Source organism: Mycobacterium branderi (assembly GCF_010728725.1).
Classification (GTDB): domain Bacteria; phylum Actinomycetota; class Actinomycetes; order Mycobacteriales; family Mycobacteriaceae; genus Mycobacterium; species Mycobacterium branderi.
Map to the genome: position 1 here is coordinate 3,781,874 of NZ_AP022606.1, position 461,373 is coordinate 4,243,246.

391 protein-coding genes, 1 tRNA gene, 3 rRNA genes, 10 pseudogenes and 6 riboswitches (2 of these 411 only partly in view) are annotated in these 461,373 nt (G+C 66.8%); of the genes and pseudogenes, 170 read left to right on the forward strand and 235 right to left on the reverse strand.

Annotated elements, in window-relative coordinates:
• A protein-coding gene (locus tag G6N47_RS18455; protein WP_139799502.1) for a hypothetical protein crosses the window boundary here: on the reverse strand, positions 1 to 117 show its start. 951 nt of this gene lie to the left of the window's left edge; the window shows 117 of its 1,068 coding nt (coding positions 1-117); it begins with the start codon at positions 115 to 117; the stop codon falls past the left edge of the window.
• A gap of 197 nt (positions 118 to 314) precedes the next feature.
• Between G6N47_RS18455 and G6N47_RS18460 the strand changes: the two genes are divergently transcribed.
• Positions 315 to 755, forward strand: a complete 441-nt coding sequence (locus G6N47_RS18460) for a hypothetical protein (protein ID WP_139799501.1) — start codon at positions 315 to 317, stop codon at positions 753 to 755.
• A 25-nt stretch (positions 756 to 780) separates the two neighbouring features.
• Here G6N47_RS18460 and G6N47_RS18465 read toward each other — a convergent pair whose 3' ends face one another.
• Positions 781 to 1,188, reverse strand: coding sequence for a hypothetical protein (locus tag G6N47_RS18465; RefSeq protein WP_083131941.1), 408 nt, complete (start codon positions 1,186 to 1,188; stop codon positions 781 to 783).
• A gap of 110 nt (positions 1,189 to 1,298) precedes the next feature.
• Positions 1,299 to 2,171: a PAC2 family protein gene (locus tag G6N47_RS18470; RefSeq protein WP_163659685.1), complete on the reverse strand. Its 873-nt coding sequence runs from the start codon at positions 2,169 to 2,171 to the stop codon at positions 1,299 to 1,301.
• A 229-nt stretch (positions 2,172 to 2,400) separates the two neighbouring features.
• Between G6N47_RS18470 and metH the strand changes: the two genes are divergently transcribed.
• Together metH and G6N47_RS18480 are read left to right on the forward strand one after the other, a co-directional pair.
• Positions 2,401 to 6,126: a methionine synthase gene (gene metH, locus G6N47_RS18475; protein ID WP_083131940.1), complete on the forward strand. Its 3,726-nt coding sequence runs from the start codon at positions 2,401 to 2,403 to the stop codon at positions 6,124 to 6,126.
• Between the two features lie 11 nt (positions 6,127 to 6,137).
• Positions 6,138 to 7,154, forward strand: a complete 1,017-nt coding sequence (locus G6N47_RS18480) for an SAM-dependent methyltransferase (protein WP_083131939.1) — start codon at positions 6,138 to 6,140, stop codon at positions 7,152 to 7,154.
• On the opposite strand, the gene G6N47_RS18485 is transcribed toward G6N47_RS18480, so the two are convergent.
• Positions 7,151 to 7,921: an enoyl-CoA hydratase/isomerase family protein gene (locus G6N47_RS18485; RefSeq protein ID WP_083131938.1), complete on the reverse strand. Its 771-nt coding sequence runs from the start codon at positions 7,919 to 7,921 to the stop codon at positions 7,151 to 7,153. The genes G6N47_RS18480 and G6N47_RS18485 overlap by 4 nt on opposite strands.
• 23 nt (positions 7,922 to 7,944) lie before the next feature.
• Between G6N47_RS18485 and G6N47_RS18490 the strand changes: the two genes are divergently transcribed.
• The 5 genes from G6N47_RS18490 (at position 7,945) to G6N47_RS18510 (ending at position 12,503) form a co-directional block, all read left to right on the forward strand.
• Positions 7,945 to 9,345 (forward strand): sugar porter family MFS transporter, encoded by a 1,401-nt coding sequence (locus G6N47_RS18490; protein WP_232080238.1) that lies wholly within the window; start codon positions 7,945 to 7,947, stop codon positions 9,343 to 9,345.
• A gap of 113 nt (positions 9,346 to 9,458) precedes the next feature.
• Entirely contained in the window at positions 9,459 to 9,740 is a 282-nt protein-coding gene (locus G6N47_RS18495; RefSeq protein WP_083131936.1) for a phosphoribosyl-ATP diphosphatase, read from the forward strand.
• Entirely contained in the window at positions 9,740 to 10,591 is an 852-nt protein-coding gene (hisG, locus tag G6N47_RS18500; protein ID WP_083131935.1) for an ATP phosphoribosyltransferase, read from the forward strand. The genes G6N47_RS18495 and hisG overlap by 1 nt, the downstream gene beginning before the upstream one ends.
• 65 nt (positions 10,592 to 10,656) lie before the next feature.
• Positions 10,657 to 11,136, forward strand: coding sequence for a DUF4126 family protein (locus tag G6N47_RS18505; RefSeq protein ID WP_083131934.1), 480 nt, complete (start codon positions 10,657 to 10,659; stop codon positions 11,134 to 11,136).
• Positions 11,133 to 12,503, forward strand: a complete 1,371-nt coding sequence (locus G6N47_RS18510) for an FAD-containing oxidoreductase (protein WP_083131933.1) — start codon at positions 11,133 to 11,135, stop codon at positions 12,501 to 12,503. The genes G6N47_RS18505 and G6N47_RS18510 overlap by 4 nt, the downstream gene beginning before the upstream one ends.
• Here G6N47_RS18510 and G6N47_RS18515 read toward each other — a convergent pair whose 3' ends face one another.
• Positions 12,504 to 13,283, reverse strand: a complete 780-nt coding sequence (locus G6N47_RS18515) for a thioesterase family protein (protein ID WP_083131932.1) — start codon at positions 13,281 to 13,283, stop codon at positions 12,504 to 12,506.
• A complete protein-coding gene (locus tag G6N47_RS18520) occupies positions 13,280 to 14,158 on the reverse strand; it encodes a RecB family exonuclease (RefSeq protein WP_083131931.1) in 879 nt (292 codons plus the stop codon). The genes G6N47_RS18515 and G6N47_RS18520 overlap by 4 nt, the downstream gene beginning before the upstream one ends.
• 75 nt (positions 14,159 to 14,233) lie before the next feature.
• Here G6N47_RS18520 and trmI point away from each other — a divergent pair, with 75 nt between their 5' ends.
• Positions 14,234 to 15,076 carry a tRNA (adenine(58)-N(1))-methyltransferase TrmI gene (gene trmI / locus G6N47_RS18525; RefSeq protein WP_083132015.1) on the forward strand — a complete coding sequence of 281 codons (843 nt, stop codon included), beginning with the start codon at positions 14,234 to 14,236 and terminating at the stop codon, positions 15,074 to 15,076.
• Here the strand turns inward: trmI and G6N47_RS18530 are convergent.
• The 3 genes from G6N47_RS18530 to G6N47_RS18540 are packed head-to-tail and all read right to left on the reverse strand — an operon-like array spanning position 15,073 to position 16,431.
• Positions 15,073 to 15,366, reverse strand: coding sequence for a DUF503 domain-containing protein (locus G6N47_RS18530; protein ID WP_083131930.1), 294 nt, complete (start codon positions 15,364 to 15,366; stop codon positions 15,073 to 15,075). The two genes, trmI and G6N47_RS18530, sit on opposite strands and share 4 nt — an antisense overlap.
• A 7-nt stretch (positions 15,367 to 15,373) precedes the next feature.
• Positions 15,374 to 15,886, reverse strand: a complete 513-nt coding sequence (locus G6N47_RS18535) for a hypothetical protein (RefSeq protein WP_232080239.1) — start codon at positions 15,884 to 15,886, stop codon at positions 15,374 to 15,376.
• Between the two features lie 44 nt (positions 15,887 to 15,930).
• A complete protein-coding gene (locus G6N47_RS18540; RefSeq protein WP_083131928.1) occupies positions 15,931 to 16,431 on the reverse strand; it encodes a hypothetical protein in 501 nt (166 codons plus the stop codon).
• A 145-nt stretch (positions 16,432 to 16,576) separates the two neighbouring features.
• Here G6N47_RS18540 and arc point away from each other — a divergent pair, with 145 nt between their 5' ends.
• The 6 genes from arc to G6N47_RS18570 all read left to right on the forward strand — a co-directional run bounded on the left by arc (position 16,577) and on the right by G6N47_RS18570 (position 23,821).
• On the forward strand, positions 16,577 to 18,403 hold the full coding sequence (arc, locus tag G6N47_RS18545; RefSeq protein ID WP_083132014.1) for a proteasome ATPase: 1,827 nt from the start codon (positions 16,577 to 16,579) through the stop codon (positions 18,401 to 18,403).
• A gap of 105 nt (positions 18,404 to 18,508) precedes the next feature.
• Entirely contained in the window at positions 18,509 to 20,005 is a 1,497-nt protein-coding gene (gene dop, locus G6N47_RS18550) for a pup deamidase/depupylase (RefSeq protein WP_083131927.1), read from the forward strand.
• 150 nt (positions 20,006 to 20,155) lie between these two features.
• Positions 20,156 to 20,350 (forward strand): ubiquitin-like protein Pup, encoded by a 195-nt coding sequence (locus G6N47_RS18555; protein ID WP_062540654.1) that lies wholly within the window; start codon positions 20,156 to 20,158, stop codon positions 20,348 to 20,350.
• Entirely contained in the window at positions 20,347 to 21,234 is an 888-nt protein-coding gene (gene prcB, locus G6N47_RS18560) for a proteasome subunit beta (RefSeq protein ID WP_083131926.1), read from the forward strand. The genes G6N47_RS18555 and prcB overlap by 4 nt, the downstream gene beginning before the upstream one ends.
• The gene (gene prcA / locus G6N47_RS18565; RefSeq protein WP_083131925.1) at positions 21,231 to 21,986 is read left to right on the forward strand and encodes a proteasome subunit alpha; all 756 of its coding nucleotides are present in this window, start codon (positions 21,231 to 21,233) and stop codon (positions 21,984 to 21,986) included. Before prcB ends, prcA begins: the two co-directional genes overlap by 4 nt.
• 65 nt (positions 21,987 to 22,051) lie before the next feature.
• Positions 22,052 to 22,224, forward strand: a riboswitch (M-box (ykoK) riboswitch).
• A gap of 34 nt (positions 22,225 to 22,258) precedes the next feature.
• Positions 22,259 to 23,821 (forward strand): stealth family protein, encoded by a 1,563-nt coding sequence (locus G6N47_RS18570; RefSeq protein ID WP_372517469.1) that lies wholly within the window; start codon positions 22,259 to 22,261, stop codon positions 23,819 to 23,821.
• A 2-nt stretch (positions 23,822 to 23,823) separates the two neighbouring features.
• Here the strand turns inward: G6N47_RS18570 and G6N47_RS18575 are convergent, their stop codons facing one another.
• Positions 23,824 to 24,744 (reverse strand): phosphodiesterase, encoded by a 921-nt coding sequence (locus G6N47_RS18575; RefSeq protein WP_083131924.1) that lies wholly within the window; start codon positions 24,742 to 24,744, stop codon positions 23,824 to 23,826.
• Between the two features lie 145 nt (positions 24,745 to 24,889).
• On the opposite strand from G6N47_RS18575, the gene pafA reads away from it, so the two are divergent.
• The 7 genes from pafA (at position 24,890) to G6N47_RS18610 (ending at position 33,028) form a co-directional block, all read left to right on the forward strand.
• Complete coding sequence (gene pafA, locus G6N47_RS18580) at positions 24,890 to 26,248, forward strand: Pup--protein ligase (protein WP_116376193.1); 1,359 nt, start codon at positions 24,890 to 24,892, stop codon at positions 26,246 to 26,248.
• Between the two features lie 65 nt (positions 26,249 to 26,313).
• The gene (locus G6N47_RS18585) at positions 26,314 to 27,291 is read left to right on the forward strand and encodes a helix-turn-helix transcriptional regulator (RefSeq protein WP_083131923.1); all 978 of its coding nucleotides are present in this window, start codon (positions 26,314 to 26,316) and stop codon (positions 27,289 to 27,291) included.
• On the forward strand, positions 27,288 to 28,247 hold the full coding sequence (locus tag G6N47_RS18590; protein WP_083131922.1) for a helix-turn-helix transcriptional regulator: 960 nt from the start codon (positions 27,288 to 27,290) through the stop codon (positions 28,245 to 28,247). The genes G6N47_RS18585 and G6N47_RS18590 overlap by 4 nt, the downstream gene beginning before the upstream one ends.
• A gap of 29 nt (positions 28,248 to 28,276) precedes the next feature.
• Positions 28,277 to 28,507 (forward strand): Sec-independent protein translocase subunit TatA, encoded by a 231-nt coding sequence (gene tatA / locus G6N47_RS18595; protein ID WP_083131921.1) that lies wholly within the window; start codon positions 28,277 to 28,279, stop codon positions 28,505 to 28,507.
• Positions 28,508 to 28,598: 91 nt separating this feature from the next.
• Positions 28,599 to 29,495, forward strand: a complete 897-nt coding sequence (gene tatC / locus G6N47_RS18600) for a twin-arginine translocase subunit TatC (protein ID WP_276036411.1) — start codon at positions 28,599 to 28,601, stop codon at positions 29,493 to 29,495.
• Between the two features lie 33 nt (positions 29,496 to 29,528).
• On the forward strand, positions 29,529 to 32,240 hold the full coding sequence (locus G6N47_RS18605; RefSeq protein WP_083131920.1) for a DEAD/DEAH box helicase: 2,712 nt from the start codon (positions 29,529 to 29,531) through the stop codon (positions 32,238 to 32,240).
• A gap of 59 nt (positions 32,241 to 32,299) precedes the next feature.
• On the forward strand, positions 32,300 to 33,028 hold the full coding sequence (locus G6N47_RS18610; RefSeq protein ID WP_083131919.1) for a DUF4333 domain-containing protein: 729 nt from the start codon (positions 32,300 to 32,302) through the stop codon (positions 33,026 to 33,028).
• A 1-nt stretch (position 33,029) separates the two neighbouring features.
• Here G6N47_RS18610 and G6N47_RS18615 read toward each other — a convergent pair whose 3' ends face one another.
• Positions 33,030 to 33,986 carry a 5'-3' exonuclease gene (locus G6N47_RS18615; RefSeq protein ID WP_083131918.1) on the reverse strand — a complete coding sequence of 319 codons (957 nt, stop codon included), beginning with the start codon at positions 33,984 to 33,986 and terminating at the stop codon, positions 33,030 to 33,032.
• An 18-nt stretch (positions 33,987 to 34,004) separates the two neighbouring features.
• Here G6N47_RS18615 and G6N47_RS18620 point away from each other — a divergent pair, with 18 nt between their 5' ends.
• Together G6N47_RS18620 and G6N47_RS18625 are read left to right on the forward strand one after the other, a co-directional pair.
• Positions 34,005 to 35,132, forward strand: coding sequence for a M24 family metallopeptidase (locus tag G6N47_RS18620; protein ID WP_083131917.1), 1,128 nt, complete (start codon positions 34,005 to 34,007; stop codon positions 35,130 to 35,132).
• A gap of 31 nt (positions 35,133 to 35,163) precedes the next feature.
• Positions 35,164 to 35,838: a GNAT family N-acetyltransferase gene (locus G6N47_RS18625; protein WP_083131916.1), complete on the forward strand. Its 675-nt coding sequence runs from the start codon at positions 35,164 to 35,166 to the stop codon at positions 35,836 to 35,838.
• A gap of 22 nt (positions 35,839 to 35,860) precedes the next feature.
• Here G6N47_RS18625 and G6N47_RS18630 read toward each other — a convergent pair whose 3' ends face one another.
• Positions 35,861 to 36,274 carry a F420-dependent biliverdin reductase gene (locus G6N47_RS18630; protein WP_083131915.1) on the reverse strand — a complete coding sequence of 138 codons (414 nt, stop codon included), beginning with the start codon at positions 36,272 to 36,274 and terminating at the stop codon, positions 35,861 to 35,863.
• 35 nt (positions 36,275 to 36,309) lie between these two features.
• Between G6N47_RS18630 and G6N47_RS18635 the strand changes: the two genes are divergently transcribed.
• The 4 genes from G6N47_RS18635 (at position 36,310) to G6N47_RS18650 (ending at position 39,806) form a co-directional block, all read left to right on the forward strand.
• Positions 36,310 to 37,059 carry an SDR family NAD(P)-dependent oxidoreductase gene (locus tag G6N47_RS18635; protein WP_083131914.1) on the forward strand — a complete coding sequence of 250 codons (750 nt, stop codon included), beginning with the start codon at positions 36,310 to 36,312 and terminating at the stop codon, positions 37,057 to 37,059.
• 94 nt (positions 37,060 to 37,153) lie between these two features.
• A complete protein-coding gene (gene cbiE / locus G6N47_RS18640) occupies positions 37,154 to 38,329 on the forward strand; it encodes a precorrin-6y C5,15-methyltransferase (decarboxylating) subunit CbiE (protein ID WP_083131913.1) in 1,176 nt (391 codons plus the stop codon).
• Positions 38,326 to 39,081, forward strand: a complete 756-nt coding sequence (cobM, locus tag G6N47_RS18645; protein ID WP_083132010.1) for a precorrin-4 C(11)-methyltransferase — start codon at positions 38,326 to 38,328, stop codon at positions 39,079 to 39,081. Before cbiE ends, cobM begins: the two co-directional genes overlap by 4 nt.
• Positions 39,081 to 39,806, forward strand: coding sequence for a cobalt-precorrin-6A reductase (locus G6N47_RS18650; protein WP_083131912.1), 726 nt, complete (start codon positions 39,081 to 39,083; stop codon positions 39,804 to 39,806). The genes cobM and G6N47_RS18650 overlap by 1 nt, the downstream gene beginning before the upstream one ends.
• Here G6N47_RS18650 and G6N47_RS18655 read toward each other — a convergent pair.
• Together G6N47_RS18655 and G6N47_RS18660 are read right to left on the reverse strand one after the other, a co-directional pair.
• Positions 39,803 to 40,087, reverse strand: a complete 285-nt coding sequence (locus G6N47_RS18655; RefSeq protein WP_083131911.1) for a type II toxin-antitoxin system RelE family toxin — start codon at positions 40,085 to 40,087, stop codon at positions 39,803 to 39,805. The genes G6N47_RS18650 and G6N47_RS18655 overlap by 4 nt on opposite strands.
• On the reverse strand, positions 40,084 to 40,353 hold the full coding sequence (locus G6N47_RS18660; protein WP_083131910.1) for a type II toxin-antitoxin system Phd/YefM family antitoxin: 270 nt from the start codon (positions 40,351 to 40,353) through the stop codon (positions 40,084 to 40,086). The genes G6N47_RS18655 and G6N47_RS18660 overlap by 4 nt, the downstream gene beginning before the upstream one ends.
• A 124-nt stretch (positions 40,354 to 40,477) precedes the next feature.
• Here G6N47_RS18660 and G6N47_RS18665 point away from each other — a divergent pair, with 124 nt between their 5' ends.
• The gene (locus tag G6N47_RS18665; protein ID WP_083131909.1) at positions 40,478 to 43,630 is read left to right on the forward strand and encodes an adenylate/guanylate cyclase domain-containing protein; all 3,153 of its coding nucleotides are present in this window, start codon (positions 40,478 to 40,480) and stop codon (positions 43,628 to 43,630) included.
• Positions 43,630 to 44,148: a maleylpyruvate isomerase N-terminal domain-containing protein gene (locus tag G6N47_RS18670; RefSeq protein WP_232080240.1), complete on the forward strand. Its 519-nt coding sequence runs from the start codon at positions 43,630 to 43,632 to the stop codon at positions 44,146 to 44,148. The genes G6N47_RS18665 and G6N47_RS18670 overlap by 1 nt, the downstream gene beginning before the upstream one ends.
• 45 nt (positions 44,149 to 44,193) lie before the next feature.
• Here G6N47_RS18670 and G6N47_RS18675 read toward each other — a convergent pair whose 3' ends face one another.
• From G6N47_RS18675 to cobG, 3 genes are read right to left on the reverse strand one after another with little or no spacing between them, the layout of a single operon-like run.
• Positions 44,194 to 45,654 (reverse strand): precorrin-2 C(20)-methyltransferase, encoded by a 1,461-nt coding sequence (locus tag G6N47_RS18675; protein WP_083131908.1) that lies wholly within the window; start codon positions 45,652 to 45,654, stop codon positions 44,194 to 44,196.
• Positions 45,647 to 46,261, reverse strand: a complete 615-nt coding sequence (locus G6N47_RS18680; protein WP_083131907.1) for a precorrin-8X methylmutase — start codon at positions 46,259 to 46,261, stop codon at positions 45,647 to 45,649. Before G6N47_RS18680 ends, G6N47_RS18675 begins: the two co-directional genes overlap by 8 nt.
• Before the next feature lie 9 nt (positions 46,262 to 46,270).
• Positions 46,271 to 47,374, reverse strand: a complete 1,104-nt coding sequence (gene cobG / locus G6N47_RS18685) for a precorrin-3B synthase (protein ID WP_083131906.1) — start codon at positions 47,372 to 47,374, stop codon at positions 46,271 to 46,273.
• Positions 47,375 to 47,532: 158 nt separating this feature from the next.
• On the opposite strand from cobG, the gene G6N47_RS18690 reads away from it, so the two are divergent.
• From G6N47_RS18690 to G6N47_RS18705, 4 genes and pseudogenes are all read left to right on the forward strand, one after another.
• Entirely contained in the window at positions 47,533 to 48,321 is a 789-nt protein-coding gene (locus G6N47_RS18690) for an ABC transporter permease (RefSeq protein WP_139799498.1), read from the forward strand.
• Between the two features lie 10 nt (positions 48,322 to 48,331).
• Complete coding sequence (locus G6N47_RS18695) at positions 48,332 to 49,063, forward strand: ABC transporter ATP-binding protein (RefSeq protein ID WP_083131905.1); 732 nt, start codon at positions 48,332 to 48,334, stop codon at positions 49,061 to 49,063.
• Positions 49,047 to 49,688: pseudogene (locus G6N47_RS18700) on the forward strand (PhnD/SsuA/transferrin family substrate-binding protein); the annotation flags it as partial. The gene G6N47_RS18695 and the pseudogene G6N47_RS18700, both read left to right, overlap by 17 nt.
• 237 nt (positions 49,689 to 49,925) lie before the next feature.
• The gene (locus G6N47_RS18705) at positions 49,926 to 52,571 is read left to right on the forward strand and encodes a LuxR C-terminal-related transcriptional regulator (RefSeq protein WP_332108326.1); all 2,646 of its coding nucleotides are present in this window, start codon (positions 49,926 to 49,928) and stop codon (positions 52,569 to 52,571) included.
• Here the strand turns inward: G6N47_RS18705 and G6N47_RS18710 are convergent, their stop codons facing one another.
• Together G6N47_RS18710 and G6N47_RS18715 are read right to left on the reverse strand one after the other, a co-directional pair.
• On the reverse strand, positions 52,572 to 53,957 hold the full coding sequence (locus G6N47_RS18710; RefSeq protein ID WP_083131904.1) for an FAD-dependent oxidoreductase: 1,386 nt from the start codon (positions 53,955 to 53,957) through the stop codon (positions 52,572 to 52,574).
• Between the two features lie 5 nt (positions 53,958 to 53,962).
• On the reverse strand, positions 53,963 to 54,343 hold the full coding sequence (locus tag G6N47_RS18715; protein WP_139799496.1) for a nuclear transport factor 2 family protein: 381 nt from the start codon (positions 54,341 to 54,343) through the stop codon (positions 53,963 to 53,965).
• A 180-nt stretch (positions 54,344 to 54,523) separates the two neighbouring features.
• Here G6N47_RS18715 and G6N47_RS18720 point away from each other — a divergent pair, with 180 nt between their 5' ends.
• Positions 54,524 to 55,975, forward strand: coding sequence for a flavin-containing monooxygenase (locus G6N47_RS18720; RefSeq protein ID WP_083132006.1), 1,452 nt, complete (start codon positions 54,524 to 54,526; stop codon positions 55,973 to 55,975).
• On the opposite strand, the gene G6N47_RS18725 is transcribed toward G6N47_RS18720, so the two are convergent.
• Positions 55,976 to 56,788, reverse strand: coding sequence for an SDR family oxidoreductase (locus tag G6N47_RS18725; protein ID WP_083132005.1), 813 nt, complete (start codon positions 56,786 to 56,788; stop codon positions 55,976 to 55,978).
• A 45-nt stretch (positions 56,789 to 56,833) separates the two neighbouring features.
• Here G6N47_RS18725 and cobN point away from each other — a divergent pair, with 45 nt between their 5' ends.
• Positions 56,834 to 60,463, forward strand: coding sequence for a cobaltochelatase subunit CobN (gene cobN, locus G6N47_RS18730; RefSeq protein WP_083131902.1), 3,630 nt, complete (start codon positions 56,834 to 56,836; stop codon positions 60,461 to 60,463).
• Between the two features lie 16 nt (positions 60,464 to 60,479).
• Positions 60,480 to 60,863 carry a PPOX class F420-dependent oxidoreductase gene (locus G6N47_RS18735; RefSeq protein ID WP_083131901.1) on the forward strand — a complete coding sequence of 128 codons (384 nt, stop codon included), beginning with the start codon at positions 60,480 to 60,482 and terminating at the stop codon, positions 60,861 to 60,863.
• Here the strand turns inward: G6N47_RS18735 and G6N47_RS18740 are convergent.
• Positions 60,856 to 61,560 carry a dienelactone hydrolase family protein gene (locus G6N47_RS18740; protein WP_083131900.1) on the reverse strand — a complete coding sequence of 235 codons (705 nt, stop codon included), beginning with the start codon at positions 61,558 to 61,560 and terminating at the stop codon, positions 60,856 to 60,858. The two genes, G6N47_RS18735 and G6N47_RS18740, sit on opposite strands and share 8 nt — an antisense overlap.
• Positions 61,561 to 61,628: 68 nt before the next feature.
• Here G6N47_RS18740 and G6N47_RS18745 point away from each other — a divergent pair, with 68 nt between their 5' ends.
• The 4 genes from G6N47_RS18745 (at position 61,629) to G6N47_RS18760 (ending at position 66,355) form a co-directional block, all read left to right on the forward strand.
• Positions 61,629 to 62,057, forward strand: coding sequence for an FxsA family protein (locus tag G6N47_RS18745; RefSeq protein WP_083131899.1), 429 nt, complete (start codon positions 61,629 to 61,631; stop codon positions 62,055 to 62,057).
• A gap of 70 nt (positions 62,058 to 62,127) precedes the next feature.
• Positions 62,128 to 63,660: an amidohydrolase gene (locus tag G6N47_RS18750; RefSeq protein WP_083132004.1), complete on the forward strand. Its 1,533-nt coding sequence runs from the start codon at positions 62,128 to 62,130 to the stop codon at positions 63,658 to 63,660.
• Positions 63,653 to 65,557 carry an apolipoprotein N-acyltransferase gene (gene lnt, locus G6N47_RS18755; RefSeq protein WP_083131898.1) on the forward strand — a complete coding sequence of 635 codons (1,905 nt, stop codon included), beginning with the start codon at positions 63,653 to 63,655 and terminating at the stop codon, positions 65,555 to 65,557. The genes G6N47_RS18750 and lnt overlap by 8 nt, the downstream gene beginning before the upstream one ends.
• Positions 65,558 to 65,578: 21 nt before the next feature.
• Entirely contained in the window at positions 65,579 to 66,355 is a 777-nt protein-coding gene (locus G6N47_RS18760; protein ID WP_083131897.1) for a polyprenol monophosphomannose synthase, read from the forward strand.
• 28 nt (positions 66,356 to 66,383) lie between these two features.
• Here G6N47_RS18760 and rbpA read toward each other — a convergent pair whose 3' ends face one another.
• The gene (gene rbpA / locus G6N47_RS18765) at positions 66,384 to 66,722 is read right to left on the reverse strand and encodes an RNA polymerase-binding protein RbpA (protein ID WP_057003129.1); all 339 of its coding nucleotides are present in this window, start codon (positions 66,720 to 66,722) and stop codon (positions 66,384 to 66,386) included.
• Positions 66,723 to 66,854: 132 nt separating this feature from the next.
• Between rbpA and G6N47_RS29330 the strand changes: the two genes are divergently transcribed.
• From G6N47_RS29330 to G6N47_RS18780, 3 genes are all read left to right on the forward strand, one after another.
• Entirely contained in the window at positions 66,855 to 67,193 is a 339-nt protein-coding gene (locus G6N47_RS29330; RefSeq protein ID WP_083131896.1) for a hypothetical protein, read from the forward strand.
• 151 nt (positions 67,194 to 67,344) lie between these two features.
• Positions 67,345 to 79,707 (forward strand): type I polyketide synthase, encoded by a 12,363-nt coding sequence (locus G6N47_RS18775; RefSeq protein WP_083131895.1) that lies wholly within the window; start codon positions 67,345 to 67,347, stop codon positions 79,705 to 79,707.
• A gap of 15 nt (positions 79,708 to 79,722) precedes the next feature.
• Positions 79,723 to 82,326: an NAD-dependent epimerase/dehydratase family protein gene (locus G6N47_RS18780; RefSeq protein ID WP_083131894.1), complete on the forward strand. Its 2,604-nt coding sequence runs from the start codon at positions 79,723 to 79,725 to the stop codon at positions 82,324 to 82,326.
• 19 nt (positions 82,327 to 82,345) lie between these two features.
• Here G6N47_RS18780 and G6N47_RS18785 read toward each other — a convergent pair whose 3' ends face one another.
• Positions 82,346 to 83,014 carry a hypothetical protein gene (locus tag G6N47_RS18785; RefSeq protein ID WP_083131893.1) on the reverse strand — a complete coding sequence of 223 codons (669 nt, stop codon included), beginning with the start codon at positions 83,012 to 83,014 and terminating at the stop codon, positions 82,346 to 82,348.
• A 42-nt stretch (positions 83,015 to 83,056) separates the two neighbouring features.
• Between G6N47_RS18785 and G6N47_RS18790 the strand changes: the two genes are divergently transcribed.
• The 3 genes from G6N47_RS18790 to G6N47_RS18800 are packed head-to-tail and all read left to right on the forward strand — an operon-like array spanning position 83,057 to position 87,049.
• On the forward strand, positions 83,057 to 84,562 hold the full coding sequence (locus G6N47_RS18790; protein ID WP_083131892.1) for a carboxylesterase/lipase family protein: 1,506 nt from the start codon (positions 83,057 to 83,059) through the stop codon (positions 84,560 to 84,562).
• Positions 84,563 to 84,572: 10 nt separating this feature from the next.
• Positions 84,573 to 86,561 carry a DUF7064 domain-containing protein gene (locus tag G6N47_RS18795; protein WP_083132003.1) on the forward strand — a complete coding sequence of 663 codons (1,989 nt, stop codon included), beginning with the start codon at positions 84,573 to 84,575 and terminating at the stop codon, positions 86,559 to 86,561.
• A gap of 26 nt (positions 86,562 to 86,587) precedes the next feature.
• Positions 86,588 to 87,049 (forward strand): gluconokinase, encoded by a 462-nt coding sequence (locus G6N47_RS18800; protein ID WP_232080367.1) that lies wholly within the window; start codon positions 86,588 to 86,590, stop codon positions 87,047 to 87,049.
• On the opposite strand, the gene G6N47_RS18805 is transcribed toward G6N47_RS18800, so the two are convergent.
• Positions 87,039 to 87,527, reverse strand: coding sequence for an RDD family protein (locus G6N47_RS18805; RefSeq protein ID WP_083131890.1), 489 nt, complete (start codon positions 87,525 to 87,527; stop codon positions 87,039 to 87,041). The two genes, G6N47_RS18800 and G6N47_RS18805, sit on opposite strands and share 11 nt — an antisense overlap.
• A gap of 51 nt (positions 87,528 to 87,578) precedes the next feature.
• Here G6N47_RS18805 and G6N47_RS18810 point away from each other — a divergent pair, with 51 nt between their 5' ends.
• Positions 87,579 to 87,950: a DUF2784 domain-containing protein gene (locus G6N47_RS18810; RefSeq protein WP_083131889.1), complete on the forward strand. Its 372-nt coding sequence runs from the start codon at positions 87,579 to 87,581 to the stop codon at positions 87,948 to 87,950.
• Here G6N47_RS18810 and G6N47_RS18815 read toward each other — a convergent pair.
• From G6N47_RS18815 to G6N47_RS18825, 3 genes are read right to left on the reverse strand one after another with little or no spacing between them, the layout of a single operon-like run.
• Positions 87,936 to 88,793, reverse strand: a complete 858-nt coding sequence (locus G6N47_RS18815; RefSeq protein WP_083131888.1) for a DoxX family protein — start codon at positions 88,791 to 88,793, stop codon at positions 87,936 to 87,938. The two genes, G6N47_RS18810 and G6N47_RS18815, sit on opposite strands and share 15 nt — an antisense overlap.
• 38 nt (positions 88,794 to 88,831) lie before the next feature.
• Entirely contained in the window at positions 88,832 to 89,335 is a 504-nt protein-coding gene (locus tag G6N47_RS18820; protein WP_083132002.1) for a DUF6328 family protein, read from the reverse strand.
• Between the two features lie 35 nt (positions 89,336 to 89,370).
• On the reverse strand, positions 89,371 to 89,943 hold the full coding sequence (locus G6N47_RS18825; protein WP_083131887.1) for a TetR/AcrR family transcriptional regulator: 573 nt from the start codon (positions 89,941 to 89,943) through the stop codon (positions 89,371 to 89,373).
• Between the two features lie 54 nt (positions 89,944 to 89,997).
• Between G6N47_RS18825 and G6N47_RS18830 the strand changes: the two genes are divergently transcribed.
• Positions 89,998 to 90,690: a class I SAM-dependent methyltransferase gene (locus G6N47_RS18830; RefSeq protein WP_372517470.1), complete on the forward strand. Its 693-nt coding sequence runs from the start codon at positions 89,998 to 90,000 to the stop codon at positions 90,688 to 90,690.
• Here G6N47_RS18830 and G6N47_RS18835 read toward each other — a convergent pair.
• From G6N47_RS18835 to G6N47_RS18845, 3 genes are read right to left on the reverse strand one after another with little or no spacing between them, the layout of a single operon-like run.
• Entirely contained in the window at positions 90,654 to 91,727 is a 1,074-nt protein-coding gene (locus tag G6N47_RS18835; protein ID WP_083131886.1) for a prenyltransferase, read from the reverse strand. The two genes, G6N47_RS18830 and G6N47_RS18835, sit on opposite strands and share 37 nt — an antisense overlap.
• Positions 91,714 to 92,445 (reverse strand): class I SAM-dependent methyltransferase, encoded by a 732-nt coding sequence (locus tag G6N47_RS18840; protein WP_083131885.1) that lies wholly within the window; start codon positions 92,443 to 92,445, stop codon positions 91,714 to 91,716. Before G6N47_RS18840 ends, G6N47_RS18835 begins: the two co-directional genes overlap by 14 nt.
• Entirely contained in the window at positions 92,439 to 93,695 is a 1,257-nt protein-coding gene (locus G6N47_RS18845) for a glycosyltransferase family 4 protein (RefSeq protein ID WP_083132000.1), read from the reverse strand. The genes G6N47_RS18840 and G6N47_RS18845 overlap by 7 nt, the downstream gene beginning before the upstream one ends.
• 163 nt (positions 93,696 to 93,858) lie before the next feature.
• Here G6N47_RS18845 and pncA point away from each other — a divergent pair, with 163 nt between their 5' ends.
• On the forward strand, positions 93,859 to 94,407 hold the full coding sequence (pncA, locus tag G6N47_RS18850) for a pyrazinamidase PncA (RefSeq protein WP_083131884.1): 549 nt from the start codon (positions 93,859 to 93,861) through the stop codon (positions 94,405 to 94,407).
• Positions 94,407 to 95,234 (forward strand): ketosteroid isomerase family protein, encoded by an 828-nt coding sequence (locus G6N47_RS18855; protein WP_083131883.1) that lies wholly within the window; start codon positions 94,407 to 94,409, stop codon positions 95,232 to 95,234. Before pncA ends, G6N47_RS18855 begins: the two co-directional genes overlap by 1 nt.
• Here the strand turns inward: G6N47_RS18855 and G6N47_RS18860 are convergent.
• Positions 95,186 to 95,533 (reverse strand): DoxX family protein, encoded by a 348-nt coding sequence (locus tag G6N47_RS18860; protein ID WP_083131882.1) that lies wholly within the window; start codon positions 95,531 to 95,533, stop codon positions 95,186 to 95,188. The genes G6N47_RS18855 and G6N47_RS18860 overlap by 49 nt on opposite strands.
• A gap of 68 nt (positions 95,534 to 95,601) precedes the next feature.
• Here G6N47_RS18860 and G6N47_RS18865 point away from each other — a divergent pair, with 68 nt between their 5' ends.
• Genes G6N47_RS18865 through G6N47_RS18885 form a run of 5 tightly spaced genes read left to right on the forward strand, consistent with a single transcriptional unit; the run spans position 95,602 to position 100,544 of the window.
• Entirely contained in the window at positions 95,602 to 96,483 is an 882-nt protein-coding gene (locus G6N47_RS18865; RefSeq protein ID WP_083131881.1) for a sigma-70 family RNA polymerase sigma factor, read from the forward strand.
• Positions 96,473 to 97,774 carry an ABC transporter substrate-binding protein gene (locus G6N47_RS18870; RefSeq protein WP_083131880.1) on the forward strand — a complete coding sequence of 434 codons (1,302 nt, stop codon included), beginning with the start codon at positions 96,473 to 96,475 and terminating at the stop codon, positions 97,772 to 97,774. The genes G6N47_RS18865 and G6N47_RS18870 overlap by 11 nt, the downstream gene beginning before the upstream one ends.
• A complete protein-coding gene (locus G6N47_RS18875) occupies positions 97,771 to 98,661 on the forward strand; it encodes a carbohydrate ABC transporter permease (protein WP_083131879.1) in 891 nt (296 codons plus the stop codon). Before G6N47_RS18870 ends, G6N47_RS18875 begins: the two co-directional genes overlap by 4 nt.
• 5 nt (positions 98,662 to 98,666) lie before the next feature.
• On the forward strand, positions 98,667 to 99,491 hold the full coding sequence (locus tag G6N47_RS18880) for a carbohydrate ABC transporter permease (protein ID WP_083131878.1): 825 nt from the start codon (positions 98,667 to 98,669) through the stop codon (positions 99,489 to 99,491).
• Between the two features lie 3 nt (positions 99,492 to 99,494).
• The gene (locus tag G6N47_RS18885; protein WP_083131877.1) at positions 99,495 to 100,544 is read left to right on the forward strand and encodes an ABC transporter ATP-binding protein; all 1,050 of its coding nucleotides are present in this window, start codon (positions 99,495 to 99,497) and stop codon (positions 100,542 to 100,544) included.
• A 78-nt stretch (positions 100,545 to 100,622) separates the two neighbouring features.
• Here G6N47_RS18885 and G6N47_RS18890 read toward each other — a convergent pair whose 3' ends face one another.
• Together G6N47_RS18890 and G6N47_RS18895 are read right to left on the reverse strand one after the other, a co-directional pair.
• On the reverse strand, positions 100,623 to 101,549 hold the full coding sequence (locus G6N47_RS18890) for an SDR family NAD(P)-dependent oxidoreductase (protein ID WP_083131876.1): 927 nt from the start codon (positions 101,547 to 101,549) through the stop codon (positions 100,623 to 100,625).
• On the reverse strand, positions 101,546 to 102,184 hold the full coding sequence (locus G6N47_RS18895; protein ID WP_163659688.1) for a TetR/AcrR family transcriptional regulator: 639 nt from the start codon (positions 102,182 to 102,184) through the stop codon (positions 101,546 to 101,548). Before G6N47_RS18895 ends, G6N47_RS18890 begins: the two co-directional genes overlap by 4 nt.
• Positions 102,185 to 102,268: 84 nt before the next feature.
• Here G6N47_RS18895 and G6N47_RS18900 point away from each other — a divergent pair, with 84 nt between their 5' ends.
• Positions 102,269 to 103,081 (forward strand): acyl-CoA thioesterase domain-containing protein, encoded by an 813-nt coding sequence (locus G6N47_RS18900; RefSeq protein WP_083131999.1) that lies wholly within the window; start codon positions 102,269 to 102,271, stop codon positions 103,079 to 103,081.
• A 13-nt stretch (positions 103,082 to 103,094) separates the two neighbouring features.
• Here G6N47_RS18900 and G6N47_RS18905 read toward each other — a convergent pair whose 3' ends face one another.
• A complete protein-coding gene (locus G6N47_RS18905) occupies positions 103,095 to 104,072 on the reverse strand; it encodes an alpha/beta fold hydrolase (RefSeq protein ID WP_083131874.1) in 978 nt (325 codons plus the stop codon).
• 646 nt (positions 104,073 to 104,718) lie between these two features.
• Between G6N47_RS18905 and G6N47_RS18910 the strand changes: the two genes are divergently transcribed.
• Both G6N47_RS18910 and G6N47_RS18915 read left to right on the forward strand, forming a co-directional pair.
• Positions 104,719 to 104,949, forward strand: coding sequence for a ribbon-helix-helix domain-containing protein (locus G6N47_RS18910; protein ID WP_163659690.1), 231 nt, complete (start codon positions 104,719 to 104,721; stop codon positions 104,947 to 104,949).
• Positions 104,946 to 105,362 carry a type II toxin-antitoxin system VapC family toxin gene (locus G6N47_RS18915; RefSeq protein ID WP_083131872.1) on the forward strand — a complete coding sequence of 139 codons (417 nt, stop codon included), beginning with the start codon at positions 104,946 to 104,948 and terminating at the stop codon, positions 105,360 to 105,362. Before G6N47_RS18910 ends, G6N47_RS18915 begins: the two co-directional genes overlap by 4 nt.
• Before the next feature lie 373 nt (positions 105,363 to 105,735).
• On the opposite strand, the gene G6N47_RS18920 is transcribed toward G6N47_RS18915, so the two are convergent.
• The gene (locus tag G6N47_RS18920; RefSeq protein ID WP_083131871.1) at positions 105,736 to 106,443 is read right to left on the reverse strand and encodes an immunity protein Imm33 domain-containing protein; all 708 of its coding nucleotides are present in this window, start codon (positions 106,441 to 106,443) and stop codon (positions 105,736 to 105,738) included.
• 107 nt (positions 106,444 to 106,550) lie between these two features.
• Between G6N47_RS18920 and G6N47_RS18925 the strand changes: the two genes are divergently transcribed.
• Positions 106,551 to 107,096: an SMI1/KNR4 family protein gene (locus G6N47_RS18925; RefSeq protein WP_139799495.1), complete on the forward strand. Its 546-nt coding sequence runs from the start codon at positions 106,551 to 106,553 to the stop codon at positions 107,094 to 107,096.
• Positions 107,097 to 107,334: 238 nt separating this feature from the next.
• Here G6N47_RS18925 and G6N47_RS18930 read toward each other — a convergent pair whose 3' ends face one another.
• Both G6N47_RS18930 and G6N47_RS29335 read right to left on the reverse strand, forming a co-directional pair.
• Positions 107,335 to 107,583 (reverse strand): helix-turn-helix domain-containing protein, encoded by a 249-nt coding sequence (locus tag G6N47_RS18930; protein ID WP_083131869.1) that lies wholly within the window; start codon positions 107,581 to 107,583, stop codon positions 107,335 to 107,337.
• A 160-nt stretch (positions 107,584 to 107,743) separates the two neighbouring features.
• Complete coding sequence (locus tag G6N47_RS29335) at positions 107,744 to 109,051, reverse strand: hypothetical protein (RefSeq protein ID WP_179966397.1); 1,308 nt, start codon at positions 109,049 to 109,051, stop codon at positions 107,744 to 107,746.
• A gap of 641 nt (positions 109,052 to 109,692) precedes the next feature.
• Here G6N47_RS29335 and G6N47_RS18940 point away from each other — a divergent pair.
• Positions 109,693 to 109,917, forward strand: a complete 225-nt coding sequence (locus G6N47_RS18940; protein WP_083131868.1) for a DUF433 domain-containing protein — start codon at positions 109,693 to 109,695, stop codon at positions 109,915 to 109,917.
• Positions 109,918 to 110,049: 132 nt separating this feature from the next.
• Here G6N47_RS18940 and G6N47_RS18945 read toward each other — a convergent pair whose 3' ends face one another.
• Complete coding sequence (locus G6N47_RS18945; protein ID WP_083131867.1) at positions 110,050 to 110,706, reverse strand: DUF4304 domain-containing protein; 657 nt, start codon at positions 110,704 to 110,706, stop codon at positions 110,050 to 110,052.
• 367 nt (positions 110,707 to 111,073) lie between these two features.
• Positions 111,074 to 111,430 carry a type II toxin-antitoxin system PemK/MazF family toxin gene (locus tag G6N47_RS30180; RefSeq protein ID WP_372517471.1) on the reverse strand — a complete coding sequence of 119 codons (357 nt, stop codon included), beginning with the start codon at positions 111,428 to 111,430 and terminating at the stop codon, positions 111,074 to 111,076.
• Between G6N47_RS30180 and G6N47_RS18955 the strand changes: the two genes are divergently transcribed.
• Positions 111,417 to 111,983: a dihydrofolate reductase family protein gene (locus G6N47_RS18955; protein WP_083131866.1), complete on the forward strand. Its 567-nt coding sequence runs from the start codon at positions 111,417 to 111,419 to the stop codon at positions 111,981 to 111,983. The two genes, G6N47_RS30180 and G6N47_RS18955, sit on opposite strands and share 14 nt — an antisense overlap.
• A 288-nt stretch (positions 111,984 to 112,271) precedes the next feature.
• Here G6N47_RS18955 and G6N47_RS18960 read toward each other — a convergent pair whose 3' ends face one another.
• Positions 112,272 to 112,712 (reverse strand): hypothetical protein, encoded by a 441-nt coding sequence (locus G6N47_RS18960; protein WP_083131865.1) that lies wholly within the window; start codon positions 112,710 to 112,712, stop codon positions 112,272 to 112,274.
• 156 nt (positions 112,713 to 112,868) lie between these two features.
• Here G6N47_RS18960 and G6N47_RS18965 point away from each other — a divergent pair, with 156 nt between their 5' ends.
• Positions 112,869 to 115,400, forward strand: a complete 2,532-nt coding sequence (locus G6N47_RS18965) for an arylsulfatase (protein ID WP_083131864.1) — start codon at positions 112,869 to 112,871, stop codon at positions 115,398 to 115,400.
• A 146-nt stretch (positions 115,401 to 115,546) separates the two neighbouring features.
• On the opposite strand, the gene G6N47_RS18970 is transcribed toward G6N47_RS18965, so the two are convergent.
• The 5 genes from G6N47_RS18970 to G6N47_RS18990 all read right to left on the reverse strand — a co-directional run bounded on the left by G6N47_RS18970 (position 115,547) and on the right by G6N47_RS18990 (position 119,578).
• On the reverse strand, positions 115,547 to 115,855 hold the full coding sequence (locus G6N47_RS18970; RefSeq protein ID WP_083131863.1) for a DUF1905 domain-containing protein: 309 nt from the start codon (positions 115,853 to 115,855) through the stop codon (positions 115,547 to 115,549).
• 123 nt (positions 115,856 to 115,978) lie between these two features.
• Positions 115,979 to 116,932, reverse strand: a complete 954-nt coding sequence (locus tag G6N47_RS30360) for a redoxin domain-containing protein (RefSeq protein WP_083131862.1) — start codon at positions 116,930 to 116,932, stop codon at positions 115,979 to 115,981.
• Positions 116,933 to 117,186: 254 nt separating this feature from the next.
• Complete coding sequence (locus G6N47_RS18980) at positions 117,187 to 117,615, reverse strand: cellulose-binding domain-containing protein (RefSeq protein WP_083131861.1); 429 nt, start codon at positions 117,613 to 117,615, stop codon at positions 117,187 to 117,189.
• A gap of 68 nt (positions 117,616 to 117,683) precedes the next feature.
• Complete coding sequence (locus G6N47_RS18985; RefSeq protein ID WP_083131860.1) at positions 117,684 to 118,523, reverse strand: alpha/beta hydrolase; 840 nt, start codon at positions 118,521 to 118,523, stop codon at positions 117,684 to 117,686.
• On the reverse strand, positions 118,511 to 119,578 hold the full coding sequence (locus tag G6N47_RS18990) for a phenylacetate--CoA ligase family protein (protein ID WP_163659693.1): 1,068 nt from the start codon (positions 119,576 to 119,578) through the stop codon (positions 118,511 to 118,513). Before G6N47_RS18990 ends, G6N47_RS18985 begins: the two co-directional genes overlap by 13 nt.
• 9 nt (positions 119,579 to 119,587) lie before the next feature.
• Here G6N47_RS18990 and G6N47_RS18995 point away from each other — a divergent pair, with 9 nt between their 5' ends.
• Positions 119,588 to 119,848, forward strand: coding sequence for a hypothetical protein (locus G6N47_RS18995; protein ID WP_163659695.1), 261 nt, complete (start codon positions 119,588 to 119,590; stop codon positions 119,846 to 119,848).
• A 31-nt stretch (positions 119,849 to 119,879) separates the two neighbouring features.
• Here G6N47_RS18995 and G6N47_RS19000 read toward each other — a convergent pair whose 3' ends face one another.
• On the reverse strand, positions 119,880 to 120,503 hold the full coding sequence (locus tag G6N47_RS19000) for a TetR/AcrR family transcriptional regulator (protein ID WP_232080241.1): 624 nt from the start codon (positions 120,501 to 120,503) through the stop codon (positions 119,880 to 119,882).
• Between the two features lie 112 nt (positions 120,504 to 120,615).
• On the opposite strand from G6N47_RS19000, the pseudogene G6N47_RS19005 reads away from it, so the two are divergent.
• Positions 120,616 to 120,870, forward strand: a pseudogene (locus G6N47_RS19005) (type II toxin-antitoxin system antitoxin MazE5); the annotation flags it as partial.
• Positions 120,867 to 121,196: a type II toxin-antitoxin system PemK/MazF family toxin gene (locus tag G6N47_RS19010; RefSeq protein ID WP_083131997.1), complete on the forward strand. Its 330-nt coding sequence runs from the start codon at positions 120,867 to 120,869 to the stop codon at positions 121,194 to 121,196. The pseudogene G6N47_RS19005 and the gene G6N47_RS19010, both read left to right, overlap by 4 nt.
• 70 nt (positions 121,197 to 121,266) lie before the next feature.
• Here the strand turns inward: G6N47_RS19010 and G6N47_RS19015 are convergent, their stop codons facing one another.
• The gene (locus G6N47_RS19015) at positions 121,267 to 121,695 is read right to left on the reverse strand and encodes a pyridoxamine 5'-phosphate oxidase family protein (protein ID WP_083131996.1); all 429 of its coding nucleotides are present in this window, start codon (positions 121,693 to 121,695) and stop codon (positions 121,267 to 121,269) included.
• Positions 121,696 to 121,778: 83 nt separating this feature from the next.
• Here G6N47_RS19015 and G6N47_RS19020 point away from each other — a divergent pair, with 83 nt between their 5' ends.
• The gene (locus G6N47_RS19020; RefSeq protein ID WP_083131856.1) at positions 121,779 to 123,299 is read left to right on the forward strand and encodes an LCP family protein; all 1,521 of its coding nucleotides are present in this window, start codon (positions 121,779 to 121,781) and stop codon (positions 123,297 to 123,299) included.
• 19 nt (positions 123,300 to 123,318) lie between these two features.
• Here G6N47_RS19020 and G6N47_RS19025 read toward each other — a convergent pair whose 3' ends face one another.
• On the reverse strand, positions 123,319 to 124,191 hold the full coding sequence (locus tag G6N47_RS19025) for a lytic transglycosylase domain-containing protein (protein WP_083131995.1): 873 nt from the start codon (positions 124,189 to 124,191) through the stop codon (positions 123,319 to 123,321).
• 59 nt (positions 124,192 to 124,250) lie between these two features.
• Positions 124,251 to 126,302, reverse strand: a complete 2,052-nt coding sequence (locus G6N47_RS19030) for a glycoside hydrolase family 172 protein (RefSeq protein ID WP_083131855.1) — start codon at positions 126,300 to 126,302, stop codon at positions 124,251 to 124,253.
• Positions 126,303 to 126,444: 142 nt separating this feature from the next.
• Here G6N47_RS19030 and G6N47_RS19035 point away from each other — a divergent pair, with 142 nt between their 5' ends.
• Complete coding sequence (locus G6N47_RS19035; protein WP_083131854.1) at positions 126,445 to 126,885, forward strand: hypothetical protein; 441 nt, start codon at positions 126,445 to 126,447, stop codon at positions 126,883 to 126,885.
• A 110-nt stretch (positions 126,886 to 126,995) separates the two neighbouring features.
• Positions 126,996 to 127,829, forward strand: a complete 834-nt coding sequence (locus G6N47_RS19040) for an alpha/beta fold hydrolase (protein WP_083131853.1) — start codon at positions 126,996 to 126,998, stop codon at positions 127,827 to 127,829.
• Between the two features lies 1 nt (position 127,830).
• On the opposite strand, the gene G6N47_RS19045 is transcribed toward G6N47_RS19040, so the two are convergent.
• The 4 genes from G6N47_RS19045 to G6N47_RS19060 all read right to left on the reverse strand — a co-directional run bounded on the left by G6N47_RS19045 (position 127,831) and on the right by G6N47_RS19060 (position 131,261).
• Positions 127,831 to 128,124 (reverse strand): ANTAR domain-containing protein, encoded by a 294-nt coding sequence (locus G6N47_RS19045; protein WP_062539653.1) that lies wholly within the window; start codon positions 128,122 to 128,124, stop codon positions 127,831 to 127,833.
• Between the two features lie 215 nt (positions 128,125 to 128,339).
• On the reverse strand, positions 128,340 to 128,618 hold the full coding sequence (locus G6N47_RS19050) for a hypothetical protein (protein WP_062539652.1): 279 nt from the start codon (positions 128,616 to 128,618) through the stop codon (positions 128,340 to 128,342).
• A gap of 110 nt (positions 128,619 to 128,728) precedes the next feature.
• Positions 128,729 to 130,186, reverse strand: a complete 1,458-nt coding sequence (locus G6N47_RS19055) for an aldehyde dehydrogenase family protein (RefSeq protein ID WP_083131852.1) — start codon at positions 130,184 to 130,186, stop codon at positions 128,729 to 128,731.
• A gap of 73 nt (positions 130,187 to 130,259) precedes the next feature.
• Positions 130,260 to 131,261 carry a LacI family DNA-binding transcriptional regulator gene (locus G6N47_RS19060; RefSeq protein WP_083131851.1) on the reverse strand — a complete coding sequence of 334 codons (1,002 nt, stop codon included), beginning with the start codon at positions 131,259 to 131,261 and terminating at the stop codon, positions 130,260 to 130,262.
• Between the two features lie 58 nt (positions 131,262 to 131,319).
• Here G6N47_RS19060 and G6N47_RS19065 point away from each other — a divergent pair, with 58 nt between their 5' ends.
• On the forward strand, positions 131,320 to 132,483 hold the full coding sequence (locus tag G6N47_RS19065; RefSeq protein WP_083131994.1) for a glycosyltransferase: 1,164 nt from the start codon (positions 131,320 to 131,322) through the stop codon (positions 132,481 to 132,483).
• Here the strand turns inward: G6N47_RS19065 and tenA are convergent.
• A complete protein-coding gene (tenA, locus tag G6N47_RS19070) occupies positions 132,480 to 133,145 on the reverse strand; it encodes a thiaminase II (protein ID WP_139799493.1) in 666 nt (221 codons plus the stop codon). The genes G6N47_RS19065 and tenA overlap by 4 nt on opposite strands.
• Positions 133,146 to 133,164: 19 nt before the next feature.
• On the opposite strand from tenA, the gene G6N47_RS19075 reads away from it, so the two are divergent.
• The gene (locus G6N47_RS19075) at positions 133,165 to 134,274 is read left to right on the forward strand and encodes an NAD(P)/FAD-dependent oxidoreductase (RefSeq protein ID WP_083131850.1); all 1,110 of its coding nucleotides are present in this window, start codon (positions 133,165 to 133,167) and stop codon (positions 134,272 to 134,274) included.
• Here the strand turns inward: G6N47_RS19075 and G6N47_RS19080 are convergent.
• Genes G6N47_RS19080 through G6N47_RS19105 form a run of 6 tightly spaced genes read right to left on the reverse strand, consistent with a single transcriptional unit; the run spans position 134,249 to position 139,637 of the window.
• Positions 134,249 to 136,057 (reverse strand): fatty acyl-AMP ligase, encoded by a 1,809-nt coding sequence (locus tag G6N47_RS19080; protein WP_083131849.1) that lies wholly within the window; start codon positions 136,055 to 136,057, stop codon positions 134,249 to 134,251. The genes G6N47_RS19075 and G6N47_RS19080 overlap by 26 nt on opposite strands.
• A 60-nt stretch (positions 136,058 to 136,117) precedes the next feature.
• Positions 136,118 to 136,939 carry an SAM-dependent methyltransferase gene (locus tag G6N47_RS19085; RefSeq protein WP_083131848.1) on the reverse strand — a complete coding sequence of 274 codons (822 nt, stop codon included), beginning with the start codon at positions 136,937 to 136,939 and terminating at the stop codon, positions 136,118 to 136,120.
• A gap of 7 nt (positions 136,940 to 136,946) precedes the next feature.
• Positions 136,947 to 137,807 (reverse strand): helix-turn-helix transcriptional regulator, encoded by an 861-nt coding sequence (locus tag G6N47_RS19090; RefSeq protein ID WP_083131847.1) that lies wholly within the window; start codon positions 137,805 to 137,807, stop codon positions 136,947 to 136,949.
• Positions 137,804 to 138,448, reverse strand: a complete 645-nt coding sequence (locus G6N47_RS19095) for a hypothetical protein (protein WP_083131846.1) — start codon at positions 138,446 to 138,448, stop codon at positions 137,804 to 137,806. The genes G6N47_RS19090 and G6N47_RS19095 overlap by 4 nt, the downstream gene beginning before the upstream one ends.
• 21 nt (positions 138,449 to 138,469) lie before the next feature.
• Positions 138,470 to 138,817 carry a hypothetical protein gene (locus tag G6N47_RS19100; protein ID WP_083131845.1) on the reverse strand — a complete coding sequence of 116 codons (348 nt, stop codon included), beginning with the start codon at positions 138,815 to 138,817 and terminating at the stop codon, positions 138,470 to 138,472.
• Between the two features lie 43 nt (positions 138,818 to 138,860).
• Entirely contained in the window at positions 138,861 to 139,637 is a 777-nt protein-coding gene (locus tag G6N47_RS19105) for a DUF3159 domain-containing protein (protein ID WP_083131844.1), read from the reverse strand.
• Between the two features lie 78 nt (positions 139,638 to 139,715).
• Here G6N47_RS19105 and G6N47_RS29745 point away from each other — a divergent pair, with 78 nt between their 5' ends.
• Entirely contained in the window at positions 139,716 to 140,210 is a 495-nt protein-coding gene (locus G6N47_RS29745; protein ID WP_083131843.1) for a hypothetical protein, read from the forward strand.
• A gap of 7 nt (positions 140,211 to 140,217) precedes the next feature.
• On the opposite strand, the gene G6N47_RS19115 is transcribed toward G6N47_RS29745, so the two are convergent.
• Positions 140,218 to 141,234 (reverse strand): NADP-dependent oxidoreductase, encoded by a 1,017-nt coding sequence (locus G6N47_RS19115; protein ID WP_083131842.1) that lies wholly within the window; start codon positions 141,232 to 141,234, stop codon positions 140,218 to 140,220.
• A gap of 277 nt (positions 141,235 to 141,511) precedes the next feature.
• On the opposite strand from G6N47_RS19115, the gene aceA reads away from it, so the two are divergent.
• Entirely contained in the window at positions 141,512 to 143,815 is a 2,304-nt protein-coding gene (gene aceA / locus G6N47_RS19120) for an isocitrate lyase ICL2 (protein WP_083131841.1), read from the forward strand.
• A 60-nt stretch (positions 143,816 to 143,875) separates the two neighbouring features.
• Here the strand turns inward: aceA and G6N47_RS19125 are convergent, their stop codons facing one another.
• The 4 genes and pseudogenes from G6N47_RS19125 to G6N47_RS19140 all read right to left on the reverse strand — a co-directional run bounded on the left by G6N47_RS19125 (position 143,876) and on the right by G6N47_RS19140 (position 147,746).
• Positions 143,876 to 145,039 carry an LLM class flavin-dependent oxidoreductase gene (locus G6N47_RS19125; protein ID WP_083131840.1) on the reverse strand — a complete coding sequence of 388 codons (1,164 nt, stop codon included), beginning with the start codon at positions 145,037 to 145,039 and terminating at the stop codon, positions 143,876 to 143,878.
• A gap of 91 nt (positions 145,040 to 145,130) precedes the next feature.
• Entirely contained in the window at positions 145,131 to 145,568 is a 438-nt protein-coding gene (locus G6N47_RS29750) for a hypothetical protein (protein WP_139799492.1), read from the reverse strand.
• Between the two features lie 206 nt (positions 145,569 to 145,774).
• Positions 145,775 to 146,662 carry a class I SAM-dependent methyltransferase gene (locus G6N47_RS19135; protein ID WP_083131839.1) on the reverse strand — a complete coding sequence of 296 codons (888 nt, stop codon included), beginning with the start codon at positions 146,660 to 146,662 and terminating at the stop codon, positions 145,775 to 145,777.
• 14 nt (positions 146,663 to 146,676) lie between these two features.
• Positions 146,677 to 147,746 (reverse strand): annotated as a pseudogene (locus tag G6N47_RS19140) (IS110 family RNA-guided transposase).
• Between the two features lie 251 nt (positions 147,747 to 147,997).
• Here G6N47_RS19140 and pdxR point away from each other — a divergent pair.
• Positions 147,998 to 149,398, forward strand: coding sequence for a MocR-like pyridoxine biosynthesis transcription factor PdxR (pdxR, locus tag G6N47_RS19145; RefSeq protein ID WP_083132155.1), 1,401 nt, complete (start codon positions 147,998 to 148,000; stop codon positions 149,396 to 149,398).
• Positions 149,399 to 149,405: 7 nt separating this feature from the next.
• Here the strand turns inward: pdxR and G6N47_RS19150 are convergent.
• The 8 genes and pseudogenes from G6N47_RS19150 to G6N47_RS19185 all read right to left on the reverse strand — a co-directional run bounded on the left by G6N47_RS19150 (position 149,406) and on the right by G6N47_RS19185 (position 155,695).
• A pseudogene (locus G6N47_RS19150) lies at positions 149,406 to 149,932 on the reverse strand (cupin domain-containing protein).
• Between the two features lie 20 nt (positions 149,933 to 149,952).
• The gene (locus tag G6N47_RS19155) at positions 149,953 to 150,453 is read right to left on the reverse strand and encodes a Dps family protein (protein WP_083132027.1); all 501 of its coding nucleotides are present in this window, start codon (positions 150,451 to 150,453) and stop codon (positions 149,953 to 149,955) included.
• Positions 150,422 to 151,027, reverse strand: coding sequence for an NAD(P)H-dependent oxidoreductase (locus G6N47_RS19160; protein ID WP_083132028.1), 606 nt, complete (start codon positions 151,025 to 151,027; stop codon positions 150,422 to 150,424). Before G6N47_RS19160 ends, G6N47_RS19155 begins: the two co-directional genes overlap by 32 nt.
• A 272-nt stretch (positions 151,028 to 151,299) precedes the next feature.
• Complete coding sequence (locus tag G6N47_RS19165) at positions 151,300 to 152,157, reverse strand: SDR family NAD(P)-dependent oxidoreductase (RefSeq protein WP_083132029.1); 858 nt, start codon at positions 152,155 to 152,157, stop codon at positions 151,300 to 151,302.
• Between the two features lie 22 nt (positions 152,158 to 152,179).
• Entirely contained in the window at positions 152,180 to 153,736 is a 1,557-nt protein-coding gene (locus G6N47_RS19170; protein WP_139799514.1) for a GMC family oxidoreductase, read from the reverse strand.
• 45 nt (positions 153,737 to 153,781) lie between these two features.
• Positions 153,782 to 154,264 (reverse strand): cupin domain-containing protein, encoded by a 483-nt coding sequence (locus G6N47_RS19175; protein WP_083132030.1) that lies wholly within the window; start codon positions 154,262 to 154,264, stop codon positions 153,782 to 153,784.
• Between the two features lie 76 nt (positions 154,265 to 154,340).
• Positions 154,341 to 154,988 (reverse strand): HD domain-containing protein, encoded by a 648-nt coding sequence (locus G6N47_RS19180; RefSeq protein WP_083132031.1) that lies wholly within the window; start codon positions 154,986 to 154,988, stop codon positions 154,341 to 154,343.
• Positions 154,985 to 155,695 (reverse strand): SDR family oxidoreductase, encoded by a 711-nt coding sequence (locus G6N47_RS19185; RefSeq protein WP_083132157.1) that lies wholly within the window; start codon positions 155,693 to 155,695, stop codon positions 154,985 to 154,987. Before G6N47_RS19185 ends, G6N47_RS19180 begins: the two co-directional genes overlap by 4 nt.
• 77 nt (positions 155,696 to 155,772) lie before the next feature.
• Between G6N47_RS19185 and G6N47_RS19190 the strand changes: the two genes are divergently transcribed.
• Positions 155,773 to 156,786 (forward strand): GlxA family transcriptional regulator, encoded by a 1,014-nt coding sequence (locus G6N47_RS19190; RefSeq protein ID WP_083132032.1) that lies wholly within the window; start codon positions 155,773 to 155,775, stop codon positions 156,784 to 156,786.
• Between the two features lie 17 nt (positions 156,787 to 156,803).
• Here G6N47_RS19190 and G6N47_RS19195 read toward each other — a convergent pair whose 3' ends face one another.
• The gene (locus G6N47_RS19195) at positions 156,804 to 157,505 is read right to left on the reverse strand and encodes an Rv0518 family GDSL lipase (protein WP_232080243.1); all 702 of its coding nucleotides are present in this window, start codon (positions 157,503 to 157,505) and stop codon (positions 156,804 to 156,806) included.
• Between the two features lie 87 nt (positions 157,506 to 157,592).
• Positions 157,593 to 158,834, reverse strand: coding sequence for an acyltransferase family protein (locus tag G6N47_RS19200; RefSeq protein ID WP_083132033.1), 1,242 nt, complete (start codon positions 158,832 to 158,834; stop codon positions 157,593 to 157,595).
• 199 nt (positions 158,835 to 159,033) lie between these two features.
• Here G6N47_RS19200 and G6N47_RS19205 point away from each other — a divergent pair, with 199 nt between their 5' ends.
• The 5 genes from G6N47_RS19205 to G6N47_RS19225 all read left to right on the forward strand — a co-directional run bounded on the left by G6N47_RS19205 (position 159,034) and on the right by G6N47_RS19225 (position 163,643).
• Positions 159,034 to 159,456 carry a Fur family transcriptional regulator gene (locus G6N47_RS19205; RefSeq protein WP_083132034.1) on the forward strand — a complete coding sequence of 141 codons (423 nt, stop codon included), beginning with the start codon at positions 159,034 to 159,036 and terminating at the stop codon, positions 159,454 to 159,456.
• 92 nt (positions 159,457 to 159,548) lie between these two features.
• Positions 159,549 to 161,669, forward strand: a complete 2,121-nt coding sequence (gene katG / locus G6N47_RS19210) for a catalase/peroxidase HPI (RefSeq protein ID WP_083132035.1) — start codon at positions 159,549 to 159,551, stop codon at positions 161,667 to 161,669.
• A 254-nt stretch (positions 161,670 to 161,923) separates the two neighbouring features.
• The gene (locus G6N47_RS19215) at positions 161,924 to 162,382 is read left to right on the forward strand and encodes an STAS domain-containing protein (RefSeq protein WP_083132036.1); all 459 of its coding nucleotides are present in this window, start codon (positions 161,924 to 161,926) and stop codon (positions 162,380 to 162,382) included.
• A gap of 36 nt (positions 162,383 to 162,418) precedes the next feature.
• Positions 162,419 to 162,955 carry a hypothetical protein gene (locus G6N47_RS19220; protein ID WP_083132037.1) on the forward strand — a complete coding sequence of 179 codons (537 nt, stop codon included), beginning with the start codon at positions 162,419 to 162,421 and terminating at the stop codon, positions 162,953 to 162,955.
• Between the two features lie 7 nt (positions 162,956 to 162,962).
• Positions 162,963 to 163,643, forward strand: a complete 681-nt coding sequence (locus G6N47_RS19225) for an alpha/beta fold hydrolase (RefSeq protein ID WP_083132038.1) — start codon at positions 162,963 to 162,965, stop codon at positions 163,641 to 163,643.
• On the opposite strand, the gene G6N47_RS19230 is transcribed toward G6N47_RS19225, so the two are convergent.
• Complete coding sequence (locus tag G6N47_RS19230; protein ID WP_232080245.1) at positions 163,640 to 164,914, reverse strand: lipase family alpha/beta hydrolase; 1,275 nt, start codon at positions 164,912 to 164,914, stop codon at positions 163,640 to 163,642. The genes G6N47_RS19225 and G6N47_RS19230 overlap by 4 nt on opposite strands.
• A 63-nt stretch (positions 164,915 to 164,977) precedes the next feature.
• On the opposite strand from G6N47_RS19230, the gene G6N47_RS19235 reads away from it, so the two are divergent.
• On the forward strand, positions 164,978 to 166,195 hold the full coding sequence (locus G6N47_RS19235; RefSeq protein WP_083132039.1) for an acyl-CoA dehydrogenase family protein: 1,218 nt from the start codon (positions 164,978 to 164,980) through the stop codon (positions 166,193 to 166,195).
• A gap of 210 nt (positions 166,196 to 166,405) precedes the next feature.
• On the opposite strand, the gene G6N47_RS19245 is transcribed toward G6N47_RS19235, so the two are convergent.
• From G6N47_RS19245 to G6N47_RS19255, 3 genes are all read right to left on the reverse strand, one after another.
• Positions 166,406 to 166,975 (reverse strand): forkhead-associated protein, encoded by a 570-nt coding sequence (locus G6N47_RS19245; RefSeq protein WP_083132040.1) that lies wholly within the window; start codon positions 166,973 to 166,975, stop codon positions 166,406 to 166,408.
• A gap of 120 nt (positions 166,976 to 167,095) precedes the next feature.
• The gene (locus G6N47_RS19250) at positions 167,096 to 168,583 is read right to left on the reverse strand and encodes a DUF4185 domain-containing protein (protein WP_083132041.1); all 1,488 of its coding nucleotides are present in this window, start codon (positions 168,581 to 168,583) and stop codon (positions 167,096 to 167,098) included.
• 90 nt (positions 168,584 to 168,673) lie between these two features.
• Positions 168,674 to 169,741, reverse strand: coding sequence for an amidohydrolase family protein (locus tag G6N47_RS19255; protein WP_083132042.1), 1,068 nt, complete (start codon positions 169,739 to 169,741; stop codon positions 168,674 to 168,676).
• A 62-nt stretch (positions 169,742 to 169,803) separates the two neighbouring features.
• On the opposite strand from G6N47_RS19255, the gene G6N47_RS19260 reads away from it, so the two are divergent.
• Genes G6N47_RS19260 through G6N47_RS19270 form a run of 3 tightly spaced genes read left to right on the forward strand, consistent with a single transcriptional unit; the run spans position 169,804 to position 173,348 of the window.
• Positions 169,804 to 170,718, forward strand: coding sequence for an alpha/beta fold hydrolase (locus tag G6N47_RS19260; RefSeq protein WP_083132043.1), 915 nt, complete (start codon positions 169,804 to 169,806; stop codon positions 170,716 to 170,718).
• Positions 170,715 to 171,959: a sialate:H+ symport family MFS transporter gene (locus tag G6N47_RS19265; protein ID WP_083132044.1), complete on the forward strand. Its 1,245-nt coding sequence runs from the start codon at positions 170,715 to 170,717 to the stop codon at positions 171,957 to 171,959. Before G6N47_RS19260 ends, G6N47_RS19265 begins: the two co-directional genes overlap by 4 nt.
• Before the next feature lie 9 nt (positions 171,960 to 171,968).
• Positions 171,969 to 173,348: an adenylate/guanylate cyclase domain-containing protein gene (locus tag G6N47_RS19270; RefSeq protein ID WP_083132160.1), complete on the forward strand. Its 1,380-nt coding sequence runs from the start codon at positions 171,969 to 171,971 to the stop codon at positions 173,346 to 173,348.
• On the opposite strand, the gene G6N47_RS19275 is transcribed toward G6N47_RS19270, so the two are convergent.
• The 3 genes from G6N47_RS19275 to G6N47_RS19285 form a co-directional block, all read right to left on the reverse strand.
• A complete protein-coding gene (locus tag G6N47_RS19275; RefSeq protein ID WP_083132161.1) occupies positions 173,338 to 176,628 on the reverse strand; it encodes a helix-turn-helix transcriptional regulator in 3,291 nt (1,096 codons plus the stop codon). The genes G6N47_RS19270 and G6N47_RS19275 overlap by 11 nt on opposite strands.
• 51 nt (positions 176,629 to 176,679) lie before the next feature.
• On the reverse strand, positions 176,680 to 178,137 hold the full coding sequence (locus G6N47_RS19280; RefSeq protein ID WP_083132045.1) for an HNH endonuclease signature motif containing protein: 1,458 nt from the start codon (positions 178,135 to 178,137) through the stop codon (positions 176,680 to 176,682).
• Positions 178,138 to 178,313: 176 nt separating this feature from the next.
• A complete protein-coding gene (locus G6N47_RS19285) occupies positions 178,314 to 178,601 on the reverse strand; it encodes a YciI family protein (protein WP_163659699.1) in 288 nt (95 codons plus the stop codon).
• A 126-nt stretch (positions 178,602 to 178,727) separates the two neighbouring features.
• On the opposite strand from G6N47_RS19285, the gene G6N47_RS19290 reads away from it, so the two are divergent.
• Both G6N47_RS19290 and G6N47_RS19295 read left to right on the forward strand, forming a co-directional pair.
• The gene (locus tag G6N47_RS19290) at positions 178,728 to 179,639 is read left to right on the forward strand and encodes an ABC transporter ATP-binding protein (RefSeq protein WP_197945482.1); all 912 of its coding nucleotides are present in this window, start codon (positions 178,728 to 178,730) and stop codon (positions 179,637 to 179,639) included.
• Entirely contained in the window at positions 179,636 to 180,475 is an 840-nt protein-coding gene (locus tag G6N47_RS19295; RefSeq protein ID WP_139799516.1) for a hypothetical protein, read from the forward strand. The genes G6N47_RS19290 and G6N47_RS19295 overlap by 4 nt, the downstream gene beginning before the upstream one ends.
• Positions 180,476 to 180,532: 57 nt before the next feature.
• On the opposite strand, the gene G6N47_RS19300 is transcribed toward G6N47_RS19295, so the two are convergent.
• The 4 genes and pseudogenes from G6N47_RS19300 to G6N47_RS19315 all read right to left on the reverse strand — a co-directional run bounded on the left by G6N47_RS19300 (position 180,533) and on the right by G6N47_RS19315 (position 221,557).
• Positions 180,533 to 181,783: a cytochrome P450 gene (locus G6N47_RS19300; protein WP_083132049.1), complete on the reverse strand. Its 1,251-nt coding sequence runs from the start codon at positions 181,781 to 181,783 to the stop codon at positions 180,533 to 180,535.
• A gap of 396 nt (positions 181,784 to 182,179) precedes the next feature.
• Positions 182,180 to 183,409: pseudogene (locus G6N47_RS29340) on the reverse strand (pyridoxal phosphate-dependent aminotransferase); the annotation flags it as partial.
• 111 nt (positions 183,410 to 183,520) lie between these two features.
• Positions 183,521 to 219,668: pseudogene (locus tag G6N47_RS30200) on the reverse strand (non-ribosomal peptide synthase/polyketide synthase); the annotation flags it as partial.
• Positions 219,669 to 220,285: 617 nt separating this feature from the next.
• A complete protein-coding gene (locus G6N47_RS19315; RefSeq protein WP_083132052.1) occupies positions 220,286 to 221,557 on the reverse strand; it encodes a competence/damage-inducible protein A in 1,272 nt (423 codons plus the stop codon).
• An 18-nt stretch (positions 221,558 to 221,575) separates the two neighbouring features.
• On the opposite strand from G6N47_RS19315, the gene G6N47_RS19320 reads away from it, so the two are divergent.
• Positions 221,576 to 222,073: a macro domain-containing protein gene (locus tag G6N47_RS19320; RefSeq protein WP_083132053.1), complete on the forward strand. Its 498-nt coding sequence runs from the start codon at positions 221,576 to 221,578 to the stop codon at positions 222,071 to 222,073.
• Here G6N47_RS19320 and G6N47_RS19325 read toward each other — a convergent pair.
• Complete coding sequence (locus G6N47_RS19325; protein WP_083132054.1) at positions 222,061 to 222,360, reverse strand: MTH1187 family thiamine-binding protein; 300 nt, start codon at positions 222,358 to 222,360, stop codon at positions 222,061 to 222,063. The genes G6N47_RS19320 and G6N47_RS19325 overlap by 13 nt on opposite strands.
• Before the next feature lie 37 nt (positions 222,361 to 222,397).
• On the opposite strand from G6N47_RS19325, the gene dtd reads away from it, so the two are divergent.
• The 5 genes from dtd (at position 222,398) to G6N47_RS19350 (ending at position 226,440) form a co-directional block, all read left to right on the forward strand.
• Entirely contained in the window at positions 222,398 to 222,829 is a 432-nt protein-coding gene (gene dtd / locus G6N47_RS19330; protein ID WP_083132055.1) for a D-aminoacyl-tRNA deacylase, read from the forward strand.
• Positions 222,830 to 222,910: 81 nt separating this feature from the next.
• Positions 222,911 to 223,858, forward strand: a complete 948-nt coding sequence (locus G6N47_RS19335) for a sensor histidine kinase (protein WP_083132056.1) — start codon at positions 222,911 to 222,913, stop codon at positions 223,856 to 223,858.
• Positions 223,859 to 223,925: 67 nt separating this feature from the next.
• Entirely contained in the window at positions 223,926 to 224,765 is an 840-nt protein-coding gene (locus tag G6N47_RS19340; RefSeq protein ID WP_083132057.1) for a hypothetical protein, read from the forward strand.
• Positions 224,762 to 225,655: a class I SAM-dependent methyltransferase gene (locus G6N47_RS19345; protein WP_083132058.1), complete on the forward strand. Its 894-nt coding sequence runs from the start codon at positions 224,762 to 224,764 to the stop codon at positions 225,653 to 225,655. Before G6N47_RS19340 ends, G6N47_RS19345 begins: the two co-directional genes overlap by 4 nt.
• A 5-nt stretch (positions 225,656 to 225,660) precedes the next feature.
• The gene (locus tag G6N47_RS19350) at positions 225,661 to 226,440 is read left to right on the forward strand and encodes an HAD family hydrolase (RefSeq protein WP_083132163.1); all 780 of its coding nucleotides are present in this window, start codon (positions 225,661 to 225,663) and stop codon (positions 226,438 to 226,440) included.
• Between the two features lie 21 nt (positions 226,441 to 226,461).
• On the opposite strand, the gene G6N47_RS19355 is transcribed toward G6N47_RS19350, so the two are convergent.
• Positions 226,462 to 227,199, reverse strand: coding sequence for a glucose 1-dehydrogenase (locus G6N47_RS19355; protein WP_083132059.1), 738 nt, complete (start codon positions 227,197 to 227,199; stop codon positions 226,462 to 226,464).
• A gap of 11 nt (positions 227,200 to 227,210) precedes the next feature.
• Positions 227,211 to 228,284: an NAD(P)H-dependent amine dehydrogenase family protein gene (locus tag G6N47_RS19360; protein ID WP_083132060.1), complete on the reverse strand. Its 1,074-nt coding sequence runs from the start codon at positions 228,282 to 228,284 to the stop codon at positions 227,211 to 227,213.
• A gap of 121 nt (positions 228,285 to 228,405) precedes the next feature.
• On the opposite strand from G6N47_RS19360, the gene G6N47_RS19365 reads away from it, so the two are divergent.
• Positions 228,406 to 229,536, forward strand: a complete 1,131-nt coding sequence (locus tag G6N47_RS19365; protein ID WP_083132061.1) for a nitronate monooxygenase — start codon at positions 228,406 to 228,408, stop codon at positions 229,534 to 229,536.
• 43 nt (positions 229,537 to 229,579) lie between these two features.
• Here G6N47_RS19365 and G6N47_RS19370 read toward each other — a convergent pair whose 3' ends face one another.
• Both G6N47_RS19370 and G6N47_RS19375 read right to left on the reverse strand, forming a co-directional pair.
• A complete protein-coding gene (locus G6N47_RS19370; RefSeq protein ID WP_083132062.1) occupies positions 229,580 to 229,801 on the reverse strand; it encodes an Rv1893 family protein in 222 nt (73 codons plus the stop codon).
• 32 nt (positions 229,802 to 229,833) lie between these two features.
• Positions 229,834 to 230,283: a hypothetical protein gene (locus tag G6N47_RS19375; RefSeq protein ID WP_083132164.1), complete on the reverse strand. Its 450-nt coding sequence runs from the start codon at positions 230,281 to 230,283 to the stop codon at positions 229,834 to 229,836.
• 150 nt (positions 230,284 to 230,433) lie between these two features.
• Here G6N47_RS19375 and G6N47_RS19380 point away from each other — a divergent pair, with 150 nt between their 5' ends.
• The 6 genes from G6N47_RS19380 (at position 230,434) to G6N47_RS19405 (ending at position 236,779) form a co-directional block, all read left to right on the forward strand.
• Complete coding sequence (locus tag G6N47_RS19380; RefSeq protein ID WP_083132063.1) at positions 230,434 to 231,693, forward strand: cytochrome P450; 1,260 nt, start codon at positions 230,434 to 230,436, stop codon at positions 231,691 to 231,693.
• A gap of 9 nt (positions 231,694 to 231,702) precedes the next feature.
• Positions 231,703 to 232,713, forward strand: coding sequence for an alcohol dehydrogenase (locus G6N47_RS19385; RefSeq protein ID WP_083132064.1), 1,011 nt, complete (start codon positions 231,703 to 231,705; stop codon positions 232,711 to 232,713).
• A complete protein-coding gene (locus G6N47_RS19390; RefSeq protein WP_083132065.1) occupies positions 232,710 to 233,267 on the forward strand; it encodes a YceI family protein in 558 nt (185 codons plus the stop codon). The genes G6N47_RS19385 and G6N47_RS19390 overlap by 4 nt, the downstream gene beginning before the upstream one ends.
• Before the next feature lie 7 nt (positions 233,268 to 233,274).
• Complete coding sequence (locus G6N47_RS19395) at positions 233,275 to 234,147, forward strand: LLM class F420-dependent oxidoreductase (RefSeq protein ID WP_083132066.1); 873 nt, start codon at positions 233,275 to 233,277, stop codon at positions 234,145 to 234,147.
• A gap of 75 nt (positions 234,148 to 234,222) precedes the next feature.
• Positions 234,223 to 234,921 (forward strand): DUF4389 domain-containing protein, encoded by a 699-nt coding sequence (locus G6N47_RS19400; protein WP_083132067.1) that lies wholly within the window; start codon positions 234,223 to 234,225, stop codon positions 234,919 to 234,921.
• Between the two features lie 223 nt (positions 234,922 to 235,144).
• Positions 235,145 to 236,779, forward strand: coding sequence for a fatty acyl-AMP ligase (locus G6N47_RS19405; RefSeq protein ID WP_083132068.1), 1,635 nt, complete (start codon positions 235,145 to 235,147; stop codon positions 236,777 to 236,779).
• Positions 236,780 to 236,786: 7 nt separating this feature from the next.
• Here G6N47_RS19405 and G6N47_RS19410 read toward each other — a convergent pair whose 3' ends face one another.
• The gene (locus G6N47_RS19410) at positions 236,787 to 237,992 is read right to left on the reverse strand and encodes a DUF7159 family protein (RefSeq protein WP_139799517.1); all 1,206 of its coding nucleotides are present in this window, start codon (positions 237,990 to 237,992) and stop codon (positions 236,787 to 236,789) included.
• Between the two features lie 340 nt (positions 237,993 to 238,332).
• Here G6N47_RS19410 and G6N47_RS19415 point away from each other — a divergent pair, with 340 nt between their 5' ends.
• Both G6N47_RS19415 and G6N47_RS19420 read left to right on the forward strand, forming a co-directional pair.
• Entirely contained in the window at positions 238,333 to 239,319 is a 987-nt protein-coding gene (locus G6N47_RS19415; protein WP_083132069.1) for an esterase family protein, read from the forward strand.
• A gap of 150 nt (positions 239,320 to 239,469) precedes the next feature.
• The gene (locus G6N47_RS19420; RefSeq protein ID WP_083132070.1) at positions 239,470 to 239,697 is read left to right on the forward strand and encodes a DUF1918 domain-containing protein; all 228 of its coding nucleotides are present in this window, start codon (positions 239,470 to 239,472) and stop codon (positions 239,695 to 239,697) included.
• Here the strand turns inward: G6N47_RS19420 and G6N47_RS19425 are convergent.
• On the reverse strand, positions 239,691 to 240,260 hold the full coding sequence (locus tag G6N47_RS19425; protein ID WP_179966399.1) for a hypothetical protein: 570 nt from the start codon (positions 240,258 to 240,260) through the stop codon (positions 239,691 to 239,693). The two genes, G6N47_RS19420 and G6N47_RS19425, sit on opposite strands and share 7 nt — an antisense overlap.
• Before the next feature lie 31 nt (positions 240,261 to 240,291).
• Positions 240,292 to 240,762, reverse strand: coding sequence for a hypothetical protein (locus tag G6N47_RS19430; RefSeq protein WP_083132071.1), 471 nt, complete (start codon positions 240,760 to 240,762; stop codon positions 240,292 to 240,294).
• A gap of 230 nt (positions 240,763 to 240,992) precedes the next feature.
• Between G6N47_RS19430 and G6N47_RS19435 the strand changes: the two are divergent.
• The 3 genes and pseudogenes from G6N47_RS19435 (at position 240,993) to G6N47_RS19445 (ending at position 243,341) form a co-directional block, all read left to right on the forward strand.
• Positions 240,993 to 241,420 (forward strand): annotated as a pseudogene (locus G6N47_RS19435) (DUF6188 family protein).
• Between the two features lie 103 nt (positions 241,421 to 241,523).
• Positions 241,524 to 242,028: pseudogene (locus tag G6N47_RS19440) on the forward strand (SRPBCC family protein).
• The gene (locus tag G6N47_RS19445; protein ID WP_083132073.1) at positions 242,025 to 243,341 is read left to right on the forward strand and encodes a cytochrome P450; all 1,317 of its coding nucleotides are present in this window, start codon (positions 242,025 to 242,027) and stop codon (positions 243,339 to 243,341) included. Before G6N47_RS19440 ends, G6N47_RS19445 begins: the two are co-directional and overlap by 4 nt.
• A gap of 3 nt (positions 243,342 to 243,344) precedes the next feature.
• On the opposite strand, the gene G6N47_RS19450 is transcribed toward G6N47_RS19445, so the two are convergent.
• Complete coding sequence (locus G6N47_RS19450; protein ID WP_232080371.1) at positions 243,345 to 245,105, reverse strand: CocE/NonD family hydrolase; 1,761 nt, start codon at positions 245,103 to 245,105, stop codon at positions 243,345 to 243,347.
• A 278-nt stretch (positions 245,106 to 245,383) separates the two neighbouring features.
• Here G6N47_RS19450 and G6N47_RS19455 point away from each other — a divergent pair, with 278 nt between their 5' ends.
• Together G6N47_RS19455 and G6N47_RS19460 are read left to right on the forward strand one after the other, a co-directional pair.
• Positions 245,384 to 247,156 (forward strand): N-acyl-D-amino-acid deacylase family protein, encoded by a 1,773-nt coding sequence (locus G6N47_RS19455; RefSeq protein WP_083132075.1) that lies wholly within the window; start codon positions 245,384 to 245,386, stop codon positions 247,154 to 247,156.
• Entirely contained in the window at positions 247,146 to 247,589 is a 444-nt protein-coding gene (locus tag G6N47_RS19460) for a nuclear transport factor 2 family protein (protein ID WP_083132076.1), read from the forward strand. Before G6N47_RS19455 ends, G6N47_RS19460 begins: the two co-directional genes overlap by 11 nt.
• Positions 247,590 to 247,657: 68 nt before the next feature.
• Here the strand turns inward: G6N47_RS19460 and G6N47_RS19465 are convergent, their stop codons facing one another.
• The 7 genes from G6N47_RS19465 to bfr are packed head-to-tail and all read right to left on the reverse strand — an operon-like array spanning position 247,658 to position 254,493.
• Positions 247,658 to 248,104: an SRPBCC family protein gene (locus tag G6N47_RS19465; protein ID WP_083132077.1), complete on the reverse strand. Its 447-nt coding sequence runs from the start codon at positions 248,102 to 248,104 to the stop codon at positions 247,658 to 247,660.
• Positions 248,104 to 248,937: a lysophospholipid acyltransferase family protein gene (locus G6N47_RS19470; protein WP_083132078.1), complete on the reverse strand. Its 834-nt coding sequence runs from the start codon at positions 248,935 to 248,937 to the stop codon at positions 248,104 to 248,106. The genes G6N47_RS19465 and G6N47_RS19470 overlap by 1 nt, the downstream gene beginning before the upstream one ends.
• A gap of 31 nt (positions 248,938 to 248,968) precedes the next feature.
• Positions 248,969 to 250,078 carry an amidohydrolase family protein gene (locus G6N47_RS19475; RefSeq protein ID WP_083132079.1) on the reverse strand — a complete coding sequence of 370 codons (1,110 nt, stop codon included), beginning with the start codon at positions 250,076 to 250,078 and terminating at the stop codon, positions 248,969 to 248,971.
• The gene (locus G6N47_RS19480; RefSeq protein ID WP_083132080.1) at positions 250,075 to 251,427 is read right to left on the reverse strand and encodes a type I glutamate--ammonia ligase; all 1,353 of its coding nucleotides are present in this window, start codon (positions 251,425 to 251,427) and stop codon (positions 250,075 to 250,077) included. Before G6N47_RS19480 ends, G6N47_RS19475 begins: the two co-directional genes overlap by 4 nt.
• Positions 251,428 to 251,437: 10 nt before the next feature.
• Positions 251,438 to 251,932, reverse strand: coding sequence for a carboxymuconolactone decarboxylase family protein (locus G6N47_RS19485; protein ID WP_083132081.1), 495 nt, complete (start codon positions 251,930 to 251,932; stop codon positions 251,438 to 251,440).
• Positions 251,907 to 253,994, reverse strand: a complete 2,088-nt coding sequence (locus G6N47_RS19490) for an MDR family MFS transporter (RefSeq protein WP_083132082.1) — start codon at positions 253,992 to 253,994, stop codon at positions 251,907 to 251,909. Before G6N47_RS19490 ends, G6N47_RS19485 begins: the two co-directional genes overlap by 26 nt.
• A 16-nt stretch (positions 253,995 to 254,010) precedes the next feature.
• Entirely contained in the window at positions 254,011 to 254,493 is a 483-nt protein-coding gene (gene bfr, locus G6N47_RS19495) for a bacterioferritin (protein WP_045378690.1), read from the reverse strand.
• A 336-nt stretch (positions 254,494 to 254,829) separates the two neighbouring features.
• Between bfr and G6N47_RS19500 the strand changes: the two genes are divergently transcribed.
• A complete protein-coding gene (locus tag G6N47_RS19500) occupies positions 254,830 to 255,012 on the forward strand; it encodes a (2Fe-2S)-binding protein (protein WP_081968140.1) in 183 nt (60 codons plus the stop codon).
• Here the strand turns inward: G6N47_RS19500 and G6N47_RS19505 are convergent.
• From G6N47_RS19505 to G6N47_RS19520, 4 genes are all read right to left on the reverse strand, one after another.
• Positions 255,009 to 255,770, reverse strand: a complete 762-nt coding sequence (locus G6N47_RS19505; RefSeq protein WP_083132083.1) for an enoyl-CoA hydratase/isomerase family protein — start codon at positions 255,768 to 255,770, stop codon at positions 255,009 to 255,011. The two genes, G6N47_RS19500 and G6N47_RS19505, sit on opposite strands and share 4 nt — an antisense overlap.
• Before the next feature lie 94 nt (positions 255,771 to 255,864).
• Positions 255,865 to 256,560, reverse strand: coding sequence for an EthD domain-containing protein (locus tag G6N47_RS19510; protein ID WP_083132084.1), 696 nt, complete (start codon positions 256,558 to 256,560; stop codon positions 255,865 to 255,867).
• On the reverse strand, positions 256,560 to 257,186 hold the full coding sequence (locus tag G6N47_RS19515) for a PaaI family thioesterase (protein ID WP_083132085.1): 627 nt from the start codon (positions 257,184 to 257,186) through the stop codon (positions 256,560 to 256,562). The genes G6N47_RS19510 and G6N47_RS19515 overlap by 1 nt, the downstream gene beginning before the upstream one ends.
• A 19-nt stretch (positions 257,187 to 257,205) precedes the next feature.
• A complete protein-coding gene (locus G6N47_RS19520; protein ID WP_083132086.1) occupies positions 257,206 to 258,162 on the reverse strand; it encodes a hydrogen peroxide-inducible genes activator in 957 nt (318 codons plus the stop codon).
• A gap of 110 nt (positions 258,163 to 258,272) precedes the next feature.
• Between G6N47_RS19520 and G6N47_RS19525 the strand changes: the two genes are divergently transcribed.
• The 4 genes from G6N47_RS19525 to G6N47_RS19540 all read left to right on the forward strand — a co-directional run bounded on the left by G6N47_RS19525 (position 258,273) and on the right by G6N47_RS19540 (position 261,173).
• A complete protein-coding gene (locus tag G6N47_RS19525) occupies positions 258,273 to 258,860 on the forward strand; it encodes a peroxiredoxin (RefSeq protein WP_083132087.1) in 588 nt (195 codons plus the stop codon).
• A 52-nt stretch (positions 258,861 to 258,912) separates the two neighbouring features.
• Positions 258,913 to 259,443 (forward strand): alkyl hydroperoxide reductase, encoded by a 531-nt coding sequence (locus G6N47_RS19530; RefSeq protein WP_083132088.1) that lies wholly within the window; start codon positions 258,913 to 258,915, stop codon positions 259,441 to 259,443.
• Between the two features lie 105 nt (positions 259,444 to 259,548).
• A complete protein-coding gene (locus tag G6N47_RS29795; protein ID WP_232080246.1) occupies positions 259,549 to 259,935 on the forward strand; it encodes a cytidine/deoxycytidylate deaminase family protein in 387 nt (128 codons plus the stop codon).
• Entirely contained in the window at positions 259,932 to 261,173 is a 1,242-nt protein-coding gene (locus tag G6N47_RS19540; RefSeq protein WP_232080247.1) for an alpha-amylase family protein, read from the forward strand. The genes G6N47_RS29795 and G6N47_RS19540 overlap by 4 nt, the downstream gene beginning before the upstream one ends.
• Here the strand turns inward: G6N47_RS19540 and G6N47_RS19545 are convergent.
• A complete protein-coding gene (locus G6N47_RS19545; RefSeq protein WP_083132090.1) occupies positions 261,166 to 261,597 on the reverse strand; it encodes a DUF1810 domain-containing protein in 432 nt (143 codons plus the stop codon). The genes G6N47_RS19540 and G6N47_RS19545 overlap by 8 nt on opposite strands.
• Between G6N47_RS19545 and G6N47_RS19550 the strand changes: the two genes are divergently transcribed.
• Complete coding sequence (locus G6N47_RS19550; RefSeq protein ID WP_083132091.1) at positions 261,596 to 262,843, forward strand: alpha-hydroxy acid oxidase; 1,248 nt, start codon at positions 261,596 to 261,598, stop codon at positions 262,841 to 262,843. The two genes, G6N47_RS19545 and G6N47_RS19550, sit on opposite strands and share 2 nt — an antisense overlap.
• A 205-nt stretch (positions 262,844 to 263,048) precedes the next feature.
• Here G6N47_RS19550 and G6N47_RS29800 read toward each other — a convergent pair whose 3' ends face one another.
• Entirely contained in the window at positions 263,049 to 263,807 is a 759-nt protein-coding gene (locus G6N47_RS29800; protein ID WP_232080248.1) for a hypothetical protein, read from the reverse strand.
• 152 nt (positions 263,808 to 263,959) lie between these two features.
• On the opposite strand from G6N47_RS29800, the gene G6N47_RS19560 reads away from it, so the two are divergent.
• From G6N47_RS19560 to G6N47_RS19590, 7 genes are read left to right on the forward strand one after another with little or no spacing between them, the layout of a single operon-like run.
• On the forward strand, positions 263,960 to 264,526 hold the full coding sequence (locus G6N47_RS19560; protein WP_163659701.1) for a CGNR zinc finger domain-containing protein: 567 nt from the start codon (positions 263,960 to 263,962) through the stop codon (positions 264,524 to 264,526).
• 28 nt (positions 264,527 to 264,554) lie between these two features.
• A complete protein-coding gene (gene lon, locus G6N47_RS19565) occupies positions 264,555 to 266,867 on the forward strand; it encodes an endopeptidase La (protein WP_083132093.1) in 2,313 nt (770 codons plus the stop codon).
• An 11-nt stretch (positions 266,868 to 266,878) separates the two neighbouring features.
• Positions 266,879 to 267,259 carry a nitroreductase/quinone reductase family protein gene (locus G6N47_RS19570; protein WP_232080249.1) on the forward strand — a complete coding sequence of 127 codons (381 nt, stop codon included), beginning with the start codon at positions 266,879 to 266,881 and terminating at the stop codon, positions 267,257 to 267,259.
• A gap of 4 nt (positions 267,260 to 267,263) precedes the next feature.
• Complete coding sequence (locus G6N47_RS19575; protein ID WP_083132094.1) at positions 267,264 to 267,611, forward strand: TfoX/Sxy family protein; 348 nt, start codon at positions 267,264 to 267,266, stop codon at positions 267,609 to 267,611.
• 18 nt (positions 267,612 to 267,629) lie between these two features.
• Positions 267,630 to 268,265, forward strand: a complete 636-nt coding sequence (locus G6N47_RS19580) for an endonuclease (RefSeq protein ID WP_083132095.1) — start codon at positions 267,630 to 267,632, stop codon at positions 268,263 to 268,265.
• 7 nt (positions 268,266 to 268,272) lie between these two features.
• Positions 268,273 to 268,998, forward strand: a complete 726-nt coding sequence (locus tag G6N47_RS19585) for a DUF72 domain-containing protein (RefSeq protein ID WP_083132096.1) — start codon at positions 268,273 to 268,275, stop codon at positions 268,996 to 268,998.
• 24 nt (positions 268,999 to 269,022) lie between these two features.
• The gene (locus tag G6N47_RS19590) at positions 269,023 to 270,255 is read left to right on the forward strand and encodes an NAD(P)/FAD-dependent oxidoreductase (RefSeq protein ID WP_083132097.1); all 1,233 of its coding nucleotides are present in this window, start codon (positions 269,023 to 269,025) and stop codon (positions 270,253 to 270,255) included.
• Here G6N47_RS19590 and G6N47_RS19595 read toward each other — a convergent pair.
• From G6N47_RS19595 to G6N47_RS19605, 3 genes are all read right to left on the reverse strand, one after another.
• Positions 270,248 to 272,365 carry an NAD-dependent epimerase/dehydratase family protein gene (locus G6N47_RS19595; protein ID WP_083132098.1) on the reverse strand — a complete coding sequence of 706 codons (2,118 nt, stop codon included), beginning with the start codon at positions 272,363 to 272,365 and terminating at the stop codon, positions 270,248 to 270,250. The two genes, G6N47_RS19590 and G6N47_RS19595, sit on opposite strands and share 8 nt — an antisense overlap.
• Positions 272,366 to 272,453: 88 nt before the next feature.
• On the reverse strand, positions 272,454 to 273,929 hold the full coding sequence (locus G6N47_RS19600; protein ID WP_083132099.1) for an acetyl-CoA acetyltransferase: 1,476 nt from the start codon (positions 273,927 to 273,929) through the stop codon (positions 272,454 to 272,456).
• Between the two features lie 84 nt (positions 273,930 to 274,013).
• Positions 274,014 to 276,353, reverse strand: coding sequence for a CaiB/BaiF CoA transferase family protein (locus G6N47_RS19605; RefSeq protein ID WP_083132167.1), 2,340 nt, complete (start codon positions 276,351 to 276,353; stop codon positions 274,014 to 274,016).
• Between the two features lie 50 nt (positions 276,354 to 276,403).
• Between G6N47_RS19605 and G6N47_RS19610 the strand changes: the two genes are divergently transcribed.
• Together G6N47_RS19610 and G6N47_RS19615 are read left to right on the forward strand one after the other, a co-directional pair.
• Positions 276,404 to 278,773: a phosphoketolase family protein gene (locus tag G6N47_RS19610; protein WP_083132100.1), complete on the forward strand. Its 2,370-nt coding sequence runs from the start codon at positions 276,404 to 276,406 to the stop codon at positions 278,771 to 278,773.
• A 4-nt stretch (positions 278,774 to 278,777) separates the two neighbouring features.
• A complete protein-coding gene (locus G6N47_RS19615) occupies positions 278,778 to 279,524 on the forward strand; it encodes a CPBP family intramembrane glutamic endopeptidase (protein WP_083132101.1) in 747 nt (248 codons plus the stop codon).
• An 8-nt stretch (positions 279,525 to 279,532) separates the two neighbouring features.
• Here the strand turns inward: G6N47_RS19615 and G6N47_RS19620 are convergent, their stop codons facing one another.
• The 7 genes from G6N47_RS19620 to modA all read right to left on the reverse strand — a co-directional run bounded on the left by G6N47_RS19620 (position 279,533) and on the right by modA (position 285,261).
• On the reverse strand, positions 279,533 to 280,561 hold the full coding sequence (locus G6N47_RS19620) for a zinc-binding alcohol dehydrogenase family protein (RefSeq protein WP_083132102.1): 1,029 nt from the start codon (positions 280,559 to 280,561) through the stop codon (positions 279,533 to 279,535).
• Positions 280,562 to 280,622: 61 nt separating this feature from the next.
• Positions 280,623 to 280,925, reverse strand: a complete 303-nt coding sequence (locus G6N47_RS19625) for a GlsB/YeaQ/YmgE family stress response membrane protein (protein WP_083132103.1) — start codon at positions 280,923 to 280,925, stop codon at positions 280,623 to 280,625.
• Positions 280,926 to 281,039: 114 nt separating this feature from the next.
• Positions 281,040 to 281,318 (reverse strand): GlsB/YeaQ/YmgE family stress response membrane protein, encoded by a 279-nt coding sequence (locus G6N47_RS19630; protein ID WP_045381134.1) that lies wholly within the window; start codon positions 281,316 to 281,318, stop codon positions 281,040 to 281,042.
• 113 nt (positions 281,319 to 281,431) lie between these two features.
• Positions 281,432 to 282,478 carry an alanine and proline-rich secreted protein Apa gene (locus G6N47_RS19635; RefSeq protein ID WP_083132104.1) on the reverse strand — a complete coding sequence of 349 codons (1,047 nt, stop codon included), beginning with the start codon at positions 282,476 to 282,478 and terminating at the stop codon, positions 281,432 to 281,434.
• A 72-nt stretch (positions 282,479 to 282,550) separates the two neighbouring features.
• Positions 282,551 to 283,666 (reverse strand): sulfate/molybdate ABC transporter ATP-binding protein, encoded by a 1,116-nt coding sequence (locus tag G6N47_RS19640; protein ID WP_083132105.1) that lies wholly within the window; start codon positions 283,664 to 283,666, stop codon positions 282,551 to 282,553.
• Positions 283,663 to 284,457, reverse strand: a complete 795-nt coding sequence (locus tag G6N47_RS19645; RefSeq protein WP_139799520.1) for an ABC transporter permease — start codon at positions 284,455 to 284,457, stop codon at positions 283,663 to 283,665. The genes G6N47_RS19640 and G6N47_RS19645 overlap by 4 nt, the downstream gene beginning before the upstream one ends.
• 9 nt (positions 284,458 to 284,466) lie before the next feature.
• A complete protein-coding gene (gene modA, locus G6N47_RS19650) occupies positions 284,467 to 285,261 on the reverse strand; it encodes a molybdate ABC transporter substrate-binding protein (protein ID WP_083132107.1) in 795 nt (264 codons plus the stop codon).
• Positions 285,262 to 285,441: 180 nt separating this feature from the next.
• Here modA and G6N47_RS19655 point away from each other — a divergent pair, with 180 nt between their 5' ends.
• Positions 285,442 to 286,119 carry an SDR family oxidoreductase gene (locus G6N47_RS19655; protein ID WP_083132108.1) on the forward strand — a complete coding sequence of 226 codons (678 nt, stop codon included), beginning with the start codon at positions 285,442 to 285,444 and terminating at the stop codon, positions 286,117 to 286,119.
• A gap of 26 nt (positions 286,120 to 286,145) precedes the next feature.
• Positions 286,146 to 287,051: an LLM class F420-dependent oxidoreductase gene (locus G6N47_RS19660; RefSeq protein ID WP_083132109.1), complete on the forward strand. Its 906-nt coding sequence runs from the start codon at positions 286,146 to 286,148 to the stop codon at positions 287,049 to 287,051.
• Here G6N47_RS19660 and G6N47_RS19665 read toward each other — a convergent pair.
• Entirely contained in the window at positions 287,048 to 287,281 is a 234-nt protein-coding gene (locus G6N47_RS19665) for a DUF7218 family protein (RefSeq protein ID WP_083132110.1), read from the reverse strand. The genes G6N47_RS19660 and G6N47_RS19665 overlap by 4 nt on opposite strands.
• Positions 287,282 to 287,448: 167 nt before the next feature.
• Here G6N47_RS19665 and G6N47_RS19670 point away from each other — a divergent pair, with 167 nt between their 5' ends.
• Complete coding sequence (locus G6N47_RS19670; RefSeq protein WP_083132111.1) at positions 287,449 to 288,837, forward strand: NAD(P)/FAD-dependent oxidoreductase; 1,389 nt, start codon at positions 287,449 to 287,451, stop codon at positions 288,835 to 288,837.
• Here G6N47_RS19670 and G6N47_RS19675 read toward each other — a convergent pair.
• Entirely contained in the window at positions 288,834 to 289,256 is a 423-nt protein-coding gene (locus G6N47_RS19675) for a PaaI family thioesterase (protein ID WP_083132112.1), read from the reverse strand. The genes G6N47_RS19670 and G6N47_RS19675 overlap by 4 nt on opposite strands.
• Positions 289,257 to 289,380: 124 nt before the next feature.
• Positions 289,381 to 290,141: pseudogene (locus G6N47_RS19680) on the reverse strand (iron reductase).
• A 238-nt stretch (positions 290,142 to 290,379) separates the two neighbouring features.
• Between G6N47_RS19680 and G6N47_RS19685 the strand changes: the two are divergent.
• The 9 genes from G6N47_RS19685 (at position 290,380) to G6N47_RS19725 (ending at position 302,525) form a co-directional block, all read left to right on the forward strand.
• Positions 290,380 to 290,796, forward strand: a complete 417-nt coding sequence (locus G6N47_RS19685; protein WP_083132113.1) for a BlaI/MecI/CopY family transcriptional regulator — start codon at positions 290,380 to 290,382, stop codon at positions 290,794 to 290,796.
• A 14-nt stretch (positions 290,797 to 290,810) separates the two neighbouring features.
• On the forward strand, positions 290,811 to 291,761 hold the full coding sequence (locus tag G6N47_RS19690; protein WP_083132114.1) for a M56 family metallopeptidase: 951 nt from the start codon (positions 290,811 to 290,813) through the stop codon (positions 291,759 to 291,761).
• 128 nt (positions 291,762 to 291,889) lie between these two features.
• On the forward strand, positions 291,890 to 293,338 hold the full coding sequence (gene gndA / locus G6N47_RS19695) for an NADP-dependent phosphogluconate dehydrogenase (protein WP_083132115.1): 1,449 nt from the start codon (positions 291,890 to 291,892) through the stop codon (positions 293,336 to 293,338).
• 15 nt (positions 293,339 to 293,353) lie between these two features.
• Positions 293,354 to 294,790 carry a GuaB1 family IMP dehydrogenase-related protein gene (locus G6N47_RS19700; protein ID WP_083132116.1) on the forward strand — a complete coding sequence of 479 codons (1,437 nt, stop codon included), beginning with the start codon at positions 293,354 to 293,356 and terminating at the stop codon, positions 294,788 to 294,790.
• A 173-nt stretch (positions 294,791 to 294,963) separates the two neighbouring features.
• A complete protein-coding gene (locus G6N47_RS19705) occupies positions 294,964 to 296,301 on the forward strand; it encodes a hemolysin family protein (protein WP_083132117.1) in 1,338 nt (445 codons plus the stop codon).
• A complete protein-coding gene (locus tag G6N47_RS19710; protein ID WP_083132118.1) occupies positions 296,301 to 297,362 on the forward strand; it encodes a hemolysin family protein in 1,062 nt (353 codons plus the stop codon). The genes G6N47_RS19705 and G6N47_RS19710 overlap by 1 nt, the downstream gene beginning before the upstream one ends.
• Entirely contained in the window at positions 297,355 to 298,227 is an 873-nt protein-coding gene (locus tag G6N47_RS19715; protein WP_372517524.1) for a 3-methyladenine DNA glycosylase, read from the forward strand. Before G6N47_RS19710 ends, G6N47_RS19715 begins: the two co-directional genes overlap by 8 nt.
• A gap of 60 nt (positions 298,228 to 298,287) precedes the next feature.
• On the forward strand, positions 298,288 to 300,477 hold the full coding sequence (locus G6N47_RS19720; RefSeq protein ID WP_083132119.1) for a malate synthase G: 2,190 nt from the start codon (positions 298,288 to 298,290) through the stop codon (positions 300,475 to 300,477).
• Positions 300,477 to 302,525 carry a vWA domain-containing protein gene (locus G6N47_RS19725; RefSeq protein WP_083132120.1) on the forward strand — a complete coding sequence of 683 codons (2,049 nt, stop codon included), beginning with the start codon at positions 300,477 to 300,479 and terminating at the stop codon, positions 302,523 to 302,525. Before G6N47_RS19720 ends, G6N47_RS19725 begins: the two co-directional genes overlap by 1 nt.
• Here the strand turns inward: G6N47_RS19725 and G6N47_RS19730 are convergent.
• The 13 genes and pseudogenes from G6N47_RS19730 to G6N47_RS19790 form a co-directional block, all read right to left on the reverse strand.
• Positions 302,513 to 302,900: pseudogene (locus tag G6N47_RS19730) on the reverse strand (VOC family protein). The gene G6N47_RS19725 and the pseudogene G6N47_RS19730 overlap by 13 nt on opposite strands.
• A gap of 14 nt (positions 302,901 to 302,914) precedes the next feature.
• Positions 302,915 to 305,740, reverse strand: coding sequence for an aminomethyl-transferring glycine dehydrogenase (gene gcvP, locus G6N47_RS19735; protein WP_083132121.1), 2,826 nt, complete (start codon positions 305,738 to 305,740; stop codon positions 302,915 to 302,917).
• 32 nt (positions 305,741 to 305,772) lie between these two features.
• A riboswitch (glycine riboswitch) is annotated at positions 305,773 to 305,896 on the reverse strand.
• A gap of 2 nt (positions 305,897 to 305,898) precedes the next feature.
• Positions 305,899 to 305,997, reverse strand: a riboswitch (glycine riboswitch).
• A 26-nt stretch (positions 305,998 to 306,023) separates the two neighbouring features.
• Positions 306,024 to 306,641, reverse strand: a complete 618-nt coding sequence (locus G6N47_RS19740; protein WP_083132122.1) for a MerR family transcriptional regulator — start codon at positions 306,639 to 306,641, stop codon at positions 306,024 to 306,026.
• Positions 306,642 to 306,847: 206 nt separating this feature from the next.
• The gene (locus tag G6N47_RS19745) at positions 306,848 to 307,342 is read right to left on the reverse strand and encodes a bifunctional nuclease family protein (RefSeq protein WP_083132123.1); all 495 of its coding nucleotides are present in this window, start codon (positions 307,340 to 307,342) and stop codon (positions 306,848 to 306,850) included.
• An 87-nt stretch (positions 307,343 to 307,429) separates the two neighbouring features.
• The gene (gene ftsR, locus G6N47_RS19750) at positions 307,430 to 308,173 is read right to left on the reverse strand and encodes a transcriptional regulator FtsR (RefSeq protein ID WP_083132124.1); all 744 of its coding nucleotides are present in this window, start codon (positions 308,171 to 308,173) and stop codon (positions 307,430 to 307,432) included.
• On the reverse strand, positions 308,173 to 308,643 hold the full coding sequence (garA, locus tag G6N47_RS19755) for a glycogen accumulation regulator GarA (RefSeq protein ID WP_045383152.1): 471 nt from the start codon (positions 308,641 to 308,643) through the stop codon (positions 308,173 to 308,175). The genes ftsR and garA overlap by 1 nt, the downstream gene beginning before the upstream one ends.
• Positions 308,644 to 308,800: 157 nt before the next feature.
• Complete coding sequence (gcvH, locus tag G6N47_RS19760; protein WP_083132125.1) at positions 308,801 to 309,196, reverse strand: glycine cleavage system protein GcvH; 396 nt, start codon at positions 309,194 to 309,196, stop codon at positions 308,801 to 308,803.
• A 21-nt stretch (positions 309,197 to 309,217) separates the two neighbouring features.
• Positions 309,218 to 310,051 (reverse strand): DUF881 domain-containing protein, encoded by an 834-nt coding sequence (locus G6N47_RS19765; protein ID WP_083132126.1) that lies wholly within the window; start codon positions 310,049 to 310,051, stop codon positions 309,218 to 309,220.
• A gap of 12 nt (positions 310,052 to 310,063) precedes the next feature.
• Positions 310,064 to 310,396 (reverse strand): small basic family protein, encoded by a 333-nt coding sequence (locus G6N47_RS19770; RefSeq protein ID WP_083132127.1) that lies wholly within the window; start codon positions 310,394 to 310,396, stop codon positions 310,064 to 310,066.
• A 31-nt stretch (positions 310,397 to 310,427) separates the two neighbouring features.
• Entirely contained in the window at positions 310,428 to 311,339 is a 912-nt protein-coding gene (locus G6N47_RS19775; RefSeq protein ID WP_083132128.1) for a DUF881 domain-containing protein, read from the reverse strand.
• On the reverse strand, positions 311,332 to 311,925 hold the full coding sequence (locus G6N47_RS19780) for a CDP-alcohol phosphatidyltransferase family protein (protein ID WP_083132129.1): 594 nt from the start codon (positions 311,923 to 311,925) through the stop codon (positions 311,332 to 311,334). The genes G6N47_RS19775 and G6N47_RS19780 overlap by 8 nt, the downstream gene beginning before the upstream one ends.
• Before the next feature lie 66 nt (positions 311,926 to 311,991).
• Complete coding sequence (gene secA2 / locus G6N47_RS19785; protein WP_083132130.1) at positions 311,992 to 314,328, reverse strand: accessory Sec system translocase SecA2; 2,337 nt, start codon at positions 314,326 to 314,328, stop codon at positions 311,992 to 311,994.
• A gap of 35 nt (positions 314,329 to 314,363) precedes the next feature.
• Positions 314,364 to 315,998, reverse strand: a complete 1,635-nt coding sequence (locus tag G6N47_RS19790) for an acetolactate synthase (RefSeq protein WP_083132131.1) — start codon at positions 315,996 to 315,998, stop codon at positions 314,364 to 314,366.
• 70 nt (positions 315,999 to 316,068) lie between these two features.
• Here G6N47_RS19790 and G6N47_RS19795 point away from each other — a divergent pair, with 70 nt between their 5' ends.
• The gene (locus tag G6N47_RS19795) at positions 316,069 to 317,988 is read left to right on the forward strand and encodes an ABC transporter ATP-binding protein/permease (RefSeq protein ID WP_083132132.1); all 1,920 of its coding nucleotides are present in this window, start codon (positions 316,069 to 316,071) and stop codon (positions 317,986 to 317,988) included.
• A gap of 76 nt (positions 317,989 to 318,064) precedes the next feature.
• On the opposite strand, the gene G6N47_RS19800 is transcribed toward G6N47_RS19795, so the two are convergent.
• The 31 genes from G6N47_RS19800 to G6N47_RS19950 all read right to left on the reverse strand — a co-directional run bounded on the left by G6N47_RS19800 (position 318,065) and on the right by G6N47_RS19950 (position 350,691).
• Positions 318,065 to 319,528 (reverse strand): FAD-binding protein, encoded by a 1,464-nt coding sequence (locus tag G6N47_RS19800; RefSeq protein ID WP_083132133.1) that lies wholly within the window; start codon positions 319,526 to 319,528, stop codon positions 318,065 to 318,067.
• Positions 319,529 to 319,577: 49 nt separating this feature from the next.
• Complete coding sequence (locus G6N47_RS19805) at positions 319,578 to 320,078, reverse strand: VOC family protein (RefSeq protein ID WP_083132134.1); 501 nt, start codon at positions 320,076 to 320,078, stop codon at positions 319,578 to 319,580.
• 107 nt (positions 320,079 to 320,185) lie between these two features.
• Positions 320,186 to 320,857, reverse strand: a complete 672-nt coding sequence (locus G6N47_RS19810; protein WP_083132135.1) for a TetR/AcrR family transcriptional regulator — start codon at positions 320,855 to 320,857, stop codon at positions 320,186 to 320,188.
• A 60-nt stretch (positions 320,858 to 320,917) separates the two neighbouring features.
• Complete coding sequence (locus tag G6N47_RS19815) at positions 320,918 to 321,556, reverse strand: Rv1815 family serine proteinase (protein WP_083132169.1); 639 nt, start codon at positions 321,554 to 321,556, stop codon at positions 320,918 to 320,920.
• A gap of 163 nt (positions 321,557 to 321,719) precedes the next feature.
• Positions 321,720 to 322,313 carry a LysM peptidoglycan-binding domain-containing protein gene (locus G6N47_RS19820; protein ID WP_045383176.1) on the reverse strand — a complete coding sequence of 198 codons (594 nt, stop codon included), beginning with the start codon at positions 322,311 to 322,313 and terminating at the stop codon, positions 321,720 to 321,722.
• A 144-nt stretch (positions 322,314 to 322,457) separates the two neighbouring features.
• Positions 322,458 to 323,348, reverse strand: coding sequence for a sterol desaturase family protein (locus G6N47_RS19825; protein ID WP_083132136.1), 891 nt, complete (start codon positions 323,346 to 323,348; stop codon positions 322,458 to 322,460).
• Between the two features lie 34 nt (positions 323,349 to 323,382).
• Positions 323,383 to 324,111 carry an MgtC/SapB family protein gene (locus tag G6N47_RS19830; protein WP_083132137.1) on the reverse strand — a complete coding sequence of 243 codons (729 nt, stop codon included), beginning with the start codon at positions 324,109 to 324,111 and terminating at the stop codon, positions 323,383 to 323,385.
• A gap of 76 nt (positions 324,112 to 324,187) precedes the next feature.
• The gene (locus tag G6N47_RS19835; RefSeq protein ID WP_139799527.1) at positions 324,188 to 325,528 is read right to left on the reverse strand and encodes a PPE family protein; all 1,341 of its coding nucleotides are present in this window, start codon (positions 325,526 to 325,528) and stop codon (positions 324,188 to 324,190) included.
• A gap of 8 nt (positions 325,529 to 325,536) precedes the next feature.
• A complete protein-coding gene (locus G6N47_RS19840; protein ID WP_083132139.1) occupies positions 325,537 to 326,775 on the reverse strand; it encodes a PPE family protein in 1,239 nt (412 codons plus the stop codon).
• 329 nt (positions 326,776 to 327,104) lie between these two features.
• Positions 327,105 to 327,425, reverse strand: coding sequence for a DUF732 domain-containing protein (locus G6N47_RS19845; protein ID WP_083132140.1), 321 nt, complete (start codon positions 327,423 to 327,425; stop codon positions 327,105 to 327,107).
• A gap of 34 nt (positions 327,426 to 327,459) precedes the next feature.
• Positions 327,460 to 328,866 (reverse strand): PPE family protein, encoded by a 1,407-nt coding sequence (locus tag G6N47_RS19850; RefSeq protein WP_083132141.1) that lies wholly within the window; start codon positions 328,864 to 328,866, stop codon positions 327,460 to 327,462.
• A 52-nt stretch (positions 328,867 to 328,918) separates the two neighbouring features.
• A complete protein-coding gene (locus G6N47_RS19855; protein ID WP_083132142.1) occupies positions 328,919 to 330,223 on the reverse strand; it encodes a PPE family protein in 1,305 nt (434 codons plus the stop codon).
• A gap of 745 nt (positions 330,224 to 330,968) precedes the next feature.
• Complete coding sequence (locus G6N47_RS19860; protein WP_083132143.1) at positions 330,969 to 331,262, reverse strand: DUF732 domain-containing protein; 294 nt, start codon at positions 331,260 to 331,262, stop codon at positions 330,969 to 330,971.
• 71 nt (positions 331,263 to 331,333) lie between these two features.
• Positions 331,334 to 332,548, reverse strand: a complete 1,215-nt coding sequence (locus G6N47_RS19865; RefSeq protein WP_083132144.1) for a PPE family protein — start codon at positions 332,546 to 332,548, stop codon at positions 331,334 to 331,336.
• 14 nt (positions 332,549 to 332,562) lie between these two features.
• A complete protein-coding gene (locus tag G6N47_RS19870) occupies positions 332,563 to 332,862 on the reverse strand; it encodes a PE family protein (protein ID WP_083132145.1) in 300 nt (99 codons plus the stop codon).
• A gap of 290 nt (positions 332,863 to 333,152) precedes the next feature.
• Positions 333,153 to 333,323, reverse strand: a riboswitch (M-box (ykoK) riboswitch).
• 422 nt (positions 333,324 to 333,745) lie between these two features.
• A complete protein-coding gene (locus G6N47_RS19875; RefSeq protein WP_083132146.1) occupies positions 333,746 to 335,413 on the reverse strand; it encodes an NRAMP family divalent metal transporter in 1,668 nt (555 codons plus the stop codon).
• Positions 335,410 to 336,762, reverse strand: coding sequence for a magnesium transporter MgtE N-terminal domain-containing protein (locus G6N47_RS19880; RefSeq protein ID WP_083132147.1), 1,353 nt, complete (start codon positions 336,760 to 336,762; stop codon positions 335,410 to 335,412). Before G6N47_RS19880 ends, G6N47_RS19875 begins: the two co-directional genes overlap by 4 nt.
• Positions 336,763 to 336,847: 85 nt before the next feature.
• The gene (locus G6N47_RS19885) at positions 336,848 to 337,132 is read right to left on the reverse strand and encodes a WXG100 family type VII secretion target (RefSeq protein WP_083132148.1); all 285 of its coding nucleotides are present in this window, start codon (positions 337,130 to 337,132) and stop codon (positions 336,848 to 336,850) included.
• 11 nt (positions 337,133 to 337,143) lie between these two features.
• On the reverse strand, positions 337,144 to 337,440 hold the full coding sequence (locus G6N47_RS19890; protein WP_062538366.1) for a WXG100 family type VII secretion target: 297 nt from the start codon (positions 337,438 to 337,440) through the stop codon (positions 337,144 to 337,146).
• Positions 337,441 to 337,482: 42 nt separating this feature from the next.
• Positions 337,483 to 338,739, reverse strand: coding sequence for a PPE family protein (locus G6N47_RS19895; protein WP_083132149.1), 1,257 nt, complete (start codon positions 338,737 to 338,739; stop codon positions 337,483 to 337,485).
• Between the two features lie 11 nt (positions 338,740 to 338,750).
• Positions 338,751 to 339,050, reverse strand: a complete 300-nt coding sequence (locus G6N47_RS19900) for a PE family protein (RefSeq protein ID WP_083132150.1) — start codon at positions 339,048 to 339,050, stop codon at positions 338,751 to 338,753.
• 290 nt (positions 339,051 to 339,340) lie between these two features.
• Positions 339,341 to 339,512: riboswitch (M-box (ykoK) riboswitch) on the reverse strand.
• Positions 339,513 to 339,849: 337 nt separating this feature from the next.
• A complete protein-coding gene (locus tag G6N47_RS19905; protein ID WP_083132151.1) occupies positions 339,850 to 341,046 on the reverse strand; it encodes a PPE family protein in 1,197 nt (398 codons plus the stop codon).
• A 16-nt stretch (positions 341,047 to 341,062) separates the two neighbouring features.
• Entirely contained in the window at positions 341,063 to 341,362 is a 300-nt protein-coding gene (locus G6N47_RS19910) for a PE family protein (protein WP_083132152.1), read from the reverse strand.
• Between the two features lie 261 nt (positions 341,363 to 341,623).
• A riboswitch (M-box (ykoK) riboswitch) is annotated at positions 341,624 to 341,794 on the reverse strand.
• Between the two features lie 324 nt (positions 341,795 to 342,118).
• Entirely contained in the window at positions 342,119 to 343,951 is a 1,833-nt protein-coding gene (eccA, locus tag G6N47_RS19915; protein ID WP_083132153.1) for a type VII secretion AAA-ATPase EccA, read from the reverse strand.
• Positions 343,948 to 345,147 (reverse strand): type VII secretion protein EccE, encoded by a 1,200-nt coding sequence (gene eccE / locus G6N47_RS19920; RefSeq protein ID WP_083132154.1) that lies wholly within the window; start codon positions 345,145 to 345,147, stop codon positions 343,948 to 343,950. Before eccE ends, eccA begins: the two co-directional genes overlap by 4 nt.
• Positions 345,144 to 346,868: a type VII secretion-associated serine protease mycosin gene (gene mycP / locus G6N47_RS19925; RefSeq protein WP_163659704.1), complete on the reverse strand. Its 1,725-nt coding sequence runs from the start codon at positions 346,866 to 346,868 to the stop codon at positions 345,144 to 345,146. The genes eccE and mycP overlap by 4 nt, the downstream gene beginning before the upstream one ends.
• Complete coding sequence (eccD, locus tag G6N47_RS19930) at positions 346,846 to 348,357, reverse strand: type VII secretion integral membrane protein EccD (protein ID WP_083134196.1); 1,512 nt, start codon at positions 348,355 to 348,357, stop codon at positions 346,846 to 346,848. Before eccD ends, mycP begins: the two co-directional genes overlap by 23 nt.
• Before the next feature lie 172 nt (positions 348,358 to 348,529).
• Positions 348,530 to 349,444 (reverse strand): ESX secretion-associated protein EspG, encoded by a 915-nt coding sequence (locus G6N47_RS19935; RefSeq protein ID WP_083134195.1) that lies wholly within the window; start codon positions 349,442 to 349,444, stop codon positions 348,530 to 348,532.
• 87 nt (positions 349,445 to 349,531) lie between these two features.
• On the reverse strand, positions 349,532 to 349,816 hold the full coding sequence (locus tag G6N47_RS19940; protein ID WP_045384667.1) for a WXG100 family type VII secretion target: 285 nt from the start codon (positions 349,814 to 349,816) through the stop codon (positions 349,532 to 349,534).
• Between the two features lie 59 nt (positions 349,817 to 349,875).
• Entirely contained in the window at positions 349,876 to 350,172 is a 297-nt protein-coding gene (locus tag G6N47_RS19945) for a WXG100 family type VII secretion target (protein WP_062538366.1), read from the reverse strand.
• Between the two features lie 219 nt (positions 350,173 to 350,391).
• Positions 350,392 to 350,691 carry a PE family protein gene (locus G6N47_RS19950; RefSeq protein ID WP_062538365.1) on the reverse strand — a complete coding sequence of 100 codons (300 nt, stop codon included), beginning with the start codon at positions 350,689 to 350,691 and terminating at the stop codon, positions 350,392 to 350,394.
• A gap of 435 nt (positions 350,692 to 351,126) precedes the next feature.
• Here G6N47_RS19950 and G6N47_RS19955 point away from each other — a divergent pair, with 435 nt between their 5' ends.
• On the forward strand, positions 351,127 to 351,678 hold the full coding sequence (locus tag G6N47_RS19955) for a nuclear transport factor 2 family protein (protein ID WP_083134206.1): 552 nt from the start codon (positions 351,127 to 351,129) through the stop codon (positions 351,676 to 351,678).
• 24 nt (positions 351,679 to 351,702) lie between these two features.
• On the opposite strand, the gene G6N47_RS19960 is transcribed toward G6N47_RS19955, so the two are convergent.
• Positions 351,703 to 352,878 (reverse strand): cytochrome P450, encoded by a 1,176-nt coding sequence (locus G6N47_RS19960; RefSeq protein WP_083134194.1) that lies wholly within the window; start codon positions 352,876 to 352,878, stop codon positions 351,703 to 351,705.
• Between the two features lie 71 nt (positions 352,879 to 352,949).
• Between G6N47_RS19960 and G6N47_RS19965 the strand changes: the two genes are divergently transcribed.
• Positions 352,950 to 353,144 carry a ferredoxin gene (locus G6N47_RS19965; protein ID WP_062538364.1) on the forward strand — a complete coding sequence of 65 codons (195 nt, stop codon included), beginning with the start codon at positions 352,950 to 352,952 and terminating at the stop codon, positions 353,142 to 353,144.
• A gap of 53 nt (positions 353,145 to 353,197) precedes the next feature.
• On the opposite strand, the gene G6N47_RS19970 is transcribed toward G6N47_RS19965, so the two are convergent.
• Entirely contained in the window at positions 353,198 to 353,545 is a 348-nt protein-coding gene (locus G6N47_RS19970) for a hypothetical protein (protein WP_139799703.1), read from the reverse strand.
• A 178-nt stretch (positions 353,546 to 353,723) separates the two neighbouring features.
• Here G6N47_RS19970 and G6N47_RS19975 point away from each other — a divergent pair, with 178 nt between their 5' ends.
• Entirely contained in the window at positions 353,724 to 354,767 is a 1,044-nt protein-coding gene (locus tag G6N47_RS19975; RefSeq protein ID WP_083134192.1) for a class I SAM-dependent methyltransferase, read from the forward strand.
• A 2-nt stretch (positions 354,768 to 354,769) separates the two neighbouring features.
• Here G6N47_RS19975 and G6N47_RS19980 read toward each other — a convergent pair whose 3' ends face one another.
• Together G6N47_RS19980 and G6N47_RS19985 are read right to left on the reverse strand one after the other, a co-directional pair.
• A complete protein-coding gene (locus G6N47_RS19980) occupies positions 354,770 to 356,008 on the reverse strand; it encodes a PPE family protein (protein WP_083134205.1) in 1,239 nt (412 codons plus the stop codon).
• 14 nt (positions 356,009 to 356,022) lie between these two features.
• Positions 356,023 to 356,322: a PE family protein gene (locus G6N47_RS19985; protein WP_083134191.1), complete on the reverse strand. Its 300-nt coding sequence runs from the start codon at positions 356,320 to 356,322 to the stop codon at positions 356,023 to 356,025.
• Between the two features lie 423 nt (positions 356,323 to 356,745).
• Between G6N47_RS19985 and G6N47_RS19990 the strand changes: the two genes are divergently transcribed.
• A complete protein-coding gene (locus G6N47_RS19990) occupies positions 356,746 to 357,801 on the forward strand; it encodes a metallophosphoesterase (protein WP_232080250.1) in 1,056 nt (351 codons plus the stop codon).
• 25 nt (positions 357,802 to 357,826) lie between these two features.
• Here G6N47_RS19990 and G6N47_RS19995 read toward each other — a convergent pair whose 3' ends face one another.
• From G6N47_RS19995 to G6N47_RS20010, 4 genes are all read right to left on the reverse strand, one after another.
• Complete coding sequence (locus tag G6N47_RS19995) at positions 357,827 to 358,822, reverse strand: ABC transporter substrate-binding protein (RefSeq protein ID WP_372517525.1); 996 nt, start codon at positions 358,820 to 358,822, stop codon at positions 357,827 to 357,829.
• 31 nt (positions 358,823 to 358,853) lie between these two features.
• On the reverse strand, positions 358,854 to 360,092 hold the full coding sequence (locus G6N47_RS20000) for a PPE family protein (protein ID WP_083134203.1): 1,239 nt from the start codon (positions 360,090 to 360,092) through the stop codon (positions 358,854 to 358,856).
• 14 nt (positions 360,093 to 360,106) lie between these two features.
• Entirely contained in the window at positions 360,107 to 360,406 is a 300-nt protein-coding gene (locus tag G6N47_RS20005) for a PE family protein (protein WP_083134189.1), read from the reverse strand.
• Between the two features lie 383 nt (positions 360,407 to 360,789).
• Positions 360,790 to 361,974: a PPE family protein gene (locus G6N47_RS20010; protein WP_083134188.1), complete on the reverse strand. Its 1,185-nt coding sequence runs from the start codon at positions 361,972 to 361,974 to the stop codon at positions 360,790 to 360,792.
• Between the two features lie 236 nt (positions 361,975 to 362,210).
• On the opposite strand from G6N47_RS20010, the gene G6N47_RS20015 reads away from it, so the two are divergent.
• Positions 362,211 to 362,420, forward strand: coding sequence for a hypothetical protein (locus G6N47_RS20015; protein WP_083134187.1), 210 nt, complete (start codon positions 362,211 to 362,213; stop codon positions 362,418 to 362,420).
• Between the two features lie 58 nt (positions 362,421 to 362,478).
• Here the strand turns inward: G6N47_RS20015 and G6N47_RS20020 are convergent, their stop codons facing one another.
• From G6N47_RS20020 to eccB, 5 genes are all read right to left on the reverse strand, one after another.
• Positions 362,479 to 363,699, reverse strand: a complete 1,221-nt coding sequence (locus G6N47_RS20020) for a PPE family protein (RefSeq protein WP_083134186.1) — start codon at positions 363,697 to 363,699, stop codon at positions 362,479 to 362,481.
• 329 nt (positions 363,700 to 364,028) lie between these two features.
• Positions 364,029 to 365,264 carry a PPE family protein gene (locus tag G6N47_RS20025; protein ID WP_139799705.1) on the reverse strand — a complete coding sequence of 412 codons (1,236 nt, stop codon included), beginning with the start codon at positions 365,262 to 365,264 and terminating at the stop codon, positions 364,029 to 364,031.
• Between the two features lie 15 nt (positions 365,265 to 365,279).
• A complete protein-coding gene (locus tag G6N47_RS20030; RefSeq protein WP_083134184.1) occupies positions 365,280 to 365,579 on the reverse strand; it encodes a PE family protein in 300 nt (99 codons plus the stop codon).
• 124 nt (positions 365,580 to 365,703) lie between these two features.
• Positions 365,704 to 369,897 (reverse strand): type VII secretion protein EccCa, encoded by a 4,194-nt coding sequence (eccCa, locus tag G6N47_RS20035; protein ID WP_083134183.1) that lies wholly within the window; start codon positions 369,895 to 369,897, stop codon positions 365,704 to 365,706.
• Positions 369,894 to 371,414, reverse strand: a complete 1,521-nt coding sequence (eccB, locus tag G6N47_RS20040; protein WP_083134182.1) for a type VII secretion protein EccB — start codon at positions 371,412 to 371,414, stop codon at positions 369,894 to 369,896. The genes eccCa and eccB overlap by 4 nt, the downstream gene beginning before the upstream one ends.
• 239 nt (positions 371,415 to 371,653) lie before the next feature.
• Between eccB and malQ the strand changes: the two genes are divergently transcribed.
• From malQ to G6N47_RS20055, 3 genes are read left to right on the forward strand one after another with little or no spacing between them, the layout of a single operon-like run.
• Entirely contained in the window at positions 371,654 to 373,783 is a 2,130-nt protein-coding gene (malQ, locus tag G6N47_RS20045) for a 4-alpha-glucanotransferase (protein WP_083134181.1), read from the forward strand.
• 11 nt (positions 373,784 to 373,794) lie between these two features.
• The gene (locus tag G6N47_RS20050) at positions 373,795 to 374,676 is read left to right on the forward strand and encodes an LLM class F420-dependent oxidoreductase (RefSeq protein WP_083134180.1); all 882 of its coding nucleotides are present in this window, start codon (positions 373,795 to 373,797) and stop codon (positions 374,674 to 374,676) included.
• A complete protein-coding gene (locus G6N47_RS20055; protein WP_083134179.1) occupies positions 374,673 to 375,128 on the forward strand; it encodes a nuclear transport factor 2 family protein in 456 nt (151 codons plus the stop codon). The genes G6N47_RS20050 and G6N47_RS20055 overlap by 4 nt, the downstream gene beginning before the upstream one ends.
• Here the strand turns inward: G6N47_RS20055 and G6N47_RS20060 are convergent.
• Positions 375,088 to 376,260: a glycosyltransferase gene (locus G6N47_RS20060; RefSeq protein ID WP_083134178.1), complete on the reverse strand. Its 1,173-nt coding sequence runs from the start codon at positions 376,258 to 376,260 to the stop codon at positions 375,088 to 375,090. The genes G6N47_RS20055 and G6N47_RS20060 overlap by 41 nt on opposite strands.
• Before the next feature lie 574 nt (positions 376,261 to 376,834).
• On the opposite strand from G6N47_RS20060, the gene G6N47_RS20065 reads away from it, so the two are divergent.
• A complete protein-coding gene (locus G6N47_RS20065) occupies positions 376,835 to 378,565 on the forward strand; it encodes a molybdopterin-dependent oxidoreductase (RefSeq protein WP_083134202.1) in 1,731 nt (576 codons plus the stop codon).
• Positions 378,566 to 378,569: 4 nt separating this feature from the next.
• On the opposite strand, the gene G6N47_RS20070 is transcribed toward G6N47_RS20065, so the two are convergent.
• Entirely contained in the window at positions 378,570 to 379,874 is a 1,305-nt protein-coding gene (locus tag G6N47_RS20070) for an NAD(P)/FAD-dependent oxidoreductase (RefSeq protein WP_083134177.1), read from the reverse strand.
• Between the two features lie 27 nt (positions 379,875 to 379,901).
• Positions 379,902 to 380,753 (reverse strand): maleylpyruvate isomerase mycothiol-dependent enzyme family protein, encoded by an 852-nt coding sequence (locus G6N47_RS29805; protein ID WP_232080251.1) that lies wholly within the window; start codon positions 380,751 to 380,753, stop codon positions 379,902 to 379,904.
• A gap of 74 nt (positions 380,754 to 380,827) precedes the next feature.
• Here G6N47_RS29805 and G6N47_RS20080 point away from each other — a divergent pair, with 74 nt between their 5' ends.
• Positions 380,828 to 381,439, forward strand: coding sequence for a TetR/AcrR family transcriptional regulator (locus tag G6N47_RS20080; protein ID WP_232080252.1), 612 nt, complete (start codon positions 380,828 to 380,830; stop codon positions 381,437 to 381,439).
• Between the two features lie 3 nt (positions 381,440 to 381,442).
• Here G6N47_RS20080 and G6N47_RS20085 read toward each other — a convergent pair whose 3' ends face one another.
• From G6N47_RS20085 to G6N47_RS20095, 3 genes are read right to left on the reverse strand one after another with little or no spacing between them, the layout of a single operon-like run.
• Positions 381,443 to 382,903, reverse strand: a complete 1,461-nt coding sequence (locus G6N47_RS20085; RefSeq protein ID WP_083134175.1) for an aminotransferase class I/II-fold pyridoxal phosphate-dependent enzyme — start codon at positions 382,901 to 382,903, stop codon at positions 381,443 to 381,445.
• A 12-nt stretch (positions 382,904 to 382,915) separates the two neighbouring features.
• Entirely contained in the window at positions 382,916 to 383,344 is a 429-nt protein-coding gene (locus G6N47_RS20090) for a type II toxin-antitoxin system Rv0910 family toxin (protein ID WP_083134174.1), read from the reverse strand.
• Positions 383,345 to 383,384: 40 nt separating this feature from the next.
• A complete protein-coding gene (locus G6N47_RS20095) occupies positions 383,385 to 383,948 on the reverse strand; it encodes a hypothetical protein (protein WP_083134173.1) in 564 nt (187 codons plus the stop codon).
• A gap of 104 nt (positions 383,949 to 384,052) precedes the next feature.
• Between G6N47_RS20095 and G6N47_RS20100 the strand changes: the two genes are divergently transcribed.
• Positions 384,053 to 385,063, forward strand: coding sequence for a DNA topoisomerase IB (locus G6N47_RS20100; RefSeq protein ID WP_083134172.1), 1,011 nt, complete (start codon positions 384,053 to 384,055; stop codon positions 385,061 to 385,063).
• Positions 385,064 to 385,083: 20 nt separating this feature from the next.
• Here G6N47_RS20100 and G6N47_RS20105 read toward each other — a convergent pair whose 3' ends face one another.
• The gene (locus G6N47_RS20105) at positions 385,084 to 385,422 is read right to left on the reverse strand and encodes an aminopeptidase (RefSeq protein ID WP_083134171.1); all 339 of its coding nucleotides are present in this window, start codon (positions 385,420 to 385,422) and stop codon (positions 385,084 to 385,086) included.
• Positions 385,423 to 385,557: 135 nt separating this feature from the next.
• On the opposite strand from G6N47_RS20105, the gene G6N47_RS20110 reads away from it, so the two are divergent.
• Positions 385,558 to 387,027, forward strand: coding sequence for a DUF4407 domain-containing protein (locus G6N47_RS20110; RefSeq protein WP_083134170.1), 1,470 nt, complete (start codon positions 385,558 to 385,560; stop codon positions 387,025 to 387,027).
• 220 nt (positions 387,028 to 387,247) lie between these two features.
• Positions 387,248 to 387,796, forward strand: coding sequence for a glycoside hydrolase (locus G6N47_RS20115; RefSeq protein WP_083134169.1), 549 nt, complete (start codon positions 387,248 to 387,250; stop codon positions 387,794 to 387,796).
• Position 387,797: 1 nt separating this feature from the next.
• On the opposite strand, the gene G6N47_RS20120 is transcribed toward G6N47_RS20115, so the two are convergent.
• A complete protein-coding gene (locus G6N47_RS20120; protein ID WP_083134168.1) occupies positions 387,798 to 389,039 on the reverse strand; it encodes a sulfotransferase family protein in 1,242 nt (413 codons plus the stop codon).
• Positions 389,040 to 389,067: 28 nt separating this feature from the next.
• Between G6N47_RS20120 and G6N47_RS20125 the strand changes: the two genes are divergently transcribed.
• Positions 389,068 to 389,652, forward strand: coding sequence for a TetR/AcrR family transcriptional regulator (locus G6N47_RS20125; protein ID WP_083134167.1), 585 nt, complete (start codon positions 389,068 to 389,070; stop codon positions 389,650 to 389,652).
• Entirely contained in the window at positions 389,642 to 390,745 is a 1,104-nt protein-coding gene (locus G6N47_RS20130; RefSeq protein ID WP_083134166.1) for a DUF1214 domain-containing protein, read from the forward strand. Before G6N47_RS20125 ends, G6N47_RS20130 begins: the two co-directional genes overlap by 11 nt.
• A gap of 7 nt (positions 390,746 to 390,752) precedes the next feature.
• Here G6N47_RS20130 and G6N47_RS20135 read toward each other — a convergent pair whose 3' ends face one another.
• The 4 genes from G6N47_RS20135 to G6N47_RS20150 are packed head-to-tail and all read right to left on the reverse strand — an operon-like array spanning position 390,753 to position 393,471.
• Complete coding sequence (locus tag G6N47_RS20135) at positions 390,753 to 391,190, reverse strand: DUF5994 family protein (RefSeq protein WP_083134165.1); 438 nt, start codon at positions 391,188 to 391,190, stop codon at positions 390,753 to 390,755.
• Positions 391,191 to 391,225: 35 nt separating this feature from the next.
• Positions 391,226 to 392,014, reverse strand: coding sequence for an MOSC domain-containing protein (locus tag G6N47_RS20140; RefSeq protein ID WP_083134164.1), 789 nt, complete (start codon positions 392,012 to 392,014; stop codon positions 391,226 to 391,228).
• Between the two features lie 16 nt (positions 392,015 to 392,030).
• Positions 392,031 to 392,576 carry an SAM-dependent methyltransferase gene (locus G6N47_RS20145; RefSeq protein ID WP_083134163.1) on the reverse strand — a complete coding sequence of 182 codons (546 nt, stop codon included), beginning with the start codon at positions 392,574 to 392,576 and terminating at the stop codon, positions 392,031 to 392,033.
• Between the two features lie 4 nt (positions 392,577 to 392,580).
• On the reverse strand, positions 392,581 to 393,471 hold the full coding sequence (locus tag G6N47_RS20150; RefSeq protein WP_083134162.1) for an SDR family NAD(P)-dependent oxidoreductase: 891 nt from the start codon (positions 393,469 to 393,471) through the stop codon (positions 392,581 to 392,583).
• Positions 393,472 to 393,555: 84 nt separating this feature from the next.
• On the opposite strand from G6N47_RS20150, the gene G6N47_RS20155 reads away from it, so the two are divergent.
• Positions 393,556 to 393,999 carry a nuclear transport factor 2 family protein gene (locus G6N47_RS20155; protein ID WP_083134161.1) on the forward strand — a complete coding sequence of 148 codons (444 nt, stop codon included), beginning with the start codon at positions 393,556 to 393,558 and terminating at the stop codon, positions 393,997 to 393,999.
• Positions 394,000 to 394,002: 3 nt separating this feature from the next.
• On the opposite strand, the gene G6N47_RS20160 is transcribed toward G6N47_RS20155, so the two are convergent.
• Positions 394,003 to 395,556 (reverse strand): class I adenylate-forming enzyme family protein, encoded by a 1,554-nt coding sequence (locus G6N47_RS20160; protein WP_083134160.1) that lies wholly within the window; start codon positions 395,554 to 395,556, stop codon positions 394,003 to 394,005.
• 60 nt (positions 395,557 to 395,616) lie between these two features.
• Between G6N47_RS20160 and G6N47_RS20165 the strand changes: the two genes are divergently transcribed.
• From G6N47_RS20165 to G6N47_RS20190, 6 genes are all read left to right on the forward strand, one after another.
• Positions 395,617 to 396,012: a hypothetical protein gene (locus G6N47_RS20165; RefSeq protein ID WP_169717280.1), complete on the forward strand. Its 396-nt coding sequence runs from the start codon at positions 395,617 to 395,619 to the stop codon at positions 396,010 to 396,012.
• A gap of 51 nt (positions 396,013 to 396,063) precedes the next feature.
• Complete coding sequence (locus tag G6N47_RS20170) at positions 396,064 to 396,819, forward strand: DUF732 domain-containing protein (RefSeq protein ID WP_083134159.1); 756 nt, start codon at positions 396,064 to 396,066, stop codon at positions 396,817 to 396,819.
• 35 nt (positions 396,820 to 396,854) lie between these two features.
• Entirely contained in the window at positions 396,855 to 398,099 is a 1,245-nt protein-coding gene (locus G6N47_RS20175) for a hypothetical protein (RefSeq protein ID WP_083134158.1), read from the forward strand.
• Positions 398,100 to 398,347: 248 nt separating this feature from the next.
• Positions 398,348 to 398,617, forward strand: coding sequence for a type II toxin-antitoxin system TacA family antitoxin (locus G6N47_RS20180; protein WP_083134157.1), 270 nt, complete (start codon positions 398,348 to 398,350; stop codon positions 398,615 to 398,617).
• 3 nt (positions 398,618 to 398,620) lie between these two features.
• Positions 398,621 to 399,133 (forward strand): GNAT family N-acetyltransferase, encoded by a 513-nt coding sequence (locus G6N47_RS20185; protein WP_083134156.1) that lies wholly within the window; start codon positions 398,621 to 398,623, stop codon positions 399,131 to 399,133.
• A 287-nt stretch (positions 399,134 to 399,420) separates the two neighbouring features.
• Positions 399,421 to 399,849 (forward strand): hypothetical protein, encoded by a 429-nt coding sequence (locus G6N47_RS20190; RefSeq protein ID WP_139799702.1) that lies wholly within the window; start codon positions 399,421 to 399,423, stop codon positions 399,847 to 399,849.
• Positions 399,850 to 400,434: 585 nt separating this feature from the next.
• Here the strand turns inward: G6N47_RS20190 and G6N47_RS20195 are convergent.
• Positions 400,435 to 400,995 (reverse strand): TetR/AcrR family transcriptional regulator, encoded by a 561-nt coding sequence (locus G6N47_RS20195; protein WP_083134154.1) that lies wholly within the window; start codon positions 400,993 to 400,995, stop codon positions 400,435 to 400,437.
• Positions 400,996 to 401,095: 100 nt separating this feature from the next.
• Here G6N47_RS20195 and G6N47_RS20200 point away from each other — a divergent pair, with 100 nt between their 5' ends.
• Both G6N47_RS20200 and G6N47_RS20205 read left to right on the forward strand, forming a co-directional pair.
• Positions 401,096 to 402,010: an alpha/beta hydrolase gene (locus tag G6N47_RS20200; protein ID WP_083134199.1), complete on the forward strand. Its 915-nt coding sequence runs from the start codon at positions 401,096 to 401,098 to the stop codon at positions 402,008 to 402,010.
• A 113-nt stretch (positions 402,011 to 402,123) separates the two neighbouring features.
• Positions 402,124 to 402,915, forward strand: coding sequence for an SDR family NAD(P)-dependent oxidoreductase (locus G6N47_RS20205; RefSeq protein WP_083134153.1), 792 nt, complete (start codon positions 402,124 to 402,126; stop codon positions 402,913 to 402,915).
• Positions 402,916 to 403,210: 295 nt separating this feature from the next.
• Here G6N47_RS20205 and G6N47_RS20210 read toward each other — a convergent pair.
• The 8 genes from G6N47_RS20210 to G6N47_RS20245 all read right to left on the reverse strand — a co-directional run bounded on the left by G6N47_RS20210 (position 403,211) and on the right by G6N47_RS20245 (position 409,324).
• A tRNA-Pro gene (locus G6N47_RS20210) sits at positions 403,211 to 403,287 on the reverse strand.
• A 53-nt stretch (positions 403,288 to 403,340) separates the two neighbouring features.
• Positions 403,341 to 404,123 (reverse strand): sulfite exporter TauE/SafE family protein, encoded by a 783-nt coding sequence (locus G6N47_RS20215; protein WP_083134152.1) that lies wholly within the window; start codon positions 404,121 to 404,123, stop codon positions 403,341 to 403,343.
• 22 nt (positions 404,124 to 404,145) lie between these two features.
• A complete protein-coding gene (gene der, locus G6N47_RS20220) occupies positions 404,146 to 405,525 on the reverse strand; it encodes a ribosome biogenesis GTPase Der (RefSeq protein ID WP_083134151.1) in 1,380 nt (459 codons plus the stop codon).
• Positions 405,522 to 406,202, reverse strand: coding sequence for a (d)CMP kinase (cmk, locus tag G6N47_RS20225; protein ID WP_083134150.1), 681 nt, complete (start codon positions 406,200 to 406,202; stop codon positions 405,522 to 405,524). The genes der and cmk overlap by 4 nt, the downstream gene beginning before the upstream one ends.
• Positions 406,199 to 406,942 carry a pseudouridine synthase gene (locus G6N47_RS20230; RefSeq protein WP_083134149.1) on the reverse strand — a complete coding sequence of 248 codons (744 nt, stop codon included), beginning with the start codon at positions 406,940 to 406,942 and terminating at the stop codon, positions 406,199 to 406,201. The genes cmk and G6N47_RS20230 overlap by 4 nt, the downstream gene beginning before the upstream one ends.
• A complete protein-coding gene (scpB, locus tag G6N47_RS20235; protein WP_083134148.1) occupies positions 406,939 to 407,664 on the reverse strand; it encodes an SMC-Scp complex subunit ScpB in 726 nt (241 codons plus the stop codon). The genes G6N47_RS20230 and scpB overlap by 4 nt, the downstream gene beginning before the upstream one ends.
• Positions 407,661 to 408,464: a segregation/condensation protein A gene (locus tag G6N47_RS20240; RefSeq protein ID WP_083134147.1), complete on the reverse strand. Its 804-nt coding sequence runs from the start codon at positions 408,462 to 408,464 to the stop codon at positions 407,661 to 407,663. The genes scpB and G6N47_RS20240 overlap by 4 nt, the downstream gene beginning before the upstream one ends.
• Entirely contained in the window at positions 408,461 to 409,324 is an 864-nt protein-coding gene (locus G6N47_RS20245) for a ParA family protein (RefSeq protein ID WP_083134146.1), read from the reverse strand. Before G6N47_RS20245 ends, G6N47_RS20240 begins: the two co-directional genes overlap by 4 nt.
• A 121-nt stretch (positions 409,325 to 409,445) precedes the next feature.
• On the opposite strand from G6N47_RS20245, the gene G6N47_RS20250 reads away from it, so the two are divergent.
• Complete coding sequence (locus G6N47_RS20250) at positions 409,446 to 410,201, forward strand: O-methyltransferase (protein WP_083134145.1); 756 nt, start codon at positions 409,446 to 409,448, stop codon at positions 410,199 to 410,201.
• Here G6N47_RS20250 and xerD read toward each other — a convergent pair whose 3' ends face one another.
• From xerD to G6N47_RS20325, 16 genes are all read right to left on the reverse strand, one after another.
• The gene (gene xerD / locus G6N47_RS20255) at positions 410,202 to 411,149 is read right to left on the reverse strand and encodes a site-specific tyrosine recombinase XerD (protein ID WP_083134144.1); all 948 of its coding nucleotides are present in this window, start codon (positions 411,147 to 411,149) and stop codon (positions 410,202 to 410,204) included.
• Positions 411,146 to 411,769, reverse strand: coding sequence for an NUDIX domain-containing protein (locus G6N47_RS20260; protein WP_083134143.1), 624 nt, complete (start codon positions 411,767 to 411,769; stop codon positions 411,146 to 411,148). The genes xerD and G6N47_RS20260 overlap by 4 nt, the downstream gene beginning before the upstream one ends.
• Positions 411,762 to 413,513 (reverse strand): CTP synthase, encoded by a 1,752-nt coding sequence (locus G6N47_RS20265; protein ID WP_083134142.1) that lies wholly within the window; start codon positions 413,511 to 413,513, stop codon positions 411,762 to 411,764. The genes G6N47_RS20260 and G6N47_RS20265 overlap by 8 nt, the downstream gene beginning before the upstream one ends.
• Positions 413,514 to 413,616: 103 nt before the next feature.
• Positions 413,617 to 414,558 (reverse strand): copper transporter, encoded by a 942-nt coding sequence (locus G6N47_RS20270; RefSeq protein WP_083134141.1) that lies wholly within the window; start codon positions 414,556 to 414,558, stop codon positions 413,617 to 413,619.
• Between the two features lie 4 nt (positions 414,559 to 414,562).
• Positions 414,563 to 415,744 (reverse strand): putative cytokinetic ring protein SteA, encoded by a 1,182-nt coding sequence (steA, locus tag G6N47_RS20275; RefSeq protein ID WP_083134140.1) that lies wholly within the window; start codon positions 415,742 to 415,744, stop codon positions 414,563 to 414,565.
• 102 nt (positions 415,745 to 415,846) lie between these two features.
• Entirely contained in the window at positions 415,847 to 417,619 is a 1,773-nt protein-coding gene (gene recN / locus G6N47_RS20280; protein ID WP_083134139.1) for a DNA repair protein RecN, read from the reverse strand.
• A 2-nt stretch (positions 417,620 to 417,621) separates the two neighbouring features.
• Positions 417,622 to 418,545 (reverse strand): NAD kinase, encoded by a 924-nt coding sequence (locus G6N47_RS20285; RefSeq protein ID WP_083134138.1) that lies wholly within the window; start codon positions 418,543 to 418,545, stop codon positions 417,622 to 417,624.
• A complete protein-coding gene (locus G6N47_RS20290; protein ID WP_083134137.1) occupies positions 418,542 to 419,345 on the reverse strand; it encodes a TlyA family RNA methyltransferase in 804 nt (267 codons plus the stop codon). Before G6N47_RS20290 ends, G6N47_RS20285 begins: the two co-directional genes overlap by 4 nt.
• Positions 419,346 to 419,352: 7 nt before the next feature.
• Entirely contained in the window at positions 419,353 to 419,529 is a 177-nt protein-coding gene (locus tag G6N47_RS29220) for a hypothetical protein (protein WP_169717279.1), read from the reverse strand.
• A 22-nt stretch (positions 419,530 to 419,551) separates the two neighbouring features.
• Positions 419,552 to 420,556: an HAD-IIA family hydrolase gene (locus tag G6N47_RS20295; RefSeq protein WP_083134197.1), complete on the reverse strand. Its 1,005-nt coding sequence runs from the start codon at positions 420,554 to 420,556 to the stop codon at positions 419,552 to 419,554.
• 1 nt (position 420,557) lies between these two features.
• Positions 420,558 to 421,193 (reverse strand): hypothetical protein, encoded by a 636-nt coding sequence (locus G6N47_RS20300; protein WP_083134198.1) that lies wholly within the window; start codon positions 421,191 to 421,193, stop codon positions 420,558 to 420,560.
• Positions 421,194 to 421,463: 270 nt separating this feature from the next.
• Positions 421,464 to 421,578, reverse strand: a 5S ribosomal RNA gene (rrf, locus tag G6N47_RS20305).
• Between the two features lie 73 nt (positions 421,579 to 421,651).
• Positions 421,652 to 424,772 (reverse strand): 23S ribosomal RNA (locus G6N47_RS20310).
• 253 nt (positions 424,773 to 425,025) lie between these two features.
• Positions 425,026 to 426,561, reverse strand: a 16S ribosomal RNA gene (locus G6N47_RS20315).
• The 16S, 23S and 5S rRNA genes sit together here, the layout of an rRNA operon.
• Positions 426,562 to 426,911: 350 nt before the next feature.
• Complete coding sequence (gene tyrS, locus G6N47_RS20320) at positions 426,912 to 428,183, reverse strand: tyrosine--tRNA ligase (protein ID WP_083132811.1); 1,272 nt, start codon at positions 428,181 to 428,183, stop codon at positions 426,912 to 426,914.
• A gap of 23 nt (positions 428,184 to 428,206) precedes the next feature.
• Positions 428,207 to 428,818 carry a DNA-3-methyladenine glycosylase gene (locus G6N47_RS20325; protein WP_139799597.1) on the reverse strand — a complete coding sequence of 204 codons (612 nt, stop codon included), beginning with the start codon at positions 428,816 to 428,818 and terminating at the stop codon, positions 428,207 to 428,209.
• A 56-nt stretch (positions 428,819 to 428,874) separates the two neighbouring features.
• On the opposite strand from G6N47_RS20325, the gene G6N47_RS20330 reads away from it, so the two are divergent.
• The 3 genes from G6N47_RS20330 to G6N47_RS20340 are packed head-to-tail and all read left to right on the forward strand — an operon-like array spanning position 428,875 to position 431,001.
• On the forward strand, positions 428,875 to 429,639 hold the full coding sequence (locus G6N47_RS20330) for an ABC transporter ATP-binding protein (protein ID WP_083132813.1): 765 nt from the start codon (positions 428,875 to 428,877) through the stop codon (positions 429,637 to 429,639).
• Positions 429,640 to 429,641: 2 nt separating this feature from the next.
• Complete coding sequence (locus G6N47_RS20335; RefSeq protein ID WP_232080372.1) at positions 429,642 to 430,391, forward strand: ABC transporter permease; 750 nt, start codon at positions 429,642 to 429,644, stop codon at positions 430,389 to 430,391.
• A 4-nt stretch (positions 430,392 to 430,395) separates the two neighbouring features.
• The gene (locus G6N47_RS20340; protein ID WP_083132815.1) at positions 430,396 to 431,001 is read left to right on the forward strand and encodes a TetR/AcrR family transcriptional regulator; all 606 of its coding nucleotides are present in this window, start codon (positions 430,396 to 430,398) and stop codon (positions 430,999 to 431,001) included.
• Here the strand turns inward: G6N47_RS20340 and G6N47_RS20345 are convergent.
• Together G6N47_RS20345 and G6N47_RS20350 are read right to left on the reverse strand one after the other, a co-directional pair.
• Complete coding sequence (locus G6N47_RS20345) at positions 430,967 to 431,179, reverse strand: Trm112 family protein (protein WP_083132816.1); 213 nt, start codon at positions 431,177 to 431,179, stop codon at positions 430,967 to 430,969. The two genes, G6N47_RS20340 and G6N47_RS20345, sit on opposite strands and share 35 nt — an antisense overlap.
• Complete coding sequence (locus tag G6N47_RS20350; RefSeq protein WP_083132817.1) at positions 431,176 to 434,148, reverse strand: acyl-CoA synthetase; 2,973 nt, start codon at positions 434,146 to 434,148, stop codon at positions 431,176 to 431,178. Before G6N47_RS20350 ends, G6N47_RS20345 begins: the two co-directional genes overlap by 4 nt.
• A gap of 118 nt (positions 434,149 to 434,266) precedes the next feature.
• On the opposite strand from G6N47_RS20350, the gene G6N47_RS20355 reads away from it, so the two are divergent.
• The gene (locus G6N47_RS20355) at positions 434,267 to 436,033 is read left to right on the forward strand and encodes an ABC-F family ATP-binding cassette domain-containing protein (RefSeq protein ID WP_083132818.1); all 1,767 of its coding nucleotides are present in this window, start codon (positions 434,267 to 434,269) and stop codon (positions 436,031 to 436,033) included.
• Here G6N47_RS20355 and argH read toward each other — a convergent pair.
• The 12 genes from argH to G6N47_RS20415 form a co-directional block, all read right to left on the reverse strand.
• Positions 436,030 to 437,442 carry an argininosuccinate lyase gene (gene argH, locus G6N47_RS20360; RefSeq protein ID WP_083132819.1) on the reverse strand — a complete coding sequence of 471 codons (1,413 nt, stop codon included), beginning with the start codon at positions 437,440 to 437,442 and terminating at the stop codon, positions 436,030 to 436,032. The genes G6N47_RS20355 and argH overlap by 4 nt on opposite strands.
• Before the next feature lie 82 nt (positions 437,443 to 437,524).
• Positions 437,525 to 438,721 (reverse strand): argininosuccinate synthase, encoded by a 1,197-nt coding sequence (locus tag G6N47_RS20365; protein ID WP_083132820.1) that lies wholly within the window; start codon positions 438,719 to 438,721, stop codon positions 437,525 to 437,527.
• 17 nt (positions 438,722 to 438,738) lie between these two features.
• Complete coding sequence (locus G6N47_RS20370; RefSeq protein WP_083132821.1) at positions 438,739 to 439,233, reverse strand: arginine repressor; 495 nt, start codon at positions 439,231 to 439,233, stop codon at positions 438,739 to 438,741.
• Positions 439,230 to 440,156 (reverse strand): ornithine carbamoyltransferase, encoded by a 927-nt coding sequence (gene argF / locus G6N47_RS20375; RefSeq protein ID WP_083132822.1) that lies wholly within the window; start codon positions 440,154 to 440,156, stop codon positions 439,230 to 439,232. The genes G6N47_RS20370 and argF overlap by 4 nt, the downstream gene beginning before the upstream one ends.
• Positions 440,153 to 441,337, reverse strand: a complete 1,185-nt coding sequence (locus G6N47_RS20380; protein WP_083132823.1) for an acetylornithine transaminase — start codon at positions 441,335 to 441,337, stop codon at positions 440,153 to 440,155. The genes argF and G6N47_RS20380 overlap by 4 nt, the downstream gene beginning before the upstream one ends.
• Positions 441,334 to 442,215, reverse strand: coding sequence for an acetylglutamate kinase (gene argB / locus G6N47_RS20385; RefSeq protein WP_083132824.1), 882 nt, complete (start codon positions 442,213 to 442,215; stop codon positions 441,334 to 441,336). The genes G6N47_RS20380 and argB overlap by 4 nt, the downstream gene beginning before the upstream one ends.
• The gene (gene argJ, locus G6N47_RS20390) at positions 442,212 to 443,423 is read right to left on the reverse strand and encodes a bifunctional glutamate N-acetyltransferase/amino-acid acetyltransferase ArgJ (protein ID WP_083132825.1); all 1,212 of its coding nucleotides are present in this window, start codon (positions 443,421 to 443,423) and stop codon (positions 442,212 to 442,214) included. Before argJ ends, argB begins: the two co-directional genes overlap by 4 nt.
• Before the next feature lie 106 nt (positions 443,424 to 443,529).
• Positions 443,530 to 444,579 (reverse strand): N-acetyl-gamma-glutamyl-phosphate reductase, encoded by a 1,050-nt coding sequence (gene argC, locus G6N47_RS20395; RefSeq protein ID WP_083132826.1) that lies wholly within the window; start codon positions 444,577 to 444,579, stop codon positions 443,530 to 443,532.
• A gap of 36 nt (positions 444,580 to 444,615) precedes the next feature.
• Positions 444,616 to 447,099, reverse strand: a complete 2,484-nt coding sequence (gene pheT, locus G6N47_RS20400; RefSeq protein ID WP_083132827.1) for a phenylalanine--tRNA ligase subunit beta — start codon at positions 447,097 to 447,099, stop codon at positions 444,616 to 444,618.
• On the reverse strand, positions 447,099 to 448,142 hold the full coding sequence (pheS, locus tag G6N47_RS20405; protein WP_083132828.1) for a phenylalanine--tRNA ligase subunit alpha: 1,044 nt from the start codon (positions 448,140 to 448,142) through the stop codon (positions 447,099 to 447,101). Before pheS ends, pheT begins: the two co-directional genes overlap by 1 nt.
• 95 nt (positions 448,143 to 448,237) lie before the next feature.
• Positions 448,238 to 449,038: a rhomboid-like protein gene (locus tag G6N47_RS20410; RefSeq protein WP_083132829.1), complete on the reverse strand. Its 801-nt coding sequence runs from the start codon at positions 449,036 to 449,038 to the stop codon at positions 448,238 to 448,240.
• 9 nt (positions 449,039 to 449,047) lie between these two features.
• Positions 449,048 to 449,971, reverse strand: a complete 924-nt coding sequence (locus tag G6N47_RS20415) for an adenylate/guanylate cyclase domain-containing protein (RefSeq protein WP_083132830.1) — start codon at positions 449,969 to 449,971, stop codon at positions 449,048 to 449,050.
• 219 nt (positions 449,972 to 450,190) lie between these two features.
• On the opposite strand from G6N47_RS20415, the gene G6N47_RS20420 reads away from it, so the two are divergent.
• The gene (locus G6N47_RS20420) at positions 450,191 to 451,243 is read left to right on the forward strand and encodes an oxygenase MpaB family protein (protein WP_139799605.1); all 1,053 of its coding nucleotides are present in this window, start codon (positions 450,191 to 450,193) and stop codon (positions 451,241 to 451,243) included.
• On the opposite strand, the gene G6N47_RS20425 is transcribed toward G6N47_RS20420, so the two are convergent.
• From G6N47_RS20425 to infC, 4 genes are read right to left on the reverse strand one after another with little or no spacing between them, the layout of a single operon-like run.
• Positions 451,240 to 452,004 (reverse strand): TrmH family RNA methyltransferase, encoded by a 765-nt coding sequence (locus G6N47_RS20425; protein ID WP_083132831.1) that lies wholly within the window; start codon positions 452,002 to 452,004, stop codon positions 451,240 to 451,242. The genes G6N47_RS20420 and G6N47_RS20425 overlap by 4 nt on opposite strands.
• Before the next feature lie 6 nt (positions 452,005 to 452,010).
• The gene (gene rplT, locus G6N47_RS20430; RefSeq protein ID WP_083132832.1) at positions 452,011 to 452,400 is read right to left on the reverse strand and encodes a 50S ribosomal protein L20; all 390 of its coding nucleotides are present in this window, start codon (positions 452,398 to 452,400) and stop codon (positions 452,011 to 452,013) included.
• Between the two features lie 32 nt (positions 452,401 to 452,432).
• Complete coding sequence (rpmI, locus tag G6N47_RS20435) at positions 452,433 to 452,627, reverse strand: 50S ribosomal protein L35 (protein ID WP_045383206.1); 195 nt, start codon at positions 452,625 to 452,627, stop codon at positions 452,433 to 452,435.
• A gap of 29 nt (positions 452,628 to 452,656) precedes the next feature.
• Positions 452,657 to 453,247, reverse strand: coding sequence for a translation initiation factor IF-3 (gene infC / locus G6N47_RS20440; RefSeq protein ID WP_139799606.1), 591 nt, complete (start codon positions 453,245 to 453,247; stop codon positions 452,657 to 452,659).
• Positions 453,248 to 453,600: 353 nt separating this feature from the next.
• Between infC and lysX the strand changes: the two genes are divergently transcribed.
• From lysX to G6N47_RS20470, 6 genes are all read left to right on the forward strand, one after another.
• Positions 453,601 to 456,918, forward strand: a complete 3,318-nt coding sequence (gene lysX / locus G6N47_RS20445; RefSeq protein ID WP_083132834.1) for a bifunctional lysylphosphatidylglycerol synthetase/lysine--tRNA ligase LysX — start codon at positions 453,601 to 453,603, stop codon at positions 456,916 to 456,918.
• A gap of 61 nt (positions 456,919 to 456,979) precedes the next feature.
• Positions 456,980 to 458,425 carry an alpha/beta hydrolase gene (locus G6N47_RS20450; RefSeq protein ID WP_179966401.1) on the forward strand — a complete coding sequence of 482 codons (1,446 nt, stop codon included), beginning with the start codon at positions 456,980 to 456,982 and terminating at the stop codon, positions 458,423 to 458,425.
• 9 nt (positions 458,426 to 458,434) lie between these two features.
• Positions 458,435 to 458,851: a DUF6653 family protein gene (locus G6N47_RS20455; RefSeq protein WP_083132835.1), complete on the forward strand. Its 417-nt coding sequence runs from the start codon at positions 458,435 to 458,437 to the stop codon at positions 458,849 to 458,851.
• Between the two features lie 9 nt (positions 458,852 to 458,860).
• Positions 458,861 to 459,076, forward strand: coding sequence for a hypothetical protein (locus tag G6N47_RS20460; RefSeq protein WP_083132836.1), 216 nt, complete (start codon positions 458,861 to 458,863; stop codon positions 459,074 to 459,076).
• A complete protein-coding gene (locus G6N47_RS20465; RefSeq protein ID WP_083132837.1) occupies positions 459,073 to 460,248 on the forward strand; it encodes a winged helix DNA-binding domain-containing protein in 1,176 nt (391 codons plus the stop codon). The genes G6N47_RS20460 and G6N47_RS20465 overlap by 4 nt, the downstream gene beginning before the upstream one ends.
• Before the next feature lie 5 nt (positions 460,249 to 460,253).
• Positions 460,254 to 460,778: a GNAT family N-acetyltransferase gene (locus tag G6N47_RS20470; protein WP_163659706.1), complete on the forward strand. Its 525-nt coding sequence runs from the start codon at positions 460,254 to 460,256 to the stop codon at positions 460,776 to 460,778.
• Here G6N47_RS20470 and uvrA read toward each other — a convergent pair.
• Positions 460,768 to 461,373, reverse strand: partial view of an excinuclease ABC subunit UvrA gene (gene uvrA, locus G6N47_RS20475; protein WP_083132839.1) — the 3' portion only. It continues 2,298 nt past the right edge of the window; only the last 606 of its 2,904 coding nucleotides appear in the window; the start codon falls outside the window, past its right edge; it ends in the stop codon at positions 460,768 to 460,770. The two genes, G6N47_RS20470 and uvrA, sit on opposite strands and share 11 nt — an antisense overlap.

The window sequence follows — 461,373 nt, forward strand, 5'->3', positions numbered from 1 at the left end:
CATGGTGGCGATGACAACGGCGGCAGCGATCAATAGCCGCACCGCGACGTGGGCTAGCCTGTGTGTTTCGGCGCGATCCGCATGCCGGTTGCCGACATGCGCTGCAAGACTATTCATCGGTGGCGAGACACCCATCTCTGATATGTCGTGTGGCAAATATACCTACCGTCCGTTTGCCGACGACTCACTAATTTCGGGATAGGTAGCGAGCTTCGCCTCGTCGAACGTGGGAGATATGGATGAAAAGTGGGCTGCTTCTGTGTATTTCCCCACGCTCGGCGCCACTATGATCAGCGGTCGTGGCGAGTTTTGAGTTGGTCGACATCGACTACGACCAGACTGGTTTCGGTGAACTACATGCTGTGCCCGAGCTGAAAAGGCAGCTGCCCCGGACCGCTCGACTTGCCCGACGGTTCGCAGGACCGGACCGCGACGACTATTTCTCTGCGATCTTCACACATCCGGTCAAGTATCATCCGTCGGACCAATTCGACTGGGACAGAACACAACCAGAGTTTGCCGCTACCGATGATGCGGGGCAGTTTCTGTGGGTGCCGGCGATCGTGATCGCCAGTCTGCAAGCAGGAACGCAGATTCACGCCAGGATGAAAAATTTCCCGGTGTACGTGGCGTACATCATCGACAACACCGCCGGACTCGACGATCAGCTTGACTTCGCCAAATGTGACTCGATCGGTTGGGGCGCCATCACCGCCGTTGATGATCCGCCGGACGTCGAATCACGTTCGGGGTAAGTGGCCTCCGCCGTTCTGCTCTATCTCAGGTCGGGATATAGAAACAGGTCACGACGACGACCACGCTGAACGCGACGCCGATGATTCCCAGGCCGACCAGCGACAGATAACCGGAATCCAGTCCCCACCACAGCATCCAGAAACCGGCCGGGATCATGACCGCAAGACCGACCCAACGGCGAATCTTGCTGGCTCGGCTCTCTTTCGCGGCATGCCGAGGATGGTTCCTGCTGGCGCGCCGCCGGGAGCCCGGTTCACGGTGGTCGCGCCATGCGACCACGATCATCCAGATGGCGCCATCGATGAGCATGACACCCGTGACCGGTAGGGAACGGCTTGCGCGAAATCCTGGCGGTCCAGGGTTGAACGCCACGAGCACGCCGCCAATCACTGACACCGCACACAACAGAAGACGGAGAATCGCCGGCGCCACAGTGAGTATCCTCGCACCCCCACGGCAGCAAAGAGTGCGGCGCCGAACGTGCAACTGTTGCGAAATCCGTGCCGAATTTCGCAACAGTTGCACGTGCGGCGGTATGAGCCCTATCGCCCGTAGCCCGGACGTCGGCGTCGCAGGTAACGCTCGAACTCGGCGGCCAGCGCGTCGCCGTCGATCTTGCCCAGCGCCTCATGCATGTCGACCTCGGCGTCGCCGCGCTGCTCCAACGACTGCACATACTCGGCGATCTCGTCGTCCTCGGCGGTCATCTCGCTGACCGCCTGCTCCCACTCCTCGGCCTGGGCCGGCAAATCGCCCAGCGGCACCTCGATGTCGAGCACATCCTCCACACGGCGCAGCAGCGCCACCGTGGCCTTCGGGTTGGGCGGCTGCGACACGTAGTGCGGCACCGCCGCCCAGAACGTCACCGCCGGGATCCCCGCGGCCACGCAGGCGTCCTGGAACACCCCGGCGATGCCGGTTGGGCCCTCGTAGCGGGTCTCCTGCAGCCCGAAGCGGCGCGCCGACTCCGGGGAGTACGCCGCGCCGGAGACCGGCACCGGCCGGGTGTGCGGCGTGTCGGCCAGCAATGCGCCCAGGATCACCACCGTGTCGACGTTGAGCTTGTCGGCGACGGCCAGCAGTTCCGCGCAGAACGTGCGCCAGCGCATGTTGGGCTCCACGCCGTTCATCAGCACGATGTCGCGGTCGCTGCCGGGCGGTCGGCAATGCGAGATCCGCATCGACGGCCACACCAGCTCCCGCGTCACGCCGTCGACCTGGCGGATCACCGGCCGGTTGACCTGGTAGTCGTAGTAGGCCTCGTCGTCGATCTCGACGATCGGCTCGGCCTCCCAGATGGCGTCCAGATGCTCCACCGCATCGCTGGCCGCATCGCCCGCGTCGTTCCAGCCCTCGAACGCGGCCACGACGATCGTGTTGTGCAGTTCGGGCAGCCTGCTATCCGGCGAGGTCACGAACTCAGCCTAAGGCCTGTGGGAAGGTGGCGACGTGGCGACAAACCGAGCCAATTTGATAGACGGGCTATGCTTATGGGGATGACTTCCACCGGGTCGAGCTGAACCGGGGCGTCCAGACGTCGGGTAGCGACGTAAACTTCTCACCGTCGAGAGGCGTTGCAACGGATACGGGTATCCGCCACGCTCGGCAGAGTCAAGGACGCCTTCCGCTACGGAAGGAACGTACGTGAACACTCATCCGCCGAACATCCGCCCCGACTGCACCGCCGAGCTGACGGCTACCCTGCGCCAGCGGATCATGGTGATCGACGGCGCGATGGGCACGGCGATCCAGCGCGACCGGCCGGACGAGGCCGGCTACCGCGGCGACAGGTTCACCGAATGGCCGACCGCTCTTCAGGGCAACAATGACCTGCTCACGCTGACGCAGCCGCAGATCATCGAGGGGATCCACCGCGAGTACCTCGAGGCGGGCGCCGACATCATCGAGACCAACACGTTCAACTCGAACGCGATCTCGCTCTCCGACTACGACATGGCCGACCTGGCCTACGAGCTCAACTACGCCGGCGCCGCCCTGGCCCGCAAGGCCGCCGACGAGTACAGCACCCCGGACAAGCCCCGCTTCGTCGCCGGCGCCATCGGGCCCACGACGCGCACCGCGTCGATCTCGCCGGACGTCAATGACCCCGGTGCCCGCAACGTCTCCTACGACCAGCTGGCCGCCGCCTACCTCGAAGCCGCCAACGGCCTGGTCGACGGGGGTGCCGACCTCCTCATCGTCGAGACCATCTTCGACACGCTCAACGCCAAGGCCGCGGTGTTCGCCGTCGAGACGCTGTTCGAGGACCGCGGACGCCGCTGGCCGGTGATCATCTCGGGCACCATCACCGACGCCTCCGGGCGGACGTTGTCCGGTCAGGTCACCGAGGCGTTCTGGAATTCGATCAGGCACGCGAAGCCTATTGCGGTGGGCCTCAACTGTGCGCTGGGCGCGCCGGAGATGAGGCCGTATATCGCCGAGATGGCGCGGATCGCAGACACTTTCGTCTCCTGCTATCCAAATGCCGGTCTGCCCAACGCCTTCGGCGAGTACGACGAGACGCCCGAGCGCCAGGCCGGCTACATCGCCGACTTCGCCGAGGCGCGCCTGGTCAACATCGTCGGCGGCTGCTGCGGAACCGCGCCGCCGCACATCGCCGAGATCGCAAGGGTCGTCGAGGGCAAGCCGCCGCGCGAGGTGCCGAAAATCGAAGTGGCCACCCGGCTTTCGGGCCTGGAGCCGCTCAACATCACCGAAGACTCCCTGTTCGTGAACATCGGCGAGCGCACCAACATCACCGGCTCCGCCCGGTTCCGCAACCTGATCAAGGCCGAGGACTACGACACCGCGCTGTCAGTCGCCCTGCAGCAGGTCGAGGCCGGTGCGCAGGTCATCGACATCAACATGGACGAGGGCATGATCGACGGCGTCGCCGCGATGGACCGGTTCACCAAGCTGATCGCGGCCGAGCCGGACATCAGCCGCGTCCCGGTGATGATCGACTCCTCCAAGTGGGAGGTCATCGCAGCCGGGCTGAAGAACGTACAGGGCAAGCCGATCGTCAACTCGATCTCGATGAAGGAGGGCGAGGAGAAGTTCATCCGCGAGGCACGGCTATGCCGCAAATACGGCGCCGCCGTCGTCGTGATGGCCTTCGACGAGCAGGGCCAGGCCGACAACCTGGAGCGCCGCAAGCAGATCTGCGGGCGCGCCTACCGGATCCTGACCGAAGAGGTCGGCTTCCCTCCCGAGGACATCATCTTCGACCCGAACTGCTTCGCGCTGGCCACCGGAATCGAGGAGCACGCGACCTACGGGATCGACTTCATCGAAGCCTGCGCCTGGATCAAGGAGAACCTTCCGGGGGTGCACATCTCCGGCGGCATCTCCAACGTCTCGTTCTCGTTCCGCGGCAACAATCCCGTCCGCGAGGCCATCCACGCGGTGTTCCTGTTCCACGCCATCAAGGCCGGCCTGGACATGGGCATCGTCAACGCCGGCGCGCTGGTGCCCTACGACTCGATCGACCCCGAGCTGCGCGAGCGCATCGAGGACGTCGTGCTGAACCGCCGCCCGGACGCGGCCGAACGGCTCCTGGAAATCGCCGAGCGGTTCAACCGCTCCGAGAAGTCCGACGACGCGGCGGCGGCCGAGTGGCGCGGCCTGCCGGTCCGCGAGCGGATCACCCACGCCCTGGTCAAGGGCATCGACGCCCATGTCGACGAGGACACCGAGGAGTTGCGGGCCGAGATCGCCGCCGCGGGTGGGCGCCCGATCGAGGTGATCGAGGGTCCGCTGATGGACGGCATGAACGTCGTCGGCGATCTGTTCGGCTCGGGCAAGATGTTTTTGCCCCAGGTCGTGAAGTCGGCGCGGGTGATGAAGAAGGCCGTCGCCTACCTGCTGCCGTTCATCGAGGCGGAGAAGCAGCCGGGTGACTCCAAGGACACCAACGGCACGATCGTGATGGCGACCGTGAAGGGCGACGTCCACGACATCGGCAAGAACATCGTCGGAGTTGTGTTGCAGTGCAACAACTTCGAAGTGATCGACCTCGGGGTGATGGTGCCCGCCGAGAAGATCCTGGCCGCGGCGAACGAGCACGACGCCGACATCATCGGCCTCTCCGGCCTCATCACGCCCTCATTGGACGAGATGGTCAACTTCGCCGCCGAAATGGAACGCGAGGGGATGGAGATCCCGCTGCTGATCGGTGGCGCGACCACTTCGCGCGCCCACACGGCGGTGAAGATATCGCCGCGGCGTAGCGGTCCGGTGGTGTGGGTCAAGGACGCGTCCCGCTCGGTGCCGGTGGCCGCCGCGCTGCTGGACCCCAAGCAGCGTCCGGCCCTGCTGGAAGCCACCGAGAAGGACTACGCATCGCTGCGTGAACGGCACTCGCAAAAGAACGAGCGGCCGATGCTGACGCTGGAGAAAGCCCGCGCGAACCGGACGCCGATCGAGTGGGACGGCTACACACCGCCGGCGCCCGCAATGGGTCTGGGAATACGGGAGTTTCACGACTACGACCTCGCCGAGTTGCGCGAGTACATCGACTGGCAGCCGTTCTTCAACGCCTGGGAGATGAAGGGCCGCTTCCCCGACATCCTCAACAACCCCGCCACGGGCGAGGCCGCCCGCAAGCTGTACGACGACGCCCAGGAGATGCTCGACACGCTGATCAAGGAGAAGTGGCTGACCGCCAACGGGGCGATCGGCTTCTTCCCAGCGAACGCGGTCGGGGACGACATCGAGGTGTACACCGACGACACCCGCACCGAGGTGCTGACCAGGTTGCACAATCTGCGCCAGCAGGGCGCGCACCGCGAAGGCATCCCGAACCGGTCGCTGGGCGACTACGTCGCCCCCAAAGAAACGGGTCTGGCCGACTACGTCGGCGCCTTCGCCGTCACCGCGGGGCTGGGCAGCCAGGAGAAGATCGCGGAGTTCAAGGCCGCCCTCGACGACTACAGCGCGATCCTGCTGGAGTCGATCGCCGACCGGCTGGCCGAGGCGTTCGCCGAACGGATGCACCAACGGGTCCGCAAGGAGTTCTGGGGATACCAGCCGGACGAGCAGTTGGACAACGACGCACTCATCGACGAGAAGTACGTGGGAATCCGCCCGGCGCCCGGCTACCCGGCCTGCCCTGAGCACACCGAGAAGGCGACGCTCTGGAAGCTGCTAGACGTCAAGGAGCGGACCGGCATCGAGCTGACCGATTCCATGGCGATGTGGCCCGGCGCCGCCGTCAGCGGCTGGTACTTCTCGCACCCGCAGTCGCAGTACTTCGTGATCGGCCGGATGGCCCAGGACCAGGTCGCCGACTACGCGAAGCGCAAGGGCTGGACGCTAAAGGAAGCCGAGCGCTGGCTGAGCTCCAACCTCGCCTACAACCCGGAGGACTGAGGCCGGCGGGTATGCATGCGACGTGGTGGCTTCCCCCGACGGCAGCGCTGCGGAATGTGCGTGCCACCTTGGGACTGCTCGCCGATTCGCGCGGGCTCAGTCGCATCCGTTTTCTCGGCGTGGCCGAGCGGATCGGTTTGATAGCGGCACTGCGCAAGCCGGCGACCGTCGACCAACTCGGCCGCACCCTCAGCATCGGTGACGTCGACTTACTCACAGAATTACTCGACGTCGGTGTCGCGCTCGGCGAGCTGCGGTGCCGCAAGGGTCGATACCGGCTGAAAGGCAACCGAATACGCGCTTTGGCCTCGTCAGACGGTGAAGGTCTTCGCGGGTTTACCGCGGAGCTGGCCGACTACCGCGGCGACGTCTACCGCGACCTGCCGTCGCGGCTCCAGACCGGCGAACGTGGCTCGTACCTCGACGAATACGACGAGGTGGTCGCACGAGGTTCACGGCTCGTCGAACCATTCATCGCCCGCTTCGTCCGCCGGATCGTCGGAGAGCAATCCCCACGCGCGATGCTTGAAATCGGTTGCGGCACAGGTATATACGTCAAGCATGCGGCGGAGACGTGCCCTCAACTATCGGCGATCGCCATCGACCTGTCCGAGCGCGTCGTCGCGCTTGCGTCCGCCAACTTGGCCGCGTGGGGACTGGAAGACCGGTGCACCGTGCTGCATGCCGACATTCGGGACTCGAACCTCGCGGAGCTCGCCGGCCCGTTCGACCTGATCACCCTGCACAACAACATCTACTACTTCCCCCCGGCAGAGTGGCGGGCCTTGCTCACGGATCTGCGACGACGCCTGGCGCCCACCGGTCGGCTGGTACTGACCTCGATGTTCGCCGGAAAGTCGCTCAACGCAGCCGAATTCGACCTGGTGTTGAGGTCGACCGCGGGCTGCTGGCCACTGCCGCAACGCGCTGAACTCGTCGACGCGCTCACCGACGCCGGCTACCGCACAGTCGCGTTGCACCGGCTGCTCGCCACCGATCCGCTCTTCGGCGTCGTCGCCGAGCGCTAGCCGCGGCCCAGGCGCGTCAAATACGCCTCCGCCGCGGCCCGTGACTCGGGATCGCCGAGCGCGGTGACCAGCGAGTCGGCGTCGTTCCAGGCGCGGGCGGTGCCGACCATGCCCTCGGTCACGGCGTTGGTATGCCGCTTCGTGGCGGTCAGGGTCAGCGCCGACTTGTCGACCAGCACCCCGACCAGCTCGTCGACCGCGGCGTCAAGCTCGGCGGCGGGAACCACGCTGTTCAGGAAGCCCGCCGTCAACGCCTCCGCGGCGCCGAACGGGCGGCAGGTCATCACCAACTCCTTGGTCCGGGCCGGGCCGATCTCGCGCACCAGCCGGGGGATGCCGCCCCACGCCAGCGGGATGCCCAGGTCGACCTCGGGAATCGAGAAGCGGGTGTCGTCGGCGGCGATCCGAAGGTCGCAGGCCGCGGCCAGGACTACCGCGCCCCCGACGCAGTGGCCGTGGATCCGCGCGACGGTCACCGCCCCCATCGCCTCGATCGCATCGGCCATCCGCCGCCCGGCGTCGGCCGCCTCACGCGGTGGCGGGCCACCCTCGGCGGCGAACGACGCGAGATCGGCCCCGGCGCTGAACGCCCGTCCCCGCCCGGAGATCACCACCACCTTCACACCGGACCGGGTGTCGAGCTCGCGTGCGGCGTCCACCAACTCGGTCAAGGTGGTGGTAGACAGTGGGTTCAGCTTGTCCGGCCGGTTCAGTGTGATAGCGGCGCGGGCGCCGTCGACGGTCACCTCGATCTCGGAGAAGTTCATGCCACACCGTACGTTGGATTCTCGTGGGAAATGACCTGACCGGCCGCGCAGTTCGATTTGCGTCGGTGGCCGCGATCGGTGGGCTGCTGTTCGGCTACGACGTTTCGGTGACCAACGGCGCGGTGAGAGCGCTGCAGGCCGACTTCCAGATCGGCAACGTCGTCCTCGGGTTTGCGGCGGCCTCGGGCCTGCTCGGGGCGGCGGTGGGAGCGACGACCGCCGGACGCGTCGCCGACCGCACCGGCCGGCTGGCGATGATGAGGCTGGCCGCCGCGCTGTTCTTCGCCTGTGGGCTGGGCACCGGCCTGGCGAGCAACATCTGGATGTTCATCGCCTTTCACAGCGTGGGGGGTCTCGGCATCGGGGTCGCGTCCGCGATCGGGCCGGCCTACATCGCCGAGATATCGCCGCCGGACGTCCGCGGCCGGCTCGGTTCGTTGCAGCAGCTCGCGATCGTGTCCGGAATCTTTTTGTCGCTGGCGGTGAATTGGCTGCCGTTTCACATCGCGGGCGGCTCTCGCGGCGAACTGTGGCTGGGCATGGCCGCCTGGCGCTGGACATTCCTCGGGGAAATGATTCCAGCGCTGGTCTACGGTTTGCTGGCTTTCACCATCCCCGAATCGCCGCGCTATCTCGTTGCCGCACACCGGCTTGCCGAAGCCCGCCGAGTGTTATCGCTGCTGCTCGACGAACGCGACGTGGATTCGACCGTGACTCGGATCGCCGAGACGCTGCAGCGCGAAACGCCGCCGTCGTGGCGTGACCTGCGCAAGCCGACCGGCGGCCTGTACGGCATCGTCTGGGTGGGGCTGGGGGTGGCGTGCTTTCAGCAACTCGTCGGCATCACCGTGATCTTCTTCTACTCCGATGTGCTTTGGGAGCACGTCGGATTCGGCGAGGGGTGGTCGTTCACGATCGCCCTGGCCACGTCGGTGGTCAACGTGGCCATTACCCTGATCGCCTTCGCGTTGATCGACAAGGTCGGCCGCAAGCCGTTGCTGTTGGCGGGTTCGGCGGGCATGGCCGTGATGCTGGCCACGATGACCATTGTCTTCGCCAGCGCGCCGATCGTCGCCGGCGAGCCGCACCTCGCCGGCGCGTCGGCCGTGGTTGCCTTGATCGCCGCGAACCTGTTCGTCGTGGCGTTCGGTGTGTCGTGGGGACCGATCCTGTGGGTACTGCTGGGCGAAATGTTCCCCAATCGCATCCGGGCCGAGGCGGCGGGCCTGGCGGCCACCGCGCAGTGGATCACCAACGCCACCATCGCCGTGACCTTCCCGGCACTGCGGCACATGCTCGGCTTCGCCTATAGCTTCTACACGCTGTGCGCGGTCCTGTCGTTCGTGTTCGTGTGGCGTTGGGTCCGCGAGACCAATGGCGTCGCGCTGGAAGACATGCACGCCGAGTTACTGCACGACGGCTAACTTCTTCCCGCGACCGGGCGTGTTTGTACGCCGACACGCGGCGCAGCGCGTCATTTTGTGCACGCTCGCGGGGGAGGTGGGCGTGAAACCGCCGTGACTTTGCTGACCGCCGCATGAAACAATCGCTGGCCGTGAAGACGTTCGAAGATCTGTTCGCCGAACTCGGCGAGCGCGCCCGCACCAGGCCGGCCGGCAGCAGCACGGTCGCCGCGCTGGACAGCGGAGTGCATGCCGTCGGCAAGAAGATCCTCGAAGAGGCCGGCGAAGTGTGGTTGGCGGCCGAACACGAACCCGACGACGCCCTCGCCGAGGAGATCAGCCAATTGCTGTACTGGACGCAGGTACTGATGATCGCGCGCGGACTGACGCTCGACGACGTGTATCGGAAGCTGTGATGCTGCGCGTGGCCGTTCCCAACAAGGGAGCGCTCAGTGAGCCGGCCGTCGAGATCCTCGCCGAGGCTGGTTACCGTCGTCGCACCGATCCCAAGGACCTGACCGTCCTCGACCCCGTCAACAACGTCGAGTTCTTCTTTCTGCGGCCCAAAGACATCGCCATCTATGTCGGGTCGGGGGAGCTCGACTTCGGAATCACTGGGCGGGATTTGGCCCGCGAATCCGAGGCGCCGGTGGCCGAACGGCTGTCGCTGGGCTTCGGGTCGTCGAGTTTCCGCTACGCCGCCCCCGCGGGCCGGGACTGGACCACCGCCGACCTGGCGGGCCGGCGGATCGCCACCGCCTACCCCAATCTGGTGCGAAAAGACTTGGCCGCCAAGGGAATCGAGGCCACAGTGATCCGGCTCGACGGCGCGGTGGAGATCTCGGTGCAACTTGGCGTGGCGGACGCGATCGCCGACGTGGTGGGCTCGGGCCGCACCCTGAGCCTGCATGACTTGGTGGCCTTCGGCGAGCCCCTGTGTGACTCGGAGGCGGTGCTCATCGAGCGGGCCGACGCCGGCGGGCATCCCAGTCCCGCGCGCGACCAGCTGGTTGCCCGAGTGCAGGGCGTGGTGTTCGGTCAGCAGTATCTGATGCTGGACTACGACTGCCCGCGTTCGGTCCTCGACAACGCCACGGCGATCACGCCGGGGCTGGAGTCCCCGACGATCGCCCCGCTCGCCGACCCGGATTGGGTGGCGGTTCGCGCGCTGGTGCCACGCCGCGACGTCAACGCGATCATGGACGAACTCGCCGCGATCGGGGCCAAGGCGATCCTGGCCTCCGACATCAGGTTCTGCCGATTCTGATCTGTTCCGGTGTCGACGACGGCGCTGTGTTAGCGTCCCGCTAGTTCCCCATTAGGAGGGCCGCCGTGACGCATTTCCTTGTCCTGCTGCTCGCTCTGCTGATCGGCGTCGTCGCCGGCTTGCGCTCGCTGACGGCCCCCGCCGTAGTCGCGTGGGCGGCGCTGCTGGACTGGATCAACATGGACGGCACGTGGGCCTCCTGGGTCGGGCACCCGGTGACGGTCGCGGTGCTGAGCGTTCTGGCGATCCTCGAATTGGTGGCCGACAAGCATCCCAAGACACCGAGTCGCACGGCCGCGATCGGGTTCATCGCGCGGATCGTCTTGGGCGCGTTCGCCGGTGCGGTCATCGGCACCGCATGGGGCTACACCTGGAGCGCGCTCGGCACCGGCGCCGTCGGCGCCGTCCTGGGCACTCTCGGTGGCTACGAGGCCCGCACCCGGCTGGCCACCGCCCACGGCCACGACCTGCCCGTCGCGCTGCTCGAAGACGCGGTTGCGGTGCTCGGCGGATTCGCCATCGCCGTGACGACAGCTGTGCTGTGACAACCCATTTCGATGCGATCATAGTAGGCGCCGGTCAGGCCGGACCGCCGCTGGCCGGCCGGCTGACCGCCGCGGGACAGCGCGTCGCGGTCGTCGAGCGCAAGCTGATCGGCGGCACCTGCGTCAACACCGGCTGCATCCCCACCAAGACGTTGGTGGCCAGCGCGCACGCGGCCCACCTCGCGCGTCGCGGTGCCGACTACGGCGTCGGCACCGGATCGATCAGCGTGGACATGGCAAAAGTCAAGGCGCGCAAAGACGACATCATGCTCAAGGACCGCAAGGGCGTCGAGGACTGGCTGGCCGGCATGCAGGGCTGCACGGTTGTCCGCGGCCATGCCTGCTTCACCGACCCGCACACACTGCGAGTCGGCGACCAACTCCTGCACGCCGACCGCATCTTTCTCAACCTCGGTGGCCGCGCCGTCGTCCCGGACATCGCCGGGCTTTCCGACGTCGACTTCCTCACCAACACCTCGATCCTCGACCTCGATGTGCTGCCCGACCACCTGGTGATCATCGGCGGCAGCTACATTGCGCTCGAATTCGCCCAGATGTACCGCCGGTTCGGCGCCGCGGTGACGGTCGTCGAGAAGGGGCCGCGGTTGGCCTCCCGCGAGGACGACGACGTCTCGGCCGCAATCCGGACGATTCTGGAGAACGAAGGCATCGACGTCGTCGTCAATGCCGACGGCATCCGAATAACCAAACAGGGCAATGGGTTTGACGTGACGCCGCGAAACGGCGCGAAACCGATCGCCGGTAGCCATCTACTGGTCGCGGTGGGGCGCCGACCCAACACCGACGACATCGGACTCGAGCATGCCGGCGTGCAGACCGACGCCCGCGGATACATCACCGTCGACGACGGGCTCAAGACCAATGTGGATCACATCTGGGCGATGGGCGACTGTAACGGCAAGGGCGCGTTCACCCACACCTCCTACAACGATTTCGAGATCGTCGCGGCCAACCTGCTCGACGGCGACCCGCGACGGGTCAGTGACCGCATCGCCACCTACGCGCTCTACATCGACCCACCCTTGGGACGCGCCGGCATGACGGTCGAGCAGGTGCGCGCCTCGGGCCGCCCAGCGCTGCTCGGCCAGCGGCCGATGACCAGAGTCGGGCGGGCGGTGGAAAAGGGTGAGACACAAGGCTTTATGAAAGTCGTCGTCGACGCCGACACGAAACAGATTCTGGGAGCGGCCATCCTCGGCGTTGGCGGCGACGAGATCATCCACGCCATCCTCGATGTGATGTCCGCCAGGGCGCCCTACACCACGCTGTCGCGCACCATGCACATCCACCCCACGGTCAGCGAGCTGATACCCACGATGCTGCAGGAGATGTCGCCGCTGCAGTGATCACAGGCGCTGCACCAGAAGTGTTTGCGCTGACGTTCCGATGAATCCGGAGCGGTCGAAGATCTCCGCGGTGGTAACCCCGATCCCGTCGGGTCCGATGGAGCCGCGCGCCCGCAACGCGAAGTCGCTGCCGCGCGGCGCCCGGTGCAGATGCACGACGGTGTCGGTGTTCATGAACGTGAACCGTTCCGGGTGCAGCGCGGCGCCGACACCGTTGGCGGAGTCGACGACCATGGCCAGGTTCTGCAACGAAGTGGTGTCCTCGGTGTCCACCACATGCACTAGCGGGCGCAACCACCACACCGCCGCGCCGGCCGCGTCGTCGGGCTGCGGGCGCCAATCGATGGACTTCAGGTATCCGCCGACGTTCCACCAATACGACGGCTGCGGTTGGGCCGGGCCCTCCACTATCGGCGGGTAGCGGTCGGCGGCCACGTCGGCGGTGTCGCTGGTGGCCAGCGCCCACACACTGAGCCGCGCCACCGGGCGGTCGCCGGCCCGCATTTCGGCCGCCAGCAACGAGATTCGCTTGCCGGGCCGCTCGACCCACGCCCGCACCGACACCGGCGTCACCGGAATGATTCCCAGGATGTCGAGGCTCAACCGCGCGATCCGAAGCGGCGAATCGGCCAGCCGTTCTTCGACGGCTTTGGTCAGCAGCGCCAGCGGTGGTGAGCCGTGCTGAAGCTCGGGCGCCCAATTGCTGCGGGTGAAGTCGGTGGAGTCGAATTCCATGACGTCGCCGTCGGCTCCGAGCCGGCGGTAGTGGCAACCGATCACGCCGCGGGGTCCGCGCGATGCAGGACCGCGTCCGCATCGCCTTCGTCGGGATGGTCCGGCCAGCCCGGGTAGGGCGGCGGCGTTCCCCCGTAAACCGGGCAGTGCGCCCGGTGCGGGCACCAGTCGCACAGCCGCGACGGGCGGGGCCGGAAATCGCCTGTGGCACCGGCTGATTGGATCGCACGCCAGATCGCGATCAGCGTCTTCTCGAAGCGCAGCAGCTCTTCTTCGTCGGGGGAGTAGTCCAGCAGTTGGCCATCGGCCAGGTAGACCAGACGCAGCCGGGTGGGCAGCACGCCGCGCGAGCGCAGCAGCGCCACCGCGTAGAACTTCATCTGAAACAGCGCCTTGAACTCGGCTAGCGCGCGGGCTTCCGGCGGCGCCTTGCCGGTCTTGTAATCCACCACGCGCAGTTCGCCGGTGGGTGCGACGTCGATCCGGTCGATGAACCCGCGCAGCAGCGTGCCGTCGGCCAGCTCGACCTCGACGCGCTGTTCGCAGCTTTGCGGATCGAAGCGGGTGGGGTCCTCCAACCGGTAATACCCGGACAGCAACGCCCGGGCCTCGTCGAGCAGTTCGCTCAACTGCGGAGCATCCAATTGCGCGGCCAGCGTGGGCTCTTCGGCCAGCAGCTGCTCCCACGCGGGGCCCACCAGCGCGCGGGCGGTGTCGGGGACGCGCTGCTCGGCCGGCAAACCGTAAAGCTGTTCGAGCGCGGCGTGCACCAGCGAACCCCGCAGTTGCGCGGTGGACGGCGGCTCCGGCAGCCGGTCGATCGCGCGGAACCGATACAGCAGCGGGCACTGTTTGAAATCGGCCGCCCGCGACGGCGACAGAGCCGGTTTTGAAGCCGGCCGCGACCGTTCACCGTCCATACACCGGAGCCTAGGGCCGACCCCCGACAACCCCGCGCATCGGTCCCGGCGCGTCTGCTGGCAGGCTTGATGGCTGTGTCCGCAAGCGGTCCGTTCAGCGTTGGTGATCGCGTTCAGCTGACCGACGCCAAGGGCCGGCACTACACGATGCTGCTGAGCCCGGGCGGCGAATTCCACACGCACCGCGGCGCGATCGCGCACGACTTCGTGATCGGGCTGCCCGAAGGCAGTGTCGTGAAATCCACCAACGGCGACCCGTTCCTGGTGCTGCGCCCGTTGCTGGTCGACTACGTGATGTCGATGCCCCGCGGCGCCCAGGTCGTCTATCCGAAGGACGCCGCGCAGATCGTGCACGAGGGCGACATCTTTCCCGGCGCGCGGGTGCTGGAGGCCGGCGCCGGGTCGGGCGCACTGACCTGTTCGCTGCTGCGCGCGGTCGGATCGGCGGGCCGGGTGATCTCCTACGAGGTGCGCGCCGACCACGCCGAGCACGCGCGCCGCAACGTGGAAACGTTCGTCGGCGAGACGCCGGACAACTGGCGGCTGGTCACTGCCGACCTCGCCGACTGCGACCTGCCCGACGGCTCGATCGACCGGGTGGTGCTCGACATGCTGGCGCCGTGGGACGTGCTCGGCGCCGTGTCGCGGGTATTGATCCCGGGCGGTGTGCTGATGGTCTACGTCGCCACCGTCACCCAGCTGTCGAAGGCGGTGGAGGCGCTGCGCGATCAGCAGTGCTGGACCGAGCCGCGAGCGTGGGAGACGCTGCAGCGCGGCTGGAACGTTGTCGGGCTGGCGGTGCGCCCGCAGCACAACATGCGCGGCCATACCGCCTTCCTGATTTCGGCGCGGCGGCTGGCGCCCGGCACTGTGACGCCGACTCCGTTGCGCCGCAAGCGTTTAGCGCCCGAAGGCTAGTCGTCGCTGCGCTGCAGCCCGCGGCGCACCGACAGCAGTTCGAACTCGGGATGTGCGGCTACCAGGCGTTCGGCCGCGTCGAGCACCTCGACGGTATGCGCGCGGTCAGCGGACGCCATCGCCACCCCGATTCCGGCACGCCGGTACAGCTCCTGCGACCCCGTCTCGGCGACCGACACGCTGAGCTTGCGTTGCAACTCCGCGATCACCGGGCGGATCACCGACCGCTTCTGCTTCAGCGAGCGCACGTCACCGAGCAGCACGTCGAACTCCAGCCAGCCGATCCACATGGCGTCGTCACGGAGTCGGGGTCGGCGGCGCCCCGCTTGGCGCAGTGCCGAAGGCGAGCAGTGTCTCCGCGGTGCGCTGCGAGAGCTGCCAGCCACCCTGGTACGGCTTGAACTCCATCGGAAACGAGAACCCTGGCGTACCGCGACGGGGCGTGCTGACGTTGACGGTGGCCACCACGTCGGCCGGATCCCGGTCCGACCAGGCGATGTCGCGCGCCTCGAAGGTCATCGGCGCGTAGCCGCCACTGAGCAGTGCGTTGGCGAATTTGTCCAGAGCCGCGGCGTTGTCGGGGGTTGCACCCTCGACGGGGTTGAGCTTCTCACCACCGGGCACCCCCGGGTCGGCAAGTCGGTACAGCACGTCGGTGAGCGCCTCGGGCGCCGGCAACGGAGCGGTCTGCGGGGCCGCCGTCGTGGCCGGTGCGGCTTCCGGCGACGACGTGGACGGGGCGGGAGAGCTCGAATCGCCGCTCGAACACCCCGGCAGCCCGAGCGCCGCCACGATCGCGGCGACGCTCACGGCTGCCCGCAGGTGCCTGGAGACCGGCACAGCACCAGTAGCGGTCAGCCCGCGGACTGGATTTGCTGCACCAGCGTCATCGCCGAGGCGCGGGACAGCTTCCAGCTGCCCTGGTTCACGAACGTGATGTTCTGCGTGGTCGGGGCCAACGTGGGACCCGAGGCGGTGATGTCCGCCGACGCCGCACCCGGCCCGGCGGGCGCGATGTTGGCCACCTGGAACGTCAGCGGCAGGGAGCCGTGCTGGGCGGCCTGCTGCAGTTTGCGGTCGGCGATGCGCCCCTCGACGCCGCCGACGCCACCCTCCACCAGATAGCCTTTGCTCGCGAACGGAACGCTCGGGTTCTGCAAGCCGTTGAGGACGTTGATCAACTGGTCGGGAGTCGGCACATCCGCGGCGGGATCGAGCGGCATCGGCGCCCCGAATACCACAGGCTGCACTTGCGGGGCGGCCGGGGCAACGGATGCAATAGATGTCACACCGGCGGCCGCCGCACCGATCGCGGCGACGGCTGCAGCAGCTGTGGCTAGGGATTTCACGGTCACGAATGTCCTCTCGGATAGGCCAGATCGGTGACATGTTAACGCCGTTGCCAGCGCGCCCTATTTCTAGTTCCCGCATGAATCCCAAATCGCCGGTAGCGTTGAAGTATCCGCCGTGCCACATTCCGGTGCGGGAAAGGAGCGCAACATGGGTGAGTCAGAGCGTGAAGCGTTCGGAGTCCCTCGCGAACACGACTTGTCCAGCGACGATGCGGCCGAGCTGGAGGAGTTGCGGCGCGAGGCCTCGATACTGCGCGAGCAGCTGGAGACCGCTGTAGGCCCGCAGAGTGCTGCGCGCAACGCCCGCGATGTGCACCAGCTCGAGGCACGCATCGACTCCCTTGCGGCGCGTAATTCCAAGCTGATGGAAACCCTCAAGGAAGCGCGCCAGCAGCTGTTGGCGCTGCGCGAGGAGGTGGACCGGCTGGGGCAGCCGCCGAGCGGGTACGGCGTGCTGTTGGCCACCCACGACGACGACACCGTCGACGTGTTCACCTCGGGCCGCAAGATGCGGTTGACGTGCTCGCCGAACATCGACGTCGACTCGCTGAAGAAGGGCCAGACGGTTCGGCTCAACGAGGCTTTAACTGTCGTCGAGGCCGGCACCTATGAGTCGGTCGGCGAGATCTCGACGTTGCGGGAGATCCTCGCCGACGGCCACCGGGCGCTGGTGGTCGGGCACGCCGACGAGGAACGCATCGTCTGGCTCGCCGAGCCGTTGGTGGCCGCCGACCTGCCCGAGGGCATCCCCGATGCCCTCAACGACGACACCCGGCCGCGCAAGCTGCGGCCCGGCGACTCGCTGCTGGTGGACACCAAGGCCGGGTATGCGTTCGAGCGCATCCCCAAGGCCGAGGTCGAGGATCTGGTGCTCGAGGAAGTGCCGGACGTCAGCTACGAGGACATCGGTGGCCTGACGCGTCAGATCGAGCAGATCCGTGACGCGGTGGAGTTGCCGTTCCTGCACAAGGAGCTCTACAAGGAGTACGCGCTGCGCCCGCCCAAGGGTGTGCTGCTCTACGGCCCGCCCGGCTGCGGTAAAACGTTGATCGCCAAGGCGGTTGCCAACTCGCTGGCCAAGAAGATGGCCGAGGTCCGCGGAGACGACGCGCGCGAGGCGAAGTCCTACTTCCTCAACATCAAGGGCCCCGAGCTGCTGAACAAGTTCGTCGGGGAGACCGAGCGGCACATCCGGCTGATCTTCCAGCGGGCCCGCGAGAAGGCGTCCGAGGGCACCCCGGTGATCGTGTTCTTCGACGAGATGGACTCGATCTTCCGCACCCGCGGCACCGGTGTCTCCTCCGACGTCGAGACGACGGTGGTTCCCCAGTTGCTGTCCGAAATCGACGGCGTGGAGGGCCTGGAGAACGTCATCGTGATCGGCGCGTCGAACCGTGAGGACATGATCGACCCGGCGATCCTGCGGCCCGGCCGCCTGGACGTCAAGATCAAGATCGAGCGGCCGGATGCCGAAGCGGCGCAGGACATCTTCTCCAAGTACCTCACCGAAGAGCTGCCGGTGCACGCCGACGATCTCGCCGAGTTCGGCGGCGACCGCTCGGCATGCATCAAGGCGATGATCGAAAAGGTCGTCGACCGGATGTACGCCGAGATCGACGACAACCGGTTCCTGGAGGTCACCTACGCCAACGGGGACAAAGAAGTCATGTACTTCAAGGACTTCAACTCCGGGGCCATGATCCAGAATGTCGTCGACCGGGCGAAGAAGAACGCGATCAAGTCGGTGCTGGAAACGGGCCAACCCGGTCTGCGCATTCAGCATCTGCTGGATTCGATCGTCGACGAGTTCGCCGAGAACGAGGACCTGCCCAACACCACCAATCCCGATGACTGGGCACGGATCTCGGGCAAGAAGGGGGAGCGGATCGTCTACATCCGCACCCTGGTCACTGGCAAGAGCAGCAGCGCCAGCAGGGCAATCGACACCGAATCCAACCTCGGTCAGTACCTGTAGCTTTCAGCCGTCGTCGCGAGCGTGCGTGGTTGTACGCCGACACGCCGCGAAAGCCGGACAACCGCGCACGGTCGCGCCAAAAGCCGTTCGCCTAGTCTTTAGGTCATGCAACGGATCATCGGGACCGAGGTCGAGTACGGCATCTCGTCGCCGTCGGACCCGACCGCGAACCCGATCCTCACCTCGACGCAGGCGGTGCTGGCCTATGCCGCCGCCGCGGGGATTCAGCGCGCCAAGCGCACGCGCTGGGACTACGAGGTGGAGTCGCCGCTGCGCGACGCGCGCGGCTTCGACCTGAGCCGTTCGGCCGGCCCGCCGCCGGTGGTCGACGCCGACGAGGTGGGCGCGGCCAACATGATCTTGACCAATGGCGCGCGGCTCTACGTCGATCACGCCCACCCGGAATACTCGGCGCCCGAGTGCACCGACCCGCTCGACGCGGTGATCTGGGACAAGGCCGGCGAGCGGGTGATGGAAGCCGCCGCGCGACACGTCGCCAGCGTGCCCGGGGCCGCCAAGCTGCAGCTGTACAAGAACAACGTCGACGGCAAGGGCGCCTCCTACGGCTCGCACGAGAACTACCTGATGAGCCGCCAGACCCCGTTCTCGGCGGTCATCGCCGGGCTGACGCCGTTTCTGGTGTCCCGCCAGGTGGTCACCGGCTCCGGGCGGGTCGGTATCGGGCCCGCCGGCGACGAGCCGGGCTTTCAGCTGTCCCAGCGCGCCGACTACATCGAGGTCGAGGTCGGGCTGGAGACCACGCTCAAGCGCGGCATCATCAACACCCGCGACGAGCCCCACGCCGACGCCGACCGGTACCGCCGGCTGCACGTGATCATCGGCGACGCCAACCTCGCCGAGACGTCGACGTACCTGAAGCTGGGCACCACCGCGCTGGTCCTCGATTTGATCGAGGAAGGTATCGACTTGACCGACCTGGCGCTCGCGCGACCGGTGCACGCCGTGCACGCGATCAGCCGCGACCCGTCGCTGCGCATCGCCGTGGCGCTGGCCGACGGCCGGGAGCTGACCGCCCTTGCGCTGCAACGGGTTTACCTGGACCGGGTGGCCAAGCTGGTCGACACCCGCGACCCCGATCCCCGCGCCAACGACATCGTGGAGACCTGGGCGCACGTGCTCGACCTGCTCGAGCGCGACCCGATGGAGTGCGCCGACCTGCTGGACTGGCCGGCCAAGCTGCGAATCCTCGAAGGCTTCCGGCACCGGGAGAACCTGAGCTGGTCGGCGCCGCGGCTGCATCTGGTCGACCTGCAGTACTCCGACGTCCGGCTGGACAAGGGCCTGTACAACCGGCTGGTGGCGCGCGGCTCGATGAAGCGGCTGGTGACCGAGCAGCAGGTGCTCAACGCGGTGGACAACCCGCCGACCGACACCCGCGCCTACTTTCGCGGGGAGTGCCTGCGCCGGTTCGGCGCCGACATCGCGGCGGCCAGCTGGGACTCGGTCATTTTCGACCTCGGCGGCGACTCGCTGGTGCGCATCCCGACGCTGGAGCCGCTGCGCGGCAGCAAGGCGCACGTCGGGGCGCTGCTGGACTCGGTGGACAGCGCGGCGGAGCTGGTGGAACAACTCACCACCTGAGCGCCCGTCCGGCGACGATGAAGGCTGGAAACAGCCTGAAAAGGAGCCGGACAATCAGGCCCAGCGTCGGAAAAGACCGGACGTCGACCGGTAGGGTAGAGAGACCGGCGGGCGTGTAATGCGCCGCCGATGACATAGCAGGAGGCAGCGATGGCTCAGGAGCAGACCAAGCGCGGCGGTGGCGGCGGCGACGATGACGACCTGACCGCCAGCACAGCCGCGGGCCAGGAGCGTCGCGAGAAGCTCACCGAGGAAACCGACGACCTGCTCGACGAGATCGACGACGTTCTGGAAGAGAACGCCGAGGACTTCGTCCGCGCGTACGTCCAAAAGGGCGGCCAGTGACCTGGCCGTTTCGCGATCGCCTGGCCACCAACTCAGCACTCCCCGGAATCCCCGCTAATCCTGTAGACCTGTCCTCGTTCGCTGACTTCCTGCGTCGCCAGGCACCCGAGTTACTGCCGGTCGGGGGCGCCGGTAGCGCCGAACCCGCCGCCGGCAATCAGCTGCCCCATGGCACCACGATCGTCGCGCTGAAGTACCCGGGCGGGGTCGTCATCGCCGGGGACCGGCGCTCGACGCAGGGCAACATGATTGCGGGCCGCGACGTGCAGAAGGTGTACATCACCGACGACTACACCGCCACCGGCATCGCCGGCACCGCGGCCATTGCGGTCGAGTTCGCCCGGCTCTACGCGGTCGAACTCGAGCACTACGAAAAGCTGGAAGGCGTCCCGCTGACCTTCGCCGGCAAGGTCAACCGGCTGGCCATCATGGTGCGCGGCAACCTGGGCGCGGCCATGCAGGGCCTCGTGGCGCTGCCGCTGCTGGTGGGTTATGACCTCGACGATCCCGATCCGGAGAAAGCGGGCCGCATCGTGTCGTTCGACGCGGCCGGCGGCTGGAACCTCGAGGAGGAGGGCTACAAGTCCGTCGGCTCGGGGTCGATCTTCGCCAATTCGTCGATGAAGAAGCTGTATTCGCAGGTGACCGATGGCGATTCGGCGCTGCGGGTGGCCGTCGAGGCGCTCTACGACGCGGCCGACGACGACTCGGCCACCGGCGGCCCGGACCTGGTCCGCGGCATCTACCCGACCGCGGTCACCATCGGCGCCGACGGCGCGGCCGAGGTGCCGGAGCCGCGCATCGCCGAGCTGGCCCGCGAGGTCATCGAAAGCCGTTCTCGCGCAGACACTTTCGGTCCCGACGCCGAGCGGGGTGACTCGTGAGCTTTCCGTACTTCATCTCGCCCGAGCAGGCGATGCGCGAACGCAGCGAGCTCGCGCGCAAGGGCATCGCCCGGGGTCGCAGCGTGGTGGCGCTGGCCTACGCCGGCGGCGTGCTGTTCGTCGCGGAGAACCCGTCGCGGTCGCTTCAGAAGATCAGCGAGCTCTACGACCGGGTTGGGTTCGCCGCCGCGGGCAAGTTCAACGAGTTCGACAACTTGCGCCGCGGCGGAATCCAATTCGCCGACACCCGCGGCTACGCCTACGACCGCCGCGACGTCACGGGCCGCCAGCTGGCCAACGTTTACGCGCAGACGCTGGGCACCATCTTCACCGAGCAGGCCAAGCCCTACGAGGTCGAGCTGTGCGTGGCCGAGGTCGCCCATTACGGCGAGACCAAACCCCCTGAGCTGTATCGGATCACCTACGACGGGTCGATCAACGACGAGCCGCATTTCGTGGTGATGGGCGGCACCACGGAGCCGATCGCCAACGCGCTCAAGGACTCCTACGCCGAGAACGCCGACCTGGCCGACGCCGTGCGGATCGCGGTGAATGCGCTGCGGGCGGGCAGCAGCAACGGCGGCGACCAGCCCAGCCTCGGGGTGTCCATGCTGGAGGTGGCCATTTTGGACGCGAACCGGCCGCGGCGCGCGTTCCGCCGGATCACGGGGTCGGCGCTGGAGGCGCTGCTGCCCAAACCCGGTGCGTCCTCGGGCAAGTCGGGTTCGGGCAAGTCGAAGACGGACGGTTAGTCGCCCGGCCGGATCTGCCTTGATGCGGCCGTGTTGCCGGAACTGACAATCGCGGCTATCCTGCTGCAGCACCTCGTTAGGCGAGGCTTCTGGATGAACACAGGCCACTGATCTGACGACGTCGAGAGACGCCCAAGATCAGGACAGATCTCCCCGGCTTAAGGGGTGATCCCAAGTGGCTTCCCGGGTTTCCGCGGATACGTCGTCCAGTGCCAAAGCTCAACGTGTGAGGGCATTGTCGCCGCTCCACCGCCTGCGCGGGATCCCTCTTTGTGCGCGTCGTGACCGACATCGAGCGTGGAAGGCAGGTGTTTCCCATGACCAGCATGATCGACGTCCCCCGGACCGGGTTGGCCGGATCAGTCAGCTCAGCCGATGGGCTGCGCCTGACCCCGTATGAGGCGATGGTGGCGGACCTGTTGTTCGTCAGCGGCGAGCTGGAGATGGCGGGCATCCCGTTCCTGCTGATCCGCGGCGCCGACGGCCGCCCTGCGCTCATCGTGGACATCGCGCTGCGCGCACGGGTGGCCGAGGCTCTGATGGCCGCATGCCTGGAAGCCCCGTTGCGCGCCAAGATCTTCGACGGAACGGGACGCCGGTCGGTGGACCTCGCCGACAGTCTGCTCTCGACGGACCCCGACCCGCGGTTGCTGCGGGTATTCCGGCAGCGTCAATGTCCGCGTTCCGGCGTGCGCTACGGCGCCTCGGCAGGAGTGGAGCTGCAGTTCTGGGTGTTCGACGGCCAGCAAGCGATCTGTCCGATCGAGAACTCGTTGACCCGGAAGGCGCTGCCGCTCAGCGACGTTGAGTACACGAGCGTCGAATTGCACGGCCGCACCTGGTCGACGATCGACGGGATGTTCACGCCGCACGCCGGCGACATCACTTTCGACATCGACATGGTGTTCTCCTGGGTGGACGGCAACGACCCGGAGTTCCGTTCCCGCCGCGCAGCGGCGATGGCCAATCATGTTGTGGGCGAAGGTGATGACGCCGACGCGCGGATCCGTCAGATCGACGAGCTCAAGTACGCGCTGCGGTCGGTGCACGCCTTCGCGCCCTGGGTGCGACGGATCTTCATCGCCACCGACTCGCGGGTGCCGGAATGGCTTGCGCCGCACCCGAAGATCACCATCGTGCGCGCCGAGGAGCACTTCACCGACCTGTCGGCGCTACCGGTGTACAACAGCCACGCGGTCGAGACCCAGCTGCACCACATCCCCGGCCTGGCAGAGCATTTCCTGTACTCCAACGACGACATGTTCTTCGGCCGGCCGCTCTCGCCGACCATGTTCTTCTCGCCCGGCGGGGTGACGAAGTTCATCGAGGCGGGCACCCGGATCGGACTCGGGGTCAACCACCCGGAGCGCAGTGGCTTCGAGAACGCCGCCCGAGTGAACCGGCAGCTGCTGTGGGAAAAGTTCGGGAAGATCATCACCCGTCACCTGGAGCACACCGCCGCTCCGCTGCGCAAAAGTGTGCTGGCCGAACTGGAGCGAGAGTTCGCGGAGGACTTCGCCCGCACGCAGGCGAGCCGCTTTCGGTCGAGCACCGACATCTCGGTGACCAACTCGCTGTACCACTACTACTCGCTGCTGACCGGGCGCGCCGTACAAAACGAATCGGCGAAGGTGCTCTACGTGGACACCACGCTGCGGTCGGGGTTGGCGAAACTCCCGAAGCTGCTCAAGAAACGCAAGTTCGACTTCTTCTGCCTCAACGACGGCAGCTTCCCGGAGGTGAGCGCCGACGAACGGGCTCGGCTGGTCGGGGAATTCCTGGAGAGCTACTTCCCGGTCCCGGCGCCATGGGAACAGGTGGCCGGCGAGGAATGACGCTATCGTCGCGCGAATTGCGGCGCGAGACGCGGAATGCGGGCTGCCGGAAGGATGCTCGTCCGGGCATCGGCGAGTTCGCGCTGCACGGCGTCGGGCGCGACGAACCGGCCGACAGTGGGGCCGGCCGCCAGCGGCACGACGGTGTGAACCACGGTGTCGGGGTAGCAGTGCACCAGGTTGAACGCCTGCGCAGCATCGCGACCCCGGGTGCCGGCAGTCAGCAGGTCTTGGGTGTAGCAGCTGGCCGAGGCCACCGACACCGGAATGCCGGCGAACGTGGCCGTGGTCGAGTAGTGCAGGTGGCCGGCCAGGATGCTGCGGACGTCGGTGCCGCGCAGAACCTCGCCCAGCGGGGTTTGGTCGCGCAACTCCACCATCACGGCGAGATCCTGGACGCTGGGAATCGGCGGGTGATGCATTGCCAGGATGGTGCCGAACGGCGCGGGCTCGGCGAGCTGCTCGGACAGCCACCGCAGCTGCTGCGGTGCGATTTCGCCGTGATGGCAGCCGGGCACCGAGGTATCCAACACGATGACTCGCAGACCGGCGATGTGGTGCACCCGATCCATCGGCGCCATCGTCGGCGCCTCACGCAGCAGGTGCTGCCGTAGTGCCGCCCGGTTGTCGTGGTTGCCCATCACCCAGATGACTTGAGCCTCAAGACGATCCGCCAACGGTTCGACCAATTCGCCCAGCTTGCGGTATGCATCGGGCTGGCCGGTGTCGGCGAGGTCGCCGGTGAAGATCAACGCGTCGGGGCGGGTTTGCGACTCCTCGAGCCGGTCGAGCAGCTCCGATAATCGGGCGTCTGCGTCGACATCTCCGTAGAGGTCGTCGCCGCCGGCGACTAGATGGGTGTCACTGATGTGTGCGATGACATGATCCGGCCGCGGGTGCTCCGCGACCCTGGGTCTGTCCACAGGACTCCAAAGACCTCTCTGACGACGGTGCTCGCGAGGACGAGCAGCACCCGACTTTACCGGAGCGGCTCGCCGGGCACGCTGATCTCGATGCCACAAGCGCGCCTCCCGCCCCCGCATGGCGGGATACCAGTACGCTCGAATCGTGCAGCGGCGAATCATGGGCATCGAGACCGAGTTCGGTGTCACCTGCACGTTTCACGGCCATCGCCGCCTGAGCCCCGACGAGGTCGCGCGCTACCTGTTCCGCCGGGTGGTGTCGTGGGGCCGCAGCTCGAACGTCTTCCTGCGCAACGGCGCGCGGCTGTACCTGGACGTGGGCAGCCACCCCGAATACGCCACCGCCGAATGCGACAGCCTGGTGCAGCTGGTCACCCACGACCGCGCCGGGGAACGGGTGCTGGAGGACCTGCTGGTCGACGCCGAGCAGCGGCTCGCCGACGAGGGCATCGGCGGCGACATCTACCTGTTCAAGAACAACACCGATTCGGCCGGCAACTCCTACGGCTGCCACGAGAATTACTTGATCGTGCGGGCCGGCGAGTTCTCCCGGATCTCCGACGTGCTGCTGCCCTTCCTGGTCACCCGTCAGCTGATCTGCGGGGCCGGCAAGGTGCTGCAAACCCCGAAAGCGGCCACGTTCTGCCTCTCCCAACGCGCCGAGCACATCTGGGAGGGCGTCTCCAGCGCCACCACACGGTCACGCCCGATCATCAACACCCGCGACGAGCCGCACGCCGACGCCGAAAAATACCGGCGCCTGCACGTCATCGTCGGCGACTCCAACATGTGCGAGACCACCACCATGCTCAAGGTGGGCACCGCGGCGCTGGTGCTGGAGATGATCGAAGCCGGGGTGGCGTTCCGCGACTTCTCGCTGGACAACCCGATCCGGGCCATCCGCGAGGTCAGCCACGACATCACCGGCCGTCGCCCGGTGCGGCTGGCCGGCGGGCGGCAGGCCAGCGCGCTGGACATCCAGCGCGAGTACTACGCCCGCGCCGTCGAGCACCTGCAGACCCGCGAGCCCAACGCGCAGATCGAGCAGGTCGTCGACCTGTGGGGCCGTCAGCTCGACGCCGTCGAGAGCCAGGACTTCGCCAAGGTCGACACCGAGATCGACTGGGTGATCAAGCGCAAGCTGTTCCAGCGCTACCAGGACCGCTACGACATGGAGCTGTCCGACCCCAAGATCGCGCAACTCGACCTTGCCTATCACGACATCAAGCGCGGCCGCGGCGTGTTCGATCTGCTGCAGCGCAAGGGCCTGGCGGCCCGGATCACCACCGACGAGGAAATCGAGGACGCCGTCGACCAGCCGCCGCAGACCACCCGGGCCCGGCTGCGCGGCGAATTCATCAGCGCCGCACAGGCCGCCGGCCGTGACTTCACCGTCGACTGGGTGCACCTCAAACTCAACGACCAGGCCCAGCGCACCGTGCTGTGCAAAGACCCGTTCCGGTCGGTCGACGAGCGGGTCAAACGGCTGATCGCCAGCATGTAATTCGCCCGACGACGATGCAGAGCACGTAGTGCGATGAGGAGGAGTCGGGCAATTAAGGTGGGCCCGTGGCGACCTCCAAAGTCGAACGGCTGATGAACCTTGTCATCGCGTTGCTGTCGGCGCGCGGGTACCTCACCGCCGAGAAGATCCGGTCCAGCGTCGCCGGCTACGGCGACAGCCCCAGCGACGAAGCGTTCTCGCGGATGTTCGAGCGCGACAAGAACGAGCTGCGCGACCTCGGCATCCCGCTGGAGACCGGCAAGGTGTCGTCGTTCGACCCGGTGGAGGGCTACCGCATCAACCGCGACACATACGCGCTGCCGCCCGTCGAGCTGACCCCCGAGGAGGCCGCCGCGGTGGCGGTCGCCACGCAGCTGTGGGAGTCGCCCGAGCTGGTCACCGCCACGCAGGGCGCGCTGCTCAAGCTGCGCGCCGCCGGCGTGGACGTCGACCCCGATGCTCCGGTGACCATCGCATCGCCGGCCAGACTGGGCGGAGTCCGCGGCTCGGAGGACAGCCTGGGTGCCCTGCTGTCGGCGATCGACGCCGGCCGGGCCGTGCAGTTCCCGCACCGCCCGTCGCGCACCGAGCCGTACACACTTCGCACCGTCGAGCCGTGGGGTGTGGTCACCGAAAAAGGCCGCTGGTATCTGGTCGGGCACGACCGCGACCGCGACGCCACCCGCGTGTTTCGGCTGTCGCGGATCGGCGACCCGGTCACACCGATCGGCCCGCCCGGCGCGGTCAGCCGGCCCGAAGGGGTGAACCTGCGCGCGGTCGTGGCCGAGACGGTGTCCGACACGCCGACCGGTGTGCAGGGGCGGGTGTGGCTGGCCGAGGGCCGTTGCACCGCGCTGCGGCGCGCCGGAAAGGCCGTGGGCCCAAGACAATTGGCGGGCCGGGACGGCGACGTGATCGAACTCGAGATCGGATCCACTGACCGGCTGGCGCGCGAGATCGCCGGCTACGGCGCCGACGCCGTGGTGCTGGAACCGGAGTCGCTGCGCGACGACGTGCTCGCGCGGCTGAGGGCACAGGTATGACCCCCGTGTCGACGCGGCTGGTGCGGCTGCTCAACATGGTGCCGTACTTCCAGGCCAACCCGCGGATCACGCGCGCCGAGGCGGCCGCCGACCTGGGCGTGTCGCTCGAGCAGCTCGACGAAGACCTCAAACAGCTGTGGGTGTGTGGCCTGCCGGGGTACTACCCGGGTGACCTGATCGACTTCGACTTCTCCGGCGACACCATCGAGGTGACGTTCTCGGCGGGCGTGGACAAGCCGCTGCGGCTGTCCTCGCCGGAGGCCACCGTGCTGCTGGTGGCGCTGCGGGCGCTGGCCGACATCCCCGGTGTGGTCGACCCGGAGGCGGCCCGCAGCGCGATCGCCAAGATCGAAACCGCGGCCGGTGTCGCCGCGCGCGGTTCTGGGGCCGTCGACGAGCCGGCGCCGGCCGAGAGCGAGGCCGCGGCCGCCGTGCGCACCGCGGTGCGCACCAACCGCGCGTGTGCGATCGACTATTACGCCGCCTCGCACGACACGCTGTCCACCCGGGTCGTCGACCCGATCCGGGTGGTGCTGGTCGGCGACCACAGCTACCTGGAAGCCTGGTCGCGGGAGGCCGAGGGGGTGCGGCTGTTCCGGTTCGACCGCATCGTCGACGCGCAGGTGCTCGACGAGCCGTCGGCGCCGCCGGAACCCGCGTTGCAGGCCCCGCCGGACACCTCGCTGTTCGACGCCGACCCGTCGCTGCCGTCGGCCACACTGCGGCTGGCGCCGTCGGCGTCGTGGATGTTCGACTACTACCCGATGCGGCTACTGCGCGAGCTGCCCGACGGCTACTGCGAGGCGGCGATGACTTACGCCTCCGACGACTGGATGACCCGCCTGGTGCTGGGGCTGGGGCCGGCGGTGCGGGTGCTGGCGCCCGAGTCGCTGGCCCGGCGGGTACGCGAGGCCGCCGCCGCGGCGCTGGAGGCCTACCAGGCCGCGGCGCGGTAGCATCGGGTGAACGTCTGGAGGTAACCAAAGTGGGCAGTCTTAGTCCGTGGCACTGGCTGATCCTCGCCGTCGTGGTCGTGGTGCTCTTCGGTGCCAAGCGGCTCCCCGACGCGGCGCGTTCGCTAGGCAAGTCGTTGCGAATCTTCAAGTCTGAGGTCCGTGAACTGCAGAACGAGAGCAAGTCGGAATCTCCTACCGGCCCCACATCGGTGCAGTCGGAGCGGGTCGAGCCGCCGGCGACCGACGGACGGTCGAGCTAGCCTGCCGTCGACCCCCGCGTGCGGACACTCCGCACGTGCTGTCTGACTGACCGTGCGCACCACCGGAATCCTGCGGAAGCTCGACCCGCGCATGCGGCGCAGCCGCACCAACCCAGACGGCACGATGTCGCTCGTCGAGCACCTGACCGAGTTGCGCACCCGGCTGCTCATCTCGCTGGGCACCATCGTGCTCACCACGGCGCTGGGATTCGTGTGGTACTCGCATTCGCTGTTCGGGCTGGAAAGCCTCGGCGAGTGGCTGCGCCACCCCTACTGCGCGCTGCCGGCCTCGGCCCGCGCGGACATCAGCGCCGACGGGCAGTGCCGGCTGCTGGCCACCGCGCCGTTCGACCAATTCATGTTGCGGCTCAAGGTCGGGCTGACCGCCGGCATCGTGCTGGCCTGCCCGATGTGGCTCTACCAGCTGTGGGCATTCATCACGCCGGGCCTCTACCGCAAGGAGCGCCGCTTCGCGGTGGCGTTCGTGATTCCGGCCGCGGTGCTGTTCGTCGCCGGCGCGGTCCTGGCTTACCTGGTGTTGTCCAAGGCGTTGCACTTCCTGTTGACCGTCGGAAGCGACGTGCAGGTGACCGCGTTGTCCGGCGACCGGTATTTCGGCTTTTTGATCAACTTGCTGCTGGTGTTCGGGGTCAGCTTCGAATTCCCGCTGCTGATCGTGATGCTGAACCTGGCCGGTGTGCTGAGCTACGCGCGCCTGCGGTCGTGGCGGCGCGGCCTGATCTTCGCGATGTTCTGCTTTGCGGCCATCTTCACGCCCGGGTCCGACCCGTTCTCGATGATGGCGCTCGGGCTGGCGCTGACCCTGCTGCTGGAGTTGGCGATCCAGATCGCCCGCGTGCACGACAAACGCAAGGCGAAGCGTGAAGCGCTGACCGCGATCCCCGACGACGAAGCCTCAACCATCGAGCCGCCGTCGGCGGTGACGGCGCCGTCGAGCATCGCCGGACCCCATGACGACGTCACCTGACCCCCTTTGCCGCCCGCGCGGGGCGGGGACCCGATGAGCGAGTTGGCGCGGTTCACCGCCGAGCTGCCGTTCGGACTCGACCCCTTCCAACAGCAGGCCTGCGCGGCGCTGGAACGCGGTCACGGGGTGCTGGTATGCGCACCGACGGGCGCCGGCAAGACCGTGGTCGGCGAGTTCGCGGTGCACCTGGCGCTGGCCGCCGCCGGCAAATGCTTTTACACCACGCCGCTCAAGGCGCTGAGCAACCAGAAGCACACCGACTTCGTCGCCCGCTACGGCAAGGACCGCATCGGGTTGCTCACCGGCGACCTGTCGGTCAACGCCAACGCGCCGGTGGTGGTGATGACCACCGAAGTGCTGCGCAACATGCTCTACGCCGATTCTCCGCTGCTGCAAGGGCTTTCGCACGTGGTGATGGACGAGGTGCATTTCCTTGCCGACCGGATGCGCGGTGCGGTGTGGGAAGAGGTCATCCTGCATCTGCCCGACGAGGTGCGCCTGGTGAGCCTGTCGGCGACGGTGAGCAACGCCGAGGAGTTCGGCGGCTGGATCCAAACCGTGCGCGGCGACACGGCGGTGGTGGTCGACGAACACCGCCCGGTGCCGCTGTGGCAGCACATGCTGGTCGGCAAACGCCTTTTCGACCTGTTCGACTACGACGCGGCCGGGCGTGAGCCCAAAGTCGACCCAAACCTGGTGCGCCACATCGCGAATCGCCGCGAGGCGGATCGCTTGGCCGACTGGCGACCGCGCCGTGGTCCCGGGCGTCCCACCATGTACCGGCCGCCGTCGCGGCCCGACGTGATCCGTGCGCTGGACTCCGACGGTCTGCTGCCGGCGATCACGTTCGTGTTCTCCCGCGCCGGGTGTGATGCCGCCGTCGCGCAGTGCCTGCGCTCGTCGTTGCGGCTGACCACCGACGAGGACCGGGCCCGGATCGCGGAGGTGATCGACCACCGCTGCGGCGATCTGGCCGACGCCGACTTGGACGTGCTCGGCTACTACGAGTGGCGCGAGGGCCTGCTGCGTGGTCTGGCCGCCCACCACGCCGGGATGCTGCCGATCTTCCGTCACACCGTCGAGGAGCTGTTCACCGCCGGACTGATCAAGGCCGTATTCGCCACTGAGACACTGGCTTTGGGCATCAACATGCCGGCGCGGACCGTGGTGCTGGAGCGGCTGGTCAAGTTCAACGGCGAGCAGCATGTGCCGCTGACACCGGGGGAGTACACCCAGCTGACCGGCCGGGCCGGCCGGCGCGGCATCGACGTCGAAGGCCACGCAGTGGTGATCTGGCATCCCGACATCGAACCGGCGGAAGTCGCCGGGCTGGCATCGACCCGGACGTTCCCGCTGCGCAGTTCGTTTGCGCCGTCGTACAACATGACGATCAACCTGGTGCACCGCATGGGCCCACGACAGGCGCACCGGCTGCTGGAGCAGTCGTTCGCGCAGTACCAAGCCGACCGGTCCGTGGTAGGGCTAGTCCGCGGCATCGAGCGCGGCGAGCGGATGCTCGACGACATCGCCGCCGAGCTCGGCGGAAAGGACGCGCCGATTCTCGACTATGCCCGGCTGCGCGAACAGATTTCGCAACGAGAACGCGCGCAGGCCCGCGCGTCGCGGCTGCAGCGGCGGCAGGCCGCCAACGACGCGCTGGCCGCGCTGCGCCGCGGCGACATCATCACGATCCCGCACGGCCGTCGTAATGGGTTGGCAGTGGTGCTGGAATCCGATAAGGACAGCTCCGACCCGCGGCCCTTGGTGCTTACCGAACATCGCTGGGCGGGCCGGATTTCGTCGGCGGACTACTCGGGCGCGTCGACGCCGGTCGGGTCGATGACGTTGCCCAAGCGGGTCGAGCACCGCCAGCCACGGGTCCGCCGCGATCTGGCGTCGGCATTGCGATCGGCGGCGGCGGGGTTGGCGATCCCGTCTGCCCGCGGCCGCCGCCGGGCCTCGCCATCCGACGACCCGGACGTCGATCCCGAATTGTCAGCGCTGCGCCAGCAGTTGCGGCACCATCCCGCCCACCACGCGCCCGACCGGGAAGCCCGGATGCGGGTCGCCGAGCGGTATCTGCGCATCGAACGCGACAACGCGCAGCTGCAAAAGAAGGTGGCCGCCGCCACCAATTCGCTGGCCCGCACCTTCGACCGGATCGTCGGGTTGCTCACCGAGCGCGGCTTCATCAGAGTTGTTGACGACGATCCGCGGGTCACCGACGACGGCCGACTGCTGGCCCGCATCTACAGCGAAAGCGACCTGCTGGTCGCCGAATGCCTGCGCACCGGCGCGTGGACCGGTCTGCGACCCGCCGAACTGGCCGCGGTGCTCTCGTCGGTGCTCTACGAGTCGCGCGGCGACGGCGGTTCCGGGCCGTCGCGGGAGGCGTTGCCGGCGCCGTTGAGCCAGGCGCTGCATCGGACGCGACGGCTCTCGGCGGCGTTGCGCGCCGACGAGCAGCGGCATCGCATCGCGCTGAGTCGCGAACCCGACGACGGGTTCGTCGCCGCGATCTACCGGTGGGCCGGCAGCGGGGATCTGGCCTCGGCGTTGATGGCTGCGGACGCCGACGGCAGCGGCTCCCCGCTGTCGGCCGGGGATTTCGTGCGCTGGTGCCGTCAGGTCCTCGACCTGCTCGACCAGGTCCGCAACGCCGCCCCGCAACCAGACCTCAGCGTCACCGCGAAACAGGCGATCGACGCCGTTCGGCGTGGCGTCGTCGCAGTTGACGCCGGGTAGGCTGAGGCCGCAGCTACGGTTGCATAGCCAGCACCGCGACTGAGAGGACCGGAAACACGATGAGCGGACCGCAGGGATCTGACCCGAACCAGCCGTGGCAGCCACCGCAGGGCGAGGATCAGCAGTCCGAGCAGCCGACGCAGCAGGCATCGCCCTGGCAACAGCCGTCCGGCGAGCAGCCGACGTGGCAGGCGCCGGCGTATACGCCCACCGAGTACCAGCAGTACCAGCAACCCGGGCAGTACTATCCGCCGTCTCAGCCCTATGCGCAGCCGCCGGCCTACCCGCAGCCCGAGCAGTACGGCGCCCAAACCGGCCAGTACCCGCAGCAGCCGGGTCAGTACCCGGGCCAATACGGACAGCCGGGGCAATACGGCCAGTACCCACCGGGACAGTACGGCCAGTACCCGCAGCAGCCCGGCCAGTACGGGCCGCCGCCGACCGGCGCCAAGCGTTCGCGGGCGGTGATCGGGACGGTCATCGGCGTGTTCGCCGCGATCGTGGTGGGCGTCGTTCTGGTGCTGGGTTTTTGGGCGCCGGGGTTCTTCGTCACCACCAAGCTGGACATCAACAAGGCGCAGGCCGGCGTGCGGCAGATCCTGACCGACGAGACCAACGGCTACGGCGCCAAGAACGTCAAGGACGTCAAATGCAACGACGGTCAAAACCCCGTCGTGAAGAAGGGCGGCACCTTCGACTGCAGCGTCAGCATCGACGGCAGCAAGCGGCAGGTGACGGTGACCTTCCAGGACAACAAGGGCACCTACGAGGTGGGCCGGCCGAAGTAGCTCACCCTGGCAACGAATCCAGCGCTTTCTGCAGCCGCGCGATCGACGACCCGACACCGTAACGCGTCGCGAGGTCGGCCACCCGCGGCGGATCGGCGGCCGTCAGCGGCAGCGCGTCGGATGGTGTTGACAGCGCGACAGGTACGTTGAGGGCCACCCGCACCACCGGGCCGGCGGCCTCGACGTAGTCGGCGGCGTCGCGCAGTTTGCGCCGAAGTCCTTTGGACAGCGACGATTTCGGGTCGTCGACGGCCTTCAGGATCGTTGCCAGCGAGCCGTGCTGGGACAATAGCGTTGCGGCCGTCTTCTCGCCGATCCCCGGCACGCCCGGAAGGCCGTCGGAGGGATCCCCGCGCAGCAATGCCAATTCGGCGTAACCCTCGCCGGCCCGGTCCACCGGGATCCCGTAACGGTCGGCGACCTCGGCGGGGCCCAGCAGCGTCGCATTGGTCAGGCCGCGGCCGAGGTAGAGCACCCGGACCGGGACCGGGTCGTCGCCAACCACCTGCAGCAGGTCCCGATCTCCGCTGACGACGACGACGGGGTCGCGGCGTTCGGCGGCGGCGAGCGTGCCGATCACGTCGTCGGCTTCGAAACCCACCGCGCCGGCCGTGCAGATGCCGAACGCATCGAGGATTTCTTCGATGATCTCCACCTGCGGCGACAACTCGTCAGGCACTTCCTCGACATCGACTTGGCCGTCGGGGTTTTCCTGCTCCACGCGGTGGGCTTTGTACGACGGGATGGCGTCCACCCGGAACTGCGGGCGCCAGTCCAGATCCAGGCACACCACCAGCCGGCGGGGCCGTTGCCGGGTGATCACCAGCGCCATCGAGTCCAGAAAGCCGCGGACGGCGTTCACCGGCCGGCCGTCGGGCGACGTGATCGATGTCGGCACCCCGTAGTAGGAGCGAAACCACATGCTGGCGCCGTCGAGCAGAAGCAGGGGTGCGGGCATGCCCGATATCCTGCCAGCGTGGCCGCGCACCGATTCCCCGCAGACGTCTACGCCCGCCGGCTCGCCGCCGCGGCGGCCGCCACCGCTGAGGCCGGGCTGGCCGGCCTGGTGATCACACCGGGCTACGACCTGCGGTATCTGATCGGTTCGCGGGCGCAGACGTTCGAGCGGCTCACCGCGCTGGTGGTGCCCGCGTCCGGCGACCCGACGGTGGTGGTGCCCCGCCTGGAGCTGGCCGCGCTGAAGGAGTCCGCGGCAGCGGATCTGGGCCTGGCGGTGGCCGATTGGGTCGACGGCGACGACCCCTACCGGCTGGTCGCCGCAGCGCTGGGCGGCACACCGGTGGCGACCGCGGTCACCGATGCGATGCCGGCCCTGCATCTGCTCCCGCTTGCCGACATCCTCGGCGTGGTGCCGGTATTGGCCACCGGCGTGCTGCGCGAGCTGCGAATGATCAAAGACGCGGCCGAGATCGACGCGCTGCGCAAGGCGGGCGCGGCCATCGACCGGGTGCACGCCCGGGTGCCGGATTTCCTGGTGCCCGGCCGAACCGAGGCCGACGTTGCCGCCGACATCGCGAAAGCCATTGTCGACGAAGGACATTCGGAGGTGGCGTTCGTCATCGTGGGCTCCGGACCGCACGGCGCCGACCCGCATCACGAATGCTCGACCCGCGAATTGCGCGCCGGCGACATCGTCGTCGTCGACATCGGCGGCAGCTACGAGCCGGGCTATCATTCCGACTCGACGCGAACCTACAGCCTCGGCGAGCCCAGTGCCGAAGTGGCGCAACACTATTCGGTGCTGCAACACGCGCAGCGGGCGGCGGTCGACGCGGTGCGCCCGGGGGTGACCGCCGAACAGGTGGACGCCGCCGCCCGCGACGTGCTGTCCGCAGCCGGGCTCGGCGAGTATTTCGTGCACCGCACGGGCCACGGCATCGGCTTGTCGGTGCACGAGGAGCCTTACATCGTCGCGGGCAACGACCTGCAGCTCACCGCGGGCATGGCGTTCTCGGTCGAGCCCGGCATCTATTTCCCGGGCCAGTGGGGGGCACGCATCGAGGACATCGTCGTCGTCACCGACAACGGCGCCGAGCCCGTCAACCACCGCCCGCATGAGTTGATCGTGGTGCCGATCGCCTGATCAGCGCCGCGTAACCGTCTACGCTCAGGCGATGACCAATCACGACCGTGCAGCCGCCCGTCGGGAGATCGCCGACGCTCTGCTCAACGCCCTCGAACGCCGGCACGAGGTGCTCGACGCAATTGTGGACGCCGACGACCGGAAGGCCGCCGTCGAAGCGATCGTCGCCCTGTTGGGCACCTCGCATCGGGGCGCCGAGGCCGTGATCGGGATGTCGCTGGAGCAGCTCACCGAGGATTCGCGCAAGAAGATCGCCGCCGAGCTCGAGGATCTGAACAGCCAACTGAGCTTCACGCTGAAGGAGCGGCCGGCCAGCTCGGGCGAAACCCTGGTGCTTCGACCGTTCGCCGGCGAATCCGATCGCGACATCTTCGCTGCGCGGACCCAGGAGGTCGGTACCCACGGCGACGGCTCGGCCGGCCCCGCGGACAACCTCGACGACGAGATCCGCTCGGCGATGGCCCGAATCGACGCTGAGGAGGCGGCGTGGTTCGTCGCGGTCGACGGCGACGAGAAGGTCGGCATGGTGTTCGGCGAACTCATCGGCCACGAAGTGCACGTGCGGATCTGGATTCGGCCCGATTGCCGGCACCGCGGCTACGGGACTGCCGCGCTGGCCAAGTCGCGACCGGAGATGGCCGCGTATTTCCCGGCGGTGCCACTGGTCATTCGCGCGCCGGGCGCCAGGGACGCGCGCACCGGCTAAGGACGGGCCGGCAGACGGACGCTCAGCTTTTGCCGCGGTCCAGCAGATCCGAAGACCCCAGCACCCGCTCCACCTGCACCTCGATGACTACCCGTCGCGGGTTGACCCGCGGCGTGCGGTACCGCTGGGCATAGCGCAGCTCGGCGTCGCGGACGGCGTCGACGTCGCTGTTCACCTTGGCCTTGCCCTCCAGCGACAGCCACCGGGCGCCGTCGACCTGGCTCAGCACCGCGACCCCGCCGCGCTCCGCATTGACCGCCTTCTGCGAGCCGCCGGTGGTGATCACCCGCGCGATGTGCGTCTTGGGGTCGAAGGTGAAACCCACCGCCACCACATGCGGCGAATTGTCGGCGCGCAGCGTGGTCAACATGGCCAGATGGCGTTCGGTGAGAAACGCCAGCGCGTCCTGGGTGAGCCGGGTGGTGGTATTCGCCATCGCTGCTCACGCTAGCGCAGGCCATAATCGCAGCCGTGGACGACACGGGTGGCCGGCCAGTGGTGATTTTCGGTGGCCGCAGCGAGATCGGTGTCGAGCTCGCCCTGCGGCTGGCACCCGGCGCGACGGTGGTGCTGGCGGCGCGCAAAGCCGACCAGCTCGCCGATCAGGTGTCGATGGTGCGCGCCGCCGGGGCAGTGGCCGTGCACACCTGCGAGTTCGACGCCGACGACCTGGACACCCACGGACCGCTGGTCGCCTCGATCATCGACGCACACGGGCCGATCGGCACCGCAGTGCTGGCGTTCGGGATCCTCGGCGATCAGGCCCGCGCCGAGACCGACGCCGCGCACGCGGTGGCGATCGTGCACACCGACTACGTCGCGCAGGTCAGCTTGCTGACCCACCTTGCCGCGGCCATGCGGGCCGCCCGAGGCGGTTCGCTGGTGGTGTTCTCGTCGATCGCCGGGGCGCGGGTGCGCCGCGCCAACTACGTGTACGGCTCGGCCAAGGCGGGTCTGGACGGCTTCGCCAGTGGACTGGCCGACGCACTGCACGGCACCGGGGTGCGGCTGCTGATTGTTCGGCCCGGCTTCGTGATCGGCAGGATGACGCAGGGCATGACACCCGCCCCGCTGCCGACCACCCCGGCGCGGGTCGCCGACGCGACCGCGCGTGCGCTGGCCAAGGGCCGACGCTCGGTGTGGGCGCCGCGGGCATTGGGGCCGGCGTCTATGGTGATGCGGATGCTGCCGCAGTTCGTTTGGCGTCGGATGCCGCGATGATCCGCGCCGGCGCCGATATACAGTGCAGCGATGGGGTGGGGGTACTCCCCTACCTGCGGTGTGGGCCCACCCGCTGCGGGGGAAAGCGGCGCCAATGATTGTCGTGGTCGGCATCGGCGCCGACGGGATGGCCGGGCTGTCGGAGGCGTCGTCGTCTGAATTGCGCAGGGCCGCAGTAATTTACGGGTCGAGGCGGCAACTCGATCTGCTCGACGACTCCGTACCGGCGGAGCGTCGGGAGTGGCCGTCGCCGTTGCTGCCCGCGTTGCGCGGCTTGCCCGACGAACCGACCGACGTGCACGTGCTGGCCAGCGGTGACCCGCTGCTGCACGGCATCGGCGGCACGCTGATCCGGTTGTTCGGGGCCGAGTCGGTCACCGTCATGCCGCATGTGTCGGCCGTGACACTGGCGTGCGCGCGAATGGGATGGAGCGTGCAGGACACCGAGGTGATCAGCCTGGTCAACGCCGCCCCGCACACCGCGGTGCGCCGCGGTGGACGGGCGATCGTGCTGTCACGCGACGCCGGCACGCCGGCGGCGCTGGCCGACCTGCTCACCGAATATGGCCGCGGCGACTCGGAATTCAGTGTGCTCGAACAGCTGGGCGGGCCGGGGGAGCGTTGCCGGCACAGCACGGCCTGCGGCTGGGCGGCCGGCCCACCCGACGACGTCGACGGCATCAACGTCATCGCGGTCCGCTACCTGCCCGACGAACAGATGTCAGCCGCGCTACCCGAGGATGCGTTCAGCCACGACGGGCAGATCACCAAGCAGGGGATCCGCGCGGTGACGTTGTCGGCGCTGGCGCCGCGGCCCGGTCAGCGGCTGTGGGACGTCGGGTCGGGTTCGGGAAGTATCGCGGTGGAATGGGCGCGCAGCGGGAAAGGTTGCAGTGCAGTCGCTTTCGAGCGCGATGAGGCCCGTCGCGGGCGCATCATTCGCAACGCGGCGGCTTTCGGGGCCGACATCGACGTGCGCGGTGCGGCGCCGGAGGCGTTCGCCGGCGCCGCGGCGCCGTCGGCGGTGTTCATTGGCGGCGGCCTGACCCAGCGCGGCGTGCTCGAAGCCTGCCTGGAAAACCTGCCCTCCGGCGGACGGCTGGTCGCCAATGCCGTCACCGCGGAGGCGGAAGCTGTTCTGTTGCAAGCGCATTCCATTCTCGGCGGGGAGCTCCAGCGCTTCCAGCACTATCGGGGCGAGCCGCTGGGCAGTTTCACGGGTTGGCGTCCAGCGCTGCCTGTCACCCAATGGGCGATGGTCAAGCCATGACGGTGTATTTCATCGGGGCCGGCCCGGGTGCCGCGGATCTGATCACCGTGCGCGGGCAGCGGCTGCTGAGCCGTTGCCCGGTCTGCCTGTACGCCGGCTCGATCATGCCCGACGACCTGTTGGCGTTGTGCCCGTCCGACGCGCGGGTGGTCGACACCGGCCCGCTGACGCTGGACCAGATCGTCGCCGAGCTCGCTTCTGCCGACGCAGCCGGCCAGGACGTCGCGCGGCTGCATTGCGGTGACCCGTCGCTCTACAGTGCGCTAGCCGAGCAGTGCCGGCGCCTCGACACCCTGGGAATCGAGTACGAAATCGTGCCCGGCGTCCCGGCTTTCGCCGCCGCCGCGGCCGCGCTGGGCCGCGAGCTGACCGTGCCCGGGGTGGCGCAGACGGTGACGCTGACCCGGGTCGCCACGTTGTCGACGGCGATGCCGCCCGGGGAGGACCTCGCAACGCTGGCGCGTTCGGGCGGTACTTTGGTGCTGCACCTGGCCGCCGCGCAGATCGACGCGATCGTCCCGCAGCTGCTGGCCGGCGGCTATCGCGCCGAAACACCCACGGCTGTCGTCGCTTTCGCGAGTTGGCCTCAGCAGACAGTGCTCCGGGGAACGCTGGCCGACATCGCCGAGCAGATGCACAACGCCGCAATCACCAAGACCGCCGTGATTTTCGTCGGCGACGTGCTGGCCGCCGCGGGGTTCACCGACAGCTACCTGTATTCGACTGGCCGTGTGCGGGGAAGCAGGCACTGATGCGGGTGTTGCTGCTCGGCGGCACCGGCGAGGCCCGCGCGTTGGCGGCCCGGCTGCACCCGGACATCGAGGTGATCAGCTCGCTGGCGGGTCGTGTGCCCGATCCGGCGCTGCCCGTCGGGCCGGTGCGCATCGGTGGCTTCGGCGGCATCGACGGCCTGCGAAAGTGGTTGCGCGACGAGAGAATCGACGCCGTCGTCGACGCCACCCACCCCTTCGCGGCGACCATCACCGCAAACGCCGCGTCAGCGTGCCGCCAGTTGGGGCTGCCATATCTGGTGCTGGCCCGTCCGGCGTGGGAACCAGGTGATGCCATCGTGGTGGCGTCGGATACCGAGGCAGCTGAAGTGATTGTGCGTCACGGGTTTTCGCGGGTATTCCTCACCACTGGCAGGTCGGGGGTCAAAGCTTTCGCCGACGCCGACGCCTGGTTTTTGATCCGCGCGGTCACCGCACCCGACGGCGATCTGTTGCCGCGTCGCCACCAGTTGGTGTTGTCCCGCGGGCCGTATCGCTACGAGGGGGAGTACACGCTGCTGCGTGAGCACCGCATCGATGCGCTCGTGACCAAGAACAGCGGGGGACAGATGACCCGGGCGAAGCTTGACGCCGCCGCGGCACTGGACATCCCGGTGGTGATGGTGGAGCGCCCGCCGTTACCAGCCGGGGTAGCGACAGTGGCCACCGTCGACGAAGCGGCTGAATGGGTTGCTAACGCGGGCTAGTGGGTTTGCAGCCGGTACACGTCACTACGGCGTGCGATGTGCAGAATCGCGATCCGGCGGTTGCGGTCGTCGATGAGGTAGATGACGCGGTAGTCGCCGCGACGAGCCGAGCGCAGACCCGCAAGGTCGTTACGCAGCGGTTTGCCCAACCTGTGGGGGTTCTCGACGAGAGAGCCGAAGATGAATTCGACGCACGCGGCGGCCGCTTTCTCGGGTAAGCGCTTAAGGTCACACGCAGCGGTCGCCGTGATGGCGACGTGGTAGTGATCGTCGTCGCTCACCGGGCGGTGTAGCGGCTGCGGATCTCGTCATTGCTGACAAAATGTCCGGCTGCCACATCCGCGAAACCCTGTTGAATCGCATCCACGGCGCCCGGTGTGCGCAACACCTCGAGTGTTTCTTCGATGGACGCGAGTTCGTCAGCAGAAATCAGTACCGCGGCGGGATGCCCATGCCGCGTGATCGTGACGCGCTCGTGCGTCCGCTCAACGTCGGCGACGTATTCCGAAAGATGATTGCGTGCCTCACCCAGTGGAACAGTCGCCATGGGGCGAGTATAGCCAAAAGTATGTACAAATGGTCCACAGAGTTTTCCCAGCGTAGGGCAGTGCGGGGTGTCACCATAACCGGGTGAGCGGCAACGGGGGGCTCGCGATGGCCGAGGCGGTTCCATGACGGCCGCGGATTCGGCCTGCCCTGCTTGCGGCACAGCGCTGAGCGTCAACGCAAAGTTCTGTCATGAGTGCGGGTCGCCGCTGACTGCTCGGACTGGCGCCGCGGAGTACAAGCAAGTGACGGTGTTGTTCGCCGATGTGGTGCGATCAATGGATATCGCTGCTGCCGTGGGCGCCGAGCGGCTCCGCGAGATCATGACCGCGCTCGTCCATCGTGCGTCGACGGTCGTGCGGCGCTACGGCGGCACCGTCGACAAATTCACCGGCGACGGGATCATGGCGATCTTCGGGGCCCCGGTGTCCTTGGAGGACCATGCTGTTCGTGCCTGTGCAGCTGCCCTGGAAATCCAGGGAGAAGCCAGGCACTTAGCCGCCGAGGTGGAGGCGAAAGATGCTCTGGCGCTGCAGCTGCGAATAGGTCTGAACTCCGGCGAGGTGATTGCCGGTGAGATCGGTTCGGGTGCTATGGGTTACACCGCGGTGGGAGTTCACGTCGGTATGGCTCAGCGGATGGAATCCGCGGCGCCTCCCGGCGGCGTGATGCTCAGTGCGTCCACTGCGCGGCTCGCCGAGAACGTCGCCGTCCTCGCGGACCCAGAACTGGTAACCATCAAGGGCGCCGCCGATCCGGTGTCGGCACGCCGACTTGTGGCACTGGCGGCACCCCGCGAGCGTATTGGTCCGCACGCCTCGACACTGGTGGGCCGCGAGTGGGAACTTGCCGCTCTGACGGCGATGCTGAATCGTTCGACAACAGGCCATGGCTGTGTCGCCGCGGTAGTCGGTCCGCCCGGCATCGGCAAGAGCCGCATCGTCGCCGAAACGAGCTCCGTTGCGGATAGCCAGGGCGTGCAAGTCTTTTGGACATACTGCGAGTCTCATACCAGCGAGGTCGCATTCCACGCGGTGACCCGGCTACTGCGGGCGGTGTTGGGAACGGCGGATCTCGACGATGCGACGGCGCGGGCCACGGTTCGAAGCCAACTGCCGGATGCCGATCCCGCGGATCTTGTACTCCTCGACGACCTGCTCGGCATCCGCGATCCTGCAACCGATCTGGCTGATATCGCGCCCGATGCTCGTCGGCGCAGGCTGACGGCGCTGATGATTACGGCCGCGTTGACCCGCTCGACACCGCGTGTCTACGTTATCGAGGACGCGCACTGGATCGATCAGGCGAGCGAATCCATGCTTGCCGATTTCCTCGCGGTGGTTCCGCGGACTCGCTCACTGGTACTGATCACATACCGGCCCGAATACAGCGGCGAGCTCACTAGGGCCCCGGCCGGGCAAGTGATTGCGCTTGCCCCACTGGACGATTCGCAAACTTTGGTGTTGATCGAGGAGTTACTGGGGTCGGACCCTTCGGTTGCCGCACTGGCCGACCAGATCGCTGAGCGGGTCGCCGGAAACCCGTTTTTCGCCGAGCAGATCATCCGTGATCTTGCCGATCGAGGCGTGGTCACCGGCGGGCCCGGGGCATATGTATGTGTGGATGAGCACGGCGAAGTGCACGTGCCGGCCAGCCTGCATGCGGCCATAGCCGCGCGGATCGACCGCCTGGACGCGACAGCGAAACGCACCCTGAACGCAGCCGCGGTGATCGGGTCGTTCGATGCGGAGCTTCTCACCACGGTGGGCGCTGATCCGAACCTCGAAACGCTGGTCAAGGCAGAGCTTGTCGACCAGGTCAAGTTCAGCCCGTGCGCCGAGTATGCATTTCGCCATCCGCTCATCCGCTCGGTGGCCTACGAATCACAGCTCAAATCGGACCGTGCCGAGTTGCACCGAAAGTTGGCCGCAGCCATCGAGCAGACCGACGAAAATGCGTCACTGATTGCCGAGCATCTTGAAGCCGCCGGGGACCTACACGAAGCGTTCAGTTGGCACATGCGTGCCGGCACGTGGTTGCGGGCGTACCGCGACATTGCTGCGGCCTGGACCAGCTGGCAGCGAGCACGCCGGATAGCCGACCGGCTGCCCGCCGACGATCCCGATCGCGCCGCAATGCGCATCGCACCCCGGGCCCGGCTGTGCGCAACCGCCTGGCGCGCAGGAGGCGACATCGCCGACACCGGATTCGACGAACTCCGGACCATGGCTGCCGAGGCTGATGACAAAGTGTCACTTGCAATCGGTATGGCCGGCCAAATACAGGCACTCACTGGCCACGAGCGCTTTCACGAAGCGTCGCAGCTGTCCGGCGAACTCGAACCATTGCTGGAGTCGATTGCCGACCCATCGCTGACGGTCGCACTGCTGTGGATGGCATTGACCCCAAAAATGAGAGTGGGCGAGGTAACCGAATGCGTGCGGTTGGCGCAGCGCGTGATTGACCTGGCCGACGGCGATTTCCACATGGGAGATCTCATCATCGAAACCCCGCTGATATGGGCGCTGATGACACAAGCCGTCGCACGGGCGTGTCTGGGGCAGCCGGCATGGAAGCACCAAATGCAACAGGCTGCGGCAATATGCCGCGAGGTCCAGCCCGGCGGCCGCGCCGTATTCGACTTGCTCGTCTACAACTTCGGGACACTGCATGGGCTGCTGCGCAACGACACCCCGCTCCTGCAGGACTCCGCGGAGACGCTCAACCGGGCGGAACAGCGCGGCGACGATTTCGCGTTGACGGCTGCCCGCCTTCTGCGTGGCCTCATCCTTGCTCAATCGGAAGAGCCGCAACGTAGCGATGGCTTCCACCTACTCGCCATGGCTCGTCATGCCATCTTGGAGAAGCGTTTCATGATGGGCGAGGTGCATGCGATCGAATTGGAAACTGCAAAGCAAAGGGCACGTACGGGAGATCATGACGGAGCTACCGAGATTCTGCGTGCCCTGGTCGACCACGAAATCGCCACTGGCTCACTGATTTATCGAGGAGCAGCAGTTGCCGCTTTAGTCGAGACATTGTTGCAACGCGGTACCCAAGCCGACCTACAGGAAGCGCAGTCGGCGATCGAGCGGTTGGCGGCGGTGCCCGTCGAGCCCGGTTTCGTGCTCTATGACGTGGCACTGCTACGACTGCGTGCGCTACTGGCAAAGGCCCGCGGCGACGACGGTACCTATCGCGATTTCGTCGATCGCTACCGGGCCATGGCCACATCGCTTGGCTTCGAAGGCCATATCGCAGTGGCCGAGGCGATGTAGTGGATACCAAACCCGGCCGGCTGCATTTGGCGGTGTGCCGACGCTTCGGTGACCCGGTCCGGTCGGCCGACGGGAAGTGGGACCGCCCAACCCCGTGCAACGCCTGGGACGCGCGCGGAGTGCTCGAGCATGTGATCGGCTTTCACGACGTGTTGCTGCTTCGGCCGCTCGGACTGAAGCCGCAGCGTCCCCGCCACGACCCACAGCGGCGCTGGGAGTTGACCGTCGACCGGTTGAAGGAGGCGTTGGACCGTGAGTGGGTCATCGACGTGCCATTGCCACACCTCACCCGAGACGTGCTGGTGCACACTTGGGATCTGGCGCGTGCAGTCGGCGCCGACGACCGGCTCGATCCCGGCTGGTGCACAATGTTTTTCGAGGGGCTGCCCGAAAACTCCAGTGGATCAGGGATGTTCGCCGCCCCTGTCGCCGTCGACGACGACGCGGACATCCAGTCGAAGCTGCTGGCCCGCCTTGGTCGCGACCCGTCCTGGCAACCGCCGAATGGCCACTTATGACACGCTATTTCGCAAAAAGCGTGTCATAAGTGGCCATTCGGTGGCCTAAGAAGGATATCGGCGCGGGGTGAACACGCGATCCGCATACCACTGCGTTTGCGACGAGCCGACGATCAGCAGACAGCGCATGTCGACGTCGGCCGGGTCCAGATCGGCCAACCGCACCACCGTCACCCGCTCGTCCGGTCCGGACACGTCGCGGCCGATCACCACCGGGGTGCCGGGATCGCGATGCTCCAGCAGCAGATCCCGCATCGCCGCGACCTGCCAGGTCCGGCTCTTCGACGCCGGGTTGTAGATCGCCAGCACCATGTCGGCGGCGGCCGCGGCGGAAAGCCGTGTGGCGATGACGTCCCACGGCTTGAGCCGGTCCGACAGCGAGATCACCGCGTAGTCGTGACCCAGCGGCGCGCCGACCCGGCTGGCCACCGCCTGCGCCGCGGTCATCGCCGGAATCACCCGCACCGACACGCCCGGCCACTGCTTGGCCTCCTCCAGCACAGCGGTCGCCATCGCGAACACACCGGGATCACCCGACGACACCACCGCCACCGCGCGGCCCTGCTCCGCCAAAGTGCACGCCAGTCGGGCCCGCATGACCTCGTCGGTGTTGTCGCTGGCATGACGGCGCTGCCCGTCCCGGACCGGTACGCGATCCAGATACGGGCCGTAGCCGATCAGGTCGGTCGCCGCGGCCAGCTCGCGGCGGCATTCCGGCGTCATCCAGTCGAACCGCCCGGGGCCCAGACCCACCACCGCCACGCCGCCGCACCGTGACTCGCGGCGTCGCCCGCCCGGCACCATGGCCAGCGAGAAATAGGGCACGCTGGTCTCGTCGACCGTACCGGCGGGCAATACCCGTTGGCTCGCAGTGCTGGCCCGCTCCACGTACAACGCATCGTCGAGTTGCCCCGACATCGAAAGCGCTTCTCGGACAGCAGGATACGAGCGGCCCAGCTTCAAGACCACCGCGGCGTCGGCCTCGGAAAGCCGGCGGGCCAGCTCGGGGACCGGCAGCGTGCCCGGCAGCACCGAGAGCACCTCGTCGCCTGCCACCAGCGGTGTCCCGATCGCCGCCGACGCCGCGCTCACCGACGTCACCCCCGGCACGATCACCGCGTCGAACCGCTCGGTCAACCGGGTGTGCAGATGCATGTAGGAGCTGTAGAACAGCGGATCGCCCTCGGCCAGCAGCGCCACGTCGCGCCCGGCGTCCAGGTGCGCGGCGATCCGGGCCGTGGCTTCGGCGTAGAAATCCTCGATCGCCCCGGCATACCCGCCGGGATGATCGGTGGTCTCGGTGGTGACCGGATAAACCAGGTGTTCCTCAATCTGGCCGGGCCGCAGGTAAGCCGAGGCGATCCCGCGGGCGATGCTGCGGCCGTGCCGCGCACTGTGATAGGCCACCACGTCCGCCTGCCCGATCACCCGCGCGGCCTTGACGGTCACCAGCTCAGGATCGCCGGGTCCCAGACCGACGCCGAAAAGCGTGCCCCGCCTAGGCATTACCGGCCGCGATCGCGTTGACGGCGGCGGCGGCCATCGCGCTACCGCCGCGACGGCCCCGCACCACCAGATACGACATGCCGCGCGGACGCTCGATCAGCTCCTGCTTGGACTGCGCAGACCCGACGAAGCCGACCGGCCCGCCCAGCACCGCGGCCGGCACCGGCGCGCCCTCGTCGACGAGCTCGAGTAACCGAAACAGCGCGGTGGGCGCGTTGCCGATCGCGACCACCGCCCCGCCCAGTCGATCCGCCCACAGCTCCACTCCGGCAGCCGAGCGCGTCGTCGCCCGCTCGGCGGCAAGCTTCGCGGCGCGGGGGTCGGCCACCAGCGACACGACCGGTCCGGGCGCCTTGGTGATCCCGGCGGCCACCATCGACGAGTCGCACAGCACCGGGGCGCCGCCGGCCAGCGCTGCGCCGGCCCGGGCGACCACGTCGTCGGTATAGGCCACATGCTCGGCCAGGTCGACTTGGCCGCAGGTGTGGATCAGCCGCACCACCACCTGTTCGACGTCGGCGGGGAACCGGGTCAGGTCCGCTTCGGCCCGGATGGTCGCGAACGACTGCCGGTAGATCTCGTGGGCGTCGCGCAGGTAGTCGAGCACCCGCTCACCTTAAGGCCTGGTCTGCAACCGGTAGCCGTCGCCAGTAGCGACCAGCACCTGGCCGACGGGCGGGCTGCCGCACGCCCGCTCACAGCCGACGAAATGCCGCCTGATGTCCGCCTCGCCCGCCTGCACTGCCGCGGCGGCGTCGGCGCGCACATCAGCGGCCGAATGCGCGCAGCCAGGGCTGCCGGTGCAGGCGCTGACCAAAAGCCACAGCGAGGCCTCGTCGAACACCAGGCCCAGCGGTGCCAGCACCCGCAGCGCCGCATCTGCCACCGCCTCGTCGAGGTCGCAGATCAGCACCGAGCGCCACGGCGTGACCACCAGCGGCGCCCCGATCGCGGCCAGATATTCCGCGACGCGGGCCGCCAAAACCCCCAGCGGCACGACGGCGCCCAGCGCCACCCGGCCGTCGTCCTGCGAAATCCAGCCCACTGGGGGTGTAGTGACGGGCGTGTGCCGCAAGCCGAGTCCGGAGCCAGGCACCAGCACCCGCGGATCAGCCAATTCGACTACGCGCCACGCCTTTCCGCGCGTCTCGACAAACCGCACCGCAACCGCGACCAGTCTGTCCACAACCTCGCCGGCCTCAAGCCGGACACCGGTGTCGCGGCCGGCCAGCAGCAGCGCCGCGCCGCCCTCGAGCACGTGCACGCCGACGTCGGCGCCCAACCCCGACACGTCGCCACGGCCGTCGTCGATGCTGAACCAGAACCGCCCCGGCAGCGACGCCAGCGCCGGTTGGGCCTGGATCGCGGCGTCCAGCTCGCTGACCCACCCGCGCACATCGGCCGCACCGCCCACCCGGCCGGACAACGCCGACGCGACGACGTTGCGGACCCGCTCGTGGGTCGCCGACGGCAGCAAGCCGGCCTCGGCCACCGCCTCGGCGACCGCCGCGGTATCGGTGATCCCGCGGATTTGCACGTTTCCGCGAGCGGTCAGCTCGAGTGTGCCTGAGCCGAACCTGCTGGACGCGGCGGCCAGCGCCGCCAACTGGGCGGCGCTGATCGTCCCGCCGGGCAGCCGCACCCGCGCCAGCGCGCCGTCGGCCGCCTGATGCACCTGCAGCGCACCCGGACAGGCATCGGTGTGGCGGGATCTCTGCACGTGTTCACGGTACGGGGTTGCTTTCAGGCCAGTGATCGAGATTGGCTCACCCAGCGGAAAACCCTTACCCGATCTGATCTTCGGCGCATAACGTCTGGGGCCGCAACCATGCGTTGCGTCGTATCTGCTTGTGCCCCAACCATGAGGACGTCGACACCGTGAGCATCGCAACAGCGCCGATCGGCACACGGGTGTGGGCGCGTCGCAAATGGGAAATTCTGCGCTTAGCGTCGCCCGTGGCGCTTGTGGTGCTCTGGCAGCTGGGTAGCGCCATCGGCGTCATACCCGAGGATGTGTTGCCCGCTCCCTCGCTGATCGCCGAGGCCGGCGTGGAACTGCTCGACAACGGGCAGCTCGCCGACGCGCTACAGGTGTCCGGAACGCGGGTCGTCGAGGGTCTGCTGCTGGGCGGGCTGGTCGGAATCGCCGTGGGCTCAGCGGTTGGCCTGTCCCGTTGGTTCGAGTCGACCGTCGACCCGCCCATGCAGATGCTGCGTGCGCTGCCGCATCTGGGACTGATCCCCCTGCTCATCCTGTGGTTCGGGATCGGCGAGCTGCCCAAAGTGCTGCTCGTTGCATTGGGTGCTGCTTTCCCGCTCTACCTCAACAGCTTTGCAGCGATTCGCCAGGTAGACCCGAAGCTGCTCGAAGCCGCTCAGGTGCTTGGCTTTTCGTTCTGGCAACGGTTCGGCCGGATCATCGTCCCCAGCGCAGCGCCCCTGGTGCTGGTGGGCTTGCGGCAATCGCTGGCGATCGCCTGGCTGACATTGGTTGTCGCCGAACAGATCAACGCCGACAAGGGGATCGGCTTTCTGATCAACAACGCCCGAGACTTCCTGCGCATCGACATCATCATCTTCGGACTGATCGTCTACGCGCTGCTTGGCATCGTCACCGACGCAATCGTCCGGGTCTTCGAACACCGCGCCCTGCGGTATCGACAGTGAAAGGCCAACTGTGACAGCTACTTTGACAGCCAGTCGGGAGGACACCGATGTCGCCGGACAGCTGCGTCACGTCGACAAGTGGTACGGCAACCGTCATGTACTCGTCGACGTCTCATTGCAGATCAGACGAGGCGAGATCGTTGCCCTTGTCGGGCGCAGTGGCTCGGGCAAGTCCACACTGCTGCGGGTGCTGGCCGGGCTGTCGACGGATCACACCGGCGAACGTATGACCGCCGGCGCGCCGGCGCTGGCGTTCCAGGAGCCGCGACTGTTTCCCTGGCGCGACGTGCGCACCAACGTCGGCTACGGGCTCACCCGGACCCGGCTGTCTGCGCCGCAGATTCGACAGCGCGCCGAGCGGGCACTTGCCGACGTCGGGCTCGCCGACCGCGCGGATGCATGGCCGCTGACACTCTCGGGCGGTCAGGCGCAACGGGTTTCGTTGGCCCGGGCACTGGTGGCCGAGCCACAGCTGTTGCTGCTCGACGAACCATTCGGTGCGCTCGATGCATTGACTCGGCTGACCATGCACGCCTTGCTCTTGGAGCTGTGGCGCCGTCACGGGTTTGGTGTCCTGTTGGTCACCCACGACGTCGACGAAGCCCTGGCGCTCGCCGATCGCGTGTTGGTCCTCGAGAACGGCCGGGTGATTCATGCATTGACCATCGACCATCCCCGCGCGTCGCATAACGAGCGGTATCGCGCCGAACTGCTTGGCCAGTTGGGGGTGCCGCCGCGGTGATGCCGAAGGTGTGGCACGTATTGCTCGTGCTGAGTTTGGTTGTCACCGGGTGTGTTTCGCGCCACGAGTCGAGGCGGCCACCGCGGGCAAGATCGACTTCGCGATCACCGGCAACACCCCGCCGATCTTCGGGGCCGCGAGCAACGCCAAGGTCAAGGCCGTCTCCGCCTACGGCGGCGGTGGTGCGGGCAATCGGATTCTGGTGCATGCCGATTCGCCGATCCGCTCGGTCGCGGACCTGCGCGGCAAGACGATCATCGTCGGCAAAGGCAGCTCGTCGCACGGCAACGTGCTCGCGCAGCTGGACAAGGCCGGCTTGCGGCCCTCCGACGTGAAGTTCGTATACCTGCAACCGGCGGACGCGCTGTCCGCCTTCGCGCAACACCAAGCCGAGGCATGGGCCATCTGGGACCCTTACACCGCGCAGGCCGAGCAGCAGATTCCGGTGCGCAGTATCGCCGAGGCCTAGGGAGTCACCAACGGGGACTGGATCGGCGTCGCCTCCGAACAGCGGCTGGCCGACCTGTTCGCGGCATCGGGCCAGATCCAGTCGTCGCCGAGGTTCGCCAACTGGGCAGACCGGCGGTTCAACGACGTCGTGCGACCCTATCTCGCCAGGCCGTAAGCACCGAATGCGGAAAAACATCCGGTAGATTGGACGATTCTTCTACAATCCGGAGCGCGGGAGCCCCCGTAACGGCACCAGGTAGAAGGGCTGACCATGGGGTTGCGGGATCACCAGGAAAGCCGGACTGCCGAGCACGCCCGCCGCGGCTACCACGCATGGGCAAATTCGCGCGGGCGGATTGGTCCGGGCGTACTCTGCCCCCAACAGCGCGTGGCTCAGGAGGCTCTGTATCCGGTGCAAACAGAGACCGCGTCGAAGTGGCCGCTAGTCGCCCGTGATGACGAGTTCCGCCAGGCAATGGCCGCACTCGGCGACGACTCGGAATTCCGGGGCGTCGCATTGGTCGGTGCCAGCGGGGTGGGCAAATCGACGCTCGGCCGCGCGCTCGCGGCGGCTGTCGAAGCGCGAGGGGAGACGGTGCGCTTCGTGCTGGGCACCGAAACGGGCCGCGAGGTGCCGTTGGGCGCATTCTCGCGCGCCGTCACCGTCGACGCGGCGCATGAGCCCGCCACGATGCTGGCCGCCGCGCACGCGACCCTGGAAAAGGATGCGAACCTCGTGGTCGTCGTCGACGACGCCCAGCTGCTCGACCCGCTGTCGGCCACGTTGGTGTATCAGCTCGCGGTCAACGGCAGCGCGCGCCTGGTCGTGACGATCCGGTCGGGCGAGCCGGTGCTCGACGCGGTGACGGCGCTGAGCAAAGAACGGCTGTTGCTGACCCTGCACATCGACGCGTTCACCCCCGAGCAGACCGGGGAGCTGGCGCGCCGAGTGCTGGGCGGTGTGGTCGAGCAGCGATTGGTCGACGAGCTCTACGCCCGCAGCGGCGGAAACCTGCTGTTGCTGCGGGGCCTGCTCAGTGCCGGCCGGGAGAACGGGGTGCTGGTCCACGCCGACGACGGCTGGCGGCTTCGCGGCCCGCTGCGCGCGGACCGCGAACTCTACGACTTGCTCGAGTTTCGGCTGCGATCCCTGACTCCCGAAGAGCTGGAAGCGGTGGAGATCTTGGCCACCGGAGAGCTGCTGGACTGGGAGATCCTGCGCGGGCTTTGCGACGCGGACGCGGTGGCCCGTCTGGAGCGTCGGGGCATGATCCAACTGCTCGCCGACGGATCCGAGACCGTTGTGCAGTTGAATCACCCCGTTCTGGGGGACGCCGCAATCCGGCTCGCCGGTGTGGTTCGCTCGCGGCAACTCAATGGTCTTCTGGCACAAGCACTTCAGAAACACCTGCGAGCCGGAGGGCGTCGTTCGCGACTGCCCGACCTGCGTGGCCAGATCCGGCTGGCGCAGTTCATGATGCGAAGCGACTTGGAGCCGGACCTCGACGTGATCATCACCGCCGCGGCAAGCGCGGTCACCATGTCGAACCTCGGCTACGGCGAAGAGTTGGCCCGATACGCACTGGACTGCGGCGGCGGTTTACGGGCCGCCATCGTGCTCGCCGACGCGTTGAGCTGGCAGGGGCGCGGTGACGAAGCCGAGGTGGTGCTGTCCGGGTTCGACCCCGACAGCGGCGACGAGCTGCTGACCATGCGGTGGGGTTGTCTGCGTGCGGCGAACCTGTTCTGGCAGTGCGGGCGAACCGACGCCGCCCAACGGGTGCTCGAAAACGTCAGGGGCCGCGTCGGTTCCGAGGCAAGCGGCGCGATGGCGATGGCCCTGCAGGTCTCGTTTGCGTTCTTCTCCGGTGACGTCGCGACCACCATCGAAGTGGGTCCGAGCCTGTGCGCATCCAGCGTGCTTCCGTTGGCGACGGTGTGGGCGGCGGTGCCGACGGCTTGTGCGTTGGCCGGCGTCGGCCGGTTCGGCGAGGTCGCGCCCATCGTCGACGCCGGATTGCGGGCCGCGACGTCCAGCGAGTCCGGGCCGCAGCGGTTCGCCCTCGGCTTGGCCGAGGTGATGGCGCACACGGCCGCCGGTGATCAGCAGGCGGCCGAAGCGGCGGCGGAACGGTACGCCGCGATGGCTGCCGGTGTGCCCGCGGCAGACGCCATGGTGGCCGCGATATTCGGGCTCGTGCACCTTGCCGGCGGCGAGCTGCCCGCCGCGTGCTCGGCATTTGCCGACTCGATATCCGGTTTGTCGCAAGGCTTTCCGTCGGCATGGATGATGCTGGTCACCGCCTGGCAGGCGCAGGCCGAAGGTGCGCGGGGAGACAGCGACGCGGCAGCCGCCGCGTTGGACAAATCCCGGCAAGCCTATGGCCCGCAGGTTGCGGTATTCCTGCCGGAGCTCGAGTTGGCGCGAGCCTGGGAGCGAGCGTGCGCCGGCGAAACCACTGCGGCCCAATCGCATGCGATACATGCGGCGCAGATTGCACGGCGATCCGGGTTGCCCACCGTCGAGATGCGGGCACTGCACACCGCCGTACGGTTCGGCGATCGCTCGCATGCCTCGCGGCTGGGCGAGCTCGCCAAGACGCTGAACACTCCGATGGCGGAGGCGATCGCGGCACATGCGCGCGGGCTTGCCGGCCACGACGGCGATCAGTTGGACTTCGCGGCAGACCGCTTCGCGGAGGTCGGTGCGCTGACGCTTGCCGCCGACGCGGCCGCGCAGGCGGCGCGTGAGCACGACCGCAGCGGCCGCCGCGGCAAGGAGCTGGAGTCGTCAACCCGGGCGCACTGGCTGGCCAGCCAGTACGAAATACGAACTCCGGCGGTCAAAGCCGCGGCACGCCCGCTTCCGATCACCGACCGTGAACGCGAGATCGCGATGTTGGTGGCGAGCGGCTTGTCCAACCGCCAGATCGCCGATCGGCTGTCGGTGTCGGTGCGAACGGTGGACGGGCACCTGTACCGCACGTTCGCCAAGCTGGGGATTGAGCGACGCGACCAGCTGGTGAACTTGCTCAATGGGGTCCGGTCCGCCAGGTAGTTATCCCGCAACCAATTCCGGCTCGGGGACCGCGGCCTCAAGTCGGGCCTGGCGCCGGCCTGTGGTGGCAACCCGCGCGATAACCGACGGCCGCAGCAACCGCGTCGGCGGGTCGACGAGGTTCATCACCCGCACGAATTCTTCGGTGACGACCGGATCGGATGCGGCGGCGGCAAGCACGTGCGCGGTGTACCAATTCGACAATCGCATGGACACCGAACGTCGTCCCTGGGCCTGAGGCAGGGCAAGGTCCGCACCCGAAGCCATCTTCCAGACCGACTTGATCGTCTTGGCGGCTGCGCGGAAAAACCGCCGGGGCAGATCGTGGTCTCCGCGAAGCAGGCAGTCGCGCAAGGCAATTGCCTCCAGGGCGGCCACCGACATGCCTTGTCCGTAGACCGGATTGAAGCTACAGATCGCGTCTCCGAAGACCAGCAGCCCGGCCGGGAAGTGCAGCATCTTGTCGTAGCGTCGCCACTTGCTGGCGGGGTAACGGTGATGGCACGGCTCGGACAGCGGCTCGGCCGCTTTCATCGCGGCGATCATCGGTGCCGGGGCGAACTGCTCGGCAAAGCTAATCATGCCGGCCGGATCGGCAGGGGGTTCGTGTCCGCTGAGACCGGCCAGCGTGAGCATCCAGGTGTCGTTTTCGTAGGCGAACAGCGCCCCGCCGGTCGGCCGGTCCGGCAACGGACCGATCAGAATCAGCTTTTCGTCGAGCGTGTTCGGCGGTATCCGCAACATCTGACTGACGTAGGCCACCTTGACCACGATGTGTTCCTCGGGCGGACGCCGATAGCCCAAATTCTCCAGGAACGCCGGTGTCCGCGCGGCACGGCCCGTCGCATCGACGACGAGATCGGCTTCCATGAAGACGTTCTCGCCGGTGTCGCGATCCGCCACCAGCGCGCCGGCCACTCGACCGGTCCCGTCGCCGAACAAGTTGACCACGTCGTGGCCGTCGAGCAGCGTCACGTTGGCGAACCGTCGCAACCGCGCCCGCACATGCGACTCCAGAAACGGCCTGCTGGCCAGGTATGAGGTCACCGCGCCCGGGTCGGCGAATCTGCCCGAGCGGTTCAGGTCATGGCCGGCGAAGCGAAGCCACACGCGTGTACCGTCGCCGCCCTCCAGGACGTTGGCGCCCGCGGTGACGAGCTCGTCGAGCAGTTCGGGAAACAGCTCGTCCAGAATGCGCGAGCCTGTGCTCAGCAGACCGTGAACGTGGCGGCTCTGCGGCACGCCGCGCCGGTGCACCGCGTCGTGTCGCAGAGTGTCGCGCTCCACCACCGTGACGGTGGAGTAGAAGTCGGCCAGAACGCGGGCGGCCAGCAACCCGCCCATGCTTGCGCCCAGGACGACGGCGTGATCGCCGACCTTGCCCATCGCGATCAGGCTTGCAGCTTCGCGAATTTGGCGCTGTCGGTGTGGATTTCACCGCGCACGACTTTGCCGTCGCCGTCGAACTTCAGCACGTTGACGAACGGCGATTCGGCGCTGCCTTTGTCATTGCCGAAACGGACGGTGCCGAGCACCACGACGTAGTCGCCGCCGTCGATGTATGTGTCCGGTTCGACGCTCACCGTGGACCAGTAGTCCGGCAGCCGGCCCATCATCTCGATGATGGCGTCGCGGCCGTGGATCTCCCCGCCGGGCGGAATCTCGTCGGAGGACACCCAGACCGCGTCTTGGGCGTAGGACTCCTTCAATGTGGCCAAATCCCCGCGGCTGAACGCTTCGTGTGCCGACCTGGCGGTATCGACGTTCGACATTTCGCTGGCCTCCCTGGTCGTGTTTCGGGTGCGCAGCACCCTGGTGACCAGTCGACTATTCCGCCGACGCGGCGAGCGCGAATAGGGTAGTCGGCTACCTCAATTCCCGATGGCGGGGGCGGACCGGCTTACGCGACGTAGGATCAGGCCAGCCCACGTCTGGAGATTCTGGTGGTTGACATCGCGGACAAACGCCCCTTGAAGATCGCGATCATCGGCGCCGGCATGTCGGGCCTGTGCATGGCGGTCAAGTTGCAACAGGCCGGCATCGACTCGTACACCATATTCGAGAAGGCCGACGACGTCGGCGGAACCTGGCGCGACAACACCTACCCGGGACTCACCTGCGACGTGCCGTCGCGGTATTACTCCTATTCGTTTCGACCCAACCCGGACTGGTCGCATCTGCTGCCGCCGGGTCCGGAGATCCAGGCCTACTTCCGAAGGGTGGCCGACGAGCGGGCCATCCGCCCGCACATCAGGTTCGGCACCGACGTCACGTCGGCACGATACGACGACGGGCGCTGGCGGCTGACCACCGCCGACGGCGAGGAGTTCTTCGACGTGCTCATCACCGCCACCGGCGTGCTGCGGGTACCCCGTTATCCGGACATCCCGGGCCGGGAGACGTTCGCGGGTCCGGCTTTTCATTCGTCGCGCTGGGATCATTCGGTTTCCTTGCCGGACAAGCGGATCGGGTTGATCGGCACGGGATCGACCGGTGTGCAGATCGTCGCGGAGCTCGGTGGCAAGGTCCGGGCACTGACGGTGTTTCAGCGCACCGCGCAGTGGATCTGCCCGATGCCCAACCTGCGCTACTCTGCGCTGACCCGGGCGGCGTTGCGCCGCTGGCCGCGGCTAAACGATGTGCCGTATCGATTTTGGGGTTGGTACGTGCGGCGCATGTTCGGCCGGGCACCGATTCGTCCCGGCTTCCAGCGCAGACTCTTTCAGGTTCAATGCCGATGGAATCTGCGGCTCTCGGTGCGCGACCCGGCATTACGGGCCAAGCTCACCCCGAAGGACCAGCCGATGTGCAAGCGGCTGATCTTTGCCGGCCACTTCTACCGATCCGTGCAGCAGCCGGGCGTCGAGGTGGTCACCGACGCGATCGACCACATCGAGCCGCGCGGTGTCGTCACCGCCGACGGCGTCCTGCACGAGCTGGACCTACTCGTCTACGCCACCGGCTTCGACGCCCGCGCCTATGTGCGGCCGCTGCAGCTGATCGGCGAAGGCGGGCTCGCTCTGGAGGAAGCCTGGGCCGACGGGCCACAGGCATACCGGTCGGTCGCAGTGCCCGGCTTCCCGAACCTGTTCATGCTGATGGGCCCGCACTCGCCGATCGGCAACCAGTCGCTGGTGCCGATCGCGGAGGATCAGGCCGACTATGCGATGTGGTGGATCAACCAGATCCGGGACGGAAACATCCGTGCCGCCGCGCCCACCGAGGTGGCCACCAAGGACTACAACGAGAGCATGAAAGCCGCGATGCCGCAAACGATCTGGGTCACCGGCTGCAACAGCTGGTATCTGGGCAAGGACGGTCTGCCCGAGTTGTTCCCGTGGGAACCCGAGCGTCACCGCGAACTACTGCGTGAGCCCGATCTCGCCGACTTCGACGTCCGCTGATCAGGACGTCCCGGACCGCTTCGCATACCCGGTGCGCTGCCCGACATCCACGGTGGTGAACACCCGCTCGCTACCCAATGCTCGGCCGAGCGCCTCGCCCAGTCGCTGCGGCAGGAAACGTTGAACGGCCACTGCGGCGCCTATCGAGCGCGGAACCAACACGCGCGCTTTCGGTTTGACGATCAGGTTGGCCACCGCCTTGGCGACGTCGTCGGGCTCGGCGTTGCGGAATCCCTTCGCGTGTCCCACGCCGGCGATCATCTCGGTATTCGTCAACGTCGGTAGCACCGCGGAGAAGTGGACGCCGCTGCCGCGGTTTTCCAGGCGGACGGTGTCGGTGAATCCGAGCACGGCATGCTTGGTGGCGCAATAGGTGGCAATGCCGGCCGTCGGCAGCACGCTGCCAAGCGACGCGATGTTGATGACGTGACCGCGACCGCGCGGCAGCATGCGCTGCGCGGCCAGCTTGGTCCCCAGGATCACGCCGTAGATGTTGACGTCCAGCAGCCGCTTGGTGACGGCGTCGGACTCCTCGACCGCGCTGCCCACCGCGATGACGCCGGCGTTGTTCACCAAGACGTCGATGGGCCCGAGTTGCTCTTCGACCGCGTCGAGGAAATCGGTGAAGGACTGGCGGTCCGTCACGTCCAGGCGGCGGTGGCAATCCAGGCCGACGCCGGCCTCGGTGGCCGCCGTTTCGTCGACGTCGCCGATCGCCACCTCGGCGCCCAATCCGTGCAGAAGGCTCGCGGTAGCCAAGCCGATGCCCCGAGCACCGCCGGTGATCGCGACGACCTTTCCCGCGACAGGCATGGGCCACATCATTTCACGCCGGCCGGCCTACGGTACGAATGACGAGTGCCCGATCCCACCGTGCTGCTGCTGTCGACGTCCGACACCGACCTGATCACAGCCCGCGCGAGCGGCGCCAACTACCGGTGGGCCAACCCGTCGAGGCTGGTGCCCGACGAACTGCCGGCGCTGCTGGGCAGCGCGGACATCGCGGTGGTTCGGATCCTCGGCGGCTACCGGAGTTGGCAGGACGGCATCGACACGGTGCTGGCCAGCGGCGTGCCGGCCGTGGTGGTCAGCGGGGAGCAGTCGCCGGATGCCGATCTGATGGAGCGCTCCACCACTCCGGCCGGGATCGCGCTGCAAACCCACATCTATCTGGCCCACGGCGGCGTCCCGAACCTGCGCCAACTGCACGCCTTCCTGTCCGACACGCTGCTGATGACGGGGTTCGGGTTCTCGCCGCCGCAGAGCACGCCGACCTGGGGGCTGCTGGACCGCCCAGCCGCCGCACTTGCGATCGGCCCGTCTGATTCGGGCCGACCCGCTGCGCCCGGCTCCGCCGCACTTGCGATCGGCCCGTCGATCGCGGTGCTGTATTACCGCGCCCAGCACCTGGCCGGCAACACCGGATACGTCGAAGCGCTGTGTCGGGCGATCGAGACCGCCGGTGGCCGGCCGCTGCCGGTGTACTGCGCGTCGCTGCGCACCGCCGAACCCGACATGCTCGAGGTGCTGTCGCAAGCCGACGCGATGGTGGTCACCGTGCTGGCCGCCGGGGGAGTCAAACCCGCGACGGCGTCGGCCGGCGGCGATGACGATTCCTGGAACGTCGAACACCTGGCCGCCCTGGACATCCCGATCCTGCAGGGGCTCTGCCTGACCAGCTCCCGGCAGCAGTGGCACGAGAACGACGACGGGCTCAGCCCCCTCGACGTCGCCAGCCAGGTGGCGCTCCCGGAGTTCGACGGGCGCATCATCACGGTGCCGTTCTCGTTCAAGGAGATTGACGACGAGGGGCTGATCTCCTATGTGGCCGACCCGGAGCGCTGCGCACGGGTCGCCGGGCTGGCCGTCCGGCATGCGCAACTGCGCCGAATAAGCCCCGCCGACAAGCGAATAGCCGTCGTCTTCTCCGCCTATCCGACCAAGCACGCCCGAATCGGCAACGCGGTCGGACTCGACACCCCGGCCAGCGCCGTCGCGCTGCTGAGAGCAATGCGCGAGCACGGATATCACATCGGCGAGCTGCCCGGCGTCGACGCGCAAGATGGCGACGCGCTGGTGCACGCGCTGATCGAACGCGGCGGCCAGGATCCCGACTGGCTGACCGACGGCCAGCTCGCCGGCAACCCGATCCGGGTGTCCGCCAACGATTATCGCGCCTGGTTCGCCACGCTGCCCGCCGAGTTCACCGACGCGGTGCAACAGCACTGGGGGCCACCGCCCGGCGAGCTGTTCGTCGACCGCAGCAACGACCCCGACGGCGAAATCGTCATCGCCGCACTGCAAGCCGGCAACGTCGTGCTGATGGTGCAGCCGCCGCGGGGATTCGGGGAAAACCCGGTGGCGATCTATCACGACCCCGACCTGCCGCCCAGCCATCACTATCTGGCCGCCTACCACTGGCTCGACACCGGGTTCCAAGCGCACGCCGTGCTGCATCTGGGCAAACACGGCAACCTGGAATGGCTGCCCGGCAAGACACTGGGCATGTCGGCGGCATGCGGATCCGACGCTGCGCTGGGCGATCTGCCGCTGGTCTACCCGTTTCTGGTCAACGACCCCGGCGAGGGCACCCAGGCCAAACGGCGAGCGCACGCCGTGCTCGTCGACCACCTCATCCCGCCGATGGCCCGCGCCGAAACCTACGGCGACATCGCCCGGTTAGAGCAACTGCTCGACGAGCACGCCACGATCGCCGCGCTGGATCCCGGCAAGCTGCCCGCGGTCCGCCAGCAGATCTGGACGCTGATCCGCGCCGCCAAGATGGACCACGATCTCGGGCTGTCCGAGCGGCCCGAAGACGACTCGTTCGACGACATGCTGCTGCACGTCGACGGCTGGCTGTGCGAGATCAAGGACGTCCAGATCCGCGACGGCCTGCACATCCTGGGCCAAAAGCCCACTGGCGAACAGGAACTGGATCTGGTGCTGGCGATCCTGCGGGCCCGCCAGCTCTTCGGCGGCGAGCACTCGGTGCCCGGGTTGCGCCAGGCGCTTGGCCTCGCCGAGGACGGCACCGACGAGCGGGTGTGTGTCGACGAGGTCGAGGCCGCGGCACGGCAACTGGTGAAGGCGTTGCAGGACACCGGCTGGGATCCCGACGCCGCCTCGCGCCTCACCGACGACGACGACGTTGCCGCCGTGCTGCGATTCGCCGCCACCGAGGTGGTGCCGCGACTGGCCGGCACCGGTGCCGAAATCGACCAAGTGCTCAGGGCTTTAGACGGCCGGTTCATCGCGGCCGGACCGTCGGGGTCGCCGCTGCGCGGCCTGGTCAACGTGCTGCCCACCGGACGCAACTTCTACTCCGTCGACCCTAAGGCGGTGCCGTCGCGGCTGGCGTGGGAAACCGGTGTGGCGATGGCGGATTCGCTGCTGGCCCGCTACCGCGACGACTACGGCGATTGGCCGCGATCGGTCGGGCTGTCGGTGTGGGGCACTTCGGCGATGCGTACCGCGGGCGACGACATCGCCGAAGTGCTTGCGCTGCTGGGCGTTCGGCCGGTCTGGGACGACGCGTCGCGGCGGGTGGTCGGGCTGACGCCGATCCCACTGACCGAGTTGGGTCGGCCCCGCATCGACGTGACCGTACGGATCTCCGGATTTTTCCGCGACGCGTTCCCGCACGTGGTGACGATGCTCGACGACGCGGTGCGGCTGGTCGCCGACCTCGACGAATCCGACGACGACAACTACGTACGAGCCCACGCCCAGGCCGACATCGCCCAGCATCGCAACGAAAGACGCGCCACCACAAGGATTTTCGGCTCCAAGCCCGGAACCTACGGCGCGGGCCTGTTGCAGCTGATCGACAGCCGCAACTGGCGCGACGACGCCGACCTGGCGCAGGTGTACACGGCGTGGGGCGGATTCGCCTATGGCCGTGGCCTGGACGGCCGGGAAGCCATCGACGACATGAACCGCTCCTACCGGCGGATCGCGGTGGCCGCCAAGAACACCGACACGCGCGAGCATGACATCGCCGACTCCGACGACTACTTCCAATATCACGGCGGCATGGTCGCCACCGTGCGGGCCTTGACCGGTCGGGCACCGGCCGCCTACATCGGCGACAACACCCGCCCCGACGCCGTTCGCACCCGCACGCTCTCGGAGGAAACCAGCCGGGTGTTTCGCGCCCGCGTCGTCAATCCGCGCTGGATGACCGCGATGCGCCGGCACGGTTACAAGGGTGCCTTCGAGATGGCCGCGACGGTCGACTACCTGTTCGGCTACGACGCCACCGCCAATGTGATGGCCGACTGGATGTACGAGCAACTCACCGAGGCCTACGTGCTCGACGCCGAGAACCGCAAATTCATGGCCGAGTCCAATCCGTGGGCGCTGCACGGGATGGCCGAACGGTTGCTGGAGGCGGTCAGCCGCGGCATGTGGGCCGACCCGCAACCCGACACCCTCGACGGGCTGCGTCAGGTGCTGCTGGAAACCGAAGGCGACCTCGAGGGCTAGCCGGTAAATTGGGGCCGTGGCACCCACTTTTGCCGACCTCGCGAAGTCGCGCTATGTCTTGCTGACCACCTTCACCAAGGACGGACGCGCCAAGCCGACTCCGGTATGGGCGGCGCCCGACGGAGACCGGTTGCTGGTCATCAGCGAGGAAAAGTCGTGGAAGGTCAAAAGGATCCGCAACACCCCGCGGGTGACGCTGGCGATCTGCGACCTTCGTGGGCGCCCCAAGAGTGAGCCGATCGAGGCGACGGCCACCATCCTCGAGAAGACCTACAACGGCTCGGTCTACCAGGCCATCGGCGAGAAGTACGGAATCGTCGGCGCGGTGTTCAACTTCTTCAGCAAAATGCGTGGCGGCATGGAGAAGAACGTCGGAATCGAGTTGAGCGCCGCTACGTAGCGTCGTGCAGGTGCTCCCTGAAGAACGCGAAGACCCGCGCCCACGCATCCTGGGTAGCGGCTTGGTTGTAGCCGAAACCGGTGATGCGAAGCAGCGGTTGGGCCGGCAGCTTGTTGGCGAAGCTATGCCCCGCGTGCGGATAGACCTTGACGTCGTTCGGAATGGCCTTCTGCTCGAGAACCCGCTGCAGCTTTTTCGGCGCCCCGATTCCCAGTGGATCCCGACTGCCGAAGCTGGCCACAACGGGGCACGCCCCGTCCAGCACCTCGTTGAGGTGGCGCGGCAACGGCGTGCCGTAGAACGGTGCTGAGGCGCCAAAACCCTTGGGCGACATGACCAATGCGAACTGGCCTCCCATGCAGAAACCGGCGATGCCGACCTTGCCCGAGCACTGCGGCAGCGACAGCAGGTGGTCGCGGGCAGCCAGGATGTCATCTTGTGCGCGACCGGCGCGCTGGGTCATCAACTCCCGCATGACCTTCGGGACGCAGCGTGCCCGTCCGCCGCGCGCGAACAGGTTCGGGGTGATCGCAATGTATCCCGCCGCGGCGATGTGGTCGTTGATCGACTCTTTGTCCGGTCCGTAGCCGATGGCGTCGTGAATCACCACCACGCCCGGAAAGGGGCCTTGCCCGTCGGGAACGTCGAGCAGCGCGTCGATCGGCCCGGCCGGGGTGTCCATCTGAATTGTCGTCACGAAAAGACATCTAACCGCGCTGCGCGCGGCGACGGAACTCCCACAGCGGGCGCGAGCGTTGGCATCACATGGTGGCGCGACTGTTTTTGGTTTACGTCCTCGTCGAGCTCGCGGTGGTGGTGGCGCTGGCCCACACGATCGGGCTCGGGTGGACGCTGCTGGTGCTGCTGGGCACCGTCGTCGCCGGTGCCGCGCTGGCCGGATCGCGGGTCAAGCGTGAGCTCGCGGACCTGGTGGCCGGCCGCAGCCCGGTGACCGACGGCGCGCTGACCGCCCTGGGCGCTGGCCTGCTCGTCGTCCCGGGACTGGTCAGCAGCGCCGTCGGGTTGCTGCTGCTTCTGCCGCCCACGCGAACAGTCGCCCGCCCGCTGGTGGTTGCGATGGTCGCCCGCCGCCTCGGCCGGCCTCTGGTCGCCGCCGGCCGACCCGTCCGGCCCGACGTCATCGACGGCGAGGTCATCGACGTCACCGACGTCGAACCGCCCCGGCTGGCTTAGTTTTGCGGCTGTGACAACCCTGTTGCTGCACGGTCGGGTGCACAGCCCGACCCACCCCGACGCCACCGCGATGGCGGTCCGCGACGGCGTGGTCGCGTGGCTGGGCAGCGACGACGTCGGCCGCAGCCAGTTTCCCGACGCCCAGGTGGTCGACCTCGACGGCGGCTTCGTCGCGCCCGCGTTCGTCGACAGCCACATCCACGTCACCGCCACCGGCCTGACGCTGACCGGCCTGGATCTGCGCGCCGCCGGCTCCAAGCACCATTGCCTGCAGCTGATCGCCGACCACGCCGCCGCCCACCCCGACGAGCTGGTGTGGGGCCACGGCTGGGACGAATCGGCGTGGCCCGACGGCGCACCGCCGTCCACGGCCGAGCTGGATGCGCTGCTCGGCGACCGGCCGGCCTACCTGAGCCGCATCGACGTGCACTCGGCGCTGGCCTCGAGCGCTCTGCGGCGGCAGGTTCCGGGGTTGGCCGCAGCCGACGGCTTTGCCGACGAGCGTCCGCTGGCCGGCGACGCGCATCACCTGGTCCGGGCCGTGGCTCGCGACCTGCTGAGCAGCGCGCAACTGGCCCAAGCCCGCATCGCCGCGCTGGACGCCGCCGCGGCGGTCGGCATCGTCTGTGTGCACGAGTGCGCCGGTCCCGAGATCGGCGGCCCGGACGACTGGCAGGCCCTGCGCGCCGTCGAGCACGGCGTCGACGTGATCGGCTACTGGGGTGAGGCGGTGAGCAGCCCGGCGCGCGCCCGCGAGCTGATGGCCGAGACCGGCGCGCACGGGCTGGGCGGTGACCTGTTCGTCGACGGCGCGGTGGGCTCCCGCACCGCCTGGCTGCGCGAGCCCTACGCCGACGCCCCGGAGACCGCCGGCAACTGCTACCTCGAGCCGGGGGCGCTTACGGCCCATCTGCGGGCCTGCACCGAGGCGGGCGTGACGGCGGGTTTCCACGTCATCGGTGATGCCGCGGTGTCGGCGGCGGTCGCCGCTTTGGAGCGGGTGGTCGACGAGTTCGGGACCATCGCGGTGGCCCGCTGCGGCCACCGGTTGGAGCATCTGGAGATGGTGACCGGCGAGCAGGCGGCCAAGCTGGGCGCGTGGGGCGTCATCGCCAGCATGCAGCCGAACTTCGATGCGTTGTGGGGTGGCGGCGACGGCATGTACGCCCGCCGGCTGGGCAGCGATCGAGGTAGCCAGCTGAACCCGTTTGCGCTGTTAGCATCCCAAGGCGTGCCTCTCGCGTTCGGATCCGACGCCCCGGTGACGGGCCTTGACCCGTGGGCGAGCGTGCGGGCCGCGGCTCACCACCACACCCCGGACAGCGCGCTGTCCGTACGGGCGGCGTTTGCCGCCGCCACCCGCGGAGGGTGGCGCGCCGCCGGGGTTCGCGACGGGCTGACCGGCTCCCTGGCGCCGGGCGCACCCGCGTCCTACGCGGTTTGGGACGTCGGCGAACTCGACGTGGTGGCCCCCGACAACGCCGTCCAGCGCTGGTCGACCGACCCGCGCTCGAGAGTGCCTTTATTGCCGCGCCTGGCGCCCGGCGAAGCGCTTCCGCGCTGCCGGCAAACCGTGCACCGGGGTGCGGTCATCTATGGCTAAAGAAAGGCGGCGCTTCGACGACGCCACCGAGATCCTGCCGCTGGTCAGCGACGACGACACCGGCGAGATCCCCGTGCCGGACGAGGACGAGGACTACGAGGACGTCGATACCGACGACAGCCCCGAATCGCCGAACGGGCTGGGTGACGCGCTACGGGCCCGGCTTTCCGCGCTCGGTCCCGCCCTGCTGGCGCGGCTGCCGAGGATCGGCAACGCGCTGAAGCCACGGCTGCTGCGGCTGGGCGCAACGCTCGCCGCGGCGCTACTGCTCTACGCCAGCTTCCCGGCGACAAACTGGTGGTGGGCCGCCGTCGTCGCGTTCGCGCTGCTGGCCTGGGTGCTGACCCGTCCCGCGACCACACCGGCGGGCGGACTGGGGTACGGCTTTCTGTTCGGGCTGACCTTCTATCTGCCGCTGCTGCCCTGGATCGGCAGCCTGGTCGGCGCGATGCCCTGGATTGCGCTGGCGACGGTGTCGGCCGTATTTCCCGCCATCTTCGGGCTGTCGGCCGTCACGGTGCGCCGGTTGCCCGGCTGGCCGGTGTGGTTCGCGCTGGTGTGGGTGGCCCAGGAGTGGTTGAAGTCGACCGGCCCATTCGGTGGGTTCCCGTGGGGCATCGTCGCATTCGGTCAAACCGATGGCCCCTTCCTGCCGTTGGTCCGGCTCGGTGGCCCCCCGCTGCTGTCGCTGGGAATCGTGCTGATGGGTTGCGCCGCAACCGCAATCGCCGTCGAAATCGTGTCGTGGTGGCAGAGCCCGCATCGGGAGGACCGTGCTCCGGCGGTCATGCTGCCGACGGTCTGCGTATGCGTGGTGTTGTTCGCCGCGATCGCCGTGTGGCCGCCGGTCCGGCATTCCGGGACGGGTTCGGGTAACGAGCCCGCCGTCACCGTCGCCGCGGTGCAGGGCAACGTGCCGCGACTCGGGTTGGACTTCAACTCCCAGCGCCGGGCGGTGCTCGACAACCATGTCCGGGAGACGCGGCGACTGGCCGACGACGTGCATGCCGGTCGGGCCCCGCAGCCCCAATTCGTCGTCTGGCCCGAGGACGCGTCGGACATCGATCCGTTGGCCAATCCCGACGCGGGTCAGCTGATCACCGCGGCAGCGGCGGCGATCGGCGCGCCGATCCTGGTCGGAACCGTGCTCGACATGCCCAACCGGCCGCCGGATCAGCCGGCCTACACCAACACGGTGATCGTCTGGAATCCCGGCAGCGGTCCGGCCGAACGCCACAACAAGCAGATCGTCCAGCCGTTCGGGGAGTATCTGCCGTGGCCGTGGCTCTTCAAGCACCTGTCCGGCTTTGCCGCCTGGGCCGGGCACATGGTGCCGGGCCAGAGCAGCGGCGTGGTGCACGCCGCCGGCATCCCGGTCGGGGTGGCCACCTGCTGGGAAGTGATCTTCGACCGCGCCCCGCGCGAATCGGTGCGCAACGGCGCCCAGGTGCTGGCCATGCCCAGCAACAACGCCACCTTCGACCAGACCATGAGCGAGCAGCAGCTGGCGTTCGACAAGGTGCGCGCCGTCGAGCACGACCGCTACGTCGTCGTCGCCGGCACGGTCGGCATCAGCGCGGTCATCGCGCCGGACGGCCGGGAACTGGACCGGACCGGCTTCTTCGAGCCGGCTTACCTGGACAACCAGGTGCGGCTGAAGACGACGCTGACGCCGGCCACCCGCTGGGGGCCGGTCGTGCAGTGGATCCTGGTCCTGGCGGGCGTCGGCGCCATTCTGGCCGGAATACTGCACAATGGGTGGTTCCCGCGTCCGAATCGCCGCTGGCTTCGGCCAGCGCGACGGGACGCTGCGACCGATGACGAGCCGCCTGACGAGGACCTGATCGACGAGGACGACGAACCGCTCGACGAGGGCGGCCGACATTCCGCCCGGTGAGGGCCAGACACAAGGAGCCATATGACGGGCGACCGTCCCACCCAGCGCACCCTGGTGATCATCCCGACCTACAACGAGCGGGAGAATCTGCCGCTGATTCTGCGTCGGCTGCACGATGCCCGCCCCGACGTGCACGTGCTCGTGGTCGACGACAGCAGCCCCGACGGCACCGGGCAGCTAGCCGACGAGCTGGCCCAGGCCGATCCCGAGCGCATCCACGTCATGCACCGCACGGTCAAGAACGGCCTCGGGGCGGCCTACCTGGAAGGATTCGCCTGGGGCCTGAGCAGGCAGTACACGACGCTGGTCGAGATGGACGCCGACGGCAGCCACGCGCCCGAGCAGCTGCACCGCCTGCTGGAGGCCGTGGACGCCGGCGCCGACCTGGCGATCGGTTCGCGCTACGTCGACGGCGGGACGGTCCGCAACTGGCCGTGGCGGCGCATCGTGCTGTCCAAGGTGGCCAATACCTATTCACGCCTGCTGTTGGGCATCGGTGTCCACGACATCACCGCCGGCTACCGCGCCTACCGGCGCGCGGTGCTGGAGAAGCTCGACCTCGACGCCGTCGACTCCAAGGGCTACTGCTTCCAGATCGACCTGACCTATCGCACGGTCAGCAACGGGTTCACCGTCGTCGAAGTCCCGATCACGTTCACCGAGCGAGAACTCGGGGTGTCCAAGATGAGCGGGTCCAACGTCCGCGAAGCGCTGGTCAAAGTCGCCCAGTGGGGGATCAGCGGACGGCTCCACCGCCAACCGCGGGAGTGCGTGTCGCCGGTCGACACGCCGGACTAATTCCCGGGTTTGCGCACCTTCGCCGAAGTCAGCTACCGCGGCGGCGCGACCTGATCAGCTCGAGGCGCTCCTTGAGCAGCTCCTCGAGCTCCTCGATCGAGCGGCGCTCCAGCAGCATGTCCCAGTGCGTGCGCGGCGGCTTGACCTTCTTCGGCTCGGGCAGGTCACCCTCGATCAGGGTGCCTTCCATCCCGTTACGGCACAGCCAAGTGCCGGGGATCTCGGCGTCGTCGGCGAACGGAACGTCGAACTCCTCGCCGTTTTCCGTGCGATACCGCGCAATCTGACGCGGCGCCAGATCGTGATTGCGGTCGGTCTCGTAGCTCACGGCTCCGAGGCGGCTGCCTCTCAGCACACGATCAGCCATCGTCAACACTCCTCTAAGTGCAATTCTCTCCGGGCTGGACAACGCTGTGGCGGTCTGCGCAGTTCCCGGCTATTGCGACGCGACCTCCCATGATACCGGGACCGCCATGCCGAGGGCGTTAAAGTCGGGGCCGTGAGCCGCCGTGCCCGACCGCAGCCCTGCCGTTGGTGTGGCCGCGACGTGACCGACACCGGGATGGGCCGCCGCCGGCAGTACTGCCGCCAGTCCTGTCGACAGCGCGCCTACGAGCAGCGGGCCTCGATGAACGGGGCGAACGGGCCCACGTTGCCGCCCGATGCCGTCGTGCTGTCCGCCGACGAGGCCGCCGACCTGTCCGACCGGGTTTATCAGGTGCGATGTGCCGCCGAAGACGTCGCCACCGCGCTCGAGGAGGGAGCCGGCGCCACCGAACTGCGCGAGCTGTGCGACGCGCTGATGCGGGCGGCCAAAGCGGCCGACGGCTGGCGCTGACCGCGACTGACCGTCTCCAAGCTGTGACCTGTACAGTCGCGCCATGGATCGCTGGGCAAGGCCGGTATTGGCCGCGGACCCGGCTCACCGACTTTCGTGACTCGGCCGCATTCCGGGTTTGGCGACCGACGTTAGGCGAGGGGTAACAAATATGGCTGACCAACTCCAGCATGCGACCGAAGCGCTGCGTAAAGCGCTGGTCCAGGTGGAGCGGCTGAAGCGCAAGAACCGCGCTCTGCTGGAACGGTCCGGTGAACCGATCGCGATCGTCGGGATGTCCTGCCGGTTCCCCGGCGGAGTTCAAAGCCCTGACGACTTGTGGGACATGGTCGCCCAGGGCCGAGACGTGATGTCGGAGTTCCCCACCGATCGCGGCTGGGACCTGGCCGGGTTGTTCGACCCCGACCCCGACGCGCCGCACAAGTCCTACACCCGGCACGGCGGATTCGTCGACGACGTCGCGGGTTTCGACGCCGGGTTCTTCGGGGTGTCCCCGAGCGAGGCGCTGGCCACCGACCCGCAGCACCGGATGCTGCTGGAGCTGTCGTGGGAGGCGTTGGAGCGCGCCGGAATTGACCCGACCGGGCTGCGCGGCAGCGCCACCGGCGTGTTCGCCGGGATCATCGTCCAGGGCTACGGCATGCTCGCCGAAGAGATCGAGGGCTACCGGCTGACCGGCATGACCTCCAGCGTCGCGACCGGCCGGGTGGCCTACGTGCTGGGACTGGAAGGCCCGGCCGTATCGGTGGACACCGCGTGCTCGTCGTCGCTGGTGGCGCTGCACATGGCGGTGCAGTCGCTGCGCTCGGGGGAGTGCGACCTGGCCCTGGCCGGGGGAGCGACGGTCAACGCGACGCCGACGGTGTTCGTGGAGTTCAGCCGGCATCGGGGGCTCGCGCCCGACGGCCGGTGCAAACCGTACGCGGGCGCGGCCGACGGCGTCGGCTGGTCCGAGGGCGGCGGCATGCTGGTCGTCGAGCGGCTTTCGGACGCCCGGCGATTGGGCCATCCGGTGTTGGCTGTGGTGCGCGGGTCGGCGGTCAACCAGGACGGTGCCTCCAACGGGTTGACGGCGCCGAACGGTCCGTCGCAGCAACGAGTGGTGCGCGCCGCGCTGGCCAACGCCGGACTCAGCCCGGCCGAAGTCGATGCGGTGGAGGGCCACGGCACCGGCACCACACTGGGCGATCCCATTGAGGCCCAAGCACTTTTGGCGACCTACGGACAAGACCGGTCCGAGCCGCTCTGGCTGGGGTCGATCAAGTCCAACATGGGGCACACCCAGGCCGCCGCAGGTGTCGCCGGTGTGATCAAGATGGTGCAGGCCATGCGCCACGAGACACTGCCGGCGACATTGCATGTGGATTCGCCTAGCCCGCATGTGGATTGGTCGGCGGGACGGGTGTCGCTGCTGACCGAACCCCACCCGTGGCCGGCCGACGGCAAAGCGCGCCGCGCCGGAGTGTCGTCGTTCGGGATCAGCGGCACCAACGCGCATGTGATCATCGAATCCGTCCCGCCCGCGGATCCGCCCGCCAAGGCCGTCAAGCCCGTGGCGCTGCCGTGGGTGGTGTCGGCGAAAAGCGCTGCGGCACTGAGCAAGCAGGCCGCCCGGTTGTCGAAGTTTGTGGCCGCCCGCACCGACCTGGACCCGGTCGACGTCGGCTGGACCTTGGCGGGCCGGTCGACCTTCGAGCATCGCGCGGTCGTCGTCGGCTCAGACCGTGACCAGCTGCTGGCCGGGTTAAGCGAACTGGCAGACGGTCTGCCCGGCGCACACGTGATCCAGGGCAGCGCCACGCCAGCCGGCAAAACCGTGTTCGTCTTCCCCGGCCAGGGCTCCCAATGGCTCGGCATGGGCGTCGAATTACTAGACCATGCACCGGTTTTCGCCGAGCACATGCAGGCCTGGGCGGACGCCTTCGCGGAGTTCGTCGACTGGTCGCTGATCGACGTGCTGCGCGGCACGCCGGGTGCGCCCGGCCTCGACCGGGTCGATGTCGTACAGCCCGCGCTGTTCGCGGTGATGGTGTCGCTCGCCGAACTGTGGCGATCCATCGGTGTGCGGCCGGACGCCGTGATCGGCCATTCGCAGGGTGAGATCGCCGCCGCCTACGTGGCGGGTGCGTTGTCGTTGCGCGACGCCGCACGGGTCGTCACGCTGCGCAGCAAGATGCTGCGAGAGTTGGCCGGCCGCGGCGGCATGGTGTCGCTGGCCTGCGACATCGAACAAGCTCGAGAATTGTTGGCGCCCTTCGGGGATCGGATCAGCATCGCCGCGATCAACGGCCGCTCCGCGGTGGTGGTATCCGGCGAAGTGCCGGCGCTGGACGAGTTGATCCGGCACTGCACGGAACGCGAGCTGCGCGCCCGCCGCATCGACGTGGACTACGCGTCGCATTCCGCCGACGTCGAGGCAATCCGCGACCAGCTGGCCGAGGCGCTGGTCGGCATCGAGCCCCAATCGTCGCGCACCGCATTCTTTTCCACGGTCACCGGCAGCCTCTTCGACACCGCCGGATTGGACGCCGACTACTGGTATCGCAACATCCGGCAGACCGTCGAATTCGACCAGGCGGTCCGCAGCGCCTGTCAGCAGGGCTACCGAACCTTCGTCGAATCCAGCCCGCATCCGGCGTTGATCGCCGGCATCGAGGACACCGTCACCGACCACGGCGCGAACCCCATCGTCATTCCCACCCTCGGCCGCGACGACGGCGGGTTCGACCGGTTCCTGACCGCCGCCGCGCAGGCCTTCGTGTCGGGCGTCGCCGTAGACTGGCGCGCGGCGCTGCCCGGCGGGCAGTTTGTCGAATTGCCGACGTATGCCTTTGAACGGCGGCGGTTTTGGCTCGCCGGCGACGGCGCCGCACTCGACGCTGCCGGTCTGGGCTTGGCGTCCAGCGAGCATCCGCTGCTGGGAGCGGTCGTGGAGCGACCGGACTCCGGCGGCGTGGTGTTGACCGGCCGCCTGTCGCCGTCGTCGCACGGCTGGCTGAACGACCACGCCGTCTCGGGGATGACCGTGTTTCCCGGCACGGGATTCGTCGAGTTGGCCATCCGCGCCGGCGACGAGGTCGGCTGTTCGGTAGTCGACGAACTGACGCTGCAGGCACCGCTGATGCTGCCCGCCTCCGGTTCGGTGGCGCTGCAGGTCGTCGTCGGCGCGGCCGACGAGACCGGCAAGCGCACCGTATCCGTGTTCTCCCGGGAGAACGCAGATGCGGCGTGGACCTGCCACGCCGAGGGCGTGTTGAGCTCGGAATCTGTTGAGGCGGCAGCGGATTTGTCGGCGTGGCCGCCGTCCGGCGCCAGCGCTGTCGACGTGGCCGACGGCTACGAGCGGTTGGCGGCCCACGGCTACGGATACGGCCCGGCATTTCGCGGGCTGACCGCGATGTGGCGCCGCGGCGACGAAGTGTTCGCCGAAGTGACCCTGCCCGAGGCTGCCGGCGGGGTCAGCGGGTTCGGCGTGCACCCGGCGCTGCTGGACGCGGCGCTGCACGCGTTGGTCGTCGGCCACGATGCGGCCGAACTGGCTTTGCCGTTCTCCTGGCAGGGCGTAACGCTGCATGCCGCGGGCGCGTCGGCGGTCCGGGCGCGAATCTCGCCGGCTGGCCCGTCGGCGGTGTCGGTCGAGCTGGCGGACGGTTTGGGGCTGCCGGTGTTGTCGGTGTCGGCGATGGTGGCGCGTCCGGTATCGCAACAGCAGTTGATGGCAGCGGTATCCGGTTCGGGTGCCGACCGGTTGTTCGAGCTGGCCTGGTCACCCGCTTCGGCGGGTAACGCGCCTACGCCGTCGTACGAGATCTTTGAATCGCTGCCCACAACAGAGGATGCCGTCACCGCCGCTTACGAGCGCGTACACACGGCGTTGACAGCGGTGCAGACCTGGCTCTCCGAACGCGACTCGGGCGTTCTCGTCGTCGTCACCCGCGGCGCCATGGCGCTGCCCGGAGAAGATGTCACCGACCTCGCCGGCGCCGCGGTGTGGGGGCTGGTGCGCTCGGCGCAGACCGAGCATCCCGGGCGGCTGGTTCTCGCCGATGTCGACGGAAACATCGATGCGGCAACGATTTTGGCGGTCGGTGAGCCGCAGGTGCTGCTGCGCGACGGCGTGGCGTACACGCCGCGGGTGCGCGGCAGCCGCGCGGTCGACGGTCTGCTGGTGCCCCCGGATGGCGAGAAGCCGTGGCGGTTGGGTCTTTCGGCCGCAGGCACATTCGAAAACCTGCAACTCGAACCGGTGCCCAACGCCGACGCGCCGCTGGGACCGGGCCAGGTCCGCGTGGCGGTCCGGGCCATCGCCGCCAACTTCCGCGACGTGATGATCACGCTGGGCATGTTCACCCACGACGCGCTGCTGGGCGGCGAGGCCGCCGGCGTGGTGGTCGAAGTCGGGCCCGGCGTCACCGAATTCGCGGTCGGGGACGCGGTGATGGGATTCTTCCCCGACACCAGCGGCACCCTGGTGGCCGGCGACACCCGGCTGTTGCTTCCGATGCCGGCCGACTGGTCGTTCGCCGAGGCCGCCGGCGTCTCAGCTGTCTTCACCACCGCCTACTACGCGTTCCTGCACCTGGCCGATGTGCGGCCGGGGCAGCGGGTGTTGATCCACGCCGCCACCGGCGGTGTCGGCATGGCGGCCGTGCAACTGGCCCGCCATTTGGGGCTGGAGATCTACGCCACCGCCAGCCGCGGCAAGTGGGACACGCTGCGGGCCATGGGCTTTGACGACGAGCACATCGCCGACTCGCGCACCCTGGACTTCGAGGAGAAATTCCACGCGGCCACCGGCGGTCGCGGAATGGATGTGGTGCTCGACTCGCTGGCCGGAGATTTCGTCGACGCCTCGCTGCGACTGGTCGCCCCAGGCGGCGTCTTCCTGGAGATGGGCAAGACCGACATCCGCGATCCCGGCGTGGTGGCCGAAAACTACCCGGGCGTACGCTACCGCGCCTTCGACCTTTTCGAACCCGGCCGGGCGCGCATGCACCAATACCTGCTCGAGCTCGCAAAGCTGTTCGACGACGGCGTATTACGGCCGTTGCCGGTGACCACATTCGACATCCGGCGCGCCCCGGCGGCATTGCGGTATCTGAGCCAGGCGCGCCACACCGGCAAGGTCGTGATGACGATGCCGGACGCGTGGGCGGCGGGCACGGTGTTGATCACCGGCGGTACCGGGATGGCCGGCTCGGCGCTGGCGCGGCACGTGGTGGCCGAGCACGGGGTGCGCCACCTGCTGCTGCTGAGCCGCCGCGGCGCGGACGCCCCCGGCGCGGCCGAGCTGGCGGCCGAGCTGCGGGACGCCGGCGCGCAGGTGCAGGTGGTGGCCTGCGACGCGGCCGACCGCGAAGCCTTGGCCAAGGTGATCTCCGATATTCCGGTGCAGCATCCGCTGTCGGCGGTGATTCACGCCGCCGGGGTGCTCGATGACGCGGTGGTGACTTCGCTGACCCCGGAGCGGGTGGACGCGGTGCTGCGGGCCAAAGTCGACGCGGCGTGGAATCTGCATGAGCTGACCCGGGATCTGCATGTGTCGGCGTTCGTGATGTTCTCGTCGATGGCCGGCCTGGTGGGCTCCTCTGGCCAGGCCAACTACGCGGCGGCCAACTCGTTCCTCGACGCACTGGCTGCGCACCGGCGCGCCCACCGGCTGCCCGCGACCTCGCTGGGCTGGGGACTGTGGGAGCAGGCCAGCGAAATGACCGGCGGACTCGACGCCGCCGACCGGGCCCGGCTGAGCCGCAGCGGCGTCAAGGCGCTGTCCTCCGCCGAAGCGCTGCAGCTGTTCGACACGGCGATGATCGTCGACGAGCCGTTCCTGCTGCCGGCACACATTGACACCGCAGCGCTGCGCAGCCACGCCGCGGCGGTGCCGCCGATGTTCAGCGAGCTGATCACCGCGCCGGCCCGCCGCCGCGTCGACGAGTCGCTGGCCGCCACCAAGTCCAAATCTGCTCTGGCGCAACGGCTGCACGGGCTATCAGAGGACGAGCAGCATGCCATGCTGCTGACTTTGGTGCGCTCCCACATCGCGACCGTGCTCGGCAACACCACCCCGGAGGCCGTCGACCCCGACAAGGCCTTCCAGGATCTCGGGTTCGACTCGCTAACCGCGGTCGAAATGCGCAACCGACTCAAAGCCGCCACCGGGCTGGCACTTTCGCCCACGCTCATCTTCGACTACCCGACACCAAGCAGGCTCGCCAGCTACATGCGCACCGAACTGGCCGGTGTCCCGCAGGAAATCAAGCAGGTTCCCGCGGTCCGCGCCACGGGCGACGACCCGATCGCGATCGTCGGGATGGCGTGCCGCTTCCCAGGAGGAGTCAACAGCCCCGACGATTTGTGGGACATGGTGGTTCAGGGTCGCGACGTGCTCACCGAGTTTCCGTCCGACCGTGGCTGGGACCTGGCCGGGCTGTTCAACCCCGACCCCGACGTGCCCGGCGCCTGCTACACCCGCACCGGCGGCTTCGTCGACGGCGTCGCCGACTTCGACCCCGGCTTCTTCGGCGTCGCCCCGAGCGAGGCGCTGGCGATGGACCCCCAGCAGCGCATGTTCCTCGAACTGTCCTGGGAGGCGTTGGAGCGGGCAGGAATTGACCCGACCAGCCTTCGGGGCAGCGCCACCGGTGTGTTCGCCGGCGTCATGACGCAGGGCTACGGCATGTTCGCCGCCGAACCGGTCGAAGGCTTCCGGCTGACCGGCCAGCTGTCGAGCGTGGCCTCGGGTCGGGTAGCGTACGTGCTCGGCCTGGAAGGACCCGCGCTGTCGGTGGACACCGCATGCTCGTCGTCTCTGGTCACGCTGCACATGGCGGTGCAGTCGCTGCGTTCGGGCGAGTGTGACCTGGCGCTGGCCGGCGGCGTCACGATCAACGCCACCCCCGATATCTTCGTGGAATTCAGCCGCTGGCGCGGACTTTCGCCGGACGGGCGCTGCAAAGCGTTCGCCGGGGCAGCCGACGGCACAGGATTCTCCGAGGGCGGCGGCATGCTGGTCGTCGAGCGGCTCTCGGATGCGCAGCGGCTGGGCCACCCGGTGCTGGCGGTGGTGCGGGGTTCGGCGGTCAATCAGGACGGCGCCTCCAACGGGCTGACCGCGCCCAACGGCCCGTCGCAGCAGCGGGTCGTGCGCGCCGCGCTGGCCAGCGCAGGCCTCAGCCCCGCCGACGTGGACGCAGTGGAAGGCCACGGCACGGGCACCACGTTGGGCGATCCCATTGAGGCGCAGGCACTTTTGGCGACCTACGGGCAGGACCGCAACGAGCCGCTGTGGCTGGGCTCGATCAAGTCGAACATGGGCCACACCCAGGCCGCCGCGGGCGTGGCGGGCGTGATCAAGATGGTGCAAGCGATGCGCCATCAGATGCTGCCGGCGACATTGCACGTGGACGAACCCAGCCCACACGTGGATTGGTCGGCGGGACGGATCGCATTGCTCACCGAACCGCAGCCATGGCCGGCCGACGGCAAAGTGCGTCGCGCCGGGATCTCGTCGTTCGGGATCAGCGGCACCAACGCGCATGTGATCATCGAGGCCGCCCCGCCGGTGGACGAGCCGGACGACGAGCCGGTGAAGCCGCCGGCGGCGCCGTGGGTCGTGTCGGCGAAAACCGGTACCGCGCTGAGCAAGCAAGCGGCCCAACTGGCCGGCTATATCGACGACCACCCTGAGTTGGAACCTGTCGACGTGGGCTGGTCGCTGGCGGGCCGGTCTACGTTCGAGCATCGGGCGGTGGTCGTCGGCTGCGACCGGGAGCAACTGCTTGCGGGGCTGGCCGAACTGGCCGACGGCACCCCCGGCGGCACGGTCATTCAGGGCTGCGCAACGCCGGCCGGCAAGACCGTGTACGTCTTCCCTGGGCAAGGCTCCCAATGGCTGGGCATGGGCATGGGCCTGCACGCCACCTACCCGGTCTTCGCCGAAGCGTTCAACACCGTCGTCGGCGAACTGGACCGCCATCTGCTGCGACCGCTGCGAGAAGTGATGTGGGGCCATGACGAAACCCTGCTCAACACAACGGAGTTCGCGCAGCCCGCGCTGTTCGCACTCGAAGTGGCATTGTTCCGGCTGCTGGAATCCTGGGGCATGCGTCCCGACTACGTGATGGGCCACTCGGTCGGCGAACTGACCGCCGCCCACGTCGCCGGCGTCCTGTCGCTGGAGAACGCGGCGGTCCTGGTGGCCGCGCGGGGACGTTTCATGCAGGCGTTGCCCGCCGGCGGCGCCATGATCGCGCTGCAGGCCACCGAAGAGGAAGTGCGGCCGCTGCTCACCGACGACGTCGGCATCGCGGCGATCAACGGACCGACGTCGGTGGTTGTGTCGGGCGCCCAAGAAGCTGTGGCCGCGGTGGCCGAAAGGCTACGTGGAATGGGCCGCCGCACCCACCGGCTGGCCGTCTCGCATGCCTTCCACTCGCCGTTGATGGAACCGATGATCGACGAGTTCGCCACGGTTGCAAGCGGACTCGCTCTCGGTCAGCCCGGTATCCCGATCATCTCGAACGTGACCGGGCAGCTGGCGGGCGACGACTTCGCATCCGCGCAGTATTGGACGACGCACATCCGCCAAGCGGTGCGGTTCGCCGACAGCATCCGCTTCGCGCATTCCGCCGGGGCCGCCCGCTTCCTCGAGGTGGGCCCCGGCGGCGGGCTGACGGCCTCCATCGACGAATCGCTGTCCGACGCCGACATCGTCTCGGTGCCGATGCTGCGCAAAGACCGCCCCGAGCCCACCAGCCTGACCACCGCTGCCGCACAGGCTTTCGTGTCCGGCGTCACGGTCAATTGGCGGAAGGTGCTGGGCGGCGGCCGGTTTGTCGAATTGCCGACGTATGCCTTTGAGCGACGGCGATTCTGGCTTTCCGGCGACGGCGCCGCGGTCGACGCCGCCGGACTGGGATTGGGATCCAGTGAGCATCCGCTGCTGGGTGCCGTGGTGGAACTGCCGGCTTCCGGGGGAGTGGTGCTCACCGGTCGGCTCGCACCTGCATCGCAGGCCTGGTTGAACGATCACGCGATCGGCGGTGTGGTCCTGTTCCCCGGCGCCGGATTCGTCGAAATGGTGATCCGCGCCGGCGACGAAGTGGGTTGCGGTGTCGTCGAGGAGTTGATGCTGGCGGCGCCGCTGGTGTTGCCGGCCACCGGCTCGGTGGCGGTGCAGGTGGTCGTCGGTGGAGCCGACGAGACGGGATCGCGTGCGGTATCAGTGTTCTCCCGCGCCGACGCCGGTTCTGTCTGGGTATTGCATGCCGAAGGCCAGGTCAGTTCGGGAAGTGTCGAACCGGGCGCGGAGCTGTCGGCCTGGCCGCCGGTGGGTGCCGCACCGGTCGACGTGACCGGCGTCTACGAGCAGTTGGCCGCCCGCGGCTACGGGTACGGTCCGGCGTTCCAGGGCCTGACCGCGATGTGGCGCCGCGGCGACGAGTTGTTCGCCGAGGTGTCGTTGCCGGCCAACGCGGGTGTGTCGCCGGCGGGATTCGGTGTGCATCCGGCTGTCTTGGATGCTGCGCTGCACGCGGTGATCGTGGCCACCAACGGCGCCGATGCGGACGGCGGTGTGCTGGTGCCGTTCTCGTGGCAGCGGGTGTGCCTGCATGCCGCCGGGGCATCGGCCGTGCGGGCCCGGATCGCGCCGACCGGTCCGTCGTCGGTGTCGGTCGAGCTGGCCGACGGGTTGGGGCTGCCGGTGTTGTCGGTGGCGGCGATGGTGGCCCGGCCGGTGTCTCAGCAGCAGCTGATGGCGGCGGTGTCGGGCTCGGGCCCGGACCGGTTGTTCGAGGTGAACTGGTCGCCCGCGCCCCTTGGAGCGGATGCCACGCCGTCGTACGAAATCTTCGAATCCGCGCCGACGGCAGGGGATCCGCTGACGGCCACCTTCGAACGCGCGCATGCCGCGTTGGCTGCGGTGCAGTCGTGGGTGTCCCAGCCGGACTCGGGCGTGCTTGTTGTCGTCACTCGCGGCGCGGTGGCGGCGTTGCCGGGCGAAGTCCTCACCGACTTGCCAGGGGCCGCGGTGTGGGGGCTGGTGCGCTCGGCGCAGACCGAGCACCCCGGCCGCTTGGTGCTCGCCGATGTCGACGGTGACGTCGACGCCGAGGCGATTTTGGCGGCCGGCGAACCGCAGGTCGCGGTGCGGGGCGGCGTCACCCATATCGCGCGGGTGCATGGCAGCCGCGCAGTGGACGGGCTGCTGGTGCCGCCGGGCGGTGACCAGCCGTGGCGGTTAGGGCTTTCCAGCCCAGGCACATTCGAGAACCTGGTGATGGAGCCACTGCCCGACGCCGACGCGCCCTTGGCGTCCGGGCATGTCCGGGTTGCGGTCGAGGCGATGGCCGCCAACTTCCGCGACGTCATGATCACCCTGGGGCTCTATCCCGACGAGGACGCCGCGATGGGCGTCGAGGCGTCCGGTGTCGTCGTCGAAATCGGGCCTGGCGTCACCGAATTCGCGGTGGGCGACCGAGTCGCCGGCTTGTTCCCGGAAGGCACCGGAACCGTCGCCACCACCGACCAGCGGCTGCTGCTGGGAATCCCCACCGGCTGGTCGTCCACCGACGCCGCCACCGTGCCGGTCGTGTTTGCGACGGCGTACTACGCGCTGTCGACGTTGGCCGAGGTGAGGCCTGGCCAGCGGGTGCTGATTCACGCCGCCGCCGGCGGTGTTGGCATGGCGGCCGTCCAATTGGCTCGGCACTGGGGGTTGGAGGTATTCGCCACCGCCAGCCGCGGCAAGTGGGACACCTTGCGCGCCATGGGTTTCGACGACGACCACATCGCCGACTCACGCAGCCTGGACTTCGAGGACAAGTTCCGGTCGGTGACCGGCGGCCGCGGGATGGACGTGGTGCTCGACTCGCTGGCCGGCGATTTCGTCGACGCCTCGCTGCGGCTGGTCGCCCCGGGCGGCGTGTTCCTGGAGATGGGCAAGACCGACATCCGCGACCCTCGTGTAATCGCCGAGCACCACGCGCAGGTTCGCTACCGCGCCTTCGACCTGTTCGAAGCCGGGGCGGACCACATCCGGCGGATCCTGAGCGAGCTTGCCGCGATGTTCGCGAACAAGTCGCTGAAGCCATTGCCGGTCACCAGGTTTGACATTCGTCGCGCGCCGGCGGCGTTGCGGTATCTGAGCCAGGCCCGCCACGTCGGCAAGGTCGTGATGACGATGCCTGACGTCTGGGCCGCCGGCACGGTGTTGATCACCGGCGGTACCGGAATGGCCGGTTCGGCGCTGGCGCGCCACGTGGTGACACAGCATGGAGTGCGCCACCTGCTGTTGCTCAGCCGCCGCGGCACGGACGCACCGGGTGCAGCCGAGTTGGCCACGGAGCTTCGCGAAGCCGGCGCACAGGTGCAGGTGGTAGCGTGCGATGCGGCCGACCGCGACGCGCTGGCCACAGTCATCGGCCAACTCGAGCACCCGCTGTCGGCGGTGTTCCACACGGCCGGGGTGCTCGACGATGCGGTGGTCACGACGCTGACGCCGGAACGGATGGATGCGGTGTTGCGCGCCAAGGTGACAGCGGCGTGGAATCTGCATGAGCTGACCCGCGACCTGCATGTGTCGGCGTTCGTGATGTTCTCGTCGATGGCCGGCCTGGTGGGCTCCTCCGGACAGGCCAACTACGCGGCAGCCAACTCGTTCCTCGACGCACTGGCCGCGCACCGGCGCGCTCAGGGCCTGCCCGCCATCTCGCTGGGCTGGGGACTGTGGGAGCAGGCCAGCGGCATGACCGGCGACCTCGGGACCGTCGACTTCGCCCGGTTCGCGCGCGACGGCATTGTGGCCATGTCTGCCGGCGAAGCTCTTTCGCTGCTCGACACCGCAATGATTGTCGACGAGCCGTTCCTGCTGCCCGCCCGCATCGACTTCACTGCACTGCGCGCCAAGCACGACTCCGGCACCCTGCCGCCGATGTTCGTCGACCTGATCAACGCACCGGCGCGTCGTCAGGTCGACGACTCGCTGGCAGCAGCCAAGTCGAAATCGGCGCTGCTGCAACGCCTGGAAGGGTTGGCGGAAGACGAGCAGCATGCCGTGCTGCTGGATCTGGTGCGCTCGCACATTGCCACCGTGCTGGGCAACACCACGCCCGAGGCCATCGATCCCGACAAGGCGTTCCAGGAACTCGGGTTCGACTCGCTGACCGCGGTCGAGATGCGCAACCGGCTCAAAGCCGCTACCGGGCTGGCACTTTCGCCCACGCTCATCTTCGACTACCCGAATTCCGCAGCGCTGGCAGGATACTTCCGCCAGGAGCTGCTCGGCGCTGAGAGCCAGGTGCCGGAAAAGGTCGCGCCCGGGGAAGCGGAAATCCAGCGCGTCGTCGCGTCGATTCCGGTCAAACGCCTCCGGCAGGCCGGGGTACTGGACCTGCTGCTGAGTTTGGCCAACGAAACCGACGGCACCGCCGCGTCCGAGGTCAGCGAAAAAGACCTCGCGGACATGGATCTCGACGACCTGGTCAATGCGGCGCTGCTCGACGACGACGAGTAGACCCGGGGCCGGCCAGTGAGAATTGCCGTCACCGGTGCGAGCGGCGTCCTTGGTCGCGGCATCGCGGCCCGGCTGCTCACCCTGGGCCACGATGTCGTCGGACTGTCTCGGCGTTGCCCCGAAAGCTGGCCCACTGCAGCAGAATTCGTGCAAGCTGACATCCGCGATGCACGCGCTGTACGGCGCGCGATCTCCGGTGCGGACGTCGTCGCGCACTGCGCCTGGGCAACCAGCGACGAGGTCAACGTCGGCGGCACCGCCAATGTCCTCGACGCGACGGCCGAAACCGGCGCCCGGCGGGTCGTATTCGCCTCCTCGGCGCACGTTTACGGCCAGCGTCGCCCGAACGCGTCGCCGCTGACCGAGCACGACGCGCTGAATCCGGCGTCCGCGCAAGGCCGCCAGCAAGCCCGCGTCGAGGAGATGCTGGCCAACGGCGGCGCGGAGTGGGTGGCGATCCGCTCTGCGGTGATCCTCGGCCGAAACGTGGACAACTGGGTGCTGCAGCTGTTCGCGGCGCCGCTGCTCCCGGGCCTCAACCCATCCGAGCGCCTGCAGGTCGTGCACGCCGACGACGCCTATCGGCTTTTCGTGCGGGCAATTCTCGACCCCGGTGTCGACAGCGGGGCGGTCAACCTGGCCGCGCCGGGGGAGCCGACGTTCGCCGAAATCGCTGCCGCGCTGGGCCGCCGGATCGTGGGCATCCCGCCCGCGTTGCGCCGCTGGGCGGGCAGCTCGTTCGCGGAACTGCTCGACACCCCGACGATGGACACGTCGAGGCTGCGCGACAAATGGGAATTCACCCCGACGTGGACTGCCCGGGAATGCGTCGAGGACTTCGCGCTGGCTGTGCGCGGCCGGGTGAGTATCGGTCGGCGGGTGGTGTCGCTGCCCTGGCAGCTGACCACTGTGCAGGACATTCCCTCCGTCGACGCGCCGGCCGCGGACGGGACCGTTCCCGTGCTGGCCGGTCCCGAGGGCAGCAACGGGGAATTCGACACGCCGATCGATCCGCGCTTCCCGATGTTTTTGGCCACCAACTTATCCGAGGCGCTGCCCGGACCGTTCTCGCCGTCGTCGGCGTCGGTGGCCGTGCGCGGTCTGCGGGCGGGCGGTGTGGGCATCGCGGAGCGGCTGCGCCCGGGCGGCCTGGTGCAACGCGAAATCGCCACGCGCACAGTCGGAGTGTTCGCCCACCGCCTCTACGGCGCCATCACCACCGCGCACTTCATGGCTGAAACGGTGCCGTTCGTCAAACCCGAGTCGGTGGTCGCCAACAGCCAGTTCTTCGGCCCCAGCCTGGCCACATTGCCGATCTTCGGCGAGCAGCGGCTACCGCCTGAACCCCGCAGCGTGCCAAAACCGTTGCGCACCTTGCGCAATCTTGGGATCTTCGGTCTCAACCTGGTCGGGCTGAGCGCCGGCACCGCACGTGACACCCGCGACTACATCGCCGACATCGACCGCCTGGAACAGCTGACCGGCGGGGATCTCACGCAACTCGACGAACGTCGCCTCCAGAGCCTGATCTTGCTGGCGCGCGATCTCGTCGTGCACGGCTGGGTGTTGGCATCGGGGTCGTTCATGACGTTCGCCGCGTTCAGCGTGTTGCTGCGCGGCCTGGGCGGCCGCAATATCGCGCCGTCGGCGGGTCAGGATCTGGTCAGCGCGCGCCTGCTCGGCGCTCTGCACCGGCTGGTGGCCGTAGCCCGGCGCGACCCGAACGTCGCCCGCATACTCGCCGAGCCGGGCAAGCACCTCGATGTGCTGGCCAGAAAGGCACCGGAATTTCATGCTGCCGTTCTCGACGAGCTGGCACTGATCGGGCACCGCGGCCCCGCGGAAGTGGAGATGTTGTCGACCACCTATGCAGACGATCCCGAGCTGCTGCTGCGGATGGTTGCGAAATCGCTGAATACGTCGACGATCCCGGAACCGCGGCACCTGCCGATCCCCGTGCAGGCGCGGCCCGTGGCGGCGCTGGCCGTGCGCCAGCTGCGCGACCGTGAAGCTCGTCGCGACCGCATGGTGCGCGCCATTTGGGTGTTGCGCCGACTGCTGCGGGAATACGGTCGCCGCCTGGTGGATTCCGGCGTCCTCGACGCTCCCGACGACGTGTTCTATCTCTTGGTCGACGAACTCGATGCGTTGCCCGCCGACGCCGCAGACGTTGTGGCGCGACGGCGCGCCGAACGCGCCCGGCTTGCCGACGTCAGCCCGCCCCCGGTGTTCAGCGGCAGCTGGCAGCCCGGCAGCACGCTGACGACCGTGCTCGCCGCGGGGGAGACTCTGCACGGCCTCGGCGTCTGCGGCGGACGGGTGCGCGGGCGGGTCCGGATCGTGCGCCCGGAGACCATCGACGAACTGGAACCCGGCGAGGTGCTGGTGGCGGAGGTCACCGATGTCGGGTACACCGCCGCCTTCTCCTATGCAGCCGCCGTCGTGACCGAACTGGGCGGCCCGATGTCGCACGCCGCGGTGGTGGCCCGCGAGTTCGGATTCCCGTGTGTAGTCGACGTCGCCGGCGCCACGCGGCGACTGCCGCCCGGGGCGCTCGTCGAGGTCGACGGCGGCACCGGTGAGATCCGGGTACTCGAGCTCGGTGCATTACCCGAATAACGATCGGTAGCAACAGGTTTCAGCAGCTGAACTTCTCGCCCACACCATCGGGTGGTGGCGCCGACTGCAGGCACCCGAACGGCTGCACACCGGCGGCGGCCAACCGAACCGCCGAGCGGTGCGCGTAATTCACGCACACCACCGCGTCCTGGTCGGCACGACACCGATAGTCGCTGAACGACAACGACTTTCCGGCCGGCAACTCGGGCCCGTCGCCACGGGCGAACGGTCCGGGATCGGCACGTGCCGATCCGACCTGCAGGCTGGCGCCGTCGAAGTCCACCCAGCCGCCCTCCCAGTGGCCGTACGCCGTCGCCGGCCGCGGCGGCGGATGAACCAGGTCGACCAGACAGGCCAGCGCGCCGCCGGTGTGCTTGGTATCGGTCATGCAGGTGACTTTGCCGACGCTGAAAGCGATGTCGTCACCGAGTTCGGTGGTGACGCCATTGCGCGTCGCGCGGTGAAAACCGGCGGGGTCGGCGGGTGAACCGCCGTCGATCCAGGCTATGACGTCGGCGATCGGCGCGTCGGCCGACGGCGCAGCGGACGGGACAGCCGCCTTGCCGGGAGACGGCGTTGGCGCCGACGCATGCGACGTGGCCCCGGACGTCCGTTCCGGGTGGCCGGTGATCTCGTGCGAACATCCGGCGACCAGCAGTGACGCTGCGAGCAGCGGGGCAATTCGCATGTCGTTAGGTTAACGGGCGGCGTCGTTCGCTACCGTCGGGATATGCACGAACACACCGTCCGCGCACGCACCGCCGCCGGCACCGTCGAGGGATTCACCCGTGACGGCGTGCACCGGTGGCGTTCCATTCCCTACGCCCGCCCACCGGTCGGGCCGCTCCGATTCCGGGCGCCGCAACCGGTCCAGCCGTGGTCGGGTGTGCGGCATTGCCACGCGTTCACCAAATGCGCGCCGCAAGAGCGCCGCTACACCATCCTCGGTCCCGGCAAATTTCAGCCGAGGGGCGAGGACTGCCTGACACTCAACGTCGTCACTCCCGAGGACGCGCGCGGCCAGGCGTTGCCCGTCATGGTGTTCGTGCACGGCGGCGGATACATCCTGGGCAGTTCGGCTACTCCGCTCTACGACGGCGCGGCGCTGGCCCGCCGCGGATGCGTGTACGTGTCGGTGAACTACCGACTCGGGGCGCTCGGTTGTCTGGACTTGTCGTCGCTGTCGACGGCCGAGATCACCATCGACAGCAACCTTTTCCTGCGCGACCTGGTGATGGCGTTGCGCTGGGTGCGCGACAACATCGCCGTGTTCGGCGGCGACCCGGACAATGTCACCTTGTTCGGCGAAAGCGCGGGCGCCCACGCCGTCGCCACCATGATGGCCGTACCGCAGGCCAAAGACCTGTTTTCCCAGGCTATTTCGGAGAGCCCCGCGTCGGGCATGGTGCGCTCCCGCGAGATGGCGGCAGACTTCGCCGCGCGTTTCGCCGCACTGCTGGGAGTTCGTCGGCAAGACGCGGCCCACACGCTGATGCAGGCGTCGCCCGCCGAACTGGTTGGGGCGCAAAACCGTTTGATCGACGAGGGTGTGCGAGACATCCTGGGCGCGTTCCCGCTGGGCCCGGCTTTCGGCGACGACTGCCTGCCACTGGATCCTCTCGACGCGATGCGCCGCGGCGAGGCGCACCGCATTCCACTCATCGTCGGCACCAACGCCGAAGAGGGCCGGCTGTTCACCCGTTTCCTGCGAATGCTGCCGACCACCGAGCCGATGATCGAAGCCCTGCTGGCCGAGGTCGATCCGGCTGCGCGGGAACGCATTACCCGCGCCTACCCGGACTATCCGGAGCCCTCGGCCTGTATCCGGCTCGGCGGTGACTTCGCGTTCGGCTCGGCAGCCTGGGAAATCGCCGAAGCCCACGGCGCCCACGCGCCGACCTACTTGTATCGTTACGACTACTCGCCGCGCACGTTGCGCTGGTCGGGTCTGGGCGCCACCCACGCCACCGAACTGCTCGCCGTGTTCGACGTCTACCGCACCAGATTGGGCGGGCTGCTCACCGCGGCCGGCGACCGGCGCTCCGCGCTTCGGGTCAGCAACGAAATACAAAGGCGCTGGCGCTCATTCAGCCGCACCGGATCGCCCGGTGACGGCTGGCCCGCCTACACCGACCCCGACCGGGCCGTCATGGTCTTCGACCGCAAATCCCATGTCGAATTCGACCCGCACCCCGAGCGGCGAATGGCATGGCAGGGCTTTTCGCTGGCGCGGTGATGTGACGATGATGCCGCCACAGGCCGACACGGTGATCGAACGCCCGGCTGACCTCACGGCCGCGTGGTTGACCGGTGTGCTGGGCACCGGGACCGTCACCGATTTCACTGTCGAACGCATCGGCACCGGCCAGATGAGTGAGTGCTACCGCATCCGACTGACCTACGCCGACGTTGGCGCACAGCCGGATTCGGTGGTGCTCAAGGTCGCCGCCACCGACCCGGTGAGCCGTCAGACCGGGCTGAGCCTGGGCCTCTACGAGCGTGAAGTGCGGTTCTACCGCGAAGTCGCGCCGCGGCTGTCCGGGCCCGTGGCGCCCTGTTACCACGCCGCGATCGATGCCTCGTCCGGCGCTTTCGACGTGCTGCTCGGCGACGCGAGCCCGGCCGTCGTCGGCGACGAAATCCGCGGTGCCACAGCCGCTCAGGCCGAGCTTGCGGTGCGCGAGCTGGCCCGCTTACAGGGCCCACTGCTCGGCGATGCCGCGCTGGCCGACGCGCCGTGGCTTAACCGGGACACGCCGGTCGACCAGGCGCTGATCGGCCAGCTCTATGCCGGCTTCGTCGACCGCTACGGCGAGCGGATCGCACCGCAACATCGTGCGGTGTGCGAACGGCTGGTGGGCGCCTTCGACGCGTATCTGGCTCGAGAGACAGACACATTGCACGGTCTGGTGCACGGCGACTACCGGTTGGACAACATGCTTTTCGGTGCGGTCGGGGCCGAGCGTGCGTTGACGGTGGTCGACTGGCAGACGGTCACCTGGGCTCCGGCGATGACCGACCTGGCCTACTTCCTCGGCTGCGCGCTGCCGGCGGGCGACCGGCGCGCACAGTACGACGCGCTGCTGCGGACCTACCACGAGACGCTCGGCCAGGATGCGCCCATCAGCTTGGCCGATGTGCGCGACGGGGTGCGCCGGCAGAGCTTCTTCGGGGTGATGATGGCCATCGTCTCGTCGATGCTGGTGGAACGCACCGAGCGGGGCGACGCGATGTTCATGACGCTGCTGCAGCGTCATTGCGAGCACGTGCTCGACACCGACGCGCTCGCGACGCTGCCAGCACCCGCGCCACTCGAGCCGCTGCGCCCGTCGGCGGACGACGAAGCCGCACACGCCGCGACCGGCGAGCCGCTGTGGAGCGAAAGCTGGTATGCCGACTTCGCCGATACCGCAAAGGGTTTCGGCGGCTGGGTCAGGATCGGATTGATCCCCAACCAGCGCCGGGCATGGCTGCACGCCCTGCTTTGCGGGCCCCACATGCCCACCATTGCCGTGGCGGCGTTCGATGCCCCGCTACCCGCCGACCCGTGGACGCTGCGCACCGACACCGTCGACTTCACCCACTCTGCCGGCACCCCCCTGCAGACGTATCACGTCGCGCTGCAAGGCCGCGGCCAGTCATACGCCGACCCGTCGGCGCTGCTGCGCGGTGAAGAAGGTGAACCGGTCGAGGTGGCAATGGATCTGGTGTGGACCACCGACGGCACGCCATATCAGTATCGGCTGACCACCCGCTACGAGATTCCCTGCACGGTGTCGGGCATCGTCACCGTCGACGGCACGCAGTACCGCGTCGACTCGGCGCCCGGCCAGCGCGATCACTCGTGGGGAGTCCGCGACTGGTGGGGCATGGACTGGAACTGGAGCGCACTGCATCTCGACGACGGAACGCATCTGCACGCCGTCGACATCCGGATCCCCGGCACTCCGGCGATCGGTATCGGCTATATGCAAAACAACGACGCAGTCACCGAGTTGACCGCCGTCGCCGGACGGGAAGTGTTCGGCGACAACGGGTTACCGACGGAAGCTACGCTGGCCGTCGATCCCGGCGGCATCACGGCGGCCGTCGACCTCCACGGCCATGCACCGCTGCGGCTGGTGGCCGACGACGGTCGGGTCAGCCAGTTTCCGCGAGCGTGGGGCACGGTGCGCACCGCGGACGGCCGAACCGGTGTGGGCTGGCTGGAATGGAACCGCAACACGCAGCAGTGAGTCCCACGCGGCCGCCGATCGTGGTCATGGGGGTTTCGGGGTCGGGCAAATCGACGGTGGGTGCGGCCCTGGCGCGGCGCCTCAACGTGCCTTTCGCCGACGCTGACGCCCTGCACCCGCAAACCAACATCGCCAAGATGGCCGCGGGTAACCCGCTCGACGACAATGACCGCCACCCGTGGCTGGATGCCGTCGGGGAGTGGCTGGCCGATCACTGCGACGGCGGTGTGATGAGCTGCTCGGCGCTCAAGCGCACATACCGCGACCAGTTGCGCCAATACTGCCCGACGGTCGAGTTCTTGCATCTGCGCGGTTCGCCGGCGCTGATCGCCGCCCGGCAAGCCGCCCGCACCGGCCACTTCATGCCCGCGTCGTTGCTGAAGTCTCAATTCGAGACTTTGGAACCCCTGGAACCCGACGAGCGCGGGAGGACGATCGATGCCGACAACTCCGTCGACATGATCATCGGTGAGTATCTCAGGTCTTGACTACCTGTGTCCCGCCGGCCAACTCGTCATGCTTGCCCTGCTTGGTCGGGCTGGAGCTGATCGTCGCGGCGATCACCACGTAGGCGATGAAGGCCAACAAGCCGCCGAAGTAGGGCACCACCGCCAGCAGGGTGAAAGCGTTGCGAATGGCCGACTGTTTCGCGTCGGGCTTGGGCGCATTGCCGGCGCCGCGAACCGCGAGCCCGAGCAGCTTCTTGCCCGGACTGGAGCCCTGGGTGACTTCGAACAGCACGAAATAGCCGAACATCAGCACACCGGAGAACAATCCGGTCACCAGGAACCAATAGTCCTTGTCGAGCATCAGCAGCGAGAGTACGAACGCCGCGATGTTGACGATGATCCCGTCGATGAGACGCGCGAGAAAACGTTCGCCGAGTCCACCGGGTCGCCGACCCGGCGCCGACGGCGGCCGATAGCCGTACTGAGGCGGATTCGGATCAGGGTCACCTGTCGTCATGGCATTTACGATAGTGAGCGATTCGGCAGATAAGAACGAGGCATCCTCGCGATGTACGAGATGTTGGTGGGGCTGGCGGTTGCCGTTCATTTCGCCTTCATCGCCTACCTGGTTGTCGGCGGGTTCGTCGCACTGCGCTGGCCGCGGACCATCTGGCTGCATGTCCCCGCGGTGCTATGGGGCGTTGCGATCACCGTGGCGCATCTCGACTGCCCGCTGACCGGAGTCGAGCGCTGGGGCCGCGCGAAAGCCGGCATGCCCGCACTGCCGCCGCAGGGATTTATCGCTCACTACATCACCGGGGTGTGCTACCCGGCCAGCTGGGCCGGTGCGGTGCAAGTCGTAGTGTTCGGTGTGGTGGCGGCGTCGTGGGCGCTGTTGTGGTGGCACGCACGGCGCCCGTCGGCGTCAGCCCAGCGGTAGCTTTTCTCGCCAGGCCGGCCGGTTAGCGCCGCGGCGCAGCGGCAGCCGCTTGCGGCGGACCCCGGCCTGCTTGCGCGCGGTCTCGGCCAGCTCGGTGCCGCGCTCGCGGGCGGTTTCGGCGAACTCGCTGCCGCGCTCGCGAGCGATCTCGGCGAGCTCTGCGCCCCGCTCGCGGGCAGTTTCGGCGAGTTCTGCGCCCCGCTCCCGGGCGGCCTCGACCAGCGGCGCGCTTCTTTCGGCCGCCACACCGGCTAATTCGCGGCCGCGTTCGGCGCCGAGCTGCAGGCTGTGACCGATTTTCTCCCCGAGGTCGCCGAGCCGCTCGCCGAGCTCGGAGTCGACCAACGCGTTGTCGGACCCACCGAACGGCAGCGCACCAGACACCGCTTCGGAGATCCGGCCCGCGGCGCGTCGACCACGCCACCCCAGCGACGGCTTACCCTCCGTGTCGGCGGACGCGATGATCAACCCACCGAGCAGGCTCAAATCGGTGAGGAAGTCGCGGCGTTGCTGAGCTTTGCGCTGCGGGTCGGACTCGGTCCAAAACAGATGTCCGCCAAGGCTGCCCGGGATCACGGTGAACGCCAGAGCAGCCGAGGCGATCCGCGGCATTTTGCCCGTGGCAAGCAGCAGACCACCACCGACTTGCACGGCCGCGTTGATCCGTGCGGCCGTCTGGGGGTCGGCAGGGACCTTGGTGCCCACCGGGTCGGGCAGGCTCCGCAACGCCGCGAGTGTGGGCTGCGCAGCATCGGCGCTGTTCTGCGGGTTGCGCAGGGTCTCGACACCTTGGCCGATGAATACCGCTGACAACAGGGGACGAGCGATTCTACGAAGCAACATGGCCGGTGTGTTCCCGGGCTGACCGATCCGCAAACCGCTCAGTGGTCGTCGGTGGTGCGCATCCACAGCGGGAGCGCTACCCACAACCCGGCCAGTGCGACCAGCGCACACACGCCGGCTATCAGGCCGGCGGTGTGGCCGGCGACCGAATCGAAAATCACGACGGTGACGCCGACCAGAGCCAACCCCAGCAGCAGCAAGCCGGTGTATGCGAACCGATGCGCCGTCGACACCAGTGCTTTCAGCCGGTGCCGGCGAAACAACAACCGGTGCATCCCAACTGGAGCGACCAGCAGCACGGTCGAGCTGATCGAGCAGGCCACGGTGGCCAGATACACCGCACGCATCGCCGGCCCGAGCCCGTCGAACCGTTGCTGAAACGGCAGCGTCAGCAGAAAACCGGTGAGCAGTTGGACACCGGTCTGCACCACCCGCAGTTCCTGCAACAGGCTGGCCCAATTGCGGTCCAGTCGTTCGGTTTCGGTTTCCGAGCGGGCGGCCTCATCCCATGCCTGGTCGCGCTCGGGATGGTCGACGTCCACGCCCGTGATCATGCCAGCCGCACCTGGTGACCGGCCTATTTCAGAAGCAGACGCGCCGAAGTCTCCAACCGGTCGGCGATCTGCGCATACGACGCATACCCCATGCCGGCGCGGACCAGCGCCCCCGCATAAAGCAGTTCCAGCGATTCGACGACGTCGGGAGTGCCGTCCGAACCCAATGCGGTGACCAGGCGTTGGTGGATCTCGCGGCCGATGCGCAGCCGCAGATGCTTGACCTCGGGATCCTTGCCGAGCAATGCGTTGGTCACCGCTCCGGCCAGCTCGGGTTCGTCGGCGACCATCAGCGCGATGTGGCGCAATACCGCGATGACGCGGTCGGCGGGATCCGGGGAGTCGTTGGGCAGAGGCGGAGTTGACGCCAGTCGGCGCCAGAAAACTTCGGCGACGAGGTGTTCCTTGGACGCGAAGTACGTGTACGCCGTTGCCGCACCGACTCCGGCCTCGGTGGCAACCCGGCGAATCGTCAACCCGGAGAAGCCTTCTCGACTCAGCACTTCGATTGCAGCGCGGCCCAGCCGGTCGACGGTGTCGGCTTGCTTGGCAGTCAGCCGCCGTCTCGTCGACTCCCGGGCTACCGGGTCGGACACGTGTCCGGACACTACTACAACGTAGTATGGGCGGCAACCATATCTGCAGGTCCGATGAATGAGATTCAGGTGATGACGAGCCACGCGCAGCGCACCCAGCGGTTATTCGAACTCGCCGAGCGGGTGACCGGGTTCATGCCCGCCGACGAGGGCCGTGCGCTGCACGACGCGGCGCTGCGCTACTTCGATCGGGGTGTCGGCGTGGAGATCGGGACGTACTGCGGCAAGTCGACGCTGCTGCTGGGCGCGGCGGCGGTCGCGACCGACAGCGTTCTCTACACGATCGACCACCACCACGGTTCCGAGGAACATCAACCGGGGTGGGAATACCACGACGCGTCCCTGGTCGACGAGGTCACCGGACGCTTGGACACCCTGCCCACGTTTCGTCGCACGCTCGACGACGCCGGCCTGGACGACAACGTCGTTGCGGTCGTGGGCAAGTCGGCCGTGGTCGCGCGGGGCTGGTGTACTCCGCTGCAGTTTCTGTTCATCGACGGCGGTCACAGCGAGGCCGCAGCGCAGCAGGACTTCGAGGGATGGGCGCCGTGGGTGACCCTCGGCGGCGCGCTGGTCATCCACGACGTGTTCCCGGATCCGCGCGACGGCGGCCAGGCGCCGTACCAAATCTATTGCCGCGCACTACAAAGCGGCGATTTCACCGAAAGGTCGGCAACCGGCTCGTTGCGGGTGCTCGAGCGCACGGCGGGTCAGCCCGGCGGACTGAACGCGCACTCGCAGTCGTAGTCGCCTTCAAGGCCACGGGGCAGGTCGGTGCCGCGGAAGATGCCGCTGCCGGCGGTGGTGCACGACAGCGCGTCGGCAGCAAGGATCACGGCGGCTCCGGTCCAGGTCGTGCGTTCCACCGGCCAGCGCTTGCCGTCGCTGAACACCAAACCGGTCCAATAGGATCCGTCTTTTTCGCGCAGGTGCTGCATGGCGGCAAACTGGCGCAGCGCCTCCTCGCGGTTGCCCATCGCGTCGAGCGCCAGGACCAATTCGCAGGTTTCGGCGCCGGTGACCCAGGGCCGGTCGTCGACGCATCGGATGCCGAGCCCGTCGACCACGAAGTCACCCCATCGTTCGGCGATCCGGGCGCTGGCGGCCGGACCGCGCAGCGCACCACCGAGGATCGGGTAGTACCAATCCATCGAATGGTGCGGCTTTTCGGTGAACGCCGACGGGTGGGCGGAGATGGCATGGCCCAGCCGGCCCAGCGCCATTTCCCATTCCGGTTGCGGCTCGTCGAGGTAATTCGCCAACGCCAACGCGCACCGAAGACTGTGAAAGATGCTCGCGCAGCCGGTCAGCAGCGCCTCGGGTAAAGGACCGGACAAGCCACGCGCCCAGCAGATTTCACCGCCCGGCTGCTGCAACTCGAGGACGAACTCGATTGCGGCGCGCACCGTCGGCCACATCGTGGTGGCGAACTCGCCGTCGCCGGTGACCAGCACGTGGTGCCAGACTCCGACGGCGATGTAGGCGCAGAAGTTGCTGTCGCTGTTGGCGTCTTCGACGACGCCGGCCCGTAGTTGGATCGGCCAGGAGCCGTCGGCTCGCTGTTCGCGGCGGCACCAGTCGAATGCGCGACGGGCCGGCTCGATCAGGCCGGTCGCGGTCAGCGCCATCGCACATTCCACATGGTCCCACGGATCGGTGTGCCCGCCCTGCGACCACGGGATCGCACCCGACGGTTCCTGCACCGCGACAATGGATTCCGCCGTTTGCCGGCATTGTTGTGGAGTCAGGACGTCGGCGACGCCCGGTATGTCAGACCAGTTCAACGGCCGCCACCGGTTTCTCGAAGTACAGCGCGACGCTCTTGCCGACCAGCGGGTTGAGCGCCGATTCGGCCAGCCGGGTGATCCACGGCCGCTGCATCATGTCCCACACCAGCAGCCGGTGATAGGCCGCCACGGCCGGGTGGTCTGAATTTGCCACTCCGACAGCACATTTCAGCCACCAGAATGGCGCGTGGAGGGCGTGCGCATGGTGGGCGTGTGTGAATTTCATTCCCGCGTCCACGATTTTGGAGCGCAGCCGGCTGGCCCGGTAGACTCTGATGTGGCCGCCGTCGTTGCTGTGGTAGTCGTCGGACAGCAGCCAGCAGACCTGCTCGGGCAACCAGCGCGGCACGGTGACCGCAAGGGTGCCACCGACTTTGAGCACCCGGATCAGCTCGCCGATCGCGGTGTCGTCGGCGGGCACATGCTCCAGGATTTCCGAAGCGATGACGCAGTCGAACGTGCCGTCGGGATAGGGCAGTGCCAGCGCGTCGCCGACGACCGTCTCTGCGGTCGCCGAGGCCGGCGCCTCACCGGCTTCGGCCATGGCGCGCAACAACTTGCCGACCTGCTCCAGTTCGGCGGCGTCCTGGTCGAAGGCGACCACGTCGGCGCCGCGGCGGTATGCCTCGAAGCTGTGGCGGCCGGCGCCGCAGCCGACGTCGATGACCTTGGTTCCGGGGCCGACCCCGAGCCGATCGAAGTCGACGGTCAGCACGGTTCGACCACCGCCGCCGGGGAGGTGCGCGTGATCGCGCGTTCGTAAACGCGGGCGGTCTGCGCGGCCACCGACTCCCAGCTGAACACCTCCAGTGCCCGCCGGCGGCCGGCCGCCCCGAGCCGGCGCCGCTGATCCGGCGATGCCAGCAGCTCACCCACCACCCGGATCAACTCGGCGGCATCACCGGGCGGCACCAGGCGAGCGCAGTCGCCGTCGGCGCCGAGCACCTCGGGCAGCGCGCCGGCGCGGCTGGCCACAATCGGCGTACCACTGGCCATCGCCTCTACGGCGGGCAGCGAGAAGCCTTCGTAAAGCGAAGGGATACAAGCGATCTCGGCTGACGCCAACAGCCCTGCCAGCTCGCTGTCGGAGAGCCCGCTGGACGTGTGGACAATGTCGGAGATTCCGAGTTCGGCGATCAGCTTCTCGGTGGGACCGTTGGGCTCCAGCTTGGCAACCAGCTGCAGCTCCAGGTCGTGTTCGATGCGCAGCTTGGCCACCGCCTGCAGCAGATGCCCGACGCCCTTGAGCGGCCGGTCGGCGCTGGCGATCGCGATGATCCGCCCGGGCACTCGCGGCTGTGCCGACGGGGCGAACAGTGCGGTGTCCACACCCAGCGGCACCACGTGCAGCTGGTCGGGTGCCACCCCGAAGTCGGTGATGATGTCAGCGGCCGACGACGACGAGACGGTCAGCAGATCGGGAATGCTGCGGGCCACCCGCTCCTGCATCTTCAAGAAGCCATACCAGCGGCGCACCAACGGTTTACGCCACCATCGCGCAGCCCCCAGATCCACCAACCGGTCACGGGTGATCGGGTGATGCACGGTCGCCACCACTGGAAGGCCGCTGGCCGCGATCGACAGCAGGCCGTCACCCAGGCTCTGATTGTCGTGCACGACGTCGAACTCGTCTGCCCGCTCGGCCAGCAGGCGCGCGGCCCGCAGGCTGAAGGTGCGTGGCTCGGGGAAGCCCGCCGTCCACACTGTGCCCAGCTCGAGGAAATCGATGCGATCCCGGATCTCGCGCGGATGGGGAATCCGGAACGGATCGGGTTCGCGGTACATGTCCAGGCTCGGCACCGGTGTCAGCACCACCCGCGGATCGAGCCCGTCGGGATAAGGCTGACCGGAGAACACCTCGACGTGATGTCCGAGTTCGACCAGGCCGCGGCTCAAGTGCCGCACATATACGCCCTGTCCGCCGCAGTGAGTCTTGCTGCGATAGGACAGCAAAGCAATCCGCATGCTCATGCCCGCTTCGCTGCGGCGTGGCCGGCATCAATCACGGCATCGGGATCGGTCGGGTCGTCGGCGAACTGTCTGGACACGTGTCTGGACTATAATTTGACAGGCTACGTGATGCAACGTAGCAGTAGCCCTGGCGCCGGCCGGCGATACGGTGGGTGATATGCGGGCGTTGATCATCGTCGACGTGCAAAACGATTTCTGTGAGGGCGGCTCGCTGGCCGTGAGCGGCGGGGCTGCCGTGGCCCGCGCGATCTCCGACTATGTGAACGCCGCGGACTATCCGCATGTGGTGGCCACCCAGGACTTCCACGTCGACCCCGGTGACCATTTCTCCGATCACCCCGACTACTCGTCGACATGGCCGCCGCACTGCGTCGCCGGAACCGCCGGGGCGGAGCTGCACCCCGAACTCGACGCCAGCCGGATCGAGGCGGTTTTCCGCAAGGGCGCCTACAGCGCGGGATACAGCGGTTTCGAAGGCGTCGACGACGCCGGCACGCCGCTGGCCGACTGGCTGCGACAGCACGGTGTCGGCGAGGTCGACGTCGTCGGCCTCGCCACCGACCACTGCGTCCGCGCAACCGCCAAGGACGCCGCGCGCGCGGGCTTTGCCACTCGCGTACTGCGCGACCTGACGGCAGGCGTAGGGGAGAGGTCCACCGCGGACGCCCTCGACGAGCTGCGCAGCGCCGGCGTCGCGGTGGCGTGATGGACCAGACGCAGTCGGATCTGCTGGCGGCGGTCGAGCAGTCGCCGCGGGCCGCGGCCGCACACGACCGCGCGGCCTGGGTGGGGCTGTTCACCGGCGACGGGCGCGTCGAGGACCCGGTCGGCTCTCGGCCGCATGTAGGTCCGGCGCAAATCGGCCGCTTCTACGACACCTTCATCGGGCCGCGCGACATCACGTTTCATCGCGACCTCGACGTCGTGCGGGACTCGGCCGTCATCCGCGATCTCGAACTCGAGGTGGCCATGGGCCCGGCCGTGACGATGCACATCCCGGCTTTCCTGCGCTACGACCTTCGCCTGGTCGACGGAGAATGGAAGATCGCCATGCTGCGGGCCTACTGGGAACTGCCGACCATGATGCTGCAGTTCTTGCGCAACGGGCTGCCGGCCCTGCCCGCTGGTGTCCAACTGTCGCAAGGCATGCTGGCCAACCAGCGACTGCGCGGAACCCTCGGCTTCGCGGCCGGCTTCCGCCGCGTGGGCGCAGGCCACAAACAGCGTGTCGGCCATTTCCTGAAGGCCGTTGCCTCCGGAGACGAATTCGCCGCTCGGCGAGCGCTCTCATCAACGGCCACAATCACTTTCGGAGACGACGAGAACGTCGACATCACCGATTTCACCGTGCGGCTCGCCGGTGCCGGCTGGACAAAAATCGTCGGCGCGGGCCGCACTGTCGCGGCCTCGATCAGCGCACCCCAGGGCCGCGGCGTCCTGCTCGCGGATATGACTACTCGTGACAAGGCAATCCAGCGGATTCGCTACTTCGCAGCCAGCAATACCAGCGACGCCATTGCCAACAACAGGTAGGCGCCCGGAAACGCGATGTTGTAGAACACGCCTGCCCGAACATGCGTGACGATCGCGCCGACGAAGAACAACACCAGCCCGACCGCGGCCGCAATGCCGATCGCAGGCACCACCAGACCTGCGAGCAGCCCGACGGCGCCAGCCAGCTTGAGTGTTCCCAGCATCGGCAACCACGAGCGCGGCACGCCCACCTCGGCCGAGTTGGCCAGTACAAACCCGGCCGGAATGTAGTCGGCCACCGCGATCCCGGCGGTGACCACCACGGTGATCGTCGTGACTACGAGGTATGCAATGCTCATGGCTGGTCTCCTTGGCAGCGGATAGTGATCTCACCTCGTTGACGAATGCCGCGCAGGAAAGGTGACCCATGAGCACCATCGAGGACCTCGCGCAGCGGTTCGACGCGGACCGACGACACCTGCGCTCGGTGGCGTTTCACCTGCTCGGCTCCGCCGCCGACGCCGAAGACGCGGTGCAATCCGCCTGGCTCAAGGCCAGCCGCGCCGACGCGGAGCGTGTCGAAAACCTGACCGGGTGGTTCACCACGATCACGGCCCGCGAGGCCATCGACCAGTTGCGCGCCCGCAACAGGCGAGCCGAACAGCCGCTCGAGGAGCTGGACCATCCGGCGGTGGCCGCGGCCGACGAGGACGTGCTGCGGGCCGACGCGGTCAACCGGGCGCTGCTGGTGGTCCTCGACCGGCTTTCACCCCCGCAGCGGGTCGCGTTCGTGTTGCACGACGTGTTCGCGGTGCCGTTCGAAACCGTAGGCGAGCTGCTGGATCGCTCGCCGGACGCCGCCAAGAAACTGGCAAGCCGGGCCCGTGCGCGCCTGCACGCGGCACCGTCCGACGACCCCGCCCCGACGGCCGAGCACCTCCGAATCGTCGAGGCGTTCCTGGCGGCCTCGCGCGGCGGCGACATCGCCACCCTGCTTCATCTGCTGGCCCCCGACGTGGTGCGCCGGGTCGATCGCGTGTTGGTCCCCGAGGATGTGCCCACCGAGGTCCGCGGCGCCCAGCGGGTCGCCGAGGAAACCCGGCGGTTCACCCGGCGCGCCGCGGCCGGCGCCGTGCTGCTCGTCGACGGCGCGCCCGGCATTGCGATTGCCCCGGGCGGACGGCTGCAGGCGCTGCTGGTCATCGCGATCGAGGGCGGCCGCATTCACGCCATCGACATCATCGGCGACCGCGATCGGCTGCGCGCCGCCGCTCTCGCACTGCCACAATCGAAGCGCCATGGTCGCTAAGCCGGTCGGACGGCGGACACTGCTGCGTGGCGCCGGTGTGCTCGGCGCGGCGGCGCTGGCCCCGTGGCCTTCAGCGTGCGCTCCCGACGACGACGCGCTCACCTTCTTCTTCGCGGCCAACCCGGAAGAGGCCGACGCCCGGATGCGCATCGTCGAGGCCTTCGAGCGTCAGCACCCCGACATCAAAGTGCGCACCTTGTTGTCGGGACCGGATCCCATGCAGCAGATGTCGACGTTTTGCGCCGGCGGCAAATGCCCAGATGTGCTGATGGCGTGGGAATTCAGCTACGCCGGGCTGGCCGACCGGGGAGTCCTGTTGGACCTCAACATCATGCTGGCCCGCGACCCGGCCTTCGCCGCCGAACTCAAACGCGACAGCATCGGCTCGCTGTACCAGACCTTCACGTTCGACGGCGGCCAATACGCCTTCCCGGAGCAGTGGTCGGGAAACTTCTTGTACTACAACAAGGAACACTTCGCCGAGGCCGGCGTGCCGAAGCCGCCGGGGCAGTGGGACCGGCCGTGGAGTTTTGCCGAGTTTCTGGACACGGCAAAGGCTCTCACCAGAGTGACCCGGTGGGGTTTCGTCGACACCTGGGTCGCCTCCTACTCGGCCGGGCTGTTCGGGATGAACAACGGTGTGCCGTGGTCGGATCCGCGAATGAACCCGTCGCACCTCAACTTCGACAACGACGCGTTCCTCGACGGTGTGCAGTTCTACGCCGACCTGTCCAACAAGCACAAGGTCGCGCCCACCGCATCGGAGACACAGTCGATGTCGACGATGGATCTGTTCTCCTCGGGCAAGGCCGCGATGGCACTGGGCGGCCATTGGCGCTACCAGACGTTCGACCGGGCCGAGGGCTTGGACTTCGACGTCACCGTGTTGCCCACCGGCCCGCACGGTCACGGTGCCAAGTCCAACATCGGTACCACCGGCCTCGCCATCGCAGCGAGCAGCGATCGCAAGCAGCAGGCGTGGGAGTTCGTGAAGTTCGCCGCAGGCCCCGTCGGGCAGGCGATCATCGGCGAAACCAGCCTTTTCGTACCGGTTCTGCGCTCGGCGATCAACTCCACGGGGTTCGCCGACGCGCATCGCCGGATCGGCAATCTCGCGGTGCTGACCGGTGGGCCCGCCCACTCCGAGGGTCTGCCGGTCAGCCCGGCGTGGGAAAAGATCAACGCGTTGATGGACCGCAACTTCGGGCCGGTGCTGCGGGGCAGCCGGCCGGCCACGTCGTTGGCGGGCGGGCTGTCACATGAGGTCGACGAGGTGCTGCGCAATCCATGACGGCAATCGACTCACGGCGACGCGCTTGGGCAGGGCGCCTTTTCGTCGCGCCGAACCTGATAGCGGTGGCGGTGTTCATGCTGTTCCCGCTGGTTTTCTCGCTTTTCATGAGCTTCCAGAACTGGGACTTGTTCACCGCCCCGAAGTTCGTCGGGCTGGCGAACTTTCGCCACCTCTTCACTGCGGACCCGCTGTTTCTCATTGCGGTGCGTAATACGGTGATCTTCACGATCGGGACCATCGTGCCGACCGTCCTGATCAGCCTGGCCGTCGCCGGCCTGCTGAACCGGAAAATCAAGGGCATCGGCATCTTTCGGACCGTCGTCTTCTTGCCGCTGGCCATGTCGTCGGTGGTGATGGCCGTCGTCTGGCAGTTCGTGTTCAACACCGACAACGGACTGCTCAACATCATGCTCGGCTGGGTCGGCATCGGACCGGTCCCGTGGCTCATCGACCCCCACTGGGCAATGGTGTCGCTGTGTCTGGTCAGCGTCTGGAAAAGCGTTCCCTTCGCGACGGTCATTCTGTTGGCCGCGATGCAGGGGATTCCCGAAACCGTCTACGAGGCAGCCAGAATCGACGGCGCACGGGAAATCCGGCAATTCGTCTCCATCACCGTGCCCTTGATCCGTGGCGCGCTGTCGTTTGTGGTAGTGATCTCGATCATCAACGCGTTCCAGGCCTTTGACCTTGTCTATGTGTTGACGGGCCGCAACGGCGGGCCGGAGACCGGAACCTACGTGTTGGGCATCATGCTGTTTCAGCATGCCTTTGCTTTCCTGGAGTTCGGTTACGCGTCGGCGCTGGCGTGGGTGATGTTCGCCATCCTGCTGGTGTTGACGGTCCTGCAACTACGGTTCGCCCGTCGGCGCGCGTGGGAAGGCTGACCCTCATGATCAAACACAGCGTCCTGCGCGCCGCCGCGCTGTATGCCGCGCTGATCGGTGTCGCGTGGTGTGCGCTGTTCCCGATCGCCTGGGCGGTGTCGGGCTCGCTGAAGCGCGAGGGCGAGGTGAGCGAGGCGACGCTGTTCCCGTCGCACCCGCGGTGGTCGAACTACCGCGAAGTCTTTGATCTGATGCCGTTTTGGCGAATGTTTGCCAACACGGTCGTCTATGCCGGATGTGTGACGGCCGGGCAGGTGTTCTTCTGCTCGCTGGCCGGATACGCGTTCGCCCGGCTGCAATTCAACGGACGTGACACGGTGTTCGTGCTGTACCTGGGTACGTTGATGGTGCCGCTGACGGTGACCGTGATCCCGCAGTTCATCCTGATGCGGCTGGCCGGTTGGGTCGACACCCCATGGGCGATGATCGTGCCGGGTTTGTTCGGCACGGCGTTCGGCACTTATCTGATGCGGCAGTTCTTCCGCACGCTGCCAACCGATCTCGAGGAGGCCGCGATTCTCGACGGTTGCACGCCGTGGCAGATCTACTGGCGGATCCTGTTGCCGCACGCCCGTCCGGCGGTCATGGTGCTGGCGGTGCTCACCTGGGTCAATGTGTGGAACGACTTCCTGTGGCCGCTGCTGATGCTGCAGCGCAAGAGCATTGCCACCCTCACGCTCGGTCTGGTGCGGATGCAGGGCGAATACGTGGCGCGGTGGCCGGTGCTGATGGCTGCCTCGATGCTGATCCTGTTGCCGTTGATCGTCGTCTACGCCGTGGCCCAGCGCGCCTTCGTCCGCGGCATCGCGTTGACCGGATTCGGCGGCTGACCGATGGCGTCGGTGACTTTCGAACAGGCGACGCGCCGCTATCCGGGCACGCCGCGGCCGGCACTGGACTGCCTCGATCTGGCCGTCGACGACGGCGAATTCGTCGTGCTGGTCGGACCATCCGGATGCGGCAAGACGACATCGCTGCGGATGATTGCCGGATTGGAGACCGTTGACTCCGGGCGCATCCGCATCGGCGAGCGCGACGTCACCGACGACGATCCCAAGGACCGCGACGTCGCGATGGTCTTTCAGAACTACGCGCTCTACCCACACATGACCGTTGCGCAGAACATGGGTTTCGCGTTGAAGATCGCTAAGACCCCGAAGGCCGAAATCCGCGAGCGGGTGCTGGACGCGGCGCGGCTGCTCGACCTGGAGCCCTACCTGGACCGTAAACCCAAAGACCTCTCCGGCGGACAGCGCCAACGGGTGGCGATGGGTCGCGCGATCGTGCGCCGCCCGCAGGTATTCCTGATGGACGAACCACTGTCCAACCTCGACGCCAAGCTGCGGGTCCAAACCCGCAACCAGATCGCCGGATTGCAGCGGAGGCTGGGTACCACCACGGTGTACGTCACCCACGACCAGGTCGAGGCCATGACGATGGGCGACCGGGTCGCGGTCTTGCGTGACGGTGTGCTGCAGCAATATGCGCCGCCGCGAGAGCTTTACCGCAACCCGGTCAACGTGTTCGTCGCGGAGTTCATCGGCTCGCCGGCGATGAACCTGTTCACCTTGCCCGTCTCCGACCACGCTGTGTCCCTGGGCGATTGGCTTATCCCGGTGTCACGGGACATTTCCGCCGACCAGGTGACTATCGGCATCCGGCCAGAACACTTCGAAGTGGGCGGGCTCGGCGTCGAGATGGAGGTCGACGTAGTCGAAGAACTCGGCGCCGACGCGTACCTCTACGGGCGGGTCGCCGCAACCGAGCATCCGGTGATCGCCCGCGCCGACGGCCACAACCCTCCGCCGCGCGGCAGCCGGGTCCGGCTGCGCCCCCAGCCCGATCATCTGCATTTCTTCGGCGCTGACGGTCGGCGAATCTAACGTTTGCTTCCGCCGAGCGTGCATCCAGGGCGGAAAAATCGGAAAATCCCGCCCTGAGTGCACGTTCGACGCGGTCGGCTAGCGCAGGCCCGCCAACTCCATGCTGGCGTCCCACAGGTCGGCCGCTTTAGCGCGGTCGTAGGAGTCGGCCGACGAGCGGGTCTCACGCCTACCCGAAAAGTAGCGGCCGGACGTGTGTTCCAGAGCCGGGTCGGTGACGAGCCGGGCCAGCGCCCGGGCCGATTGGGTCGGAGTATGCACGTTGATGCCCGGTACCACCGTCAGCGCCGGCAATAGGTAGCGCCACGCGAATGCCTGGATCCCCGAATAGTCGCGGGCCAGCCCGGTTCCCGGCATCAGGCCTGGATCGAATGCGTTGACGGTGACGGATGCCGGACCCAATTCACCGGCCGCCAACCGCCTGTCGAGCTCATAGGTTGTCAGCACATTGCACAGCTTCGACGTGGTGTATCGCCGGCGTCCGACGAGCGCCGCGTCGTCGCTGTCATCCGGCGGGGGATAGGCCAGCGATCGCGCGTCGCTGTAGTGCGGTGCGGGCATGCCGGTGTGCCGGGCTGGATCGTGAGTATCACTGGCCACCAAGACAATTCGTCCAGGCGTTGTCATGCTCGGCAGGAGCAGGTGGATCAGCAGAAACTGGGCCAGGTGGTTGACGACAAAGGTCGTCTCCATTCCGTCGCTGGTACGGCTGTCGCCGGACACGAGTTGGGTGCCGGCGTTGCAGACGAGCCCGCGCAACGTCATGCTGCGTTCCGACAGATCCGCGGCGAACCGCCGAACGTCGTCAAGCGACGTCAAATCCAGCGGCAAGCCGATCACCTCGCCGCCGGTCTCGCGTGCGAGCGTGTCGGCCGCATCGGCGGCAGCTGCCGCTTTTCTACTGGTGATGACCGCCGACCAGCCTTCCTGGGCAAGCATTTTCGCGGTGCGATAGCCAAGGCTGCCGGTGCCGCCGGTGATCAGGACAGAGTGAGCTGCGGTCACGGTGTCGGCTCATTTCGGGCGGCCCGGTCGATGGCGGCAGGCGCCAGCGCGCGAATCGCGACAACGAGATCCGCATACATCTGGCGCAGGTCGGTGCTCTCCGGTTCGAGTTGCAGGGCAAAGAAACACCCGTCGGAGAACGCCACGGCGAATCGGGCGAGATCTTCGGCCGCGACATGTGCCGTGCGGGCGTCGCACATCGGTGCCAACACATGCTCGATCGCCGACCGGAAGTAGGCCAAGGCGTGGCCGCGCACCCGCTGCACGGTCTCGACGGCCGCCTCGTCGTGTTGGCCCTCGATGGCCAGCGTGTAGAACAACCGCAAGAAGTCCGGGTTGGCGGCGACGGCCTCTGCTCCTTGGATTTGTAGCGCCTCGGCGTGCTGTTCGGGCGGCCCGTCGAAGTCCTCCCAGCGGGGCAGCGCGGCAAACCACCGGTCGGCGCCGCGTTCCATCACTGATGCCAGCAGTCCATCTTTGCTCCCGAAGTGCCAGTACAACGACGTCACCGGCACGGCTGCGGCCTTGCAAATCGCCGAAACAGGTGTTGCCGCATAGCCTTTCTCTGCCATCAGCCGTTCGGCGGCGTCGAGCAACTGAGCCCGGGATCCCGTATCCTGCCGAGCGCGGGTCACCCGGCTACTGTAACGAGCGCTACATACGCTCGTCAAGAGCTCATCGATCGCCGAGCGGATTCTGTGCTGTGCGAAGATGCCCGAATGGCGACGGAACCCGCGCACTTCACTCTGGCCGAAAGCGGCGAATTCATCCCCACACAATTTGCGCAAAGTCACTGGGGCGACGACCATCTCAACGGGCCGGCCGTCGTCGGGTTGGCTACCCGAGCGCTCGAACTTTCCTGCGGGTCGCCGGATTTCATGCCCGCGCGGCTGACGGTGGACTTGTTCAGGGCGGCGCGCGGAGTGCCGACGTCGGTCGACGTGCGACAGTTGCGTGACGGTCGACGGGTACGCAGTGGAGAATGCGAGGTTCGTCAAGAAGGACGAGCGGTAGCCCGCGCCACGCTGCTGCAGTACCGACGGTCGACTGCGCCACCGGGCCGGTTGTGGACGGCGCCGATGTCCTTCGAGGCCCCGCCTGAGCCGAATGACACGTCGCTGACGCGGATCGGAAGCGACGAAGGCGGGTGGAGCCGGTCACCGGGCGATCACCAGAATGGTTCGCGCAAGCGTTTCTACAACCGGGCCATCGAAGTTGTTGCGGGGGAGAAGAACTCACAGTTCGTCCGAGCAGTGATGGGTGCAGAGGCGACCAGCCTGGTGACGAATCTGGGCACGGAAGGTGTGGGCTATATCAACGGCGACTTGACCGTTGCGCTGGCCCGGTTGCCGGTTGGTGAGTGGATCGGCGTGCAGGCCGACTCGCATTGGGCCTCAGACGGGATCGCCGTCGGGACCGCAACGCTTTTCGATCAATCCGGTGCATTCGGATCGGGTATGACCACCGCGGTCGCCAATCCGGCAGCGCAGATCGATTTCACCAATGACCCGTTCCCCCAACGGAGCCCGTAGCAACCACGCTCCGCTATGTCGCAGGCGTTTGCGCAGCGTCGGTGCCGCTGCAGGTCGTTGCGGTGCCGATGAAGTCGACCGCGGCGCGAATAGCGGGGCGATGGCGCAAAAGTCGGTAATGCGCCAGCCGGCCGAGCCCCCGGGTGGTCATCAAACGTGCGCCCGGCCACGACTCGACAACCTTGCGGCTCGACTCCCAGGGACTGTCGAGATCGTCGGGGTCGTGAATGAGCAGCATCGGGGGATAACCGGTACGGGCGGCAACGCGAACCATGTTGGTTTCTTCGAGCGGCATGTCGATACGGCGTTCGAGACGCCGATGCAGACCCGAGCGGATCCGCGGTCCGAAACCGTGGCGCGCCGCGAAAAGGTCGAGGTACAGCGGGAACTCGCCCATCGGCGCCAGGAAGACCAACCGGCCCACCGGCGTCCCCCATGCCGCCGCGAAGGTGACGGCATTGGCGCCCAGCGAGTGGGCGACGACGGCCCGGGCGGGCCCATGGGTGCGGATGATGGCCGCAACCGCCTCGGCGCATTCGATGGCGGTCGTGCGGCCGGGCGCGAGCACGCCCGGGTCGGACTCGTTATGACTGGGCAGGTCGAACGCGATAACTCGATGCCCTGCCTCGACGAGCGGGTTGATGAATATGCCCAAGTGCGGACGACGACCACCCCACCCGTGCACCAGGTAGACCGGCGGCCCCTCACCCCATGACTCACCCACGATCCGGTGTCCGTCCCAGTAGGCCTCCAACGGCTCGCCCGCAGGGACACCAGGCGGCATACGCAGGCTTGACTCGAGCACTGGCGGGGTGCACCAGAGCTCGACGGCCCACCGCGATCCCAGGCCAGGTGCAAATCGCTCCAAGAACCAAAAGGCCCTGCGCACCCAACCGGCCACTGGCGGCTGGACACCGGAACCGTTGACGTCGAGGGCGACCTCCGCAGCCCGTGCAGGCGCGGATGCTGTGTCGCCGTTTGCTTCGGTCATGTTGCGCGATCCTAACCTGGCATCGCTCACGATCTGCGATCTGACCGCATTGCAGCGGATTGACCTGTTGGTTTCTGAGGATCGAATCCGCGGGCCTGGTATCTCATCGGGTCGGGCGGCGCCGAGCGATGATTGCGGAGTCGGCCTTGTGGGTAGTCGTCTGCCACTGACGTCCGGCTTGGGCTGGGCGCTTGTGATGGGAGGGTTCGATGAGCATGTTCATTCGCCGCGTGGCATGCGCCGTCGCGGTGGCATTGGCACCCATGGCGTACGTGGCAGCAGTGTCGACTGGTGTGGCCTCGGCTCAACCGCCTGATTGCGGTCCGGGCAATTGGTGGAATCCGGGCGCCAATGCGTGCCAGCCGACCGCGCCCCCAGATTGCGGTGCGGGTAACTGGTGGAATCCAGGAGCCAACGCGTGTCAACCGGTGACGCCGCCGCCGCCTCCTGATTGCGGCCCGGGCAACTGGTGGAACCCAGGACCCAACGCGTGCCAGCCCGTCGTGCCTCCGCCACCGCCGCAGTAGCGAGACCGGGTCGGCGCTCGACGGATTGCGGTCACGCCGCAGGTAGAGCAGCTCGTCACAGCCAAGACCGTTCAGCTAAGTACATAGCCGCTGTAACGGCGGATATGTATAGTGAAGACGTGAAGACGATCACGATCACGATTCCGGAGGAGCTCGATGCACTGGCTACTGCGGAGGCCCGCCGCCGTGGCATATCCAAATCCGAGCTCATTCGCGTGGGACTCGGTGCCGTGCTTTCGCCGCCACTTGAGTCCGCTGCAGATGACCTTTGGCGCTCTCTCGCCGGATTCGGTTCGGCGGGGATTTCCGCGCAACCGGGTGAGATCGACGACGTCGTCTACGGCACGTGAAGTTCGCCGACACGAGTTGGTGGGTAGCGTGGGCGCTGCCGGGGAATGCCCGGCACGCCAGCGCACTGACCATGCTGGCCGCTCTCGGGCGCTCTGAGCAGATCCTCACGACCAACCTCATCGCTGGCGAGACGTGGACCTTCTTGCGTCGCAAGGACAGCCATCGGACCGCGCTGGCTTTTCTGGACCGGCTCGATACGCTGCAGAGCGCGGAGCGCCTTGTGGTGCACCGCGTTACCGAGGAGCAAGATGCGGCGGCGTGGGAGTGGCTCCGAAAACATGATGAGCGGGTGTACTCCTATGTGGATGCCACGAGCTTTCGTGTCATGCGTGATCGCCGCTTGCGTGAGGCGTTAGCGTTCGACCAAGACTTCGCTGCGGCCGGCTTCGTGGAAGTCCAGGGCACGCGGTAAGTCGGCATACGAAGAGCGCTGGGGCCCAGGTAGTTTCGTCACCGTGACGAATCACTGTGACCGGTGGGGAAGGACGGGGTTAGCCGGAACGACCTGGGCGGCACCACACAGGCGATCACGTCGGGAAGAGCCTTTGGCTTTCGCGGGCGGCGGTGGCCGATTCGATTAGACCGCACTTTGTTTGGGAAAAGCCGCCATAGACGAGCTGGTAACGGTGCATGTTCAACAGGTGCGAGTTGCCGTCGAAAGTTGTGGGGGCACAAAACTGACACCGGCCAACACCGCATCTCAATAACCCTGCGCTGCAACGATTTTTGTCACAGTGACGTAATGACGGCGATGAGTGGGGGGGCAGTCGCTCGGGGTCGTGCAGTTACGTGCAATCTTTGACGTGGGGCGCTGCCTGCTGGTCTGCTACGACTTCGTCTCCGAACATCGTGGCCAGCAGCGAGCCTTCCCGCACGGGCAACGGTTCGCGGTGACGCACAACCAGCGGCGCCCCACCGCCTACGAGCACCGAACAGTCGGGTGGCAGTGCGAGGAAACCGATGATGGCCGGTTTGGCGACGGCGAGCTCATAGAGGGACACATGGTGCAGCTTGGTCTCGTCGTGGTCGTGATCGTCACCGGAACAACCGATATACCAGCCGGACTCGTCTTCCTCGTGGGTGTATCGATGCATCAAGATGGGGTCGGCGCTCACGAGTCGCTCGCATGTCATCGCGTACTGGTCGTAGCGCGGAAAGTCTAGTTCAGCTACCAGTCCCACGCTGTCGGCGATCTCGCGCTGATACCACAGCTGGCTCACGGTGTTCGATGCGCCGGCGACGAGGTTCGGGGGGATGTTCGTGAAATCCGGCTCAGACAGTCCCAACGTGCCGTCGCCGCGATCGGTGACATAGCAGTTCATCCACCCGATGGCGATGGTCTGTCCGACAGAGAAACGGGTGCCACTGCTGATGCAGTCCTGCAGCCAGGACGCGAGCCACTCGATGCCCAGCTCAGTCACGATTCCGGGCTCGTACTCGAGGGTGAATTCCGGGTGCCCGGACGCTCCCGCCGTCGTTCTACGCTGCGCCACGTCTGTTCTCCGATGCTCGCGATTACGGATCAGCCGAGTGTTGCACACCATGCAGTGCAGCCTGGTCGTGCGTCAGACACGTCGGGATGGTCGTACAGTGTCTGACCGTGTCGCTCGATGAACTGATCTCCCTCGTGCCTCCGCCGAAGTCCGTACCCAGCTACGACTTTGGTGCGGTCGAGGCGGCATTGGGGCATGCCCTGCCAGACGACTACAAGGAACTCGTCAGCACCTACGGCGGCGGATCATTCGGCGGATACTTGGGGCTGATGAGCCCTACCCACGACGAATTGATCTCCGGTGGTGCGTATTGCCGACAATCCTTGACCGACTTGCGTAACACCTACACCCACCACAGTTGGATCTACCCAGACCGATCCAGGGTGCCGACGATCATCGAGGACGTCGATCCAGTGCCTTATTACGGATGGGGTGGTGCACCGGGCGGGGAGACCGGATATTGGCATATCAACGGCGATGATCCCAATGGCTGGGCGGCCGTGGTCATCGCTGACGGACTAACGAACGACTATCACCCACACGGACTGGTCGCATATCTCACCGACCTCATCTCGGGCCGGTTTTCGACCGAAGTGTTCGGTGATGACTCCTTAGCACTCATCCGTGCAAGGTTCGTAGCCAGTGGCCGGTGACAGCACCCAGCTGACCAATGAGGATTCGGACTGCATCGAAGCGGTCTGCACGCATGACGGTAGCCGCTACCTTTTTGTACCGATAAGCGACATTACGTAAGGTAGAACCCGTCGTATTGCATCAGATGAATCAACGGTCTGCTCTGTCCGTTCCAGGTTTAGTTGGCGGTTTTCCTGTTCAATGTGACCTGCTACGCCGATGACACACAGTGTCCGCGTTTACAGTAATCTTGGTTCGTCACTTGCCTACCCACTTCCGCACAGTCATGCGGTCCACGCCGAGTTCCTCGGCGATACGCGTCTCCGGGACGCCCTCGCTGTGAGCCGATTGAGCCATGATCTGCGCGACCCGTAGAGCTTCCGCCGTGGCGGTTCGCGCCTTGGCGAGTTTCTTACCATGGGCCTTGCGTTCTGCTTCTGTGTAGTGACTCAAGGGCATGTAGACCACATACAGTGCGGGTGTAGATATCTCTACAGTTTCATCCATTCGACCCTGGGCCTACCCCTCTACGGAAATGCCACTACGACTCGGACAGATTGGCCTGACCTGATCCGAAAATTGTTGGCATAGGCCGGGATGCGGATGACAATTAAACTCGGAACGGACACGTCAGAAGCAGCAGCTTGCTGCTGATTCTGCCCTTTTATCAAGTGACCGCGATGAGTTCACCCTTTATGGCCCAGCGTGGACCACCCGGATCCGCTGGCAGCAACTCGCCGGCAACGCACCAGTGGTCCGCGGGATCCCACTTAACGCCCCCGCGGTATGGCGATACGAGTCGGGGCACAGCGCCGAGCACGGCCCAGCGCTGCTCGAGGAGGTGTTTCTCAATTTCTGCCGGGTCTATGCGAAGCATTGTCGCGAGCCGGGATATGACCTCCGGCAAGGCTGCCGTGTCGGTGTGGGACTGGAACGCGCTGATCACCCCGTCGAAGATGCCCTTCACCAGTCCACCCCATACCGGCTGACGCCTGTCGGGCGGCCGGATTTGGACTCTGACGGCGAATGGCATATCAACCGCGCTCGCTGGCTCGGGCGGCTCGATCTGGTCGCGAGCCCGTGCCAGTGCCAGCCAAACCTGTGCCAGCTTCGTATGGTCCTTCGTATCGTCGACGGACGCGTCCAGATCGATCCAGTCGAATGACGCCAGCATTCGGCCCTGCTGCCGGTGGGTGAAGGTGCCCGACGACGGCGCGAGCGCATACCGGTAGCCGAACCGGTACTCGGCACCATCGGGAGCCGGCGGCACCGCGGTGCAGTGTTCGAAGCGGATCCCGTTGCGGCCAGCGGTTTTGAACGAGTCGATGTTGTAGAGCGCGAGGTTCTCGACGTCAGCGTTGGAAAGCTTGGGGCCGCAGAACGTGGCGTGCAGCACTTGCCCAGCCGATGGTGCGAGTCGGCTGCAGCGACGCCGAACCTGGTTCCGTAGCTCCTCTTGCCAGGCAGGGCGGCGCTCGAAGCGGATGTAGTCATCGGCCCAGGCCTCGACGACAGGACTGTCCGCGGCCGGTCCGTGAATCTCGAAGCTGCCCTCGAACATCCGGGCGGCCATCGCCTGTTCAGTCGGCTTGCCGGAAGCCGGCCGTGTGGCGTGGATTTCGCGCGAGATGTACGTCCGGCCGTCGGCCGGTCGTTCTGTCTGCTTGGTTGAAGCGGACCGTACGGCGCCGCCGGCCGGGCGGCAAGTCCCGCACGGCGAGGCCGGCTGCCCCACCGTCTCGATTGCCCACCTCTCGAGTTCGGCCAGGTGTTCCGCACAGACTTTCACGTAGGGTCCGGTCCACGTGCTCCCGACGGAGATCTGTCCAGAAATTGTCCGGCAGCGGGCATGGTGCACGCGCGCTTGGGTCGCATTGTGGTTGCGCGCAATGTTGATCACGTAGCCCTCCGGGTGGGCGGCGAGCCAGACCAGATAGCCGGCGTCGTCGTTCCGGAACTCAATGCACCCTGTCATGGCGCACCATTTTGCCTTCGACGACCGACAGACAATCTGTTTGTCGTCGAAGGGGCCGCCGCTGTCCGCTGCAGCGCAGGCCTACTGCTCGCGCGGGCGGGTCGACAATCGAGTCGTCGGACATTCGCCTGTCGCAGGGGCGAGGATCCATAACAAAATGGCGCCGCCAGCAAACAAACGGGACAGCTGCGCCCTTCGCTCTACGAGCCCGTCCGACGACCGATGGACCGCCGTCAGGCCCTCCCCTTCGACTAGTGCATACCGTCGAGCCGTTCGACCGCGGGAGACTACGGCGGAATCGAATATGCAGGGTTACCGGTACAGCCCGTCGAATTGCATCAGATGAATCACCCTGCCACAGCCTTTCGGCTCGCCGCCGTTCGGCACGATTCGACACGCCCCAGAGGTTAAATGTGGAGACCGACAACTGCCGCAACCGAGCCGGGCCCGGCATTCCCGGACATCGTCCAAGACAGTAATGGAAACGGAACCGCCAACTATTTCGACACGACAATGCGCTTCGGGTGTGCATTATTTCTGGCGGTCTCGGACATAGCCGCCGACTAAATTGAGACCGAACAGGTGTGCCCGCTCCCGTCGTTGCCCATTTATCGCCACCACAAAGACGGTATCCTCGGGACATGTCCCTGCTCGAACGTATCGTCGTCGATCCGGAGATCGTCCACGGTCGCCCGGTCGTTCGCGGGACCCGTATGCGCGTCGCCGACGTCCTGGCGCTGCTGGCTGCCGGGTCCTCCGTAGCCGAAATTCTCGAGGACTACCCGTACCTGACCGAAGACGACATCAGGGCGTGCCTTCAATACGCTGCAGCGCAGGTAGATCACGCGATTCTGATCACGTCGTAGCGCGTGCGGTTCCGGCTGACCACCGGCATCAGCATGCCGCTACGCACAGCCGCCGACGACACGACTGAATGCGACGAGATCGATTATGCAGCGTTACCGGTACCCTTGGTTTTGCCTTGCGGCACAAAGATTTCAGTTCGGGTCAAGTACCCCTCGCTCTCGCAGCACCCACGCCCAGCGCCCAACAGCCGTGGTGATGTTACGGTCAAAGATCGACCAACGGTCTTGATGGCCGAAGCAATCGTGCAACCTCGTCACGTATTCCGTCAGCGTGTCGATATCCTCGATTGCGGCCAGGTATCGGCAGGTCTTGTCGTATTCGATCAGCAAATTGTTGTTGACTGCGTACCGCACCAACTGCTCAGTAGTCGTGATCCGTTCCATCTCAGCCAGCGTCAGATCAAAGCCGTCGCAGAGCCCGGCGGCGAGCTGTCGCATGTCGGTGCGATAGTCGAACCGCACCTCGTACGGCAGATCGGGTACCAAATGTTCCCAACGACGTTGCAGTAATGAACCTTTGAGGGGATGCCTCACTCGGTCGTATCCAGGGCACGCGGTGTCGATCTCAGCCGATCCGATGCCCACGTTAATGAAGAATCCATGCCACGACATGGTGCCGTTATGCCAGTCGTCCTGAAAGTTGATCATGTCATAGAGCGGTCCCCGTTCCCGCTCGAAGCTGGAGCCGGATGCGTCGAAGCCGCGCGCCCGCAGGAAGGGGCCGACATCGGCGGAAATCATCACTTCGTAAGCCCGTTGTAGTGCTCCGTCGGCTGTCCCCTCACCCATGATCCAAGGCTAAGTCGCCGACACAGTCCTTCTGCACACCAATTTTGGGGCGACGGCAGGGTGCTAACCCAGGCCACCGCCGTTGCTATCAACCTCGGCACACAGAGCATCGTCGCGCCGAAGCCGAACCGGGGCGACACTCACGCAGCACTTGGGCGCAATTCAAGCCGTCCTGGTGGTGCCCCAACCGGCTTGACGTTCCTACCCTCGCCTCGACCGACACGGTGCTGTGGATCAGGAAGAATAGGGTCGCAAACGAACAGGCAACTTACCACTAAGTCTCGCCGTATCACGTTGCACTCCAATTGTTTTCGTTTCGATGCGGCGGTGCGGCGCTCACAGATCGAGGACGATGCGCAGTGCCGCCTCAACGCGGCGCATCTCGTCGAAGCTGAGGAACCCCGACGCTCTTGCCCCGCCGGCCGGGGTCGATGGCCGCGGCCGGCTCGGCAAGCACCCTGGTGTTCACGCCGCCGATTTCGACCTCGGGGCGAAAGCTGGCGGGACGAGCTGACGTAGACGTTGGCGCAACCAGCCACATCGACAAAGGGAGTTGGTCTGACTGAACGCCGATTGCGTAGCGGGAGCCCGACTGTTCGTGACCGCGACTCCCCCGCGGGGCGTACAACTGAAAGCGATGAATCGATCGGTGCCGCAAAAGACGGAGTGGCGTCGCGATGACTTTTGCCCTCCGGTGCAGTCTGATCTTCATGGGCAAACTCATCTATGGCTTCAACGTGTCGGTGGACGGGTACATCGCCGACGCACAAGGCAACATCGACTGGACCGATCCGAGCGATGAACTGCACCAGTACTGGAACGACTTCGAGCGGGAGACCGCTCTGTCGTTTTACGGCCGGCGGCTCTACGAACTGATGTCCGCGTACTGGCCGACCGCCGACCAGGCCCCGGACGCCACCCCTCTGATCGTTGACTTCGCCCACATCTGGCGCGACATGCCCAAGGTCGTGTTCTCGCGCACCCTGGAATCCGTCGACTGGAACTCCCGCCTGGAACGCGGCAACCCGGTCGAGGTGGTGACGAAGCTGAAAGCCGAAACCGACGGCAGGCTGGAGGTGGCCGGCGCGACGCTGGCCGCACCGATCGTGCAGGCTGGACTGGTGGACGAATACCGGATCGTGGTCGCGCCCACTGCCGTGGGCGGCGGCACCCCCTTCTTCCCGACCCTCCCGTCATGGATCTCGCTGCGACTGTTGGAGAACCGCACCTTCCCGGGCGGCACGGTCCTACTGCGCTACGAGGCGAAACACGACTGATCGAACACACACACAGCTAGGTGACGTACGGATGCATCACGCTATACAGCAATCGCGTCAAGACCCTTATCTGTGACAGCATGGATCATCACGGCCTCGCGGCCGAGGATGTGTTTGCCTGCACGACGCGCAGTCGAACCACTGACGCCTGTAGCGATGTGCAAGGTCGTCACCGTCGACAGTGAAGGTCGCAAACGGCGGCAACTGAGCCAAAGACACAGTTGCCCACGGCAACCAAGGCAGCCGCCGTGCCGGTATGAACAGAAGGCGCCACACGCACACGATGAATTAGCGCAGCAGCCTCTGAATCGTGCGTAGCAGACCGCGTGCCGCGTAGACGGCGGATACGCCGGATAGCACGACCATGACGACGAACATCAGCAGCCAGTTCGCCCGGTCGTGGCTGACGTTCCACCAGACGATTGTGAATAGCACAGCGCAGATGAAAACTGCACTGTCGCGCCAGTTCCCACGGTATGAGAATGTCGCCTCTCGCAAGGCACGGCTGCTCTCGGTCGCCGCAATCATGTCGTCGATGCGATTGTCAATACTCTGCTGCAGTCTTTGGCGTCGTTCCGCCTGTTCCTGCGGAATCCGTTCCAACAGATCAAGGTCTTGCTTGATTGCGCTGCGGTAATCCGGTCCTTTCAGGCCACCCGCGACGATCCCGAGCAACGCGCCGCCGGCGATCGGAGCCGCCCCCAAAGTGAGCTCAGCTATTCCAGGCATCTTCCTCCTTTATGGCTACACGCCGGCCGAGTATCCGCCGAACTTAGTGAACGGGCCAGGTAGCAGGCAAAAAAAGCACTTCTTCATCGGCCGCACAATCCGCGAATAATCGCAATCGGTGGAGATTAGTGGGCAGTTGTCGAATACTGCGTATGCATGGAACCGTTGGATGAAACCCAGCCCCAATCAGTCGAATCCGAATCCGATCACGACCCTATTGGCGCGAAGGTACGGCGTCGCCATGTGCTGGGTGGCCTTGCAGCTTTGGGGCTGAGTGGCGCCGGCGCTTCTGCGCTAGTCGCAGGGTGTCACGGCCCGCAAGGCTCGAATCAAGGTGCGGAGGGGCCACCGAGCTACGGAACCGGGATCAACGACGGTTTCAATGGAAAGATCGAACTCGACGTTCGCAATTCGAAGCCGGACTGGACCCCGTTCGAGCTCAAACACGCCCCGAAGGGCGCCCCCAACATTCTGGTGGTGCTTTTCGATGACACCGGAATGGCGGCGTGGTCGCCGTATGGCGGCCGGGTCAACATGCCGGTGATGCAGCGCTTAGCAGACAATGGGCTGACATACACGCAGTGGCACACCACGGCGTTGTGCTCGCCCACTCGGTCGTGCTTGTTGACCGGCCGCAATCACCATGTAAATCGCTTCGCCTCGATCACCGAGGGATCCGACGGATTCCCCGGTGCTGCGGCCCGCTTGCCTGCTCAGTGCGCGACGGTCGGACAGGTGCTCCAGGACAACGGCTACAGCACATTCTGGGTGGGCAAAGACCACAATGTTCCCGAGGAGGACGTCTCCAGTGGGGGCAGCAAGTCGGAGTGGCCGCTGCAGAAGGGCTTCGACCGGTTCTACGGGTTCCTCGGCGGTGAAACCAATCAGTGGTACCCGGATCTGACGGACGACAACAAGTTCATCGACCAGCCCTACAGCCCGGAGCAGGGTTACCACCTGTCGAAAGACCTTGCCGATCAAGCGCTCCGGATGCTACGTGACCAGCGGTCCAGCAACCCGTCCAAGCCGTGGTACATGTGGTTCTGCCCGGGCGCCAACCATGCGCCGCACCACAGCCCCGCCGAGTACGCCGCCAAGTACAAAGGGCAATTCGACGACGGCTACGAGGCATATCGCGAGTGGGTACTGGGCCGTATGATCGACAAGGGCATCATGCCGAAGGGCACCCAGCTGACGCCAATCAACCCATTGCCCAACGACGTTGCGTTGCAAACGGATTCGGTGCGGCCGTGGCATTCCCTCAACCCCGACGAGAAACGGCTGTTCTCGCGGATGGCCGAGGTCTTCGCGGGGTTCTCCGAGTACACCGACGCTCAGGTCGGACGGATTGTCGACTACCTGGAGCAGACCGGTCAGTTGGACAACACCCTCATCTTCTACTGCGCGGATAACGGCGCCTCCGGCGAGGGTTCGCCGAACGGGTCGGTGAACGAGAACAAGTTCTTCAACGGCTACCCCGACGACTTGGCCGAGAACATGCAGTATCTGGACAAACTCGGCACGCCTGACACCTACAACCACTACCCGACGGGTTGGGCGGTCGCGTTCTCCACGCCCTTCCAGATGTTCAAGCGTTACTCGCAGTTTTCCGGAGGCACCTGTGACCCGTTGGTGATCCACTGGCCCAAGGGAATCAAGGCCAAAGGGCAGATTCGCCATCAGTATCACCACGTCACCGACATCGTGCCGACGATCCTGGATGTGGCGGGCATCAAGATGCCGGAGGAATACCGAGGCGTAAAGCAGTATCCGCTCAACGGTGTATCGATGCGGTACAGCTTCGACGACGCCAATGCGCCCACCACGAAAAAGCGGCAGTACTACGCCATGCTCGGTACTCGCGGGATATGGGTAAACGGCTGGAAGGCGTCCTCGCTGCACGCCCCGCTGGGTGGAAAGGGTCATTTCGACCAGGACAAATGGGAACTCTTCCACGTCGACGAGGATCGCTCCGAGTCGAAGAACGTCGCCGATCAGCATCCCGACAGGCTCAAGGAGTTGATCGACGCGTGGAACGAGGAAGCCAAGGACAACTACGTCTTACCGCTGGATGACCGCTCGGCGACCGAGATGATCACAATCCAGCGACCGCAATTCGAACCACCGCGGAATCGATACCTGTACTACCCGGACACGTCGCCCGTGCCCGAAGGCGTGGCGGTCAATATCCGCGGCCGGTCCTACAAGATCATCGCCAACGTCGATCTCGGCGACGACGCGCAGGGGGTGATCTTCGCGCACGGTTCACGATTCGGCGGGCATGCCCTCTTCATCAAGGACGGCAAGCTGCACTACGTCTACAACCTCCTCGGCATCAAGCCCGAACAGGATTTCGTCTCCGAGCAACTCACGCCCGGTAAACACTCGCTTGGCATGGAGTTCACCCGTGAAAGCGCCGGTAAATACGGCGAATCCATGGGCACTACAACGCTTTACGTCGACGACAAAGCTGTGGCCAAGGGACCGATGCGGGCACAGATCGGCAAGTTCAGCCTCGCCGGCGACGGCCTGTGCGTCGGATTCGACAGCGGCGACAGCGTCTCCCAGCAATACCGCACCCCAGGGACCTTCACCGGCGGAACGATTCAAGGCGTCGCGGTCGACATCAGCAAAGAAGCCTTCATCGACCTCCAGAAAGAAGCTGCGGGCGCCTTGGCCCGCGACTAAACCCTGATTGCCTTCCGTAACCACATTGGATCTCACCCTGATAGGCGGGTGGACGAAACCGCGGACATCGCTCAAGTGGGTTCGGAGCGAATTGCCTTCGCCCACTTTGTATCCGCGGATACCTATTACATAAGCCGCCTGCCTGGCTACTTACCATCAGCTACGTCAGCGCGGTCGATGTCAAGGACCACCTCGACGCTGACATTGTCACCGTAGGTCTTGCCCAAGGACTTCTGGATATCTTTTCGCACACCAAGGCGATGCCGACCTCCGTAGGGAGCCAATGAGCCGATGTAGTCAACGCTGTTGTCGAACCGTGCTTTGACCGGCACCCGTGTCCGCACACCAAAGACGTCAACAGTGTTGAAGGGAAATGTCACGTAGGCTCCCGGGCCGTCAGGACGTTCGATGACAGCATCGAAGACAATCGGCCCGGGATCGCGATACTTCACCATGGCTTCAGGATGACAACGCATGCGTCAGTATTCAATCGACGCACGCGGTCGCCCGCTCCCGCATGACCCAATGGACACACGCCACGCTATTAAAACCCTGCCCACGCTCTATAGAGCTCTCCCTCAGAGTGCTCGTAGGCCACTGAGGGTCCTTCGTATCAGTTCACGTCGTTCGTCGATTGCCATCGAGTCAGCGGGGGGTGCGTGCACCCGCAAATAACCTTGTGTCACCAGATCACCGACCAGGAACCGCGTCGCACCGAGCGGCAAGGACAGACGAGCGGCGATCTCTGCGACCGAGGGGCTGTGCACACAACACGTCAGGATCTGGCCGCGCACATCATTTCTCCGCCAGCGCGGCGGCTTCGCTGTGGTGTCGAGCGCTTCGACCGGAGCGTCGAGTGGCAGTTCGACGTCGGAGTCGGTACGGCCTCCCGTCAGTGTGTATGGCCGGACCAGGCTCGGCTCGTCCGCGGTTTCCGGATCCGTAAACCACTCGTCGGTCGGTTCGTCCATGGCCTCGTGGACATGTGGCGAACGATGCGGCTTGTGGTTCTGCAAGAACCGCAGGGCCTGGTCGGCGTGCACCGATGCGCGCAGTTCGCTGGACACGACTTTGAGGATGGTGCGGTCGGTGTCGATGACGAATGTGGCCCGTCTGACCGGGAGCAGCCGAGCCAGCAGGCCACGGCGTCGGGTGTGTCGGCGACGCCGGGCCGCGTCACGCGCCACGAAGGATCTCCGCAGCCTGGCGAGTCTGCCCCGGCGCACCCCGAACAGCTCGGACACCACGCCGTCGGCGTCAGAGAGCAGTGGATAGTCGAACGCGCGCTGTTGGGCGAAGTGGGCCTGCTTGTCGACGGTGTCGGTGCTGATGCCCACCCGCTGGGCGCCCACCGCGGCGAATTCGCTGCTCAGGTCCCGGAAATGACAGGCCTGGGCAGTACAGATCGGTGAGGACGCAAGGGGGAAGAAGAACAGGACAACCGGCCCTTCGGAAAGGAACGCAGACAGTTTCCGAGGTCGACCGGTGTGGTCATACAGCGTGAAATCAGGCGCCTTCTCGCCCGCGATCATCGGCAAAGACTAACGCCGGGAAGCTCAGCGCGACGCCCGACTCGGATAATTCGGTCATCGCCGAGCAGTTACCAGGTGGGAACCGTGATCGGCTCGGCCACGCCGAGGATGCCGGGAACGATCCGCGGGTCGTTGTTCATTGCGTCGCGCTTCTCAGCAATCCCACGGGCCTGCCGACCGGCGACTCGGTCGTAGTCTCCTCGGCGGCGACGAAGGGGTGGCGAAGCCGAACACTCGTCTTGCCTAGCGAGCGATTAGCTGCACGGATATTGCCCGTTGAGCCGACAATTCGACGGTGGCGAGTAGGAACCGCTCAGCACGCCTCTGAAACCACCTGTGGCTGAACCACCCGGTGCAATGACACGATTCCAATTCGCGGGGGTAACCACAAAGTGCGTGCCATATTGGGTAACGGTGCTATTCCATGCGTGCGAGACGGATTGTCCCGCCGGCATGTCGAATTCAAGCTTCCAATCGCTTAGCGGCACCGTGCTCGCGTTGGTGATGCTGAAGCGGGCGATGAAACCGGTCTGCCACGTATGTTCCACCGACAACGTCGCCGTGGCTGCAGCCGCATGAGCCACGGGCGTGACGGCTAGTCCCAGGATGGCAACCATCAATGCCGATGCCGTTATGTGAAGCGCTGTGCGGCAGCGCTTCACATAGTTCTTCAGTCCGGCCATAGCAGGCAACCCTAAAACCAGACAGGCGATATCGGCCTTCGCATCGCGGTACGCTGCAGTACCTTTGCTCAACTGAGACCGAGATGAAATCTCGGCCCCGGTGATCCCTTGGGCTGGTATGCGGGACAAAGTGTTTCGAGCCAAGCGTGAATTCGTTCGGCGACAACAGCCCACCCAGGCTCCAGCATCATGTCGTGTCCCATGTTCGGGAAGATCTCTGCCGGGGCGCCGTATATCGCAGCGGTGCGACGAATTTGGCGCTGAGACACGATGTAGTCGTCGGCAGCTCCCAGTACCAGCATCGGGACACGCTTGACTCGTTTGGTCTTGACCAAATCGAGAGCGAGCATGTCGAGGAAGCCTCGGTAGCCCTCGTCTTGGAGTCGCTGCTGATACATCTCGACTTGCTCGTCTGGCGTGGACGCGGAAAACAACAGGACTCGCGCCAGTTCTGGGGTGGCAACCAGCGGGGCCAGCCTCAAAGAGGCGTTGACTTTGGCGAATGGCAGAGGGTAATCGCGCGCAATGCGCAGGGTCACCCGCAGTACGCCGGTGGGTGGAACGGACGCCAGCAGAACGGCTCCGGCAGCCGTGTGGGCTTCCAGGTATTTCTGGATGACGAAGCCGCCCATTGAATGCCCGACCAAGATGGGCTGAGTCTGTAATTGCGCCGCTGTCTCGGCGACATCGTCTACGTATTCCCGAAGCCTGGTCCAGCGCAGCCGCTCCTTGCCGGGGCTTGTGCCGTGCCCGCGAAGGCCCAGGGCGACAGCGCGATAGCCCTTGTCAGCGAAATAGTCCAAGAAGTGCTCATTCCAGCACCATGCTCCATGCCAGGAGCCATGAACAAACAGAAGCGGCGACGGGTGCGCTGCACTGCAGGAGCCCTTGTCAATCACCTCACGCATGACGGCGACTCCCTGACAACCAGCTGGAGCTTGCCACTGGCCTGTCGCTCCAGCCTCGGGCGTCGCGTCACCTCGACGACGGTGTCACTGACGCCAAGTTCGTCGAGGCGGTCGGCAATTGCCGCGTGAATTCGTTTTTCGAGGTCTGGTGCGGTTCCGCGGGCAACTACGAGCACTTGCAGGCGCGGGCCGCGCTGGATGACCTGGAACTCGACCACCTCGTGATCGCAGGCGATGACCCCAAACTGCATCGGGTGAACTAGGACAGTCGAGCCGCTCCGCCCCGGCAGACGGAGGACATCGTCGGTCCTTCCCTCCACGGTGCGAAACCGGCGCAGGGTGCGGCCGCAGCCGCAGGGCTCGCTGTCGATTGTGACCGCATCGAGCAACTCGTACCGGATAAGCGGCTGCGCCCGATTGGCGAGGTTGGTGATCAACAGTTTCGCGCCTGACTCACCATCGGGGACCGGCCGGCCGTGCTCGTCTACGTTTTCGACGATTGTCAGGTCCTCAAAAAGGTGTAGACCGCTGTGCATTTCGCAGTCGACGGCGATCAGCCCCTCGGTTGTGGCATATGCATTGAACGGTCGCGCGCCGAACGCCTGCTCGATGCGGTCGGCCATCTGTGGCGTGAGCATCTCGCTCGAGGTCGACATCGCCGTGGGCGAAATCCGCAGTCGACCGGCCAGCTGCTCCTCCGCGAGCAGCACCGCAACGGACGGATAGGCGTTGATGAATTGGGGCTGGAACTGGTTGAGTTCCTCGACCAGCCGCGGGACCGGGAGGGTCACCGGCAGCGACAGCAGCCGGTGCACACCGAAGTCGATCGTCGCGGCCAGCCGTCGGCTCGCGCTGGACGGCGATCCGCCGCCAAGCCACGCGAGGCGCAGCCTGGGAAGCCGGGGACGGATGCCCACGAACGAGCTGTACCGGAGAAACTGCGCAACATAGGCAGCCCAGTCCGGACGATCAAACACGAAAAGCCCTTTGCGACCTGACGATCCGCTGGTCGCCAGCACTCGGTAGCGGCCCAAGTACAGCGGATCGCCGGTCAATCCCTCGACGTGGCGAGCCAAATCGTCGCGACGCAGCCGACGGTCGATGACGACATCGTCGAAGCGCTCCATCATCGTCGCCTTGTCGAGCATCGGCAGCTGGCCCAATTCGACTGGGCCATCGACACTTCCGATGCGTTCGCGGTAATAAGGCGAGTGCATCACCGCGAACCGTACCAGCTCGTCGAGCCGTTTCTGTTGAAAGCTAAGCAGCTGCTCCCGCGGCCACCGCTCTTGATCACTGAGGCGGCGGGAAAGCTTTGTGGCTGACCAGAAGTCCGCGATGCGCTTGCGCTGATGACTAACGTTCATCATGTCCCCCGCTCCGCGCCAGGTCGTCCAGAAACAGGCGATTCATTCGCACCCCGAATTCCGGGTCGACGAGATCCGGCAGAGTCAGCCGCTCGAGCTGCAAACCCAGTTGCATTGCGTACGTCGCGACCGCGAGCTTTTGCGACTCATCGGGCAATTCGTACCCGTGTTCGCATGCGTGAGCTTCGATCGCTCGTACGAAAGGCTTTTGCGCACGCAGGTGGATCTCGCCGAAGCGGGCGCGCAGCGCCGGCCGACGGACAGCGTGCGCCCAGAACTCAAAGAACACGGCGAGCCAGCCGTCGTCTCGCCCGCGCCGCCGCAGTACGCGGTCGATAACGGCATCCATTCCTTGAGATGCGCCGCCCGCAGCGGCGAGTTGAGCCTCGACCTCGGCGATGCCGCGCGTCGCCCGCCGCTCGTATACGGCGAAGAACAGGTCTTCTTTCGACGCGAAATTCGAGTAGACGGCGCCTTTGGTGTAGCCGGCTTCACCGGCGACCCGATCTACCGAAACCGCATGGAAGCCCTCGTCGACGAACAGGCGCTCGGCTGCGTCGATGATCCGCTCCCGCGTTTGCTGCTGTTGCTCAACGCGGGAAAGCCGCTTCACTGACATACCATCGGTATTTTAATACCAACGGTATTTCGACGTCAATGGGTTACCAGGGCAAATGTGCGGCCAACGCACCCTGGCGGCAGAGTCAGCGCCAGGATGAGTGGTTGTGTGGCATAGTTATGCCATGCGTCGCATACGGTTGAGCACCACCGTTGATGCCAAATTGTTGACCGCTGCGCGCGGTCTGCGGTCGGGAAGCACGGACGCCGCCCTCATCGATGAGGCTCTCGACGCCCTGCTAGCTCGTCATCGATCGGCTGAAGTAGATGCGAGTTATGCCGCTTATGACGAGCACCCGGCTGATGAGCCCGACGAGTGGGGCGACCTGGCCTCGTGGCGGCGAGCCGCTGGCGCGTCGTGACTGCACTGCCGGCACGCGGAGAGGTGTGGTGGTGCGAGATGGCGGAGATCGGCCGACGCCCGGTTGTGGTGTTGTCGCGCGACGCGGCGATCCCTCGGCTTCGGCGCACACTCGTCGCTCCGTGCACCACGACCATCCGGGGGCTGGCAAGCGAGGTCGTCCTTGAACCTGGCCTCGACCCGATCCCCCGGCGTTCGGCGGTGAACCTGGATTCGGTCGAAAGTGTCTCGGTCGCAGTGTTGGTCAGTCGGCTTGGCCGCCTCGCCGATACCCGGATGCGCGCGATTTGTGCGGCCCTTGAAGTCGCAGTTGATTGTTCAGGTTGATACCGGCGCAAGGCGACAAGTTCGGCAGTCAGTTCGTATCGGCCGCAACGGTTTTGCTCGCACCCGGGTACTAAAGGTCGCCCGTGAAATCAGCGCTGAGCCACCGGTCGGGTCGGATCGTGAACAACACGTTGTCGGAAGTTTCGAATTCGCGAACGAATGCTCGGCCACCTTCCTCGCCGAGGTAACGGATGGCGATGGCTTCCCGCACGTCCTTCGGGGCCGGTGCCGCGGTCTCCACCACGGTCCCCTCGACGACCACATACTGGTACGGCGGCTCTTCGCGTTGGACGACCAGCGTGACCGCACCCGCCCGCTCGATGAGCCGAGCCTTGCGCGACGACGGCGAGGTGCCGATCCGGATGTTCCCTCCCGGCGTGTAGTCGTACCAGATCGGGACACTGGCCGGCGGTCGTCCATCGGCGGCTGCGACAGATAGCACCGCCACGTGCTTGTCTGCGAGGAATTCTTGACGTTCGGTTTCGCTGAAACTTTTCACGGCCACTGAGAACGCAGTTCCCGGAGTTCTATTCCCGCCGCACTGGTTAGAAGCGCCGCGACCTGGCTATTCTCGCTTCTGTCATGACGCATCGAGCGGACGCTCTCAGCGGCCACCGCCGGATAGTGGCCCTCGCCAAGGCGCTCGCCTTGCTGGGATCGGCCGCGGTGGTCGTCGCGACCGGCATGGGATGGATCACCTACCACGCTGCGTCGACTGGCATCACCACATCCGAGGCGCTCGCCGCTGAACCCGTTCGCACCGCACCTGACCAGAACATCCTGATCATGGGCCTCGATGGCCGTCGCGACCAACGGGGCCGGCCCTTGCCGCCAGACATCTATGACGCGCTGCACGCAGGTGGTGAAGATTCCGGCGAAGGCGACGCCGACGCGCTCATCGTGTTGCACCTGCCCGCCGGGGACGCGCCGGCCACGGCGATCTCGATTCCCCGCGACGACTACGTCGATCTGGCCGGGTGCCCGACCTCAGACTGCCGCGGCAAGATCAAAGAGGCCTACCGGTTCGCTTACCAAGAGGTCATGAACGACGGGTCCGACGACGCCGAACCTTCCGCGGCAAAAGAACAGAAGGCGCGTGAGGCTGGCCGCAAAGCCGAAATCCGCACAGTGAGAAAGTTTTTGGGAATCCCGATCGACCACTTCGTAGAGGTCACTTTGGTCGGGTTCTTTCAAGTCGCCCGCGTGGTCCAACCGATCACGGTGTGCCTGAACGAGGACACTTCGGACCGCTACTACTCTGGTGCGGATTTTCATCGAGGGCCCCAACAGATCAGCGCGGACCAAGCAATGGCGTTCGTGCGGCAACGCCGCGACGCCGCCAACGAGTTGTTCACCGACCTCGACCGAACTCGCCGCCAGCAGGCATTCCTCGTCTCGCTGGTCAACGCCCTGCGCCACAACGGCACATTGTCGAGCCCTGCGCGGCTGCGCGCCCTGCTCGATGTCGCCAAGCAAAACGTCGCCGTTGACACCGGTTTCGACCTCGACGGTTTCCTGCGCGACGCGTCTGCGCTCCCAAACCGGCCTGTCACGCTGTACACGTTGCCGGTTACCGACTTCGGTCAAATCTCTGACGGCGAAGACGTCAACTTCATCGACGTAACTACCATCCGCTCTATCGTGCACAAATTGGTGTCGCCCGATTCACCCGCGGTGACGCAGACGGCCAGCGCCGCGCAGCCAACCACAGGCAACGTCGTGCTCGACGTCGTCAACGCTTCGGGCAAGGAAGGCGAGGCCGCCCGACTCGAGAAATCATTGGCGACAAAGCCTTTCACTGAAGGAGCGGCCAGCACCGCCGGCTCCATCAGCCAGACAAGCACCATCGTCTACGGACCGGGCGCAAAAGCAGCCGCCAACCAGCTCGCCGACAAATTAGGTATCAGCACCACTGCGTCCGACAGCATCGCCGCCAACACGGTGCAACTAACCGTTGGGACCGATATCGACTACCTCAACGACACATCAGAGTCGCCGGCAACGAGCGTCACCACCGTGTCGGCCACTGGCACCGGCACCCAGGAACCGTCACCGACCAACCTCACACGCATGGCCGCCGACAACATCCCCTGCGTGAAATAACAAGGCCGCCAACGTCAGTTCACTGCGGATGGTTAGCCAGATAGTCGGCGACCGGGATCGGCGAGGTTGCGACATAACCGACGGGCAGCAGGACATCGCCGGCGGTCGTGTGGTAGTAGACATCCCACCGGTAGTAGTCGGCGAACCTCGCGGGCTCGGCTTCGAGCACCGCGGCGTAGTCGTCGATCGCGCGGACGTACTGGTCCGAGTGGTTGTACCGGAAGAGGGCATGATCGTGGTCGGCGGCGAAACCGTTGGCGGCGAGGTAGCGACCGGCGGCCATGATGCTGTCGTGCGGTGAGTGGATGTCGCCGCCATCGCCGTATGCCGCGAACGTCGCAGGCAGAAATTGCATAGGCCCTTGCGCGCCGGCGTCGCTCGTGCCGGCGATGCGGCCGAAACCGGTTTCGACCAGGTTGACGGCCGCAAGGTAGTTCCAGCCGACGCCGGTCGCCGCTTCGGCTTCGCGGTAGGAACCGAGCAGCTCGTCCGCCGGCGCGGGAGCATCAATCCGCCACGCGGGCAGGGTGTCCTTCAGTTGGCTCGCGACCATCGCGCTGAGCTGCCGTCGAGCATCGACGTTGCGGTCGTAGACCTCAACCAGCGACGGCGGGATCCGCGGGCGCACGACCGCGTCCCACTCAGGATGCCAACCGACCGCGCGGTAGGCCTTTTGCTGCCCGCGCGCGGCCGTCAGCAGCGCGCTCTCCGAGGATGCCGGGTCGCGCAGCGCTCGCTCGTCGGCAACCAGGTCGTCGGCAAGTTGCACGGGATCCGATGCCAGCCGCCGCTGCGGCGACGGGACCGTCGATGCCGCTGCCTGCTGTGTCGCGGTCGGCGTCGACGCGCTCGACGACCTGGTCACCCCCGAACACGCGACCACCGCAAACATCACCACGACGGCCGTCAGCGCCCTGCAAACCACCCCGCCATTGTCGACGACCGAGCTGCTTACCACCAGGGGGTTTCACTACTTTGCGCGCCCGTCAGCGTGTCCACGTGGTAGCGGCTGGCGGTCCATGGCGGTGCATCGGCAGTAGGTGCCAGTGTGACAGTGACGCGCTCCTTGCCCGTTGTGAGAAAGGCAGGTACCAGGTACATGTCATCGAGCCAACGGTGTATGCCGTTGCTGCGGGGCTGTAACCATGTACCGGCGGGAATGCCGTCTATGGCTACGTCGGCCGACTGAAATCCCGCTGCTTGGTCCGACGTGCGGCGCAGCAGGATGCCGTGGTTGTCCGGGGCGAGTGCGACGTCGAAGGTGGTCGCAGTTTGGGTGGCGTGGACTACCCCCACGACTGGGCGGGTGTCTTCACTGCCCTCGTATTGGCTGACCAGCAGTTGGTCACTGGCGTCAGCATCGTCGTAGCCGTGCAGGATTCGGCTGACGGGGTCGGTGGGGTTGACGTCGTCGCTCGGTGTGGCGGCGTCGTCGGGTAGTGCGTAGAGGAAAGCCGTTGAGCTGTAGTCGGGTTGGACCATGTTGCGTTTGCCGTGCTCGATGCCGAATCGGATCGCCGAGTGGTAGTCGATAGCCTCGGCGAGCATGAGCCGGTAGGCAGCCACGCAGTAGTCTGCGCATCCGCCGGTGGCCGTACGTTGATCCGGCTGTCCGGTGAGCGGATCGCTGAAGTGCTTGCCGTTCTTGAAATACCAGCCGCCCTCGTAGAAGTCCTCGGTGCCGGTGCCGTACCACTGGGGCGATTCGGCACCGTCGGTGTATACGCGTTCGGCTCCTTCCAGAAAGTAGGGAGCGTCATCGCTGAACGACGTCCTGATCCGACTACCGTGGATGGTGTGGCTGACGCCAACAAACTTGCCGTGGCCGTGTTCGTCGGCGAACAACCAGTCCTGACCCACTGTCGTTGGTCCGGCGTGCGAGCGCGCGGTGAAGTAGCCGGCGCGACCACTCGCCAATGCGGGTCCCCACTGGGGGTCGGGTGTGATCACGACATCGCTGTCGATACCCGCTACGGGATCGCCCGTCGTATTGACGATGGCGACTTGCGCTGAGCGGGCGAACGGCATCGGCCACCACGCCGACAACGACAGCGGCCCCCCGGGCTGCGGGATCGCGGCGAACAGCAGCGATCGCACGTCATTGACGCCCAGGCCTGCACCGAAGAATTCGCCAAGGGGCGAGTCGACCCTGGTTTCGCCGTCGAACTCGATCTGCAGCCGCAACCCGGACAGGAGTTGATCCGTCGGCAACCATAGGTGCAGCGCCGAAACACTCCCTGGCCCAGTCGATTCCGCGATCGTCACGCCATGTCCGGCGGGGAGATCGACGACGCGACTGGTATGCACCGCCGCGGGTGCGGCGGGCTTGGGGTCGGCGGTGCCCGCGGCGCGGAGCATGGCAACTACGTCGAGCGCGGTATCGGAGCGCGAGAAAGTGGTCACGCCGTCGGCTGTCGAGAAGTGTCGATAATCGACGTGGTAGTACTCCAAATTGGACGCGACGCTGATCCGCATCGACTCCCGATACGGCATCGGCACCTTGACGTAAACTCCGCCCGGCGATTGGGCAGCGTTGGCTACCAGAGGCCATACGAACGGCGCACCCAGCGCTCCATCGACCAACGATTGCAATGGTGCGTCGATCGCCGTCTGTCCATCCAGCTCGATGCGGATCGTTCCCAGCGCGGTCACATTGCCGCCATCGCGGGTGAACCAGATCGAATCAATCTCTCCCGCACCGCGATCCTCCGCGATGACACAGCCGGCACCCCCGAAAGCCAGACATCCCCCGCTGCCGTTCTTGTTGCCGGTGGAGATGTCGAAATCGCCGCCGCTGCGATCAAAGCTCGAGACCTGCAGGCTTTGCGTGTCGGAGCTCAGGTACGGCAACCGATCCAAGCGCCGATAGGTGTCCCAACCCACCAGCCGGACGCCGGAACTTGCGACCACCGGCTCGGCCGACGCTACGCCGACGGCACCGACACCGGCCACCCCGGACAGCAGTACCACCGCTGCAGACAACGCCCGAGCGGCCAACCGCATAGGGACAAACGTTACTTTTCGGCACGGTGGGCGGATACTGCATCCGGGCGTAGGCAGATCCCCCACTTTTGACCGAGAGGCAATCGGTGACCCATTCACACCGGCGGCGTGCTGTGACCGGCGTCGGCACCTGGGCGCCACGGTGACCGCGGATCGCTGTTTTGCCAGCGTGATGCTCGACGAGGAACTGTGGCGCTCGCTGGCGGCGATCGGTGCAGACCACCAGGTGGCCTGGGTGCATGGCTGTGCCCTCGAGCACGGTCACGGCGGTGAGCACCGGGCCTTGGCGTACCGCGACGGCGGGCAGGACTACTGGGTGCAATGGGACGAGAAGAGAAAGCCGCGCCTCGACACGGCCGTCGACGCCACACCGCCTGCGCCGCAACCGGCGCCACCGCCGACCCTAACGTCCCCGGCGTCCGCTTCTGCGCAGCCGGATTCGCCGACGTCGGTGTCCCAGACCGATGCGTTGTGGGCCATCGCCGCGGCCCTGGAGCGCCTCGCCGACGTGATCGCCGCCGCCTTCGATCCGAGCGACAAGCCGGGACGACACAGCGGCCGTGGCCACAGCCATGGATCCTGACTGACGGGGGCGCGTTGGCAGTATCTGGCAGTTCACCGCGTGGATCTGGCACCAGCCGTTGAGCTTCCCTAATCGGGTCGGTGCTGACAGGTCCAAGGAGGAACGCCGAAATGCCACAACTCGAACTCGAGCAGGCGACCATCGAATATCAGGAGTTGGGCCCGCAGGATTCGCCCCATGCTCCGGTCCTTTTTGTCCACGGCATCCTGGTCGACGGACGACTATGGCGCGAGGTCGCCGAGGGACTGTCGCGCCGCGGTTTTCGGTGCATCGTGCCGACGTGGCCGCTGGGCTCCCACACCATCCCGGTCACCGAACCCACCGCACTGTCGCTGGCCGGTGTCGCCGAGATGATCAACGACGTGATCGTCGCGCTCGGCCTTTCCGATGTCACGCTGGTCGGCAGCAATACCGGAGGCGGCATCTGCCAATTGATCGTCGACACCTACCCGGACCGGATCGGCCGCCTGGTGCTGACCAACTGCGATGCCTTCGACAAGTGTCCGCCGTTTCCCTTCGACATCGTGTTCGGGTTGCTTCGCGGCCCCATTTCGATCAAGGCGCTCTTCGGGCAGATGCAATTACGGGTGCTGCGTCATTCGCCACTCGGCTTCGGTCTGCTGGCCAACCGGCCCGATCCGCACCTCACCTCCGCCTGGCTGCAGCCCTGCCTGAGGGATTCACGCATCTGCCGCGACCTGGCGGCCTTGCTGCGCCAGGTGGCCACCACCGATCTCACCGACGTGGCCACCCGGCTCCCCCAGTTCACCAAGCCCGTCACGCTGGTGTGGGGCCAGCGGGACCGCTGCTTCACCCCGCAGCTGGGCCGACGCCTGGCCGGGTTGTTCAGCAATGCGAAGCTGATCGAGGTGCCAGACGCGAAAACCTTTGTCGCCCTTGATGAGCCGCAGGCAGTGATCGATGCGGTAGCGGCGATCGGCTAGTTCAGCAACGCGACACGGCTGGCTGGGCAAAGAGATTGCCCCACTCACGGCGTGCCGCCGACTGTGCATCGGCGAACGTGCGGGATGATTTACCGCCGTTGCCCGCAAGATGCACCAGCGCCCAGGCCATCGCGAACACCGGCATCCTGTGACGCTGTGCTGCGCTGAGCAACTCGTGCAACGCCGTCTCCGAATTGCACCGACGAACGCCGATCAGAATGCCTTGCGCCGTATCGAGAATGCGCCCATTTTGCGGGCCGGAAGAGATCTGGGAGTGGCCCCAGTCCGCCGTCATGCCGTGCTACCTCCCTTGCAGCCCCTCCATGTATTTGCCACCCACATGGCGACAAGGAATTCCGTTGGGGTGCACAACTTGCGCACTGTGCCATGATTTGTGCATCAGCGGTAATGCACCAGATCGCCGCAGGCATCGATATGGACCTGTGATCATCTCGATGCTTTAGCGAACCGGCTCAACGAGGTTACGGAAGCACGTCCGATGTCCTTCGGTCAGCCGTGGGGCGCCTCGGAGATCTTGCTGTCGGGCTTGCCGAGCGTCTGGCAGTACGTCATCGCCGACAGACGCGTTGCCGTTATCTCCACCCCGTTGGGATCGGTTCCGCTTTTGTCCTTGAGCATCTTGGTGATCTCGTCGTTCTGCTTTTTCTCGTCCTGGGTGGTGAAGTCCTTGCATTTTGTGTCGCCACCGGTGTTGACGATCTGCGACGCAGAGCATCCGCTGAACAGGAGCGCGGCGATCCCGATCGCAGCGGCTGCAACTGGCTTCATCGTGGGCCTCCTGAATCGACGTGGTAACTACTTATACACCCGTGCGCGTGATTCCAAACGCACAGCGCCTGTTCAGGAGCGAACTTCCTTGGCCTCCAATGTTTTCAGAACTACATTTGCGCCCAGACGATCTTCGTTTGCAGGTAGGTCTCGATGCCCGCCTTGCCGGATTCGTAGCCCCAGCCCGATTGCTTGTATCCGCCAAAGGGCATCGAGTGATCGAATTGCATCTGGCAGTTGAGCCCGACGGTTCCGGCCTTCAGGCGCTTGGCCACCCGGTGCGCCCGGCCGAGGTCGCGGGTCCACGCCGTGGCAGCGAGCCCGTAGGTGGTGTTGTTGGCCAGGGCCACCGCTTCGTCGTCGTCGTCGAACGGCAGGATCGTGACCACGGGCCCGAAGATCTCCTCTTGGAAGAGCCGGCTCGTGTCGGGGTCGACGTTGGTGACCACGGTCGGGTGCACGAAATATCCCTTGCGGTCCAGCCGGTGGCCGCCGGTGACCAGCTCGACGCCGTCAGCTTTGCCCTGATCGAGGTAGCCCAAGACGCGGTTGAGCTGCTTTTGACTGATCAGCGGGCCGATCATGGCGCCCTCTTCCTTGGGTCCGCCCAGTTGCATGGTGTTAGCCATGTTCGCGATGCCCTCCACGACCCGGTCGTAGACGCCGCGCTGGGCGAAGATGCGTGATCCGCACACGCAGGCCTGGCCGGAGTGGATGAAGGTGCCGAACGACGCCATCGGGATGGCCATGTCCAGATCGGCGTCGTCGAAGATCACCACGGGCGACTTGCCGCCGAGTTCCAGCGTGACCTTGTTGAGATTGCTGCTGGCGGAGGCGTGCACGATCTCCCGGCCGACCTCGGTCGATCCGGTGAACGCGACCTTTTCGACGTCGGGATGCGCGGTGATCGCCGCGCCCGCGGTGTGCCCGTAGCCCAGCAGCAGGTTGACGACCCCCTCCGGCACCCCGGCGTCGGCCAGAATCCGGTCCAGAACCAGCGCCGACAGCGGGGTTTCCTCGGCGGGCTTGACCACGCTGCTGCAGCCCGCCGCCAGCGACGGCGCCAACTTTGCGCAGAAGTTGAACACCGGTCCGTTCCACGGGAAGATCAGCCCCACCACGCCGTAGGGCTCGCGCAACGTGTAGACGTGCTGGTGCGATTCGATCCCGCTCAGCCCCCCGGTGTTCACGTCCCGGGCGATGCCCTCGATCTTCGTGCACCAGCCAGCGTAGTAACGGAACCATTCGGACCCGACTTTGGTGATGATCTGGGCCTGAGCCGGCGGAATGCCGGCGTTGACGGACTCGAGTTCTGCGAGGATGTCCGCGTTCTCGTCGATCAGATCGGCGACCCGCCACAGCACCCGGGCACGCTCGTAATCGGGCATTCCCGACCACACTCCGGATTCGGCGGTCTCCTTCGCCCGCGCCACCGCCTCGTTGACGGCTTCGGGGCCGCAATCGGTGAACTCGGTGAGCTGCTCTTCGGTGGCGGGGTCGATGACAGGAATCACCTCACCGGTGCCCGGTCGTTTACGAATCTCGTCGAGCACATCCTGGACCGTCATAGGTCTCCCCTTCTCGCGTCGTTGCGGGAATCGTCAGGCCGTAGGTTATGCGCTTAACCACGGGATGTCCAGGCTACGTCGAGGCGCGCATGATCAGGTGGGCGACGTCGGTGGGCTGCGGAGCCGGCGGCGCCGGGTAGCCCAGTTCGCTGAGTACCGCCGCGAGCGCGGCGTCGGCCACTGCAACGGGATTGAACTCCACCGTGGTCAGCGGTGGTGAGCTGATTTCGCCCATCGGATTGGCGTCCACGCCGATCACCGCGAGGTCGGCCGGACAACGAAGTTCCGCCTCTCGGATGCCGTAGAGCACCAGGCATGCGATCTCGTCGCTTTGCGCGCACACTGCGGTCACGCCAGCACTGGCCCAGCGCGCCACGACGTCGGCGGCGTTGTCCAGAGTGACCTCATCGACGCTGACCGGCGGAAGCTCGTGCGCTGCGGCGGCACGGGCCACGCCTTCGAGCCAATAGTCGCCCAGCGCACGCCATTTGGGGATCGCGGTGTAAGCAAACGCGATGTTGCGGTGTCCACGGGAGACCAGGTGCTCGACGCGAAGCGCGCCGACCGACAGATGAGGATCACCGAGGGCGGGCAGCGTCCCGATCTCGATCAACGGCACGTCGGCGGCTTGCACCGCGTCGCGTGCATCGTCACTCAGCGGGAACAGGCTGGTGACGGCGATCGGATCGAGACTTTCGACCGCGTCGATGACGTGCTGGTCGTCCTCGGTTTCGAAGATCTGCACCTGCAGCAAACCGCGGCGGGCCAGTTCGGTGGTCATCAGGCTGCCGGCCTGCATCGGCATTTCCCCCACCGCTATCCGCGGCACCACATACAAGACCACCCCGCTCTTGCCGCTGGCCAGATTGCGCGCGGCGACGTGAGGCCGGTATCCCAACTGCTCAGCCGCCCGGTAGACCGCCTCGCGGGTGCGCGAGGAGATGCGCCGGCCCTCCGAATTGTTCAGGACATAGCTGACCGTCGCGGTCGACACGCTCGCCAGACGGGCCACGTCGGCGTGCGTGGGCCGCGTGGCTTTGGCTATGTTCGCTGCCTCACCGTCCGGATCGGCCATGCCTCATCGTGGCACGACGACATGCGATCCGGCAGCACCGCAGGTTATGTTGCGCCCGATGAAATTCGTACTGGCCGGCTATGGGGGTCGCGGCGATGTCGAGCCCTGCCTGGCCGTGGGCCGCGAACTATGGCAGCGCGGTCACGACGTCCGCATGGCGGTTCCGCCCGACATGCTGGGCTTCGCCGAGTCGGTGGGGCTTGCCGCGGTCGCCTACGGGCGGGACACCCAGGAGCAGACCAACGCGGCCACGGATTTCATTCGCCAGATGCAGAATCCGATCATTGCGCTGGCCGAAGTTGGCGAGCGGGTTACCCAGGCCAGGTTGGATAAGAGCGCGACGCTGACGTCGCTGGCCGACGGCGCGGACCTGCTTGCGGCGGGCATGAACGAGCAAGACCTCGCCGCCAATGTCGCGGAGTACCACGGCATTCCGTTGGCCGCGTTGCACTTCTTTCCGGCCCGGATATGGTCGTCCGGCTCGCTGTACGGACCGATCACGAAGGCGGCCGAAGAGGCCCAACGCCGCGCGCTGGGCCTGCCGGAAGCAAGCGGACGCGTATCGCTGGAAATCCAGGCCTACGACAAGCTGTGTCTGCCCGGGCCGGCGACCGACTGGGTGGAATGCGACGACCGACGGCCCTTCGTCGGCGCGCTGACGCTGGGGTTGGCAACGGATGAGGACGACGAGGTCTTGGCGTGGATTGCGGCCGAAACGCCGCCGATCTACTTCGGCTTCGGCAGCACGCCGATCGCCTCCCCCGCAGACCTGCTCGACATGATCGGCGCGGCCTGCACGCAGTTGGGCCAACGGGCGCTGATATGCGCGGGCGCCAACGACTTCAGCGATCTTCCGCATCCCGAACACGTCAAGATTGTCCGCGCGGTGAATCACACCGCCGTGCTTCCCGCCTGCCGCGCGGCCGTCCATCACGGGGGCGCCGGCACCACGGCTGCCGGCATGCGGGCCGGAATTCCCGCGTTGATTCTCTGGCACTGGTTGGATCAGCCCATGTGGGCAGCTGGTGTCGAGCAGCTGAAAGTTGGCTCCGGGCAGCAGTTTTCGGCCGTCACCAAGGAATCGCTGGTCGCAGACCTACGCGCCATCCTTACTCCGCAATTCGCCAGCCGGGCCGCCGAGGTGGCCGCCCAGATGAGCACGCCCGCCGAAAGCGTCGCCTGTGTCGCCGACCTTCTGGAAGATGCTGCCCGCCAACATTAAACGGGCCACACTTCGCGTCGCCATGCGGCGTCGAAGAACATCCACTCGTAGCGGGCGGCCGTGGCGAAATGCTCCCGGGCGCGGGCCTCTTCGGCGGCGCCCAGCGTCGCGCCGGCCTCGTCGGCCAGCGTCAGCACCTCGGCAACCAACGATTGGTACCCCTGGTCTGCATACGTGTCGATCCAACGTTGATAGCGCGGCTCCGGCGATCCCCGGGTGACCAGCTCCACCCCCACCTCGGCGTAGATCCAGTAACACGGCAACACCGCGGCCAGCCCTTCGGCGAAGCTGTTGCCATACCCCGTGGCCAGCAGATAGCTCGTATAGGCGCGGGTCGTCGGGGCAATCGGCACGGTATCGGGCCTTTCGATGCCGAGTTCGGGCAGCAGCGATTCGTGCAGGGTGAGTTCGACGTCGACGGTAGCGGCGGCGTGCCGCGCGAACATCTCGACGCCTGCCATCGTCGGCGCCTTGCTGCCGACCACGGTCAGCGTCCGCGCGAAATCCGTTAAGTAATACGCGTCCTGCACTACGTAGTGGGCGAAAGCCGCCGGGTCGAGTCGGCCATCGGTGAGCCCGGCCAGGAATGGGTGCTCCAGTATCGCGGCGTACGTGCCTGCCGCCTCGGCCCACAGTCGTCCGGTCCAGCCATCTCGCCTCACTCCTGCGATGATTCCAGGTGTGCGAAGCACCGATGTCGGGGTGATCGGCGCCGGAATAGTCGGGTTGGCCACCGCCTTCGCGCTGACCGAACGCGGCGTCTCGGTCACCGTGTACGAGCGCGGCGTGCCGGGGCAGGGTCAATCGGGTGGCCAGTCACGCATCTTTCGGCATGCCCACGACGATCCGCGGCTGGTTGCATTCGCCAAGACCAGCCGCTTGATGTGGGACGAGTGGGCCGATCGTTTCGGGGTCGAACTGGTCTCTGCTGACGGTGTGGTGGCGATGGGTCCGACCGCCGAGCGTCGCTTCGCCGTCCTGCACGACATGGGTGGGCTCGCGGTTCGCCGCATCGACGCGGGCGAACTGCGCGAGCGGCTACCTATTCTTGGCCATTTCGACGGTGTCGCGGTGCTCGACGAGCGCGGCGGCTCGATTCGCACGACGGCGGCCATTGCTGCGCTCACCGCCGCGCTTTCCGGCGATGTGATCGCCGACGAGGTGCTGCTCGTACGTCCCACCCTGGCCGGCACGGTCGAGGTCCGCGCCGGCGGTGTGACCGCCGAACACGACAGCGTGGTGGTGTGCGCCGGGCGCGGCACCGCTTCGCTTGCGCGCGGCGTCGGCCTGGCCTTGCCGGTGCGCACCGGCGCCCACGTTCGCCTCACCTACGACGTCCGCGGTGAGCCGCCGCCGACGCTGGCGTGCCTGCAGGACGGCAGCGGCGACTTCGGTGAAACCGGCGTCTATGCAGCGGCGGAGCCGGGCAACGGCCGTTACGCCGTCGGGCTCAGCAGCTACGTCGATGCGCCCGACGGTGGGCTACTGGATCCGGCGGCCCTGGCCCAACTTGCCGAGAGGGCAACCGGTTACGTCGAACGTGCTCTGCCCGGGCTTGACCCCCAGCCGGTCGACGTCCGTCATTGCTGGGTCACCGAATTACCCTGGGGACCAGACGGCGTGGGCGTCTGGGAGGCCGACGGCGTGTATTTCGTTGCGGGACACAATCTTTACAAGCATGCGCCGGCGCTTGGCCGGGCGCTGGCAGCGGCAGCGGCGGGCGACGGGTTGCGCGACGAGTTGCGGCCCGACGCCACGCTGGGCGCTACCGCGCCCCCAATGCGCCGCTGAGATATTCGACGCGGCAGGCGCGGCGGGCCAGCTTTCCGCTGGTGGTGCGCGGAATCGCACCGGCCGGCACGAACCGTAGGTCGCCGACTGTTAGCCCGTGGCGGTCCGTCACCGCTTTGCGGATCGCCTCGAGCGCCGGCTGCGGATCCGCGCGCGCCGTGCCCGCCGCACGTTCGGCGATGATCACCAGCCGTGGGCCGTCGTTGTCCGGGACGGTAAAGGCGGCGACGTAACCTTTCCGCACCATCGGTGAGGCCTCGGCAGCGGTGGCCTCGATGTCCTGCGGATAGTGGTTGCGGCCGTCGACGGTCACCAAATCGACAATCCGGCCCGTGATGTAGAGCTCCCCGTCCAGATAGGTGCCCAGATCCCCGGTCCGTAGCCAGGTGCCGTCAGTGCGTGAGCCGTCGGCATGGCTGCCTTCTGCGAGCCGGGCGTGCAGCGTCGCACCGAAGGCCAGCCGGGTTTCGTCGGGCCGGCCCCAGTAGCCCCGGCCAATGTTGTTGCCCTGCAACCAGATTTCGCCGACTTCAGCGTCGGGTAGTTCCTCGCCGGTGTCGGGGTTGACGATCACGGCCCACTGGCTGCGGGCGACCCGGCCGCAGCACACCTGCGCGACGGCGTTCGGGGCGTCTGGGGCGACGCGCACGGCATGCCCTGCGCCCAGTTGCTCACGGTCGACATACACCACCGACGCTTGTGCGCCCGGATCGATGGTCGAGACGAACAACGTTGCCTCCGCCATCCCGTACGACGGTTTGAACGCGGTGCGCGGCAACCCGTACGGCGCGAACGCCTCGTTGAACGCGGTGATCGCCTGGATGCTGACCGGTTCGGAACCGATGATCAGCACGACATTGCTCAGGTCGACGTCATCGCCTGGGGCAGGCAAGCCGCGTTGTGCGGTCCACTCGTAGGCGAAGTTCGGCGCGGCCGTTACTACCCGGCTGTGTCGCGACTCGGCGGCCAACGCATGAATCCAGCGCTGCGGGCGACGCACAAACGCGGTTGGCGACATCAGGGTCGAGTGTCCGCCGTATACCGCGGGAAAGCCGATCATCGACAGACCCATGTCGTGGTAGAGCGGTAACCAACTGACGCCGTGAGTGTTTCGGTCCAGCAGGTCGATCGAAAGGATCATCTGTATCAGGTTTGTACCCACGGCCCGGTGCGTGACCTCGACGCCGACCGGCGGCCGTGTCGAGCCGGACGTGTACTGCAGGTGGGAAATGGCGTCGATGTCGAGGCTGACAGGTACGAACGCATCGGCCGCCGAGTCGGGTATTTCATCGATCACGAGGATTTGCGGCCGCTGGTTGCGCGGCAACGTGTCCAGATAGGCACGGACGGCGTCGATCGCCGCAACCGTGGTCAGGACTACCGCCGGTTGGGCATCGCGAAGCGCGATGTCGAGTCGTTCGGCATGACCCGGCAATTCCGGCGCGAACAACGGAACTGCGATGGTTCCCGCCTTGACCGCTGCGTAGAACCCTGCGACATAGTCGAGGCCCTGCGGCGCGAGGATCGCTACTCGTTCACCCTGGGCTGCAACTTGTTGCAGGCGCGCGCCGATGGCCCGCAGTCGGATGCCGAACTCGATCCAGGTCAGTTCGTCGGCCTGTCCATCACTCGAACGGTTGTAGTCCAGGTAGCGATACGCGACCGCGTCACCGACATTGGCGATGTTGCGGTCGATCAGCGAAATCAGGTTGACATCCGCCGGCAGCGCGATACGGTCGTCGGCGTCCAGGCAGTCTTCGATCTGTAGCAAGCCCTGACCCATACGCGCAGTCTATTGACGCACAGCCACTTTGAGGTCGCTCAGCGGCAGCCGTGGTGCTAATCACCGCGTCGCCTCGACGAAATATCCTCGCGGCACATCCGGCACATTCATCGGCGTGACCGGCGCATACCACCGATTCCATTTATTGCCCGGCTCGGCGACGTCGGTCACGGTGGCCGACCAGCCCAGGCGGGCGGCCAGCTCGGCGGGCTCGTCGGTGGCGAACAGCCACGGCGCACCTTGCTCCGCCATCGCCTGCCGAACCGTCGCCATCATCGGCGAGTCCAACAGGGTCTTGCCGACAACGTCATACAACAGCACAGAATTCGGCGCAGATAACGCGTCCACCCGGGCGAACAACGTGCGCACGGCGCTCTCGTCGAGGTATTGCAGCAGGCCTTCGATCAACCAGGCCGTCGGCGTCTCGGGATCGAAGCCCGCCGACTGCAGGGCGCGGGGCCAGTCGTCGGACAGGTCGACGCCGACGGCCACCCGCCGACAGCGCGGCTGGTCATCGGCAAGCAGTTCCGCTTTGGCCGCGATCACCTCGGGCTGGTCGACCTCGTAGACGGTCGTGTCGTCCGGCCAGGGCAATCGGTAGGCCCGCGCATCCATTCCCGCCGCCAGGATCACGACCTGTTTGGCCATCTGCGTCGCCCGTAGCAAGGCCTCGTCCCAGAACCGGGTGCGGACCACGATCTGCATGGTGGACTGTTCACCGGATGAGGCAAGGGCTGATTCGAGCAGCTTCCGCCCCGTCTCCCCGGCCAATTTGGCTGCGAACGGATCGCTGAAAAGCCCGTCGTCGCGGGTCGATTCGTGGGCGCGGATGGCCGCCACCAGGAGCGCCGTGTTGGCTACTGCTTTGTGTGTGGTGTCCATGCGCCAATCATCTGGGTTTGAGCGCGGTCTGGCTTGTAAATTTTGGCCGTGCGAGTTCGACGTGACTCGGCAACCACGATCGACGGTGGGTGTACTGGCTGGGAGTCATCGCCGTGAAGGACCGAAACTCGCGCACGAAATGCGCCTGGTCGAAGTAGCCCAGATCGGCTGCGATCGTCGCGCCCTGCGCACCACCGGCGTTGAGCCGCTTCAGAGCGGCCTGCAATCGCCGCACCCGCAGATACGCCTTCGGCGCCAGACCCACCTCCGCGCGAAACAAAGCGGTGAGCCGCTTCGACGAAAGCCCGGTCAGCTCAAGGATATCGGCGACCCGCAACGACGGGCTGTGCTCGACCCGGCCCAACACCGTCGCCACGGCCGGATGCTGCCGACGATCATCACGCACTAAGCGACGCAGCAGGAATGACTCCAGCAAGGCAATCCGAGATGCCGCCGAAGAAGCCCCGACCAGCCGCTCTCGCAGCACTGTCCCCTTATTTCCCCACATCTCGGTGAGGCCGATACAGGAATTCTCCAGCTCCGCCAACGGGATTCCGGTGAACGGCAGCGCACCGCCCGGCCGGAAGTGGATCGTCATCACCGTCTGCGCGGCGTCGATGCGGGTGACATACGAGTCGATTCCGGCTCCGGCGATGAACGCCGGCGGCACGCCCAGCCGGGTGTGGCCGTCGGCGGCGTAGAAGTCGACGCATGAACGGCCGCCGACATCGACGACGACGGTGGCCGCTCCGCGTGGCAGCGCCCGACTGCGGTGCGGGTCGCCGGTCTCGCGCGCCCAGTACCCGAAGTAGTCGATGTAGTCGGCGAGCGGCGGTCGGGGCCGATGCAACTGCGGTCCGGCGGTCATTGACCGTCAATCTCGCCGGAGATTCCGCGCTCGATACTCGCCTGCGTCGCTGCCGGCAACACGATGAGGCCGTCGAGCTCTTTGCGGGCAACGTCATAGGCGTTCTGGCGCTCCTGCGGCGTTGCGCCGGCGTCGGATGCCACTCGCAGCAGATGTTCGGCCCGTGAAATGCGCTGCTGCTCGTCTCGGGAGAAGTTGTTGCGGCGCAGTCGTTTTGCCTCTGCTTCGGCAATGTTGAATGCGCTCACATAGTCTTCGACGGCGGCCTGGTAGCGGCCGGCTGCGTCGCTGTCGTCGAGCAGCTCCTCGGCTTTGGCCGGTCGCAGCAGGTCAGCCCGAAGCTTGGCCTTGTGGAAGTCGATCGTCAGCGGATGCCGCATGTCGGTCATGAGCGGGAATTCCAGAAGCTTCGTGAAGTCCAGTTCGTAGTCCAGCCAGCGCGTGTCCGTTCGGTCGTGCTCCGCGATGATGCGGGTGAGCGAGCGCCACCGGGCGGCCGGGTTGCCGGTGCCAGGCGCCCTGGGCTCGGGCCGGTTGCCTTGCTCTCGGACCCGGGTGAAGGCTTTGACCGCTGCGATGATCATCCCGGCCAGCGGCAGCGCCAGTACGAGGAACTCGGCCAACCGGAACAGCAAACCCACATGGCCAGGATGCCACCGACCTCACAACGGTGACTCGTGCATGACCAGCGTGATGAAGACGTAGGCCATGCACATGAGCAGGTTCAGGGAAGCCAGCACCAGCCCGGCGATTATCAGCCAATGGATGACATCGCGCCGTCTGCGCTTCAACCTCGCGTGACGCTGCTGGCGCATGATCTCCGTCGCAGTGAGCGCAAAGTTGACGTCGACCAATTCCTCGGAGAGGAAAGGCGCACCGGCCGCAATCTCCTGGAGCCGCGAGGCCGGAATCCCGACGCCCACGTCGGCGAACCGCCGGCTCATCCGTCGCGCCCGCCTGCGGCTGAGTGACGCGTGTCCCCCGTCCCACAGATTGGACGAGGCTGGCATAGCGATCACTTTAATGCGACGGGGCCCTTCGAGGCAGACCCGATTACGGCCGGGTCCGCTCGCGGACCTTGTAGGTCGCCGGCCACGATTTTCGGGAGTCGTCCCCCACCAAGGGCGTTCCCAGTCCCCCGACTTTGATGTCGTAGGCCTCCTTACCGGCGCCGACTTCACGCTTGACGTGTTCTTGAGCCAGGTAATACAGCTCGTCGATCGTCGCTTCGTCATAGGCGACGAACGTCGTCTTACGCGCGACAGCGTCCGACGCGCGCGTCATCGTGGCGAGCATGATGTTCGACGCGATGGCTGCCAGAGCCAGGAGCGCGATCGGGACGACCCAGTAGCAGATGAAGGACAAGGGCCTGGTCGAGTCGAGAATCGTGGCGTCGGCCAAGACCAGTGATGGGATCAGTGTCGACACCGTCATGGCGGCGAACACGACGATCCACATCCAGGTGAGCAACGTGGTGGCCCGGCCGAGTGCCTCGCTCTGGACCGCGTCGGCAGACTGGTCTGCCCGGACGGTCTGCGCGACGAACGGCTTGCCGACGAGCACTCCGGCCAGCGCCACCGCGAACAGCGCTGCGTGGCTCAGCGGCAGCAGCCATCGCTCATGGAATGACTGGCTCGTCGTGAACGTGAGAGCCGCTAGCACCACAAACGTTCCGACAGCCCCGATTTCGAGCGTGCCTCTGCGTGACCGCTCGAGCGCCCAGCCGGCGATGGCGACCGCCAAGGCGACCAACACCGAAACGGTGAAGGGAGCGTTAGCGACAAGTACCCAATAGACGATCCACGGCGCGAGGCCGACCAGAATTCCCACGATCGGTCAGTGTATGACCGTTCTGCGCTCGGCTATCGTTGGTGGCGTTCGGACTCTAACTCGGGGAGGCGATTGTCGATGCGGTACAACCCTCCCCCGAACTGGCCCAAGCCGCCGGAGGGTTGGGTGCCGCCACCTGACTGGTCGCCTGACCCGTCCTGGCCACCGCCGCCGAAGGGTTGGAAGCTCTGGGTCGAAGATCCCGCCGACTCGCAGAAGACCAAGTCCCGGCTGGAACGACTTCAACGCAGCGACGACGTGGAGTACTTCGGTAACGACCGGGCGTGGTCCGACGATTCGGAGGCGGTGGCGCCCGTCGGCCAGCTGAGCGCTGAGCCGTTGCCGGCAGGGCCTACGGAAGTCGCACCCGAGGACGTTTCCGTGCACCATCTCGGGCGTCGCGCCGCGATCCGGTGGGACGACGAGCGCAGATACGATCTCGGCACGATCGTCGCCGTGTCGGCCGATTCGGGGGCCATCAGCGTCAAACTCGCCGGGCTGGAAATGCCGGTTTCGTTTGCGCGCGAGGAATCGCGCCGTGGCGCCAATCCCCGCCTCTACGTGTGGATTTGACCGTCAGTCAGCCCGGTTCGCCGACCTTGACGAGCATCTTGCCGATGTTGGCCCCGGTGAAGAGCCCGTTGAGGGCGTCGACGCACGACTCGATGCCGTCGTAGACGGTCTCGCGGTGCCTGAGCAGGCCTTGTTGCTCCCACTGACGTAATGCGGCGAAGGCCTCGTCGAAGCGGCCCCATTCGTCGAGCGCGTTAAACCCTTGCATCAGCGCCGTTTTCGATAACAGGTTGACGTAGTTCGCCGGTCCCGGGTGCTCACCGGTCAGGTAGCTGGAGATGACGCCGCACAGCACGACTCGCGCCTTGGGTGCCAGCCGGCCCAGCACTGCGTCGAGGATCGGCCCGCCGACATTGTCGAAGTAGACGTCGACGCCCCGGGGGCAATGCTGCTTGAGGGCCGCCGCCAGGTCGCCCGCGCGGTAGTCGATGCAGGCGTCGAAACCGAAGTCGTCCACCACCGCCCGGCACTTCTCGGGCCCGCCCGCAATGCCCACCACCCGCGCGCCGGCGATCTTGGCGATCTGCCCGGCCACCGAGCCGGTGGCACCCCCCGCGGCGGAGACGACCACCGTCTCGCCCGGCTGGGGCCGACCGATGCCGGTCATCCCGAAGTAGGCGGTGGCGCCGGTGGGGCCGTAGACGGACATCACCGCGAGCTGGTCGACCAGCGGCCCGGGGACAGGTGTGGTGAACACGTCGTCGCGCACGATCACGTACTCCTGAAACCCCGTCAGTGTGGTCACCACGTCGCCGACGGCGTAGGCGTCGCAGTGGGTCTTGACCACCTCGCCGATCCCGGCCGCCCGGATGACCTCGCCCAGCTGCACCGGGGGCAGATAGCCCGGCTGGTCGTTGAGCCACGTCCGGACGGCGGCGTCGATTCCCACGTAGGTGGTGCGGACCAGCGCCTCGCCGTCGGCGGGTTCGGGCGCCGGCGAGCTGACCAGCTCGGTGTCCTCGGGCTGTACCAGACCGGTCGGGCGGCGACGTAGCACGATCTGACGGTTGGTGAGGTCGGGCACGCTGCGAACCTACCCAAGACGCAGCGTGACCCGTAAAGAGCCAGGGTTTTCTTAGTGTTGCGGTGTTGACATCGGGGTACTGCCCGAGGGGTGAACGGCATCGAAGGTCGAGCACACGATTGGCCCTATCCGCTTGTACACCAACGGTTTTGCGCACCCATGGCGACTCTGGTGCGCCGGCTTTTTGGGGGTATCCGACGAAACAACAGGCAGGACAACCCGCCAGGGCTAGACTCGTGTCGTCTGGGGGAATCGCGCTGAACAGGAGCGTAAAAACATGGCCACCACCATCGAAGCGGACACCGAGACCCGCACCCCGTACGACGACGATGTCGCAGCCACCCAGCGGTACTTCGACAGTCCGCGATTCGACGGCATCACCCGTCTTTACACCGCCCGCCAGGTCGTAGAGCAGCGCGGCACCATCCCCACTGACTACACCGTGGCCAGACAGGCGGCGGAGGCGTTCTACCAGCGGCTGCGCGAGCTCTTCGCCCAGCGCAAGAGCATCACCACCTTCGGCCCCTACTCGCCGGGGCAGGCGGTGACCATGAAGCGGATGGGCATCGAGGGCATCTACCTCGGGGGCTGGGCGACGTCTGCGAAGGGTTCCACGACCGAGGACCCGGGGCCCGACCTGGCCAGCTACCCGCTGAGCCAGGTGCCCGAGGAGGCCGCCGGCTTGGTGCGCGCCCTGCTGACCGCCGACCGCAACCAGGAGTACCTGCGCCAGCGCATGAGCGAAGCCGAGCGTGCCGCCACCCCCGCCGTCGACTTCCGGCCGTTCATCATCGCCGACGCCGACACCGGCCACGGTGGTGATCCACACGTCCGCAACCTGATCCGCCGGTTCGTCGAAGCCGGTGTGCCGGGATATCACATCGAAGACCAGCGCCCGGGCACCAAGAAGTGCGGCCATCAGGGCGGCAAGGTGCTCGTCCCGTCCGACGAACAGATCAAGCGGCTCAACACCGCCCGCTTCCAGCTCGACATCATGCGGGTGCCCGGGATCATCGTCGCGCGCACCGACGCCGAGGCGGGCAACCTGATCGACAGCCGCGCCGACGAGCGCGACCAGCCGTTCCTGCTCGGTGCGACCAACGTGAAGATCCCGTCGTACAAGTCGTGTTTCCTGGCGATGATGCGGCGCTTCTACGAGTTGGGCGTCAAGGAGCTCAACGGTCACCTGCTCTACGCGCTTCCGGACGGCGAGTACGCCGCCGCCGACGCTTGGCTGCAACGCCGGGGCATCGCCGATTTGATCGCCGAGGCGGCCGGTAAGTGGCAGCAGAACGGCACCCAGCAATCGCTCGATGCCCTCTACGACAAGGTCGAGGCGCGCTTCGTCGACGCGTGGGAAGACGACGCCGGGTTGATGACCTACGGCGAGGCCGTGGCCGAGGTGCTCGAATTCGCCGAGAGCGAGGACGAAGCCCGCGACATGAGCGCGGCCGAATGGCGCGAATTCGCCGCTCGCGCATCGCTTTACACCGCGCGGCAAAAGGCTAAGGAATTGGGCGCCGACGCCCGATGGGACTGCGAACTGGCCAAGACGCCCGAGGGGTATTACCAAGTGCGAGGCGGCATCCCGTATGCGATCGCCAAGTCGCTTGCGGCAGCGCCGTTCGCCGACCTGCTGTGGATGGAGACCAAGACGGCGGACCTCGCCGACGCGCGGGAGTTCGCCGAGGCCATCCACGCGCAATTCCCCGACAAGATGCTGGCCTACAACCTTTCACCATCGTTCAACTGGGACACCACCGGCATGACCGACGAGGAGATGCGAGCCTTCCCAGAAGAACTTGGCAAGTTGGGGTTCGTCTTCAACTTCATCACCTACGGCGGCCACCAGATCGACGGCCTGGCCGCCGAAGAGTTCGCCACCTCGCTGCGCCAGGACGGCATGCTGGCGTTGGCTCGCCTGCAGCGCCAGCTGCGTCTGGTCGAATCGCCGTATCGCACACCGCAAACGCTGGTCGGTGGGCCGCGCAGCGACGCTGCGTTGCTCGCCTCGTCGGGGCGCACGGCCACCACCAAGGCGATGGGCAAAGGCTCCACCCAGCACCAGCATCTCGTGCAGACCGAGGTGCCCAAGAAGCTGCTGGAGGAATGGCTGGCGATGTGGAGCGAGCACTACCAGCTCGGCGAGAAGCTGCGCGTGCAGCTGCGCCCGCAGCGCGCCGGCTCCGAGCTGCTCGAGCTGGTCATCTACCGGGAAGGAAGCGACGCCGAGGAGAAGCTCGCCAACGTGATCTTCGGCCAGTTCCAGGACCGGCACGAGGTCAACATCCTGACGGTGCGCGACCAGAACACCTTCGAAGAGAAGCTGCGTCAGAAGCGCCTGATGGATTTGATCCATCTCTGGCTGGTGACCCGGTTCAAGGCCGACTGGGTGCACTACGTCAGCCCCACCGAGGACAACCTGTACCAGACCGAAAAGATGAAGTCGCACGGCATCTTCAGCGACGTTCACCAAGAGGTCGGCGAGATCATCGTCGCCGAGGTGAACCATCCGCGCATCGAAGAGCTGCTGGCGCCCGACCGTGAGGCGCTGTGGCGGCTGATCCGCAAAGAAGACTAGCGGCCGCGAGATTGTGCCCAGGGTCGTGAATCCTCGAAAATCACGACCCTGCAAGCAATCTCACGGAGAACCGACTTCGTCTTGGTATTTCTTGGTCATGTGGTCGATGGCCTGAAGTTGGGTCTGGGCCAAGCCTTCTCGTACATCGCTGGCTCGCGCGGCGGCATCGAGGGTCGGTTGCGCCTGACCCTGGAAATGCGGCATCACCTCGGCGGCGAACAGTTCGGCGGAGCGTTTGGTGGCCGCAGGGTTCGCCCACTCGTGGGCCATCTGCAGCATGCAGCCGAATCCGCCGGACTGATCCCACAGCCGCTGCACCTGGGCCCGGGCCCGCTCCGGGGTGCCGATCACACCCGCGCCGTTGTCGTTGATGATGTCGATCATCTCGTCGAGCCGATCCCCCGGCATGGTCATCTGCGGGAACGCCGCCACCTTCTGGAAGTAGTGGAACCACGGCTCGATGCCGAATTTCACGTCGGCGCGGGCCTGCTCGTCGGTCTCGGCGATGTGGAAGGGCCCGACAAGGCTCCAGTTGCTGCGGTCGACGTGCGTGCCGAAGGCCGCGGCGCGCTCTTCGACAATGCCCCAGTGGTAGGCCAGCGCGTCGAAGCCTTCGATGGTCAGCGTCGCGCCGATCGACAACAGGCCGATGCCGTGCTTGCCGGCCAACCGCGCGCCGGTCGGCGACGCGACGGCGGCGACCGCCAGAGGGATGCCGCCGTCGGAATACGGGGCGAGCTGCAGCCGGGCGTCGAACAGCTCGTGGGTGGCGGTCTTGGCGCTGACCGTCTCCCCTGCCAGCAGCCGCACCACGATGTCGAGGTTGGTCTCCAGAAGCTCGCGGGTGTCGGTCGGATTCAGTCCGATCATCGCGGAATCGGTCGGCAGCGAGCCTGGTCCCATCCCGCCGATCACCCGGCCGTGGGTGAGGTGATCGAGCAGCATGAGCCGGTCGGCGACCCACAACGGATTGTGATATGCGAGCGAGATGACGCCGGTGCCGAACCGGATGCGTTGTGCGCGTTGGGCGGCCGCACCGATGAAGATCTCCGGCGAGCTGATGATCTCGCTGCCGGCCGAGTGGTGCTCGCCGATCCACACCTCGTCGAAGCCCAGCGCGTCGAGGTGCTCGATGAACTCAAGGTCACGTTGTAATGCCAGTGTCGGGTTGGTACCCGCGCGGTGAAACGGTGCGATGAAATATCCGAACCTGAGCTTGGCCATGGCCGAACCTTAGCCGCCCGGTGGCGACCAGTGCACGACCTTGATCGCGGTTATCGCGCCGAGTAGCTCCGCGCCGAACCCGAAGCCCAGATCACGGCCACCCGCCGCAGACGTTGCCGATGCAACCGCCGCCGCCGCCTGGGCCGCCGCCACCGCCACCGACGCCGGGAATCTGGCCACCGCCGCCACCGGGGCCGCCGCCGCCGGTCGGGCCACCCGGGATGCTTCCGCCGCCACCGCCGGGGCCGCCGCCACCAGTGGGTCCGCCGGGAATGCTTCCGCCGCCACCGCCGGGGCCGCCGCCGCCGGTAGGTCCGCCGGGCACGCCTCCGCCGCCACCTGGGCCGCCGGGCGCAGGTGCCGGCGCCGAAGACGGCGGGATCAAGCTCACGCTCGTTGTTGTCGTTGTTGTTGTCGTGGTTGTGGTGGATGTATGCCCGCCCTTTTCGCCGCCGCCACATCCGACCGCCAGTGACAGCACGGCGGCGCCGCCGAACAGCGCGAATGCGATTCTTGGTTGGGATTTCATCAGACCCTCACTCTCATCTCTAGCTCGCACTGTCAATTCAAGCCGGGCTGTCTGTACCCGCGATCTGCAAGAACAAAACGTGCTACCGGCGATCCGTTTCTATCGCACTTTCGGCTGCACCGTTTGCCGATCAACGACCTTCGCTTACGGGCGTTAAAAGTGTTTCGTTGCAGCTTGTGCCGCAAGCGAATTCGCTAAGTGCGATGTCAAATTCGGTGGCCGGTGGCGATTCCGAGCCAATCATCGCCGGACAATCCGCGGGCGTGCGCGGGGTCGTAACGCCGTAGAAGCAAGGACACCGTCGCGTGATCGGCGCCCTTGAACCCGTGGGCCGCCAGCAGCGCATCCAGTTCCGCGGCGGTGAAGCCGCTGCGGTACGGCTCGCCGCGCCGGGCCACCAGATGGGCCACTCGACGGGCGCTTTTCCAGCGGGGACGTGCCGTGATGACGTCGGCATCGATGTAGTCGACGACGAGCCGGCTGCCGGGCGCGCAGAGCGACGCCAGGTCACCCAGCGTCGTGTCGATCGCCTGGCCGGTTAAATATGGGCTGACGCCAAGCCACACGACGACGCTGGGCCGTGCGGGGTCGAAGCCGCTGCCGATCAGTCGCTTCTGCAGGACGTTCTCCTCGAAATCACATGGCACCCAGACTATTTGGGCATGGCTCGCCACCGGCAGCAGCTGTTCGGTGACCGGGCGCTTGTCCTTTTGGGTTGTCGGCGCATCAACCTCGAAGATCGTCACCGGCGCTGCGGCGTTCCGCAGACTGGTGGTGTCGAATCCTGCGCCGAGGAGCACGATCTGGTCGATGCCATCGCGGATGGCCGCCTCGCATACCGCGTCGGCATAGCGCACCCGCAACACGATGTGTGCATGCAGCCCGCCCCACCGCCGGTCGAACACCCGCAGGGCTGCGCCGGCAAGCGCCCGGTGCGCCAGCATCGCCCGCAATGCCGGGTGGCGGACAAAGTGACGCGAGTACGGGTCGTCGAGGAGCCGCCGACCCGGCGGCTGCAGCGCTTCCGCCGCCCGTTGGGCTGCGTTGATCTGCGCGGTCAAACTCGCCTTACGGTCCAGACGACGGCCGGCCATGCGTTTCTCCTATGTCAAGCCGCTGCGGGTTGGCAAGGCTGGGTTCGGTTTTGGTGGTCGGTGTTTAGGTGGCCGAAGACGACGCGGGCCAGGCGGCGTTTGAGGCAGCGCAGGGCTTCGGTTTTGGAGTCGCCGGCGGCGATGCGGTGCCGGTAGTAGGCCTGTCCGACGCCTGGAAGGCGGATCTGGGTGACGGCGATGCGGTGCAGGGCGGCGTTGAGTTGGCGGTTGCCCGAGCGGGTCATGCGCACCCGGCCGGCGGTATTGCCCGACCACACCGGGACGGGCGCCACTCCGGCATGGCGGGCAAAGGCGGCCTCGCTTTTGAACCGGGTTACCCCGGCGGCCTCGCCGACCAGTTTGGCAGCGGTCAACTCCCACAGCCCGGAAGGGAAAGCAGCGCTGGGGCGACGGCGCGGACACGCTCACCGATTCGTTTGGCCAACGCGTTGATGGTTTCGGTGAGCCGGGTGATGTCGGCAAGCTCATCGCGGGCGAGCTCGGCGACCAGTCCGGGCACGCTGGCCAGCCAGTCGCCCAGGATTCGGCGATGCTTAGGCAGGTCCAGCGAACGGGCCTTCGGGGCGTGTTCGGGATCGAGTTCATGCACCCGCCACAGCAACCGGTTGATCGTCGCGGTGCGTTGGGCCACAAGGACTTCGCGGCGATCCACCAATAACTTCAACTCCCGTGAGACCTCGTCATGCGAAGCGACCGGCAGATCCGGTTCGCGCAGAAACCCCCGCGCGACTGCTAACGCATCGATCGGGTCAGACTTGCCCCGCGTGCGCGCGCTAGCCCGGGTTTGGGCCATCAACTTCGGCGGCACCCGCACCACCTGTTGACCGGCGGTCAGCAGATCACGTTCCAGCCGCGCCGATAGGTGCCGGCAATCCTCGATCGCCCACACCACATCGGTGCCGAAGCGTTCCCGAGCCCACATCACCGCCTCGGCGTGCCCAGCCGTGGTGGCTTTGACGACCTTCTCGCCGAGCTTGCGGCCCACCTCGTCGACGGCGACGAACGTGTGGGTGCGCTTGTGCACATCGGCTCCAACAACAACCATGGAGGTTGCCTCCTTCACTGTGAGGTGACGGTTGGGCCGGTCGGCGGACAAACCTCAGTGGGGGCGATGCCACGCTCCTATCAAGTCACGCCGGCCGGTCCTTCACACCTGATGCCGACAAAACGCATGCACGCCAACCCGAAGGCGGCACCGACGCTACGAGCCAGACACCAGGTGATCAGGATCCAACCACCGCAACAAGCGGCGACCTCACCCTGACACTGACTCGACGCTACGACATCACCGGTCCAGATGTATGGTCCAATTCGATGCCAGAGTTATGGACCAGTTGGCCTGGTGACGTCGACTTGCACCTCGAGCTGCCGCCGGGGCATGGCCGGCGCGCGGCGCTCGAGGATGCGTTGCGCCAGGCAATCCGAGATGGCCGGTTAAGCCCCGGCGAACGGATGCCGTCCTCCCGCGCACTTGCCGCTCAACTCGGGGTTGCACGAGGAACGGTTGTCGATGCCTACGCGCAGCTGGCAGCCGAGGGTTACCTGCGCAGCCGGCCTGGCGCGGTCACGGAGGTGGCCCGCGGACCGGCTCTGCGCCTGCCGGATGCCCCGCCACCGATTCCGGCGCGCATCGTCGCCGATTTCCGCCTCGGTCGTCCTGATCTGAGCATGTTTCCGCGCGTGGAGTGGCTGCGCGCGCTGCGACGGGTCTTTCAGATCACGCCGCATTCGGATTTCGGGCCGCTGGATCCGCAAGGATCGCTGCGGCTGCGCACTGCGCTGTCCGGCTATCTGGGCCGGGCGCGCGGGGTGCTCACCACGCCCGAGCGTCTGGTGATCTGTAGCGGTTTCGCGCAGGCTCTGCGATTGATCTGCGACGCGTTGGCGGCCGCTGGGGCCCGGTCGGTCGCCCTGGAGAATCCGTGCCTTCCGGACCATCGCGCGACGGTCATTGCCAGCGGCCTGGACGTCGTGCCGCTCGGCGTCGACCACAGCGGCGCCCTCCCGGATGGTTTCACTGCGAAATCCGTTGCAGCGGCTGTGCTTACGCCGGCGCACCAGGCGCCGCTCGGTGCGACGCTCGCGGCCGACAGGCGCGCCGAGTTCTCGCGGATCGCCGCACAACGTAGCGCCTACCTGGTCGAGGACGACTACGACGGCGAGTTCCGTTACGACCGCCATCCCGTCGGCGCGCTGCAGGGGCTCGCCCCAGAACAGGTCATCTACGCGGGCAGTGCCAGCAAGAGCCTGGCGCCGGGAATCCGGTTGGGCTGGCTTGCCGTACCGGCCGACCTGCTCGACGCGGTGGTCGAGGCCAAGCGACGAGCCGATCGTGGCACCGACGTCCTTGCGCAGTTGGTCTTCGCGGAATTGATCGACTCAGGCGCTCTTGATCGTCATGTCCGACGGATGCGCCGACAGTATCGACGACGCCGGGATGCGCTGATGGCGACTCTCGCTCGTCATGCGCCCGCGATGCCGGTTCATGGCGTCGCCGCCGGTCTGCATGCCGTCGTGTCACTACCCGAACTAGCCACCGAGGCCGAAGTCCTCGCGGCTGCACAAAAGCGACACATCGCACTCACCGGCCTGGCGCCGTTTTGGCACTCCGAAAGCCAAGGCGCACAAGGACTCGTGCTGGGCTACGGCACACCGTTGGAAGCGGAATACCCGGTTGCGCTGGAACATCTCGGAGAGTTGTTGCGCGCCTGGTGATCACGACTCAGTGGGTGGGCTGCTTGAGCCCATATCTGTCTATGACGTCGTCCAGCCAGTCCGGTGTCCCGTAAGTGATTCCGTATTTTTCTGCGAGGGCGAGGAATTCGGGTAACTCGTGCAGCTTGGCGTCGGCCGGATGCGCGGCCATCAGATTGCTGAGCTCTCGAAAGTAGTTCTCGAACCCGCCCGGGGTGATGACCTCGATGATGCGGCCGGGCTTGTTGCCGGCGTTCCACATCGCATGCATTTCCCCGCGCGGCTTGGTGATGTAGCCCCCAGGCCCGAGGACCACCTCGGTGTCGTCGGAGCGGAAGCCGATCTTGCCCGCGATGACAATCGAGTGCTCGTCCTCACGGGTGTGCCGGTGCGGCGCGGTGATTGACCCCACCTCGAATGGATGCTCAACGATGGCCACCTCGCCGCCGTTATCGGAGCTGGACAGCTTGAACACGGCACCAAAACCCGGCAGCGCCCGGTGTCTCCCTCCCCCGGCTGCACCACGGTCACTTGAGTGCGGGATACGGCGGTCATTTCGGATACCTCCCTTCGGCTTACGCTGTGCCGTTTTCCGATTTGAGCAGCCAGGCCTCTTTTTCGAGGTCGTCGATGATGGCGTGCAGCAAATCGGCGGTCGAAGGATCGGCCGCATCGACATCGTCGTGCACGGTGCGCAAGGTGCCCACGACGGCGTAGATCCGGTTGGTGATCATGTCGACGGCTTCGGCGGCGTTGAGTAGACCAGGCGCTACGGAGGGAACCGTTGTGGTGGCAACGACCGTGTCAGAGCGCCCATCTGGAACCGCGTCCAGTGCCCGCATCCGTTCAGCGATCGTGTCGCTGGCTTCGCGCGCGGTATCAACGATGCTGTCGAGCTGCAGATGCAGGTCGCGGAAGTTCGTGCCGACCAGATTCCAGTGCGCTTGCTTGCCCTGCAGGTGTAGTTCGATCAAATCGACGAGCACCGCTTGCAGGTCCGTGAACAAGCTGGCCGGGCCGTGAAACGACTGGATGTCGCCGGCATCACGACGGTTGGCTGACAGTGACATTGTCATGGCGTACTCCTTTAGTTATGGGTTGGGGTTGGGCCGCCGAGGCAAGAGCAGCCAGGACGCTGGGCAGCTTGGCGATGATTTCCTCGTCGCATACGGGAGGGGTGTCAGCAAACCGCGTCGCCGCGCAGGGCACCGACAGAGCGACGTCGTCGAGCACGGTCGCGCCGGCAACGCGGGCCGTCTTGCGGGCGTCGTCGTGAGCCCATGCCCCGCCATAGCGTCCGCCGGAGGTGCCGATGACGACGACAGGCTTCTCGCAGATGGCTCCCCCAGGGTGAGGGCGTGAGGTCCAGTCGATGGCATTCTTCGGCGCCGGAGGGACTGTTCCGTTGTATTCCGGGGTAACAATCAGCAGCGCGTCTGCCGACCGCACCGCCTCACGCAGCGCTTCCGCCGACGGCGGAATGGCGCCGGGCCGGTCGAGGTCTTCGTTGTAGTAGGGCACCGCGGCGAGATTTTCGTAGATTTCGACCTCGAGGCCCTCGGGCGCGAGCTTGACGGCTGCCTCGGCGAGCTGGCGGTTGAAAGAACCGGCTCGCAGGCTGCCCACCAAGGCCAGAATTCGGGTGGTCATCGCGAGTCCTTCCGTCGTGAATCAACAAGAGCTTGCTGCGAACCGGCGCTCGATCGCATCCGCCGGTGGCTAGTCATCGTGGCCAACTTGCCCGCGTCGCAAAAGCAACAACCGATCCACGATTGGTGTTGTGCACTCACAGCTCCAGTGTCGGTTCCGCGATGGCTTGGGCGCTGGCGGCGACGGGACATCTTTCCCACAACTAGCGACATCACGCGGCCGCATGTCTGCACCGGTGATGTGGGGTGCCAGTCACCGTTGGCCGGCGTCTTTTATTTCCGAACAGCATCCGGATCAACCGCTGAAGTTGATGGTGTGCGCATGCGGTGCATTACGTCGCCCACGAAACGTATGCGTCGTCGTCGTGGCAGGAGTGCCAGCGAGGTTACGAGAAACCTCGCACGAAACCCCGGAACGACGGTGGCGCGTTTGCCCAGTGCTGCGATGGCGGCCTCGGCGACAGCCTCCGGTGTGGTCGCCGATTCGTACTTCAGGCCCGCTCGAGCCGCAAACGCAGTGTGTACGGGACCAGGTACCACCGACAGCACATCGATTCCCCGTGGCGCCAACTCGTTGTGCAAGCCTTCCGCGAGGATGGCTGCATAGGCTTTGGTTGCGGCATAGGTGCTGACCCATGGAACGCCCTGTCGGCCAAGGATCGACCCGAACAGCATGATGCCACCGTGGTCTCTATCGGTCAGTCTGCGGGCGAAGGTGTGCGCGAGGCGGGTGACGGCGGTGACGTTGAGACAGACCATTTCCAGCTGGCTGGCCAGCGCCGCGTCGGCAAATGGCCCACTGGTGGCAAACCCTGCGGCAAGGGCGACCAGCCCGATATCCATCTGCTGTGTTTGCTGCTCGAGTTGGTCGACACCGGGTGGCTGCGTGAGATCGGCGGCGACGACACGGGTCTGAACTCCGTATGTCGCAGCGAGGTCACGGGCGATCGCCAGGAGCTGTTCACGGCGCCGCGCCGCCAGGACGACATTAACGCCACGGGCGGCGATCTGGGTGGCCAGCGCTTTACCGATCCCATCGCTGGATCCGGTGACTAGCGCCCACGGTCCATAGTCCGCACGAAACCGTTGGTGGCGGCTCGTATTCGCTTGCTTTCTTGTTGACGTTGTCATGCATCTACTTTCGTGAGGTCATTCATGACCGGTACTCCGCTTTAATAATGTCGCTGGCGCGTTCACCGATGACGACACACGGGGCCATGGTGTTGCCGGTGGTGATGCGCGGCATAATCGAGGCGTCAGCGATTCGAAGCCCTTCTACTCCATAGACTTTGAGATCGCCATCGACGACCGACATGTCATCGCGTCCCATTTTCGCCGTGCAGGACTGGTGCCAGTAGCTGGTCGCCCCGGTGCGGATGAAGCGGTCGAGGTCGCTACCGGTGAGGTCACCCGGCATTACCTCACGTTTGGTGAAGCGCCGCAGCGGTGCTGAGTTTCCGATTTCGCGGCATAGCTCAACACAGGCGAGCGCAGCAGTGAGATCGTCGTCGTGCGTCAACATGTTGTCCTCGATGGCCACTGGGTCGCACGGATTGGGACCGGTAAGCCGGACGCGACCCCGGCTCTTCGGCCGTAGCACCCCGGCGCAGGCTGTCCACCCGTGTTCGGGTATGCGGTAGATTGCGGCGTTTTCTGGGCTGGACAACGGGAACTCTGCGAAGCAGATTTGCAGGTCGGGTGCCTCGAGGCCTGGGTCACTCTTCCAGAACACGGTTGTCTCACCCCCGTTGTTGTGCGGTACAAGCGGGTCCCGGGTTTCCCATACACAGTGGATGCACGGATGGTTTTGGTAGTTCTGTCCGACGCCGGGCAGATGCGACACCACCGGAATCCCAAACCTCTGCAGCTCGGCAGCATCGCCGATGCCCGACTGCATGAGCACCTTTGGTGTATTGATGGCGCCCAGCGAAATGACCACTTCGCTTGCTGCGGTAACGCTGTGGATCGATCCGCCGTGGGAAAATTCCACCGCCGTGATCCGGTTTTTCTGGGTGGCCAACCGTGTCACTATCGCGCCAGTGAGAACAGTTAGGTTTGGCCGGTGCAAGTGCGGGTAGACATAGGAACGGAACATCGACGGCCGCGATCTATCGCGCAAAATCAGATCCAGGATCGATACACCGCCTTCGCCTTCCATCATGGCGCCGTTATTACTTTGGTAGCTGGGGATTCCTAGCGATCGCGCACCCTCGATGATGGCCGTGGCGACCGGATTGGGGTCGGGTGCGGTCGTAACGAACACGGGTCCGCCGGCACCGCGGTAGTCGGCGTCGCACGCGCCCTGCCAGTCTTCAATCCGGCGGTAGATGTCGAGCACCGACTGATGGCCCCAGGACTCGTCACCCGCCTGGGCCGCAAAGTAATCCCAGTCGCTGTGATGTCCTCGCGCCCAAGCCATTACGTTGATGCTCGATCCCCCGCCCAGCACCTTGCCCATGGACAGCGGGATCGATCGGCCGTTGAGATGAGGATTTGGCTGTGAGACAAAGCCCCAGTCGCGCTCGCTGCCCAAGTTGAGCGGCCATTGGGAAGGATCCTGGACGGCAGGCACATCGTCGGTGCCGCCAGCCTCCAGCAATAGCACGGTCACGTCAGGGTTTTCGGCTAAGCGGCCCGCGAGAACCGATCCGGACGAGCCAGATCCGCACACCACGAAGTGGTACTGTGGCGCAACGCCAGTCGGCAGCACTCTAAGTTCTCCGATTAATGGAAGGTTTGACTTTCGCGCGGCTCGTCACGCTGTGAGTGTCGACGGTATGCCGACCGCTGCATTTTCTTCAGGTGTTGCCAGTCGGTATCCGTAACGGCCGGCAATCTCGGCGAAGCGGGCTAGATCTTGGGCAGTGGGTGGCGGGGAACCCGCAGGTCGGCCAACTTCGCGAAAGAAGCTGCCCATACGCGCCGTCGTGATAACCAGGTTGACGGCTGGTTCTTCGGAGATGTTGCGGAGGGCGTGCACAACGTCGCCCGGCACCCGGATGTAATCGCCGGCTTGGGTGTCACGCCAATCCATGCTGCCGTCGTTCTGGACAAGTACTTCGTATCTGCCGGCGACGACATAAAAGTCTCCAAAATCCTCGTGACTGTGCAGCGGCACCATGGTCCCGGGAGGCATGACTACACGCATGACACAGAACTGCCTGTCGTCCTCCGGTGTCATGAACTCAACGATGGCTCCGAAAACATCCAACGCTTGGCTGTCCTTGGCTGGTGTCATGGTTGTCTTTCCCTTTCTTGGGCGCTCGGATGTGTCCGTGCTGCCGCGTCGTAGGCGGTGGAATCGATTGGTGGGGCTATTCGGGCCAGCTGCTGTTCAGGATGATGTCGACGAAGTTATCCCGGATGAATGCGGGGTCGAAGTGCGCGAGCACGTCGGCGTTCATGGTGCCGTAGGTCGTTTGCGGACGGTGCCTCATGCCGTCGTTGAATGCCTGCAGGATACGGTTTTTGAAGTCCGGACGCGGATGGGCAGAGGTGACCGCGGCGAGAGCCTCGGGCGAAAGGTCTTCGCGGCCGGCGCCAACCACGTCGGTTTCGACACCCGCGGTGACCAAGGCGATTTCGGGATCGAGAAACTCCGGTATTCCCGGCGTGGTGTGCAGTGCGATGCCCAACCACACTTTGGCGGCGTCGGCCTCGTCGACGCCGCGCTGCAGCAAGAATTCGCGTGCCGCGTTGGCGCCGTCGACCTCGAAGCGCAGGGCGGACGTTCGGTACCGCGGCGTCAGCCCCAGGTCGTGAAACATGGCTGCGACGTATAGCAACTCGAGATCTGGCTGCAATCCGCGACGGCGGCCGTGCAGCGCGCCGAACAGAAAGACTCGGCGAGAATGGTTGAACAGCAAGTCGTCTTCGGCATCACGAATGAGGTCCGTGGTCTCGCGTACCAGTGGCGAATCGGGAATGACGATGCCGGCTATCCTCGGCAGCTCGGTGTTCATGCGGCGATGCTCCCGCCTCCGTCGACGCGCAGGATTTGACCGGTGATGTATCCGGCGTCGTCATCGAGGAGAAAACAAATCGCGTGGGCGATTTCTCGTGGCGTGCCGACCCGGTGCAGCGGAATGCGTTGCAGGAAGCTGGCTTCGCGCTCGGAGCCCACCGGGCTGCGTTGCCGGTACATCTCGGTTTCGGTGGGCCCGGGCGCCACTGCGTTCACCGTGACGCCACTGGAGGCGAGCTCGCCGGCCCAGATCCGCGTGCACGGCTCGAGCGCTGCCTTGGCAGCGGCGTATGGGGTGCGCTCCGGTGTGCCGAGCGTGGTCAAGCTCGTCACGTTGACGACGCGGCCCCATCCTGCGGCGATCATGCCCGGCAGCGCCGCCTGCACAACCTGAATCGCGGTGCGCACATTGAGGTCGTAGGTGTCGAACAGGCGGTCGAGGTCGATCGACCCGATTCGTCCGAAGTTGGCGAAACCGACGTTGTTCACCACCGCGTCGACGGCGGTCTCTGCGATGATTTTGTCGAGCGCCGCCGCTGTGGCGGCCCGGTCGGTCACGTCGACCTCGTATAACTGCCCGGGAAAATCAGTGGGCGTGGTGCGGGCCAGGCCGATCGGTTCGTGGCCGCCGTCGGCCAGCCGGTCGGCCACCGCGCGGCCGATGCCTTTCGATGCTCCGGTGATCAAAACCCGTCGCGACGGCATGGAGGACTCCTCGAAATCGTGGTGGCGGTCGGCCTGGAGCCAGTCTGGCGTCGCCAAGCACAGATCGGCCACGACCGATGAGTCGTGAATCCCACAAAAAGCGACACAATGGGTTGGTGGCAGAAGTCGGGGATGGTTCGCGGGTCGTGGTGATCGTCGTCTTCGACGACGTCACCCTGCTGGATGTCGCCGGAGCGGCTGAAGTCTTCGCAGAAGCCAACCGTTTCGGCGGTGACTACCGCATCAAAATCGCATCGGTGGACGGCCGTGACGTGACGACCTCGATCGGGACCCGGTTGGGCGTCACCGACAGCATTTCGTCGATCGAATCCGCCGACACCGTAATGGTTGCCGGCAGTGACGATCTGGTCAGGCGGCCGCTCGATCCCGGGCTCGTCGAAGCCGTCAGATCGGTGGCGGACCGGACCCGGCGGCTGGCATCCATTTGCACCGGATCGTTCATTCTCGCGCAGGCCGGCCTGCTCAACGGCAGACGCGCCACCACGCATTGGCGCGACGCCGGGTTGCTGGCCCGCGCCTTCCCCGATATCGCCGTCGAACCGGACGCGATTTACGTGCGTGACGGCGATGTCTTCACCTCGGCCGGAATCTCCTCAGGCATCGACCTCGCATTGGCATTGGTCGAAATGGACTACGGCACAGAGTTGGTCCGCGATGTAGCGCGGTGGTTGGTCGTGTATCTCAAACGCGCGGGCGGGCAATCGCAATTCTCGGCGCTGGTCGAGGCGCATCCGCCGGCCCAGTCGCCGCTTCGTGCGGTTACCGACGCGATCGCCGCTGATCCGGCAGCCGACCACGACGTGAAAACGCTTGCCGCACGGGCGTCTTTGAGCACGCGCCAGCTGACCCGACTGTTTCAGTCCGAGCTGGGCACTACTCCGGCCCGCCATGTCGAGATGGTGCGCATCGACGCCGCACGCGCCGCTTTGGACGCCGGTCGCAGTGTCAGCGAGACCGCCCGCATGGCGGGTTTCGGCAGCACTGAAACGCTTCGGCGGGTATTCGTCAGTCGCCTCGGCGTGTCACCGAAGGCTTACCGCGACAGGTTCCGCACGGCGGCGCGAGAGTGACGGCGGGCCTTCTGAATTCAGGTCATCCGGGGCAACTGCGCGCGGATCAGCGGCGCGATCTTGTCCGCCATGTACTGATGCCCGGCGTCGGTGGGGTGGACGCCGTCGGGGCCGATCAGGTCGGGCTTGCCGACGAACCAATGCTCTGCGATCGGATCGACCCAGGTGGCACCCATGGCTCGGGCTTGGTCCCCGACGATGTCGCGAACCTGCAACACGGCTTCGGGCGGATCAGCGGTCGGCCACGGCGGACCGATCACCAGAAGTCTTGCCGCCGGGGCCGTGCGGTGCGCCAGATCCAGTGTGTCATGGGCCATTTGGCCGAGAAGCTCGGGTTCGACGCCCTGGTCGTTGCGCGAGCCGAAAAACACCACCAGCGCGTCGTTGGGCCGCACCGTCCTGGCGGTCAGGTCCTCGAAAACGCTGCCGTGGTCGCCGCGCACCGCATATCCGGCTCTGCCTTCGGACGCCACATCGGGTGCGATCTGCACTCCCTGCCGGGCGAGACTGACCCACGCGCGCGCGGTCCACGCCTTCGATCCCAGGCCGCCCTCGTCGGTGCCGGTGGTGTACGAGTCCCCGATGACGGCGACGTGGTTGACCGCGGAACCTAGAGTGAGTGTTCGGTAGGGCGGCGCCGGCGCCCGGTATTCGCTGACCATCCCGATCATGCCGATCGCAAAGGCCAGTGAGACGACAAACGCGGCCAGGCGACCCACCCTTACCTCCACTGTTCAATACATCGTCGAGCGTGCGCCGTGTTAGCGGCATCGTATGAGGAAAAACTCGGAATTCGACGCGATCAGCTAGCCAGCGCGCATGGCAATCGCCTTGCTGCGCTCTTCGCGGGCGCCGTCGATCGGTTGGAGTTTGGCCTTCACCGGGCCGGCGCTCAGGTCGACTTGCGGCTCCGTTCCAGGGGCTCCGACGTCGACCATCCGGCGCATCCACCGGCGTGCGGGCTCTTCCACGAAGTGGAACAGCACGACCGCAATGACCGTGGCGATCGCGAGCAGGCCGACCACCATCAGCTTGCCCCCGGCACCATGCAGCGTGAGCTCAAACTGGCGCGCAGCCCAAATCCAGGCGGTGTGCACCAATTCGTGAACCATGTACAGGCAAAACGAGATCTCGCCGCCGAACACCATGGCCCGCACGGACAGCATCCGCGGCAGGCTGCCGGTTCCCATCGCGAGCGTCATCACCAACGGCACGAACAGCACGTCGACAATGCCGCCGCTGTCGATGACTCCCGGTATCGGAAAGGCATCGAGCAGGTACAACAAGCCCACGATGGCCGCGGTGAGCAGCAGGGAAACGTACCCGGCCCCGCGCCGCGCACGGTCAGTAAGGCGCAGCCGCATCACGGCCGCTGCAACCAGTGCTCCCGCCGTGAACTGCATGACGATGCGCGGCAACCAGCTCCACGGCGTGTAGAACTGGCCGCTGGCCAACAACAGAAAGACCGGCGGCAGCGAGGCGCCGAACGCCAGGAAGACCAGGCTGCGGGCTCGCGTCGCGTGCGCCATCCGGAAGATCACCAGCACCAGCGCACCGAACAGCAGATACGCCAACCATTCGGCGCTGATCGACCAGGCCGGGCCATCCCAGCTCGATCCGTCGAAGTACGGCTGGAACCACAGCTGAACGAGCAGGACCTGGCGGACGTAGCTGATGGCGGTCAGTCGGCTCACGTCCTCCGACGGCACATGTCCGACGTGCAGCGTGAAGATCCACCACGCGGCGGCCAAGTGCAGGGTGACCAAATAGACCGGCCAGACGCGTGCCAGCCGCAGCCACAGGAAGTGCAGTGTGGCGCGGGTGGACCATGACCAGCCCATCCGGTCCAGATAGTTCCAGGTCAGCACGAAACCGCTGAGGATGAAGAACAGGTCGACGCCCTGCGCGCCGCAGTTGAGTACCGGTGCGAGCGCGTCGCTGAAGTCGGGTGCCGACTCCCGCAGCAGCGGGCGGAAGTGGAACAGCACTACCCACACGGCGGCGATGATGCGAAGACCGGTAAGGGCCTTGATATCTCCGCTGCGCACAACACTCTTTCCGGGACGTCACTGCTGGTTTCGTTCGCGCCACTACGTCGGCGGGCCGGGCAGGGCCGCCTCTCACGCGGCAGCGTCTCGGAGAGTACCAGCGGCGATCGCGAGCGCGGCGCAGGCGCACGCGTCGGAACGCCGGGACACAGCCCCGCAAAGTATTGACTCATTCCAGAAAAGGGGCAAGATTCCTACTGTGTCCTCGAGTCGGGATTACGCGGAGCAACTGCGTATGGCCGACCTGCGCGTGACCCGCCCAAGGCTTGCAGTTCTGCAGGCCGTGCAGGAGCATCCGCACGCCGACACCGAGACCATCTTCGAAGCGGTGCGCTTCGGCCTCCCCAAGGTGTCCCGCCAGGCCGTCTACGACGTCCTGGCCGCGCTGACCGGTGCGGGTCTGGTGCGACGGATCCAACCGTCCGGGCACGTGGCTCGCTACGAGTCGCGGGTCGCCGATAACCACCACCATCTCGTCTGCCGCTCATGCGGAGCGATCGCGGACGTCGACTGTGCCGTCGGAGAGGCGCCGTGCCTCATCCCGGCGGACGATAACGGCTTCTGCCTCGACGAGGCCGAGGTCATCTATTGGGGTTTGTGCCCCGACTGCTCGACCTCCTGATCACCTATTCACCTACCCCCGAAAGGAAGCACCCGGTGTCAGAAAGCGAAAACCCGGCAATCCCCTCCCCGACCCCGACGGCGCACCGGCCCATGACCAACCGGGACTGGTGGCCCAACCAGCCGGATCTGTCGGTTCTGAAAAAGCATGCGCCCCAGGCCAATCCGATGGGAAGCGACTTCAACTACGCGGAGGAGTTCAAAAAGCTCGACCTGGAGGCGCTCAAGCGCGACCTCATTGAGGTGATGACGACCTCGCAGGACTGGTGGCCCGCCGACTACGGCCACTACGGCCCGATGTTCATCCGGATGAGCTGGCATGCCGCCGGCACCTACCGTATCCACGACGGCCGCGGTGGCGGCGGCGAAGGCGCCCAGCGCTTTGCACCGCTGAACAGCTGGCCGGACAACGTGATCCTGGACAAGGCCCGTCGGCTGCTGTGGCCCGTCAAGAAGAAGTACGGCAAGCAGATCTCCTGGGCCGACCTGATCATCTTCGCCGGCAACTGTGCCTATGAATCCATGGGGTTCAAGACGTTCGGTTTCGGCTTCGGCCGGGAGGACATCTACGAGCCCGACGAGATCTTCTGGGGCCCGGAAGACACCTGGCTCGGCGACGAGCGCTACAGCGGCGACCGGGACCTGCACCCGCCTTTCGCCGCCGTGCAGATGGGTCTGATCTACGTCAACCCGGAGGGCCCCAACGGCGAGCCGGATCCGCTCAAGGCGGCCATCGACATTCGGGAGACGTTCGGCCGGATGGCGATGAACGACGTCGAGACCGCGGCGCTGATCGTCGGCGGCCACACGGTCGGCAAGACGCACGGCGCCGGCCCGGCCGATTTGGTCGGTCCCGAACCGGAGGCGGCCCCGATCGAGCAGCAGGGCCTGGGCTGGAAGAGCGCGTTCGGCACCGGCAAGGGCCGCGACGCGATCGGCAGCGGCCTGGAGGTGGTCTGGACGCCCACCCCGACGAAGTGGGACAACAGCTACCTGGAGACGCTGTACGGCTACGAGTGGGAGTTGACCAAGAGCCCGGCCGACTGCTGGCAGTGGACCGCCAAGGACGCCGAAGAAGTGATCCCCGATCCCTTCGACAAGTCGGCGAAGCGCAAACCGACGATGCTGACAACCGACCTGTCGCTGCGGATGGATCCCATCTACGGGAAGATCACCCGTCGCTGGCTGGACCACCCCGAGGAGTTGGAAGAAGAGTTCGCCAAGGCGTGGTACAAGCTGTTGCACCGCGACATGGGACCGATCTCCCGCTACCTCGGCCCGTGGGTTGCCGAGCCGCAGCTGTGGCAGGACCCGGTACCTGCCGTCGACCACAAGTTGATCGACGACAACGACATCGCCGCCCTGAAGAGCAAGCTGCTCGAATCGGGGTTGTCCATCCCGCAGCTGGTGTCCACCGCGTGGGCCTCGGCGGCAAGTTTCCGCGGCACCGACAAGCGCGGCGGCGCCAACGGTGCTCGGATTCGCCTTGCGCCGCAGAAGGATTGGGAGATCAACAGCCCGGCTGAGCTGGCCAAGGTGCTGCCGGTGCTCGAGAAGGTGCAGCAGGACTTCAACGCCTCGTTGTCCGGCGGCAAGAAGGTCTCGCTCGCCGACGTGATCGTGCTGGGCGGCTGCGCGGCCGTCGAGCAGGCGGCGAAAAAGGCCGGGTTCGACATCACGGTGCCGTTCGCGCCCGGGCGCACCGACGCCACGCAGGAGCAGACCGACGTGGAGTCGTTCGCTGTGCTCGAACCGAAGGCCGACGGGTTCCGCAACTATCTGCGACGCGGCGAGAAGTTGTCGCCGGAGACCCTTCTGGTGGACCGCGCCTACATGCTGAACCTCACGGCACCGGAGATGACGGTCTTGGTCGGCGGCATGCGGGCACTGGGCGCCAACTACGGCCAAACCAAGCATGGCGTCTTCACGGACCGGCCCGAGACGTTGACCAACGACTTCTTCGTCAACCTGCTCGACATGGGCACCGAATGGAAGCCGTCACAGTCGACCGAGAACGTCTACGAGGGTCGCGACCGCGCCACCGGTGACCTCAAGTGGACGGCGACGGCGGCGGACCTGGTGTTCGGCTCGAGCTCGCAGCTGCGGGCTCTCGCCGAGGTCTACGGCGCCGACGACGCGCAGGAGAAGTTCGTGGTCGACTTCGTGGCCGCGTGGAACAAGGTGATGAACCTGGACCGGTTCGACCTCGCCTGATCGGCGTCTAAACCAGCGGCACCCCGTGAGCTAAGCAGGCTCGCGGGGTGCCGTGCCGTTCACGAACCAGACGTCCTCCTCGACAAGGTTGCGGCTGCGCCAGCGTTTCGGTGTGCTACCCGAAAGTTCTTTCTTAGCAAAGTATTAAGCGTTGCACCCGGTGACCTTAGAGTAGCCCATTAGCGTCGCGATCAGGTTGAGGTCAATTCCTTGGCCGTGTATTTCAGCAACCTGATTGAGAAGTGAGGCCGCTCATGACCGAATCGCTTGGTACGTCAGGTTCCTACGTCACGCCGCGCTACGGCAGTCCGGTGATCGACTGCGGTGGTGCAAAGGTTCGCGCGCAGTGCCGCCACCTGGCGACCGTGGTGACGATCAGCGGTGCGGTCGACGCGATGAACGTCGAGCGGGTCAGTGAGTACAGCAGGCATTTCGTTCTGCCCGACAAGCCCATCGTTCTGGATTTGAGCGGCGTGGATTGCCTGGCCTCCGAAGGCATTCGCCTGCTGTACCGCATCGACGACGACTGCCGCGCCGCTGGAGTCGAGTGGGCACTGATCGCAAGTCCGGCGGTCAGCCGAGTGCTGCAGATCACCAATGAAGACGGCATGTTCCCCACCGCCGAGTCGGTGCACGAAGCGCTGCATTGCTTCGCCGATGCCATCTCCGCGCGCCGCCGGCTGCTGATGCCGCTGCTGAACAAGACCGCGTAACGTCGCAGGCCACCGCGCCGCCACACGTTTCTCGGTATGCTGCTGGTCGTGAGGTCAAAACCATTAGCGCTTGCCGCCGCGGCGCTTCTTCTCGCGGGTTGGGGCGTGACCTCCGGCGTTGCGGCCGCCGACCCGACGCCGTCCCCGCAGCCGCACCAGCCGGGTCCCAAGCAACCGGGACCTGGTCCCGGTCCGGCGCAGCCTCCGCCCGGGCAACCGCAGGCTCAGGGGCAGCCGAAAACGACCATCGACCACGACGGCAAGTATGTCGTGGGCACGGACATCGCCCCCGGCGTCTACACGTCGGCGGGCCCGGTCAACAAGGGCGCGTGCTACTGGAAGCGGCTCGGCAGCGGCGACGACGGTAACGAGATCCTCGACAGCGCGATGACCAAGAAGCCTCAGGTCGTGCAGATCGAGGCCACTGACAAAGCGTTCAAGACCGACGGCTGCCAGCCCTGGCAGAAGAACGACTCGGCGACTCCCGATACGGGCCGGTCGCCTGCCGAAACCAAGGCGGGAATGGACATTCTCAACGGCATTCTCAACGGAGCGCAACCGCCGAAGTCCTGATCGCGGCATGGAAACCGTCGAATACGCACCCGGCAGGCTCGTTGACCTGGTTGGCGATGCGGACCGGCGGACTGTGCTGCTGTGGCACGGGCAGCAAAGCAACGCCCGCGCTGCCGTTCGCCCATTGGCCGAGCTGGTGGCCGGCCACGGGCTGGCGGTGGTGGCACCCGACTGGAATTCCCACGCCGACGACGGTGGCCGTGACGATCTGATCCGCTCGGTGGAGTTCGCCCGCCAGCGAGTCACGGAGCCCGACGAGCTTGTGGTCGTGGGATGGTCGCTGGGCGGCGCCGCTGCGGCCGGGCTGACAGCACGGGCAGACCGCTACGGCCTGCGTTTCGCACACACCGTCTGCTTGGCCGGGGCGTTCATGGTGCCCGACCCGATTACCGGAAAGCAGCCGGCCGCATGGCTGCCCGATGCACAGAACCGCTCGCCGTTCACGTTGCTGCACGGCGTTGCAGACCACGCCGTTCCGGTCGAAGCCAGCCGTGAGTTCGCTTTGGCGCTCGAGCAGAACGACTGGCCGGTGGAGTTGGTCGAGCTCGCCGCCGACCACGGCTCGATCGCCGGCGCCAGCTACGACCCTGTCGCAGACCGCTATTCGGCGGGCCAGGACCGCGACACGCTGGCCGTCGCGGCCGACGTGGCCGCCCGCATCGCTGCTGCAGCCGGGATCCTGCGCTAACGCTGAGCTATCCAGTCACGTAGCTTTGCGTAGACCTGCGGATGATTCAGCAAGTCGAAATGATGCAATCCGGCGAGGGTGACCCCGTGCTCGGGTTCGAACGGAATCGACCGCGACTTTCCGCGGCCTGAGGCGCTGGTCGGCCGCACCAGATAGTCGCCGGCGACCATTCCGACCAACGGCGGCGCAGAAGTCGTGGCCACGAAATGATAGGTGGCGCCGGGAAGAAACGGCACCTCACGGCAACGATCCCGAAGAAACTCATCCGGATCGGCATCGCACCAGTCCTCGTCGACACAGGAGCCGAAGCGCAGGTCTTTGACCCCTGCACTGCGGGTGTTCAAAAAGCCTGCAATCGCACGTGTTTCGGGCAGCCGGGCCATCGCCCACGACGCAACGTTGACGCCCTTTTCCAAATCGGCGCCCAGATGCGGTGAGCCAAGGCACACAACATGACTCACCGCGTCGGTCCACCGATGTTGTTGCTGCGCGCCGTAATGGCAAGCGCTGCGGATCACCAGACCGCCCATCGAGTGGCCCACCAGCACGAGCTCGTCGACGGGAACGGGCCATTGCGTGTGCAGGCGGTTCAGCAAGCCGGCGAGCGTGCGGCCGTTCGCCGATATGTGCAGCCCGGTGTTGTACCGCAGGTAAACCGGCGTCAATCCGAGATCGTCGCGGAGACGCTCGCCGTAGCTGCGTCCGTCGTCGCCCTCTCGCGGTGCGCGAGACCACGACCACTCAGTCAGGCACCAGCCGTGCAGGAAGACGACGACGCGGCCGGTGGCCGTCGGGAACGCTGTGGCCATCGACTCGGCTTTGACGGGAATTGGGTTGCCGCAGTGACGGATTTGCATCTCGTCGGCGAACTTGTTTCCGTGCTCGGCCAGCTGGTCGCCATACAGCCCGTTGACAGCTGCGACGGCCTTGGCGATTCTGCGGCGCGCTACAAGCTCATCGTGGCCGTCGTCGCCCCACACCTCGGAGGCGATCGCGCTCGCCGCGCGGGCGGCGCCACGGATGCCACCGTCCACACCGCGATAGATGGTGTGCGCGAGGGCGTTGTGCACCGCCCTGGTCGGCGCCGACGACGGCCCAATCGACGCGAACACACGCTCGGCGATCCCGGCGTGCATCCCCCGCACGAGCGTCGTCACGACTGCGGACGCCTCCCCGGCCAACTCGCCAACTGCGCGGATGTCGCTGCGCTGCATCGTCACCCCCACCATCTGCACGTCTCGGCACCGGCGATTTGTGTGTTGAGTATACAAGCGTTTACTGTATGCGCCGTCGGTCTACACTGGCGCGTGCCCGCCCGCCCGATAGGAGCCCTGATGGACGCCACGTTTTCGCTGGAACTGCCCGAGGAGGTCGTGCACGTCCGCGATTGGGTACACGAGTTCGCCGAATCGGTCATCCGGCCGGCGGCAGCTGAGTGGGACGAGCGCGAGGAGACGCCGTGGCCGATCATCCAGGAGGCCGCGAAGATCGGGCTATACACCCCAGATCTGTTCGCGCAGATGGCGGCCGAGCCGAGCGGGCTCGGGCTGCTAACGGTGTTCGAGGAAACGTTTTGGGGTGACGCCGGCATCGCGTTGTCGATCTTGGCCACCGGATTGGCCGCAGCGGCGTTGGCGGCCAACGGCACTCCGCAGCAACTCGCCGAGTGGCTGCCGCAGATGTTCGGCACTCCTGACGACCCGAAGCTCGCCGCGTTCTGTTCGTCGGAGCCCGGGGCCGGGTCCGACGTCGGAGCGGTGCGCACCCGGGCCGTCTACGACGAGGCCTCTGACGAATGGGTGCTCAACGGCACCAAAACCTGGGCCACCAATGGCGGGATCGCCAACGTACATGTGGTGGTTGCGTCGGTGGACCCCGAGCTGGGCACCCGCGGTCAGGCCACCTTCATCGTGCCGCCCGGCACAAAAGGCCTCTCGCAGGGCCAGAAGTTCAAGAAGCACGGTATTCGCGCGTCCCACACCGCCGAGGTCGTGCTCGACGACGTCCACATTCCCGGTGAATTGATCCTCGGCGGCAGAGAACGTTTCGAGCGGCGACTGGCGAAAATCCGTTCGGGCGAACGCACTTCCAGCCAGGCCGCGATGATGACGTTCGAGCGCACACGCCCGGTGGTGGGCGCAATGGCATTGGGTATCGCGCGCGCCGCCTACGAGTACGCGCTGGAATATGCCTGCCAGCGCGAACAATTCGGCAAGAAGATCGCCGAATTCCAAGCCATCGCGTTCAAGCTCGCCGACATGAAGAGCCGCATCGACGCGTCCCGGATGCTGGTGTGGCGGGCCGGCTGGATGCAGCGGAACAACAAGTCGTTCAGCTCAGCCGAGGGCTCGATGGCCAAACTGTACGCCAGCGAGACGGCCGTCTACGTCACCGATGAAGCCATCCAGATTCTCGGCGGCAACGGCTACACCCGTGACTATCCCGTCGAGCGGATGCATCGAGACGCCAAGATCTTCACGATCTTCGAAGGGACCAGCGAAATCCAGCGACTCGTCATCGGCAGGGCGCTGACCGGTCTAACCATCCGCTGATCTTCCGGCTCGCTTCGCGCCCTGAAAGCGGCGAAGCGAACAGCGTGTAGTCGCCGAAGTGCACCGGAACGACCTTGGGCATCCCAGCGATCGCCGTGCATGTGGGACAGCACGATCGCGTCCAGCAGCGGCAGCTTGCCTACCTCGGGCAGCCGGGTTATGACGCCGTCGCGAAACCAGACCGTATCCGAGGTAGGCGCGCCAGCAGCGTCAGTGCGCCGCCGCCTCAGCCTCGTCGTGTTCGGCGCCGTTGACGGTCAGTTCCTCGTCCCAGCCGTTGAGATGCGTCTCGACCGGCTGCTCGATGGGGTCGTCGCCGACCACCTCGCGCAGCGCGGCGATCAGCTGGTGGACTTTCACGACCTCTTCCTCGGTGGGAGTCGCGCCCGCCTCCAGCTCGTCCGGAAGTTCGGGACGGAGTCCGACGCCGCGGGCCGCTTCCTCGGCCGACAACTTGGCGCGGATTCGTGCGGTGTAGAGCTGCTGGCCGAGACTCGACCCGGGCGCAGAGGCGGCGCGTGCCATCAGGTCGTCGTAGCGTCGCCGGACATCGCTGAGCGCCACGATGACCGAGGATGTGGACCTGCTTTGCGTTGCTGCATCAGTCAAACCAGCGCGCAGTTTCCGCAGACCGGAAAGAACCACCTCGGCCCGTTTCTGGAACTTCTTGTCCTCGGGAAAGGGCAACGAATCAATGGCAGCCCGGTACATGTGCATCGCGGCTTCGGCAAGGCTGACAATGACTTGCGCTTCGCCTTCATTCGGATCGAATTCGCCCATGGCCCCTCAATTCTGTTCGGTGTCCGTCGTCGACTGCACGGACGAGAGTATCGGTAACGATGCCGAGGCAACAATATGCGGTGCCCGATTAGCGCTAGCCGCGAGAGACCTCGCGAACCCCTACGGCAGCACGGTGTGCATCAACATCACGTCGTAGGCGGACCACAGCGACAGGTTGAAGTACAGGTCCTTGCCCGTCGACCAGGGATGCATCATCGGCGCGTAGATGCCGCCCGGCACCTGAAAGGACGAGACCAGCAATTGCTCTGGGCTCCACGGTCCCTGCGGAGCCGGGGCGGTCCGTGCCACAACGTCGTTGGCACCGTTGGTGTAAAGCACCAAGTACTGCTTCAGATAGTTGTTGAATTGCGCAGACATTTCGCCGACCGGGCCCGGGATAACCGGGGTGGCCGCTCCCGGGTTGTTCGGGACCCACGAGTTCGAATCGCCGTTCCAATACTGGTATTTGGTGACATCCGGGATAAACCCTTGCGGAACCCGGGCCAGATACGCCGAACCGCCGCGGCCGGCTGGCGTCCCAAACGAATAGACGTAACCGTCGCCGGTACGCATGAACGCGCCCATCTGGAAATTCTCATTCCCAGGGACGTACCGGGCGCCCGGAACGCTCTCCGGCGAGACGGAGCGGACGGTTCCCGGGTATACCCCCCAGCTCTGGCCGTTGTCGGGAGACATCGCGATCGCCGAGTAGTTCGTCGACCATTCGCCGTCGCGGCCCCATTCCCTGATCGACATGAAGTTGATGTACTGGGTGCGGCCGACCGATATGCCGGCGGTGGGAATGATCCCGGTCTCGTGTGGCGCCGCCTTGATGCTGTTGATGACCTGTTTGGACATGCCCGTTTGCCAAACCGGCGATCCGGAGTATCTGTCGTTGACCACGCCCGGCGCCACAGCGATTCCGTCGGACAGATTGCGGTCCGAGCTGCGGAACAACGTGTTGTACCGCCACTGCTGGCCCTTCACGCTGCAATAACCGAACGTGTCACCGAACGCCATCAAGACCTGATGGTTGGCGGGATCGCCGTTGTCCCAAAGGATTCCGAGATCGGTCCCCGAGATCCCGAAACGTTGAAGTGTCTGGTTCGGCCCGTTCGGCCCGGTCACCCACTCGACGAGTGATGTCGGGGCCCCCGCGATCCCCGCGGGCGGCGCTGCGTCCGGCGGTGCCTGCTCGGGGGCCGCATTGGGAACTGGCTGAGCCGCATTCGGTTGCGGCTGTGGGTTGCCGGGTCCGGGTGGCACCACCGCCGCCTGCTGTCGCACCGGTGCACGGCCGCCGGGGTGAAGCAACGACGAAATCAGCGGTCCCAGTCTGGGCAGCGGCGCCTGCTCATTGGCGCCGCGCGGCTTGCGCCCCGTCGGTGGCCGCACGACCGGCGCCGGCATCGGCACCACCGGAGTCATGGGAGGCGGCTCGACGTTCGCTTCGGGGGCGCTGCATGGCAAAGCAGCCGCGGGCGGCGCGAGGCCGACCGGAAGAATGAGTCCGACTACGGCCGCCGACACCACCGATAGCGACACGATCCGAGGAACCGGCGACACGTCACACCTTTCCGCGTGGCAGGACGCCGAGTTGGCATCCACAGCTGGCTCATGTGACGATAGTGATCAATGTGGTTGCTGTGACCGCTGAGCCGGGATAGGTATGAATCCGTGACCGTGTCGCAACCCGCATCAATCGAGACCGTAGAAACGTTGGGCGTTGAGTCCGCCGATCTTGGCGCGGGCGTCGTCGTTGATGTCGGGCCGGGTGCGCAGATGCTTGGTGCTCTCCGGCCATTCGCCGTCCCAGTGCGGGTAGTCGCTGGCGAACATGATGAAGTCGGCGCCGAGCACATCGATCACCCCGGGCAGGATCGGCTCCTCGGGCTCGCAGGTCACCCAGATGTTGCCGGCCTGCAGGTACTCCTGCGGATCACGCTGCCAGCCGCCCTCGATCCAGTCGCCGCGTTTCTCGAAGTGTTCATGCAATCGGTCGATGAAGAACGGCACCCAGCCCACGCCCGCCTCCAGGAACGCCACCCGCAAATCCGGGTGCCGGTCGAAGACGCCACCCGATACCAGCGCGGTCATCGCCGTCATCTGGTCGAACGGGAAGCTGATGCAGTGCACCTGAATGTAATTCGTGAAACGGTCGACGCCGATTTTCGGTAGGTGGAAACCCGGCACGCCGTGGATGCCGAGCGGCATCTCGAGGTCGACCGCGGCGGCGTAGAACGGATCGAGGTCGGGGTGGTCGAGGTTGCGGGTCTTCAGCGCCGGCGGCAGCAGCGTGGCAGCCAGCCCGAGATCCTTGGCCTCGCGCATGATGTCGACGGCCACCTGCCCGTGCTCGATCGGAGTCACCGCGACGCCTCGCAACCGGCCGTTCGTCGGGCGGCAGTAGTCGGCCACCCACTGGTTGTAGAGCCGCGCGAACCCGGCGGCGAACTCGGGATCCTCGAGGGTCGGCGCGCACAGGCCGAGGCTGGGATAGAGCACCATCGTGTCGATGTGGTCGCGGTCGGCGTCGCCGAGGACACCGTCGGCTGACCTGCAGTTGAGGCCCGCCGCCGTGCTCAGCCCATGCTCGACGGGCACTCCGGCGCCCGGTCCCTGGTCCTCGGGGTAGTAGCGGCCCTCGATTCGCAGTCGCGGTCGCCCGTCGGTGCTCGTGGTGACGTGCTCGGGCCAGCGTTTCATCGCTTCGATCGCAAGCGACGGATTCTCGGCGACGTGGCCGTCGGCGTCGATGATTCGCATGTTTGCTCCGCTCCTACCGCAATCTGCGGTTCGACGTACACCGCACATGAAACACTCTGGTCATGGTTATCGCTATCGCTCGCCCCAAGCTGGAAGGCAACATCGCTGTCGGCGATGACCGCCAACTCGGGTTCGCCGAATTCGGCGACCCACAGGGGCGGGCCATCTTCTGGCTGCACGGGACCCCGGGCGCCCGTCGGCAGATTCCCACCGAGGCGCGGGTCTACGCCGAGGAGAACAACATCCGGCTGATCGGTGTCGACCGGCCCGGGATCGGCTCCTCCACGCCCTACCAGTACGACACCGTCGTCGCATTCGCCGACGACCTGCGCACTGTCGCGGACACGCTCGGCATCGACAAGATGGCGGTCATCGGCCTTTCCGGCGGCGGGCCGTACACGCTCGGCTGCGCGGCGGCGATGCCGGACCGCGTGGTGACGGTCGGGGTGCTCGGTGGCGTCGCGCCGACCACCGGCGCGGATGCCATCGGCGGCGGCGTGATGGCACTCGGGACACTCGTGGCGCCGTTGCTCACGGTGGCCGGACTGCCGATCCGGTTGGCGGCGGTCGGTTTCATCCGGATGCTGCGGCCGGTTGCCGAGCCCGCCCTCTATTTGTATGCGCGGATCTCTCCGGAAGCCGATCGGCGCCTGCTGGTCCGACCGGAGTTCAAGGCGATGTTCCTCGACGATCTGCTCAACGGCAGCCGAAAGCAGCTCGCCGCCCCGTTCGCCGACGTCGTAGTATTCGCCCGCGACTGGGGATTTCGGCTCGAGCAGGTCAAGGTTCCGGTGCGGTGGTGGCACGGCGACCGCGACCACATTGTTCCGTTCTCCCATGGACAACACGTCGTCGACAGGCTGCCCGACGCGGAGTTGTATCACCTGCCCGGCGAAAGCCATCTCGCCGGGTTGGGCCGCGCCGAGGAGATTCTGCGCACCATCATCGAGGTGTGGGACAGCGCCGAGAAGAAGTGAGTGCACAACGGCTCACGGCCGACCAGCGCAATTCATTCGTCGCGGCGTTGCTGGGCTGGACGATGGATGCGTTCGACTACTTCCTGGTGGTGCTGGTCTACGCCGATATCGCAAAAACCTTTCACCACACCAAGACTGAAGTTGCATTTTTGACGACGGCTACCCTCGTCATGCGCCCGGTGGGTGCACTGCTGTTCGGGCTGTGGGCCGACCGGGTGGGACGGCGGCTACCGTTGATGGTCGACGTCACGTTCTATTCCGTGGTCGGATTTTTGTGTGCGTTCGCGCCCAATTTCACTGTGCTGGTTATCCTTCGGCTGCTGTACGGCATAGGGATGGGCGGCGAATGGGGGCTCGGGGCCGCGCTGGCAATGGAGAAGGTTCCAGTGCAGCGACGCGGTTTCTTTTCCGGTCTGCTGCAAGAGGGTTACGCATTCGGCTATCTGCTGGCAACGGTGGCGTCGCTGGTGGTGATGAACTGGCTGGGGTTGTCGTGGCGCTGGCTGTTCGGACTGTCCATCATCCCGGCCCTGGTCAGTCTCATCATCCGCTACCGGGTCAGGGAATCCGAGGTGTGGGAGGCCACGCAGGACCGGATGCGATTGACTCACACCAGGATTCGCGACGTTCTGGCCGACGCTTCGATTGTGCGGCGGTTCGTCTACCTGGTGCTGCTGATGACCGCGTTCAACTGGATGAGTCACGGCACCCAGGACGTCTACCCGACATTCCTGTCGGCCGGTGCGGGCCTGTCCCCCGCGACGACCAAGTCGATCGTGGTGATCTACAACGTCGGTGCCATTGTCGGCGGCCTGACCTTCGGCACGCTCTCCCAACGGTTGGGCCGTCGTTACACGGTGGTGTTCTGTGCGGTGCTGGGAGTGCCGATCGTGCCGTTGTTCGCGTACTCGCGGACCGCGGCCATGCTGTGCCTCGGTGCGTTCCTGATGCAGGTCGTGGTGCAAGGCGCCTGGGGCGTCATCCCGGCGCACTTGACCGAGATGTCGCCGGACGCGATCCGTGGCTTCTACCCCGGCGTGACTTATCAGTTGGGAAACCTGCTGGCCGCATTCAATCTGCCGATTCAGGAACGGCTGGCCGATTCCCACGGCTATCCCTTTGCCTTGGCCGCGACCATTGGGCCGGTGCTGGTCACGGTTGCGCTGCTCACCGCGATCGGCCGGGACGCGACCGGCATCCGGTTCGGGACTGAGCAGACTGCTGTCGGGTCTCTGAACTAGCCTGTGGCCGTGGTGCAGGCTCCGCGAACTCGCTACGCCAGCTGTGGCGACGCAGAGCTGGGGTTGGACATCGCCTATCAGGTGTTCGGCGACGGCCCGATCGACCTGTTGGTGGTGCCGGGGCCGTCGATCCCCATCGACACCATCGACGCCGAGCCGTCGATGTACCGCTTCCACCGGCGCCTGGCCTCGTTCAGCCGCGTCATCCGCTTCGACTTCCGCGGAATGGGCCTGTCGTCACGAATCCCATCACCCGACATGCTGGGCCCGCGGTTCTGGGCCGAGGATGCGATCGCGGTCATGGATGCGGCCGGGTGCGAGCAGGCGGCGATCTTCGCACCGAGTTTCAACGCGATGGTCGGTATCGTGCTTGCCGCCGATTACCCGGAGCGAGTTCGCAGCCTGGTGATCGTCAACGGCGCAGCGCGAGTGCTTCGAGCGCCCGACTATCCGGTGGGTGCGCAGTTAGGTGCCGCCAGTCAGTTCATGACAGTGGGCACGGAGCCCGACGCCGTCGAGCAGGGCTTCGACGTGTTGGGCAACGTTGCGCCGAGCGTTGCCCGCGACGACGCGTTCCGCGCGTGGTGGGATCTCGCCGGTAACCGTGCGGCATCGCCGAGCATGGCCCGTGCTGCGACCAAGGTGGTGATCGACGCCGATGTGCGCGACAGGCTGGCATGCATCGCCGCCCCGACGTTGATCCTGCATCGCAGAGACGTGGGATTCATTCCGGTTGGTCATGGTCGCTACCTGGCCGAGCACATCGCGGGATCACGTTTTGTCGAGCTGCCCGGCATCGATTCGCTGTACTGGGTGGGCGACACCGCGCCGATGCTCGACGAGATCGAGGAGTTCATCACCGGCGTACGCAGCGGATTCGACGCCGAACGTGTGCTTCTTACAATCGTTTTCACCGATATCGTCGGCTCGACCGAGCGTGCGGCTGCTCTCGGCGATGGTCGCTGGCGCGATCTGCTCGACAACCACGACACCATCATTCGCCACGAGCTGGAGCGGTTCGGCGGCCGAGAAGTGAACACCGCCGGCGACGGGTTCGTCGCGACGTTTACCAGCCCCAGCGCCGGGATTGCTTGTGCGGACGCGATTGTCGACGCCGTACGGGTGCTCGGTATCGAGGTGCGGGTGGGCATCCACGCCGGCGAGGTGGAGGTGCGTGGCGCCGACGTTGCCGGCATGGCCGTGCACATCGGTGCGCGCGTCGCCGCTTTGGCCGGCCCCAGCGAGGTGTTGGTGTCGTCGACGGTGCGCGACATCGTCACCGGCTCGCGGCGCAGATTCGCCGACCGCGGCGAACACGTACTCAAGGGTGTGCCCGGGCGTTGGCAGCTGTGCGCGCTGGTGCGCGACGCGGCGACGATCACGCGATAGTTCTGCGCGCAACTTCCCGGGCGAGTTGCACACGCGAGCTGAGGCCCAGCTTGGTGTAGACGTGCGTGAGGTGGGTTTGCACGGTCCGCGGTGAGACGAAAAGCCGTGTGGCGATGTCCTTATTGCCCAGCCCTTCGCTGACGAGCCGGGCGACGTCGAGTTCGGCCGGAGTCAACGAGGCCCAGCCGTTCGACGGGCGCTTGCGTTCGCCGCGGCCGCGCTGGGCGTACGCGATCGCTTGCTCGGTGGACAATGCAGTTCCCTCGGCCCATGCTGTGCCAAAGTCGTTGGCGTCCATCGAATTAAGTAGCGCGTTTACCCATTCTTCGTAATCGGCGTCGTGGATCTTGAAACGAACTGCGCCGATGCGTTGCCGGATCCCGTCGGCCGCTCCGAAGAGACGGGCAGCTTCCTGATGGCTTTCGGCTTGATACGCCACGAAGGCAAGACACTCGAAGATTTCCGGCACACCCGTCTGCACCCCGAACTCGGCGGCAATCGCAAGCGCGTCGTGGAGATCGCGGTCGGCAGACTGCGACTCTGCTTGGGCAATGGCTATGCGAGCACGTGCTGCCAGCCCCATCATCCGGTGGCATCCGGTCGTTGACGAGAGGGCGTCGTCGGCCCACTCTTGTGCGGCCATGGGATCGCCGGCTGCCAGTGCGGCCTCCGCCCTGCGCCAAAGGAATATGGCCGATACCTCATGAAAACTCATGTGCTGCCACGCCACTTCATGGGCGTTTTTGGCTGCTACAACGTCGCCCCGCGCCATCGCCACTAGGCCTGCGGCCATGTAGGCGACCCCTTCGTGCACCCTGCTTATCGCGGCCGCTGACTCGATGAGCGCGTCGACAGCGTCTTGCGCCTGGCTCGTCCTGCCCTGATAAGCCGCAACCCAACTCAGTTCCTGTAGGGCGAGAAAGCGATTGAGTAGATCTGCAGACTCGTCGGCCTCGGCTACCATCTCCCGCGAGCGCGAAGCCTCCGCGGCCAGATCACCCTGCAAGAAGCGCGCCGTGTGGGTCCAATTACGACAGAATCGTGAGCTGAAGTGATCGCCGATCGAATCGGCGAGTTCGCGGCCCTCTTCACCTATAGCGTCGGCCGCGACTAGATCACCCGCCATGAATGCGGCGTACGCCTGCCAGCCCAGGATGTGGCTCAACCTCCATCGGTCACCGAGCGCGCGGGCCAGGTCGATCGCCTCGGCGAAATACGGCCGTGCCACCTCCAGGTTGTAGGCAGCAATGCCCACACAGGTGGTGAGCGCCCGTGCTAGCAGCGCGGGATCATTGATGTCACGCGCGATCGCGACGGCTTCCTCGGCCTGATCAAGGCTGGCCGGTGCGATGCCCCACGCGTCGAGCAAAGCCTTGTCCGCCAGGGCCCGGGCGCGTACCGCGCCGGCTACCTCGGCGCTAGCCGCGTTTCCATCGCCAAGGACCGCGTCGAACCAGGTCGCTCCTTCAACGATGCGGCCGCGCGCCTGCCACAGCGATATCAGCGACGATGCCAGCGCGGAAGCCTGATCGATATCGCCGTATTCGCGGCTCCATGCGAAAGCGGCCCGCAGATTGTCGATTTCGGTTTCGGCCTTTTCCAGCATCTGGTCGTGGCTATCGCGGCTCGGATCGTCAAGCGTGGCCGCTAGGGCCGTGTAGTGGTCGCGATGACGGATGCGCACTGCATCCGCTTCGCCCGACTCCGCGAGCTTCTCCAGCGAGTACTGCCGTACCATCTCCAACAGCCGGTATCGTGTTCGGCCTGTTGCGTTTTCGGCGACGACGAGCGACTTGTCGACCAGTAGCGTGAGCTGATCGAGGACTTGATGAGCCTTGACGTCACCGCCGCTTGCCACCGCCTGCGCTGCCTCGAGGTCGAAGCCCCCCATGAACACCGAGAGTCGGCGAAACAACACCCGCTCGGGTTTGGTGAGCAGGGTGTGTGACCAGTCGACCGACGCATGCAGTGTCTGCTGTCGACGAACGGCGCGGCGCGCGCCGCCGGTCAGCAGCCGGAATCGATCATGCAGACCATCCAGGATTTCATCGAGAGACAACGCGCGTACTTGGGCAGCCGCGAGTTCGATAGCTAGCGGCATGCCATCGAGGCGCCGGCAGATTTCTTCGATGCAGTGCGTATTGCCCTGGGTGGTACGGAAATCCGGCTTCGCCCGCCGCGCGCGGTCAGCGAACAGGTCCATGGCCTCGTCGGCTAGCGACAGTGACGGCACCCGCCAGGTCACCTCGCCGTCGACGGCGATCGGCTCTCGGCTCGTCGCCAACAACGTCAGGTTGGGACAGGCGCCGAGCAGGTCGATCATCAATGCTGCGGTCGCGTCGAGTAGGTGCTCGCAGTTGTCGAGCACCACCAGCATCTGACGGTCCCTGATCGACCGGATCAGGGTGTCCATGGTGGATCGGCCAGGCTGATCAGGAAGCCCCAATGCTCGCGCGGTGGCGACGGGCACCAGTTCGGGGTCGGTGATCGGCGCCAGATCGACATACCAGACGCCGTCGCCGAACTCACCTGCCATGTGCGCCGCGATTTGGATCGCAAGGCGGGTCTTGCCGGCGCCACCAGCGCCCGTCAGCGTAACCAGCCGGTTCTCCGTGAGTATCTTTCGTACGTCGTGGATTTGATGCGTGCGTCCGATGAAGCTGGTCAGCTGCACCGGAAGATGCTGTGATGCAACAGTACTTGGAGTGCGTAGGGCTGGAAATTCGTTGCGGATGTCCGGATGGCACAGTTGCACCACCCGTTCCGGTCGCGGCAGGCCACGCAGTGGATAGCTGCCCAGATCTGTCAGCCAGGCATCGGGCGGTAGTCGATCAATGACCAGGGCCTCGGTGACGCCGGAGAGCACGGTTTGACCGCCGTACGCCAAGTCGCGGATTCGTGCGGTGCGGTTGATGGTCGGGCCGATGTAGTTGCCCTCGTCGCGCAGTTGGATCTCGCCGCTGTGCAGGCCGATGCGTAACCGGATTGGCGCCAATGGTGCTCGCTGCAATGCGAGGGCGCACGCGACAGCGTCGCTGGCGCGCGAAAATGCGACTACGAAGCTGTCGCCCTCGCCCTGCTCGACGGGGCGCGCCCCGTTGTAAGCCGAGATGACATCCGACAGAGTGTGATCCAAGCGCGCGACGGCGTCGGTCATTTCGTCGGGTTGGGTTTCCCAGAGCTGCGTGGAGCCTTCGACGTCGGCAAGCAGCAACGTCACCGTTCCGGTCGGCAGCTCCCTCACGCCCAACTCACTCCAGTTCAGCGGCAGTTCGCTCATGGTAGCCAGCATGCCGCCACCGGGAGGGCAGAACATCAGCGAAATCGCGTATTAGAAGGGCGGCGGCTCGTAATTGGCGGCGATCCAGGCGGCGCGTTTTCGCCGTTCTTCGGCAAGGCGTTCTTCGTTGATGCGACGCTCGGCGGCGATCCGGGAGGCGCGTTCCTCGGCGCGGGTTCGTTTCCGGGCGGGCATCATCAGTCCGCGGTTCTCGCCGGGCGGCTTTGTCGCTGTAGGCAACACCAATTCGCCTGTGGAGTCGGCCAACATCGGGAAGAACACAGCGCCGCCGGGGGTGGTGGTGTATGTGTGGCCGGTTGGAGCCGTCCACATGACGGTGCCGTCGCTGAGTTGCTGATCGACCCAGCCGGTGTAGAAGGTCTTCAAAAGGTGGTGGTAACGACACAGCAGCTTGAGGTTCGACGGATGCGTGGGACCAAGAGGAAATGGGATCGTATGGTCGATGTCGCAATATTCGGCCGGCAGATCGCAGCCAGGGAAGCGGCACGTCAAATCCCGCAGCCGTACAAACTCGGCCAACGCCGTCGACGGACGATACCCCGGCTCCGGGTCAGCCGACGGCTTCACGACGGGCTTGAGTTTGGCGGTAGCCGCCAGGTTGCGCAGCACCGGTGCGGGAACTGGTCCAAACCCCGGCAGGAAACCCGGTGCCTGCGATTCACCTTCCACGGAGGACTGATCGGCGAACATATGGATCATCACGCTTGTGCCTGGATTCCGCGCTGCCGCAGCACAATCCGCAGATCCACACGCGCACCGCATTACGTCTAATCCGGCGGCCAGGGCACCCAGCGCATCGGCACGTCGCTGCGCCTTGGTGCGCGGATCGTTCCGGCACACCGTGGCGGCCAGCGCATCGAGCTTGTGATCCAACGCGGCGCCGTCGTGAGCCTGAACCTGGGCCCAGATTCCGGCCAATCCCGTTTCGACGGGCCCGATTTCGACATAACGATCCTGGTTGCGCTCCCCGGGCACCCGCTGCGCGGCCGGATCAAATCGGACTACCCACATATCGATGCGCTCGAAGAGCTTGGGCTCCGATAGGCGCATCCACTTGTGCCCATGGCGCGCGATCGCGGCATCGATCTTGGCGATCAATGCCGGCTCCTGCACCAATTCGGTGCGACACACCACCGCCGCCATCACCCGAAAATCGATAGCCCCCGCCGCAAAAGCCTCGGCCACCAGGGGCAGCCGCTCACGCAACGCGATCGCATACCGCAGCCGCCCGCGGGCACGGCCACGGCTGATCCCCAACGCGGCGGCCACTTCGGCCACCACGTTTTCATGCCCGTCGATGGCCCAGCTTTCCCGGTCGACATCGTCCTCAGGCGCGCGCCGCGCGTACAACTCACCGATCGCGGCCAACTCCCGCCCGCACATCGCGCTCTGCGCCCGCGCCGCCGACGTGATCGCGTCGACCACACCGGCGTCGTCCGCGTTAGCAAAACAGGTGCTGAGCTGAGCCGATGCGTCGATATCGAACATACATTCGATTCTACACCGCTCCATCGACTTCGTTGCCTCATTGAAAATGCGCGCATGCCCGGTGAATGGGGTTGACGTTGGCGGAGCGCAGAGGAATCAGCGAAACGACCGCGACCCGCTACCAGCTGGCGAGCAAGTTTCTCGTTTGGATCCGTCGCCAGTTGCACTTTCGCGGCTTACGCGGGGATGGTCTCGCCCACCTCGACACGGCCGCCGTAGCCGAGCAGCGGGCAGCCGCTCGCGATCTGTACGGCAGCGTCGAGGTCGTCGGCGGTGATCACGATGTAGCCGGACAGCTGGTCACCGGGCTCGCCAGGCTCACCGAGCATCACTGCGCGCCCCACGCGGCTGCCGAAATCGCTGATGTGTGAGCCGATCTTGCTGAACCAGGTCGACCACGCATTTTCTTGTTCGGCTGTCGGGTTGACGCCGGGGTTGCGAAAGCTCAGGACGTAGTTGGACATGGCGGGTACTCCCTTCTCGGTGTTGCCTCTACTCACTCGACGTATGGCCGGGACCGGATCCGACACCATGGGGGAAGAGGCGTCCAAAAGACTTGCCGAGAAGGTGGGGTGACCTACCCTGCAGAAGTGGGATCCCCGACGCCCGCAGCTTTCCGCCCGGCTATCCGTGTCGACGGTCTGACCAAGCGGTTCGGCCGGGTTGTGGCCGTCCAGAACCTGAGTTTGACCGTCGCGCCCGGCGAGGTGTTCGGGTTTTTGGGCCCCAACGGTGCCGGCAAGTCGACGACGATTCGCCTGCTGCTCGGATTAATTCGCCCGACAGCGGGCGGTGCCAAGATCTTCGATTGCGCTGCCGGTGATGTCCGTCGGTCCCATCGTCACATCGCATACGTGCCCGCTGATGTCGCACTGTGGCCGGGACTGACGGGCGCCGAAATCCTTGAGCTGCTTGGCAGCGTAGGCCCCGGTGTCGACGCGGCGTACCGCGCCGAGCTGGTCGACCGGTTCGATCTCGAGCTCGACAAGCCGGCCAAGACCTATTCGACCGGCAACCGGCAGAAGGTGGCCCTTGTCGCTGCCTTCGCGACGCGGGCTGCGCTTCTAGTGCTCGACGAGCCGACAAGTGGCTTAGACCCGTTGATGGAGAGAGTATTTCGCAGCTGTGTCGCAGAAGCACGTGAGCGAGGCCAGACGGTATTCCTCAGCTCTCACCAGTTGGCGGAGGTAGAAGCCGTATGCGACCGGGTCGCGATTCTGCGTGCCGGGCGACTCGTCGAAATTGACAGCATCGCCGAATTACGCCGGTTGCGCCGAACCGTAGTCGAGGTGTCTTATCGCGGCGTTCGGCCTTCCATTGCGGACGTCGCGGGTGTGTCAGGTGTCAAGCAGCTGGACGGTGACCGGTTGCGGTTCAACCTGACTGGGTCGCCGGTGGCCGCGCTTCGAGCGCTCGCCACAGCCGACGTCACCGCGCTCGCGATGCGCGAACCGACGCTCGAGGAGATCTTCCTCGACTACTACGGCGAAGCTGTACCATGACAACCGCCACGCCGAGCCGGGCGGTAAGCCGGCTGGCAGTGCGTCAGCTTCGCCTCGGTGCCATGGCGGTCGCCTTGATCTGCGGGGGCATCTCGGCGTTGGTCGCCAGCGAATACCGGCCGATCGGCGACTTGCTGGATGAACCTAGTTTGCGCGCACTCGGTGAGAATCCCGCCATACGGATCTTGTCGGGCCCGCCGGTAGCTCTCGACGATCCCGGCGGCTTCACTGTGTGGCGCACCGGCCCCGCCGTTTCGGTGCTCGTCAGCGTCTGGATCATGCTGGCCGCCACACGTATTACCCGCGGCGAGGAGGATGGCCGGCGCTGGGATCTGCTTGTTGCGGGACGCCTGCGAATGGCCGACGTGGTGGTCCGCTGCCTGGCCGCGCTCGCGGGATCCGCGACGCTAATCGGCGTGGCCGTCGCGGCGGGTCTATTGGCGGCCCGTACTGAGCCGACCGGGGCGCTGATCTATGCAGCCGGCATCACATGTGTTGCTTTGACTTTCGCGACAACAGCTCTACTCGCGGCGCAAGTGATGCCGAGGCGATCCAGCGCCACGGGACTTGCGGTCGCGGCCCTGGGTGTTGGGCTGATGCTGGCCGCGGTAGGCGTCGGGTGGCTCCCCTCCGCCGCCGCTGCGGTCGGCGCCCTGTCGTTGCCCTGCATTGCTCGGCCGGCGTCGCCGTTTGGGGCGGGACCAAAATCACCGGCGTGCCGTTTGCCGGTTGTCGGCGGTTTCCTGGCGAACGTGGTCGTGCAGACCACGAACGCCATCGCCGCATACTTCTTTCTGGTCGGCCCACCATTTTCCTGCTCATCGGCGTGGTCCTGACCGGAGTTGGAGTGTACGGATACGTCCAGCGCGACCTGGCAGCGTGAGCTGATCCGCTCAGTGCACCGGCGTGAATTCGATGTGCAATTCCTTGAGCCGCCTGAACAGCAGGGTGCGGTCCCATGTGAACCGACGAGCGCCTGCCGGTCCGTGCTCGGTCTCTGAAAGCCGGATGTCGGCCATCCGGTCAAGGAGTCGTTCTAAGCTCACCCGTGCTTCGGCGCGTGCAATCGGGGCGCCCGGACACGTGTGGACGCCGCGGCCGAAAGCGATGTGTTGCAATATGTTTGGACGGTCGCGGCGGAATTCGTTGGGTTCGTCGAACCGTCGTGGATCGCGGTTTGCCGCGCCGTTCATCACGAGCACGCTGGTACCGGCTTGCACATCGACGTCGCCGATTCTGGTAGTCCTTCGCGCCATCCGGAAGTTCGACTTGATCGGGCTTTCGAAGCGCAGCATCTCCTCGATGAAGGCGGGGATTTTTGAGTTGTCCTCCCGCAGTTCCTCTTGCAAGGCCGGTCGCTCCGCGAGCATCAGCATCGCCAGACTCAGTAGGTCGATCGTCGTGCCGTGGCCGGCGGCGAACATGAACGTGGCAACGCGGGCAACGTCAATCGCGTCGGGTACCGTGCCGTCGGGAAACTTTGCCAGCGCAAGTTCGGTGAGGACGTCGTCGCGCGGATTGCGCCGCCGGTCCTCGATGTACTCGACGAACCACTCCTCTTTCACGCCAACGAAGCCGCTGCGGTCGCCTTCGAGCCTGCTGGCTCGTGCAGCGCGGCGGAATCGCTCACGGTCGTCCTCGGGCACGTCCAGCAGGTCTGTAATCGCGTTCAGCGTGAACGGAGAGTTGTAGTCGACGACGATCTCGCACTTACCCTCCGCGATGAACCGGTTGAGTTGCTCGTCGGCAAGACGCCACAGGACGTCCTCGTTGTTCTTGAGCTGCTTCGGCGTAAACAAACGGCTCAACAGCGAGCGGTGCGCGGTGTGCTTCGGAGGGTCAAACGTGATGAAGTAGTCGCCGAACGTAAACCTGTGCCGGTGCTGCTCGATCAGCTCCGAGACGTCGTCGCTGTCGGATTCAATCGGAATCCCCGACCACGGTCCGCTGACGATATTGCATACCGAAAAGTTCTGGTCGTGGTCGCGTTGCACGTCGACGGCCTCGTCGTACCCCGACACCATCACCACACCGTGCACCGGCTCACGCCATACTGGGCAACGACGAATCGCATCGTAGTAGTCGTAGGGGTCCTCGACGAGCGACTTGTCGGTGAAGAAATCCAGGTTCTCGAGTCCGCTCACTTCGCCTCCCTCGCCATAACCATAGAAACGTTTGGCGCTGGGCAGGGGTTCACAGAGGGCCCGTCTGAAATCGCGTGGGACGCGATTGAGGCCCGGCGTCCGGCTACACGATCGACCAGCTACAGCTTCGTCGAGTTTCGAGCATGCACCACGGAGACCCGATTTACCTTCGCGTATAGGTCATTGGTTCGCTGCTGTTCTGCCGCTAGCTTTTCCAGTGCGGCCACTGCACGCCTGAGGAGGTCGATGGATTCCTCGGCGGTCTCTTTGAGTTCATAGAAATTTGGTATCAATCCCATGGGCTTTTCCCTCCGCCTAAGTCTCTACTGAAAGTTTGCGGTGTCGGCCATACAATCGGTTCGAAGAATGTGCCCGTCGGTAACTGCGCCCGCCCGGGAGCATGGCTAGTCGCCTGATTGCCTCATCGAGGGTCTCATCGCGCTTCGCAAAGTTGAAGCGCACCAGGTGATTCCACACTGCAGCATGCTCGGCGGCCGGATCGCAGTAATCCGACATGGGCATCGCGACCACCCCTACCTTCTCGGGTAGCGCCGCACAGAACGCCGTGCTGTCGTGGTAGCCCAACGGACGCGGGTCAGCGCACAGGAAATAGCTGCCCACACTGTCGTGCACCCCGAAACCGATCTCGGTCAACGCCGTGGCCAGCCGGTTTCGCCGGGCCTGCAACAAGGTGCGTCGCGTAGCTACCCAGTCGTCCTCGGTGTTGAGCGCCAATGCGACCGCATGCTCGAACGGCGCGCCGCCCACGTAGGTCAGGTTCTGTTTGGCCGCCCGCAACCCGGCGATGAGCCGCGCGGGGCCGCAGGCCCATCCGATCCTCCAGCCGGTGCAGTTAAACGTCTTCGACGCGCTCGAGACGGTGATCGTGCGCTCGGCCATGCCGTCGAACCCGGCGAGTGGGAGGTGGCGACGTCCTTCGGGCCAGGGGTCCACGAGTTGCTCATAGACCTCGTCGCTGATGACCAGCAGGTCGGCGTCCACGGCGATGTCAGCAATGGCGGTGAGTTCATCTGCGGTCAGCACCATGCCGGTCGGGTTGTGCGGTGAGTTGACGATCAAGGCCCTGGTCCGGGGGGTCACGGCGCGCCGCAGCGCGTCGACGTCAAGAGCGAAGCCGCGACCGTCGGGCACCAGCTGCACTAGAACCCTCCGTGCACCAGCCATCGCTACCGCCGGCGAATAGGAGTCGTAGAACGGCTCGATCAGTAACACTTCCGAACCCGGCTCAACCAGACCGAGCATTGCCGACGCAATGGCCTCGGTGGCGCCGACCGTGACCAATACCTCGCCGTCCGGGTTGTAATCGATGTCGAAGTGCCGCTTGCGTTGTCCGGCGATGGCACGCCGAAGTGACGCGATGCCGATTCCCGGCGGGTACTGATTGAAGCCCTCGGCAATCGCGTCCTGGGCGGCCTTCAGCATCGCGGGTGGTCCGTCCTCGTCGGGATAACCGATGCCGAGGTCCACCGCGCCGGTCCGCGCGGCAAGCGCAGGCATGTCGGCGAAAACCGGCGCCGCATACGGCTGCAGTCGCGACACCGCCGCGGTGGTCGAGCGCGAAAAGTGGTCTGGCCCATGCCGATCGGCAGCGCTGTCTACGGGCAGAGGAACTAATGAAAGTTTGAGTTGTTGGCCATAGCGACTGAGCGATTCGGCCGACAGCATGTCTTCGTGTCGGCAGTCGACCGAGTATTCCGTGATGCCGCCGCTAACGTAAGGCCGCCAGCTGCGCAGAGGAGACGAACTGCGATCGCGTTCATCCGGTGCGGCGGAAAACAGGATCATATCGCCATCGAAGACACCGGGTTCGTGCGCTCGTTGCAGCGCAAGGTTGTTATCGAGGTTGCGGCCAAGCAAATCCAGAAGCTGTTTGTATTGAGGAAGTTCGACGGCCCCGCGTTCCAGAACTAGTTCTTCTAGCTGCTCGTAGGTGAGCGGAGCATCCTGTTCCGGGGTGGCTACACCATAGAACCGCAATACTTCTTCCAGCATGTCCTTTTGGTCCAAGGCAGTGCTTGGCGCGGTGACGCTGCCGTCGATACGGGGTTGAGCGTCCAAAAGAATGAGGCGTGCGACCGCGCATCCGCGGCGCTTGAGCTCGATGGCGACTTCATGGGCGACGACACCGCCAAACGACCAGCCGAGGAGGGTGTGAGGGCCGCTGGGATGTACTGCCAGGATTCTGTCGGCATAGTTTTTCGCCATCTCGCGAATTGACCGAGGTTCGGCCTCTTCAGGCTGCAGGGTTTGTTGAATTCCAATAATCGGGCAGTCCAGGTAATTGCCGAGAACCTGGTATGCCCAACCTATTCCACCACCGGGATGAATGCAGAACAGCGGAACACCGGTACCCTCCTTGAGAACCTCGACAGGAACTACTTCCATCTCGCTGGAGTGGTTGTCCAGCTGCTGGCTCAGGCTGCTCACCGACGGCGCGTGGAACAGGCTGCGCACCGCAAGGTTCGCATCCAGCCTGGCGTTGATCGCGGCGATCAGGCGCATCGCGGAAAGCGAGTCCCCGCCCAAATCGAAGAACGAGTCGTCCACCCCGACGTGCTCGAGGCCGAGTATCTCGGCGTAGAGGCCGGCCAGGACTTCCTCGGTCGGGGTGACCGGCGCCCGATACTGGCTAGCACAGTAATCGGGTGCCGGTAGGGCGCGGATGTCGAGTTTGCCGTTGAGCGTCAACGGCAGCGCGTCCAACCCGACCACCGCCGCCGGGACCATGTAGGCCGGTAGCCGCTCCGCCAGCGAACGGCGAACCTGCGCCGGGTCGGCGGCACCGGTGACATAGCCGATGAGGCGTTTGTCGCCGGAGCGGTCTTCGCGTGCGATCACTACGGCCTGATCGACGCCATCACAAGCGGCCAATGCCGCGCGCACCTCACCAAGTTCGATGCGGTAGCCGCGGATCTTGACCTGCTCATCGATGCGTCCCAGATACCGCAGTTGCCCGTCGGCGCCCCAGGACACCAGATCCCCGGTGCGATACATCCGTTCGCCCGTACCGCCGAACGGGCAAGCTACGAACCTCGACGCGGTCAACGCGGCCCGCCGCCAATATCCGCAGCCCACACCGGAACCCGCCACATACAACTCTCCGATCACACCGGCCGGTACCGGGCGCAACCCGCCGTCCAACACAAACAGCGCTGCGCCCGGCACTGGCGAACCGATCGGCACCGTTCCCGTTCCCGGTGTCAAAGGCGCACTCACCGCGGCGTACACCGTTGCCTCGGTTGGGCCGTAGGCGTTGACCATCACCCGCCCGGGCGCCCACCGATCCATCACCTCGGTCGGGCACGCCTCACCGGCCACCACCAACGCCGTCGAATCCAACCCGATGGGCGATAAAACGCCGACGGCAGAGGGAGTTTGGCTTAACACGCTGACCCGTTCAGTGACCAGCAAGTCGTGGAAGTCGTCCGGTGAGGCGGCCACCGATTCGGGCACCACCACCAGCCGCCCGCCGGCCAGTAGGGCGCCAAAGATCTCCGATACCGAGACGTCGAAGGCATACGAATGCCACTGCGACCACACACCCTCGCGCTGCAGGTCCGCACTCCATGACCGCAATAGCTGGGTGGCGTTGTGGTGGCTGACGGCCACGCCCTTGGGTTTCCCCGTGGTGCCCGAGGTGTAAATGATGTAGGCGATATCGTCGGGTGCCGGTGCCGGTAGCGCTGTGCATGGATAACCCTGGGGCGCAGGGCTATCGACCTCGATCACCGGCAGATTGCACCCGTTCAACCGGCTGGCCAGTTCAGTAGTGGCGATCGCGACCACCGGCGCCGCATCGGCAACCATGAACGCGATCCGCGCCGCGGGATGGGCCGGGTCGATGGGCAGATAAGCCGCCCCGGTCTTCAGCACCGCCAAGATCGCGATAATGGCCTCAGCTGACCGGGAAAACAGCAGCGCCACAGATTCACCCGGACCCGCACCGTGGCTAGACAGCAAGTGCGCCAACCGGTTGGACGCCTCATCCAACTCACGGTACGTCCATGAACGCTCACCACATTTCACCGCCACCGCATCCGGTCTGCGCGACACCTGCGCGGCAAACAACGCCGGAATCGACACCTTGGCGGCCGCCGGCTGAGCTAGCACCGCGCGGTTACCCCAGCCGTCCAGCCGAAGCTGCTCGGCCTCATCGAGCAGACCTACCGACGACAGCCGTCGTCCCGGATCCGCGACGATCGCGATCAATACCCGCTGCAGCCGCTCGATCAGCGTTTCGATGCTGGCCGCGTCGAACACGTCGGTGCGGAATTCGACCGCCCCGCCTATTCCGGCGGGCTCACCGGCCTCGGTGAAGCGTTCGCCCAGGAAAAACGTCAAATCCATCCGGGCTGTCTGAGTGTCCACCGGCAACGACGTCGCCTCCAGCTCACCAAAGGCCAACCCGCCGGCGGCGTTATCGTGCGCCGCGAAGTTCTGCCAGGCCAACAGCACCTGGAAAAGTGGGTGATGGGTCAGGCTTCGGGTGGGGTTGAGCCGCTCCACCAGCACCTCGAAGGGAACGTCTTGTCGTTCGTAGGCGGCCAGACTGCGCGTCCGCACCTGGCCCAGCAGTTCGGCGATTGTGGGATCACCGGTCAGATCGATGCGTAGCACCAGGGTGTTGACGAAGAATCCCACCAGCTCGTCGAGCGCGGTATCGCGGCGTCCGGCGATCGGGAACCCCACTGCCACATCAGAACTCGCGCTGAGCTTGGACAGCAGCACCGCCAAAGCGGCCTGCACCACCATGAAGCTGGTCGCGTTGCGCTCGCGAGCCACCCGTGCCACCCGCTGCTGCAATTCAGCCGGCCAGTCCACCGTCACACTGGCGCCGCGGTGATCAGCGATGAGCGGGTAGGGCCGATCCGTGGGCAGCTGCAGCCGCTCGGGCATCCCGGCCAGGGTCTCCTCCCAGTAGGCCAGTTGCGCGGCGATGGGGCTATCACCGTCGGCCAGATCACCAAACTGCGCGCGTTGCCACAGCGTGTAATCGACGTACTGCACCGCCAATGGCGCCCAATCAGGGGCTTGCCCCGCGCACCGGCTGGCATAGGCCACCCCAAGATCACGTGTCAACGGGGTGATCGACCAGCCGTCGGCGGCGATGTGATGCACCACCAGCGCCAGTACGTGCTCATCCTGGTCTAAAGTGAAAAGCCTTGCTTGCAAGGGGATCTCGGTAGTCAGCTCAAACGGGTGACCGGCCGCCGCGGCAATGGCCTCCATCAGCCGGCTTTCCGGCCAGTCGGTGGCATCGATGATCTTCCAACCGAATTCGGCTCGCTCGGCGGGCACAATCAACTGCTGGGGTATCCCCTCGGGTGCCGCAAACAACGTGCGCAGGCTCTCGTGGCGGCCCACCACATCGGCCATCGCCGCACCCAGCGCGTCGGGATCGAGCCGCCCGTGCAGCCGCACCGCCATCGCCATGTTGTAGATCGGTGAGGGCCCCTGCAGTTGATCAAGGAACCACAACCGGTTTTGCGCGAACGACAACGGCAGCACCGGGGGCCGCTCCACAGCCACCAACCGCGGGAGCCGCCCCGCGTCCGCACCGATACGGGGCGCCAACTGAGCGACCGTCGGCGCATCGAACACCGTGCGCACCGACAGCCCCGCATCCAGGCTGGCATTGATCGCTGCGATCAGACGCATCGCCGACAGCGAATCCCCGCCCAAATCGAAGAACGAGTCGTCGACGCCGACGCGTTCGAGCCCGAGCACGTGGGCGTAGATGCCGGCCAAGATCTCCTCGACCACGCTGGACGGGGCGCGATATTCACCAGCGAGGTACTCGGGTGCCGGCAGGGCGCGGGTGTCTAGCTTGCCGTTGACCGTCAACGGCAAAGTTTCCATCACTACAACCGCCGCCGGAATCATGTAGGCGGGAAGCCGCTCGCCCAACGTGGCGCGAATCTCGGCCGCGTCCGCTGTCCCCGTGACATAGCCCACCAGTCGCTTGTCGCCAGGCTGATCCTCGCGGGCGACCACCGTCGCCTGCTCGACTCCGTCGCAGTTGGCCAACGCCGCCTGGATTTCACCGAGTTCGATGCGGTACCCCCGGATCTTGACCTGCTCGTCGGCGCGCCCCAAATACCGCAGCTGACCGTCCGCACCCCAACTCATCAGGTCCCCGGTGCGATACATCCGTTGTCCAGGCGCACCGAACGGGCAGGCCACAAACCGCGAAGCGGTCAACCCGGCCCGGCGCACATACCCTTGGCCCACACCGGAACCGGCGACATACAACTCCCCAACCACACCCATGGGAACCGGACACAACCGCCGATCCAGCACGAACAAGGCCGCCCCCGCCACCGGCGAACCGATCGGCACCATCTCCGTACCGGGTGTCAATGGTGCACTCATCGACACCCACACCGTCGTCTCGGTTGGACCGTAGGCGTTGATCATCACTCGTCCGGGCGCCCACCGCTCGACTACCTCGGCCGGACAGGGTTCACCGCCGACCAGCAACGCCACAGCGTCCAGCCCCTGAGGCGCCAAGGCGCCGACGGCAGACGGCGTTTGGTTCAAGACGCCGACTTCTTCACCGACCAGTAACGCATGGAAATCGGCGGGCGAGCCGGTGACCGACTCGGGCACCACAACCAGTCGCCCACCATGCAGCAGCGCCCCCAGATTTCCCACACCGAGAAGTCGAACGCCAACGAATGACATTGCGTCCAGCCCTGTTCCGGGGCTGCCAATCCCGGATGCAGCGACGCCATCAGGTGCGTGACGTTGCGGTGGGTGATGGCGACCCCCTTGGGGGCGCCGGTCGTGCCTGAGGTGTAGATGATGTAGGCGATATCGTTCGCGTCCGGTGCCGGTAATGCCGCGGTGCTGGGTTGTACCGCAACAGCGGGATCGTCGACATCGACGACCAACAGGTCATAGCCGGTCAACCGGTCGGCCAGCGCGGCGGTGGTGATTGCTGCGATTGGCGCGGCGTCGGCAAGGGTGAAGGCGATACGCGCCGGCGGCTGCGCCGGATCGATCGGAAGGTAAGCCGCCCCGGTTTTGAGCACAGCCAGCATCGCCACGATCGCGTCGCCCGAACGCGAAAACACCAGTGCTACACAGTTTCCCGGGCCCGCTCCATGAGCGGCCAGCAGGTGCGCCAACCGGTTGGCCGCCTCGTCAAGCTCGCGATAGGTCCAACGCTGTTCTCCGCAGACCAGCGCGACGGCGTCCTGGGTCTTGGCCGCCTGCGCGGCGAACAGCGCCGGAATCGACACCGGCGTTGTCGCCGGCTGGGTCAACACTGCCCGGTTGCCCAGCTCATCGAGCCGGGCGTGCTCACTCTCGTCGAGCAGGTCCAGCGACGACAATGCCCGGGTCGGGTCGGCGGTCATTGCCACCAAAACCCGCCGCAGCCGCTCGGCCAGTGCCTCGATGCTGGCCGCGTCGAATACATCGGTGCGAAATTCCACTGTTCCGCTGATGCCGGCCGGCTCACCGGTTTCCGTCCAGCGTTCGCCAAGGGAAAAGGCCAGATCCATTCGCGCGGTGCGGGTTTCCACCGACATCGGCGCAACCTGAAGATCGCCTAAGGCTAGCCCGGTGGCGGGGCCGTTGTGCTGCCAGGGGAAGTTCTGCCAGGCCAATACGACTTGGACCAATGGGGCGTGGGTCAGCGATCGGGTGGGGTTGAGCCGCTCGACCAGCACCTCGAACGGTACGTCTTGGTGTTCGTAGGCGGCGAGGCTGCGTCGTCGCACCTGGGCCAGCAGGTCGGCGACGGTCGGATCACCGGCCAGGTCGACTCGCAGCACCAAGGTGTTGAAGAAGCAACCCACCAGGTCGTCAAGTGCGGGATCGCGGCGCCCGGCGACCGGGAACCCCACCGCCACATCGCTACTCGCGCTGATCTTCGACAGCAACACCGCCAGGGCGGCCTGAATCACCATGAAACTGGTGGCGTTGTGCTGCCGGGCCATGTCGCGGACCCGCTGCTGCAGCTCGGTCGGCCAGTCCACCGTCACGTCAGCACCGCGGTAATCGGCAGTCGGCGGGTATGGCCGATCGGTGGGCAGCTGTAGGCGTTCTGGCAGCCCGGCCAGGGCCTGCTCCCAATAGCCAACCTGCGCGGCGATTGGGCTGTGGCTGTCGCCGAGATCACCGAACTGCGCGCGCTGCCACAGTGTGTAGTCGACGTATTGCACCGCCAACTCGGTCCAGTCGGGCGGCCGTCCGGCGCACCGATTGGCATAGGCCACATTGAGGTCATAGGCCAGCGGGGTGATCGACCAACCATCGGCCGCTATGTGGTGCACCGCAATCACAAGCACATGGTCGTCGTCGCTGACACGGAAAAGCCTTGCCCGCAACGGGATGTCGGTGGTCAGGTCGAACGTGTGTCGCGCCGCCGCGCCGATGGCCTCGGCCAACTGGCTTGCCGGCCAGCCGGTGGCATCGACGACGTCCCAACCAAAGTCGGCCCGCTCGGGCGGCAGCACCAGCTGTTGGGGTATCCCCTCGGGTGCGGTAAACAGGGTGCGCAGACTCTCATGCCGGCCCACCACATCGGCCAGCGCCGCACCCAACGCGTCGGCATCAAGGCGCCCGCGCAGCCGCAGCGGCGCCGCCAGGTTGTAGATCGGCAAGGGGCCCTGCAACTGGTCGAGGAACCACAGCCGACTCTGCGCATACGACAACGGGATCCGCTCCGGGCGCGGCATCGGCCGCAGCGGCGGGCCGGCAGGGCCGCCACGATGCCGGTCCAGATACTGCGCAAGCCCTTCGACAGTGGACGCCTCAAACAGATACCGCACCGGCACTTGCCGTCCCAAGGCCAGCTGCAGCCGAGCGCTTACCCGAGTGGCGATCAGGGAATCCCCACCGAGCGCGAAGAAATCGTCATCAAGGCCGGCCCGATCGACGTCCAACACGTTGGCGAACACCTCGGCGACGATCTGCTCGGTCTGCGTCTGCGGCACCCGATACTCACCGGTCGTGTATTCGGGTACCGGTAAAGCCCTTCGGTCGAGCTTGCCATTGAGTGTCAAGGGCAGTGTCTGCAACACCATCACCGCGGCCGGGATCATATAGGCAGGCAGCCGCTCGGCCAGCTGGGCGCGGATCTGGGCCGGGTCGGCGGTGCCGGTCACATACCCGATCAGGCGTTTGTCGCCGGGACGGTCCTCGCGGGCGATCACCGCCGCCTGCTCCACGCCGTCCAATCCTGCTAGGGCGGCCTGGATTTCGCCGAGTTCGATGCGATACCCGCGGATCTTGACCTGCTCATCGACGCGGCCCACATACACCAGCTGCCCGTCCGCACCCCAACGCACCAAGTCCCCGGTGCGATACATCCGTTGCCCGGGCATGCCCGTGCCGGCGAACGGGCAGGCCACGAACCGCGAGCCGGTCAGGGCTGCCCGTCGCCAATATCCGCACGCCACGCCCCGGCCGCCCACATACAACTCGCCGACCACGCCAGCCGGCACCGGCCGCAACCAGCCGTCGAGCACGAACAACGCCGCCCCAGGCACCGGTGACCCGATCGGCACGACTCCCGAGCCCGGGGCCAGCGGCGCGCTAAGCGCCGTGTACCACGTCTCGGACGGGCCGTAGGCGTTGATCATCACCCGCCCGGGGGCCCAGCGGTCCACCACCTCGGCCGGGCAGGGCTCACCACCCACCAGCAGAGCGACCGAATCCAGACCCTCCGGCGACAACACCGCCACGGCCGAGGGTGTCTGATTCAAGACGGTGACGTGTTCGGCAACCAGTAAGGCGTGTAAGTCTTCCGGTGAGCGCGCCACCGGCTCGGGCACCACCACCAGCCGCCCGCCGCGCAACAGCGCACCCCAAATCTCCCACACCGAGACGTCGAAACCGTAGGAATGCCATTGCGACCACACTCCGGCCGCCGGCAGGCCCACGTCTAGTGAGTCGAACAGCTGGGTCACATTGCGGTGGGTGATGGCCACCCCCTTGGGGGTCCCGGTCGTCCCCGACGTGTAGATGATGTGGGCGATATTGTCCGGGCCCGGCGCCGGCAGCGCGGTGCAGGGCTGGGCCTGGACTTCGGGGTCGCCGACATCGATGACCGGCAGGTCATGTCCGTCCAGCAGGCCCGCCAGCCCAGTGGTGGTGAGCACGGCGGTCGGTGCAGCGTCGGCGAGGATGACCCCGATCCGGGCCGCCGGCAGGGTCGGGTCGATCGGCACATAGGCCGCCCCCGTCTTGAGCACTGCCAGCATCGCCGCGACCGCTTCGGCCGAACGCGAAAACAGCAGTGCCACACAGTGTCCCGGGCCCGCGCCATGAGCGGCCAGCAGGTGCGCCAACCGGTTCGCAGCCTCTTCGAGGTCGCGGTAGGTCATCGAGCGGCCTTCGAAACTCACCGCCGCCGCCTCCGGAGTACGGGCGACCTGGGCGGCCCACAGCACGGGGATCGATACTGGTGCCGCTGCAGGCTGGGCCAACACCGATCGGTTGCCCCACCTGTCCAACCCGGCGTGCTCATCGGGATCGAGCAGGTCCATCGACGACAACCGCTGCGCAGGGTCGGCGGTCATGATCACCAACACCCGCTGCAACCGCCCGAGCAGCGTTTCGATGCTGGCCGGATCGAACACGTCGGTGCGAAATTCCAGCTCTCCGCAGATCCCGGCCGGCTGTCCGGCCTGGTTCCAGCGTTCGGCCAGGTGGAACACCAAATCCATGCGGGCCGTATGGGTTTCGACCGGCAGCGGCGCGACATCGAGGTCATCGGCCAAGGCCAATCCGCCGGCGAGATTGTTGTCCGCGCCAGCGAAGTTCTGCCAGGCCAACATCACCTGGAAGAGCGGGTGATGGGTGAGGCTTCGGGTGGGGTTGAGCCGATCGACCAGCACCTCGAAGGGGACCTCTTGGTGTTCGTATGCGGCTAGGCTGCGCCGTCGCACCTGCGTGAGCAGCTGGGCAAAGGTGGGATCTCCGACCAGCTCGACACGCAGCACCAGGGTGTTGACGAAGAACCCGACCAACTCATCGAGCGCGGGGTCACTGCGCCCAGCGATCGGAAACCCTACTGCCACGTCAGAACTCGCGCTCAGCTTGGACAACAGCACCGCCAGTGCGGCCTGGATCACCATGAAGCTGGTCGCGTTGTGCTCTCGAGCCACGTCGCGCACGCGCTGCTGCAGTTCGGCCGACCAGTCGATCGCCACGGTGGCGCCCCGATAATCGGCCACCGGAGGGTAGGGCCGATCGGTGGGGAGCTGAAGCCGCTCGGGCATCCCGGCCAGTGCCTGCTCCCAGTAGGCCAACTGAGCGGCAATCGGGCTGTCGCGGTCGTCGAGCTCACCAAACCGCCCGCGCTGCCACAGGGTGTAATCGGAGTACTGCACCGCCAATGGCGCCCACTGCGGCGCCCGGCCCTGCCGACGCGCCCGATACGCCTCGCCGATATCCCTGACCATCGGGGCCAGTGACCAGCCGTCAAAAGCGATGTGGTGCACCACGATCCCCACCACATGCTGATCCGGTGCCACCGAATAGATCTGCGCACGGATCGGGATCTCGGCCGATAAGTCAAACCGGTAGCCCGCCAACGCCATCAACTCGCCAGCCACGTCCTGCTCCGGCACGGATACGACCGCCGCTTCCCCGCGCCGCCACATCCCCGCCTTGGCCGGCAACACCTTCTGGAACGGCACACCGTCGATGTCAGGAAGGATGGTTCGCAGCGGCTCATGACGGGCGACGACATCATCGATGGCCGCGTCCAGCGCCGCCAGATCCAACGGCCCGCTGACCCGAAACGCGGTCGGCATGTTGTAGGTCGCCACCCCGCCCTCGAACCGGTTGAGGAACCACAACCGAGACTGGGCGAATGACAACGGAATCACCCCGGGCCGCTCGACCGCTGTCAACGGCTGACGCGCGCTCGCTTCCCCACCGACGCGGTCGGCCAACTGGGCGACGGTGGGCGCCTCGAACAGGGTGCGCACCGAAACGCCGGTATCCAGGCCGGTGTTGACCGCGGCGATCAGGCGCATCGCCGACAGCGAATCCCCGCCCAGATCGAAGAACGAGTCATCAACGCCAACGCGCTCCAGTCCGAGAATCTGGGCGTAAACGCCGGCCAGGATCTCCTCAATAGCGTTGCCCGGGGCCCGATATCGATCGCTGTCGGCGTATTCGGGTGCGGGCAGGCCGCGGGTGTCGAGTTTCCCGTTGACCGTCAACGGCAGCGCCTCGAGTGCGACCACCGCGGCCGGGATCATGTAGCCCGGTAGCCGTTGCCCGAGCTTTTCGCGTATCCCGGCCGAGTCGGCGGTGCCGGTGACATACCCGACGAGGCGTTTGTCGCCGGGGCGGTCCTCGCGGGCGATCACCACCGCCTGCTCTACCCCGTCCAATCCGGCTAGGGCGGCTTGGATTTCGCCGAGTTCGATGCGATACCCGCGGATCTTGACCTGCTCATCGGCGCGACCCACATAGTCCAGCTGCCCATCGGCGCCCCAACACACCAGATCGCCTGTGCGATACATCCGTTGCCCGGCTTCGCCGAATGGGCAGGCGACGAATCGCGATGCGGTCAACCCGGCGCGCCGCACATACCCACAACCCAGCCCGGTACCGGCCACATACAACTCACCGACCAAACCCGCGGGCACCGGACGCAACCAACCGTCGAGCACGAAAAAGGCCAGATGCGCCAGCGGCACCCCAATGGGGCTGGCATTGATGTAGGCGTCTGCACTGGCGATTTCCCGGAACGAGGCATGCACCGTGGTCTCGGTGATGCCGTACATGTTGATCAGGCGTGGCGATCCCGGATGGTTGTGCAGCCACGTCCGAAGACGTTGGGGCTCAAGCGCTTCGCCGCCGAACACCACAGTCTCGAGTTTGAGCTGCCGTCCCCGTTCGGGTGATACCGCGTCGGCGGTTTGCAGTGCATAAAACGCCGAAGGGGTCCGGCTCAGGACGGTTACCTGTTCGCTGACGAGCAGCTCGTGGAGGTCTTCGGGAGAGCGGGCCACCGCGTCGGGCACCACCACCAGCCGCCCGCCGTAGAGCAGGGCACCGAAGATCTCCCATACCGAAAAGTCGAAGGCCAACGAGTGACACTGCGTCCACACCTGCCCGGCCAATTCCAGGTCGGCGTCGAGGGTCTCCAGCAGCTGGGTGACATTGCGGTGAGTTACGCCCACCCCCTTGGGCACGCCAGTGGTTCCGGAAGTGTAGATGAGGTAGGCGATTTCGTCCGGTTCGGGTGCCGGGGGCGCCGTGCTGGTTTGGGCATCCACAGCGGGATCATCGACATCGATGACCAGCAGGCCGTGGCCTGCGAGCCGCTCGGATACATCAGCGGTCGTGATTGCGGCGATCGGCGCGGCATCGGTGAGCATGAACTCGATGCGGGAGGCCGGGTGCGCCGGGTCGATCGGCAGGTAGGCCGCCCCGGTTTTGAGGACCGCCAGCATCGCCACGACCGCTCGGGCCGAGCGCGGCAACAACAGCGCAACACATTTACCGGGGCCCGCACCCTGAGCTGCCAGCAGGTGCGCCAACCGGTTCGATGCCTCGTCGAGCTGCCGATACGTCCAGGAGCGCGAGTCGCTGCTCAGCGCGACTGCTTCGGGGACGCGGACCACCTGGGCGGTGAACGCCGCCGGAATCGACACCGCCGGGGGTGCGTGCCGAGTCAAGGTGGCGCGGTTGCCGATCTGATCGAGGCGCGCGTGCCCGGCATCGTCGAGCACATCGATCGATGAGAGTGGCCGGGTGGGCTCGGCGGTCATCGCCAGCAATACACGGCCCAGTCGCTCGATCAACCCGTCGATGCCGGCCGCGTCGAACACACCGGTGTCGAATTCGACGCGAAGCCCCAATTCGGGGCCGGGCACGGCTTGCACGGTCAGCGGGTAGTGGTTGGTTTCGCTGAAATCGATATCGGTGATGGCCAACTCCTGGCCGCCCGGCGCCAAAGCGGCCGCGTCGACTGGGTAGTTCTCGTAGGCGATCAGGGTGTCGAAGAGCTGTTCGTGGCCGCTGACGCGGTGAATCTCGTTGAGCGCCAAGTGCTGATGCTCGAGGGTGTTGGTGTGGGCAAGTTGCAGCTGTGTGAGCAGCTCGACGGTGGTGGTTGTCGCGGTGATGGTTGCCCGCACCGGTACCGTGTTGATCAATAGGCCCACCATCGATTCCGCGCCAGCCATCTCGGGTGGCCGCCCCGAGACCGCGGCACCGAAAACGACGTCGTGCTGGCCGGTCAATCCCATCAGCACCTGGGCGAAGGCGCCCTGCAGCACGGTGTTGACGGTGGTGTGCTGTGAGCGCGCGAGCTCGGTCACGGCCCGCGCGGTGGCGGCGGGCATCCGAGAGGTTTTGACGCCGCGGGCGCCAAGGTCCAGTCTGTGCGGCGGGGCCACCAGGGTGGGGGTCTCCAATCCGGCCAGCACTTCGCGCCAGGCCGCGCGCGCGGCATCGACGTCGCGCTCGGCCAGCCAGGTAATGAAGCGGCGATACGACCCGGGCGCGGGCAGGCGCTCGCCGTGATAGCTCGCAAAGAGTTCTTGCAGCACGATTGGCAACGACCAGCCATCGAGCACGATGTGGTGATTGGTCAGCACCAAACGGTTCCGGTCGTCGGTTACGCGGATGAGAGCCGCTCGGAATCCCGGTTGGTGACCGAGATCGCCGACCGCGGTGCGTTCGCCCGCACATACCAGTCGGAGCTGCTCATCGACACCAACGTCACCGGCGCCGTCGAGCTCGATATACGTCCAGGGCGCGACGGGATCGGCGGGGATGAGCTGTACCGGTTCGTCGAATTGGTCGCAAAAGTGGGCTATCAGGTTGGGATGGCGGGTGACCACGGTTTGCACGGCTGCGCGTAACCGATCGGGGTCAAGGACACCGCTTAGTGTGATCTGAATCTGGACTGCATACGCAGCGGCGTCACTGCCCTGCGCGGCGCTGGCATGAAAAAGCAGTCCCTGCTGCAACGGCGTCAGCGGCAAAATATCGGCGATCTGGTGTTGCTGCTGCAGCCCGTCAATCTGCTGCTGGCTGAGCCGGGCCGGGGCGATATCCGACGGCGTCAATCCGCCCCCACCGCTTTGTACGTGCGAGCAGATACCGGCCAGCGCCTCAACCCACAACCGGCTCAGTTCGCTGATCTGGTCGTGAGTTAGCACTGACTGCGCCCACGTCCAATTGGCGTGCAGGCGCGCGCCGTTGCCGCTGTCGACGGTGGCGGCGTTGAGCTCCACGGTGTGCGCCAACGGCGTGGCTACCGCCGCCACGGCGCCGATGAGCGACGCGCCGTCCGCGCACAGCCGCCACCCCTCACCGGACCCGGCATCGGGCCCTGCGCTGACGCGTCCCAGATAGTTAAAGCCGATCACCGGGTCGGACCCGGCCAGGTCCACGTCGGGGTTCAGATACCGCAACAGGCCGTAGGTCAGGCCGTCGGGCAGGGCGCGCAGTTGTTCTTTTGCGTTCTTGACCAAAGCTCCTAACCCCGGCTCCCCGTTGGCTACCTGCGACCAGGACGGCCCAGCCACGGCCAATGCCACCGGGTATTTGGTGGTGAACCAGCCCACCGTGTGCGACAATTCGAGACCGGGGGCCAGCTCCTCGTGACGCCCGTGGCCCTCCACATCGATACCGACCGGCGCGGCGCCAGTGAACTCGGCCATCGCCAATCCCAAGGCGATCAACAGGATCTCGTGGATCCCGGCGTGAAGCGCCGCGCACACCTCGCCGAGCAGCATGCCGGTGGTATCGGCATCCAGCGCCACCGCGAAATGCGCGGCGGTTTCATAGGTATCGGCCGCGGGCTGCGGTGCCGGCAGCGCGGGCCGGACGTTCAACGTCTGTCGCCAGATGTCGGCGTGGTCGACGACGGCTGGACGCACTGCGTGGTCAGCCAACAGTGCGGCCCACCGGGCAAACGAGGTCCCGATCATTGGCAGGTGTGCGGGTTGTCCGCTGCGATGCTGGGCCCACGCAATGTTGAGGTCTTCCAACAGGATTCCCCAGGACACCGCGTCGACGGCCAAGTGGTGAACGATCACCACCAACTGGCAGCTCTTGCTGACCCAGAGCGCCCGGAGCATCACCCCACCCGCCGGGTTCAATCGCGACCGGGCGGCGATCAGCGCCTCATCGCCGAGCATTTCGACGGTGTGCAGGCAGCTTTCCGCAGCCACCGATCCCGGCTCGGAAACATATAGCGCGCCGTCGTCGTTTAGCCGCGCCCGCAGCATAGGGTGCCGATCCAGCAACGCCTGCAGGACGACGATGACGTCGGCCGGAGTTACGCCCGCCGGGGCCTGCACCAGCATTGCCTGATTGAACTGATCCGTCGGGCCACCAATGTCGTGCAACCAGTGCATGATTGGGGTCGCGGCCACCGGGCCGATACCCTCATCGACCGCGCCGGCCCCGCCGTCGACCACCGTGACCACCCTGGCCAGCCCGGCCACGCTCTGCTCGACGAACACATCGCGCGGCCGACAGCTCAGCCCGGCCGCGCGGGCCCGTGCCACCACCTGCATCGCCGAAATGCTGTCCCCGCCAAGGTCGAAGAAGGAGTCGTCGACTCCGACGCGCTCGAGCCCGAGGACTTGGGCGTAGATGCCGGCCAGGATTTCCTCGATAGCGTTGCCCGGGGCCCGGTATCGATCAGCGTCGGCATATTCGGGTGCGGGTAGGGCGCGGGTGTCTAGTTTGCCGTTGGGCGTCAACGGCATTGCGTCGAGTGCGACTACCGCGGCGGGGATCATGTACGCGGGCAACCGGTCGGCCAGTTTTTCGCGCATGCCTGTCGGATCCGCCGTACCGGTGATGTAGCCGATGAGGCGTTTGTCCCCGGGGCGGTCCTCGCGGGCGACCACCGCCGCCTGCTCGACTCCGTCCAAACCACTTAGTACAGCCTGGATTTCACCGAGTTCGATGCGATACCCGCGGATCTTGACCTGCTCGTCGGCGCGGCCCAGATAATCCAGCTGTCCATCGGCGCGCCAGCTCACTAAATCGCCGCTGCGATACATGCGTTGTCCTGGATCCCCGAATGGGCAGGCCACAAACCGCGATGCCGTCAACGGACTCCGACGCACATACCCGCAGGCCACCCCGGCGCCGGCCACATACAGCTCCCCCACCACCCCGACCGGCACCGGACGCAACCATGCATCCAGCACGAACAGCGCCGCTCCGGCCACCGGCGAACCGATCGGCACCACACCGCAGCCCGCGCCAAGCGGCGCGCTGACGGCCACACACATGGTGGTCTCGGTGGGGCCATAAGCGTTGAGCATCACCCGCCCCGGCGCCCAGCGGTCCACCACCTCGGCCGGACACGCCTCCCCGGCCATCACCAACGCCGTCGACTCCAATCCCTCAGGGGAAAGCACTTGCACCGCCGAAGGGGTTTGAGTCAGCACGTCGACCTGCCCGGCGACCAGCATGTCGTGGAAGTCGTCCGGGGAAGCGGTCACCGACTCCGGGATCACCACCACCCGGCCACCGCGCAGCAACGGCGCCAAGATCTCCCACACCGACACGTCGAAGGCCAACGAATGACTCTGCGACCACGCCCCGGCCACCGGCAATCCCGCATCCAACGACCCCAACAACTGGGTGATGTTGCGGTGGGTGACCGCGACGCCCTTCGGCGTCCCGGTGGTGCCGGAGGTGTAAATCAGATACGCGATGTCCTCGGGGTCGGGTGCCGGTAGTGCGGTGTTGGGTTGGCTCTGCACAGCAGGATCCCGGACATCGATGACCGCCAGCTTGTGCCCGTCGAACCGGTCGGCCAGCTCACTCGTGGTGATCACCGCTACCGGAGCGGCATCGGCGAGCAGGAACTCCAGGCGCGCCCCCGGTGCCGCTACATCGATCGGCAGATAGGCCGCGCCGGTCTTGAACACCGCGAGCATTGCCACGATCGCTTCAGCCGAGCGTGACATCAGTAGCGCCACACACTCCCCCCGGCCGGCGCCGTAGCGAACAAGTAAGTGCGCCAACCGATTTGCTGCCTCATCTAGCTGCCGGTATGTCCACGCCTGCTCACCGCAGCTGATCGCCACCGACGCCGGGGCGCGCTCGACCTGTGCGTCGAACAACCCCGGAACCGGCACCGCGGAAACGGTGGGCCGAGTCAACGCGGCGCGATTCCCGACCTCATCCAGCCGGGCGCGCTCGCTCTCGTCGAGCACATCGATCGCCGACAGACGCCGGGTCGAGTCGGCGGTCATTGCCACCAATACCCGGCGCAACCGTTCGATCAGTGTTTCGATGCTGGCCGCGTCGAACACGTCGGTCCGAAATTCCACCGCTCCGCCGATCCCGGCTGGCTCACCGGTCTCACTCCAGCGTTCGGCCAGCGAGAATGTCAAATCCATACGGGCAGACCGGGTTTCGATGGGTAACGGCGCGACGTCGAGGCCCCCCGAAGCTAGTCCGGCGATGGGGTGATCGTGTTGCCCCGGGAGGTTTTGCCAGGCGAAGGACACCTGCACCAAGGGGTGATGGGTCAGGCTTCGGGCCGGGCGGAGTCGCTCGACCAGCACTTCGAAGGGAACGTCCTGGTGCTCGTAGGCGGCCAGGCTGCGCGCTCGCACCTGCGCCAACACCTCGGCAACGCTGGGATCCCCGGCCAAATCCACCCGCAGTACCAGGGTGTTGACGAAGAACCCCACCAGGTCATCGAGTGCGGGGTCGCGGCGTCCGGCGATCGGGAACCCCACCGTCACATCGGAACTGGCGCTGAGCTTCGATAGCAGCACCGTGAGGGCGGCCTGGATCATCATGAAACTGGTCGCGTTGTGCTGGCGAGCCATCCGCGTCACCCGCTGCTGCAACTCGGCTGGCCACTCGATCGCCACACTGGCGCCACGCTGATCGGCGACCGGCGGGTAGGGCCGGTCGGTGGGCAGTTGCAGCCGCTCGGGCATCCCGGCCAAGGCGTCCTGCCAGTAGGCCAGCTGGGCGGCGATCGGGCTGGCGCTGTCGTCGAGGTCACCGAGTTGCTCGCGCTGCCAGAGCGTGTAGTCGGCGTACTGCACCGCCAACGGCGCCCAGTCAGGGGCTTTCCCTGCACACCGGCTGGCATAGGCCACCCCCAGATCGCGTGTCAGCGGGTTGATCGACCAGCCGTCGGCGGCGATGTGGTGCACCGCCACCACCAGCACGTGTTCATCGTCGGAAATGCGGAAAAGCGTTGCACGCAACGGGATTTCGCGAGCCAGATCGAACATGTGGCGTGCCGCTGCGCCGATGGCTTCCTCCAGCCGAGCCGCCGACCAGCTGCCGGCATCGACAATGTCCCAGCCGAAGTCGGCCCGCTCCACCGAGATCACCACTTGCCTGGGCGTTCCCTCGGGCGCCGGGAACTGTGTCCTCAGGCTCTCGTGGCGCCCCACTACGTCGGCTAGCGCTGCACCCAACGCGTCGGGATCAAGGCGGCCACGCAACTGCAACGCCGCCGCCAGGTTGTAGACCGGGGATGGCCCCTGCAACTGTTCGAGGATCCACAACCGGTTTTGGGCATACGACAACGGAATCACCGCCGGCCGCTCCACCGGCACCAACGGCTCAAGCCGATCGTCATCCCTGCCGACACGCGACGCCAACTGGGCAACTGTGGGTGCCTCGAACACCGACTGCACCGAAAGACGGGCACCCAGGCCGGCATTGACGGCGGCAATCACGCGCATCGCCGAGATGCTGTCGCCGCCGAGGTCGAAGAAGGAGTCGTCGATCCCGACCCGCTCGACTGCGAGCACTTGGGCATAGATGCCGGCCAGAATTCCCTCGATTGCGTTGCCCGGTTCCCGGTGCCGGCTGGCGGAGTATTCCGGTGCGGGTAGGGCGCGGGTGTCGAGCTTGCCGCTGACAGTCAACGGCAGCGCATCCAACACCACCACGGCTGCGGGCACCATGTAGGCGGGCAACCGCTCGGCCAGTTTTTCGCGGATGCCCGTCGGATCCGCTGTCCCGGTGACATAGCCGACCAGGCGTTTATCACCCGGGCGGTCCTCGCGGGCGATCACCACCGCCTGCTCGACTCCGTCCAAACTGCTTAATACCGCCTGGATTTCACCCAGCTCGATGCGATAGCCGCGGATCTTGACCTGCTCGTCGGCGCGGCCCAGATAATCCAGCTGACCGTCTGCGCGCCAACGCACCAAATCCCCGGTGCGATACATGCGTTGCCCCGGCGCCCCGAACGGGCACGCCACAAACCGCGACCCGGTCAATGCGGCCCGGTGCACATAGCCAACTCCCACCCCGCGACCGGCCACATACAACTCACCGATCATCCCCACGGGGACTGAGTGCAACCACCCATCCAGCACAAACAATGCCGCGGTCGAAACCGGCGCACCAATCGGCGGCACCCCGGTCCCCGCGGTCAGCGGCGCACTCATCGCCGCATACACCGTGGCCTCCGTCGGGCCGTAAGCGTTGATCACCACCCGCCCCGGTGCCCACCGATCCACCACCTCCGCCGGGCACGCCTCTCCCCCAAGCAGCAACGCCACCGACTCCAGACCATCCGGAGGCAGCGCAGCGACCGCCGACGGGGTCTGGGTCAGCACGCTGATCTGTTCAGCAATCAGCAAGTCGCGCAAGTCTTCCGGTGAACCCGCCACCGATTCGGGCACCACCACCAGCCGCCCACCACTTAGCAGCGCTGCCCAGATCTCCCACACCGAAAAGTCGAACGCATACGAATGGCACTGTGTCCACACTTGCGCTGCCGGCAGCTGTACAGGCAGCGTCTCCGCCACGTGGGTGAGGTTGCGGTGACTGACCGCCACCCCCTTGGGCGCCCCGGTAGTGCCCGAGGTGTAGATGATGTAGGCAACGTGGTCAGCCGCGGGGGCCGGCAACGCTGTGCACGGATAGTTGCGGATCGCGGGGTCGTCGATATCGATGACCAGTAAATCCTGCGCGTCGAGCCGGTCGGCCAGATCGGCTGTTGTGATCGCCGCGATCGGGGCGGCATCGGCCATCATGAACCCGATCCGGGCCGCCGGCAGCGCCGGGTCGATCGCCAGGTAGGCCGCACCGGCCTTGAGCGCCGCCAACATTGCCACGATCGCCTCAGCCGAACGCTCCAACAGCAGCGCCACACACCGTCCCGGGCATTCACACCGGGCAGTCAGCAGTTGCGCCAACCGGTTCGCAGCCTCGTCAACGTCGCGGTAGGTCCACGAACGCTCACCGCAGCTGATCGCTATCGCGTCCGGGGTCTTGGCGACCTGCGCGGCGAACAACACCGGGACCGAGTTCGCGGGGAGGGTGGACCCAGTCAACGCCGCGCGGTTGCCGAGCTCATCCAGTTGGGCGTGCTCAGCCTCATCGAGCAGATCGACCGATGAGAGCCGCCGTGACGGGTCGGCGGTCATCGCCACCAGCACCCGCTGTAACCGGTCGACGAGCGCCTCGATGCCCGCCGCGGTGAACACCTCGCCGTCGTATTCGATCCGAAGGCCCAGTTCGCGGCCCGGCTGGGCTTGCACGGTCAGCGGGTAGTGGTTGTGCTCGCGGGTGGTGACCTCGCTGATGGACAATTCGTGGGCGCCCGACACCGCCGCGGCGTCGATCGGATAATTTTCGTAGACGAACAAGGTGTCGAACAGTTTGTCCTGACCGGTGATTCGGTGAATCTCGCTGAGCGCGACGTGTTGGTACTCAAGGGTGTCGTTGTGGGCGCTTTGCAGCTGGGCGACGAGGTCTGCGGTGGTGGTTGTCGGCGTGATCTTCGCCCGCACCGGCACCGTATTGATGAACAGCCCCACCATCGATTCCGCGCCGACTACGTCGGCAGGCCTAATCGAGACCACGGCGCCGAATGCGACGTCATGTTGACCGGTCAGCCACATCAGCAGTTGCGCGTAGGCGCACTGCAGCACGATGTTTACGGTCGTGCGGTGTGAGCGGGCCAACTCGCGAAGCGCCTGCGTGAGATCCTCTGGCACACAAAATGATTCCACGAGTCGGGGTCCCAGCCTCATCCGGTCCGGCGGGCCCACGAGGGTCGGGGCGTCAAAACCGGCCAGGACCTCACCCCACGCCGCCTGTGCGGCCATGCGATCCCGACCAGTCAGCCAGGTAACGAAGCTGCGATACCGCGGGGGTGCGGGCAGTCGCTGCCCGTAATAGCTGGCGAATATTTCTCGCACGAGGATCGGCAGCGACCAGCCATCCATAACGATGTGATGGTTGGTCAAAACAAGCCGGTGCCGATCCGGTGCGGTGCGGATCAGGGCCGCCCGAAACGCCGGCCGGTCGGTCAGATCCCTGACTGCCGCACGCTCCTCGGCGCACAGCTGCTCGATGCGCTCATCGATGTCGGCGTCCCCGGGTCCCAGCTCGACACACCGCCACCCGGGCGCTGGATCGGCCGGAATGAGTTGCACGGGCTCGTCGAACCGTTCGTAGAAACGGGCCGCCAGGTGGGGATGACGACCGATCACCGTCTGCAGTGCGTTGCGCAGCCGATGCGGGTCGAGCGGACCTGTCACCGAGATAGCCAGCTGCACCGCATACACGTCGTCGCTTGCCTGCGCGGTGCTGGCATGAAAGAGCAGCCCCTGCTGCAGGGGCGTCAGCGGCAGTACGTCAGCGATCCGCATATTGGCGCTGCAGCTCGTCGATCTGTTGCTGGCTAAGAGAGACAGCGATATCGGAGGGCGTTAACCCTCCTCCACCGCTTTGGACGTGGGCGCAGATGCCAGTCAGGGCGTCAAACCATAGCTGGCCGAGCCGACTAACGTCCGTTCGATCTAAGGCGGTGGGCGCCCATGTCCAGTTGGCGTGCAGCTGCGGACCGGAATCCGTGTCGATGGTGCCGGCGTTGAGCTCCACGGTGTGGGCCAAGGGCGTCGGTACCGCCGCTGCGGCGGCGGCGACGGACAAGCCGTCCGGGCTGACGCGCCACATGACCTCGGTAGCCTCGGCCGCGGCCGCGCTCAGCCGTCCCAAGTAGTTGAACCCGATCGACGGATCCGATTCGACGAGATCGACCTCGGGGTTGAGGTAGCGCAGCAGACCGTAGGTGAGCGGATCGGGCAGGGCACGAAGCTGCTCCTTGCCGTCCTTGATCAGTTCTCCCAGGACCGCCTCACCGGCGACCACCTGCGCCCAGGACAGTCCACCGAGGGCCAACGACACCGGGTACTTGGTGGTGAACCACCCCACCGTGCGCGACAGGTCCAGATCGGAAGCCAGCTCTTCGAACCGGCCGTGGCCCTCGACGTCGACGCCGATCGGCGTCGCGCCATTGGCCAAAAATTCCGACCACGCCAGCGCGAATGCGATCAACAAGACCTCGTCGACCCCCGCATGAAATGCCGCGGGCACCTCACCCAGCAGCAGCCGGGTGGTCTCCATATCGAGCTTCACCGATAGATGCGCGGCATTGGCATAGGTATCCCGCTCGGGCTGCACCGCTGGCAGCACTGCGGGGACCGCCGCCACCTGCTTCCAGGCATCGGCCTGCGCTACCACCCCCGGGGCGTGCGCATGCTCAGCCAATAGCGACGCCCATCGGGCAAACGACGTTCCGCCCGCGGGCAGCTCTACCGGGTGTCCGCTGCGGTGCTGGGCCCAGGCGATGTTCAAGTCCTCCAACAGGATTCGCCACGAAACCCCGTCGACGGCCAGGTGGTGAATGATCAACACCAGCTGACTCGCCGAGGTGACCCACAGCGCGCTCAGCATCAACCCGGCGCTCGGATTCAGCCGCGACCGGGCAGCCACTACAGCCTCATCAGAGAGCACGCTCATCACGTGCAGGCAGCCGCGTGCATCGACCGAGCCGGCCTCGGGCACGTGGAGTGACCATTCCCCGGCGGCGTCGTGGTCGACGCGTACCCGCAACATGGCATGTCGATCCAAGAGGGCCTGCAACATGACCACGACGTCGGCCTCGCTCACCCCTGCCGGGGCCGACACCACCATCGTCTGGTTGAACTCATCGACGGGGCCGTCCACGCTTGCCAGCCAGCGCATGATCGGGGTCGCGATGACCAGCCCGATGCCCTCATCGACCACGCCGGACGGGGCCTCGGCCACGACCGCCACCCGGGCCAGCCCGGCCACGGTCTGCTCGACGAACACATCGCGCGGCCGACAGTGCACGCCAGCTGCCCGGGCACGGGCTACCACCTGCATCGACAAAATGCTGTCGCCACCTAGATCGAAGAAGGAGTCGTCGACCCCGACCCGATCCATACCGAGCACCTGGGCGTAGATGTCGGCCAGGATCTCCTCGATGGCGGTGCTTGGCGCCCGATATGCACCGGCGGTAGCGGTGTAGTCGGGTGTGGGGAGGGCGTGGGTGTCGAGTTTGCCGTTGGGGGTTAGTGGTAGTGCGTCGAGTGTGGTGATGGTGGTGGGGATCATGTAGGTGGGTAGTCGGTCGGTTAGTGCGGTTCGCGCGGCGGTGGGGTCGGCGGTTCCGGTGATGTAGGCGGTGAGGCGTTTGTTGCCGAGGTGGTCTTCGTGGGTGGTGATTGCGGCTTGTTCGACGCCGTCCAAAGCGTTTAGGGCGGTTTGGATTTCGCCGAGTTCGATGCGGTAGCCGCGGATTTTGACTTGTTGGTCGGCGCGGCCCAGGTAGTGCAGTTGTGTGTCGGGGGCCCAGCGGGCGAGGTCTCCGGTGCGATACATGCGTTGTCCGGGTGTGCCGAACGGGCAGGCCACAAAGCGTGATGCGGTCAGCGCTGCGCGGCGCAGATAGCCGATGCCGACGCCACGGCCGGCCACGTAGAGTTCGCCGAGCACTCCGGCGGGCACCGGGCGCAGCCACGGATCCAGCACGAATAGTGCTGCCCCGGGCACCGGGGCGCCGATGGGCACCACCGCGGCCCCGGGTGCCAGTGGGGTGCTGATGGCCACGCACATGGTGGTTTCGGTGGGGCCGTAGGCGTTGAGCATCACTCGTCCGGGTGCCCATCGGTTGGCCACGTCGATGGGGCAGGGTTCTCCGGCCATCACCAGCGTGGTGGACTGCAGGGCGTGGGGTGAGAGCAGGCCTATCGCTGTGGGGGTTTGGGTCAGCACGTTGACCTGTTCGGCGGCCAGCAGGTGGTGTAGTTGTTGTGCGTCGTCGAGCGGTTCGGGCATCACCACTAGGCGCCCGCCGCGCAGCAGGGCCCCGAAGATTTCCCATACCGAGACGTCGAAGGCCAACGAATGACACAGCGCCCAAATGCCCGTCGCGGGCAGGCCGGCGTCTAAGCAGGCCAACAGTTGGGTCACGTTGTGGTGGGTGATCGCCACTGCCTTGGGCACCCCGGTGGTGCCCGAGGTGTAAATCAGATACGCGATGTCTTCGGGGTCGGGTTCCGGCAATGCGGTGTTGGGTTGGGTCGTGATGGCTGGATCGTCGAGATCGATGACGGCAAGCTCGCTTTGGTCGAGTTCTGCGCCTAGTCCGGCGTGGGTGATCGCGGCGATCGGTGCGGCATCGGTGAGCATGAACGCCCGACGCGCCGCCGGCAGGGTCGCGTCGATGGGCAGGTAGGCCGCGCCGGTTTTGAGCACCGCCAGGATCGCCACGATCGCCTCGGCGCAACGCCGCACCAGCACCGCCACACATTGCCCGCTGCGCGCCCCGCGTGCAGACAACAAGTGCGCCAACCGATTCGAGGCCTCATCAAGCTCGCGATACGACCACGACCGCCCACCACAGCGCAACGCCACCGCTTCGGGTGTCTTGGCCACCTGTGCGGCAAACAACCCCGGAATCGACACCGACACCGCGGGTTGGCTCAACACACGGCGATTACCGACCACATCCAGACGCGCACACTCGGACTCCCCGAGCACATCCACCGACGACAACACCCGCCGCGGATCAGCAACCATCGCCACCAACACCCGCACCAACCGCTCGATCAGTGTCTCGATACTTGCGGCGTCGAACACGTCGGTGCGGAACTCCACCATGCCGCTAATCCCGTCGGGTTCACCGGCCTCGGTCCAACGTTCGGCCAACGAGAACGCCAAATCCCAGCGGGCGTTCTGGCTTGGCACCGGCATCGACGCGACGCGCAGATCACCCAGCTCCAGCCCAGCGGCGGGGTCATTGTCGTGCCAGTTCTGCCATGTCAGCGCCACCTGGAACAGGGGGTGATGGGCCAGGCTTCGGGCAGGGTTGAGCTTCTCCACCAGCACCTCAAAGGGCACATCCTGGTGCTCGTACGCGGCAAGGCTGCGCTGCCGCACCTGGTCCAGCAACTCGGCGACAGTGGGATCGCCGGCCAGCTCAATTCGCAGTACCAAGGTGTTGACGAAAAACCCCACCAGCCCATCCAGCGCGGGATCACCGCGCCCGGCGATGGCGAACCCCACCGCCACATCGGAGCTGGCGCTGAGTTTGGACAGCAGCAGCGCCAACGCCGCCTGGATCACCATGAAGCTGGTCGCGTTGTGCTCGCGGGCCACCCGCGCCACCCGCTGCTGCAACTCGGCCGGCCAGTCCACGGCCACACTTGAGCCGCGGTGATCGGCCACCGCCGGATAGGGCCGATCGGTGGGCAGTTGGAGTCGCTCGGGCATCCCGGCCAGCGCCTGCTCCCAGTAGGCCAGCTGCGCGGCGATGGGGCTGTCGTCGTCGGCCAGGTCGCCCAGCAGTGCCCGCTGCCACAGTGCGTAGTCGGCATACTGCACCCGCAGGGGCTCCCAGGCGGGAGCCCGTCCGGCACACCGGCTGGCATACGCCACGCCCAGGTCAGCAACCAACGGGGTGATCGACCAGCCGTCGGCGGCGATATGGTGCATCACCGTCACCAGCACATGTTCGTCATCGGCGAGCCGGAAAAGTGTTGCACGCAAGGGGATTTCGGTGGCCAAATCGAAGCTGTGACGTGCCGCCGCGCCGATGGCCTCTTGCAGCCGGGCTTCTGGCCAGCCGCCGGCATCGACGATGGCCCAACCGAATTCGGCCCGCTCGGGCGGCACCACCAGCTGCTGGGGTATACCCCCGGGCGACGCAAACAGCGTGCGCAGGCTTTCATGACGCCCAACCACATCGACCAGCGCCGCACCCAGCGCCTCGACATCAAGTGCGCCACTTAACTGCAACGCGGTCGCCATGTTGTAAACCGGCGACGGCCCCAGTAACTCATCGATGAACCACAACCGCTGCTGGGCATACGACAACGGCACCACCGCGGGCCGCTCCACCGCCAGCAACGGCGGCAGCCGACGTGATCCCACACCGATACGGCCCGACAACCGGGCAACCGTGGGCGCCTCGAACACGGCGCGCACCGAAAGATCGGCGTTCAGTGCGGCGTTGATCGCCGAGATCAGGCGCATCGCCGAAATGCTGTCGCCACCTAGATCGAAGAAGGAGTCGTCGACGCCGACCCGATCCATACCGAGCACCTGGGCGTAGATGTCGGCCAGGACCTCCTCGATGGCGCTGCTTGGCGCGCGATACACACCGGCGGTGGCGGTGTAGTCGGGTGCGGGCAGGGCGCGGGTGTCGAGTTTGCCGTTGGGGGTTAGTGGTAGTGCGTCGAGTGCGACCACCGCGGCGGGGATCATGTATGCGGGCAGCCGATCGGCCAGTGCGGTTCGCGCGGCGCCGGGGTCGGCGGTTCCGGTGATGTAGCCGATGAGGCGTTTGTTGCCCAGATGGTCTTCGCGGGCGACGACCGCGGCCTGTTCGACGCCGTCGAACCCACTGAGTGCGGCCTGAACCTCGCCGAGTTCGATGCGATAGCCGCGGATCTTGACCTGCTCATCGGCGCGGCCGAGGTACTGCAACTGCCCGTCGGGGCCCCAGCGCACCAGATCCCCGGTGCGGTACATGCGTTGTCCGGGCGCCCCAAACGGGCACGCGACAAATCGCGATGCGGTCAACGCCGCGCGGCGCACATACCCGATCCCGAGGCCGAGACCGGCCACGTACAGCTCGCCGACGATCCCGGCAGGTACCGGCCGCAACCACTGATCCAGCACAAACAATGCCGCGGTGGGTACCGGTCTACCGATCGGCACTACCCCCGACCCAGCTACCAATGGCGCACTAACCGCCACGCACATCGTGGTCTCGGTCGGGCCGTAGGCGTTGAGCATCACCCGCCCGCGCGCCCACCGATCCACCACCTGGGTTGGGCATGCCTCACCCGCCATCACCAATGTGAGCGAATCCAAATCATCAGTCGAGAGCGCCGCCGCCGCTGACGGGGTCTCGGTGAGCACGCGGACCGATTCGCCGACCAGCACGTCGTGGAAGTCATCCGGTGAGCGGGTCACCGACTCGGGCACCACCACCAGGCGCCCACCACGCAGCAGCGCCATCCAGATCTCCCACACCGAGACGTCGAACGCATAGGAATGACACTGGCTCCACACCTCTCCCGCCGGGAGGCCAGCATCCAGTGATTCCACCAGCTGGGTCACGTTGTGGTGAGTGATGGCAACGCCTTTGGGGGTGCCGGTGGTGCCGGAGGTGTAGATCAGGTAGGCGATGTCGTCGGGGCGCGGCGCCGACGGTGCCGTACCGGGTTGGGTGCCAACAGCGGGGTCGTCGACCGCGATGATCACCACGTCATGGCCGTCTAGTCGTCCGGCCAGGCCAGCGGTGGTGATCGCGGCGATCGGCGCGGCGTCGGCCAGTAGGAACCTGATCCGGGCCGCCGGTACCGTCGGGTCGATCGGCAGATAGGCCGCCCCGGCCTTGAGGACTGCCAGGATGGCGACGATCGCCTCAGCCGACCGCTCCAGCAGCACCGCCACACACTCACCGGGGCCCACACCGTGGCCGGCCAGCAAGTGCGCCAAGCGGTTGGCGGCGTCGTCGAGCTCCCGATAGGTCATGGAGCGGCCGCCGAAGATCACTGCCGCCGCCTCCGGGATGCGGGCCACCTGGGCGGCGAACAACACCGGAATCGATACCGCATCGGTTGCGACCCGACTCAACACTGCGCGGTTGCCGATCTCATCCAACCGGGCGTGCTCATGCTGATTGAGCAGATCTAGCGACGACACCCGCCGGGCCGGGTCCGCGGTCATGGCCGCCACCACCCGCAGCAACCACTCGATGAGCAGTTCGATGGTTTCCGCTTCGAAAACGTCGGTGTCGTATTCGACGCGAAGGCCCAGTTCGCTGCCCGGCGTGGCTTGCACCGTGAGGGGGTAGTGGTTGTATTCGCGGCCGGTGAAATCGGTGATGGCCAACTCGTGGTCAGCCACCAATGCTGCGGTGTCGATCGGGTAGTTCTCGTACACGAACAAGGTGTCGAACAGCTGTCCGTGACCGGTGATCCGGTGGATCTCGCTGAGCGCCAAATGCTGGTGGTCAATGGTGTCGTTGTGCGCGCGCTGCAGCTGGTCCAGCAGGTCTGCGCTGGTGGTGGCCGGCGTGATTTTCGCCCGCACCGGGATCGTGTTAATCAGAAGGCCCACCATCGATTCCGCGCCGGCCAACTCGGCTGGCCTCCCGGAAACAACCGTGCCGAAGGCGACATCATGCTGGCCGGTCAGCCACATCAGCAGCTGCGCGAAGGCGCCGTGCAGCACAGTGCTGACTGTGGTGTGAGATGACCGGGCCAGCTCGCTAACGGCCCGCGTGGTTTCCTCAGGCAGCTGAAAAGATCTGACGCTTCGCGGCCCCAGCCCTAACCGCTGCGCGGGGGCGACCAGGGTGGGGGTATCGAATCCGGCGAGCACCTCCCGCCAAGCCGCGTGGGCGGCACGAAGGTCTCGGTCGGCCAGCCAGGTGATAAACCTGCGATACGAGACCGGTGCGGGTAGGCGCTGCCCGTAATAGCTGGCGAATATCTCCCCCAGCAGGATCGGCAGCGACCAGCCATCGAGCACAATGTGGTGGTTGGTCAGCACCAGCCGGTGCCGCTCCTCTGCGATGCGGATCAACGCCACCCGAAACCCCGGCCCGTCGGCCAGATCACAGACCGCGCCACGTTCGGCGGCGCAAATTTGCTCGATTTTCTCCCCGACATCGGCGCCGTCGGCTTCCAGCTCGACATACGTCCACCCCGGTGCGGGATCGGCCGGGATGATCTGCACCGGCTCGTCGAATTCTCGGCAGAATCGTGCCGCCAGGTGAGGGTGGCGATCGACCACCGTGTGCACCGCATCGCGCAGCCGACGGGCGTCGAGACGGCCGCTTAATGAGAGATCCAGCTGCAAGGCATACACATCGTCGTGGCTGCCGCGCGCGGTGCCTGCGTGAAAGAGCAGGCCCTGCTGCAGGGGAGTCAACGGCAAAATATCGGCGACGTGATGCCGCTGGTCCAGCTCGTCGATCTGATCCTGGCTCAGACGGGCCGGCGCGATATCCGAGGGCGTCAACCCGCCGCCACCGTGCCGGACATGCGCGCAGACACCGCCCAAGACGTCAAACCACAACCGGCTCAACCTGCTGACCTGCGCGCGATCCAGCGCCGAGGGTGCCCACGTCCAGTTGGCGTGCAGCTGCGGGCCGATCTCGGTGTCCACCGTGACGGCATTGAGCTCCACGGTGTGCGCCAAGGCTATGGGCACCGCGGTGGCGGCGGTCGGCGACAAGCCGTCTGGGCTGACCCGCCACAGCTGGTCAGAGAGCTCGGAGGCCGCGCCCAGCCGCCCCAGGTAGTTGAATCCGATCGGCGGGTCGGACTCGGGCAGGTCCACGTCGGGGTTCAAATAGCGCAGCAGACCGTAGCTCAGCGGATTGGGCAGGGCGCGAAGCTGTTCTTTGGCGGTTTTGATGACCCGCCCCAGGGGCGTTGCGCCGGTGGTCACCTGCGCCCAGGACAGTCCACCGACGGCCAACGACACCGGGTACTTGGTGGTGAACCAGCCCACCGTGCGCGACAGATCTAGGTCGGCGGCCAGCTCCTCGAACCGGCCGTGGCCCTCGACGTCGACGCCGATCGGCGTCGCGCCGTTGCCCAAAAATTCCGTTACCGCCAATCCGAACGCGATCAACAAGACCTCATGAATGCCGGCGTGAAATGCCGCGGGCACCTCGCCGAGCAGAAGCCGGGTGGTCTCCACATCGAGCTTCACCGACAGATGCGCGGCGCTGGCATACGTATCCCGCCCGGGTTGCACGGCGGGCAGCGCGGCCGGGGCTGCCGCCACCTGCTTCCACGCATCGGCCTGCCCTACCACCCCCGGGGCGTGCGCATGCTCGGCCAGCAGTGAGGCCCACCGGGCAAACGACGTCCCGCCCGCCGGTAACGTCACCGGGTGTCCGTTGTGATGCTGGGCCCAGGCGATGTTCAAGTCTTCCAATAGGATTCGCCACGAAACCCCGTCGACGGCCAGGTGGTGAACGATCAACACCAGCTGACTGGCCGAGGTGACCCACAGCGCGCTCAGCATCATCCCGGCGAGCGGGTTCAGCCGCGACCGGGCCGCCACCAGCGCGTCGTCGGACAGCATGTCGATCGTCTGTAGACACGCGCTGGCGTCGGCCGAGCCGGCCTCGGGCACCTGCAGTGACCACCCTCCGGCGCCGTCAATGCCGGCACGCACCCGCAACATCGCATGCCGATCCAGCAACGCCTGCAACAGGACCACCACATCGGCCTCGGACACCCCCGCAGGAGCCGACACCACCACCGTCTGGTTGAACTCGTCGACCGGACCGTCCACGTTTGCCAGCCAGCGCATGATCGGGGTTGCGATCACCGGCCCGGTGCCCTTATCGACCACCCCCGCCGCGCCCTCGGCCACCAGCGTCACCCGGGCCAGCCGGGCCACGGTCTGCTCGACGAACACATCGCGCGGCCGACACACCAGGCCGGCCGCCCGAGCCAAGGCCACAACTTGCATCGACAGGATGCTGTCGCCACCCAGATCGAAAAACGAGTCGTCCACTCCGACCCGATCCACACCGAGCACTTGCGCGTAGATGCCGGCCAGCACCTCCTCGATTGCACTGCCCGGGGCGCGGTAACGCTCGAACTGGGTGTATTCGGGTGCCGGCAGAGCCCGTTTGTCCAACTTGCCGTTAACTGTCAACGGCAGCGCATCCATCACCACCACCGCGGCGGGCACCATATACGGCGGTAGCCGCTCGGCCAGTTGCGCGCGTATTTCGGTCGGGTCTGCGGTGCCGGTGACATAACCCACCAGGCGCTTGTCGCCGGGGCGGTCCTCGCGGGCGATCACCGCCGCCTGCTCTACCCCCTCCACTCCGGTTAGAGCGGTCTGCACCTCACCAAGTTCGATGCGATAGCCGCGGATCTTGACCTGCTCATCGGCGCGGCCCAGATACTGCAGCTGCCCATCGCCACCCCACCGCACCAAATCCCCGGTGCGATACATGCGCGCCCCAGCATCCCCGAATGGGCACGCCACAAACCGCGACGCAGTCAACCCGCAGCGCCGCACATACCCAACGCCCACACCGCGACCGGCCACATACAGCTCACCGATCACCCCGACTGGCACGGGCCGCAACCATTGATCCAGCACAAACAATGCCGCGGTCGGCACCGGTGCACCGATCGGCACCACGCCCGATCCGAAGGGCGACAGTGCACTCATCGACGCATACACCGTGGCCTCGGTTGGACCGTAGGCGTTGATCACAACCCGCCCGGGCGCCCACCGATCCACCACGTCAACCGGGCAGGCCTCACCCCCGAGCAGCAATGTCACCGAATCCAAACCATCCGGCGACAACGCCGCCACCGCCGACGGAGTCTGGGTGAGCACGGTGACTCGCTCGCTGACCAGCACCTCGTGGAACTCTTCTGGGGCGCCGACCACCGACTCGGGAACCACGACCAGCTGTCCGCCAGCCAACAGCGCAGCCCAGATCTCCCACACCGAGAAGTCGAATGCGTAGGAATGGCACTGCGTCCACACCTGTGCCGTCGGCAGGCAGGTCGGCATTGAGTCCGCCAGGTGGGTCAAGTTGTGGTGGCTGATCGCCACCGCCTTCGGGGCACCGGTGGTGCCCGAGGTGTAGATGATGTACGCGATATCGTCGGGGGCCGGTGCCGGCAAGCTGGTGGCCGGGCACCTGTCGACCAGAGGATCTTCGACATCAATGACAAGCGGGGCGTACCCATCCAGCCGGTCGGTGAGATCGGCGGTGGTGACAACTGCGATTGGTGCAGCATCCTCCACCATGAAGCGGATCCGCGCCGCCGGCAGCGCCGGGTCGATCGCCAGGTAGGCCGCCCCGGCCTTCAACACCGCCAGCATCGCCACGATCGCCCCGGCGGATCGCTCCAATAGCAGCGCCACAAACGCGCCGGGAGCGACGCCCTGAGCAATCAACAAGTGCGCCAACCGGTTAGACGCCTCATCAAGCTCGCGATAGGTCAGGCAGCGGCCGTCGAAGGTCACCGCCGCGGCCTCCGGGGTGCGCCTCACCTGTTCGGCGAAGAGGACCGGAATCGACACCGGCGTGGAGGGTTTGGTCAGCGCAACGCGGTTACCGATCTCATCCAGGCGGGCATGTTCGGCCTCGTCTAGCACATCCAACGACGACAACGGCCGCGCCGTGTCGGCGGTCATCGCCACCAATACCCGTGCCAACCGCTCGATCAGCGCCTCGATGCTGTCCGCGTCGAAGACATCCGTGCGAAACTCCACCCTTCCACCGATCCCGGCAGGCTCGCCGTCATCGGTGAAGCGTTCGGCCAACGCAAACGCCAAATCCATACGGGCAGACTGGGTATCGACTGGCAACGACGTGATTTGGAGGTCCCCCAAAACCAGCTTCGCCGCGGGATCACTGTTGCCGTCGAACTGCCAGCCCACAAGCACCTGGACCAACGGGTGGTGAGCCAACGACCTAGACGGGTTGAGCCGTTCCACAAGCACTTCGAACGGCACGTCCTGGTGCTCGTAGGCGGCCAGGCTGCGCTCGCGCACCTGGCTCAACAGTTCGGCGACGGTGGGGTCGCCAGCCAGATTGACCCGCAGTACCAAGGTGTTAACGAAAAAACCGACCAACTTGTCCAGCGCGGGATCGCGGCGCCCGGCGATCGGGAACCCGACGGCCACCTCGGTGCTGGCGCTGACCTTCGATAGCAGCACCGCCAGGGCGGCCTGAATGATCATGAAGCTGGTTGCGTTGTGCTCGCGGGCCACCCGCGCCACCTGCTGCTGCAACTCCGCCGGCCAGTCCACGACCACAGTGGCGCCCCGCTGATCGGCCACCGGCGGGTAAGGCCGATCCGTGGGCAGGTGGAGTCGCTCGGGCATCCCGGCCAGCGCCCGCTCCCAATAAGCCCATTGCGCGGCGATGGGGCTGTCGCAGTCGGCCAAGTCGCCCAACTGGGCGCGCTGCCACAACGTGTAATCGACATACTGCACCGGCAACGGCTCCCAGTCGGGAGCCCGTCCGGCACACCGGCTGGCGTACGCCACCCCTAGATCGGCCATCAACGGCGCGATCGACCAGCCGTCGGCGGCGATGTGGTGCACCGCGGCGACCAGCACATGATTGTCATCGGCGACCCGGAAAAGTACTGCCCGCATTGGGATCTCAGTCGCCAGGTCAAAACTGTGACGCGCTGCCGCGCCGATGGCTTTCTGCAGCCGATCCGCCGGCCAGCCGCCGGCATCAACGATGGCCCAACCGAATTCGGCCGATTCGGGTGGCACCACCAGCTGCTGGGGGATGCCCCGCGGCGCCACAAATAGCGTGCGCAGGCTTTCATGTCGCGCTACCACGTCGGCCAGCGCCGCACCCATCGCCTCGACATCAAGTGCGCCGCTTAACTGCAATGCGGTCGCCATGTTGTAAACCGGCGACGGCCCCTGCAACTGGTGGATGAACCACAACCGCTGCTGGGCATACGACAACGGCACCACCGCGGGCCGTTCCACTGCCGCCAAGGGCTCAAGCCGACGTGATCCCACACCGATATGGCCCGCCAACTGGGCAACCGTGGGCGCCGCGAACAAGATGGGTATCGACAGATCGGCATCCAGCGTGGTGTTGATCGCCGCAAACAGGCGCATCGCCAGCAGCGAATCCCCACCTAGATCGAAGAATGAGTCATCGACCCCGACGCACTCCACACCGAGCACGTCGGCGTAGATACCTACCAGGATCTCCTCAACCGCGGTGTTCGGCGGGCGGTAACGATCAACATCTTGGGCCCCCGGTGTGGGGAGGGCGTGGGTGTCGAGTTTGCCGTTGGGGGTTAGTGGTAGTGCGTCGAGTGTGGTGATGGTGGTGGGGATCATGTAGGTGGGTAGTCGGTCGGTTAGTGCGGTTCGCGCGGCGGTGGGGTCGGCGGTTCCGGTGATGTAGGCGGTGAGGCGTTTGTTGCCGAGGTGGTCTTCGTGGGTGGTGATTGCGGCTTGTTCGACGCCGTCCAAAGCGTTTAGGGCGGTTTGGATTTCGCCGAGTTCGATGCGGTAGCCGCGGATTTTGACTTGTTGGTCGGCGCGGCCCAGGTAGTGCAGTTGTGTGTCGGGGGCCCAGCGGGCGAGGTCTCCGGTGCGATACATGCGTTGTCCGGGTGTGCCGAACGGGCAGGCCACAAAGCGTGATGCGGTCAGCGCTGCGCGGCGCAGATAGCCGATGCCGACGCCACGGCCGGCCACGTAGAGTTCGCCGAGCACTCCGGCGGGCACCGGGCGCAGCCACGGATCCAGCACGAATAGTGCTGCCCCGGGCACCGGGCGCCGATGGCACCACCGCGGCCCCGGGTGCCAGTGGGGTGCTGATGGCCACGCACATGGTGGTTTCGGTGGGGCCGTAGGCGTTGAGCATCACTCGTCCGGGTGCCCATCGGTTGGCCACGTCGATGGGGCAGGGTTCTCCGGCCATCACCAGCGTGGTGGACTGCAGGGCGTGGGGTGAGAGCAGGCCTATCGCTGTGGGGGTTTGGGTCAGCACGTTGACCTGTTCGGCGGCCAGCAGGTGGTGTAGTTGTTGTGCGTCGTCGAGCGGTTCGGGCATCACCACTAGGCGCCCGCCGCGCAGCAGGGCCCCGAAGATTTCCCATACCGAGACGTCGAAGGCCAACGAATGACACAGCGCCCAAATGCCCGTCGCGGGCAGGCCGGCGTCTAAGCAGGCCAACAGTTGGGTCACGTTGTGGTGGGTGATCGCCACTGCCTTGGGCACCCCGGTGGTGCCCGAGGTGTAAATCAGATACGCGATGTCTTCGGGGTCGGGTTCCGGCAATGCGGTGTTGGGTTGGGTCGTGATGGCTGGATCGTCGAGATCGATGACGGCAAGCTCGCTTTGGTCGAGTTCTGCGCCTAGTCCGGCGTGGGTGATCGCGGCGATCGGTGCGGCATCGGTGAGCATGAACGCCCGACGCGCCGCCGGCAGGGTCGCGTCGATGGGCAGGTAGGCCGCGCCGGTTTTGAGCACCGCCAGGATCGCCACGATCGCCTCGGCGCAACGCCGCACCAGCACCGCCACACATTGCCCGCTGCGCGCCCCGCGTGCAGACAACAAGTGCGCCAACCGATTCGAGGCCTCATCAAGCTCGCGATACGACCACGACCGCCCACCACAGCGCAACGCCACCGCTTCGGGTGTCTTGGCCACCTGTGCGGCAAACAACCCCGGAATCGACACCGGCACGCCGGGTTGGCTCAACACACGGCGATTACCGACCACATCCAGACGCGCACACTCGGACTCCCCGAGCACATCCACCGACGACAACACCCGCCGCGGATCAGCAACCATCGCCACCAACACCCGCACCAACCGCTCTGCTAGAGCGCAGGCATCACTATCTCCAAAGAACTGTCCATCGCCCTGGGTGCTGAGAAAAAGCTGGTCACCATCCTTAAAAAACACCAGCCCAAACTCGACCGGACCAGCATGTGTCAGTGTTCCCGTCGTCGCAGCACCAGCAAAGTATCCCATGTGTGTAGCCGGAATGAAATTGACAATTATCCGATTCGACACCTGCCCGGAGCCGCGGAGACTCCCCTGATAATCAATGGCATGCACCGGGAACCGCTGATGCTGCAGCGCTTCCCGTATTCTCCTGTCGACAAGCTCACAAAAACCAGCAACCGTCGATCCGGGCGGAGCTTTAAACACGAGCGGCACGAACCCCGAAATCATTCCGGGCACCGTCTGTGTTTCCGGACGCACACGCCTGCTTACCGGAAAATCGAGTACCACCTCCGAACTCTCGGTGTCGAATGCGCGCACCAAGAGCGCGCAGGCCGCAGTAATCACCGACGCTCGGCGCACCCCGAGGGCCTGCGACAACACGTGGATCCCCGCAACGGCGGATGGGTCTAGTTGAACCGGTGCCGCAAACTGCTCATTACGCCTGCCAGAGGGGTTGTGCCCCAACCGATAACGCGGTTCGCTCTCCGTGGGCCTGTTCCTTGTCCAGTAGGCCCGATCGTCGCGGTAATCGCTGGAGGCTTCGTACTCTGTCTCGCACTTGATCAAATCACTCAATGATCCAAAGAAGGCAGGCGGAATCGGCGCGCCCGAAGCCATTGCCGAAAAAATGTCGGCGATCCGGTGACAAACGAGGGCAAGGCCGACTCCGTCGACCACGATATGATGGCAGCAAGCGAACAAATAAAATTCGTCGACACGTGACTGCAACAAGGCGAATTTGAACAGCGGGCCGTCAAGCGGCATTAACGTGCGTTGAATCGATGACGCCAGCCGATAGGCGTCCTGTGCAGGATTCTGCGAGCCGGTCAGATCATAGCGGGCAAGCTCGATGTCCGGGTAGTCAATCGGCTTTTGGAAAACCCGGCCATCCACCTCGAAAAAGGCGGCTCTAAGTGGCTCGGCCTCGCGTACGGCCTGAACAATCGCCCGCTCAACTAAACCAGGCTCTACCGTGCCCTCAATTCGCAAAAGCGCGCCCAGCTGCCACTGCGCGCCGAAGGCGCCCGTTTTCTGGGCAAGCCAGATGTCTAGCTGTCCCCGTGTCAGCGGAAGCGACTTGTCGTCTAGCCCCATGATGTTTCCCACCCGACTCCGCCGACCCCTATGGGCTACATATCAAGCGACTGCGCGGTTAGACGCGTGTTCCACAGCGTCCCAACAGTTTCCAACCCCAAGTGAGGCTGGGAATGGAGTGCGGTCGTCTCGCCGCTTGACCGCATCTAAAGGCGGCGTGCCTCGTTCGACCATGGTCACTCGCCTATCGAGGTTGGGTAGCGCGCGGGCAGCTGGCGGGCCTGCCAGGCCGGCGCGGAGCGCTACTGGATGACGATCACGGTTTGGCACGATCCACCCGAACGTCGTTGGAACTGAGCTGTCGTCAGTGTCCAGTGCCGCTGGGTGGGCGCATAGAGTAGGCCGCTACTCGATTTCTCCTGGAACCGCCGCGGCATAGGGACATATGAATTACCGAGCGGTGCGTCCGGCGTGACGTTGCCATTTCGTCCTCCAGATGTTGCCGATGTTTAGGGTGGTGTCGCGGTGTCGCCGGGGGTGTACTTCGACCGCGGTGCTCGACGGATTGAATCTGAGCCCGCGGTCCTATGAGGACACTGCGTCGGTGTAAACGGCCAGGCGCATCTGCTCGACGTTGAGCGCACATGTAGTCATCACGATGGGGGGCCGCATTCGGTTCAGTTCGGTGGGCCGCCGCTCAGCACCCGGCGCAGCATGTGCATCGCCACCGTCGTCGAGCGCTCCCGAATGTCGGCACGGTTACCGGGCAACCGGAGCGTGCGGGTCAGCGACTGCCCATCCGCCAGCGCCACTGTGAAGCACACCGTGCCGACCGGCTTGTCCTCGGTTCCCCCGCCGGGACCGGCGATTCCGGTGATCGCGACGGCAGTGTCAGCGCCGAAGCGGCGCAGTGCGCCCGCGGCCATCGCCTCGGCCACCGGTTCGGAGACCGCGCCGTGGGCTTCGATTAACGCCGAATCCACGCCCAGCACATCGGTTTTCGCCTCGTTGGCATACGCCACCACCCCACCCGCGACGTAGTCCGACGAACCCGGCCGGTCGGTCAGCCGCGCCGCCAACAGCCCGGCGGTGCATGACTCCGCGGTCGCGATCCGACGGCCACTCAACAGCTGGGCCACCAGATCATCCACGGACGAGCCATCTTCGGAAAAGATGTGCTCCCCATGCTTTTCGCGCAACAGCTCCACCAGCCGCTGATACACGCCGGCGGCGTCGGGCTCGTAGCGGGTGACCATTTCGACTTCGCCGCGCCGCAGGCAGGTGGTGATCTCCAGCGACCCGAAACCGGGCAGGCGCTCCTCGGCGTCGCGCAGGCTCTCGGCCAGTCCGGACTCCGGCAGGCCGAACATCCGTAGCATCTCCTGGCGATACACCGTCCGCCCCGCAATCGCGTCCTGGACGGCCGGCGTCTGCATCGCGGTGCGCCACATCGGCTGCAGCTCGCGCGGCGGGCCGGGCAGCACCACCACCGTCGGCTTGCCGGGAACGACGACGCCCGGCGCTGTTCCCACCGGGTCGAGCACCACCGCTCCGGCCGGAACCATCGCCTGCTTGCGGTTGGCCGCCCGCACCGCGTCGAAGTCGCCGCCGATGCGGGCCATCAACGACTTGAGGATTGCGGCGATCTTGCCTTCCAGCTCGGCGTCCAACACCAGCTCTCGCCCGCAGAACTGTGCCACGATCGCGACCGTCATGTCGTCGGCCGTCGGGCCCAGTCCGCCGCTGGTGATGATCAGGTCCACGCCTTGATCGGCCATGAACCGCAGCTGCGCCTCGATGTCGGCTGGGCGGTCGCCGCAGATCGTGATGTGCGCGAGCTCGACGCCCAGCTCCAGAAGCCGATCGGCGATCCACGGCCCGTTGCGATCTTGGACTCGTCCGGTCAACACTTCGGTACCGGTGACAACAATGCCCGCACGTGTGCTCACTGGTACGACACTAAAGTCATGATCGAAATCGAAGTGCTTCAGGCCGACGTGACCAAGCTCGAGGTCGACGCGATCGCCAACGCGGCCAATACCGAACTCAAGCACGGTGGCGGCGTCGCGAAGGCCATCTCCCGCGCCGGCGGGCCGGCCGTGCAGCGGGAATCCAACGAGAAGGCGCCGATCGGCCTGGGCGAAGCCGTCGAGACCACCGCCGGCGACATGCCGGCACGCTTTGTAATCCATGCGGCCACAATGGAACTCGGTGGACCGACGTCGGCGCAGATCATCGGCAAAGCAACCCGGTCCACGTTGAATAAGGCCGACGAACTCGGTTGCCGATCGCTGGCTCTGGTCGCATTCGGGACCGGGGTCGGCGGCTTCCCGCTCGACGAAGCGGCCCGGCTGATGGTTGACGCCGTTCGGCAGCACAAACCCAGTTCACTGCAGCGGGTGGTGTTCGCGGTCCACGGCGACGACGCCGCGCGGGCTTTCCAAACCGCGGCTCAGGACAGGTAGCGCTCCACCGATTCCGTCTTGTGGGTCATCGCGTCGGTGACGCCGGAGCGCCAGTCGACCTTGATCACGACACTGACCCGGGGTGTGCGGGCCTTCACGGCTTCGACGGCGCGCTGCACGACCGCCATCACCTGGTCCCAGGACTCGCCCTCGATCACGGTGAACATCGCGTCGGTCTTGTTCGGCAAGCCGGAGGCGCGCACCACCCGCACTGCCTCGGCGACCAGCTCGCCGACAGCCTCGCCGGCACCCAACGGGGTGACCGAGAACGCGACCAATACCGACACCCCACAAGCCTAATGGCGGCATGGCACCATCGCGTTCATGCGAGTGCTGGTGCAACGGGTTTCGTCGGCATCGGTGTCGGTCGACGGCGAAATCGTCGGCGCCATCGCCCCGGAAAGCCAGGGGCTTCTCGCGTTCGTCGGTGTCACACATGACGACGACGCCGGCAAGGCACGCCGGCTCGCCGAAAAGCTCTGGCAGCTGCGCATCCTCGAGGACGAAAAATCCGCCGCCGACACCAACGCGCCGATCCTGGTGGTCAGCCAGTTCACCCTGTACGCCGACACCGTCAAGGGACGGCGACCGTCGTGGAACGCCGCGGCCCCCGGCGCGGTGGCAGAACCACTCGTGGAGACGTTCGTTAATGACCTTCGGCAGTTGGGTGCGCAGGTCGAAGCCGGCGTTTTCGGTGCACACATGCAAGTCGAACTGGTCAACGACGGCCCGGTGACCCTCCTGCTCGAACTGTGACTTCTGGGTCCGCCGACTGCGTGATTGGGGCACTGCCGGGGCGGGTATATCGGTATCCGCCGGGACGATGGAGCGGCTGAGATGACGAATGCGCTGGAGCGGGGCGGGCTCGCCCACCCCGCTCTCTTCTATCGCACGCAGCAGGAGTACCTCGATTTCCTGCTGCCGTTCATCTCCGACGCGGTAGACGCAGGCAGTCCGGTGCTGGTCGCGGTGCCCGGACCGAACCTGGCCGCGCTCCGTGACGGGTTGGGCGACTCGGCAGCTCACGTGGTGATGACCGACATGACCGAAGCAGGCCGCAATCCCGGTCGAATCCTGGGCGAAGTTCTCAGCAGCTTCGTCGAGAAACATCACGGTGAGCCGGTTCGCATGATCGGCGAACCGATTTGGCCGACCCGATCTGAAGCCGAATATCCCGCCTGCGTGCAGCACGAGGCGCTGATCAATCACGCCTTCACCGGCCGTGACGTGACGGTGGTCTGCCCCTACGACGTCAGCCGCCTTGCTCCCGATGTCGTCGCCGACGCCCGATGTACGCACCCGGTGCTCTGGCAGCCCGGATCGCCGGAACAACGAAGTCTCGCGTACGCCCCCGATGCGGTGTGGGCACGCTACGACCGCCCTTTGCCGACGCACGACGCAGCGGTCAGGTACACGGCGCGGAAACTTGCCGACCTCAGCCGCGCACGCAATTTTGCTGCCGGCTACGGGCGATGGTTTGGGTTGCCGCCCAGCAAGATCGCGGATCTGCAACTGATCACCAACGAGCTGGCCACCGCCAGCCTGACGCATTCCGCCGGCCCCTGCCGGTTGGCTCTGTGGCACCAGGACGGTCACCTGGTCTGCGAAGCACGCGACGGCGGGCATCTCGACGATCCGCTCACCGGGCGGCGGCCCTACGACCTTGACACCGGTCGCGGCCCCGGTCTGTATGTGGTCAACGCCGTCGCCGATTTGGTGCGCATACACAGCCGCCCGGGCGAGACCACCATCCACGCCTACATCCGCCTGGAAGAGACGGCATGATGCGTCGGCACGCTGTCGTGGATTAGGGCGCGCGTGCGGGCGGGCGCCGCATCGTAGGCTTGCCCGGATGCTGCGCGATATTCGTGAGCTTGCCGATGAACGCGATGCCTACGCCGCCGAGCTTCGCCGCCGGTGGGGCGGACTGCTGAGTTACCGCTACATTGGCCGCAGCTACGCATCGATGGACCTGGGCCCGGTCGACGACACCGTCACCTTGCGCCATGACATGCGCAATCCGACCGGCGGCATCCTGCTGGCGGTCCTCGGCATTGCTTCCCCGGAGGGCGGCGGCATGTCCGATTTGGAGGCGGTGCCCAACCCGGTCGTCCACTCCTGCCAAGTCCTCGACCCCGGCCGAGATGTGCGACGCATCGAAGTGCGGACCGAGGTGGTCAAACGTGGCCGCCAGATGGGCTACAGCCGCTCCCGCATCGTCGACGCGGACCAGCCCGCCCGTGTGCTCGCGCTGACCCAGGGCCAGGGCATCAGTATCGGCACCCCGCCCGAGGGCCTGGACCGAATGGCGGTCGAGCCGATCGAGGTCGTCGACTCCCCCGAGTTGCCCCCACTGTGGCAGGTGTTCGGCGGACACCGCCGCGCCGACGGGCACTGGGCGCTGCCGGAATTGGCCGCCGAGGTCGCCTCGCCGGATGCCGCGCTGCACATCGGTCCGCAGTTCGCAGTGTTGGAGGCGGCGGCGACCGAGGCTGCGGCAACCGACCGGCTGCAAGGCCTTTCATCGCAGGTGATGTTTGTCGCGCGCGGAAAGGTAGGTCCCTTCCGCGTCGAGGCGGAACCGATTCCAGGTGCGGACGACAAGGTCGCGGTGCGCACGATCATGCACGACGAAGGCGCCGACGACCGCGTCATCACGGTCGGGTCCTATGTTTTCGAGGCACACCGATGACCCGCTCCGACGACGACGAGTGGGACATTGTCAGCAGCGTGGGCTACACCGCGCTGCTGGTGGCCGGATGGCGCGCCGTGCACGCCACCAGCCCCGACCCGCTGGTGCGAGACGACTACGCCAAGCTTTTCATCACTGCGTCGGCGGATCCGTACCTGACCGGGGTGCTGGCCAATCCGCCGACTTCGCAGACCGCGACGGCGTTTCCGCGGCTCTACGGCGTGCAGACCCGGTTCTTCGACGAATTCTTCGTCGCGGCTACCGCCACCGGCATACGGCAGGCCGTCATCGTGGCGGCCGGCTTGGACTCGCGTGCCTACCGGCTCGACTGGCCCAGCGGCACAAAGGTTTTCGAGGTCGACCAGCCGAAAGTGCTGGAGTTCAAATCCCGAGTGCTCGCCGGGCAGGCGGCCGAGCTCGCTGCGCAGCGAATCGAGGTCGCTGCGGATCTGCGCGAAGACTGGTCGATACCGCTGCGCGCCGCGGGCTTTGATCCGGACCAGCCCACCGCCTGGTCGCTGGAGGGCCTGCTGCCCTACTTGACCGGCCAAGCCCAAGACGCGTTGTTCACCCGCATCGACGAGCTCTCGGCGCCGGCCAGCCGTATTGCGATCGGCGCGCTCGGATCTTGTCTCGACCAGGACCGGCTCGCCGCTTTGGAAGCGACCTACCCCGGACTGAACATGTCCGGTGACGTCGACTTCGCTTCGCTGACTTACGGCGACGAGGCCAAAACCAAACCGGCACAATGGCTCGCCGAGCACGGCTGGACCGTGGATCCCGTGCGCAACACGCTGCAACTGCAAGCCGGCTACGGCAGGACTCCACCAGAGGTGGACGCGCAGATCGACGCCATCATGCACTCCGAATACGTCACGGCGACGCGGTGAGCCACATGCACGCATCGGAAGCTGTTGCCGAGATCGCCGCCGCTCCGCCCGGCCCGCAGGTGGGCGCATTCTTCGACCTCGACGGCACGCTGGTGGCCGGCTTCACCGCCACCGCCCACGCCGGCCACCGGATCCGTCGCCGGCAGGCCAGGATCGGCGAAGTCCTCGGTGTGGCAGAAGCGATGATGCGATACCGGTTCGGGCGCATGGAATTCGAGCGGCTGGTGGTGCGGGGTGCGGGCTATCTGCGCGGTGAGTCCCTGGCGGAGCTCGACGAACTCGGAGAGCGCCTGTTCGTCGAGCGCATCGCGGCTCGGGTCTTCCCCGGGATGCGTGACATCGTCGCGGCCCATCAGCAGCGCGGGCACACCGTGGTGCTCAGTTCGTCGGCGCTGACCATCCACGCGCGCCCGGTGGCACGCTTCCTTGGAATCACCCACGTTCTGTGCAACCAGTTCGAGCTGGATGACCGCGGCCTGCTGACCGGTGACATCACCCGGCCCATCGTGTGGGGCGCGAAGAAAGCCGCTGCCGCACAGCACTTTTGCGCTGCCAACGGTATCGAGCTGGACGACAGTTACTTCTACGCCGACGGTGACGAGGATCTGGCGCTGATGTCGTTGGTCGGCCACCCCCGCCCAGTCAACCCGCGCTCGCGGCTCGCGGCGGTATCCGCCGAGCGGGGCTGGCCGGTGCTGCGGGTCGCGCACGCCGGCGGCAGGCGAGCAGCCCTGACCCGCGAGTGGCCAGTTATTGCACGCTTTACGCGAAATAGCGTGCAATAATTGGCCACTCGGCGCTGAGGGTTACAGCTTGTGCGGGACGTCGAGGATCAGACCACCATCCATGACGTATTCGCTGCCGGTGGAGTAGGACGATTCGTCGCTGGCCAAGAACAGCACGAACGTCGACACCTCTTCCGACTGCGCGGGGCGGCCGAGCGGAATCGTGAGCATGTTGTCCGGAAAGTGCTTGGTCATCGGAGTGCGGATGAAACCCGGATGAATCGAGTTCACCCGAATGTTTTTCGGCGCCAGCTCCAACGCTGCCGATTTGGTCAGCCCGCGCACCGCCCACTTCGACGCCACGTAGGGGTGCACCATCTGCGCGCCGCGCAGTCCCTCGATCGACGACACGTTGATGATCGACCCGCCGCCGGCGGCGATCATCGGCTCCACCGCCACCCGCATGCCCAAAAACGTGCCGGTGAGGTTGACGTCAATGACCTTCTGCCACTTGGCCATATCGAACTTGTGGATCTGGCCGAGGGCGACGATGCCGGCGTTGTTGACCAGGACGTTGAGCTTGCCGAACTCCTGGACCGCGGTCGCGGCGGCCGCTTCCCACTGCTCGAGCTCAGTGACGTCGAGATGCACGTAGCGCGCCGCGTCGCCGAGTTCGTCTGCCAGCGCCTTGCCCTCGTCGTCGAGGATGTCGCCGATCACCACCTTGGCGCCCTCGTCGACAAGCAGCCGGGCATGGGCAGCACCCATCCCCCTGGCGCCGCCACTGATCAGTGCAACCTTGCCGTCCACGCGTCCCATGACGGGTCAGGCTACCGCAGCGTCGGACAGGTGCCGGTGACGAGCGGCAGATCCAGCGTCGTGCGGATACCGGGCTCGGCCGCGACCACCGCGGGGATCGCGTTCACGATCCGCCCCGCCGCGGCCACGATCGCGGCGTGGTTGTGATCGCCCTTGCTGCTGCTCGGGCAGATGTCGACGGCATAGGACGGCTCGCCGGTGATCTCGACGCGGTACGAGCCGCCGGGCTGCGCGGGCTGAGCCCAGTCGGGTCGCAGGTCGCCGCGCAACCGGGTCACGTGCTCGATGATGATGACAGGCTCGCCCTTGAGCATGCCGCGGATCTCGAATCGCATCGCGGCGACGCTGCCCTTAGGGACGTGGCCGGCGGCGATGTCGAAGGCCTCCGGCGCCGGCTCACGTTCGCAGGATTCAGTGATGTCGTCCACCTCGATGCCCAGCCCGGCCGCCAGTTGGCGGATCGCCGTGCCCCACGCGATGCCCAGAACGCCCGGCTGAAACAGAATCGGGAGTTCGTCGAGTGGCTTCCCGAAGCCCATCACGTCGAACATCACGGTGGCGCCGTCGTAGGTGGCGTAGTCGGCGATTTCCATGCAGCGCACCTGCTCGACACGCTGACAGGTGCCGGCGAACGCCAACGGGATCAAGTCGTTGGCGAACCCCGGATCGACTCCGGTGATGAACAGGCTCGAATTGCCCAGGCGGGCAGCGTCTTCCACGCGGGCGATGTATTTGTCCGGCATCAGCTGCCACGGATACTGCAGCACTCCCGGCGCGGAGCCGACGACGTTGACGCCCGCGGCGAGAATGCGCAGGCAGTCGCCGATCGCCTCGGCGGGACGGTTGTCGGCCATCGCGCAGTACACCGCGCAGTCGGGCTGGGTGGCCAGCAGCGCGTCCAGGTCGTCGGTCGCCGTCACACCGGTGGTGACGTCGAGCCCGGCCAGCTCCCCGGCATCCTTGCCGACCTTGGCCTCTGTCGAGACGCACACCCCGGTCAGCTCGAAACGCGGGTCGGTGATGAGTTGGCTCAGCGCCAGACGGCCCACGTTGCCGGTGCCGATGTGCGCGACGCGGATCGTCATGCCCGCCTCCTTGCGAACTATGGGGTCTCGTACGGCTGGGCCGCCACGCGACACAGTACCGTGCGATGTACTAAACTAGAACACGTTCCAATTCTTCGACCGCCCCTAGTAAGGAACAACCATGCACACTCCCATCTGCGACGAACTCGGCATCGAGTTCCCGATCTTCGCCTTCACGCACTGCCGCGACGTCGTCGTCGCCGTGAGCAAGGCCGGCGGGTTCGGGGTGCTTGGCGCGGTCGGTTTCACCCCAGAGCAGCTGGAAATCGAGCTGAACTGGATCGACGAGAACATCGGCGACCACCCGTACGGGGTCGACATCGTGATCCCCAACAAGTACGAGGGCATGGACTCGCATCTGTCCGCCGAGGAGCTGGCCGAGACGCTGCGCAAGATGGTGCCGCAGGAGCACCTGGACTTCGCCAAGAAGATCCTCGCCGACCACGGTGTCCCGGTGGAGAACGCCGACGAGGACACTTTGCAGCTGCTGGGCTGGACGGAGGCGACCGCCACCCCGCAGGTCGAAGTCGCGCTGAAGCACCCGAAGGTGGCGATGATCGCCAACGCGCTCGGCACTCCCCCCGCCGAGATGATCACCCACATCCACGACGAAGGCCGCAAAGTGGCCGCGCTGTGCGGCTCGCCGTCGCAGGCCCGCAAGCACGCCGACGCGGGCGTCGACATCATCATCGCCCAGGGCGGCGAGGCCGGCGGGCACTGCGGCGAGGTCGGCTCGATCGTGCTGTGGCCGCAGGTCGTCAAGGAGGTGGCGCCGGTGCCGGTGCTGGCCGCGGGCGGCATCGGCAGCGGCCAGCAGATCGCCGCGGCCCTGGCGCTCGGCGCCCAGGGAGCGTGGACGGGCTCGCAGTGGCTGATGGTCGAAGAAGCGTCGAACACCCCGGTCCAGCAAGCCGCATATGCGAAGGCCTCTAGCCGCGACACCGTGCGTAGTCGCTCGTTCACCGGCAAGCCGGCCCGGATGCTGCGCAACGACTGGACCGAGGCCTGGGAGAAACCCGAGAACCCCAAGCCGCTCGGCATGCCGCTGCAGTACATGGTCTCGGGCATGGCCGTGCGCGCCACGAACAAGTACCCGAACGAGACCGTCGACGTCGCGTTCAACCCGGTCGGCCAGGTCGTCGGGCAGTTCACCAAGGTGGAGAAGACGTCCACCGTCATCGAGCGCTGGGTCCAGGAGTACCTGGAGGCGACGAACCGGCTCGACGAGCTCAACGCCGCCGCCAGCGCCTAGTCAGCGGCGGTCGCTGGAAAGCCGACCGCCGCAATGCTTCTGGCTACTCGACGTCGTCGGCGCCGACGCCGGTGAAGACCTCTTTGGCTCTGTCGAAGGCGTAGGTGAAGATCTCGATCGAGTTGTGCACGATGTCGCCGGTGCCGCCGGCGACATCGCCGCGGATGATGTCACCGGCGTTCTCGACGATATCGGAGGCTTTTTCGACCGCGTTGGCCGCGATGTCCCTGACGGCGCCGAGCGCCTCATTCGGGTTGAAAGCCATCAAATTCTCCGCTTCTGTGATCTGGATACGTATTAGGGGTTCGGGTTATCGCTGGTGATACCTGTGTCTGAGGGGAACCCTCCGCTTTGGAGCGGGAACCCGCCGGCGGTCAATTGCCCGATCTGCCACCCGTGTTCGGTGCACAGCATCGGATATCCGTCGGGAGACTGGGCTGATGCTCCGCGCGGATTAGGACACGGTGCGCCGACCTGCTGGACTCCGTGCAGCGGGTCGGTAATCACCCAGTAGCCCGACTGCGCGGCCGGAAACTGGTGGGTGATGAAGTGACAGGCCTCGGCCTGTCCACCGGGACCGCGTCCGAAGATGAACCGCTCGTAGTTGTCGCACGGCGCCCCCAGCGACGCGTCGTAGTTCATCCCCGGAACGTCGCCGTCGTAGTGCCCGTTGTCGGCGGCGGCGCCCGATGCAAAGCCGACAGCGGCTCCAGCAACTGCCCCGGCGATGAGTAGTTCGCGAATCATGATCCGCAGCATAGCCATGGCGACGACGGCACACGCTCGTTTCGTTGGGCCGGCTGCCGGCAATCGGGTGAGAACACGTTCCAATTCCGCGGTCCCGGTGCTTTACTGACCCAAGGGATGTCCTTTGCAGGCCGTACTCGAGGAGTGCCGATGCCGACTCCGAATCTTCCCCCCGGATTCGATTTCACCGACCCCGACATCTACGCCGAGCGGTTGCCGGTCGAGGAGCTGGCCGAGATGCGTCGGGTCGCGCCGATCTGGTGGAACGAGCAGCCGATCGGTGCGGGCGGATTCGACGACGGCGGCTTCTGGGTGGTTACCAAGCACAAGGACGTCAAGGAGATCTCGCTGCGCAGCGACGTCTTCTCCAGCCTGAAGAAGACCGCGTTGCCCCGGTACAAGGACGGCACCGTCGGCGAGCAGATCGAGCGCGGCAAGTTCGTCCTGCTCAACATGGACGCGCCGCAGCACACCAGGCTGCGCAAGATCGTCTCGCGGGCCTTCACCCCGCGGGCCGTCGAACGGCTGCGCGACGAGCTGGGCGAGCGTGCCCGGCGCATCGTGCAGGCAGCAGCCGCCGAGGGCGCCGGCGACTTCGTCGAACAGGTCTCATGTGAGTTGCCGCTGCAGGCCATCGCCGGACTGATGGGTGTGCCGCAGGAAGACCGCAAGAAGCTGTTCCACTGGTCCAATCAGATGGTGGGCGACCAGGATCCCGAGTTCGCCAGCAACGACGCCATCACCGCGTCGGTCGAGCTGATCATGTACGGCATGCAGATGGCCGCCGAGAAGGCCAAGAACCCGGGCCAGGATCTGGTCACCACGTTGATCCAGGCCGACGTCGACGGGCACAAGCTCTCCGAGGACGAGTTCGGCTTCTTCGTCATCCTGCTGGCCGTCGCCGGCAACGAGACCACCCGAAACTCCATCACCCAGGGAATGATGGCGTTCACCGACTTCCCCGATCAGTGGGAGCTCTTCAAGAAGGAGCGGCCCGCCACGGCCGCCGACGAGATCGTGCGCTGGGCGACTCCTGTGACGTCGTTCCAGCGCACCGCATTGCGCGACTACGAGCTCTCCGGTGTGCAGATCAAGGAAGGCCAGCGGGTGGTGATGTTCTACCGCTCCGCCAACTTCGACGAAGAGGTGTTCGACGACCCGTTCACCTTCAACATTCTGCGGGATCCCAACCCGCACGTGGGATTTGGCGGCACCGGCGCGCATTACTGCATGGGGGCTAACCTGGCGCGGATGACGATCGACCTCATTTTCAACGCGATCGCCGACCAGATGCCCGACCTGACGCCTCTTGGTAAACCCGAGCGGCTGCGGTCGGGCTGGCTCAACGGGATCAAGCACTGGCAGGTCGACTACCACACCGCAGGCGCGAAATACCCTGTCGCGCATTAGGCTGCGCCCATGCCCTCACACAAAGCAGTCCAGGTGAAGTCCGCGGGCGCGCCGCTAGAGATCGCCGACGTCGAGACAACGTCGCCTGGGCGCGGCGAAGTGCGCATCGATGTCGGCGCCTGCGGTATCTGCGGCACCGACGCTCACTTTGTCGCCGGCGCATTTCCCGGCCTGTCCTGGCCACTGACTCCGGGGCATGAAATCGCCGGCAAAATCGCCGAGATCGGGCCGGGCGTCGAGGACTTCGCGGTGGGCGATCGCGTCGCCGTCGGATGGTTCGGCGGAAACTGCAACCACTGCGACCAGTGCCGCAAAGGCCGTTTCATCCACTGTCTCAACGGTAAGGTGCCGAGCTGGCACTATCCCGGCGGCTACGCCGAATCGGTGACGGTACCTGCCACCGCACTGGCTCGAATTCCCCCCGAGCTGTCCGACGCGGAAGCCGCACCGATGGGGTGTGCCGGTGTCACGACCTACAACGCGCTGCGTCACACCAAGGCGCTGCCCGGTGACCGGGTGGCGATTCTCGGCGTCGGCGGGCTTGGCCATCTCGGTGTGCAGTTCTCCCGGGCAATGGGTTTCGAGACCGTCGCGATCAATCGTGGCACCGCCAAGGCGGACGATGCCCGCGAGCTGGGCGCTCACCACTACATCGACGCCACCGGCGACGTGTCGCAAGCACTCAAAGCTCTGGGCGGTGTCGCGGTCGTGTTGGCCACCGCCGGCAATGCGCAGGCCATGGCGGCGACCGTCGGCGGCCTGCAGCCTCAAGGCGAATTGGTCACGCTCGGCGTCACGCCCGAGCCGCTGCCGATCAGCCCGCTGCAGTTGATCAACCCCGGCCTGTCGATCGTCGGCCATCCGTCCGGGACCGCCAAAGGGGTTGAGGACACAATGCAATTCGCCGTGCTGTCCGGTGTGCGGGCATGGATTGAGGAACTGCCGCTGGCGCAAGCTGCCGACGGCTACGCGGCCCTGGAGCAGGGACGCGCGCACTACCGGACCGTCCTGACCGTGTGACTCAGCGCAGCGGAGCCGTCTGGACCCTGAACGCATCCGACGGCGACTTAAGTGTTCACACCGGGGTCACCGGCCGCGCGGCGAGGATGGGCCATCGCCTCACGATTGCGATGCGGCAATGGCATGCCACGGTGACATGGGCCGGCGATGAACCGGTCGCGGCCGAACTGGCCGTCGATGTGGCTTCGCTCGACGTGGTGCGCGGCGAAGGGGGCGTCACGCCGTTGTCCGGGGCGGAGAAGTCGCTGGTGCGGTCGAACGCGCTGCGCTTGCTGGACGCCGGCCGGTTTCCCGAGATCACCTTTGTCGCCGAGGATATCGCCAAGAGCGCCGACGGCTACCGCCTAACCGGGCCGCTGCAGATCCGGGGCAAGACGCGCATGCAGGTAATCGACCTTGGCACAACGGATCTCGGTAACTCTTGGCGGATGTCTGCGCAAGCCACCGTCCGCCAATCGGATTTCGGTGTCAAGCCGTACTCGTTGTTGATGGGCTCGTTGAAGGTCGCCGACGAGGTGACTGTGTCGTTCACCGCGCAGCACGCGAAACATTAGGAGGCTTATGCGGATCGGAGTAGTGTTCCCGCAAACCGAAATCGGCGCCGACGCCGGCGCGGTGCGCGCCTACGCCCAGCAGGTCGAGGGACTCGGCTTCACCCACCTGCTCGCCTATGACCACGTCGTCGGCGCCGATCCGGCGATCCACACCGGTTGGGCCGGACCCTATGACCTGTACAGCACGTTTCACGAGCCGCTGGTGACGTTCGGCTATCTCGCGGCAGTCACCACCTCGCTGGAGTTGGTGACCGGCATCGTGATCCTGCCGCAACGCCAGGCCGTTCTGGTGGCGAAGCAGGCCGCCGAGGTCGACCTGCTCAGCGGTGGCCGGCTGCGCCTCGGCGTCGGATTAGGCTGGAACACAGTGGAATACGAGGCGCTCGGCGAAGACTTTTCGAACCGCGGTAAGCGCTGTGACGAGCAGGTCGACGTGATGCGCCGGCTCTGGACCGAGCCGACGGTCACCTACCGCGGCACCTATCACCAGATCACCGGGGCCGGACTCGCGCCCCTGCCGATTCAGCGACCGATCCCGGTGTGGTTCGGTGCGTCATCGCGGCGAGCCTGCCGGCGCGCAGGCCGTCTCGGCGACGGCTGGTTTCCCATGGTGGGTCCCGGCCCGGACCTCGAGCGGGCACGTCAGGCGGTGCGGGACGCGGCAATCGAAGCGGGCCGAGACCCGGCCGGTATCGGCATGGAGGGCCGTGTCTCGTGGCGTGGCAACCCCGATCGGCTCGTCGAGGAACTCCGCCGCTGGGCCGACGCCGGTGCCTCGCACGCCTCGATCAACACCATGGGCGCGGGGTTGGCGTCGGTCGACGACCACCTGACCGCATTGACGCGGGCCGCAGAAGCCGCACAAGTGCTCGACGGCTGACGAAATTGGCGGCGAGGGTTGCCAAAATGGCAACGGCGGCTCATCCTCTAGCCGAGCCCACGTGAGGAGCTGTCGATGACGCAACCCGAATCCACCGCTTATCCCGTCCGCGTTCGAGGCGACCTCGATCCAGCCCTGTCGCGATGGCAATGGCTGATCAAATGGATCCTGGCCATCCCGCACTACATCGTTTTGTTCTTCTTGCACATCGCGGTCTTGGTGGTCACCGTGATCGCCTTCTTCGCGATTCTGTTCACCGGCAAATATCCCCGCGCGTTGTTCGACTTCAGCGTCGGTGTCAAGCGATGGCGTTGGCGCGTCACGTTTTACGCGCTGACTGCGCTGGGCACCGACAAATACCCGCCGTTCAGCCTGCAGCCCAACGCCGAGTATCCGGCCGATTTGGAGGTCGACTATCCGGAGCGGCTGAGTCGCGGCCTGGTGCTCGTCAAATGGTGGCTACTGGCCATTCCGCACTACCTGATACTGCTGGCCTTCTTCACCGGCGGCTGGCGGTTTCTCATGGTCGACCCGAACGAGGTCGTCGGCTACGACCTGCCGCCGCTGATCGCGATCCTGCTGGTGATCTCCCTGTTGGGTCTGCTGTTCACCCGCCGCTACCCGAAAGGCTTGTACGACTTCGTGATCGGGATCAACCGGTGGGCGATTCGGGTGCGGGCGTACAGCGCGCTGATGCGCGACGAGTATCCGCCGTTCCGCCTCGACATGGGCGCGCGCGAAGCCGAGCGTCCGGCAGTGACCGAAACCCCTTGAGCTGCTTAGTGACAGTTTGAAAACAGGTTTTGGGCGTCTCGCGTGTGATCCGGAATCGCTGCACTTTGCTGAGCTACAGTGTGGCGATCGTAGGTTCGTCGGGGCCCGCCAGAGGGTTGCCACCTGCGATAGCAGGCCGTTGTGACGGAGCGTCGCAGGTGGGACATGTCTTTTGTTCACAGCCACGACTGCATGCCGAGCGACGTGCACGGGGGAGGCTGTCGTGAGCGCATTTACCGACAGAATGTTCGCCAATGCTTTGTCCAGTCGCAATGGGATGACGACGGGCGAGCCGGCCTCCCCGGTTAGGCATACGTGGGCGCAGGTACACGAGCGGGCGCGCCGGGCAGCAGGCGGTTTGGCGGCCGCCGGCGTCGGGCACGGCGACGCCGTGGCGGTATTGGCAGGTGCGCCCGTCGAAATCGCGCCAATCGCCCAGGGGCTGTGGATGCGCGGGGCCAGCATCACGATGCTGCATCAGCCAACGCCGCGCACCGACCTACAGTCCTGGGCGGCCGAGACGGCAGCGGTGATCGGCGTGATCGGGGCTCGGGCCGTAATCATCTCCGACCCATTCATGCCAGCCGCTCCCCTGCTGACCGAGCTGGATATGCGTGTGCTCACCGTCGACCGACTGCTTGCCGCGGACCCGGTCGATCCCGTGGAAACCCGTGATGACGACGTGGCGCTGTTGCAGTTGACGTCTGGCTCGACCGGCTCGCCGAAGGCGGTCCGCATCACTCACCGCAACCTGGTGTCCAATGCCGAGGCGATGTTCAGCGGCGCGAAATACGACCTCGACAACGATGTCATCGTGAGCTGGTTGCCGCTCTTCCACGACATGGGGATGACCGGATTTCTCACTGTGCCAATGTATTTCGGTGCCGAGCTGGTGAAGATCACGCCGATGGACTTCCTGCGCGACGTCCTGCTGTGGGCCAGGCTGATCGACAAGTACAAAGGCACCATGACGGCTGCCCCTAACTTCGCTTATTCGTTGCTGGCCAAGCGATTACGCGCGCAAAGCACGCCCGGCCAATTCGACTTGTCGAGCCTGCGGTGGGCGCTGTCAGGCGCGGAACACGTCGAACCGGACGACGTGGACGATTTGTGTGCGGCCGGCGCACCGTTCGGACTGCGGCCCGAGGCCATCGTGCCCGCCTACGGCATGGCTGAGACGACGGTGGCGGTGTCGTTTTCGGAGTGTGGCGCCGGTCTGACGGTCGACGAGGTCGACGCCGACCTGCTTGCGGTTCTGCGCCACGCCGTTCCGGCAACCAAGGGCAAGACGCGCCGGCTGGCCTGTCTGGGCCCGTTGCTGGCGGGCCTGGAGGCCCGCATCGTCGACGACGACGCCAACGTGTTGCCTGCGCGCGGTGTCGGACTGATCCAGGTCCGCGGCGAGCCGGTCACATCCGGCTACACCACGGCGGCTGGCTTTGTGGCCGCACAAGACGATCAGGGCTGGTATGACACTGGCGATCTGGGCTATCTGACCGAAAACGGTCACATCGTGGTGTGTGGCCGGGTCAAAGACGTCATCATCATGGCGGGCCGCAACATCTACCCGACCGACATCGAGCGGGCAGCTGAACGCGTCGACGGGGTTCGGTCCGGCTGCGCGGCCGCGGTGCGGCTGCACGCGGGGCTCTCAAGGGAGACGTTTGCCGTCGCTGTCGAGTCGAACGCCTTCGACACGCCCGCAGAGGTGCGCCGCATCGAACACCAGGTGGCCCACGAGGTGGTGGCCGAGGTCGACGTGCGGCCACGGAAGGTCGCGGTAGTGGCTCCGGGAACGATTCCCAAAACACCGTCGGGCAAGCTGCGTCGCTCCTACGCGCTCTCGCTCGTCGGCTGACCGGCCGCTAGGGCGCCGGCGCCCCGGGGTTGGGCGGCGGCGGGGCAGGTGCCGGAGCAGCATCGTCAGGTACTCCGTGCAGGCGGTTGAGCAGCTTTGTCAATAGCGGGTGCGGGTCGGGCTCCGGCGGGGGCGCGGCAGGCGGCGGTGGGGCCGGGACCGGTTCGGCGGCCGGCACGTTGACCGGCTGCTCTGCCGACACCACAGTTTGTGGCTCGGCGGGGGCGGCGGCGACGGTCGGCTCCTGCGTCGGCTCCGGTTGCGGCGCCGCGTGCGGAGCCGACGTCGGTACCTTTGCCGGTGGCGGAGTGGGCGCCTTGGCCACCGGTGCCGGTGCGGTCTTGTGGACCGCCTGCTTCACGGGTCCGGCGGGCTTGTCTGGAAGCAGTCGCGGGCCGATCGCCAGCGACACGGACGCGACCAGCGTCACCGCACCGGCCACCAGCATGGTCAACGCGCCGGCATAACCCCGCGGCCGCGCAGGCGCCGGCGCTGGAGTGACCGCATCGATCGACTCGACCAGCGGGGCATCGGTGAAGTCGGTGTTCTGCGCCGAGGCCAGGGCCGCGCCGCGGGCCAGGGCCAGCGGTGTGCCGCTTTGGGTGAACACCGGCACCGGCAACGCCTTCTCCAGCTGCCACGAGAGCGCGTCGAGGTCGTGATCGGGGCCGACGACCACCACGCCACCCGGTTGCCAGGTGCTGCGGTCGAACATCGCGGTCAGCCACGCGGTGAGCCGGTCGGCGCCGCCGTCCAGCTGTTTGACGGCGGTTTTAGCCTCGTCCTCCGACCCGTCGACCATCACCACGGTTGTCGACTCGCCCTGCAGGAGGCACACCGCGGCCGTGTCGTAGCCGACGACGGGTGCGACGCCGCGTGCCAGCGTCTCGGCGGCCTCAACCAACCGAATCGGCACGACGTTGTCGAACCCCGCCTCGGTCAACGACTCCAAGAGCAGCGCGGCCTCGGCCGCGGCATCGTCGGTCCATGTGACGCCGACCACATGGAGTCGCTGATCGTGCCGCGCCGCCGCGGCCTGGGCCTCTAAGACTGCCGCCGTCGCCTGCTCGGAGGTGTTGGCCGCGCGAATCCCGCCGCCGGTACGCACTGCGAAGTCGCCGTGATCCACGATGGCGCCGTCGGCGTGGCGGCCTTCGACCAGCACCCAGCCGCCGGCCGTGGGCGTCAGCGACAGCCCTAGTACCGTATCCAAATTCGCACCTCAATCGTGCCCCTACCTGCGACATTGCCGTCTGAATTGCGGCGGTTCGCAGCGCCCGAACGGGACCGGGGCAATGTGGTCGTCGTCGGCGTACCCCGGGTGAGCCTACGCGGGCGTCGCGACATCTGCTCAACGGGTGTCAGCCGATGCGGGGCGGTTCGCGGACGGCGCAGGTAGCCACGGCAGCCGGCGCGCGTCGCTTCGCACAGGCGCTGAGCAGGTGGTAGCTGTTGTGCCGAACCGCGACATGTTTGCGCTGTGATCGACAGATGGACTACCACACGGTAAGTTCTGCCCAGGATGCGCGACGGCATACGACAAGGGGCACGGTATGACAGACGTGAGCAAGAAGGTACGGGGCTGGGCGCGGCGGCTGACGATCGCTGCTGTTGCGGCCGCCGCACTGCCAGGCCTGGTTGGCCTTGTGGGTGGAGCCGCCACCGCCGGAGCCTTCTCCCGGCCCGGTCTGCCGGTCGACTACCTGCAGGTCCCCTCCGCTGCCATGGGCCGCAACATCAAGGTCCAGTTCCAGAGCGGTGGCGCCAACTCGCCGGCTGTCTATCTGCTCGACGGACTTCGTGCTCAAGACGACTACAACGGTTGGGACATCAACACGCCTGCCTTCGAGTGGTACTACCAATCGGGCCTGTCGATCGTGATGCCCGTCGGTGGACAGTCGAGCTTCTACACGGACTGGTACAACCCGGCCTGCGGCAAGTCCGGCTGCCAGACCTACAAGTGGGAGACCTTCCTGACCAATGAGCTGCCCGGATACCTGGCCGCCAACCAGAACGTCAAGTCGACGGGTAGCGCCGCGGTCGGAATCTCCATGGCGGGTGCGTCGGCGATGAATCTGGCGATCTACCACCCGGGTCAGTTCATCTACGCCGGATCGCTGTCCGGTTACCTCAACCCGTCGGCCGGGCAGGGCTGGATAGGCCTGGCGATGGGTGATGCCGGTGGCTACAAGAAGGAAGACATGTGGGGGCCCGACGGCGACCCGGCGTGGCAGCGCAACGACCCCACGGTCAACGTCGGCCAACTCGTCGCCAACAACACCCGGCTCTGGGTGTATTGCGGTAACGGCACGCCCAACGAACTGGGCGGCGCCAACCTGCCCGCCACGTTCCTCGAGGGCAATTTCATGATCGGCCAGAACAAGAAATTCCAGGAGCTCTACGAGGGCGCGGGCGGCCACAACGCCGTGTTCAACTTCCCGCCTTACGGCACCCACAGCTGGGAGTACTGGGGTGCCCAGCTGCAGGCGATGAAGCCCGATCTGCAGAGCAGCCTGGGCGCCGGCGGAGGCGGCGGCTAAACCTCGCTTCGAGCAAAAACTGCGCTTGGCGGATCGCCGTCAAGCGCAGTTTTTCTGTTGGGCCGCTCCCCTTTCCGAACGCGTTCAAGGCGCGCACAATCGGAATACGCGACGGAATCAGCTCGACCAAAAGAAGGAAGGTTCTGTGCGATGAAGGCCAAGGTTGGCGATTGGCTGGTCATCAAGGGAACAACAGTTGCACAGCCGGACCATCGTGGCTTGATCACCGAGGTGCGCTCCCCCGACGGCTCACCGCCTTACGTGGTGCAGTGGGCCAGCGACCACGTGGCGACGGTGTTCCCCGGCCCCGACGCTCTCGTCGTCTCGTCACAGGAGATGGATGCCGCCGATGCCCGGGCGACGCACCGGGTTCACTGAACCCGGCCGGTGACGTCGACCCAGGCCGTCGTGTCGCGGCGATGGTCGTTCATGTTGCGGCACTGACCGTATAGGCGCGCGACTCCGAGGTTGGGATAGTCGTCGTCGCGGTAGACAATCGCGGTGACGCCGTCCTTGTTCAGGGTTTTACCGAACAGGTGCTGGTTGGGTGCCTGTCCCTCAGTCCAGCCGTGCGCAACCATCGCCGCGCCGATGTTTTGGAAGTAGGTGTCGGCGCGCGCTTCGGCGGGCACGGTGAAGTTCAGGTAGACCGCACCCTGATACGGCGGGTTGTCGCGGTCCTTGCAGGACATCAACAGGTAGCCCGCGGTTGGTTTCTCCAAGTGCGCGATGTCGACGAGATGCCTTGCCTGCTCGACGACTTCGTTCTCGCTTTGCTCGTCGGAGACCGGCTGGGCGGGCCGATCGAGATCGGCCGGCGACGAATGAAGCCGACCTACCGCGACGAATGCTCCGCCCAACACCAGCGACAGCGACAACGCAGCGGCAAGCAGGGCTCGAGCAGCCGGCGAGCGAAGCCATGCGGGTTGGACTGCGGCCACGCACCAGGCTAACTCGTGTAGCCGACCCCGGTTAGCCGCCGAGCGCCGCGATGAGCTCCTTGATCTTGGCCGCCTCGTCGTCGGTCGGCGTCTCGTCGGCTTCGAGTGCGTCGAGAAGTTCCGCCGTCAGCCCGGCGCCGTTGGCAGTCTCCTGCGCGGACAGTTTGGCCCGCCGGCGCGTGACGTACAGCTGCTGGCCCAACGTCGCGCCGGGCCCTTCCGCGACCCGCTCCATCAGCTCGTCGTATTGGGTGCGAACCCCGCTGAGCGCCACTATGACCGACGGCGTCGACCGGCCTCGCGACGCCGCCTCCGTCAGCGCCGCCTGCAACTTGCGCAGACCGGACAGAATCACCCCGGCGCGGCCGGCGAACTCCGGATCGCTGGAATCCGGCAGGGCGTCGATCGATGCGGTGAACATCTGCATTGCCGCCTCGACCAAGCTGACAATGACGGGTGCCTCACCGTCATCCAGCGCGCCGTCGGCCTTGAATCGATTCATGATGTCTGGGGCCTCACTGAATCTCCGTGTCGATGGTGATCACTCCATGTTGATCGCGGTGGAGGACGTCGAAACGCTAGCGCGTCTCGAGCGTCGATACAAGGGTCGGCGCCGCTGAGGCGCTATCCGGCCGGCCGGCTATTGCGCCGAACCCAGCGAAGTCTGTTTGCAAGTTCCGCGTCCGGATTTCCGCTCTTGTGCAGGTGCCTTATAGCGGCCACAGTGAATATATGACGGACCAGAAATTGATCGAGCACTGGATTCAGGGCTGTACGGTGCAGCGGATCATGTTCCGCGACGGTCTCGTGCTGAATCTCGAGGACTACAACGAACTCGTCATCTCGACGCCGCTTCGGCTGACTCTGCCGGCCACCCCTACCGCGCCCAGCGAGGTTGTTTCCATCGACCCGAACGACCCGGCTGAGCAGGAGCGCCCGCTGTTCGATTTCGCCGGGTCGCAGTGCACCGAGGTGCTGTGGGACGACGCAGGCGATTTGCACCTGGAGTTTTCCGACGGCCACCAGATCGACGTGCCGCCCGACGAGAACGTGACCGCCTGGGAGCTCTATGGCAAGTACCACGGGTATGCCGCTTGCCTGGCCGGGGGAAAGTGCGGGTAGTGCGTCACGACGTGCCTGAAAATTTCGGCGACGAGTAGCGCGGTGGATTTACGTCGGCAGCCCGCGGCAGCCTGCCGGTGGACATTCGCGGCCTAAACCTCGGATTCGTTTGGCTTTTATTTATGGTGACGCTTTATCGCCGTGCAATGGGTCGCAGTTCGGCGCAAGACATGCTTGGATCAGCCCCATGCAAGGGTCGGTGACGGTTCACATGGCAGCACCAGCGGACAAGATCTGGAATCTGATTGCGGATGTGCGCAATACCGGGCGGTTCTCGCCGGAGACGTTCCAAGCGGAGTGGCTGGACGGCGCCACCGGTCCGGCGCTCGGCGCGCGATTCCGCGGCCACGTCCGCCGCAACGAGATCGGGCCGGTGTACTGGACCACGTGCCGGGTCACCGCCTGCGATCCCGGACGCGAATTCGGCTTCGAAGTGCTCGTCGGCGACAGGCCGGTGAACACGTGGCACTACCGGTTGTCGCCCAGCGGGGACGGCACCGACGTGACCGAGTCGTTCCGGCTCGCTTCGTCGCCGCTGACCAGCCTGTACTACTGGGTGTTCGGCGGCTGGCTGCGTCAACGCCGCAACATCCGGGACATGACGAAGACGCTGCAACGCATCAAGGAAGTGGCCGAGAACGAGTGAAAGACAGGGTGCACTGGTTTGCGCTGCACGGGTTCATCCGCGGAGCTGCTTCCGTGGCCGCCCGGCGAGGTGATCTGCAGTCCCGGCTGATCGCCGATCCCGCCGTGAACGCGAATCCCGTGCCCTTCTACGAGGAGATCCGCCGCCGCGGCCCGTTGGTGCGAACCCGCATCGGGCATCTCACCGCGGATCACGCTGTGGCACATGAGCTTCTGCGATCGGACGACTTCCGGGTGCTCTCGATCGGATCCAACTTGCCGGCGCCGCTGCGCTGGCTGGAGCGCCGCACCCGCGACGACCTACTGCATCCACTGCGCCCGCCGTCGTTGCTGGCCGTCGAGCCGCCGGAGCACACGCGCTACCGCAAGACCGTGTCATCGGTGTTCACCCCCAGGGCCGTGGCCGCATTGCGGGATCGCGTCGAAGAGACCGCGCTGACGCTGCTGGATCAGCTTGCCAGCGAGGCGAGTGTCGTCGACATTGTCGAGCGGTATTGCTCGCAGCTGCCGGTCGCGATCATCAGCGACATCCTCGGGGTCCCAGATCACGACAGGGGCCACATCCTGGAATTCGGTGAGTTGGCCGCGCCCAGTTTGGATTTCGGGCTCTCCTGGCAGCAGTACCGACAGGTGCAGCAAGGCATCGCGGGTTTCAACCGCTGGCTGGCCGGGCATCTGCGCCAGCTGCGGCGAGCACCCGGCGACGATCTGATGAGCCAACTGATCCGGACCACCGAAAGTGGTTCTGCCGAAACCTATTTGGACGAACGCGAACTTCAAGCCACGGCCGGACTGGTGCTGGCGGCCGGCTTCGAAACCACAGTGAACCTGCTGGGCAACGGAATCCGCTTGCTGCTGGATGCGCCCGAGCATCTGCAGGCGCTGCACCAGCGTCCGCAACTGTGGCCCAACGCGGTTGAGGAAATCCTGCGGCTGGAGTCGCCGGTTCAGCTCACCGCGCGGGTGGCTCTCAGGGACACCGAAGTGGCCGGAACGCCGGTCATGCGCGGCGCGCTGGTGGTGATCTATCTCGGAGCCGCCAACCGCGACCCGGCGGTATTCGACGAGCCGAACCGCTTCGACATCGAACGGGCCAATGCGAACAAGCATCTCGCGTTCTCCGGCGGGCGCCACTTCTGTCTCGGGGCGGCGCTGGCCCGAGCCGAAGGCGAGGTCGGGTTGCGAACCTTCTTCGAGCGCTTCCCCGAGGTGCGGCCGGCGGGCGTGGGCAGTCGACGCGATACCCGGGTCTTGCGAGGTTGGTCGTCGCTGCCGGTGGCGCTGGGCCCGGCTAGGTCGATGGCCGCTCGGTAGCCGCTACGCGAGGCTGTCCGGGTCGGCCAACGGGATCACGATGAGCGACGGGGTGGCCCCACCCTGATGGACTTGGTAGCGCCCACCCGCCAAGGCCCGCCGCGACGGCTTGGTGGGCACCAGGTTCGGGAAGTCGTAGGTGGTCAAGGTAAGACACAGCCGGTGGCCGGGAGCGATCAACGCGGCGGTCGGAAAGATCTCGACGTCGTAGCGGGTCACCTCACCGGGAACCACGGGTTCGACGGCGTCGCGGGTGCTGACGTGATGCGGGCGCAGCACGGTGCCGTCGTCCAGATACCAGGTGCGATCAGGGTCCAGCGCGCGGTGCGAGCCGAGCAGCGCACCTTGCGTCAGCGGCCGGCTGGCCCCGTCGGGGGCGACGTCATCGAGGTAGGCAACCCACAGCGTCTCCGTCGTATCGGCCGTCGCGTGAAGGGTCAGCGAGATCGGCCCGGCCACCAGCGTGGGCGAGTCGAACGGCTCGGTGGTGTAGGTCAGCGCTCCGCGCTGCAGCCGCCGGCTGTCCAGGTCGTAGCGGATCCGCCCGCCGCGCTGGGCCGCGAAGAAGCTGTTCAGGCCCAGGGTCCACTGCTCTAGGCTGCGGCCCGCCAGCGGGCCCCGCGCCTTGTAGTTCAGTGTCACGGCGCATTCGTCGTTATTGGGTTCGCGGGTCAGACGGCTTTCCGGGGACAGATAGAAGCGGGTGGGTGTTGCCTCGGCAATCGGATAGTCGCGGGAGTGACACCACTGCGAGCTGCCGATGGCTTGGAAGGTCAACGGGGACCCGGTCATCGCCGCGTCGGGGTCGTCTTTCAGCCAGTGGTCGAACCAGCGCAGTTGCAGTGAATTCAGGTGCAGGCCACCGAAATTCGAGACGTGGTACCAGGGCCCCATCAGTAGCCGGAATTTTTCGGACACCGGCTGGCCCGGTTCCATCGGCAAGTGCTCCGGCCGGCCGGCGAATGCATTCTGCAGCGCCGCATAGTTGAGCGGCGCTCCGCGCTGGAAGGCGTCGTGCCACCCGCCGACCAGAAACACCGCCACACCGTTGCCGGCGATATTCCCGATGACCGAACCCGGGCGCATCGCGTCCCAGAAGGGCCCGTCGTATGCCACCTCGCCGCCCTTCATGGCGTCCGCGACCAGCGGCCCGAAGTATCGGCGCTGGTCGCGTCCGCGCTGTCGCACCGCGGCAACGCCTCCGGCCCGCGGCCGCGGATGCCCACCGGGGGTGAGCACCTCCAGCGTCGGGTTGAGCACGTTCAGCAGCGTGTAGACTGCCCCGTACGCCCGGATAGTGCGCAAGTGCGGCACCCCGCCCATCGCCGCCGCATCGCGGTAGAAGTCGTTCGCGGCCATCACCGGGAAGACCGCCTTCAGCGGCGAATCCGGCCCGACGGCGGCGGTGAACAGCTGGTTGATCGCCAGATAGGAGATGCCGAACATGCCGACCCGGCCGTTGGAGTTGGGCAGCGTCGACGCCCAGTCGACCAGTTCGACGCCGTCCCGGGTCTGCCGGTCGCCGAACATCTGGAAGGAGCCGCCGGAGGCGCCGGTGCCGCGGACGTCGACCATCGCCTCGATGTAGCCGCGCTTGATCAGATACGGTGTTGCGCCGCCGCCGATCTGCGCGGCCGGTGGCGGGGCCTTCTTCCCGTACGGCGTCACCGACACCAGCACGGGAAACGGCCCGGTGGCGGGCTGCCCGGTATCCGGGTCGGTCGGGTAATGGATGTCGGCGCGCAGTACGACGCCGTCGCTCATCGGGATTTCGACGTTGTGCCGCACACCATGCCCGTAACGCACAGGCCCCGGCGTCCACGGCGAGAACGGCGACGGACTCTCCTTGCGGGCGCGCACCGCCGTAGCGGCCCGGCCGGCCACCGCTGTCGCGCCGAGAGCCGCCAGCGCCAACCCAGCCCGCCGCGCCAACCGCAGACCCCTCGTCTTGGGCATCGCTTCCTCCCGCTTCGTCGGCTTCCCAGACTCTAGAGCCTGCCCATAATGGACACGTGTCCAGCGAGTTGGTTATATTGCCGGCTGTGACCTTCGACACGATCATCCGCAACGGCCGCTGGTTCGACGGAACCGGTGGGCCGTCGGCGATCCGCAACATCGGCATCCGCGACGGCCGCATCAGCGCGGTCACGCCGCACGACCTCGACGGTGCGGGCTGCCCCCAGGTGATCGACGCGACCGCCAAGTGGGTGCTGCCCGGTCTGCTCGACATCCACACCCACTACGACGTCGAGGTGCTCGACGGGCCCGCATTGTCCGAATCGGTGCGCCACGGGGTGACGACGGTGATGGTGGGCTCCTGCTCGCTGTCGACGATCCACGTCGACGGGGTGACCGCAGGCGATCTGTTCGGACGGGTCGAGGCGATTCCGCGGGAGCACGTCATCGCCGCGGTGGACAAGCACAAAACCTGGAGTAGCTGCGAGGAGTACGTCGCCGCACTCGAGGCGTTGCCGCTGGGCCCCAATGTGGCCGCGTTCATCGGCCACTCCGACATGCGTGCTGCCACAATGGGTCTCGACCGTGCGACCCGCAAATCGGTGCGGCCCACCACGGCCGAACAAGCCCGGATGGAACAGATGCTGGCCGAAGCGCTGGCCGCGGGGTTTGTCGGAATGTCGTCGCAGCAACTGCTTTTCGACAAGCTGGACGGCGACACGTGCCGGTCCCGGACCCTTCCGTCCACGTACGCCAAGCCGCGAGAGCTGCGCCGGCTCAAGTCGTTGCTGCGGCGCAGCGGCCGGGTTTTCCAGTCCGGGCCCGACATCACCAACCCGCTCAACCTCGGGTCGCAGGTGGCCCAGTCGCTGGGCGTGTTCCGCAAGCCGCTCAAGACCAGTCTGCTTTCCGCGGCCGACGTCAAGGCCAACCCGTTCGCGATCCATGCGCTTGGCCCGTTGGCGCGCCTGGTGAATCGGTTCGGCGCCGACTTCCGCTGGCAGCATCTGCCGGTGCCGTTCGAGGTGTACGCCGACGGCATCGACTTGGTGGTCTTCGAGGAATTCGGTGCCGGCGCAGCAGCTTTGCACCTTCGCGACGAGCTGGAACGCAACGCGTTGATGCGCGACGAGAACTACCGGCGCCGGTTCCGGAAGGACTACGAGAGCAAGTTCGCCGTGCGGGTGTGGCAGCGCGACTTTTTCGACGCAGAGATCGTCGCCTGCCCCGACCCGTCGGTGATCGGCAAGTCGTTCGGCCAAGTCGGTGTCGACCGCGGCGGTCTGCATCCCGTCGACGCGTTCCTGGACCTGGTGCTCGAACACGGCACCGCGTTGCGCTGGCGGACCACGATCTCCAACCACCGGCCGCACGTGCTCAAGAAGCTGGCCCGCGAACCCGGTGTGCAGATGGGCTTTTCCGACGCCGGAGCGCATCTGCGCAACATGGCGTTCTACAACTCCGGGTTGCGGTTGCTGCGTCATGTTCACGACGCCGAGAAGGCCGGCCGGTCGTTCATGACGATCGAGCATGCGGTGCACCGGCTCACCGGCGAGTTGGCCGACTGGTTTCACCTCGATGCCGGGCACCTGCGCGAGGGCGATCGGGCCGACCTCGTCGTGCTCGATCCCGAGCGGCTGGACTCGGCGTTGGACGAGTACGCCGAAGCGGAAATCGAGCAGTTCGACGGGATGTCGCGGATGGTCAACCGCAACGACGACACCGTGAACGCCGTCTTCGTCGCCGGGCAGGCGGTGTTCCTGGACGGCGTGCCCACCTCGGTGCTCGGGAGGCGGCGCACCGGCAGCTTCCTGCGCGCCGGGTCGACCACGAAAAGCGAGCTCGCCCATGCCAGTTGACGACGCGGTGCTGGGGCTGTGGCGGGCGCTGTCGCAGCGGGACTGGGATACGGTCAAGACCTTCCTGTCGTCGGACTGCATTTACGTCGACATGCCGGTCGGCCCGAGCTTGGCGGCACGCGGACCCGACGACATCGTCAAGCGCCTCAAGGTCGGTCTGGAGCCGTTGGCTCATTACGAAAACCACGACGGCCTGCTGGTGTCCAACGGCACTGACGCGATGTACGAGCACTCCGAGACGTGGAAGTGGGCCAGCGGCGAGACGGCTTTGCTGAAGTTCGTCAGCGTGCATCGGGTCGAAGACGGCAAAGTGACGCTGTGGAAAGACTATTGGGACATGGGCAGCATGACCGCGCAGGCGCCGCCTACCTGGCTGGAGGATCTGGCCGGCACCGACACATCGTGGATTTTCGACGCGACGGGGCTGATTTAGCGAGTCGCTTGCATTGAAATTGCGTCCAGGGTCGTTGATTTCGGGAATTCACAGCCCTGCGCGCAATTTCAACGCAACTGCTTGGACTCGACGAGCTCCTTGAGGCGCTTGAGGGTCAGAGCCGCGTTGCGGCCCACCTGTCGCACCGCGACCCGGTCCGCGATGTAGCCGAGAAGTCCGCCCGGCGCCTGATAGGACAGCCGGAAGATCACCTTGGTCTGGCCCTGCCCCGCGTCGCGCAGCCGGAACCGGCCGCGCAGGCTCACCCCGGTGATCCCCACCCAGGCCAGGTCGCGGGACTCGTCGAATTCGACCACCTCGACCAGTCCGCCGACGGGCACCGACCCGATCTTCCAGTGCACGGTATAGCGGGCCCCGACGCCGGGCGGTTGCTCGTTGGCGGCCTCCCAGCGCTCCAGGCTGGTCATGAACAACGGGTAGCAGTCGGGGTCGCTGACCACCTTCCACACCGCGTCCCGTTCGGCGTCGATCACGCAGCGGCGTTCGACGCGCATCAGCCGATCACCGGGAATCGACGCTCGGCGGCAAGGCGATCCACGCCGGCCTGCAGGCTGGCCACCACCTTGTCGTGCACCACTTGGTCGTCGCCGTCGACAGCGATGGGCTCCTGCACCTCGATCGCGATCTTGGCCGGCAACGGAATGTGCCCGGCCAGGTCGCTGATGTTCAGTCCCCACGGCAACGCCAGTGAGATCGGAATGCTCTTGAGCCGCAGCAGTTTATCCGTCATCAGCAGCTTGGCCAGCCACTGTCCGCGGGTGAGGAACAACGCGGTCTCTTGCCCACCGACGCTGGCGACCGGAACGATCGGCACACCGGTCTCACGCGCCAGCCGCACGTATCCCATCCGCCCACCGAAGTCCACGGTGTGGCGTTCCCACGACGGCCGGAACACTTCGTAGTCGCCGCCGGGATAAACCAGCAGCGCGGCCCCGGATTCCAGTGCCAGCCGGGCGTTTTCGGGGTTAGCTGCGACGGTGCCGAACTTGCGCAGCCACCCCAGCGGCGGTGCCGAGACGACGAGGTTGTGGGCCAACTGGTAGAAGGGCCGCTCGACGCCGAAGTACGAGCAGAACGCCAGCGTGAACACGAACGTGTCGGGCGGCACGTTGCCGCCGCTGTGGTTGCCGACCAGCAGCACGGGGCCCTGTGCCGGGATGCGATCCAGGCCGCGCACGTCGGCCCGGAAGTACAGCGAGGCCAGCAGCCAGGTGCCGGGCAGCTGGTCGCGGATGTAGTCAGGATCGCGCTGGTCGAGGTCGGCCGTGGGCACTCGCGACGCCACCTGCGTGCGCACCCACTCCAGCACATCGCCGAGTCCGGCCATAACCGCCGTTTATACCCAGCGTCGGTCCACGTCAAACGCCGTAGAGGCGTGCGGCGTTGGCGTGGGCGATCAGGTCGACCACCCGGATCGCATCGTGTTCACTCCAGTCGTCGTCCGCCACGAACTCCCCGAGGACCTGCCCAATGCCCTTGCGCCACAACGCCGCACCGAGAAAGTGCAGCTCCGCCGGACCGAACCCGTCCGACGAGTAGACGATCTTGCGGAACGGCGCGAGCTCCAACAGGCGGGCGATGAACGCCGGAGCGCGGGCGCCCAGGTAGTTGATGGACAAGCCGCCGTCGAGGTAGACGTTGTTGAACGCCTGCGCCAGATAGCCGGCTTCGCGTTCGTAGGGATAGCAGTGCAGCAGCACAATCGGCGTATCGCCGGATTGGCGCAGGAAGTCGAGCAGATACAGCGGGTTGGCCCGGTGCAGGTCGCAGTCCCGGTCGCCGAACCCGACGTGAAACTGCAGCGGCTTGCCCAGCCGCAGCGCCTGGTGCAGCCCGAAGCGCAGGAGCACCCGATCGCGCAACCGCGTCCCGCCGCCGGCGCGCCACCGGGCCGCGGCTTCGCTGACCTCCGCGGCCGACGGTTCGCTCAGGTCGCCTTCGAATCCGCCGCGGTAGGCGAGGATGGATTTGGTGCCGACGGCGCTGGGCGCGCGCCACCGCAGGATCTCCTCGAACGCCGAGGCATAATCGCCGGGCGCCTGCGCGGCCTGCTCGGCCAGCTGCTCCAGGCGAACCACCTCGTGTGCGCGCGCTCCGGACAGGTCGGCGAGCTGCGCGACGTCGGCGACGCCCTCGGCGTAGCCGGTGTCCACCAGCCAGTCGGTTACGCCGGCCGCCCGCAAGAAAACGCGGGCCAGCCCGAGCTCGCTGAACTGGCAACGTCGATCCCAATACTCGTCGGCGCCAGCATGTTTCGGCAAGCCGAGAAGCGGCGCGCAGTGGGCGCGCACCGCGAACCCGAGTTGCGAGTCGAATCCGGAGTCGAAATCAGCCAGCGGTTCGGTGTTGGCCTCGTTGAGGCCGTTCTCAAACCGCGCCCGGTCCCCCGCCGCCAGCCAGCAGCCGTGGACGTGCTGATCGATCAACGCCACGTCGGCCACATGGCGCGCCAGCTCAGACACGCTCATACGCTCCAAGCCATCCGGAACTTGTCTGCCAGCTCCTCGGGATCCAAGTTCGCGTAGCGCTCGTGTTCGAGACGACGGACGGCGACAATCGCGTCGACGGCGGCATCGCCCAGAATTGCTCGCAGTCGAGCCGAACCATCCAGCGCGGCAATGGCGTCCAGTTGCCCTCGGGGCAGCTGCACGATGCCGTCGCGGGCGCGGTCGGCATCCGACAGCGTCACCGGGTCGATCGTGGTTTCCGGCGGCAGCGTCGCTTTGCGGGTAATTCCATCCAGTGCCAGTCCGAGAATCGCCGCCGACGCGAAATACGGGTTGGCCGACGGGTCGACCACCTTCACCTCGACGTTCCCGCCATACGGGTTGGCCGGCCCGCCCGCGACGAAACGCAGTGCCGCTTCTCGGTTCTCGGCGCCCCAGCACGTATAAGCGCCGGCCCAATTACCGGGCCGGGTCCGCAATCCGGACACGATCGACCCACACAGGACTCCCTGTGCCTCCGACAGCCCGTCGAGCACACCGGCCAGCGCGCTCTCACCGGCCGCAGTCATGCCGTGCGCGCCGCTCCCGTCGGAGAACAATGGGCCATCGCTGGTTGTCAGCGAAAAATGCTGGTGTGCACCGGATCCCACGCTGTCCGCAAACGGCGCAGGTGACAGGCTGACCCGCAGCCCGTGGCGCCGCGCCGCCCGGCCGACGAGGATCCTGGTCAGGACCAGCTGATCGGCGGCCGCTACCGGCGCGTGCGGTGTCAACGAGATCTCGAATTGGTTGACGCCGTACTCGGGATGGAACTGCTCGATTCCCACACCCGCCGCGGTGGCGGCGGCGGACACGTCACGCACGAACGCCTCGCGCTCGAGGATGCCGGCTAGCCCGTAGGGCGCCCACAGCGTCGACGGCAGCCTGCCGCCGTCGGGATCGACCACCATGAACTCGATTTCGTGGCCGATGACGGCGTTGATGCCCTGCTCGGCCAGGGCGGACTCGACCCGCTGCAGCGTTCCGCGACTGCATGCCGGCACCGGCGTGCCGTCCTGTTCGAAGAATCCGGCCGGCGCCCAGGCCAGCCCGTCGCCGATGATGCGCAGGGCGGACGGATCGATACGGACGCGCTGATCACCGACCACGCCGATGTTTTCGGTGAATGCGATGCCCGTCTGGTCGATCGCAAAGGCATGCCACACCAGGCTGGCGCCCATGCCCGGGGCGGCGAACGCGTTGGTGCGACGTATCGGCACCGCCTTGGCCAGCACGAGCCCGGCCGGGTTGACGACGGTGCCGATCACCGCGTCCACCCCTTCGGCCTCCAGCTGCGCGATGGCGGCGGCGGCAAGCGGGGTGGTGCTCACGTGTGGTAAATCAGGCTCGGCTGGGCAGCGTCAGCTTGCAGCTCTGCCCGATGTCGAGGGTTCGCAGCACGCGTCCCATCCCGACCCACAGCGCGCACGACAACGCCAAGTCGGCGAGCAGCTCGTCGGAAAAGTGTTCACTGCAGCGCTGCCAGAAGTCCTCGTCGTCACGCAGCACGGTGTGCTCGGTGGCGAACCGGTGCGCGAATTCGGCGGCCAGCCGCTCCTGTTCGCTGTATCCCGGCCAGGTGCGCCACTCCGCCGCGTGCGCGTAAAGCTCTTCGTCCACGCCGGCCGCGGGCCCGTCGCCGTCGCGGGTGTTGACGCAGACCTCGCATTCGTTGTCGTGCGCGATCACTATCCGTGCGAGTTCGCGGGTGCGCATCGGCAGACGGTTGCGGTTGTAGACCGCGTCGCTGAACGCGCCGATGGCGCTGCCTAGTTCGGGTGATTTGCCAATCCAGCCGGCCAGGTCGTCGTCAGGGAAGGTTCCGATTCGGCTCATGGCGGGATGGTACGCCACTGGCGAGTTGGCGGGGGCCCTCATGCCAATCACGTTGGGCGACAACCCGGTGTGCGATCCGGTCGAGGGCCGCTTCGACCTGCACGCGGTCCGGTCGGCCCTCGAAGCCGGGCACCCGGGCCAGCTTGTCGATCACCCAGTCGCGAATCAGCTTCGAAACGAACTCGACTTGCTGGACACCGGACGGCGTGAGCCACAACCGGTCGATGTCGCGTGCGGCGTAGCCGGCGCGCACCACGCCGTCGAACACCGGCTCGAGAACTTCGTACGGCAGCCCCAGGTCGTCGCCGATGTCGGTCAGCCGCGCTGCGCCGAATATCCGGGCATACCGGTGGATTCGCAACACGGCCCACAGGCCCGCGACGTCGAGCCGGCAATCGGGCCGCATGGCAATGCTGCGCAGCCGCATTCCGGGAGTGCCCGCCAGCATGCGCCCGATCGCGGACTCGAGCAGTTCGTCCGGCGTCTGGGCGGTCGGCATCGCGAACCCGTCGCCCATGTCGGCGGCCCTGTTGCCGATGTCGCGCAGCGGCACCTCCCGCAAGAACAGCGCCAACACGAATCCGACGGCGGCGACTGGCGCGGCCCACAGGAAAACCTTGGACAGCGAATCGGCATAGGCTGCCACGATCGGGGCCGCGACGTCGTGCGGCAGGCGGTGCAGAAGCTCCGGCGAACTCGCCGCCGCGGCCGGTGTTCGGCTGGCCGCCAGCGCCGGACCCAGCCGGCTGTGCAGGAAGTTCATGAACAGCGACCCGAAGATCGCGGCACCGAACGAGCTGCCGATCGTGCGGAAGAAGGTCACGCCCGACGTGGCGACACCGAGGTCGTCGAAGCTCGACGTGTTCTGCACGATCAGGACCAGCACCTGCATGCACAGCCCGATGCCGGCGCCCAGAATGACCAGATACAGCGACTGCTGCCACGTCGGCGTCGACGGCCCCATGCGCGACAACAGCACGAACGCGAGCACCATCACGGCGGTGCCGGCGATCGGGAAGAACTTGTACCGGCCCGTCCGCCCGACCAGTACACCGCTGCTCATCGAGGTGGTCAGCATGCCGACCACCATCGGCAGCGTGCGAAGACCCGACGTCGTCGCCGACACGCCGTCCACGAACTGCATGTAGGTCGGCAAGAAGGTCAGCGCGCCCAGCATCGCGAATCCGACTACGAACGAGAGCACACAGCACACGGTGAACACCGGGCTGGCGAACAGCCGCAGCGGCAGAATCGGTGCGGCCGAACGGCTTTCCACCCAGGCGAACACGCCGAGCGCAACGGCGGAGCCGACGAACAGTCCGATGATCGTCGGCGATCCCCACGGATAGGTGGTGCCGCCCCAGCTGGTGGCCAGCGTCAGGCCCGCGGCGCCGAGGCCGACGAAAACGATTCCGGCATAGTCGATCACGGGCCTGGCCCGGTCGGCCAGCGCCGGGATGGTCGCCGCGGCCACGAAGAACACCACCACCGACACCGGGACGTTGATCCAAAACGCCCACCGCCAGGTGAGGTCGTCGGTGAAGTAGCCGCCCAGCAGCGGGCCGACCACCGTGGTGACACCGAACACCGCGCCCAGCGCGCCCTGGTAGCGGCCGCGTTCGCGCAGCGGAATCACTTCACCGATCAGCGCGGTGGCGGTCACCGTGAGACCGCCGCCGCCGATGCCCTGCAGCGCGCGGGCCAGCACCAGCATGATCATCGAGTGCGACAGCCCGCACAGGATCGAGCCGGCGACGAAGAACACCACGGCAGCCTGGAAAACCGTCTTGCGGCCGAACAGGTCCCCGAGCTTGCCGACGAGCGCGGTGACGATCGTGGACGCCAGCAGATAGCTGGTGACCACCCAGGACTGATGCCCGGCCCCGCCGAGGTCGGCGACGATCGTGGGCAGCGCCGTCGCCACGATCGTCTGGTCCAGCGCGGCGAGCAGCATGCCGAGCACAATCGCCAGAAAGATCAGATTGCGCCGCTTCGGGCTGATCAGCGTGCCACCCGGCACCGCGTCTGCGCCGGCCGTCGCCGGTGCAGTCGGTGCCGTCATACCAGCCTTTCTTACCTCATGTCGTCGGCGGTCGGGCGACGCACTGCGCGCTGTAGAGCGCCTCGCCGAGCTTATCCATCAGCTCCAGTTGCGTTTGGAGGTAATCGATGTGGTCTTCCTCGTCGGCCACGATCTTTTCGAAGATGGTGGCGCTGGTGCTGTCTTGCTTCTCGCGGCACAAGACGATGGCCGGTTTGAGGCGGTTGACCACCTCGAGTTCGAGGGCCAGGTCGCTCTCGAATTGTTCGCGCAGCGTCTGGCCGACCCGCAGCGACCCGATGCGCTGATAGTTGGGCAGACCGTCGAGGAGCAGGATGCGGTCGGTCACCATCTCGGCGTGTCGCATCTCGTCGAACGACTCCGCGCGCGTGTGCGATGCCAGCTCGGTAAATCCCCAATTTTCCTGCATTTTGGAGTGCAAAAAGTATTGGTTGATCGCAGTGAGTTCACTGGTCAATTGCTCGTTGAGCAGTCGCAAAACATCGGGGTCACCTTGCATTGTCACTCCTCATACAGCGTGCCGTGCTTACCGATGGCTAACGCTACAACAGGTCAAAACCCTTGTCACCCAAGGTAATACTCACTTCGGTCAGCTTTCCCTAACTAAAGCAAGGCTATGTTTCAACGCGCGCGAAGAGGTTGCCGATTTCTCCGGCAAATTTGCCCGACGGCGCCTCGAAATAAGTTCGCCGGCGCGGCGGGCGCCCCGATGGTCTGGCTGCGCCACAGCGTCCGCGGTCAGCCGACCCGCCGGTCAAGGACTTAGGTTAGACTTCGCTAACCGACTTAGGTTAGACTCCACTAACATGAGGCCTGTCCACCTCGGAGTGTGCTGATGTACGTCTGCCTTTGCGTCGGCGCCACAAGCCACACCGTGTCCGAGTGTGTTGCTCGCGGTGCGTCGACGTCCAAGGAAGTGGCTGCGGCCTGCGGCGCCGGGGCCGACTGCGGGCGCTGCCGGCACAATCTGCGGGCGATCATCGCGGCCGCCCGACAACTCGAAACCAGCGCCTCTTAGTCTTGGCTCCCCCGCCGCCCGGTGAAGTCGGCCAGCGCCGCCGCATTGGCATGCGAACCCATCAGCTCGGCGAAGTGAGCGTTTTCCCGGGCGCTCGCGGCGGCGATCTCCGGACGCAGCGGTTCGACGATGGTGTGCTTGACCGCCATCAGGCTTGAAACCGGCCGCGAGGCAAGGATTTCGGCGTGCCGGCGGGCCTCGGTGAGCAGATCGGCCGGCTCGCACACCTTCCAGACCAGGCCCATCCGGAGGGCTTCGTCTGCGTCCACCCACTCCGAGGACATCAGCAGCCAGGCGGCGTTTTGCCGGCCGACCAGCTGCGGCAACAAGTACGACGACGCCGCTTCCGGCGCGACGCCCAAGCTGGTGAACGGGCATTTCAGCCGGGCTGTGGAGGACATGAACGCCAGGTCGGCGTAGCCGAGGATGGTGGTGCCGATGCCTACCCCGACGCCGTTGACGGCACAGATCAGCGGCTTGGGGAACCGGCTCAGGGCCTCGATCATCGCGGTGAAGTGGGACTGTCCGCCCAGGCTGGGGTCGCTGATTCGCGCCTGCATTTCTTTGAGGTCATTGCCCGCACTGAACGCGCGACCGGCCCCGGTCAACAGGACGACGGCGACGTCGGGGTCGTCGGCGGCGGCCGACAGCGCCTCGGCGGTGGCGGCGTAGAGCGCTTCGTTGAACGCGTTGAGCGCCTCCGGTCGGTTCAGCGTCAGGGTGCGTACCTTGTTGGCGTCGTCGATCTGCAATATCACGGCTGCCTCCTAAGCCTTTTTGCCGCCAGACAGAAGCCAGGTTTGTGATGTCTCGGCGATAGCCGCCATAGCTTCTGATTCGCGGTCGAACCGGTCATACAAACGGTGTCTTCAGGACGTACCGGCTGGTGGGGACGGTGTCGATGTTCTCGTTCGCGCCGAACGCCGACGTGCTGGCCACCATCCGGCTCACCCGGTCCTGCAGGTCGGTGTCGTCGGCGGCCCCGAAGAAGGCCTTCAGGTCGGTGATCGCCTCGGCCGGGAACAGCTCCTCGACGATCCCCGCGATGGGCGGCGCGTCGGGAGTCAGCGCCCGCACCACCCAGTTCTGGGTGTAGCCGAACGTCGCCTGGGTCTCGATTGCGACCGGGGTGTGGTCGCGCTGCCAGCGGGCCAGCCAACTGTCCTGGTCCATGTCGACGGGCCGTCGCAGCAGTGCGACGTTAGCCAAACCCGTTGTGCGGCTGCCGAGTTGGAGCGGAGCGGGCAACGGAACGGATTCGGTGACCAGGTATGCGGCCAGTAGCTCGCACTCGGCGTCCAACAGCGTGAGCGCGGCCGCGATCTGCTCGCCGTAGCACTGCTGCGTCCACAGGCTCACCACCGCAACCACTGGCGGGTCGAGCGTCGTGAGCGTCATCAGCGAATCACGCACCGCGCCGTCGCGAACATTGACCGCCAGGCCGGGAACACCGAGGCGCAGCACGGCCTCGGCGACCGGTCCGCGCTGGTGGGCACACCAGTCGTCGTCGCACGTGGCCTTTCGCATCAAAGCGATGACCTTCTCCACTACGACCCCCGAGCCCACCGCGGCTGGATGAACACTCCCTGCGCTTCGACGGTGACGCCCTCGTCGTCGGCGAGGTGGCCCGCCGCGAACGTCTTCACACCGTCGACGCGGGTGGTCGTCGCTTCGGCGTGCAGGCGGCCCAGCCGCGTGGCCCGCACATAGCGCAGCGTGATCGTGCCGGTGAACCGCGGATTCACGCCGTCACTGGCCGCCTCGCCCAGCACATGGTCGAGAACCAGGGCCGCGACTCCCCCATGCACGTGACCGGGCGGACCTTCGTAGGCGGCCCCCAGATCGAAGTCGCACCAGACCTTGCCGGACGGGTCGCGCTGCATGGCCAACGGCGGGGCGATGGGGTTGCGCACCCCGATCGCGACGTTGCCCCACGCCATCCGCTCACCAGTGGACAGGTAGCGCACCCCGTATGTGCCGTCGAGCTGCTTTTGCCGCAAACGTGCTGTCGCCGAATCGATTTCGGCCTTGGCTAACGCCACCGCGTCGGCATCCACTTCGGTGCGGACGGTGGCGTCGATCAGCTCGCGCACCGACTGGGCCAGCGGCTCGTAGATTGCCCGTAGTCGCTCGACCTCGGCGGCACTGAGGTTCTCCAGGGTGAAGTCCAGCATGACCAACTAGAACATGTTCTCATTGCCGCCCGGCGACGGGGTCCGGGACCAGGCGCACCTGCTGGTCGGTGCTGACCAACTCGCCGATGATCGCGGCCAGCTGCCGGTAGGGGGTTTCACGCCCGCTCGACGAGCGGAACACCAGCCCGACCCGTCGTCCCGGGCGGGGCGTGGCGAACTGCGCCAGCCCCAGCCGGCTACGGGCCGCCTCGACCGAAACCGCGCTCTGCGGGATCAGCGTCACCCCCAATCCGCCGGTCACGCATTGCACCGCGGTGGCCAGCGAGGCGGCCCGGGTGTTCGCGAGCTCGGCGCGCACACCGGCCTTGCGGCAGACGTCGAGCGCCTGGTCGCGCAGGCAGTGGCCCTCGTCGAGCAGCAGCAACGGCAGCTGCGCCAGGGCCGTCGGCGGCACCCGCCGCTTGCCCGACAGCGGATGCCCGGGCGGCAGCGCCAGCACGAAGTCCTCGTCGTAGATCGGAATCTCGGTCACGCCCGCGGCCTCGGACGGCAAGGCGATCAGCGCGGCGTCTAGCGAACCTTCCCGCAATGCCGCCAGCAGCCGTTCGGTCTGGTCCTCGATCACCCGCAAAGTGAGCCCGGGCAACCGCTCGGCCAATCCCGACAGCACCGTCGGCAGCACGTAGGGCGCTACCGTCGGGATGAGGCCCAGCCGCATCATGCCCTGCAGCGGGTCGGAGGCGCCGGCCGCCGCTGCGGCGAACTCCTCGACCGCCTCGATCGCCGTCTGGGCGTACGGCAGCAGTTGCCGACCCTCGGGTGTCAAGAAGACACGCCGGGTCGACCGCTCGACGAGATGCACGCCCAGCCCGGTCTCCAGCGCCGAGAGAGCCTGCGACAACGTCGACTGGCTGACACCGAGAGTCGTTGCGGCACTGCTGAAATGCTGTTTCTCGGCTACCGCGACAAAGGCCCGCAGGCCGGCGATCGTCGGTTGATAACTCTTATCGGTCATGCTTATTAGTATAGTGGGAAATATCACCTTTAATTCTAGGTTGACTTTGGGCACGATGGGTTCTTGAGACAGAAGTCCCACTTAGACCCGATCGTGACCAAAGGAGTGACATGGCACTGCTGACCATTGGTGACCAGTTCCCGGCCTACCAGCTGACCGCCCTGATCGGCGGTGACCTGTCGAAGGTCGACGCCAAACAGCCGGGCGACTACTTCACCACCATCACCAGCGACGACTACGACGGCAAGTGGCGGGTGATCTTCTTCTGGCCGAAGGACTTCACGTTCGTGTGCCCGACGGAGATCGCCGCGTTCGGCAAGCTGAACGACGAGTTCGAGGACCGCGACGCCAAGGTGCTCGGTGTCTCGGTGGACAGCGAGTTCGTGCACTTCCAGTGGCGCGCCCAGCACGAGGACCTCAAGAAGCTGCCGTTCCCGATGCTGTCGGACATCAAGCGCGAGCTCGTCACGGCCACCGGCGCTCTCAACAAGGACGGTGTCGCCGACCGGGTGACTTTCATCGTCGACCCGAACAACGAGATCCAGTTCGTCTCGGTGACCGCTGGTTCCGTGGGCCGCAACGTCGACGAGGTGCTGCGGGTGCTCGACGCGCTGCAGTCTGACGAGCTCTGCGCCTGCAACTGGCGCAAGGGCGACCCGACCATCGACGCGGGCGAAGAGCTGCGGAAGTCGGCCTGATGAGCCGCGCCGGCGACGATGCAGAACGAAGTGATGAGGAGGAGCGGCGCATATGAGCATCGACAACCTCAAAGAGGCGCTGCCCGAGTACGCGAAGGATCTCAAGCTCAACCTGGGGTCGATCACGCGCACCACGGCGCTGAGCGAGGAGCAGCTGTGGGGCACGCTGCTGGCCAGCGCCGCGGCCACCCGAAATGACCGGGTGCTCAGCGAGATTGGCGCCGAAGCCGCGGATTACCTGTCGGCCGAGGCATACCAGGCTGCGCTGGGTGCGGCGTCGATCATGGGGATGAACAACGTGTTCTACCGTGGCCGCGGCTTTTTGGACGGCCAGTACGACGACCTGCGGCCAGGGTTGCGGATGAACATCATCGGCAACCCGGGCGTCGACAAGGCCAATTTCGAGCTGTGGTCGTTCGCGGTGTCGTCGATCAACGGGTGTGCGCACTGCGTGGTCGCCCACGAGCACACGCTGCGGGAAGCCGGCGTCGACCGGGAGACGATTTTCGAAGCGCTCAAGGCCGCCGCGATCGTGGCCGGTGTGGCGCAGGCGATTACCACTGCGCAGACGCTGGCGGCCTGATTTCTTTGCCGCGAGCGTGCGTGGTTGTACGCGCTGAGCGGCGTGGCGCTGTACAAACACGCACGCTCGCGGCACGGAGGGCAATTCGACGTAGACTCGCGCCTTGTGGCAATCAGCGAGGTTGACCTCCAACACTTGCGTCGCTGCGTCGAACTCGCCCGTATCGCACTCGACGACGACGCCAGCCCTTTCGGCTCGATCCTGATCGATGCTGACGGCAAGACCCTCTACGAAGACCGCAACCGGTGCACGGATAACGACCTGACGCAGCATCCCGAGTTCGCCATCGCCCGCTGGGCGGGCCTGGGCCGCATCGTGTATGCGACCTCGTCGGCGCAGCTGTGGGGATGGCTGGCCGAATGGCACGCGCCGGTTCCGCCGGTGGCACCCTTATCGATCACCACAGTCGTGCCCTCGGCGGTGGTAAGCGGCCCGGCCCCGGAGCTCGAGGAAGAGATGAAATCCCTCTACGCAGCCCGTTTTCGGTCGTGAGCGCGCCGTCGTGGGTCGAGCATGTGATCTGGTGGCAGATCTATCCGCTGGGTTTCGTCGGAGCATTCCCCGCCGATCCGCCGGACCCGGCCGAGCACCGGCTGCGGCGCATCGTCGAGTGGTTCGACCATGCAATTGCGTTGGGGGCGTCGGGAATAGCGCTGGGACCGATCTTCGCCTCCCGCACCCACGGCTACGACACCACTGACCACTACCGCATCGATTCGCGCCTGGGGGACGACGCAGACTTCGATTTCCTTGTCGCCGAGGCGCATCGGCGCGGCCTGCGTGTCCTGCTCGACGGCGTGTTCAACCACGTCGGCCCGGACTTCCCCCGTAACGACAAGACGTGGTTTCGCGACTACGCATTCGAAGGCCACGGCGACCTGACCACGCTGAACCATGACAACCCGGAGGTCGCCGAGTATGTCGCCGACGTGATGTCGCATTGGCTGGGACGCGGCGCCGACGGTTGGCGACTGGATGCGGCTTATGCTGTGCCACCGCGGTTTTGGGCGTCCGTGCTGCCGCGGGTCCGCGACCGGCACCCCGGCGCGTGGTTCGTCGGCGAGCTCATCCACGGCGACTATGCCGCGGTGGTGGACGAGGCCGGTTTCGACTCGGTCACCCAATACGAGCTCTGGAAGGCGATCTGGAGCAGCCTCAACGACGGCAACTTCTACGAGCTGGATTGGGCGTTGCAGCGGCACAACACATTTCTGCAACACTTTGCGCCCTTGACCTTCATCGGCAATCACGACGTCACCCGGATCGCCAGCCGGCTGGAAACTCCCGCGCACGTGGCTCACGCGCTGGTGTTGCAGATGACCGTGGGCGGCATTCCCAGCGTGTATGCCGGCGACGAGCTCGGCTACCGCGGCGTCAAGGAAGAAAGATTCGGCGGAGACGATGCAGTCCGGCCCGAATTCGGTTCTCCTCCGGCAACTATCGACACTCGGGCCTGGACGCTGCACCAATACCTCATCGGGCTGCGCCGGCGCCATCCGTGGCTTTTCGGGGCGTCGACGACGACGCTGCGGCTGGACAACCGGCACTACCTCTATCGCACGCACCGCGATGAAAAGGCGCTGATCGTCGCGCTCAACATCGACGAGTCGCCGCTGGAGATCTCTGTGCCGCGCGCGCAGGTGATCGCCGGGTCGGGAGCGCCGCCGCAGGCTGTCGTCGAGACGCTGGCGGTAGAACCGCATGGTTGGCGCATTCTGGCGCCTACCTGAGCCGCTCGAGTGTGAGCGGGTCCTGCTCCCCGTCGTAGTACTTGTCGAGCAGCTCCATGAATTCCCGGTTGTCGTCGGTGGCGTGGGCGAACAGCGTCATCGACGAGCGCACCTTGAGGTCGTCGGGTGAGCCGAAGATCTCGCCGATCGAGCGGCCCGTGATGTGGTTGACCAGCTGCGTGCACTCGCGCAATCGCGGCCCGAGGACATCGTGATTCAGGTACGCGCGGGCCTCATCGAGGCAGGAAACCGCGTACCGTTCGGCTGTCGGGCTGCGGCCCAGCCCGGTGATCTGCGGGAAAATGAACCAAATCCAATGACTGCGTTTGCGTCCGGCGCGCAGCTCCTCGACTACGGTGTGGTACACGCCGGCCTGCGCGTCGACGAAACGTTGCAGATCGAAGGGGTCGGTTGCGAAGTCCATGCCACCACAGTCGCACAGACGGGTTCCCAAGGTCCGCGACCTCGCGCCGCTGATCCGCTTCCGCAGGCCCCGCTTCGACCGCACCCAGCGCCGCCTGGACGCCGCGTTGACCATCGACGATCTGCGGCGCCTCGCCAAGCGACGCACTCCGCGGGCAGCGTTCGACTACACCGACGGCGCCGCCGAGGACGAAGTCTCGCTGGGCCGTGCCCGGCAAGCCTTCCGCGACATCGAGTTTCACCCCTCGATCCTGCGCGACGTGACGACGGTACGAACCGGGTGGGACGTGCTCGGTGGGCGCGTCGGGTGGCCCTTCGCGATTGCGCCGACGGGTTTTACCCGGTTGATGCATACGTCTGGCGAGATCGCCGGGGCCAGCGCCGCCGCCGCGGCCGGCATTCCGTTCTCGCTGTCCACGTTGGGCACCGCGTCGATCGAGGACGTCGTCAACGCTGTCCCGCAGGGCCGCAAGTGGTTTCAGCTCTACATGTGGCGTGACCGAGACCGGTCGATGGCGTTGGTGCGTCGCGCCGCCGACGCCGGATTCGACACGTTGCTGGTCACCGTCGACGTGCCGGTGGCCGGCGCGCGACTGCGCGACACCCGCAACGGGATGTCGATTCCGCCGGCGTTGACGCTGCGCACGGTGCTCGACGCGCTGCCCCGTCCGCGCTGGTGGTTCGACCTGCTGACCACCGAGCCGCTGGCGTTCGCGTCGCTGGACCGCTGGCCCGGCACCGTCGGTGAATACCTGGACACCATGTTCGACCCCAGCGTGACCTTCGCGGATCTGGCGTGGATCAAGACGCAGTGGCCGGGCAAGCTCGTCGTCAAGGGAATCCAGACGCTCGACGACGCCCGCGCCGTCGTCGAGGTCGGCGCCGACGGGATCGTGTTGTCCAATCATGGTGGCCGCCAGCTCGATCGGGCTCCGGTGCCGTTTCATCTGCTGCCCGTTGTCGCCCGCGAACTCGGCGCCGACACCGAGATCCTGCTGGACACCGGCATCATGTCCGGCGCCGATATCGTCGCCGCCGTCGCGCTGGGCGCGCGGTGCACCCTGATCGGGCGCGCCTACCTGTACGGGCTGATGGCCGGCGGCGAAGCAGGCGTCCGGCGTGCCATCGACATCCTGACCGGCCAGCTGTCCCGGACCATGCGGTTACTCGGGGTGAGCTGCCTCGAGGAGCTTTCCCCACGCCATGTGACGCAGCTGCGGCGGCTGGTGCCGTTTTCGCCAGCCTGACCGCGGCGTTCGCTACCCTTTCGCTTACGCAGGCCTATAGAAGGAGTTCCCATGAGCTATCGCCGTGTTTTGTGGGTGCTCGCTGCTTTGGCGGTGACGTTTGCTGTCCCGGTCCCGGCTCGTGCGGAGCCGCCGACGCAGTGTTTGAGCAACACTCCGAAAGGCAAGCAGGTCTACATCCCCTGCGATCTGATGAACGCCCGCGTCAACTACCCGCCAGGGCAGCGCTGCGTCGGACCGCTCGATGACTATCCGGACGATGTGCGCGAGTGGTGCGGCTGAGGGAGGGTGAGCTGTCCAGCCCGGCCAGCTGGCGCCACGAGTCGATTGCGTGGCCGGTGATCGCGACAATGCGACTCGCCATGCCGCTGCGCGCCGCCAATGCGTGGGCGCGTAGGGCATGAGCGGTCACTTCCTCGACCGTCACCCGAAGGCGGGTGTCCACAAGCGCCGTCGATTCGTAGGCGGCTCGGACGGCATAGAGCCCGGCGGCGTCGAGGGACGGGGTTAGCGCACGGGCGGCCAGCTCGGCAGCGTCCCAGACGGCTGCTGCGGGCATGTCTGCCGACGCGGCGGCGCGGTGCAGCTGGGCAATGTCGCGGATCGCCTTGACCGCAGTGATTTTCGCGTAGCCAAGCACACCCCAGGTGGGGTTGGTCAGCAGTTCGGCCAGCCACGCGTGAACGACGGCGTCGGGGACGTCGGCGGTTCCCACGGTCCGCCAGGCAAGGTCGAGGGCGAGCACGCTGTTTTCCGGCGACAGATAGCCGTCGGGGCCGGCAAGCAGGTCGTTGCTGGACTGGACGAGCAGGCTCAGCGGACGGGCCGAGGTCGCCGGAAAGTCGGTGATCTGCTCGTCGCCGTTGATGTAGGAAATCACGTTCATTGCGCAGCCTTTGCCCGAACCAAGCTGGTGGGATCCCTTGGCCAACCTCAGCGGGTGGGTGATGCGGTAGAGGTCCATACGGGTTGGCTCCTTTCACCTTCCGTATACGGCGCCTGGTTACGCACGTAAGACGTTTGAAACGGCCGCTGGGTTCACGCCCGTCCGAGCTTGTAACCGTGTTAGACGGTTACAGCTTGCATGGGTCGATGAAACCTGTCAAGGTGGTTACTGTGAAGTTCGTCTACCTGAGCGGCCGTGCGTGCCTCGACTTCGCGGGTACCGTCAAGCGCCGCGACTCGGAGCGCGAAGAACTCCTGACCGAACCGAAATTGTTGTCGGACTGGGCAATTCAGGCCGGGCTGGTAGATGCTGCGATCGACGTCACCGACGACGATCTCGCGACCGCCATCGCGCTGCGCGAGGCCATCTACCGGACCGTGACCGCCCGGATCGAGGGCCGTCGGCCCACGCTCGCCGACGTCAACCTGCTCAACGAGTGCGCGTCCCGCCCCCAACTCACGCCGCGATTGCTCCGAACCGGGTCGGTTCGCCGCGACGGCACCGCGTTGCACCTGCTTGCCACCCTGGCCGCGGACCTACTCGACCTGGTTGCCGGAGCCGATATCGAGAACGTCAAGCGTTGCGCCCACCCGGGCTGCACGCGCCTGTACCTCGATTCGTCGCGGGCCAGGAACCGGCAGTGGTGTGGGATGAGCACCTGTGGCAACCGCGCCAAGGTGCAAGCCTTCCGCGCCCGTCAGCGTGGCCGGGAACAAATGCCGTCCGGACAAGGTTGAGCGCATCAGGCTTAACTTTGGAGGATTGATGGCTGAAGCCAAATCAGTGCCCGTTTTGTTTGTCAGCGACCCTGTCGTGCTGCCCGGAATGGTGGTGCCGATTGCGCTGGATGATGCGGCTCGCGCCGCCGTCGACGCGGCCCGCGCCAGCGAGTCAGGCAAGCTGCTGATCGCGCCGCGGCTCGAGGACCGCTACCCGTCGCATGGGGTGCTGGCGGCGATTTTGCAGGTCGGCCGCATCGCCGGCGGCGGCACCGCCGCTGTCGTGCGGGGCGAACGGCGCGCCCAGATCGGGGTCGGCGCCAGCGGCCCGGGCGCGGCGCTGTGGGTCGAGGTGACCGAGGTCCCTGAGGTGGAGGCGTCCGAACACGTCAAAGCGCTGGCAGCTGAATACAAGAAGCTGTTGCTGGCGATGCTGCAGCGCCGCGAGGCCTGGGAGCTCGTCGACGTCGTCAACCGGTTGACCGACCCGTCGGCGCTGGCGGACATGGCCGGCTACGCGTCGTACCTGAGCGCCGTTCAGAAACGCCAGCTGCTGGAGACCGAAGACGTCGCTGAGCGGCTGCGCCTGCTGAGCGAGTGGACCGGCGACCACCTGGCCGAGGTCGAGGTCAGCGACAAGATCGCCGAGGACGTGCGGACCGGCATGGAAAAGCAGCAAAAGGAATTTCTGCTGCGTCAGCAGCTGGCAGCCATCCGCAAGGAGCTGGGCGAGGACGAACCCGAGGGTTCCGACGACTACCGGGCCCGCGTCGAGGCCGCCGACCTTCCCGAGAAGGTCCGCGAGGCCGCGCTGCGCGAGGTCGGCAAGCTGGAACGCGCCAGCGAACAGAGTCCCGAAGGCGGCTGGATCCGGACCTGGCTGGACACTGTGCTGGAGCTGCCCTGGAACGTCAAGACCGAGGACTCGACCGACCTGACGGCGGCCCGGGAGATCCTGGACGCCGACCACCACGGCCTGGACGACGTCAAGGACCGCATCGTCGAATACCTGGCTGTGCGGGCGCGCCGCGCCCAGCGCGGGCTGCAGGTCGTCGGTGGTCGCGGCTCCGGCGCGGTGATGGTGCTGGCCGGCCCGCCCGGAGTCGGCAAGACCTCGCTGGGTGAGAGCGTGGCCCGCGCGCTGGGCCGCAAGTTCGTGCGTGTCGCCTTGGGCGGCGTGCGCGACGAGGCCGAGATCCGCGGGCACCGCCGCACCTACGTCGGGGCGCTGCCCGGCCGCATCGTGCGCGCGATCGGCGAAGCAGGATCGATGAATCCCGTTGTGCTGCTTGACGAAATCGACAAGGTCGGCTCGGACTTCAGGGGCGACCCGGCGGCCGCGCTGCTCGAGGTGCTCGACCCCGCGCAGAACCACACGTTCCGCGACCACTACCTCGACCTGGATCTGGACCTGTCCGACGTGGTGTTCCTGGCGACCGCCAACGTCGTCGAAAACATCCCGTCGGCGCTGCTGGACCGGATGGAGTTAGTGGCCATCGATGGCTACACCGAAGACGACAAGCTGGCAATCGCCCGCGACTTCCTGTTGCCGCGGCAGCGCGACCGGGCCGGGCTGACCGCCGACGAGGTCAGCATCACCGACGCGGCGCTGCGCAAGATCGCCGCCGACTACACCCGCGAACCGGGTGTGCGGCAATTCGAGCGGCTGCTGGCCAAGGCGCTGCGCAAAGTCGCCACCAAGATTGCCGCGGATCCGGTGACCATCGACGAGCCCGACCTGGTCGGCTACCTGGGCCGGCCGCGGTTCACCCCGGAGTCGGCCGAACGCACGGCGGTGCCGGGTGTGGCGACCGGCCTGGCCGTGACGGGTCTGGGCGGTGACGTGCTCTACATCGAGGCCAGCGCCAACGACGGCGAGCCCGGATTGCAGCTGACCGGTCAGCTCGGCGACGTGATGAAGGAATCCGCACAGATCGCCCTGTCGTACGTGCGCTCGCACGCCGCAGAGCTGGGTGTTGATCCTGCAGCGCTGGACCGGCGCATCCACGTGCACGTCCCCGCCGGCGCCGTGCCCAAAGACGGGCCGTCGGCCGGTGTGACGATGGTGACCGCGCTGGTGTCGATGGCCACCGGCCGGCAGGTGCGCGCCGACGTCGGAATGACCGGCGAGGTGACGCTGAACGGCCGGGTGCTGCCGATCGGCGGCGTCAAGCAGAAGCTGCTGGCTGCGCAGCGCGCCGGGCTGTCGACGGTGTTCATCCCTGAGCGCAATGAGCCGGACCTGGACGACGTGCCCGCCGAAGTGCTCGAGGCGCTGGACGTCAAGCCGATGACCGACGTCGCCGACATCGTCACGCAGGCGCTGGAACCGGCAGCTGCGGCGCTGGCTGCGGCGTAACGTTCGCGGGCGTGAGCAACGTCAAACAGCGCCTGGTGCGTGGCGCGCAGCGGCTCGTCGTCAACCCGGTCGGCCGGAAGATGCCGGTGACCATGCTGGAAACCATCGGCCGCAAGTCCGGCCAGCCGAGGCGCACCGCGGTCGGCGGCCGGGTGATCGACAACCAGTTCTGGATGGTCTCCGAGCACGGCGACCGATCCGACTACGTCCGCAACATCAAGGCCAACCCCGCCGTGCGGGTGCGGGTCCGCGGCCGGTGGCGCACCGGAACCGCCCACCTGTTGCCCGACGACGACGCGAAAGCACGGCTGCGCAGCCTCCCGTCGCTCAACAGCGCCGTGGTCCGTGCGGTGGGCACTGACCTGTTGACCATCCGCGTCGACTTGGACTGACGCATTGGCCTACGACACTGAATTGGTCGAGCGCATCCGCGAAGTGCTGGCGCCGCTTCGGGGCGTCGAGGAGAAACGGATGTTCGGCGGCCTGGCGTTCCTGATCGGTGGGCACATGACCGTCGCCGCCAGCGGCCAGGGCGGGCTGTTGGTGCGCGTGCCGCCCGCCGACACCGACAAACTGCTGGCCCGCGCGCACGTCAGCCCGATGGTGATGGGAGGCCGCGACATGCGCGGCTGGCTTCGGGTAGACCTCGCAGGGGTGAAAACCAAACGCCAGCTGCAGAGTTGGGTGACCCGCAGCGTTGACTACGTCCGGACCCTGCCGCCCAAGTGTGCTGGGCGGCACTAAACGGGTACACCGTGCGGTATGGACAAGCATGCCGAGGTAGCGCGGCGGCTGCTGAAAGTCGCCGGCACCACCTACGCGGCCGAGGCCGGCGTCCGCGTCGCTGACAAACCGATGCCGCTTTTCCAGTTGCTGGTGTTATGCATGCTGGCCAGCAAGCCGATCGACGCGTCGATCGCCATGCAAGCCGGTCGCGAACTGTTCACAGAGGGCCTGAAAACGCCGAAAGCCGTGTTGGCAGCGAAGCGCCGCACAATGATTGCCGCGTTCGGTCGCGCCCACTACGTGCGGTACGACGAAAGCTCGGCCACCCGGCTCACCGACATGGCCGAGCGGGTCCGCGACGAATACTCCGGCGATCTACGTGAGCTCGCCCGCCGCAGCGACCGCGATGTACGCGCGGCCACCGGCCTGCTCAAACAGTTCAACGGCATCGGTGGCACCGGCGCCGACATCTTCCTGCGCGAGGTGCAGGACGTATGGACTTGGGCGCGGCCATATTTCGACAAGCGGGCCATCGACGCGGCCAAGAAACTGGGCCTGCCCACCGATCCACCGCAACTGGGTTCGCTGGCGCCTCGCGACAACGCGCGCCTGGCCGCGGCATTGGTGCGGGCCTCGCTGGACGCCGACATACGGCGGCAAGCGACCGGTTGAGCCGCCGGTGACGGTACGGATCGGCACCTCCGGATGGTCCTACGACCACTGGGCCGACGTGCTCTATCCGCCGGGCCTGCCGTCGGCGCGCCGGTTGGCCCGCTACGTCGAGGTGTTCGACACCGTCGAGCTGAACGCCAGTTTCTATCGCTGGCCCAAGGATTCGACGTTCGCGGGTTGGCGCCGGCAGCTGCCGGACGGATTCGCGATGTCGGTCAAGGCGCATCGCGGCCTGACCCACTACCGCCGGCTGTCCTCGCCGGAGCCGTGGATCGAGCGGTTCGAACACTGTTGGCAGCTGTTAGGTGACCGGCGCGGTGTGCTGCTGGTTCAGCTGCATCCCGAGCAACGCCGCGACGACGATCGGCTCGATTCGTTTCTGGCGAGCGTGCCGAGGTGGATCCGGGTGGCTGTCGAGTTGCGTCACCCGTCGTGGAACGACGCGGGCGTGCATGCGCTGCTGGAACGACGCAATGCCGCCTATGTGGTGATGAGCGGCGCCGGACTGGCGTGTATCCCCCGCGCCACCACGGACTTTGTGTACATCCGGATGCACGGCCCCGACCCGGAGTCGATGTACGCCGGCTCCTACCCCGACGCCGAGCTGCTGCGCTGGGCCGAGCGGATCACCGGCTGGGACGGCGAAGGCCGCGATGTCTGGATGTACTTCAACAACGACCCGCACGGCCACGCCGTGCGCAATGCGCTTTTCCTCAAGGACCTTTTGCGATGAGTGCAGCCGAGTAGGGTGGACGCCATGGCCAGCTCAACCACATTCGTCATCGTCGGCGGCGGGCTCGCCGGCGCAAAAGCAGCAGAAGCATTGCGCGACAAAGGATTCGACGGCCACATCGTCCTGGTTGCCGAGGAAGAACATCTGCCCTACGAGCGACCACCATTGTCGAAGGAGTTTCTGGCCGGCAAGAAAACGCTCACCGATTTCACCGTGCACGAGTCGGCTTGGTACACCGACCATGACATCGATTTGCGGCTGGGCGCCCGGGCCGTCGCGGTCGACGCCGCCGCGCACAGCGTCAGTCTCGGCGACGACACCACCGTCGGCTACGACAAACTCTTGCTGGCCAGTGGGTCGCGGTCCCGGCACCTGCCACTACCCGGCGCCGACGCCGCAGGGGTTCACTACCTGCGGACGTTCGAAGACGCGTCGGCACTGAATTCCGTTCTGGCCGAAGGGTCGTCGCTCGCGGTGGTAGGCGCCGGGTGGATCGGCCTGGAGGTGGCCGCCAGCGCCCGCCAGCGCGGCGTCGACGTCACCGTGGTCGAGACCGCAAAACTGCCGCTGCTGGCCGCGCTCGGTGAAGAAGTCGGCACGGTGTTCGCCGCACTGCATCGCGACCACGGTGTCGATCTGCGGTTGCAAACCCAGGTCCAGGAAATCACGATTTCCGACGGAAAGGCGACCGGCCTCGCGCTGGGTGACGGGTCGACGGTCACCGCGGATGCGGTGCTGGTGGCCGTCGGCGCCCAGCCCAATATCGAGCTGGCGCAGGAGGCCGGCCTGTCGATGGGTGACGGCGGCGTGCTGGTCGACGCCTCGCTGTGCAGCAGCGACGCCGACACCTACGCCGTCGGCGACATCGCCGCCGCCGAGCATCCGCTGTACCGCACCCGCATTCGCACCGAGCACTGGGCCAACGCGCTCAAGCAGCCCGCGGTTGCCGTCGACGGAATGCTGGGAAAGCCGGGCGAATACGCCGAGCTGCCGTACTTCTTCACCGACCAGTACGACCTGGGCATGGAGTACGTCGGATATGCACCGAGCTATGAGCGGGTGGTGTTCCGCGGCGACGTCGACGGCCGCGAATTCGTCGCCTTCTGGCTGGACGCCGACAACCGGGTGCTGGCCGGAATGAACGTCAACATCTGGGACGTGCTCGACGACGTCAAAACGCTGATCCGCTCACAGAAGCCGGTCGACCCCGACCGGCTGGCCGATCCGCAGGCTCCGCTTAGCGACGCGGTCAGCTGACGTCGAGCGGCCGCCAGCTGTGGTCGATCACGTCGGGCAGGCGCAGCGCCTGCAACCGTTCCCGTTCGGTGCGTCGGCGCTTGATCCGCAGTCGGGCGTCGCCCGGCATGGTGAGTAGCTCGTCGCAGGTCAGGTAGTACACGTCGTCCACCGCGTCAATGAGGTCCGCCGCGAGTCGTCGAGACCCCAACTCCCGCAAAGACATTCGCAATTCGTGGGTGAACCGCATGGTGGTGTCGTGCGCCAGCTCTCGAGATAGCCGCGCGTTGACCGCCATCCGCTCCGGAAGTGTTTCCGCGAAGACATCCGGCGGCGACCCCGCACCGATCGGCGCCGCCGCCGCATGGGCGGTGGCAATGAGCAACCGGGACGGATCATCGCCGAACACAGGGTTTGCCAGCTCGGCGTCGCCCGGTCCCCGGTGGGAAATCCTGGCCATCACCGCCTTGATCTCGGCGGAAGCACTCAGCGACAGCGCGCACACGCTGTCCAGATCGCCCTTCGCCGCCAGCGCGCGCACCCGCGGGTCGCGCCGCAGCACCGCCTCCAGGGCAGCGGTCTCGGTCGCGACCCGTCCGGTGTCCGTCAGCGCCTCGACGCCCGGTACCGGCCTGTGGGCGCCGGTGCGCTCGAGCGCCGCCGCGGTGACGCCGCTGTCGATCAGCCAGAGCGCGGTCAGTCTCCACCCCTGGTGAATCCGGTCGCGCAGCAGGCAGATCCGTGCCTGCAGGGCAGCCTCGGGCAACGCGGCCAATTGCACGGGGTCGAGATGCTCGGCCGTCGCCGCCTCGCTGTAGGCCTGCGTGTCGGATTTCAGGTGGCGCAGCATCGCCAGCGCCCGGGTCACGACGACGGCCTTGGCCGCCGACCCCAGCAGACCACCGGCCAGCGGTGGACGGCCCAGCGGCAACAGGTCGCCGACCGGTGTGTCGCCCAGCGAATGCTGCAGGACCGCGGTCTCGTCCCAGCCGGGCAGCTGGCCGGCCGCGATCACGCCGGCCGACACCCCGACGTAGGGCCGATGGCCGAACACCGCGATGGCGCGGCTGCCCCACTCGGCGGCCATCACGCCGCCCAGCGCCATCACCTGACCCATCACCTGGTTGGCCATCCGCAGGCCGGATAACTGGACGTCGAGCGTCATCGGCGTCAGCGGGCCCGGCAGGGCCTCGGCCAGCGTCGACGCGGCGAAGACCGGGAACCGCGGATCGATCCGGTCGTCGAATTCACCCTCCAGCCCGTCTGGCGCCGCGCACTGCAGCGGTGTTCCGTCGGGCGGGCCGGCGCGCGGCACCGGCTCAGACGGCAACGGCAGATGGCCGGGAAGATCGACGGCGCCGCCGGCGTCGAGCTTGCGGCCGCAGAGGCCGCGCGCGGTGTCGGCGAGCGCGTCAGCGGCTGACCAGCCCAGCTCGAACTGCCAGTCTTCTTGCATCGCAGCAAGATCCATGTCCGGCGTCAGCTGTGCCCAGGTGGGAAGCCGGTACGGGCGGGGCCGCTGGTCAGCGGCGCGCAGCAGATGTCGCGCGACCACCAAGTTGGTGGTGTCCGTGGTCGCGACATCCACCGCGCCGGTCGTGGTGGCCGTAGCCGCGATCACCAGGAACCGGACGAGGTCATCGACGTGCAGCAGCCGCACCGGCCGCAGCGACTCCTTGCCGCGCAGCAGGGTGGCCACGCTGCGGCACACCGCCCAGTCGAGCTGGCGGCCTACCGGCGGCGCCACCCGGACGATCAAGCTGGGCGCCCAGCCGGTGGACACCAGCTTCTCGGCCTGCTGGTACAACTCCGGTTCTCCGGCAGCCTGCGACAGGAAGACCAGCCGGGCGCCGGCACGCGCGGCGGCATGCGCGACGTGCACCAGCCCGTTGATGCCTGCGGCGCCGGGCGCGGTGGGGTCCACCGGGGCAAGATGCACCACCACGTGTGACTCGTCGGCGAGTTGCTGCAGTACCGCGCCGCCGAGCCGCGCGCAAACAAAATCGACTTCGGGGTCCAGGTGGTCGTGCGGATGTCGCGCGATGCCGCTGACTGCATGTCCGGCGGCAATCAACTGCCGGGCCAGCGTGCGACCTACCATCCCGGTGACTCCGGTGACCAGGATCCGCATACTGCTCACCTCCCCGGTGTCTACCCCGACAATAGGCGCCCGAGGAGGGTTCCCAGCAAGCTTTTGACCCTATCGTCGATTTTGTGACCTAACGCAAAGTGGCCGTGCCATCGGGGCGGACCGTGACCTTGGCGCCGGCGATGTCGTCGTGCACCGTCGGCTCGGCCGCCGCGGCATCGGGGATCACGGCCAGCGTGCGCGACTCGTCGGGAGTGCGAACCGCTAGGAAAGCCTTCTCCGGGCGGCCCTCCCGGTCGAACGGAGTGGTCCAGGATTCGACGGTGCCGACGCCGTCCCATTCGACCACCGGCGGTCGGGTCGGCTCCCGATCGACGACGGATTGCACGTCTTCCCAACGGAATTCCGATGCCGGCGGTTCGGTCCCATACACACCGAAGCTGTGCTTGGTCAGATAGCCGCCGTTGGCGGTGATCAGGCCGCGCCGCCCAGGGTTGGCTATCAGCAACTCGGCCATGGTCGCGATCGAGTGTGTGACGTAGTTGCTCCACGGCCCGCCGGCGAACGTCAGCCCGCCGGTCACGGTCAGCGGCCGGCTCGGGTCGTCGACCGGCAGCCCGAGTTCGGCAGCCGCGATCTGCACCGCGGAGGGGAAGCACGAATACAGGTCGACGTAGTCGACGTCGTCGATGCCGAGCCCGGCCATTTCGAGCGCACGAGCACCGCCGATCCGGATCGCCGGACAGCGATGCAGTTCGAAGCGCTCGCTGATCGCGTAGGTGTCGTGCGCATCGGTGCCGGCATACGGGTAGACCCAGCGTTCGGTGGGAACCTGCAGGCGTGTCGCGGCCTCCGCCGAGGCCAGGATCAGCGCGGCGCCCTGGTCGACCATGTTGTTGGAGTTCATCAGCTTGGTATAGGGCCAGCTGATCATGCGGTTGGCCGGACCGGTCCGCCAAATCTCCTCGGCGGCAAGAGGTTTGCGAATCCAGGCATGCGGGTTGTCCACCGCGACAGCGTTGAACCGCGCCCACAGTTCACCGATGCGCCTGCGGTGATCCTCGATCGGCTCGCCTGTGCTGATCCGCAGTGCCTGTTCGAACAGCGGATAGACGTGGGCCGGCCGGGCGAGCTCGATGCGCTCTTCGGCCGGCCCGGCCATCGGAACGTTGTCGTCACCGCCCGGCGCGATCGGAACCGATTGGTCTTGCTCTGTCCATGTCAGCCGGCGGCCCTGCGCCTTCAACTGCATCCTGGTGCGCCAGGTTTCGGCGCCGGCCACCAGCACCACGTCGGCGCCCCCGTGCTGGATGTCCAGGCAGGCCTGGTTCACCAACGTCTGCGGCACGTTGCCGCCCACGCCGCTGTAGCGGGTGGCCGGATTGTCCGCGCCGATGCGCTGCCCGAGCAGCAGGCCCGGGTCGCGGTACCGCGCCGAGAGCAGGTTCACCACGCGTATGGAGTCCACTGCTGCGAGCACCGGCTGGTCGGCGGCCTCGCGCGCGGCGGCGACCATCAGGTCGACGGGTTCGACGTCAGGGTTGTCCTCGAACAGGTTGGCCTGGCCGTAGCCGATCAGCACCGGTGTCCGCGGGTCGACGGGCATGAGGTGAGCACCTTTCACGAGCGCGAGCGTGCGTACAGCGACACGCCGTGACTGCCGTACATCTGTGCACGCTCGCAGAGGAGTCTAAATGGACGCGAACAGCACACCCTCGGCGATCAACAGTTCGGTTTCCTCGCTGCTCATCTGCAGCACCTTGCGGCAGATCTCGCGGGTGTCCTGCCCGGGCAGCGGGGCAGGCCGCTGCGGTGCCGGCGGGATATGGCGAAACGGCGCCGGGCCGGATTCGGCCGGCAACGGATGGTCGAACAGCGGATGGCTCATGGGGCTGAACAACTTTCGCGCCAACAGCTGCGGGTCTTCGAGCACGTCGGGCGGGCGGTTCATCGCGCCGGCGGGAACTCCGACCGACTGCAGTGCTTCGGCGACCTGCGCCGGCGGGTAGGCGCGGGTCCACTCCGAGACTGTCGCCACCAACTCGTGCCGGTCGGACACCCGCGCCTCCGGATACCCGAAAACCCTTGCAGCAGCCAGCCAATCGGCATCGTCGCGGATGGAGATGACGCACCATTCGTCGTCGCCGGCGCACGGGTAGACCGCGTGCACGCTGGTGTCGTCGCTTACGTCGGCTCGACCGGCTGCGCGTGCCGCCTCGGCGACGTACAGCGTGTCGAGTTGGTTGACGACGGCCTCGGCCTGGGAGACGTGCACGCGCGCCCCGGATCCCGTGCGGTCGCGATGGATCAGCGCCGCGAGCGCCCCGATCGCGGTGATCCGTCCGACCACGTGGTCGGGGAAGATCGTCGTCGCGTCGTAGAACGGATGCCGCGAGGTGTCGGCGGCGGCTTCCTCGGAGGTCCACAGCTTGGTGACCCCGGTGGTCGCGCGCACCAGCGGGCCGTAGCCCATTCGGGTGCTCCACGGGCCGGTGTCACCGAACGCGCTGCTCTCGGCGAGCACGATCCGCGGGTTGACGGCACTCAGTGCGTCGTACGGAAAACCAAGGGCGGCAAGGGTTCCCGGCTTGAAGTTGGCGAAGACCGCGTCGGCATCAGCGACCAGGCGGCTGAAGACTTGCTTGCCCTGCGCGCTGCGCAGATCCAGACCGAGCCCCAGGTTGTTTCGGTGCGCCCAGGCAAACGACTCGCTCATCGCCTCGCCGGCGCGGGCCTGACGCAATCCATCCGGGTAGGCGGCGCTTTCGACCTTGATGACCTCGGCGCCCAGATCGGCGAACAGCCGGCTGCATTCGCCGCCGGCGACGATGATGCCGAGGTCGACGATTCGCAGCCCGTCGAACGGACGCGTGGCCTTCTGGCGAGGCGTAGCGGCCACCCGATCGGTGCGCCAGGAAGCGTTGTCAATGCCGGGCGCGGGAGCGGGCGCGCGAAAACCGCTGTGCTGCCCGTCAACCGAGAAGTAGCCGACCGGAATCGTGGCATGCACGCCCGGGACGAGTTCGGTTTCGGTGATCGCGCCGACCGATCGGAAATGTTCGGAGGCAAGGATTTGCGACGGCGAGAGCACCGCGGCGATCGGCACGCCGTTGGCCTGCCCGGCCGACACCAGCTCCTTCATCGTCTGGCCTTCGAACAACTTCTCGATCAGCTCGGTGATCTGCGGCCAGGCGGCGAACCGCGCGCCGATGACGTCGTAGCGGGGGTCGGCAAACTCCTCGGGCTCCCCCAGCCAGCGCCGCAGCCCGCGCCACTGCCGCGGCGACATCACACAGATCCGGACGTGGCCGTCCTTGCAGCGGTAGATCGGGTAGGCGTCCTGGTTGCGCGGCCGTCCGCGCCAACGGTGGGGGCGGCGGACACCGGCCGCCGCTTGCCCGTGCGTGCCGAACGCCGGGTCGAGCGCCATGACGACGGCGTCGAACCGGGCAAAGTCAATGTAATCGCCTGCGCCGCAACGTAACCGGTTGTAGTACGCGACGAGCGCAGCCCAGGTGGCCTGCACGGCGGCGGTCGCCGACGCGATGCCGTCGGGCGGCAGCACCGGTGTGCCGGTGGTGGGGCCCGAGCGGGACAGCGAGCCCGACAGCGCATAGAAGACGGGGTCGGTGGCCCGCCACGACGACCGCGGACCCGTCGCACCGAAATCGGTGATCGACAACACGACCAGCCGCGGGTAGCGGTCGGCCAGCTCGGTGCAAGAGACTCCGTAGGTGACCGCCTGCCCGCTGTCGACGACGATGTCGGCGCCGGCGGCCAGCTCGAGAAGGCGGGCGCGGTCCGCTGCGTCGGAAGGGTCGAGCACGGTGCTGCGTTTGTTGGCGTTGTGCAGCGCGAACGGCAAACTATGGCCACCGAGCGACGGCAGTCGTCGCCGTGCCGGGCTGCCGCCGGGCGGTTCGACCTTGAGCACGTCGGCGCCCAGATCGGCGAGTATCCGGCCCACCGCGTCGGCGTCGTCGCCCGACAGGTCGAGCACCCGCAGCGATGCCAGCAGCCCGGCAACCATCAGCTCAGCGTAGTTGGCGGCTTTTGCCGACCGCCGGGACAATCGGACGGATGAGTCTGCAAACCGCGACACCGGCCGCCCTTTCCGCCGACGAACTTGCCCTCATCGACGCCTACTGGCGCGCCGCCAACTACCTGTCGGTCGGCCAGATCTACCTGCTCGACAATCCGCTGCTGCGCCAGCCGCTCACCTCCGAGCACGTCAAGCCCCGACTGCTGGGGCATTGGGGCACCACTCCGGGGCTCAACCTGATCTACGCGCACCTGAACCGGGTCATCCGTGCCCGCGACGCCAACGTCATCTACATCACGGGGCCAGGCCACGGCGGGCCGGGACTCGTCGCCAACGCGTACCTGGAAGGCACCTACAGCGAGGTGTACACCGGGATCGAAGAAGGCGCCGACGGGCTGCGAAAGCTGTTCCGCCAGTTCTCTTTTCCCGGCGGCATCCCCAGCCACGTCGCCGCCCAGACACCGGGGTCCATCCACGAGGGCGGGGAGCTGGGGTATGCCCTCGTCCACGCGTACGGGGCGGCGTTCGACAACCCCGATCTGGTGGTGGCCTGCGTGGTCGGCGATGGGGAGGCCGAAACCGGCCCGCTGGCCGCCGGGTGGCATTCCAACAAGCTCCTTAACCCGGCCCGCGACGGCGCGGTGTTGCCGGTCCTGCACCTCAACGGCTACAAGATCGCCAACCCGACCGTGCTGGCCCGCATCCCACACGACGAGCTCGAGTTGCTGCTGCGCGGCTACGGCTATCGGCCGATCACGGTCGCCGGTGACGATCCCGCCAACGTGCATCAGCAGCTGGCCGCCGCGCTCGACGACGCGTTCGACGACATCGCGAACATTCAGCACCGCGCCCGCAGCGGCGCGAACACTGAACGGCCGGTGTGGCCGATGATCGTGCTGCGCACCCCGAAGGGGTGGACCGGGCCGAAGGTGGTCGACGGCAAACGGGTCGAGGGCACCTGGCGCTCGCATCAGGTACCGCTGTCCGAGACCCACGACAATCCCGCTCATCGCGCGAAACTCGAGGAATGGCTGCGCAGCTACCGGCCGGAGGAGCTGTTCGACGACGACGGCAGGTTGCGTCCGGAGTTGCGCGCGCTGGCGCCGGCCGGTGAGCGCCGGATGAGTGCCAACCCACATGCCAACGGCGGTCTGCTGCTACACGACCTGGACCTGCCGGACTTTCGCGACTACGCGGTGGACGTCCCGAAGCCCGGCACGCAGACCCATGAGGCGACCCGCGTGCTGGGCACCTTCCTGCGCGACGTGATCGCCCGCAACCCGGACCGTTTCCGGCTGATGGGGCCCGACGAGACGGCCTCCAACCGCCTGGACGCGGTATACGGCTCGACCGAGAAGGTGTGGCTGTCCGAAACGCTGCCCGACGACGAGCACCTGGCGCCCGACGGCCGGGTGATGGAGGTGCTCTCCGAGCATCTGTGCCAGGGCTGGCTCGAGGGCTACCTACTGACCGGTCGGCACGGGCTGTTCAACTGCTACGAAGCGTTCGTGCACATCGTCGACTCGATGCTCAACCAGCACGCGAAATGGCTTGCCACCAGCCGGGAATTGCCGTGGCGGCGGCCGATCGCGTCGCTGAACTATCTGCTGACCTCGCACGTGTGGCGCCAGGACCACAACGGTGCGTCGCATCAGGATCCCGGCTTCATCGACCTGGTGGCCAACAAGCGGGCCGAGATCACTCGGGTGTACTTGCCGCCTGATGGCAACACCCTGCTCTCGGTGGCCGACCATTGCCTGCGCAGCCGCGACTACATCAACGTGATCGTCGCCGGTAAGCAACCTGCGCTCGCCTACCTCGACATGGACTCCGCGATTGCGCACTGCACCCGCGGGCTGGGCATCTGGCAGTGGGCGAGCACCGCGACAGCCGAACCGGACGTGGTGCTGGCCTGCGCCGGCGACATCCCGACGCTGGAGACCCTGGCGGCCGCCGACATTTTGCGGCGCGAGCTACCGGATCTGGCCGTGCGGGTGATCAACGTCGTCGACCTCATGCGTTTGCAGCCGGACTCCGAGCACCCACATGGCTTGCCCGACAGCGAGTTCGACGCGCTGTTCGGTGTCGACACCCCGGTGATTTTCGCCTACCACGGTTACCCGTGGCTGATTCACCGGCTCACCTACCGGCGGACCAACCACAGCCACATGCATGTGCGCGGCTTCAAAGAGCGCGGCACCACGACGACGCCGTTCGACATGGTGATGCTCAACGACCTCGACCGGTTCCACCTGGTGATGGATGTGATCGACCGGGTCGACGGGCTGGGTAACCGCGCCGCGGTGCTGCGTCAGGCGATGGCCGACGCGCGGTTGGCGGCCCGCCGCTACACCCGTGAGCACGGCGAGGACGACCCGGCGATCAGCGGCTGGACCTGGGTAGCCTAGGGCAATGACCACCGAACCGCACCCGCTGGCGGTGCAGCTCGCGGCGCTGCACCGATTTGCGGTCTACGTCGACGTCGCCGTCGTCGTGGTGGTGTTGGCGGTGACGAACCTGATCGCGCATTTCACCACACCGTGGGCGGGCATCGCCACCGTGCCGGCAGCAGCGATAGGGCTAGTAATCATGTTGCGCTGCAACGGTTTAGGTTGGGCCGAGCTCGGGCTCGGTCGCGAACACTGGCGGGCGGGGTTGGGATATGCGCTGGCGGCCGTGACCGTGGTGATGTCGGTGATCGCGGTCGGTGTGCTGCTTCCGATCACACGGCCGATGTTCATGAACAACCACTACGCGACAATTTCGGGTGCGTTGATCGCGTCGATGATCATCATCCCGCTGCAGACGGTGATCCCGGAAGAGCTGGCGTTTCGTGGTGTGCTGCATGGGGCATTGAACCGCGCGTGGGGATTTCGGGGTGTCGCGGTGGCGGGCTCGCTGCTGTTCGGGCTGTGGCACATCGCAACCTCGTTGGGACTGACCAGCAGCAACGTCGGCTTCACCCGGCTGTTCGGCGGCGGCATTGTCGGCATGCTGGCCGGTGTGACACTGGCTGTGTGTGCGACGGCCGCCGCGGGCTTTGTGTTCAGCTGGTTGCGGCGGCGCAGCGGCAGCCTGATCGCGCCGATTGCCTTGCACTGGTCACTGAACGGGCTGGGTGCCTTGGCCGCCGCGCTGGTGTGGCACCTGTCCACTTGAGGGAGCGGCTACACCAGCAGCACCGCCGCGCCGGCGATGCGGCCCTCGGACAGATCCGTGAGTGCTCGATCAGCTTGTCCCAGAGGGTATTCCGGCGTGGTGACGTTGATGCGATGCTGGCCGGCGAATTCGAGGAAGGCCCGGGCGTCGGCGCGGGTGTTCGACGTCACCGAGCGAATCTGGCGCTCCTGGAACAGGTGCCGCTGGTAGTTGAGGGCCGGAATGTCGCTGAGGTGGATGCCGGCGATCGCCAGGGTGCCGCCGCGGTCCAGCGCCTCCAGCGCGGGAAGTACCAGCTCGCCCACGGGAGCGAACAGAATCGCCGCGTCGAGCGGCACCGGCGGTGGGTCGTCGGCGCCTTGCGCCGAGGCGGCGCCCAGTTCCAGCGCCAGCTCGCGTGCTTTGGCGCCGCGGGTCATCACGTGCAGCTCCGCGCCCTGCGCCACCGCGACCTGCGCGGTGATGTGGGCGCTGCCGCCGAATCCATACAGACCCAGCCGGCCACCCGGCGGCAACTCGGCGCGCAGCAGCGCGCGGTAGCCGATGATGCCGGCGCACAGTAGCGGCGCCAGTTCGCTGTCGCTGTAGCCGTCCGGCAGGTGGTGGGCGAAAGCCGCAGGGACCGTGGCGAATTCGGCATACCCACCGTCGGCATCCCAACCCGTGTAGCGGGATTGCGGGCACAGGTTTTCGTCGCCGCGCCGACAGTACTTGCACACCCCACAGGTGTGGCGCAGCCAGGCGATCCCGACCCGGTCACCGACCGCGAATTCGTCGCCGGCGTCGGCTCCGACCTCGACAACCTCCCCCACCACCTCATGGCCGGGGGTCACCCGCTCACGGTGCACCGGCAGGTCGCCCTCGGTGACGTGCAGGTCGGTGCGACACACCCCGCAGGCACGCACGGCCACCAGCAACTCGGACGGCTCAGGACGCGGCACCTCGGCGGTAACCCGTTCCAGCGGCCCGGTGTTCATCGGACCGGGCTTGTGTACTCGCCACGCACTCATCGTGGCGGCAGCCGGCTCAGACGCCATGGCTCCATCATGCCGCGCCGGCGCCCTGGCGGCTCCTCAACGGCCGCAACGGGTTAGCGGATTAACTGCGTCCGCGGACGAGCCCGATGATCCACAGCAGTATCACAGAGCCGAGTACCGCGGTGAACAACGTGAACCACCACCCGCCGGAGGCAGTGTCGACGAAGAAGCTGAGAAGGAAGCCACCGATCAGCGCGCCGACGATTCCGATCACAATGTTCATCAGTATCCCTGCGCCACCGCCCCGGACGATCTTGCCAGCGATCCAGCCCGCGATAGCGCCGATGATGATGTAACCGATCCAGCCGACACTGGTCAGTGTCGTTGATCGGGCGAGGAACTCGGTGGCTGCCATGACATACATCCGGATCTCCTTGCTGTCGCAGGCAAGTCCAGCGCTTCCGCTGGCTTGTCACCCGGTATACCGCGTCAGCGTAACGATTCGGCAGCCATATTGGACACGGGTCGACTTAACTGGCTAAAGGGTTCGTGTGCGCGAGGTGACGAACTTGTAGATCAGCAGCAGGATCACCGCGCCGACCAATGCACCTAAGAACGAGTGCTTTATCGGCGGGTGAATATCGAATTGGTGCGGCGGGAACACCACGCTGCCCAGCGTGCCGCCAACGTAGGCTCCTACGATCCCGAGTACTGCCGTTGCGATCAAACCCATGGACTGCCTGCCGGGCACGATCAGTCGCGCGACCGCGCCGACGATAAGACCCAGGATGATCATCCAGATGATGTGCAAGACCACGGCCAGCTCCTTTGACTATTGGCCTGCAAGCAGGACGGCGAGACGTTGAGCCCACTGCTGGACTGCCATTCGGTAATACCGCGTCAGCGTAGCCAGATCGGATGCGATGTCGCTCAGGTTGTGCGTGTGGTTCCCGTCGCCGAGGTGGTGACCGGACCTTGTTCACCGGCGGGAGCCGGAGCCGGCTGCTGTTGCGGCGCATTGGGGGCCGGAGCGTTAGGTGCCGGTGCTGGTGCTCCCGGCGCCGCCGGCGGTGCTGCCGGTGCTGCCGGAGCGCCCGGAGCGGGAGCGGTACCCGGCGTCGCCGCCGGCGGTGCACCTATCGGGCGGACCGACTCGGCCAACACCTTGGCGGCGCTCTGGTCCACCGGGTCGTTGGAGGTGCCCAGCCACACCACGAACCAGCGCTGCTTTTGGGCACCCTGCGCCGTGTTCGGGTTGCTCGGACCGACCACGCCCGTCCAGATCTGGCCGTTCGGCTTGCTGGCATCGCTGAACTTCACCTCGTAGTACGAGGCGCTCCCCGACACGCCGTTACCGGCCAGCGGTACGTTCGCCTGGTTGATCCGAGTACCCGGGTAGGGCATGAAGAACTCGCCCATGTCCGAGGCCAGCCGGGTGGCGGCCTTGGCGTTGTCGGCTTCGGCGCTGGCGTAAAGCTTTTGGTCCAACTTGCCGAGCACGATGCGGGTGTCGTTGGCGACGGCAGGCGGCTGGCCGGGCGCGGGCGGCGGGCCCGTCTCCTTGCTCAGCAGCGCGGACCCGTAGTCGAGGTGGGTCGCGTCCGATTCCACCCAGCCGGCCGGAATGACATAGCTGAACCCTCCGGGCGGGTTGTCGACGCGCCCCGGTTCGGGTGCGTTGGGGTCGGCCACCGGCGGCGTCGCGTTCGGGTCGGTTCCCGGCGGTGCGGCGACGGGGTCGGCGGTCGGCGGCGCGGCGTTGGGCCCGGCTGGCCCGGGCGCGGTGTCGGGTGCGGCGTTGGCGCCCGCCGGCGGTGGTGGCGCCGGCGTCGTCGTGCCCGGGGGCGGCGCGGGATCGGCGCTCGCTGTCGTTGCCGGCAGTGCGATCGTGGCGGCGCTGGCGCCGGTTACCGCGGCGACTGCCAGCGTTGCCCAGAACGCCTTGGGACGTGTCGAGGTTGAGTCCACCTGCTTCATGGCGACGAACCTACCGTGTTACAGCCGTGACGCAAGTGTGGATTGCTGACATTGTGATTTGTTTGCCAGCTGTTATGCAGGCGCGGCGCGGCGGTGGGCCGGAGCGGTGTACAACGCCACCTCTTGAGCCTTGACCGAAAACCATACGGACTGGCCGGGAGTCAGCCGCAGTTCGGCCGCGGCCTCGGCCGTGACGTCGGCGGCCAGCCCGGGTGCGCCATCCGGTTGGTCCGCGGCGCGCACGCGGACGGCGGGTCCACGGGTGTCCAGCTCGGCGACCGTCTGCTCGACGGTATTGCGCGGGCTGCCGTGCGGCGGGTCTCGGTACACGGCCACCGCCGCCGGTGTGAATACCGCGACGGCGTCCTGTCCCGCAGCGAGCTCGTCGACCGCCGTGCCGTGCCAGCGGTTCCCCGAGCGGTCAGCCAGGCTGCCGTCGTCGCCCATCGTTCCGTTGACCAGGTTGACACCGGCGATGCGCGCACCGAAATGACTGCGTGGCGCCGCCAAAACCTCAGCCACCGAACCGATTTCGGCGATCTTGCCCGCCTCGAGCACCAGCACGCGATCGGCCAGCGTGACGACGTCGAGCAGATCGTGGGTCACCAGGACGGTGGCGCGAGCATCCCGGGTCACGATCTTGCGGAGCAGCGCGCGGATGCCCGCGGCCGCGGCGACGTCCAGACCGGACAGTGGCTCGTCGAGCAGCAGCACGTCGGGTTCGGCCGCCAAGGCCCGCGCGATCGCCACCCGCTGGGCTTGGCCCCCGGAGAGCTGCCGCGGCCGGCGATCAGCCAGTTGCCCGGCGTCCACCTCGCGCAACCAGCGCATCGCCGACGCCCGCTCCGCGCCGCGCGTCGCCCACCATCGGCGGCGACGGCTGTGCGGTCCGAACGCCACGTTGGCGGCCACGCTCATGTGCGGAAACAACAGCGGATCCTGAAGCAGCAGCCCGACACGGCGTCGGTGAGTCGCCACGTGCAACCCCGTTGCGGTGTCGGTCAGTGTGCGATCGCCCAGCCGGACGTGGCCCGCATCGGGTCGAACCAGGCCCGCGATCACATGCAATGTGGTCGACTTGCCAGACCCATTCGGCCCCAGCACCGCCAGCACTTCGCCCGGAGACACCGAGAACTGCACGTCCAGCCGACGGTCCGCGACGACGGCCCGAAGCTGCAATTCGGTCATCCGGCACCGACTCCGGTCAGGCGGCGGCTGCCCACTCCGAGCACGACGATCGCCGCGACCGCCACCAACAGAATCGACAAGGCCACCGCCGCGTCGGCGTCACTGACCCGCTGCAGATAGATCTCCAGCGGCAGCGTCCGCGTCACGCCCTGCCGCGACCCGGCAAACGTCAGCGTCGCACCGAACTCCCCCAGCGAACGGGCGAACGCCAGCACCGCACCCGAAACCAGGCCGGGCAACAGCAGCGGGAGCGTCACCCGCCACCACACCGTCCCGGGGCGGGCACCCAGCGTCGCCGCCACCACCTCGTAGTCGGCCCCCGCCGTGCGGGCCGCGCCCTCCAGCGCGATGACCAGAAACGGCAGCGAGACGAAGGTCTGCGCCAGCACCACCGCGGTGGTGGTGAACGCGATGCTGACGCCTGCCGCCTCCAGGTACCGCCCGATCAGCCCGAGCCGCCCGAACGCGTACAGCAGGGCGATGCCACCGACCACCGGCGGCAACACCAGGGGCAGCAGTATCGCCGGTCGCAGCCACCGCACCAGCCGCGCGTGGCTGCGTGCCAACACCAACGCCATCGGTACGCCGAGCAGCACGCACAGGGCGGTGCTGGCGGCAGCGGTTTTGATGCTCAGCAGCAGCGCGGTGCGCGACGACGGGCTGGTGATCAGCGACCAGAAATGTGGCCAGTCGACCTTGACCGCCATCGCCAGCAGCGGCAGCACGACGAACAGCACCCCCGCGGCGGCCGGGAGATACACCCAGCGCGGCAATCCCGATGGCGCGGTCAACGCTGCTCGTCAGGGCTTGGCGAATCCGGCCTGGTCCAGGATCTTCTGCCCGGTTTCGCCGGTCACCAGGTCGACGAACTTCTGCGCCAGCGCGGGGTGGGGCGCTTTCTTGAGCACGGCGATGGGATACACGTTGACCGCGTCGGCGGATTCGGGGAACTTCACCGTGGCGACCTTGTCGCCGGCGTTCACGGCATCGGTGATGTAGACCAGCCCGGCGTCGGCCTGCCCGGTGGTCACCTTGCCCAGGACGTCGGTCACATTCGGTTCCTCGCTGACCGGGCTGAGGTGCACACCGGTCTTGTCCTCGATGCGCCGGGCCGCGGCTCCGCACGGAACCGGTTGCTGGCACACCACCACGCTCAGCCCGGGTTTGGTGAGGTCGGCGAACGATTCCACCTTTTTCGGATTGCCCGGCGCGGTGACGATGACCAAGGTGTTCGACGCGAAGTTGACCGGGGTTCCGTTGAGCAACCCGGCGCTGGCCACGGTGTCCATTTGTGCGGTGTCCGCCGATGCGAAGACGTCTGCGGTGGCGCCCTGGGTCAGCTGCGTGGCCAGCTCCGAGGAGCCCGCGAAGTTGAAATCGACGCTGGCGCCGGGGTTGTCGGTCTTGAAGTGCTCGCCGATCTGGGTGAACGACGGTTTGAGCGACGCGGCGGCGAACACCAGGATGGACTGCCCGGGCGGTGGCGCTGAGGATGACGTTGACGCGGACGGCGACGTGGATTTCGAGCTGCACCCGACCAAATTCGCGACCAAGAGCAGCGACGCAAAGCCGGCAAGCAACCAGGTCCGACGCATGTCGTCAAACCTAGCGGGTCGGGGATGCGGGCGCTCGGAGTCGAACCGTTATCCAATGTTGTCCGCTTCGGTGGCGCGTCCGGAGTTCCGCGGGTAGCTACTGTCCAGTAACATTGGCGGGGATCGACGCCATCATGCGCTGAGACCCAGGTCTGGGTCCGGCGCTCACACGAGGAGGTCATGGCGGTGGAGGTGCTGGTCACCGGGGGCGACACCGAACAGGGTCGCGTCGTTGCCGAAGGCTTTCGCGATGCCGGCCACAAAGTAACGCTGGTCGGTGCGCGACGCGAGGACCTCGAGGTGGTGGCCAAGGAACTCGACGCCGACGCCATCGTCTGCGACATCACCGACCCCGAAAGTCTGACCGAGGTGCGCGGCCTGTTCCCGCATCACCTGGACACGATCGTCAACGTGCCGGCGCCGCGCTGGGACGCCGGCGACCCGCGGGCTTACACGCTGGCCGATATGGCGGGGGCGTGGCGCAGCGCGCTGGATGCCACCGTGCTTTCGGCGGTGCTGACCGTGCAGGCCGTCGGTGACCACCTTCGTTCGGGCGGCTCGATCGTGAGCGTCGTGCCGGAAAACCCGCGCCCCGGCAGCGCCGACGCCGCAGTCAAGGCCGCGCTCGCGAACTGGGTCGCCGGCCAGGCAACGGTCTTCGGCACCCGCGGCATCACGGTCAACGTCGTCGCGGCGGGCCGCAGCGCGCAGGCCGGCTATGAGGGCCTGAGTAGCACACCGCCATCCGCCGCCGCCGAGGTCGCCCGGATGGCGTTGTTCCTCACCACTCCGGCCGCTCGCCACATCACCGGCCAGGTGCTGCACGTCAGCCACGGCGCGCTGGCGCATTTCGCGTAGCTGTCGCTGACGCTACGGTACGTAGCGTGACTATTCGGCTGGGACTACAGATCCCGAACTTCAGCTACGGCACCAGCGTCGAACAGCTCTTCCCCACCGTCATCGCGCAAGCCCGCGAGGCCGAATCCGCTGGATTCGACGCCGTTTTCGTGATGGATCACTTCTACCAGCTGCCCATGCTCGGCTCCCATGACCAGCCGATGCTGGAGGCTTACACCGCGTTGGGCGCCTTGGCGACAGCCACCGAACGAGTTCAGTTGGGCGCCTTGGTAACTGGCAACACCTACCGGAATCCGACATTGCTGGCCAAGATCGTCACCACCTTGGATGTGGTCAGTGCCGGACGGGCGATTCTCAGCGTTGGCACCGGCTGGTTCGAGCTCGAACATCGTCAACTCGGCTTCGAATTCGGTTCTTTCACCGATCGATTCAACCGGCTGGAAGAAGCGCTGAAGATCCTGGACCCGATGATCAAGGGCCAGCCTTCGACGTTCTCCGGCAACTGGTACACCACCGAATCGGCCATCGCCAATCCCCGTTTCCGCGACCGCATCCCGATCCTGATCGGCGGCAGCGGCGAGAAGAAGACGTTTTCGATCGCCGCACGCTACGCCGACCACCTCAACATCATCGGCGGTTTCGACGAGTTACCCCGCAAACTCGACGCGCTGGCCAAACGCTGCGACGAGGTCGGCCGCGATCCGGGCACGCTGGAAACCAGCATGCTGGTGACAGCGCTGATCGACGACAACGCGTCACCGGACGTGATACCTCCACAAATGCGCCAGAACATGGTGGTCGGCAGTGCCGAATCCGTCGCCGACCAGATCAAGACAAAAGTGCTCGACGCCGGCGTAGACGGCGTGATCATCAACGTTCCGGTTTACACCCCGGGTGTTCTTGAGGCGGCCGGCAAAGCGCTAAGGCCTTAACTCGACTTCTTGCCGCCCTTACGGCCGGCGGCCTTTTTCTGAGCCGTGTTGCCGCCGCTGCCTGATCCGCTGCTGCGTCTGCTCTGGCTGCTGCCTGAGCTCTTGCCGCCTCTACTGGAGGATCCGGGCGAATTCGAAATCGCCGCGGCCCGCGATTTGCTCATTCCTTTCTTGCGCAAGCCCTCGTATTGTTTGTCGTTTTTGACGCTTGGACCGTGATCTTTTGCCATTTCCGCCTCCTTTGACAGTGCTTCGGATACCCGCTTTGGCGCCGGGAGCCACGTCACGGTCGAGGGCCACCGGTGTGGCTGATCACACAGCGTCGGCGTCGATTGCTGCCAAGCCGGGCGACTACCGTGTTAATGAACGCAGTCGCCGTCGAGGAGCAACCCCCACCATGAGTGCCCAACCCGAAGACACTGCTGCACCTAATCGCCGCCATCGTGTCGTCGTCATCGGATCCGGATTCGGCGGGCTGAACGCGGTCAAAAAGCTCAAGCGCGCCGACGTCGACATCAAGTTGATTGCCCGCACCACCCATCACCTGTTCCAACCGATGCTGTACCAGGTCGCGACCGGCATCGTCGCAGAAGGCGCCATCGCGCCACCGACCCGCGTCATCCTGCGCAAACAGCGCAACGTCCAGGTGCTGCTCGGCGACGTCACCCACATCGATCTGGCCGGCAAGTTCGTCGTCTCGGAGTTGCTCGGCCACACGTACGAGACCCCGTACGACAGCCTGATCATCGCCGCGGGCGCGGGGCAGTCCTACTTCGGCAACGACCATTTCGCCGAATTCGCACCGGGAATGAAGTCGATCGACGACGCGCTGGAATTGCGCGGTCGCATCCTGAGCGCATTCGAACAAGCGGAACGGTCCAACGATCCCGAGCGGCGCAAGAAGCTACTGACCTTCACGGTGGTCGGTGCCGGTCCGACCGGTGTGGAGATGGCGGGTCAAATTGCCGAGCTTGCCGAGTACACACTGAAAGGCACATTCCGGCACATCGATCCGACGAAGGCACGAGTGATCCTGCTCGACGCCGCCCCCGCCGTCCTGCCGCCGATGGGTGAAAAGCTTGGCAAAAAGGCCGCCGCTCGGCTGCAGAAGATGGGCGTCGAAATCCAATTGGGCGCGATGGTCACCGATGTCGACCGCAACGGCATCACGGTCAAGGACTCCGACGGCACCATTCGGCGGATCGAGTCGGCGTGCAAGGTGTGGTCGGCCGGAGTGTCCGCCAGCCCACTGGGCCGGGATCTGGCCCGGCAATCGGGGGTCGAACTGGACCGTGCCGGGCGGGTGAAGGTGTTGCCCGACCTGACGATCCCGGGGCACCCGAACGTGTTCGTCGTCGGTGACATGGCGGCCGTCGACGGCGTGCCGGGTGTCGCGCAGGGCGCCATCCAGGGCGCCAAGTACGCCGCGACCACCATCAAGGCCGAGCTCGCCGGGGCCAATCCGGCCGAGCGCGAGCCGTTCCAGTACTTCGACAAGGGCTCGATGGCCACCGTGTCGAGGTACTCGGCGGTGGCCAAGATCGGCCCGCTGGAATTCGGCGGCCTGATCGCCTGGCTGGCGTGGCTGATGCTGCACTTGGTCTACCTGATCGGCTTCAAAAACAAGGTCACCACGGTGTTGTCGTGGATGGTGACATTTTTGAGCGGTCGCCGCGGCCAGCTGACGATCACCGAACAGCAGGCGTTCGCCCGCACCCGGCTCGAGCAGCTGGCGGTGCTCGCCGCCGAGGCGCATCAGGGCGAGGCGACCAAAGCGGCCAGCTAACCCGGCGGCGTTTCGAGGTTTTGCAGCCGCACCTGCCCCCGGGCGACCAGCCGCTCGTCGGGTCCGGTGACGGTGACGAGCCAGAGTTGCTGCAGCCGGCCGCGGTGCACCGGTTCGGCCCGGCCGTACACCATGCCGCTGCTGATGGCGCGCAGGAAGTCGGTGTTGTTGTTGACGCCGACGACGGCGCCGCCGCCGTGCTCGCTCAGCCAGGTATAGGCGGCCACACTGGCCATGCTCTCGACCATCGAGCAGTACACACCGCCATGCACAATCCCGAAGGGCTGCAACAGCTTTGGCTGAACCTCGAGCTGCGCACGCGCGCCGTCCGCAGTGAGCTCGGTGAAGACCAGCCCGAGGTGGTTGTCGAACGGTGCGCCGAATTCGGGCGGCACGACGGATCCTGGCAGCGGTTGCACGCCCTTGTGTCTACACCAACACGGGCGAGCCCCGCGCACCAGGCACGGGGCTCGCCGATCGAGTTGACCGGGGGTCGCTGCAGCCCTCAGGACTCTCCGCGGCCATTGCGTAGCTCGATAAAACTCAGCATAGGCAAGGCTGTCCTAACTTGGCAAGGGGTCGTCGCCCGGCCGGGCCGCGCACCGGCAGCCCGAAGCCGACCAGCGCGTCGAGCACGGCTTGGCCTCGTCGCATGGCGCTGCCCTCGTCGAGGGTGGTCAGCTGCGGCAACTGTGTCGCGGTCGCCACCACGGTGGACCCGACGATCTGCCACATCGCCGCCACTGAAAGCGCTCCGAAGCTGACCGTATGCAAGCGGGCAAACAGTGGCGCCAACGTCCGGTGGCAGCGGTGCGCCACCCACGTCGTCAACGCGGCCTCACTCGGTAGCCGCACCATCGCCTCGATCGGCTCGCCGGCGAAGCACGGGTCGTCGGGCAGCGCACGCAGCGTGGGGTCGACCACCGCCGCCCAGTCGCGCCCTCGGCGTCGACATGAACCCACAGGTTCTCGATGCCGGTGTCCCAGGCCCGGCCCTCCAGGACCACCAGCGCAACGACACGCCCGATCACCGTATGGACCAGTGTGGCCGCCAGGTCCCTGGCGGCGGAGCGCACATCCATATCGGCGGCGGCACAGTCGAACATCACCTGTAACCGGTCGGTGGTGACGGCCGATGCCAGTGGCCACCACCGCCGCAGCGAGACGTCGGAGAGCACCGCGACGCCGTACACCCGTGGGCTGTGCGGATACAGCTCGCGAAGCCGCTGGCTTGATTGGTGCAGTGGCAGCATCTGCCGAATGGTCATCGCTGCGATCAGCGGGTCGTCCACCTGAGCCGGCAACGGGGCCTCCTCCGCGATAGTAAGTTTGGTTAGGCTAGCCATACTTACCGTTGGGCAGCAACCCGGGGGAAGACTGTGACGACTTTCACACTGGTGTGCAATAGCGTTGGTTATGGCCGGTTCCCGCAGGCCGATAGATCGTGTCACGATGGATTGAGGGTGGACGCCAGAGCGCTCGGTACGACGGTCGGTAGTAAGCCGGAGTACGCTGGCCTCATTGCTCAGGAGATGAACGGATATGGCTAAGCTGACGCGTCTGGGGGATCTCGAACGGGCGGTGATGGACCATCTCTGGTCTGCGCCGGAACCGCAAACTGTTCGCCAGGTGCACGAAGCGTTGTCTGTGCAGCGCGACCTGGCCTACACGACGGTGATGACCGTCTTGCAGCGGTTGGCCAAGAAGAACCTGGTCTCCCAAATCCGCGACGACCGTGCGCACCGCTACACACCGGTGCATGGGCGCGACGAACTGGTCGCCGGGCTCATGGTCGACGCGCTGGATCAGGCCGCGGACTCCGGCAGCCGGCAGGCGGCGCTGGTGCATTTCGTCGAGCGGGTCGGCGCCGATGAGGCAGAGGCGCTGCGGCGGGCACTCGACGAATTGGAATCCGGCCATCCCAGCACCCGAACCGCTGGCGATCAAGCCGAGGGCTGAGGGAGACTGGCAGCGTGTCCGCGCTGGCCTTCACCATCCTCGCGGTGCTGCTGGTCGGCCCGGTGCCGGCCCTTCTGGCACGAGCGACCTGGCCGTTGCGCGCACCGCGAGCAGCGATGGTGTTGTGGCAGGCGATCGCCGTGGCCGCAGTGCTCTCGGCATTCAGCGCCGGTATCGCGATCGCTAGTCGGCTGTTGATGCCCGGGCCCGACGGGCGCCCCACCGCCAGCGTCCTCGGTGACATCGGGCGGCTCGGCTGGCCTCTATGGCTGCTGTATGTCGGCGTTTTCGCGGTCACCGTGCTGGTCGGCGCGCGGCTGGCGGTTGCCGTCCTGCGGGTGGCCATTGCCACCCGGCGGCGCCGGGCGCACCACCGGATGCTGGTCGACCTGCTCGGCGTCGGCCACGACGCGGTGCCCACCCGGACCGGCGCCCGACCCCGCGACCTGCGGATCCTCGAAGTGGCGCAACCCCTCGCCTATTGCCTGCCCGGTGTACGCAGCCGCGTGGTGCTCAGCGAGGGCGCGCTGACCAGCCTCACCGACGCGGAGGTCGCGGCCATCCTCAGCCACGAGCGGGCGCACCTGCGCGCCCGTCACGACCTCGTGCTGGAAGCCTTCACCGCGGTACGCGCCGCATTCCCGCGGATTGTCCGCAGCACCAGCGCGCTGAACTCGGTCCAGCTGCTCGTCGAGCTGCTTGCCGACGACGCCGCGGTGCGGGTGGTCGGCCGCACTCCCCTGGCCCGCGCCTTGGTGGCCTGTGCATCCGGGCACACACCGTCGGGAGCGCTGGCGGCCGGCGGGCCTACCACGGTAGTGCGGGTGCGCCGGCTGTCCGGGCGCGGCAACAGCCTGATGCTGTCGATCGGTGCCTACCTGGCGGCGGCCGCCGTGCTGGTGGTGCCGACGATCGCGCTGGCCGTGCCGTGGCTCACGGAACTGGAACGGCTGTTCATCGGCTAGCGGCGACCGGGCGAGCGGCGATCGCAAGCGCGGCGAAGCCGGGCGCAGCGGGTCGCCGCGAATGAGCCCTGTGCCACAGTGTTCGGTGCAAAGCTTTGACACGGGCCCCGAAACTGAGAGGCGGATACATGAGCTCGTCGCAGTCGAACGGTAGCGCGCAAATCGGGGTGACCGGGCTGGCGGTGATGGGCTCGAACATCGCGCGCAACTTCGCCCGGCACGGCTACACCGTGGCGCTGCACAATCGTTCGGTCGCCAAGACCGACGCTCTGCTGAAAGAGCATGGCGCCGAAGGGAAATTCGTGCGCAGCGAAACCATCCCGGAATTCCTGGCCGCGCTGGAAAAGCCGCGACGGGTGCTGATCATGGTCAAGGCGGGTGAGGCCACCGACGCCGTCATCAACGAGCTCGCCGACGCCATGGAAGAAGGCGACATCATCATCGACGGCGGCAACGCGCTCTACACCGACACCATCCGCCGGGAGAAGGCGATGGCCGACCGCGGATTGCACTTCGTCGGGGCGGGCATCTCCGGCGGCGAAGAGGGCGCGCTGAACGGGCCGTCGATCATGCCCGGCGGCCCGGCCGAGTCCTACAAGTCGCTGGGCCCGCTGCTGGAGGAGATCTCCGCGCATGTCGACGGCGTGCCGTGCTGCACGCACATCGGCCCCGACGGCTCCGGGCACTTCGTCAAGATGGTGCACAACGGCATCGAGTACTCCGACATGCAGCTCATCGGCGAGGCCTACCAGCTGCTGCGCGACGGGCTGGGCCTGACCGCGCCGCAGATCGCCGACGTCTTCACCGAGTGGAACGGCGGCGACTTGGACAGCTACCTGGTCGAGATCACCGCCGAGGTGCTGCGCCAGACCGACGCCAAGACCGGCAAGCCGCTCGTCGACGTGATCCTCGACGAGGCCGAGCAGAAGGGCACCGGCCGCTGGACCGTCAAATCGGCGCTGGATCTCGGCGTGCCGGTGACCGGGATCGCCGAGGCGGTGTTCGCCCGCGCGCTGTCCGGGTCGGTCGACCAGCGCAAGGCTGCCGTCGGGCTGGCCTCCGGCCGCCTCGGTGAACGGCCCAGCGACCCTGACACCTTCACCGAGGATGTCCGGCAGGCGCTGTACGCCTCGAAGATCGTCGCATATTCGCAGGGGTTCAACCAGATTCAGGCCGGCAGCGCCGAATACGGCTGGAACATCACCCCCGGCGACCTGGCGACCATCTGGCGCGGCGGCTGCATCATCCGGGCGAAGTTCCTCAACCGCATCAAGGAGGCCTTCGACGCCGACCCGAATCTGGCGAGTCTCATCGTCGCGCCGTACTTTCGCAGCGCCGTCGAATCGGCGATCGACAGCTGGCGCCGGGTGGTGTGCACCGCCACTCAGCTGGGTATCCCGATCCCGGGATTCTCCTCGGCGCTCTCGTATTACGACGCACTGCGCACCGAACGGTTGCCCGCCGCGCTCACTCAGGCCCAGCGTGACTTCTTCGGTGCGCACACCTACGGGCGGATCGACGCGCCGGGTAAGTTCCACACGCTGTGGAGCGGGGACCGCAGCGAGGTCACGGCTTAAGGACAATCGATATCGATGAGGTTTCTGGACGGGCACCGACCCGGCTATGACCTGACCTACGACGACGTCTTCATCGTCCCGAACCGGTCGGACGTGGCGTCGCGGTTCGACGTCGACCTGTCCACCGACGACGGCTCGGGCACCACGATCCCGGTGGTGGTCGCCAATATGACCGCGGTCGCGGGCCGGCGGATGGCCGAAACGGTGGCCCGCCGCGGCGGGATTGTCGTTTTGCCGCAAGACCTTCCGATCCCCGCGGTGCAGCAGACCGTGGACTTCGTCAAGAGCCGCGACCTTGTCGTCGACACCCCCGTGATGCTGGCACCCGACGATTCGGTATCCGACGCCATGGCGTTGATCCACAAGCGCGCGCACGGCGCGGCGGTGGTGGTGTTCGAGGGCCGACCGATCGGCCTGGTCACCGAGGCGGCCTGCGCGGGCGTGGATCGCTTCACCCGGGTGCGCGACGTCGTGACCACCGACTTCGTCAGCGCGCCGGTGGGCACCGAGCCGCGAAGGGTATTCGACTTGCTCGAACACGCGCCCGTCGATGTTGCCGTGCTGACTGCGCCGGACGGCACCCTGGCCGGCGTCCTGACCCGCACCGGTGCCATCCGGGCGGGGATCTACACCCCGGCGGTGGATGCCGCGGGCCGACTGCGGGTCGCGGCCGCCGTCGGCATCACCGGCGATGTGGCTGCCAAGGCCCAGGGCCTGGTCGAGGCCGGTGTCGACGTGCTTGTCGTCGACACCGCACACGGGCACCAGGTCAGGGCGCTCGACGCGATCAAGGCGGTGTCGTCGCTGGATCTGGGTGTGCCGCTGGTGGCCGGCAACGTGGTGTCGGCGGAAGGCACGCGGGATCTGCTGTCCGCCGGCGCGGCCATCGTCAAGGTCGGCGTCGGGCCCGGCGCGATGTGCACCACCCGGATGATGACCGGCGTCGGTCGTCCGCAGTTTTCCGCCGTACTCGAATGTGCTTCGGCGGCAAGGCAACTCGGTGGTCACGTGTGGGCCGACGGCGGGGTGCGCCATCCGCGCGACGTGGCGCTGGCGCTGGCGGCCGGCGCGTCCAACGTGATGATCGGATCGTGGTTCGCCGGCACCTACGAGTCGCCCGGCGACCTGATGCGCGACCGCGACGACCAGCCGTACAAGGAGAGCTACGGGATGGCGTCCAAGCGCGCCGTGGTGGCCCGCAGCGCGGCCGACAGCGCGTTCGACCGCGCCCGCAAGGCGCTCTTCGAGGAGGGCATCTCCACCTCGCGGATGGGCCTGGATCCCGACCGGGGCGGCGTCGAGGATCTGATCGACCACATCACCTCCGGGGTGCGCAGCACCTGCACCTACGTCGGCGCGTCGACGCTGGCCGAACTGCACGAGCGGGCGGTGGTCGGGGTGCAGTCGGCGGCGGGTTTCGCCGAGGGACATCCGCTGCCCTTCGGCTGGTGAGCAAGGCTTTTCGCTAGGATGTGAACTTCACGCGCAGCCGCAGCGAGGGGAAGGGATCAAGTGCCGCAGGCACCCGTCGAGGCCGTTGGCTTCCGGGCCGAGCGGCCGTGTGCGGAATCCGAGGAGCCGGTTTCTAGACGGCCGGGCGCCCGGCCCGGCGGATTCGGCTCCCGATGAACCTCGTCGTCACCCTGCTCAGCATGCTGGCGATCGTGGTGCTCACCGCGGGCACTGCGATGTTCGTCGCCGCCGAATTCTCGCTGACCACGCTGGAGCGCAGCACGGTCGAGGCCAACGCCCGCGACGGCGCCCGCCGCGACCGCTACGTACAGCGCGCCCACCGCACGCTGTCGTTTCAGCTGTCCGGCGCGCAGCTGGGCATCTCCATCACCACGCTGGTGACCGGCTACCTGACCGAGCCGCTGGTGGCCGAGTTGCCGCACCCTGCGATGGATGCGCTGGGCGTGCCGCACCGGATCGCCGACGGGGTCGTCGCGTTCGTCGCCCTGGCCATCGTGACGTCGTTGTCGATGGTGTTCGGCGAACTTGTGCCCAAATACATCGCGATCGCCCGTCCGCTGCCGACCGCCCGCTTCGTCGCCGGCGTGCAGTTGCTGTTCTCGCTGATCATGACGCCGGCGATCCGGCTGACCAACGGAACCGCGAACTGGATCCTGCGCCGGCTGGGCATCGAGCCGGCCCAGGAGCTGCGGTCGGCCCGCTCGCCGTCCGAACTGGTGTCGCTGGTTCGCAGCTCGGCGCGCAGCGGTGCGCTGGACCCGGTCACCGCCGCGCTGGTGCACCGGTCGCTGCAGTTCGGCACGCTGACCGCTGAGGAGCTGATGACGCCGCGGTCGAAAATCATTGCGCTGCAAAAAGACAACACCGTCGCCGACCTTGTGGCCACGGCCACCGAGACCGGGTTTTCCCGCTTCCCGATCATCGACGGCGACCTGGACGAGACCGTCGGCATCGTGCACGTCAAGCAGGTCTTCGGGGTGCCGGCCGCCGAGCGGGCGCGCACGCTGCTCACCGCCGTCGCGCAGCCGGTCGCCGTGGTGCCGTCCACGCTGGACGGGGACGCGCTGATGTCCCAGATCCGCGCCAACGGCCTGCAAACGGCGCTTGTCGTCGACGAGTACGGCGGCACCGCGGGCATGCTCACCGTCGAGGACCTGATCGAGGAGATCGTCGGCGACGTCCGCGACGAGCACGACGACGCCACCCCGCATGTGGTGGCCGCCGGCACCGGGTGGCGCGTATCGGGATTGCTGCGCATCGACGAGGTGGCCGCCGCCACCGGCTATCGCGCTCCCGAAGGCGAATACGACACGATCGGCGGGCTGGTGCTCCAAGAGCTCGGCCACATCCCGGTGGCCGGAGAGGCGGTGGAGCTGACGGCGTTCGAGCCGGAGTGGCCGTCGGAGCGCCCGGCCCGCTGGCGCGCCAAGGTGGTGCGGATGGACGGCCGGCGCATCGACCTGCTCGAGCTGACCCAGGTGGGCCGCTGATGGCGGGCGACCTCGGCGACGTGCTCGCCATCGCGGCGACCGTCCTGCTGATCGCCGCCAACGCGTTTTTCGTCGGCGCCGAGTTCTCGCTGATCTCCGTGCGCCGCGACCGGCTCGAAGCATTGGCCGAGCAGGGCAGGTCCAGCGCGGTCACCGTGATCCGGGCCGGCGAGCGGCTGCCGCTGATGTTCGCCGGCGCCCAGCTGGGCATCACGGTGGCGTCGCTGCTGCTCGGCCGGATCGGCGAGCCGGCGGTCGCCGACCTTCTGCGCGACTCGGTCGGCCCGCTCGGCCTTTCCGACGCGCTGCTGCACACCGCATCGTTCGTCATCGCGCTCGCAATCGTGGTGACCCTGCACGTGCTGCTCGGCGAGATGGTCCCGAAGAACATCGCGATCGCCGGCCCCGAGAAGGCGGCGATGCTGTTGATCCCGGCCTACCTGGTCTATGTGCGGGCCGCCCGCCCGTTGATCGGGTTGTACAACTGGTGCGCCAGCGCGGTACTGCGGGCGCTGGGCGTTCCGCTGCGCGATGAGCTCGACGTCACGGTGTCGACCGTGGAGCTGTCCGAGATGATCGCCGAATCGGTGTCGGAAGGGCTGCTGGACCCCGAGGAGCACACGCGGCTCACGCGCGCCCTGCAGATCCGCAACCGGGTAGTCGCCGACGTTGCACTGCCGGTCGCGGATATCCGGGCTGTGCCGGTGGCCGCCCCCGGTCGCGGGCCGACGGTCCAGGCGGTCGAGCAGGCGTTGACCGACACCGGCTACTCCAGGTTTCCGGTGACCGACGTCGACGGCGGTTTCATCGGTTACCTGCACATCAAGGATGTGCTGTCGCTGGGCGATGATCCGCAGGCCGTGATCGACCCGGCGATCGTGCGGCCGCTGCCGGAGGTTCCCGAGTCGATGCCGCTGCCGGAGGCGCTGTCGCGGATGCGCCGCAGCAAAAGCCATTTGGCGCTGGTCACCGGCGACGGCGCCGTGGTCGCGATGGTGGCGCTGGAGGACCTGGTCGAGGATCTGGTCGGTACTGTGCGCGACGGGACGCATCGTGTCTGAGGTGCTCGAGCCCGATCAGTGGATGGCCCGCGCCGATGCCTATCGCGGACGCGTCGAAACCTTCCTGCGTTCGCACCGGCCCGGCGAGCCGCATCCGGTGTGGGACTTCCTGTTCCGCTACTACAGCCTGCGGCCCGGCCAGCTGCGGTGCTGGCATCCCGGCTATGGCGTGGTGCTGGCCGGCGACCGGGCGGTCCGCCGGTATCGCGGCCGCCGCGGCTACAGCGTCTGCGCTGGCGGGGTCACGGTCAGCGACGGCTTCCTGCGCAGCCGACTGGATACACTTCGGTTCGTGGCGCGGCTGCAACGCGCGACCGCGCAGCGACCGGCCCGGCTGAACTGCTTCGGCCTGCACGAGTGGGCGATGGTGTACCGCTCCGGCGCCGTGCGCCACGACCGTGTGCCGCTGCGGCTGGGCGCCGCGGGCACCGACGCCGTCGTCGACACGGAGATCGCCGGACCGTTGCGCTGCACCCACTTCGACGCGTTTCGCTTCTTCACGGCCGACGCCGCGGCGCGCAACGCCGGCGCACCTGCCCGTGCCACCCAGCCGGACTGGGAGCAGCCCGGGTGTCTGCACTCCAACATGGATTTGTATAAATGGTGTTACAAGCTGAGCCCGTTGATCGACTCTGAGCTGCTGCTGGACTGCCTGGAACTGGCCGCGGCGGCACGTGAAGTCGACATGCGGGCCAGCCCGTATGACCTTCGCAGCTACGGGTACACACCGATCGCCGTCGAGCACAGCGCCGGCCGCGCCGAGTACGTGCGTTGCCAGCGCGCCATCATGCTGCGCGCCGCTCCCCTGCGGGCGGCGTTGTCGGCGCGGTGTGACCTGCTGTTGCGGGCCGCCGGGTGCGGGTAATCAGGCTACTGGCCGGTAGGCTGAGGTAATTGCCGAGTGCAGAGGAACCGAGGAGAAAAGATGACGGATCGCGTGCCGGTTGGGAACCTGCGCGTTGCCAAGGTGCTGTACGACTTCATCAATACCGAAGCTCTGCCCGGCACCGATATCGACCCCGACAGCTTCTGGGCGGGGGTCGACAAGGTGGTCACCGACCTGACCCCGCAGAACCGCGACCTGCTGGCGCGCCGAGATGAGCTGCAGGCCCAGATCGACAAGTGGCACCGCCACCGCGTCATCGAACCGCACGACGCCGACGCCTACCGGCAGTTCCTCACCGAAATCGGTTATTTGCAACCCGAACCCGACGATTTCACGATCACCACCGCCGACGTCGACCCCGAGATCACCACGACGGCCGGGCCGCAGTTGGTGGTGCCGGTGACCAACGCGCGGTTCGCGCTGAACGCCGCCAACGCCCGCTGGGGCTCGCTGTACGACGCGCTGTACGGCACCGACGTCATCCCGGAAACCGACGGCGCCGAGCAAACCAGCGGCTACAACAAGGTGCGCGGCGACAAGGTGATCGCCTACGCCCGGAAGTTCCTCGACGAGGCGGCGCCGCTGGAATCGGGCTCGTGGGCCGACGCGACGGGTCTGTCAGTCGACGACGGCCAGCTGAAGGTTGCCACCGACGACGGATCCGTCGGGCTGGCCAGCCCGGAGAAGTTCGCCGGCTACACCGGACAGCTCGGTGACCCTGACTGGTCGGTGCTGCTGGTGAACAACGGCCTGCATATCGAGATCCTGATCGACCCGGAGTCGCCGGTCGGCAAGACCGACCGCGCCGGCATCAAGGACGTGGTTCTGGAGTCGGCGGTCACCACGATCATCGACTTCGAGGACGCGGTGGCCGCCGTCGACGCCGACGACAAGACCCGCGCCTACCGCAACTGGCTGGGTCTGAACAAGGGCGACCTGGCCGCCGAGGTGGACAAGGACGGCAAGACGTTCACCCGGGTGCTCAGCCAGGACCGTACCTACTCCGCGCCTGACGGCGGCGAGTTCACCCTGCCTGGGCGTGCGCTGCTGTTCGTGCGCAACGTCGGGCATTTGATGACCAACGACGCCATCGTCGACGCGGACGGCAACGAGGTGTTCGAGGGCATCCAGGACGCGCTGTTCACCGGCTTGTGCGCGATCCACGGGCTGAAGGCCTCCGACGGCAACGGGCCGCTGGTCAACAGCCGCACCGGCTCGATCTACATCGTCAAGCCCAAGATGCACGGTCCCGACGAGGTGGCGTTCACCACCGAATTGTTCAGCCGGGTCGAAGACGTGCTGGGCCTGCCGCAGAAGACGCTCAAGGTCGGTGTCATGGACGAGGAGCGGCGCACCACCGTCAACCTGAAGGCCTGCATCAAAGCCGCAGCCGACCGAATTGTGTTCATCAACACCGGTTTTCTGGACCGCACCGGCGACGAGATCCACACCTCGATGGAGGCTGGGCCGATGGTGCGCAAGGGCGCCATGAAGACTCAGCCGTGGATCCTGGCCTACGAGGACAACAACGTCGATGTCGGTCTGGCCACCGGATTCGCCGCGCATGCCCAGATCGGCAAGGGCATGTGGACCATGACCGAGCTGATGGCCGACATGGTCGAGCAGAAGATCGCCCAGCCCAAGGCCGGCGCCAGCACCGCGTGGGTGCCGTCGCCGACCGCGGCCACTCTGCATGCCATGCACTACCACTACGTGGATGTCGTTGCGGTGCAAAAGGAATTGGCGGGCAAGAAGCGCGCCACCATTGACCAGTTGCTGACCATCCCGCTGGCCACCAAGGAATTGGCCTGGGCGCCCGAGGAGATCCGCGAGGAGATCGACAACAACTGCCAGTCGATCCTGGGCTACGTGGTGCGCTGGATCGACCAGGGCGTCGGCTCGTCCAAGGTGCCCGACATCCACAACGTCGCGTTGATGGAAGACCGTGCGACGCTTCGGATTTCGAGCCAACTGCTGGCCAACTGGTTGAAGCACGGCGTGATCACGGCCGAGGATGTGCGCGCCGGGCTGGAGCGAATGGCGCCGATGGTGGACCAGCAGAACGCCGGCGACCCGGCCTATCTGCCGATGGCGCCCAACTTCGACGACAGCATCGCCTTCCTCGCCGCCGAGGAGCTGATCCTGTCCGGCGCCCAGCAGCCCAACGGCTACACCGAGCCGATTCTGCACCGGCGCCGCCGCGAGTTTAAGGCCCGCTCGAGTGCCTGATGGGTAGGCACAGCATTCCGGACCCCGACGAGTCCGAGGAACCGGCAGACGACTACGTCGAGCCCGACGATCACGAAACTGGTTGGCCCCCAGGCGGTTCCGGCGGCGCCCGCCGACGCTATGCCGATCAGGCAGCTGACGAGTACCACGACGAGCTTCCCGACGACCCGGGTTACGCCGACTTCGACGAGTACCTCGAGGAGCCGGTCGAGCACCGCTATGCCGAGGAATCCGACGACTACCCGGATTTCGCGCCTCTGGCTCAGCAGCCGCCGACCCCGCCGCCGAGTCGCGGCGGCCATCGCGGCGCCGCCGACTGGGTGCGCCGCCACCGCAGCGACGGCGGCCGACGCGGCGTCAGCATCGGCGTGATCGCTGCCCTGGTGACCGTCGTCGTGGTGGTCGCCGCGGTCATTCTGTGGCGGTTTTTCGGGGATGCGTTGTCCCACCGTTCCCACACCGCGGCAGGGCGGTGCATCGCCGGCAAGGACACGGTCGCCGTCATCGCCGATCCGTCCATTGCCGAGCCTGTGGCCAAGCTCGCCGAGCGCTACAACGCCACGGCGACGCCCGTGGGCGATCGCTGTGTCGCGGTCAGCGTCAAATCCGCGGGTTCCGACGCCGTCATCAACGGATTCGTCGGGAACTGGCCGGACGACCTCGGTCCGCGACCGGGCCTGTGGATTCCGGGCAGCTCGGTGTCGGCGGCCCGGCTGACGGCCACCGCCGGGCAGAAAACGGTCACGGATAGCCGCTCGCTGGTCAAATCGCCGGTGCTGCTGGCGGTGCGACCCGAGCTGCAACGCGGGCTGGGCAGCCAGAACTGGTCGACGCTGCCCGGGTTGCAGACCAAACCCGACAGCTTGGCCGCGCTGAAGCTGCCGGGCTGGGGGTCGTTGCGGCTGGCGCTGCCGACCAGTGGCAACGGCGATGCGGCGTATCTGGCGGCCGAGGCGGTGGCCGCTGCGTCGGCGCCGCACGGTGCGCCCCCCACCGCGGGCACCGGTGCCGTGCGCACACTGGTTGGCGCTCAGCCGAAGCTGCCCGACAGCTCGCTGGACGAGGCGATGAACGCCCTTCTCAAATCCGGTGACCCGGCCGGCGCGCCGGTGCACGCCGTCGTCACCACCGAACAGCAGCTGTTCGCACGCGGCCAGTCTCTTCCCGACGCCTCCAACTCGCTGGCCTCGTGGCTGCCGCCCGGGCCGGCCGCGGTGGCCGACTATCCGACGGTGCTGCTCAGCGGTTCGTGGCTGTCGGAGGAGCAGGTGACGGCGGCCAGCGCGTTCGCCCGGTTCATGCACAAATCCGACCAGCTCACCGAGCTGGCCAAGGCCGGTTTCCGCGCCGAAGGAGTCAAGCCGCCCAGCAGCGACGTCACCAGTTTCGCGGCGCTGCCGTCGACGTTGTCGGTGGGCGACGACGCGACGCGGGCCACCCTGGCCGGCACGCTGAGCGCGCCGTCGAACGGCCCGGCCGCCACCATCATGCTCGACCAGTCCATGACCACCGACGAGGGCGGCAAGTCGCGGCTGGCCAATGTGGTTGCAGCACTTGACAACCGGATCCGCGCGCTGCCGCCGAGCTCGGTCATTGGGCTGTGGACGTTCGACGGCAAGGAGGGCCGCACCGAGGTGTCGGCCGGTCCGCTGGACGATCAGGTCGATGGGCAGCCCCGCTCGGCTGCGCTCATCGCGGCGCTGGACAAGCAGTACTCCTCGGCCGGCGGGGCCGTCTCGTTCACCACGCTGCGGATGGTCTACCAGGCCGCGCAGGCCAATTTCCGTGACGGGCAAACGAATTCGGTGCTGGTGATCACGGCCGGCCCGCACACCGATCAGACTCTCGACGGCCCGGGTCTTCAGGACTTCATCCGGCGAAGCGCCGATCCGGCTAAGCCGGTGGCCGTGAACGTCATCGACTTCGGCGCCGACTCCGACCGCTCGACCTGGGAGGCGGTCGCGCAGCTGTCCGGCGGCAGCTACCAGAACCTGGCGACGTCGGCCTCCCCCGACCTGGCGACCGCGGTGACCAACTACCTGAGCTGATCAGGCTTCGGCAGCTTCTGCGCGAATTCGATGATGTTGCCGTCTGGGTCGGCGACGTGCAGTGTGCGTTCGTGCCACGGCCGGTCGACCGGTCCGGTGAGGATCTCGGCACCGAGCCGGCGCAGCCGCTCTGCTTCGCCGTCGACGTCGTCGACCAGGAAGCCGATCTCGCCGCACGGCGGGTTGCCCCTCTCGGCGACCGATGAGCGTCGGCAGCTGCGACCGGTCGAAAAGCGCGAACTTGGTGTTGTCCATGGCGAATTCGACGTAGCCGTCGCCCTCGATGCGCACCTGCAGGCCGATCACGTCGCGATAGAACGCCACCGACCGCTGCAGCGACTCGACGTAGTGGATGACGTAGTCGACGCGGGGCATGCAATCCACGGTAGCTATGCGTAGGCCTCCACAGGCGGGCAGGAGCAGACCAGGTTGCGGTCGCCGTAGGCGCCGTCGATGCGACGAACCGGCGGCCACACCTTGGGCCGGAAAGCTTTGCCGAGGGGATAGGCGGCCTGTTCTCGGGTGTAGGAGTGCTCCCACTTGTCGACAAGCAGGCACTCGGCGGTGTGCGGCGCGCCCCGCAGCGGGTTGTCGTCGACCGACCACTCCCCGGACCCCACCTTGTCGATCTCGGCGCGAATCGCGATCATCGCCTCGCAGAAGGCGTCCACCTCGGCCAGGCTCTCGCTCTCGGTGGGCTCCACCATCAGCGTGCCGGATACCGGGAAGCTCATGGTTGGAGCGTGAAAGCCGTAGTCCGCCAAGCGTTTTGCGACGTCGTCGACGGTGACACTGGTGGCCTTGGTGATGGGCCGCAGGTCCAGGATGCATTCGTGGGCGACCATGCCGTTCTCGCCGGTGTAGAGCACCGGGTAGTACTCGTCGAGCCGACGGGCGATGTAGTTGGCCGACGTGATCGCGGTCAGCGACGCTTTGCGCAGACCGTCGGCGCCCATCATCCGCAGGTAGGCCCAGGTGATCGGCAGGATCGACGCCGAGCCGTATGGCGCCGACGACACCGGGCGCCCGCCCGGCAACTCCGGCGCATACGGGTGCCCGGGCAAGAACGGGGCCAGATGCTCACGCGCGACCACCGGCCCTACCCCGGGCCCGCCGCCGCCGTGCGGGATGCAGAACGTCTTGTGCAGGTTCAGGTGGCTGACGTCGCCGCCGAACTTCCCGGGCCGCGCCAGCCCGACGAGCGCGTTGAGGTTGGCGCCGTCGACGTAGACCTGGCCGCCGGCGTCGTGCACGGCCGCGCAGATCTCGGCGATGTCGTGCTCGTACACCCCGTGCGTGGACGGGTAGGTGATCATCAGCGTGGAGAGCCGGTCGGCGTGCTCGGCGACCTTGGCGCGCAGATCGTCGAGGTCGACGTCGCCGTTGTCCCGGCAAGCCACCACCGCCACCCGCAGGCCGGCCAGCGCCGCCGACGCCGCATTGGTGCCGTGCGCGCTGGACGGGATCAGGCAGATGTCGCGGTGCGGCTCACCGCGGCTGGCGTGGTAGGCGTGGATCGCCAGCAGGCCCGCATACTCGCCCTGCGAACCGGCGTTGGGTTGCAGCGAGACCGCGTCGTAGCCGGTCAGTTGCACCAGCCAGCTCTCCAGTTGCGCGATCAGGCGGCGCAGTCCGGCGGCGTCGGAGGCCGGGGCGAACGGATGCAGCCGGGCGAACTCCGGCCAGGTGATCGGTTCCATCTCGGCGGCGGCATTGAGCTTCATCGTGCACGACCCCAGCGGAATCATGCTGCGGTCCAACGCCAGATCCTTGTCGGCCAGCGTGCGCAGGTAGCGCATCATCGACGTCTCGGTGCGGTAGCTGGTAAACGCCGGATGCGTCAGGAATTCCGACGTGCGGGTCTCGATGCCGGCGAACGCCGGCTGGGCGGGCTCTACGCCGAAGGCCGCCAGTACCGCGGCGACGTGGTCATCGGTGGTGGCCTCGTCGCAGGACACCGACACGTGGTCGTCGTCGACCCGCCACAGGTTGATGTTTTGCGCCTTGGCGGCGGCGACCACCGCGTCGGCGCGGCCCGGGACCCGCGCCAGCACGGTGTCGAAGAACCTGTCGTGCACCAGCGCGTCGCCCAGCGCGGCGGCGATCCGTTCGGCATAACCGTGCACTCGGCGCGCGATCCCGGTCAGCCCGTCGGCGCCGTGGTAACTGGCGTACATCGCGGCCATCACCGCCAGCAGCACCTGCGCGGTGCAGATGTTCGACGTCGCCTTGTCGCGACGGATGTGCTGCTCGCGGGTCTGCAGTGCAAGTCGGTACGCCGGCGTCCCGTCGGCGTCTTTCGACACCCCGACCAGCCGTCCGGGCAGCTGGCGGGCGTGTTGCGCGTGCACCGCCAGGTATCCCGCGTGCGGGCCGCCGAAACCCATTGGCACACCGAACCTTTGGCTGCTGCCGAATGCGACGTCGGCGCCGATCTCGCCGGGCGGGGTGATCAGGGTCAGCGCCAACAGGTCGGCGCCCACGGCCACCAGCGCGCCGCGCTCGTGCGCCTGCGCTATCAGCGCGCTCCAGTCGGTGATCCGGCCGCTGGCGCCCGGCAACTGGGTGACGACGCCGAAGAACTCGCCGTCGGGCAGCCCGTCGCGCAGGTCGGCGGTGACGATCTCGATGCCGAGCGGCGCGGCGCGCGTCGCCAGGACGGCCGCGGTCTGGCCGAAGACGTCGGCGTCTACGGCCAGCCGGTTGGCATTGCCTTTTACCGCGCGGTGCATCAGGGTCATCGCCTCGGCGGCCGCGGTGCCCTCGTCGAGCATCGAGGCGTTGGCGATCTCGAGACCGGTCAGGTCGGCGACCATGGTCTGGAAATTCAGCAAGGCTTCCAGCCGGCCCTGGCTGATCTCCGGCTGGTACGGCGTGTAGGCCGTGTACCAGGCCGGGTTCTCCATGATGTTGCGCAGCAGCACCGGCGGCGTGAGCGTGTCGTAGTAGCCCTGGCCGATCATCGACACCGCAACGGTGTTGGCGTCGGCCATCGCCCGCAGCTCGGCCAGCGCCTCGGTCTCGGTGGCCGGCGGCGGCAGCTGATCCAGACCGGGCGCGGAGCCGGAGTCGGTCAGCGGGTCGAGGATGCCGTTCGGGACCGCCCGTCGTGCGAGGTCGTCGAGCGAGTCGACGCCGATGACCTCGAGCATGCTCGCGATGGCGTTACCGTCGGGGCCGATGTGCCGGTCGGCGAAAGTCGTGTGGTCGGACACTGGGTCTCCTGACATGGGTAGAGGCCTGCGTGCCCTCTCCCTCTGTCGCTACCCGGGCCGGGCGCCTGAGAGATTCGGCGCCGCTGTGTCGGCGGGCGCCTTTCCCCATCGGCGGGCGGCGACCCGTCAGGGGTCGTCACCGCTTTCCAGAGGCATCGGTGTCTCGCGCGGTCCTGGGTGCCTGAGAGGTTGACGGAGAGGTGTTGCTCCTTCGGCGTCCGTGGCTGGCGGCGACGGATCTCTCCCGCTCGAGCGCGATGCGCGGCCCAGTCTACCGGGCGGATCAGCCGATTTTGCGGTCGCGGTGCTTGCGACGGGAGGCCAACTCGTCCTCGGGCGCGGCGATCGACTCGCCGCCGTCGGCGCGTTCGCTGGGGAAGTCCGCGATCACGCCGGTCAGCTCCCGCATCGCGCCGGAGACGGCGATGCCGAACACGCCCTGGCCGCCCTGCAACAGGTCGACGACCTCCTCGGCCGACGTGCACTCGTACACCGTGGTGCCGTCGGAGAACAGCGTGATGTTGGCCAGGTCCTGCACGCCGCGCTGCCGCAGATGGTCGACGGCGACGCGGATGTTGTGCAGCGAGATGCCGGTGTCCAGCAGCCGCTTGACGATCTTGAGAACCAGGATGTCTTTGAACGAGTACAACCGCTGGCTGCCCGACCCGGCGGCGCTGCGAATGGACGGGACCACCAGCGAGGTGCGGGCCCAGTAGTCCAGCTGGCGGTAGGTGATTCCGGCGATCTGGCAGGCACTGGGTCCGCGGTAGCCGACCAGCTCGTCAGGCACCGAGTCGTCAGGAAAAAGTCCGGCTTGCACAGGTTCGGCCGGCGCGGGATCGTCTGCGGTGGCGGGGCCGGTTTCGAGGTCCAACTGGTCTTGACGTGGTTGGTCGCCCACAGTGCTTCCTCTCGCCGATCGCGCTCGCGTGTGCTCAGGTCGAGTGCTTGTGAGCATACGCTTTTGGACTCGCCGTCGTGTTTCTAGAACTAATCCGCTCGACATCAAAGTATGGCCGCGGCGGCGGGCACCGGCCGCCATCCCGGGCGCGTGTCGAGGTCGAACTCCCAGATGAGACGCTTCCGTGATCTTGGTGCGGCCGCGGCTCAGGTGGCCTTGAAATCGTCGGGCGACACGCTGTCCAGAAACTCTTTGAACTTCTCCACCTCGTCCTCGCGGACCGCGCTGGTGGGCTCCTCGTCGCTCTCGTCGGGAATCAGCAAACCCGCCTCGGCGAGCACCGCCTCCTCGACATAGATCGGCACCCCGACCCGCAGCGCGATGGCCACCGAGTCCGACGGGCGCGCCGACACGGTGATATTGCGGTCGAAGATCAGGTCGGCGTAGAAGGTGCCTTCCTGCAGGTCGACGATCCGCACCTCTTTGAGTGAATGCCCAAGCGCGGCAATGAGATCCCGAATCAGATCGTGGGTCAGCGGCCGGGGCGGCTCGACGCCCTGCTGCTCGAGGGCGATCGCCGCGGCCTCGGACTGGCCGATCCAGATCGGCAGATAGCGGTCACCGTTGGCTTCGCGCAGCAGCAACACCGGCTGGTTCTGCGGCTGCTCGACGCGAATGCCGACCACGCGAACTTCACCCATCTGTGTCTGCCCTCCGCAACTGCTGCCTTGTCCCGCTGAAAGCTGGCGCCCGCCGGTCACCAAGCTGTCGAGAAAAAGTCTAGTCCTTCAGCGGTGCAGAACGTCGCGCACGGCCGACTTGACCAACGACGTGTGCAACGTGATCGCCAGTGCGGCAACCTCGCGCGCCAGATCGTCGGCGCGGTCGCGGGCTCCGGCCTTGCCGGCCTTGCCCGCCCCGAGGAGTGGCGCGGCGATCTGCGCGATGAGGTCGGATTGCCGGTCAGCGGCCGAGCGGAAAGCCCGCAGATGACGCGGCTCGACACCGTACTCCGACAGCGCCCGCGCACATTGCAGGATCACCACCGAGTGCTCGTCGAAGAAGCCGCCCGGCCCGGTGGTGATCACGCCGGCCTTGAGCAGCGCGGTCAGCAGTGCTTCGTCCACCCCGGAGCGCTCGAGCAAGTCCTCGCGGCTCAGCCGCACCCGGGTCGGCGCGACCGCGGCGGGATCGGAGCCGGGCGCGCCGTCGTTGACCGAGACCAATCGCGGGACGCCGTAAGGCGATCCGGACGGCGGCAGCTCACCGTCGGGCTGCGCGTCCAGCTGCGCTTTGATCACCTTCAGCGGCAGGTAGTGATCCCGCTGCGCGGTCAGGATGAACCGCAACCGTGCGCAGTCGTAGGCGGTGAACCGGCGATACCCCGATGCGGCGCGCTGCGGCGTCACCAGGCCCTCGGCCTCCAGGAAGCGGATCTTGGAGATCGTCACATCCGGGAAGTCCGGCCGCAGCGCCTCGAGAACCGCTCCGATCGACATCCCGGCCAGCCCGGGGGTATCCGGCGCCGTCACTAGCTTCCCGGTCCCCCGTCGTCACCGGGCTTCGGGCCGGTCAAAAACACCAAGCGGAACTTGCCGATCTGAACTTCGTCGCCGTTGGCCAGTACGGCCGAATCGACCGGCTCGCGGTTGACGTAGGTGCCGTTGAGGCTGCCGACGTCGACCACGTGGAACTCGTCGCTCTCCAGCCGGAATTCGGCGTGCCGACGGCTCACGGTGACGTCGTCGAGGAAGATGTCGCTGTCGGGATGGCGGCCGGCCGATGTGACCGGCTGGTCGAGCAGGAAGCGCGAGCCCGCGTTGGGTCCGCGTTTGACGACCAGCAACGCCGAACCGGCCGGCAGACCTTCGACGCCGGACACCGCGCTCTCGGCGCCCGCTTGCGCGGGGGCGTCCAGTTCATTGAGGAAGTCGGCCCGGAAGACGGATGTCGTCTCCACCGTCACTTCATCAGAGGTCTGGTCGTTGTCCTTCTCCGTCACCCGCTGCTCCTCACTGGCCGCTGTGGCGCTGTCTGATCGGGCCCGGCCGGCCGGTTTCCCACCTGCTTCACCGTCGATGTGTCGACCGTACCGCGCACCGGTCCGCAATGTGCCCACCACCGCCGGATCGGCGGCTGGCATGGCACCCTAACAATTCTCATTCGGTCAGCGTGCCGCGGTAGGCCTCGGCGTCCAGCAGCTCGGCGAAGCCCGCTTCCAGGGCCGCGCCGTCGAGTTGGAGGTCCACCAGCCAACCCCCGCCGTACGGGTCGGAGTTCACCAATTGCGGGCTGCTTTCCAGATCGCCGTTTACGGCAATGACTTTCGCTGAGACCGGGGCGTAGAGGTCCGACACCGATTTGGTCGATTCCACTTCCCCGAAGGATTCGCCCGCGGTGAGCTCGGTGCCCACCTCGGGCAACTGCACGAACACCACGTCGCCGAGGGCCGACTGCGCGAAGTCGGTGATCCCCACCCGCACGGTGTCGTCGCCGGTGCGGCGAACCCACTCGTGCTCGGCGGTGTAATGCAAGTCGGGCGGGATATCGCTCACGGTGTTCCTGTTCTCCTCGGCTCACTTGACGGGCTGAGCGTATTGGCGTGGTTTTGGTTGTCGCAAGGCGGTGACGTCGATGCGGTCGGCTTGCTGCACCGACATCGTGCCGCCCACGCGTTTGACGCTGTCGACGGCGCCGCCGGGGATGTTCATCGCCGCGGCCAGGGTGGGCGGATCCCCAATGGCCAGAATCGAATACGGCGGCGACAGGGTTTTGCCGTCGACGGTCAGCGCGCCGGCAGCGCCGATCACCCAAGTGTCGACGCCGACACGCACGGCCTGCTGCCGGTCGCGGATCTCCAACGCTTCGGCGCCCGCGGCCCGCAGTTCGTTGATCACGTCGAGCATGGCCTCCGGCGCCACGCCCGGCCCGGGGTCGTCGATCGTCACGGTGACACCCGGACCGGTGGCGCCGACGGTGCCGATCAGGATCGACAGCGCGGCGAGCCTGGCCTGGGCGTTCTCGATGGCGGCCTGGTCGCTGCTGCCCGAGGCCTGCAACGTCGACAACGTGCGTTGCAGTTCGGCCACTTCGGTGTTGAGGGTGGCCTCGCGTTGCCGCAGCGAATCCAGCAGCACCAGCAGGTCGGCCGGCCGGGCGGTGTCCAGGGCGTCGCCGGATTCGTTCTGGCGCACCTGCGTGACGATCGCGACGCCCAGCAATAGGCATAACAGCACGGCCAGCGCGCCGAACAGCGTGCGGCCGCGTCGCAGCCGTCCCGAAAGGCCCCGCGGCTGAAGCTGACCGATCTTGGGCCGCGGATGGTGCGGCGGCAACTCGTGCCGGCCGTGGTGCTCACCCTCGCCCGTATCCGGCTGGGGCACTGCGTCTTTGGCGTCGGAGTCGCTCATGCGGTCCTAGTGTCAGGCCCCGAACAGCCGACGCCGCAGCGCGGCCGCATTGCCGAAGATGCGGATGCCCAGCACGACGATGATCGCCGTGGATAGCTGTGTGCCGACGCCCAATTGGTCGCCAACGTAGACGATCAGTGCGGCGACCAGCACGTTGAACACGAACGACACCACGAAGACCTTGGGGTCGAAGATGCGTTCCAGATAGGCCCGCAGTCCGCCGAATACCGCGTCGAGCGCCGCGACGACCGCGATGGGCAAATACGGTTGGATGGCCTCCGGCACGCTGGGGTGAAAGACCAGCCCCAACACGATGCCGACGACCAGCGCTGCCACACCGATCATCGGCGCCTGTCTCCTGCCGCTGATGTTCTCTTCACGAAGACCCAATCTGTTTGGCGAACTTGACATCTCGGACCGCGCCGGCGGGCAATGTGAGTCCGTCGCGGGCACTAACGTTGACACCGACACCATAGGAGGCCTCCAGCAGCCGCAGGCGGTGCAGGCCCGGACTGCGGTCGAAGACATCCTGCATGGCGTGCGGCGGCCCCACGGCGAGGATCGTGTACGGGCTGCCGACCGGGTTATTGTCGACCAAGATCGCGCCGCCCGCTTGCCGGATGGTCACGTTGGGCCCGATCCGCACGCCGCCGACGGCGATCGCTTCGGCGCCGCTGGCCCACAACGAATTGACGACGAGCTGCAGGTCGCGGTCCAGGATGATCTGCCGGCTCCCGGCGACCCGTTGCTTGGAGACGTCGGAGAGGTTGGGCCCGGCGCCGGGGTCGGTGACCGTCACGGCGAGCCCCGGACCGATCACCGGCCCGCTGGCCGCGGCCAGGCTGAGCGCGTCGAGTCTGGCCAGTAGCCGCTGACCCTCGGCGTCGTCGACGAGCGTGCGCCGCTGAATGTCGTCGACCTGTGCCGCCAGCGCGTCGCGGCGCGCGGTCAGGTCACCGGTGGACGCCTCTTCGGCGCGCACACTGCGCAACAGCACCTGCTGGGCGGAGCTCACGCCGGGCGCCACGAGCCGGGCCTGGGCGACGGCCGCGGCGAACACCGCCGCCACCAGCAATGCCGCCGCCGCCTGCCAAATCCAGCCCGCAACCCGGCTTCGCGGCACATCCGAGCGCTCGCGCCGGGCGGCCTCCGCCGCATAGCCGGGGTCCAAGTGCTCGGAGAGCAGGGCGCGCAGCAGCGACGGCACCGGGATGAGCTGCGGGCGTCCCGCCTCGTGCACGTTGCGGCCGGCGTCGGGGTCGTAGCCGCCGAGCGACGGATTACCCATGGGCCCCCACCCTGGGCAGCCGGCGTACCACCAAGACCATCTGGGCCACGTACAACACGAATGACCACAGGTACATGTAGAGACCCCAGATCAAAAACGCCCAGCCGCAGGCCAGTACGACCCGGCTCCACTGCGCGTCCCACTGGCCCAGCAGGATCAGCGGAAAAGCGGACATCAACGCGAACGTCGCCGCCTTGCCGATGTACAGCACGGGCAGCGCGGTGAACCCGCGGGTGCGCAGCACCGGCAGCTCGGCGGCCAGCAGCGCGTCGCGCGCGAACAACACCGCGATGATCCACCAGGGCACAATGCCGCGCAGCCCGAACGCGATCGGGATGCTCAGCATGTAAAGCCGGTCGACCGCCGGATCGAGCAACTCCCCCAGCCGCGACGACTGGTCGAGTAGCCGGGCGATCTTGCCGTCGGCCCAGTCGGACGCGCCGCTGAACATGAGGATGGCCACCGCCCAGCCGTCGGCGTGCTCAACCAACAGCAGGTAGTAGAACACCGGGATCAAGGCCAGCCGGATCACGCTCAGGATGTTCGGCACGGTCAAGACGCGATCGCGCGCGCCTGCGGGCTCCATGAGCCGTGACCCTAGCCCGACGGCGGCGACCCGCCGCGCCCGGCTCCGCCGCGCTTGCGAACGCCGCTATCTGAACACCCCGGGCAGGCTCAGCGCCGAAAGCGTGTCGTCGGCCAGCGGGTTGTCGTGCACCATGTAGGTCCACGTCGACGTTGGCCGCGCCAGCTTGGACAGGTCCACGCCGGGCTCCTCCTCGATCGCCGGGGAGGTTTCGAAGGTCTGCTGCGCGGCTTCGATCGCGTCGGCGGCCAGCGACGCGAACGCGTCGACCGCCATCCGGTGAAATTCGTCGAGCGGGTTCTGCCGGCCCAGCGCCCGCAGGTGGATGCTCTCGCGGATGTCGGCCAGATACGCCAGATGGTCGGCCCAGCCGCGGTCGAGGTGATAGAGCATGATCAGCCGGCAGATCTTCTCCAGCTGTTCTTCGGAGAGGGTTTTCGACAGCTCTTCGTAGCGTTTGGGCGCCAGCTCGGCGAGCTCCTCGCGCGCGGTTGCGGTGGACAGCAACGTGTTTCGCCGCTCGACGATGATGGCGCGCTGCTGGGCGATCAGCTGGTTGTAGCGCCAGGTGTTGGCGTGCACGTCGAGCATCCGGCCTTCGGCGACGCGCTGGGCGTGATCCAGCAGCCCGGCAGCCTTGGGGCTGGTGATGCGGCCGTCGTCGTCGGTTTGGGTCGGTAGCTTGCTGGACTCGAGGTTGGCGGCGACGACGTCGTCCTCCCAGCTGGAGAAGAACACCGTCGACCCGGGGTCGCCCTGGCGCCCGGCGCGCCCACGCAGCTGGTTGTCCAGGCGTTCGGTGTTGTGCCGGCCGGTGCCGATCACGTGCAGCCCGCCCAGTTCGGCGACCTCTTTTTTCTCAGCGGAGTGGTCGCTTACGTCCGAGCCGCCCAGCCGGATGTCGGTGCCGCGCCCGGCCATCTGGGTCGACACCGTCACCGCGCCGAGCTTGCCGGCCTCGGCGATGATCCGGGCTTCCTCGGCGTCGTTTTTCGCGTTGAGCACCACCGCGGGGACGCCGCGGCGCAGCAGCCGCTCGTGCAGCTCCTCGGATTCGGCGACGTCGCGGGTGCCGACCAGCACCGGTTGGCCGGTCTCGTGCACGTCGATGATGTGCGCGACGATCGCGTCGTTCTTGGCGGCCGCGGTGATGTACACCCGGTCGGCTTCGTCTTCGCGAATGTTGGGGGTGTTCGGCGGGATCGGTGAGACACCGAGCTTGTAGAACTGGCGCAGCTGCTCGCCGGCGGCCAGCGCGGTGCCCGTCATGCCGCACACCGTGGTGTAGCGGTTGATCAGCGCCTGCACGGTGATGGTGTCGAGCACCTCGCCGGTCTCGGTGGTCTCGATGCCCTCCTTGGCCTCGACGGCGGCTTGCAGGCCGTCGGGCCAGCGCTGCAGTTGGGCGATGCGCCCGCGGGAGGCGTTGATCAGGTGCACGGCGTCGTCGCGCACGATGTAGTGCACGTCGCGTTGCAGCAGCACGTGGGCGTGCAGCGCGACGTTGACCTCGGTCAGCGTGGTGGCGACGTGCTCTTCGGAGTATAGGTCGATGCCGCCGAGCTTGGCCTCGACGTAGCGCGCGCCGTCCTCGGTCAGGTGCACGTTGCGGCTGTCGGAGTCGGTCTCGTAGTGCTTGCCGGGGTGCAGCTCGCCGACCAGGCGGATGATCTCCAGCCGCGGGGTTTCCCGGTGGGTGGTGCCGGCCAGCACCAGCGGCACCAGCGCCTCGTCGACCAGCACCGAGTCGGCCTCGTCGATCAGCGCCACGTCCGGGTTGGGCGACACCAGGTCGGCGACGTCGGTAACGAGCTGGTCGCGCAGCACGTCGAAGCCGATCTCGTTGACCGAGGCGTAAGTGACGTCGCATTGGTAGGCCTTGCGCCGTTGTTCGGCGGTCGATTCGGCGGTGATCCAGCCGACCGTCAACCCCAACGCCTCGATCAGCGGGCCCATCCATTCGGCGTCGCGGCGGGCCAGGTAGTCGTTGATCGTGACGACATGCACGCTGCGGCCGGCCAGGGCGTAGCCGGCGGCCGCGATCGCCCCGGCCAGGGTTTTGCCCTCGCCGGTGGCCATCTCGATCACGTCACCGGCCAGCATGCGCAGCGCGCCGAGCAGCTGCACGTCAAATGGCCGCAGCCCGGTGGACCGCTCGGCGGCTTCGCGGGCGATGGCCAGGAACTGCGGGATGTCCTTGGATTCGGAGAGGTCGTCGAGCTTGAGCAGGCCGGCGGCCTTGCGCAGCTGCTCGTCGTCGAGGGCGGCGGCCTTTTCGTCGTACTCGGCCGACGCTTTGACCTCGGCGAGCGAACGGGTTTGGTTCTTCTCCGTGCTGGCGCCGAGCAGTTGCCAGAACCTGCTGCTCAGCCGACCCGGTTTAGCGCTGGTGGTCTTCGGCACAGCACAACGGTACTCACGCACGCTCGCGGCGGCACTCAAGCCAGGTTGGAGCGGCGGGGGTAGGCGACGGCCGGGTCGGTCAGCACGTTGACGACGGCGGGCAGCCCGCAGCCGAACGCCCGCTCGAGCGCGGGCCGAAGCTCCGCGGGCGCGGAAACCAGCTCGCCGTGGCCGCCCAGCGCGCGAACCACCTCGTCGTAGCGGGTGCCGGGCCGCAGCTCGGCCACCACCGAATAGCCGTACAAGGCTTCCATGGGGTGCTTTTCTAGCCCCCAGATTCCGTTGTTGCCGATCACCGAGACCACCTGCACGCCATGGCGCACCAGCGTGTCCCATTCCATGCCGGAAAACCCGAACGCGCCGTCGCCCTGCAGCAGCACCACCTGACGCCCGGGCCGGGCGAGTTTGGCCGCCAGCGCGTAGCCGGGCCCGGATCCCAGGCAGCCGAACGGGCCGCTGTCGAGCCAGGCGCCGGGGACGTAGCTGTCGATCACCCGGCCGGCGTAGGAGCCGAAGTCGCCGGCGTCGACGACGACGATCGCGTCGCGGTCCAGCAGCGGCGCCAGCTCGGCGTACACCCGCATGGGATGCAGCGGCGTGCGGTCGTCGGCCAGCTCGGCCTTCTCGGCATCGCGCGCCGCGGTCTCGGCCGACCGCAGCTCGGCGACCCAGTCGTCGTATCCGCTGGGCCCGTTCAGCGCTGACAGGATCGCCGACAGGTCACCGTAGATCCCGGCCGCGATCGGCCGGGGAGGCTCCCGGTCGGGCTCGACGCGGTCCGCCACGATCAGCGCAGTCTCCGACCCGAACACCCCGCCGAAGCCCAGCCGGAAATCCATCGGCACTCCGAGTACCACGGCAACGTCAGCCTCCCGCAACGCTTTTGAACGCGCTCGCGAGAACGCCATCGGATGATCGGCGGGCACCGTGCCGCGCGCCATCCCGTTCATCAGCACCGGTATCCCCCGCTGCTCGACCAGAGTCAGCAGCGCGGCTTCCGCGTGGCCCCACCACACGTTCGTGCCGGCCATGATCACCGGCCGCTGCGCGCCGGCCAGCAGGCTCACGGCCCGGTCGAGGGCGTCGCCGTCGGGCGTTGGCGGCGACGGAAGGGTGGCCAACGCACCGGGGGCGCCGTCGTCTTCGGCGACCGAAAACACGTGGTCCATAGGGAAATCGACGAATGCCACCCCCGACGGCGCGGTCACCGTGGCCCGCAGCGCCTCGTCGACCAGCCCGCACACCGCATCGGCCGACTGCGCGGTTGCCGCAAACCGGGCCAGCGGCGCCACGAATGGCACATGGTCGATCTCCTGCAGCGACCCCATGCCCCACCGCAGGGCCGGCGCGCGGCCGCCGAGCACCAGCAGCGGCGACGAGTTCTGCTGCGCGGCAGCCATCGCGCTCATTCCGTTGGTGACGCCGGGGCCGGCGGTCAGCGCCGCAACCCCGGGCAGCCGCGTCACCTTCGACAAGCCTTCGGCGGCGAAGGTGGCGGTCTGCTCGTGGCGGGTGTCGATCAGCCGGATGTCCTCGCTGCGGCAGCCGTCGTAGATCGAGAACAAGTGGCCGCCGGACAAGGTGAAGACGGTGTCGATGCCGCTGGCTTTCAGTCGGCGGGCGATCAGCTGCCCGGCGTGCAGCGTGGCGCTCGGGGCTTCGGTGCTCATCTGCGCAGCCTATCGAGAATTGCTCGGGTAGCTTGCGGGGAAGCCCCGACCGCAGAAGGAGACGTCGAAGTTGAACCCCACGCCGTTCAAGCCGTCGATCAACTGGTCGACGGCACCCATTGATTCGTTGCGGTGGCTTGCCATCGCCTGGGTGATCGGTGCCGCCTGTCTGCTGGCCGTGCTGGTCGCGATCAGGTATCTCACTCCGTGGGGCCGCCAGTTTTGGCGGATCACGCGCGGCTACTTCGTCGGTCCTACTGGCGTCAAGGCGTGGCTGGGGCTCGGTGTGCTGCTGCTGCTGGTGCTGTTCTCGGTCCGGCTCAACGTCCTGTTCAGCTATCAGAGCAACGACATGTACACGGCGCTGCAGGTGGCACTAAAAGGGCTCGCCACGGGTAACGATGAGGTCAAACAGTCCGGGATCCACAACTTTTGGATCTCGCTCGGGATCTTCATCCTGCTGGCGGCCATCTTCATCGCCCGGGTGATCCTCGACATCTACCTGACCCAGCGATTCATCATCGCCTGGCGTATGTGGTTGACCGCCCACCTCACCGACGACTGGCTTGAAGGCCGCGCGTACTACCGGGACCTGTTCATTGACAACGCGATCGACAACCCCGACCAGCGCATCCAGCAGGATGTCGACATCTTCACCGCAGGGGTTGGCGGCACCCCGAACATCCCGTCGAACGGGACGACCAATACCCTGCTGTTCGGCGCTGTCAACGCGGTTGCATCGGTGATCTCGTTCACCGCGATCCTGTGGAACTTGTCGGGGAATTTCGATGTGTTCGGCGTAAACGTGCCGCGCGCGATGTTCTGGGCCGTGTTGATCTATGTCTTGGTTGTGACGGTGGTCGCGATTTGGCTTGGGCGCCCGCTGATTTGGCTCAGCTTCAACAACGAGAAACTCAACGCCGCGTTCCGTTACGCCCTGGTCCGGTTGCGCGACGCCGCGGAAGCGGTGGGCTTCTACCGCGGGGAGCGGGTCGAACGGTCCGAACTCTGGCGGCGCTTTACGCCGATTATCGACAACTATCGCAGATTCGTCCGCCGGACAATCATCTTCAACGGATGGAACTGGTCGGCAACTCAGACAATCATTCCGCTGCCCTTGGCAATTCAAGCGCCACGCCTGTTCGCCGGGGAGATCGCCTTCGGCGATGTCACACAGACAGCGCAGGCTTTCGGCAACATCAACGAATCGCTGTCGTTCTTCCGCAACAACTACGACGCGTTCGCGGCGTTCCGCGCGGCGATCATCCGGTTGCACGGCCTCGTCGACGCCAACTCACGCGGCCGGGCGCTGCCGGCGCTGCTGGTCAAACCCAGCGAGGACACCACCGTGGAGCTCGCCCACGTCGAGGTGCGTACGCCCGAGGGCGACCAGCTGATCGACTCACTCGACCTCCAGCTGGACACCGGCGACACCCTGGTGATCACCGGGCGCTCGGGCGCCGGCAAGACCACGCTGCTGCGCAGCCTGGCCGAGCTGTGGCCGTACGCGTCCGGGACGCTGTGCCGCCCCGCGGGCGACAACGCGACGATGTTCCTGTCGCAGTTGCCGTACGTGCCGCTGGGCAGTCTGCGCGGCGTGCTGTGCTACCCGAATTCGCCGGACGACGTCTCCGACCACGAACTGCGCGACGTGCTGGACAAGGTGGCCCTGACCCCGCTGTACGAGAGGCTGGACGAGGAAGAGGACTGGGCCAAGGTGCTCTCCCCCGGCGAGCAGCAGCGGGTCGCGTTCGCCAGGATCCTGCTCACCAAGCCCAAGGCGGTGTTCCTCGACGAGTCCACCTCGGCGCTCGACGAGGGCCTGGAGTTCGCGCTGTACCAGCTGTTGCGTGCCCAGCTACCCGACTGCGTCGTGGTGAGCGTCAGCCATCGCCACACCGTCGAGCAGCACCACGAACAGGAGCTGCACCTGCTCGGCGGCGGCGAGTGGCGTCTGGGGCCGGTGGGGGCGGAAACCGCCCCGGTTTAGCGCTTTTGGACCGCCCGTCTAAATGTCGCCGAGTGTGAAATTCGCGACGCGTCGCCAGCGTGTCGCGTCGCACGATTCACATTCGCGGATTAGCGGTCGCGGCGTGCGCGCCGGCGCGGCGGCCGAAGAACGATCCTTCGCCCAATTGCGTGCCGCTGGCGTATCCCTTGCCGTCCTGGGCGATGTTGGATGCGCACGCGCCGACCGCGTACAGCCCGGGCACGACGCTGCCGTCCTCACGCAGTACCTGACCGTCCACCGACGTCGCCAACCCGCCGATGGTGAACCCGGCGTACATGGCTTTGCCCAGCGACAGGTCGAACGCCCCCCATGGCCCTTTATCTTGCGGCGCAAGGAATTCCGGCTGCTTGTGAAAATCGGGATCCTCGCCGCGGGCCGCGAACTCGTTGTAACGATCCAGTGTCGCCACCAGGTTGCCAGACGGAATACCAAGCGCCGCTTCCATTTCCGGTACCGTCTCCCAGCCGTCGATCAACGGCACCAGCGGCACCTGGGGCCGCTCCATGTGAGCCTCGTCGACGATCAGGAACGCCGCGCTGTCGGGTTGGTCCATCACGAAACCCGAAGTGCGCGAATGGTAGGAGTCCTCGGCGACAAAACGCTTGCCCAGTTTGTTGACGATGATCCCGGTCAACAGGATCGACGGTGGGTACGCGGGCGCGGTGATGAAGATCTGATCCATATGCTGGGTAGCACCGCCGACCGATACCCCCAACCGGATACCCAGCCCGTCGTCGTAGGTGTTGCCCAGCACGAAGGGCTTTTCGGCCAACTTCGGCGTGTACTTGGCCACCATCTCCGGGTTCATCACAAACCCGCCCGCGGCGATGATCACCGACTTGGCCCGCACCGCACCGGTTTCGGCGAACTGCTTCCAAGTCACGCCGGTCACCGCGCCGGCCTCGTTAACCACCAAACCGGTCGCACCGGTTTCGTACCGAATCTGCACGCCGAGGTTTTCGGCGCGCTTGAGCAGCAGGTCGATCACCAGCTTGGCCCCTTCGGTGTCGCCGGGCACCGGCACCTTGTGACCGCGCGGGGCCGGCACCGCCTGCTCGCAAAACGGCCATACCTTCTCGTTGCCGGTGTACATCAGCCCCTCGGTGTTGGGCTGGATCACCGCCTTCTCCGGGTAGTAACTGCGCTCGAACTGAAAACCCAAGTCCTCCAACCAGTTGAAGTGCTCCACGCTGCCCTCGCAGTAGGCGCGGATCTTCTCGTGGTCGGGCTGGCGTGACACGGCGACCAGATACTTGTACATCTCCTCGGGCGAATCGGGGTGACCTGTCGCCTGCTGGACCGCAGTTCCGCCGCCCAGATAGAAGTGCCCGCCCGCCATCGCCGTGGTGCCGCCGGCCGCCGCGGCCCGCTCCAGCACCAACACCCGTGCGCCGGCGGCGGCCGCGCTCACCGCCGCGCAGCCACCGGCGATGCCAAACCCGATCACCGCCACGTCGACGTCATCCGACCACGCCGACACCTCGTCCGCGTTGACCGTTGCAGGTATCTGACTGCTCATTGGCGCCACTCCTCCTCATCGCTGCGCTCTGCATCGTCGTTGGCGCTGCTCACCGTTGCTCCTGTTTGATGTAGTCGAAGAACTGGCGGATCTCGTCGCTGATGTGGGCGATCTCGATGAACGGCACACCGGCGTGCGGCGCAGACACGTAGGCGAAGCGCATACCGCCCGGCATCATGCCCTCCTGCGCCACGGTGGCGTCGTGCCCGGTTGCCGCGGCCACCATCGCGGCAAAGTGTTCGGGGTTGTCCGCCTCGACGCAGATGTGGTGCAGACCCGGCCCGCTGTCCCGCAGAAAGTCACTATAGATGTTAGGGCCACGAACCGGATGGATCAGTTCCAGCTGCATGTCACCGAGATAGCTAAGCGAGATACTGGCGACGAAGTCGGCGGGCTTGCCGTAGTAGCTGCAGGCGTCGGGCGCAAAGTGCACCTCGGGCATCCGGAACCACTTCTTGACGCCTAACAGGCCGGTGAGAGCCATTTCGGTGGCGTCCAGGTCGTGCGTCACCCAGGCGATCTGCACCGGAGACTCGACGGAAAGGCTCATCGTCTCGCAGGATAGCCCAGCGCCGCCCAGGCTGAAAGGGACGTTGCCACGCGCTGCGCCAACGGCGCCACCCGGGCAGGATGAACACGTTCTAATTCAGGTCCGCGTCAATGCTGGGTGAGCATGCCGACCAGCAGTCGCACCTGCGCGTCGAACACCGCCCGCGGGTCGGTCAGCTTCGTTGCGCCGTATACCTCCAGGCTGATCGCGCCAACCACGCCGGCCCAGATCACCAGACACTTGGCGACGACGGAATCGTCGCCGGGAAAACCGAACTGGTGGCGCAGCCTTTCGAAATCAGTTGACATCGGCTGCGGCGCAAGGTTATTCGTCAAGACGATGTCGCCGGTGGTGATTCCGGCCGCGACGGCGTCGAGCAATGCACCGACCACCCGGTTGCTCGGCGGGGTGTCGTCGGTCGCCGCGGGGTAGCCGGGCGCGGGGCTGCCGTACAGCAGTGCCCAGCCGGCGGGATGGGCAAGGGCCCAGCCGCGGGCAGCATGCGCAATCGCGATGACGTCGTCGCTCCACAGCTCGGGCATCGCATCGCGGGCCCGGTCCACGGCGTCGGCGAGATCGGATCGGGCATCGGCCAGCAGCATCGCCAGCAACTGGTCGCGGCTCGCGACGTATCGGTAGACCGCCGAGGACACCATGCCCAGCTCGCGGGCGATCGCACGCAGCGACAACCCGGCCGCACCCCGGTCCACCAGGTGGCGACGGCCGAGTTCGATGATCTGGGTCTCGATCCGCTCCCGCGACTCGCGCCGTGTGCTCATCGGGCCAAGTCTGACACGACAGAGATCAGTGCTCTTGGGTTCTGGCTAACCCGGTGAGAGTTACGCGGGTCCCGGTTGTCCCCCGACATCCTCGAGCACCTGCTGCGACGTGACCCGCCAGGACACCGCCGCGGGCAAATCACCCCAGGTGCTGTTGAATATCCCGACCATCCGGGCGGGGCCAGCGCCACTGAGATACACGGGTCCGCCCGAATCGCCCTTCTGGGTGACCACCCCGTTGCCCATGGTGAACCAGCCGTTGTTGACGCTCTCGACGGTCCCGCAGCTTTCGCCCGTGACGACCCCGAAATGGCAGACCGGGTCGCCGGGTTTGACCGTCAGTCCCGGGTCGGACTGCAGCGGGCGCCCGCCGGGCAGCACGTTGTTCGCCGCGACGTCGCCGGCCAGCACAATCGACTCGTAATCGGTAATTTCCTGGTCGGTGGCCACCGTCGCGCCGTTCGGCGTGTTGTCGCGGAACGTCGCGAGGTTGCCGATGACGTTGTTGTCCTTGTCGGTCACCGGGCCGTCACCTCGGCAATGGCCGGCGGTGAACGCGATGTGGTACGCCGGGTCGACGTAGCCGAGCGTGCACAGATGATTGCCCTGGTGGATCTCCATGCCTGGAAACACCTGCACCGGCTCGGCTCTGGCCTTCGTCGGCGGCAAACCGGCCGCCAGCACGGTGGCGGTGAGCATCGCGGCAAACGCATGGCGGCGCACCGTCGACTCCGATCCGTCGGGGCCGGCGTTGTGCCGGCCGGCTGGTGAAGTTATCGACGCAACGCTTTCAAACGTTAGCGACGGACGGCGCGGCGGCTCGTCCCGTCGGGAAAACCGCCGCGCTCGTCGCCGGCTGCGATCAGGGAATGGTCAGCACCTGTCCGGGCTGAATCAGGTCGGGGTTGGAGATCCCGCTGGCGTCGGCGATCGCCTGGTATTTGCTGCCGTCGCCGTAGAAGCGCTCGGCGATGGCCCACAGCGTGTCGCCGGATTCCACGGTGTAGGTCCGCGCAGCCGGCTCGGGCTCCGGGGCCGGCTCGGGTTCCGGCGCCGGGGCGGGGGTGGGCTCTTCGGCGGCGGGTGTCACCTGGGCGGCTTCGGGTTCCGGTGGCGGCGGCGCGTCGGTCTCGGTCTTGGTCGACCAGGCCGCTTGGTCGCCGGAGTACAGCACCAGGTTGCGGTCGTCCTGCAGAACGAGCTTGACGTTCTTCTTGCCCTTGGTGTTGCTGGCCCACACCGGCTTGTCGGCGGTGTAGACAACGAAGTTGCCGTCTCGCTGCACCTCGGCGCGCACCACGTCCTGGCCGTTGGTACCCGTCGACCAGATCGCCTTGCCGCGCGACGCCAGCACCAGGTTGCCGTCGTCTTGCAAGGTCAGCGTGTAGGCACCGTTGTTCGAAGTGAGCGATTCTCCCTTAACGAGCTTTTGTCCTTCGGTGAGCGTGTCTCCCACAGCATTCCCTTCTCGTCGTCGCGGTCCGGCCGACGTTCGGCCGGGCCTCGTCGCGTGTGCACGACGTGCCAGAGCTTACTGATCTTGCTTTTGCAACGGGCGGTTTCGGCTCGCCGCAATCGGAACCATTGGCCTAACGCCCGGTTAACGCGCCGGCTCCCAGCCCGGTGGCCCGAACACATAACCCAGTCGATCGCGCAACCTGGTCGCTGACCGGAAATCGCGGGCGATCGCGATATATTCGTGGGTCTGCAGCTTCCAGATGTTGAACGTGTCGACTTGCTTGGTCAGTCCGTAGTGCGGGCGGAACATCTCCGCCTGGAAGCTGCCGAAGAGCCGGTCCCAGATGATCAGGATCCCGCCGTAGTTCTTGTCCAGGTATTCCGGGTCCATTCCGTGATGCACCCGATGGTGCGACGGGGTGTTGAACACGAATTCGAAAGGCCGCCACATCCGGTCGATCCGCTCGGTGTGCACCCAGAACTGGTAGATCAGGTTGACCGAAAAGCTGACGAACACCATCCAAGGTGGAATTCCCAAGAGCGGCAAGGGAATCCACATTAGGATCTCACCGCTGTTGTTCCATTTCTGGCGAAGCGCAGTGGCGAAGTTGAAGTACCGGCTGGAATGGTGCGCCTGGTGGGTGGCCCAGATCAGCCGGACCCGGTGGGCGATTCGGTGATAGCAGTAATACAGCAGATCGACCCCGAGGATCGCGATCGCCCAGGTATACCAGCGGGTTGGCGACAAGTGCCAGGGCGCAACATACGCGTAGATGGCGGCATAGCCGAGCAGGGCCACAAACTTCCACCCGGCGGTGGTCGCCACCGACACCAGCCCCATCGAGATGCTCGCCCACGAATCGCGGGTGAGGTAGGCGCCCGACGCGGGTCTGTCGGCCCGCTCGATTTGCTCGAGTTTGCGCGCCGCGGTCCACTCGAGGATCAGCAGCAGAAGGAAAAACGGAATCGCGAACAGCACCGGGTCGCGCATCTGCTCCGGCAGCGCCGAGAGGAAATCGGCGATCGCATTCACAGCCCACACTGTATGCCTCGGAGTGGCTCGGCCCCTAATTCGATTGGGCCGCAGGCGGCATGGGCTCACTCTGGTCGCCGGCGTACCAGTGCACCGCGTAGACGCCCGGCTGCAGCGACAACTCGGCGACAAGCTGCTCAAGCCGGGCCGGCGCGTGTCCGTCGGCCAACAGGTAAGCGGTCAGCGTGATGTTGTCGTCGGCGGCACGCCCGGTGTGAATTCCGCGCAGGGTGAGATCGTTGCTGCTGGTTCGCTGCACGATCTGGGCGCGCGCATACTTTTCCGACTTGCGGCGACAGACCAGCTGAAGCTGATAAGGCTGCTGGTCTTCGTCTTGTTCGACGACGTTGTCGCGGTCGATCAGGTGTCCGAGCGGGCGCCCCAGCAGATGGATGCCGACGATGGTTCCGGTGGCGATCAGGGCGAACAACAAGTGCCCGGCAGCGGCAAGCACACCCACCGCCGCCGAACACCACAGCGTCGCAGCGGTATTGAGCCCCTGCACGTTGAACCCATGCCGCAGGATGACCCCGCCGCCGAGAAAGCCGACGCCCGACACCACGTAGGAGGCGACCCGGGTGGGACTGTTGTCGTTGGTGGCGACGGCGTAGAGCACGAACAAGGTTGACCCGGTGGCCACCAATGCATTGGTCCGCAAGCCCGCCATCCGCGCCCGCCACTGGCGTTCGAGCCCGATCAGCGCGCCGCAGCCCACACCCACGGCCAACCGCAACGCAAAGTCGGCGATGCTCAGCGTCTGCATTACCCGGCTCCCCTGTCGTGTCGAGCGTCCCGCTCTAGTGTGGACGACTTCGACGACAACGGCGCGCCGACGACAGCTAGATCGACCGTGATGTGGGCGGCTTGCCCTTCTTCACATGCACGGCATGCACGCCCGGCTTCGCCGACAATTGCGCGAGCAGACTCTCCAGCTGTGCCTCATTGGTGTGCCAGTGCTGCACCGACTCCGGCGCCTGAGACATCTCGGCAAGGACGCGCTTGAGCTTCTCGGGTGTTTTCCCGTCGTTGTCCGACGTCGGGCGTCCGACTTTCCCGACGGATCCGCTGACCGCTTTGGGCGCCGCCGCCCCGACGGCGCTGCCCGCCATGCCGGCCAGGGCCAGCTGGCTGAACAGGCCGCCCGTGCCCTCGGCGACCACCGCCGGAGCGGCGCCCAGGCCGCTGCCCTGCAAAACGCTGGCCGCCAGCCGGATCGTCGGGGTGGCCGCGGCCCAGCTGGGCGGTACCGACAACGCGCCGACGAGGCCCGCCTGGCCCACGCCCGCCGAGACCGTCGACGCGGCCGAAGCGGCCGCCGCACCGACGCCGGCGACGGACGTCGTCGAACCGAGGCCCGCCGCCAGCGAACCCGACGCTGCCACCGCCCCGGACTGGACGGCCCGCACTCCCTGGACCAGCGCGTATATCACGGTGATCAGGACGTCGTTGGCCGGCAGGATCAGCTTGGGTATCGCCTCGATATAGGAGCTGAGCTGTGAGAACGACGGCGGGTCGGCGGCCGCGGGCGACGCCATGCTTTGCAGCGCCTGCGGCACGGTGGAGACCACGTGGGAGAGCGCGGCCTGGGTGTGGGTACCCGCCCCGGCGCCGGCGGCCTGGCCGACGGCAGTGGCCTGGGCGGCCAACCCGCCGGGATTGGTGGTCTGCGGCGCTGCGCTGAACGGCGTCACCCGTGAGGCGGCGGCGGACTGCCCGGCATAGCTGTACATCGCGGCGGCGTCCTGGGCCCACATTTCGCTGTAGTGCGCCTCGGTCGCGGCGATCGCCACGGTGTTCTGGCCGAAAAGGTTGGTCGCGACCAGCGATGCGAGCTGGCTGCGGTTGGCGGCGATCAGCGGCGGCGGCACCATCGCGGCGAACGCGGTCTCGTATGCGGCCGCCGCTGCTCTGGCCTGGGTGGCGGTCTGCTCGGCCTGGGCCGCGGTGGCGTTCATCCACGCGGCGTACGGCGCGGCCGCGGCCGCCATCGCCGCCGACGACGGGCCCTGCCACGCCTGGCCTGTCAGCCCGGCGATCGCTGAGCCGTAACCTGCTGCGGCCGAACGCAATTCAGCGGCTAAACTATCCCAGGCCGCCGCCGCGGCCACCATCGAACCCGCGCCGGGGCCGGCGTAGATCCGTGCTGAGTTGAGCTCAGGCGGAAGTGCTCCGAAATCCAGTGCGACGGTCATTCGTCCAGCTCCGGTATCACGATGATGGTCGCCGTCGTCGCGGTATCCGCGCCGCCCAGGGATCCGGCAGCGCCGCCGACAGAACGGGTGACGCTGCCGCCGGTACCTGCCACGGCCCGCCCGGCCAGGCTCGACACGGCCATCTGGCTGAACAGGCCGCCGGAGCCGTCGGCCATGGCAGCGGCGGGCGCGGCTTCGAGGCTGGCGCTGGGCAGCACGAACGCCGCCGGCCGGATTGCCGGCGCGGCGCTGGCCCAACCCGGTGGCACCGACAGCTTGCCGACGAGCCCTGCCTGCCCTATACCTGCCGACACCGAGGGCGCGATACCAGTGGTGGCGCCCAGCGCGTGGGTGCCGGCGCCGAGTTCGCCGGCCAGCAGCGCGCTGCTCGCGGGACCTGCCGACGCCTTGGCCAACGCGCCGGCAAGATTCTGCCCGGCCATCGGCAGCAGGACGTTCTGGAAGGCCAACAGATAGGGCACGCCGCCAATCGGGAAATACGACAGCGGTGATGTTGGCCCGGTGATGAAGTCCAGCAGCGACGTGACCGATGATTGCGCCGGCGCGGCTGCCGCGGCCATGGGCGAGGTAAGGTTCTGCAGCGCCTGCGGCGTTGTCGAAACCAGTTGGGACAGCGTCGATTGCGCGTTTACACCGGTGGTAGCGGCGGCTTTGGCAACTGCTGCGGACTGGGCGGCCATGCCCGCCGCGTTGGTGGTGTGCGGCGGCTGGGTGAACGGCGTCAGCTGACTTGCGGCCGCCGACGAGCCGGCGTAGCCGTACATCGCGGCGGCATCCTGCGCCCACATCTCGGCGTAGTGGAATTCGGTGGCGGCGATGGCCGGGGTGTTTTGTCCCAGGATGTTGGTCGCGATGAGCGACGCCAGCAGGCTGCGGTTGGCGGCGATCACCGGCGGGGGAACCGTGGCCGCGAACGCCGTCTCATAGGCGGCAACCGCCGCTCTGGCCTGGTTGGCGGTCTGCTCGGCCTGCGCCGCGCTGGCGCTCATCCACGACACGTATGGCGCGACCGCCGCCGCCATCGATGCCGCCGTCGGCCCGTGCCACGAACCGCTGACCAGACCCTCGATGATCGACTGGTAGGCCGACGCCGTCGTACTCAATTCGGCGGCCAGCGCGTCCCAGGCAGCGGCGGCGGCGATCAGCGGACCTGCTCCTGGACCGGCGTACATGCGCCCGGAGTTGATCTCCGGCATCAACGCTCCGAAATCCATCGCTGCGTCCCTCCACTGACCCTGGACGTGATCGCGGCCACAATACCGGCCGGCACGTTGTCGGCATGCCAAGCGACAACGTTGGGCACGCGACTCTCCCCTGTGGGCGATTATGAAGGTTCGCCGAGCACAGGGCCCTGGGAAATCCCACGAAGAATGCTGCGAAAAGCCTGTGAATCGGGCTTTAACGGCTCAGCGGCCGACCTGCACGACGTGGTCGATCACCCGAGATTGGCCCGGGAACCGCTACTGCTGGATCGTCCAGGGTGAACGCCTGCTCGTGGAGGGGGCGATTGGCGCGGGACAGCACAGCGGCGCCGGAGAACGGGTCAGCCCTTCGAGAGTTGTTGTGGGCAATAGTATTTCGCTGAAATCATGGCGAAATCGGATGCGTCCTCCATCGTGAACCCGGGGTTGTGGGTTTTCACGTCGTGGACCAACTCCAGCCCCGACTCGCCGTTGTTCAAGCACCCACATACCGCTCTGCCGGCACCAACGGCTCCAGCAGGGTTGGGATAGCGAATGCCGACTTGTTGCAGAGCAGCCAGGAAGCCGGCGTCGTCGCCACCGTCGTCACCCGGGTTGCCGTATGCCGGTGGGGCCAGGCCGATCGCGGCAGAAGCGCCGAGTACCAAAAGCAGCTTTTTCATATCTCGTCCTTTCGTGTCTGCTACTAGTGGCCCGCTAGCCAAACTGCGCATCCGGCACAACCTTGGGTTTGTCGCTTTTGCCAGTGGACAGGTGCACCGCGTGCACGCCGGGCTTCTTCGCCAGCTGCTCGAGCAGACTGTCGAGGCCGTCTTGGTCGACAGTGTGGTGCTGCACGCTTTCGGGCTTTTCCGATATTTGTGCGACCAGGCGTTGCAATTGTTCCGGCGAGTGGCTGTCTTTGAGATCTTTGAGCGGCTTCAGACGGCTTCGCGCGCCGGCACGAGTGAAAGTGGTCGGAGCCCCGGAGCCGACCGCGCTACCCAGCATGCCCGCCAGCGGTAGCGAACTGAGCAGCTCGCCCTGGGCCACTGCGGCCGCGGGCACGGCGTCCGGCGCGGCGGCCGATAACGCGGCAGCGACAGTCCTGATGGCCGGGGTGGCCGTGGCCCACGTCGGCGGGACTGACAGGTTTCCGGCCAATGTGCCGGCGTTGCCCATGCTCGCCGACACCGAGCTGGTCAGCCAGCCGCGGCCATACCACGGCCCAAAAAGGCCGCCGCCCAGCGCGTCTTTCGGTAGCGCGCCGTACGCCGGGGCGGGGGCGAACTTGAGGAACTGCGACACCGGGAAGTTGACCAGGAGCCCGATGGGGTTGAACACCGAGGTGAAGGCGCTGACCGGACTTTTTACGGCGTTGATCAGGCCGGTGATCGTCGATGCCCCGCTTGACCCAAAGAGGCCGTTGAGCATGCCGTTGATGGTCGATGTGTAGTCGGTGGAAAGATTTGCCAGCCACTGCAGCAGCGGGTCGCCCGTCGTCAGCGGGTCGGCTGCTGACAGAAGCGACTGCACGCCGCCGGCCGGGGTGCTGGCAGCTTGGGCCACCGCGGCGGCCTGGCCTGCTACCCCGCCCGCATTGGTGGTCTGCGGCGCCGCGGTGAACGGCGTGAGCTTGGTCGCGGCTGCCGACGACGCGGCGTAGCTGTCCATCGCAAGGGCATCCTGGGCCCACATCTCGCCGTATTGGGCCTCGGTGGCCGCGATCGCCGGGGTGTTCTGACCGAAAATGTTGGTCGCCATCAGCGACGCCAGTTGGCTGCGGTTCGCCGCGATCTCCGCCGGCGGCACATGCGCGGCGAACGCCGCCTCATACGCGGTTGCTGCGGCGGTAGCCTGCGCCGCAGCTTCGGCAGCCTGTGCGGCGGTGGCCTGCATCCAGGTCAGATACGGTGTGACCGCGGCCGCCATCGACAATGCTGACGGGCCCAGCCATGGCCCGCTGGTAAGGCTCGAAACCACCGACGAATAGGAAACGGCGCTGGACTGAAGCTCGGCCGCCAGCCCGTCCCAGGCGACGGCGGCGGCCCGCATCGACGCCGACCCCGGACCGCTGTAGATCCTGCCCGAGTTGATCTCCGGCGGAAGCGCTGCGTAGAACATGCCTATCCCCTCACCCGGTCATCTGCGCCTCGACGGCGCAGTGTGTTGACCGTCATTGCTCGACCGCCGGAATCACGATGATGGTGGCCGCGGCGGGATCGGCCTCGGCGACGACACCGCCGAGTGAGCCTGCGCCCGCAGCGCCGCCCGCTGAGCGTGTCGCCGTAGCGGCGACCGCACGTCCGGCCAGGCTCGACATGGCCATCTGGCCGAACAGAGTGCCTTCACCGGCGAGCGAGGACGCCGGGGCGGCCGCCAGGTTCGCGGGCAGCACGGAGGCGACCGTCCTGATCGCCGGGGCGGCTTCGGTCCAGCCCTGCGGCACCGACAAACTTCCAACCACCGCCGCTTTGCCCAGTGCACCCGATACCGGTGCCCCACCAACGCCGGCGGAGCTCAGCACCGGCTTCACCGCTTCGGCCAGCGGCGCCAGCGCCCCGGTGATGGGTTTCGGCCCGGCGAGGAACGCGGCGGCGCCCTGCCCGTTTTGGGCGTAGGCGTATGCCTGCCCGAACGACAAGAACGGGCCACCGAGCATGCCGCTCCAGCCCACTGGAGAAAGCGGGCCGGTGACGGTCGACCAGATCGAGTTCCAGTTCGCCAGATCCGTCGAAAGGCCCGACGGCAGTTGCAGGTTCATCAGTGTCGGCAGTGACAGTCCGGACAACAGGTTCGTCGACCCGGTTGTCGGCGACGAGCCGAGGCCGGTTGCCAGGCTTTGCAGCGCGGTCGGGAGCGAGTTCACCAGCTGGGACAGCTGCGTGCCTATGTTCAAGCCGCCCGTGCTGCTGGCCTGGGAAACTGCGGCCGCTTGCGCCGCCGTGCCCGCGGTGTTGGTCGTCTGGGGCGGTTCGGAAAACGGCGTCAGCTGAGAGGCGGCCGCCGACGAGCCGGCGTAGGCGTACATCGCGGCAGCATCCTGTGCCCACATCTCCATGTAGTGGGCTTCGGTAGCCGCGATCGCAGGTGTGTTCTGTCCCAGGATGTTGGTCGCGACGAGCGTCATCAGCAGGGAACGGTTGGCTGCAATAACCGGCGGGGGAACCGTTGCGGCGAAAGCAGTTTCATAGGCAGCAGCTGCGGCCCGGGCCTGGTTCGCGGTCTCCTCGGCCTGTGCTGCGCTCGCAGTCATCCAGGCCACATACGGTGCCGCCGCAGCCGCCATCGACGCCGACGACGGGCCCAGCCAGGGCCCGCTGACCACGCCGTCGATCACCGACTGATAAGACGACGCCGTCGAACCCAACTCGCTGGCAAGCTCGTCCCAGGCTGCCGCGGCAGCGAGCATGGGGCCTGGTCCCGGACCGGTATACATTCTGCCCGAATTGATCTCGGGCGGTAACGCCGCATAATCCATATCACCTAACCTCTAGTCGCCTGATAAGCCGCGATTGCGTGCGCGGCCGCCGTGGCCGGTACAAGTACCGGCTCAAAGTTCTAAAACGGTGATCCCCGCCACAGGCACCGCAATCGCGCCTCCCTGAAACCTCCGCCATCGCAACGAGTTTGCGCTCTGGTTGTTTGCGTTGCGTTCCCACAAAGTTTCGCCGCGATAAATATCGGTCACGGCGGCAGCGCGGCGTCTGTGACCAACAGCGCTGTATCAGGGCAGCATTCAACCCGAACGGGCGCTCGCCCCGATCAGCGCTTAGGCGCCAATCCAATAGTCAGGACGCAATGCGAAAAACACTGCCGCACAACGCTACCGACGGTCCGGCGAAACGCAGCCGCTTACGACCCGCGATTGCGCCATTGCCGATGACGTCGACGTTGCAGGTAAGCCTCAACGCCGCCACGGCGCACCACCGCAGACGAACCCATACCGACGATCGCAGGGTGCTCCACGTCACAGAATTCGGCTTTAATAGTCATACACGTCTCCTAACCAGACAAAAGCATCGCAGCCGATGCTGGCCTGGCGCTGGTCGACGGCTGAGTATCTCCTGAGAGGACGGCCCCCAATGCGTTGTGCTGGAACGTAAAACTGACGTTACGACAACATCACGCCGGTGATCGGCACGAAGTGATGTGGCGAACGCGCTGAATCCTTCGCCTGCGCAGAAGGTTTCACGGCAGGGACTGTGATACAGGCCACGCCGCAGTCACGGGCAGTAGGTGTCGACCGCGGTGCTCACCACCGCATCAAGATCCTGCGGCGCGATCCCGTACCCCATCAGGCCGTTCTGCGTCTGCCACGGCGCGGCGCCCGCGGATTTGTACGCACACACCATGTGGCCTACCGTGACAAGCTTGTCGGCTGGGTACGAAGTGATACCGACCTCGGCTAGAGCCTTCAGGTAGGCGTCATCTTGTGAATCGGCGTGTGCGGGCGGCACGCCGCTCGCGAGAAGCAGTGCCGACAGCGCCACGGCCGCCGCGATGGCAGTCGGTTGCATCGTTAATCTCCGATACTGGCCGGTGGGCCAACGAGCAAACCCCGATCACGCCAGCGTACACCGCCTCCGGGTTACCCAGCGACCACCGGGCGGCCAATCACGGTCGGCTTGAAGCCGTATCGCGGAGCGGCAAAGCCGAAGCCACGTCCGTTCCCCGAACCCGCCATGGGCATCCCGGGCATCCCTGGCATACCGCCCGGCTCCACATCTGGGGCGGCGGCTGTCCAGCCGGCACCTGGGAACGGCGTCACGGTCGAGTTCGCCACCGGTGTGGTGGCGGCCCAGCTCTGCGGCACCGACAGGGCGCCAACCAATCTCGCCTGGCCGATTCCCGCCGACACCGGTGTCCCGCCCGTGATCGCGTTGACGATGCGGGTTGCTCCGATCGCCGACCCGACCCCCGGGCCGCTGGGCAGCAAACTGCCGCCGCTCGGAAGGAACCCGTCCAGCCCGCTGTTCTGAGTGGCGCCGATCATGGCCATGTCCGCCATCATCGATGTGACCACGGCCGGGTTGGTAGCGCCGGACGAGGTTATCGTGTTCCAGATATTGGCGTTTGGCCCCAGACCTCCGGTGTCCGGTGAGTCCAGGATGCCCGAAAGGATTCCGGAAAGTCCCGATCCCGACGACGTGGAAGACGTGGGTGAGGCGAGTTGCTGCAACGTCGTGGGCATGGCCGAAACGAGTTGCGAAAGCTGGCTTTGCGTGCTGGTTCCGGCGGCCTGGCCGGACGCTGCACCCTGGGCTAGCAGGCCGCCCGGGTTGGTGGTGTTTTGCGGTGCGCTGAACGGTGTGACCTTTGACGCGGCCGCGGAGTTGGCGGCGTAGCCGTACATCGCGGCCGCATCCTGGGCCCACATCTCGGTGTACTGGGCTTCGGTCGCCGCGATCGCCGGTGTGTTCTGTCCCAGCACGTTGGTCGCGACGAGTGCGGCCAGTTGGGCGCGGTTGGCAGCGATCACCGGCGGCGGCACCGTCATCGCGAACGCCGCCGCGTGGGCGGCGGCCGCTGCTTTGGCCTGCGCGGCGGTCTGCTCAGCCTGCTCGGCAGTCGTGCTCATCCACGCCGCGTAAGGTGCGGCGGCGGCGGCCATCGCTGCGGATGACGGTCCCATCCATCCTTCGCTGGTCAGCCCCGCGATCACGGACTCATATGACGCCGCCGTCGAACGCAGCTCGGCGGCCAGCCCGTCCCAAGCTGACGCCGCGGCCAGCATCGGCCCCGAACCGGGTCCGGCGTACATCCGAGCCGAGTTGACCTCTGGTGGCAATGCTCCGAAATCCATTGTGGCAACCTCCTTTAACCCGCAGCGACGACGTTGGCGGCCTCGGTGGCCGCATACGATCCGGCACTCGCGCCGAGGGTGGATACGAACATGTCGTGAACAGCCGCGGCCTGGGCGCTGACGGCCTGGTAGAGCTGGGCATGCGCGGCGAACTGGGTCGCCGTCAACGCCGAAACCTCATCGGCGGCAGCTGGAACCACCGTGGTGGTCGGAGCGGCTGCGGCCGCATTGTGGGCCGACATCGCGGCGCTAATCGCCCGTAGGTCGGCTGCCGCTGCGGTCAACAACTCGGGCTGAGTGGTCACAAAAGTCATCGGGCTCCTCCTTGCGGAACAGACCGAACCCGCGCCGGCACGGCGAACTCAGGGCATGCTGGAGCCACGCACGATCGGCAAAAGCCAAGGCGCGCTTATCAGCTCATCCGGAGCGAGCCGAATCAGATGGTGGAAACCGTGCCGGGGTTGGATTCGAGCGAAACGGTCGTCGATCTCGGATAGGGACTATCACTCGGACTCAAAGTCGCTCTCACCTCCTCACGGCCAGGGCACACGCGGGTGCCAACACGAGTGCACGCTGGGATGAGGCATCCGACGACGAGTCGGGCGCGGCACCCCTCTCGACAGAGCTTCGGCACCACACGGCGTATCCGGTTGTCCCGGAAGCCACTTGGGCTCAACCCTTAAGCCGGGAAGAGCTGTCCTGACCCTGGGCGTCTTTCGACGTTCGAGGTCAGTGGCCTATATCCGTGCAGACGCCTCACCTAGCGAGGTGCATGCAGTCGCCTATGCTGACACCGACGTCCACATTCGTCAACTCCGCTCGGCCGTAATGCTTTACGACGGCCGCACCCGTAAGGTTGCTACACACGGTCGGCCGCGCCGACTACCGCTCGGCTCGACTACCCGGCAATCCCTACTCTGACCACGGCGTTCGTGCGAGCTGCGGCCTCCCCGGGCGGGCGCCGGCAAAGCCTGAAAAGTGTTTGCGCGTTGGCTGGCAAATTCCTGTGGGTCCGCTCGGCGTTTTGTGGTCACCAGCATGATCGCAATAGTGCGTCGTAACTTCCTCGCATCCGTCGATCCGCGAGACCGTGATCACTCCGGTGTCATGGTTTCCTGTCCGTTAAGGAGTCGGATCGCGAACATGTCGGTGCCTGCTCGCTACTTCTGTTCGGGGTGACCAGGAGTCAATTCATGGTCAGGCGCTACCAAGCTGGACTGCCTTGACGGCCAACAGGATTGCTCCGACTACGAGATAGCCGCGCAAGGCGAGCATGCCCAGTCGAGTTCCGACCGACCAGGTGACCGGCTCAAGCAACGTCAGGGGCGGCATCCGCCACGTCAACCGGTCGGCTCTGGCCAGTGCGCGCGAAAGCTGCTCCGGCACCGGTGGTTTAGGCCATTGGCGACCGTACCACCGCAGCAGTCCGAAGCCGACTGCGGCGCAAATCACCAGACCGGCAGAGAGAGTGCCGGCGATCGACACGATGTCCAGTCCGGGAAAAACCGTGGTGGCCATCAAGATCCCGGACAACAACAACAGGATGCTGACGATCACGCCGGCCACCACGTTGAGCCACGGACGGTTCACCCACGGTCCCAGCACTTCGCGGTCATTGCACAGCAGCAGCAAGAACACCGTGGCGCTGGGCAGCAGCAATCCTGCCAAGGCCTGCACACCGGTGGTGATCAGCCCCAACGGGGCGCCAGGGATCAGTACGATTGCCGCGGCGACGACAACCATGCCCGTGTAGGAGAGATAGAACGGCTTGGCATCCGCGAAGCCGCGATGCAGCGAGTGCTTGAGCCCGAATACGTCGCCGAATGCATAACTGGTGGCCAGGGTCACCGCTGCGGCGCCGATAATGGAAGCGTCGAGCAAGACGATCGCGAACACCGACCCGAGCGTCGAGTTGTATCGGCCCAGCAGGTGTGCCAGGACTCCGGCGTCAACGAAGCCACCGCGGCTGTCGGTTGCGCGCGCGGCCCAGTCGCCGGTCATCATCAATGCGGCCGCTCCGATGGTGACAACGACGGCGCCCAGTGCCGTGTCCGCTCGTTCGTATCCGATGAAGCGCGGCGTGATGCGCTTGTCGACGACGTTGGACTGTTGGAAGAACAGTTGCCACGGGGCGACAGTGGTGCCGACGATCGCTATCACCAAGAGCACCGCGTCGGAGGTAACCCCTCCGCGCACGCCTGGTATCACAAGCGATTTCGCCGCATGCCCCCAATGCGGATGGGACATCAACAGCATCGGAATCTGTAGCAGCGTAAGCGCAATGAACACCAGCATCGCGCGTTCCCAGCGCCGGAAGCTGCCCGTGGTCATGATCGCGATCAACGCGATCGCGGCGAACGGGACGACCACATACCTGGGAATACCCATGTAGTCGGCTGCCAGCGTGATGCCGATGAATTCGGTGACGAGAGTCAGGAAGTTCAAGAGAAACAGGTCACCGACGGAGAACCAGCCCCAGCCCCGACCGAACCGCTCGTTGATCAACCGCGCATGTCCGACTCCGGTCACCGCTCCGAGTCGAACGACCATCTCCTGGTTGACAATCAGGACAGGGATCAACAGCACCAGCACCCACAGCAGGCTGTAACCGTAGTTCTGTCCGGCCTGCACGTAGGTCGCGACACCGCCGGCGTCGTTGTCGCCCACCATGACGATCAAACCGGGCCCGACGATCGCCAGCATGGTCGCCAGCCGGACCTTCAGGGTGCGGGGACGATCGGTGTCGCTGAGGCTGATTCGGCCCAGAGCGCCCTCGATGTCGCCGACGTGGGCGCTGTCCAGCACCGCGGTGCGCTGCGGCGCCGGTGGTGCCGTGTCGATGATGGTGGGGTCGACGGCGGTCACAGCCAGTCACCCCCATCGCCGCCGATCGACGTCGGGTCGTCATTCGCGGGAGTCTCGTTCGGATCCCGCACCGGGCGTGGCCCGGGTTCGCGTCGACGCCAGTCGTCGGGAATCGTGGCCTTCAACACGTCGTCGACCGTGACGACACCCAGCACCCGCTCCTCGTCGTCGACGACCGGGATGATATTCAGGTCATAGTCGGCCATCAGCACCGCGACGTCGGCCAGGTCAGCGTCGGGGCCGACCCGGATTGGGTCCGGATCCATAAGTTCCACAGCCATATTCGCGGGGTTCGCCTGCAGCAGTGTGATGACCGGCACCACGCCGACGAGTTGCCGCTGCTCGTTGAGGACGTGAATGTGCAAACGCGCCTCGGGCGCGACGGTCTGTGCGCTGCCGATGACCGCGAGTGCCTCCCCTGCGGTTGCCCCTTTTCCGCAGGAGACGGTGTCGACGTTCATCAATCCGCCAGCACTGTCGGGGTTGAACCCCAAAAGCGTGATCACCTTGGTGCGCTGCGGCGCAGGCATCAAGTCCAGAACACGGCGGCGGCGGGACTGACGTAGATCGATGATCGCGTCGGCCGCATCGTCGGCACGCATCCGGCTCAGCAAGGAAGCGACCTCGTCGTCGGGCATGTCGTCGAGCAGCCGGCTTGCTTTTTCGGGGTCGAGTTCCTCGAAAACGTCTGCTTCCAGTTCGGGGTCACTGCGCACTCGGTCGAGGATTTCCCCACCTTCCGCCCTGTCCGCTTCTTCGAGCAGGTCGGCAATCTGCGCGGGCTTGAGCGCCGCCACGCGCCCGGAAACCCGACGCACCGCTACCGACTGGCTGTGTCCGATCAGCGGCTCGAACGCCTTCCAGTCGCGGGCAGCATGGCCCCCGGGCGACTTCAGCAGGCCGAAAAGACGCGGCGGGCGCCGAGTGTCGAGCCGTGCCAGCACCCAACCATCGAGCGTCTCCTCGAGTTCGACATCGTAGGCACGCACCAGCTCGCCGGCCGCCACGTCGATCAACCGGTATCCGAGCACATCTGCCCGCAGCAGCACGTCTCCGTAGCGGCGTGCGAACCGTCGTAGGTCAACTTCGTTGTAGGCCAGAGTTACTCGGTCTGCGGCCAACCGCTGAATCGAGCCTTTACTGACCAACACGTGCCGGCCACCGACGCCGGCTACGATGCCGGTCACCAGTGGATAGGTGTCTGTCCCGCGTAACCGGACGACGATGTCGTCCACGCGGCCCACCGGTTCGCCCGAAGGTGTTACTACCGGAGCCCGCAACAACTGGGACAGGTGGATCACTGAGGTGCTGGCGCCGTAGTCGCAGGACCCGATAGCTGGCCTGGTCATGGCTGTCCCTTCTCGGCGCACAATGTGCGTCGGCGGTTGGTGGGGTTATCGCGCGGTCGCCGCAAAACAGCTGCGGCGCAGCAGGTTAGGTCCAGCTGGAGCCGACGGCGGAGTCGGTGCTGGCCATGTTGGAGCCGGCGGTTTGCACCTTCTGGCCGTGAGCGTTGGCCTGCTCGTAGATCACCTGAAAGTTGCGACCCAACTGGGTGATGAACTCCTGGCAGGCCGTCGACCCAGCGCCACCCCAAAGGTCCCCGGCAGCAAGCACATCGCGAATGATGGCCTGGTGCTCGGCCTCCAGGGAAGCGGCCTGGGCGCGGATCAAAGCGCCGTGGGCGTCGACGTCGCCGAACTGGTAGTTGATGCTCATGATCGGTTCTCCTAGCTGCTCAGAATCTGCTGGGACGCTTGCTCTTGGGCCTCGTAGTTGTTGGCGTCGCGAATCAGCCCGTCGCGCACACCGTGCAGCATGTTGACGATGTTGCGGAACGCGGTGTTCATCTGGCCCATGGTGTCGTAGGAGGTGGCCTGAGCCGTCCCGCTCCAGCCGGCACCGGCTATGTTCTGCGAGGACGCCCACATCTTGCGGGCCTCGTCCTCAACGGTCTGAGCGTGCACGTCGAAACGGCCCGCCATGTCCCGCATCGCATGCGGATCGGTCATAAAGCGCGTGGTCATATGAATCTTTCCCTTTCTCTCGAAATCGGTTGCCAACCAGGGCTATCCGACGGCCGACCAATTGGGCACCATCGGCGGACGGACCAGGAAGCGGTTATCCGCGATGACAGTGCCGCCCGCCCCGCGTCCCGCCATTCCCGCAGGCGCAACACCGGGCATACCGGCCGCGACAGCCGGTGGCGCGCTCAACGGGGTGTTACCCAGTGCCGAGCCGAGCGGGGTCACCGGCGGAGCCATCGCGGTCCAACTCGGCGGAACCGACAGTGCACCGATCGAAGGCGCCTGGCCCAAACCCGCAGACACTCCGCTGCCGAGACCGCCAAGACCACCCAAACCGCCCAGGGGACTCAAGACCGGTCCGCCCAGAGCGGCTCCGAGACCGCCAGTTGCGGCCTCTCCCAATGCTTCCCCGGCCGCGTTACCCGCGGCGGCACTGCCCATCAGACTCGTGAAGGCGCCCAACGTGTTGCTCGGCATGTAGAAACCGGACGAGAAGATGGTGTTCCAGATGTTCGCGTTGGGTCCCCACTGGTTCCAAAAGTTGTCCAGCGCAGTATTTCCCGAACCCTGTCCGGTGAGCAGACCGAGGATTCCGCCGAGTCCCGACGACGAGGACGACGTCGACGACGCGGGCGACGCCATCCCCTGCAGCGCGGTAGGCACCGTGGAGGTCAGCTGCGACAGCGTCGACTGGGTGCTCGTCCCCGTAGCCGTCCCGGACGCCTGCGTCACCGCGGCTGCCTGGCTGGCCAGTCCCAAGGGGTTGGTGGTCTGCGCCGGCGCGGCAAACGGGGTCACCTTGCTCGCCGCCGCCGATGCGCCGGCATAGCCATACATTGCCGCGGCATCTTGGGCCCACATCTCGCCGTAGTGCGCCTCGGTGGCCGCGATTGCAGGCGTGTTCTGCCCCAAGATGTTGGTCGCGACCAGCGCGGCCAACTGCGCGCGGTTGGCCGCGATCACAGGCGGCGGCACCGTCATCGCAAACGCGGTGCCATACACCGCAGCAGCGGCCTTGGCCTGGTTCGCGGTCTGCTCAGCCTGCGCAGCAGTCGTGTTCATCCACGCGACATAAGGTGCCGCCGCAGCCGCCATCGACGTCGACGCCGCACCACGCCACCCCTCGGTGGTCAGTCCCGAAACCACCGACGCGTACGAGGCTGCCTGCGTACGCAATTCAGCCGCCAGTCCGTCCCACGCCGAAGCGGCGGCCAGCATCGACGAGGCCCCCGGGCCCGCATACATTTTGGCCGAGTTGATTTCCGGCGGTAATGCGCCGAAGTCAAACACCGCAGTCATCGCAATACTCCTTACCCAGCAGCAATGGTGTTAGCCGCCTCGGTCGCCGCATACGACCCGGCGCTAGCACCCAACATGCGCACGAACATTTCGTGAACGGCGGTGGCCTGGGCGCTGACCGCCTGGTACATCGCGGCGTGTGCGCCGAATTGCGTTGCTGTCAGCGCAGATACCTCGTCAGCAGCTGCGGGCACCACGCCAGTAGTCGGAAGCGCCGCAGCCGCGTTCTGGGCAGCCAGAGCTGACCCGATACCGCCCAAGTGGTCGGCTGCCGCTGCCAGGAGTTCGGGCTGGGTGGTCACAAAGCTCATCGGAGTTCTCCTTACGGAAGGCAGACTGGATCTGCGTATGCGCTCGTGCCGGAGCACGACAAGACCACGCGCACTCAATGAACGAGGACGCGCGTACGTTAGCCGAAGCGGCGCAAGCCGATTCAGATGAAGGGAACGATGCCAGGGTCGGATTCGAGCGAAACGGTCATCGATCTCGGATAGGGACTGTCACTGGGACTCACGTCGCTCTCACCTCCTCACGGCCGGGGCACACGGGGGTGCCAACAGGTTGCACAAAGGGGTGAAGCGGCCCGGCAATCAACCGGGACACGGCACCCCTCTCGTCAGAGCTTTGGCACTGCACGGCGTATCCGGTTGTCCCGGAAGCCACTTGGGCTCAACCCTTAAGCCGGGAGGAGCTGTCCTGACCCTGGGCGTCTTTCGACGTTCGGGGTCAGTGGCCTTTGTCCGTAGCAGACGCCTCACCTAGCGAGGTGCTTGCAGTGGCCATCTTGGCACCAAGATCCATCCGCGTCAACTCCGAATGGCTTTCATGTTCGAAGTTGACCGCGAAATTAGAGGACGCCGAAATACCCTGTGGGCGACCAGCACTGGGAATTGGCGCAGTGCCGGTCGCGGAAGCCGGGTTGTCTGGGCGTTGTGTCACAAACAGCTGGTTAGTTCCTGTGAACTACCCGTGCGTCGCCTGTTGTTCACCGCAAAGACGTCGGCGGCAAGCGACTACTGCGCCCGGTCATCCAATGCAGGATTGAACAAGCGCGAGTGGCACGCCACCGAAAAGCAAACGGCTGCTGGCTATTCCACGGTTTCGGGTCTCCTATCCGGCGGCTGGCGGGTGTGCCATCACGGTGGGCCGGAACCCATATCGCGGCGCGGCGAAACCGAAACCGCGCCCGGCCGAACCCACCATCGGCATCCCCGGCATACCCGGCATGCCCGACATCTCCTCTACCGCGGCCTGGGGGGCGGCGGTCCAGCTGGAGGCCAACGACGCCGTTGCCGGCGTCGTCGCTGGCGCGGCCGACGCCCAGCTTTGCGGCACCGACAAGGCGCCGACCAAGGTGCCCCGGCCGATGCCGGCGGTCACTGTTCCCGCCCCGCCCAAGCCGGCCGGTGTGATGGCAGCTACTTTCCCGCCCGGCATTGCTGGTATGACGCTGGGCGCGATCTCGTCCGAGCCATCGATGCCCAGTCCGCCCAGGCTTGCGGCGTGCATGACGGCCATATCCGCCCCGACCTGGGTGATGCCGGCGAAGGAATATGGAGTCATCACGCCACTGACGAGGTTCGTCGCTGCATTCGTGATGTCGCCGGGCTGCAAGCCAAACGGCAAGGACGGCGCTGCGGGCGCAGCCGCAGGTGCTGCCAGTGCCTGCAACGTCGTCGGCGTGGTGGTGACCATCTGTGACAGCGCGCTCTGCACACCAGTGCCGGCCGACGAGCCGGTGGACTGGGCGACCGCCGCGCTCTGTGCGACGAGCCCGCTGGGATTGGTGTTCTGCTGCGGGGCGGTGAACGGTGTCACCTTGGTCGCAGCCGCCGAAGCGCCGGCATAGCCGTACATTGCCGCGGCGTCCTGGGCCCACATCTCGGCGTAGTGGGCCTCGGTGGCCGCGATCGCCGGGGTGTTCTGCCCCAAGATGTTGGTCGCGACCAGCGACGCCAACAGGCTGCGGTTGGCCGCGATCACCGGCGGCGGCACGGTCATCGCAAAAGCCGCTTCGTAGGCGGCCGCCGCGGCTCTGGCCTGGTTGGCCGTCTGCTCGGCCTGCGCGGCGGTCGTGCTCATCCACGCCGCGTAGGGCGCTGCTGCCGCCGCCATCGACGCCGAACCCGGCCCCAGCCACGAGCCGCCGACCAGCCCGGAGATCACCGAAGAATAGGCAGACGCCGCAGAACTCAGTTCGGCGGCCAGCCCGTCCCAGGCCGATGCAGCGGCCAGCAGCGGTCCCGCGCCGGCGCCGGCATACATGCGAGCGGAGTTGAACTCTGGTGGAAATGCTCCGTAATCCATTGCGCCACCCCCCTTTTCAGCTCGCAGCGACGGCATTCGCCGCCTCGGTCGCCGCGTACGACCCAGCGCTGACGCTCAGGGTGGACACGAACATCTGATGAGTGACCGACGCTTGCGCACTGACCGCCTGGTACAGCTGTGCATGCGCGGCGAACTGCGCCGCGGTCAACGCCGACACCTCGTCGGCCGCCGCGGGGAGCACCGTGGTGGTCGGGACGGCCGCTGCCTGGTTCTGCGCGGTCAAACCCGCACCAATCCCCTGCAGGTTGCCGGCCGCCGCCGACAGCATTTCCGGCTGTGTTGTCACGAACGACATGGACTTTCTCCTTACGGATCAGTCCGACCCGGAAACGGGCCTCGGCCGCTGTGCTGCTTGCGGGTGCGTCATTGCCCATAGGTCCCGAAAGCGGAGATATGTGTTGGCGCAAGCCGATTCAGTCTGCGGGAAAGCTGCCGTGACCGGATCGGAACGAAACGGTCATCAATTGCTAGAACTACCAACAGATTTGGATCTTGCGCTCACCCCCTCCCGCCGTGTGCCTGCACCCAGAGAGGTGAGCCATCCGAGGACGGCTGAACGGCACCTCTCTCGTCAGAGCTTTGGCACTACACGGCGTATCCGGTTGTCCCGGAAGCCACTTGGGCTCAACCCTTAAGCCGGGAGGAGCTGTCCTGACCCTGGGCGTCTTTCGACGTTCGGGGTCAGTGGCCTATATCCGCGCAGACGCCTCACCTAGCGAGGTGCATGCAGCGTCATGCTCGCACCGCCGGTGATAGTGGTCAACCCGTTTGAATCCGGCACTGGGGACAGCTCGGCGCCGCTGTGAGGTCAGATTGCTGCAAGCGGCTATGCCGCGGTGCTGAAGTCCGACGCGACCGCGCACAGAAGTGGCTCTGACCAGGCACTATTGTCAGAATTGAGGCTACTCGGCGCCACGGCCGGCGCGAGATAAGGACCACCTGCGAATTGCGTCAGAGTTTGCTGATGACTTGCTGTGAGCAGCGCTTTAGCGGGCATGACCGTCAATCTGCCTGTCACATCGGCTATTTCGCGCGCGCGAGGTTGCAGCGGTTAGTCGGATTTCTTTTCCGCCACGGCCGCACTGAGTCCCTCGGCGAGGTCTTCGCGGGTCAATTCCTTGAACCGGCGCAGCTGGTCCTCGGTGAATTCGTCGAGGTCGCTGGACAACACCGCGTCGAGGTCCTCGTCGTCGAGGCGGAAGCTGCGATGATCGCGAGCCTTCTCCACCACGTTGCGCACGAACCCCGCGTTGCCCAGCGTGTCGATCCCCCGGATCAGGTCCCCGTCCTCGGACAGCGTCTCGTCGGCGTAGAACTTCTCGTACGACGGCCGCAGCACCTCGACGGCCTCGTCGGTGATCACATCCTCGTTCTCCCGGCCCATCAACTGGGTCAGCGCGATCAGCTCGTCGGGCGTGTAGCTGTAGAACTCGATCACCGTCGAAAACCGGCGCCGCAGACCTGGATTGACCTCCAGCATCCGCTCCATCGCTTTCGCGTAGCCCGCGCCGAACACCACCAGCTCGTCGCGGTGGTTCTCCATGTACAGCAGCACGGTGTTGATGATTGCGTTGCCGTAGGGGTCGCCCTGGTGGTAGCCCCGCTCGTGCAGGGTATGCATCTCGTCGAAGAACACCGCACCGCCCAGTGCCTCCTCGAGCATCTCCTCGGTGTTCTTCTCCGCGTCGGCCATGTAGCGGCCCAGCAGTTTCGTGCGGCTGGTCTCCACCACTGCCGGCTTGCGCAAGACCCCCAGGCCGCACAGCTGCTTGGTGAAGGCGCGCGCGACCGAGGTCTTTCCGGTTCCGGGCGGGCCCAGCAGCAGGGTGTGCCGCGACGTCACCGGGACGGGCAACCCCATCTTGGCGCGGGCCATGTTGACCTTCGTCGTCGACTTGATCAGCTTGATTTCCCGCTTGGCCTTCTCCATGCCCAGCATCGCGCCCAGCTCGGCGTCCCCTTCGGCCAGATACTTCTTGGCCATCTCGGCGTGCCGGGCGGCCTCGGCCTCTTCCCGGGTTGGTGCGCTGTCGGGATCCCACGGGTCGGTGCGCGCCTCGATGGTTTCCGGATCGGTCAGCACCAAGCGGTAATTGGGATTGTCCAGCGCCTCCCGGGCGGGCGCGAATTTCGAGTCCCGCGAATACACCCGGCGCAGCAGCTCGACGGCCTCGTCTTCACGGCCCAGATGCCGCAGGCACATGCCCTGGGTGTACATCGCGACGTTGGCCGCGCCCGGCACCCGCTCGCCTTCGATGGCCTCTTCGGCGCGGCGGGTGGCTTCTTCGAACACGCCCAGCGACGCCAGCGCCGTCGTTGCCATTGCCGCGCCGGCGGCCTTCAGCTCGGGCTGACGCCAGGGTTTCGCGGGCGGGAACTGGGCCAGCACATCGGGCCACCGGCCGGTGCGGAAGTACAGCACACCCCGCACGTAGGTGAGCAGCTCCGCGTCGGACGGCAGTCGCGGCTCAACCGATTCGAGAATCTTGGCGGCTTCGTCGTATCGCTTCGCCTCGGCCAGGGCGGCCGCATACGCCGCGGCCAGTGATTCCACGCTGGTGACCGCCAACCGCAGGAACAGTCCGTCGGAGACCTCGGGCCGAAACTCCAACTCCGACAAGCCCAGCCGACGGATCTCCCAACCGAACGTCTTGACGGATTCCCACGCGTTGGTGAGCACTTCGATGCTCGAATCGCCGGCCAGCACGCGCGCCAGCCACGCGTCGCACATGTCCGGATCCAGCCGGGTGGCTGTGGTGAACATCTGCAGGGCTACCTGCGGATTGTGGCTGGGCTGTAAGCCGTTGACGGAAATGCCGGAGGCCAGCAGGCCCGCAACCATCGCGTTACGGGCATCCGTCGCGGCGGTCGGGGGCCTGGTCATCGAGGCGCCCCCACGGCATTCGCCGAGTACTCGGGCGGGACGGCCGCGGCCGCGTCAATAGGTACAGCCAGCGCTTCGTCGTCGGCCAGTGCCCTGCTCGGCAGCGCCAGCGCGGGACCGGGCAACGGCGCCGGCAAGCTGGCGCGCACGGCAGCCAACTGGCGTCCGGTGAGTCGATTCAGCCCGCCCCACAACCTTTTTCGCAGACGCTTGTCGCTGTGGTACCGGACCACCGCCGAGACGTCGATGCCGTGGCGGCGCGGAAGGAGCCTGACCGTGACCACGGTGGCGTCGGTGTCGGCCAGCCACAGCTCCTCCAGCGTCTCCCCGTTGATGTCGGACGGCGACACCCAGAAGCTCGTCACATACCCGTCGAGATGCTTGAGATAGCGCCAGTAAGGCCGGATTTGGCTCGGGTCGAGGCCCGCCAGCACGGCGTCGTCGACGTCGGCGATCTCGGCGGCGCTGAGCGTACGGGCCACGCAGCGGCGGCCGTTGAGCTCCTGGGCGAGCCGCTCGGTGGCGGCGGCCAGCGTCGAGGCCACCGAATCACGGGCCGCCACCGCGGCAACGTTGTGCTGCGGATCCATCCGCACCACCAACCAGGTTCGGCGCTCATCGAGCGGACGTCCTCGGCCGTCATCGGCAGCTCCGAAATCGTCCTGCACGGCCGATTCGACACCGGTGGGCCCGCTGCGAGTCCCCACCGAGACGATGTCGACACCGTCAAGGCGAACGTCGAACTGGCGCAACGCCGTTGCCACCGCTTCCACCGGAAGCACGCCCGACGACCCGTTCTGCTGACGATGCCGGCCCGAGGGCAGTTCCGCGGGACCTTCGACGGAGATGACCGTGACCAGTCGACCGCCGTACTCGCGGATCCCCACCACCTCGCGACCGAACCGGCGCTGGTGGTCGGTCGCGGGTGTGCACCCGGCTACCAGCGCCTCGGGGTCGGCGTACCAATTGCGCACTCGCGCAACCGGAGCCGAGGCCAGCGGGATGCCCCGGAAAGTCACCAGAGCGACTATCGCCACCACCGCGGCCACTCCGACACCCGACCACCAGGCGATGTGGTTGGCCTGCCAGGCGTCTGGGCAATGACTGGCGATTGCCAGCACCGCGACGTCGATGAGAAACACCGTGGTGATTCGCGGCCACGACAGGGCCAGCCCGAATTTGCGTTGCGCTTTCATCGGTCTCGCTCCGTTCGCCGCATCAGCACCGCCCCGCCGAATACCGCACCAGCTATCAATAGCGCGGCGGCCAGCCCCCCGGCTCCAACCCACACCGGCGTCATATTGCGCGGTGGTGGCGGCGGGGGCATTTTCAGCGGCGACGACAATTCTTTGGCCACCACCGGACCGTCGGGCACATCCCAGGTAAGCGCCGCTACCGGGTCGATAACGCCGTAGCCGACCTGGTTATCCACTCCCCGCGCCGGGGCGCGGGCGGTGTGAATCAGCCGATTGATGATCTGGTGTGACGACAACTGGGGATATTTCGCGCGGACCAGCGCCGCAACGCCGGAGACAATCGCGGTGGCAAAGCTGGTGCCGCTCGGTACCAGCAGCGTGTTGTCCGGACCGTCGATCGCGTTGATCAGGCTGTCATCGCGCGGTGACAGCCCGACGACGTCGGTGCCGGGCGCCGCGATCGACACCCATGGCCCGGCCACACTTGATTTGTCCATCGGCGCGCCCGCGGCGTCAACCGCGCCGACGGAGAGCACATAGTCGCTGAACCACGAGGGGGTCACTACCGTGTTCACACCGTTCCAATCGCGAGGATCGTTGGGCAGCAACGGATCAAAGATCGGATTCTGCTTGCAGTCTTTTTGGCTGGTGTCCCCGGCGGCGGCGACGATGACCGCGTTCTTGTCGACCGCTGCGTAACGGACCGCGGCCCCCAGGTCGGTCTGATCGAGGACGCTGCGCGCACTCATGCACAACACCTGGGAGATGTTGATCACCGAGGCACCCATGTTTGCCGCGTGCACGATCGCCCGGGCCATGGTCCGGATGCTGTCCATCTTCTGCCGGGTTTGCGGATCCTCGTCGCCGGTGAACGCATCCTTGAGCGTGAAAGCCTGGCTGGACTGGCGAATCGAGATCACCTCGACGTCGGGTGCCACGCCGCTGAACGCGTCGGCCGGCGGCGCCGGGGCGACCGGCCGGTCTACGGAGATAGCTTGGCCGCCGCCGGAATAGTTGGGCGTCACCACTTTTCCGTGACCGTGGTTGCTCGCCGGAGCCTTGGGCGGTGCCGGCATCCACGGCAAGCCCGGTTGCGCCGGGGCCTCCTCCGTCGGCGACGGCGCCGGGACCATCGTGATGGTCTGGGGCGGCGGGGGTGGCACCGACATCGTGATCGTCTGCGGTGGCGGCGGTGGCGGCGGCGGCTCGTTGGTGGGGACGGGAGGGGGTTTACGGGCCGGCGGGGGCGCGGTTTCCGCGCTCGTGGCCGGCGCCGCAGCGATCATCGACGCCACGATCGTGCCGTGGGCGTCGCAGTCCGAGAGCCCGTCGCCGCCGCCCATCACATAGTCACCGCCGGCGGTCAGGTGCGGCAGCCGCGGGTGGGGGGTCACCCCGGTGTCGATGACGGCGACCTTGACTCCGTCGCCGCGGCCGAACCGCCATGCCTCCTGCAAGTTCAGCATGTCCATGTATTTCGGCTGCACCCGAAAATCGGTGCCCGGCAACGCTCCAACCTCGGTGCAGTAGGCGCTTTGCCGCATCGGCTGCGCCGGTCCGGGCGGACTGTCCGGCGGCACTGCGGCCGGGTCGATCACGGGTGGGTTGATCGCGTAGGCCGACGGCGCTCCAGCCAGTGCCGCGGACGCGACGACGAGTGTGGTGGCAGCCAGGCTGGCCGCGCGGGCCCCGCGCCTGCTACCGGTACCGGATCGCTGCATAGACATTCATCAGCCACAGTGCCAGCGGGAAAATCGGCATCAGGCACAGGTATTCGATCCATTCCACGATCTTGCGGAACAGCGGGCTGTAGATGGTGTTGGGCACCACCGCCGCAGCGGTCAGCCCGGCCGCCGGAAGCAGCACGAGGATCCCTACGCCCACCGACACCACGAGCGGTGACGACAGCACCAGCACATAGCGGACCACCACGGCCGCGACGATGATGACCGCGGTCAGGGCCAGCGTGATCGCCTGCCAGCGGTCGACATACGAGCGACCGCGCAGCAGCAGGAACCCGGCAGTGGAAGCGGCCAGCAGCACAGGCAACCACCGCTGCCCTGTGTGCGGGTCGCACAAGCCGGCCAGGCAGACCACCGTCAGCACGCCGAGCCCAACCAGCAAACCGCTCAAAAACGAGCGGGCACGCTCGGCCCGCAGCAGCACATCGCGCACCGACGCGGGGCCCTCCAGAACCGGGCGCCCGCCGCCAGAGACCGTCACGGTGGTCGGCAGGTCAGGCCGGGCTTCGAACACCCAGCGACTGGTGGCCGACGGGAACACCGGCAACCGGATGCCGGACAGCCAGCGCGACATCGACGGCGCTGTGTGGTAGCCGATCACGCAGGCCAGCAGCACGCAGGTCATCAGTGTCACCGGGCCGGTCCCCAGCAGCATCCGCGCCGCGCCCGCGAGCATCGCGGCGGCGCAGATCGTGACGATCGCGGTGTAGATTCCCAGCCGCCGGCCGGTCAGTCGCATAGCCAGCATCGACCCGACGCCGGCGACGGCGAAACCCAGCGCCGCATGCGGAGCGCCCACCGGTCCCGGCGGTGTCGCGGCCGCGGCGACCGAAAGCATCGCCAGGCCGCTGATCAGCACGGCGTCGCCGACGCGCCGGCCGGCCACCGACGTCGACCGCATCAGCACCAGCGTGGCCACGGTCAGCACGAGCACCGCGACCACGGCCGCATAGCTCGCGGTCAGCCACGAGTCATCCCGCCAGCGCCACCAGCCCAGCAACCCCGCGGCCAGCGTCACGCCCACGGCGACCATCGCGGCACCGACCTGGACCGCGACGACCGGGTCGATGGCGGCGAACCGCTTGGACAGGTTGACCGACACCGCCGTCGAGATGTGCTCGATGACCTGGGAGCGGTGCTCGGTGTCCTCGATGAACCGCAGCCACAACCGGTCGCCGTCGTAGATGTCCTGCTCGGTCAGCGACTGATTGGCCCGCAGCGGGGTGCCGTCGATCAGGCACAACGCCCACCGGCCGCGTCCGGTCGCTTCCAGCGGTGCGACGTCGAGCTCCCGAAGCCGGCTGTTGACGACCTTCAGCAGCGGGTCGACCATCACCGACACCGGGGCGTTGGCGTCCAGCAACACACCGATCTGCACGTCGGCGGCCATGACCGCGACCACTGCCGCTTGTGGGGTGGAAACCGCCTCCGCGCCGGGCTGGGGCGCCTCGGCCACCACCGCGGTCACCGCGACACCTCTTTGCCGACGAATTGTGAATCCATGTGCCTCGCCTCGCGATTTATAATTGTGACTCCAGTCCCAATTCTCGAGCCAATTCTAGAGCATTTCGGGCGATCCGCACCCCAAGCGAATGGCGCCATCAAAATCGTTGGTGTGCACGGTTTTTCCCGCGCAATTGTTAAACTCTGCGATGCGTTTTCCACTCGCCGTAGGGCAGCGTGTCCAAAACGGTCTTCACCCCAACTTGAACCAGCTGCGGGGTGGCCGGACAGATGGCCAGCCACGCCTCCCCGGACCCGGCGGTGCGGGCCTGCTGGTACATCGCGATGCGGCCGCCGGAGCCGTCTTTCAGCGACAGCACCGACGCGCTTGGCGCTCTGGCGTCGTCGCGATACTGCCGGGCATAGACCGCTGCCTCGGCGGCCGGATCCGACAGCGCCTGCCCGAGCGCGGCCACCGTCGCCGCACTGATGCCCAGGCGGCGCAGGTCGCCGCCGGAGAAGACGTTGAAGCCCGAGCTTTGCCAGGCTTTGGTCACCTCGAGCATCTCCTCGAGAGGCACGTTGACGGCGTTGATCGCCGCCGGATCGGCGTGGTGGATGGACTCCAGCCCGTCGAAGACCAGCGCCGCGATCGAGGCGGTGTCGGTGATCGCCACGTCGTCGACCGTGATCTCGTCGCCGACCCGCACCGCCGAGACCCAGTGCTGCCCACGCCGGGCCAGCACCACCCGGAATTCGTTGTCGGGGATGTCGCGCGACCCGACCGGCTCCTCTTCTTCGCCCTCTTCCTTCTGCTTGACGCCGTAGAGCAGCTTGCCGCGCGACAGCAGCGCGATGACCTCCAGATCGGGCGCCGCCAGCACTCGCATCCGCGCGGCCACCTGCTCGTTGACCGTGTCGTCGGTGACGATGCCCTGCTCGCGCATCACCGCCATGCCAGGATGCTCGTTGAGCCAGTCGCTGGAATCGGTGGAGACGTATGGCCGGCAACGCAGCTCGGGGGCGACGTGGCGGATGTCCAGCAGCGCTTGGAGCATCCAGAAACCCTCGACGTTGACGGTGATATCCGTCCGGGTGCCCTGTTGGTCCATCGCTACTCTCGTGTCGCTGTAGTTGGAAACCGCAGGACACGGCAGCACACCGAGGGGGTGTGCTGCCGTGCCTTGCTTTCGAGTGTGCTACGCCCAGCTGGAGCCGACGGCGGAGTCGGTGCTGGCCATGTTGGAGCCGGCGGTTTGCACCTTCTGGCCGTGAGCGTTGGCCTGCTCGTAGATCACCTGAAAGTTGCGACCCAACTGGGTGATGAACTCCTGGCAGGCCGTCGACCCAGCGCCACCCCAAAAGTCCCCGGCAGCAAGCACATCGCGAATGATGGCCTGGTGCTCGGCCTCCAGGGAAGCGGCCTGGGCGCGGATCAAGGCGCCGTGGGCGTCGACGTCGCCGAACTGGTAGTTGATCGTCATGGGAAGTGTTCTCCTAACGTTGTGAAAGCTTACGCAGATGCGGCGAAAACCGCAGTGAGTCAGCTGCTCAGGATCTGCTGGCTGGCCTGCTCTTGAGCTTCGTAGTTGTTGGCGTCGCGAATCAGCCCGTCGCGCACACCGTGCAGCATGTTGACGATGTTGCGGAACGCGGTGTTCATCTGGCCCATGGTGTCGTAGGAGGTGGCCTGAGCCGTCCCGCTCCAGCCGGCACCGGCAATGTTCTGCGAGGACGCCCACATCTTGCGGGCCTCGTCCTCAACGGTCTGAGCGTGCACGTCGAAACGGCCCGCCATGTCCCGCATCGCGTGCGGGTCGGTCATAAAGCGCGTGGTCACTTGAATGTCTCCTTACTGGTCTAAAGCTCTGGACCCGAACTCACGAGTGATAGCCGGACGGGTTACGCGGTGGCATAACCGCCGACCCGAATACACAACGGACGATCCCCCTTCCCCCTAACCGGCTGCCACCGTGCATGAGACGACGGTGGGACGAATTTCGAACCGCAGGGACGCTGCGGCAGTCGTGAAATCCATCTATCAACGCTACTTCGGTACTCAGCCGGCCGCGATAGCGTTGGCGGCCTCGGTGGCCGCGTACGACCCGGCGCTGGTGCCCAGCGTGTTCACGAACATCTCGTGAATGGCCGCGGCCTGGGCGCTGACCGCCTGGTACATCTGGGCGTGTGCGGCGAACTGTGCCGCGGTCAGCGCCGACACCTCGTCGGCCGCTGCCGGAACTACCCCCGTCGTTGGGGCCGCCGCAGCCGCGTTCTGGGAGCTCAGTGCCGAGCCGATCCCCTGCAGGCTTCCGGCCGCCGCCGACAACGCCTCGGGCTGTGTGGTCACGAACGACATCTAGCCTCCTCCTCCAAAAGTCTCAGAATCGTTCCGTGCATGACAATAGATGGCCGTATTGATCGTTGCCGCCGCCAACGCCCCGTGTTCGCAAGTGTTCACCCAGCGACAACAACTGTTCATCTGCAGTAACAACTCAGTAACAAGTTGGGGACGCAATCAGGCGCTCGCGACGCCGAAGTGGCCAACAACCTGGTCGAATTCTGTGCTTGCGGATTGAGAATGGCTACCGGCCAAGCGCCGGCGCGGTCATGACTCGCAGTGCCTGAGGGCCAAAAGTGCTCGCGCGAGCGATAAAAATCTGGCCGCGGATAAGCCCCTCGGATTCACCGGCAACGCACAGCTACCACTCAGCGTTTCGTGATTGGCCTGTAAGTGAACGGTCGGTAAACTGCCCGTTAACGATCGATGCACACCGACGGTCGGGAGGTGACCATGACGAACTTGCCCGCGGTAGCCCTGGACAGCACTGTCGATCCTGCGGACCGGGCGAGTGCCGTCGACTTCATCAACCGTGTCAACCTGCTGTTCGATGCCTGGGACATCGACGCAATGGTCGAGGCGTTCTTACCGGACAGCGTGACCTACCACACCCACGGCATCAATCGTGGCCGGGCGGAAACGCGGCGCTTCTTCCAAGAGATGTATCCGTACAGCGTTCCCGGGGTCAGCCGCATCGCGACCAACCCGATCGTCGATCGCGACGGCGACGACGGAGTGATCGTGCGCTACCACAACCTGCTCATCCGCTATGCGCCGGAGCAGACGGGGCCGAAGGTGGTCCGGGGCGACGTGCCCGACGGCCCCGATGATCTGCCGGCCATCTGGGTCTACTCCGCCATGACGGACCGCTTGCGACGCACCGAGGGTGGCTGGCGGATTTTCGAACGCCACATCGGGACGACGACCATGAACGACCGTCTACGCCCCGTCCCGTCGCGCCCGGGCTTTATGGACCCTTACCTGCCACGGGCAGCGTCGTGGTGAGTTGGCCGCACGCAGTTAGTCAATTCAGCCGACGCGCAGTGGCAATGTTTTGAGCGCGAAGGTCTTAGCCGGAAAAGCGATCTCGGGCACGTAATCCGGGGCAACCGTGAAATCCGGGATTCTTTTCAGCCACTCGCTGACGATCACGGTCAATTCCATGCGTGCCAAATGCGATCCCAAACAGCGGTGCGGCCCGCCGCCGAATCCCCAATGCCGGTGGACTTTGCCGTCCATGACCAGCTCGTCGGTCGACACTGCGTCGCTGCCGTCACGGTTGACCGCGGCCATGCACAACCGCACGTGTGAGCCTGCGGGTAGCGTCATGCCGCCGACGACGACAGTCTGCGTGGTGACTCGCGGCGCCACCGGTGCCGAGGGTTCCAGCCGGACGATCTCTTCGATGAAAACCCTGATCTGCTTCGGATTGTCCTGGAGCATGCTCCGCAGCGCCGGTCTGCGCGCCAGCTCCAATAGCGAGAACCCGATCGCCGCCGTCACGGTGTCCAAGCCGGCCAGGATCAACAGGTGGCTCATGCCCAGTAGCTCGAGATCACTGAAGGCGCCCTCGCCGGTCATCACCGCCGACAACATGTCGGTGCCCGGATTTCGCCGGCGTTGTGCGATCGCGTCGGCCAGGTACTCGAAGAGCTCGCGCGTCGAGGTCACTTCCGCCTGGGTTGGGTAGGCCGAGGCGGTGACGATGGCGTCTTTCCAGGCGATCAGGCGATCACGATCTTCCAGCGGCAGACCGTACAGATCGAGGAACACCTGAAATGGATAGACACTCGCCAGGTCCGCCATCGCCTCGCATTCGCCACGCTGGGCGATCGCCTCGATCATGTCCGCAGCATGTCGGCGTAGCACAGGCAGAGACTTACTCAACCCGTACGGGCTGAAGTACGGCTGCAGGATCTTTCGGTACCGGGTGTGCTCCGGCGGGTCGAACGCCAGCGGTACCACCGGCAGCGGACTGCCCGGCGGTTGGAGCGCCAATCGCGACGAGAAGACCGTGGGATTGCGCAGCGCCGCGAGCACATCCTCCCGACGGGTCAAGTAGTAGAAGCCGTTCATGAACACCACCGGGCCGGCATCACGAAGCACCTTCCACCCGACGCCGCGGTCGGCCGCCATAGGCAGCGAGGCGTAGTCAAGCACCGGCAGATGAAAGCTGCCGGCCTCCCCGTCATCCGCGGTGCTCATGCCACGCATCGTATGCGCGCACGGGTGGCTTCTAGAATCGATGCGGTGCGCGACCGCGGGAGGACAAGCCCATGAGAGTTCGTCTGGAACAGTCGAAATGCGTGGGCCATGCACAGTGCTATGCCGTCGACCCCGATCTCTTCCCCATCGACGAGTCCGGTTATTCCATCCTCGAAGAACACGAGGTGCGGCCCGAGGATGCGCAGGTGACTCGCGACGGGGTGGCGGCCTGTCCGGAGATGGCGCTCATCTTGGACGAGGATTGACCGCGCTTTCGGTAGCGGCCAGATTGCCAGGCGCACATCGGTTTTCGCGGACTTTACTCAGGCGCCTCGCCGTCCCACCGGGCGCTCGGGAACCGGCCCCGTAACGCGTTGAGCAGGCGGTGGATCTCGTCGATGCGCGAGTGGATCCGCAGCAGATGCTTGGTCGGCGCAACGCCACCGGTCTCGAATTGCTGATCCAGCGATTCCGCCATCCGGTACGCGATTTCATGTAACTCGGCGATTTCCGCTTGCAGGATCCCCTCGAAGAGTCGCGCCTGCGCTACCTCGGCAGGCTTCGCCGGACGCGCCGGGATGTTGGCCGCCCCAGTCCACGGCCCTGGTCCGCCCGGATGACTCGTCGACATAGTCAGCAAACCAGATGACTCCGCAGGCTGCGCCATGCGACACTCCTAACCCGAGCCCCGACCGTTCACCACGCTGCAACCTACCCTCTCACTGCCCGAAATCCATTGGTCCTGCAGACCGTTTCCAACTGTTCATCTTTGGGCTACTGCCGCGCTACCCGGCGTCCCGGCAGCTACCCGTGCGAATGCCGGCCATGTCGTGTAAAAGAGTCTGATGGACGACCCCGCCCGCAGCTCGATCGATTCATCGACGCTGCGTGCGGCCATGGTGCGGCGGTTGTATCGCCGGTCGGTGGCCTCCGGCCAGATCACGCTGCCAGCAGTTCCTGCCATGCTCGGCGAGTACGTCACGATGTGTCACAACGTCTTCGCCGGCATGGGAGTGGAGGTCACCGCCGACCAATTCGCCCAACTGAAAACAGTTTTGGCGGATCAGTTGGCTCAGGCCTACACGGCGTCCTCCCGTTCCAACATTGTCATCTCGTACCACGCTCCGTTCGGCACCACGCTGCACTACAGCGTCGCAGTGGAAACGTCGACCATCGAGGGCGAGTACGACCACTGGGTCGCCACTCGCGAGGGACCGCTGTTCGGCGCGGAACCAGATGCGCGAGTGTGGGTTTTGGCCAGCGAAATACCTGATCCCACAAACCATCCGGTGCTCGACATCGGCGCGGGAACCGGGCGCAACGCGCTGGCCTTGGCGCGACGCGGCCACCCGGTCGACGCCGTCGAGATGAGCCCGAAATTCGCCCACATCATCCGCTACGAAGCCGAACGGGAATCACTCGACGTACGCATCGTCGAGGGTGACGTCTTTGAGGCCGCGGATGGTCTGCGCCGGGATTATCGGCTGATCGTCCTCTCCGAGGTGGTGCCCGACTTCCGGACGACACAGCAGCTACGGGCCATGTTCGAACTGGCCGCCCAGCGCCTGGCCCCCGGCGGTTGTTTGGTGTTCAACGCCTTCGTGGCCCGCGACGATTACACCCCTGACGACGCCGCGCGGGAACTCGGACAACAATGCAACACAATGGTTTTCACCCGCGACGAGATGACGGCCGCGGCGGCCCGGTTGCCTCTCGACCTTGTAGCCGACGACTCAGCCTACGAGTACGAGAAAACCCATCTGCCAGAAGGGGCTTGGCCGCCCACCGGCTGGTACGAGAACTGGGCCAACGGCCTCGACTTGTTCGACGTCGCGCCCGAACAGTCACCGATCGAGTTGCGCTGGCTCGTCTACCAGCGTCGCCCGTAACGTCAGCCGGCGAACGGCGGACGTGACATCACGGTGGGGCGGAACCCGTATCGGGGGGCCGCACCTCCGGCGTGCCCTGCACCGGCACCGGCCAGCGGCATGCCACCCAGCAGGTTTCCGGCACCTCCGCCTTCCGGAGCGGCGGCGACACTGCTGATGGGCATCGGGGCGTGCGGCGCCGTCAACGGCGCTCCCCCGATCCAGGTGGGCGGCACCGACAACCGACCGACGGCGCCCGCGTTGCCCAACCCCGCCGACACCGCTGCCGGCGCGCCGGCCCCGCCAGCTCCGCCTCCCAGCAGGCCGCCGAGCCCACCCAGGCCGCTGGCTGCTCCCTTTGCGGCAGCACCCGCTGCCGCGGGGGCCTGCGCGCCGATCAAGCCCAGAGTCTTGGCCGACTGCACAAAGTTGTTGGCCATACCGATGCTGAAGTAAGGCAGACCCTCGGTGTTGTAGAAGAAACCTGCGAACGGTGAGTAGGCGTTCAGCAGCCCCGACAGCGAAGTAGGCGCAGTCGACGACCCGGTCAGGAGCTGCCAGATGCCGCTGAATGGATCCGTCGCGGTCGACGACGCCGTGGAAGTCGGCGTCGCAAGACTTTGCAGGGCGTTCGGGACGGCAGATTGCAGCTGCGACAGCGTCGACTGCGCGCTCGTGCCCGACGCAGTGCCGGCGGCGTTGGTCACCGCGGCGGCTTGAATGGCCTGTCCGGCGGGATTGGTGGTCTGCGCGGGCGCGGCGAACGGGGTCACCTTCGTGGCGGCGGCCGCCTGGCCCGCATACCCGTACATCGCGGCGGCGTCCTGGGCCCACATCTCGCCGTACTGCGCCTCCAACTGCGCGATCGCCGGAGTGTTTTGGCCCAGAACGTTGGTGGCGACCAGCTGCGCCGTCTGAGCACGGTTCGCCGCGATCAGTGGCGGGGGCACCGTCGCGGCAAACGCCTGGTCATAGGCCGCCGCGGCGGCACGGGCCTGCGTGGCTGCTTGCTCGGCCTGGGCAGCGGTGGTCTGCATCCACGTCACATACGGTGCCGCGGCGTTGGCCATCGACGTCGACGCCGGCCCCATCCACTCTTCGGTGGCCAGTCGCGTGACCACGGTGTCGTAGCCGGCGGCGGCGGAATTGAGCTCGGCGGCAAGGCTATTCCAGGCCGAGGCGGCGGCCTGGAAGGACGACGAACCCGGGCCGGCGTAGATGCGAGCGGAGTTGATCTCCGGCGGTAACGCCCCGAAGTCCAGCACTGCCAGCCTCCTCAGCCCGCCGCGATCGCGTTGGCGGCTTCGGTGGCCGCATACGATCCGGCGCTGGTGCCCAGGGTGTTGACGAACATCTCGTGGATCGCCGCGGCCTGTGCACTGACTGCCTGGTACATCTGCGCGTGGGCGGCGAACTGCGCGGCGGTCAGCGCCGACACCTCGTCGGCGGCGGCGGGGACGACCCCGGTTGTCGGGGCAGCGGCGGCGGCATTCTGCGCGGCCATTCCCGAACCGATACCGGTCAGGTTGGCGGCGGCCGCCGACAACGCCTCGGGCTGCGTTGTCACGAATGACATATGATTTTCCTCCCTCACAAACCGCAAAAGCAGCTCGATTAGTGAGGTTAGGGGCCGATTCCGGCCTGCACCCCGTCCAAAACCAAGTGTTCATTGGTGGACGGCTAGTGTTCATCCGCCAGCCACAGCTGTTTACCTAATGTTTGAGTTAATGTCGCCTGGCTCGGTGACGGCGAACACACCCGCCTATACCGAGCCCTGCAGACCGGCCGGGCGCAGCATCGACCCGTCATCGGCGAGAGCGCCGCAGATCCGGCCTGCCGGCTTTGCGTGAGCTTCGACGTGCCGTCTGCCATCGCGGTCACTATCGTGATATGGGCGATCGGCATTCGGACTTGTTGAATCCGAAGGGGACTCGGGCAGTCGCCAAACGCCAAGACCGGAGGACGAATGTCAATCCACTCGGCATCAGAACCTCTTCACGTGTGGGCATTCGGCGATGCGCACGTCGGCACTGACAAGCAATTCGGCAGACACAGCCTTGCCGAGGCGATTTCGCAGTCCGAATTCGGTGGGAGCGAAGGCGGTCCAGCCTTCGCCTGGGACCTTGCGATCGACGTGGGCGACATGTCCGGTGCACACCACAGCCTGCCCGATGACGCAGAAGGCGAAGAGGTGCGTCGACAGTTCTCGGTGTTGCGCAAGCACCGACGCGAAGACATCTACAGCGTCTGCGGCAACCACGACCGAAGCGGGTTAGCCGAACCCGAGGCGTGGTGGTGGCAAAAGTGGGTGGACCCGCTGGGCGACCACAACGAATTCTCGGGTGTTGACGCCAAAGCCCGCCGATATGCCATTAACGGGACGTGGCAACGGTATTCCTTTCAGGTAGGGAACCTGCTCTTTTTGATGATGAGCGACCGCAACGAGCCCACCCAAATGGTGGGGCGAGGAACGCTCGGCGGTAACCCGGGCGGTGTGGTGAGCGGCGAAACATTTCAGTGGTGGAAAGACGCGGTCGACAACAATCCCGACAAAATCATCATTTCGGTGCACCACTACGTCCTGAAGGACACGACCGTCGCCTCCGGCGCGTGGGAAGGTCTGCGCAAAGGCGCCGACGGCCGTTGGGAGGAGCATTATCACCGATACTTCGAGCAAGGCACGCCGCGGGGCGCGTCGTATCTGTACTGGGTTGACAGCAAACAGGATTCAGGCGCATTCGAGAACTTTCTCGCCGAACGTCCCGGATGCGTACAGATGTGGATCGGCGGGCACACCCACACCAACCCGGATGACTCGTTCGGCAACAAAACCCACATCGAGCGACGCTGGGGCACCTGGTTCATCAACGTCGCGTCGTTGAGCCGCCATCACATGCCGCTGACCACGTTGCCGATCAGTCGACTGCTGACCTTCACCCCAGGCAGCCGCGACGTGCGTGTGCAGTGCTACCTGCACACCAGCCAGCATGCGCCGCAAGGCTGGTATCCCAAGGCAGAACGCACCCTGCGGCTCGACATCCCTTTCCGGCGTTGATGTTCTGCCGTCCGACGCAGTGGCGTCAGCGAGACTCCGGGGCGTGGTCGAAGCGGCGGTCCACCCAGTCGGCGAACCGTGGGGCGGAACGGATTTGGCCGTCCGCCGCCAACAGGTCGGCTAGCCGCTGCTCCGCGCCAATCACGGTGTCATCCAGCGGGGTCGGCTGGCGCAGGGTGCGGCCCTGTGCGACGGCGGCGACAGCCGGGTCGAGGCCGGCCGACTCGGCGTACTTGGCCGCCCACTCCCGGGGGTGTTCACGTGCCCACACCGCGGCGTTCGCATAGCGCGTCAGCAGGTCCCCCAAAGCGGTGTTGCGTTTCGGGTCGGCCAGCCCCTCGTCGGAGGCGATCGCGAACGAGTACTTGTGCTTGCGCGAGACGAGACCGCGCACCGGGAGCTGTTGTTCGGCCTGGGCGGTGTACGGGTCCCATACCGCCCAGGCGTCGACCTGCCCGTTGCGGAATCCCGACAACGCGTCCGCGGGCTGTAAGAAAACCAGGTGAACGTCGGCGGGTTTGAGTCCGGCCTTGTCCAGCTGGTCGAGCACGTTGGCGTGTGCCGAACTGCCCTTGGCCAGCGCGATGGTCTTGCCGCGCAGGCCATCAACGGACTGGATCGCGGAATCGGTGTGGACCAGAATCTGGTCGCCTGGGCCGCCTCCCTCGTATGCCGACAGCACCTTGATGTGGGCGTTAGCCGCCGCGCCGAAAATCGGCGGGGTGTCGCCGGTGATGGCAACGTCGATCTTGCCGGCGGTGGCGGCCTCGACCATCGGCGGCCCAGATGCGAACGTGGAGAACGTGATCCGATACGGCAGATGGTCGAGCTGCCCCGCCGCTCGCAGCATCGACTCGGTGCCGACGCTCTTTTGGTCCCCCACTTGCAGCGTCAGGTCGGCCAGCTGTGATAGCGGAACTTTGGCTGGCTCATGGGCGGGGCCGGTGGCACGCTGGCGTGCGACGCATGCCGGAAGCAGCAGGGCGATAACGGTCAAAAGTACTGCGGTATAACGTCGCAGGGACAGAACGTCTCGTGCAGAGTTGGGCATCTCAGCCGGCGAACGGCGGACGGGCCATCACGGTTGGCTTGAACCCGTATCGGGGGCCAGAACCGCCCACGTGTCCAGCACCGGCGCCAGCTAGTGGCATCCCGCCCAACAGGTTTCCGGCGCCGCCACCTTCTGGTGCTGCGCTCACACTGCTGATGGGCAGCGGAGCATGCGGGGCCGTTAACGGGGCTCCGCCAATCCAGGTGGGCGGCACCGACAATCGACCGACTGCCCCCGCATTACCCAAGCCCGCCGACACAGCTGCCGGCGCGCCGCCGGTTCCGCTTCCCAGCAGGCTTCCGAGCCCACCCAGGCCGCCGGCTATCCCCTTGGCAGCCCCGCCAGCGGCCGCGGGCGCGGACGCGCCGATCAATCCCAGCGTCTTCGATGTCTGAATCGCGGCGTTGGCTATGCCGGTGGTGAAGTTCCCCATGCCCTCGCTGTAGTAGAGAACGGAGGAGGGTGCCACAAGGTCGGTGAAGATCGCCGACAGCGATTGGGGAGGAGTGGACGACCCGGTCAAGAGCAACCAGAATTCGCTCCACGGGTCTGGCGTCGTCGAGGTCGAGGACGCGGCCGATGCGGGCGTCGCGAGGCTCTTCAGCGTGCTGGGTACCGAAGATTGCAACTGGGACAGCGTCGACTGCGCACTCGTGGTGCTGGAGCTGGCGGCCGCTTGGGCGACCGCGGTCGCTTGAGTGGCCTGTCCGGCGGGATTGGTGGTTTGCACCGGGGCGGCGAACGGGGTCACCTTCGTGGCGGCGGCCGCCTGGCCCGCATACCCGTACATCGCGGCGGCGTCCTGGGCCCACATCTCGCCGTACTGCGCCTCCAACTGCGCGATCGCCGGAGTGTTTTGGCCCAGAACGTTGGTGGCGACCAGCTGCGCCGTCTGAGCACGGTTCGCCGCGATCAGCGGCGGAGGCACCGACGCTGCGAACGCCTGGTCATAGGCCGCCGCGGCCGCCCTCGCCTGGGTGGCCGCCTGCTCGGCCTGCGCAGCGGTACTGCTCAGCCAGGCCACGTGGGATTGCGCCGCATCCGCCATTGCCGCAGATGCCGGACCCAACCACTCCTCGCTGGTGAGTTGGGTGACCACGGTGTCGTAGCCGAGCGCCGCCGAATTCAGCTCGGCGGCAAGGCTATTCCAGGCCGACGCGGCGGCCTGGAACGACGACGAACCCGGGCCGGCGTAGATGCGAGCGGAGTTGATCTCCGGCGGTAACGCCCCGAAGTCCAGCACTGCCAGCCTCCTCAGCCCGCCGCGATCGCGTTGGCGGCTTCGGTGGCCGCATACGATCCGGCGCTGGTGCCCAGGGTGTTGACGAACATCTCGTGAATCGCCGCGGCCTGCGCACTGACTGCCTGGTACATCTGCGCGTGGGCGGCGAATTGCGCGGCGGTCAGCGCCGACACCTCGTCGGCGGCGGCGGGAACCACGCCCGTCGTCGGCGCAGCAGCAGCGGCATTCTGCGCGGCCACCCCTGATCCGATACCCGTCAAGTTGGCAGCCGCCGCCGACAACGCCTCGGGCTGCGTGGTCACAAACGACATCAGGCTTCCTCCTCAAGAACGGTCAGCTCAACGACTTCGAAACTCGCTTGGTAAGGCAGGTTAGATGGCAGACACCGAGCCGTAATCCTGCCGACACTTGGTGTTCAGTTCGTGGACAACATTCGTTCCAGCCCGGAGCGACTCACATGGCGCGGCCGTCCGAGCCGCTTCGATGGCCCCTACCTGCAGGAAGCCCCACATATCCCGCCGTCGCCACGACCCGCGGCCGTCGGCCCAGACGGACAGTCCGGTCCTCTTCGCGGATAAAATCTCGGCGCGGATAAAGCCATGTACGTCGGCGTCGGCTGCAGAACGCGGCAATTCAGGCGAAAGCCTGTCTGCCCCAAGGGGCGACACCGAGATCGAAACGGTACCCACCGCGACTAGCCGGCCGACGGTGGGCGCGACACCACACTGTGGCGGAACCCGTATCGGTGGACAAAGCCGCCGGTGGCGCGCCGGCCCGCTCCGGTCAGCGGCATCCCGCGGAGCAGGCCCTGGGTGTTTGCCGAAGCGCCGGGTGCCTGGGCGCCCAGCGCTCCCGCGCTCTGCGGCTCCAGCGCCGAGGACGTCGCCCCGGTCCAACCAGGTGGCACTGACAGCTTTCCGATCGTGCCCGCTTGGCCCACATTCGCCGACACTGCTCCGCCACCGCCATGCCCCAGACCCAGACCTGCAAATTGCGGCGTCGGATACCAGGCTCCGCCGGCACCAGCCGTTGTTCCTCCCGGGCCAAACGTCACCTGCTGTGCGATCGAGATAGCAGAGTTGGGCATGCCCTCGAGGAAATAGGTCCCGCCAAAGATACGAGTCGTCAGTAAGGTCCTGATGCTGCTTGAACCCAGGATGGCGTTCAGCTGGTCCCAAAATGAGGAGCCCGACGACGAGGACGACGTGGACGTCGAGACTTGTTGCACCGCTTGCGAAATGGTGGGGGCCGAGGCCAGCTGCGGGGTCGTCGAGGCGGTGGTCTGCGCGGAAGCGCCCGCCGACGTGCCGGCGGCCTTGGCGACCGCTGCCGACTGCCCCGCCAGCCCGGCGGGGTCGGTGTTTTGCGCCGGCGACGTGAACGCGGCCAACCTGGTGGCAGTCGCCGACGCCGCGGCATAGCCATACATGGCCGCGGCGTCTTGAGCCCACATCTCCGTGTAGTGCGCCTCGGTGGCCGCGATCGCCGGGGTGTTCTGCCCGAAGAAGTTCGTCGCGATCAACGCCATCAACAACGCGCGGTTGGCTGCGATCACCGGGGGCGGAACTGTCAACGCAAACGCCGCCTCATAGGCCGCGGCCGCGGCCCTCGCCTGGTTAGCGGTCTGCTCGGCCTGCGCGGCGGTGGTACTCAGCCACGACACATACGGTGCGGACGCCGCGACCATTGCCGTCGATGCCGGACCGAGCCATGGCGAACTCGTCAACTCCGAAATCACCGAGGCATAGCCGGTGGCCGCGGTATACAACTCCGCCGCTATCCCGTCCCAGGCCCCCGCGGCAGCCAGCAACGGCCCCGCTCCGGGACCGGCATACATCCGCCCCGAGTTGATCTCGGGTGGTAGCGCCCCGAAATCCATCGCTACGCTCGTCGATCAGCTGGTTCGCGTTTCGGGATGATCTGGACGGCGGCACAGGAATGTGCGCTGCTCCGATGAGCGGGACTTGGACCTGGCGCTGCGAACCGCGCCGCCCGGGCAGACATTTCCAGTTGCGTCGGCACGAGTGGAAACTCGCTTCCTTGTCAATAGCGTTCAGCATCAACCACATTGGGTGGTCACTCGCCAATCGCGAGCGGTGTAGTGGATGACACTAAATGGCCAAGACGGAACCCGATGGCTACGCCGTGTTCACCTCAGCGCCATCCAATGTCACCGGAGCGCTATCAACTGTTCATCCCGGCAGCGCGTCGACGGCACCGGCGGTGGCCGTCACCTGTGCAAACAACGCGATGTCGGGTCGCCGTCGCGAAATTGTGGCCGGGCGGCCAAGCGCGCAGGCGGATAAAAATCTCGGCGCGGATTAAGGCCTATCCGCCACCGGGCGACGGCGGAGACGTGCGCGGCGTACGGGCGCGCTAGCGGCTATCCGGCCGATGGGGGGCGGGTCAAAACGCTGTAGCGGAATCCGTATCGGTGGGTGAAGCCACCGGCGGCCCGCCGGCCGGCAGCCGAGAGCGGCATGCCGCGAAGCAGCCCGGACGGTCCGTTGGTCTCCGAGGCGGCCCCCAGGCTGGTGACCGAGGACAACGCGGCCGACTCGTTTGCCTGGGCAGCCCCGGCGGCCCAGCTCGACGGCACCGACAACTGCCCGACCGAGCCGGCCTGGCCCACGGCCGCCGACACCGGTGAGCCGCCGCCGCTGCCCAGGCCAGCCAGGCCGGCAAATTGCGGCGTCGGATACCACGCCCCGCCCGAACCTGCCGTAGCTCCCCCGGGGCCAAACGTCAGCTGCTGGCTGATCGAGGCCAAGAACTGGCCGATTCCGAGCGGGAAGTAGCCGAACATGCCTGACGTCTGCTTCAACAGCGCGGTCCAGTTTCCGGTCGTCAGCGCGGGACCGGTGCCCAGGGGTGCGGGCAGGAACGACGACAGCGAGCCCGTCGACGTCGACGCCCCGGTCGCCGTCGATGTCGACGAAAGTTGTTGCAGCGCTTCAGGTACCACGGAAGCGGAGGCCAGCTGCGGGGTGGCGGACGCGGTGGTTTGCGCGGACGTTCCGGCCGGAGTGGCGGCAGCTTTGGCCACCGCCACGGCCTGAGCGCCCAGACCCGCCGGGTTGGTGGTGTGCGCCGGCGGAGTAAACGGAGTCACCGTCGAAGCCGCCGCCGACGCCCCCGCATAGCCATACATCGCCGCGGCGTCTTGGGCCCACATCTCCATGTAGTGCGCCTCGGTGGCCATGATCGCCGGCGTGTTCTGCCCGAAGAAGTTCGTCGCGACCAGCGCCATCAACAACGCCCGGTTGGCCGCAATCACCGGTGGCGGCACCGTCATAGCAAACGCCGCCTCATAGGCGGCCACCGCGGCCCTGGCCTGATTGGCCGTCTGCTCGGCCAGCGCCGCCGTCGTACTCAGCCACGACACATACGGCGCAGCCGCGGCCGCCATCGACATCGACGCCGGACCCACCCACGGGCCACTGGTCAACTCCGAAAGCACCGAGCTGTAGCCGGTGGCGGCCAAATACAATTCCGCCGCCAACCCATCCCAGGCCCCCGCAGCCGCCAATAACGGTCCAGCCCCAGGACCCATGTACATCCGACCCGAATTGACCTCCGGCGGCAATGCGCCGAAATCCAGCACTACGTCCTCCCCAACATGGCGCGGTTGCCGGTCCACAGCGTGGTCAAGAATCGGTTATGAGTCCGGTAGCCGAGTGCGTGATGGATGTCGGCCCACGAAGCGCGGTGTGTGCTCACAGCCGAAATGCGCTTTCTTCCCTCGGTAATCCTCAGACTCAACAACATTGAGCAGGTGTTCGTCGCTGAACAATTGCTCGTTGGTGAGATTAGTTGGCCGTGGCGCAGTTAGCCGCCGACGACGCTAACTATTCATTCCTCGACAACTACTGTTCACCCGCGAAGGACATTTGTTCATCCGTTGTTGGGTTATCGGCTCCAAAACGGAGGCGGTTAGCCGCCGGCCGGTGAGCGCGGAATCACAGTCGGCCGAACCTCGAACCGCGGAGTGGCGCCGCCGACCGCGCCGCGCCCGGCCATATTTGTGATCGGCATCATAGGAGGCACCGCCTGCTGGGCGGCCGCCTGAACCGCCGGGGTTGCGCTGGCCGGCAACGTGCCGACCGGCAAAGCACCGGCCGCCGAGGGGCTTATCGCCGACGCCGTCCCGGACCAACCGGACGGCACCGACAGTGCGCCGATCGAGGCCGCCCGCCCCATGCCCGCCGTCACCGCCGGGCCACTGCTCAGCCCGGCCAGCCCCGCCGAGCCCAGCGCGCCGGTGCCGGAACCGAGCCCGCCCCGTAGCGCCGATCCCAACGCGGTAGCGGTGTTGCCCACGGCCCTGGCGGCAGTGCTCGCCGTGTTGGCGCTGCCCATCATGAACAACCGGCTCAGCATGCTCATCGGCATCATCGCCATCCTGGCAGGCATCGTCAGCATGCTCAGTGACGACAGCGACGACATACCCGACGTGGACGACGACGACCCAGGCGCCGAGGACGCGAGGCTTTCCAGGCCCTGGGGCGACGCAAGCCCTTGCAGCGCTTGGGGTGTCGCAGCAAGTAATTGCGGGCCTGCCGACATCACCGTCTCGGCGTGGGTGCCGACGGCGGTGCCCGCGGCCTGGGCCACCGCGGCGGCCTGGCCGGCCAACCCGCCCGGAGCGGTGGTCTGCGGCGGTGCCGTGAACGGAGTCAGTCTCGCGGCCGCCGCCGACGCTCCGGCGTAGCCGTACATGGCCGCGGCGTCCTGCGCCCACATTTCGGCGTAGTGGAACTCGGTCGCCGCGATGGCCGGGGTGTTCTGTCCGAGGACATTGGTCGCGACCAGAGTGGCGAGCAGGCTGCGGTTGGCTGCTATTACCGGCGGGGGAACCGTTGCGGCAAAAGCGGTTTCATAGGCAGCGGCCGCCGTCGCGGCCTGGGTGCCGGCCTGTTCGGCTTGGCCGGCGGTGGCGGCGAGCCAGCCGACGTACGGCGTGGCCGCGGCCGCCATCGACGCCGACGAGGGTCCCGCCCAGGCTCCGCTGGTCAACCCGGAGATCACCGAACCATAGTGCGCCGCTGCGGAATTCAACTCGGCGGCCAGTTCCTGCCAGGCCGCCGCGGCGGCCAGCATCGGTCCCGATCCCGGCCCGGCATACATGCGCGCGGAGTTGATCTCCGGCGGGAGCGCCCCGAAATCCAGCATCGCTCCCCCTCCCTAGCCGGCTGCAACCGCGTTCGCTGCCTCCGTCGCCGCATAGGAGCCGGCGCTTGCGCCGAGGGTGGCGACGAACATGTCGTGGATCGCAACTGCTTGTGCGCCGACCGCCTGATACATCTGCGCGTGCGCGGCGAACTGCGCCGCGGTCAGCGCCGACACCTCGTCAGCCGCGGCGGGAAGCACTCCCGTCGTCGGCGCGGCCGCCGCGGCATTCTGGGCCAGCATCGTCGAGCCGATCCCCTGCAGGTCGCCCGCCGCTGCCGTCAACGCTTCTGGCTGTGTCGTCACAAACGACATCAGGCACTCCCTTCACCACTAGCCCATCAGTCACTGCTTAGCGACGTTAAAAAGGCAGGGTGAGCGGACGACAAGTGTCAGCTGTGCGTTGGCTATGAGGTGGCTCTGAGGGCGGCGAGGCCGCTTACCGACGCAGGTCGGTGGCCGCCACCTGGACGAACACGCCGGTGTCCTCGGCCATCAGCAGGCCACGGCCGCGAGGCAGCGGGCCGCCCTTCATCTTGCCGCGGATGAAGCCCTCGTCGGGGTCGGCGTCCATCACCAGCAAGGGCGCGTTCGCCTGGTGCAGCGCCCGCAGCATCGGGTCGCTGCCGGCCGACGACCAGCCGCCGAAGGTGCGGGTGATGATCACGTGCAAGCCGACGTCGGCCGCCCTGGTCACCCACGGTGCCGCCTTGTGCAGCGGCGAGTCGAAGCCCGGCGGCAGCTGCTGCACGTCGTCGATGATCAGGAAGATCTCCGGCCCGCTCCACCACGAGTGCGACAGCAACTCCTCGGCGGACAGCCCAGGCGGCGGCTCGCGGCGCGACAGCGCGGCGGCCAGCTGATCCATCATCGCGGCGACCCCATCGAGGTTGTACGCGAAATTCTCGACGTAGTCGGAGCCCAGCGTGGTCAGCAGCTGACGACGCGGGTCGACCAGCCACACCTGCGCGGAGGGCCGCGACGTGGGCGGTGCGGTGCTGGCGCCGGGCGCGTAGATCCGCCCGATCTCGCGCATGATCGTGGCCAGCGTAGTGGTGCGGCCACACTCGCGACGGCCGGTGATCATCAAGTGCGCGTTGTCGTCGAAGTTGAGGTAGACCGGCTGCAGGTCCAATTCCGATACCGCCCAAGCGATTCCGCCCGCGCCGACGCCCTGGCGGCGATCGGCGGCGGCCAGTGCCTGCAGCTGCTCGAGCTCGAAGCGCGCCGGCAGGCGGCGCACCGGACGGGTCCGACCGACCGCCACCTGACTGACCGCCGCGGCCACGCTGTCGGACTCGAACACCGAATCCGACGTGCTGCCGAGCGCGGGCCTGGCGATCAGTGTGTGCAGACCGGACTGCGGATCGCTGTCCAATCGCACGTAGTTGACCGCGACCATGCCGCGTCCCGGCTTGACCGGGACGTCCTTGGCGAACCGGGAACGCACCAGCTTGGCGTCCTCCACCGCGGCCAGCCGCAGCTCCACCCGGGAGCCGAATCCGCTGCGCACCGGGGGCCGCAGCTCCGATTCGCGATCGGCGGTGACGATCACGTGCACACCGAACGACGGGCCCTGGTTGATGATTTGGTTGACCTGCTCGATCAGGACCTCGTTCTCTTCGGCCAGCGCCCGGTAGTTGTCGATCACCAGATAGACGTCGCCGAAGCCATCATCGGGAACGGGGCCCGGCTCGCCGGCGAACTTGCGTCGCCGGAACATCTCCATCGAGGCGATTCCGTGCTCGAGGAAGCTGCGCTTGCGCTCACGCACCAACGCCAGCATCTCGGCGACCGTGCGCCGCACGCCGTAGGGGTCGGTGGGCCCGACGACCTCGCCGACGTGGGGCAGCCCGGCCACCGTAGTCAACGCGGTGCTGCTGTAGGCCAGGCAGTAGAACTGCACCTGCTCGGGCGTGTGGGTCAGCGCGGCCGAGCAGATCAGCGTCTGCAGCGCGGTGGTCTTGCCGGACCCGCCGGCGCCCAGGACCAGCACGTTGGCGCCCGCCCCGGAAGTGTCCACGGTCCACGGCGGCTGGTCGTGCTTGTACGGCCGGTCGATGATCCCGATCGGGAACACCAGATTGCGGGCGCTGCCGTAGTTCTGCTGCCAGGGCCGGCCCAGGAAGCGGTTCACCAGGTCGTCGATGGCCACCGGCTCGTCCAGCGGCGGGTGCCACAACCGATACGGCTCGAACGGGATCTGGCGCAGCCGGTCAATGATCACGGTGCCGACTTTCGGCGTCCGGATCGCTTCTTCTTCCTCGTCGTCGACGTCAGCATCGACGACGTCGACATCGACGTCGCGGTCTTCGGTGTCGGTGATCACTTCGCCGTTGGTGATCTCGCGTTGCGCGTCGAGATCCGCACCGCTGACGCTGACTTCCAGTGGCGTGAACGCAGTGGTAAAGAGTTGCGGGCGAATGTAATCGACGCTGTGCACCAGTGGCGCCTGGCCGTCCTCGTCGAGCGATACGCCGCGGCGATAGTCGCGCCACAGGAACTCGGCCTGGAAGCGGATGATCTCGTCGCCACTCTTGCGGAAATAGCCCAGACCCGCTTGGGCCGGCAGGTTCACCGCGTTGGGCACGCCGGCGGCCTGCGCCGCGCCGGCGGTGCGTGCTTTCAGCACCAACCGGTAACCCATGTTCTCCATGAGCTTTTCGGCCCGGCTCTCGATGGTCTGCGACGCCATCATCAGATGGATCCAGTAGGCGCGGCCCTGCCGGCCGATGGAGTCGAGGACGTCGACCGCGGTCGGCATGATCCGGAACCACTCGTAGAACTCGTCGATGACGACCACCAGCATCGGCAGCGGCGGCATGTCCTGGCCGCGTGCGCGCAGCCGGGCGCGCATCTCGTTGTACTCCTTGGCGTCGTCGACACCGGCGTTGTCGCAAATCGCCTTGCGCCGGGCGATTTCGCCCCACAGGGCGTCCAGGAAGCGCTCCATCAGCGCCTGGTCTTCTTCCAGGTCGGTGATGATCCGCGACACGTGCGGCACCCCGGCGAACGGCTTGACGGCCGACCCACCCTTGAGGTCGGCGAGCACGAACTGCAGCTCGTCGGGCGGATGGGCGAGCATCAGCGACTCGAGCACGGTGCGCACCAGCGTCGACTTACCCGAACCGGTTGTCCCCGACATCACGCCGTGCGGGCCGTCGCCGCCCTCGTCGAGCGACTTCATGTCCAGGAACAACAATTCGCCGTTGTCGGAGCGGTTACCGAACGGCACGCGCAACCGCGCCCGGCGCATCGAATCGCCGCGGCCGTTCCACAGGGCATTGAAATCGATTGACGCGGGGTCCTCGATTCCGTAGTAGGACAAGATGTCTCGCGCACCGATGTGCGCCACTCGCTGCCCGATCTCCTCGTAGGCCTCGGCCAGCCGCCATTGCGCCATGCGCAGCGAGAACTGCTCGGCCTCGGCTTCAGTCAGCTGGTCGGCCAGCGCGAAGAACCACTTGTTGTCGTCGATCACCATCCAGGTGTCGCGGTCGCGCGGCAGCGCCTCGATCACTCCGGTTTTGTCGAACGTCAGCACCCGCTCGGGTACGGCGGTCCACAGCGCCGACCCGGTCAGGTCGAAGAACGTCACACCGTCGACGCCGCCGGTGCTGACCACGTACTCCCACTGCGGATCCTCGATGTCGCAGATGACCACGTGGTGCGGGGTGGGTGTCTCGGCCGACGAGCTGGCGTGCCGCGGCGTGAACGACCCACGGCCGGCGAACAATTCGGCTTGGTCGGCGGCGAACTCACGCACCGACCCGTACACCATCCGCGCGTTGCCCGCGGCGTCGCGCCGGCGGGGATCACCGAAGTGCAGCAGCCACTTGACCCAATCCCATTGCGCCACATCGGAACTGACGACAATCATCTGGACGTGGTCGGGTCCGTGCGAGAACGCCAACTGGCAGATGATCGCCCGCATGAGGCCCAGCGCCTGCTCGCGCTCGCCCACCAGCGAGTACCACGGCTCGACGAGCAGCGACACCATCTTGGGCAGGTTGTAGACGACGCTTTGGTAGCGGCCGAACTCCTGGAGGGCCTTTCCCGTCACCGGTTCCAGTTCGATGTCGGTCGGCATGTTCTGCGGCTCGCCCCAGGTCACCTCCGGCCGGGTCATCCCGACGCCGACGCGGGCGACCCCGAAGTTGAGGTCCTTGCCGTCGGGCTTGCGCTCCCACATCCGCGACGAGCCCACCGCGGCCGACAGGGTGGTCGGCTCCGGGTGGTACCAGCGGTAGTTGGCGTCCATGGAATCGGCGGACTCCTGGGCGGTTTCGCGCAGCATGTCCAGCATCAACATGAACTGGGCGCGCATCGCGTCGAGTTTCGGCCGGCTCATCTGCTGCTGGCCGCCGAACCGGCCGCCGAACATCATCATCGCGACGCCGCCGATCATGAAGATCGGGAAGATCGCGCCGGCACCGAGGAACATCCGCGAGCCGCTGGCGACGGTCATGCCGACCATGCCGACCAGCAGGCCGACCACCAGCACGCCGACGACAACCAGCCACCACGGCTTGCCCTCGGGGGGCGGAACACTCAGCGGCGTCGGTAAGACGATGTTCTCCGGCTTGACTACCGGCGCTCGCTCCGGCGTGGGCCGCGCAAAGCCACGTTTCACTTGGGTACCGCCAATTCTGCAGGGTTCATGTCGGTCGGAAGGGTGTCATGGCGCACCAGCGCGTCAGCTCGTGACAGCGTCGGCCCGGGCGCCAGCAGACGCAACGCCACCCACGGCGCCGGACTCGGCGTCGAGGTCAGGCCCAGCGCGCTGCGTGCGTCGCGGGTGTTGTCGACCCCGAACCGCACACCCGAATCCGAAAGCCACCACAGCGATTCCGTCGTCGACGCGCCGGGGTCGTTGCCGGTGACCGCGACGAAGTTCGCAAAGTTGGGGCCGAAGTAGACCCGGTCGGCTTCCCGGCCGGAATTGTCGGCCTTCACCAGCGACACCACCTTGTTGGTGTCGGACTGAGCCACCGGGATGGTGGGACCGGACACCACCTCGGTGCGCGCCCGCTCCTCGCCGGCGGTCTTCTCCCACCACCAGCAGGTCGCCGGGTTGTCGCGAATGTCCACCACCTTCAGCGGGCCGTCCGGATAGGCCGACAGATCCAGACCGGTCACCACAGGCATCTTCGCCAGGGCGGGCGGCGCGACCGTCACCAGATGAGCGCCCGGGGTGGCGCCGGCGTTCTGCAGGATCTGGGCCACCACCGGCGTCACGGTCTGCACGCCGTCCATCAGCACCACCGAATATTGTTGCGGCCCACTGATTTGCGGAGTCACGAACACCGTGCCCACCGGACCGGGGGCCCCGGGGAAATTAGCCGGACTGCCGGCGTCGGGCACTTTGGGCACCGTCAGCTCGGGGCCCACCGGCAAGGCGTCGTAGAGCGCGCGGCTCATCGGCCGGGCCTGGGTGACTTGTTCCGGGGTGATGCCCAGCGGCAGTAACACGGCACGGTTGCCCGCGTCGATGCGCGACCGGCGGCCTTCCCGGATCACCCAGGTGTCGTTGCCGTAGCGCAGCACCACCGCGTCCGATCCGCTCAGCACCCGCCGGTGATTCGACAGGTCCGGGGTGCCGTCGATCACCGTCACCGTCACCGGGGACGGGGCCCCCACCCCGGCCGTCGAGGTGACCGCGTCACACACCAGCCACGACGACGACGTGGGTGTGGTCGGCGAGAACGAGGACGGTGCGCCGGGAATGCCGACCATCGGGCCGTGCGGTTGCTGGGCGATCTGGCTCGCGCGCACCTTGTGCGGGTTGTCGGCGCGGCCGGCGATCAGCCGGGCCGATGCCAGGTTCAGCGCCGGATACAACGTGTCGCCGACCCGGACGTACAGCGCGCCGGAATCGCGGTCGGCGATGATCGGCGACTCGTTCAGCTGGCCGGAGGGGTTGATGAACGACCACAGCAGGGCGCCCAGGCAGATCACCGCCGCCGCAGACACCGACGCCACGACGGCCAGCGTCTGGCGCCGACCCGGTTCGATCTCCATCCGGACCCGCCAGCGGGTCAACGCCATCGCGGTCCGTCGCGCCAGGAACTGGTAGCCGGTTACCTGGGTACGCGTCGACAGCCCGAGGCCGTACCCCGAGCCGCGCTGGCCGCCCTGCTCAGACGGCACGGCGGATCACGCCCCGAACCGACGGAACGCCTGCAAAATGCGGATCGCCACTATTCACATCGATAACCGTAGGGCACCCCCACCGACCTCGCCACGCGAGAAGCGATGTCGTGACCCCTCCCGATGGTGGCCTGCACCACAGTGTCATCACTTGCCATCTGTCCTGCTGAAATCGTCAAGCCCTCATTGGAATGGTAGCGACGCGGAGCAAAATCGGCTCGGCTTGCAAGACTGGCTGCATGACGCCCACTGCCCCGTCGTTGACCGAACTCGCCGGGCGGCTCGGGATCGCCACCGACTACGAGGACTGGACCGGTCGGCGGGTGCCCGTCACCGACAGCACCGTGGTGGCCGTCCTGGCCGCGTTCGGGGTGGCCGCGGGGACCGAGTCGCAATGCGCCGCCGCGCTGGCAGCGCTGGACCGCGAGTACTGGGCGCGCGCGCTGCCGGCCACCGTCGTCGGCCGCGCGGGCGCGCAGACCCGGTTCTGGGTTCATGTGACCCACGGTCATCCCGCCGAGGTGTGGGTGCAGCTCGAGGATGGAACCCTGCGCCGCGGCGTCCGGCAGGTCGACAACTTCACCGAGCCGTTCGACCTCGACGGCCGCCTGGTCGGCGAGGCCAGCTTCGAGCTGCCCGCCGACCTGCCGCTGGGCTATCACCGCCTGCATCTGCGGTCCGGCGACCAAAAGACCGACACCGCGCTGATCGTCACGCCCGACTGGCTGGGGTTGCCGGAGCGGCTCGGCGCTCGCCGCACCTGGGGCCTGGCGGCACAGTTATATAGCGTGCGGTCCCGAGGGTCGTGGGGCGTCGGCGACCTGACCGACCTCACCGACCTCGCGGTGTGGTCCGCGTCGCGGCACGGCGCCGGCTATCTGTTGGTCAACCCGCTGCATGCGGCCACCCCGACCAAGCCGATGGAGCCGTCGCCCTATCTGCCGACGTCGCGGCGCTTCGTCAACCCGCTCTACCTGCGGGTCGAGGCGATACCGGAGTTCGCTTACCTGCCCAAACGCAGCCGGGTGCGGCGGCTGCGTGAGCGGGCCCGCGACCGCGCGGCCACCTCCGACTCGATCGACCGCGACACCGCATGGGCGGCCAAACGCAAGGCGCTGCAACTCGTCTACCGGGTCCCGCGTTCGGCGGGCCGGCAACTGGCCTTCGCGGCGTTCTGCGCGCGCGAGGGCACCGCGCTCGACGACTTCGCCACCTGGTGTGCGCTGGCCGAGGAGTACGGCGCTGACTGGCATCAATGGCCGGAATCACTGCAGCACCCGAGCGCGCCCGGCGTGGCCGAATTCGTCGCCGAGCACGCTGCGGAGGTGGATTTCCATCGCTGGCTGCAATGGCAGCTCGAAGAGCAGCTGGCCACTGCTCAGTCTCGGGCGGTGGCGGCCGGGATGTCGCTGGGCATCATGGCCGACCTGGCCGTCGGCGTGCATCCCACCGGCGCGGACGCCTGGGGACTGCAGGACGCGCTGGCGCTGGGTGTGACGGCGGGCGCGCCGCCGGACGAGTTCAACCAGCTCGGCCAGGACTGGTCGCAGCCGCCGTGGCGTCCGGACCGCCTCGACGAGCAGGAGTACCAGCCGTTCCGGGCGCTGATCCGCGCCGTGCTGCGGCACGCCGGCGGGGTGCGCATCGACCACATCATCGGGCTGTTCCGGCTGTGGTGGATCCCCGAGGGTTCGCCACCCACGCATGGCACCTATGTGCGCTACGACCACGAGGCGATGGTCGGCATCGTCGCGCTGGAGGCCCATCGGGCCGGGGCGGTGGTGGTCGGTGAGGACCTCGGCACGGTCGAGCCGTGGGTGCGCGAGTATCTGCGGGCCCGCGGCGTGCTTGGTACCTCGATTCTGTGGTTCGAGCGCGACCGCGACGGTGACGGCGGGCCGCTACCGGCCGAACGCTGGCGGGAGTACTGCCTATCCGCGGTCACCACGCATGACCTGCCGCCGACCGCGGGATATCTGGCGGGCGAGCATGTGCGGCTTCGGGATTCGCTGGGACTGTTGACCCGTCCGGTCGACGAAGAGCTCGCGGCCGCTGCGGCAGACCGGGAGGCGTGGCTGGCCGAGCTGCGGCGGGTCGGGCTGCTGGGTCGGCACGCCGACCTCGACGAAACCGTGGTGGCCCTGCACGAGTACCTGGGCCGTACGCCGTCGCGGCTGCTGGGTCTGGCGCTGACCGACGCGGTCGGCGATCACCGCACCCAGAACCAGCCCGGCACCACCGACGAGTACCCGAATTGGCGGGTGCCGCTGTCCGGTCCCGACGGTCGGCCGGTGCTGCTCGAGGACGTCTTCACCGACCCGCGGGCCGCGCGGCTGGCCGAAACGCTGCATGCTCAGACGGCCGGTTAACCTCACGGGTGATGAAAGTCGCGGTGGTCGCCCCGGTCGGCGCCGGTGTCACGGCGGACCCCGCGTGGATGGCGGCGTTTGCACGGCATCTGGAGGTCTGCGGCTTCGAGTCAATCGTGGTCGTCGAGCACACCGTGCTGGCGACCCGCTACGACAGCGTCTACCCCTACGACAGCTCGGGCCGGGTGGAACTCGCGGCCGACTGCCCGGTCCCCGATCCGCTTGATCTGCTGGCGTTCTTGGCCGGCCACACCGAGCGGCTGGGTCTGGCCACCGGAGTTCTGGTGCTGCCCAATCACCATCCGGTTGTGCTGGCCAAGCGGGCGGCCACCGTCGACGTGCTGTCGGGTGGGCGACTTCGGCTGTGTGTCGGCGTCGGTTGGCTGCGTGAAGAAATCGAAGCCTGCGGAACCGAATTCGGCAGCCGGGGCCGGCGAGCCGACGAGCAGTTGGGAGTGCTTCGGGCGCTGTGGGACGACCGCCCGCACGGGGTCAGCCACCATGGCGAGTTCTTTCACTTCGACGACATCACTTGCCACCCGAAACCCGTTGCAGGCGTTGGTCTTCCGGTGCATATCGGCGGGCACAGCGCTGCGGCGGCGCGGCGAGCGGGCCGGCTCGGCGACGGTTTTCAGCCGCTGGGGGTCGTCGGCGCGCAGCTGGGCTCGCTGCTGTCGCTGATGCGCGACGAGGCCTCGGCCGCCGGCCGCGACCCGGACCGCCTGGAGGTGTCGTTGGGCCACTCGGTCACCAAGATCGACGCCGACCGCGCGGGCCGCCTGGCCGAGCAGGGTGCCGACCGGATCGTGTTGGCCATGCCGCCGCTCACCGACATCGAGCAGGCCAAGGACGCGTTGTCGGCCTGCGCGCAACGCCTGTTGCTGGCGTCATGACGCTCACCGCGAGCGACCGGGCGGGGCTGTCCGATCTGGTGCACCGATACGCCGCCGGGGTCGACGATCGCCAATTCGACGCTGTTGCAGCACTTTTCACTGACACGGCCGAACTTACGGTGCCCGACCCGCCGGCCTCGCTGGAACCGGTCCAGCGTCACAGCGGTCGGGCCGCCATCGCAGCGGCGGTCGCCAAGGTCACGGTCGCCGCACGCACCGAACACGCGATAGTCGGCGAGGTTTACGACGGCGGCGCACAGCCCGATTCCGCGCTCGGCCGCATCACCTGCATCGCGCACCACTGGAGCCGCGAAGCGGGCCAGATCACCGACGTGGTCTGGCACCTGCGTTACGACGACCAGTATCTGCGGACCGGCGACGGCTGGCAGATCAGCCGGCGCGCGCTGACCGTCAACGCGATCGAGACTCGGCCGGCACGCCGGCTGCGTTAGCCGTATCTTCGAGTAGATCGGCTGCCAGAGCGACGCTTTCGTCGGGTGTTGTCAACTGGGTGGCCACCTCGCGGGCCCTGGCGATGCATTGCGGTGTAAGGAGTGATCGCAGGTCCGCCACCAGCGATTCCAGCGTAGTGTCCGAAAGCTGGTGTCCGGAACCGATTTTCAGGCGTGTAACCACGTCGGCCCAGATCGGTTGATCGAGCCAGCGCCAGAGGATCAACGCCGGGACTCCGGCCCGCATGCCTGCCGCGGTGGTGCCGGCACCGCCATGATGGACGACGGCCCGGCACGCCGGCAGGACGGCCCCGTGGTTGACTGTGTCGGCAATCTTGACGTGTTCGAATTGCGGAATTTCGCTGAATTCGCTTGCCCCAGAGCAAATCAACGCTCGCTCGCCCAGCTGCGCGCATGCCTCGCCGATCACGGCGACCGTATCGGCGGCAGCTGCCAGCCGCACGCTGCTGCCAAAGCCGAAGTAGATGGGCGGTGTCCCCCCGGCGATCCACGCCAAGACCTCGTCGTCGGCCTCGGTGGGCAACTCCAGCGTCAACGCGCCGACGAAGGGTCGTCGGTTACCGCCTCTCGCCCACTCGGCAGCCAAATCGGGAAAACACAGCTTGTCGTAGGCCTGGATCTCCAGCGACGGGCCCCGCGCCGGCTGCCCCGCCGGCAGCCCCAGTGCGCGGCGTTGAGCTTCGTCCGCCTGTGCTGTCAAGTCGTCGAAGGGCAGCCCGGACGCCGACACCGGCGCGGGGAAGAAATGCAGCGTGGCCAGCGGAATGCCGAAGCGCTCCGCGACATTGGCGGCCAGTCCCTGCTCGCTCGTGCCGGTCAACAGCAGGTCGGCATCCTCTGCCAGCCGCGTCAGCGTCGCGCCCGACGCCGCCAGAGCCTGGCTGACGTGGTCCATCAGCTCGCCGATCATGGCGAGCGGATTCTGGGCGTGGTGCGCCTGCGGGCTCGGCCCGTAGGCGACCGGGGCAAGCCCGGCCGACTCGACGATGCCGAGCATGTGCGGCGGGGCGGCCATGCACACGTCGTGCCCGCGGCGCCGTAGCTCGCGCCCCACCGCGGCGAACGGCTCGACGTCGCCGCGGCTTCCGTAGCTTGCCAACGCAAATTTCATTCCGCAGGACCTCACTCGCGCGCTGTCCGGCGTGACGTTAGTAGCCCGGCGGTCGGCGTGCCCGTTGGCGTGCGGCGGGTGATGCCATCCGCGGTCACGCACTCGATGTGATGAATCTCACTCCGATCGGCGATGCCGCCTTGTCGGCTGCGCTGGTGCAACACTGCCGATGGGTGCTAAAAGCGCAGCGCCAGTAGGATTTCGGCGGCTATAAGGGTATGGGCGCCACACTCAGGCACTCGGCCGAATCAACTTTGGACCGGCGCAACCACGCGAGCAAATCGTCATTTTTACCGCATATTCGGAATAATGAGACGCAATTAACCGCAGATACGACTCAAATCGTGTCGGCGCCGTTGATTCGCCCGCCGAACCAGGCGATGACCAGGCAATTCACGGCCAGTGTTTCCCTGATGTTTACCGCGGTAACAAAGGCGTTTCGTGTAAGTTCGGCCGCGTGACGACCACGGACGCTAATGGCCCCAAGGGGCGCATCGATTTGGCCGAGACCGACGTCGTACCGACAGACTCCACCCACCATGTCGACTTTCCCGCCGAGGTCGTCGACGTGGAAATGGAGCTGGAGCAGGGCTACCGCACCGAGGTGCACAAGGCCCACGACGTCGTCGATGTGGAGAACTACGGCGGCGGATTCGACCTCACCCGGCGCGCCACCGCGCCGAAGCTGCGGGTGGGCCGCGACAAGTGGTTCAACCTGATGTGGCTGATTCCGATCGGCTTCGCGCTGCTGGTCGCCGGGGTGGCGATCGGCAAGGGCCTCTACCACACGCCCGCGGTGCGGGACTTCGTCGAGCGATACCCCGGTTCGGACCCGTCCGGTGTCATCCCCGGCATGCCGGCCTGGGTCGGATGGACCCACTTCTTCAACCTGTTCATGATGATGTTCATCATCCGGACGGGCATCCAGATTCTCTGCGATCACCCGCGGTTGTACTTCAGCCGCAACTCCACGCCCGGCAAGGACGAGTGGCTGCGGGTCGGCCCGCCGGTCCCGGACGACGAGTACTGGACCGCCAACGCCGACACCGTCGCCCTGCCCCCGCAATTCGGGCTGCCCGGCTTCCGGCACTCCATCGGGCTGGCCCGCTGGTGGCATCTCGGTGTGGACGTGCTGTGGCTGCTCAACGGCGCGGTGTTCTATGTCTTGCTGTTCACCACCGGACAGTGGCGCCACATCGTGCCGACCAGTTGGGACGTCTTCCCCAACGCCGCGTCGGTGGCCATCCAGTACCTGTCGCTGCACTGGCCGACCGACAACGGGTGGGAGGCCTACAACGGCATGCAGTTGCTGGCGTACTTCACCACCGTCTTCATCGCCGCACCGGCCGCGCTGATCACTGGGCTCGGCATGTCGCCGGCACTCTCGCAGCGCCTCACCATCATCAGCAAGCGGCTGAACATTCAGATCGCCCGCTCACTGCACTTCCTGGTGCTGGTCTACTTCCTGTTCTTCATCCTCGTGCACGTCACGCTGGTGTTCGCCACCGACGCGCTGCGCAACCTCAACCACATGTTCGCCGCCCGCGACGACAACGGTTGGGCGGGCTTTTTGGTGTTCACCGTGGCGATGCTGGTGACGGCGGTCGCCTGGGTGTGGGCCACGCCGTTCACCATCCGGCACCCGCGCGTGGTGCAGAGGGTCGGATATGCGTTGATCGGGCCGTTCCAGCGGCTGCTGGAAAATCTCAACCCGAAGCCCGGCGCGTTCACCGAGGAAGACATCTCGCCGCATCACTGGCGTAACGGCCGGCTGCCGGAGACCGTCGAATACAAGGAGCTGGAGAAGAACGACTTCCGGGATTGGCGGCTAAAGGTTTACGGGCTCGTCGAAAACCCGATGGAGTTCTCCCTCGAGGATTTGAAGGCGCTGCCCTACCACGACCAGATCACCCAGCACTTTTGCATCCAGGCCTGGTCGGGTGTCGCCAAATGGGGTGGCGTGCAGATGAAGACGATCATGGACATCGTCAAGCCGCTGCCCGAGGCCAAGTGGGTGGTGTTCTACTCGATGGGCCTGGGCGCCACCGGTGGGATCTACTACAACGCGCATCCCATCGACCAGATGTGGCACCACATGTCGATGCTGGCCTACAACATGAACGACCAGCCGCTGCCCTACATGCACGGCAAGCCGCTGCGGTTGCGCAACGAGCTGCAGCACGGCTTCAAGCAGGTGAAGTGGATCAAGGGCATCGAGTTCGTCGAGCACTACTCCGAAATCGGTAGCGGCTACGGCGGTTACAGCGAAGACCACAAGTACTTCGGGCGCCACCAGACGCTTTAGCGTGTCAGCCGGTCTTCGGCAGCGGGATGCCTTCGCTGGTGGAGAATTCGGCGTCGCTTTGCGTCGACAGGCCCATCGACACCAGCGTGCGGGCGAAGAACATGTCGGTCAGATACGCCAGCGACACCGCCCACCGGTTGACGAATCGCGGTATGGCGTAGAGGTGATAGCCGCGGGTGACCAACTTCGCCGGGTATCCCGACAGGTGCACGCCCAGCGGGTTGGCGACGGCGCTGCGCGGCCCGAGATCGACGACCAGGCCCATGTTTCGGTGCTTGTACTGCTTCGGCTTGCCGTAGCCGAGACTGGCGGCGACGTTGTGGGCCAGAACCTTGCCCTGACGGATCGCGTGCTGGGCGGTGGGCGGGGTGATCTTGCCCGGTTGAGTCACGTCGGGAACCGCGGCCGTGTCCCCGGCGGCGAAGACCTCCGGGTGGTCGGGAACCTGTAAATCGGTCTGCACCTTCAAGCGGCCCTTCTCGGTCGGCAGGCCGAGCGTCTCGATGAGCGGCGCGGCCGTCACCCCGGTCACCCACGCCACGGTGTGGGTGTTGACCCGCGACCCGTCGCTGAGGACCACGTAGTCGGGATGCACCTCTCGCAGCGTCACGCCCAGACGCACGTCCACACCGCGACGCCGCAGCACCCGCATCGCCTTGTCCCCCAGCTTTTCTCCGACTTCGGGCATCACCTGTTCCGCGAGGTCCAGCAGCAGAAACTTCACGTCGCCCGGTTCGAAATCCATGTGCTTGGCAGCGGCGTCGGCCAGTGCGCGCAGTTGTGCGGTGAGCTCGGTTCCGGAGTATGACGCGCCGACGACCACGATCGTGCGCCGCGCCTGTGCCCGGTCGTCGTCGGATTCCAGACAGGACAGCTCGAATTGCTCGAGGACGTGGTCGCGAAGGTAGAGCGCTTCGGCGACGGACTTCAAACCCCTTGCATACGTGGCTAACCCGGGGATATCGAATAACCGGGTGACCGATCCCGGGGTGAGCACCAGCCGATCCCAGGACAGCTCGCCGGGCCGCTGCTCGAGATCGGTGAAGGTGAGGGTGTGGCGGTCAAGGTCGACACTTTCGACGCGTCCCCGCACCTTGCGCACACCATTCAGCGTGCCGGCCAACGGGATAGTGACGAACCGCGCGTCGACGACACCGCCCGCCACATCGGGCAGCAGCGGCGTGTAGAGCATGTAGTCGACGGGCGAAATGATCGTGATGTCGACATCGCGTTTGCCCAGCTTGCGGGCCAGTCGGCGCGCGCACTCGAAACCGGTGAAGCCACTTCCCACGATCACGACGGACGTCATCGTCCCCAGGGTAGCGACCCCGCCGGGTCACGGGCTGGCCAGCAGAGTGCCGAACTTGGCGGCCAGCCAGGGCTTGCGGCCGCCGGCGAGCAGCCTGCCCCGGATGATTTGCGGCCACTGCGACACTCGGCCGAAGCCGATCAGCAGGAACGTGACCGGGTCGGCGGTGATGACGCAGTCGGCCTTCTCACCGGCCGCGGAAACGACGGCAGTGCCGTCGTCGACCGCGATCCGGTACCGGCCGCCGCCGCGCATCCGCAGTTCGAAGGTAGCGTGCATGCCCCGAGTTCGCGACTGCCGCAAGTAATTCGGTGCCAGCGCCAGCGCGGCGGGTACCACCCGCAGGGCGTCGTCGCGGCCGATCGTCCATGCCCGCCCCGTTGCCCGCGCGATGTCCAGCCCGTGGACCAATTGCTCGCCCAGCAACAAACACGTCATGAACGCCGGTTCCAGGACAAGGCTGTCGGCGGTGACGATCGCGGTGTGGTCGACGGCCGCCGCTGCGGCCAGATAATGCTCGGCGGTTTCCTGGAGCATGCCGGCCAGCCGACGTGGGTCACGCTCGGCGACATCGACGAGGTGGCGATCGTTGACCGCGGTCCGCAACGTCGCCGGTGATCCGGTCGGGATCGCCTCGCGCTCGACATCTCCGCGCACCTGGCGGGTCAGCGCGTCGGTGTATTCGCGCATGTCGCCGACCACATGTGCGGCGGTCTCGGCGGCGGTCCACCGCAACCCGGGCACGCGTGCGTCGGGATTGTCGATACCGCGCCACAACTCGACGCTGCGGGCGACTGCTGCGGCCAGGGCCGCTCGGGCTTCTGCGTCCGCACGCCGCACCTCGTCGACGGGCCCGGCCAGTGCGGGGGCAGGTTTCATCCGCGAACCTCCATCCATCGGTGACATAGCGCTACTATGTCACATAACTTCACTATGTCAATAGGCTGATGCGCATGGCTGGATCGACACCGCCGTCGTCGTCGCTGCGCGCCCAGCAAGTTGCGCAGACGCGGGACGCACTGGTGCGTGCGGGCCGGGAGTTGTTCGGCCAGAAGGGCTTTCGTGAAACGTCAGTGGAAGACCTGGCACGCGCCGCCGGCGTCACCACCGGCGCGCTATACCACCACTTCCCCACCAAGACGGCGCTGTTCGAGGCCGTGTTCGAGCAAGCACACACCGAGCTGATCACCGCGGCTGTGGAAGCTGCCCAGGACGCATCCGCCGACCTCGACGAGCTCGCCCACGGTTTCGAGGCATTCCTGGACGCGGTGCTGGAACCGCACTTGCAGCGCATCCTGATCCTCGACGGGCCCGCGGTGCTGGGGCTGGCGCGCTACACCGAGCTCGACGAGCGCTACGCCTTCGCGGTCATCGTCGAGGCGCTGCGGGCCGCGACCGAAGCCGGCGCGCTGCGGGTCGACGATCCCGAGACCGTGACCCGGCTGCTGCTGGGCGCTCTGACGCGCGGCGCGATGCTGATCGCGAACTCTCCGGATCCGGTCCGGACGCGGCACGCGGTGGCGCAATCCATGCGTGCGCTGCTGAAAGGCTTTGCACCACAGTGATACTCACGCCACGACGCGGATCTGTTGCAATTGCGGGTCCGCGCAGTCGGGCAACGGCATGCCGGCGTGCAGGCCCGTGCGCAGAAATTCGATGACGGCGTCGTTGAGCCGTTCGCCGGGCACCACCACGGGAATGCCGGGCGGATAAGGCGTGATCTGTTCGGCGGCGATCCGGCCCGCCGCCTTCTGCGCGGCGACGAGCTCGGTGGGACCGAAGAACGCATCCCGGGGAAGCATCACGTTCTCCAGCTGCAGCTCGTCAGGCGTCGGGAGCCGCACCTGCGGTGGACGGGCAAACGAGTCGACCGCTTCTCGCCAGGCCGCCAACGCATCGACCAGGCGGTCGGCGCTGCGTTGGTCGTCGGCGAAGGACAAGGTCGCCAAGATCCGCCGGTGATCGGCCAGGCCCACGTCGAGGTAGCGGTGCTCGCGCAGCCAGTCGCGAGCCTGATACCCCGATGTGCCTGTCGCCGACACGTCCACCAGCACTTGCAGGCGGTCCAGGTCGTGCGACGCCTCCACCCCGAGCAGCTCGTCCTCGAGAACCACCACGTCGGGGATGCGGGCGATCCGGTCTCGCACATCGGCAGCCAAATCCAGTGCGGCACTGAGTAATTCATGTCCATGCTGCACCATCTGGCGGCGCCAGCCATCCAGCGCGGCGTAGATCAGCACGTTAGGGCTGGTGGTCATCAGCTGGTCCGCGCACGCCGAAAGCCGGTCGGGATCCACCAAATCCCCTTGCACGTGATAGACCGAACCCTGTTCGAAGCCGGCCCCCATCTTGTGCACGCTGACCACGCAGACGTCGGCGCCGGCATCCATCGCCCACGTCGGCAGGTCGGGATGAAACGGCAGATGCGCGCCCCACGCCTCGTCGACGATCAACGGCTTGCCCCGCTCGTGGCAGATCTCCGCGATCTTCGCGAGGTCCGCGCAGGTGCCGTAGGGCGACGGACTGACGATCAACGCGCCCGCGGCGTCGGGATGCTCCTCCCACGCGCCGGCGACCCGCTCCGGCGACGGCGGGTGCGAAAGGTGGCGTTCGGTATCCCACCGCGGGGTGATCCACCGCGGCTGCAGACCGGAAAAGATCAACCCGCCGACGATCGACTTGTGGCTGTCCCGCGGCACCAGCAGGCCCGCGTCCGATCCGCCGGCCACCGCCATCATCGCCGCCCTGACGGACAGCGAACTGCCGCACGTCGAGAAGAACGCCGTCGACGCCCCGACGGCGTCGGCCATCAGGGACTCGGCGTCGGACAGATACCCGCCGGAGGAACGCCAGTCGTCCAGCCCGCCGCTGGCCAGCACGTCGTCCCGGAACGGCTCGCGGCCCAGCACCGCCAGTACCCGCTCGTCGGCGCCGCGGCCCTGCCGGTGACCGGGCGGGCTGAAGCCGTACCGGTCGAGCCGGTGATAGTCGGCCACAGCGTCCAGAAGCGGCGCCTGGCTATGGTCCATTACCCCGTCCGATCATTGCAATGCGGCCAGATTGTCGATCGACCGGCGCACGTCGGACTTCAGCACCCGGGCCACCAGCCGCCCGATCGGCCCGTTGAGCAGCCCGCCCTTGAGTTCGGCGGTCAGGTGAAAGGTGGACCCCGGATCGTTGTCGCGGACGGTCATCGTCACCGCGATCCGGATCCCGCCTCGGCCACGGCCTTTCAGCTCGATCTCGTGCGGCTCGTCGTAGCGGGTCACCGTCCAGTGCACGACGTTGCGAAAGCCCTTCACCTTGATGCACGACGCCACGCAGGTGCCCTCCTCGATGCGGGACGGGACGGGGCTGCGCCAACCGGCGAAGATCGTCATCCAGTCACCGAACCGGTTCAAGTCGCTGGCCAGCTTCCACGCCGCCTGCGGTTCGAGGTCGGACGACGTCGAAACCTCCACTCGTGCCACGCCGTTGCCATACCCGTGATCGGATCGGGTTAACCGGGCGTCAGACGCCCTTCCACGCCTCGTCGAGCTGGGCCGCCACGTCGATGACCTGCGCGGCCTGTGACTGTGGCGAGTCGATTTCGTCGGCGACGTACTTGGCGATGAACCGCCGGATCTCGCCGTCGACACCGGCGATGATGCGCAATACCTCGCCACGGATGCTTTTCGACGAGACATGCACGGTGATGTCCGACGCGCGTGGCTTGGCGACGTCGACGATCAGCAGCAGCGGTTCGGCGGCTCGCGCCGTGGCACGCAACGCGATGTCGCCGTCGACCAGAAACCGCTGCTTGTCCAGCCGCAGGTCGACAAGCAGGTCGATCGCCAGCGGGATGTGGATGTCGAAGGTGATCGCCTCGCCGACTTTTCGCCGAAGCTTCGGCTCCTGGATCTTGACCTTGGCGCTGACCTTGGCGATTTTGCCCGGCCCCTGACCGATGGGGGCCATCTCGAACTCGTCGCCCGCGATCTGTGCGAACGCCGCGCCGACGCGCTCCTCGGTGACGGCCACTTCGAAGAATCGCCGGCCGAAGTTCTCGTAGGTCATGTAGTCGAAGGTCTGCATAAGTTGATACCGTCTCACGTCTCGTTCGCGGCCGACGGCTGATCCCGCTGTGTCGGCTCGAGGCTGGTGTTGTCCGACTTCGGCGCGGGTAAACCGGTGCCGATATGCGACTGCGCAGAAGCATCGTGGGCGGGCCGGGCTATCGCCGGGTTCGCCGCGGGCGCGGCTTCTCCTACATCGACGAACAGCGCGAGCCGGTCGACGATCCCGAGGTGCTGGCCCGGATCGAGGCGCTGGTGATACCGCCCGCCTGGAAGAACGTGTGGATCTGCGCGCATCCCAACGGCCACATCCAGGCGGTCGGCACGGACGACGCCGGCCGGCGCCAGTACCTCTACCACGAGCAGTGGCGGGCTGAGCGGGCCGAGGAGAAATACGACCGTGCCCTGAGCCTGGCGAAACGTCTGCCCGACTGGCGCACGCGGGTCCTGGCCGATCTGCGGGGCCGTGGTCTACAACGCGACCGAGTCCTCGCGGTGGCCCAGCACCTGATCGACCGCGGCTACTTTCGGGCTGGCGGCGAGGAGTACGCCCAGGAGAACGGCAGCTTCGGGCTGGCGACTCTGCTGCGCGACCACGTCCGGCTGCACCACGGCTGCGTGGAATTCGACTACCCGGCTAAAAGCGGTGTGCGACAGACGGTTTCACTGGATGATCCGCTGGTGATCCGGGCAGTACGGTCGTTGCTGCGCGCCGAAACCGACATTCCCCGGCTGCTGGTCTACCGCACTCCCGACGGCTGGAGCGAGGTGCACGCCGAGGACCTCAACGCGCGGTTCCGTGAGTTGGTCGGCGACGAATTCAGCGTCAAAGATCTGCGGACGTGGCACGGCACGGTGTTGGCGGCCGAGGCGTTCGCAAATGCGCGGGAGCCGACGTCGAAGACCGCTCGCCGGCGCGAGGAAGCTGCCGTAATGCGTTTGGTTGCCGAGGAATTGGGCAACACGCCTGCGGTTGCGCGCAGTTCGTACGTGGACCCGCGGGTCGTGACGGCCTACGAGCAGGGCATCACGATCGCTCCGGCCCTGCGCCGTGCCGAGCGCGAACGCACGCCAGTGGGTCGTCAGCACGTGCTCGAGAGGGCCACTGCCCGCGTGATCAAACGAGTGTCCTGAAGTCGTTGCGCCGCAACGGGCTACAACGAATCAGCTGACCGCCCGCGCACAAAGAACGCGGCGGCCACGGCGATCGCGCCGATCACCGCCACCGGGATGGTCCACGACCGGCGGCTGGACAGCGCCGACTGGCATTCGGCCACATAGTCGGTGTGCGGCACCACCTGGTTGAGGATCGGGATATTGGCCACCGACTTGTTGTTCGCGGACTCGGCGCTCTTGGTGTCGCTGATCAGCGCGTTACCACAGCCGATGGTGCCGCCGTTCTGGTCGGACACCGACACCGGAACCAGCATCCCGATGACGCCGACGACCAGAACTACAGCCCCAATTGCCAGAACCAGCCGTCGTACCGTCACAACGTGCTCCTTTGCCCGCGCCTGTGTCAGCGCATAACTACCACCGGTGATGACCGGCTAAACCAGTGTGAACCACATCACACGCCGCCGCTTCGATTCGGCGTGTCTGCCCGCAGCCTGTAACCCTGAGACATCATGTGCGCCCGCAAAACACCCGAACCGCGTCTTGTCGCCTGGCTGACCTGGCTCGGCGGCGGCCAGTGGGATGAACTCGGCGAGCGGCACGAACGCTCCGCCCATGCGGTGGCCGGCGTGGTGGTGTTGCTCAACACCGCGCTGACCTGGCTGGTCGCCACGCTCGCGATCTCAGGATCGACCGGTTGGCCGGCCCCGGCCGTGTTGCCGCTGACGCTGGCGTTTGGTGTGCTCGTCGGCGCGCTCAGCCGCGCCGTTGCCAGCGGCCCGTCGCGCGGCGGCCTGATCGGGCGCGCAGCGGTGGCGGTAGCGGTCGGCGTCGTCGCCGGCGAACTGGGCGCACTCGTCGTGTTCGCCGGCTCGATCGACCGCCGTCTGGACGAACAGACCGCGCACCACGCCGACTCGACGCCTGCGGTCGCGCAATCGGCGGCCGAACTTCAGCGGCTCCGCGACGCGCGCAGCTCACTCGACGACGCCGTCGACCAAGCACGCACACAGCGCGACGAAGCGCTGGTGGTCGCCCGCTGCGAGTATCACCCCACGCCTGCCTGCCCACAGACCCACATCACCGGTGTGCCCGGCGTCGGCCCCGAAACCCGCACTGCCAACGACCTTCTCGCCGACGCGCAGCGGGAACTGGACAACGCCGTCGCGGCACGCCAGCAGCGGTCCGGACGGCTCGATGCTCAAATCGCCGACGGTGCAGCCCAACTCGCGCAAGCACGGCAGACGGCGATCGCCGGCGCCGATCGCGGATTAGGTGCACGATGGCTGGCCTTGGGTGACCTCTGCTCGGCCAATCCGGGCGCCCTGCTGTTGCGGTTGATCACGGTCGGATTCTTCGTACTGCTGAACCTGTTGCCGTTGCTCCTTCGCATGTGGCGCGGTGAGACCACCCATGATCGTCACGTGGCCGCTCGCGTGGAGCGTGACCGCGCCGAGGTTACGGCGGACACCGCGATCGCCGTAAAGCGTGCCGAGGTGCGGGCAGCCGCCGAAATCCTTTGGGCGGAGCAGCAACTCGCGCAGGCACGGTCGGCCGTCGAGGCGCACGAGGCGCCGGGGGCACCCACCCCTGAACTGGCGCCGGGCGACGAAACCGACTCGCAGGCAACGAATCTGCCGACGCCGGCGCGAGCCACGCTTCCCCTCATCCCCGACGTCACCAAAGCGGCCGCCCGGTGGATCGGCCCGCTGGTGCCGACCATGGTCACCCGGGCGATCGACACCACAACGCGGCCGCTTCGCACCGCTCGCCAGGTGTTCGAGGAGTTCGAGGAGATCACCTTCTCGCTCAAGCGCACTCGCAGGGTGGTCGTTGACGGTGAGGAACCTGCTGGCCAGCCACACGGATCGACCGTGGTGGACGAGGGCCCGCGCCGCGTCAAAGCTGAGCGCGTGGACACCGATCATCGGGCCGAACTTCAGACCGCCGATAGCCCACCGCAATTGCCGTCCGCAGGCTGATTCGCAGCACGAAATAAGGTGATCTGCATTACTTCTCCATCGCGAAAGCGAAACGACAAGCGTACGTTCGTATTACACCTACATGGAATATCGGTCTGAAAAACCGTATTTACCTAGGTTTTTGAGATAGCCCATGTAGTGTAGGTCATTGGTGCGCACTAAACGTGGTGGCCGCCACAATTTTTGGTGGCCATCTGCGGTGTTGTTAATGTCCCGCCGCATGTTTGTTTTAGCGACGCTGATGACACTTATTCAACAGGTGTCAGGCACGCCGTATGTCACCGGCGGGGATTCCCCTGCGGGCACGGACTGTTCGGGCCTGGCTTCCTGGGTGTCCAATGCAGCCACGGATCGCCCGGTATTCGGGAATAGGTTCAACACCGGAAACGAAGAGTCCGCCCTACTGGCCCGCGGGTTCCGGTACGGCACGGCCCCCGGCGCTTTGGTGATCGGGTGGAATGGTGGCCACACCGCCGTGACGCTGCCGGATGGCACTCCGGTGTCCAGCGGCGAAGGCGGCGGCGTCCGAATCGGCGGCGGCGGCGCGTATCAGCCGCAGTTCACCCATCACATGTATCTGCCGCTCGACCCCGAAGCGCTCGAGGACGCACCGGCGCCTCCGAACGAGGCCGTCCTGGTCGGTGCGGTGGCTCCGGAGGAAGCCCCGCCGGCTCCCGCACCCGACGAGGTCGTCGAGGCCGAGGCGCCCGCGCCCGAACCCGAGGCGGAGCCGGCACCCGCGGCCGACGACGCCGCTCCGGAGCTGTAAGTCACCGCAAGAATCGCTCAACATAGGAACCGAAGCGCACGGCCAGGTCGTGCTCGTCGAGCCCGAACATCTCGGCTGACGTCGCGACCTGGCCGAGCCGGCCGCGCTGATGGCCGGCCAGGTATGAAGCCATGGCGGCACGCGCCTCGGCCGTGAGCGTCTCGCCGGCGAGGTCGTAAAGCCGTTCTGCGACGCCGAGCTCGTCGGCCATGAAGTCGTCGAATCGGATGTCGACGGAGCGGTCCGGACCGATGATGTCGCGGTCGCGCACCAGCGCAGCCAGCATCAACTCCAGCCGGTCGATCCACGACGCGGCGATCTCCGTAATCGGCACGGGCGAGCGGTGCATTCGCGCGGTGTAGGTGATCATCGTGATCATCGACAGCGCCACCGGCACCGGGTCGCGGTGGGTGAAAACCACCACCACGCTGGGAAATACGGCATCCAAAACCGGCAGCTGCTCGAGGTGTGACGGCGACTTGAGCAGCCAGCGGCGGCCACCGCGCAGGAACTGCAGCGCCTTCAGCTGCAACGCGAGATATTCGTAGGCCGGCGTCTGGTCGTGCGCCAGGTAGTAGTCACGCCACCGCGGCACATCCGCAAGGGTCTCGAACAGCATCGAGGAGAAGGCGTTGGCCAGCAGCTGGATCTCCTCGTGGACATGGTCGGTCGTCATCTCGTGCATGAGCCGAAAGTGCGGCATCACCGCGTTCATGAAGTCGACGGCCGCGTCCATCCGGGTGCGGCGGGGATCCGGCTCGGCACCCGCCTCGGCGGGCAGCGGAAACGGTTCGACGCTCTCCCAGTAGGGAAGGGTGCGGAACGTCGGCGCCGCCGCAAGCAGGTTGTGCAGGTGGGTGGTGCCGGTGCGCGGCAGGCCGGCAATGACGACCGGCGGCAGCAGCTCGATGTCGCGGATTTCGGGGTGCCGCTTGAGCAGGTCCGTGAGCAGTAGCCGGTTCTTGAGCCAACCCAGCAGCTGCGCGTGGAAGTTGACGATTCCCGGCCCGTGCATCCCGCTGACCTCGTGCAGGGCCGCGAGGTAGACGTCGAGGCGTTCCCGGTAGTCGTCGGGCCCGAAGTCGTCGAGCCCGGTTTCCGCCGCCGCCTTGGCGTGCAGCGCGTCGGCGTCCAGCGGGCTGTCGGGCGCCATCGTTGCCATCAGGTCGCGGATCTGCTGGATGTCCGGGCTGAAGCGGGGTTCGGCGAGATCGTCCAGGTAGACGGTTGTGGCGTCGGCCACGGCGACTTATGTTACTTTGAGTTTCGTAATGACGACGGAAATTGGCCGACCCCGCGACAAACGCATCGACGGCGCGGTGCTGCGCGCAACCGTCGAGCTGCTCGCCGAGACCGGCTACGCCGACCTCTCGGTGGACGCGATCGCGCGCCGGGCCGGCACCAGCAAGCCGGCGATCTACCGGCGCTGGCCGGGCAAGGCGCATCTGGTGCACGAGGCGGTGTTCCCGCTCGGCGACGCGACAGCCCTGCCCGACACCGGGTCACTGGCCGGCGACGTGCGGGAGATGGTGCGCCGGACCGCGGCCGTACTGACCACCCCCGCCGCCCGTGCGGCGTTGCCCGGCCTGGTGGCCGAGATGGCCGCCGACCTCACGTTGCACTCGGCGCTGCTGGAGCGCTTCGGCGGGATCTTGTCGCGTGGATTGTCGGAGCGCCTCGCGGACGCGGTTGTGCGTGGCGAGGCGCGGCCCGACGTGACCGCCGCCGAAGTCGTCGAGGCCGTCGCCGGCACCACCTTCCTGGCGCTGCTCACCCGCGGAGACCAGCTGGACGACACCTGGGTGGAGCGCACCGCCGCCCTGATCACGAGAGGAATCAGCACCAATGGCTTATGAATCCACCGCCGCATGGCAGGAGTTGCTGACGACGCTGGGCGGCCTGGATCGATCGTTTCTCGAGGGCGATCGTGCAGTCACCGACGACCGGCACATTGCCGACGGCTACCGCATGCTCGCGACCACATTGGGAGTGGCGTTCGACACCTATTTGTTCGCCGAGCCCAGCCGGCCGATTTTCGTGGAGGTCAACACACCGTTCCGGCGGGACCGGCGCTGGGGAGGCGATAACACCGACGCCTACTACTGCATCTGCCCGATCGACCCCAAACGCCGCTACCGGATCAGCGGCAACAAGGGTGACAGCGTCTACTTTTCGCTGACCGCCTACAACGAACCGGCGCCCGGCGCATGGTCGGATCGGATCGTTGCGATCGTGCGCGACGACGATCTCGACATCGACGCGGACGGTAACTTCTCGTTCGAGTTCGGACCGACGCCCGATGCGGCGGTGCTGATGACCCGCGACTACCAGGCCGACCCGCTGACCGGCCGCCCGGTGAGCTGGCGTATCGAGGCGCTCGACGAGCCCGACCCGATCCGGCACGGCGACGCCGAAACCGCTGCCGCCCTGCGGGCCAGTGCGGCGTGGCTGCGCACGATGTTCGCCATTGTGCCCCTTGCCGTCGGCGCACGGAACAACGACGCACACACGCTCGGACACGAAACCGCTTACAGTGCAAACCAATTCGCCGACCCTTACCAGGTGCCCGATGCGAATTTCGGCTGGTCGGCACGTGATGCCTGTTACGCCTACGGCAGTTTCGAGCTGGCCGACGACGAGGCGCTCGTGATCACCCATCGGCCGCCCTCTTGCCGGTTCTGGAACCTTGTGGTGTGGAACCAGTTCATGGCCACGCACTGTGTCACCGACGCGCGCAGCTCGATCAACGGCCATGCCGCGGTCCCCAACGCCGACGGGTCCGTGACGATCGTGATCTCGCGCGGCATGACCGCGCACCCGAATTCGCTTACCACGCTGGACTATCCGCGCGGAAACCTCGCGTTCCGCTGGTTTTTGGCCGACGCGGTGCCCGAGCGGCCGCAGGTGCGGCTGGTCAAGGCATCGGATGCGCCGACGGGTGTGGACTGAGCCTCGTTTAGAGCTGGCTGGGCGCAGCGCAGGTGATTTGTGCTCGCGCTGCCCGCAGCACGCCATCCGCGGTTCGGCATGCGGGCGTGTCGAGGTGCAGCGGGTCGATGGGGAGTCCGGCGGCACGGCGCAGCACCAACACCGCGAGTGCAGTATCGGTTCGACACGGCACGATGAGCAGCGTCGCACTGCCGGCACTGCCGGTGATCGTCATGACATGCTGGCGCTTTGCTTCCCAGCCATAGGAGTCCAGCTTGGGTGGACCCTGTGACGCCGGCCAATTGACGTTGATGCCGATGATCTCGCCCAGTCGGGTGCCCAGAAGCGCGATAAGTTCGGGCAGCTCTCGCGCGATGCCCGGTGTGCGCGGCCACCATGCCCCGTCGATGTCGTGGCCGAGCTGCAACGAGAGGGTCACGCGTACGGGGGTGCCACGAGGGCGCATAACCCGACGCTACGCCACCCCGGCGCGGCCGTTCCTCATGGGCCGAGGCTGACCGGGTCGCCGATGCGGATGGTGCCCTCCGCGAGCACCTCCAGATAAACGCCGGCGCAGGGCAGCGATTCCACCCGGTTTTCGGCCACCGGCGTGCGCAGCGCATGCGGGGCTCGAGGCAGCTTGCCGTGTTCGAGGGTGGGCACCGCGCACCGCGACGTGGGCTTCAAAACGTGCAGCCTGGTCTCCCCCACGGTCAATTCCTTACCGACCCAAGTGTTTTCGGCATAAGGCGGGTATCCGGGCGGCGTCTCGATCACCAGGTTGGGCCGGTACCGCAGCGCCTCGGTGCCGATGCGCTCGCAGGTGGCCGTCGTTATCGCATGCAGCGGCGCGAGATCGGTGAACGAGTCGCCCGGTGTGGCTTTGGCGATCTCGATGATGCGGGTATCGACCTCGGCATCCACGCCGAACTCGAGCACCTGCTCGGGGTCGGGCCGTTCGAGCGTGGCACCGTCGGGTCGCTTGCTCACCAAGTGGACCGGCCGACCGAGCAGCCGCGAGAGCAGGTTGTCGACCCCGGGTTCGTCGGCGGCGACGCTGCTTCCGTCGGGCACGCGGATGGGCACCCGGCCGCTGTCTGCGGTGGCGGAGAAGTGCAGGAGCTCACGCCACAGCCGCGGCTGTTTGGCGCTCGCCACCCGCCCGGTTGTGGCGTCCACCAGCGCCAGCCGCCGGTCCCCGGCGGCGCCGCCTTTGTCGACGAACAGCGTCGTCACCGTCTCGCCGAGCATCGACTTGACCGGGTAGCGCCACAGGCTCGCTACGCGCATTTGAATCAGTATGCGCTCACCTCCTCGCCAGCACCCAGGCCACGCCGTCGGCCTCGTCCGCGGCGATCAGCTCGAGTTCGGCGAACGCGGAGGTCAGCTCACCCGGCGCCGCCCGAAACGGGCCAGGCGTGCCACCGACCTCGCTGAGCGCGCTGATCGCGAGCAGCCCGTCTGGCGCCAGTCGCCGGATGATCACCCGGTCGAGGCGACGGTCCCGGAACCGGTGGCAGACGACGACGTCCGCCGCTGGACCGTCCGGCAGACCCTGATCAAGATCAACGACGTCGAACCGGCAGCGATCGCCGACGCCGCCTCGCCGGGCCAGATCCCGCGCGTGACGGATGGCAACCGGCGAGACGTCGAATCCGTGGACGTCCAAGCCGCGACGAGCGAGCCACACGGCGGCTAGCCCCTGCCCGCAGGCCAGGTCCAGAGCATGCCCGGCCGTCGGGAACAGATCCTCGAAGCCGGCGAACACCGAGGGCAGACCGACCGCAGCCAGCTGCGCCGGGCCGCTGCCGGTGTAGACCTCGTCCCAGCGAACACGATCTTTCTCGGTCACTCGACTACACCGATAGTCTTGTGCCCGTTTCTTTTTCGGCGAAAGCCACCACGCGCGCGGCGGCGTCGTAGTCACACGCGACCGCCGAACGCCCGGCGAGCACTGGTCCCCCACGCAGGCCGAACCTGCCGCTGACGCCGACATAGCTGCCCGGCGGTATCGGCTCGCTGATGCAATACAACGTGGGCGCCGCCCCTTCGTCGATGTCGTTGGCCACCCGGTCGGCCACGAACCGGACCGCCCTGTGCGCCAGCGACATCAGCGGCGAGTCGCCGACGTGCGACAGGTTCGAGGCCACCCAACCCGGATGGGTGAGCTGCGTGACGACCGGCGAACCGGCCGCCCGCAGCCTGCGGTCGAGCTCCAGCCCCCACAGCATCACCGCGAGCTTCGAGGCGGCGTAGGCACCCATCGTCGTCCACTTGTGGTAGCGCAGCTGTAGGTCGTCGAGCCGCAGTCTCGCCGACCGATGTGCGTCCGAGCCGACGTTGATGATCTGCGAGCGCACTTGGGGCAGCAGCAGATTGGTCAACGCGAACGGCCCCAGCAGGTTGGTGGCCAGCGTCATCTCGAAACCGTCGACGGTCTCGGTGCGGCGCTGCGTCAGCGTACCGGCGTTGTTGATCAGGATGTCGACCTCGCCGTCGATCAGCTGGGGGAAGGCGCGCACCGACGCCAAGTCGGCCAGATCGAGCTTGACAACCGAGGTCGAGCCGCCGATCTCGCTCGCGCGCTGCTGGCCGAGCTGGGTGTTGCGCACCGCCAGGATCACGTGCGCGCCCGCTTTGGTCAGCGCACGCGCCGTGCCCAGCCCGACGCCGTTGGTTGCTCCCGTCACGACGACGCGCCGGCCGGTCAGGTCGCCGAGCCGGTTCGGTGTCCACGGTGATGTCACGACCAGTACACTAACCGCTCGAAGTGCGAAGACCGCACGTCGGCCCAGTTCACGGAAAGCGGAGTCCGGTCAAGGTGATTCGCCGTGAGTGACAGCGCAATAGAGATCACCAACCTGATCTACCGCTATGCCGAACTGATGGACGCCGGCGATTTGGACGCGGTCGCCGGGCTGTTCGAGCACGGCCGTGTCTGTGGTGTGGAGGACGGCCCGCCCGAGACGGTGTTCGCCGGGTCCGCCGCCGTCCGTCGAATGTACGAGATGGCCATCCACATCCACGGGGACGGCACTCCGAAAACCAGACACCACACCAGTAATGTGCAGCTCTACATCGACGAGGCCGCCGGTACCGCGCGCAGCACGTCCTATTACTGCGTCACCCAGGCCACGCCGGAATTGCCGTTACAGGTCATAGTGACCGGGCACTACAAGGACACGTTTCACCGGCTGAACGGCGCCTGGTGGTTCGACACCCGGACGATGTTCGTCGACCAGGTCGGCGACGTCAGCCACCACCTGAAGTTCTGATCGTCAACTACGGTCGCGGAGCTGGGCTTTGGCGATTTTCCCGCCGGACGATCGGGGCAGTTCGTCGACCACGACAAGCCGTTCGGGCAGCAGTTCCTTGGAAACGCCCAGCGCCAGCAGATGCTCGACGAGCTGGGGCAGTTCGATAGTGCTGGCGCCAGCGAGTTCGGCGTAGACACAGACCTTTTCGCCGAACACCGGGTCGGGCATCGCCACCGCCGCCGCGACCGCGATCGCGGGGTGGGTCATCACGGCGTCTTCGACCTGGCTGGCGCTGATGTTCTTGCCGCCCCGCAGGATGAAATCGGATGTCCGCCCGGTAACGCGCAAATAGCCGTCGCCGTCAATCTCGCAGATGTCGCCCATCCGCATCCACCCGTCGCGGGTGAACAGCTTGTCGTGGTCGGTGCCGTCGAGGTAGCCGAGGCTCGTGGCCGGTCCGCGGCACGCTGGCTGGCCACGCCCCGTCGCAGTAACGTCCCGATCGCCGTCGAAAAGCCGGACCGACATCTCCGGCACAATGCGACCGGCGGTGCGGAGCCGGCGCTCCCGCGAGTCGTCCATCGTGGTCGCACTGAGCAGCCCGGTCTCGTTCGAGCCGTAGAACTGCAGAATCGTCGCGCCGGTGAGCTCCTCGAACTCAGCCGCCGGCCGATACGGCAACGCCTCGCCGCCGGTGAAAACGACGCGCAGTGAGCTCAAGTCGTAGTCCCGGCAGGCGCGGTCGGCCATCAGCATCGTCAATTGTGTACTGACACAGCACAATACGGTTACCTTGTGGCGGGCGATCGCCTCGCACGCCGCCGTGGTGGTGAACCGCTGCATTGTCACCGCGGTGGCGCCGAGGTGAATCGGAGTCGTGTGGCTGGTCCAGATCCCGAAGCCGAACGGCGTGGGTATGACGGGCAGGAAGACGTCTCTCGATGTCAATCGCCCGTTGGCGACGGCCTTCTGATGGAAGTAATGCCACCGGTTCTGGGTGTGCACCACGCATTTGGGCGATCCGGTGGTTCCCGACGTCGAGTTGATCAGGAAGACGTCGTCGGGGCCGAGTTGGCGTGTCGGTATTCCGGGCATCGCGTGGGTGTTCAGGCACAACGTCTCATCCAACATGTGCGTGGTGATGGCCGCCACGGCTCCGCGCTGTCGATCGGTGATCAGGAGCCTGGGCTGTGTGCTGTGCAGAATCGCTGCGACTTCGCGGCGACCGGCCCGCGCGCCGATGCCGACCACGACCGCGCCGCAGCGTTCGATGGCCACGAACAGCACATGGATGGCAGCCGAGTCCGCGTGCCACACCGCGACCCGATCGCCGCGCGCAACGCCGACGCCGGCCAGCTGTTGAGCTAAAGCGGTTGCTGCAGAGTCGAATTCACTCCAGGTCAGAGACATTGCTGGGTGGTCGATGTAGGCGGGACCGTCGGGTGATTTTGCGGCGTTACGCCGGACCGCGTCGGACAGCGTCGAGTCGCTCCACCAACCCGCGGCGCGATACCGGGCCGACTCCTCCGCGGTGAATGCCGGCGAACCCGCGATATCCAGCCGAGCTCGCGTCATGAAAGCACCGTAACGTCAGGACGACGCGAAAACGGCAGCGCCAATGCTTACTCTTCTTCAATGCACGCGAAGAAAACTGCCATCGCCACAGCGGCGATGCTGCTCGCGGGTTGCGGCGGGTCGGGCCATCCGGTGGCCACCGTGACGTCCACGGTGCAACCGGTCACCAAGACGGTGACTGTCACCGTCCCGCCGCCGGCGACTCCGCTGCCCAAAACGACCATGGACACCGACGGCACCTACCGGGTCGGCACCGACATCGAGTTGGGCACCTACCGCACCGGTGGTCGGAGCGCGGAGGGAGAATCGGATTGCTATTGGGCCAGGCTGCACAGCCTCAATCCGACCGACATCATCGATAACAACATCGGCAACGGTCCGCAGCAGGTCGCGATTCAGCCGGGCGATGCGGCGTTCCTGACGCATAGCTGCCAGCGCTGGGAGAAGACCCACTAACCATCTGGCAAGACGTCCGTCAACTGCGTCGCGCTGCTTTACGCTCGGATCATGCGCGATCGGGACGCGATCGACGCCGAGCTGCGGCGCCTGGCAGCAGCGCGCCGGTCAACCCGCGAGCACGGTCGCGCGCCGTCCACGCGTGAGTTCGATGCGCTTCTCGACGAGCGCCTGGGACATCCCCCCGAGGCGCCCGAAACCGAGACGGTTGCAGCGACTGTGGTCAGGCCTTCCCGACGTAAGGGTGTGCGGCTCCGCTTCGGCCTCTTGGCGGCGTTGCCGCTGTCGTTGGTAGCGGTCGTCGCAGCGGTGGTGGCGATGTACACGTTCCACAGCCCGCCACCCACAGCACAGCCGCCTGCCGAAGCACCGCCTGCCGAATCGCCGCCGTCGGCAGCACGACCCAACCCGGCTCCTCCGACTGCGCAGCCTCCGCCGGTCGACATGGTCGACAAGGCGTTCATCGACGCGTTGAGGCAGGAGCAGGTGCCGATTCCCAGCCGCGACTACGTGACCAGCCATGGACATGCGGCCTGCGACTTCCTCGCAAAGCAACAGAATTTCGCAGACGCCGTGCATTTCGTTCAGGAATCGTCGGTATGGGACGCCAATCAAAGCGCCTACGTCACGGCGGGAGCCATCGTCTCCTACTGCCCGCAGTATCTATCGACGACGTCGGGCGACCTGCGGCAGGCATCCCAGACGCCTCTGCCCGATCTGCCCAACATTCAGGGTGACCTCGAAGGGATCGAAGGCGTTCTGCGGGGCATCCGAGACGATCTGCAGGGCATCACGGGTCAGCAGTAGCCCCACTCGGCGTCGGGCTGACATGATTGACGGAGATGAAAGCACTCGGGATCGCGGCGGCAATCGCGATCGCTCTTGCGCCGCTGCCGGCGGTCGCCGCCACCACACCCGGTGTGGCACACGCGGCTCCTTGCACCGGCGCCGGGTCGAACCCCACCTTCTGCGACGAATGCCTGTCCTGGGTGGCCGAATATCACCTTCGGTCGTCACGGTCGTGCTACGAAGAAGGGCCGCCACCGCGTCCGGCCCAGGCGCCGTCGAGCGCCGTGCCGGTGCAGATTCCGCCGGCTCCGCCGGTGCCTGTTGTGCCGCAACCGCCGCCGCCGAGGATGACGCAGGTTGTTCCGGCGCCGCCGAGCCCGGTTCACGGACCGCAGATCAATCCGCTGCCGCCGGGCGCGTCGCGCAGCGCCCCGCTGGTGGCGCCGCCGAAGAAACTGGATGCGCCAACGCAGGCAGTCGAGGCTGCCAAGGCCGCCCCGGCGACCCGGGTGAATCCCGCTGTGGACAAGATGCTGCAGGTGGTGGATTTCAACCACCAGGTGCAGACCGTGGTCGACGCGCACAACGGCAACGTCGACGTCATCGAGGCCGACAGCCAGTCGCTGCCGCGGCCCCGGCATTGGGACTACATCGACTACGACGGCTACCACCGGCCGATGCTGTACAACCCGCTCAACGAGGCGATGACATTCCGCTACTTCTACAACGGCGCCTACCGGGAGGCGTACGTGCCGGCCGGTGGGCGGATAGTGCTCGATGCGGCCGCCGCCGGCCTCTTCCCGTTCACGGCGGTCGGCGACAGCCATGTTGCGGCGGGCAGCTTCCGCGGCGGGGCCTGGATACCGCCGGAGGGTTGGGACGGCCCGCCGCCGCCGGACTACACCCCGCCGCCCGCTCCGGAGGTGTACCGGGACGTGGTGGCCGAGATCCCCGCCGGCGACAAGGCCGTGTCCGTCGGGCAAGTGCAGCTGGTGGGCCACGACGACAGCCAACCCGCCGGCAGCCGGGACACCTTCCTGCTCGACGACTCGACCCTGGCGTGGGGTCAGATCAACGATCCCGGCAGCAGCTCGCAGATCAAGGTAACCAAGACGCAGTCGCTGCCCGGCGTCGGGCCGACGGACAACGGCAGCTACCTGGTGGCGCTGGCCGCCCTGGACGAACCGAACCAATCGAGCGGAGCCTGGTGGCCCGCGGCGCTGGGTTATGGGGCGCTGGCGCTAGTAGTAGTCCTTGTCGCCTGGGGGCTCAGTCGTGGCCACCGAGAAGAGACTTGACCGTCGTACTTCGGTCGGGCTGAAGGGATTTGAACCTGTTTCTCCAGGTCGCTGCCGATTATTGTGCTGGCGCCGTCATGCGGGAAGTTCGTGAACACGCCGATTGTTCAGCATCGCGCATGATGTGTGGTCCTAGCGCGGCGCCCAGCGGTTGCCACAACCCGATACGCTTGTCCGTACAGTTCCCGTACAATTGTTTTTGTCGTGTGTGCAAGCAGGGGATTGAAGAAAGACAAAGGAGGTGCGCGATGGCAGTCAAAACGAAGCGCATCGAGCTTCGCGCGGAGCAAGCGACCTTCGACCGCATCCAGCGCGCCGCCAACCTTGTCCATGAGCAGACGTCGGAGTTCGTGCGGAAAGCGGCGATGCAACGGGCCGAAGAGATCCTGCGTCAGGAACTGGTGACGGCAATGGAGCCCGAACAGTTCGACAAACTGATGGCCTCGCTCGATGCTGCCGACAATGCGCCGCGGCTGGCGGCAGCCGCACGCAAACCAGCGATCTTCATTAAGCGTTAAACAATGTTCGAGTCCACGCGGCTCACCGAGGACCACGCGCTGGAAGGATTCGACTGCGGCAAGGAGTCGCTGAATACCTGGCTGATCGCCCACGCTCGTCGCGCGGATAGCAGCGGTGTCGCACACGTCTACGTATGGACGCCGCACGGCGAACGGAAAGTCAGCGCCTATTTCGCCATCTGCCCCACCGAAGTAGTGCGCAACGACGACGGCGTCTCGGGATCCATGGCCGGCGGCTATTCCCGCATACCCGGATACTTGATCGCACGCCTCGCAATCGACACATCGCTGCGGGGTCAGGGATACGGCGAGCAGCTGCTCCTCGACGCACTCGGCAAAGCCGTCGCCGCATCGGAAATCGGCGGCGGCCGGCTCATCGTGGTTGATGCCATCGACGACGAGGCGGGATCCTTCTACGAGCACTACCACTTCGTTCCCGTCCACAACCGCGAGCGTCGCCTGGTCATGAAGGTATCCACCGCGGCGAAGGCACTCGGCGAGCGCTGGCGAGAGTGAGGTCGCTCAGGACCCCTTCGCTTGTACAACGCGAAATCTGCACTGCGACCGCCTCTTTCATACAGCTTAGCCATCGTTGCCAGCGTCGCAGCAATGCCCGGGTAGAGGACCGTGGCGGCAAAGTCCAGCAATGACCGAAAGGCCTGGGCGCGGTGCCGCCGCGAGATTTGCCGGTGGCCGGTTTTCGGGTGGGATCATTTGCGCGCGGCTGTGCTCCCGCGCTAGCAGAGCTTAAGGCAGGTGGCCAAACCTGGACAGGTGTCCAGTCAGTGCTCTAGCCTCACGGCATGTCCAAAGTTCCCAGCAGATCCGCTCGACTTGCCCACGCGGCCAAACATGCCGAGTTATGGAATGCCGGTAAAAAAGACGAGTGGGTAGCGTCGTGGCGCACAATCTGCCCGGGCGAGGTTCGTATGTTCGATCCGGTCGGCACAGAGCAGAAGCATGGTTTCGACACCGCGACGTCTGAGGCATTCGACATGTTCCAGCCCATCCTCAAGATCAAGATGATCACCGTCCAGGTGAACGGAAACGAGATGGCATGGGTCTGTGAGAACTACTTCGGCACCGAGCCGAACGTACAGATGGCCTACAGCATCGAAACATTCGCGTGGGACGACGACGGCAACCTGTTAATCAAGACCTACTATCCAATGCCGGAATCCGTTGGTGCCGACGCCGATCCATACGCTCATCTGCTCGAAGAGCAGAAATAGCGCATAGGTACAACCGCGCGCCGCTGTCCTGTTTACCCTGGTCAGCTACCTCGGTTGGCCGGTTCGGTCGGATGCGTGACGGCGGTGCTGGTCTGAATTGACGGCGGCCCGGTGGACAGCCGCCGGAGTGCTGGTAAATGCTGGCCGACGCTGGCGGTGCATCGCATATAGATCGCACGACGCGGCGGCTAGATCGGCCAGAAACGTGCGTTGACAGGTAGTTACCGCTGTCGGGCTGACAGGATTTGAACCTGCGACCACTTGACCCCCAGTCGGACATCGGCTGAATTTCCTTGCGTTGCAATGAATCTTCAAGACTTCCGACCAGCAAAACCCGTCTCTTAATGTCTCCGGTCGATCCCCCCAATTCGCAACCCGCAGGTCAAGAGGTTGGCCACGTGGGCCATCTGAGTGCGTTGCCGGAGCTGCTGCGGACGGATTGCGGACGCCACGTCGCCTACATACCGGAGAGAGAGCGGGCGCTGGCCGTGCGAGGCGCACCATCCAACGCCAGAGGGGTAGCCCCCACCCTCTTGGTATCCCCTATGGCTGCGACGGCTCGCCTGGGGATGACTTCGCCGAATCTCAGGATTGGCGTGGCTCGTTCCGAGTCCAGCGCGAAGCCAGTGTGTCGCAGATGGTGCGTTGCTCGATCTCACTTAGGTCGTGCATAAGGAGTCCTTCGACGGTGAAGATGCCGATCATCACCTCGGCGTCCACAGTCGAGGTTGAGACTCCCGCAGTCTCCAATTCGTAACGGAACATGCTGCCGGTGATCAGATGGAAGTTGCGATGCCACTCGGCGATGGCAGCCGAATGTTCGACGCGGGCGTGCACCGTCGTCACTAGGCGGCTCATCTGGTGTAACTGGCGAACCGCCCACAGCACTCGAGCGGGGATCGGTTCGGTCGCAACTTGTTGGTACTGCGGCCAGATGTCGGCCATGACGGAGTCGAGCACAGCGATCAGAACGTCGTCCTTATCCCCGAAATACCAGTAGATGGTGTTGGGTGCCACCCCGGCTTCCTTGGCCAGGCGGCTCATCGGGGTGGCGTCGTAGCCAGTATCGATGAACAGCCGTCGTGCTGCCGCGACAATTTCTGCACGTTTCTCTTCGGCGGCCTGCGGGCGTTTGTTCCGTGCCATCGTTCCCTTTATCGACTAGGTCACACTGTGTTGAACGGCATTCAAGAACTTGCTAGCTTTTGTTGAACACCATTCAAGATACCTGATGAAGGCCAGGACCATGAACCAACCACTTAGCTACGTCCGACACGACGTCACCTTTATGTCCGAGGGCACATCCTGCGCGGCGTGGCTCTACCGGCCCGAAGGCGGTGAGAATCCCCCCATCGTCGTGCTAGCTCACGGGTTTGCCGCCTTCCGCGAACTGCGCCTGGACGCCTACGCCGCACGATTCGCCCAGGCGGGCTACGCCGCCCTGGTGTTCGACTACCGACACTGGGGTGCCAGCGAAGGACAACCCCGCCGCATCCTTGACATCGCCAAACAGCACGCTGACTGGCGGGCCGCCATCGCCTACGCCCGCAGCCTGGACAACGTCGACACCACCCGGGTCGTGGCCTGGGGTTCCTCCTTCGGCGGTGGTCACGTTCTCAACTTGGCCGCCCGCGACCACGATCTCGCAGCCGCTATCGTCCAGGTCCCCCACGTCACCGGACCCGCATCGGCGTTCTCCCAATCCCCAAAACTGGTAGCGCGGTTGATCCTCGCCGGCCTGCGCGACCAAGTCGGCGCATGGCTCGGGCGCCCGCCCTACCGGACAGCAGCTATCGGCTACCCGGGTGAGGTCGCGATGATGACCTCCGCGGGGGCCGCCGAGCTCGTCGAACGGATGGCTGGGGACAAGCGGGAAGAACTACTCGCCGAGAACGACGTCGCCGCCCGCATCGCCCTGCGCGTGCCGCTGTATTCACCGGGACGCAAAGTCGCAGGCATCACCGCGCCGACCCTGGTTCAGCTCGCCAAACGGGACGACGTCACTCCCTACCCCAAAGCCAAAAAGATCGTGGCCCGCATCCCCCATGGTGAAGTCCGCTCCTATGACTGCGCGCACTTCGAGCCGTACCTGGAACCGCACTTCGAGGAGATCATCACAGACCAGATCGACTTCCTCAATCGCCACGTCCCACTGGCGTGACGCCAACGCCACACGCGTCCTTATCCGGCAGACCCGCCCCCGCAGCGCACTACACGCGCACCCCTTCCCGTCGGCCACGGTGGCCGACGCCTACCACTAAGGAACACCCACCCATGAATACGACCCGACGTACCGCACTGATTACCGGGGCATCTGCCGGTATCGGCGCGGCCTTCGCTCGCCACCTCGCCAACGAGGGCTACGACGTACTGCTCGTCGCCCGACGCGCCGAGCGCCTCAAGGAACTCGCCGCCCAACTACACCAACAGCACGACGTGCGTGCGGAAGTGTTCACCGCCGACCTCACCGACCCCGCGGCCCCCGCCGCGATCATCGCCCGCGCAACCGAATTGGGCTTGCCCATCGACGTTCTCATCAACAACGCCGGTCTCATGGCCAGCACCAAGTTCTCCGACACCTCGTGGGACTCGGTCGCGGGAGAACTTCAACTGATGGTCACCGCCGTAACCGAACTGACCCACCGCGCCATTCCCGGCATGAAGCAACGAGCCTGGGGACGCATCATCAACCTGTCCTCACTGGCCGCGCTAGCCCCACCCGGAGAAGGACTGCTGTACACCGGCATCAAGTCCTACGTGTTGAACATGTCCCAATGCCTCGACATGGAACTTAAACCCCACGGCATCCATGTCACCGCGCTATGCCCCGGCTTCACGCGCACCGAGTTTCACGACGTGACGGACAACCGCGACGCCGCCGACCGCCTGCCGAGCTTCATGTGGCAACAGCCAGATCCCGTTGTGCGCGAGGGATGGGCCGCGGTGACCAACGGCAAGCCCGTCTGCATATCAGGCACCCTCAACAAGCTCACCGCCGCCGCCATACGCCCAGTCCCACAGCGCATTCAGTACTTCCTTGGCCGTACCCTAAATCCATTCAAATAGACGATCCCGAGTCGCTGATTGTTGTGTACGGTGCTGCACCCACCCTGCTGCTGCTCTTTCACGCGTCAAAATCTTGGTCCAGCACGCGGTAGACGGTGGCACGACTTACTCCGAGAGTGGAACGCAATGGTATCGGCGGGCTCGCCGCTGGCGTGCATCCGCTGAGCCAACGCGGATTTCGAGGTCGAGCACCTTGGGCCGTCCGATCTGCTGCCCGCGCGCCCGACGTGCCTCGCCGTCGAACACGCGTGCAATCGGATGAAATCGAAAAGACGAGGTCAGAGGGCACGTTCTTTGGTCGGGCTGACAGGATTTGAACCTGCGACCACTTGACCCCCAGTCAAGTGCGCTACCAAACTGCGCCACAGCCCGGTGCCGCCGGAACGATCCGGCAGCAGGTCGAAAGCCTACCGCAGCCGCATTGGCTACACCGTCACCAGGCGGTACAACCCGATGAGTCCGACGACAACGATCGCGGCCCGCAGCGCGTTCGGCGACAGCCGTCGGCCATAGTGCGCCCCCAGCCAGCCACCGATGAGCGAGCCCGCCGCAATCAGGCCGGCCGCCGGCCAACTGATCCGGTCGAACGCAACGATCGTGTACGCCAACGCGGCCACGACGTTGACAAGCAACGCCAGGAGGTTCTTCGCCGCGTTCATCCTTTGCACCGACTCGGGCAGCAGTGCCCCCATCACGGCGATCAGCATGATGCCCTGCGCCGCAGTGAAATAGCCGCCGTAAGCCCCGACCGCGAACGTCCCGATGACCAGCGCAGCCATCCGCCGTGACGAAACGTGGGAGGCGGATCGGCCCTCGCTTTCGGCGCGTCGGCGCGCCCATGCCTGGATCCGTGGGCCCATCACCACCAGCAGTAGCGCCGCGATCAGCAGCACCGGAACCATTTCGCCGAACACCTTCTCCGGAAGGTGCAGCAGCAGATATGCGCCCAACCCGGCGCCGATCAGCGACGCCGGAACCTGCCAGCGCAGCCGGTCCCACTGACCGGCAAGCTCACGGCGGTATCCCCAGGTTCCGGAGACGCTGCCCGCCACCAGACCGACCGCATTGGACATGGTCGACGTCACCGGCGGGTAGCCCAGCGCCACCAGGGTCGGGAAGGTGATCAGGGTGCCCGAGCCGACGACGGCGTTGATCGCGCCGGCACCGAGCCCGGCAACAATGATCAAGATCGCGTCCGATAACGGCACTGCAGCACCCTACCGGGACCGCTCAGCGTGACCGAGCGCCCCGCTTCTCGCGCACGCGGACGTTGATACGGATCGGGCTGCCCTCGAAACCGAACGTCTCGCGCAGTCGTCGCTCCAGGAACCGGCGGTACCCCGCCTCCAAAAACCCGGTGGTGAACAACACGAACGTCGGAGGGCGCGCGGTCGCCTGGGTGGCGAACAGAATCCGGGGCTGCCGTCCGCCGCGCACCGGCGGCGGCGTGGCAGCCACCACCTCCTTGACCCAGGTGTTCAAACGACCGGTCGAGATCCGCGTATCCCATGACGCCAGAGCACTTTCCAGCGCCGGCACCAACTTCTGCACTGCGCGGCCCGTCTTCGCAGAGATGTTGACTCGCTGCGCCCAGCGCACCTGTACCAACTCGCGGTCGATCTCCCGCTCCAGCAGATAGCGGCGGTCCTCGTCGACCAGATCCCACTTGTTGAACGCCAGCACCAGCGCCCGCCCAGCCTCGATCACCATGGACAGCACCCGCTGATCCTGTTCGGTCAGCGGCACCGACGCGTCGATCAACACGATCACCACCTCGGCGGCATCGATCGCACCGTGGGTGCGCACCGACGCGTAGAACTCGTGTCCGCTGGCCTGCCCCACCTTGCGGCGCAGACCGGCGGTGTCGACGAAACGCCATACCTTGCCGTTCATTTCGATCAGCGAGTCCACCGGGTCGACCGTCGTACCGGCCACCTCGTGCACCACCGCCAGCTCATCGCCCGCCAGCCGGTTCAGCAGTGAACTCTTACCGACATTGGGTTTCCCGACGAGCGCCACCCGCCGCGGGCCGCCCGACGTAGTCGCCGATTCGGCCACCTGCGGCAGCGCGGCAACAACGTCGTCGAGCAGGTCGGCCACGCCACGGCCATGCATCGCGCTGATCGCATACGGCTGTCCCAGCCCCAGCGACCACAGCGCGGCGGCGTCCGCCTCGCCACGCTCGCCGTCAACCTTGTTGGCGGCCAAGAACACTGGCTTGCCGGCACGGCGCAGGATGCGGGCTGCGGCGTCGTCGCCGGCGGTCGCACCTACCACCGCGTCCACCACCAGGATCACCGCGTCGGCGGTGCGCATCGCCACCGCTGCCTGTTCGGCCACCAACTGCTGTAAGCCCTTGGCGTCGGGCTCCCAGCCGCCGGTGTCCTGCACCACGAAACGGCGTCCGGTCCACAGCGCGTCGTAGGACACCCGGTCGCGGGTCACGCCCGGCACATCCTGCACCACCGCCTCGCGGCGGCCCAGGATCCGGTTGACCAGCGTCGACTTGCCGACATTGGGCCGGCCCACCACCGCCACCACCGGCGGCGGGCCGGAAGCCTCGACGTCCCAGTCGCTTTCGTCGCTCCAGGTTCCGTCGGTATCGCTCACCGGATCGCCTCGCTTCGCTGCTTTACCAACTCCAGCAGATAAGCGACTACCTCGGCTTCGGTCATCTCGCTGGTGTCCACGACGACCGCATCGTCGGCGGCCCGCAACGGCGACACCGCCCGCGTCGAATCCAAATGGTCGCGGCGGCGCACGTCGGCCAGTACCCCGTAATAGTCGTCGGGCAGGCCCGCGGCGATGTTCTGGTCATTGCGGCGCCGCGCCCGGGTCTCGGCCGATGCGGTCAGGAAAATCTTCAGGTCGGCGTCGGGCAGCACCACCGTGCCGATGTCGCGGCCTTCGACCACGATGCTGCCGCCGCCGTCGGCCAGCGCACGCTGCAGATCCACCAGCCGGGCCCGCACCGCCGGAACTGACGACACCGCTGACACGGCGCGAGTCACCTCCTCACCGCGGATCTCGGCTGAAACATCTTGGGAATCAAGGCAACAGCGGTCCACGTCGGGGTCATAGCCCACCGACAACTGCACCCCAGCCGCGACGGCCCCGACCGCTGCCTGGTCGGCAGGGTCGACTCCGGCCCGCAGCACCGCCAGCGTCACGATCCGATACATTGCGCCCGTGTCCAAATACCGTGCATTCAGCGCCCGCGCCAAACCTCTTGAAACCGAAGACTTTCCGGTCCCAGCCGGCCCGTCCACGGCAACAACTATGCTCACAGGCCGACCGCCCGATACAGTTCGCCGATCTCGTTGCGACCCAAGGGGCGTACGCTGCCCGGACGCTGCTGTCCCAGCGATACCGCGCCGATGTCGGTTCGTACCAACGCCTGCACCGGGAAGCCTGCGGCGGCCAATAGCCGTCGCACAATGCGTTTGCGCCCTTCGTGCAGGGTGATCCGCACCAGGGTCTTGCCCGGAACGGTGTCGACCACGGCGAAATCGTCGACGGACGCCGGCCCGTCGTCCAATTCGATTCCGGCGCGCAGCTTCTTGCCCAGCCCGCGAGGCACCGCCCCGGCGACCGTGGCGACGTACGTCTTGGGCACCTCATAGGAGGGGTGCATCAGCCGGTGCGCCAGCTCCCCGTCATTGGTCAACAGGATCAGTCCCTCGGTGTCGGCATCCAACCGCCCGACGTGAAAAAGCTGCTGCTTTTGCTTGCCCCGCACCCGGTGCTCGACCAGATCGCCGATGCAGGGCCGGCCGCGATCGTCTGACATCGTCGAGTGCACACCGCGCGGCTTGTTGAGAGCGAGATACACCATCGAATCGTCGAGAACGATCCGCGTCCCGTCGACGCGGATCACCGACACATCCGGGTCGACCCGGGTGCCCAATTCGGTGACCAGCTGCCCGTCGACCTCGACGCGACCGTCGGTGATCATTCTCTCGGCGACCCGCCGTGACGCAATTCCGGCCTGCGACAACACTTTTTGCAGGCGCACACCGTCGGTCATTCCTGGTCCACGTCGAACGACAGCGGCTCATCCGCCTCCGGCGTACCGGAGAGTTTGACGAATCGTGGTTCCTCGTCCAGCGATTCGCTCAGATCGTCGATCATGTCGACGTCGGGAAGCAGCGGCGCGATGTCGGGCAGGTCGGCCAGCGACGACAACCCCAGCCGCTCCAAAAACAGCTCGGTGGTGGCGAACGTTGTCGCGCCGGTATCGGCATCGGTGCCGGCCTCGGTGATCAGGCCGCGGGCCACCAGCGTGCGCATGACGGCGTCGCAGTTGACCCCGCGCACCGCGCTCACCCGTGCGCGGGTGACGGGCTGGCGGTAGGCCACGACGGCCAGCGTCTCAAGCGCGGCGCGGGTCAGCTTCGAACGTGAGCCGTCCAGCAGCAACCGCTCCACGTAGGGGGCGTAGCGGGCGCGGGTGTACATCCGCCAGCCGCCGCCGGCCTCGCGCAGGTCTATCCCGCTGTCGCGTTCGGTGAGCTCGTCGGCCATCAGCCGCAGCTTGGCGGCGATCCGGTACACCGGTTGCTCAGTGGCCGCGGCCAACGCCTCGACGGTCACCGGGGTATCGACGACCAGCAGCAGCGCCTCGAGCACCGCGCCGAGCTCGTCGTCGGGCAACTCCGGTGCGGTCGCGATCTCGAATAAGCGCCGCTCCTCCTCATCGCTGCGCTCTGCATCGTCGTCGGCGCGAATACCCAGGTCAGGATCGGTCATGATTCGTCTCGAATTTCCAGGTCTTCATTGGTCGGCCGTTCTCCGGTCCATGAAACCTGGAGCACACCAAGCGGTTCTGACTGGTCGAATGCTACCGCCCGGGCCCGATACAGTTCGAGCAGCGCCAGGAACCGGCCGACGATCTCGATCGGCACCCGGCAGTCGGCCACCAGCTCCGAAAACGACGCCCACTGCCCGATCCCGCGTGACTCCAGCAGCGTCAGCAGCTGTCCGGCCTGCTCGGGCACCGACACCATCAGCTCGTGCAGATGCTCGGTGGCCACCGTCGGCACCGGCCGCGGGGTGAATGCGGCGGCGGCGATCTGCGCGAACCGCTCGGCGTCGACGCCCAGCATCACCTCGGGCAGCAGCCCGGCGAACCGGTCCTCCAGCGACACCGCCCGCGGATAGCTGCGCAGCGCGGCGGCCTCCAGCTCGGCGAACATCTGCGCGACGTGCTTGAACGCCCGGTACTGCAGCAGCCGGGCGAACAGCAGGTCGCGCACCTCGAGTAGCGCCAGGTCCTCCTCGTCGTCGACCTGGCCGGACGGCAGCAGGCGCGCCGCTTTGAGATCGAGCAGCGTCGCGGCGATCACCAGGAATGCGGTGGTCTCCTCCAGGCCCAACTCGGGGCCGATCGCGCGGGTGTAGGCGATGAAGTCGTCAGTGACCCGATGCAGTGCCACCTCGGTGACGTCGAGGCGGTGCGCGAAGATCAGCTGCAGCAGCAGGTCGAACGGCCCCTCGAAGTTGGTCAGCCTGACCTGAAAACCGGTGGCAGCCGTTTCGGTATCGCTCACGCGCCGAACCGGGCGATGACCTCGCGGGCCAGCGAGCGGTACGCCTGTGCACCGGCCGATTTCGGCGCCCATGTGGTGATCGGTTCGCCGGCGACGCTGGTCTCCGGGAAGCGGACTGTCCGGGTGATGACCGTGTCGAACACCAGGTCGCCGAACCGCTCCACCACGCGGGCCATCACCTCGCGGGAGTTGACGGTCCGCGGGTCGAAGCGAGTGATCAGGATGCCGCTGATCTCGAGCTTGGGGTTGAGCCGGTCGCGCACCTTGTCGACGGTGTCGGTCAAAAGCGCCAGGCCCCGCAGCGAGAAGTATTCGCATTCGGTGGGAATGATGACGCCGTCGGAGCCGGCCAGCCCGTTGACGGTGAGCAGGCCCAGCGACGGCTGGCAGTCGATCAACACGTAGTCGTAGCGATCCAGCACGGGGTGCAGGGCACGGGCCAGCGTCTGCTCGCGACCCACCTCGTTGACCAGCTGGATCTCCGCTGCCGACAGATCGATGTTGGACGGCACCAGATCCATGTGCTTGACCCGGGTGTGGACCAGCACATCGTCGACCGACACCCGCGGTTCGACCAGCAGGTTGTGGATGGTGTGGTCCAGTTCGTAGTGCGGCACGCCCAGACCCGCCGACAGCGCACCCTGCGGATCCATGTCCACCAGCAGCACGCGGCGGCCGTAGTCGGCCAGCGCGGCGCCCAGGTTGATCGCCGACGTGGTCTTGCCGACGCCGCCCTTCTGGTTGCACATCGCGACGACCTTTGCCGGCCCGTGCGCGGTCTTGGGTTTGGGTTCCGGAATTGTCCGCGGCGGCCGCCCGGTCAGGCCGACCTCGGCGCCGCTGTCGGCGTCGTCAGTCATGCCCAGAGCGTTCGGGTAGTGGCGGACATCGCAGGAAAGTGTAGCGGTTTTGCGGGTTTGCGCCGGAAGACCCGCAGGCAAGGTAACCAGCGAATTCACGCGACGACTAGCGTGGTGTCTCATGGGCCTCAAACAACGCATTCCGTTACTGCGGTGGTCGGTCTGGCGGATGGCGACCGGTGCCCGCAACATCACCACGACCGGCCAGATCGGCGACGGGCGTGAGGCTGCGGCCGTCGCCTACGTGCTGGACAACGCCCGTGCCGGGGACATCGACGACGTGCTGGCCACCATCGACCGGTTTGCCTACGAGAAGTCGCTGCTGATCAACGTCGGCGACGAGAAGGGCAAGCTGCTCGACGCCGCCGTCCGGCGAGCCGACCCGAAGCTGGCGCTGGAGCTGGGCACCTACTGCGGCTACGGCGCGCTGCGGATCGCCCGCGCTGCTCCGACCGCCAAGGTGTACTCCGTCGAGCTCGCCGAAGCCAACGCCGTCAACGCCCGGCAGATCTGGGCGCATGCCGGCGTCGCCGACCGGGTGACGTGCGTGGTGGGCACGCTCGGCGACGGCGGGCGCACGCTGGAGGCGCTGGCCGCCGAGCACGGGTTTACCGCGGGCGCGGTGGACTTTCTGTTCCTCGACCACGACAAGGACGCCTACCTGACTGACCTGCAGAGCATCCTCGACCGCGGCTGGCTGCATCCCGGTTCGATCGTGGTCGCCGACAACGTCAAAGTGCCCGGCGCGCCGCGCTACCGCGAGTACATGCGCCGCCAGCAGGGCACGCTATGGAACACCGTCGAGCACAAGGCGCACCTGGAGTACCAGAGCTTGGTCTCGGATCTGGTGTTGGAGTCGGAATACCTGGGCAGCTAGCTACCGCGCCCGCGGGTGGGCGCCGGCCCAGACTTCGCGCAGTGCGTGCACGGTGACCAGCGTGTAGATCTGCGTCGTCGTCACCGAGGCGTGGCCCAGCAACTCCTGCACCACACGCACGTCGGCGCCGCCGTCGAGCAGATGGGTGGCGAACGAGTGCCGCAGCGTGTGCGGCGACACCCCCGAGGTGATGCCGGCACGCTCGGCGGCGTCCTGCAGCACCTGCCACGCGCTTTGCCGCGACAACCGGCCGCCGCGGGCATTGAGGAAGATGGCGGGCGTGCCGCGCCCGCGGCGCGCCAGATCCGGCCGGCCCCGCACCAGGTAGGCGTCCAGCGCCTGCACGGCCGGGCGGCCCACCGGCACCAGCCGCTGCTTGCCGCCCTTGCCGCGCAGCAGCACCGAGCGGTCGTGGGTGTCGACGTCGTCGACGTCGAGTCCGACCGCTTCGGAAATCCGCGCGCCTGTCGAGTACAGCAGTTCCAGCAGCGCCCGGTTGCGCAGAGTCAGCGGCCCGTCCGACGGTCCGTCGCCGCCCGCGCCGTCCAGCAGCGCCGAAACCTCTTCGACGGACAGGCTTTTCGGCAGCCGGCGCCCCGGCGTCGGCGGCTTGACGGCGCGCGCCACATCCAGTTCGGCCAGTCCTTCCGCCGCGGCGAACCGATGCAGGCCGCGCACCGCGATGAGCGTCCGCGCCGCCGACACGGCTGACAGCGGCGCGACGCCCGCTTCCGGGTTTCCCTGCCGCAGCGCCACCAGGAAATCGCTGACGTCGTCCTCGGTGACCTTGGCCAAATCGTCGATGCCGCGCTGCCCCAGGTGCTCGGAGTAGCGGCGTAAGTCGCGACGGTACGAGCTCAACGTGTTGGCCGCCACGCCCCGCTCGATCGTCAGATGGTCGAGGTAACCCTGCAGCTGCGACTCCAGCGGCGGCGCCAACGTGGTCATCGCGCGGCCTGCCGTTTGGCGAAGGCCGTCGGCCTATCGATCCACGGCGCGTCCACCGGCCGCGGCTCCGCGACGCCACGGCGCACCGCGTGCGCGGCCAAAATCCCGGAAACTGCAAGGGAATTGACGATCTCACCGCTGAACACCTGACGGACCGCCTCGTCGAGGGCAAACCAGTGCAACGTCATGTCGGCTTCTTCGTCGTGCGCCTCGGGCCGGTCCACTTGTGTGAGCCCGGTGGCCAGATAGACCCGCACCGACTCGTCGCTGAATCCGGGCGTGGAATCCAGATCGACCAGCACCTGCCATGTCTTAGCCTGAAGGCCCGCCTCTTCGCGCAGTTCGCGAGCAGCGGTCAGATGTGCTGCCTCACCGTCGACATCGAGCAGGCCGGCCGGCAGCTCCCACAGCCGCCTGCCGAACGGGTGACGGTACTGGTACACCAGTGGGAGGTTGCCCTCGTCATCGAGCGCGACGACGGCAACCGCGCCATAGTGCTCGACGACCTCGCGGGTGACCGTTTTGCCCCCGGGCATCCGGACATGGTCGGTGCGAAGCGCGAAAATCTTTCCGGTGTGCAGTGTTTCGGACGACGTGGTCTCGAAAACGTGCTCACCCACGGGTCACGGGTTCGGCTAGTGGGGCGCTGACGCCGTCGCGGTGTTCGTTGCCGTTGGCCCGGTGCTCGGGAATCTCCACCGGCAGCCGCTCGGCCGCCTTGTAGTCCAGCGCCGCCCCCACGAAAGCGACGAACAGCGGGTGCGGGCGGGTGGGCCGGCTCTTCAGTTCGGGATGCGCTTGGGTTCCGACGACGAACGGGTGTATCTCGGCGGGATATTCGACGAACTCCACCAGATGACCGTCGGGTGACGTGCCGGAAAACCTCAGCCCGCTTTCGGCGATCTTCTCGCGGTAGGCGTTGTTGACTTCGTAGCGGTGCCGGTGTCGCTCGCTCACCTGTGTCGACTGATATGCCTGCGCGACAATGGAATCCGGCTCCAGCACCGCCGGGTAGGAGCCGAGCCGCATGGTGCCGCCGAGATCCGCCTCGCCCGCGACAATGTCCTGCTGATCGGCCATCGTGGAGATGACGGGATCCGGCGTGGCCGGGTCGAACTCCGCAGAATTGGCCTGGCTCAGGCCGACAGAACGAGCAGCTTCGATCACGATGCACTGCAAGCCAAGACACAGTCCCAGTACCGGCAGCCCACGCGACCGCGCGTAACTGATGGCGCCGATCTTGCCCTCGATGCCGCGGATCCCGAACCCGCCGGGGATCAGTACGCCGTCCACGTCGCCCAATGCGGCCGCCGCACCGCTCGTGGTTTCGCAGTCATCGGACGCTACCCAGCGCATCTCGACCCGCGCGTGATGCTTGAACCCGCCGGCGCGCAGCGCTTCGCTGACCGACAGGTACGCATCGGAAAGGTCAATGTACTTGCCCACCAAGGCGATTCGCACCGTCTCCTGCGGCTCGTGCACCCGGCGCAACAGGTCGTCCCATTCGGTCCAGTCGACGTCGCGGAACGGCAGGTTGAGCCGGCGCACCACGTACGCGTCGAGCTCCTCGCGGTGCAGCACCTTGGGGATGTCGTAGATGGAGGGCGCGTCGGGAGTGGAGATGACGCCGTCGATGTCGACGTCACACATCAGCGCGATCTTGTTCTTCAGCGGTTCGGGAACGTCGCGGTCACAGCGAAGGATCAACGCATCGGGTGTGATACCGATGCTGCGCAGCGCCGCCACCGAGTGCTGGGTCGGTTTGGTTTTCAATTCGCCCGACGGCGCCAGGTAGGGCACCAAAGACACGTGCAGGAAAAAGACGTTCTCCCGGCCGAGATCATGGCGCACCTGGCGTGCCGCCTCCAGGAATGGCTGAGACTCGATATCGCCTACCGTGCCGCCGATTTCGGTGATCACGACGTCCGGGCGGTTGCCGTCGGCGTCCGGCTCGGCCATCGCCAGGATCCGCCGCTTGATCTCGTCGGTGATGTGAGGAATCACTTGGACGGTGTCGCCCAGGTATTCGCCCCGGCGTTCTTTGGCGATCACCGACGAATACACCTGTCCGGTAGTGACATTCGCCGAACCGGACAGGTCGCGGTCGAGGAACCGCTCGTAGTGGCCGACGTCGAGGTCGGTCTCGGCGCCGTCCTCGGTGACGAAAACCTCGCCGTGCTGGAAGGGGTTCATCGTGCCCGGGTCGACGTTGAGGTACGGGTCGAGCTTTTGCATGGTCACCTGCAACCCGCGCGCGGTCAACAGCTGCCCGAGGCTGCTGGCGGTCAGCCCTTTGCCCAGCGAGGAAACGACGCCGCCGCTGACGAAGAGGTGCTTGGTGGCGGTTTGCGGATGCTTACGCAAAAGAGCAACCTCCGTGAAGACGGCGCAGGGTTGGCTTCCGACCCACGGAACCCCACCCTAACACTGACCCCGCGGGCCGGTCGCTGACACGCCCGGCCGAGAACTACTGCGCGACGGTGAGGGCCCCGGCGCCGTGACCGATGCCGTACTGGCCGGTGTGTCCGCCGTTGACCAGGTCGGCCAGCCCCAGGATGGCGGTGATTCGCCCGGGTTCGGCGTCCACGTCGTCGACGGTGCTGATCGCCGAGGCGACGCCGGCGTCGGCGCGGGCCACCGCCACCGCGGCCGTTCCGACCGACGACCCGTCGCGCCCGGCCAGCACCACGCCCGAACCGTGCGGGGCCAGCGCCGCGGCGAACCGTGCCACGGTGGCGCCCTGGTTGCCGGCGTCGTCGCCGAGGCCACCGCCGGTGATCACCAGCGCGGCGTTGGATGCCCCGATGTGCTGGTCGCGGTAGGCGATAAATCCGGTGTCGCGCAGCGCCGCCAGCACGGTGTCGCGCTGGGTGTCGTCGACGGGCGGAACCGCCGGATCCCGGTTGAGCAGCAAGGCGATACCCAGCAGGTCGCCGGCCTGCGAGCCCTGGTCCACCAGCCTGGTACTCAACTGGGCGCCCGCCGGCACGATCGACGAGTTCACCACCGACCGCAGTTTCTCCGCTGAGTTGGCGTCGACGAACTCCTGTGTCAGCGACACCGTGCCGGTGACCGCGCCCCCGGCCTGACCGATGACCTTCGACAGCGCGTCGACGTCGTCGTCGTGTGCGTCGGGGGTGCGGAAGACGACGACGGATTTGCCGCTCAGCGCGTCGTGAACAATCCGTCCCGCCATCTGTGCGTCGAAAGCGTTTGCCGCGGTGAGCTTTTCATTCAAGACGTTCTTCTGGTCGTTCAGCGAGTCAATCTGGGAGTGCAGATCCCGCTTCTCCTCGCGCAGTCCCGACAGCAGCGTGTCCGACAGCACGCCCGAGCCCAGGACGACTCCGACCGCCAGCGCAAGGAACACCGCGGCCAGCGAAATCGCATGCTGCCGTAGGGAAATCACTGTTCTAGCGGACCCAGCCCTGGACCCAGAGCGAGAATCGGTTCCAATACTCGACCACCCAGTGCATCACGAGGGCATCAGTACGTGAGACCCACAGCATGATGCTGACCGCGATCAGCATCGCCAGCACCAGGAATGCGATGGCACCGGCCGAAATCCGGTTGCGGTACAAGGTGGCAACGGCCTTGGCGTCCACCAGCTTTTCTCCTACCCGCAGCCGGGTCAAAAACGTCGACGGGTTGCTCTGCTGGCGGGTCCGGTCGAAGAAAGTCTCGATATTGGCGGTATGCCCCGCGGTCACCAGCAACGCAGCACCGTGATGGTCGGCCAAGAGCAGCGCCAGGTCCATGGGGGAACCGGCAGCCGGGAACGTCATTGCGCCGACACCGAGGTCCTGGATGCGCTCCAGGCCGGGCGCGTGGCCGTCGGCGTCGGCCGGCAACACCACCTGCGCGCCACATTTGAGAACGTCGACGCTCATTTGGCTCGGGTCGCCGACGATGATCTGTGGGCGATAACCCGCCTTGCGCACCACGTCGGCGCCGGTGCCGACGCCGATCAGCACGGGTTGGTATTCCTTGATGAACGGCTTGAGGCGCTTGAGGTCCTCCTCGGCGTGCGGCTCGTCGCCGACTAACACGACGTGCCGGCGGCGCAGGTCGACGTCGACGTCGGGGATGCCGATTCCGTCGATCAGCAGCGGGCTTTCACTACGGATGAACTCAATCGTGTTGCCCGCGAAAGCTTCCAGGTGTGCCACCAACCCGCTCTTGGCCTCCTGCATCAGGTCGGCGATCTCGTGGTCGGTGCGCTCCGTGCCCCGGACCAGCCGCCGATCGCCGGAGTAAACCCCGCCGTTGTACAGCCGGATCTTCGCGCCGTCCTTGACCTTCTTGAAGACCTCGGGTCCCGTCTCGTCGATCAGCGTGACACCGTTTGCCACCAACACCTCTGGACCCTGATTGGGGTAGCGCCCCGACACCGAGGGGGACGCGTTGACGACGGCCGCGATCTCGGCGTCGACGAGCGCGTCGGCGGTGATCCGGTCCAGATCCAACACGTCGAGCACCACGATGTCGCCGGGGCATACGCGTCGCAGCAGCCGGTCGATGTCGCGGTCGACTCGGGCGGTGCCGACGACACCCGGCCGCTCGGTGTTACGGGACAAAAGCGCTGACATCTTCATGCGGCGATTCTGTCGGTGAAGGCGTGACCAAGCGTGGAGGCGCGCCGTAACAGGAGCCTCAGAAGTTGTATCTTGTCACAGCTGTCACAGCATGAGAACTGTTCAGGTTGCGATCCGGTCACATTGCGCGGCGTCGAGCAGTTCGCGGGCGTGGGCGCGCCCGCTGTCGGACTCACCGAGCCCGGCCAGCATCCTGGCCAGTTCGGCCACCCGCTCGTCGCCGTCGAGGCGCCGTACGCCGCTGGCGCCGTCCCGCCCGGTGCTGTCCACCATCAGGTGCACGTCGGCGTAGGCGGCCACCTGCGGCAAATGCGTCACGACGATCACCTGCTGGCTGCGGGCCAACCGCGCCAGCCGGCGACCGATCTGCACCGCCGCCCGGCCACCGACGCCGGCGTCGACCTCGTCGAACACCATCGTGGTGCCCGCGGTCTGTTTTCGCGATGTCGCCAGCACAACCTCCAAGGCCAGCATCACCCGGGACAGCTCGCCGCCGGACGCGCTTTTGGACAACGGCAGCACCGTCATGCCGCGGTGTGCGGCGAAGCCGAACTCGACCTGGTCGGTGCCGTCCCCGCCGGCATGCACGCGCGCTCCCGAGGAGAGCGTCAGCGCCGCGGGGTCGTCGTCACCGGCGGACAGGGTTGTCACGGTGATCGTGAACTCGGCGTCGCCCATCGCCAGGCCCGACAGTTCGGCGGTGACCGCTTTGGCCAGTCGCTTGGCCGCTTGGCCGCGAGCCTTGCTGAGATCGGCTGCGGCGTCGGCTAATTGGACCGCCAATTCATCGACGCGGCGCTGCAGTCCGGTCAACGCCTCTTCGGAAACGTCCAAGTGGGCCAGCCGCTCTCGCGATTCGCGGGCCCACGCCAGCACCCCGTCGATATCGGCGGCGTATTTGCGGGTCAGCGTGCGCAACTCGGCCTGTCGGGCGAGCTTGGTGTCCAATGCGCTGGCATCGGCGGGCAGCGCATCCAGGTATGCGCCCAGCTCGCGAGCCGCATCGGAGACCACCGTCAGCGCCTCCTCGAGTTGAGCGGCCAGCTCGTGCAGCGTCGTGTCGTCGGTCGACTCCAAGGCCGCCTTGGCCCGGGCCAGGCAGTCGGACGCCGAGGCGGGCCCGGATTCCGCGGTGTCCTCGGCCGCTCCCGACAACGCCGCACGGGCGCCGGCGGCCGCCTCACGCAACGCATCCAGTTCGGAGAGCCGGCGAATGTCGTCGATCAGCGCGTCGTCCTCACCGGGCGCCGGGTCCACCGTGTCGATCTCGTGCAGAGCGAATTTCAGCCGATCGGCCTCCTGCGCCAATTCGCGCGCCCGGTCGGTGCGGTCGATGAGGTCGCGCCGCGCCGACAGCCACGCGTCGCGCAGTTTGCGGTATCGCTCCAGCCGCGCACCGACGTCTGCGAACCGGTCGAGCGCAGCGCGCTGCTCGTCGGGCCGCATCAGGCGCAGCTGATCGTTTTGCCCATGCAGGGTAAGCAATTCCGCCGTGAAACCGCTCAGCGACTTGGCCGGCACGCTGCGGCCGCCGAGGTAGGCGCGTGACGGCCCGTCGCGGCTGACCGAACGCAGCGCGATCACGCTGCCGTCCTCGTCGCGCTCCGCCCCGGCTGCGTCGAGAATCTCGTCGATGCGTGACGCCGCGGCCTCGTCGAGATCGACTGTGCTGAAACGACCTTCGACGACGGCCCGGCCGGCCCCGGAACGCACCCGGGTCGCGTCGGCGCGTGCGCCGCCCAGCAAGTGCAGCCCGGTGACCACCATGGTCTTTCCGGTGCCCGTTTCGCCGGTCAGCACCGTCAGGCCGCGGTCGAACTCGGCCGTCGCGACGCTGATGGCGCCGAGCGACTCGATCCGTATTTCGGTCAGCACGGTTATTGCCCGCGCCAGCCGGTGACCGGCAGCCGGAACTTTCGCACCAAACGGTCGGTGAACGGCGCACTGTCCAACCGCGCCCATTTCACCGCCGTCTCACATCTCGTCACCTCGAGCCGTCCGCCCGCGGGCACCAACATTTCGCGGCGGCCGTCGCAGAACACCAGCGCGTCGTGCCCGCCCGCCTCGACTTCGATGGCGACGGTAGCCTCCGGGCTGGTGACCATCGGCCTGGCGAACAGCGCGTGAGCGTTGTTGGGCACCACCAGGATTGCCTCCAGGTCCGGCCACAGCACCGGCCCGCCGGCGGAGAATGCGTAGGCGGTGGATCCCGTCGGCGTCGACACCAGCACCCCGTCACACCCGAACGTTGACACCGGCCGACCGTCGACCTCGACGACCACCCCGAGCACCCCGAGACGTGGGCCCTTCTCCAGGCTGGCGTCGTTGAGCGCCCATCCGCGATCGATGACCCGGCCTTCGACGCGCACCGCGACGTCCAGCGTCAGCCGCTCCTCCACCCGGTACGTGCGGGCGATGACATGCTCGAGTGCGGTGTCGATGTGCTCCGCCTCCGCTTCGGCCAAAAAGCCGATGCGGCCCAGGTTTACGCCCAACACCGGAATGCTCGCGTTGCGTGCCAGCTCGGCTGCCCGCAAGAAGGTGCCGTCGCCGCCGAGCACGATCACCAGTTCGCAGCCGTCGGCGGCGTGCGGATCGGCGTCGACCACATCGATGTCGACGCCCAACGCCCGCATGTCGTCGGGCGCCAGGTGCAGCGATCCCCGGTCGACCGCTTCGGCCGACAGCATGCGCAGCCCAATACCGTTGTCGCCCAGCACTTTCTCGACGCGACGTGCAGTCTCGGTGGCCTCCTCGCGGCCGGTGTGCACCACCAGCAGGACCGTGCGTTCCTTGGTCATTGCGGACCTTCGTTCACAGCACTGCGGACGGCCTGCACCAATGCGTCACCGCACAAGCCTTGATCGGTGCGCAGCCACAGGAAGTATTCGACGTTGCCCGACGGACCCGGTAGCGGGCTGGCGGTGACGCCGACGGTGTGCCAGCCCAGGTTTTCGGCGCTTCGCGCCACACAGAGCACGGCGTCGGCGCGCAGTACGGGATCGCGCACCACACCGCCGGCGCCCACCTGGCCTTTGCCCACCTCGAACTGCGGCTTCACCATGGGAACGATATCGGCGTCGGACGACGCGCATTCAGCCAGCGCAGGCAACACGGTGGTCAGCGAGATGAACGACAGGTCAGCCACTATCACCTCGACCGGGCCGCCGATACTCGACGGCGACAAATCCCGGACATTGGTTCGCTCGACGACGACGACCCGTGGATCCGAGCGCAGCGACCACGCCAGCTGACCGTAGCCGACATCGACGGCGATCACTTCACAAGCTCCGCGGTCCAGCAGCACTTGAGTGAATCCACCGGTTGACGCGCCGGCGTCCAGACAGCGACGGCCTTCGACGCTGATGCCGAAGATGTCGAGTGCGCCGATGAGCTTGTGGGCGCCACGCGACACCCAGCTGTGGTCTGCATCGCCGGCGACGCGCAGGGTCGCGGTGACCGCGACCGCGGTGGCGGGTTTGACCGCCGGCATGCCGTCGATGCTCACCTTGCCGGCGCCGATCAGTTCGGCGGCCTGCTGGCGAGATCGCGCCAGCCCGCGCCGAACCAGTTCGACGTCAACACGGGCACGCCGTGGCACCGCGCACTCAGCCCTTCTCCGCCATCTCCAGGGCGCGCACCAGCGTGTCGTGTGCCGCGGAAAGCCGCCGCGCTATGTCCTCGAGTTTGGCCTCGTCAAGCTCGTTCTCGCCGTCGGCAAGCTCGGGCAGTTCGGCGAGCACAGCGTCGATCTGGGCGCGAATCTGATCAGGTTCCGTAGTCATTGCGCTCCTAACGCTAGCCGATTTACACCAGAGACCAGCGCTGCAGGGCGTCGCGGGCCGCGTCGTCACCGGGCTCGACAGTGACGGGACCATCGCCGGCGGGCGCTTGCCACACCGCGCTGGCGACGGCGCGAACCACCGACAGGCCGTCGCTGTCCTCGTCGTCTCCGCGGGTGGTGACTCTCACCGTTCCGTCGCGGAACTCGACATGCCAGGCTCGCTGCGGCGCAACCTCAAGCATGTCGGTGTCCTGGTGCAGGGAGCGCAGATCGTGTCCGATATGAGTGGGCCGTTGTGCCGGTATGGCGTGCACCGCATCACGCGCGGAGTTGACCCCGGTGAGCACCATGATGCTGGGCAGCCCCGCCGCATTGGCGCCGGCGATATCCGTGTCCAACCGGTCGCCGACCACCAGCGGTGCGCGAAAGTCGCCGCGCGCCAACGCATCCTTGATCAAGGCGGGCGACGGTTTGCCGGCTATTTGCGGTTCGGCGTCGGTAGCGGTTTTCAGCGCGGCCACCATAGACCCGTTGCCGGGCAGCAGTCCGCGCTCCGACGGCAGGGTGGGATCGACGTTCGCCGCCACCCACAGCGCCCCGGCCCTGATGGCCAATGCGGCCTCGGCCAGGTCGGTCCAACAGGTTTGCGGCGAATGGCCTTGCACGACGGCGTCGGGTTTGTCCTGCGAGAGCCGCACCGGCCGCAAGCCGACCGCGGCGATCTCGTTGGCCAGCGACTCGGTGCCGACGATCAGCACCCGCGAGTCGGGGGACAGCTGGCCGGCGAGCACATGGGCGGCGGTCTGCGCGCTGGTGACGACGGCGTCGCCGGTGGCGTCCAGGCCCAGGTCGCGCAGATGGGCCGCCACCTCGTCCGCGCTACGGGAGGCATTGTTGGTGATGAACAGCTTGCGGCCGGGCGCCTTGTCCAGCGACTCCGCCGCGCCCTCGGTGAGTTGGTGACCGCGAAACACCGTGCCGTCGAGATCCAGAAGCAGGCAATCATATTCCTGCGCAAGCGTTCCCACGTCAGCCGAGCTCACTCACGCGGTCTTCGGCGTCGGTGACGCCGTCGATATCGGCGGCGGCGGCGCGCAGGAACCACTGCAGCGCCTCGTCGCCGCGGTCGAGGGCCAGCAGTGTGTCGGCGTAGGCGTAGAACAGCCGAGCGGCGGTCGTCCCGGTACGCGCGGGATCGAGCTGCGGGGTGGATAGCACCATCAGCGCCTGTTCGAGCTGGCCGAGGTCCGCGCGGGCGCCGGCCGCGACGATGCGCATTTCGTCGGCGTCATCGCCGGACAGCTGCGCCGCTTCGGGGCCGCGCGCCAACTCGACGGCGCGCTCGGGCCGGCCGAGACCGCGTTCGCAGTCGGCGATCAGCGGAAGCAGCGGCGACTTGCTGCCCATCCGGCGGGCGGCTCGCAGCTCGGCCAGGGCTTGCGCCCAGTCGCCGCAGTGGTAAGCGGCGATCCCGACGGCTTCCCGGACCGCGGCGATGCGGCCGGACCGGGCGCGGGCCGCCCGTGCATGCTCCAGCGCGGCGTGCGGGTCCTCGTCGAGCAGCTCGCCCGCGGCGACTAAATGGCGGGCCACCGCATCGGCGGTGGCGCGGTCCAAAGTGCTGAGCTCACGCCGGATTTCGGGCGCGAGTTGGCGCGGCTCGATGTCGGATGGGACCGGCGGCGTGGCGCGCGTGTCGTCTTTGCGCGGAGGTTGCGGCTGGGCTCTGCGCGCGCGACCCGGACCCGAACGGGGCCCACGCCGCGGCGCCCGTTCCTCCCTGCCGTTAGGCGTGTCCACTCGTGCCATTCACCTCCGGTTGCGTCCCCGCGCTAAAGGATACGGGTACATTCAACGGCGCCATAATTAAGCACCGAAGAAGCGCAATTTCTGCGAATTGAAAAAGGGCACCTTGTGGGTGCCCTTTTTGTGGGTGTTCGGCGGTGTCCTACTTTTCCACCCGGGGTGGGTAGTATCATCGGCGCTGGCAGGCTTAGCTTCCGGGTTCGGGATGGGGCCGGGCGTTTCCCTGCCGCTATGGACCGCCGTAACTTTATTGAATTCTATTCTAGTTTAGTTGTTGGTGGTGGGGTGGGGTTGTGGGGGTTGTGGTGTGGTTGCGTGTGGGTAAGTTTTCGGCCGGTTAGTGCCAGTTCCCTGCGCCCGTTGCCGGGTGTGTAGGTCTGGTCTATTGATCCCGTGGTCTGCGGGGGGCCTTATCCCTCCTAGAGGGTGAGAAGCCTGGTCTTGGAGAAGGTTTCCCGCTTAGATGCTTTCAGCGGTTATCCTGGCCGAACGTGGCTATCCAGCGGTGCCCCTGGCGGGACAACTGGTGCACCAGAGGTTCGTCCGTCCCGGTCCTCTCGTACTAGGGACAGGTTTCCTCAAGCTTCTGACGCGCGCGGCGGATAGAGACCGAACTGTCTCACGACGTTCTAAACCCAGCTCGCGTGCCGCTTTAATGGGCGAACAGCCCAACCCTTGGGACCTGCTCCAGCCCCAGGATGCGACGAGCCGACATCGAGGTGCCAAACCATCCCGTCGATATGGACTCTTGGGGAAGATCAGCCTGTTATCCCCGGGGTACCTTTTATCCGTTGAGCGACACCCCTTCCACTCGGGGGTGCCGGATCACTAGTCCCGACTTTCGTCCCTGCTTGACATGTCCGTCTTGCAGTCAAGCTCCCTTGTGCACTTGCACTCGCCACCTGATTGCCGTCCAGGTTGAGGGAACCTTTGGGCGCCTCCGTTACATTTTAGGAGGCAACCGCCCCAGTTAAACTACCCGCCAGGCACTGTCCCTGAACCCGGTTCAGGGTTCGAGGTTAGATGTCCAATACGATCAGAGTGGTATTTCAACAACGACTCCACCAAAACTGGCGTTCTGGTTTCACAGTCTCCCACCTATCCTACACAAACCGCATCGAACATCAATACCAAGTTGTAGTGAAGGTCCCGGGGTCTTTTCGTCCTGCCGCGCGTAACGAGCATCTTTACTCGTAGTGCAATTTCGCCGAGTCTATGGTTGAGACAGTTGAGAAGTCGTTACGCCATTCGTGCAGGTCGGAACTTACCCGACAAGGAATTTCGCTACCTTAGGATGGTTATAGTTACCACCGCCGTTTACTGGGGCTTAAATTCTCAGCTTCACCGAATTACTTCGGTTAACCGGTCCTCTTAACCTTCCAGCACCGGGCAGGCGTCAGTCCGTATACCTCGTCTTGCGACTTCGCACGGACCTGTGTTTTTAGTAAACAGTCGCTTCTCACTGGTTTGTGCCACCCCATCCCGCTCCCCCAGCAAGTGGGTTCACGGTGTTGGGGTCCCCCTTCTCCCGAAGTTACGGGGGCATTTTGCCGAGTTCCTTAACCATAGTTGACTCGTACGCCTCGGTATTCTCTACCTGACCACCTGTGTCGGTTTGGGGTACGGGCCGTGTGTGCACTCGCTAGAGGCTTTTCTCGGCAGCATAGGATCACCGAATTCACCCCAATCGGCTATGCATCACCTCTCGGACTCATGAACGACGGATTTGCCTATCGTTCGTCCTACGGGCTTGCCCCAGCACCACCATCGGCTGGTACGGCTACCTTCCTGCGTCACCCCATCGCTTACCTACTACCAGCGAAGATCCCACGCAGCAGGCACGCGTCACTGATCCGAAGATCACCGATCACGCACCGTTTGGGTGGTTAGTACCGCTGATTCGGTACGGGCGCGCACACACGGGTACGGGAATATCAACCCGTTGTCCATCGACTACGCCTGTCGGCCTCGCCTTAGGTCCCGACTCACCCTGGGCGGACTGGCCTGGCCCAGGAACCCTTGGTCTTCCGGCGGGCAAGGTTCTCACTTGCCTTATCGCTACTCATGCCTGCATTCTCACTCCCCACACCTCCACCACTAGGTCACCCTGTGGCTTCGCTGGTGAGGGGACGCTCCCCTACCCAACAACCCCGAAGGGCCGTTGCCGCGGCTTCGGCGGTGTGCTTGAGCCCCGCTACATTATCGGCGCACAATCACTTGACCAGTGAGCTATTACGCACTCTTTCAAGGATGGCTGCTTCTAAGCCAACCTCCTGGTTGTCTTTGCGACTGCACATCCTTTCCCACTTAGCACACGCTTAGGGGCCTTAGCCGGCGATCTGGGCTGTTTCCCTTTCGACGCACGGAGCTTATCCCCCGCCGTCTCACTGCCACACTTCCCACTACGGCATTCGGAGTTTGGCTGACGTCAGTAACCTAGTAGGGCCCATCGGCCATCCAGTAGCTCTACCTCCGCAGTGAACCATGCAACGCTGCACCTAAATGCATTTCGGGGAGAACCAGCTATCACGGAGTTTGATTGGCCTTTCACCCCTACCCACAACTCATCCCCTCAGTCTTCAACCTAAGTGGGTTCGGGCCTCCACGCGGTCTTACCCGCGCTTCACCCTGGCCATGGGTAGATCACCCCGCTTCGGGTCCACAACACACCACTACACCCCACACACGTGGGGATACGCCCTATTCAGACTCGCTTTCGCTGCGGCTCCCCCACAACGGGTTAACCTCGCGACATGTCAGTGACTCGCAGGCTCATTCTTCAAAAGGCACGCCATCACCCCACAAAGAGGCTTTGACGGATTGTAGGCACACGGTTTCAGGTACTCTTTCACTCCCCTCCCGGGGTACTTTTCACCATTCCCTCACGGTACTAATCCGCTATCGGTCATCAGGAAGTATTCAGGCTTACCGGGTGGTCCCGGCAGATTCACAGCAGATTCCACGGGCCCGCTGCTACTCGGGAACGCTTCCACAGGAGCCATGATGTTTTCGCCTACCGGGCTCTCACCGTCTACGGCAGACCATCCCAGGCCACTTCGACTAACACCACGATTTCTCACTCCCGCCCAGGCCGGCGGACCCGAAACGAAAACGCCCCACAACACCGCACACACAACCCCCGCCGGGTATCACATGCATACGGTTTAGCCATCCTCCGCGTTCGCTCGCCACTACTAACGGAATCACACTTGTTTTCTTCTCCTACGGGTACTGAGATGTTTCACTTCCCCGCGTTCCCCCCACACGCCTATACATTCAACGTGTGGTGACACCACATCACTGGTGCCGGGTTACCCCATTCGGACATCCTCGGATCCACGCTCGGTTGACAACTCCCCGAGGCATATCGCAGCCTCCCACGTCCTTCATCGGCCCCTGATGCCAAGGCATCCACCATGCGCCCTAACACACTTACACACAAAACACTCGACAAAAACCGTCAAACAACAGCTTTTGCTTTCAGATGCTCGCAACCACTATCCACAACTCAAACACCACACCCCACCACCAAGCGAGGCGACAACACACAGGTGTTGCCTCAGGACCCAACAGTGTGCCGGCGATCTTGTTTTCAACGTTGTTGTGCACCCAGCCCCCACCCACTACAGGCGAGAACTCCTCACGGCTCGGAATGCGCCCAGTGCGCACCCCATTTCGTGGTGCTCCTTAGAAAGGAGGTGATCCAGCCGCACCTTCCGGTACGGCTACCTTGTTACGACTTCGTCCCAATCGCCGATCCCACCTTCGACCACTCCCTCCCTTGCGGGTTAGGCCATGGGCTTCGGGTGTTACCGACTTTCATGACGTGACGGGCGGTGTGTACAAGGCCCGGGAACGTATTCACCGCAGCATTGCTGATCTGCGATTACTAGCGACTCCGACTTCACGGGGTCGAGTTGCAGACCCCGATCCGAACTGAGACCGGCTTTACAAGGATTCGCTAAACCTCACGGCATCGCAGCCCTTTGTACCGGCCATTGTAGCATGTGTGAAGCCCTGGACATAAGGGGCATGATGACTTGACGTCATCCCCACCTTCCTCCGAGTTGACCCCGGCAGTCTCTCACGAGTCCCCGCCATCACGCGCTGGCAACATGAGACAAGGGTTGCGCTCGTTGCGGGACTTAACCCAACATCTCACGACACGAGCTGACGACAGCCATGCACCACCTGCACACAGACCACAAGGGAAGCACCATCTCTGATGCCGTCCTGTGCATGTCAAACCCAGGTAAGGTTCTTCGCGTTGCATCGAATTAATCCACATGCTCCGCCGCTTGTGCGGGCCCCCGTCAATTCCTTTGAGTTTTAGCCTTGCGGCCGTACTCCCCAGGCGGGGTACTTAATGCGTTAGCTACGGCACGGATCCCAAGGAAGGAAACCCACACCTAGTACCCACCGTTTACGGCGTGGACTACCAGGGTATCTAATCCTGTTCGCTCCCCACGCTTTCGCTCCTCAGCGTCAGTTACTGCCCAGAGACCCGCCTTCGCCACCGGTGTTCCTCCTGATATCTGCGCATTCCACCGCTACACCAGGAATTCCAGTCTCCCCTGCAGTACTCCAGTCTGCCCGTATCGCCCGCACGCCCCCAGTTAAGCCAGGGAATTTCACGAACAACGCGACAAACCACCTACGAGCTCTTTACGCCCAGTAATTCCGGACAACGCTCGCACCCTACGTATTACCGCGGCTGCTGGCACGTAGTTGGCCGGTGCTTCTTCTCCACCTACCGTCACCCCAACAACACGCTGAAGCTTCGTCGATGGTGAAAGAGGTTTACAACCCGAAGGCCGTCATCCCCCACGCGGCGTCGCTGCATCAGGCTTGCGCCCATTGTGCAATATTCCCCACTGCTGCCTCCCGTAGGAGTCTGGGCCGTATCTCAGTCCCAGTGTGGCCGGACACCCTCTCAGGCCGGCTACCCGTCGTCGCCTTGGTAGGCCATCACCCCACCAACAAGCTGATAGGCCGCGGGCCCATCCCACACCGCAAAAAAGCTTTCCACCACACACCATGCAGCATGTGGTCCTATCCGGTATTAGACCCAGTTTCCCAAGCTTATCCCGAAGTGCAGGGCAGATCACCCACGTGTTACTCACCCGTTCGCCACTCGAGTGTTCCCGAAAGAACCTTTCCGTTCGACTTGCATGTGTTAAGCACGCCGCCAGCGTTCGTCCTGAGCCAGGATCAAACTCTCCAAACAAAAACCATTCAGAGAAACAACCTGACAAACAAACAAAAACCACACCCCAACCACGGGGCAGTCAAGGCATGGCAAAAAACAACAACAAACAAAACCACCAAACACACTATTGAGTTCTCAAACAACACCCGCATCCCAGCGGCCGCGCAACCAGCCCGCGGCGATTGCCGCGAACTGACAGAGCGGACAGGTGGAACATCCTCGAATGCCGAGGTATTCCTCGAATGCCGAGGTATTCCTCAGGGATGCCGTCGCGTCGCGGACCCGCCGCAGCGCGACGACAACAAGTTACGCGAGGGGAAACTGAGAGTCAAATGGGCTGCTAGATCCCGAGTTTCGGCTCGCGATGGTCAGTCAACGCGCTCGACGCCGGCGATGTTCCGCTTGCCCCGGCGCAGCACCAGCCACCGCCCGTGCAGGAAGTCGGTTGGCTGTGGCGCCCAGTCCTCGTCGCCGATCTTGGTGTTGTTGACCGCCACCCCGCCCTCGGCGATCGTGCGCCGTGCGGCGCCCTTGCTCGCGCACAGGCCGCTGGCCACCAGCAGGTCGACAATCCCATCCGGCGCGCCGGGCTTCAGCTCCGCGACCGGGGTTTCCCGCAACGCGGCGGTCAGCGTGGCCTCGTCCAGGCGCGCTAGCTCGCCGCGGCCGAACAACGCCCGGCTGGCATGTTCGACGGCCTCGGTGGCCGTCTCGCCGTGCACGAGCGTGGTGAGCTCGCGGGCCAGCCGCCGTTGCGCGGCCCGCTCCTGCGGCCGGTCGACGGTCGCCTGCTCCAGCTCGGCCAGCTCGTCGGCGGACAGGAAAGTGAACCAGCGCAGGTACCGGATGACGTCGGAGTCGGCGGTGTTGACGAAGTACTGGTACCAGGCGTACGGCGTCGTCAGCTCCGGATCCAGCCACACGTTGCCGCCGCCAGTGGACTTCCCGAACTTCGTGCCGTCGGCGGAGGTCACCAGCGGGACCGTCAGCGCATGCACGCTCGCACCGAGCTTTTGGCGCACCAAGCGGACCCCGGCGACGATGTTGCCCCACTGGTCCGACCCCCCGATCTGCAGCACGCAGTTATGGCGCCGGTATAGCTCCACGTAGTCGTTGGCCTGCAAGAGCATGTAGCTGAATTCGGTGTAGGAGATGCCCTCGCCCTCGAGGCGGCGCCGGATGGTGTCGCGGTCGAGCATCACGTTGACCGAGAAGTGTTTTCCGATGTCGCGCAGAAGCTCGATCGCCGACATGCCGCTGGTCCACTCGAGGTTGTTTTCGACGATCGCGCCGGTCGGTGAATCGTCGAAGTCGACGAACCGTTCCAGCTGGCCGCGGATCCGGTCCGTCCAGTCCAAGACCGTCTCCGCGGCGTTGAGCACGCGCTCGCCGCTGTCTCGCGGATCGCCGATCAGGCCGGTGGCGCCGCCGGCGAGCACGATCGGCCGGTGCCCCGCGCGCTGGAAGCGGCGCAGCGCCAAGAGCGGCACCAGGTGTCCGGCGTGCAGGCTCGGTGCGGTGGGGTCAAACCCCGCGTAGAGGGTGATAGGTCCTTGGGCGACGGCGGCGGCCAGCGCGTCGGGGTCGGTGGACTGCGCAATCAGCCCGCGCCAGCTCAGCTCGTCGAGGATCGTGCCCATGGATAGATCTTCTCCGATCTTCGCTAATCGCTGGCCCCTGGGGCGGGTGCTCGGGGGCTGCGCCGGTAGGCCGAGACCTCCGGCCGGCCCTGCAGCCACAACCGCCATGGCCGGTCGGCCGCGACGCTGATCCCTACCCGTGGACCCGCGACCCCCGCAACGACGTCGTTGAGCTCGAGCCGCACCGGGCTGTTCGGGTCGAACAGGTCGATCCCGTTGTCGTCCATCGTGATTCCCAGCGCCGAGCACAGATTCCCCGGCCCACGGGCCAGCGCAAAGGTCCGCGCCGCGTCGCCTCGCCGCGAGCGGGCGACGTCGATGCCGCTTTGGATGGCACCGGCGCGCAGCAGGACGGCGGCCGCTGTGCCATCGGGACCGCAGGCCACGTTGGCACACACGTGAATGCCGTGGCTGCGGTAGGTGTAGAGCCGACCGGGCGGCCCGAACATCACCGCGTTGCGGCCGCTGATCCCGCGATATGAGTGCGCCGCAGCGTCCGGCCATGGGCCGTCCGGAACCCCGCCATAGGCCTCGACCTCGACGATCATCGCGCTGACGCCGCGACCGGTCAGGGTGGCGCCCAGCAGCCGCCGCGCGGCCGACAGCGGGTCGCCGGCTAGTTCGTCAGCGCTCACCGGAGAGATTCTGCCTGCCTCTTGACAGCCGACTCGGCAAGGCGGATATTCATCACATGATGACTTCATCAAGTGATGAATTGCTTGCGCGGGGCGCCGACGCGGCGGTCGACATCCGTCATCTGCGGGTGATTCGCGGGAAACGCCCTGCGCTGCATGACTTCTCGGTGCAGATCGCTCGCGGGACCATCACCGGGCTGCTGGGCCCGTCCGGCTGCGGCAAGACCACGCTCATGCGCTGCATCGTCGGTACTCAGATCGTGGCGTCGGGAAACGTCACCGTCCTGGGACACCCCGCGGGTTCGGCCCCGTTGCGGCGGCGGGTCGGCTATATGCCGCAGGACCCGACGATCTACAACGACTTGCGCGTCGTCGACAACGTTCGCTACTTCGCGTCGCTGTACGGTTTCGACGCCCACGCCGCCGACGCCGCGATCGAGCGGGTGGGGCTGACCGATCACAGCACCGCCTACTGCGGGAATCTCTCCGGTGGTCAGCGCACCCGGGCGTCGCTGGCGTGCGCGCTGGTCTGCCGGCCGGAGCTGCTCGTGCTCGACGAACCGACCGTCGGCCTGGACCCCGTACTGCGGGTGGATCTGTGGGAGCAGTTCCACGACCTCGCCCGCGGCGGGACCACGCTGCTGGTCTCCAGTCACGTCATGGACGAAGCCGACCACTGCGGTGACCTGTTGCTGATGCGCGACGGTCATTTGGTCGCCCACACCACCCCGACCCAACTACGAGAGGACACCGGATGCACGGGACTCGAGGAAGCGTTTCTGTCCATCATCAAACGCAGCACCGCGCGCCGAGCCGGCTAGGGCTGCAGGCCTACGCCGCCACCACAGCGCGGATTTTGCGGCAGTTGGCCGCCGACCGGCGCAGCGTCGCGATGATCGTGCTGGTGCCGGTTCTCGTCATCACGCTGATGTACTTCATGTTCGAGAACGCGCCGCACCGCCCCGGCACACCGTCGCCGTTCAACAACGCCTGCCTGATCCTGCTGGGGCTTTTCCCGCTGTTTTTGATGTTCATCATCACGTCGATCACGATGCAGCGGGAACGAGCATCGGGAACGCTGGAGCGGATCCTGACCACTCCGCTGCGTCGGCTCGACCTGTTGATGGCCTACGGCAGCGCGTTCTCGACTGCTGCTGCGGCGCAAGCGATTCTGGCCTGCATCGTCTCGTTCTGGTTCCTCGGCTTCGACACCGCCGGCAGCCCCGTGTGGGTGTTCGTGATCGCGATCGTCAACGCGGTGCTGGGCGTCGGGCTGGGTTTGTTGTGTAGTGCGTTCGCCCGCACGGAATTTCAGGCCGTGCAGTTCATCCCGTTGGTGATGGTGCCGCAGCTGCTGCTGGCCGGGATCATCGTCCCGCGGGCGCTGATGGCGACCTGGCTGCAGTGGATCAGCAATGTCCTGCCCGCCAGTTATGCCCTGGAGGCGCTGCAGCAGGTGGGCGCGCACCCGGAGCTGACCTGGATCGCGGTGCGCGACATCATCGTGGTGCTGGGCTTCGCGATAGCCGCACTGTGCCTGGCCGCGGCGACATTGCGCCGCCGGACCCCGTAATCCGGTGGCCAATCGCCGTGGGCGCCCGCCGGGCACCTCCGACACCCGCGACCGGATCTTGAAAAGCGCTCGGGAGCTCTTCGCGCGCAACGGGATTCACAAGACGTCGATTCGGGCGGTCGCCGCAGCGGCTGGGGTGGATTCCGCGCTGGTGCACCACTACTACGGAACCAAGGAACGGCTGTTCGCTGCCGCCATTGAGATCCCGATCGACCCGATGGACATCATCGGCCGGCTGCGCGAAGTTCCGGTCGAGGAACTGGGCTACACGCTGCCGTCCACCCTGTTGGCGTTGTGGGATTCCGAGCTCGGCACGGGGTTCATCGCGGCGCTGAGGTCGATCCTGACCGGCTCGGAGGTGAGTCTGTTTCGCTCGTTTATCCAAGAAGTGATCGCCGTCGAGGTGGGCTCGCGCGTCGACAATCCCCCGGGGAGCGGCGTCATTCGTATCCAGTTTGTCGCCTCCCAGCTGGTGGGCGTGGTGATGGCGCGCTACATCCTGGAACTGGATCCGTTCAAATCCCTACCGGCACAACAGATTGCCGAAACCATTGCGCCCAACCTGCAGCGCTACCTCACCGGGGATCTGCCTGGTTGGCCCGCGCCATGAGGCTGGCGTGTTCGTCGTCGCCAACCTCGCGGGCCTCGTCTACGAGCAGCACCGGGATGCCGTCCTCGATCCGGTAGGCGCGCCGCAGCCGCGGGTTGTAGAGCGTGTCGTCGATCAGCAGCAGCGGACCGCGGTCGGCGGGGCACACCAGGATGCTCAGCAGGGCGTCGTCGATCATGCGTGGCTGCCGACGAGCTCGGTCCGCACCGACGAGGTCAGGCGCCGGAACTGGTTGGCGGCCGTGTCGAAATACCAGGCGTGGCGTCCCGGCTTCGGGATGCCGGCCGCGCGCAATGCGCTGACCGCGGGACGGTAGGTGGCGCTGAGCGTCATCTCCGGGACAACGTGCACGATGTCGGGCCCCAGCCCGAAAGGCATGCCCGCCACCGCCTCCGTGAGATCCGCCGCTGTGATGGTGGCGCCCGGTCGCAGTGTCACCGCCGACACGGCGACCTGCTGGCCGCGCACCGATACGCCGTACGTGACCGCGAGGTCGACGCCGGTGACCAGGCCGAGCGCGTCGGTGACGGGCTCGCTGTAGACCATGCCGCGTGAGGTGCGAATCACCGAGCCACGCCGGCCCAGCAACCAGTAGTCGCCGTCGGTGTCGCGGCGGAACAGGTACTCGGTGGAGATCCACGTGTCGGCGGGCGCGAAGACGCCGCGCTTGACCGATGCGGTGGGGTCGATCGGACCGCGCGGCTGGGCCAGCAGCACCCCGGGCACGCCCGCCTCGGCGACCTGTACGAAGCCCTCGTCGTTCTCGAGGATCAGATCGTGTTCTGCGTCGTAGGCGCCCAGTTCGACGCGGCTGGCGCCAGGCAGCGGCCGGCCCTTGCTGCCGATCTTGGCGCCCGACACATTGGCCAGCACGGCCTGCCCGTCGGTGGTGGCGAAGAACTCGACGACGTGTGCGGGCGCGAACACGTCGACGATGCGCTGCCACAATCCGGTCGGCATACCGGAGCCGATGAACAGCCGCACCGGGTGATTGCCGTGCAGCACGAACGCCGGGTCGTCGATGACGTCGCGCAGCATGGCCCAGGTGTAGGAGACGACGGTGACGCCGTACTGGTGCAACTCGGCGACGAACCGGTCCGGGCACAGCCCGCGCGACAGCGCGATGCGGGCGCCGCCCACCACGGCCCCGCCCAGGCTCACCAGCAGGCCCGATTCGTGATGCAGCGGCGTCAGGCAGTAGACGGTGTCGCCGCGTCCCAGCGCGGCCGTCGAGGCCGTACCGAAGGCCGACAGCGCCCAGCGGTAGTTGGTGATCTGCTTGGCGACCAGTTCGCCGCCGATTGTGCTGAACGCGACGAAAGCCAGGTCCCGCGCGAACCCTGGGTTGGGCCGATACCAGCCCGGCAGCTCGACCGCGTCCGGGTCGATCTTCTCCATGTCGATGACGCCCGCGTCGTCGGGCAGATGCAGATCGCGTGTCTCACCCCCACCGAGAACCAGGATCTGGCCGGGCAATTGGCGCGCGGTCTCCAGATTGGTGGGGTCGGTGATGATTTCGCTGACGCCGCCGATTCGCACGGCGGCGGCGAGATCGGCGTCGGGCCGCATCAGCACTGCGACCGCGCCCAGCCGGGACAGCGCGGCGATCGCGACCAACGCGCTGGGCCGGGTCTCCATCAGCACGCCGACGTGTTCGCCCTGCCGGACGCCGACTTCGATCAGGCCGCGAACGACATTGTCGATGCGCCGGTTCACCGCTTCGTAGGTGTGCACCCGCCCGTCGAACAGCAGGAACTCGCCCTGCGGCGCGTCGTGCGCCTGTTCGCCGATGATCCGGCCCAGCGAGATCCGGGTGTGGTCGTTGATCTGGCCCAGCCGTGCCAATCGGGGCAGCGTACGCACTGTTTCGACCGCCAGCGTGCGCACCGACTTGTTGGCCGCCACGACCGCGTCGGCCGCGCCGCGGGCAACCGCCAGCGCCACTTCGGACGCCTCGCCGATGCCATGCGCTACCCGGGAGCTCAATGCGACGCCGCTGTCGGTCCGTTCGACCGGTTGGTCGGCCATCGGCACGATGCCGTCCGGTTTGTCGCCCTGCCCGGAGATCCACTGCACCCATTGCGCGACGGTCGGCCAAGACTGCTGTGCCGCTTTGGAACCGACGACCAAGCCGAAATGGCCTGCCCGTAGCGTGTACTCGTACACGTCGGCGTTGGGGGCCGCGCGCCGGATCCCGCGCACCGCGGGCGGCTGGCCGATGTCGTCGACCTCGCCGACGAAAGCCAGTACCGGGCAAGTGATGTCGGTCAACGTGACCAGTTGCCCATTGATCGCGAAACCGCCCGTCATCATCCGGTTGTGGGCGATGAACTGCTTGAGCAATTCCGACACCGCGGGACCCGACCAGGCGATCCAGCCTTCGGACTCCAGGAACCTGCGCTGCGCTTCCCGGGGTAACAACGCCTCGCGATCGTGTAACTGGCGCACGAAGTCCAGCCGCGCCTTGGCGGTCTTGAGCGGGTCCATCATCTGAAAACCCATGCGCGCCAACCAACTTGGAATGTCCAATCGGTTGAACACATGGTTGGCCATGAAATTGGCGGTAGCCTGGGCCAGGTTGGGCGGAACCCCCATCGGCAGCGCAGCCAAAGTGTCCACCGGAGATCCGAACGCCACGATGCTGGCGATGTTTTTGGAACGCCGATATCCGGCGGCCTGGTAGCAGAACATCCCGCCCTGGGAGTAGCCGACCAGGTGCACGTCCTGGCCGGTGCTCTCGACCGTGGTGTCGATGGCCTCGGACAGCGCGACGATGTGGTCGGCCAGGTTGCGGCGCATGCCGCCCTCGACTTTGTCCGGTGAGCCGAAGTCGATCACCCAGGGATCCAGTCCGGCGGCGTGCAGGATGCCGACCGCGCCCTCAGCCCGGGTGACGTCCCACATATTCGCCGACATCATCATCGGGTGCACCAGCAACACCGGCGGGCCGGCGGGCGGTTGCCCCGGTCGGTTGTCCGGCGGGAAATACCGCCGAAGCTTGTACATCGGAACGCTTTCGACAACCTGGAACGGCGACGGAACCGTCCCGGTCTCCAGGCCGCCGAGTCGCAGAACTTCGAGACCGTTCTGCGCCGTGGCCATGAGACGCTCGACCGGTCGCGTAACCGCTGAAAGATGTAGGTCCACCGCTGCTCCCCTGATTGACCTGCATATTCTGGCACATCGCGCGTCGCTACGTTCCGTTGCGCGTCGACCCGCTTCGCCCGGCTCCGCCGCCCTCGCGATCGCCACTACGTTGGGACGCGTGGCGCACCTGCTCGGAGCCGAGGCCGTGCACCTGGAATACCCCACCCAAATCGTCTTCGAGTCGCTGACCGTCGGCGTGAGCGACGGTGACCGGATCGGCATCGTGGGACGAAACGGCGACGGCAAGTCCAGCCTGCTGGGTCTGCTCACCGGATCGGTGCGTCCGGATTCCGGCCGGGTCACCCAACGCAGCGGGCTGCGGGTGGGGGCGCTGAGTCAGGCCGACACTCTCGACCCGGGCCGCACCGTCGGGGCGACGCTGGTCGGCGATCGGCCCGCTCACGAATGGGCCGGCGATGCTCGCGTCCGCGACGTGGTCAGCGGGCTGGTCTCCGACATCGACTGGGACGCAAGGGCTGCCACACTCTCCGGCGGCCAACGTCGGCGGGTCCAGTTGGCCGCGCTCTTGATCGGCGAGTGGGACGTGATCGCGCTGGATGAGCCGACCAACCACCTCGACATCGAGGGCATCACCTGGCTGGCGCGCCACTTGCGGGGCCGTTGGGCGCGCAACATCGGCGGCCTGCTGGTGGTAACCCATGACCGCTGGTTTCTCGACGAGGTGGCCACCACCACGTGGGAAGTGCACGACGGCACCGTGGAGCCGTTCGAGGGCGGCTACGCCGCCTACGTGCTGCAGCGTGTCGAACGGGACCGGCGCGCCGCCGTCGCCGAGGCGAAGCGGCAGAACCTGATGCGCAAGGAACTGGCATGGCTGCGGCGCGGCCCGCCGGCTCGCACCTCGAAACCGAAGTTCCGCATCGACGCGGCCAACCAATTGATCGCGGACGTGCCGCCGCTGCGCAACACCGTCGAGTTGGCGAAACTGGCGACCGCGAGGCTGGGCAAGGACGTCATCGACCTGCTGGATGTGTCGGTGTCCTTCGACGGCCAACCGGTGCTGCGCGACGTCGAATGGCGAATCGGCCCCGGGGAACGCAGCGGCATCGTCGGCGCCAACGGCGCCGGCAAATCCACCCTGCTGGGGCTGATCGCCGGGACCGTGCCACCGGATACCGGAAAAGTCAAGCGCGGCAAGACCGTTCGGCTGTCCGTGCTCGACCAGCAAGGCGACGAGCTGGCGCCGCTGGCCGGGGACCGGGTCGTCGACGTGCTCGGCAGGTTACGCAGCGGCTATCAGGTCGACGGCCGCGACGTCACGCCCGCGCAGCTGTTGGAGCGGCTGGGATTCGCCCGGGCGCAGTTGTCGGCACGCATCGGCGAGCTCTCCGGCGGCCAGCGGCGGCGGCTGCAGCTGATGCTGACCTTGCTGTCCGAGCCGAACGTGTTGCTGCTCGACGAACCCACCAACGACGTCGACACCGACATGCTGGCGGCCACCGAGGACCTGCTCGATTCCTGGCCGGGCACGCTGATCGTCGTCTCGCACGACCGCTATCTGCTCGAGCGGGTCACCGACCAGCAGTACGCGATTCTGGATGGCCGGCTGCGGCACCTGCCCGGCGGTGTCGACGAATACCTGCGGCTGTCGGCTGCGTTGGCGGCCAAACGTCCCGAGCCTGCCCCTCGCAAATCGACGTCGGGCGGCGAACTGCGCGCCGCGCAGAAGGAGATGGCGGCGGTCGAACGTCGGTTGGCGCGGCTGGCCGAACAAGTCGAGGCCAAACACGTCGAGCTTGCCGAACACGACCAGACCGACCACGTGGGATTGGGCCGGCTGACCCAGGAGTTGCGCGACCTCGAAAGCGAGGTCGCCGCAATGGAAAACCGCTGGCTCGAGCTGTCCGAGCTGCTGGACGACTAGCCGCGCAGCCGGCGTCGCAGCTCCTCGGCCGCGTCGCGAACTGTGGCCAGCTGCTTGGCCACCTGGATCGGCGCAGTCCCGCCGCGGGCGTCGCGTGAGGACACCGAGCCTTCGATGGTCAGCACCTCACGAACCTGGGGGGACAACTGAGGGTTGATCGCGGCCAGCTCGTCGTCGGTGAGCTCCTCCAGGCCGATGCCGCGCTGCTCGGCGGCCTTGACTGCGGCACCGGCCGACTCATGCGCTGTGCGGAACGGAACACCTTGTCGCACAAGCCATTCCGCGATATCGGTGGCCAGTGTGTAGCCGGCCGGAGCCAAGGCGGCCATCCGTTCGGTGTCGAAAGTCAAGCTGCCCACCAGTCCGGCCATCGCCGGCAGCAGCAGCTCCAGCTGCGCCACCGAGTCGAACACCGGCTCCTTGTCCTCCTGCAGGTCACGGTTGTAGGCCAGTGGCTGCGCCTTGAGCGTCGCCAGCAGACCGGCAAGGTTGCCGATCAGCCGGCCCGACTTGCCGCGGGCCAGCTCCGCGATGTCGGGGTTTTTCTTCTGCGGCATGATCGAGCTGCCGGTCGACCAGGAGTCGTGCATTCTGACGTAACCGAATTCGGTCGAACTCCAGATGATGATGTCCTCGGCCAGCCGGGACAGGTCTACCGCGATCATCGCGAACACGAACGCCGCTTCTGCGGCGAAATCCCTTGCGGCCGTGGCGTCGACGGAGTTGTCGGCGGCTGCATTGAAGCCCAGCTCCTGCGCAATGGAGTCCGGGTCGAGCCCCAGCGACGAGCCGGCCAGGGCCCCGGAACCGTACGGCGACACTGCGGTGCGCTCGTCCAGGTCGGCGATTCGGTCCACGTCACGCAGCAGCGGGTGGGCGTGGGCGAGCAGGTGGTGGGCCAGAAGGATCGGTTGCGCGGACTGCAGGTGCGTCTTGCCTGGCATGATCGCGTCCGGGTGCGCGGCGGCCTGGGCGGCCAACGCGCCGACGACCTCGAGCGCCCCGTCGGCCACCCGGCGCGACGCGTCACGCAACCACATTCGAAAGAGCGTTGCCACCTGGTCATTTCGCGACCGGCCAGCGCGCAGTCGACCGCCCAGGTCGGGCCCCACCCGGTCGATCAGGCCGCGCTCGAGCGCGGCGTGGACATCCTCGTCGGTGGGCAGGGGGCCGAAGCTGCCGTCGGCCACATCGGCGGCGAGGCTGTCTAGCCCGCCCAGCAGGCCGTCGCGCTGCTCGGCGCTCAGCAGCCCGGCCCGGAACAACACCCGGGTGTGCGCTTTGGACGCGGTGATGTCGTAGGGTGCCAGAACCCAATCGAAGTGGGTGGACCTGCTCAGCGCTGTCAGCGCGTCGGACGGGCCGTCGGCGAACCGTCCGCCCCACAATGAGCCTTCGCGGGTGCTCATTGGCCTACCACACCGAGTGTGAAACTCACGACGCTTCGACGGCGTGTCCCGTCGGGAGATTCACACTCGCGGCTAAAGGGGCTCACGGCAGATCCCTGCGCGCCGCGATCTTCGACGACAGGCCATGCACGTAGACGAATCCCTTTGCCATGGACTGGTCGAAGCTGTCGCCCTCGTCGTAGGTGGCCAGGTTGAAGTCGTAGAGCGACGCGGCACTGCGCCGGCCATTGACCGCAATGTGGCCGCCGTGCAACACCATTCGGATCTCGCCGGTCACATGCTGCTGCGTCGTGGCGACGAAGCTCTCCAACGCTGTCTTCAGCGGCGAATACCACAGCCCGTCATAGACCAGCTCGGCCCAGCGCTGGTCGGTGTGCCGCTTGAACCGCCCGAGCTCACGCTCCAGCGTGACGTGTTCGAGCTCGGTGTGTGCCGTGATGAGCACCATTGCGCCTGGGGCTTCATAGATTTCGCGGCTCTTGATGCCCACCAGCCGGTCTTCGACGACGTCGAGCCGCCCGACCCCCTGGGCGCCGGCCCGCGTGTTGAGTTCCTCGATGGCCTGCAGCACCGAGACCGGTTTGCCATCGATGGACACCGGAACGCCCTTGTCGAAACCGACGATCACCTCGTCGGGCGTGTTCCAGTTGACGGTCGGGTCTTCGGTGTAGGCGTAGACGTCCTTGGTGGGTGCATTCCAGAGGTGTTCCAAAAAGCCCGTTTCCACGGCGCGGCCCCACACGTTCTGGTCGATGGAGAACGGTGAGCGCTTGGTGACGTTGATCGGGATGGCGTTCTCCTCGGCGAAGGCGATGGCCTTCTCCCGTGTCCACGCATAGTCTCGTACTGGCGCAAGCACTTCCAGATCCGGTGCGAGGGAGGCAAATCCGACCTCGAAGCGGACCTGGTCGTTGCCTTTGCCGGTGCAGCCGTGCGCGACGATGCCGCCGCCGTGCTCGCGAGCCGCGGCCACCAGATGCTTGACGATCAGCGGCCGGCTGATCGCCGACACCAGCGGGTAGCGATCCATGTAGAGCGCGTTGGACTGGATGGTGGGCAGGCAGTAGCCCTCGGCGAACTCGTCGCGCGCGTCGACGACGACCGCCTCGACGGCGCCGCAATCCAGCGCGCGCTGACGCACCACCTCCATGTCCTCGCCGCCCTGGCCCAGGTCGATCGCGACCGCGACGACCTCCCGACCGGTCTCCTTGCCGATCCAGCTGATCGCCACGGAGGTGTCCAAACCGCCGGAATACGCCAGGATGACGCGCTCGGACATGAACCAATCTCCTTATATCACTTGAGGTTTCGCAGGGTGGCGGCCAGGTCGGCGCCGGTCATCGGCTCGCGAGCCGCTACGAAGATGGTGTCGTCACCGGCGATGGTGCCGACGACGTAGGGTAGCGCCGCCCGGTCGATGGCGCTGGCCAGGTAGTCGGCGGCGCCCGGCGGGGTGCGCAACACGGCGAGGTTTCCGCTGGCGTCGGTGGACACCAGCAGCTCGCCCAGTAGGCGCGAGAGTCGCCCGGTGCCGCCGGCTACCCCGCGCACCGGGCTGCCGTCCTCGGGCACCACGTACACCCCTGCGCCGCCGTCGGCGCCGCGCAGCTTCACCGCGCCGAGCTCCTCGAGGTCCCTCGACAGCGTGGCCTGGGTGACGTCGATGCCCTCGGCGGCCAGCAGAGCGGCCAGTTCGCCTTGGCTGCGCACCGACTCCGACGACAGGATCGCGACGATGCGGGCCTGCCGGCCGGCGCGGGTGATGTCGGGTGTGGTCTTCGAACGCGTCATAGGGACCGCTCCAGCAGCCACACCAGCAGCGCCTTCTGCGCATGCAGCCGGTTCTCGGCCTCGTCCCACACCGCACTGTGCGGGCCATCCATCACCTCGTCGGTGATCTCGTGGCCGCGATGTGCCGGAAGGCAATGCAGCACAATGGCTTCCGGGTCAGCCAGAGCCAACAGGTCGGCGTTGACCTGGAACGGGCGAAACGGTGCTACCCGGTCCAGCCCATCGTCCTCTTGGCCCATCGAGGTCCAGGTGTCGGTGACCAGCACGTCGGCTCGTCTCGCCGCCGCGTGCGGCTCGCCGGTCACCGTCACCGACCCGCCGGTGGCGGCGGCCCGTTCTTCCGCGGCGGCCAGCACCGTTGCGTCCGGCGTGAACCCGCCCGGCGCGGCGATCGTGACGTGCATGCCTGCCGTGACGCCCCCGAGCAGCAGCGAATGGGCCATGTTGTTGGCGCCGTCACCGAAATAGCTGAGCCGGACACCGCGCAACGCGCCCTGGCGCTCGGCGATCGTCTGCAGATCGGCCAATACCTGGCACGGGTGGAACTCGTCGGAGAGCGCGTTGACGACGGGCACAGTCGCCGTTGACGCCATGGCGTTGAGCCGGTCTTGGCCGAAGGTTCGCCACACGATCGCATCGACGTAGCGGGACAACACTTTTGCGGTGTCCTGCAATGTCTCGTCGCGGCCCAGCTGGGTACTGCGGCCGTCGACGACGACGGCGTGCCCGCCGAGCTGCGCGATGCCCATCTCGAAGGAGAATCGGGTGCGGGTGGAGTTCTTGTCGAAGATCACGGCGACGCCGCGAGGCCCGTCAAGCGGTCGCCGGCTGTACGGGTCCTTCTTCAGTTCGGCGGCCAGCTCGAGCACTTCGGCCTGCTCTTGCGGCGACAGGTCGTCGTCGCGCAGGAAGTGGCGGGTCATGCTGTCCCCCCAGCCGTGTCGAGGATGCCCGGCAGCGCGGTGACGAACGTGTCGATCTGGTGCTCGGTGATGATCAGCGGCGGCGCCAGCCGGATCACGTCGGATGCGGCCGCGTTGACCAGGAAACCGGCTGCGCGGGCGGCGGTTTCGACGTCCTTGGCCTTGGGGGCACCCAGCACCACACCGCACAGCAGGCCGCGGCCGCGGACGTGGTCGATCAGCGGATGGTCGAGCGCTTCGATCCCGTGGCGCAACGACTTTCCCAACACCTCGGCGCGGCGAACCAGGTCGTCCGCGGCCAGCGTGTGCAGCACCGCCAGCGCCGCCGCCGCACAGATCGGGTTGCCGCCGAACGTGCTGCCGTGCATTCCGGGGGTGAGCAACTCTGCGGCCGGGCCGACGGCCAGGCACGCGCCGATCGGCAGTCCGCCGCCGAGCCCCTTGGCCAGTGTCACCACGTCGGGTGTGATGCCGTCGTGCTGGTGGGCGAAGAACGAGCCGGTGCGACCCATCGCGGTTTGCACCTCGTCGAGCACCAGCAGCGCGCCATGCCGGGAGGTGATCTCGCGCGCGGCTGCCAGGTAGCCGTCGGGCGGGACGACGACGCCGCACTCCCCCATGATCGGCTCAAGGAATACTGCGGCGGTGTTGTCGGAGACCGCGTCGGCCAGCGCATGGGTGTCGCCGTACGGGACATGGGTGACGTCGCCGGGCAGCGGCGCGAACGGCGCCTGCTTGGCCGGCTGGCCGGTCAGCGCCAGCGAGCCCATCGTGCGGCCGTGGAACGCATCTTGCGCGGCAATGAGTTTCGTGCGCCCGGTGAGCCGCGACAGCTTGAACGCCAGCTCGTTGGCCTCGGTACCCGAGTTGCAGAAGAACACCCGAGCGTCGGCGCCCAACAGGCCAACCAGCGCCTCGGCCAGCGCCACGGCCGGTTCGTTGGCGTACAGGTTCGAGGTGTGGCCCAGCGTCGACATCTGCCGGGTGACTGCCTCGATCACGGCGGGGTGACGGTGCCCCAGCACATTGACCGCAATCCCGCCGAGCAGGTCCAGGTACGAGTTGCCGTCCACGTCGGTGACCACCGCGCCGTCGCCGCTGGCCAGCGCCACCGGCGGGGTGCCGTAGTTGTTCATCATCACCGCAGACCACCGCTGTTGCATGTCGTGCGTGCTGCTCATGCGCTCACCACCTTGGTTCCGGTGCCTTCATCGGTGAACAGCTCGACCAGCACGCAGTGTTCGACGCGGCCGTCGATCACATGCGCACTCGGCACGCCGCCGCCGCCGACCGCACGCAAGCAGGCTTCGACCTTCGGAATCATCCCGGTCTCCAGGGTTGGCAGCAGTTGCGCCAAGGTGTCAGTGTCGATTTCGCTGACCAGCGAATCACGGTCCGGCCAACGGGTGTAGAGCCCTTCGACATCGGTGAGCATCAACAGCTTTTCGGCTCCCAGTGCTTCGGCCAGCGCCGCCGCAGCGGTGTCGGCGTTGATGTTGTGCACCACGCCGTCGGCGTCCGGCGCCAGTGTCGAGACGACCGGAATGCGCCGTGCGGCAATCAAATCCCGCACCGCGGCGGTGTTGACGTGCTCGACGTTGCCGACCAGCCCGATGTCGGTGGCCACCCCGTCGACGGTGACGCTGCGCCGCACCGCAGTGAACAGCTGCGCGTCCTCGCCGGTGATGCCGACCGCATACGGGCCGTGCGCGTTGATCAGGTTGACCAGTTCGCGGCCCACCTGACCGAACAGCACCATGCGTGCCACCTCGAGCACTTCCGGTGTGGTGACCCGGAATCCGCCCTTGAAGTCGCCGGGGATTCCGAGCCGTTGCAGCATGGCGCTGATCTGCGGCCCGCCGCCGTGCACGACGACGGGGTGGATGCCGCAGTTGCGCAGAAACGCCATATCGGCGGCGAACGCATGCTTGAGAATGTCGTCCGTCATTGCGTTGCCGCCGTACTTGATGACGACGATCTTGCCGTGCAGCTGCTTGAGCCAGGGCAGGGCCTCGGCCAGCACTTGGGCTTTGATGTGAGTCGATAATGCGGCGGTCATGAGCTGTAGGCCGAATTCTCTTCGACGTAGGCGTGCGACAGGTCGGTGGTGCGGATGGCGGCCCTGCCCTCGCCGAGGCCGAGATCGACAGTGACGTCGATGTCGGCGCCCGACAAATCCACCTCGCGTGCGCCGGGCGCGGCGGTGCCGCCGCTGAAGACCGCAGAACCGTTGAACGACACGGTGATCCGGTCGGGGTCGATCGTAAACGGCGCCATGCCCACCGCGGCGAGCACCCGGCCCCAGTTCGGGTCGGATCCGAACAACGCGGTCTTGACCAGGCTGTCGCGGGCGATCAGGCGGGCGGCGACCAGCGCGTCGTCGTCACCGGGCGCACCTTTCACGGTCACGATGACGCGTTTGGTGACGCCTTCGGCGTCGGCCTGCAGCTGGGCGCACAGGTCGTCACACACCCGCAGCACAGCGTCGTCGAGATCTGCTTGGCTGGGCGCGATTTCGCTGGCACCGGACGCCAGCAGCAGCACGGTGTCGTTGGTGGAGCAGCTGCCGTCGATGTCGAGGCGCTCGAACGTCGCGGCGCTCGCCCGGCGCAGCGCCGCGTCGAGCGCTTCGGGCGCCGCGACGGCGTCGGTGGTCAGCACGCACAGCATGGTGGCCAGCGACGGCGCCAGCATGCCTGCGCCCTTGGCCATCCCGCCGATCGTCCAGTTGCCGGGGTGGTGCAGCGCAACCTGTTTGGGCACGGTGTCGGTGGTCATGATGGCCCGCGCCGCGTCCTCTCCCCCGGTCAGGCCGCCGGCCATCTCGTGCACGATTTCGGCGACACCGGCGAGCAGCTTGTCCATCGGCAGCCGGTCGCCGATCAGGCCGGTGGAGCAGACCCCGACCTCGATGGCCCCGGTTTCGGTGCCCCAGTCCGACAGCGCATTAGCGAGCGCCTCGGCGGTGGCGTGGGTGTCCTGGAAACCCGCCGGTCCGGTGCAGGCGTTGGCGCCGCCGGAATTGAGGATCACAGCGCGGAGCCGTCCGGTGGTCAGCACCTGCTGACTCCACAGCACCGGCGCGGCCTTGACCTGGTTGCGGGTGAACACTCCGGCGGCCGCGTAGTCGGGACCCTCGTTGAACACCAACGCCAAATCCGGTGCGCCGCTTGCCTTGATCCCCACGGCGATACCGGCGGCCCGGAATCCCTCCGGTGCCGTGACCCCCTGCGTGCGCACCAGCCGCGCCGCGTCGGCTTTAGTCATGGCGCCACTCCTCGATCCCGGCTGCGCGGGCATCATCGTCGTCGGCTTTAGTCATGGCGCCACTCCTCGATCCCGGCTGCGCCGGCATCATCGTCGTCGGCGCGAGTCATGGCGCCACTCCCACCACCGAAAGCCCCTCGGTCTCCGGCCAGCCCAGCGCCAGGTTCATCGACTGCACGGCGGCGCCGCCGGTGCCCTTGACCAGGTTGTCGATCGCCACGATCGCAATGAACGTCGCCGCGTCCTCGTCGACCGCCACCGCGATGTGGGCGGCGTTGCTGCCGATCACCGCGCCAGTGCGCGGCAGCTGGCCATCCGGGAGTAGGTGAATGAAAGGCTCTGCCTGGTAAGCCTTTTCGTAGGCGGCGCGCAGCTGTGATACCGGGGCGGCGGTGCGTGCGGTGCAGGTCGCCAGGATGCCTCGGGAAGTCGGGATGAGCACCGGCGTGAACGACACGGTGACGTCGCGGTCGGTGACCGTCTTCAGACCCTGCACGATCTCGGGAGTGTGCCGGTGGGCGCCGGCGATGTTGTAGGCCCGCGCCGAGCCGATGACCTCCGAGCCGAGCAGGTCGGCCTTGACGGCCCGCCCCGCGCCGGAGGTGCCGCTGACCGCGACCACCGTGACGGCGGATTCGACGAGATCTTCGGCGACCGCCGGCAGCAGGGCCAGCAGCGCCGCCGTCGGATAGCAGCCCGGTACCGCGATCCGGCGCGCATCTTTGAGGCGCTCACGTGCGCCGGGCAGTTCGGGCAGACCATAGGGCCAGCTGCCGGCGTGCGCCGAGCCGTAGAACCGCTCCCACGCGGCGGCGTCGGTGAGCCGGAAGTCCGCGCCGCAGTCCACGACCAGCGGGTCGGGCCCGAGCTGTTCGGCCAGCGTCGCCGAATGGCCGTGCGGCAGCGCGAGGAACACCACGTCGTGCCCGGCCAGCACGTCGGGCTCGGTCGGCTCGAGAACCCGCTGAGCCAGGGGCGTCAGATGCGGGTGGTGTTCGCCCAGTGCGCTGCCGGCGCTGGCCGCAGCGGTCACCGCGCCGACCGTGAGCCGGCCGTCCGCGTATGCCGGGTGGCCGAGCAGTAGCCGCAGGATCTCGCCGCCGGCGTAGCCGCTGGCACCGGCCACCGCTACCCGCATAGTCATGCGCCCAAGCATTGCATGACTATGCATGCACTTGCAAACTCATTCGGGCTAGCTTCGCAGCACCGCACCGACCCGCTCGGCGGCGCAGCGCACGGCCTCGTCGCGCGCCGCGCTGGCCTCGTCTTCGGTCAGCGTGCGATCCAGCGCCCGGAACCGCAACGCGAACGTCAGCGACTTGCGGTGCTCGCCGATCTGCGGGCCCGTGTAGATGTCGAACAGCCGAATGTCCTCCAGCAGCGCACCGGCCCCGTCGCGGACCGCGTCCATCACCGCCTGGGCCGGCACGCCGGCGTCCACCACCAAGCTGACGTCCTGGAACACTGCCGGGAACGGCGAGACCTGCGGCGCCGGCAGCGTCTCGGTGATCGGCACGGCGTCGAGGTTCAACTCCATTGCACACGCGCCCTTGGGCAGGCCGGATCGCTCGATCACCGCCGGGTGCAACTGGCCGGCATGGCCGATCACGGTGTCGCCGACGAGCACCTCGGCGCAGCGGCCGGGATGCCACGGCAGATGCTGGGCGGCTCGCAGCACCACCTCGACCCCACTGGCGCGCGCGACGATCCGCACCGCCTCGAATGCGTCGGCGGCTTCCACCGGCCGGCCGGGACCCCAAGGTCCGCGGGGTTCCCGCAGGCCGGCCAAAACCGCGGCGACGTGCTGCGGCTGGCGCGGCAACGACGCGTCCAGCCGCGCGATCTCGTCGTCGGTGGGACGACGGTCGACCGGGATGAGCTCGACGCCGCGGGTGTGCTCCGTCGGCTGGACCACCTGCGCGAGCGAGTACAGCGCAGCGTCGACGATGCCGCGAGAGACGTTGCGCGCCAAGGCTTCCAACAGACCAGGCAGCAGCGTGGTGGCCAGGTGCGGGCGGTCGGCTTCCAGCGGGTTGAGCACCTGGGTGGTGTTGCGGCGCGGGTCGTCGGCGGGCAGCCCCCAGGCGTCGAACACGCCGGCGGGCAGGAACGGGGAGGTGAGGATTTCCACGTAGCCGGACAGCGCCAGCGACTTGCCGACGGCGCGTCGGCGCTGCTGCGGCGCGGTGAGTCCCCGGCCCGCAGGCGCCGCCGGCAGCACGGAGGGGATGATGTCCAGCCCCTCCAGCCGCAGCACCTCCTCGACCAGGTCGGCGGGTTGCAGCAGGTCGGGCCGCCAGCTCGGCGGCGTCACGGTCAAAACGTCGTCGCCGACCACGGCCGCCCCGATCTGGGTCAGCCGTCGCGCGGTGGTGCCGTCGGGGTATCGAACCCCGGCCGTGCGGTCCGGCAGGTCGGGGGCGATCCGGATGGGCGGCAGTGACCAGTCGTCGCGGGGCGGGTCGCCGCGCCAATCGGTCAGCGTCGGCGACACCGTGCCGCCGGCGATCTCGGCTAGCAGCACCGCGCAGCGGTCCAGCGCGGCCACCGAGATCGCCGGGTCGACCGCTCGCTCGTAGCGGCGGGCGGCCTCGCTGGGCAGGTGCAGCCGCCGCTGGGTGCGCGATACCGCCGCGGGGTCCCATACCGCGGCTTCGAGCAGCACGTCGGTGGAGTCGTCGCGCATCTCGGTGCTGCCCGACCCCATCACGCCGCCGATCGCGGCGGTCGCGACCTCGTCGACGATCAGCACGTCGGCCGGGTTGAGCCGACGCTCGATGTCGTCGAGGGTGACGACGGTCTCGTCGGGCCGGGCGAACCGCACGTCGAACCCGCCGGTGATCCGTTTGAGGTCGTGGGCGTGCATCGGGTGGCCGAGTTCGAGCATCACGTAGTTGGTCGCGTCGACGGCCGGCGAGATCGCCCGGATGCCGGACAGCAGCAGCCGTCGCTGCAGCCACCACGGCGACACCGCGCCCGGATCGATCCCGGTGACCGGCCGCAGCGCAAACCGCCGCACGCCGGTGTCGGGCTGCACGGTCAGCGGCCAGGCCTCCCCGTCTGCGGGCAGTGGCGGCACGGAGGCGGGGTCGACGAAGTCCAGGTCGTAAGCGCAGGCGATCTCGCGGGCCAGTCCGCGCACCGACATGCAGTAGCCGCGGTCGGGTGTGATCGCCAGATGGAAGACGACGTCGTCGAAGCCGAGCACCGCAACGGCGTCGTCTCCCGGCCGGGCGGTTTCCGGCGGCAGCACCAGGATGCCGGAATGATCTGCGCCCAAACCGAGTTCGGCCGTCGAGCAGATCATCCCGTCAGACGTACGCCCGTAGGTCTTGCGTGCGGTGATCGTGAAATCGCCGGGCAAAACGGTGCCGGGCAGTGCGACCACCACCAGCTCGCCAACCACGAAATTCGTTGCACCACAGATGATTTCGCGTGGTTTGTCGTCGCCGACATCGACCAGGCAGGCGCGGATCGGCTTCTTGAACTCCGTGAGCTCCTCGATTTCGGTCACCCTGCCGATCGTCAGCGGACCGCTGACCGGGCCGAGCGTGATCACCTCCTCGACCTCGTGGCCGATGCGCAGCAGCGTCTGCTCGAGCTCGTCGGCGGGCACATCCCAGTCCGGGGCGCCGTGCGCGACAACTTCACGCAACCAGCTGTAGGGGACGCGCATCAGGCCCCCACCCCGAACGGCAGCGAGAACCGCACGTCGCCTTCGACCATGTCACGCATGTCGGGAATGCCGTTGCGGAACTGCAGGGTTCGCTCCAGGCCCATGCCGAACGCAAAACCCGAATAAAGTTCGGCGTCAATGCCGGCCGCGCGCAACACATTCGGGTTCACCATGCCGCAACCGCCCCACTCCACCCAGCCGGCGCCGCCCTTCTTGCCCTCGAACCACACGTCGACCTCGCCCGAGGGCTCGGTGAACGGGAAGAAGTGCGGCCGAAACCGGGTGCGCGCCGACGGGCCGAACGCGGCGCGGGCGAACGCATCCAGCGTCCCGCGCAGATGCGCCATCGACAGGCCACGATCCACGGCCAGCCCCTCCACCTGGTGGAAGACCGGAGTGTGAGTGGCGTCGAGCTCGTCGGTGCGAAACGCGCGCCCGATCGACAGAACGTAGACCGGCAGCTCGCGTTCGAGCAACGTACGCACCTGCACCGGCGAGGTGTGGGTGCGCAGCAGCTGCCGCGATCCCTCGGGCGCGATATAGAAGGTGTCCTGTTCGCTGCGCGCGGGGTGGTCGGCGGGAAAGTTCAGCGCGTCGAAGTTGAATTGCTCGCTTTCGACCTCCGGTCCGTCGGCCAGTTCCCAGCCCATCGCGATGAAGCTGTCGGCGATGCGCTCGGCCAGGATCGTGATCGGGTGGCGCGCGCCGGTCGGCTGCCGGGTCGACGGCAACGTGACGTCGATGGCCTCGGCGACGAGTACCGCCGCGTCCCGTTCGGCGCGCAGCGCGGCAAGTCGCTCGTCGTAGCTGTGCTGGGCGTCGCCGCGGGCGGCGTTGACGCGCCGGCCGGCGTCCGCGCGGTCGGATTTGGGCAGCGTCGCCAGCGCTTGGCGGGCCAGCGCAAGCGGGGACCGGTCACCGAGATGCTCGGTTTTGGCGCGAGCCAGCGCGTCGAGATCGGTCGCGGCGGCAAAGGCCCGCCGGGCGGCATTGACCGCTTCGGTCAACGCTTCCGGCGACAGGTCGACGTGCTGGTCACCCACGCGGCGACACTCCTTAAGGACGGCTACGATACGGGTGTGACGCAAGGGATGATCATAAGTGATCGACCCGCGGGGACCGCCGCGCGGCGGACGGGTCAGGCGTTCAGCGCGGGCTGCAGGGCGGGGGCGCGCAGCGGCCGGCGCGTCCGGCGGTACCGGACGATGCCGTCGGCAACGAGTGCACCCACCGCGCCGACGCCGACACCGGCGGTCGCCGACCACGCGGTGTGGGCCAGCAGCAAAAACCCGAACGCCGCCGCCACGCTCAGCAGCGCGTAGCGCACCGGCGTCCACGCGGAAGGAGCCGGACGCCCGAAGCGGGTGGCGACGAGCATGCCCAGCACCAGCGCGACGGCGTGACCGGCGTCGGTGAACTCCGCGCCCACGGCCGCGGCCGCCACACCGGCCGGAACCCACCAGCCAACCCACACCGGACGCCATCGCGCCGGCACGGCGGCGGTCAGCGCGCCGAGCACCGCGACGGCGCCGTAACTCATGCCGACATCGCTGGCGCGGGCGATCGACAGCGGCAGCCAGCCCAGCTCGATCGCCGCGGTCAGGCCGGCGGCGACCAGCAGGGTCGCGCCGATGTGCCCGGTGACGAACACCACGGCCGTCCGTCCGCTGTGCCAGATCAGTTCGGCCAGCGCGAGCAGGCACACCAGACCCGGCAGCCACACATAGATGGGACCGGCGTCGGTGACGAATGCGCTGCCGAACAGCGTGCCCAGGTGTCCGTGGGCCAGATTGTGCACGTTCGTGCTGGCGTTGCGGATGACTTGCTGCTGTACCTGGGGACCCAGAATCAGGAGGGTGATGCTGACCGCTGCCAGGGCTGCTGCGTAACCGACCGTGAGCCGCACCCGGGCAAGCCGGGACAGTATGCCGAAGATCATCGGGATCTACTATGCCTGCGGATCGTCGTCCGATGCGTCGTCGGCACCTGACAAATCCCTGGCAGTTTTTAGTCGGTAGATGGCCAAGTCCGGCGGAAGTCCGGGCGTTTTGGCACCGAACATCGGGCGATGCACCCGCTTGGCGACCAGGCCCAGCTCGTCGAGATCGGCTTGCGCCAGGTGGTCGAGGGTGGTGCCGGAGACCATGATGCCGCCCCTGGTGGCGCGTTCCATCACCCGTGCCGCGATGTTGACGTCAACTCCGAGCCAGTCGGAGGCCAGCCGTTGGGGCCGCCCTGTGTGGATGCCGACCCGCATGCGTGGCCGATAGCCGTTCACCTCGACCGACTTCATGGCGCGCCGAGCGGCGGAGGCGGCCCTCACCGCGACGAGCGGATCGGCGAACACAGCCATGATGCCGTCGCCCATCCGCTTGACGATGTGGCCGCCGGCATCCAGCAGCGGCGGTTCCACGGCCCGGGCAACGCGGCGCAGCAGGGTCAGCGTCGCGTCGTCACCGGCTTGCAAGGACCACGACGAGAACCCCACCAGGTCGGTGAAGACGATCGTCACCTCGGGATTGGCCGGGCGCCGGGAAACCGCCTCGGTCAATGCCTGCCATACCTGAAGCGCGCCGAGACCGAACTGGCGAGATGCGCCGTCGCGGTCGAGGAGGCGATCCGCGGCCCGGGCGGCGGCACGAGGACCGCCGTCGCCGGCGGTGGACAGTGGATCGCCGAAGTCGGGATCTCCGGGCAGGACGCGCCGCGCACGCCGGATCAGGTCGACGACGGCGGGGTTCTGGTTGCGTTCGCGCAGCCACTCCGCCGCCCCGCGGATCGACACGGGGGAACGCTTCTCGTCTGCAGACGGAGCCGGCGCGGTCGCCGTTTGCTCGGGCTCGCCGGACGCCGGATGGGGCCCGAGTTCCACGTGTCCCAGCGTAGGTGCTGCCCTCAGCGGCGGGCAACGACCGGCGTGGTGGCATGCGCCACCGTGGCCGACGAATTGCCTGATCACACGCGCGCATCGGTGGGGCGGACACTCGATAACGCCGGCTTGCGGCGCACCGCCGAAATCATAGACAACATACGTTGTCAGCCTTATCGTGGAGTCATCTGGACCCGGGAGGCCATGATGACCACGACGTCGATGCCGTCCGCCGAACCCCGGCCCGTCGCAGCTGCAGAGCGGAATTCCGCCAAGGCCGAGCCGCTGGGGCCGGATTCGCTCACCTGGAAGTATTTCGGCGACCTGCGCACCGGAATGATGGGTGTCTGGATCGGCGCGATCCAGAACATGTATCCGGAGCTGGGCGCCGGCGTCGAGGAGCATTCCATCCTGCTGCGCGAACCGCTGCAGCGGGTGGCCCGCTCGGTCTACCCGATCATGGGAGTGGTCTACGACGGCGAGCGGGCGCCCCAAACCGGGGAGCAGATCAAGCAGTATCACCGCACGATCAAAGGTGTCGACGCGGCGGGCCGCCGCTACCACGCGCTGAACCCGGAAACCTTCTACTGGGCGCATGCGACATTCTTCATGCTGGTGATCAAGGTCGCCGAGTACTTCTGCGGCGGGCTGACCGAGGCCGAGAAGCGCCAGCTGTTCGACGAGCATGTGCAGTGGTACCGGATGTACGGGATGAGCATGCGCCCGGTGCCCAACTCGTGGGAGGAGTTTCAGGAGTACTGGGACCGGGTGTGTCGCGACGAGCTGGAGATCAATCAGGCCACTCTTGACATCTTCAACATCCGCATTCCCAAGCCGAAGTTCGTGCTGATGCCCACGCCGATCTGGGACCAGTTGTTCAAGCCGCTGTCGGCCGGGCAGCGCTGGATCGCCGCCGGGCTGTTCGATCCGCCCGTCCGGGAAAAGGCGGGGATGCGCTGGACGCCCGGCGACGAAATCTTGTTGCGGCTGTTCGGCAAGGCGGTCGAGCTGGCCTTCCTGGCGGTTCCCGACGAGATCCGGCTCCATCCGCGCGCGCTGGCCGCCTACCGCCGCGCCGAGGGACGGATTCCCGCCGACGCGCCGCTGGTCGAGGCACCGCGATTCATGGCCCCGCCGCGGGACCGCCGCGGACTGCCGATGCACTACGTTCCGCCGCGCAGCAAGAACCTGATCGAGCGGGCCGGTTCGCTGGTGCACACCACGTTCTCGCTTGCCGGTCTGCGACCGGCCCGAGGCCGAGGCAAGGCCGCCTAGACCAGCGCCCGGGCGCTCTGGTAGAGGCAAATCGCCGCGGCCGCAGCAACATTGAGGCTCTGCGCGCCGCCGGACATGGGGATGCGCACCCGGTGATCGGCGTGCCCGGCCACCTGCGCCGACAAGCCATGGGATTCCGCCCCGAACAGCCACGCCGTGGGCCGGCTCAGCTCGGCGGCCTCCAAGGCCAGTTCGCCGTCCACGGTGGTGGCCAGCACCTGCAGCTCCGCACCGCGTAGCGCCGCAACGACGGCTTCGACTTCCGGGGCGACGATCACGGGCACGGAAAAGATGCTTCCGGCGGAGGCCCGCAGACACTTGCCGTTGAACGGATCGACGCTGTGCCCGGCCAGGATCACCGCCGCGACACCCATCGCGTCGGCCAGGCGAATCAGGGTGCCCGCGTTGCCCGGCTCGCTGATGTCGACCGCTACCGCGATCAGCCGTGGGGCACCGGCCAGCACGTCTTCCAGCCTGGCGGTGGGCATTTCGCAGACCGCGACCAGCCCTGCCGGAGTTACCGTGTCGGACAAGGCTTTTGCGGCCCGTTCAGTGACGACGTGCACGTGGTGCCCGGCCAGCAACGTGGCGTAGCGCTGCGCCGCCGACTCGGTGGCAAATACATCCCGGACCAGGCTGCGCCGCGAAGCGGCCTGGACAAGGTGGGCGCCCTCCACCAAAAACCGCCCGGTCCGGCGGCGGGCGACATGCCGGTGTAGCTTGACCGCCGCGACCACCCGGGTCGAGCGCTCGGTGAGCACCAGGGTTTAGGCGGCCTCTCCAGAGGGAGCGTTGACGTGTTCGGGCAGCGCGGCACGGGCGACGTCGACCAGCGCGGTGAACGCGGCAGGATCGCTGACGGCGATCTCGGCGAGGTTCTTGCGGTCGACCTCGACACCGGCGGCCTTCAGACCCTGGATCAGCCGGTTGTAGGTGATGTCGTTAGCGCGGGCCGCCGCGTTGATCCGCGAGATCCACAGCTTGCGGAACTCACCCTTGCGCGCACGACGGTCGCGGAAGGCGTAATTCAGTGAATGTAGTTGCTGCTCTTTGGCTTTGCGGTAGAGCCGAGAGCGCTGGCCGCGATAGCCTCGCGAGGCCTTCAGGACGGTGCGCCGCTTCTTTTGGGCGTTGACTGCCCGCTTCACGCGTGCCATGGGATGTTCCTATCGTCGGGTGGTGGTGCCGGTCAGCCGTTCAGCATCTTGTTGACGCGCTTGGTGTCGTTGGCTGACACCGCGGTGCGCCCCTCCAGCCGGCGGGTGCGCGTGGTCGGCTTGTGCTCCAGCAAGTGCCTGCGATTTGCCTTCTGGCGCACGATCTTTCCGGTTCCGGTGCGCCGGAATCGCTTCGAGGCCCCGCTGTGGGTCTTGGCCTTGGGCATGTGTCCTCAGTTCTGCTGTCTTCTGGTGTTTACGTTTCGGTGTCGCCGTTGTGTGCCGGCGCGGGAGTGGGGCTGCCGGCCTGTTGCGCCGCCCGGGCGCGAGTCTTCGCGCCGCGGTGCGGTGCCAGCACCATCGTCATGTTGCGTCCGTCCTGCTTGGCTGACGTCTCGACGAATCCGTAGTCGGCGACGTCGGCGCCCAGGCGCTGCAGCAGTCGATAGCCCAGCTCGGGCCGTGACTGCTCGCGTCCGCGGAACATGATGGTGACCTTGACCTTCGATCCCGCCTCCAGGAAGCGGATCACGTGACCCTTCTTGGTTTCGTAGTCGTGATCGTCGATCTTGGGTCGCAGCTTTTGTTCCTTGACGACGGTCTGCTGCTGGTTTTTGCGAGACTCGCGTGCCTTCTGCGCCGCCTCGTATTTGAACTTGCCGTAGTCCATGATCTTGCAGACCGGTGGCCTGGCATTCGGGGCAACTTCGACAAGGTCGAGATCGGCGTCCGCGGCGACGCGGAGTGCATCTTCGATACGCACGATGCCTACCTGCTCCCCTCCCGGGCCGATCAAACGGACTTCAGGTACGCGGATGCGTTCGTTGACGCGGGTCTCAGTGCTGATGGGGCCTCCTGGGTTCGTTGTTCGCGGTCGCGGCCAACCCGTGTCGGAGGTCCAGCGGTCGAAATACCACCCCACCAGCAAAAAAGCCCTGCGTAAGCAGGGCCCAGTGCCGACCGGTCGCGGCCCGTCATAGGCCGAGCCGCCTGCGTTGTCCGCAGAACCGGCACCGCCAGGTGCCGGTGACCGGACCGTTGAGCCTTTCTGGCCAACGGTGGGAGTGGGACTCCACTTGCTGTCCCTGGCCTTCGCCGGGACGGTCGCGTCGCCCAGTCTAGCAGTGCCGATGCCTCAACCCGACATGCGCGGCTTCCTGCTCAGGCGATCCCCGGTTTCAGGGAATATCCTCGCGGTCTGTGACACTCACTGTGCACCGCGCCAAAAGCAGGCCAGCCTCGCGCTATCACTGGGTCCCCGCCGCCGCCGGTTGGACCGTCGGCGTGATCTCGACCCTGTCGCTGCTGGCCAGTGTGTCGCCTTTGGTGCGGTGGGCCATCAAGGTGCCCCGCGAATTCATCAACGATTACCTGTTCAACTTCCCCGACACCAGCTTCGCCTGGTCGTTCGTGCTTGCCTTGCTGGCCGCCGCGCTGACCGCACGTAAACGCATCGCCTGGTGGCTGTTGGTGCTCAACCTGGTGGTGGCCGCGGGATTGAACATCGCCGACTTGACGACACCGGACAGGACCGCGGTGGAGACCGTCGGGGAGAACATTGGTTTGGCCGTGCACTTGGCCGCCGTCGTCCTGCTGGTGTTGGCCTACCGGGAGTTCTGGGCGAAGGTCCGTAGCGGCGCGCTGGTCAAGGCGGCGGCCACGCTGGTTGCCGGGTGGTCGATCGGGATCGCGCTGGCCTGGGGGCTGGTCGAGTTGTTTCCCGGATCGCTGAAACGCGACGACCGGTTCTTCTACGTGGTCGACCGCGTCGTCGGGTTCGCGCTGGCCGGCCAGGGTTCGTTCACGGGCAGGCCGCACATCTTTCTCAATGACCTGTTCGGATTGTTCGGCGGTCTGGCGCTGATCGTCGCGGCAATCGTGCTGTTCCGATCCCAGCGCGCCGAGAACGCGCTGACCGGGGAAGACGAGTCGGCCATCCGCGGGCTGCTCGAGTTGTGGGGAAAGAACGATTCGCTGGGCTACTTCGCCACGCGCCGGGACAAGTCGGTGATCTTCGCGCCCAGCGGCCGCGCAGCGATCACCTACCGGGTGGAGGTCGGCGTCTGCCTGGCCAGCGGCGACCCGGTGGGCGACCCGAGGGCGTGGCCCCAGGTCATCGACGCGTGGCTGCAACTGTGCCAGACCTACGGCTGGGCTCCCGGCGTCATGGGCGCCAGTTCCCAAGCGGCCAAGGCATTTCGGGAGGCCGGCCTCAATGCCCTGGAGTTGGGCGACGAGGCGATCCTGCACACCGCCGACTTCAAACTGTCCGGCCCCGACATGCGCGCTGTGCGCCAAGCGGTGACGCGGGCCCGCCGCGCGGGATTGCGGGTGCGTATCCGCCGCCACCGCGACATCGCCGCCGACGAGATGGCAGCGCTGATCTCGTGCGCAGATGCCTGGCGCGACACCGAAACCGAGCGGGGCTTCTCGATGGCCCTGGGCCGGCTCGGCGATCCCGCCGACGGAGACTGCCTGCTGGTGGAGGCGCTGCAGCAGGACAACCGGGTGGTGGCGATGCTGTCGCTGGTGCCGTGGGGACAAAACGGGGTGTCACTCGATTTGATGCGACGGTCACCCCAGTCGCCGAACGGCACCATCGAGCTGATGGTCAGCGAACTCGCACTGAACGCCGAACACCTTGGTATCAGCCGTATTTCACTGAACTTCGCGATGTTCCGCTCGGCGTTCGAGCAGGGCGCCCAACTCGGAGCCGGCCCGGTTGCCCGGTTGTGGCGCGGCTTGCTGGTGTTCTTCTCGCGCTGGTGGCAGTTGGAGACGCTGTACCGCTCGAACATGAAATACCAGCCCGAGTGGCTACCGCGCTACGCCTGCTATGAAGACGCCAGGCTGATTCCGCGGGTCGGAGTGGCTTCGGTGATCGCCGAAGGCTTTCTGGTGCTGCCGTTTTCGCGGCGCAACGAGCAGCACACCGGCCACCACCCGTCCGTGCCGCCGGTCCTGGTGGAAACCGGCCTGCTGCATCACGACGGCTCGACGCCCGACGTTTCCAGCCTGCGCAAGATCGAGCCGCCGGATGTCGACGGACCCCGTCGGCGGTTGCCCGAACAGGTGCGAGTCCGGCTTGCCAAGCTGGAGGCGTTGCAGGACAGCGGTATTGACGCCTACCCGGTTGGGAATCCGCCGAGTCATACGATCGCCCAGGCGTTGGATGTCCAGGACCAGACCACCGTGTCGGTGTCCGGGCGGGTGCTGCGGATCCGCGACTTCGGCGGAGTGCTGTTCGCGGTGTTGCGGGACTGGTCGGCCGACATGCAGCTGCTGCTCGACAATTCGGTCCTCGAGCAGGGCCGCGCCGCGGACTTCACCAAGGCGATCGACCTCGGCGACTTGGTCGAGGTGACCGGAAAGTTGGGCTTTTCCAAGACCGGGACCCGGTCGCTGATCGTGCTGCGCTGGCGGTTGATCGGAAAGTGTCTGCGTCCGCTGCCCAACAAATGGACCGGGCTCGCCGACCCAGAGGCGCGGGTGCGCAGCCGCTACGTGGACCTGGCGATCAACTCGGATTCCCGCCAGCTGATAACGGCCCGCAGCAAAGTACTGCGAGCGATCCGGGAGACGTTGACCGCCAAGGGTTTTCTCGAAGTCGAAACACCGATCCTTCAGCAGGTCCACGGCGGCGCCACCGCTCGCCCGTTCGTCACCCACATCAACACCTATGACCTGGATCTGTACCTGCGGATCGCGCCGGAGCTCTACTTGAAGAGGCTGTGTGTCGGTGGCGTGGAGCGAGTTTTCGAACTGGGTCGCGCATTTCGTAACGAGGGCGTCGACTTCAGCCACAACCCGGAGTTCACCCTGCTGGAGGCCTACCAGGCGCACGCCGACTACCTGACATGGGTGGACGGCTGCCGGGAGCTGATTCAGGCCGCCGCCGAGGCCGCCAACGGTGCGCCGGTGGTGATGCGCCCGCGCCCCGACGACGGCGGCGTGGAACCGGTTGACATCTCCGGGATGTGGCCGGTCAAGACAGTGCACGAGGCGGTGTCGGAGGCGCTCGGCGAGCACGTCGACACCGGCACCGAACTTGCGAAGCTGCGCAAGCTGTCGGAGGCCGCCGGAATCCCCTATCGGCCCCGGTGGGATGCCGGCGCGGTGGTGCTGGAGCTCTACGAGCACCTCGTCGAGGCGAAAACGGGGCCACCGACGTTCTACACCGACTTTCCGACCTCGGTGTCGCCGTTGACCCGACCGCACCGGCGCAAGGCCGGTGTTGCCGAACGCTGGGACCTGGTGGCCTGGGGCGTCGAGCTGGGCACCGCCTACAGCGAGTTGACCGATCCGGTGGAGCAGCGGCGACGCCTGCAAGAACAGTCCCTGCTAGCTGCCGGCGGCGACCCTGAGGCCATGGAACTCGACGAGGACTTCCTGCAAGCGATGGAATATGCGATGCCGCCGACCGGCGGGCTGGGCATGGGTGTCGACCGCGTCGTCATGCTGATCACGGGCCGCAGTATCCGCGAGACGCTGCCCTTCCCGTTGGCAAAGCCCCGTTAACCGTACGTACCTGCCGCGTTTCACAGCTAGCAATCAGAAACGCCGGTCAGGATAAGTCACAATGGATCCTGTGACGCCTTCGACGACGACGGTCGCCGCCCCGCTGCTGGTGGGTCATCACACCTCGTTGATGCACGGCTGGGTGCCGGTCGCGGTGCAGGCCGCTGCCGCGGTCGCGCTGGTGTTAGCCGTCGGATGGCGGTCGCGCCGTTGGCGGCTGGTGTGGCTGCCCGTGGCCGCCGCCGTAGGTGTTGCGGTGACGTGCTGGGCGTACTGGTACATCGCCGACGACGGTCTGGCCGGCGAGCCTGCGCCGCGCACGTTGTGGATGTGGATCGCGCTGAGCGGCGCGGCCGGCGCGGTGCTGACACTGGGCTGGCGAAGCGCACGCTGGTGGCATCGCGCCGCATCGGTGGCAGCGGTGCCGCTGTGCCTGCTGAGTTCGGCGCTGGCGCTCAACGGCTGGGTCGGTTACTTCCCGACAGTGCAGACGGCGTGGAACCAGCTCACCGCCGGCCCGTTGCCCGATCAGACCGACGCGGCGGCCGTTACGGCCATGGCCGCCAAGGGCGCCCAGCCGCCGCGCGGCAGCGTTGTGCCGGTGACGATCCCCGCCGACGCGTCGCACTTCAAGCACCGCGGCGAGCTGGTATATCTGCCGCCGGCATGGTTCGCGGATCCGCGGCCGGCGCTGCCGACGGTGATGATGATCGGCGGCGAGTTCAACACCCCCGCCGACTGGCTGCGCGCCGGCAACGCGGTGAAGACCGTCGACGACTTCGCGGCCGCGCACGACGGCAACGCGCCGGTGCTGGTGTTCGTGGACTCCGGCGGCGCGTTCAACAACGACACCGAATGCGTCAACGGCAGCCGGGGTAATGCCGCCGATCACCTGACCAAAGACGTTGTGCCCTTTATGGTGTCTCGTTTCGGCGCCAGTCCCGACCGCTCGAAATGGGGCATCGTGGGCTGGTCGATGGGTGGCACGTGCGCGGTGGACCTGACCGTGATGCACCCCGAGGAGTTCAGCGCGTTCGTCGACATCGCCGGCGACGTGGGCCCCAATTCGGGAACCAAGGCGCAGACGATCGCTCGGCTGTTCGGCGGCGACGCAGCGGCCTGGGCGGCATTCGACCCGACCCAGGTGATCACCAAACACGGCCGCTACAGCGGGGTTTCGGGTTGGTTCGCGGTCAACGCCACGCCGCGTCGCGCAGTCACGGTGGTCGGCAGCGGCGGGGCGGAGGACCGGGGCGCCAGTCCCAATGGCACCGCGGCGGCAGCCGAATCGCTGTGCACGCTCGGGCTTGCCCACGGCATCGACTGCGCAGTCGTCGCCCAGCCCGGCAAACACGATTGGCCCTTCGCCGATCGGGCATTCACGGCTGCGCTGCCGTGGCTGGCCGGCCAGCTGGGCACGCCCGGCGTGCCGCGGATCCCGTTGCCGGTCGACGCTCCGCCTGCTCCGTCGGCACCGGTGCCGACCGCGCACGCGGCCGCCAGATAACCGCGCCGGATGCCGTCGATTTCGCGTGTCCGCCGCGCCGTCTTCGCGCGTCATTCCAACCCGTGGAGCGCGTGGACGCGGTGGGCCAGCACCCCGCTGGTGCTGGTGCCGGTCTGGACGCGGCGGCGGAGCCACGCGGCGGCGGTCGGGCTCTGGCTGGCCGTCAACCCCGTCGTCTTCCCCAAACCCGCCGACGACCGGAATTGGGCGACCCGCGCGATGCTCGGCGAAGAACTGTGGATTGTCAAGCGGCCCAAGGACACCGCCGCTGCGGTCAGCGGCGTGACATCCGCCGTCGCCGTCGTCGCGATTGTCGCTGCACGCCGCCACCGGCTGGCCGCGGCGGCAGCGGCGACCGTCGTGCAGATGGCGCTGACGCTGGTGTACTGGGCGCAGATGGCACGTTATCTGGACCGCCAGCGGTAACGTGGCGTCATGACCGAACGCGACTACGACGACTCCGGCGTCCCGACGTTCGAATCAGTCCGCGAGAAGATCGAGACCCGCTACCAGACGTCGATCGGCGCCGCCGAACTGGACGCCGAAACGCCGGAGGGCCGCAACGTCGAGGAGCAATACCGGGAACGGCAGCAGGCAGCAGCCGACCGCCTGGCCGAAATCCGCGAATCGATGCACGAGGATGACCGCTGAGAGGCTTCAGTGTCGCGGAGCGGCGTAACCGCTTGGCGCGCCGGCATTTTCTGTCCAGCAACGGTTCGGCGCCCGACGCGGCGATTGCCACCGGGCTGGTCGGATTGCATGCCACCGACCCCGCCACACCGTATCTTTCGCTGTGGGCCCGGTCGGCGGGCTTCGTCACCGACGACCTCGACCGCCAGCTCTACCAGCAGCGCGCGCTGGTCAAGCATCTGGCGATGCGCCGAACGCTCTGGCTGGTGGACACCGGGGACCTGGCAATGGTTCAGTCGGCCGCCAGCGACAGGGTCGCAGACAACGAGCGGCGCCGCCTGATCGCTGACGTGCAGAAGGCCGGTGTCGCCGCGGACGGCCAGCGCTGGCTCGACGCGGCGTGCGCCGCGGTACTGGACTACCTGGCCGAGCACGGGCCGGCCAGCAGCCGGGAGCTGCGAGAGGCGCTTCCCGAACTCGCCGGAACCTATGACCCGGCGCCCGGAAAACGTTGGGGCGGTGCGGTTTCGCTTGCTCCGCGGGTGCTGACCGTGCTGTCGGTTCGCGGCGACGTCATCCGCGGTCCCAACGACGGCAGCTGGACCGTGTCGCGGCCGCGATGGGTCACTGCCGCGGACTGGCTCGGCGAGCGGCACGAGCCCGTGCCGGCCGACGCCGCCCGCGCCGAGCTGACCCGCCGATGGCTGCGGGCCTTCGGGCCCGCCACCGCCGAGGACATCAAGTGGTGGTTGGGCACCACGATGACGGCGGTCCGCAAGGCGCTGGCCGACATCGGGGCGGTTAGAGTCGACCTGCACGGCAGCCCGGGCTTTGCGCTGCCCGACGATCTCGAGGCCGAACCCGACGTCGAGCCGTGGTGTGCGCTGCTCCCCGGGCTGGACCCCACCACAATGGGCTGGTACCAACGCGATTGGTATCTCGGTGACCACCGCGGCCAGGTGTTCGACACCAACGGCAACGCCGGCCCCACCGCCTGGTGGAACGGCCGCGTGGTCGGCGGCTGGTATCAGGACAGCGACGCCCGGATCCAGTTGCAGCTTCTCGAAGACCCGGGCCGCCAGGCGCGGCGTGCGCTGCAGCGGCGCGCCGACGAGCTCACCGACTGGCTCGACGGCGTGCGGGTCACTCCGCGGTTTCTGTCGCCGCTGACGAAAGCCACGGCCGCACGATAGCGATGGTGACGCTACGCAAGATGCAACTGGCCGACCTGGATATCGTGCGGGCCTGGCTCAGCACGCCTGAGGTGGCTCGTTGGTACCTGCCCGGTTCCACGATCGACCGGGAACTCGAGGATCTGCGCCGAAGCATCGCCGGCGAGCAGCCCACCGAGGTTCTGGTCGTCGTCGAGCAGAACGAACCGATCGGGTGGTGTCAGTGGTATCTCTGCGGCGCGTACCCCGATCACGCCGCCGCATTGGGAGCCGAACCGGAGGACGCAGGAATCGATTACGCGATCGGCGAACCCGGGCGCCGACAAAACAACCTGGGAACCGCCGTGGTCGCGGCGCTGGTCGCTCACGTCAGGAAGCACCATCCCTCCGCCGGGATCATCGCCGATCCCGAGGCCACCAATATCGCGTCGCGAAAAGTGTTGGAAAAGAACGGTTTCCAGCTAGTCGACGAACGGCCGGTGGCATCCGAGCCGACACCGGCCCCGATGGCGATCTATCGACTGGCACCCGCAACGGAGGCTAGGCGCTGACCCGTCGCCGTCCGTTCTTGCGGGGTGTCTGTACTCCAAGCGTCTCGGCCAGGAACTTGCCGGTGTAGCTTTCCGGCACGGCCGCAACATCTTCCGGGGTACCCTCGGCGACAACGGTGCCACCTTCGGCGCCGCCCTCGGGACCCAGGTCGATGATCCAGTCCGACGTCTTGATCACGTCCAGGTTGTGCTCGATGACGATCACCGTATTGCCCTTGTCGACAAGACCGTTGAGCACATTGAGCAATTTGCGGATGTCGTCGAAATGCAGGCCGGTGGTGGGCTCGTCGAGGATGTAAACCGTGCGGCCGGTCGAGCGCTTCTGCAGTTCGGAGGCCAGCTTCACCCGCTGCGCCTCCCCGCCGGACAGCGTCGGCGCCGGCTGACCCAGCCGCACGTAGCCCAGACCCACGTCGACCAGCGTGCGCAGATACCGGTGGATTCCGGTGATCGGCTCGAAGAACTCCGCTGCCTCCTCGATCGACATGTCCAGCACCTCGGAGATGGTCTTGCCCTTGTAGTGCACCTCGAGGGTTTCCCGGTTGTAGCGCGCACCGTGGCACACCTCGCACGGCACATATACATCCGGCAGGAA

Coding starts and splice junctions, on each gene's coding strand:
- G6N47_RS18930 (WP_083131869.1), bottom strand. CDS start 107,583: ATGGATGAAACTGTAGAGATATCTACACCCGCACTGTATGTGGTCTAC.
- lon (WP_083132093.1), top strand. CDS start 264,555: ATGGCTGAAGCCAAATCAGTGCCCGTTTTGTTTGTCAGCGACCCTGTC.
- G6N47_RS18660 (WP_083131910.1), bottom strand. CDS start 40,353: ATGGCGACTGTTCCACTGGGTGAGGCACGCAATCATCTTTCGGAATAC.
- G6N47_RS19260 (WP_083132043.1), top strand. CDS start 169,804: ATGGTTATCGCTATCGCTCGCCCCAAGCTGGAAGGCAACATCGCTGTC.
- G6N47_RS19040 (WP_083131853.1), top strand. CDS start 126,996: ATGCCACAACTCGAACTCGAGCAGGCGACCATCGAATATCAGGAGTTG.
- G6N47_RS18900 (WP_083131999.1), top strand. CDS start 102,269: ATGGCGACGGAACCCGCGCACTTCACTCTGGCCGAAAGCGGCGAATTC.
- G6N47_RS20230 (WP_083134149.1), bottom strand. CDS start 406,942: ATGACCGACGGTGTGCGCCTGCAAAAAGTGTTGTCGCAGGCCGGAATT.
- G6N47_RS19090 (WP_083131847.1), bottom strand. CDS start 137,807: ATGACCGCCGGACCGCAGTTGCATCGGCCCCGACCGCCGCTCGCCGAC.
- katG (WP_083132035.1), top strand. CDS start 159,549: ATGACCAACCGGGACTGGTGGCCCAACCAGCCGGATCTGTCGGTTCTG.
- G6N47_RS19475 (WP_083132079.1), bottom strand. CDS start 250,078: ATGAGCGTGTCTGAGCTGGCGCGCCATGTGGCCGACGTGGCGTTGATC.
- G6N47_RS19895 (WP_083132149.1), bottom strand. CDS start 338,739: ATGACTGCGGTGTTTGACTTCGGCGCATTACCGCCGGAAATCAACTCG.
- G6N47_RS20410 (WP_083132829.1), bottom strand. CDS start 449,038: ATGATCTTCGGCATACTGTCCCGGCTTGCCCGGGTGCGGCTCACGGTC.
- eccE (WP_083132154.1), bottom strand. CDS start 345,147: ATGAAAGCGCAACGCAAATTCGGGCTGGCCCTGTCGTGGCCGCGAATC.
- G6N47_RS19255 (WP_083132042.1), bottom strand. CDS start 169,741: ATGCGAATCATCGACGCCGACGGCCACGTCGCCGAGAATCCGTCGCTT.
- G6N47_RS19985 (WP_083134191.1), bottom strand. CDS start 356,322: ATGTCATTCGTGACAACGCAGCCCGAGGCGTTGTCGGCGGCCGCCGCC.
- pncA (WP_083131884.1), top strand. CDS start 93,859: ATGCGGGCGTTGATCATCGTCGACGTGCAAAACGATTTCTGTGAGGGC.
- G6N47_RS19965 (WP_062538364.1), top strand. CDS start 352,950: ATGAGAGTTCGTCTGGAACAGTCGAAATGCGTGGGCCATGCACAGTGC.
- G6N47_RS18805 (WP_083131890.1), bottom strand. CDS start 87,527: ATGACGACAGGTGACCCTGATCCGAATCCGCCTCAGTACGGCTATCGG.
- G6N47_RS18710 (WP_083131904.1), bottom strand. CDS start 53,957: ATGGGCAAGGTCGGCGATCACGCCGTCGTCCTGGGCGCAAGCATGGGC.
- steA (WP_083134140.1), bottom strand. CDS start 415,744: ATGAAGATGTCAGCGCTTTTGTCCCGTAACACCGAGCGGCCGGGTGTC.
- G6N47_RS19765 (WP_083132126.1), bottom strand. CDS start 310,051: ATGAGCGACTCCGACGCCAAAGACGCAGTGCCCCAGCCGGATACGGGC.
- G6N47_RS19685 (WP_083132113.1), top strand. CDS start 290,380: ATGGCTAAGCTGACGCGTCTGGGGGATCTCGAACGGGCGGTGATGGAC.
- G6N47_RS19620 (WP_083132102.1), bottom strand. CDS start 280,561: ATGGCGTCTGAGCCGGCTGCCGCCACGATGAGTGCGTGGCGAGTACAC.
- G6N47_RS19790 (WP_083132131.1), bottom strand. CDS start 315,998: ATGAGCACCGAAGCCCCGAGCGCCACGCTGCACGCCGGGCAGCTGATC.
- G6N47_RS20140 (WP_083134164.1), bottom strand. CDS start 392,014: ATGCGCGTAGCGAGCCTGTGGCGCTACCCGGTCAAGTCGATGCTCGGC.
- G6N47_RS18980 (WP_083131861.1), bottom strand. CDS start 117,615: ATGGCCGGACTGAAGAACTATGTGAAGCGCTGCCGCACAGCGCTTCAC.
- cobM (WP_083132010.1), top strand. CDS start 38,326: ATGACGGTGTATTTCATCGGGGCCGGCCCGGGTGCCGCGGATCTGATC.
- G6N47_RS19780 (WP_083132129.1), bottom strand. CDS start 311,925: ATGGAGCCCGCAGGCGCGCGCGATCGCGTCTTGACCGTGCCGAACATC.
- G6N47_RS18605 (WP_083131920.1), top strand. CDS start 29,529: ATGAGCGAGTTGGCGCGGTTCACCGCCGAGCTGCCGTTCGGACTCGAC.
- G6N47_RS19700 (WP_083132116.1), top strand. CDS start 293,354: ATGAGGTTTCTGGACGGGCACCGACCCGGCTATGACCTGACCTACGAC.
- G6N47_RS19830 (WP_083132137.1), bottom strand. CDS start 324,111: ATGCAGACGCTGAGCATCGCCGACTTTGCGTTGCGGTTGGCCGTGGGT.
- G6N47_RS19245 (WP_083132040.1), bottom strand. CDS start 166,975: ATGGGCGAATTCGATCCGAATGAAGGCGAAGCGCAAGTCATTGTCAGC.
- G6N47_RS20175 (WP_083134158.1), top strand. CDS start 396,855: ATGAAAGCACTCGGGATCGCGGCGGCAATCGCGATCGCTCTTGCGCCG.
- G6N47_RS19855 (WP_083132142.1), bottom strand. CDS start 330,223: ATGGATTATGCGGCGTTACCGCCCGAGATCAATTCGGGCAGAATGTAT.
- G6N47_RS18875 (WP_083131879.1), top strand. CDS start 97,771: ATGACGGCAATCGACTCACGGCGACGCGCTTGGGCAGGGCGCCTTTTC.
- G6N47_RS19465 (WP_083132077.1), bottom strand. CDS start 248,104: ATGCGCGTCGAACGCCGCTGCGTGATCGACGCCGAACGGGACGCGGTG.
- hisG (WP_083131935.1), top strand. CDS start 9,740: ATGCTGCGCGTGGCCGTTCCCAACAAGGGAGCGCTCAGTGAGCCGGCC.
- argH (WP_083132819.1), bottom strand. CDS start 437,442: ATGAGCACCCGCGAAGGCTCATTGTGGGGCGGACGGTTCGCCGACGGC.
- G6N47_RS18715 (WP_139799496.1), bottom strand. CDS start 54,343: ATGTCGAACGTCGATACCGCCAGGTCGGCACACGAAGCGTTCAGCCGC.
- G6N47_RS20460 (WP_083132836.1), top strand. CDS start 458,861: ATGACCGAACGCGACTACGACGACTCCGGCGTCCCGACGTTCGAATCA.
- G6N47_RS20100 (WP_083134172.1), top strand. CDS start 384,053: ATGCGACTGCGCAGAAGCATCGTGGGCGGGCCGGGCTATCGCCGGGTT.
- cbiE (WP_083131913.1), top strand. CDS start 37,154: ATGATTGTCGTGGTCGGCATCGGCGCCGACGGGATGGCCGGGCTGTCG.
- G6N47_RS18865 (WP_083131881.1), top strand. CDS start 95,602: ATGAGCACCATCGAGGACCTCGCGCAGCGGTTCGACGCGGACCGACGA.
- G6N47_RS20380 (WP_083132823.1), bottom strand. CDS start 441,337: ATGAGCAGCACGCACGACATGCAACAGCGGTGGTCTGCGGTGATGATG.
- G6N47_RS20050 (WP_083134180.1), top strand. CDS start 373,795: ATGAAAGTCGCGGTGGTCGCCCCGGTCGGCGCCGGTGTCACGGCGGAC.
- G6N47_RS19525 (WP_083132087.1), top strand. CDS start 258,273: ATGGCACTGCTGACCATTGGTGACCAGTTCCCGGCCTACCAGCTGACC.
- G6N47_RS20200 (WP_083134199.1), top strand. CDS start 401,096: ATGAACCAACCACTTAGCTACGTCCGACACGACGTCACCTTTATGTCC.
- G6N47_RS20420 (WP_139799605.1), top strand. CDS start 450,191: ATGCCGTCCGCCGAACCCCGGCCCGTCGCAGCTGCAGAGCGGAATTCC.
- G6N47_RS19430 (WP_083132071.1), bottom strand. CDS start 240,762: ATGAATCGATTCAAGGCCGACGGCGCGCTGGATGACGGTGAGGCACCC.
- G6N47_RS19515 (WP_083132085.1), bottom strand. CDS start 257,186: ATGCTGGACTTCACCCTGGAGAACCTCAGTGCCGCCGAGGTCGAGCGA.
- G6N47_RS18885 (WP_083131877.1), top strand. CDS start 99,495: ATGGCGTCGGTGACTTTCGAACAGGCGACGCGCCGCTATCCGGGCACG.
- G6N47_RS29800 (WP_232080248.1), bottom strand. CDS start 263,807: ATGGACCTCTACCGCATCACCCACCCGCTGAGGTTGGCCAAGGGATCC.
- G6N47_RS19415 (WP_083132069.1), top strand. CDS start 238,333: ATGACAGACGTGAGCAAGAAGGTACGGGGCTGGGCGCGGCGGCTGACG.
- G6N47_RS19025 (WP_083131995.1), bottom strand. CDS start 124,191: ATGTTTGCGGTGGTCGCGTGTTCGGGGGTGACCAGGTCGTCGAGCGCG.
- G6N47_RS20205 (WP_083134153.1), top strand. CDS start 402,124: ATGAATACGACCCGACGTACCGCACTGATTACCGGGGCATCTGCCGGT.
- G6N47_RS19450 (WP_232080371.1), bottom strand. CDS start 245,105: ATGAGCGACGGCGTCGTACTGCGCGCCGACATCCATTACCCGACCGAC.
- G6N47_RS19530 (WP_083132088.1), top strand. CDS start 258,913: ATGAGCATCGACAACCTCAAAGAGGCGCTGCCCGAGTACGCGAAGGAT.
- G6N47_RS19370 (WP_083132062.1), bottom strand. CDS start 229,801: ATGGCTTTCAACCCGAATGAGGCGCTCGGCGCCGTCAGGGACATCGCG.
- G6N47_RS18790 (WP_083131892.1), top strand. CDS start 83,057: ATGCACGAACACACCGTCCGCGCACGCACCGCCGCCGGCACCGTCGAG.
- G6N47_RS19625 (WP_083132103.1), bottom strand. CDS start 280,925: ATGTATGTCATGGCAGCCACCGAGTTCCTCGCCCGATCAACGACACTG.
- G6N47_RS20135 (WP_083134165.1), bottom strand. CDS start 391,190: ATGCGCCCTCGTGGCACCCCCGTACGCGTGACCCTCTCGTTGCAGCTC.
- G6N47_RS19865 (WP_083132144.1), bottom strand. CDS start 332,548: ATGGATTTCGGAGCATTGCCACCAGAGGTCAACTCGGCTCGGATGTAC.
- G6N47_RS20055 (WP_083134179.1), top strand. CDS start 374,673: ATGACGCTCACCGCGAGCGACCGGGCGGGGCTGTCCGATCTGGTGCAC.
- G6N47_RS18940 (WP_083131868.1), top strand. CDS start 109,693: ATGTCCCTGCTCGAACGTATCGTCGTCGATCCGGAGATCGTCCACGGT.
- G6N47_RS19350 (WP_083132163.1), top strand. CDS start 225,661: ATGCACGCATCGGAAGCTGTTGCCGAGATCGCCGCCGCTCCGCCCGGC.
- argC (WP_083132826.1), bottom strand. CDS start 444,579: ATGCTTGGGCGCATGACTATGCGGGTAGCGGTGGCCGGTGCCAGCGGC.
- malQ (WP_083134181.1), top strand. CDS start 371,654: ATGACGCCCACTGCCCCGTCGTTGACCGAACTCGCCGGGCGGCTCGGG.
- G6N47_RS18555 (WP_062540654.1), top strand. CDS start 20,156: ATGGCTCAGGAGCAGACCAAGCGCGGCGGTGGCGGCGGCGACGATGAC.
- G6N47_RS19400 (WP_083132067.1), top strand. CDS start 234,223: ATGACGCAACCCGAATCCACCGCTTATCCCGTCCGCGTTCGAGGCGAC.
- G6N47_RS18855 (WP_083131883.1), top strand. CDS start 94,407: ATGGACCAGACGCAGTCGGATCTGCTGGCGGCGGTCGAGCAGTCGCCG.
- G6N47_RS19055 (WP_083131852.1), bottom strand. CDS start 130,186: ATGACGGTCCAGGATGTGCTCGACGAGATTCGTAAACGACCGGGCACC.
- G6N47_RS18795 (WP_083132003.1), top strand. CDS start 84,573: ATGCCGCCACAGGCCGACACGGTGATCGAACGCCCGGCTGACCTCACG.
- modA (WP_083132107.1), bottom strand. CDS start 285,261: ATGCGTCGGACCTGGTTGCTTGCCGGCTTTGCGTCGCTGCTCTTGGTC.
- G6N47_RS18520 (WP_083131931.1), bottom strand. CDS start 14,158: ATGGACGGTGAACGGTCGCGGCCGGCTTCAAAACCGGCTCTGTCGCCG.
- G6N47_RS18860 (WP_083131882.1), bottom strand. CDS start 95,533: ATGAGCATTGCATACCTCGTAGTCACGACGATCACCGTGGTGGTCACC.
- dtd (WP_083132055.1), top strand. CDS start 222,398: ATGCGAGTGCTGGTGCAACGGGTTTCGTCGGCATCGGTGTCGGTCGAC.
- G6N47_RS19860 (WP_083132143.1), bottom strand. CDS start 331,262: ATGCAACCGACTGCCATCGCGGCGGCCGTGGCGCTGTCGGCACTGCTT.
- mycP (WP_163659704.1), bottom strand. CDS start 346,868: ATGCAGCGATCCGGTACCGGTAGCAGGCGCGGGGCCCGCGCGGCCAGC.
- G6N47_RS19180 (WP_083132031.1), bottom strand. CDS start 154,988: ATGAACACCGAGCTGCCGAGGATAGCCGGCATCGTCATTCCCGATTCG.
- G6N47_RS19320 (WP_083132053.1), top strand. CDS start 221,576: ATGATCGAAATCGAAGTGCTTCAGGCCGACGTGACCAAGCTCGAGGTC.
- G6N47_RS20080 (WP_232080252.1), top strand. CDS start 380,828: ATGGCTGGATCGACACCGCCGTCGTCGTCGCTGCGCGCCCAGCAAGTT.
- G6N47_RS19600 (WP_083132099.1), bottom strand. CDS start 273,929: ATGCCCGTCGACCCGCGGACACCGGTGCTGATCGGCTACGGCCAGGCC.
- G6N47_RS18630 (WP_083131915.1), bottom strand. CDS start 36,274: ATGGCGAATACCACCACCCGGCTCACCCAGGACGCGCTGGCGTTTCTC.
- G6N47_RS18970 (WP_083131863.1), bottom strand. CDS start 115,855: ATGGTGAAGTATCGCGATCCCGGGCCGATTGTCTTCGATGCTGTCATC.
- G6N47_RS19395 (WP_083132066.1), top strand. CDS start 233,275: ATGCGGATCGGAGTAGTGTTCCCGCAAACCGAAATCGGCGCCGACGCC.
- tatC (WP_276036411.1), top strand. CDS start 28,599: ATGCGGCGCAGCCGCACCAACCCAGACGGCACGATGTCGCTCGTCGAG.
- tyrS (WP_083132811.1), bottom strand. CDS start 428,183: ATGGGCACGATCCTCGACGAGCTGAGCTGGCGCGGGCTGATTGCGCAG.
- G6N47_RS19940 (WP_045384667.1), bottom strand. CDS start 349,816: ATGACGATCAACTACCAGTTCGGCGACGTCGACGCCCACGGCGCCTTG.
- G6N47_RS19705 (WP_083132117.1), top strand. CDS start 294,964: ATGAACCTCGTCGTCACCCTGCTCAGCATGCTGGCGATCGTGGTGCTC.
- G6N47_RS19635 (WP_083132104.1), bottom strand. CDS start 282,478: ATGAAGCAGGTGGACTCAACCTCGACACGTCCCAAGGCGTTCTGGGCA.
- G6N47_RS18960 (WP_083131865.1), bottom strand. CDS start 112,712: ATGCCTGGAATAGCTGAGCTCACTTTGGGGGCGGCTCCGATCGCCGGC.
- G6N47_RS19385 (WP_083132064.1), top strand. CDS start 231,703: ATGCCCTCACACAAAGCAGTCCAGGTGAAGTCCGCGGGCGCGCCGCTA.
- G6N47_RS18625 (WP_083131916.1), top strand. CDS start 35,164: ATGACCAATCACGACCGTGCAGCCGCCCGTCGGGAGATCGCCGACGCT.
- G6N47_RS19910 (WP_083132152.1), bottom strand. CDS start 341,362: ATGTCGTTCGTGACAACACAGCCGGAAATGCTGTCGGCGGCGGCCGGC.
- G6N47_RS20085 (WP_083134175.1), bottom strand. CDS start 382,903: ATGGACCATAGCCAGGCGCCGCTTCTGGACGCTGTGGCCGACTATCAC.
- G6N47_RS20165 (WP_169717280.1), top strand. CDS start 395,617: ATGCACGCGAAGAAAACTGCCATCGCCACAGCGGCGATGCTGCTCGCG.
- G6N47_RS20005 (WP_083134189.1), bottom strand. CDS start 360,406: ATGTCGTTTGTGACCACGCAGCCCGAGGCGTTGTCGGCGGCGGCTGCC.
- eccA (WP_083132153.1), bottom strand. CDS start 343,951: ATGACCAGGCCCCCGACCGCCGCGACGGATGCCCGTAACGCGATGGTT.
- G6N47_RS20060 (WP_083134178.1), bottom strand. CDS start 376,260: ATGAAATTTGCGTTGGCAAGCTACGGAAGCCGCGGCGACGTCGAGCCG.
- G6N47_RS18610 (WP_083131919.1), top strand. CDS start 32,300: ATGAGCGGACCGCAGGGATCTGACCCGAACCAGCCGTGGCAGCCACCG.
- G6N47_RS18665 (WP_083131909.1), top strand. CDS start 40,478: ATGACGGCCGCGGATTCGGCCTGCCCTGCTTGCGGCACAGCGCTGAGC.
- G6N47_RS19595 (WP_083132098.1), bottom strand. CDS start 272,365: ATGCGGATCCTGGTCACCGGAGTCACCGGGATGGTAGGTCGCACGCTG.
- G6N47_RS19360 (WP_083132060.1), bottom strand. CDS start 228,284: ATGACGATCCGCGTCGCGCACATCGGCACCGGCAACGTGGGCCGTCTG.
- G6N47_RS19100 (WP_083131845.1), bottom strand. CDS start 138,817: ATGCCAGCCTCGTCCAATCTGTGGGACGGGGGACACGCGTCACTCAGC.
- dop (WP_083131927.1), top strand. CDS start 18,509: ATGCAACGGATCATCGGGACCGAGGTCGAGTACGGCATCTCGTCGCCG.
- G6N47_RS20065 (WP_083134202.1), top strand. CDS start 376,835: ATGGAGCTGGAGCAGGGCTACCGCACCGAGGTGCACAAGGCCCACGAC.
- G6N47_RS20455 (WP_083132835.1), top strand. CDS start 458,435: ATGCCGTCGATTTCGCGTGTCCGCCGCGCCGTCTTCGCGCGTCATTCC.
- G6N47_RS20030 (WP_083134184.1), bottom strand. CDS start 365,579: ATGTCGTTTGTGACGACACAGCCAGAAGCGTTGACGGCAGCGGCGGGC.
- rpmI (WP_045383206.1), bottom strand. CDS start 452,627: ATGCCCAAGGCCAAGACCCACAGCGGGGCCTCGAAGCGATTCCGGCGC.
- G6N47_RS19665 (WP_083132110.1), bottom strand. CDS start 287,281: ATGGCAAAAGATCACGGTCCAAGCGTCAAAAACGACAAACAATACGAG.
- G6N47_RS19970 (WP_139799703.1), bottom strand. CDS start 353,545: ATGGCGCAGCCTGCGGAGTCATCTGGTTTGCTGACTATGTCGACGAGT.
- G6N47_RS19805 (WP_083132134.1), bottom strand. CDS start 320,078: ATGAGCCTTTCCGTCGAGTCTCCGGTGCAGATCGCCTGGGTGACGCAC.
- G6N47_RS30180 (WP_372517471.1), bottom strand. CDS start 111,430: ATGAGTTTGCCCATGAAGATCAGACTGCACCGGAGGGCAAAAGTCATC.
- G6N47_RS20365 (WP_083132820.1), bottom strand. CDS start 438,721: ATGTCCGAGCGCGTCATCCTGGCGTATTCCGGCGGTTTGGACACCTCC.
- G6N47_RS19845 (WP_083132140.1), bottom strand. CDS start 327,425: ATGAAAAAGCTGCTTTTGGTACTCGGCGCTTCTGCCGCGATCGGCCTG.
- G6N47_RS19345 (WP_083132058.1), top strand. CDS start 224,762: ATGACCCGCTCCGACGACGACGAGTGGGACATTGTCAGCAGCGTGGGC.
- G6N47_RS19655 (WP_083132108.1), top strand. CDS start 285,442: ATGGCGGTGGAGGTGCTGGTCACCGGGGGCGACACCGAACAGGGTCGC.
- G6N47_RS19770 (WP_083132127.1), bottom strand. CDS start 310,396: ATGATCGGTGTGGCAGCGCTGGTCGTCGGCATCGTGTTGGGGCTGGTC.
- G6N47_RS19840 (WP_083132139.1), bottom strand. CDS start 326,775: ATGGATTTCGGAGCGTTGATGCCGGAGATCAACTCCGGGCGCATGTAC.
- lnt (WP_083131898.1), top strand. CDS start 63,653: ATGGCTAAAGAAAGGCGGCGCTTCGACGACGCCACCGAGATCCTGCCG.
- G6N47_RS19725 (WP_083132120.1), top strand. CDS start 300,477: ATGGGTAGGCACAGCATTCCGGACCCCGACGAGTCCGAGGAACCGGCA.
- G6N47_RS18615 (WP_083131918.1), bottom strand. CDS start 33,986: ATGCCCGCACCCCTGCTTCTGCTCGACGGCGCCAGCATGTGGTTTCGC.
- G6N47_RS18750 (WP_083132004.1), top strand. CDS start 62,128: ATGGCGGTCCGCGACGGCGTGGTCGCGTGGCTGGGCAGCGACGACGTC.
- G6N47_RS19220 (WP_083132037.1), top strand. CDS start 162,419: ATGCTGCTGGTCGTGAGGTCAAAACCATTAGCGCTTGCCGCCGCGGCG.
- G6N47_RS20245 (WP_083134146.1), bottom strand. CDS start 409,324: ATGACTGACGACGCCGACAGCGGCGCCGAGGTCGGCCTGACCGGGCGG.
- G6N47_RS19885 (WP_083132148.1), bottom strand. CDS start 337,132: ATGAGCATCAACTACCAGTTCGGCGACGTCGACGCCCACGGCGCTTTG.
- G6N47_RS19050 (WP_062539652.1), bottom strand. CDS start 128,618: ATGAAGCCAGTTGCAGCCGCTGCGATCGGGATCGCCGCGCTCCTGTTC.
- G6N47_RS19365 (WP_083132061.1), top strand. CDS start 228,406: ATGCACACTCCCATCTGCGACGAACTCGGCATCGAGTTCCCGATCTTC.
- G6N47_RS19185 (WP_083132157.1), bottom strand. CDS start 155,695: ATGCCGTCGCGACGGGTTTTGATCACCGGAGCATCGAAAGGCATCGGC.
- aceA (WP_083131841.1), top strand. CDS start 141,512: ATGGCCACCACCATCGAAGCGGACACCGAGACCCGCACCCCGTACGAC.
- G6N47_RS29805 (WP_232080251.1), bottom strand. CDS start 380,753: ATGAAACCTGCCCCCGCACTGGCCGGGCCCGTCGACGAGGTGCGGCGT.
- G6N47_RS20345 (WP_083132816.1), bottom strand. CDS start 431,179: ATGATCGACGACGCCCTGCTGAGCATCCTGGTGTGCCCCGCCGACCGC.
- G6N47_RS20125 (WP_083134167.1), top strand. CDS start 389,068: ATGACGACGGAAATTGGCCGACCCCGCGACAAACGCATCGACGGCGCG.
- G6N47_RS19125 (WP_083131840.1), bottom strand. CDS start 145,039: ATGGCCAAGCTCAGGTTCGGATATTTCATCGCACCGTTTCACCGCGCG.
- G6N47_RS19285 (WP_163659699.1), bottom strand. CDS start 178,601: ATGTCCAACTACGTCCTGAGCTTTCGCAACCCCGGCGTCAACCCGACA.
- G6N47_RS18830 (WP_372517470.1), top strand. CDS start 89,998: ATGAATGAGATTCAGGTGATGACGAGCCACGCGCAGCGCACCCAGCGG.
- scpB (WP_083134148.1), bottom strand. CDS start 407,664: ATGACCGATCCTGACCTGGGTATTCGCGCCGACGACGATGCAGAGCGC.
- G6N47_RS19890 (WP_062538366.1), bottom strand. CDS start 337,440: ATGACCACGCGCTTTATGACCGATCCGCATGCGATGCGGGACATGGCG.
- G6N47_RS20160 (WP_083134160.1), bottom strand. CDS start 395,556: ATGACGCGAGCTCGGCTGGATATCGCGGGTTCGCCGGCATTCACCGCG.
- G6N47_RS19615 (WP_083132101.1), top strand. CDS start 278,778: ATGACCACCGAACCGCACCCGCTGGCGGTGCAGCTCGCGGCGCTGCAC.
- G6N47_RS18870 (WP_083131880.1), top strand. CDS start 96,473: ATGGTCGCTAAGCCGGTCGGACGGCGGACACTGCTGCGTGGCGCCGGT.
- G6N47_RS19275 (WP_083132161.1), bottom strand. CDS start 176,628: ATGAGCGAACTGCCGCTGAACTGGAGTGAGTTGGGCGTGAGGGAGCTG.
- G6N47_RS18775 (WP_083131895.1), top strand. CDS start 67,345: ATGGCTGACCAACTCCAGCATGCGACCGAAGCGCTGCGTAAAGCGCTG.
- G6N47_RS19900 (WP_083132150.1), bottom strand. CDS start 339,050: ATGAGCTTTGTGACCACCCAGCCCGAACTCCTGGCAGCGGCAGCCGAC.
- argJ (WP_083132825.1), bottom strand. CDS start 443,423: ATGACTAAAGCCGACGCGGCGCGGCTGGTGCGCACGCAGGGGGTCACG.
- G6N47_RS18530 (WP_083131930.1), bottom strand. CDS start 15,366: ATGTGGATCGGCTGGCTGGAGTTCGACGTGCTGCTCGGTGACGTGCGC.
- G6N47_RS19975 (WP_083134192.1), top strand. CDS start 353,724: ATGGACGACCCCGCCCGCAGCTCGATCGATTCATCGACGCTGCGTGCG.
- G6N47_RS19375 (WP_083132164.1), bottom strand. CDS start 230,283: ATGATTCGCGAACTACTCATCGCCGGGGCAGTTGCTGGAGCCGCTGTC.
- G6N47_RS19420 (WP_083132070.1), top strand. CDS start 239,470: ATGAAGGCCAAGGTTGGCGATTGGCTGGTCATCAAGGGAACAACAGTT.
- rbpA (WP_057003129.1), bottom strand. CDS start 66,722: ATGGCTGATCGTGTGCTGAGAGGCAGCCGCCTCGGAGCCGTGAGCTAC.
- G6N47_RS19640 (WP_083132105.1), bottom strand. CDS start 283,666: ATGACCGAATTGCAGCTTCGGGCCGTCGTCGCGGACCGTCGGCTGGAC.
- G6N47_RS19085 (WP_083131848.1), bottom strand. CDS start 136,939: ATGGACACCACACACAAAGCAGTAGCCAACACGGCGCTCCTGGTGGCG.
- G6N47_RS20250 (WP_083134145.1), top strand. CDS start 409,446: ATGGGCCTCAAACAACGCATTCCGTTACTGCGGTGGTCGGTCTGGCGG.
- G6N47_RS20010 (WP_083134188.1), bottom strand. CDS start 361,974: ATGGATTTCGGGGCGCTACCACCCGAGATCAACTCGGGGCGGATGTAT.
- G6N47_RS18590 (WP_083131922.1), top strand. CDS start 27,288: ATGACCCCCGTGTCGACGCGGCTGGTGCGGCTGCTCAACATGGTGCCG.
- G6N47_RS20370 (WP_083132821.1), bottom strand. CDS start 439,233: ATGACGCGTTCGAAGACCACACCCGACATCACCCGCGCCGGCCGGCAG.
- G6N47_RS18485 (WP_083131938.1), bottom strand. CDS start 7,921: ATGAACTTCTCCGAGATCGAGGTGACCGTCGACGGCGCCCGCGCCGCT.
- G6N47_RS20170 (WP_083134159.1), top strand. CDS start 396,064: ATGCGCGATCGGGACGCGATCGACGCCGAGCTGCGGCGCCTGGCAGCA.
- G6N47_RS19710 (WP_083132118.1), top strand. CDS start 296,301: ATGGCGGGCGACCTCGGCGACGTGCTCGCCATCGCGGCGACCGTCCTG.
- G6N47_RS19670 (WP_083132111.1), top strand. CDS start 287,449: ATGAGTGCCCAACCCGAAGACACTGCTGCACCTAATCGCCGCCATCGT.
- G6N47_RS19545 (WP_083132090.1), bottom strand. CDS start 261,597: ATGGACTTCGCAACCGACCCCTTCGATCTGCAACGTTTCGTCGACGCG.
- G6N47_RS19775 (WP_083132128.1), bottom strand. CDS start 311,339: ATGGGTAATCCGTCGCTCGGCGGCTACGACCCCGACGCCGGCCGCAAC.
- G6N47_RS19135 (WP_083131839.1), bottom strand. CDS start 146,662: ATGGCCGGCCGTCGTCTGGACCGTAAGGCGAGTTTGACCGCGCAGATC.
- G6N47_RS19870 (WP_083132145.1), bottom strand. CDS start 332,862: ATGACTTTTGTGACCACTCAGCCCGAGTTGTTGACCGCAGCGGCAGCC.
- G6N47_RS19950 (WP_062538365.1), bottom strand. CDS start 350,691: ATGTCGTTCGTGACCACACAGCCCGAGGCGTTGTCGGCGGCGGCCGGA.
- G6N47_RS18815 (WP_083131888.1), bottom strand. CDS start 88,793: ATGTTGCTTCGTAGAATCGCTCGTCCCCTGTTGTCAGCGGTATTCATC.
- G6N47_RS19340 (WP_083132057.1), top strand. CDS start 223,926: ATGCTGCGCGATATTCGTGAGCTTGCCGATGAACGCGATGCCTACGCC.
- G6N47_RS29335 (WP_179966397.1), bottom strand. CDS start 109,051: ATGACAGGGTGCATTGAGTTCCGGAACGACGACGCCGGCTATCTGGTC.
- G6N47_RS19175 (WP_083132030.1), bottom strand. CDS start 154,264: ATGACACCAGCCAAGGACAGCCAAGCGTTGGATGTTTTCGGAGCCATC.
- G6N47_RS18880 (WP_083131878.1), top strand. CDS start 98,667: ATGATCAAACACAGCGTCCTGCGCGCCGCCGCGCTGTATGCCGCGCTG.
- G6N47_RS29745 (WP_083131843.1), top strand. CDS start 139,716: ATGCGGTACAACCCTCCCCCGAACTGGCCCAAGCCGCCGGAGGGTTGG.
- G6N47_RS19500 (WP_081968140.1), top strand. CDS start 254,830: ATGTACGTCTGCCTTTGCGTCGGCGCCACAAGCCACACCGTGTCCGAG.
- G6N47_RS19955 (WP_083134206.1), top strand. CDS start 351,127: ATGACGAACTTGCCCGCGGTAGCCCTGGACAGCACTGTCGATCCTGCG.
- G6N47_RS19520 (WP_083132086.1), bottom strand. CDS start 258,162: ATGACCGATAAGAGTTATCAACCGACGATCGCCGGCCTGCGGGCCTTT.
- G6N47_RS19810 (WP_083132135.1), bottom strand. CDS start 320,857: ATGAGCACACGGCGCGAGTCGCGGGAGCGGATCGAGACCCAGATCATC.
- G6N47_RS19065 (WP_083131994.1), top strand. CDS start 131,320: ATGAAATTCGTACTGGCCGGCTATGGGGGTCGCGGCGATGTCGAGCCC.
- G6N47_RS19580 (WP_083132095.1), top strand. CDS start 267,630: ATGGACAAGCATGCCGAGGTAGCGCGGCGGCTGCTGAAAGTCGCCGGC.
- G6N47_RS19380 (WP_083132063.1), top strand. CDS start 230,434: ATGCCGACTCCGAATCTTCCCCCCGGATTCGATTTCACCGACCCCGAC.
- G6N47_RS18810 (WP_083131889.1), top strand. CDS start 87,579: ATGTACGAGATGTTGGTGGGGCTGGCGGTTGCCGTTCATTTCGCCTTC.
- G6N47_RS18845 (WP_083132000.1), bottom strand. CDS start 93,695: ATGCGGATTGCTTTGCTGTCCTATCGCAGCAAGACTCACTGCGGCGGA.
- xerD (WP_083134144.1), bottom strand. CDS start 411,149: ATGACCACGTTGGCGCCGCCGCTGGAGTCGCAGCTGCAGGGTTACCTC.
- G6N47_RS19590 (WP_083132097.1), top strand. CDS start 269,023: ATGGCCAGCTCAACCACATTCGTCATCGTCGGCGGCGGGCTCGCCGGC.
- G6N47_RS18905 (WP_083131874.1), bottom strand. CDS start 104,072: ATGACCGAAGCAAACGGCGACACAGCATCCGCGCCTGCACGGGCTGCG.
- G6N47_RS18955 (WP_083131866.1), top strand. CDS start 111,417: ATGGGCAAACTCATCTATGGCTTCAACGTGTCGGTGGACGGGTACATC.
- G6N47_RS18800 (WP_232080367.1), top strand. CDS start 86,588: ATGGGGGTTTCGGGGTCGGGCAAATCGACGGTGGGTGCGGCCCTGGCG.
- G6N47_RS18745 (WP_083131899.1), top strand. CDS start 61,629: ATGGTGGCGCGACTGTTTTTGGTTTACGTCCTCGTCGAGCTCGCGGTG.
- G6N47_RS20285 (WP_083134138.1), bottom strand. CDS start 418,545: ATGACCAAGGAACGCACGGTCCTGCTGGTGGTGCACACCGGCCGCGAG.
- G6N47_RS19935 (WP_083134195.1), bottom strand. CDS start 349,444: ATGGACCAACAGGGCACCCGGACGGATATCACCGTCAACGTCGAGGGT.
- G6N47_RS19460 (WP_083132076.1), top strand. CDS start 247,146: ATGCCAGTTGACGACGCGGTGCTGGGGCTGTGGCGGGCGCTGTCGCAG.
- G6N47_RS20195 (WP_083134154.1), bottom strand. CDS start 400,995: ATGGCACGGAACAAACGCCCGCAGGCCGCCGAAGAGAAACGTGCAGAA.
- G6N47_RS19280 (WP_083132045.1), bottom strand. CDS start 178,137: ATGTTCGATATCGACGCATCGGCTCAGCTCAGCACCTGTTTTGCTAAC.
- G6N47_RS19960 (WP_083134194.1), bottom strand. CDS start 352,878: ATGAGCACCGCGGATGACGGGGAGGCCGGCAGCTTTCATCTGCCGGTG.
- G6N47_RS18985 (WP_083131860.1), bottom strand. CDS start 118,523: ATGCGTGAGGTGATTGACAAGGGCTCCTGCAGTGCAGCGCACCCGTCG.
- G6N47_RS19335 (WP_083132056.1), top strand. CDS start 222,911: ATGACGAATGCGCTGGAGCGGGGCGGGCTCGCCCACCCCGCTCTCTTC.
- G6N47_RS20015 (WP_083134187.1), top strand. CDS start 362,211: ATGGCCAAGACGGAACCCGATGGCTACGCCGTGTTCACCTCAGCGCCA.
- G6N47_RS19605 (WP_083132167.1), bottom strand. CDS start 276,353: ATGGTTGCCGGGCTGCTGGCATCGCTGCGGGTGCTCGACCTGTCGGGC.
- G6N47_RS19060 (WP_083131851.1), bottom strand. CDS start 131,261: ATGGCCGATCCGGACGGTGAGGCAGCGAACATAGCCAAAGCCACGCGG.
- G6N47_RS29220 (WP_169717279.1), bottom strand. CDS start 419,529: ATGACTACGGAACCTGATCAGATTCGCGCCCAGATCGACGCTGTGCTC.
- G6N47_RS19880 (WP_083132147.1), bottom strand. CDS start 336,762: ATGACCAGGCCAGCTATCGGGTCCTGCGACTACGGCGCCAGCACCTCA.
- G6N47_RS19490 (WP_083132082.1), bottom strand. CDS start 253,994: ATGACGGCACCGACTGCACCGGCGACGGCCGGCGCAGACGCGGTGCCG.
- G6N47_RS20190 (WP_139799702.1), top strand. CDS start 399,421: ATGTCCAAAGTTCCCAGCAGATCCGCTCGACTTGCCCACGCGGCCAAA.
- G6N47_RS19800 (WP_083132133.1), bottom strand. CDS start 319,528: ATGAGCAGTCAGATACCTGCAACGGTCAACGCGGACGAGGTGTCGGCG.
- G6N47_RS19610 (WP_083132100.1), top strand. CDS start 276,404: ATGAGTCTGCAAACCGCGACACCGGCCGCCCTTTCCGCCGACGAACTT.
- pdxR (WP_083132155.1), top strand. CDS start 147,998: ATGCCAGAGTTATGGACCAGTTGGCCTGGTGACGTCGACTTGCACCTC.
- G6N47_RS20115 (WP_083134169.1), top strand. CDS start 387,248: ATGTTTGTTTTAGCGACGCTGATGACACTTATTCAACAGGTGTCAGGC.
- argF (WP_083132822.1), bottom strand. CDS start 440,156: ATGACCCGCCACTTCCTGCGCGACGACGACCTGTCGCCGCAAGAGCAG.
- G6N47_RS18785 (WP_083131893.1), bottom strand. CDS start 83,014: ATGCGAATTGCCCCGCTGCTCGCAGCGTCACTGCTGGTCGCCGGATGT.
- G6N47_RS29750 (WP_139799492.1), bottom strand. CDS start 145,568: ATGAAATCCCAACCAAGAATCGCATTCGCGCTGTTCGGCGGCGCCGCC.
- rplT (WP_083132832.1), bottom strand. CDS start 452,400: ATGGCACGCGTGAAGCGGGCAGTCAACGCCCAAAAGAAGCGGCGCACC.
- G6N47_RS20450 (WP_179966401.1), top strand. CDS start 456,980: ATGGATCCTGTGACGCCTTCGACGACGACGGTCGCCGCCCCGCTGCTG.
- G6N47_RS19080 (WP_083131849.1), bottom strand. CDS start 136,057: ATGGGTCAGGGCTTGCTACAGATCGAAGACTGCCTGGACGCCGACGAC.
- G6N47_RS18725 (WP_083132005.1), bottom strand. CDS start 56,788: ATGCCTGTCGCGGGAAAGGTCGTCGCGATCACCGGCGGTGCTCGGGGC.
- G6N47_RS18965 (WP_083131864.1), top strand. CDS start 112,869: ATGGAACCGTTGGATGAAACCCAGCCCCAATCAGTCGAATCCGAATCC.
- argB (WP_083132824.1), bottom strand. CDS start 442,215: ATGACCGCCGCATTATCGACTCACATCAAAGCCCAAGTGCTGGCCGAG.
- G6N47_RS19030 (WP_083131855.1), bottom strand. CDS start 126,302: ATGCGGTTGGCCGCTCGGGCGTTGTCTGCAGCGGTGGTACTGCTGTCC.
- G6N47_RS19745 (WP_083132123.1), bottom strand. CDS start 307,342: ATGGGTGAAGTTCGCGTGGTCGGCATTCGCGTCGAGCAGCCGCAGAAC.
- G6N47_RS18760 (WP_083131897.1), top strand. CDS start 65,579: ATGACGGGCGACCGTCCCACCCAGCGCACCCTGGTGATCATCCCGACC.
- G6N47_RS19550 (WP_083132091.1), top strand. CDS start 261,596: ATGCCACCACAGTCGCACAGACGGGTTCCCAAGGTCCGCGACCTCGCG.
- G6N47_RS19160 (WP_083132028.1), bottom strand. CDS start 151,027: ATGACCACCCGAATTCTGGCCTTGGTGGGCAGCCTGCGAGCCGGTTCT.
- G6N47_RS19720 (WP_083132119.1), top strand. CDS start 298,288: ATGACGGATCGCGTGCCGGTTGGGAACCTGCGCGTTGCCAAGGTGCTG.
- G6N47_RS18495 (WP_083131936.1), top strand. CDS start 9,459: ATGAAACAATCGCTGGCCGTGAAGACGTTCGAAGATCTGTTCGCCGAA.
- arc (WP_083132014.1), top strand. CDS start 16,577: ATGGGTGAGTCAGAGCGTGAAGCGTTCGGAGTCCCTCGCGAACACGAC.
- G6N47_RS19165 (WP_083132029.1), bottom strand. CDS start 152,157: ATGACAACGTCAACAAGAAAGCAAGCGAATACGAGCCGCCACCAACGG.
- G6N47_RS19225 (WP_083132038.1), top strand. CDS start 162,963: ATGGAAACCGTCGAATACGCACCCGGCAGGCTCGTTGACCTGGTTGGC.
- G6N47_RS20330 (WP_083132813.1), top strand. CDS start 428,875: ATGATGACTTCATCAAGTGATGAATTGCTTGCGCGGGGCGCCGACGCG.
- G6N47_RS19045 (WP_062539653.1), bottom strand. CDS start 128,124: ATGACGGCGGACTGGGGCCACTCCCAGATCTCTTCCGGCCCGCAAAAT.
- bfr (WP_045378690.1), bottom strand. CDS start 254,493: ATGCAAGGTGACCCCGATGTTTTGCGACTGCTCAACGAGCAATTGACC.
- G6N47_RS19215 (WP_083132036.1), top strand. CDS start 161,924: ATGACCGAATCGCTTGGTACGTCAGGTTCCTACGTCACGCCGCGCTAC.
- G6N47_RS20110 (WP_083134170.1), top strand. CDS start 385,558: ATGTGCGCCCGCAAAACACCCGAACCGCGTCTTGTCGCCTGGCTGACC.
- G6N47_RS18480 (WP_083131939.1), top strand. CDS start 6,138: ATGCATGCGACGTGGTGGCTTCCCCCGACGGCAGCGCTGCGGAATGTG.
- pheT (WP_083132827.1), bottom strand. CDS start 447,099: ATGCGCGTCCCCTACAGCTGGTTGCGTGAAGTTGTCGCGCACGGCGCC.
- G6N47_RS20130 (WP_083134166.1), top strand. CDS start 389,642: ATGGCTTATGAATCCACCGCCGCATGGCAGGAGTTGCTGACGACGCTG.
- G6N47_RS19850 (WP_083132141.1), bottom strand. CDS start 328,866: ATGTTCTACGCAGCGCTTCCGCCGGAGATCAACTCGGGCAGGATCTAC.
- G6N47_RS20185 (WP_083134156.1), top strand. CDS start 398,621: ATGTTCGAGTCCACGCGGCTCACCGAGGACCACGCGCTGGAAGGATTC.
- G6N47_RS19190 (WP_083132032.1), top strand. CDS start 155,773: ATGAGTCGTGAATCCCACAAAAAGCGACACAATGGGTTGGTGGCAGAA.
- G6N47_RS19470 (WP_083132078.1), bottom strand. CDS start 248,937: ATGGCCGGACTCGGCGATGTGCTGGAGTGGGTGCGCACGCAGGTGGCG.
- G6N47_RS18650 (WP_083131912.1), top strand. CDS start 39,081: ATGCGGGTGTTGCTGCTCGGCGGCACCGGCGAGGCCCGCGCGTTGGCG.
- G6N47_RS19235 (WP_083132039.1), top strand. CDS start 164,978: ATGGACGCCACGTTTTCGCTGGAACTGCCCGAGGAGGTCGTGCACGTC.
- G6N47_RS19155 (WP_083132027.1), bottom strand. CDS start 150,453: ATGACAATGTCACTGTCAGCCAACCGTCGTGATGCCGGCGACATCCAG.
- G6N47_RS19295 (WP_139799516.1), top strand. CDS start 179,636: ATGACAACCGCCACGCCGAGCCGGGCGGTAAGCCGGCTGGCAGTGCGT.
- G6N47_RS19905 (WP_083132151.1), bottom strand. CDS start 341,046: ATGGATTACGGAGCATTTCCACCAGAGTTCAACTCCGCTCGCATGTAT.
- G6N47_RS20180 (WP_083134157.1), top strand. CDS start 398,348: ATGGCAGTCAAAACGAAGCGCATCGAGCTTCGCGCGGAGCAAGCGACC.
- gndA (WP_083132115.1), top strand. CDS start 291,890: ATGAGCTCGTCGCAGTCGAACGGTAGCGCGCAAATCGGGGTGACCGGG.
- G6N47_RS19355 (WP_083132059.1), bottom strand. CDS start 227,199: ATGGGACGCGTGGACGGCAAGGTTGCACTGATCAGTGGCGGCGCCAGG.
- G6N47_RS20095 (WP_083134173.1), bottom strand. CDS start 383,948: ATGCAGACCTTCGACTACATGACCTACGAGAACTTCGGCCGGCGATTC.
- G6N47_RS19815 (WP_083132169.1), bottom strand. CDS start 321,556: ATGCTCACCGCCACCGTGCTGGCGGCCGGTTTGCCGCCGACGAAGGCC.
- G6N47_RS19020 (WP_083131856.1), top strand. CDS start 121,779: ATGACGCATCGAGCGGACGCTCTCAGCGGCCACCGCCGGATAGTGGCC.
- G6N47_RS20070 (WP_083134177.1), bottom strand. CDS start 379,874: ATGACGTCCGTCGTGATCGTGGGAAGTGGCTTCACCGGTTTCGAGTGC.
- G6N47_RS30360 (WP_083131862.1), bottom strand. CDS start 116,932: ATGATCGCGGGCGAGAAGGCGCCTGATTTCACGCTGTATGACCACACC.
- G6N47_RS19485 (WP_083132081.1), bottom strand. CDS start 251,932: ATGAGCCGAATCGGAACCTTCCCTGACGACGACCTGGCCGGCTGGATT.
- G6N47_RS18945 (WP_083131867.1), bottom strand. CDS start 110,706: ATGGGTGAGGGGACAGCCGACGGAGCACTACAACGGGCTTACGAAGTG.
- G6N47_RS18675 (WP_083131908.1), bottom strand. CDS start 45,654: ATGCCTAGGCGGGGCACGCTTTTCGGCGTCGGTCTGGGACCCGGCGAT.